This is a genomic window from Mesorhizobium sp. B2-5-7, assembly GCF_006440875.1.
Lineage (GTDB): Bacteria > Pseudomonadota > Alphaproteobacteria > Rhizobiales > Rhizobiaceae > Mesorhizobium > Mesorhizobium australicum.
Window position 1 is genome coordinate 1,123,233 of the sequence record NZ_VFUO01000001.1, and the last position, 335,531, is coordinate 1,458,763.

Annotated in this window: 336 protein-coding genes, 4 tRNA genes and 3 pseudogenes (1 of these 343 only partly in view); 135 read left to right on the forward strand and 208 right to left on the reverse strand. The window is 62.4% G+C overall.

Going from position 1 to position 335,531, the window contains the following annotated elements:
* Both FJ543_RS05605 and FJ543_RS05610 read right to left on the reverse strand, forming a co-directional pair.
* Positions 1–664, reverse strand: partial view of an aldo/keto reductase gene (locus tag FJ543_RS05605; RefSeq protein WP_140874083.1) — the 5' portion only. It extends 404 nt beyond the left edge of the window; 664 of the gene's 1,068 nt are visible here — the first part of the coding sequence; it begins with the start codon at positions 662–664; its stop codon lies off the left edge, out of view.
* Positions 665–784: 120 nt separating this feature from the next.
* Positions 785–1,294: a hypothetical protein gene (locus FJ543_RS05610; RefSeq protein WP_181166376.1), complete on the reverse strand. Its 510-nt coding sequence runs from the start codon at positions 1,292–1,294 to the stop codon at positions 785–787.
* 334 nt (positions 1,295–1,628) lie between these two features.
* On the opposite strand from FJ543_RS05610, the gene FJ543_RS05615 reads away from it, so the two are divergent.
* The gene (locus tag FJ543_RS05615; protein ID WP_015318114.1) at positions 1,629–1,793 is read left to right on the forward strand and encodes a hypothetical protein; all 165 of its coding nucleotides are present in this window, start codon (positions 1,629–1,631) and stop codon (positions 1,791–1,793) included.
* A gap of 52 nt (positions 1,794–1,845) precedes the next feature.
* Here FJ543_RS05615 and FJ543_RS05620 read toward each other — a convergent pair whose 3' ends face one another.
* Entirely contained in the window at positions 1,846–2,352 is a 507-nt protein-coding gene (locus FJ543_RS05620; protein WP_015318115.1) for a DUF1993 family protein, read from the reverse strand.
* Positions 2,353–2,492: 140 nt separating this feature from the next.
* Between FJ543_RS05620 and FJ543_RS05625 the strand changes: the two genes are divergently transcribed.
* The gene (locus FJ543_RS05625) at positions 2,493–3,542 is read left to right on the forward strand and encodes a DUF1176 domain-containing protein (protein ID WP_140874085.1); all 1,050 of its coding nucleotides are present in this window, start codon (positions 2,493–2,495) and stop codon (positions 3,540–3,542) included.
* Positions 3,543–3,561: 19 nt separating this feature from the next.
* Here the strand turns inward: FJ543_RS05625 and FJ543_RS05630 are convergent, their stop codons facing one another.
* The 7 genes from FJ543_RS05630 to FJ543_RS05660 are packed head-to-tail and all read right to left on the reverse strand — an operon-like array spanning position 3,562 to position 9,900.
* On the reverse strand, positions 3,562–4,455 hold the full coding sequence (locus FJ543_RS05630) for an alpha/beta fold hydrolase (RefSeq protein WP_181173909.1): 894 nt from the start codon (positions 4,453–4,455) through the stop codon (positions 3,562–3,564).
* Between the two features lie 31 nt (positions 4,456–4,486).
* Complete coding sequence (locus FJ543_RS05635) at positions 4,487–6,097, reverse strand: molybdopterin-binding/glycosyltransferase family 2 protein (RefSeq protein WP_140874086.1); 1,611 nt, start codon at positions 6,095–6,097, stop codon at positions 4,487–4,489.
* A complete protein-coding gene (locus FJ543_RS05640) occupies positions 6,094–6,798 on the reverse strand; it encodes an XdhC family protein (protein ID WP_140874088.1) in 705 nt (234 codons plus the stop codon). Before FJ543_RS05640 ends, FJ543_RS05635 begins: the two co-directional genes overlap by 4 nt.
* A 6-nt stretch (positions 6,799–6,804) precedes the next feature.
* Positions 6,805–7,143, reverse strand: a complete 339-nt coding sequence (locus FJ543_RS05645; RefSeq protein WP_015318120.1) for an XdhC family protein — start codon at positions 7,141–7,143, stop codon at positions 6,805–6,807.
* Positions 7,144–7,191: 48 nt separating this feature from the next.
* Positions 7,192–8,442: a VWA domain-containing protein gene (locus FJ543_RS05650; protein WP_181173910.1), complete on the reverse strand. Its 1,251-nt coding sequence runs from the start codon at positions 8,440–8,442 to the stop codon at positions 7,192–7,194.
* A gap of 4 nt (positions 8,443–8,446) precedes the next feature.
* Positions 8,447–9,376 (reverse strand): MoxR family ATPase, encoded by a 930-nt coding sequence (locus FJ543_RS05655; protein ID WP_140874092.1) that lies wholly within the window; start codon positions 9,374–9,376, stop codon positions 8,447–8,449.
* A complete protein-coding gene (locus FJ543_RS05660; protein ID WP_140874094.1) occupies positions 9,373–9,900 on the reverse strand; it encodes a flavin reductase in 528 nt (175 codons plus the stop codon). Before FJ543_RS05660 ends, FJ543_RS05655 begins: the two co-directional genes overlap by 4 nt.
* Before the next feature lie 179 nt (positions 9,901–10,079).
* Between FJ543_RS05660 and FJ543_RS05665 the strand changes: the two genes are divergently transcribed.
* A complete protein-coding gene (locus tag FJ543_RS05665; protein ID WP_140874096.1) occupies positions 10,080–11,153 on the forward strand; it encodes an ABC transporter substrate-binding protein in 1,074 nt (357 codons plus the stop codon).
* Positions 11,153–12,175 (forward strand): P1 family peptidase, encoded by a 1,023-nt coding sequence (locus tag FJ543_RS05670; protein WP_140874098.1) that lies wholly within the window; start codon positions 11,153–11,155, stop codon positions 12,173–12,175. Before FJ543_RS05665 ends, FJ543_RS05670 begins: the two co-directional genes overlap by 1 nt.
* A gap of 17 nt (positions 12,176–12,192) precedes the next feature.
* Here the strand turns inward: FJ543_RS05670 and FJ543_RS05675 are convergent, their stop codons facing one another.
* Positions 12,193–12,447 (reverse strand): DUF2171 domain-containing protein, encoded by a 255-nt coding sequence (locus tag FJ543_RS05675; protein ID WP_015318126.1) that lies wholly within the window; start codon positions 12,445–12,447, stop codon positions 12,193–12,195.
* A gap of 146 nt (positions 12,448–12,593) precedes the next feature.
* Here FJ543_RS05675 and FJ543_RS05680 point away from each other — a divergent pair, with 146 nt between their 5' ends.
* The 3 genes from FJ543_RS05680 to purB are packed head-to-tail and all read left to right on the forward strand — an operon-like array spanning position 12,594 to position 15,205.
* Positions 12,594–13,316 carry a DUF2259 domain-containing protein gene (locus FJ543_RS05680; RefSeq protein WP_140717422.1) on the forward strand — a complete coding sequence of 241 codons (723 nt, stop codon included), beginning with the start codon at positions 12,594–12,596 and terminating at the stop codon, positions 13,314–13,316.
* Positions 13,317–13,372: 56 nt separating this feature from the next.
* The gene (locus tag FJ543_RS05685; protein WP_015318128.1) at positions 13,373–13,837 is read left to right on the forward strand and encodes a hypothetical protein; all 465 of its coding nucleotides are present in this window, start codon (positions 13,373–13,375) and stop codon (positions 13,835–13,837) included.
* A 60-nt stretch (positions 13,838–13,897) separates the two neighbouring features.
* The gene (purB, locus tag FJ543_RS05690; protein WP_140720640.1) at positions 13,898–15,205 is read left to right on the forward strand and encodes an adenylosuccinate lyase; all 1,308 of its coding nucleotides are present in this window, start codon (positions 13,898–13,900) and stop codon (positions 15,203–15,205) included.
* Positions 15,206–15,254: 49 nt separating this feature from the next.
* Here purB and FJ543_RS05695 read toward each other — a convergent pair whose 3' ends face one another.
* Positions 15,255–16,067, reverse strand: coding sequence for a VOC family protein (locus FJ543_RS05695; RefSeq protein ID WP_140874100.1), 813 nt, complete (start codon positions 16,065–16,067; stop codon positions 15,255–15,257).
* A 244-nt stretch (positions 16,068–16,311) separates the two neighbouring features.
* On the opposite strand from FJ543_RS05695, the gene FJ543_RS05700 reads away from it, so the two are divergent.
* On the forward strand, positions 16,312–16,860 hold the full coding sequence (locus FJ543_RS05700; RefSeq protein ID WP_140874101.1) for an alpha/beta hydrolase: 549 nt from the start codon (positions 16,312–16,314) through the stop codon (positions 16,858–16,860).
* 172 nt (positions 16,861–17,032) lie between these two features.
* Positions 17,033–17,908, forward strand: coding sequence for an acyltransferase (locus tag FJ543_RS05705; RefSeq protein ID WP_224622074.1), 876 nt, complete (start codon positions 17,033–17,035; stop codon positions 17,906–17,908).
* Positions 17,909–18,230: 322 nt separating this feature from the next.
* Here the strand turns inward: FJ543_RS05705 and FJ543_RS05710 are convergent, their stop codons facing one another.
* Both FJ543_RS05710 and FJ543_RS05715 read right to left on the reverse strand, forming a co-directional pair.
* Positions 18,231–19,004 (reverse strand): HpcH/HpaI aldolase/citrate lyase family protein, encoded by a 774-nt coding sequence (locus FJ543_RS05710; RefSeq protein ID WP_140823620.1) that lies wholly within the window; start codon positions 19,002–19,004, stop codon positions 18,231–18,233.
* Positions 19,005–19,114: 110 nt separating this feature from the next.
* Positions 19,115–19,435 carry a DUF1476 domain-containing protein gene (locus tag FJ543_RS05715; protein WP_015318134.1) on the reverse strand — a complete coding sequence of 107 codons (321 nt, stop codon included), beginning with the start codon at positions 19,433–19,435 and terminating at the stop codon, positions 19,115–19,117.
* 274 nt (positions 19,436–19,709) lie between these two features.
* On the opposite strand from FJ543_RS05715, the gene purC reads away from it, so the two are divergent.
* From purC to FJ543_RS05750, 7 genes are all read left to right on the forward strand, one after another.
* Complete coding sequence (gene purC, locus FJ543_RS05720) at positions 19,710–20,504, forward strand: phosphoribosylaminoimidazolesuccinocarboxamide synthase (protein ID WP_013532127.1); 795 nt, start codon at positions 19,710–19,712, stop codon at positions 20,502–20,504.
* 42 nt (positions 20,505–20,546) lie between these two features.
* Positions 20,547–20,789: a phosphoribosylformylglycinamidine synthase subunit PurS gene (purS, locus tag FJ543_RS05725; protein WP_015318135.1), complete on the forward strand. Its 243-nt coding sequence runs from the start codon at positions 20,547–20,549 to the stop codon at positions 20,787–20,789.
* A gap of 19 nt (positions 20,790–20,808) precedes the next feature.
* Complete coding sequence (locus FJ543_RS05730) at positions 20,809–21,063, forward strand: hypothetical protein (RefSeq protein WP_140874103.1); 255 nt, start codon at positions 20,809–20,811, stop codon at positions 21,061–21,063.
* Entirely contained in the window at positions 21,060–21,728 is a 669-nt protein-coding gene (purQ, locus tag FJ543_RS05735; protein ID WP_015318137.1) for a phosphoribosylformylglycinamidine synthase subunit PurQ, read from the forward strand. Before FJ543_RS05730 ends, purQ begins: the two co-directional genes overlap by 4 nt.
* A 64-nt stretch (positions 21,729–21,792) precedes the next feature.
* Complete coding sequence (locus tag FJ543_RS05740) at positions 21,793–22,458, forward strand: glutathione S-transferase family protein (protein ID WP_015318138.1); 666 nt, start codon at positions 21,793–21,795, stop codon at positions 22,456–22,458.
* A complete protein-coding gene (locus FJ543_RS05745; protein WP_015318139.1) occupies positions 22,455–22,862 on the forward strand; it encodes a hypothetical protein in 408 nt (135 codons plus the stop codon). The genes FJ543_RS05740 and FJ543_RS05745 overlap by 4 nt, the downstream gene beginning before the upstream one ends.
* A 7-nt stretch (positions 22,863–22,869) precedes the next feature.
* Positions 22,870–23,511, forward strand: a complete 642-nt coding sequence (locus tag FJ543_RS05750) for a Pr6Pr family membrane protein (protein WP_140874105.1) — start codon at positions 22,870–22,872, stop codon at positions 23,509–23,511.
* Positions 23,512–23,519: 8 nt separating this feature from the next.
* On the opposite strand, the gene FJ543_RS05755 is transcribed toward FJ543_RS05750, so the two are convergent.
* Entirely contained in the window at positions 23,520–23,771 is a 252-nt protein-coding gene (locus FJ543_RS05755; protein ID WP_140717444.1) for a DUF1127 domain-containing protein, read from the reverse strand.
* Between the two features lie 92 nt (positions 23,772–23,863).
* On the opposite strand from FJ543_RS05755, the gene FJ543_RS05760 reads away from it, so the two are divergent.
* Entirely contained in the window at positions 23,864–25,273 is a 1,410-nt protein-coding gene (locus FJ543_RS05760) for a PLP-dependent aminotransferase family protein (protein ID WP_140874107.1), read from the forward strand.
* Between the two features lie 75 nt (positions 25,274–25,348).
* Here FJ543_RS05760 and FJ543_RS31390 read toward each other — a convergent pair whose 3' ends face one another.
* Positions 25,349–25,513 carry a hypothetical protein gene (locus FJ543_RS31390; RefSeq protein WP_015318143.1) on the reverse strand — a complete coding sequence of 55 codons (165 nt, stop codon included), beginning with the start codon at positions 25,511–25,513 and terminating at the stop codon, positions 25,349–25,351.
* A 237-nt stretch (positions 25,514–25,750) separates the two neighbouring features.
* Between FJ543_RS31390 and purL the strand changes: the two genes are divergently transcribed.
* The 5 genes from purL (at position 25,751) to FJ543_RS05785 (ending at position 30,849) form a co-directional block, all read left to right on the forward strand.
* On the forward strand, positions 25,751–27,982 hold the full coding sequence (purL, locus tag FJ543_RS05765; RefSeq protein ID WP_140787535.1) for a phosphoribosylformylglycinamidine synthase subunit PurL: 2,232 nt from the start codon (positions 25,751–25,753) through the stop codon (positions 27,980–27,982).
* A 7-nt stretch (positions 27,983–27,989) separates the two neighbouring features.
* Positions 27,990–28,577, forward strand: coding sequence for a hypothetical protein (locus tag FJ543_RS05770; RefSeq protein ID WP_224622075.1), 588 nt, complete (start codon positions 27,990–27,992; stop codon positions 28,575–28,577).
* Between the two features lie 118 nt (positions 28,578–28,695).
* Entirely contained in the window at positions 28,696–28,929 is a 234-nt protein-coding gene (locus FJ543_RS05775; RefSeq protein WP_015318146.1) for a BolA family transcriptional regulator, read from the forward strand.
* A 150-nt stretch (positions 28,930–29,079) separates the two neighbouring features.
* Positions 29,080–29,415, forward strand: a complete 336-nt coding sequence (grxD, locus tag FJ543_RS05780) for a Grx4 family monothiol glutaredoxin (RefSeq protein WP_013895877.1) — start codon at positions 29,080–29,082, stop codon at positions 29,413–29,415.
* A gap of 210 nt (positions 29,416–29,625) precedes the next feature.
* Positions 29,626–30,849: a multidrug effflux MFS transporter gene (locus FJ543_RS05785; protein ID WP_181173934.1), complete on the forward strand. Its 1,224-nt coding sequence runs from the start codon at positions 29,626–29,628 to the stop codon at positions 30,847–30,849.
* A gap of 19 nt (positions 30,850–30,868) precedes the next feature.
* Here the strand turns inward: FJ543_RS05785 and FJ543_RS31790 are convergent, their stop codons facing one another.
* The 4 genes from FJ543_RS31790 to rpsD all read right to left on the reverse strand — a co-directional run bounded on the left by FJ543_RS31790 (position 30,869) and on the right by rpsD (position 33,807).
* Positions 30,869–31,102 carry a hypothetical protein gene (locus FJ543_RS31790; RefSeq protein ID WP_224582991.1) on the reverse strand — a complete coding sequence of 78 codons (234 nt, stop codon included), beginning with the start codon at positions 31,100–31,102 and terminating at the stop codon, positions 30,869–30,871.
* 231 nt (positions 31,103–31,333) lie between these two features.
* Positions 31,334–32,161, reverse strand: coding sequence for an inositol monophosphatase family protein (locus tag FJ543_RS05795; protein WP_140874109.1), 828 nt, complete (start codon positions 32,159–32,161; stop codon positions 31,334–31,336).
* Positions 32,151–33,038, reverse strand: coding sequence for a tRNA 2-thiocytidine(32) synthetase TtcA (gene ttcA / locus FJ543_RS05800; RefSeq protein WP_140662024.1), 888 nt, complete (start codon positions 33,036–33,038; stop codon positions 32,151–32,153). Before ttcA ends, FJ543_RS05795 begins: the two co-directional genes overlap by 11 nt.
* A 151-nt stretch (positions 33,039–33,189) precedes the next feature.
* A complete protein-coding gene (rpsD, locus tag FJ543_RS05805) occupies positions 33,190–33,807 on the reverse strand; it encodes a 30S ribosomal protein S4 (protein WP_023773182.1) in 618 nt (205 codons plus the stop codon).
* A 373-nt stretch (positions 33,808–34,180) separates the two neighbouring features.
* On the opposite strand from rpsD, the gene FJ543_RS05810 reads away from it, so the two are divergent.
* Positions 34,181–34,375 (forward strand): hypothetical protein, encoded by a 195-nt coding sequence (locus FJ543_RS05810; RefSeq protein WP_140874111.1) that lies wholly within the window; start codon positions 34,181–34,183, stop codon positions 34,373–34,375.
* A gap of 85 nt (positions 34,376–34,460) precedes the next feature.
* On the opposite strand, the gene FJ543_RS05815 is transcribed toward FJ543_RS05810, so the two are convergent.
* Positions 34,461–34,643 carry a DUF3008 family protein gene (locus tag FJ543_RS05815; RefSeq protein WP_015318153.1) on the reverse strand — a complete coding sequence of 61 codons (183 nt, stop codon included), beginning with the start codon at positions 34,641–34,643 and terminating at the stop codon, positions 34,461–34,463.
* 159 nt (positions 34,644–34,802) lie between these two features.
* Between FJ543_RS05815 and FJ543_RS05820 the strand changes: the two genes are divergently transcribed.
* Complete coding sequence (locus FJ543_RS05820; protein ID WP_140874113.1) at positions 34,803–36,185, forward strand: RNB domain-containing ribonuclease; 1,383 nt, start codon at positions 34,803–34,805, stop codon at positions 36,183–36,185.
* On the opposite strand, the gene murI is transcribed toward FJ543_RS05820, so the two are convergent.
* Positions 36,129–36,998 (reverse strand): glutamate racemase, encoded by an 870-nt coding sequence (gene murI, locus FJ543_RS05825; protein WP_140874115.1) that lies wholly within the window; start codon positions 36,996–36,998, stop codon positions 36,129–36,131. The two genes, FJ543_RS05820 and murI, sit on opposite strands and share 57 nt — an antisense overlap.
* Entirely contained in the window at positions 36,991–37,908 is a 918-nt protein-coding gene (locus tag FJ543_RS05830; RefSeq protein ID WP_140617001.1) for an RNA methyltransferase, read from the reverse strand. Before FJ543_RS05830 ends, murI begins: the two co-directional genes overlap by 8 nt.
* A 212-nt stretch (positions 37,909–38,120) precedes the next feature.
* On the opposite strand from FJ543_RS05830, the gene FJ543_RS05835 reads away from it, so the two are divergent.
* Both FJ543_RS05835 and FJ543_RS05840 read left to right on the forward strand, forming a co-directional pair.
* On the forward strand, positions 38,121–39,332 hold the full coding sequence (locus FJ543_RS05835) for an NADP-dependent isocitrate dehydrogenase (protein WP_140617002.1): 1,212 nt from the start codon (positions 38,121–38,123) through the stop codon (positions 39,330–39,332).
* A gap of 15 nt (positions 39,333–39,347) precedes the next feature.
* Positions 39,348–39,983, forward strand: a complete 636-nt coding sequence (locus FJ543_RS05840; protein WP_140874117.1) for a glutathione S-transferase family protein — start codon at positions 39,348–39,350, stop codon at positions 39,981–39,983.
* A 225-nt stretch (positions 39,984–40,208) separates the two neighbouring features.
* On the opposite strand, the gene alaS is transcribed toward FJ543_RS05840, so the two are convergent.
* Together alaS and recA are read right to left on the reverse strand one after the other, a co-directional pair.
* Entirely contained in the window at positions 40,209–42,875 is a 2,667-nt protein-coding gene (gene alaS / locus FJ543_RS05845) for an alanine--tRNA ligase (RefSeq protein WP_140874119.1), read from the reverse strand.
* A gap of 271 nt (positions 42,876–43,146) precedes the next feature.
* A complete protein-coding gene (gene recA, locus FJ543_RS05850) occupies positions 43,147–44,247 on the reverse strand; it encodes a recombinase RecA (protein ID WP_013895892.1) in 1,101 nt (366 codons plus the stop codon).
* Positions 44,248–44,528: 281 nt separating this feature from the next.
* Here recA and FJ543_RS05855 point away from each other — a divergent pair, with 281 nt between their 5' ends.
* Positions 44,529–45,473, forward strand: a complete 945-nt coding sequence (locus FJ543_RS05855; protein WP_140874121.1) for a carbohydrate kinase family protein — start codon at positions 44,529–44,531, stop codon at positions 45,471–45,473.
* 77 nt (positions 45,474–45,550) lie between these two features.
* A complete protein-coding gene (locus FJ543_RS05860; RefSeq protein ID WP_140823629.1) occupies positions 45,551–46,468 on the forward strand; it encodes a pseudouridine-5'-phosphate glycosidase in 918 nt (305 codons plus the stop codon).
* Between the two features lie 184 nt (positions 46,469–46,652).
* Here the strand turns inward: FJ543_RS05860 and FJ543_RS05865 are convergent, their stop codons facing one another.
* Positions 46,653–46,976: a TfoX/Sxy family protein gene (locus FJ543_RS05865; protein WP_015318162.1), complete on the reverse strand. Its 324-nt coding sequence runs from the start codon at positions 46,974–46,976 to the stop codon at positions 46,653–46,655.
* A gap of 90 nt (positions 46,977–47,066) precedes the next feature.
* Here FJ543_RS05865 and FJ543_RS05870 point away from each other — a divergent pair, with 90 nt between their 5' ends.
* Positions 47,067–47,564 (forward strand): GFA family protein, encoded by a 498-nt coding sequence (locus FJ543_RS05870; protein WP_140874123.1) that lies wholly within the window; start codon positions 47,067–47,069, stop codon positions 47,562–47,564.
* Between the two features lie 33 nt (positions 47,565–47,597).
* On the opposite strand, the gene sufA is transcribed toward FJ543_RS05870, so the two are convergent.
* The 8 genes from sufA to FJ543_RS05905 all read right to left on the reverse strand — a co-directional run bounded on the left by sufA (position 47,598) and on the right by FJ543_RS05905 (position 54,737).
* On the reverse strand, positions 47,598–47,978 hold the full coding sequence (gene sufA, locus FJ543_RS05875) for a Fe-S cluster assembly scaffold SufA (RefSeq protein ID WP_140874124.1): 381 nt from the start codon (positions 47,976–47,978) through the stop codon (positions 47,598–47,600).
* 101 nt (positions 47,979–48,079) lie between these two features.
* Positions 48,080–48,472, reverse strand: coding sequence for an SUF system Fe-S cluster assembly protein (locus tag FJ543_RS05880; RefSeq protein ID WP_023773197.1), 393 nt, complete (start codon positions 48,470–48,472; stop codon positions 48,080–48,082).
* Positions 48,473–48,494: 22 nt separating this feature from the next.
* Positions 48,495–49,739 carry a cysteine desulfurase gene (locus FJ543_RS05885; protein WP_140874126.1) on the reverse strand — a complete coding sequence of 415 codons (1,245 nt, stop codon included), beginning with the start codon at positions 49,737–49,739 and terminating at the stop codon, positions 48,495–48,497.
* Between the two features lie 5 nt (positions 49,740–49,744).
* The gene (sufD, locus tag FJ543_RS05890) at positions 49,745–51,013 is read right to left on the reverse strand and encodes a Fe-S cluster assembly protein SufD (protein ID WP_140874128.1); all 1,269 of its coding nucleotides are present in this window, start codon (positions 51,011–51,013) and stop codon (positions 49,745–49,747) included.
* 40 nt (positions 51,014–51,053) lie between these two features.
* Positions 51,054–51,809, reverse strand: coding sequence for a Fe-S cluster assembly ATPase SufC (gene sufC / locus FJ543_RS05895; protein ID WP_015318168.1), 756 nt, complete (start codon positions 51,807–51,809; stop codon positions 51,054–51,056).
* Positions 51,810–51,840: 31 nt separating this feature from the next.
* Complete coding sequence (sufB, locus tag FJ543_RS05900) at positions 51,841–53,358, reverse strand: Fe-S cluster assembly protein SufB (RefSeq protein WP_140874130.1); 1,518 nt, start codon at positions 53,356–53,358, stop codon at positions 51,841–51,843.
* Between the two features lie 41 nt (positions 53,359–53,399).
* Positions 53,400–53,549, reverse strand: coding sequence for a hypothetical protein (locus FJ543_RS31395; protein WP_181173911.1), 150 nt, complete (start codon positions 53,547–53,549; stop codon positions 53,400–53,402).
* A 27-nt stretch (positions 53,550–53,576) separates the two neighbouring features.
* Entirely contained in the window at positions 53,577–54,737 is a 1,161-nt protein-coding gene (locus FJ543_RS05905; protein ID WP_140874132.1) for a cysteine desulfurase family protein, read from the reverse strand.
* 254 nt (positions 54,738–54,991) lie between these two features.
* On the opposite strand from FJ543_RS05905, the gene FJ543_RS05910 reads away from it, so the two are divergent.
* Entirely contained in the window at positions 54,992–55,666 is a 675-nt protein-coding gene (locus FJ543_RS05910; protein ID WP_015318172.1) for an alpha/beta hydrolase, read from the forward strand.
* Positions 55,667–55,759: 93 nt separating this feature from the next.
* On the opposite strand, the gene FJ543_RS05915 is transcribed toward FJ543_RS05910, so the two are convergent.
* Both FJ543_RS05915 and FJ543_RS05920 read right to left on the reverse strand, forming a co-directional pair.
* Positions 55,760–56,581 (reverse strand): phosphatase PAP2 family protein, encoded by an 822-nt coding sequence (locus FJ543_RS05915; protein WP_140874134.1) that lies wholly within the window; start codon positions 56,579–56,581, stop codon positions 55,760–55,762.
* A 31-nt stretch (positions 56,582–56,612) separates the two neighbouring features.
* On the reverse strand, positions 56,613–58,256 hold the full coding sequence (locus FJ543_RS05920; RefSeq protein ID WP_140874136.1) for a glycosyltransferase family 39 protein: 1,644 nt from the start codon (positions 58,254–58,256) through the stop codon (positions 56,613–56,615).
* A 286-nt stretch (positions 58,257–58,542) separates the two neighbouring features.
* Here FJ543_RS05920 and tyrS point away from each other — a divergent pair, with 286 nt between their 5' ends.
* Positions 58,543–59,796 carry a tyrosine--tRNA ligase gene (tyrS, locus tag FJ543_RS05925; protein ID WP_140874138.1) on the forward strand — a complete coding sequence of 418 codons (1,254 nt, stop codon included), beginning with the start codon at positions 58,543–58,545 and terminating at the stop codon, positions 59,794–59,796.
* Positions 59,797–59,872: 76 nt separating this feature from the next.
* On the opposite strand, the gene FJ543_RS05930 is transcribed toward tyrS, so the two are convergent.
* Entirely contained in the window at positions 59,873–63,253 is a 3,381-nt protein-coding gene (locus FJ543_RS05930) for a DUF3971 domain-containing protein (RefSeq protein ID WP_140874140.1), read from the reverse strand.
* A 95-nt stretch (positions 63,254–63,348) separates the two neighbouring features.
* Between FJ543_RS05930 and FJ543_RS05935 the strand changes: the two genes are divergently transcribed.
* Positions 63,349–63,816, forward strand: coding sequence for a peroxiredoxin (locus FJ543_RS05935; RefSeq protein ID WP_140874142.1), 468 nt, complete (start codon positions 63,349–63,351; stop codon positions 63,814–63,816).
* 39 nt (positions 63,817–63,855) lie between these two features.
* On the opposite strand, the gene FJ543_RS05940 is transcribed toward FJ543_RS05935, so the two are convergent.
* On the reverse strand, positions 63,856–64,995 hold the full coding sequence (locus FJ543_RS05940) for a GNAT family N-acetyltransferase (RefSeq protein WP_140874144.1): 1,140 nt from the start codon (positions 64,993–64,995) through the stop codon (positions 63,856–63,858).
* Positions 64,992–65,993: a sterol desaturase family protein gene (locus FJ543_RS05945; protein WP_140874146.1), complete on the reverse strand. Its 1,002-nt coding sequence runs from the start codon at positions 65,991–65,993 to the stop codon at positions 64,992–64,994. Before FJ543_RS05945 ends, FJ543_RS05940 begins: the two co-directional genes overlap by 4 nt.
* A gap of 301 nt (positions 65,994–66,294) precedes the next feature.
* Here FJ543_RS05945 and FJ543_RS05950 point away from each other — a divergent pair, with 301 nt between their 5' ends.
* The 6 genes from FJ543_RS05950 to FJ543_RS05975 all read left to right on the forward strand — a co-directional run bounded on the left by FJ543_RS05950 (position 66,295) and on the right by FJ543_RS05975 (position 72,712).
* Entirely contained in the window at positions 66,295–67,599 is a 1,305-nt protein-coding gene (locus tag FJ543_RS05950) for a M23 family metallopeptidase (protein WP_140874148.1), read from the forward strand.
* A 192-nt stretch (positions 67,600–67,791) separates the two neighbouring features.
* Positions 67,792–68,958, forward strand: coding sequence for an ROK family transcriptional regulator (locus FJ543_RS05955; protein WP_140874150.1), 1,167 nt, complete (start codon positions 67,792–67,794; stop codon positions 68,956–68,958).
* A complete protein-coding gene (locus FJ543_RS05960; RefSeq protein ID WP_135864119.1) occupies positions 68,955–69,719 on the forward strand; it encodes an ATP-binding cassette domain-containing protein in 765 nt (254 codons plus the stop codon). Before FJ543_RS05955 ends, FJ543_RS05960 begins: the two co-directional genes overlap by 4 nt.
* 39 nt (positions 69,720–69,758) lie before the next feature.
* Positions 69,759–70,799 (forward strand): sugar ABC transporter substrate-binding protein, encoded by a 1,041-nt coding sequence (locus FJ543_RS05965; protein ID WP_015318183.1) that lies wholly within the window; start codon positions 69,759–69,761, stop codon positions 70,797–70,799.
* A gap of 116 nt (positions 70,800–70,915) precedes the next feature.
* The gene (locus FJ543_RS05970; protein WP_140617016.1) at positions 70,916–71,911 is read left to right on the forward strand and encodes an ABC transporter permease; all 996 of its coding nucleotides are present in this window, start codon (positions 70,916–70,918) and stop codon (positions 71,909–71,911) included.
* 30 nt (positions 71,912–71,941) lie between these two features.
* On the forward strand, positions 71,942–72,712 hold the full coding sequence (locus tag FJ543_RS05975; RefSeq protein WP_140720685.1) for an SDR family NAD(P)-dependent oxidoreductase: 771 nt from the start codon (positions 71,942–71,944) through the stop codon (positions 72,710–72,712).
* A 53-nt stretch (positions 72,713–72,765) separates the two neighbouring features.
* Here FJ543_RS05975 and FJ543_RS05980 read toward each other — a convergent pair.
* Positions 72,766–72,841: transfer RNA gene (locus FJ543_RS05980), tRNA-Val, on the reverse strand.
* 217 nt (positions 72,842–73,058) lie between these two features.
* Between FJ543_RS05980 and FJ543_RS05985 the strand changes: the two genes are divergently transcribed.
* A tRNA-Asp gene (locus FJ543_RS05985) sits at positions 73,059–73,135 on the forward strand.
* A 45-nt stretch (positions 73,136–73,180) separates the two neighbouring features.
* On the opposite strand, the gene FJ543_RS05990 is transcribed toward FJ543_RS05985, so the two are convergent.
* Genes FJ543_RS05990 through FJ543_RS06000 form a run of 3 tightly spaced genes read right to left on the reverse strand, consistent with a single transcriptional unit; the run spans position 73,181 to position 74,903 of the window.
* The gene (locus tag FJ543_RS05990) at positions 73,181–74,365 is read right to left on the reverse strand and encodes a hypothetical protein (protein ID WP_140874152.1); all 1,185 of its coding nucleotides are present in this window, start codon (positions 74,363–74,365) and stop codon (positions 73,181–73,183) included.
* Positions 74,358–74,663: a hypothetical protein gene (locus FJ543_RS05995; protein ID WP_140874154.1), complete on the reverse strand. Its 306-nt coding sequence runs from the start codon at positions 74,661–74,663 to the stop codon at positions 74,358–74,360. The genes FJ543_RS05990 and FJ543_RS05995 overlap by 8 nt, the downstream gene beginning before the upstream one ends.
* A 57-nt stretch (positions 74,664–74,720) precedes the next feature.
* Entirely contained in the window at positions 74,721–74,903 is a 183-nt protein-coding gene (locus tag FJ543_RS06000; protein WP_140874156.1) for a hypothetical protein, read from the reverse strand.
* A gap of 101 nt (positions 74,904–75,004) precedes the next feature.
* Between FJ543_RS06000 and FJ543_RS06005 the strand changes: the two genes are divergently transcribed.
* The 4 genes from FJ543_RS06005 to FJ543_RS06020 all read left to right on the forward strand — a co-directional run bounded on the left by FJ543_RS06005 (position 75,005) and on the right by FJ543_RS06020 (position 78,183).
* Positions 75,005–75,214, forward strand: a complete 210-nt coding sequence (locus FJ543_RS06005; protein WP_140874158.1) for a helix-turn-helix transcriptional regulator — start codon at positions 75,005–75,007, stop codon at positions 75,212–75,214.
* Positions 75,215–75,611: 397 nt separating this feature from the next.
* A complete protein-coding gene (locus tag FJ543_RS06010) occupies positions 75,612–76,532 on the forward strand; it encodes a tyrosine-type recombinase/integrase (RefSeq protein WP_181173912.1) in 921 nt (306 codons plus the stop codon).
* A 555-nt stretch (positions 76,533–77,087) separates the two neighbouring features.
* Entirely contained in the window at positions 77,088–77,738 is a 651-nt protein-coding gene (locus tag FJ543_RS06015; protein WP_246678819.1) for a tyrosine-type recombinase/integrase, read from the forward strand.
* Positions 77,716–78,183 (forward strand): MucR family transcriptional regulator, encoded by a 468-nt coding sequence (locus tag FJ543_RS06020; protein ID WP_140874483.1) that lies wholly within the window; start codon positions 77,716–77,718, stop codon positions 78,181–78,183. The genes FJ543_RS06015 and FJ543_RS06020 overlap by 23 nt, the downstream gene beginning before the upstream one ends.
* Positions 78,184–78,322: 139 nt before the next feature.
* Here the strand turns inward: FJ543_RS06020 and FJ543_RS06025 are convergent, their stop codons facing one another.
* From FJ543_RS06025 to FJ543_RS06060, 8 genes are all read right to left on the reverse strand, one after another.
* Positions 78,323–78,961 carry an acetyltransferase gene (locus tag FJ543_RS06025; protein ID WP_140874161.1) on the reverse strand — a complete coding sequence of 213 codons (639 nt, stop codon included), beginning with the start codon at positions 78,959–78,961 and terminating at the stop codon, positions 78,323–78,325.
* Positions 78,958–79,953, reverse strand: a complete 996-nt coding sequence (locus tag FJ543_RS06030; protein ID WP_181173913.1) for a DegT/DnrJ/EryC1/StrS family aminotransferase — start codon at positions 79,951–79,953, stop codon at positions 78,958–78,960. The genes FJ543_RS06025 and FJ543_RS06030 overlap by 4 nt, the downstream gene beginning before the upstream one ends.
* Positions 79,954–80,105: 152 nt before the next feature.
* The gene (locus FJ543_RS06035; protein ID WP_140874164.1) at positions 80,106–81,080 is read right to left on the reverse strand and encodes a sulfotransferase; all 975 of its coding nucleotides are present in this window, start codon (positions 81,078–81,080) and stop codon (positions 80,106–80,108) included.
* A 7-nt stretch (positions 81,081–81,087) separates the two neighbouring features.
* Positions 81,088–81,963 carry a glycosyltransferase gene (locus FJ543_RS06040; RefSeq protein ID WP_140874166.1) on the reverse strand — a complete coding sequence of 292 codons (876 nt, stop codon included), beginning with the start codon at positions 81,961–81,963 and terminating at the stop codon, positions 81,088–81,090.
* Between the two features lie 129 nt (positions 81,964–82,092).
* On the reverse strand, positions 82,093–82,254 hold the full coding sequence (locus FJ543_RS31400; RefSeq protein ID WP_181173914.1) for a hypothetical protein: 162 nt from the start codon (positions 82,252–82,254) through the stop codon (positions 82,093–82,095).
* A 538-nt stretch (positions 82,255–82,792) separates the two neighbouring features.
* Positions 82,793–83,167: a hypothetical protein gene (locus FJ543_RS06050; RefSeq protein ID WP_140874167.1), complete on the reverse strand. Its 375-nt coding sequence runs from the start codon at positions 83,165–83,167 to the stop codon at positions 82,793–82,795.
* Positions 83,164–83,811: a glycoside hydrolase family protein gene (locus tag FJ543_RS06055; RefSeq protein ID WP_246678820.1), complete on the reverse strand. Its 648-nt coding sequence runs from the start codon at positions 83,809–83,811 to the stop codon at positions 83,164–83,166. The genes FJ543_RS06050 and FJ543_RS06055 overlap by 4 nt, the downstream gene beginning before the upstream one ends.
* Complete coding sequence (locus FJ543_RS06060) at positions 83,771–83,992, reverse strand: hypothetical protein (protein ID WP_140874171.1); 222 nt, start codon at positions 83,990–83,992, stop codon at positions 83,771–83,773. The genes FJ543_RS06055 and FJ543_RS06060 overlap by 41 nt, the downstream gene beginning before the upstream one ends.
* 203 nt (positions 83,993–84,195) lie before the next feature.
* Between FJ543_RS06060 and FJ543_RS06065 the strand changes: the two genes are divergently transcribed.
* Positions 84,196–85,314: an acyltransferase gene (locus FJ543_RS06065; protein WP_181173915.1), complete on the forward strand. Its 1,119-nt coding sequence runs from the start codon at positions 84,196–84,198 to the stop codon at positions 85,312–85,314.
* Positions 85,315–85,552: 238 nt separating this feature from the next.
* The gene (locus FJ543_RS06070; RefSeq protein WP_140874174.1) at positions 85,553–86,593 is read left to right on the forward strand and encodes an acyltransferase; all 1,041 of its coding nucleotides are present in this window, start codon (positions 85,553–85,555) and stop codon (positions 86,591–86,593) included.
* Here the strand turns inward: FJ543_RS06070 and FJ543_RS06075 are convergent.
* The 7 genes from FJ543_RS06075 to FJ543_RS06105 form a co-directional block, all read right to left on the reverse strand.
* Positions 86,539–88,041 carry a hypothetical protein gene (locus tag FJ543_RS06075; RefSeq protein WP_140874176.1) on the reverse strand — a complete coding sequence of 501 codons (1,503 nt, stop codon included), beginning with the start codon at positions 88,039–88,041 and terminating at the stop codon, positions 86,539–86,541. The two genes, FJ543_RS06070 and FJ543_RS06075, sit on opposite strands and share 55 nt — an antisense overlap.
* Positions 88,042–88,076: 35 nt before the next feature.
* Positions 88,077–89,672, reverse strand: coding sequence for a hypothetical protein (locus tag FJ543_RS06080; RefSeq protein ID WP_140874178.1), 1,596 nt, complete (start codon positions 89,670–89,672; stop codon positions 88,077–88,079).
* Between the two features lie 12 nt (positions 89,673–89,684).
* Positions 89,685–92,396 (reverse strand): hypothetical protein, encoded by a 2,712-nt coding sequence (locus tag FJ543_RS06085; protein ID WP_140874180.1) that lies wholly within the window; start codon positions 92,394–92,396, stop codon positions 89,685–89,687.
* 25 nt (positions 92,397–92,421) lie between these two features.
* Complete coding sequence (locus FJ543_RS06090; RefSeq protein WP_140874182.1) at positions 92,422–92,841, reverse strand: hypothetical protein; 420 nt, start codon at positions 92,839–92,841, stop codon at positions 92,422–92,424.
* A gap of 20 nt (positions 92,842–92,861) precedes the next feature.
* The gene (locus FJ543_RS06095) at positions 92,862–93,428 is read right to left on the reverse strand and encodes a DUF2163 domain-containing protein (RefSeq protein WP_140874184.1); all 567 of its coding nucleotides are present in this window, start codon (positions 93,426–93,428) and stop codon (positions 92,862–92,864) included.
* 103 nt (positions 93,429–93,531) lie between these two features.
* Positions 93,532–94,050, reverse strand: coding sequence for a hypothetical protein (locus FJ543_RS31405; RefSeq protein WP_181173916.1), 519 nt, complete (start codon positions 94,048–94,050; stop codon positions 93,532–93,534).
* A 103-nt stretch (positions 94,051–94,153) separates the two neighbouring features.
* Positions 94,154–96,442 carry a hypothetical protein gene (locus FJ543_RS06105; RefSeq protein WP_140874186.1) on the reverse strand — a complete coding sequence of 763 codons (2,289 nt, stop codon included), beginning with the start codon at positions 96,440–96,442 and terminating at the stop codon, positions 94,154–94,156.
* 28 nt (positions 96,443–96,470) lie between these two features.
* On the opposite strand from FJ543_RS06105, the gene FJ543_RS06110 reads away from it, so the two are divergent.
* On the forward strand, positions 96,471–96,932 hold the full coding sequence (locus FJ543_RS06110; protein ID WP_140874188.1) for a hypothetical protein: 462 nt from the start codon (positions 96,471–96,473) through the stop codon (positions 96,930–96,932).
* A 1-nt stretch (position 96,933) separates the two neighbouring features.
* On the opposite strand, the gene FJ543_RS06115 is transcribed toward FJ543_RS06110, so the two are convergent.
* The 7 genes from FJ543_RS06115 to FJ543_RS06145 all read right to left on the reverse strand — a co-directional run bounded on the left by FJ543_RS06115 (position 96,934) and on the right by FJ543_RS06145 (position 99,877).
* Entirely contained in the window at positions 96,934–97,197 is a 264-nt protein-coding gene (locus FJ543_RS06115; protein ID WP_281405319.1) for a phage tail assembly chaperone, read from the reverse strand.
* A complete protein-coding gene (locus FJ543_RS06120) occupies positions 97,134–97,475 on the reverse strand; it encodes a hypothetical protein (RefSeq protein WP_140874192.1) in 342 nt (113 codons plus the stop codon). The genes FJ543_RS06115 and FJ543_RS06120 overlap by 64 nt, the downstream gene beginning before the upstream one ends.
* Positions 97,476–97,481: 6 nt before the next feature.
* Positions 97,482–97,916, reverse strand: coding sequence for a phage tail tube protein (locus FJ543_RS06125; protein ID WP_140874194.1), 435 nt, complete (start codon positions 97,914–97,916; stop codon positions 97,482–97,484).
* A 61-nt stretch (positions 97,917–97,977) separates the two neighbouring features.
* On the reverse strand, positions 97,978–98,409 hold the full coding sequence (locus FJ543_RS06130; protein WP_140874196.1) for a DUF3168 domain-containing protein: 432 nt from the start codon (positions 98,407–98,409) through the stop codon (positions 97,978–97,980).
* Positions 98,410–98,910, reverse strand: a complete 501-nt coding sequence (locus FJ543_RS06135; RefSeq protein WP_140874198.1) for an HK97 gp10 family phage protein — start codon at positions 98,908–98,910, stop codon at positions 98,410–98,412.
* Positions 98,910–99,296, reverse strand: coding sequence for a head-tail adaptor protein (locus FJ543_RS06140; RefSeq protein ID WP_140874200.1), 387 nt, complete (start codon positions 99,294–99,296; stop codon positions 98,910–98,912). The genes FJ543_RS06135 and FJ543_RS06140 overlap by 1 nt, the downstream gene beginning before the upstream one ends.
* Positions 99,297–99,469: 173 nt before the next feature.
* Positions 99,470–99,877, reverse strand: coding sequence for a hypothetical protein (locus FJ543_RS06145; RefSeq protein ID WP_140874202.1), 408 nt, complete (start codon positions 99,875–99,877; stop codon positions 99,470–99,472).
* 72 nt (positions 99,878–99,949) lie between these two features.
* Between FJ543_RS06145 and FJ543_RS06150 the strand changes: the two genes are divergently transcribed.
* Positions 99,950–100,723 carry a hypothetical protein gene (locus FJ543_RS06150; protein WP_140874204.1) on the forward strand — a complete coding sequence of 258 codons (774 nt, stop codon included), beginning with the start codon at positions 99,950–99,952 and terminating at the stop codon, positions 100,721–100,723.
* Here FJ543_RS06150 and FJ543_RS06155 read toward each other — a convergent pair.
* The 14 genes from FJ543_RS06155 to FJ543_RS06225 all read right to left on the reverse strand — a co-directional run bounded on the left by FJ543_RS06155 (position 100,720) and on the right by FJ543_RS06225 (position 114,673).
* Positions 100,720–101,214 (reverse strand): hypothetical protein, encoded by a 495-nt coding sequence (locus FJ543_RS06155; protein ID WP_246678821.1) that lies wholly within the window; start codon positions 101,212–101,214, stop codon positions 100,720–100,722. The genes FJ543_RS06150 and FJ543_RS06155 overlap by 4 nt on opposite strands.
* Before the next feature lie 10 nt (positions 101,215–101,224).
* A complete protein-coding gene (locus FJ543_RS06160) occupies positions 101,225–101,452 on the reverse strand; it encodes a hypothetical protein (RefSeq protein ID WP_140874208.1) in 228 nt (75 codons plus the stop codon).
* Entirely contained in the window at positions 101,452–101,712 is a 261-nt protein-coding gene (locus tag FJ543_RS06165) for a hypothetical protein (protein ID WP_140874209.1), read from the reverse strand. The genes FJ543_RS06160 and FJ543_RS06165 overlap by 1 nt, the downstream gene beginning before the upstream one ends.
* Before the next feature lie 52 nt (positions 101,713–101,764).
* Positions 101,765–103,036, reverse strand: coding sequence for a phage major capsid protein (locus tag FJ543_RS06170; RefSeq protein ID WP_140874211.1), 1,272 nt, complete (start codon positions 103,034–103,036; stop codon positions 101,765–101,767).
* Positions 103,037–103,131: 95 nt separating this feature from the next.
* The gene (locus FJ543_RS06175; RefSeq protein WP_140874213.1) at positions 103,132–103,743 is read right to left on the reverse strand and encodes an HK97 family phage prohead protease; all 612 of its coding nucleotides are present in this window, start codon (positions 103,741–103,743) and stop codon (positions 103,132–103,134) included.
* Complete coding sequence (locus FJ543_RS06180; protein ID WP_140874214.1) at positions 103,740–105,035, reverse strand: phage portal protein; 1,296 nt, start codon at positions 105,033–105,035, stop codon at positions 103,740–103,742. The genes FJ543_RS06175 and FJ543_RS06180 overlap by 4 nt, the downstream gene beginning before the upstream one ends.
* Before the next feature lie 12 nt (positions 105,036–105,047).
* Positions 105,048–106,943: a terminase large subunit gene (locus FJ543_RS06185; protein WP_140874216.1), complete on the reverse strand. Its 1,896-nt coding sequence runs from the start codon at positions 106,941–106,943 to the stop codon at positions 105,048–105,050.
* The gene (locus FJ543_RS06190) at positions 106,909–107,295 is read right to left on the reverse strand and encodes a hypothetical protein (protein WP_140874218.1); all 387 of its coding nucleotides are present in this window, start codon (positions 107,293–107,295) and stop codon (positions 106,909–106,911) included. The genes FJ543_RS06185 and FJ543_RS06190 overlap by 35 nt, the downstream gene beginning before the upstream one ends.
* A gap of 589 nt (positions 107,296–107,884) precedes the next feature.
* Positions 107,885–109,045, reverse strand: coding sequence for a hypothetical protein (locus tag FJ543_RS06200; protein WP_140874220.1), 1,161 nt, complete (start codon positions 109,043–109,045; stop codon positions 107,885–107,887).
* A gap of 887 nt (positions 109,046–109,932) precedes the next feature.
* Entirely contained in the window at positions 109,933–110,367 is a 435-nt protein-coding gene (locus FJ543_RS06205; protein WP_140874222.1) for a hypothetical protein, read from the reverse strand.
* Positions 110,364–111,323: a hypothetical protein gene (locus tag FJ543_RS06210; RefSeq protein WP_140874224.1), complete on the reverse strand. Its 960-nt coding sequence runs from the start codon at positions 111,321–111,323 to the stop codon at positions 110,364–110,366. The genes FJ543_RS06205 and FJ543_RS06210 overlap by 4 nt, the downstream gene beginning before the upstream one ends.
* A 309-nt stretch (positions 111,324–111,632) precedes the next feature.
* On the reverse strand, positions 111,633–113,948 hold the full coding sequence (locus FJ543_RS06215; RefSeq protein ID WP_140874226.1) for a bifunctional DNA primase/polymerase: 2,316 nt from the start codon (positions 113,946–113,948) through the stop codon (positions 111,633–111,635).
* The gene (locus FJ543_RS06220; protein WP_140874228.1) at positions 113,926–114,207 is read right to left on the reverse strand and encodes a hypothetical protein; all 282 of its coding nucleotides are present in this window, start codon (positions 114,205–114,207) and stop codon (positions 113,926–113,928) included. The genes FJ543_RS06215 and FJ543_RS06220 overlap by 23 nt, the downstream gene beginning before the upstream one ends.
* On the reverse strand, positions 114,197–114,673 hold the full coding sequence (locus FJ543_RS06225) for a hypothetical protein (RefSeq protein ID WP_181173917.1): 477 nt from the start codon (positions 114,671–114,673) through the stop codon (positions 114,197–114,199). The genes FJ543_RS06220 and FJ543_RS06225 overlap by 11 nt, the downstream gene beginning before the upstream one ends.
* A 625-nt stretch (positions 114,674–115,298) precedes the next feature.
* Here FJ543_RS06225 and FJ543_RS06235 point away from each other — a divergent pair.
* Entirely contained in the window at positions 115,299–115,814 is a 516-nt protein-coding gene (locus FJ543_RS06235; protein ID WP_015318186.1) for a hypothetical protein, read from the forward strand.
* A gap of 70 nt (positions 115,815–115,884) precedes the next feature.
* Here the strand turns inward: FJ543_RS06235 and rbsK are convergent, their stop codons facing one another.
* From rbsK to ugpC, 3 genes are read right to left on the reverse strand one after another with little or no spacing between them, the layout of a single operon-like run.
* Positions 115,885–116,814 carry a ribokinase gene (rbsK, locus tag FJ543_RS06240; RefSeq protein WP_140874232.1) on the reverse strand — a complete coding sequence of 310 codons (930 nt, stop codon included), beginning with the start codon at positions 116,812–116,814 and terminating at the stop codon, positions 115,885–115,887.
* A gap of 4 nt (positions 116,815–116,818) precedes the next feature.
* A complete protein-coding gene (locus FJ543_RS06245; protein WP_015318188.1) occupies positions 116,819–117,271 on the reverse strand; it encodes an RbsD/FucU family protein in 453 nt (150 codons plus the stop codon).
* 27 nt (positions 117,272–117,298) lie between these two features.
* Complete coding sequence (ugpC, locus tag FJ543_RS06250) at positions 117,299–118,348, reverse strand: sn-glycerol-3-phosphate ABC transporter ATP-binding protein UgpC (RefSeq protein WP_140874234.1); 1,050 nt, start codon at positions 118,346–118,348, stop codon at positions 117,299–117,301.
* 276 nt (positions 118,349–118,624) lie between these two features.
* On the opposite strand from ugpC, the gene FJ543_RS06255 reads away from it, so the two are divergent.
* The 3 genes from FJ543_RS06255 (at position 118,625) to FJ543_RS06265 (ending at position 122,404) form a co-directional block, all read left to right on the forward strand.
* Positions 118,625–120,289 (forward strand): sugar ABC transporter substrate-binding protein, encoded by a 1,665-nt coding sequence (locus tag FJ543_RS06255; protein ID WP_140874236.1) that lies wholly within the window; start codon positions 118,625–118,627, stop codon positions 120,287–120,289.
* A 69-nt stretch (positions 120,290–120,358) separates the two neighbouring features.
* Entirely contained in the window at positions 120,359–121,480 is a 1,122-nt protein-coding gene (locus FJ543_RS06260) for a sugar ABC transporter permease (protein WP_140874238.1), read from the forward strand.
* A gap of 6 nt (positions 121,481–121,486) precedes the next feature.
* Positions 121,487–122,404, forward strand: coding sequence for a carbohydrate ABC transporter permease (locus tag FJ543_RS06265; protein WP_023773222.1), 918 nt, complete (start codon positions 121,487–121,489; stop codon positions 122,402–122,404).
* A gap of 22 nt (positions 122,405–122,426) precedes the next feature.
* Here the strand turns inward: FJ543_RS06265 and FJ543_RS06270 are convergent, their stop codons facing one another.
* Positions 122,427–123,170, reverse strand: a complete 744-nt coding sequence (locus tag FJ543_RS06270; RefSeq protein WP_140874240.1) for a creatininase family protein — start codon at positions 123,168–123,170, stop codon at positions 122,427–122,429.
* A gap of 3 nt (positions 123,171–123,173) precedes the next feature.
* Entirely contained in the window at positions 123,174–123,740 is a 567-nt protein-coding gene (locus FJ543_RS06275) for an SIS domain-containing protein (protein ID WP_140874242.1), read from the reverse strand.
* Positions 123,741–123,927: 187 nt separating this feature from the next.
* On the opposite strand from FJ543_RS06275, the gene FJ543_RS06280 reads away from it, so the two are divergent.
* A complete protein-coding gene (locus FJ543_RS06280; RefSeq protein ID WP_140874244.1) occupies positions 123,928–124,950 on the forward strand; it encodes an aldo/keto reductase in 1,023 nt (340 codons plus the stop codon).
* An 84-nt stretch (positions 124,951–125,034) separates the two neighbouring features.
* Here FJ543_RS06280 and FJ543_RS06285 read toward each other — a convergent pair whose 3' ends face one another.
* The 4 genes from FJ543_RS06285 to clpP all read right to left on the reverse strand — a co-directional run bounded on the left by FJ543_RS06285 (position 125,035) and on the right by clpP (position 130,389).
* Positions 125,035–125,307 carry an HU family DNA-binding protein gene (locus FJ543_RS06285; RefSeq protein WP_015318196.1) on the reverse strand — a complete coding sequence of 91 codons (273 nt, stop codon included), beginning with the start codon at positions 125,305–125,307 and terminating at the stop codon, positions 125,035–125,037.
* Positions 125,308–125,503: 196 nt separating this feature from the next.
* The gene (gene lon, locus FJ543_RS06290; protein ID WP_015318197.1) at positions 125,504–127,915 is read right to left on the reverse strand and encodes an endopeptidase La; all 2,412 of its coding nucleotides are present in this window, start codon (positions 127,913–127,915) and stop codon (positions 125,504–125,506) included.
* Between the two features lie 274 nt (positions 127,916–128,189).
* On the reverse strand, positions 128,190–129,464 hold the full coding sequence (gene clpX / locus FJ543_RS06295) for an ATP-dependent Clp protease ATP-binding subunit ClpX (protein WP_013532190.1): 1,275 nt from the start codon (positions 129,462–129,464) through the stop codon (positions 128,190–128,192).
* Positions 129,465–129,759: 295 nt separating this feature from the next.
* Positions 129,760–130,389, reverse strand: a complete 630-nt coding sequence (gene clpP / locus FJ543_RS06300) for an ATP-dependent Clp endopeptidase proteolytic subunit ClpP (protein WP_015318198.1) — start codon at positions 130,387–130,389, stop codon at positions 129,760–129,762.
* Positions 130,390–130,723: 334 nt separating this feature from the next.
* On the opposite strand from clpP, the gene FJ543_RS06305 reads away from it, so the two are divergent.
* Positions 130,724–131,317, forward strand: a complete 594-nt coding sequence (locus FJ543_RS06305) for a hypothetical protein (protein WP_140717514.1) — start codon at positions 130,724–130,726, stop codon at positions 131,315–131,317.
* A 2-nt stretch (positions 131,318–131,319) separates the two neighbouring features.
* On the opposite strand, the gene FJ543_RS06310 is transcribed toward FJ543_RS06305, so the two are convergent.
* Positions 131,320–132,423, reverse strand: coding sequence for an FAD-dependent oxidoreductase (locus FJ543_RS06310; protein WP_140720726.1), 1,104 nt, complete (start codon positions 132,421–132,423; stop codon positions 131,320–131,322).
* A gap of 104 nt (positions 132,424–132,527) precedes the next feature.
* On the opposite strand from FJ543_RS06310, the gene FJ543_RS06315 reads away from it, so the two are divergent.
* Positions 132,528–133,778: a cytochrome P450 gene (locus FJ543_RS06315; protein WP_140720728.1), complete on the forward strand. Its 1,251-nt coding sequence runs from the start codon at positions 132,528–132,530 to the stop codon at positions 133,776–133,778.
* A gap of 50 nt (positions 133,779–133,828) precedes the next feature.
* On the opposite strand, the gene FJ543_RS06320 is transcribed toward FJ543_RS06315, so the two are convergent.
* The 6 genes from FJ543_RS06320 to FJ543_RS06345 all read right to left on the reverse strand — a co-directional run bounded on the left by FJ543_RS06320 (position 133,829) and on the right by FJ543_RS06345 (position 138,168).
* Positions 133,829–134,173 carry a cupin domain-containing protein gene (locus FJ543_RS06320; protein ID WP_140720730.1) on the reverse strand — a complete coding sequence of 115 codons (345 nt, stop codon included), beginning with the start codon at positions 134,171–134,173 and terminating at the stop codon, positions 133,829–133,831.
* 6 nt (positions 134,174–134,179) lie between these two features.
* A complete protein-coding gene (locus tag FJ543_RS06325; protein WP_140661967.1) occupies positions 134,180–135,460 on the reverse strand; it encodes an O-acetylhomoserine aminocarboxypropyltransferase in 1,281 nt (426 codons plus the stop codon).
* Positions 135,461–135,616: 156 nt separating this feature from the next.
* Positions 135,617–136,138 carry a CoA-binding protein gene (locus FJ543_RS06330; RefSeq protein WP_140874247.1) on the reverse strand — a complete coding sequence of 174 codons (522 nt, stop codon included), beginning with the start codon at positions 136,136–136,138 and terminating at the stop codon, positions 135,617–135,619.
* Positions 136,135–136,917: an AAA family ATPase gene (locus tag FJ543_RS06335; protein WP_140874249.1), complete on the reverse strand. Its 783-nt coding sequence runs from the start codon at positions 136,915–136,917 to the stop codon at positions 136,135–136,137. Before FJ543_RS06335 ends, FJ543_RS06330 begins: the two co-directional genes overlap by 4 nt.
* Complete coding sequence (locus FJ543_RS06340; protein WP_140717524.1) at positions 136,917–137,339, reverse strand: VOC family protein; 423 nt, start codon at positions 137,337–137,339, stop codon at positions 136,917–136,919. The genes FJ543_RS06335 and FJ543_RS06340 overlap by 1 nt, the downstream gene beginning before the upstream one ends.
* Positions 137,340–137,343: 4 nt before the next feature.
* The gene (locus FJ543_RS06345) at positions 137,344–138,168 is read right to left on the reverse strand and encodes an enoyl-CoA hydratase (protein ID WP_140874251.1); all 825 of its coding nucleotides are present in this window, start codon (positions 138,166–138,168) and stop codon (positions 137,344–137,346) included.
* Between the two features lie 154 nt (positions 138,169–138,322).
* Between FJ543_RS06345 and FJ543_RS06350 the strand changes: the two genes are divergently transcribed.
* From FJ543_RS06350 to rpsI, 3 genes are all read left to right on the forward strand, one after another.
* Positions 138,323–138,787 (forward strand): PaaI family thioesterase, encoded by a 465-nt coding sequence (locus FJ543_RS06350; protein ID WP_140661962.1) that lies wholly within the window; start codon positions 138,323–138,325, stop codon positions 138,785–138,787.
* 215 nt (positions 138,788–139,002) lie between these two features.
* Complete coding sequence (gene rplM / locus FJ543_RS06355; RefSeq protein WP_010915638.1) at positions 139,003–139,467, forward strand: 50S ribosomal protein L13; 465 nt, start codon at positions 139,003–139,005, stop codon at positions 139,465–139,467.
* 1 nt (position 139,468) lies between these two features.
* On the forward strand, positions 139,469–139,951 hold the full coding sequence (gene rpsI, locus FJ543_RS06360; protein WP_015318209.1) for a 30S ribosomal protein S9: 483 nt from the start codon (positions 139,469–139,471) through the stop codon (positions 139,949–139,951).
* Positions 139,952–140,017: 66 nt separating this feature from the next.
* On the opposite strand, the gene FJ543_RS06365 is transcribed toward rpsI, so the two are convergent.
* Both FJ543_RS06365 and FJ543_RS06370 read right to left on the reverse strand, forming a co-directional pair.
* The gene (locus tag FJ543_RS06365; protein WP_140874253.1) at positions 140,018–141,076 is read right to left on the reverse strand and encodes a glycerophosphodiester phosphodiesterase family protein; all 1,059 of its coding nucleotides are present in this window, start codon (positions 141,074–141,076) and stop codon (positions 140,018–140,020) included.
* 295 nt (positions 141,077–141,371) lie between these two features.
* A complete protein-coding gene (locus FJ543_RS06370) occupies positions 141,372–142,580 on the reverse strand; it encodes an acyltransferase (protein ID WP_140874255.1) in 1,209 nt (402 codons plus the stop codon).
* A 123-nt stretch (positions 142,581–142,703) separates the two neighbouring features.
* On the opposite strand from FJ543_RS06370, the gene speB reads away from it, so the two are divergent.
* The 3 genes and pseudogenes from speB to FJ543_RS31795 all read left to right on the forward strand — a co-directional run.
* Positions 142,704–143,711, forward strand: a complete 1,008-nt coding sequence (gene speB / locus FJ543_RS06375) for an agmatinase (protein WP_015318212.1) — start codon at positions 142,704–142,706, stop codon at positions 143,709–143,711.
* 30 nt (positions 143,712–143,741) lie between these two features.
* Entirely contained in the window at positions 143,742–144,668 is a 927-nt protein-coding gene (argC, locus tag FJ543_RS06380) for an N-acetyl-gamma-glutamyl-phosphate reductase (protein ID WP_140874257.1), read from the forward strand.
* Positions 144,668–144,775: pseudogene (locus FJ543_RS31795) on the forward strand (3'-kinase); the annotation flags it as partial. The gene argC and the pseudogene FJ543_RS31795, both read left to right, overlap by 1 nt.
* A gap of 201 nt (positions 144,776–144,976) precedes the next feature.
* Here FJ543_RS31795 and FJ543_RS06390 read toward each other — a convergent pair.
* Positions 144,977–146,068, reverse strand: coding sequence for a COX15/CtaA family protein (locus FJ543_RS06390; RefSeq protein WP_140874259.1), 1,092 nt, complete (start codon positions 146,066–146,068; stop codon positions 144,977–144,979).
* A 153-nt stretch (positions 146,069–146,221) separates the two neighbouring features.
* Between FJ543_RS06390 and FJ543_RS06395 the strand changes: the two genes are divergently transcribed.
* A complete protein-coding gene (locus tag FJ543_RS06395; RefSeq protein ID WP_015318215.1) occupies positions 146,222–146,437 on the forward strand; it encodes a DUF2842 domain-containing protein in 216 nt (71 codons plus the stop codon).
* A gap of 24 nt (positions 146,438–146,461) precedes the next feature.
* Here FJ543_RS06395 and FJ543_RS06400 read toward each other — a convergent pair whose 3' ends face one another.
* A complete protein-coding gene (locus tag FJ543_RS06400; RefSeq protein WP_140874261.1) occupies positions 146,462–147,520 on the reverse strand; it encodes a polysaccharide deacetylase family protein in 1,059 nt (352 codons plus the stop codon).
* An 89-nt stretch (positions 147,521–147,609) separates the two neighbouring features.
* On the opposite strand from FJ543_RS06400, the gene FJ543_RS06405 reads away from it, so the two are divergent.
* Positions 147,610–148,839 carry a GNAT family N-acetyltransferase gene (locus FJ543_RS06405; RefSeq protein WP_140874263.1) on the forward strand — a complete coding sequence of 410 codons (1,230 nt, stop codon included), beginning with the start codon at positions 147,610–147,612 and terminating at the stop codon, positions 148,837–148,839.
* A 79-nt stretch (positions 148,840–148,918) separates the two neighbouring features.
* Here FJ543_RS06405 and FJ543_RS06410 read toward each other — a convergent pair whose 3' ends face one another.
* Positions 148,919–151,237, reverse strand: coding sequence for an exopolysaccharide transport family protein (locus FJ543_RS06410; protein WP_140874265.1), 2,319 nt, complete (start codon positions 151,235–151,237; stop codon positions 148,919–148,921).
* Between the two features lie 253 nt (positions 151,238–151,490).
* Between FJ543_RS06410 and FJ543_RS06415 the strand changes: the two genes are divergently transcribed.
* The 5 genes from FJ543_RS06415 to FJ543_RS06435 all read left to right on the forward strand — a co-directional run bounded on the left by FJ543_RS06415 (position 151,491) and on the right by FJ543_RS06435 (position 156,216).
* A complete protein-coding gene (locus FJ543_RS06415) occupies positions 151,491–152,054 on the forward strand; it encodes a polysaccharide biosynthesis/export family protein (protein ID WP_041163468.1) in 564 nt (187 codons plus the stop codon).
* A gap of 10 nt (positions 152,055–152,064) precedes the next feature.
* Entirely contained in the window at positions 152,065–153,195 is a 1,131-nt protein-coding gene (locus FJ543_RS06420; protein ID WP_140874267.1) for a glycosyltransferase, read from the forward strand.
* An 86-nt stretch (positions 153,196–153,281) separates the two neighbouring features.
* On the forward strand, positions 153,282–154,817 hold the full coding sequence (locus FJ543_RS06425; RefSeq protein WP_140874269.1) for an undecaprenyl-phosphate glucose phosphotransferase: 1,536 nt from the start codon (positions 153,282–153,284) through the stop codon (positions 154,815–154,817).
* Complete coding sequence (locus FJ543_RS06430) at positions 154,814–156,103, forward strand: O-antigen ligase family protein (protein ID WP_140874271.1); 1,290 nt, start codon at positions 154,814–154,816, stop codon at positions 156,101–156,103. Before FJ543_RS06425 ends, FJ543_RS06430 begins: the two co-directional genes overlap by 4 nt.
* Before the next feature lie 36 nt (positions 156,104–156,139).
* A tRNA-Pro gene (locus FJ543_RS06435) sits at positions 156,140–156,216 on the forward strand.
* A 99-nt stretch (positions 156,217–156,315) separates the two neighbouring features.
* Here the strand turns inward: FJ543_RS06435 and FJ543_RS06440 are convergent.
* Both FJ543_RS06440 and FJ543_RS06445 read right to left on the reverse strand, forming a co-directional pair.
* Positions 156,316–156,777 (reverse strand): YbaK/EbsC family protein, encoded by a 462-nt coding sequence (locus FJ543_RS06440; protein ID WP_015318223.1) that lies wholly within the window; start codon positions 156,775–156,777, stop codon positions 156,316–156,318.
* A 199-nt stretch (positions 156,778–156,976) separates the two neighbouring features.
* Positions 156,977–157,261, reverse strand: a complete 285-nt coding sequence (locus FJ543_RS06445) for a helix-turn-helix transcriptional regulator (protein WP_015318224.1) — start codon at positions 157,259–157,261, stop codon at positions 156,977–156,979.
* A 276-nt stretch (positions 157,262–157,537) separates the two neighbouring features.
* Here FJ543_RS06445 and FJ543_RS06450 point away from each other — a divergent pair, with 276 nt between their 5' ends.
* Complete coding sequence (locus tag FJ543_RS06450; protein WP_140874491.1) at positions 157,538–158,152, forward strand: hypothetical protein; 615 nt, start codon at positions 157,538–157,540, stop codon at positions 158,150–158,152.
* A 273-nt stretch (positions 158,153–158,425) separates the two neighbouring features.
* Here the strand turns inward: FJ543_RS06450 and FJ543_RS31410 are convergent, their stop codons facing one another.
* The 8 genes from FJ543_RS31410 to FJ543_RS06485 form a co-directional block, all read right to left on the reverse strand.
* Positions 158,426–158,563, reverse strand: coding sequence for a hypothetical protein (locus FJ543_RS31410; RefSeq protein ID WP_181173918.1), 138 nt, complete (start codon positions 158,561–158,563; stop codon positions 158,426–158,428).
* A 255-nt stretch (positions 158,564–158,818) separates the two neighbouring features.
* The gene (locus FJ543_RS06455; protein ID WP_140874273.1) at positions 158,819–159,121 is read right to left on the reverse strand and encodes a hypothetical protein; all 303 of its coding nucleotides are present in this window, start codon (positions 159,119–159,121) and stop codon (positions 158,819–158,821) included.
* A gap of 88 nt (positions 159,122–159,209) precedes the next feature.
* Entirely contained in the window at positions 159,210–159,749 is a 540-nt protein-coding gene (locus tag FJ543_RS06460) for a MerR family transcriptional regulator (RefSeq protein WP_015318228.1), read from the reverse strand.
* 215 nt (positions 159,750–159,964) lie between these two features.
* A complete protein-coding gene (locus FJ543_RS06465) occupies positions 159,965–160,288 on the reverse strand; it encodes an integration host factor subunit alpha (RefSeq protein ID WP_140874275.1) in 324 nt (107 codons plus the stop codon).
* Between the two features lie 101 nt (positions 160,289–160,389).
* The gene (locus tag FJ543_RS06470; protein WP_140617046.1) at positions 160,390–161,361 is read right to left on the reverse strand and encodes a beta-ketoacyl-ACP synthase III; all 972 of its coding nucleotides are present in this window, start codon (positions 161,359–161,361) and stop codon (positions 160,390–160,392) included.
* 9 nt (positions 161,362–161,370) lie between these two features.
* The gene (gene plsX, locus FJ543_RS06475; RefSeq protein ID WP_140874277.1) at positions 161,371–162,441 is read right to left on the reverse strand and encodes a phosphate acyltransferase PlsX; all 1,071 of its coding nucleotides are present in this window, start codon (positions 162,439–162,441) and stop codon (positions 161,371–161,373) included.
* 113 nt (positions 162,442–162,554) lie between these two features.
* Positions 162,555–163,103, reverse strand: coding sequence for a DUF177 domain-containing protein (locus tag FJ543_RS06480; RefSeq protein WP_140874279.1), 549 nt, complete (start codon positions 163,101–163,103; stop codon positions 162,555–162,557).
* Positions 163,104–163,106: 3 nt separating this feature from the next.
* Positions 163,107–163,649 carry a ubiquinol-cytochrome C chaperone family protein gene (locus FJ543_RS06485; protein WP_015318232.1) on the reverse strand — a complete coding sequence of 181 codons (543 nt, stop codon included), beginning with the start codon at positions 163,647–163,649 and terminating at the stop codon, positions 163,107–163,109.
* Between the two features lie 114 nt (positions 163,650–163,763).
* On the opposite strand from FJ543_RS06485, the gene FJ543_RS06490 reads away from it, so the two are divergent.
* From FJ543_RS06490 to FJ543_RS06500, 3 genes are all read left to right on the forward strand, one after another.
* Positions 163,764–164,279, forward strand: coding sequence for an outer membrane protein assembly factor BamE (locus tag FJ543_RS06490; protein WP_015318233.1), 516 nt, complete (start codon positions 163,764–163,766; stop codon positions 164,277–164,279).
* A gap of 154 nt (positions 164,280–164,433) precedes the next feature.
* On the forward strand, positions 164,434–164,979 hold the full coding sequence (locus FJ543_RS06495; protein WP_015318234.1) for a dTDP-4-dehydrorhamnose 3,5-epimerase family protein: 546 nt from the start codon (positions 164,434–164,436) through the stop codon (positions 164,977–164,979).
* Between the two features lie 16 nt (positions 164,980–164,995).
* Entirely contained in the window at positions 164,996–165,979 is a 984-nt protein-coding gene (locus FJ543_RS06500; protein WP_140874281.1) for a glycosyltransferase family 2 protein, read from the forward strand.
* Between the two features lie 106 nt (positions 165,980–166,085).
* Here the strand turns inward: FJ543_RS06500 and FJ543_RS06505 are convergent, their stop codons facing one another.
* A complete protein-coding gene (locus FJ543_RS06505) occupies positions 166,086–168,227 on the reverse strand; it encodes a sodium-translocating pyrophosphatase (RefSeq protein WP_140874283.1) in 2,142 nt (713 codons plus the stop codon).
* Between FJ543_RS06505 and FJ543_RS06510 the strand changes: the two genes are divergently transcribed.
* The gene (locus FJ543_RS06510; RefSeq protein ID WP_140874285.1) at positions 168,220–168,453 is read left to right on the forward strand and encodes a hypothetical protein; all 234 of its coding nucleotides are present in this window, start codon (positions 168,220–168,222) and stop codon (positions 168,451–168,453) included. The genes FJ543_RS06505 and FJ543_RS06510 overlap by 8 nt on opposite strands.
* Before the next feature lie 38 nt (positions 168,454–168,491).
* On the opposite strand, the gene FJ543_RS06515 is transcribed toward FJ543_RS06510, so the two are convergent.
* The 4 genes from FJ543_RS06515 to FJ543_RS06530 are packed head-to-tail and all read right to left on the reverse strand — an operon-like array spanning position 168,492 to position 172,251.
* Positions 168,492–169,241 carry an ABC transporter permease gene (locus FJ543_RS06515; protein ID WP_140874287.1) on the reverse strand — a complete coding sequence of 250 codons (750 nt, stop codon included), beginning with the start codon at positions 169,239–169,241 and terminating at the stop codon, positions 168,492–168,494.
* On the reverse strand, positions 169,238–170,176 hold the full coding sequence (locus FJ543_RS06520) for an ABC transporter ATP-binding protein (protein WP_140874289.1): 939 nt from the start codon (positions 170,174–170,176) through the stop codon (positions 169,238–169,240). Before FJ543_RS06520 ends, FJ543_RS06515 begins: the two co-directional genes overlap by 4 nt.
* Entirely contained in the window at positions 170,173–171,336 is a 1,164-nt protein-coding gene (locus FJ543_RS06525; protein WP_140874291.1) for an ABC transporter permease, read from the reverse strand. Before FJ543_RS06525 ends, FJ543_RS06520 begins: the two co-directional genes overlap by 4 nt.
* A 36-nt stretch (positions 171,337–171,372) precedes the next feature.
* On the reverse strand, positions 171,373–172,251 hold the full coding sequence (locus tag FJ543_RS06530; protein WP_280739579.1) for an ABC transporter substrate-binding protein: 879 nt from the start codon (positions 172,249–172,251) through the stop codon (positions 171,373–171,375).
* Between the two features lie 248 nt (positions 172,252–172,499).
* Between FJ543_RS06530 and FJ543_RS06535 the strand changes: the two genes are divergently transcribed.
* A complete protein-coding gene (locus FJ543_RS06535) occupies positions 172,500–173,072 on the forward strand; it encodes an NADPH-dependent FMN reductase (RefSeq protein ID WP_023773263.1) in 573 nt (190 codons plus the stop codon).
* Positions 173,073–173,086: 14 nt separating this feature from the next.
* Here the strand turns inward: FJ543_RS06535 and FJ543_RS06540 are convergent, their stop codons facing one another.
* The 13 genes from FJ543_RS06540 to FJ543_RS06600 all read right to left on the reverse strand — a co-directional run bounded on the left by FJ543_RS06540 (position 173,087) and on the right by FJ543_RS06600 (position 185,662).
* Entirely contained in the window at positions 173,087–174,298 is a 1,212-nt protein-coding gene (locus FJ543_RS06540) for an MFS transporter (protein ID WP_140874293.1), read from the reverse strand.
* A complete protein-coding gene (nusB, locus tag FJ543_RS06545; protein ID WP_015318243.1) occupies positions 174,295–174,795 on the reverse strand; it encodes a transcription antitermination factor NusB in 501 nt (166 codons plus the stop codon). Before nusB ends, FJ543_RS06540 begins: the two co-directional genes overlap by 4 nt.
* Positions 174,792–175,286 carry a 6,7-dimethyl-8-ribityllumazine synthase gene (ribH, locus tag FJ543_RS06550; protein WP_140617055.1) on the reverse strand — a complete coding sequence of 165 codons (495 nt, stop codon included), beginning with the start codon at positions 175,284–175,286 and terminating at the stop codon, positions 174,792–174,794. Before ribH ends, nusB begins: the two co-directional genes overlap by 4 nt.
* Positions 175,287–175,394: 108 nt before the next feature.
* Positions 175,395–176,012 carry a riboflavin synthase gene (locus tag FJ543_RS06555; RefSeq protein ID WP_140720771.1) on the reverse strand — a complete coding sequence of 206 codons (618 nt, stop codon included), beginning with the start codon at positions 176,010–176,012 and terminating at the stop codon, positions 175,395–175,397.
* 6 nt (positions 176,013–176,018) lie between these two features.
* Positions 176,019–177,155 carry a bifunctional diaminohydroxyphosphoribosylaminopyrimidine deaminase/5-amino-6-(5-phosphoribosylamino)uracil reductase RibD gene (ribD, locus tag FJ543_RS06560; RefSeq protein ID WP_140874295.1) on the reverse strand — a complete coding sequence of 379 codons (1,137 nt, stop codon included), beginning with the start codon at positions 177,153–177,155 and terminating at the stop codon, positions 176,019–176,021.
* Between the two features lie 2 nt (positions 177,156–177,157).
* Positions 177,158–177,637 (reverse strand): transcriptional regulator NrdR, encoded by a 480-nt coding sequence (nrdR, locus tag FJ543_RS06565; RefSeq protein WP_015318247.1) that lies wholly within the window; start codon positions 177,635–177,637, stop codon positions 177,158–177,160.
* A 158-nt stretch (positions 177,638–177,795) separates the two neighbouring features.
* On the reverse strand, positions 177,796–178,377 hold the full coding sequence (locus tag FJ543_RS06570) for a hypothetical protein (protein ID WP_246678822.1): 582 nt from the start codon (positions 178,375–178,377) through the stop codon (positions 177,796–177,798).
* Positions 178,378–178,471: 94 nt separating this feature from the next.
* On the reverse strand, positions 178,472–179,785 hold the full coding sequence (gene glyA, locus FJ543_RS06575) for a serine hydroxymethyltransferase (protein ID WP_015318249.1): 1,314 nt from the start codon (positions 179,783–179,785) through the stop codon (positions 178,472–178,474).
* Between the two features lie 180 nt (positions 179,786–179,965).
* The gene (locus FJ543_RS06580) at positions 179,966–181,606 is read right to left on the reverse strand and encodes a Na+/H+ antiporter (RefSeq protein WP_140874299.1); all 1,641 of its coding nucleotides are present in this window, start codon (positions 181,604–181,606) and stop codon (positions 179,966–179,968) included.
* Positions 181,607–181,740: 134 nt separating this feature from the next.
* Positions 181,741–182,994 carry a murein L,D-transpeptidase gene (locus tag FJ543_RS06585; protein ID WP_015318251.1) on the reverse strand — a complete coding sequence of 418 codons (1,254 nt, stop codon included), beginning with the start codon at positions 182,992–182,994 and terminating at the stop codon, positions 181,741–181,743.
* Positions 182,995–183,345: 351 nt separating this feature from the next.
* On the reverse strand, positions 183,346–183,861 hold the full coding sequence (locus tag FJ543_RS06590) for a winged helix DNA-binding protein (RefSeq protein WP_013896002.1): 516 nt from the start codon (positions 183,859–183,861) through the stop codon (positions 183,346–183,348).
* Between the two features lie 341 nt (positions 183,862–184,202).
* Positions 184,203–184,625 (reverse strand): DUF6163 family protein, encoded by a 423-nt coding sequence (locus FJ543_RS06595; RefSeq protein ID WP_015318253.1) that lies wholly within the window; start codon positions 184,623–184,625, stop codon positions 184,203–184,205.
* A complete protein-coding gene (locus FJ543_RS06600) occupies positions 184,622–185,662 on the reverse strand; it encodes an enoyl-CoA hydratase/isomerase family protein (protein WP_140617062.1) in 1,041 nt (346 codons plus the stop codon). Before FJ543_RS06600 ends, FJ543_RS06595 begins: the two co-directional genes overlap by 4 nt.
* Before the next feature lie 163 nt (positions 185,663–185,825).
* On the opposite strand from FJ543_RS06600, the gene FJ543_RS06605 reads away from it, so the two are divergent.
* The 4 genes from FJ543_RS06605 to FJ543_RS06620 all read left to right on the forward strand — a co-directional run bounded on the left by FJ543_RS06605 (position 185,826) and on the right by FJ543_RS06620 (position 189,373).
* Positions 185,826–186,647 (forward strand): DUF2066 domain-containing protein, encoded by an 822-nt coding sequence (locus FJ543_RS06605; protein WP_140874301.1) that lies wholly within the window; start codon positions 185,826–185,828, stop codon positions 186,645–186,647.
* Positions 186,648–186,760: 113 nt separating this feature from the next.
* Positions 186,761–187,792, forward strand: a complete 1,032-nt coding sequence (gene hemB, locus FJ543_RS06610; protein WP_140874303.1) for a porphobilinogen synthase — start codon at positions 186,761–186,763, stop codon at positions 187,790–187,792.
* A 261-nt stretch (positions 187,793–188,053) separates the two neighbouring features.
* Positions 188,054–188,596 (forward strand): glyoxalase superfamily protein, encoded by a 543-nt coding sequence (locus FJ543_RS06615; RefSeq protein ID WP_140874305.1) that lies wholly within the window; start codon positions 188,054–188,056, stop codon positions 188,594–188,596.
* 132 nt (positions 188,597–188,728) lie between these two features.
* Positions 188,729–189,373, forward strand: a complete 645-nt coding sequence (locus tag FJ543_RS06620; RefSeq protein WP_140874307.1) for a dihydrofolate reductase family protein — start codon at positions 188,729–188,731, stop codon at positions 189,371–189,373.
* A 69-nt stretch (positions 189,374–189,442) separates the two neighbouring features.
* On the opposite strand, the gene ppk2 is transcribed toward FJ543_RS06620, so the two are convergent.
* A complete protein-coding gene (gene ppk2, locus FJ543_RS06625) occupies positions 189,443–190,363 on the reverse strand; it encodes a polyphosphate kinase 2 (RefSeq protein WP_015318259.1) in 921 nt (306 codons plus the stop codon).
* Between the two features lie 271 nt (positions 190,364–190,634).
* Between ppk2 and FJ543_RS06630 the strand changes: the two genes are divergently transcribed.
* The gene (locus FJ543_RS06630; RefSeq protein WP_140661935.1) at positions 190,635–191,678 is read left to right on the forward strand and encodes an aldo/keto reductase; all 1,044 of its coding nucleotides are present in this window, start codon (positions 190,635–190,637) and stop codon (positions 191,676–191,678) included.
* A 23-nt stretch (positions 191,679–191,701) separates the two neighbouring features.
* On the opposite strand, the gene FJ543_RS06635 is transcribed toward FJ543_RS06630, so the two are convergent.
* Positions 191,702–192,673 (reverse strand): glycosyl transferase family 90, encoded by a 972-nt coding sequence (locus FJ543_RS06635; protein WP_140823672.1) that lies wholly within the window; start codon positions 192,671–192,673, stop codon positions 191,702–191,704.
* 137 nt (positions 192,674–192,810) lie between these two features.
* Entirely contained in the window at positions 192,811–193,782 is a 972-nt protein-coding gene (locus FJ543_RS06640) for a glycosyl transferase family 90 (RefSeq protein WP_015318262.1), read from the reverse strand.
* A gap of 197 nt (positions 193,783–193,979) precedes the next feature.
* Here FJ543_RS06640 and FJ543_RS06645 point away from each other — a divergent pair, with 197 nt between their 5' ends.
* Positions 193,980–194,126: a hypothetical protein gene (locus FJ543_RS06645; RefSeq protein WP_015318263.1), complete on the forward strand. Its 147-nt coding sequence runs from the start codon at positions 193,980–193,982 to the stop codon at positions 194,124–194,126.
* Between the two features lie 67 nt (positions 194,127–194,193).
* On the opposite strand, the gene FJ543_RS06650 is transcribed toward FJ543_RS06645, so the two are convergent.
* A complete protein-coding gene (locus FJ543_RS06650) occupies positions 194,194–194,454 on the reverse strand; it encodes a DUF982 domain-containing protein (protein WP_015318264.1) in 261 nt (86 codons plus the stop codon).
* A 103-nt stretch (positions 194,455–194,557) separates the two neighbouring features.
* On the reverse strand, positions 194,558–195,223 hold the full coding sequence (locus FJ543_RS06655; RefSeq protein WP_015318265.1) for a GntR family transcriptional regulator: 666 nt from the start codon (positions 195,221–195,223) through the stop codon (positions 194,558–194,560).
* Positions 195,224–195,338: 115 nt separating this feature from the next.
* Here FJ543_RS06655 and FJ543_RS06660 point away from each other — a divergent pair, with 115 nt between their 5' ends.
* Positions 195,339–196,592 carry a multidrug efflux MFS transporter gene (locus FJ543_RS06660; protein ID WP_140617069.1) on the forward strand — a complete coding sequence of 418 codons (1,254 nt, stop codon included), beginning with the start codon at positions 195,339–195,341 and terminating at the stop codon, positions 196,590–196,592.
* A gap of 32 nt (positions 196,593–196,624) precedes the next feature.
* On the forward strand, positions 196,625–196,987 hold the full coding sequence (locus FJ543_RS06665; RefSeq protein ID WP_015318267.1) for a DUF423 domain-containing protein: 363 nt from the start codon (positions 196,625–196,627) through the stop codon (positions 196,985–196,987).
* Between the two features lie 15 nt (positions 196,988–197,002).
* On the opposite strand, the gene FJ543_RS31415 is transcribed toward FJ543_RS06665, so the two are convergent.
* On the reverse strand, positions 197,003–197,152 hold the full coding sequence (locus FJ543_RS31415) for a hypothetical protein (RefSeq protein ID WP_015318268.1): 150 nt from the start codon (positions 197,150–197,152) through the stop codon (positions 197,003–197,005).
* A gap of 60 nt (positions 197,153–197,212) precedes the next feature.
* Entirely contained in the window at positions 197,213–197,356 is a 144-nt protein-coding gene (locus FJ543_RS31420; protein WP_015318269.1) for a hypothetical protein, read from the reverse strand.
* 165 nt (positions 197,357–197,521) lie between these two features.
* On the opposite strand from FJ543_RS31420, the gene FJ543_RS06670 reads away from it, so the two are divergent.
* Complete coding sequence (locus FJ543_RS06670; RefSeq protein ID WP_140874309.1) at positions 197,522–198,598, forward strand: substrate-binding domain-containing protein; 1,077 nt, start codon at positions 197,522–197,524, stop codon at positions 198,596–198,598.
* A gap of 18 nt (positions 198,599–198,616) precedes the next feature.
* Here FJ543_RS06670 and FJ543_RS06675 read toward each other — a convergent pair whose 3' ends face one another.
* Positions 198,617–199,813 (reverse strand): OpgC family protein, encoded by a 1,197-nt coding sequence (locus FJ543_RS06675; RefSeq protein ID WP_140874311.1) that lies wholly within the window; start codon positions 199,811–199,813, stop codon positions 198,617–198,619.
* A 201-nt stretch (positions 199,814–200,014) separates the two neighbouring features.
* Between FJ543_RS06675 and FJ543_RS06680 the strand changes: the two genes are divergently transcribed.
* Entirely contained in the window at positions 200,015–200,674 is a 660-nt protein-coding gene (locus FJ543_RS06680; RefSeq protein ID WP_140874313.1) for an alpha/beta hydrolase, read from the forward strand.
* A gap of 27 nt (positions 200,675–200,701) precedes the next feature.
* Here the strand turns inward: FJ543_RS06680 and FJ543_RS06685 are convergent, their stop codons facing one another.
* The gene (locus FJ543_RS06685; RefSeq protein WP_140874315.1) at positions 200,702–201,037 is read right to left on the reverse strand and encodes a TetR/AcrR family transcriptional regulator C-terminal domain-containing protein; all 336 of its coding nucleotides are present in this window, start codon (positions 201,035–201,037) and stop codon (positions 200,702–200,704) included.
* 9 nt (positions 201,038–201,046) lie between these two features.
* The gene (gene sthA / locus FJ543_RS06690; protein WP_015318273.1) at positions 201,047–202,435 is read right to left on the reverse strand and encodes a Si-specific NAD(P)(+) transhydrogenase; all 1,389 of its coding nucleotides are present in this window, start codon (positions 202,433–202,435) and stop codon (positions 201,047–201,049) included.
* Between the two features lie 204 nt (positions 202,436–202,639).
* Here sthA and FJ543_RS06695 point away from each other — a divergent pair, with 204 nt between their 5' ends.
* From FJ543_RS06695 to FJ543_RS06705, 3 genes are all read left to right on the forward strand, one after another.
* Positions 202,640–203,110, forward strand: a complete 471-nt coding sequence (locus FJ543_RS06695; protein ID WP_015318274.1) for an RDD family protein — start codon at positions 202,640–202,642, stop codon at positions 203,108–203,110.
* A gap of 140 nt (positions 203,111–203,250) precedes the next feature.
* Positions 203,251–204,009 (forward strand): arginyltransferase, encoded by a 759-nt coding sequence (locus FJ543_RS06700; RefSeq protein ID WP_015318275.1) that lies wholly within the window; start codon positions 203,251–203,253, stop codon positions 204,007–204,009.
* A 131-nt stretch (positions 204,010–204,140) separates the two neighbouring features.
* Positions 204,141–205,037 carry a DMT family transporter gene (locus FJ543_RS06705; RefSeq protein WP_140874317.1) on the forward strand — a complete coding sequence of 299 codons (897 nt, stop codon included), beginning with the start codon at positions 204,141–204,143 and terminating at the stop codon, positions 205,035–205,037.
* A gap of 10 nt (positions 205,038–205,047) precedes the next feature.
* Here FJ543_RS06705 and FJ543_RS06710 read toward each other — a convergent pair whose 3' ends face one another.
* Both FJ543_RS06710 and parC read right to left on the reverse strand, forming a co-directional pair.
* Positions 205,048–206,256: an AI-2E family transporter gene (locus tag FJ543_RS06710; protein WP_015318277.1), complete on the reverse strand. Its 1,209-nt coding sequence runs from the start codon at positions 206,254–206,256 to the stop codon at positions 205,048–205,050.
* Between the two features lie 266 nt (positions 206,257–206,522).
* The gene (gene parC, locus FJ543_RS06715; RefSeq protein WP_140617081.1) at positions 206,523–208,775 is read right to left on the reverse strand and encodes a DNA topoisomerase IV subunit A; all 2,253 of its coding nucleotides are present in this window, start codon (positions 208,773–208,775) and stop codon (positions 206,523–206,525) included.
* A 331-nt stretch (positions 208,776–209,106) separates the two neighbouring features.
* Between parC and FJ543_RS06720 the strand changes: the two genes are divergently transcribed.
* Entirely contained in the window at positions 209,107–210,297 is a 1,191-nt protein-coding gene (locus tag FJ543_RS06720; protein WP_140874319.1) for a hypothetical protein, read from the forward strand.
* A gap of 56 nt (positions 210,298–210,353) precedes the next feature.
* Here the strand turns inward: FJ543_RS06720 and aspS are convergent, their stop codons facing one another.
* The gene (aspS, locus tag FJ543_RS06725) at positions 210,354–212,141 is read right to left on the reverse strand and encodes an aspartate--tRNA ligase (RefSeq protein WP_041163861.1); all 1,788 of its coding nucleotides are present in this window, start codon (positions 212,139–212,141) and stop codon (positions 210,354–210,356) included.
* Positions 212,142–212,485: 344 nt separating this feature from the next.
* On the opposite strand from aspS, the gene FJ543_RS06730 reads away from it, so the two are divergent.
* The 3 genes from FJ543_RS06730 to rnd all read left to right on the forward strand — a co-directional run bounded on the left by FJ543_RS06730 (position 212,486) and on the right by rnd (position 215,366).
* On the forward strand, positions 212,486–212,737 hold the full coding sequence (locus FJ543_RS06730; protein WP_224622270.1) for a hypothetical protein: 252 nt from the start codon (positions 212,486–212,488) through the stop codon (positions 212,735–212,737).
* Between the two features lie 157 nt (positions 212,738–212,894).
* Complete coding sequence (locus FJ543_RS06735) at positions 212,895–214,139, forward strand: MFS transporter (protein WP_140874321.1); 1,245 nt, start codon at positions 212,895–212,897, stop codon at positions 214,137–214,139.
* Positions 214,140–214,214: 75 nt separating this feature from the next.
* The gene (gene rnd / locus FJ543_RS06740) at positions 214,215–215,366 is read left to right on the forward strand and encodes a ribonuclease D (protein ID WP_140823682.1); all 1,152 of its coding nucleotides are present in this window, start codon (positions 214,215–214,217) and stop codon (positions 215,364–215,366) included.
* Positions 215,367–215,413: 47 nt separating this feature from the next.
* On the opposite strand, the gene FJ543_RS06745 is transcribed toward rnd, so the two are convergent.
* From FJ543_RS06745 to FJ543_RS06765, 5 genes are all read right to left on the reverse strand, one after another.
* Positions 215,414–215,833 (reverse strand): MAPEG family protein, encoded by a 420-nt coding sequence (locus FJ543_RS06745; RefSeq protein ID WP_140617086.1) that lies wholly within the window; start codon positions 215,831–215,833, stop codon positions 215,414–215,416.
* A gap of 25 nt (positions 215,834–215,858) precedes the next feature.
* Positions 215,859–216,401: a hypothetical protein gene (locus FJ543_RS06750; RefSeq protein WP_181173919.1), complete on the reverse strand. Its 543-nt coding sequence runs from the start codon at positions 216,399–216,401 to the stop codon at positions 215,859–215,861.
* Positions 216,402–216,432: 31 nt separating this feature from the next.
* Entirely contained in the window at positions 216,433–217,935 is a 1,503-nt protein-coding gene (gene guaB, locus FJ543_RS06755) for an IMP dehydrogenase (protein WP_015318286.1), read from the reverse strand.
* Between the two features lie 135 nt (positions 217,936–218,070).
* On the reverse strand, positions 218,071–218,526 hold the full coding sequence (locus tag FJ543_RS06760) for a PIN domain-containing protein (protein WP_140617088.1): 456 nt from the start codon (positions 218,524–218,526) through the stop codon (positions 218,071–218,073).
* The gene (locus FJ543_RS06765; RefSeq protein ID WP_140617089.1) at positions 218,523–218,768 is read right to left on the reverse strand and encodes a type II toxin-antitoxin system prevent-host-death family antitoxin; all 246 of its coding nucleotides are present in this window, start codon (positions 218,766–218,768) and stop codon (positions 218,523–218,525) included. The genes FJ543_RS06760 and FJ543_RS06765 overlap by 4 nt, the downstream gene beginning before the upstream one ends.
* A 241-nt stretch (positions 218,769–219,009) precedes the next feature.
* Here FJ543_RS06765 and FJ543_RS06770 point away from each other — a divergent pair, with 241 nt between their 5' ends.
* Positions 219,010–220,431 (forward strand): MFS transporter, encoded by a 1,422-nt coding sequence (locus FJ543_RS06770; protein WP_140874325.1) that lies wholly within the window; start codon positions 219,010–219,012, stop codon positions 220,429–220,431.
* Positions 220,432–220,563: 132 nt separating this feature from the next.
* On the opposite strand, the gene FJ543_RS06775 is transcribed toward FJ543_RS06770, so the two are convergent.
* A complete protein-coding gene (locus FJ543_RS06775; RefSeq protein WP_015318290.1) occupies positions 220,564–221,361 on the reverse strand; it encodes an RlmE family RNA methyltransferase in 798 nt (265 codons plus the stop codon).
* 25 nt (positions 221,362–221,386) lie between these two features.
* Positions 221,387–222,748: a Ppx/GppA phosphatase family protein gene (locus tag FJ543_RS06780; protein ID WP_140874493.1), complete on the reverse strand. Its 1,362-nt coding sequence runs from the start codon at positions 222,746–222,748 to the stop codon at positions 221,387–221,389.
* Between the two features lie 352 nt (positions 222,749–223,100).
* Between FJ543_RS06780 and FJ543_RS06785 the strand changes: the two genes are divergently transcribed.
* From FJ543_RS06785 to FJ543_RS06795, 3 genes are all read left to right on the forward strand, one after another.
* Entirely contained in the window at positions 223,101–224,033 is a 933-nt protein-coding gene (locus FJ543_RS06785; RefSeq protein WP_140874326.1) for a lysylphosphatidylglycerol synthase domain-containing protein, read from the forward strand.
* Positions 224,034–224,036: 3 nt separating this feature from the next.
* On the forward strand, positions 224,037–224,225 hold the full coding sequence (locus FJ543_RS06790; protein ID WP_140874328.1) for a hypothetical protein: 189 nt from the start codon (positions 224,037–224,039) through the stop codon (positions 224,223–224,225).
* Positions 224,211–224,284 (forward strand) — tRNA-Gln (locus FJ543_RS06795). Before FJ543_RS06790 ends, FJ543_RS06795 begins: the two co-directional genes overlap by 15 nt.
* An 87-nt stretch (positions 224,285–224,371) precedes the next feature.
* Here FJ543_RS06795 and FJ543_RS06800 read toward each other — a convergent pair.
* Positions 224,372–224,647, reverse strand: coding sequence for a hypothetical protein (locus FJ543_RS06800; protein WP_140874330.1), 276 nt, complete (start codon positions 224,645–224,647; stop codon positions 224,372–224,374).
* Positions 224,648–224,928: 281 nt separating this feature from the next.
* Between FJ543_RS06800 and FJ543_RS31805 the strand changes: the two are divergent.
* Both FJ543_RS31805 and FJ543_RS06810 read left to right on the forward strand, forming a co-directional pair.
* Positions 224,929–225,079 (forward strand): annotated as a pseudogene (locus tag FJ543_RS31805) (IS110 family transposase); the annotation flags it as partial.
* A gap of 146 nt (positions 225,080–225,225) precedes the next feature.
* The gene (locus FJ543_RS06810; RefSeq protein WP_140794040.1) at positions 225,226–225,786 is read left to right on the forward strand and encodes an EF-hand domain-containing protein; all 561 of its coding nucleotides are present in this window, start codon (positions 225,226–225,228) and stop codon (positions 225,784–225,786) included.
* Positions 225,787–226,113: 327 nt separating this feature from the next.
* Here FJ543_RS06810 and FJ543_RS06815 read toward each other — a convergent pair whose 3' ends face one another.
* From FJ543_RS06815 to FJ543_RS06825, 3 genes are all read right to left on the reverse strand, one after another.
* Positions 226,114–226,476, reverse strand: a complete 363-nt coding sequence (locus FJ543_RS06815) for a hypothetical protein (RefSeq protein WP_140874332.1) — start codon at positions 226,474–226,476, stop codon at positions 226,114–226,116.
* A 422-nt stretch (positions 226,477–226,898) separates the two neighbouring features.
* Positions 226,899–227,375: a hypothetical protein gene (locus tag FJ543_RS06820; RefSeq protein WP_140661918.1), complete on the reverse strand. Its 477-nt coding sequence runs from the start codon at positions 227,373–227,375 to the stop codon at positions 226,899–226,901.
* A gap of 9 nt (positions 227,376–227,384) precedes the next feature.
* On the reverse strand, positions 227,385–227,867 hold the full coding sequence (locus FJ543_RS06825) for a YidB family protein (protein WP_140874334.1): 483 nt from the start codon (positions 227,865–227,867) through the stop codon (positions 227,385–227,387).
* A 350-nt stretch (positions 227,868–228,217) separates the two neighbouring features.
* On the opposite strand from FJ543_RS06825, the pseudogene FJ543_RS06830 reads away from it, so the two are divergent.
* Together FJ543_RS06830 and FJ543_RS06835 are read left to right on the forward strand one after the other, a co-directional pair.
* A pseudogene (locus FJ543_RS06830) lies at positions 228,218–228,849 on the forward strand (hypothetical protein).
* Between the two features lie 133 nt (positions 228,850–228,982).
* Positions 228,983–230,665, forward strand: a complete 1,683-nt coding sequence (locus FJ543_RS06835) for a hypothetical protein (protein WP_140874336.1) — start codon at positions 228,983–228,985, stop codon at positions 230,663–230,665.
* 30 nt (positions 230,666–230,695) lie between these two features.
* Here FJ543_RS06835 and FJ543_RS06840 read toward each other — a convergent pair whose 3' ends face one another.
* Both FJ543_RS06840 and FJ543_RS06845 read right to left on the reverse strand, forming a co-directional pair.
* A complete protein-coding gene (locus FJ543_RS06840) occupies positions 230,696–231,097 on the reverse strand; it encodes a hypothetical protein (protein ID WP_015318299.1) in 402 nt (133 codons plus the stop codon).
* Between the two features lie 69 nt (positions 231,098–231,166).
* Positions 231,167–231,853 carry a D-lyxose/D-mannose family sugar isomerase gene (locus FJ543_RS06845; protein ID WP_140874338.1) on the reverse strand — a complete coding sequence of 229 codons (687 nt, stop codon included), beginning with the start codon at positions 231,851–231,853 and terminating at the stop codon, positions 231,167–231,169.
* A 198-nt stretch (positions 231,854–232,051) separates the two neighbouring features.
* Between FJ543_RS06845 and FJ543_RS06850 the strand changes: the two genes are divergently transcribed.
* Positions 232,052–233,110, forward strand: a complete 1,059-nt coding sequence (locus FJ543_RS06850; RefSeq protein ID WP_140874340.1) for a D-TA family PLP-dependent enzyme — start codon at positions 232,052–232,054, stop codon at positions 233,108–233,110.
* 8 nt (positions 233,111–233,118) lie between these two features.
* On the opposite strand, the gene FJ543_RS06855 is transcribed toward FJ543_RS06850, so the two are convergent.
* The 8 genes from FJ543_RS06855 to hutI all read right to left on the reverse strand — a co-directional run bounded on the left by FJ543_RS06855 (position 233,119) and on the right by hutI (position 250,878).
* Complete coding sequence (locus FJ543_RS06855; protein WP_140874342.1) at positions 233,119–233,880, reverse strand: heme ABC transporter permease; 762 nt, start codon at positions 233,878–233,880, stop codon at positions 233,119–233,121.
* 104 nt (positions 233,881–233,984) lie between these two features.
* A complete protein-coding gene (locus tag FJ543_RS06860; protein WP_015318303.1) occupies positions 233,985–235,757 on the reverse strand; it encodes a glucan ABC transporter ATP-binding protein/ permease in 1,773 nt (590 codons plus the stop codon).
* 371 nt (positions 235,758–236,128) lie between these two features.
* Positions 236,129–244,717, reverse strand: a complete 8,589-nt coding sequence (locus FJ543_RS06865) for a glucoamylase family protein (protein WP_140874344.1) — start codon at positions 244,715–244,717, stop codon at positions 236,129–236,131.
* A 288-nt stretch (positions 244,718–245,005) separates the two neighbouring features.
* A complete protein-coding gene (locus FJ543_RS06870) occupies positions 245,006–245,584 on the reverse strand; it encodes a HutD family protein (protein WP_140874346.1) in 579 nt (192 codons plus the stop codon).
* Positions 245,585–245,587: 3 nt separating this feature from the next.
* Positions 245,588–247,261 carry a urocanate hydratase gene (hutU, locus tag FJ543_RS06875; protein WP_181173920.1) on the reverse strand — a complete coding sequence of 558 codons (1,674 nt, stop codon included), beginning with the start codon at positions 247,259–247,261 and terminating at the stop codon, positions 245,588–245,590.
* Positions 247,262–247,286: 25 nt separating this feature from the next.
* Positions 247,287–248,105, reverse strand: coding sequence for an N-formylglutamate deformylase (gene hutG, locus FJ543_RS06880; protein ID WP_015318307.1), 819 nt, complete (start codon positions 248,103–248,105; stop codon positions 247,287–247,289).
* Positions 248,105–249,646, reverse strand: a complete 1,542-nt coding sequence (gene hutH, locus FJ543_RS06885) for a histidine ammonia-lyase (protein ID WP_140874350.1) — start codon at positions 249,644–249,646, stop codon at positions 248,105–248,107. The genes hutG and hutH overlap by 1 nt, the downstream gene beginning before the upstream one ends.
* Positions 249,643–250,878 (reverse strand): imidazolonepropionase, encoded by a 1,236-nt coding sequence (hutI, locus tag FJ543_RS06890; RefSeq protein WP_140874352.1) that lies wholly within the window; start codon positions 250,876–250,878, stop codon positions 249,643–249,645. Before hutI ends, hutH begins: the two co-directional genes overlap by 4 nt.
* Positions 250,879–250,976: 98 nt before the next feature.
* Between hutI and FJ543_RS06895 the strand changes: the two genes are divergently transcribed.
* Together FJ543_RS06895 and hutC are read left to right on the forward strand one after the other, a co-directional pair.
* Entirely contained in the window at positions 250,977–252,332 is a 1,356-nt protein-coding gene (locus FJ543_RS06895; RefSeq protein WP_140661906.1) for a formimidoylglutamate deiminase, read from the forward strand.
* Between the two features lie 11 nt (positions 252,333–252,343).
* Positions 252,344–253,084, forward strand: a complete 741-nt coding sequence (hutC, locus tag FJ543_RS06900; RefSeq protein ID WP_085986622.1) for a histidine utilization repressor — start codon at positions 252,344–252,346, stop codon at positions 253,082–253,084.
* 41 nt (positions 253,085–253,125) lie between these two features.
* Here the strand turns inward: hutC and FJ543_RS06905 are convergent, their stop codons facing one another.
* Positions 253,126–253,470: a RidA family protein gene (locus FJ543_RS06905; protein ID WP_023773346.1), complete on the reverse strand. Its 345-nt coding sequence runs from the start codon at positions 253,468–253,470 to the stop codon at positions 253,126–253,128.
* 220 nt (positions 253,471–253,690) lie between these two features.
* On the opposite strand from FJ543_RS06905, the gene aztA reads away from it, so the two are divergent.
* From aztA to FJ543_RS06925, 4 genes are all read left to right on the forward strand, one after another.
* On the forward strand, positions 253,691–254,503 hold the full coding sequence (aztA, locus tag FJ543_RS06910; RefSeq protein ID WP_015318313.1) for a zinc ABC transporter ATP-binding protein AztA: 813 nt from the start codon (positions 253,691–253,693) through the stop codon (positions 254,501–254,503).
* The gene (gene aztB / locus FJ543_RS06915) at positions 254,503–255,378 is read left to right on the forward strand and encodes a zinc ABC transporter permease AztB (RefSeq protein ID WP_140717687.1); all 876 of its coding nucleotides are present in this window, start codon (positions 254,503–254,505) and stop codon (positions 255,376–255,378) included. Before aztA ends, aztB begins: the two co-directional genes overlap by 1 nt.
* Positions 255,379–255,409: 31 nt before the next feature.
* Positions 255,410–256,351, forward strand: a complete 942-nt coding sequence (gene aztC / locus FJ543_RS06920; RefSeq protein ID WP_140717685.1) for a zinc ABC transporter substrate-binding protein AztC — start codon at positions 255,410–255,412, stop codon at positions 256,349–256,351.
* 149 nt (positions 256,352–256,500) lie between these two features.
* Positions 256,501–256,839: a TIGR01244 family sulfur transferase gene (locus tag FJ543_RS06925; RefSeq protein ID WP_015318316.1), complete on the forward strand. Its 339-nt coding sequence runs from the start codon at positions 256,501–256,503 to the stop codon at positions 256,837–256,839.
* On the opposite strand, the gene FJ543_RS06930 is transcribed toward FJ543_RS06925, so the two are convergent.
* Positions 256,836–257,303 (reverse strand): Lrp/AsnC family transcriptional regulator, encoded by a 468-nt coding sequence (locus FJ543_RS06930; protein ID WP_140874495.1) that lies wholly within the window; start codon positions 257,301–257,303, stop codon positions 256,836–256,838. The two genes, FJ543_RS06925 and FJ543_RS06930, sit on opposite strands and share 4 nt — an antisense overlap.
* A gap of 136 nt (positions 257,304–257,439) precedes the next feature.
* Here FJ543_RS06930 and hppD point away from each other — a divergent pair, with 136 nt between their 5' ends.
* The 3 genes from hppD (at position 257,440) to FJ543_RS06945 (ending at position 259,217) form a co-directional block, all read left to right on the forward strand.
* Positions 257,440–258,552: a 4-hydroxyphenylpyruvate dioxygenase gene (gene hppD, locus FJ543_RS06935; protein ID WP_140874354.1), complete on the forward strand. Its 1,113-nt coding sequence runs from the start codon at positions 257,440–257,442 to the stop codon at positions 258,550–258,552.
* A 66-nt stretch (positions 258,553–258,618) separates the two neighbouring features.
* Positions 258,619–258,843, forward strand: coding sequence for a type II toxin-antitoxin system prevent-host-death family antitoxin (locus tag FJ543_RS06940; protein WP_015318319.1), 225 nt, complete (start codon positions 258,619–258,621; stop codon positions 258,841–258,843).
* Positions 258,840–259,217, forward strand: a complete 378-nt coding sequence (locus FJ543_RS06945) for a type II toxin-antitoxin system VapC family toxin (protein ID WP_015318320.1) — start codon at positions 258,840–258,842, stop codon at positions 259,215–259,217. The genes FJ543_RS06940 and FJ543_RS06945 overlap by 4 nt, the downstream gene beginning before the upstream one ends.
* Before the next feature lie 3 nt (positions 259,218–259,220).
* Here the strand turns inward: FJ543_RS06945 and FJ543_RS06950 are convergent, their stop codons facing one another.
* Genes FJ543_RS06950 through hmgA form a run of 4 tightly spaced genes read right to left on the reverse strand, consistent with a single transcriptional unit; the run spans position 259,221 to position 263,001 of the window.
* On the reverse strand, positions 259,221–259,757 hold the full coding sequence (locus tag FJ543_RS06950) for a DinB family protein (protein ID WP_140662076.1): 537 nt from the start codon (positions 259,755–259,757) through the stop codon (positions 259,221–259,223).
* Between the two features lie 21 nt (positions 259,758–259,778).
* Positions 259,779–260,792 carry a fumarylacetoacetate hydrolase family protein gene (locus FJ543_RS06955; protein ID WP_140717681.1) on the reverse strand — a complete coding sequence of 338 codons (1,014 nt, stop codon included), beginning with the start codon at positions 260,790–260,792 and terminating at the stop codon, positions 259,779–259,781.
* On the reverse strand, positions 260,789–261,676 hold the full coding sequence (locus FJ543_RS06960; protein ID WP_181173936.1) for an MBL fold metallo-hydrolase: 888 nt from the start codon (positions 261,674–261,676) through the stop codon (positions 260,789–260,791). The genes FJ543_RS06955 and FJ543_RS06960 overlap by 4 nt, the downstream gene beginning before the upstream one ends.
* A gap of 11 nt (positions 261,677–261,687) precedes the next feature.
* Positions 261,688–263,001 (reverse strand): homogentisate 1,2-dioxygenase, encoded by a 1,314-nt coding sequence (gene hmgA, locus FJ543_RS06965; protein ID WP_140661899.1) that lies wholly within the window; start codon positions 262,999–263,001, stop codon positions 261,688–261,690.
* A gap of 87 nt (positions 263,002–263,088) precedes the next feature.
* Between hmgA and FJ543_RS06970 the strand changes: the two genes are divergently transcribed.
* Positions 263,089–263,526, forward strand: a complete 438-nt coding sequence (locus FJ543_RS06970; RefSeq protein WP_181173921.1) for a MarR family transcriptional regulator — start codon at positions 263,089–263,091, stop codon at positions 263,524–263,526.
* 105 nt (positions 263,527–263,631) lie between these two features.
* Here FJ543_RS06970 and tdh read toward each other — a convergent pair whose 3' ends face one another.
* Positions 263,632–264,666, reverse strand: a complete 1,035-nt coding sequence (gene tdh, locus FJ543_RS06975) for an L-threonine 3-dehydrogenase (protein WP_015318326.1) — start codon at positions 264,664–264,666, stop codon at positions 263,632–263,634.
* 52 nt (positions 264,667–264,718) lie between these two features.
* Positions 264,719–265,906 carry a glycine C-acetyltransferase gene (locus FJ543_RS06980; RefSeq protein WP_140874360.1) on the reverse strand — a complete coding sequence of 396 codons (1,188 nt, stop codon included), beginning with the start codon at positions 265,904–265,906 and terminating at the stop codon, positions 264,719–264,721.
* Positions 265,907–266,211: 305 nt separating this feature from the next.
* On the opposite strand from FJ543_RS06980, the gene FJ543_RS06985 reads away from it, so the two are divergent.
* Positions 266,212–268,284: an EAL domain-containing protein gene (locus FJ543_RS06985; protein WP_140720881.1), complete on the forward strand. Its 2,073-nt coding sequence runs from the start codon at positions 266,212–266,214 to the stop codon at positions 268,282–268,284.
* Positions 268,285–268,352: 68 nt separating this feature from the next.
* The gene (locus FJ543_RS06990; protein ID WP_224622091.1) at positions 268,353–268,565 is read left to right on the forward strand and encodes a polysaccharide deacetylase family protein; all 213 of its coding nucleotides are present in this window, start codon (positions 268,353–268,355) and stop codon (positions 268,563–268,565) included.
* Here FJ543_RS06990 and FJ543_RS06995 read toward each other — a convergent pair.
* Positions 268,562–268,990, reverse strand: a complete 429-nt coding sequence (locus tag FJ543_RS06995; protein ID WP_140874362.1) for a MarR family transcriptional regulator — start codon at positions 268,988–268,990, stop codon at positions 268,562–268,564. The genes FJ543_RS06990 and FJ543_RS06995 overlap by 4 nt on opposite strands.
* A 145-nt stretch (positions 268,991–269,135) precedes the next feature.
* Here FJ543_RS06995 and FJ543_RS07000 point away from each other — a divergent pair, with 145 nt between their 5' ends.
* Positions 269,136–269,543, forward strand: a complete 408-nt coding sequence (locus tag FJ543_RS07000) for a hypothetical protein (RefSeq protein ID WP_140824550.1) — start codon at positions 269,136–269,138, stop codon at positions 269,541–269,543.
* Between the two features lie 100 nt (positions 269,544–269,643).
* Here the strand turns inward: FJ543_RS07000 and FJ543_RS07005 are convergent, their stop codons facing one another.
* Entirely contained in the window at positions 269,644–271,689 is a 2,046-nt protein-coding gene (locus FJ543_RS07005) for an NADH:flavin oxidoreductase (RefSeq protein ID WP_140824549.1), read from the reverse strand.
* Positions 271,690–271,746: 57 nt separating this feature from the next.
* On the opposite strand from FJ543_RS07005, the gene queF reads away from it, so the two are divergent.
* The gene (queF, locus tag FJ543_RS07010) at positions 271,747–272,208 is read left to right on the forward strand and encodes a preQ(1) synthase (RefSeq protein ID WP_015318332.1); all 462 of its coding nucleotides are present in this window, start codon (positions 271,747–271,749) and stop codon (positions 272,206–272,208) included.
* A gap of 8 nt (positions 272,209–272,216) precedes the next feature.
* Here queF and FJ543_RS07015 read toward each other — a convergent pair whose 3' ends face one another.
* From FJ543_RS07015 to FJ543_RS07040, 6 genes are all read right to left on the reverse strand, one after another.
* Positions 272,217–272,825 (reverse strand): hypothetical protein, encoded by a 609-nt coding sequence (locus tag FJ543_RS07015; RefSeq protein ID WP_140617116.1) that lies wholly within the window; start codon positions 272,823–272,825, stop codon positions 272,217–272,219.
* A 4-nt stretch (positions 272,826–272,829) separates the two neighbouring features.
* Positions 272,830–273,306: a DUF3828 domain-containing protein gene (locus tag FJ543_RS07020; RefSeq protein WP_140874363.1), complete on the reverse strand. Its 477-nt coding sequence runs from the start codon at positions 273,304–273,306 to the stop codon at positions 272,830–272,832.
* A 145-nt stretch (positions 273,307–273,451) separates the two neighbouring features.
* Entirely contained in the window at positions 273,452–274,561 is a 1,110-nt protein-coding gene (locus FJ543_RS07025; RefSeq protein ID WP_140720887.1) for a mandelate racemase/muconate lactonizing enzyme family protein, read from the reverse strand.
* Positions 274,562–274,613: 52 nt separating this feature from the next.
* A complete protein-coding gene (locus tag FJ543_RS07030) occupies positions 274,614–276,596 on the reverse strand; it encodes an FAD-dependent oxidoreductase (protein WP_140661891.1) in 1,983 nt (660 codons plus the stop codon).
* A gap of 71 nt (positions 276,597–276,667) precedes the next feature.
* Positions 276,668–278,317 carry an ABC transporter substrate-binding protein gene (locus FJ543_RS07035; protein ID WP_140617119.1) on the reverse strand — a complete coding sequence of 550 codons (1,650 nt, stop codon included), beginning with the start codon at positions 278,315–278,317 and terminating at the stop codon, positions 276,668–276,670.
* A gap of 44 nt (positions 278,318–278,361) precedes the next feature.
* Positions 278,362–279,912, reverse strand: coding sequence for a trimethylamine methyltransferase family protein (locus tag FJ543_RS07040; protein ID WP_140874365.1), 1,551 nt, complete (start codon positions 279,910–279,912; stop codon positions 278,362–278,364).
* Between the two features lie 92 nt (positions 279,913–280,004).
* Here FJ543_RS07040 and FJ543_RS07045 point away from each other — a divergent pair, with 92 nt between their 5' ends.
* The gene (locus FJ543_RS07045; RefSeq protein WP_015318339.1) at positions 280,005–280,907 is read left to right on the forward strand and encodes a LysR substrate-binding domain-containing protein; all 903 of its coding nucleotides are present in this window, start codon (positions 280,005–280,007) and stop codon (positions 280,905–280,907) included.
* A gap of 43 nt (positions 280,908–280,950) precedes the next feature.
* The gene (gene mutL / locus FJ543_RS07050; RefSeq protein WP_140874367.1) at positions 280,951–282,840 is read left to right on the forward strand and encodes a DNA mismatch repair endonuclease MutL; all 1,890 of its coding nucleotides are present in this window, start codon (positions 280,951–280,953) and stop codon (positions 282,838–282,840) included.
* Positions 282,841–282,860: 20 nt separating this feature from the next.
* Here the strand turns inward: mutL and FJ543_RS07055 are convergent, their stop codons facing one another.
* The gene (locus FJ543_RS07055) at positions 282,861–283,622 is read right to left on the reverse strand and encodes a hypothetical protein (RefSeq protein WP_140874368.1); all 762 of its coding nucleotides are present in this window, start codon (positions 283,620–283,622) and stop codon (positions 282,861–282,863) included.
* A 133-nt stretch (positions 283,623–283,755) separates the two neighbouring features.
* On the reverse strand, positions 283,756–284,649 hold the full coding sequence (locus FJ543_RS07060; RefSeq protein WP_015318342.1) for a DMT family transporter: 894 nt from the start codon (positions 284,647–284,649) through the stop codon (positions 283,756–283,758).
* A 90-nt stretch (positions 284,650–284,739) separates the two neighbouring features.
* Here FJ543_RS07060 and FJ543_RS07065 point away from each other — a divergent pair, with 90 nt between their 5' ends.
* Positions 284,740–285,666 carry a LysR substrate-binding domain-containing protein gene (locus FJ543_RS07065; protein WP_083883064.1) on the forward strand — a complete coding sequence of 309 codons (927 nt, stop codon included), beginning with the start codon at positions 284,740–284,742 and terminating at the stop codon, positions 285,664–285,666.
* 59 nt (positions 285,667–285,725) lie between these two features.
* Here FJ543_RS07065 and FJ543_RS07070 read toward each other — a convergent pair whose 3' ends face one another.
* On the reverse strand, positions 285,726–286,328 hold the full coding sequence (locus FJ543_RS07070; protein ID WP_140874370.1) for a hypothetical protein: 603 nt from the start codon (positions 286,326–286,328) through the stop codon (positions 285,726–285,728).
* 114 nt (positions 286,329–286,442) lie between these two features.
* Here FJ543_RS07070 and FJ543_RS07075 point away from each other — a divergent pair, with 114 nt between their 5' ends.
* Positions 286,443–286,676, forward strand: coding sequence for a DUF2093 domain-containing protein (locus FJ543_RS07075; protein ID WP_140617125.1), 234 nt, complete (start codon positions 286,443–286,445; stop codon positions 286,674–286,676).
* A gap of 96 nt (positions 286,677–286,772) precedes the next feature.
* On the opposite strand, the gene lpxK is transcribed toward FJ543_RS07075, so the two are convergent.
* The 6 genes from lpxK to FJ543_RS07105 form a co-directional block, all read right to left on the reverse strand.
* Positions 286,773–287,798 (reverse strand): tetraacyldisaccharide 4'-kinase, encoded by a 1,026-nt coding sequence (lpxK, locus tag FJ543_RS07080; protein ID WP_140874372.1) that lies wholly within the window; start codon positions 287,796–287,798, stop codon positions 286,773–286,775.
* A 1-nt stretch (position 287,799) separates the two neighbouring features.
* Entirely contained in the window at positions 287,800–289,116 is a 1,317-nt protein-coding gene (gene waaA / locus FJ543_RS07085; protein ID WP_015318346.1) for a lipid IV(A) 3-deoxy-D-manno-octulosonic acid transferase, read from the reverse strand.
* Entirely contained in the window at positions 289,113–289,904 is a 792-nt protein-coding gene (locus tag FJ543_RS07090; protein ID WP_140617128.1) for a lysophospholipid acyltransferase family protein, read from the reverse strand. The genes waaA and FJ543_RS07090 overlap by 4 nt, the downstream gene beginning before the upstream one ends.
* 5 nt (positions 289,905–289,909) lie before the next feature.
* The gene (locus FJ543_RS07095; protein ID WP_140661886.1) at positions 289,910–290,155 is read right to left on the reverse strand and encodes a DUF4170 domain-containing protein; all 246 of its coding nucleotides are present in this window, start codon (positions 290,153–290,155) and stop codon (positions 289,910–289,912) included.
* Between the two features lie 77 nt (positions 290,156–290,232).
* Positions 290,233–291,036 (reverse strand): 3'(2'),5'-bisphosphate nucleotidase CysQ, encoded by an 804-nt coding sequence (locus FJ543_RS07100; RefSeq protein WP_015318349.1) that lies wholly within the window; start codon positions 291,034–291,036, stop codon positions 290,233–290,235.
* Complete coding sequence (locus FJ543_RS07105) at positions 291,023–292,366, reverse strand: TldD/PmbA family protein (protein WP_140874374.1); 1,344 nt, start codon at positions 292,364–292,366, stop codon at positions 291,023–291,025. Before FJ543_RS07105 ends, FJ543_RS07100 begins: the two co-directional genes overlap by 14 nt.
* A gap of 175 nt (positions 292,367–292,541) precedes the next feature.
* Between FJ543_RS07105 and FJ543_RS07110 the strand changes: the two genes are divergently transcribed.
* The gene (locus tag FJ543_RS07110) at positions 292,542–292,958 is read left to right on the forward strand and encodes a VOC family protein (protein ID WP_015318351.1); all 417 of its coding nucleotides are present in this window, start codon (positions 292,542–292,544) and stop codon (positions 292,956–292,958) included.
* Between the two features lie 24 nt (positions 292,959–292,982).
* On the opposite strand, the gene epmA is transcribed toward FJ543_RS07110, so the two are convergent.
* The gene (gene epmA, locus FJ543_RS07115; protein WP_140874376.1) at positions 292,983–294,029 is read right to left on the reverse strand and encodes an EF-P lysine aminoacylase EpmA; all 1,047 of its coding nucleotides are present in this window, start codon (positions 294,027–294,029) and stop codon (positions 292,983–292,985) included.
* Between the two features lie 114 nt (positions 294,030–294,143).
* On the opposite strand from epmA, the gene efp reads away from it, so the two are divergent.
* On the forward strand, positions 294,144–294,713 hold the full coding sequence (efp, locus tag FJ543_RS07120; protein WP_015318353.1) for an elongation factor P: 570 nt from the start codon (positions 294,144–294,146) through the stop codon (positions 294,711–294,713).
* Between the two features lie 84 nt (positions 294,714–294,797).
* Here the strand turns inward: efp and FJ543_RS07125 are convergent, their stop codons facing one another.
* From FJ543_RS07125 to FJ543_RS07145, 5 genes are all read right to left on the reverse strand, one after another.
* Positions 294,798–295,670, reverse strand: a complete 873-nt coding sequence (locus FJ543_RS07125) for a patatin-like phospholipase family protein (RefSeq protein WP_140617132.1) — start codon at positions 295,668–295,670, stop codon at positions 294,798–294,800.
* Positions 295,667–297,064: a pitrilysin family protein gene (locus FJ543_RS07130; RefSeq protein WP_140874378.1), complete on the reverse strand. Its 1,398-nt coding sequence runs from the start codon at positions 297,062–297,064 to the stop codon at positions 295,667–295,669. Before FJ543_RS07130 ends, FJ543_RS07125 begins: the two co-directional genes overlap by 4 nt.
* Before the next feature lie 2 nt (positions 297,065–297,066).
* Positions 297,067–298,455, reverse strand: coding sequence for a pitrilysin family protein (locus FJ543_RS07135; RefSeq protein WP_140874379.1), 1,389 nt, complete (start codon positions 298,453–298,455; stop codon positions 297,067–297,069).
* A 120-nt stretch (positions 298,456–298,575) separates the two neighbouring features.
* Complete coding sequence (rsmD, locus tag FJ543_RS07140; protein ID WP_140874381.1) at positions 298,576–299,130, reverse strand: 16S rRNA (guanine(966)-N(2))-methyltransferase RsmD; 555 nt, start codon at positions 299,128–299,130, stop codon at positions 298,576–298,578.
* A complete protein-coding gene (locus FJ543_RS07145) occupies positions 299,127–301,151 on the reverse strand; it encodes a pseudouridine synthase (protein WP_140874383.1) in 2,025 nt (674 codons plus the stop codon). The genes rsmD and FJ543_RS07145 overlap by 4 nt, the downstream gene beginning before the upstream one ends.
* Positions 301,152–301,332: 181 nt before the next feature.
* Here FJ543_RS07145 and FJ543_RS07150 point away from each other — a divergent pair, with 181 nt between their 5' ends.
* Positions 301,333–301,782, forward strand: a complete 450-nt coding sequence (locus FJ543_RS07150) for a nucleoside deaminase (protein ID WP_041163474.1) — start codon at positions 301,333–301,335, stop codon at positions 301,780–301,782.
* 34 nt (positions 301,783–301,816) lie between these two features.
* Here FJ543_RS07150 and FJ543_RS07155 read toward each other — a convergent pair whose 3' ends face one another.
* The 3 genes from FJ543_RS07155 to FJ543_RS07165 form a co-directional block, all read right to left on the reverse strand.
* The gene (locus FJ543_RS07155; protein ID WP_015318360.1) at positions 301,817–302,488 is read right to left on the reverse strand and encodes a hypothetical protein; all 672 of its coding nucleotides are present in this window, start codon (positions 302,486–302,488) and stop codon (positions 301,817–301,819) included.
* 205 nt (positions 302,489–302,693) lie between these two features.
* Positions 302,694–305,678, reverse strand: coding sequence for an isoleucine--tRNA ligase (gene ileS, locus FJ543_RS07160; protein WP_140874385.1), 2,985 nt, complete (start codon positions 305,676–305,678; stop codon positions 302,694–302,696).
* 284 nt (positions 305,679–305,962) lie between these two features.
* The gene (locus FJ543_RS07165) at positions 305,963–306,775 is read right to left on the reverse strand and encodes a MipA/OmpV family protein (RefSeq protein WP_140617137.1); all 813 of its coding nucleotides are present in this window, start codon (positions 306,773–306,775) and stop codon (positions 305,963–305,965) included.
* 188 nt (positions 306,776–306,963) lie between these two features.
* On the opposite strand from FJ543_RS07165, the gene FJ543_RS07170 reads away from it, so the two are divergent.
* Positions 306,964–307,518, forward strand: a complete 555-nt coding sequence (locus FJ543_RS07170) for an HdeD family acid-resistance protein (protein WP_015318363.1) — start codon at positions 306,964–306,966, stop codon at positions 307,516–307,518.
* 29 nt (positions 307,519–307,547) lie between these two features.
* On the opposite strand, the gene FJ543_RS07175 is transcribed toward FJ543_RS07170, so the two are convergent.
* Both FJ543_RS07175 and FJ543_RS07180 read right to left on the reverse strand, forming a co-directional pair.
* Positions 307,548–308,528: a bifunctional riboflavin kinase/FAD synthetase gene (locus FJ543_RS07175; RefSeq protein ID WP_140874497.1), complete on the reverse strand. Its 981-nt coding sequence runs from the start codon at positions 308,526–308,528 to the stop codon at positions 307,548–307,550.
* 6 nt (positions 308,529–308,534) lie between these two features.
* Positions 308,535–309,395, reverse strand: coding sequence for a TIGR01459 family HAD-type hydrolase (locus tag FJ543_RS07180; protein WP_140720939.1), 861 nt, complete (start codon positions 309,393–309,395; stop codon positions 308,535–308,537).
* Between the two features lie 258 nt (positions 309,396–309,653).
* Between FJ543_RS07180 and FJ543_RS07185 the strand changes: the two genes are divergently transcribed.
* Complete coding sequence (locus FJ543_RS07185; protein ID WP_181166517.1) at positions 309,654–311,639, forward strand: TadE/TadG family type IV pilus assembly protein; 1,986 nt, start codon at positions 309,654–309,656, stop codon at positions 311,637–311,639.
* A 124-nt stretch (positions 311,640–311,763) separates the two neighbouring features.
* Positions 311,764–312,396 (forward strand): LysE family translocator, encoded by a 633-nt coding sequence (locus FJ543_RS07190; protein WP_015318367.1) that lies wholly within the window; start codon positions 311,764–311,766, stop codon positions 312,394–312,396.
* Between the two features lie 4 nt (positions 312,397–312,400).
* On the opposite strand, the gene FJ543_RS07195 is transcribed toward FJ543_RS07190, so the two are convergent.
* Positions 312,401–313,225 (reverse strand): DUF2189 domain-containing protein, encoded by an 825-nt coding sequence (locus FJ543_RS07195; protein ID WP_140874387.1) that lies wholly within the window; start codon positions 313,223–313,225, stop codon positions 312,401–312,403.
* 250 nt (positions 313,226–313,475) lie between these two features.
* Here FJ543_RS07195 and FJ543_RS07200 point away from each other — a divergent pair, with 250 nt between their 5' ends.
* Together FJ543_RS07200 and FJ543_RS07205 are read left to right on the forward strand one after the other, a co-directional pair.
* On the forward strand, positions 313,476–314,699 hold the full coding sequence (locus FJ543_RS07200) for a pilus assembly protein TadG-related protein (RefSeq protein ID WP_140617257.1): 1,224 nt from the start codon (positions 313,476–313,478) through the stop codon (positions 314,697–314,699).
* A 70-nt stretch (positions 314,700–314,769) separates the two neighbouring features.
* A complete protein-coding gene (locus FJ543_RS07205) occupies positions 314,770–315,300 on the forward strand; it encodes a CAP domain-containing protein (RefSeq protein ID WP_181171209.1) in 531 nt (176 codons plus the stop codon).
* Between the two features lie 47 nt (positions 315,301–315,347).
* On the opposite strand, the gene FJ543_RS07210 is transcribed toward FJ543_RS07205, so the two are convergent.
* The 4 genes from FJ543_RS07210 to FJ543_RS07225 all read right to left on the reverse strand — a co-directional run bounded on the left by FJ543_RS07210 (position 315,348) and on the right by FJ543_RS07225 (position 319,957).
* Positions 315,348–316,880, reverse strand: a complete 1,533-nt coding sequence (locus tag FJ543_RS07210) for a DHA2 family efflux MFS transporter permease subunit (RefSeq protein WP_015318371.1) — start codon at positions 316,878–316,880, stop codon at positions 315,348–315,350.
* A 306-nt stretch (positions 316,881–317,186) separates the two neighbouring features.
* The gene (locus tag FJ543_RS07215) at positions 317,187–318,365 is read right to left on the reverse strand and encodes an HlyD family secretion protein (RefSeq protein WP_140874389.1); all 1,179 of its coding nucleotides are present in this window, start codon (positions 318,363–318,365) and stop codon (positions 317,187–317,189) included.
* Complete coding sequence (locus FJ543_RS07220) at positions 318,362–318,841, reverse strand: MarR family transcriptional regulator (RefSeq protein ID WP_015318373.1); 480 nt, start codon at positions 318,839–318,841, stop codon at positions 318,362–318,364. The genes FJ543_RS07215 and FJ543_RS07220 overlap by 4 nt, the downstream gene beginning before the upstream one ends.
* Positions 318,842–318,931: 90 nt before the next feature.
* Positions 318,932–319,957 carry a LacI family DNA-binding transcriptional regulator gene (locus tag FJ543_RS07225; protein ID WP_140661873.1) on the reverse strand — a complete coding sequence of 342 codons (1,026 nt, stop codon included), beginning with the start codon at positions 319,955–319,957 and terminating at the stop codon, positions 318,932–318,934.
* Positions 319,958–320,125: 168 nt separating this feature from the next.
* On the opposite strand from FJ543_RS07225, the gene FJ543_RS07230 reads away from it, so the two are divergent.
* The 6 genes from FJ543_RS07230 to FJ543_RS07255 all read left to right on the forward strand — a co-directional run bounded on the left by FJ543_RS07230 (position 320,126) and on the right by FJ543_RS07255 (position 326,113).
* Positions 320,126–321,157: a Gfo/Idh/MocA family oxidoreductase gene (locus FJ543_RS07230; protein ID WP_140874391.1), complete on the forward strand. Its 1,032-nt coding sequence runs from the start codon at positions 320,126–320,128 to the stop codon at positions 321,155–321,157.
* 2 nt (positions 321,158–321,159) lie between these two features.
* Entirely contained in the window at positions 321,160–322,065 is a 906-nt protein-coding gene (locus FJ543_RS07235) for a sugar phosphate isomerase/epimerase (protein WP_210243699.1), read from the forward strand.
* A gap of 97 nt (positions 322,066–322,162) precedes the next feature.
* On the forward strand, positions 322,163–323,176 hold the full coding sequence (locus tag FJ543_RS07240; RefSeq protein ID WP_140874395.1) for a substrate-binding domain-containing protein: 1,014 nt from the start codon (positions 322,163–322,165) through the stop codon (positions 323,174–323,176).
* 86 nt (positions 323,177–323,262) lie between these two features.
* Positions 323,263–324,060: an ATP-binding cassette domain-containing protein gene (locus FJ543_RS07245; protein ID WP_140793605.1), complete on the forward strand. Its 798-nt coding sequence runs from the start codon at positions 323,263–323,265 to the stop codon at positions 324,058–324,060.
* The gene (locus FJ543_RS07250; RefSeq protein WP_140661869.1) at positions 324,057–325,109 is read left to right on the forward strand and encodes an ABC transporter permease; all 1,053 of its coding nucleotides are present in this window, start codon (positions 324,057–324,059) and stop codon (positions 325,107–325,109) included. The genes FJ543_RS07245 and FJ543_RS07250 overlap by 4 nt, the downstream gene beginning before the upstream one ends.
* Before the next feature lie 170 nt (positions 325,110–325,279).
* The gene (locus FJ543_RS07255; RefSeq protein WP_140661868.1) at positions 325,280–326,113 is read left to right on the forward strand and encodes an AraC family transcriptional regulator; all 834 of its coding nucleotides are present in this window, start codon (positions 325,280–325,282) and stop codon (positions 326,111–326,113) included.
* 7 nt (positions 326,114–326,120) lie between these two features.
* Here FJ543_RS07255 and FJ543_RS07260 read toward each other — a convergent pair whose 3' ends face one another.
* The 4 genes from FJ543_RS07260 to FJ543_RS07275 all read right to left on the reverse strand — a co-directional run bounded on the left by FJ543_RS07260 (position 326,121) and on the right by FJ543_RS07275 (position 330,784).
* Positions 326,121–327,071 (reverse strand): helix-turn-helix domain-containing GNAT family N-acetyltransferase, encoded by a 951-nt coding sequence (locus FJ543_RS07260; protein ID WP_140874397.1) that lies wholly within the window; start codon positions 327,069–327,071, stop codon positions 326,121–326,123.
* Positions 327,072–327,147: 76 nt separating this feature from the next.
* Positions 327,148–328,293 (reverse strand): alanine racemase, encoded by a 1,146-nt coding sequence (locus FJ543_RS07265; protein ID WP_140874399.1) that lies wholly within the window; start codon positions 328,291–328,293, stop codon positions 327,148–327,150.
* Positions 328,290–329,591 carry a D-arabinono-1,4-lactone oxidase gene (locus tag FJ543_RS07270; RefSeq protein WP_140874401.1) on the reverse strand — a complete coding sequence of 434 codons (1,302 nt, stop codon included), beginning with the start codon at positions 329,589–329,591 and terminating at the stop codon, positions 328,290–328,292. The genes FJ543_RS07265 and FJ543_RS07270 overlap by 4 nt, the downstream gene beginning before the upstream one ends.
* A 5-nt stretch (positions 329,592–329,596) precedes the next feature.
* A complete protein-coding gene (locus tag FJ543_RS07275) occupies positions 329,597–330,784 on the reverse strand; it encodes an MFS transporter (protein ID WP_140874403.1) in 1,188 nt (395 codons plus the stop codon).
* A 124-nt stretch (positions 330,785–330,908) separates the two neighbouring features.
* On the opposite strand from FJ543_RS07275, the gene FJ543_RS07280 reads away from it, so the two are divergent.
* Positions 330,909–331,535, forward strand: a complete 627-nt coding sequence (locus FJ543_RS07280; RefSeq protein WP_140874405.1) for a TetR/AcrR family transcriptional regulator — start codon at positions 330,909–330,911, stop codon at positions 331,533–331,535.
* Between the two features lie 18 nt (positions 331,536–331,553).
* Here FJ543_RS07280 and FJ543_RS07285 read toward each other — a convergent pair whose 3' ends face one another.
* Positions 331,554–332,321 (reverse strand): hypothetical protein, encoded by a 768-nt coding sequence (locus FJ543_RS07285; RefSeq protein ID WP_246677827.1) that lies wholly within the window; start codon positions 332,319–332,321, stop codon positions 331,554–331,556.
* Here FJ543_RS07285 and FJ543_RS07290 point away from each other — a divergent pair.
* From FJ543_RS07290 to groL, 3 genes are all read left to right on the forward strand, one after another.
* Complete coding sequence (locus tag FJ543_RS07290; protein WP_246678824.1) at positions 332,280–333,290, forward strand: class I SAM-dependent methyltransferase; 1,011 nt, start codon at positions 332,280–332,282, stop codon at positions 333,288–333,290. The genes FJ543_RS07285 and FJ543_RS07290 overlap by 42 nt on opposite strands.
* A gap of 164 nt (positions 333,291–333,454) precedes the next feature.
* Positions 333,455–333,751, forward strand: a complete 297-nt coding sequence (gene groES, locus FJ543_RS07295; RefSeq protein ID WP_006203049.1) for a co-chaperone GroES — start codon at positions 333,455–333,457, stop codon at positions 333,749–333,751.
* Between the two features lie 65 nt (positions 333,752–333,816).
* Positions 333,817–335,472 (forward strand): chaperonin GroEL, encoded by a 1,656-nt coding sequence (gene groL, locus FJ543_RS07300; protein ID WP_015318388.1) that lies wholly within the window; start codon positions 333,817–333,819, stop codon positions 335,470–335,472.
* Positions 335,473–335,531: the final 59 nt, after the last annotated feature.

The following is a 335,531-nucleotide window of genomic DNA, read 5'->3' on the forward strand; positions in this document are numbered from 1 at the left end:
GGTTGACGAGATTGTAGGCGTTCTGGATCGAAGCGACGCGGGGGCCAATCCCTTTGTCGGCCTCTGCAAGGAAGCGCATCACGCCCCAGGAACTCTCGTTGGACAGGCCGAAATGGCGGATTTTTCCTGCCTTCACCAGGTCATCGAACACCGCGAGCGTTTCGGCGATCGGCGTTTCACCGACCGGTGCGCCGACAGAATCGGCACGCCGCGCCACGGCGCCGACGCGCGTCGGGTTGGCACCCCAGGGGATGTCCCGTTCCGGCCAATGGATCTGATAAAGGTCGAGATAATCAGTGCTAAGCTTGGCCAACGACTTGTCGATGGCATCGAAGATATCGGCCCGCACCAATTGCGAGGGCCGGTCTCCGCGAAACCAGCTGTTGGCCGTGCGGCCGACGACCTTGGAGGCCAGGATCACCTTGTCGCGGTTGCCCTTGGCCTTCATCCAACTGCCGATGATCTTCTCCGTCCGTCCTTGCGTCTCCGCCTTGGGCGGGATCGGATAGAGTTCGGCGGTGTCGATGAAATTGACGCCGCGCGAGAAGGCCAGGTCCATCTGGGCATGGCCTTCGGCCTCGGTGTTCTGCTGGCCCCAGGTCATCGAACCAAGGCAGATCTGGGTAACAAGAAGATCGGTCCGACCGAGACGGCGTTTGTGCATGGGATTCTGCTCCGGAGGGCATATGTGCGCGGCTGCGCGGGGAGGAGTTCGCATCTTATAGGAAAAGCAGAGGCGCTCTCCAAGCCTTGCCAGGCCGACTTTTGCGTGAGCAGAGCGGGGTTAGCGTCGTGCGGCGGCCACGGCGCGGCGCTTGGCCTCGTCGATCAGCATGTTGGCCACCTGCATGCGGATCATGGCGCGCTGGCGCAAATGCGGGGCGACGCGATCGGGATGGTTGGCGAAAGCAAAGCTGCGGCGCATGCGGCCGAAGTCGGCGGCGCTCTTGGACTGCTCCAGTCCCAGTTCGACCGCAATCGATTCAGGATCGATTGGCGGCAATGTTTCTTCCGGCTTCGGCTCTTCGCCAGCCAGCGCCAGCCTTGCCTGTTCAAGCACGGCGGCAAACTCGCTGGCCAGATCAGCGCCGGCCTCGCGATATTCCGCAGCGGACACCTTGATGCGGCCGGAATGGAGTTCATCGGCGACCGAGAGATAGTCGAACGGGATGGATGGGCGCGCGCCGGTCTCTACGCCCTCACTGCCGTTGCCCTTGTCGGTGGCAACGAAGAGGTCGTCGAGCAGTGACGCAAAATCCCGCTTGGCGCCGGTAGCGATTTCAGCCTCCCCCATGCCCGACAGTTCGAGTTTCAGACCATAGAACCAGCTCGTTAAAAATAAATACCGCCGGTCTTAACTAATTCCCCTTCAGGGGATCGTTGCCGGAGTCGCCGGCAAAAGCCGGACCGCATGTTCATGCAGTCCGGAAATTCGCCAGAAGCGGCGAGGAAAACTGGCCATGTACCAGCTTCGAAGCCTACGTTGGGCGCGGCGCAAGAGTTTCACCTTGCTGCAAAAAAATTTCAAAACACCATCCGGACATGGCAGGCATGTATATGCTGCACTGCACAATCTTCACGATTCATCTATATTGCCTGATGTGGAGGACCAACCAGGAGCCTGAATCATGGGTTTCTTCACGGAAATGTTCGCCCGGCCGCGCCCGCAGGAACATCTGAGATATCGCGCGGCGCTCGCGCTCCTTTATTCGATGAGCAATGCCGAGCGCGCCGACATCGGCATCAAGCCCGCCGATTTCCCGCGCATCGCCCGCGAAATGTCCATCCGCTAAGCAGGTTGCGAGATGTCCCGGATCGACCCGGGACATCTCAAAGTCCGATTTCTCAACGCGATCCCAGGAATGTCGCCTTGCCCAACGGCACGCCATTGTGGCGCAGGATGTCGTAGGCGGTGGTCAGGTGGAAATAGAAATTGGGCATGGCCACATGCAGCAGATATTGCATGCCGCTCAGCGTCGTTTCCCGGCCCCCCAGCTTCAGTTCGATCATCCGGTCATCCGACCCGTCGATATCGGCTGCGGAAAAAGTCGCCAGGTAGGCGACCGTCTTGGCGAGCCTCGCTTCGAGATCGGCGAAGCTTGCTTCATTGTCCTCATATTTAGGCACTTCGCGGCCGGCCAGCCGTGAAGGCGCGCCCTTGGCATGGTCGGTTGCGATCTGCACCTGCCTGGCAAGTGCGAACATGTCGGGCGCCAGCCGCGCCGTCAAAAACACCTGCGGGTCGATCTTGCGGTCAAGCGCATTCTGTTCGGCTGCAGCCAGCACACTGGAAAGTGCTTTCAGCCTGGCTGAAAACACGGGCACGGATGCCTCATACATCGATATCGTCACGTCGGATCTCCTGTCCGGCAGGAACGCCGGCGGGAGGACGTAGCGCTCTCAGGCGCGATTCTTCAAGCGGCGGGCGCATGGCGTCACCACGTCGCCGCAATCGCCGTGGTAGAATCTTCGTTATCGAGCGGAGATCCCCGATGACACGCGCCCTTTTCGCAGCGACTGCCCTTCTCTCCCTTGCCACGACAGGCCACGCGGCATTGGCCGCAGCCGATACGCCCGAAGCGCCTTACGTCGATGATCGGTCGAGCGCGGATGCGGTCGTGCGCTCACTCTACAGCGCCATCAACCGGCATGAATTCGCCCGCGCCTGGGGCTACTTCGGTGATACAAAGCCGGCAAAGGATTTCGACACGTTCGTCAAAGGCTATGACGGCACCGACAAGGTGGAGGTCAAGACCGGTCCGATTTCGGACGAGGGCGCGGCGGGCAGCATCTATTACAACGTCCCGGTCGCCATCCAGGCAACCGACAAGAAGGGCGAGGCGAAGGTTTTCGCCGGCTGCTATACGCTGCGCCAGGTCAACGCCCAGATCCAGGCGCCGCCGTTCCAGCCTATCTTCATCGACAAGGGAGCGCTGAAGCCCTCCACAGCCGACTTCGACGAGGCGTTGCCGCCAAGCTGCGGCGACGGCCCGCCGCCGCCGAAAAAGGACACCGCACTGGAACAGGCCAAGAAGGCCTTCCTGGCGACCTATGGCGACCAATGCGACAAGGACCGCCTGGCCAATGAGCCGGAGGTCTTTTCGATCAAATACAAGGACAGGAATGCTCAGCCGAACGATCCTGACAAGGAGACCCGGCTGTTCCACTTCTCCTGCTCGGCCGCCGCCTACAATGAAAGCTCGGTCTATTACATGACCGACGAGGTGGACGGTGTCAGGCAATTGCAGTTCGCCGAGCCGGAGACCGATATACGCTACGAGAACAACGACAGCGACGGCAAGCTGTTGAGTGTAACGGTGATCGGCTTCCGGACCACAGGGTGGGCGGTCAATTCCGACTATGACCAGAATGCTCACACCATCACCACGTTCAACAAATGGCGCGGCGTCGGCGATGCTTCGGATGCCGGGACATATCTGTTCCGCAACGGCGATTTCTCGCTGGTCCAGTATGACGTCGACGCGTCCTATGACGGCGAGGAGAACCCGCAGACGATCGTCGACTACAACACCGCGCCTTAGATCCTCTAGCGCGTCAGGCTTATGGTGCCTTCGACAGCATCCAGTCGAGCGTGCCGCGCCAGTCTACCATGCGGATCGGCGTGCCGTGCGTGCCGGTCTCGAAGCGGACGAAGCGGGTCGGATAGTTTTTTGATTTGGCAAGGATGGAGCGGAAGAACGCTTCCTGGTTGGCCACCGGAAAAACCACGTCGTGGCTGCCCTGGCCGAAGAACACTGGCACGCGACGCTTGAAGGCGGGACTGCCGAGAAAGCCCTCGTCCCACAGCGATCCGAGCAGCAGCAGTCCATTCACGCGGCCACCAGTATCCTTGCGTGCGGCAAGTTTCCAGCACAGCGCGCCGCCCATCGAGCCGCAGGCGACGAAGATTTTCGCGCCCGGAGACTGTTCGGCATAATGGTCGATCAGGGCCGCGACCAGTGCCGCGCCCTTGTCGCCGAAATCAGGAAAATCCGGAGAAATATAGAGCCCGCCATTGCCGGCCATCAGGTTCTTGAGCCGGTTGAAATTGCCGCCGAAGGTGAAATCGTCGACGCCTTGCTTGCGGCTGCCGCCCTGCCCATGCAGGTAAAGCACGATGATGGCGGCTCCTTGCGTCTTGCCGACGGCGACATGCCTGACATCGCCCGCGTCGGTCTTCAGCATCAGATCCTGCTGCACCTTGCGCACGCCGGTGTCGGTGTACTGGGCATGCACGCGCTTTTCCGGCACCTCGTCGCGCTGGTTGATGTCGCGCATCTCGCGGTAGTCGAGGACCGTGTAGGCGCCGTTGCTGTCGGACGAGAGCGTCACCGGATAGGCGAAGAGATCGTCCTTGAAGGGTTTCAGGGACAAGGTGTCGGCACTGGCGGCCGAGGAAAACAAGAAAAGCATTGCCGTGACGAAAGCGCGGCACGCGACGGTACGAATAGCCATACCGCAGGCATGCTAATGCCGCCTCCGTTTGTCAATCCTGCAGCACGCCGCCAGCGCCTTCCAGTGCCTCTCGGGTGTCGACATCGACGGACGCGCCCTCCCCGATCTCGACATCGATGACATCGAGCCCTTCGGCCTCGACCAGATGGCGAGCGCCGGTGTCGCCTTCGAGATGGGCGATTGCCGCGAATAACGAGCGCGGCAAAAGCACCGGGTTGCCGCGTTTGCCTTGGTGCGTGGCACGGACCACCGAGTTGCCGCCGGCCCTGCGGAAGGCATCGATAAGCCTGTCGAGGTCGTCGGATGCGACACCCGGCATGTCTCCCAGAACGATCATCGCACCAGCGGCGTCTTCGGGCAGATAGGCAGTGCCGGCCTTAAGCGAGGTCGACAGACCATCGGCAAAATCGGGATTGTCGGCGAAGGTGACGTCGAGGCCCGACAATGCCGCGCGCACCCGCTCGCGCTGATGACCGGTGACGACGATCGTGCCCGAAGCCTTCGAGGCGAGAGCGCGTTCGGCGGTGCGGCGCACCAGCGGCTGGCCGTCGAACAGCGCCATCAGCTTGTTCGGCCCGCCCATGCGGCTCGACCGGCCCGCCGCCAGAAGCACGATCCCGACCTTGAGCCGACTTTTGGCCGGCAGCGGCTCGCGCGGCTGCGGCCGCGTCGGTATCTCCATCAGCAGGCCGCCGACGCCCATGCCGGCGATGTCGCGCGCGGTGACGTCCAGGCCGGCAATCAATCGGTTGAGCACCCAGTCGAAGCCGTTCTCCTTGGGGCTGCGGGCGCAGCCAGGCGCGCCGATGATGCGCTTGCCGCCGAGTGTGCCGAGCACCAGCAGATTGCCGGGATCGACCGGCATGCCCGCGCGGATAACGGTACCGCCCGCCCTCTCGATCGCCGCTGGAACGACGTCGGCGAAATCGCTCATGGCGGAAGCCCCGAAGATCACCACCATGTCGTTGTCGCGCGCGAGCGCGATGGCGGCCTCTGCGACAGGGGCGATCTCATGCGGCGTACGGCGCTCCGCCGTCAGCCTGCCGCCGGAGCGCGCCAGCCGGGCTTCGGTGACGCGTAGCGTCTTGTCGAGCACGGTTGGTTTGGTGCCCGGCAGCACCGTCTGGACGACGCCGACACGCATCGGCCGATAGGCGTTGACGGCAAAAATTTCGCCGCTGGCGCAGATTTCCGTCACGGCAGCCACCAACGAGGAAGAGACCGCGAAGGGGATGATCTTCACCGTCGCGACCATCTGGCCCTTTTCGACCGACGCGTGCTGGGCCAGCGTCGCGATGGTGATGGCAGGATCGACCGCATTGATCGCATCGATGACAGCGGCATTGACGGTGAAGATGCCAGCCGCCTTGGCGTGGAGATTGACCCGGCCGGTAGCGGCGGGCTTCGCCTCGATGCCGCCTAAGGTCATGCTTTCGGCAATTTTTTGCGCCGCGGCGTCCTCGCCGAGATCGTCCGGCGCCAGCACGGCCGCAACGACCTGCGAAACACCTGCCCCCTTGAGCGTGGAGACATCTTCGGCGCTCAGCCTGTGCGCCTTGCGAAATCGCTTTTCGCCGGCCGCGGTCGAATGCGCCAGCACCGCCCCTTCGGCCGCGTCGATCGGGATCGGACCGAATTTCACGCCGCCGCGCCCTTCGCATCGAGGCCGCGCGAGCGGAAGGCAAGAATGGTCTGCGCGAGAATGGCGACGGCGATCTCGGCGGGGCTTGCCGCCCCAATGTCCAGCCCGATCGGCGCGTGGATACGCGCGATCTGGTCCGCACTCGCGCCCAACGCCAGCAGGCGCTCGACGCGCTTGGCATGCGTCTTTCGGCTGCCGAGCGCTCCGACATAGAAGCAGTTGGCGTCGAGTGCCGCCTTCAACGCGAAATCGTCGATCTTCGGGTCATGGGTGACGGCGGCGAGCCCGGTGTAAGCGTCGAGCGGCTGGCGTTCCAGCACGTCCTGCGGCCAGTCGGCATGCAAGGCGACATCGGGAAAGCGGTCCGATGTGGCAAAGGCGGTGCGCGGATCGATGATCTCCAAGGGATAGCCTGCGATCCGGGCCATCGGCGCGAGCGCCTGACTGATATGCACGGCGCCGATCACCACCAGACGCGGCCGCGGCAGATGCGCATTGAGGAAGAAGGTCCGCCCTTCCGCCTCGACGGACCCCGAATTGCCGGATCGAAACGCCTTGGCGATCGCCGCACCGAGATCGCCGGCGACCTGATCGCCCTCCCGCACGATACGGTCGCGACCATCACCGAGATCAGTGACGAGGATCGCCGCGCGGCGGGCGCGCCGCTCGGCATTGAGCGTCTTCAGCGCATAAGGATCCATCGGAGGTCAGCCCAATCGCTCAACATAAACCTTGATGCGGCCGCCGCAGGACAGGCCGACTTGCCAGGCGGTCTCATCGGCAACACCGAACTCCAGCATCCTGGCTTTGCCGGAGCCGATGACGTCGACCGCCTCGGTCACGACAGCGCCCTCGACGCAACCGCCCGAAACTGAGCCGTGGAAATTGCCATCGGCATCGATGACAAGGTGGCTGCCGACCGGGCGCGGCGCTGAACCCCAGGTCTCGACCACGGTCGCCACTGCGACATCCTTGCCGTCCTTCATCCAGGCTTCCGCGATGATCAGCGGGTCGCGGGCCTCATCGAGATAAAGACTGTCACTCATCGTTGCTTCTCTCAGGGTCTGTTTTTCCAAAAGCCGGAAAATATATGGCTATGCGGCGCGCCTTGCGCCAGCATCCATCCACCGCCGTGGATCGACGGAAAGGACCGATTTCTTGTCCAGCGAGGCGCAGAGATCGGCGAGCGCGTCGAGATTGTGAACCGAGCGGAATTCGTCGACATGCGGCAGCATCGCCTTGACGCCGCGGGCGCGCGCCTGAAAACCATCGAAGCGCAACAACGGATTGAGCCAGATCAGCCGCCGGCAGGATTTATGCAGCCGTTCCATTTCTTCCGCTAAGCCCCCTATATCGTCGCGCTCCAGCCCGTCGGTGATCAGAAGCACCACCGCGCCCTGTCCCAGCACACGTCGCGACCATACAAGGTTGAACTCGGCCAGCGTATCGCCGATGCGCGTGCCACCCGACCAGTCCTTGACCGCCGCCGAGCAATCGGCAAGGGCGGCATCGGGATCGCCGTGGCGCATCTGCCGGGTCAGGTTGGTCAGCCGCGTGCCGAAGACGAAAGTGTGCACGCGCCGGCGCTTTTCCGTCAGCGCATGCAGGAAATGCAGGAAGATGCGCGTGTATTGGCTCATCGAACCGGAAATATCGGCCAGCACCACCAGGGGCGGATGAACTTCGCGGACCGAGCGGAATTTCGGCAGGATCAATTCACCGCCGGTGCGCGCCGCCGAGCGCATCATGGCACGTGGATCGATGCGGCGGCCATGCGCATCGGCCTTGAAGCGTCTGGTCCGCACCATGTCGACAGGCAGCCGCAACGCCGCGATCGCCTTCCGGGCGTCAGCCATCTCGACTGCGTTCATCTGCGCGAAGTCCTTGCCCCGCAACAGCTCGTTGCCGGAGAAGGTGAAGCGGGCGTCGACCTCGATCTCAGGGACTTCCTGAGGCGTCTGGTTTTTCCGATGACCCTCGAACATCGCCTGGCTGACGCGATTTTCAGCCGCGCGCGGCTTCTGCTTCTGCCTGACGTCAGGCGCCACCGGTGAAAACATCGCCAGCAGCTTCTCGATCAATTCGCGCGATTTCCAGAACAGCCGGAAAGCTTCGTCGAAGGTGGCATGATCCTCATGCCGCGAGACCAGAACGGCGTGCAGGGTCCAGTAAAAGTCATCACGCGAGCCGATGCCGGCGACGAGCACCGCCTCGATCGCGTCCTTGACCGAAGCGGGCCCGACCCGCATGCCGGCCTTGCGCAAGGCGCGGGCGAAATAGACGATGTTGTCGGCGATCCGGCCGTCCGCCGTCGCCTCTCCAGGGTCGGGTCGGGACGCCTTCACCACCCTACTCCGCCGCCGCGAGCTCGGCCTTGACCTCATCGAGGATGCGCCGGCCGTCGCCCGCGCCGATGCGGGCAATGTCGTCCTGGTATTTCAGCAGCACCCCGATCGTGTCGGACACGGTCTCCGGATCGAGCGCCACCTTGTCGAGTTCGGTTAGCGCGCCGGCCCAGTCGATGGTTTCGGCGACGCCCGGCACCTTGAACAGCTCGATCTGGCGCAGCTTCTGGATGAAGGACACCACTTCGGCCGAAAGCCGCTGGTTGGCTCGAGGCACCTTGCGGCGCACGATCTCCAGTTCGCGCTCGGCATTGGGGTAGTCGACCCAGTGATAAAGGCAGCGCCGCTTCAGCGCATCGTGGATTTCGCGGGTGCGGTTGGTGGTGATGATGACGATCGGCGGCTCTTCCGCCTTGATCGTGCCGAGTTCAGGGACAGTCACCTGGAAGTCGGAGAGGATTTCGAGCAGGAAGGCTTCGAAGGCTTCGTCGGTGCGGTCGAGTTCGTCGATCAGGAAAACCGGGGCTGCGCCCGTCTTGCCGGTCAGCGCATCGAGCACCGGCCGGCGGATCAGGTACTTTTCGGAGAAAACGTTACGCTCCATGGCGGAGCGGTCGACCTTGCCGGTGGCCTCCTCCATGCGGATTTCGATCATCTGCGCGGCGTAATTCCACTCATAAACGGCCGAGGAGACATCGAGCCCCTCATAACACTGCAGACGGATCAGCCGGCGGCCAAGCGCCTCGGCCAACACCTTGGCGATCTCGGTCTTGCCGACGCCGGCCTCGCCTTCGAGGAATAGCGGCCGTCTCATGCGCAGAGACAGGAAAAGCACCGTTGCCAGCGACCGGTCCGCGACGTAGTCCGCGCCGGTCAGGAGATCGAGCGTTTCATCGATCGTCCGCGGCACGGGGCGCGGTTTCAAGTCGCTCATTCCTTCTCCGTGGGTGCGGCGGCCCCACTTTCCAGGACGTGGTAGCCGCGGGCGTGATAGATCAGCGGCCGCAAATTATCGCCCATACGCAGGCCTGTCACCTTGCCAAAAAGCACACGATGGGTGGCCAGGTCCTTGGTGTCGATCAGTTCACAGTCGAACACGGCGAGCGCGCCCTTCAGCGTCGGCGCGCCGGTGGAAATCACATCCCATTCGCCGAGCGCGAAGCGCTCTTCGACCGGCAGGCCAGTCATGCCGGAAAATCCAATCGACAGCGGCTCCTGGTGCGAAGCCAGCGTGTTCAGGGCAAATTTGCCGTTCTTCACGAACAGCTCATTCTTGGGATTTTCACGATTGAGGCAGACCAGGATGGTCGGCGGCGTATCCGACACAGAACATGCCGCGATCACCGTCGTCCCGCGCTTTCCGGCGGGTCCGTCGGTGGTCACCACATGGACATGACCGGCAAAATGACTCATCGCGTCGCGATAGGCCTGCGGTCCAATATCGTTCTTCTTCAGCACTGGAAGATTCCATGGCCATTGTTCACCTGACATATATGGCCAGACATCACATGCCACAAGCGAAGTGCTTGGCCCATATCCCGAATTCGCGTGTTGCACCAAGGCCGGGCAGCCTTTAGGTCTTGGCGGGAATTTGACGCCTGCGCGACGTCGCGGGCTTGGAGGAATTCTTCGGCAGCATGCGATCCGGGGCAACCATAACCGCAGCGCTGGCCTGGCTGTTCATGGCCGGCGCCGCCAGCGCACAGACGCTCACGATTGGTGTCGCAGCACCCCTGTCGGGACCATCGGCCATCCTCGGCAGGCAGATCGAGGCTGGCGCCGGGCTCGCGGCAGAGGTGGACGGCATCCAACTCAAGACCGTTGATGACGCTTGCACCGGCGACGGCGGCGCCGCGGCGGCCAGGGAATTCGTGGCAGCCAAGGTCAATGTGGTGATCGGCTTCCTCTGCACGGAGGCGATCGAGGCGGCGATGCCTGTCCTTAAGGACGCCAATATTCCCGCCATCACCGTTGGTGTGCGAACCGAAAGCCTGACCGACCGCCGCGCCAAGACCGGCTGGCCGGTTTATCGCCTCGGCCCGCGAGGCGACGACGAGCGCAATGCCGTCGCCTCCACCCTTACCCGCCTATGGCAGAACGAGCTGTTCGCGATCATCGACGACGGCACCATCTATGGCCGTGAGATGGCGGAGACATTTCGTGCTGCTGCCGAGCAGGCGGCACTGAAACCGGTCTTCGTCGACACGTTCCGGCCGCAGCTCGACAACCAGATCGGCCTGGTGGGACGGCTGAAAAAGGCCGGCGCCACGCATGTCTTTGCCGGCGGCGACGGCGACGACATCGCCATTATGGGGCGCGATGCCGCCCAGCTCCAGACGGGCATCGTCCTTGCCGGCGGCGAAAACCTGCGCACGCCGCCCGGCGACGTGCCTTACGCGACCGGCACGCTGATGATCGCGCCACCCGAATGGGCCGATGTCGCGGATCCCAAAGTGCTGGAAAGCTTCTCCGCGCACAAGATCGTGCCGGACGGCTACGCCCTGCCGGCTTATGCTGCGGTCGAGATCGCCAAGGCCGCATCGTCGGACGCAGCAGGCTCCGGCGGGCCGCTGGCCGAGGCACTCACCGGGCATGATTTCACCACGGCGATCGGACCGGTCCGCTTCGACGACAAGGGCGACCTCAGCCAGAGCCTCTACCGTGTCTTCCGCTTCGACGGCACCCGCTTCGTGCCCTTGGAAAACAACTGATGTTCCGCACCGGTCCACGCAATCTCATCACCGATGTCATGGGCCTGCGCGTCGGCAATGCTTCCGACGCCAGGCTGAAGTCCGGCGTGACGACCGTCCTTTGCGACGAGCCGGCGGTCGCGGGAGTCCAGATTCTTGGCGGCGCGCCCGGCACCCGCGAGACGGATCTGCTGGAACCGCACAATTTGGTGGAGACGATCCATGCCGTGGTGCTGTCGGGCGGTTCTGCTTTCGGGCTCGATGCTGCCTCCGGCGTGCAGGCCGCACTGCGCGAACGCGGCATCGGCTTCGAGGTTGGCGGCTTCCGCGTACCGATCGTGCCGGCGGCGATCCTCTTCGACCTGCGCAATGGCGGCGACAAGGACTGGGGCCGCTATCCCCCCTATCGCGACCTCGGCTACGAGTCGGTGCAGACTGCCGCTGTCGATTTCCAATTTGGCACGGCGGGCGCCGGAACCGGTGCACTGACGTCGGGGCTGAAGGGTGGCCTGGGTTCCGCCTCGACACTGCTGGACAATGGGATCACCATCGGCGCGCTGGCCGCCGTCAACCCGACCGGCTCGGTGACCGTCGGCCGCACCCGCCATTTCTGGGCGGCACCCTTCGAAATCGGCGATGAATTCGGCGGGCTTGGTTATCCCTCGCCCATGCCCGAGGACGCGAAGCGGATTTTGCTGAAATACCGGGAAAAGGATCACGGACGGCAGATGGACAGCGGCGGCAACACGACCATCGCGGTCATTGCCACGGACGCGGTTCTCACCAAGGCCGCCGCCAAACGCCTGGCAATTTCGGCGCATGACGGCTTCGTACGCGCCATCTGGCCGACCCATACGCCGGCCGACGGCGACCTGGTGTTCGCGCTGGCCACCGGCAAGAGCGGGGTCGAACTGACCGCCGACGCGGCAATCGACCTCTACGCCGCCGCCGGCGCCACTATGGCGCGCGCCATCAGCCGTGGCGTGTTTGCCGCGACGGCAGCCGACAACGACCTGTTTCCCGTCTGGTCGTCACGTCGCTAGGCTGGCTAAAGCTTTGATCAAACCGGATCGGATTTTTCTTCCTCGAACGTCACCGCGACATCGGAATTCGCGGACAGCCACACCTTCTTGCCATCGACCTCGGCAACCAGGGCCAGGGAAATATAGTGGTGATGGCCCTTGTGAGCCCCCTCGCCACTGTCGGCCTTGGTCAGCTTGATGCGCTGACCATCGACCTTGTCGACGGTGCCGATATGCACGCCGTCGGCGCCGACGACGTCCATGTGCTCACGAATTTTGCTGGTGTCGGTCATGTTAGCTTCTCCATTGGGGTGGTTTCCCTTGGGACTGCCGACAATAACAAATGACGAGCGGTTTGGATGCATCGGCCTTGGTCCGCACGACGTTTTGATCTCGTCGTGCTAGGGATTGAAGCGATCAGGCCGAAGGAGCGATGACAATGCGGACGCTTTTCCTGTTTGCCGTTTGCCTGGCCACGCAGTTCGCGGCGTCGATTGCCCAGGCCGGCGATGTCGCGGAGCTCGAAATCCTGGGCTTCACCCGGGATGGCGGCGTGTTCGCCTTCGAGGAGTACGGCATCCAGGACGGGTCGGGCTTTCCCTATGCCAACCGGTATTACATCGACACGAGCAACGACAGCTTTCTCAAGGGCACGCCGGTCAGGGTCCGGCTCGACGACGAGAAGGCAACGCTCGACGCTGCCCGCCTTCAGGCCCGGCAAAAGGGGGAGGCCATTGTCAGCCAGGCCGAGCTGAGTGCCAACCGCGGCATCACCGCCGGCTCCAACCCGGTGACCGAGCTTTCGGCCGATCCACATCGCATAGTGGTCAATCCGCGACCGATCTTTTCCCCTGTCGACCAGCCGCTCGAGTTCCGGCTCGATGAGATCGGCATGAATGACACCGAAGGTTGCGCCAGCCAGGGCGAGATCAATGGCTTCCGGTTGCTGCGTATCGAGGCGCGGGATGGCGGCACCACCAAATTGCTGCACGAGGACAAAGCGATCCCCAAGAGCCGGGGCTGCCCGAACGGCTACCGCATCGGCGCGGTGCAGACGTTCTCGATGGACAGCCTCAGCGCTTATGCGGTGCTGATCGCGGTGCGCCAGTATGGCTTCGAAGGGCCGGACTTTCGCTGGATCGCCGTGACCGGCCGCCTGTGACAGAGCTTGTCCAACCCGTCAGGCGCAATCGCGCCCTGCACCACCTTCGCGGCGCCATGCCGACACTGCGTGCAGCGCTTCTCGGTGCGCTGCTGTGGGCCGCCGCCATGGGCGCCAGCGCACTCGTCAACCTGTTGCTGGACAATTGGGTGACGCCGGGCAAGATCCGCACCGTGTCCCTGCTGTTTGCCGTCGGCGGCGCCCTGGCCTTTCCGGTTGGCCTCTTTGCCGCACGGCTGGTTTCGCTCGGAAGGGGCCGGGAGGTCGCCTTCGCGGCGATATTCGTAGGGCTTGCTGCCGCAACGATCGGCCTCACCGCCCTGCTGTATGCCCTGCAATACCGCTCCTACTATGCCGAATGGCATGCGCCCGTATTCACCCTCACCTGGGGCTTTCAGCTCGCCTTCACGATGGCGGTGGCGTCCTACCAGTTCGTGGTGCTGGGCATCCGGCTCTATTTCCCGCTTGGTTTCGTCGCCTTGTTCGCCGTCAGCCTCTGGTTTGCACGGCAGCAGCGTTGAGCATTTGGCCCGCCTCTGTTAGGACGCGGACAAATCCCTCCGACACATCAGGAATGACCGATGATCCCTCGCTATTCCCGGCCGGAAATGGTCGCCATCTGGTCGCCCGAAACCCGGTTTCGCATCTGGTTCGAAATCGAAGCCCATGCCTGCGACGCGCTGGCCGAACTGGGCGTCATCCCCAAGGAGGCGGCCAAAACCATCTGGGAAAAGGGAAGCGCGGCCGAATTCGACGTCGAGAAGATCGACGCGATCGAGCGCGTCACCAAGCATGACGTTATCGCGTTCCTTACCCATCTTGCCGAATTCGTCGGGCCCGATGCACGCTTCATCCATCAGGGCATGACGTCTTCGGACGTGCTCGACACCTGCTTTGCGGTGCAACTCACCCGCGCCAGTGACATTCTGCTGGCCGACATCGATACGTTGCTTGCAGCGCTCAAGCGCCGCGCCTTCGAGCACAAGGACACCGTCACCATCGGCCGCAGCCACGGTATCCATGCCGAGCCGACGACCTTCGGCATAAAGCTTTCGCAGGCTTATGCCGAATTCTCGCGCTGCCGCGAGCGGCTGGTGCACGCGCGCGAAGACATTGCCACCTGTGCGATTTCGGGCGCGGTCGGCACCTTCGCCAACATCGAGCCCTATGTCGAGGAACATGTGGCGGCAAAGCTCGGACTGAAGCCGGAACCGGTGTCGACGCAGGTGATTCCGCGCGACCGCCACGCCATGTTCTTCGCGACCCTCGGCGTCATCGCCTCCTCGATCGAGCGGCTGGCGATCGAGGTCCGGCATCTGCAGCGCACCGAGGTGCTGGAAGCGGAAGAGTATTTTTCGCCGGGCCAGAAAGGCTCGTCGGCGATGCCGCACAAGCGCAACCCGGTGCTGACCGAAAACCTCACCGGCCTTGCCCGCATGGTGCGCTCCATGGCGCTGCCTGCGATGGAGAACGTGGCGCTCTGGCACGAGCGCGACATCTCGCACTCCTCGGTCGAGCGCATGATCGGCCCGGACGCCACCGTGACGCTCGATTTCGCGCTGTCACGCCTGACCAGCGTCGTCGACAAGCTGGTTGTCTATCCCGACAACATGCTAAACAACATGAACAAGTTTCGCGGCCTTGTGCATTCGCAACGCGTCATGCTGGCGCTGACGCAGGCCGGCCTGTCACGCGAAGATTCCTACCGGTTGGTGCAGCGCAACGCCATGAAGGTGTGGGAACAAGGCGCTGATTTTCTTGAGGAACTTCTGGCCGACAAGGAAGTGACAGCCGCGCTGCCGGAGGCGCAAATCCGCGAGAAATTCGACCTGGGCTACCACACCAAGCACGTCGACACGATCTTCAAGCGGGTTTTCGGAGGGGCATGAGCTTTCCTTCCCCCGTTTACGGGGAGAAAAAAGCCGTGGTGACGTCCAGTCAAGCCTTACCTGGCACGGTCCTGATCACCGTGCCCCAAGGATCTTCGCGGCTCGTTTCGCTGCTCACATTGTCCGAACGCATCTCGACCCAGGCAAGGCCCGAGCGGGAGGGGTCGCGGCGGCCGGCGCCGGCGCTTTGCCAGGCGTTGGCGCCGATGTGGTGGTGATAATGCCCCGACGACAGGAACACCGCCTGGCCGCCATATTTGGCGACCGTGTCGAAGCCGAATTCCTGGTTCCACCAGGCTTCGGCCTCTTCCGGTCTGCCGACGCGCAGGTGGACATGGCCGACAATGCTGTTTTCCGGCGCGCCTTGCCATCCCGCATCGCCGGCCGGCACTTCGGCAACGACAGACGGAATGTTCATCCGCTCGGTCGCCATGGCGATCTTGTCGCCGTTCCATTTCCAATCCTGCGGGCGGCGGTCGGCATAGATTTCGATGCCGTTGCCCTCGGGATCGGTCAGGTAGAGCGCTTCGCTGACCAGATGGTCCGAAGCGCCCTCGATAGCGATCTTGTCTGAGATGGCGTGGTTGATCCAGCGTCCGAGATCGGCACGGCTGGGCAGCAGGAAAGCCGTATGGAACAGGCCGGCGCTGCGCGGGTCGTCCGGTTTGGCAGAGCTGTCCGGCTCAAGCACCAGCAGCGGACGGCTGCCGGCGCCGAGCGTGATCGCGCCTTCGGCACGGCTCAATTCCTGCAGTCCGACGACTTTACGATAGTAGGCGGCAAGACTTTCGGCATCACGCGCCTTCAGACCGACGCGGGCGACGCTCACCGGGGTGGTGGCGGCAAATGGCAGTTCGCTCATCATTGTCTCCGTTGCGGCGACGTCTCGCGAAGGTCCCAAAGCCAGGAGGCCAGCGGCGCCGATCATTCTACGTCGTGTCAGCGCCAAAATCCCGGTCCTCCACGGCTGTTTCTCTCCCGACAGAGATCGTCGATCTTCATCGTTCACACAAGACAGCGAAAAGCGAACATGGTGTTCACCGTTACGACCGGAAGCCTGCCCATCAACGGTTGCATGAGGCAATCGCGCTCGCTATCTGAGCGCCATGAAAGTCAAGGACACAGATATTCTGATCATTCCCGGATACACCAATTCGGGGCCTGAGCATTGGCAGACCCGCTGGCAATCGAAACTGTCCACGGCGCGCCGCGTCGAGCAAGCGGAATGGTCGAAGCCGGTGCGCGAGGACTGGACGGCGAGTGTGGCCAAGGCGGTCAACGAGGCCGAGAGACCTGTCGTTCTCGTCGCTCACTCACTTGGAGTGGCCGCGGCCGTACAAGCCATTCCGCAGTTCCGGAAGCCGGTCGCCGGCGCCTTCTTCGTGGCACCGCCGGACGTCGCGAATCCCAAGATCAAGCCAAGACATCTGATGACCTTCGGCCCTTATCCTCGCGAACCGCTGCCGTTTCCCTCCATCGTGATCGCCAGCCGCAACGACCCCTTCTGCCCTTTCGATGTCGCCGAGGACATCGCCGGCGCCTGGGGCTCGCTGTTCATCGATGCCGGAGAAACCGGCCATCTCAGCGAGGATTCAGGCTTTGGCCCCTGGCCCGAGGGATCGATGACCTTCGCCAAGTTTCTGACGGACCTCTGAGGCGCGCCAAAATCAACGCACGATGGCATTCGATCAAACTGCAGGACTCGAATAAATAATAATTTAAGAGGGCCAGCGTTAACTATTCAGAAGCAGTGGAAATTGCTTTCTGGATGATCATCCGTGCTTGAACCGGGCTGCCAATTCTTCGCCTTGAAACAGAGGTCAATGCTTGCGCAAGGACGCTTCACTCGAATTCTTGAGAGGTGCCGCAGCGCTTATCGTTCTCAATTGGCATATCTTGTGTGCTTTTGCGCCGTCCGCGGCGGGCGAAGAGGAGGCTGCGCAATCGCTCAAGACAAGTCTGGCTTTCATCGCTTTCAATGGCGGCTCTGCCGTCTACTTGTTTTTCGTCCTCTCTTCCTATGTGCTTGTGAAGCGTTATTTCCAGTCCCGCGACGCACAAGACCTTCGGCTGGGTGCGATCAAACGTTTGCCTCGTCTGGCTGGACCCGTGCTTGTTGTGGTTCTATCGTCCTGTGTCATCTTCAAGCTCGATCTGTATTTCTTCGAGGATGCAGCGGCGGTCGCTCAATCTGAGTGGCTCGGAAGATTCGGCAATGCTTCAAAGGTACTGTCGCGGGAGACAGCGAGTTTCTCCGACGCATTCCTGCAAGGAGCGTGGCGGACATTCATTTACGGCGACAAATATTACGACAGCAGCCTGTGGACCATGACGATCGAGTTCTGGGGCAGCATGCTGACCTTCGCCCTCGCCCCGATCGTCTTTTTCTTCCAAGGCCGCTGGGCGCTATTGTCCTGGCTTTGCATAGCAACAGGCGTATTCTTGGCGGTGCAAGTCAGCTTCTTTTTTTGTGCCTTTCCGGCCAGCCTCCTACTCTATCCGCTTCTCGCCATGGGATTTCGCCCGAATCGATGGGTGAGAGGGGCCATGGCGATTATTTCGCTGGTGCTGCTGGGTTATGCAGGAGATGCTGTCGGAATATACCGGCCCTTCGCCGTGCTCGATATTGCAGCTTCCGATATCGGTTTGCGGCAAGCTTGCGTGGCCATCCCGGCAAGCATCATGCTGGTTACGCCGTGCTGAGCATGGATGACCCACCGTCATGGCTCTCCGGCAAGGCCGCACGTTTCCTGGGCGACCTGTCTTTCCCGCTCTACCTCGTGCATGTACCCGTTATCTGCTCGTTGGGATCATGGGCGCTGTTGGCAAGCGACTCCGCCGCACTCGGCGCTGCCGCCGCGATATCTGGGTCGATCCTCGCGGCATTGCCGCTGATGGCTTTCAACAACTGGTGGGTCCAGGCGCTCGGCGCTTTGTTCGACAGGATCAGACCCGGCGGATCGGCCGCCACGGCGCTCGCGGTGCAAAGGCCTGAGCAACACGCTGGCGACAGCAGTCCGCTGGTTCAGGATCCGATCGAGTCCCGCATGTCCTTGAGCAAGGTCCTTGCTCCCAATGAAATCAGCGCGTGCTCGGAACCCGTGGCGAGCAGGCGATAGCCCATCGACACGACGCGGCCGGCGATAGCCGGTTCGACGACATAGATCGCCGCATGCTTGCCGGCCTTGCGGGTGCGCTCGGCAACCGAAGCCACCGTCTCCATCATGCTTTCCAGCGTCGAATTGACCGTGGTGCCGTTGGTCCAGGCGATCGAGAAGTCGGACGGCCCGAGGAAAATGCCGTCGATGCCCGGCGTGTCGAGGATACCGTCAAGCGCATCGAGCGCGGCGCGCGTCTCGACCATGGCAAAAGCCATGGTGCGCTGATTGGTGTCGCGCAGCCATTCGGCATAGTCGCCCTTGCCATGGCGGGGAAAGGCATAGGTCGGACCCCACGAGCGCTCGCCGAGCGGGGGATATTTCATGGCCGCGGCGAACAGCTTTGCATCGGCCACCGAGTTGACCATCGGCGCAATGACCGCCTCGGCGCCGAAATCGAGAGCGCGGCTGGCCATGTCGAAACGGCCAACGGGAATGCGCACCAGCGCCGGCTTGCCCACGGCCAGCACGGGTGCCAGGCCGCGCAGGACGCTGTCCTCGTGATGGCCGCCATGCTGCATGTCGAGTGTCACGGCATCGAAGTCCTGCCTGGCGAGGATCTCCACGGTCAAGGCGTCCGGCACGCCCGACCAGGCGGTTACCAGCGTTTCATCTGCGGCAAGACGGGACTTCAGGGACATCTAATCTCTTTCCTCGTTAACGTCGGCAGTTTCAGCCGGAAACCGCCGCAAAGGCAAAGAAAAACCGCCCGGATCGGCCGGGCGGTGGATTGGGCCAGAAAGCGGCCGGATCAGGTGTTCTTGATCTGCTCGATCGCCTGCGCCATCATTTCGTCCATGGTGCGGCGGATCTGGTGATCGGACTGCTCGACGCCGGCGGCATCGAAATCCTTGCGGATCTTGCGGAACACGTCGTGGTCGCCGGCTTCCTCGATGTCGGAAACAACGACTTCCTTGGCGTAGGCGTCGGCATCGGCGCCGGACTTTCCGAGCTTTTCGGCTGCCCACAGACCAAGCGCCTTGTTGCGCCGCGCCGAAGCCTTGAACCGAAGCTCCTCGTCGAATGCGAATTTGCGCTCGAAGCCCTCTTCGCGGTCTTTCATGCTGCTCATGGCGTCCCTCCGGTCAAATCCGATTCGTTGGCAATGGATATGTGTGTTGCCGAAGCACAAACCAAAAGGTCGCGGGCCGGTCAATATGCTTCGTCATATGCTGCGCTGCGGCATTTCAGTCCCGAAAGCGGTTGATTGAAAGGATTTGCCGATTGAGCAAACGGTGTGATTGGGATAGACCCGGCATTGAACGTCACCGTCGCCGCATTAATTCAGGCGGACGGACAGGAAGTGGTCGCTTGCCGCCTGTCCGCAAATCCAGAGAAAAATTCAAATGAAAAATCGCCGCCGCATTTATGAAGGCAAGGCCAAGATCCTCTATGAGGGACCCGAGCCGGGCACGCTGATCCAGTTCTTCAAGGACGACGCAACCGCGTTCAACAAGAAGAAGCACGAGGTCATCGACGGCAAGGGTGTACTCAACAACCGCATTTCCGAATACATCTTCAATCATTTGAACCGCATGGGCATCCCGACCCACTTCATCCGCCGGCTCAACATGCGCGAGCAGCTGATCAAGGAAGTCGAGATCATCCCGCTCGAGGTGGTGGTGCGCAATGTCGCCGCCGGTTCGCTGTCCAAGCGCCTCGGCATCGAGGAAGGCACCGTCCTGCCGCGCTCGATCATCGAATTCTATTACAAGGCCGACGCGCTCGACGATCCGATGGTTTCGGAAGAGCACATCACGGCGTTCGGCTGGGCAAGCCCGCAGGAGATCGACGACGTCATGGCGCTGGCCATCCGCGTCAACGATTTCCTCTCCGGCCTGTTCATGGGGGTCGGCATCCAGCTCGTCGACTTCAAGATCGAGTGCGGTCGCCTGTTCGAGGGCGACATGATGCGCATCGTCGTGGCCGACGAGATTTCGCCGGACTCCTGCCGCCTGTGGGACGTGGCGACGCAGGACAAGCTCGATAAGGACCGTTTCCGCCGCGACATGGGCGGCCTCGTCGAGGCCTATCAGGAAGTCGCCCGCCGCCTCGGCATCATGAACGAGAACGAGCCGCCGCGTCCTACCGGTCCGGTGCTTGTCGCCTCGACCGATGGCCTCAAAGGCAAGCCGCACTGACAGCGGCTTGCCCCCAACGTTCAGAACAGGAGCATGTCCAGCGTGATCAAGGCCCGCATTACCGTCACCCTCAAGAATGGTGTGCTCGACCCGCAAGGCAAGGCGATCGAACACGCGCTGTCGGGGCTGGGCTTCGATGGCGTCGGCCAAGTGCGGCAGGGCAAGGTGTTCGACGTCGAGCTTTCGGAAAGCGACAAGGGCAAGGCCGAGGCCGATCTCAAGGCCATGTGCGACAAGCTGCTGGCGAACACTGTAATTGAGAATTATAGTGTGACGCTTACCTGAAGTTGTGCCGGAGGGACTGATGGCCGAGAGCGATGGAAGCTTGATATTTGAAGGCCTCAAGTCCATTCAATCACGGTTGGACAGGATGGATTTGACGCTCGGAGAGGTAAAATCCGAGCTTGGCTCCATCCGCGGTCATCTGATAGCCACCGAGAGTGACGTGATGAACATCTATGGCGTGCTCGCTCGCCGGGATGATTGGCTACAACATATCGAGCGCCGTCTCGACCCGCGCGAACTTGCCGAAGCACAAAGGCCTTACGAACCAAAATGAAATCAGCCGTCGTCCTTCTCCCTGGCCTCAACCGCGACCGCGACATGATCGCGGCGCTGACCAAGATTTCCGGACAGGCGCCGGCAACCGTCTGGCAGACCGACACTGAAATCCCCGATGTCGACCTGATCGCCATCCCAGGCGGCTTTTCCTTCGGCGATTATCTGCGCTGCGGCGCGATCGCGGCACGCATGCCGGTCATGCGGGCGGTCGCCGAAAAGGCGGCCAAGGGCGTCATGGTCATCGGCGTTTGCAACGGTTTCCAGATCCTCGTCGAGGCCGGTCTGCTGCCAGGTGCGCTGATGCGCAACACCTCGCTGAAATTCGTCTGCCGGCAGGTCAAGCTCGAGATCGCCAACGCCAACACCATGTTCACGCGTCGCTACCAGCCGGGCCAGATCATCCGCTCGCCGGTGGCGCATCACGACGGGAATTACTTTGCCGACGCCGACACACTTGCCCGTCTCGAGGGCGAAGGCCAGGTGGTGTTCCGCTATGCCGAAGGCACCAACCCGAACGGCTCGATCAACGACATTGCCGGCATCGTCAACGAACAAGGCAATGTGCTCGGCCTGATGCCGCATCCCGAGAATCTGATAGAAGCAGCGCATGGCGGCAATGACGGCAGAGCGCTGTTCGAAGGCGCCTTGGGCATTGCCGCTTGAAGTTTGCAACCGCAACCTTAAGAATTGCGGCAATTCAAGATCATAGCGTGAGGGAGAGACGGTCATGAAACTCTATTCGCGGCCGTTGTCGCCCTACTCTTCGATCGTGCGGGCGCTGGCCTATATCAAGGACGTGCCGATCAAGATCATCGCGCCGCCGCCCGGTTTTCCGATCCCCGAGGCGTTTCGCGCCATCTCGCCGATGAACCGGATTCCGGTTCTGATCACCGGCTCGGGCGAAACGATCGTCGAATCGGTGGTGATCGCCGAATATCTCGAGGAACGGTTTCCCGAACCGGCTCTGTTGCCGCCCGATTCGAAGGACCGCGCGCTGGTGCGCATGTTTGCCCGCATCGTCGATCTCGACGTACTCACACCGACGATGAAGCTTTTCGAACTGCATTTCGTGCCGAAGCGCGACACTGCCGAGATCGACGCCCAATTCGCCCGTCTGCACCATGGGCTGGCCGCCATCGAGGCACGCATGGCGCAAGGCCCCTTCGCGCTCGGCAGCGACATCAGTTTCGCCGATGCCTGGCTGACGCCGACGCGGTTCATCTTCAACAATTTCCGCGCCATGACCGGCCGCCACGACCTGCTCGACGCCTATCCCAGATTCGATGCCTATGAGCAGATCGCTTCGCAGCATCCGGCATTGTCCAGGGTGTGGGGCGAGATGACCGATGGCCTGAAGATCTCTCTGTCCGAACTCGAAATGGGTGCCGCTTGATCAAGAACAGGACGATCGCCCTGATCGCCGTGTCAGGCTTTGCCTTGGCATCTTGCCAATCGAGCCCCAAGAGCACGCCCGTGCCGTCGGGCAAGAGCGCCGCGCTGCTCTCCATGGAACAGGTGGCGATATCGGCCCACAAATGCTGGATCGCCAGCAAGGATCCGGCCTTCAGGCAGTATCAGATGGCCAATGAACTGAACTCGTTCAGCGGCACGCCGCGCTTCCTTCTGGTGCCGGCCAAGCACTATGGCGGCAAACCGTTGCTGGTCGTGCAGGCACAGGGCAATTCAAGCCGTGTCGACGTCTTCGGACCGTTGATGAACGACCCGCTTGGCGCACGCATCAGCTCCGATGTCGCGCGCTGGCAAGCGGGCAATCCGGCCTGCGCAGCCACCGCCTGAGCCAGCCATGGGCCGGTTCCTGCAGATCGCGGGATTGGTTGTTGGCCTGATAGCGCTCGCTTTGCAGTTCTCGATCACCATTCCGGCTTCGATGGTAGCGGGCCGCGGCCTGCTCGGCTCGATCGTGTTCTATTTCAGCTTCTTCACCATCCTGACCAACATTGGCGCCGTGCTGGTCCACGCCTCGCTGTTGTCATCCAGCTTCTATGCGTGGCTGCCGGCCTTTGCCGGACCACGGATGCGCGCGGGCGTCGCGGCTTCGATCACCCTGGTGTTCATCGTCTATGCCACGGTTCTGGCGCGGCTCTGGCAGCCGCAAGGCCTGTTCCTGCTCTGCGACATCCTGCTGCACTACATGGCGCCGGTGCTGTTCGTGCTGTGGTGGCTGATATCGGGCGCCGATGGCAGGACGCGATGGAGCGACATCTCCTGGTGGGTGCTCTATCCCATCGCCTATCTGGCCTATGCGCTGGCGCGCGCGCCGCTGGCGGGCGAAGTGCCCTATCCCTTCCTCGATGTCGCCAGGAACGGCGTTGAGAGCGTCGCCGTGGCCGCGCTCGCCATAACCACACTTTTCCTGGTGATATGCGTCGTCGCCGTTTTCGTCGACCACGCTATCGGGCGCCTCGGGAGCAAAGGCACCCGGTAGACGGGCCGCTATTCCCAGAGCGGCTTGATGCCTTCGCGGTGAGCGTCGCAGCGTGAGATGCCGATGTCCTTGAGTTGATCGTCGGTCATCTCCAGCAGCGCCAGTCGGCCGCGCCGGCGCTCCAGCAGGCGGTCGATCCATTTCGCCAGCGAACTGACCACATGCACAATTCGGCCGGCGAAGCCGCGCTGCCCGGACGGGCGAGCAGGCTGACCGAGCAATTGGGTTGCCGAGTGGCGGAATGTTCCGATTGTATTCATTTTCTTTCTGCCAAATGTCAATTGCACCCTTGGTTGGTGCACTGCCGATATGTATTGACTCCCAGAACGGTGCAATATAGAAAATTGTCACCATGACAAATTGGGTTCCAGATCTCACCGGCTCAGGCCCGCTGTATCAGCGTCTCGCGGATTCCATCGAGGCGGATATCGACCGAGGAGTGATCGGCGCGGGGGCAAAACTGCCGCCACAGCGCGACCTTGCCTACGACATCGGTGCCACGGTCGGCACCGTCGGGCGGGCCTATCAATTGCTGCGCGAGCGCGGTCTCGTCAGCGGCGAAGTCGGACGCGGGACCTATGTGCTTAGCCAGAACATCGGGGTTACGAAGCCGGAGGCGCCCGACACCAGCGTGGAGGGCACGCGCTATGTCGATGCCCCCAAGGGCAAGTTGCGGTTCGACAGCACGGCAGCCCCTGATATCGGCCAGGGCGCCGTTGTAGCCGACGTCCTGTCGCGCACCGCACAGGACCATCCGCATGAGATCTCAAGTTACACGCGCGACTTCCCGGATCGCTGGTACGAAGCCGGCGCCCGTTGGCTGTCCCGGAATGCCTTCCGGCCAACGATCGATACAATTGTGCCTACCCTCGGTACCCACGCCGCGGTGATGGCCGCGATCGCGGCCCTGACCACGCCCGGCGACTATGTCGCCTTCGAGCACCTCACCTACTCCCAGATTTCCCGCAGCGCCGGTCTGATCGGCCGGCGCACCGCGCTGGTTGCATCGGACGATGAAGGCCTCGATCCGGCGGATTTCGAACGCGTCTGCGCGCAAAAGCACCCCAAGATGATCTTCCTGATACCGACGGCGCAGAATCCGACCTTGGTGACCTTGTCATCGGCTCGACGCGAGGCGATCGCGCGTATCGCCCGTGATTACAACGTCATCCTGATCGAGGATGACCTCTACGGCCATTTGACCGACGACCCGACACCGCTGCTTGCCGAATTCGCGCCCGAGCGCACCATCATCGCCGGCGGCCTGTCGAAGTCGGTCGCCGCCGGACTGCGCGGCGGCTGGCTCTCCTGCCCGCCCGCCTATCGCCATCGCATCCGGGTCGCCCACAAGATGATGACCGGCGGCATGCCATTCCTGCTGGCGGAGGTGAATGCCCGGCTGGTGCTTTCCGGCCAGGCCAGCGAAATCCGCAAGCGCAGCATCGCGGAGATCAGCGCCCGCATGTTCATAGTGCGCGAAAGTTTGGCGGGCTTCTCATTCAGATCGCACGACAAGGTGCCGTTCGTCTGGCTCACCCTGCCCGATCCTTGGCTTTCCGGCACGTTCAAGAATGCCTGCCTGGAGCATGGCGTGCTGATCGACGATGAGGATGAATTCAAGGCGGGGCGCTCGGAGCGGGTTTTCTATGGGGTGCGCTTCGGTGTTTCGCAGCCGAGCGGGCGCGAGGATGTTGCCGGCGGCGTCGCGGTGATCAGGCGGCTGCTGGACGAGGGCCGCGCGGGCTACGACAGTTTTTCCTGAACCGTTCGCGGCCACCCGCCCTGCTGCCTCGACACGTCGACTTGCGACACTGGACTTGTCAGAACCAGACCCGGATCAACCTTCGGCCTTGAAGTTCTTGGCTTCCTTCTCGGCTTTTTCCTTGCCGTGCTTCTCAGCCAATTCCTTGGCCTGCCGCGGCGAAACGTCGGTGGTCTCCGCGATATGGAGAGCTTCCTTGTCCGAGAGGCGATTGTCGTTCTTGCCTTGCTTGGTAGCCATGATTCTGTCTCCTCGGTGATATGGACCTAACGACCGGGGCATCGGAGCGTTCCCCATTTTGGTTTTGCGGGGACTTGAAAGCTGGGTGGACGCCTTTCGCTGCTCACCAAAAGGCCTGCCGCGATCTATCGCCCTGTTGCTTTCTGCCTTTTTCCTCAGCCGACGGGTGTATCGACCGCAAGGCTTGCGATAAGAGGAGACTCAAAATCCCTGCTCCATGGACATAAATCGCCGCCCATGACCACTTCCAATTCCGTCCCGATCACATCAGACCTCATCGCCTCGCATGGGCTGAAGCCCGATGAGTATCAGCGCATATTGGACCTGGTCGGTCGCGAGCCGAGCTTCACCGAACTCGGCATCTTCTCGGCGATGTGGAACGAGCACTGCTCCTACAAATCCTCGAAGAAATGGCTGCGCACCTTGCCGACCACCGGCCCGCAAGTCATCCAGGGCCCGGGCGAGAATGCCGGCGTGGTCGACATCGGTGACGGCGACTGCGTCGTCTTCAAGATGGAAAGCCACAACCATCCCTCCTTCATCGAGCCCTACCAGGGTGCGGCGACGGGCGTCGGCGGCATCTTGCGCGACGTCTTCACCATGGGCGCGCGGCCGATCGCGGCGATGAACGCGCTGCGCTTCGGCGCGCCCGACCATCCCAAGACCAGGCATCTGGTCGCGGGCGTGGTTTCCGGCGTCGGCGGCTACGGCAATGCCTTCGGCGTGCCGACGGTCGGCGGCGAGGTCAATTTCGACGCCCGCTACAACGGCAACATCCTGGTCAATGCCTTTGCCGCGGGCCTTGCCAAGACCGATGCCATCTTCCTGTCCGAGGCAAAGGGCGTCGGCCTGCCGGTCGTCTATCTGGGCGCCAAGACCGGCCGCGACGGCGTCGGCGGCGCCACCATGGCCTCGGCCGAATTCGACGACAAGATCGACGAGAAGCGCCCGACCGTGCAGGTCGGCGATCCCTTCACCGAAAAATGCCTGCTGGAGGCCTCTCTCGAACTGATGGCTTCGGGCGCCGTGATCGCCATCCAGGACATGGGTGCTGCCGGCCTCACCTGTTCGGCGGTCGAAATGGGCGCCAAGGGCGACCTCGGCATCGAACTCGACCTCGACAAGGTGCCGGTGCGCGAGGAGCGCATGAGCGCCTACGAGATGATGCTGTCGGAAAGCCAGGAGCGCATGCTGATGGTGCTGCGCCCTGAAAAAGAGAAGGAGGCCGAGGCGATCTTTCACAAATGGGGCCTCGACTTCGCCATCGTCGGCAAGACCACCGACGATCTGCGCTTCCGCGTGCGGCACCAGGGGAACGAGGTCGCCAACCTGCCGATCAAGGATCTAGGTGACAAGGCTCCCGAATACGATCGCCCTTGGGTCGAGCCGAAGAAGCCGGCGCCGCTTGCCGCCAACGATATCCCGCAGGCCGACCTCGCCGATGCGCTGCTGAAGCTGCTTGGCGGACCGGACCTGTCTTCGCGCCGCTGGGTGTGGGAACAGTACGACACACTGATCCAGGGCAATTCGCTGCAGCTTCCGGGCGGCGACGCCGGCGTGGTGCGGGTCGAGGGCCATCCAACCAAGGCGCTGGCCTTCTCCTCCGATGTGACGCCGCGCTATTGCGAAGCCGACCCCTACGAGGGCGGCAAGCAGGCGGTGGCCGAATGCTGGCGCAACCTGACCGCCACCGGCGCGCTGCCGCTCGCCGCCACAGACAATCTCAATTTCGGCAATCCCGAACGGCCTGAGATCATGGGCCAGTTGGTGGGCGCGGTGAAAGGCATCGGCGACGCCTGCCGGGCGCTTGGTTTCCCGATCGTGTCGGGCAATGTCTCGCTCTACAACGAGACCAACGGCCAGGGCATCCTGCCGACACCGACCATCGGCGGCGTCGGCCTGATATCAGACTGGTCGAAGATGGCGCGGATCGGTTTCGCCGCGGAAGGCCAGATGATCCTGCTGGTCGGCGCACCGGCTTCCTGGGGAACGCATCTTGGCCAGTCCGTCTATTTCAGGGATATCCACGGCCGCAGCGACGGCCCGCCGCCGCCGGTCGACCTCGAACACGAGAAGCGCGTCGGCGACCACGTACGCTCGTTGATCGCTGCCGGCATCGTCACGGCCGCGCATGACGTCTCAGATGGCGGCATTGCGGTGGCGCTGGCCGAAATGGCGATGGCGTCGGGCATCGGCGCGACCGTTCCCGGGCTTGTCGGTACCGATCCGATCCCGGTCTGGTTCGGTGAAGACCAGGGCCGCTATCTCCTGACGTTGTCGATCGATCCGCATGGCGATGAATGGGACGCCATCCGCAAGCAGCAGGGCGAACTCGGCATTTTCGCGCCGTGGATCGGCTCGACCGGCGGCGCCGCGTTGAAGCTCGGCGATGCCAGGGCAATCCCGGTCAGCGACTTGACCGCCGCCCATGAAGGCTGGTTCCCGCGCTTCATGGATCAGGCCAGTTGACCAGGGCATGATCCTGAAAGGTGGAAACCGGTTTTCTCGGACAAAGGGAAAACCGTTTTGTCCAGAGATCCTGCTCAATCATAAGAAACTGGCCGTCCGGGCGCTGCTTGCAGTGGTCTTCTGGCCGTCGCTGTTCTTCTTCTGGTGTCTCGGGCCGTTCGTCTTCTTCCTGCTCTCGACGACATCGAGCGAGGTTTGTCCCAGGCTGGAAACGCGCGGAGAATTCCTCGCCGCGGCCAACGGCACGCTTCCGATGCTTGTCCTGCAGAACCTCATCTATGCGGTTCCGATCGTCTGCCTGCTGCTTTGGAACCGGCTTCTGCCGGACCAGGCGCGGACGAGACACGTCGTCACCTGCATCAAGCTTTTCGCCGTCTCGGCCGTTTTGGGGCCCCTGTGGGAGTACGGCTCTTCGCTTATCTGCGATGGTTACGGCCAGCCGTTCTTCTCGCCTGCCTGGCGAATGACCAGCTATCTGCCGATCGCCAACATGGCGGTCAACCTCCCGCTCTACGTGCTGGTCTTCAGCCTTGGCCGCGCCTTCTCGATGCGCGAGGATGAGCCGGCGCAGGGGCCGGATGAAACCATCGCCTGAACACCAACAGAACGGACACCGGACAGAACCGCTTCAATCCGGATTGGAAAGGCTTTAGGCTTGCCCGACTCTCATCAGGCTGCCGCGCCGCCGCCCTTCCGAAACAGGAATTTCCACAATGGCAATGGACGCCCACGACATCGAAAAACTGATCAAGGACGGCATACCGGATGCCCGTGTGACGATTCGCGACCTCGCCGGTGACGGCGACCACTACGCCGCTGAGGTCGTGGCCGAGAGCTTTCGCGGAAAAAGCCGGGTCCAGCAGCATCAGATGGTCTATGACGCGCTGAAGGGCAATATGGGCGGCGTGCTGCACGCGCTGGCGCTGCAGACCAGCGTTCCCGACTGAGGCATTCCACCCGACACGCTTGGCCCAAAGCCGCCCATTCTTTGCGCCATTCGGGTGATGGCATGGCTAAAGTCTTGTTTCGGGCAACCTATGGGTTTATTTGAGGGACATGTTTCGAGCCTGACTCCCACAGGCGTGAAAGGATATTCCATGAGCGGCATCAACGACTACATCGACAATGAAGTGAAGGGCAACGACGTCGTCCTTTTCATGAAGGGCACGCCCGGCTTCCCGCAATGCGGATTTTCCGGCCAGGTCGTCCAGATCCTCGATTATATCGGCGCCGACTACAAAGGCGTGAACGTTCTGGACTCCGCCGAGCTGCGCCAGGGCATCAAGGACTATTCCAACTGGCCGACGATCCCGCAGCTCTACGTCAAGGGCGAATTCGTCGGCGGCTGCGATATCATCCGCGAAATGTTCCAGGCCGGCGAATTGCAGACCTTCCTGGTCGAGAAGGGCGTGAGCGTCAAAGGCGCCGCCTGACTTCCGTTTTGGGCGTGTCGGTATCGACATGCCCAAGCCACCGGGGCGGCCCCACCTCGGCAATTTTACAAGCCCGGATCCCGGGACCAGGACGAGCCAAATGCGCCGGCCCGCCGGCGCGTTTTCGTTTGAGAGATCGGACTTGCCGTGGACCAGCAGAAATCAGCGCCGCAAGGGGCAAGCACCGTGTCCCGGGCAAGCCAATTGCCGATTCCGCGCTGGGAGTTCATCGCGCTCTGCGCGGCACTGATGGCGCTCAATTCGCTGGCCATCGACATCATGCTGCCGGCGCTGCAGCAGATCGGTGCCTCGCTGGGGGTCGAGAACGAAAATCATCGGCAATATGTGGTCACCGCCTACATACTGGGTTTCGGCGGCGGCCAACTGTTCTTCGGGCCGATCTCGGACCGGTTCGGGCGCCGCTCGCCGCTCGTCGGCGGCCTGATCATCTATGTGGCGGCGGCCGCCGCGGCCGCCATCGCGCCGAGCTTTGAAACGCTCTTGATATGCCGCGCCGTGCAAGGTCTTGGCGCGGCTGCCACGCGCGTCATAGCGGTTTCGATCGTGCGTGATACATTCGACGGCCGGCGTATGGCCGAAGTCATGTCGCTGATCTTCATGGTGTTCATGGCAATACCGGTCGTGGCTCCAGGCATCGGTCAGTTCATCATGCTGTTCGCGACCTGGCATTGGATATTCGTCACCATGGCCGTCGGAGCTATGATCGTCTCGGCGTGGTCGCTGCTGCGCCTGCCCGAGACGCTGCATCCCGAATATCGCCGGCCACTGACGGTTTCATCCATCCTCGGCGGCTTTCGCATCGTGCTCACCAATCGCATCGCGCTCTGCTATGCCTTCGCCAGCACCTTCATCTTCGGCGCCATGTTCGGCTTCATCGCCTCGGCGCAGCAGATCTACGTCAACATCTTCGACGTCGGCGAGATGTTTCCCGTCATCTTCGCCGGTGTCGCGGGTGTACTCGCCTTCTCCAACTATCTGAACTCGCGCCTCGTCGGCCGCGTCGGCATGCGCCGCCTGTCGCAAAGCGCGCTGTTGCTGTTTCTGGTGATCAGCCTGGCTTGGCTGGTGGTTTCACTGGAAACGAAGATGCCGCTCTGGCTGTTCATCACCTTCTTTGCCAGTGCCATGCTGCCGTTTGGCTGTCTTGGAGCCAATTTCAATGCGTTGGCCATGGAGCCGCTTGGCCAGCTGGCCGGCACGGCGTCGTCCATCCTGGGTTTCATGCAGACTTTTCTCGGCGGCATTCTCGGCACGCTGATCGGCCAGGCCTTCAACGGCACGGTGACGCCGCTAGCCGCCGGTTTCTGCAGCGTCTCGGTGGCCGCGCTGCTGATGATCCTGTTTGCGGAACGCGGCAAGATGTTCCAGCCGCAGAACGCCCCCGTTTCAGGCCACGTCACCGACCTGCATTGATTGTCGTTTGCTGGTGGCGTCAGGATGCGCGTTCAAGCGCCGCCGTGAAGCGAGGAGAGAGCATCCGCCCCGCGATCGCTCCGCCCATGCCATTTGAAAAGGGCAATGGAAGAGCGTCGTCGAGCGCCTTGAGAATGGACGCCACGAAGGCTCGGCTGAGCCGCGGATCGACCCCCAGATCGGAATAGGTGGCGCGAGGCGTCCCGATCAGCGTCCCGTTGCGACGAAGCGAGAACTGGATGGTCAAGGACATGCCCGCGGTTCCGGGTGGCGGCTTCCAGCAGGCATAGATAGCGTCCGACATCTCCTTGATGGTGTCGATAGGATCGGGACTGTGACAGGGGCGTTCTTGCGCGATTGCCGCGTTCGCAAACGGCACCACGGCAAGAGCCGCCGCAAAAATTGCGAACCGAGGTTTCATCCGAGAGCCTCCGCCAAAACGCCCGACTCGATCATACAACGGTTCGAGCCACAGGAATTGGTCCTATTCCGCCCACAGCTCGCGGCGCAGTTCCTGCCAGCTGTCCTGGTCCGGCGCGACAAGCAGGCCGCCATCGACATGCGAAGGCAGATAGGCGCTGCCGTCGATCCGAGCGGCATGGCCGCCGGCCTCCTGATGGATCAGCACGCCGGGCAGATGATCCCAGGGCATCAGCTTGTTGTAGACGACAAAATGCGCATGCCCGCTCGCCAGCAGGCGATATTCGTGAGCAGCGCAGCGATAGGCGAACTGCGACAGTGCCTTGGTCTGGTTGCGCGCCAAGCGTGAGCGCTCCGGTTCGTCGAGATATTGCCAGGACACCGCGCCGGTCATCTGCGAGATCGGCACTGGCGCCGCCACATGCACTTTCTCCAGGCTGCCATGGGCATGCCTGATATGACTGCCGGCACCCCTGGCGGCGATGAGCCAGTCCTTGCCCACCGGATCATGAATGATGCCCGCGACCGTCTCCCCCCTGACCACGACCGCCAGCATGACGCCGAACAGCGGCACGCCGGACGCGAAATTGAAGGTGCCGTCCACCGGATCGACGGTGAACGCCAGTTCGGCACCGCCCAAGCCGTCGAGCAGCGCCGGATTTTCGGAGCAGGCCTCCTCGCCCACCACCATGGCAGAGGGATAGCGCTCGCGCAGCCTGGCGGCGATCAGCCGCTCGGCGTTGACATCGGCCTCCGTCACCAGGTCGGCGGCGGAAGTCTTCTGCCTGACGTCGCCCTCGCCCAGTCGGCGAAAGCGCGGCATGATTTCGGCTTGGGCTGCCTCGGCCAGAATGCCGGCCAGCCAGTCGATCGCGGTGTCGTCAAATGTCATCGGAAATGTCTTGCCTGATCGCGAGGGTTTCATTGAGGGCGGCGAAATCGAACAGCTTTCGGTCGAGCAAATGCGACGGCCTGGTGTTGGACAAAGCGCGAATCATGGTGTCCTTGCGGCCGGGCATGCGCTTTTCGATGTCCTCGAGCATCGCTTTCATCGCGTTGCGCTGCAGCCCTTCCTGGCTGCCGCAGAGATCGCAAGGGATGATCGGGAACCGCATCGCGGCAGCGAATTTCTCCAGATCGATTTCGGCACAGTAGCTCAGCGGCCGCAACACCATCACATCGCCTTCGTCGTTGAGCAGTTTCGGCGGCATGGCGGCAAGCCGCCCGCCGTGGAACAGGTTCATGAAGAAGGTTTCGAGGATGTCCTCGCGATGATGGCCGAGGACCAGGGCCGAGCAGCCTTCCTCGCGCGCGATCCTGTAGAGATGGCCGCGCCGCAGCCGCGAGCAGAGCGAGCAATAGGTGCTGCCTTCAGGGAGCTTGTCGGTCACGACCGAATAGGTGTCCCGGTATTCGATACGGTGCGCTATGCCGTTGGTGTCGAGATAGTCGGGCAGGATATGTTTGGGGAAATTCGGCTGGCCCTGGTCGAGATTGCAGGCCAGCAACTCGACTGGCAGCATCCCGCGCCATTTGAGATCAAGCAACATGGCCAGCAGACCGTAGGAATCCTTGCCGCCCGACAGCGCGACCAGCCAGCGCTCGCCCGGCTTCACCATCGAAAAATCCTCGATCGCCTGGCGGGTCAGCCGCAGCAGTCGCTTGCGCAGCTTGTTGAACTCGACCGACGACGGCACATCGGCGAACAGCGGGTGAGAGCCGCCTTCGGCGGCCGGTTCGAGTGTTTCGATGTCTGGCTGCATGTTCATGGCGCGACGGCCCCGGATGTGACTTCCGCCCGGCTTAGCGCATTGTCTGGAAAATCGAAATTGATTTTAGCGACACACCCGCAATGCGGTGCCCGAAACAAAAAGGCCGCCTCGAGGGCGGCCTTTCCGGTATCGCAAAAAAAGCGTTCGCTTAGCGCGAGTAGAATTCGACGACCAGGTTCGGTTCCATCTGCACGGCGAACGGAACGTCCGCCAGGCCCGGGATGCGCGAGAAGGTCGCGACCATCTTGTTGTGATCGGCTTCGATGTAGTCCGGCACGTCGCGCTCGGCGAGGCCGACCGATTCCAGGACGATGACCAGCTGCTTCGACTTTTCGCGCACTTCGACGACATCGCCCGGCTTGCAGCGATACGAGCCGATGTTGACGCGCTTGCCGTTGACGTTGACGTGGCCGTGGTTGACGAACTGACGAGCGGCGAAAATGGTCGGCACGAACTTGGAGCGGTAGACAACCGCGTCGAGACGCGATTCGAGCAGGCCGATCAGGTTCTCCGAGGTGTCGCCCTTGCGGCGATCGGCCTCTTCATAGACCTTGCGGAACTGCTTTTCCGACACGTCGCCGTAGTGGCCCTTCAGCTTCTGCTTGGCACGGAGCTGCAGGCCGAAGTCGGAAAGCTTGCCCTTGCGGCGCTGGCCATGCTGGCCGGGGCCGTATTCACGCTTGTTGACCGGGGACTTGGGGCGGCCCCAGATATTTTCGCCGAGACGGCGGTCGATCTTGTATTTCGCGGATTCGCGCTTGCTCATCGCATTCCCTTTCAAAGATAATACACCCGGCACCTCATGGTCCGGGTGAAGGAAACGCGCCCTCCTCTGGCCTCCGTTTTCGAGACCTGACAGGGTTTTCCCACGCAATGCGGCGGAAAACCCACGGGACACGTCAGTTCAAACAAGATCGGAAACGATTGTCGTGACAGATCTTGCGTATGCAAAACAAACACCGGACATCGCTGCCCGGCGTTGGCGGCTGGTTAAACCGAGATTTAACCGGTGTCAAGCTTGTGAGTGGCGCGGCGCAACGCAACCGTATAGCGTCCAAGGCGTTGATGCGATGCCGATGTGGCGGGAGGTTTGCGCCAGCGGCACCAGGAAGGGACTGGAGCTAGAGGAGCTTAATTGCATGAAGAAGTTTTTCCTTACCCTGGCAGGGGCCGCGGTGCTTGCCGGGTCGATGGCGGTGGCCCCTGAGCCGGCCATGGCGCGTCATTGGCACGGCCACAAGCAGGTCTGCCGCATCGTCGTGAAGAAGCGAGTGGTGTGGCGGCATGGCCATCGCAGGGTGATCGTCGAGAGAATACGGCGCTGCCGCTGGTAAGGCTGTTCAACGCCACAATTCCTGGGCCAGCGAACGTCGCTGGCCCTTTTTCATTCCAAGGTAGTCTGGCTCGAGCGCTCAATCCTTAGGATTTTTTCTCCGGCAATCCCTTGCGCTTCGTCTCGGCGAATTCCTCGAGCTGCTTTTCATTCATCGATTCATACATGCCCTTGGAGGCGCCCTTGAGTTCGCTTTTCTTGGTCTCGCCGCGTTTGGCGGAGAGTGCGGCGCCGGCGGCTTTCTGCTGGGCTTTAGAAGTGGCTGGCATGGCGGGTCTCCTTTGCTGTCAGGAGAAACGCCACGCTTCGGCGCCGGTTCCAGCGCCAGTGGCGCTGCTCCCCGTCCGCCTGGTGCCAACCCTTGGCCGCGCTCGGCGATTTTCGTCGGCAGCCTTCTCGTGTCCGGAACCCCAGTGTAGGACGGCTGAATGAAATCCCTGACCGATCCCTCACAGGTTCTCTCCGCGGGACTGGCGAAAATCCGCGCCGAATTCCACGTGCCGGACGGATTTCCGGCCGATGTGCTTGCCGCGGCGGAGGCGGCGGCCAAACGTGTGCCCAACCAGCATGCCGATCGAACTGAAATGCCGTTCGTCACGCTCGATCCGGCTGCTTCCACCGATCTCGATCAGGCGTTCTCGATCGAGGCGAGCGGTGGCGATCTTCTGCTGCATTACGCCATCGCCGACGTGGCCTGGTTCGTCGAGGACGGCGACGCGATCGATCGCGAAGCCTGGACGCGGGGCGAGACGCTTTACTTGCCGGACGGCAAGGCCGGGCTCTATCCGCCGGTAATTGCCGAGGGTGGGGCGAGCCTGTTGCCGGATGGACCCCGTCCAGCTGCTATCTTCACGGTTCGGGTTGCGCAGGACGGCGCGACGAAGTTGGACGGCGCGGAGCGGGCAATCATTCAAAGCCGCGCGAAGCTCGCCTATGACAGCGTGAAGGCCTCCGATGTCCCGGCCGGCTTCGCCGAAATGGCGCGGCGCATGGCGGCGAATGAGCGGCGCCGTGGGGCTTCCCGCGTCGACCCACCCGAGCAGGAGGTGGAAAGGCTTGCCGACGGCACATTCCGGCTTTCGTTCAGGCCGCTTCTGCAATCCGAGCAGGACAACGCCGCGCTTTCGCTGGCCGCCAACATGGCGATCGCCGATGCCATGCTTGCGCATCATACCGGCCTTTTTCGGGTGATGTCGGGGCCGGATGCCTTCAAGGTTCAAAGGCTGCGCAACGCGGCACAGGCTCTCGGACTGTCCTGGCCGGCCTCGACCAGCTTGCGGGACTATCAGCGAACCCTCGATCCGACCGATCCGCATCAGGCGGCGCTGATGCTGGAAATCCGCCATGCAAGCCCCGGCGCATCCTATCAACCGTATCAGGACGGCGTTGTCCCATGGCATGAGGCGATGGCCGCGACCTATGCCCATGCAACCGCCCCACTGAGGCGCCTTGCCGATCGTTATGTCGTGCGCTGCGCGCTGGCTATCGCCAACGGCCAGCCCGTGCCCCAGGCTGTTACCGACGCGTTTGCCAGGTTGCCGAAGGCGATGGGACGCGCGGATAGCCGCGCTTCCCAGATCAACCACGCGGCCATCGACCTTGCCGAGGCGGTAATGCTGGAGGGGCGCGAGGGCGAGACGTTCAAAGCCGTCGTCACCGACTTCGTCGACCATGGCGTGCGCATTCAGCTTGCCGACATGGCTGTCGTTGCCACCGTGAAGGCCTCGGGGCTCAGACAGGGCGATGGTCTGGCGCTAAGGCTGGTCCTGGCCGACCCGGATCAACGCAGCATCGTCTTCGAACCTGTTTGAGTGGCGGGCGGCTTTGCCGCTGTCCAAGTGAACGGTCAGCCCGAACCCCTGCATCAGGCGGCTGACGGCGAAGTCCGCCTTGCCCGAGGTGAAAACCGCGATATCAGGCTCGGCTTGCGGCAGCGCCCCATTGATCGGCGGCAGCAGCGAAAGGGCGCGCCGTGCGATCGCCTCGGCCGGATCGATCCAGTCGACCGGCCAGGGAGCGGTCTTGCGCATGCGATTGACCAGAAAGGGATAGTGCGTGCAGGCCAGCACGACGATGTCGGTGCGCATGCCGTCGCGCTCGATGAAGCATGGCTCGATCTCGGCGCGCACGGCCTCCTCGTCGACGAAGCCCTGGCGCATATAGGCTTCGGACAGGCCAGCCAGCCTGTCGCTGCCGACCAGGCGGACATGGCATTTCTGCGCCCATTTGCTGATCAGGTCGCGCGTGTACTGGCGCTTCACCGTGCCCGGCGTCGCCAGCACCGAGACCAGCCCGGAGCGCGTGCGCTCGGCCGCCGGCTTAACCGCCGGCACCGTGCCGACGAAGGGATGGCCGGGAAATCTTTCGCGCAGCGCGTCGATCACCAGTGTCGAGGCGGTGTTGCAGGCGATAACCGAGATGGCCGGCGCGAAGCGGTCGAGCAGTTTGGCGAATAATCCTAGTATATGCTCTCTTAGGGCCGGCTCCTCCCAGGCGCCAAAAGGAAAAGCGGCATCGTCGGCGACATAGATAAAGCGCCGGTCGGGCATCAGGACGCGTGCCTCGCGCAACACGGTCAGACCGCCGACGCCGGAATCGAACATCAGGATCGGCTGGTCAGTCATTGTCGGTTCCCTTGCCGCCGAGCAGTGGCGTGTCCGTGTCGTCGCCGCTAGCGTCCGGCGCCCGACCAGTCGCCTCCGCCTTGCGGGCGCGCGCCGCCGCCGCGGGCAAACGCCTCGGGTCATCGCCAGGTGACCCATCGCCGCGCGGCATCGCCGGCGAGAACCGGTCAAGCGAAGAGATGATGCCGCGCAGCACCTTGAGCTCCGGCTCGGCAAAGCCTGCCCGCGTCAGCACGGCCCGGAGGTTGTCGACCATTTTCGGCTTCTTCGGCGCCGGCCTGAAATAGCCGCGCGCCTCGAGCGCGCCTTCGAGATAGGTGAACAGGCCGTGCAATTCTTCCTTGCTTGCAGGCTTCATCTCCGGCCCCGAAAAATTGGTCCTGGTCTCGTCCTCGAGGCCCGACTTCATCCACTCGTAGGACATCAGCAAGGCCGCCTGGGCGATGTTGAGCGAGGAGAAATCAGGATCGACCGGGAAAGTGACGATCTCGTCGGCGAGGCCGACCTCGTCATTGTAGAGGCCGAAGCGCTCGCGACCGAACAGGATACCGGTGCGTTGCCCCATTGCGTGACGGGCGCGCAGCATCCTGCCCGCCTCCACCGGTCCACGCACGGACTTGAAACCGTCGCGCTGCCTTGCGGTGGTGGCGAAGACGAAGTTCAGGTCGGCAAGTGCCGAGGCCAGATCGTCGAAAACCTTGACGGCATCGATGACGTGGTCGGCACGGCTGGCGGCGGCACGCGCCTTCTCGCTCGGCCAGCCATCGCGCGGATTGACCAGGCGCAGCTCCGACAGTCCGAAATTGGCCATCGCGCGGGCGACCATGCCGATATTCTCGCCGAGTTGCGGCTCGACAAGGATGATCGCCGGGCCGGCTGCGGTGTTATCGGGATCTTTGGTAATGGGCATGATTGTCAATGAACTGCTGTTTGCGGCATTTCAGCGTCCCCTGCCATATTCGGCCGCGAAAATGAAGCATTCGCAAATGACGGCGCCGTGGGCTCACATTCGTGACCGATCGCCGTTTGCGTGGCCAAAAGCGCTTTGATATACGGGCGGCATCCCCGGCCGACGCCACGCGGGCAAGGCCGTCCCATTCCCAGCAACGAGGCATTCTTTCCATGGCGAAGATCAAGGTGGCGAACCCGGTCGTCGAACTCGACGGCGACGAGATGACCCGCATCATCTGGCAGTTCATCAAGGACAAGCTGATCCACCCTTATCTCGACCTCAAGCTCGAATATTACGACCTGGGCATCGAGCATCGCGACGCCACCAACGACCAGGTGACCATCGATTCGGCCAACGCCATCAAGAAATACGGTGTTGGCGTGAAATGCGCGACCATCACCCCCGACGAGCAGCGCGTCGAGGAATTCAAGCTGAAGAAGATGTGGAAATCGCCGAACGGCACCATCCGCAACATTTTGGGCGGCACCATCTTTCGCGAGCCGATCATCATGAAGAACGTGCCGCGCCTGGTGCCCGGCTGGACCAAGCCGATCATCGTCGGTCGCCACGCCTTCGGCGACCAGTATCGCGCCACCGATTTCCGCTTTCCCGGCAAGGGCAAGCTGACGATCAAGTTCGTCGGCGAGGACGGCCAAGTCATCGAGCACGACGTGTTCGACGCGCCCGGCGCCGGTGTCGCCATGGCCATGTACAATCTCGACGAGTCCATCCGCGAATTCGCCCGGGCGTCGCTGAACTACGGCCTGCTGCGCAACTATCCGGTCTACCTGTCGACCAAGAACACCATCCTCAAGGCCTATGACGGCCGCTTCAAGGATATTTTCCAGGAAGTCTACGAGGCTGAATTCGAGGCCGAGTTCAAGTCGAAGAAGCTTTGGTACGAGCACCGCCTGATCGACGACATGGTGGCCTCGAGCCTGAAATGGTCGGGCGGCTATGTCTGGGCCTGCAAGAACTATGACGGCGACGTCCAGTCCGACACGGTGGCGCAAGGGTTCGGTTCGCTCGGCCTGATGACCTCGGTGCTGATGACGCCGGATGGCAAGACCGTCGAAGCGGAAGCCGCGCACGGCACCGTCACCCGCCACTATCGCCAGCATCAGAAGGGCGAGGAAACCTCGACCAATTCGATCGCGTCGATCTTCGCCTGGACGCGAGGCCTCGCGCACCGCGCCAAGCTCGACGACAACGCCGAACTGAAGCGTTTTTCCGAGACGCTGGAAAAGGTCTGCATCCAGACTGTCGAGAGCGGCTTCATGACCAAGGACCTGTCGCTCTTGATCGGCCCCGACCAGCCCTGGCTCTCGACCACCGGCTTCCTCGACAAGATCGACGAGAATTTGCAGAAGGCAATGGCGTAACCGCCTCGCGGACAAATGGGCAAGCCGGTCGTCTACGGCGCGGATTACAGCGTCTATGTACGCATCGTCCGGCTTGCGCTCGAGGAGAAAGGCATCGCCTACGATCTCGTGCCGGTCGACATCTTTGCAGAAGGTGGCGCGCCGGCATGGTACGGCAAACACCATCCCTTCGGCCGCATCCCGGCCTTCGAGCATGAGGGGTTCCGCCTGTTCGAGGCGAGTGCGATCGCGCGCTATATCGACGACGCTTTCGACGGTCCACCCTTGCAGCCGAAGGATCCGCGCGCCCGCGCAAGGATGAACCAGATCATCGGCATGCTCGACGCCTACGCCTACCGTGCGATGGTCTGGGATGTCGCGGTCGAGCGTCTGGAGAAGGAAGTGCCCGACGAGAGCTTGATCGCGGATGGCCTGCGGCAGGCAGAGACGGTGCTGAAGGTATTGACCTCGCTGAAGCAAGATGGACCCTGGCTGCTCGGCGACCAGCTGACCCTGGCCGATCTGCACGCGGCGCCGATCATCGCCTACTTCGTCAAAGTGCCAGAAGGGCGCAACTTGCTGACGCAGTTTGCAGGCATCTGGGATTTGTATTTGCGAATGGCTGGCCGCCCGAGCTTCGTGCGTACCGAAAAAGCGTATAACTCGAGGTGAGCTTCCTCGACGTCGCGCCGCCCCTGCCCTGGCGGGCATTTCTCCCCGTGAACGGGGAGAAAGAGGCTGCTCGCGTTGCCGGCGCTCTTCTGCAACGAGGGCGATTGGCGAAGGGCGCGACGAAAGCGCCCTTCTCCCCGTTCTACGGGGAGAAAATGGCGGCAGCCAGATGAGGGGCAGCGCTGCCCCAAGAGAAAGGATCCCGCCTGGGCCCACGCATGGTAGCTACGCTGCTTCGAGCGCCGCCCTCACCGCCGCGATCGCATCATCGGCCTTCGACGCATCCGGGCCGCCGGCCTGCGCCATGTCGGGGCGGCCGCCGCCGCCCTGCCCGCCCAATGCTGCGGAGGCCACGCGAACAAGGTCGACGGCGCTGAAACGGCCGACGAGATCATCGGTGACAGCGACCACGACGCTCGCCTTGTTGTCCTCAGCCGTGCCAACGAACACGACGACGCCAGAGCCCAACGAAGTCTTGCCCGCGTCGGCCAGCGGCTTCAAGTCCTTCGGCGAGACACCTGACACCGCCTTGCCGAGAAAGCCGACGCCAGCGACGATCTCGTTGGCGGCAGGAGCATCGGCAGGCGACCCGCCGCCCAGCGCCAATTTCTTGCGCGCTTCGGCCAGGTCCTTCTCGAGCTTCTTGCGCTCTTCGAGCAGCGCTTCGACGCGCGCTGGCACATCTGCGGGCGAAATCTTAAGCGTTGCCGCCGTGGTCTTCAGGCGTCGGTCCTGCTCATCGAGATGCCTGCGCGCGGCCTCGCCGGTCAACGCCTCGATGCGGCGCACGCCGGCGGCGACAGCACCATCCGAGACGATGCGCACCAGGCCGATATCGCCGGTCGCCCTGACATGCGTGCCGCCGCAGAGCTCGACCGAATAAGGCCGGTTGGCCTTGGCGCCATGCAAGCCGGTGCCCATCGACACGACGCGCACCTCATCGCCATATTTCTCTCCGAACAGCGCCATCGCGCCCTCGGCAATGGCGTCGTCGACCGACATCAGGCGCGTGGTCACCGGGCCGTTCTGCACGACGATCTCGTTGGCCATGCGCTCGACCTCTTCGAGCTCCTGCGCGGAGATCGGCTTGTTGTGCGAGATGTCGAAGCGCAGACGCTCGGGTGCGACCAGCGAACCCTTCTGCGCGACATGGGTGCCCAGCACCTCGCGCAACGCCTCGTGGATCAGGTGCGTCGCCGAGTGGTTGGCGCGCAGCCGGGAGCGCCTGGCATGATCGACCTTAAGTTCGACCGCGGCACCCGGCCTGACCGTGCCGGCGACCACCTTGCCGAGATGCACGAAGAGGCCATCGGCCTTCTTCTGCGTGTCGGAAATCTCGATCGAGAAGCCCTCGCCCGAGATTATGCCGGTGTCACCCATCTGGCCGCCGGACTCGCCGTAGAACGGCGTCTGGTTGACGACCACGGCGACCGCATCGCCCTTGGCGGCGCTGTCGACGGTCTTGCCGTCCTTGACCAGCGCCTCGATGAGGCCTTCCGCCTGCTCGGTTTCGTAGCCGAGGAATTCGGTGGCGCCGGTCTTTTCACGCACGGAGAACCAAACCGTCTCGGTGGCGGCCTCGCCGGACCCGGCCCAGTGCTTGCGCGCCTCCGCCTTCTGCTGCTCCATCGCATTGGTGAAGCCGGCAAGGTCGACCGAGATGCTGCGCTGCCGCAGCGCGTCCTGCGTCAGGTCGAGCGGGAAGCCATAGGTGTCGTAGAGCTTGAATGCCGTTTCGCCATCGAGCATGTCGCCGGCGCCGAGCTTCTCCGTCGCCTCGGACAGCAGCCCGAGGCCGCGCACCAGCGTTTTGCGGAAACGGGTCTCCTCGAGTTTCAGGGTCTCGGCGATCATCGTTTCGCCGCGTGCCAGTTCGGGATAGGCCTGGCCCATCTCGCGCACCAGCGCCGGCACCAGCTTCCACATCAGCGGCTCGTTCGCCCCCAGCAACTGCGCATGGCGCATGGCGCGGCGCATGATGCGGCGCAGCACATAGCCGCGGCCTTCGTTCGACGGCAGCACGCCGTCAGCGACCAGGAAGGAGGACGAGCGCAGATGATCGGCAATGACGCGATAGGACGCAACCGTTTCGGCGTCGGGCGCGCGCCCAAGTGCCGAGGACGCCGCATCGATCAGATGACGGAACAGGTCGGTCTCGAAGACGCTTTCCACTCCTTGCAGGATGGACGCCATGCGCTCCAGGCCCATGCCGGTGTCGATCGACGGGCGCGGCAGGTCGACGCGCTCCTCTTTCGTCACCTGCTCATACTGCATGAACACCAGGTTCCAGAATTCGAGGAAGCGATCGCCGTCTTCCTCGGGACTGCCGGGAGGTCCACCCCAGACGTGCTCGCCACGATCGATGAAGATTTCCGAGCATGGTCCGCAAGGACCGGTGTCGCCCATCGCCCAGAAATTGTCCGAGGTCGGGATGCGGATGATGCGATCGTCGGAGAAACCGGCGATCTTCTTCCAGAAGCCAGCCGCCTCGTCGTCCGTGTGATAGACGGTGACCAGCAGCTTGTCCTTCTTCAGCCCGAACTCCCTGATGATGAGGTTCCAGGCAAGCTCGATGGCGCGCTCCTTGAAATAGTCACCGAAGGAGAAATTGCCGAGCATCTCGAAAAAGGTCAGGTGGCGCGCGGTATAGCCGACATTGTCGAGATCGTTGTGCTTGCCGCCGGCGCGGACGCTTTTCTGGGCTGTGGTGGCGCGCGAATAGGGCCGCTTCTCCAAACCGGTGAAGACATTCTTGAACTGCACCATGCCGGCATTGGTGAACATCAATGTCGGATCGTTGCGCGGCACGAGCGGGCTCGAGGCCACGACCTCGTGGCCTTCCTTGCGGAAATAGTCGAGAAAGGTCGACCGGATCTCGTTGACGCCACTCATGGATACTGCCTTTTCAAGAGAGCCGCCGGCCGGACCGGCGGGAGATGGCTCTGTATTTTCTAGAAGATGGAGCTGGCCTTTTAGCCGTAGCTCTTGACCCTGTCCAGAAACACGGAATTGGGCCAATTCGCGCTTTGCACCGGCACTTGCGGGGCCGCCCAAACGAAAACCGCCGGCGCGAAGGCCGGCGGTTTGGAACGCGGTGCTACAGAACTCTTTTACTTAAGCATTGACTAATAGTCTGGATTTATGGCCAAATTCTGACCGTTGCCTACATCGCGCCGGCTTCGTCCTCAAAACCGTCGTCGCCATTGCCCTCGGAGCCACCATTTTCGAGGAACTTTTCGGCGATCAATCCGGCATTCTGCCTGAGCGCCAGCTCGATCTCGCGCGCGGTATCGGGATTGTCGCGCAGGAACAGTTTCGCATTCTCGCGGCCCTGGCCGAGACGCTGCGAATTATAGGAGAACCAGGCGCCCGATTTCTCGACCACGCCGGCCTTGACGCCGAGGTCGACCAGTTCGCCGGTCTTGGAGACGCCCTCGCCATACATGATGTCGAACTCGACCACCTTGAAGGGCGGCGCCAACTTGTTCTTGACCACCTTGACGCGGGTCTGGTTGCCGACGACCTCGTCACGATCCTTGACCGAGCCAATACGGCGGATGTCGAGGCGAACCGAAGCGTAGAATTTCAGCGCGTTGCCGCCGGTCGTGGTTTCGGGCGAACCGAACATGACGCCGATCTTCATGCGGATCTGGTTGATGAAGATGACCATGGTGTTGGAGCGCGAGATCGACGCGGTCAGTTTGCGCAGCGCCTGGCTCATCAGGCGGGCCTGCAGACCCGGCAGCGAATCGCCCATCTCGCCCTCGATCTCGGCACGCGGCGTCAGCGCCGCCACCGAATCGACCACCAGCACGTCGATGGCGCCGGAACGCACCAGCGTGTCGCAAATCTCCAGCGCCTGCTCGCCGGTGTCGGGCTGCGAGATCAGCAGGTTTTCAAGATCGACGCCGAGCTTGCGGGCGTAGACCGGATCGAGCGCGTGTTCGGCATCGACGAAGGCGCAGATGCCGCCCTTCTTCTGGGCTTCAGCCACGGTGTGCAGGGCCAGGGTCGTCTTGCCGGAGCTTTCCGGCCCATAGATCTCGATGATACGGCCGCGCGGCAAGCCACCGACGCCGAGCGCGATGTCGAGACCGAGCGAGCCGGTCGGCACCGTTTCGATCTCGACGACCTGCTCGTTGGCGCCGAGCCGCATGATCGAGCCCTTGCCGAAAGCCCGCTCGATTTGCGACAGCGCCGCATCCAGAGCCTTTGATTTGTCCACTGCCTTATCCTCTACCAGCCGCAAAGAATTCTGAGCCATGATACATCACCCCTTGGTCGTCAATGAAGGCCGGACAATCCGTAATCCCTGCCATTTTGTACCTTTTTTGTTCTCATTTGGCAAGGGGTGACAACCAACTGAAAAACAAGCGATATCGCGATTTGTTCTTTTTTTGTCTCGCAAACTCTGGCACGAACGGGCTCCGCATTGGGCCAGACGGCTCGATCGTATCGCCCGACCGAATCGCCGACCAGCATGCGAAGCTCTGTCGCGCACTCTAGCGCTTGTGCGGCCGCAACAACAAAGGTCATATCGCCACCATGGTGGAATCCCCGAAGATCCTGGCCGTGGGCGGCGCCCATATCGACCGGCGTGGCCAGGTGTACGGTCCCTATGTGCCGGCAGCCTCCAATCCCGGCACGATGCGCGAGGATGTCGGCGGGGGCGTCTTCAATGCGTTGCGCGGCATGGTGCGGCGCGGCGTGTCGGCCTCCCTGGTGTCGATGCGGGGCGGCGATGCGTCGGCCGATACGGTTTCACGGGCCATCGCCGAGGCAGGCATCGCCGATCTTTCGGCGGTGTTCCTCGACCGTACCACGCCGAGCTACACGGCATTGATCGATCGCGAGGGCGAATTGATCGTCGGCTTTGCCGACATGGCACTGTACGACCTGGCTTTTCCCAAGCAGATCAGGCGTTCCAAGATACGCCAGGAGGTGGCCGCCGCCGATGCCATCCTGTGCGACGCCAATCTGCCGTCGGCCGCCCTGGAGCGGCTGCTGTCGCTCGCCGCCGGTAAACCGGTTTTCGCCATCGCGATTTCGCCGGCGAAGGTAACGCGGCTGATACCGGTTCTCGGCGGGCTGGCCCAGCTCTTCATGAACCGGCGAGAGGCCGTCGTGCTGGCCGGTGTCAATGCAGCGGCCGCCGAGCGGGAAATGGTCGACGGGTTGCGGTGCAGCGGCCTTGCCAGCGGCGTGGTCACGGCCGGCAGCGGCCCTGTGCTGGGTTTCGATGAGACAGGCGCCTTTTCGATCCTGCCGCCTGCCCCCAGAAAAGTCGCCGATGTCACCGGCGCCGGCGACGCGCTGGCAGGTGCGACGGTCGCAGCACTGCTGCGGGGCCAGCCGCTGCGCCACGCCGTGCGCGAGGGCGTCGCCGCGGCAACGCTGGCCATCGAAAGCGCCGACGCGGTGCCCGAATTCACCCCGGCGAGCTTCGCGGAAGCGCTGGCCCTTGTGCCGGATGCCAGGGAAGTGGCATGAGACCCGGCAAGTTCATAACGCGCGGTGAAGCTACGCTTTCCTGATGGATGCGCCGCACTCCGGATTGGAGATCAGAGATGACGCCAGAGACCGCCCGCCCCTTCATCGATATCCACGCACCGGTGGCGCAGGCCCTGGCCGCCGGGCGCCCGGTGGTGGCGCTCGAAAGCACCATCATCACCCATGGCATGCCCTATCCCGACAATGGCGCCATGGCGGCCAACGTCGAAAAGATCATCGCTGACGGCGGCGCCGTGCCGGCAACCATCGCGGTGGTCAACGGCCGCATCAAGATCGGGCTTTCGGACGGCGAACGCGAATCGCTGGCGATGACCGGTGACGCCATGAAGCTGTCGCGCGCCGATCTCGCCTTCGCCGTCGCGCAGGGCCGCACCGGTGGCACCACGGTCGCCGCCACCATGATCGCGGCTGACATGGTCGGGATAAAGGTGTTCGCCACCGGCGGCATTGGCGGCGTGCACAAGGGGGCGGAAAAGAGCTTCGACATCTCGGCCGACCTCGATGAATTGGCGCGTACACCGGTGATCGTCGTCTCGGCCGGCGCCAAGGCGATCCTCGACATCGAAAAGACGCTGGAAGTGCTGGAGACGCGCGGCGTGCCCGTGGTCGGCCATGGCTGCGAGACGATGCCGGCCTTCTGGTCGCGGCAGTCACCGTTCCGAGCGCCCTTGACCTTGCACGGAGCGGAAGATATCGCGCATTTCTACCGGACACGCCTGGCTCTGGGCTTGGGCGGCGGCATGCTGATTGCCAATCCCGTGCCGGAATCCCACGAAATCCCCGCTGAAGAAATGGCGGGCTACATCGAAGCCGCGCAAAAGGCGGCCGAAGCCCTCAACGTCACCGGCAAGGCCGTGACGCCGTTCCTGCTGGGAAAAATCCTCGAACTCACCGGCGGCCGCAGCCTGAAGACCAACATCGCGCTGGTCGAGAACAATGCAAGGCTGGCGGCTGAGATCGCCAAGGCGCTGTAGGGACTGCCAAGAAAGTCCCCCTCACCCGGATTACCAAGACCGAATTGCAAAGAGCAATTTGGGGCAATCCGACCTCTCCCCGAGGGAGAGGAACTTGCGGCCTCAACGCAAACCTCTTCTCCCCGCCGGGGAGAAGGCGGCCGCGAAGCGGCCGGATGAGGGGTGGCCTCGCGCTGGCGGGAGCCTACTTCCCCGCCCGCCGCCCAGCTTCGTAGGCGCGTCGCGCCCACACCGTCATTTCGTCGGGATCGTCGAAAGCGCTGTCGGGAATGCTCCAATAGGGCATGGCGACAAGCTTGCCGTGGCGAGAGCCGGTGTAGGTCCATTGCCGGCAGCCCGCGGCTTCGAACTCCGATGCGCTCTGCGCGTCGGCTTTCAGCAGCAATTCGCCGCGCAGCACGATGGCGACGATGACGCCATCGAAATAGATGCCTTTGCCGCCGAATAGCTTTCGGATGCTGACCGGACCGAGGCCCTCGAACAGTTCTGCGATGCGCTCATTGTCCATGCCGCGATCATGTCACCGGCATTTGGCCTTGTCATCGCCGCAACCAAAATCATGCTGACAGGTTGTGGCTATCCTGTCGGAGTTTTTGCCATGCCTGTGCTGCTCAAGGGGTCCTGTCGCTGCAACGCCGTGCGTTTCGAGGTGGAAAGCCACACGCCCGTGCCGTTCATGCTGTGCTACTGCTCGATCTGCCGTAAGCAGCAGGGCGGCGGCGGTTTCGCCATCAATCTCGGCGCCGCCTACGAGACGCTGAACATCAGGGGCAAGAGCAATCTCGGCGTCTATCGCGCCGAGATCGAGGATGACGAGCATCCCCACTGCGAGATATCGACCGGGGAGCGCAATTTTTGCCGCAAATGCGGGTCGGCGCTCTGGCTCTACGACCCAACCTGGCCGGAGCTGGTGCATCCCTTCGCCTCGGCGATCGACAGCGACCTGCCGAAACCACCCGAAAAAGTGCATCTGATGCTGAAATACAAGGCGAACTGGGTCGAGCCTGAGATCGGCAAAGGCGACAAGACGTTCGACGTCTATCCCCAGGAATCGATCGCGGACTGGCACAAGCGGACGGGTATGTGGGTGGAGTAGCTTTCTTCGCCCCGTCTACGGGGCGAAGAAAGATCAGGCTGAAGCGCGTGCCTCGGCCAGCGCCTTGAGATCGGCCGGCTTCAGTTCGACCGATTCGCCACAGCCGCAGGCCGAACTCTGGTTCGGGTTGTGGAAGGTGAAACCGGTGCGCAGCGTCGTCTGCTCGAAATCCATCTCGGTGCCGAACAGAAACAGGGCGGCTTCCGGCGCGACATAGACATGCGCGCCGTCGCGCTCGATATGGTCGTCCTTGGTGTTGGGCTCGGTCACCAGATCGACCGTGTATTCCATGCCGGCGCAGCCGCCCTTCTTGATGCCAAGGCGGATGCCATGCGCGTTTTCGCGCGTGGCGACGATCTCGCGCACCCGGTCGGCGGCCTTATCGGTCATCGTGATGACGGCAAAGCGTCCCATGTTTTTCCTTCTCCATTCCATGCAGGTTCAAGGCCTGCCGAATGATTCCTCACCTAAAATGGTGAAGTTTTACCACCGGGGCAAGTGTGCCAGGTGCGGCGCTAGTACCAGCCCACCGCCACCTGCGCCTCTTCGGACATGCGGTCGGGCGTCCAGGGCGGATCGAAAGTCATGTTGACCTCGACGCCGGAGACGCCCTCGACCGCGCCGACGGCATTTTCAACCCAGCCGGGCATTTCGCCGGCCACCGGGCAGCCAGGCGCGGTCAGCGTCATGTCGATCTTGACCGAGCGGTCGTCCTCGACGTCGATCTTGTAGACGAGGCCAAGCTCGTAGATGTCGGCCGGGATTTCCGGGTCGTAGACCGTCTTCAGCGCCGAGACGATGTCGTCGGTCAACCGCGCCAGCTCATCAGCGGGAATTGCCGAGGCGGAAACGACGCTGTTGCCGGCGGCTTCCGGCGTAGCTTCGGTGGTGGTGCTCACATCATCCATGGTCGTCACCCGAAAAAAATCGTCATCCGAAGAATTTGCGCGCTTTTTCAAGCGCCTCGGCCAAAGCGTCGACTTCGGCCCTGGTATTATACATGCCGAACGATGCCCTGCATGTGGAGGTTACGCCGAAACGTTTCAACAGCGGCTGGGCGCAATGGGTGCCGGCACGGACCGCCACGCCTTGCCTGTCTATCACCATCGACACGTCATGGGCATGAATGCCTTGCAGCTCGAAGGAGATGATGGCGCCCTTGCCGGGCGCATCGCCGAAGATGCGCAGCGAGTTGATGGCGCGCAGGCGCTCGTGGGCGTAGGTCTTCAAGTCTTCCTCATGCGCGGCGATGCGCTCGCGGCCGACAGAGTCCATGTAGTCGAGCGCGGCGCCCAGTCCGATCGCCTGGACGATCGGCGGCGTGCCGGCCTCGAAGCGATGCGGCGGCTCGTTGTAGGTGACGATGTCTTCCGTCACCTCCTCGATCATCTCGCCGCCGCCCATGAAGGGCCGCATGCCGGCGAGACTATCCTTCTTGCCGTAGAGCACACCGATGCCCGAGGGACCGTAGACCTTGTGGCCGGTGAAGACGAAGAAATCGCAATCGAGATCCTGCACGTCGATCGGCATGTGCACCGCGCTCTGGCTGCCGTCGACAAGCACCGGAATTCCACGCGAATGCGCGATGCGCACGATCTCCTTGATCGGTGTCACCGTGCCCAGCGCGTTCGACATCTGCGTGATGGCCACGAGTTTAGTGCGATCGGTCAGCCGCTTTTCGAATTCCTCGATGTGGAAGACGCCGAGATCGTCGACCGGCACCCAGACCAGCTTGGCGCCCTGCCGCTCGCGGATGAAGTGCCAGGGCACGATGTTGGAGTGGTGCTCCATGATCGACAGCACGATCTCGTCGCCCTCGCCGATATTGGGCATGCCATAGCCATAGGCGACGGTGTTGATGGCCGACGTCGTGTTGGAGGTGAAGACGATGTTGTCGGTGCTTGGCGCGTTGAGGAAACGGCGCACCGTTTCCCGCGCCTTTTCGTAAGCGTCGGTGGCGGCATTGGACAGAAAATGCAGGCCGCGATGGACGTTGGCGTATTCCTGGGAATAGGCGTGCTGGATCGTGTCCAGCACCACCCGCGGCTTCTGCGCCGAGGCGCCATTGTCGAGATAGACCAGCTTCTTGCCGTAGACTTCGCGCGACAGGATCGGGAAGTCGCGGCGGATCGCCTCGACGTCGTAGAAATCTCCAATCTTGCCCGGTGCGTTCATCAGCTTCACCCGTGCGTCACAAACCACTCGTCGAGCTTCGCTTCCAGCGCCTCGACAATCGTCTCGTCGTCCAGTTCCTCGATCACCTCGGCGACGAAGGCCTTGACCAGCAGACCGCGTGCGCTCTTTTCGTCGACACCGCGCGCCATCAGGTAGAACAGATGGTCGTGGTCGATCTCGGTCACCGTCGCGCCGTGGCCGCAGACGACATCGTCGGCGAAAATTTCGAGCTCGGGCTTGGTCGAGAACTCGCCGTCATCCGACAGCAACAGCGTGTTGCACGCCATCTTGGCGTTGGTCTTCTGCGCATATTGATGGACGTTGATGCGGCCCTGGAAGACGCCACGCGCCTTGCCCGTCACCACGTTGCGGACGATCTCCGTCGAGGTCGTGTGCGGCACGGCGTGGTCGAGCACCATGGTGACGTCGGTGTGGGTGTCGCCGGCGAGCAGGTTGATGCCGCGCAATTGAAAGTCGGCGCCCTCACCTGTCGTCCTGACCATGATCTCCTGGCGCACAAGCTTGCCGCCGGCGTTCATGACGAACAGCGTCAGTTTCGCGTTCTTGCCGATATGGGCCTTGAACTGTGCCAGATGCGTCGCAGTCTCCGGCTGCTCCTGCACGATCAGCCACGTTACCTCAGCACCTTCGCCGAGCACGAGTTGGCTGACCGAACTGGTCAGCGCCGCGCCCTCGCCCGCCTGACGCTCGACGATGACGGCCTTGGCGCCGTCGCCGACGCGAGCGGCCAAGCGCACATGGGTCTGGCTGCCGGCCTGCAAATTCTGCAGCTCGACCGGCTTTTCCAGTTCGGCGCCATCGGCGATGTCGACAAAGTAGCCGTCGGCAACGAAAGCCGTGTTCAGCGCACCGATGGCATCGTCATTGCCATAGGGATCGAGGCCCGGCGCGATGCTGCCGTCAATCAGCTTTTCCGACAGGCGCTGGACGCTGACGCCTTCGACAACTGGCGCCTTGGCACTCGATACGCCGTTCAACAAGCTTAGAACCGTCGAACCGTCGACGATTGGCGCGATGGCTTTCGCCGTGGCGGCCGGGTCGAACTCCGGCACCGCGTTCAAAAGACGGCGCAGGTCGGTATAATGCCAGGATTCGATGCGTCGCGTCGGCAAGCCGTGCTTGATCGCTTCGATGGCATCGTCGCGCTTCAGCATCACCGCGCCGTCCCCCGGCAACAGCGACAGCCGGTCGCCGAACGCGTCGATCAACGCTGTCTCGGCCGGTGTGCGCTGCGGTTGTGTGTGCATATTCATCAGCTTTGCCCCGTCTTTTGGCACAAAATGACCTGGCATCTCACGCGGCTTCGCCGATCACGCCGGCATAGCCATTGGCTTCAAGGTCGAGCGCCAGCGACTTGTCGCCCGACTTGATGACCTGGCCCTTGTAGAGCACGTGCACGCTGTCGGGCACGATGTGCTCGAGCAGGCGCTGGTAGTGGGTGATGACCAGGAACGCCCGGTCCGGCGCGCGCAGCGCGTTGACGCCATCGGAGACGATCTTCAGCGCATCGATGTCGAGGCCGGAATCGGTCTCGTCGAGCACGCAGAGTTTCGGCTCCAGCAGCTTCATCTGCAGGATCTCGGCACGCTTCTTCTCGCCGCCGGAGAAGCCGACATTGAGCGGCCGCTTCAGCATCGCCATGTCCATGCTGAGCGAGGCGGCGGCTTCCTTCACGCGCTTGAGGAATTCCGGGATTTTCAGCGGCTCTTCACCACGCGCCTTGCGCTGCTCGTTCATGGCCACCTTGAGAAATTCCATGGTCGCGACGCCCGGTATCTCCATCGGATACTGGAAAGCGAGGAAAATTCCTGACGTAGCGCGCTCGGCCGGATCCATTTCGAGGATCGACTGGCCGTTGTAGAGGATGTCGCCCTCGGTCACCTCATAGTCCTCGCGGCCGGCAAGGATGTAGGACAGGGTCGACTTGCCCGAGCCGTTCGGGCCCATGATCGCGGCGACCTCGCCGGCTTTCACCGTCAGGTTCAGGCCGCGGATGATCTCGGTGCCGTCATCGACGATGCGAGCATGCAGGTTCTTGATCTCAAGCATTCTTTGTTTCCTGAATATTTATCTGGGCTGGTCAGCCCACCGAGCCTTCCAACGAGATGCCGATCAGCTTCTGCGCCTCGACGGCGAACTCCATCGGCAGTTGCTGGATGACGTCCTTGACGAAGCCGTTGACGATCAGCGCGATGGCTTCCTCCTCGGGGATGCCGCGCTGCATGACGTAGAATTTCTGGTCCTCGGAAATCTTCGACGTCGTCGCCTCATGCTCGAACTGCGCCGTCGAGTTCTTGGCTTCCATGTAGGGCACGGTGTGGGCGCCGCACTGGTCGCCGATCAGCAGGCTGTCGCAGTTGGTGAAATTGCGGGCATTGGTCGCCTTGCGGTGCGCCGAGACCTGGCCGCGATAGGTGTTCTGCGAGAAGCCGGCGGCGATGCCCTTGGAGATGATGCGGCTCGACGTGTTCTTGCCGAGATGGATCATCTTGGTGCCGCTGTCGACCTGCTGATAGCCGTTCGAGACGGCGATCGAATAGAATTCGCCCGAGGAATCGTCGCCGCGAAGGATGCAGCTTGGATACTTCCAGGTGATTGCCGAGCCGGTCTCGACCTGGGTCCACGAAATCTTCGAACGGTCGCCACGGCAGTCGCCGCGCTTGGTCACGAAATTGTAGATGCCGCCCTTGCCCTCGGCGTCGCCGGGGTACCAGTTCTGTACCGTCGAATATTTGATCTCGGCATCGTCGAGCGCGACCAGTTCGACCACCGCCGCATGAAGCTGGTTCTCGTCGCGTTGCGGCGCCGTACAGCCCTCGAGATAGGAGACGTAGGCCCCCTCCTCGGCGATGATCAGCGTGCGCTCGAACTGTCCGGTGTTCTTCTCGTTCATGCGGAAATAGGTCGACAGCTCCATCGGGCAGCGCACCCCCTTCGGCACGAAGACGAAGGACCCGTCCGTGAATACGGCCGAATTCAGTGTGGCGTAGTAATTGTCGGAGGTCGGCACGACAGAACCGAGATATCTCTGCACCAGTTCGGGATGCTCGCGGATGGCTTCGGAGATCGAGCAGAAGATGACTCCGGCCTGCGCCAGTTCCTTTTTGAAGGTGGTGACGACGGACACGGAATCGAACACGGCGTCGACGGCGACGCGGCCCGACTTGTAGACGTTGTCGCTGGCTTCCTCGAACTCCGAGGCGTCGGTCTTCTGGACGCCTGCGAGGATCTCCTGCTCCTTCAACGGAATGCCGAGTTTCTCATAGACCTTCAAGATCTCAGGATCGACGTCGCTGAGCGAAGTCGGTCCGGGCGTGCTCTTGGGCGCCGCGTAATAGTAGATGTCCTGGAAGTCGATCTTGGGGTAGTTGACGCGCGCCCAGGTCGGCTCTTCCAGCGTCAGCCAGCGCCGATAGGCTTCGAGGCGCCATTCCAGCATCCAGGACGGTTCGTCCTTCTTGGCCGAGATGAAACGGATAATGTCTTCGCTCAGGCCCTTGGGAGCTTTGTCGACGGCGATCTCGGTCTGGAATCCGTATTTGTATTGGTCGACGTCGATCTTTCGGACCCGATCAATCGTGTCCTGCACAGCAGGCATAAGCGTTCTCCATCCACGCCGGGGTCAAGGCCCGACAGTTTTCAAACTATGGCACCCGCCAAATGGACACCGAGCAGCATCCGCGGCAGCGTAAGTTCAATATAGTGCGCCTCGACCGGAAATTCACCCGGCCAGCATGAAACGCACGGCTCTACCAGGCCGAAAGGCCCAAATCCGTTTTTCTCAAGCATCGGATTCTCCGTCCGATGCTCCAACCGCTAGGCGGCCTTCTCTCTACCCGCCCGACGCGCGGCAATGCTTGCCAGCGCGGTGCGGAACAGTTCGATGTCCTCGGCGGCGGTCGCGGCACCGACCGAGACGCGCAGGGCGCCAAGGCTGTCGCCGTGCCCCATGGCTTTCAGCACATGGCTCGGCCCGACCTTGCCCGACGAGCAGGCGGATCCGGCGGAAAGCGCCACGCCTGCCAGATCGAAGGCGATCTGGGCGGTTTCGGCTTTTACGCCGGGAATAGCGAAGAATGTCGTGTTGGCAAGCCTTGGCGCGCCCGTTCCGAAGATTTCCACGTCCGGCACCAGCGTCTTCAGGATGGCTTCGGCCTCATCGCGACGCTGCCGCACGGCACCGACGGCCTTCAGTCCGGCCAGGGCTTCTCGTGCAGCGGCGCCAAACCCGGCAATGCCAGGCAGGTTCTCGGTGCCGCCACGGTGGCCTTTTTCCTGGCCGCCGCCATTGATCAGCGGCGTCGGCATCATCAGGTCGGCCGCGGCGACGATGGCACCGGCGCCCTTGGGGCCGCCGATCTTGTGTGAGGACACAATCGCATAGTCGGCGTATCCAGCCGCCATGTCGATCGAGACGCGGCCAGCGGCCTGCACGGCATCGACGACAAGAATGCCGCCCTCCGCCTTGACGATTTCGGCAATGCGATCGATCGGCTGGATGACGCCGGTTTCGTTGTTGGCGGCATGGATCGCCACCAGCGGCAGACCGTCGGCCTTGTCGTGGCCGGCGAGCGCCGCGGTCAAGGCGTCGAGGTTGACGATGCCATCGGCGTCGACACCGATCCGCGTTACCTGGCTTGCCGGGAAACGTCCGCCATTCAGCAGGCACGGATGGTCGGCCTCGCACACGTAGAGCCGGCTCATGCGAATGGCGCCGCGCCCCATCCGCCAGTCCGGCGTCAGAAGCGCCGAGGCGGCCTCGGTCGCACCCGAAGTGAAGACGACATGTTCGGCCTTGCCGTTGACCAGTGCCGCCACGTCGCGCCTGGCATTGTCGACGAGCCTGCGCGCGGCGCGCCCCTCGGCATGGACCGAAGAAGGGTTGGCCGCATCAAACGCCGCGACCATGGCCTCGCGCGCCGCTGAAAGCAGCGGCGCACTGGCATTATAGTCGAGATAGGCGCGTCTCGCGGCCATTTTTGTCCAGTTCTTCCCGTCAGAAGCCATTCCGCCGACGTATGGCGTTATTTCCTTGAAATTCCAAGGCAAGCCGTCCTATTTACGCGGCTTGCGGCGAGGGCGACCGGGCGATTGCGTTTCGGCCACCCAGTTTTGAACAATTCTAAACTAGCTTCTATGAAGACGCTCGCCCTGCGTCAAGGTCTGTGGAAGCGGGGCCAGAGGAACAGTTTTCCGGGCACCGCGCACTTGTATGTCACGTGGAGTATTTCATGCCTGAGGTCATTTTCACCGGTCCGGCCGGCCGCCTGGAGGGACGCTACCAGCCCTCGCGGGAAAAGAGCGCGCCGATTGCCATCGTGTTGCATCCGCACCCGCAGTTCGGCGGCACGATGAACAACAAGATCGTCTACGACCTCTTCTACATGTTCCAGAAGCGTGATTTCACCACGCTGCGCTTCAATTTTCGCGGCATCGGCCGCAGCCAGGGCGAGTTCGACCATGGAACCGGCGAGTTGTCGGACGCGGCGGCGGCACTCGACTGGGTGCAGTCGCTGCATCCGGATTCCAAGAGCTGCTGGGTCGCCGGCTATTCCTTCGGTTCGTGGATCGGCATGCAGCTGCTGATGCGCCGGCCCGAGATCGAGGGCTTCATCTCGATCGCACCGCAGCCCAACACCTATGATTTTTCCTTCCTGGCGCCCTGCCCGTCTTCGGGCCTGATCATTCATGGCGACGCCGACAAGGTGGCGCCGCCGAAGGATGTGCAGGGCCTGGTCGACAAGCTGCATACGCAGAAGGGCATCACCATCACGCAGAAGACCCTGCCCGGCGCCAACCACTTTTTCGCCAACGACGCCGATCTCTTGATCGAGGAATGCTCCGATTATCTCGATCGACGGCTGGCGGGAGAATTGTCCGATCCGAGGCCGAAGCGGCTGCGTTAAGACATCTGGCCAGGCGTGTTCGTGGGGCTATGAGCGGGCGGACAATGTCCGCTCCTCGCCATTTGGCTTGCCACGATACGGTTCGGCAGCGACTTATTTTTCTGGGGCAATAAGCCGGAACGATGATTTGCGGACCGGCAATCCTGAAGCTGCCGGCCGGAAGATGAAACCGAGCCTGGCAAAGACCAGTCCGCAGGCCACCGCGAAGGCACAGCCGAGGCCGAAGCCGGCGACGGTGTCGCTCGGATAGTGCGCGCCGACGAATATCCTGGTCGAGGCGATGCAGCCGGTGACCACAAGGGCGATATACCAACGCCGCGGAAACAAAAGCAGCAGGATACCGAACACGGCGCCCATCGTCGTGGCGTGGCCGGACGGAAAGCCGGCAAAGCGCGCATCGAAGGCAAAGGGGTGGAGTGCAAGGACGCCAAAATCCTGGAAGTAGAGCGGGCGCGCCCTGCCAATGGCATATTTCAAGACATTGACGGTCAGGCCCGACAGGCCAACGGCGCTCAGCACCAGAAAAGCCAGACAAGTCCAACTGTAGACCAGCATCAGCGCGCGCCGCGAAAGGCTTCGCCAATCCGTCAGATTGGCCGCGACAAGCAGAAGCGCGGACGGGATGAGATACCAGCCGCCCAGTCCGAACTGTGTGAAGAATTCGGCAAGCCTGGCGGCACCCGCCGACCATTGGCCATGGGCTACCCCCGCCGGCGTATCGAGACGAACAAAGGCGGCTGCCGTCAGAAAGACCCAGACCAGTCCCCACGCCCACCATGAGATGTTGGGATAGCGAGCGGGCCGAACGGCGAGGCGCCGCCTTGCGATCCGCAGGGTGTCGCGAAAATTGTCGAGGGACCGGCGTCCTATCCCGAGGGGGAAGCTGGTAACTGGTGGGCGTGATTTCACGAGCATTGGAAACTGGACTCTGTCATCGACCCAGCCGTCATTGGGTCACACGATAAAGGCCGAGCGACAGTTTGTCTCCCGACGAATAGTTGAGGCCATCGATTTCAGCGACGCGGTTCACCGATTTGCCTCGCACCGACAGCATGCCATTCAGCTTCTGCTCATCCCCGATCGGGGCCAGCCCCAAGGCACAGGCAGGATCGGCGAGCAGGTGCTCCGCCACGCCTCCGACATCGGTCAGCACCGTTTTCGTGCCGACCAGAAACACCAGGCTCGGCTCCTGATACCGCGCCGAGGCCAGCACCGTTGTGTCGCATGCCTGGTTGGCAAGCACGGCTTGCCTGATCGCCGGGCTCAGCCACATCGGCTTCAGCGACGGCGCGATGACCCCGAACAGCAAGGCATAGGTGATGCCCGCGCAGGCGGCGGTGGCTCCAATGCGAGGCAGCGGCACCTGCAACTGCCTGGAGAATGCGAGATAACCGGCGCCCAGCGCTGACGCTGCCGCAGGAATGCTCCACCAGGAGAAACTGTGCGTAAGGTAGATCGGTGCCCCGATACAGACCGCCGCCAGCCCGAGGCTGACCACCACCAGACCGAACGCGGTCGACCACCACAACCACTGCTGCCAGCGCTTGAGCGGCGCATTGGCGTCCTGCGGCGACAACGTCAGCAGCCAGCCGATCAGCAGCGCCATGCCGGGATAGGCCGGCAGGACGTAATGCGGCAGTTTGGTCGGGATGAGTTCGAACACCAGCCAGAACGGAATGTACCATGCCAGGCAAAAGCGCAGCCTGAAATCGTCGCGCACACGATTGAGGGCCTGCAGGCCGGCGCCGACCGCGATCAGGCCGAACGGCCACATGAACAGCGAATAGGTTAGCATGTAGAAGCCAGGCGGCAGGCCGTGCGATTCCTCTCCCGACGCGACCTTGTTCAGCATATCCTTGCCGACGGCTTCCTGAAAAAAGGCGCCGCCGCTCTTCCAGCCGATAAAAGCGACCCAGGGCAGCACGATGAGCAAAACGAGCGCGACGCCGCGCACGAGCTTCAGCTTCAAAAGCCAGCGCCAGTCGCGTTCGAAAGCAAACAGCGCGGCCGCCGTCAGCAGTGACAGAAGCGGGGCCACGGGCCCCTTGATGAGGATCCCGACGCCTTGCGCGAACCAGAATATCCACGGCAGATGGCCGGCCACCGGCTCGTTGCGGCGCGACGCCAGGTAGACTTGCGCCAGCGCGCCCTGCGCGGCCACGCAACAGGCCAGAAGCATGGCGTCGGTTTTGGCGTCGCGTCCCTCGAACGCGGTTGCGAAGATCGCCGCCATCATCAGGCCGGCGGCAAGGCCGGCATTGGCGCCGAACAATTTTGTGCCCGTCCAGCCGATGCCCAAGACAGCGAGCGCGATTCCGAGCATCGAGACAAGGCGGTACACCCAGATCGGTGCGGCCGCGCCCTCGCCGCTCAATGCGACGGCAGCCGATTGCAGCCAGTAGATGCCGATCGGCTTCTTGTAGCGCGAGATATCCTGGAAGCGGATGTCGATATAGTCGCCGGTTTCGACCATCTGCTTGGTCGCCTGGACAAAGCGGGACTCGTCGCGGTCGATCGGCGGAAGGCTCGCCAAGCCGCTGAAACTCATGACCAAGCTGAACAGAAAGAGGAAGAGGTAGTTTCTGTTCATCGCGGGAGCTTTCCGGATCTGATCTGCGGGACGACCCCGTCGCGGCGTGCGGGCGCTGCCCTTGCGCGGCGCCTCATTACGCCAGCGGCATGGATGAGGCAAGGATTCGCAAATGCCATCCGCGCCGGCCGCAAAACCGGATTCCACTTTTGCTGATCGCGGACTCCTTGTTGGCGCGCGATCCGACGCAAAACCGGATTCCACTTTTGCTGATCGCGCTTGGGTGCTAAACGCGCGCGTTCACACATGCCCGCGCTGGACGGGCACACGCTTTCGGGAAAAAACCATGCCTGCCTTCAAATCCGATTTCCTGCGCACGATGAGCGAGCGCGGTTTCATCCACCAGACCTCGGATGATGCCGGTCTCGATCAACTCTTCGCCAAGGAGACGGTGACGGCCTATATCGGCTTCGACGCCACAGCCAGGAGCCTGCATGCCGGCTCGCTGATCCAGATCATGATGCTGCACTGGCTGCAGCAGACCGGCCATCGGCCGATCGCGCTGATGGGCGGCGGTACCTCGATGATCGGCGACCCCTCCTTCAAGGACGAGGCGCGCAAGCTGCTGACGCCGCAAGACATCGACGACAATCTTGCCGGCATCCGCCGCAACTTCATGCCCTACCTTAAATTCGGCAGTGGCCCGAACGACGCGGTCATGGTCAACAATGCCGACTGGCTGATGGAGATCAACTACGTCAATTTCCTGCGCGATGTCGGCCGGCACTTTTCCGTCAACCGCATGCTTGCGTTCGATTCCGTCAAGTTGCGGCTCGATCGCGAGCAATCGCTTTCGTTCCTCGAATTCAACTACATGATCCTGCAGGCCTATGATTTCGTCGAACTCTACAAGCGCCTCGGCTGCCGCCTGCAGATGGGCGGCTCCGACCAATGGGGCAACATCATCAACGGCATCGATCTCGGCCGCCGTATGGAAGATGCGCAACTCTATGCGCTGACCACGCCGCTGCTCACCACCTCGTCCGGCGCCAAGATGGGCAAGTCGGCGTCGGGTGCGGTCTGGCTCGATCCGCAGATGCTGAGCCCTTACGAGTTCTGGCAGTACTGGCGCAACACCGAGGATGCCGACGTTGCCCGGTTCCTGAAACTCTACACCACATTGCCGCTGGACGAGGTCGCACGGCTCGAGCGGCTGGGCGGCTCCGAGATCAACGAGGCAAAGAAGATTCTCGCGACCGAGATTACCGCCCATCTGCATGGCCGCGCGGCCGCCGAACAGGCCAGCGAGACGGCGCGAAAGACTTTCGAGGAAGGCGCTCTCGCCGACACTTTGCCGGCCGTCGAGGCGGACAAGGCCGCGCTCGAAGCCGGTGTCGGCATCCTGTCGCTATTGGTCAGCGCCGGGCTGGCATCATCCAATGGCGAGGCACGGCGGCACATCCAGGGCGGCGCCGTGCGCCTGAACGACCGGGCGGTCAGCGACGACCGCCGGCTGGTGACGCTTCAGGATGTGAGTCCGGAAAACGTTATAAAGCTTTCATTGGGCAGGAAAAAACACATCCTGGTCAGGCCGGCCTAAGGCCCTTGGAGCCGTTTCCCGAAACGGCTCCAACTATGTGTCTTGAGGCAATTCCGGGCGGAAAAACCGTTTCGCTCTAGCGGTACTCGAAGATCGACCTGAATATCCCCGGAGCGATCACCGACAGCGGATTGACGTCGAGCACCGGCTTGTTGGCATTGCCCCTGAGGCGGTAGGTGACACCGATCAGGCCGCGGTCGCGGCCATTGCCGAGAAGCGCGCCGACGATGGGCAATTCGCCAAAGATGCGGTTGAGACCGTAGGCCGGCATGAAGGTGCCGGTCATATCCATATTGTTGTTCTGGTCGTAGAGGATGCCCTGGAAGGTCGTGCCGATACGCGGGCCGCGCAGCACGCCATTGGTCAGCCGCAGATAGCCGCTGCCCTTGTCGATTTCGGCATATCCGCGCTCGAACTTCACCCGCGACGTGTCGAGCTTGCCCTTCACCGCCTGGTTGAGGCTGCGGCTGTCGCCGGCCGGCGTGGTCGAGACGATGGAGGCGAGCTTGGGTTCGTTGACGATGAAGAAGTTGCTGGTGTCGACCTTGCCCTTCATCGGCCCGTCGCTGGCCCCGGTCAGCGCCAGCGTGATCGATCCGCCTTCCATGTGCTCATAGATGTTGAGGAACCGCAGGATGGCGCCGGCGTCCGCCGACTGCACATTGAGCGAACGCCTGCCGTCGCCGGTGGTGTTGCTGATGGCGATGGCGGCACCCGAACTCGCCGTCGCGCTGACCTTCAGTCCGTTCACCCGCGAACCGGCCGCACTGTAGTCGAGCTTCAGGTTGGAGAGCTGCTCGTCGTGGAAACCGGTGAGCTGATTGACGTCCGCACTGACTGAAATATTGTCTGTTCCTGTCGTTTTGGTCGCGGTGTCCACATCGGACGTGAACTGCTTGATCAACGAACGAGCATCAAGCGCATTGCCATTGATGCCGACCGCATAGCCCTTGCCCGATCGCTTCACCGACACGGAAACATCATCGCCCCGGTTCAGGGTGACCCTGCTGAATTTGGCCGACGACAGCGCGCCGTTGACCAGCACGATGCCGCCATCGATGGAGAATGTCTTGCCACCGAGGTCGAAGTCGGACAGCGTCGTGGTGTCGCCGGCCTTGGTCATGACGAAGGTGGCGCTGGCGGGAACCCCCGCCCCCTTGCTCCAGCCGGCCCAGGGAATGTCCAGCCTGGCATTGGTCAGGTCGACCGAAACGTTCTGGTTCCCGCTGCCACTCTTGTCGATCGCGACCTTCACCGTTCCACCAAGCAGCGGCGTCAGGCCGGGCATGGCGGCGGCGCGGATCTTGTCGTCGAGCACAAGGGCGACTTTGCGGCTGCGCGCCGGCCCGTCATCCACCAACGGCTCGACGAGATCGAGTTCGGCCGGAATGCCGTTCAGCGATGCCTTGGCCGAAATGACAGCCTTTTGCGGGTCGACCGTGATCGAGCCGTCCGCGTCCGTCACGGCCTGCCCCTCGAACGGCTTGGCCAGGGACAGGCCGGTGTAGTCGAGCGACACCAGCCAATCGAGCTTCGCCGTATCGACGCCCGACTGCAGCGGAATATCCGCCTTGACGTGGCCGGTGACGCTGCCGGAAAGATCCTCAGGCAGGATGCCGACATGGCGCATCGCGTTGATCGGTTCGTAGGAGGCAAGCTCGGCGACGGCCGGCGCCTCCCCCTCGACATCGATGTCAAGTGCGCCGATGACCGGCGGACGGTTGGCGGCCTTGACCGTCAGCGTGCCGTTGCTGGCCGCCACCGTGCGGCCGCTCGGCATGAAGACGGTGCCCGACGACAAGGAAACGTCGACGTCGTTGCCGTGGAATCCGACCACGCCCACCGCGTCGCGGATCGGCGGGATGCGGCCGGCAGTGTCGAAACGCGCGCCTTCGATCTGGAAGCGGCCGAAGACCTCGTCGGCGGAAAGCGGCACGCCATTGCCGAGGCGATCCGGCACCACCTGGAACTGGAGGCTGGCATCGACCACGCGGCCGCCGAACAGATTGTTCAGCACCCAGAGCCGCGCATTGCGCGCCGAAAACCACGGCCACAGCTGTTTGACGTGCGAGACCGGCATGTCATGGATGTTGAGCGCCAGATTGATCCCGGGAGCCTTGCCCTCGACGAATTCCACAGCCGCGGTGCCAAGCACCTCGCTGCTCCCGGCGGACCGAACCGCGATCTGCTCGGCCACCAGTTTATGGCTTTGCGGCTGGTAGACGCCGGCGATGCGCGCCAGGAACATCAGCGCAGGCTCAGGCGATTCCGATGGCGCCAGGGTCGAACCGTCGCTGGTCAGATCGTAACGGTAGGAGGGTTCCTCACCAGCCACCCCGGTTGCTGGTTTTGGCCCGATCGAGCCGCCGAAATCGAATGAAGACCTGCCGGTTTTCAAGAGCAGCCTGTCGACCTGGATCTTGTTGGAGCCATAGACAAGCGTCGCATTGAGATCGGCATCCGCCGGCAGCAGCCCGCGTGTGCCAAGATCCAGCACGGACCCGGTGGACGAAAGGGCGGCGGTCAAGCGTGATGCGGTGGCACCTGACCCTTCCGATCCTGTCAACTTCAGCGCGACGGCACCAAGCTTGCCGGAGCCGGCAGCGGTGGCGCCGGCATCCGCCAGATTGATGCTGGCATCCAACGCCGTCACCCGATGCGCCGCGATGTTACGGGTGGCGGAAGCTACAACGGTGACTGTCCTGCCGTCGACGTCCGCGTCGGAGGTGAACTCCATGCCGCCCGGCCCCGACTGAACCACGGTGGCGTCGGCGATCTTGACCAGCTTGATCGATCCAGCGTCGGGCAACACGAACTCGACATTGCTGAGATCGATCCGGCGCATCGAATCTTCCCGCACGGCGTCGAGCGCACGATGGATGTAGCCGAACACCGCGTCCGACAGCTTCTCCGGATCGACGAGGCCGTTCTCGTTGCGCAGTGCCGCCGTCCAGTCGCCGCCGGACGGCATCGCCGCCATGACGATGCGGGCATCGGAGATCCTGGCGCTGGTCAGCCGCACCTCGCCCCACAAAAGCGGCACCAGGCGGATGCCGAAGCGCACACGCCCGGCATCGGCCATGGGTTTGCCGTCCGATGTCTTCAGGCTGACATCGCTCACCTGCAGCGCCACGAAGCTCGAACTGTCGAGCGTGATGCGGGCGGGCCCGACAGCGACATTGACGTCGACGCCCGCCAGCCTCTCGATGGCGCTCTCCGCCTCGACGCGCAGCCGGTCAGAACCAATGCCGGAAAGGCCGATGAGATAGACCGCCGTCGCGGCCAGCAGCATGAACGCGACCACGCCGGCAAACACTCGCGAAAGGATGCGAAAGCCGCGGCCGATCGCCGCCTGGCCAAGAGGCGGGACGCGGCACGCGGACGGCAGGGCCCCCAGGTCGGTGATTTCGTCCCGCCTGAACCGGATCTTCTCGTGCTGCGGTTGCTCCTGATCCACGCAATCTTCCGTTGTACAAACTCGCTCGTGGACGAATCCCCGGTCGACACTATATCGGTGTGGCTTCGCGCGTAACCTCAAACAAGGGCATCGATATGGCTGACCTCGAAGTAGGCGGTCCCGCGCCGCAATTCGATCTGCCGCGGGACGGCGGCGGATCGCTCAGCCTGGCCGCATCCGCCGGCAAGCCAGTCGTGCTCTATTTCTATCCTCAGGATGACACGACAAGCTGCACGCAAGAGGCGATCAGCTTCTCGCGGCTGAAGCCGGAATTCGAGAAGGCCGGCGCTGTCGTCATCGGCCTGTCGCCCGACAGCGCCAAGAAACACGACAAGTTCAAATCGAAATACGATCTAACCATCGATCTTGCCGCCGACGAGGAGCGCAAGGTGATCGAGGCCTACCGCCTGTGGGTCGAGAAATCGATGTATGGCCGCAAATACATGGGCGTCGAGCGCGCGACATTCTTGATCGGCCGTGACGGACGGATCGCCAAGATCTGGCGCAAGGTCCGGGTCAAGGGCCATGCCGAGGCCGTTCTGGAAGCCGTTCGCGCGCTTTGAGCGTCGCCAAAGCACACGACGCAAACGACGATCGTGGCGCTATTCGTCAGGCACCGCGTCGGCTTTCGGCTGCCGCCGGGTCTTCCAGGACTTCGAAACATGGTCCACATGATCGGCCAGTGCGGCGAGATGACCGCGCAAGCCGCGCGCACCCATCACCGACGACAGCGCGACTGATTGCGTGGCGAAGCGGCGCTTGAAATCCTCGCCGCCGCAGAGAAAATCAATCGTGGCAAGGCCACGGTCGAGCGACCACTGGATATAGTCCATCATCAGCACCATACCCGGCGAGGCGCGCTCGTGTTCGGGATCGTAGGTGGTGACGAAAGCCATCATCGTGCCGTGCTGCTCGAAGTTGATCGAGACCGCGATGATCGTGTCGTCAAGCTCCAGCACGAAAATGCGCAACAGCCCGAGGTCGGCCAGCACGGAAATAAGCGCGGCGAGAACCGGCGAGCCCTCATCGAACAGATCCGAAGCGCGGCCATGCCGAACGAGCCAGAGCCGCTTCAGCGTCGCGACCCGCTCGAGCACCGGCTCGCGCGGGTCATCCGCATCCAGGAGGCGGAAACGCAATGCGCCGCTCTCTTCCATGAACTTGCGGCCACGACGATAGTTCTGCCGACCCTTTTTCGACAACGTCTCGAACCATTCCGCCCCACTCTGCCAGGGACCAGTGACACGATAGCTGATTTCACCGCGGTGGTTGGGCCGAAGCGCTTTGCCATGGGTCGGGCACAGCAGGGCATGAACACCGGCATCCGGCAGCAGACGATTGAGGTAGATCAGGTCGAAGCCGCCCTGATCGAAAACATGCTGCCAAAGGCGGGAGATCGCCTGCGGGTCGCTGTCGGGTGCAACCAGCGCGTCGCCATAGTCACTGTGATCCTTCGCCGCCCATTCGAGCATGCGGATGCCGGAGCGCCTGAAGGTCGCGAGCGCTATCACGCCCTCGAGCCGGTCGCCGTTCCAGGCAAGCCCAATCCTGAGGGCGCGCCGCTCCTGATGCGGGGTGGTGCGCCACCAGGCCGCGATCCAGTCGGGATGCTGGAAGACAAGCCCGCCAGCCCGCTGCCAGAGCGCGCTCCAGGCCGGTGCGATCTCGGCCAGGCGCACCGCCGATGTCACGATTTCGAAGGTGCGTGTCCGCGGGACGGAGAGCGTGACGGGAGCGTTCATGGCCGTGTCCCTTCCGATGGTCGCGCAGTCCGTCGCTGTCGCTTTCCAGGCCGGATGCGCCTGGCAACATGACCCCACATCCGCTTCAGCGGCATGACATAAAGGCCGGCGAGCGACTGGTAGTCGCGCACATCGCGGTCGACCAGTCCGAACTTGAAGTCCTCGTCGGGCCTCGGCACGCACAATGTTCCGAAGAGCCGGTCCCAGAACGAGAAGAGCAGCCCGAAATTCTTGTCGTAGTGGCGCGGATCGACGCTGTGATGCAGCTGGTGCCAATGAGGACACAGGATCAAGTTGTTGAGCGGGCCGAACGAGATCTTGAAATGCGTGTGCCTGACGAAATCCATCATCAGGATGTTCCGCATGACATAGACGTTGACGCCAAAGACGGTCAGTTCGACAAGGTTCAGCGAAATCAGCGACCAGATGCCGAAGCACAGCCCCACGATGAGCCCGTCCCAGGCTCGGTTCATCAACTCGTCGAGCGGATGGACCCGGTCCTTGGTGATCCCGACCAGCACCTCGGCCGAGTGATGCACCTTGTGCAGTTCCCAAAGCAGGGGGTAGCGGTGCTGGGCGACGTGATAGAGATAATAGGAAATGTCGTAGGCGAGCAGCATGCTGATGGTGAAGATCAGCACCGTCACCGGTCCTGCCAGCCCCTCGATCAGAGGCGGCTGAAACTGGAACAGTGTCGAAAACAGCCAGTTGGTCCCGTAGCCCACCGCCGTGACGAAGACAATTCCGGCGGGCAGCATCAGGAAAGGCATCAGGGCCTTCCTGGTGATCCAGAACAGCAGGTCGGCCTTCGCGGAGGGATGGGTGATGACCTCATGGGGGACGACGAACTCGAAAAATTCCTTCCAGCTCTTCTCCTCGACCGTGCGCCAATAGGCCACGAGCGCGCTGACAAGGGCCGTCAGCAGCAAAAGCCCGGTCGCCAACAGACTGGTGCCCGAAATCTTGTCGAGGATCTTGCCAACCAGGTCGTCCAGCATTCCTACCGCCACGGTGAATCCGAAATACCAGCAGGTCTTTACTCGAAAAGAGTCAATTAAATGCAATCGAATACAGTTAAGAAACCTGGAGCTTGCTCAGCGCGTGACTGACCGCTGCTGGCGGAACATTGGTGCTCCTCGCCAACGATTTCGCGACGTAGCGGCCGTAGCTGGCGATTTCCATGCAACCTCTCGCCTGCATTGCGTGCATTCGGCGTCGCGCTGCCGATACGGCAAGCCTTTGTTAACCCTAATAATGTGTAATCAGGCGGTCGTGGTGTCGTAACGAAAGCTTGGTCCCGTGAACGCAACCGGTCAGTCCGCAGTCTTCGGCAGGCGCAAGGAACCGCACACGATCATCATCGCCCGGGGCAACGAGATCAGGCACTTCACGATCCGCCCCTGGCTGGCGGCATTCATCGGTTCAGCACTCGCCGCCATTGTCATCGGCTACCTCCTGGCCACATCCTATCTCGTGCTACGCGACGACCTGATCGGCGCCACCACGGCGCGCCAGGCGCGCATGCAGCAGGCCTACGAGGACCGCATTTCGGCGCTTCGCGCCCAGGTCGACCGCATCACCAGCAGGCAGTTGCTCGACCAGCAACTGATGGAGACCAAAGTCAGCGAACTGCTTGAGCGCCAGACGCAGCTCAGCCAGCGGCATGGCCGTCTCGGCCCACTGCTCGAACGCGCCGAAGGTGATATCGGAACGGTGCCCGCCGAAGATCCGGCCGCGGCCGCCAAGCCGGACAAGCGCGCCGAGGTGACCGGCAGCATCAGCCAGCCAGCGCGGAACTACGCGGTTGCCAGCCTGGGCGCGGACCTCGGCACCGCCGATACAAGGCCCTTCTCCTTGTGGTCGACCCGCACCGATCCGCTGCCCAGCGACTCAGCCGCCGATCGCGCGGACAGGCTGTTCGTCTCGATCAACCAGTCGCTGAAATCCATCGAGAATGAACAGCTCAGCCGCATCAACACGCTCGCGGACAATGCCTACAAAAGCGCCGATGCCATCCAGCAGGCGCTGCAGACGGCCGGACTGCCGGTCGACAGTGATTTCGGCAAGAACGAAAGCGATGTCGGCGGACCGCTGATTCCGCTCGACTCGTCGATGATCTTCGACAGCAAGGTCAAGGAACTGGACGAGGCGCTGGATACGCTCGATCATCTCAAGAAGGAAGCGCGTCGGTTACCGCTTGCAAACCCTGCCCCTGGCCACTCCGTCACCAGTCCGTTCGGCGTGCGCACCGATCCCATTCTCGGCACGGCCGCGTTGCATTCGGGCATGGATTTCAGGGCACCGATCGGCATGGCGGCCAAGGTCACCGCGCCCGGCATCGTCACCAAGGCCGGCTGGAATGGCGGCTATGGCCGCATGGTCGAGATCGACCATGGCAATGGCTTTGCCACGCGCTACGGACATCTCAGCGAGATCGACGTGACGGTAGGCGAGAAAGTGGACGCCGGCACCGTCATCGGCAAGACCGGCAGCAGCGGGCGCTCGACCGGCCCGCATCTGCACTATGAAGTGCGCCACAATGGCGAGGCGATCGATCCGCTGCGCTTCTTGACCGTCGGCAAGAAAGTCGCCCAGTACCTCTAGGAAGATCAACCGCTCGCTTGCTGAATCCGGAGCCGTCGGTCCCGGTCGAGCACACCTCTCCTCGTCATGCGGTATCCCGCACCCCGTAAACCGCCATAGGATCGCGGCTCCTCAGCTTCCGGATTATTTTTGAATTCCATTTGACTGAATAAATGTTTGATGCGAACCTTACGTCAAGTGGGGGCGCAAGGCATGGCATTGCGGGGGACCAATCAGGAGTTCGGGCGGCCATACAATCGGCGCATCGTGCTTGAGTCCATCCGCCGTCATGGCCCGATTGCACGAGGCGACATCGCCAGGCACGTCGGGCTCACCGTGCAGACCGTGTCGACCATCGTTCGCGAACTGGAGGAACAGGGCTACATCCTGTCCGTGCGCGAAGAGCCGAAGGGACGTGGCCTGCCACCGGCAACGCTGCGCATCAACCCGGAAGGCGGCTATGCCGTCGGCATCCACCTGACGCCGCTTGGAATAGACGCCGCGCTGATCAATCTCAGCGGCGACGTTATCGAGAGTTCACGCCGCGAAGCGTCCAACGCGACGCCCGATCACGCGTTCGACCAGATCGGCGCCATGGTCCGCGACCTCACGGGCAAGCGGCCCGGCGGCCGCGTCATCGGCGTCGGCATGGCGCTTCCCGGCCCGTTCGACGTGGACTCCATGAGCTTTGTCGGCCCGACCACAATGACCGGCTGGAAGCATGTGGCGCTGCGTGAGCGGCTGACCGCCGCGACGGGATTGCCAGCATTCTTCGAGAGCGACACGGCCGCCGCCGCGATGGGCGAGCGGCTCTATGGCATCGGAGCCCGCCATTCCGACTATTACTATCTCTATTTCGGCGTCGGGCTTGGCGGCGCGATGATGCATGATGGCAGCGTTCTGCGCGGCGCCTGGGGCAATGCGGGCGAGATCGGCCACATTCCCGTGGTCCCCGATGGCGAGCTTTGCCCCTGCGGCAACCGAGGCTGCCTCGAGCGCTACCTCTCGCTCGAGGCGCGAGGCCGCCGGGCCGGCAGCGACGCCGATTGGGTAGCGCAAGTCGGCCCGATCTTCCGCAACACCATCGCCATCATCGAAAACCTCTTCGATCCAGAGACGGTCGTGCTCGGCGGCCTGGCGGCATCGGAACTGCTCGAGCGCCTGGCGGACGCGGCCGAACCGCTGCACAATTCGGTTTCGGCCCGCGCGGACCGCACGACGCCGCGCGTCATCGTCGCCAGCGGCGGCCAGCATGCCGTGCTGCGCGGCGCGGCGGCGCTCGCCGTTTCAGGGGTGTTGTCGCCACGCTTCGGCCAGATGTTCGCCGCCGAACGCGAGCGCGGCCGCGACATACTTTCGGCCAGGGAGATTGCCGCATGAGCGAACCCCTGCTGGTGCTCGACAACGTGACCAAGAACTACGGCGCGATCGAAGCGCTGAAGGGGATCAGCTTTTCCATCGGCAAGGGCGAAGTGGTGGCGCTGCTCGGCGACAATGGCGCCGGCAAGTCGACGCTGGTCAAGATCATAGCTGGCGGTCTCGAACCGACCTCCGGCCGCATGCTGTTCGAGGGCAAGGAATTCCTGGCCCGGTCGCCGGCGGAAGCCAAGGCGGCGGGCATCGAGACCGTTTACCAGGACCTGTCGCTGTGCACCAATGTCGATGTGGTGGCCAATTTCTTCATGGGCCGCGAGATCACCAGGAAGGTTCTCGGCATTCCGGTGCTCGACGAGCGCGCCATGGAAGCCGTCGTCGGCAAGGCGCTGGCCAGCGCCGGGACCCGCATTCCTTCACTGCGCACCAATGTCGAGCATCTCTCGGGCGGCCAGCGGCAGGCCATCGAGCTGAACCGCTTCGTGCATTGGGGCGGCAAGCTGGTGCTTCTCGACGAGCCGTTCGCCGCACTTGGCGTCGAGCAGACCCGGCGTGGTCTCGACATGATCCGCCAGGTGGCGAGCCAGGGCATCGGCGTCGTCATCATCACCCATATCATGCAGCAGGCTTTTCAGGTCGCCGACCGGATCGTGGTCATCCGGCAAGGCGTCGTGGCGGGCGATGTCGCACGCAACAAGACAAGTCCCGATGCGGTGATCAACATGATCACCGGAGAGACGCTTGCCGGTGCCGGACCGGCGGGCTGAGGGACAAAGAGGGGTCCGGCTTAACAGGGAGCCAACGACATGAAGCGAATACTTCTTGCTGTCTTCGGTATCCTGGCACTGGCCTTTGCCACGCTCACGCCGGCATTCGCCCAGTCCAAGGGTATTGTCTACTACATGGTGCCGACATTGCTCGACGAGTTCCAGACCGGCTCGGTGAGCGCGCTGGAGCTGTTCCTGAAACAGACCGGCTACGAGATGAAGACGCTGAACGCCGACAACAAGACCGACGCGCAGCAGTCGCAGATGAACGACGTCATCGCGCTGAAGCCGGCGGCGATCATCCTGGCCGCCGTCGATTTCAATGCGCTGAAACCATCGATCGAGGCCGCGCGCGCCGCCGGCATTCCGGTGGTTGAGTTCGACCGCCAGATCACATCAACACCGTCCGACTTCACGTCGGTCGCGGGCACCGTCGAGATCGGCTACGTCGCCGCCGAGCAGGCCGAAAAGCTTTTGAAAGCCAAGAACGGCTCGGTGAAGGGCAAGGTCCTGCAGGTACTTGGCGATCCCGGCGATCCCTACACGCTCGACATCCAGAAGGGTTTCGAGGAGAAGATGAAGGCGTTCCCGGACGTCAAGATCATCTCGCTGCCGGCCATGCAGTGGGAGGCCAGCAACGCCGGCACCATCGTTGCCGACCAGATGCTGGCCAATCCCGACATCGACCTGATCTTCAGCCATGCCGCACACCTGTCGGTCGCCGCCGTCGCCTCGCTCGAGGCCGCCGGCAAGAAGCCGGGCGACGTCATGCTGATGAGCTCGAACGGCGCACCGGTCGGCCTCGACCTGATCCGCAAGGGCTGGCTCAACGTCGAGGTCGAGCAGCCGCTTTACGCACAGGCCGCCGCCGTCGCCATGTTCATGGACAAGGTCGTCAAGAAGGAAGAGATCAAGCCCGGCGAATACGATGTGCTTGGCCTGAAATCGACCCTCACCAAGGAAGCCTGGGGCCCCAACATCAAGATCCCGGGTGCCGCCATCACCAAGGAAAACGTCGACAACCCGGCTTTCTGGGGCAACCAGAAGCCGCCGACGGATACCGTCAAGCCGGTCGAATAGACAGGCGGCCCGACCGCTCCGGGCCATACCAGGCCCGGAGCCCTGCCCTGCCCGCATGAAACGAGACGCAGGCAACCTGCCGCGGCCTTGATCCCGCACGCCAACCGGATCGACACATGAACCCTCGCACACGCCACGCCCTGGAGTTCGTCCTCGACAACCTCGTCTGGTTCATGCTGCTTTTTGTCCTGGTCGTCTTCTCGCTGTTCATCCCGAACTATTTCCAGCTCGGCATCTTCGCAAACATCATCGAGGCGTCGAGCGTGCTCGGCGTGATGTCGATCGGCCTGGCGCTGGTCATCATTGCCGGGCACATGGACCTGTCGGTCGAATCCGTCGCCGCTCTCAGCGCCATGGCGGTGGGCATCCTGTTTTGTTCCTCGGGCATTGGCCTCGGCGTGCAGTTGCACCCGGGATGGCTGATGGTTCCGGTCTCGCTGCTGCTGGCGCTGGCCGTCGGCGGCCTCATCGGCGCCTTCAACGGCTATCTCGTGGTCAAGGTCAAGATGAGCGCCTTTATCATCACGCTCGCCTCCTACATCTGGGTGCGCGGCCTGGTGCTGGTCATTTCGGGCGGCCGCTCGGCGCAGGATCTGGCACCCGCCATCCGCTGGTTCGGCATCCAGCGCCTGATCGGTCTGCCGCTTACCGCCTGGATCGCGGTGGCCTGTTTCGTCGTGTTCTCGCTGATCATGGCCAAGACTCCGTTCGGCAGGCACCTGGTGATGATCGGCGGCAATGAAACCGCGACCTTCCGTGCCGGCATCCGGGTGAACCGCAACCTGATCATCGCCTTCGTACTCGCCGGCGCCATCGCAGGGCTGGCCGGCTGGCTGCTGGCGATCCGCACCTCGGGCGCCACCGCCAATCTGGGCGTCGGCCTTCTGTTCAACGCCTTCGCGGCCGTGGTTATCGGCGGCGTCAGCCTGAAGGGCGGCGTCGGCACCTTGCCCGGCGTGTACGCCGGCGTGCTCCTGCTTTCGGCCATCAACACGGCGATTAACCTGATGGGCCTGCCCGCCAACTTCACCCAGGTCATCCATGGCCTGCTGGTGCTGGCGGCCGTGCTGCTCGATGCATTCAAGCAAACCATTCGCCAAAGATTGGCGTGAGACGGGGATTGGCGTGACAGGACGGCTCGCATGACAGGACGACTGGAAGGCAAGGTGGCGCTGATCGTCGGCGGCGCGCGCGGCATCGGCAAGGGCATCGCGCTGCGCTTCGCCGAGGAAGGTGCAAGGCTGGTGCTCGCCGACTCCGAGACCGAGGCCGGGCGGGCAAGTGCGGATGAGCTTGGCGTCCCCTTCATCCGCACCGACATCTCGCAAATGAGCGACGCCGAGGCCGCCGTGGCGCTTTCGCTGAAACACCATGGCCGCCTCGACGTCATCGTCCAGAATGCCGGCATCTATCCCTGGCAGTTGATCGAGAACACCAGCGCCGACGACTGGGACCGCGTCATGGCGGTCAATTTGCGCGGCACCTTCAACGCCAGCCGCGCGGCCCTGGTGCCGATGAAGGCGCAGCGCTTTGGCCGCATGCTCTACACCTCCTCCATCACCGGCCCGCATGTCACCAGCCCCGGCCATGGCCACTATTCGGCGACGAAAGCAGGCATCAACGGCTTCATTCGCGCCGCAGCGCTGGAATTCTCCGGCTACGGCATCACCGTCAACGGCGTCGAACCCGGCAATATCCTCACCGAAGCCATCCAGGAACATCGCGGCGCCGCCTATATCAAGAACATGGAAGATTCGATCCCGCTCGGCCGGCTCGGCAGCCCACGCGACGTGGCCAACGCCTTCCTGTTCCTCGCCTCGGACGATGCGAGCTACATCACGGGAACGACCATCGTGGTCGATGGCGGGCAATTGCTGCCCGAGGGCAAGGATTTCCGTATGGTGCCGCCGTGATACCGCGACGCGCCAGCGGCCGGCTCTCAGCTGACTTGAAATGTGAGTTTGAATGGTGGGCGATGACGGGCTCGAACCGCCGACATCTTCGGTGTAAACGAAGCGCTCTACCAACTGAGCTAATCGCCCGCTCCGGGCCGGACCTTTAAGCGGTCGGGACCTGCTTCGCAAGGCCAAATGAGTGCGGGATGCCCTGTTCGCAGGCCGGATTTGCGAACAAAATGCCGGCTGTCAAAAAACCTTCTCCTGTTTAGCGTTATGATGGTTTGGTGCGCTTGACACCCGGTAGCGAACCCCTTATCCAGCGCCCCAACGACGAACACGGCTGACACGTGCTCGTCAATGCGCGGGTGTAGCTCAGTTGGTTAGAGTGCCGGCCTGTCACGCCGGAGGTCGCGGGTTCGAGCCCCGTCACTCGCGCCATTTATTCCAAGGGGTTGAGCTGCCCCCTTGGAAAAGTTTCAACTTTCACTTTCCTGAAAGTTTCAACTTTTTGTATTCGTTGCGTTCCTGACCCAGCAGCGCCCTGCCCTTGCGGCGGCTGGCGTCGGCGGAACGGACAGCGGCCAGGTTGACCGGCATATAGGTCTTCTGCAGCGCCTTGTTCTCGTCAATCGAATTGCCCATCTTGGCCGAGATCGCCTCGACGGAAGCGCCGCCGGCATTGGCCTCGACCGCGCCGGAACGCCGCATGTCCATCAACCGGCGCTTTTCCCCTGCCCCGAACACAAGCCGGCGCAAGTCGGCAAAATCGTCGACCAGCGAATCCTTGGTGTAAGGCACCCCGGCGCGCGGCCGGCCGCCCTTCGGACCCGGCGCAAAGCCGCGCGAGCGGAAGATCGGCGCATCATCGAGCAAGGTGACGCCGAGCTCCTCGATATAGGTCAGCACCAGGCGCTGGGTGCGCGGCGACAGCGTGCCGAAGGCCGCCTCGCCGCTCTTGCCGCGGGCGATCAGGAAACCCCATTCCTGCGCCGTCTGCATTGCCTGCGAAGGCGTCAGCGTGCGCACGTCGACCGGCGAGAAGCTCGTATCCCAAGCAACCGCCACGATGCATGCCAGCCCCCTGTATCCTGCGCGCCAGGCGCCTTTGACGATGCGAACGGCCTCGCCTTCCGTCCAAGTCTCTCTCCGGCCGGGCACCGAGGTTTTGCGAATTGCTAGAGAGGGATCCTGCTGGGCTGGGCACAGCTTCATCGCCGCCATGATGTTATACAGTGCGCGCCAAGTCTTCATCGCGCGGCCAGCTTCACCAACGCCCTTCACCGACGTCCACTTCGAATACCACCGGTCTAGCATTTCCAGCGTGATGACGGACGGGTTAAGGTCGCCGAAAACCGGCTCAATGTATCGCCAGCCGCGGTCCCAATCCTCACGTGTGCGTACGGGCTTTCGTGCCCATTCATTGGTAAGGCGGAACCGCTCGAAGGCATAACCTACGCTGTTTCGCGGATAGACCTTGCGTAAAGGCGCCTCCAAGCCTTTGCGGGCACGCTGCCAACGACCTTCCCATTCCTGTGCGACCGCCCACGCCTGCGGCCCATCTGCCCCGCAGCGCACGTTGTCGAAGCCATGGGCGCGCATCTTTGGCGTTACGAGCCAGTAACCGCGCCCCTTGCGAACGTGATAATGCTTCAACTTGATTTCAGCCAATTGCCGCAAGCCTCGCGTCTACAAGGCTAGCCGCGCCGGTCGGACACGTTGGTCTGTTCTCGTCGTAGGAGACACCGTGCATCCTGTCGAGCCAGACATCCATCGCAACCAAATCGTAGTGGCCGGTTAGCGGACGGGGCAACGGGAAGCCGTGGCGATGAAAAGCCGTCAGCTTGGCTTCGAACTCGGCGGGAGTGAGATGAAGGCGACGGGCCGCCTTGGCAAGAGGCACGAGGCGGGGATTTACCACGAAGCGGACGGCTGCTCCGTGCGGACGGTTGTCGTTGGCGGCTTTCATTGTTCCTCCCAAATTCTTGCGCTTGGATATGTATTGTCCAGACTTCAATTTCTCCAGTCAGGCCGCCGCCTGAAGCGCCGCTTCGATCGCGTCGAGCTCGGTGTCGACCGCATAGATAAGCTGGTGCAGCATGAGGCTATCCCGCTCGTCGGCTACGATCGTGCTGGCCGACATCAGGATGGCTCGGAGCATGCTGCGTGCCGTTTGGAAATGGTCTTCAGTGTCGGTGTCATTAAGCATGTTGGCGTTCTCCTCGTTGCGTTGCAGTGGCGAAATCGCTACTGTGTCCACATTAGACCAGATATTCGCCACGTCAAGGCGAAATCGCCACGGAGTAGCGAATGTTGCCTGTTCAATGCAGAATGGCCCGTGCCGCGCTTCAGATCGGCGTACGCGAATTGGCCGAAGCCGCTAACGTCTCGACAAATACCATCACCCGGCTAGAACGTGGTGAAGAACTGCAGCCGCGCACAGTCGCTGCCATCCGCATCGCCCTAGAGGCGGCAGGCGTGGAGTTCATCAACGGCACAGGCGTGAAGTTGCGGGCGTGAGCGTCAACTAATTGCGAAAACGCCTAGTCATCCCCTTAGGAAAATTGCGAAGGCGCCTAGCGAAAACAGCGACTTGACGGCCTTTCAATACCCATGAAATCATCTCTGGATGCCAGAGATTTCAGACAAGGTAAGAGTTCGCGCGCCTGGCCTTCGCTGGATAAGACGAGGAGCCGGATTCGCTCCATGGTGGGTGGCCCCGGAGGCTGACAGAAAGGCTGGCTACCGTCCAAAGACCGCCAAGTTATCTCGATGGGCTAATGACCCGATGATGTTGGCCAAGCGATGTGACGCGCTTTGGGCAGATGTGCTGGAGTGGCGCTCGTCGCGCATGGTCGGGCGGTTTAGGTTTGACGGGAGTCTCAGATCGCTAGTCACAGCGTATTCAACCCACCCGATGAGCAACTTTCACAAGTTGAGGCCCGCAAGCCGAGGTGTCTATCTCCATTACTTAGGCCAGATAGAGAAAGAAATCGGCAGCCGAACAGTCGGCGACGTTTCCGGTCTGGACCTCAAAGAATGGCATGTTCGCTGGTCCAGCGACGGAAGGCATTTGGCAGCTTCAAACATGTGCCGAGCAGTTCTCCTAGCTGTCGTGGCTTTTGGTGTGGAGGCACGACTCGCGGGCTGCGCAGAACTTGCCGTTTCGTTGAGGGCCGCCAACCGCAACTTACCGAACCCCAAGCGGCGCGAGTCCGTCATCACTGCAGAGCAGGTCGTCGCGTTGCGTGCCGCCGCACATGCCGACAAGCGTCCGTCATCGGCGCTGGCGTACGCGCTGGTTTATGAGACTACAATGCGCTTGTGGGATGTCATTCTCGGCATGCAGTGGGAGGATATCGACGCCAACTTGGTGATGCGGCACGTGCCGTCCAAAACGAGCACTAAGACCGGACTGGCCATCACCTACCCGCTTACGCGGGCGCCTATGGTGGTTGAGGAGTTGGTGTTCGCTGGTGCGATCCGGCTAGAACAAGCCAACGGCATTGATAGATACGTTTTGGCGGACCGGCCAGTCGGTCCTATGGTTGTCTGCGAAGGCACCGGCAGGCCGTACTTAGCCAGTTCTTTTCGCGAGCAATGGCGCAAGGATCGCAACGCCGCAGGGGTCCCGGCGAATGTGTGGGCGCGCGACTTGCGAGCTTCCGGCATTACGGAAGGCCGCGCCAGCGGCGTGTCGACGGACGACGCAGCCAAGGTGGCCGGTCACGCATCAACTAAGACAACGGCTGCCGTTTACGACCGCGCAACGCTTGAAGCGGCCGAGCGGTTCGCGGATGCCAGGGCGGCTTATCGCAAACTGAAAGCGGCCAAATAGCTGTGCCTCTGAAGCTGCTACGCAGAGGCAATATTTGGTACCTGCGCGGTTCCGTACGGGGCATTGGTCTCTACAAATCTACCAAGGTCACTGATGAGGCAGTCGCTCAAGAGATCCGCGTGACTGAGGAGAACCGTTTTGCTGCAAGAGAGTATCCACGGCAAGCAGGCGACCAAGACATTCGGGGCAGCGGCCAAAAACCTGTCGACTACGAGCGCGCTGCCCGTTTCGTCGCAGAAAACGGTCTGAACCACCCCAAGCCAAATAGGCACTCGCAGCATCCGCGATGCGCTTGGTAGCAGTTTCCGCGCAATGGCATCCAAATCATCATGCCCCAACTGGCGTAGCTTGGTTGCCGCAAACCGAGCTATCAAAGGTTCGGCCACAAACCCGCAATCGCCAAGTCTACACGCCATTCATAGCGATATGGAATTACGCCTCGAAGGTTGGCTGGGCAGACCCAAAGCAATGGCTACGCCCGCGACAATTGAAGGGCACAAATGTGGTTCGGTTGCGCAGTGAGCGCGGGCGATGTCGCCGGCACCAGCAATGCTCATGACAACTTTGTTTTACACCGGCTTGCGACCGATCGAGGCCTTCGTGCTGACCGGCGCCGACGTCGACCTGTCAGGCCGCTGGCTTGTAGTGCGCAGGTCAAAGACGGGCGAGCCTCGAGGCGTGCCGCTGCATTCGTTCCTTTGCGAGTGGCTTGGACCTCTGGTCGAGCGTGCGGCGGATGGCGGGGCTTTGTTCCGCACGCCACGTGGAAATGCGTACACCGAAGTGAAGGAGGGTGGCGGCGGGCTTAAGTCAGCGACCCTTGGCGCCAGGCGTCGGACCGGCATTACGGACGTGAGTCCCTACACGGCGCGCCACACCGTCTCGACGCAACTTGTCGTCAGCGGCGTGCACCCACACCTGAAAGACCAATTGTTGGGCCATGCCGTGACTGACATGAGCCGGCACTACACCAACGTGCCGCAAGCGCCTTTGATTGAGGCGATCGACAAGCTTCCTGTTCCACTGCGTGGCGGGATTTGCCGTGGCTTGCCGAACCGCAGAAGTGGTGGTCGCGGCTGGCCGAGGGGACTGGAAAGAGGACGGATTTGCAGTAACTGGAAGAACCCTTGTGCTGGTCGCCTTTCCCGAATACGAAAGCTGGCCAGAACAGGAGCTTTTGAGTTTGTCCGATCAATCCGATGGTAATGCCGAGCTAATTGAACTGACCGCCGACATCGTCTCGGCTTACGTTAGTAACAACCCCCTGCCCGTCGCCAGCTTGCCGGAATTAATCGCCAGCGTAAATTATGCGCTGTCCGGCATAGGCAAACCTATTGTGGCTGCGCAACCCAAACAGGAGCCCGCAGTCAATCCTAAGAGATCGGTGTTCCCAGACTACATCATTTGCCTGGATGACGGCAAAAAATTCAAATCGCTGAAGCGGCATCTTAGGGTGCGCTATGGGATGTCACCGGACGAATACCGGGCCAAGTGGGGCTTGAAGGCTGAGTACCCGATGGTTGCGCCGAATTATGCGGCCGTGCGCTCCGAACTGGCGAAGGGGAGCGGACTGGGGCGCAAGGCTGCTCCCGTTGAGATAACCCCAGTCAAGAAAGTTACCGCGAAGCGCCAGGCCAAGAGCTTGGCTTAGGTTCCGCTCAGTGCGGCGGAACTGGTGGTCAACTGCTTTCAACGTCCCGCGCCGGACACCAAATTAAAAGCCCCGCCGGCCGAAGCAAGCGGGGCTTTGAAGATTTCCCGGTATCACGTGAGCGGCGGCGGGACGCGGACTAAGATTGGCGCAACTTTCGAGCAGGCACTCCAGCATAGACGCCACCGGGTTCGGTCGATCGGGTCAAGACAGATCCCGCGGCTATCACACAGTTTGGCGCTATCTCGATATTGTCGTGGATCGTGGCATTTAAGCCGATGAATGAGCCCGCCCCAATGCTGGTGCTTCCGCCGACACAGGCCCCAGCGGCGACAAAGCATCGATCCTCGACGCGGACGTGATGTGAGACATGCACGGCGCTACGAATGATACAATTCCTACCTATTGTGGCGAAAGGCTGGATGACGGCGCCATCGAATATAAAGGTGTTCTCCTCGAGCTTAAAATCGGGCCAAGCGATAGCGCGGCTCGCCAGGTAGCTGATCGTCTGGAATCCCCGCGCCTTGACCTGAGCAAGCAGCCTAGCTCTAACACGATTGTTGTCGTGCGGGCCGATTGCCACTGCAATCGCTGTCTTCGATGGATCGAAGTTACCCTCGATGTCCTCGAAGGCATGGACCGGCAAATCGTTGTGCCGGTCCTTCGAAAGGAAATCACCCTCGACCGTGAAGGCTGCTACCTCATGCCTGCTGTCATGTTTCAGGCAATACCACACCAGGCTGGCAAACGGTCCGTCCCCGAAAACTAGCACCTTCATGAGTCGTGCGCCATGCGCTCTAACAGCGCTTCAATCTGCGCATCGCTGATATGAGCCATGTCGCCATGGCAAGGAATGTTGATGATCCGGTTATGTATGGAACCGGCCATTCTGGCCGAGGCTGACAATGGCGCGTAGTATTTGCCGCAGTCGAAACCCACGTCTGGCAGGTCTTCGAGCGCGATCGGCCCGTGTGCCAAAACCGGCACGCTAGCCGCGATGTTAACGTCGTCATAGGCTCCCAAACGGCCGAGACCGGATCGTTCGACCAATTCGCAGATGCGCCTGCGTTGAGCATGGTAGCGAGGCGACCATGTCGGCATCGTCTCAAGGCGATCGATGATCGCAGCTGCCGCGAGGTCCGAGAGCTTGCCGTTAGAGACGCTTGGTAGGACCCACGCCGGCGCGTCGTCACCGAAACTTAGAATCGAGCGGGCCAGCGCCTCATCCGCCGCAGGTACGAATAGACATCCTCCCTCGCCGAAGCCCCACGGTTTGGTGTGGTGGAAGCTGACGATTTCGATGACGTCCTGGCCGACAGTGCGAAGCCCTGGAAAAGCCAGCGCCGCGTCGACGATCAAGGGCTTGCCCCGCTCACTGCAGAATTGGCGATAGGCAGACATATTGCGCTCGAGCCCGAATGGTCGGGTGACCAGTAACCCATCCCATTCGTTATCTGCCATCTCACCAAGTGCGGAGAGATCAAGAAATCCGTGCTCGTCGCTATCGACCTCGACGGTCATTCGCCCGAACGGTCCTGTCCGCGTTGCCGAAAATCCGAAAGCCGAGACGGCCCAACGCAGCTGCTTGCCTGCCCTGGCGGCAAATATGCCAGCCGCAGCATAGAGAGCTGCTGTTCCTGAACTCGCCATCACCGTGCGGTATTGATCTGGCAGGTGCGAAACATGGCTTATGATGCGACCGAGCGCCAGGGACAATGGGCCACTGTTCGTCCACTGGCTCTGCTCCAAACAAAGGCCGCTCAATTCCATGAGACGTTGCCAATTTGGGGCCTTGGCCTCGACATAACGGATACGCCCACTCGAAAGTGGGTGAACAGAGTCCATCTCTGCATAAGGCCGCGGCGGGAGGCCGCCAGCCAGCGCCAATTCAAGACACCGATCAGCCTCGACACTCGACGGGCTCATATCTTGTTGCTGTCCAATTCACGAGGCGTTGCATTAAGGTGCGGAATGTTCATCCCTAACTGGCCAATGCCAAGGAACCGGGCGAGATCTGCGGCAGCCGTCTTATGCGAGAGATTGAGTACGAGCAGGCTTTGCGGCCGGCCCTTGAAATGCTTGATCACGTCGGCGTTGTGCTGGAGATAGTGTGCCTTGTAAATCGTAGGGTCATACACCGACGCCTCATTGGCCCCGTAGACGTAGCGCTGCTGGCGCCATAGCCAACCCGGTTCGTGATAGCTGAACTGCTTGACGTCGGCTGCTGTCGGCCGGCGGCTTAAGCCCATTAGATGGGCATGAAACGTCGTCACCGATTGGTACCACTGCTCAGCGGAATCCCGTACTGTCAGGATAAATTTTGCATTTGGGAAGGCGTTGTCCAACGCCTTGTATGTATCGGGCAGGCTGAACGGAACGTCCTGAAAGGCGTCTGCCGAGTGGCAATACTCGAGCAGAGTGCAAAAATCGCGCCGGTGCCAGTCCTCAAGTAACCCCTCCGCTTCATGCTGGGAGCCGATCCTGTAACCGGCCGCTTCCAAGGCTGCCGCGAGTGAGGTTGTCCCGGTCTTGTTCCTGCCGATGACGAAAACCTTCTGGTTGATGGTCAGCAAGTCGTTAATAGCTTTTAGATGGGTGGCAAAAGTGCGTCCTTCATACCTGCCGTGCATCAAAAAATGTAACAGCGGATTGATCCGGGCGGTCCGAACGTCCTCATAGGTATCCAAATACCAAGCACTGCTGAAGCTCGGGCTCGGATCACGATACTCGATCCCACCATGGGTGAGATAATGCACGGCCGGGTCGGTCCCTGCATCGCGCACATCAGGATAGTGATCAAGGTACCACTCGGCATTGAACAGGAATGATGCCCTGATCAGGTCAGCACGAGGCCTCCGTCTGGCGCGTCCTGCTATCCGCTTTGCGAGGCGCTGCACTACCACCTCACAGCACTGCATCGATGCATAGGCGGCCCCGGGCCCCAAAAAATTCAACGATCTCCTTCTCGAGCGGCTTGATTTGGGCCAGGACGATCTGCTGTCGCGACGGCTGATCGGGACACAGTTTCAGGACTTCGTGCAGCATGACAAGAATACTGAGACCGTGAGCACGCAGATGGCTGTATCTATCTTGCGATCCCTGCCACCAGATGCCGCCAGAGTGGCGCCTGTACGCGGCCATTACCTCGGGGATGAAGCCTATCCCCCCTGATAAAGCGTGAAACAGGTTCAGATACCAATCGTTTGGCAACATGTTCGAAATCGATAAATTTCTGTAGGATTGCCGCCGGAACATTGCCGAATTGGCCGGGATGAAGTTCTGGGCCAACAGGGTTTCCAGATCAAACCTGCCGACAAATCCCTCCGGAGGAAACTGAGACGCTGGTGCCCTATCGTCGTCAAAACGGAACTGAACCGGATGGAAGCACACCGAACACTCTGGTTGCTCGTCCAGGAAACGGACTTGCTTCTCCAGCTTGTGCTCGTCAGTGAAATAGTCATCGCCGTCGCAGACGATCCAGTATCGGCCCTTGGCCAGCGGAAGCAGAAACTTCGCGACCATCCCCCTGACGCCGCAGGAATAAAGATTTGTCTGCTGCGTGATCGCGCGCACCATTCCCGGATATTTCGCCACATGGGCGCGGACAATGTCTGTCGTTCCGTCGGTCGATGCATCGTCGTGCACAATGACCTCGAACGGGAAGCTCGTTTTCTGCATAACAATGGAAGATAAGGCTTGGCCTATGAAGCGGGCATGATTGAAGGTCTGACAGAGTACCGAAACCCGGGCGGCATTATCTGCCGGTGCGGCGTGCGTCATAGCTCAGTAGCCCCAACCCCTTTCGGCATGCTCATTAACGGAGTCGGCGCCGAGGTGTAAAGACGGGGCGCGGTGTGAATTGTGTTGGGATCAACCATCATGGGCTCAACTCCGCGTGTTTCATTGCGATCACGCTGGCGGCGCTTTCCGTCGCAACTCGTCGATCTCCCGCTTCATGTCTTGGATCACGTCCCGCGTGCCATACACCGCGCCGAAGTCCTGCCGAAGCTCGTCCAGCCGGCGGGTGAATTCTGTAGCCTGCTGATCCGAAGCGGGTTGCGTTCCATCCATTCGGCACGCGCCACGGTGTTGCCGCGCAGATCGGTGACAGCCGGTTCCATGCGCGTGCGGTGTTCACGGCCCGCTGGCAGCACCAGTTCAATTACAGCCTCTGAACCGCGTTCGCGGCGAGGTTCTGGATCGCCTTCAATGGCGACGCCACCGCGCCGCCTACCCCCTACTTGCCCTTGAATATTTTGTAATAAATCTGAACGGTAAGCCACACTATACCGAGGACGGTAAGCGTGAGTGAGGCGCCGTCTTGTATGTACGGAAGCCAAAGGACATTTGTCGTGGCTGCGGCGGCAACACCAGTTGTCAGGCGTTCGTCGATCACTTCTTCCTACTCCGCAACTGCGCATCCCTGTGGTGGTAAAAATCGCGCAGCGCCCTATGCAGCCGTCCGCACTGGATCAGCGCCTTGCGGTCGGAAATCCAAAGCCGCTCGACGTCTTTCTGCACCAACTGCCCCCTCGGTAGGCGAACCGGGCCAAGGCACGCCGCAACCAATCGCGCATCCGGATCCGCAAGCAAAGGTGGCAGCGCAGTGCTAATGGATTGCGTCGATACGCATCCCGCTGCCATCAGACAGGCTAACGCGATCGCGGTCAGGGTCAGCGTTCGCTTCATCTGATTTTTCCTTGATAAGTTGTTCTAGCGCTTGGTTGGCGGTCTCGAGTTCGGCAATCCTTTGTGCCTCGAGCGACTTGGCTTGCGCATTGGCCTGTGCCTGGCGGCTGATTTCAGCGTTGGTCGCCTTGGCGATGGCAACTTCGCGTTGGTCGTACTTCAGTTGCCAAGCGGCTGCGGTGTGCGCGCTGCCCAAGTGGTAGGTGTAGCCAAAGGCCGCCACGATTAGTGCCGCGGCGATGCCATAAGCGATTAGCGAAGCGTAGCCGCCTGTGATTAGGTTAAGCCATTTCATGACGGCAACCCCGATACACAGACCTCAGCTTCGCCTAGGCGCTGTGCGTCGCCCATTTCACGGCGCTTCACCAGTCCGTCGACAACGACGCCGCCAGCCTTTTTGAAAGCCGTCTGTGCTTCGCACCCCTTGCGGTATTCACCGGCCATGTGCAAACGGGTTGCCGTCGAGCCGGCCATGCCTTTGTGCGACTTGACCGAGCCAACGCCGAAATTGTAGGCGCCGGAAAGCATCGCGGCCTGGACGCCAACTGGGAAGTTGGTAAAGCCAGGCACCTCGCGAACCAGCGGCAGATAGTAGTCGTGATAGATCTGCTCACCGGTCATCTGCTCGCACTGCGAACGCGTGAACGACATATTCGGGCCGACTGGCTTGCCGTTAATGCGCGTAAGGCCACCGCAGATGTCGTATATCTTGGCGAACCGATCCCAATGCGACATCAGCACCATTCCCTCCCAGGGAAGGATAAGTTTGTCGGTCGCAAGGATGACAGCAGGAGGCAGGGTTTCTGGCGTGCTGTCCTTGTAGCTGTGCCACCCGCCAGCCGCAGCAGCAACGATCGCCGCTGCAATGGCCGCCTTGCCGCGCTTGGTGGACAGAATCTTATTTATGGGCATTGGCGGTTTCCTTTGTGGTTTCGCCATCTGGCTGCACCAACAGCCGCGCCGTCCAAGCTCCGCCAAGCAGCAGCGCGGTCAGCCACCACGGCAGAAAGTCCATTGACGGAACTGTGTTCAGGATGATGTCGACGGCCGCCGCTAGCTCGATAAGCCGCAGCGACCAGGCGCGCTTAAGCACCCGCTCGATGTCGGGGATTAGTTTCATCGCTTGCCCTTGGAGTTGTTTTTCGGTTTAGGATCTTGGCTATGGTGGGCACCGGAGAGCGGACCCATAATTTTCATTTTCTCAGTCGAGACGATGCGCGACGGCGTGGCCGTGAAGCGCGCCGATGTTCAGGCCGAATCCTTTGGTGGCGGCGACGCTTGGGCCGTATAGGCTGGGCTTGGCCGAGAGCCGAGATCAGGGGAATGGATACGGATGACGAAGGTTGTCAGCGGGCGGACGAACTGGTTTCGCTTGATAGGTTGAGGCTTGACCCACCACGTGCTATGGCGCGCGAGATGGCGGCACTTCGAAATTACGATCTTGATGGCCTTCGCGGCCTCGCAGCGCTCAGTGTCGCAATTGGGCATTGCGCCACAGCTATAGGCGGTCTTGGCCCTGCCTATCGAATGACGTTTGCCACCGCACGGGGCGCGACGCTACAGGATGCGGTGTTCCGGCTACTGCACATCCTCTTTCACGCTGACGCCGCGGTCATCGTATTCTTTGTGCTATCCGGCCTGGTGCTCACCCGATCGCTCCGCAATCGCGACGATGGTGTGATTCCCTATGTTGCTCGGAGATTTTTCCGCTTGGTTCCTGTGGCTGCAGCTTCGGCGCTCATCATTGGTTTTTTGACGCCGGCAAGCACATGGGCGCAGATCCTAGGGGCGGCGGTTCTTTATGATACGTCGCTCAACGGAGTGCTTTGGACCCTGCAGATCGAGGCTTGGGGAAGCTTATGGGTTTACGCTGCCGCGACAGGCAAGCGAATACACCCGGTGCTGTTTCTTGGACTGCTCGCCGCTACCTTCGCGGTTTCCTACTTCGACCATCGCCCGATTCCGCTGTTCATGAGCGCGTTTGCCTTGGGCGCGATCGTCGACGACCTACCGGCCGTCGCCATCAACCGCGTTACCGCGATCTTCGGTCTTGTCGCACTGATGACCGCTGATTTCCTGCTCGGCCCGGGTTTCGCAATGCGCTGCTGGCAAATGGCCGGAGCTTTCTGCGTTGTCGCATATGTCGCCCGCAACTCCATGTGGCTGACATCGAACTCGTTTGCCCACTTCCTCGGTAGGGTCAGCTATCCATTCTACCTACTTCACCTAGCGGGCGCACTGATTGCGGTGAAGTTGGGAGTGAGGGCGATGGGGATCGATCCCTTTTCGCTTTTTGCGGTCTACAGTGTGGTGTCGGTCGGAATCGCCATAGTTTTGGCTTGGATTACCCACCTTGCGGTCGAAGTTCCTGGCATGGCAATTGGTGAGAAGGCGCGGCGCCTACTTACAATGCGCCAACGGGTCGCGCCCGCTGCGGCTTAGCGAACCGCGAGGCCTGAGTCCCCTTCCTTCCAGGCAACAAGGGGGCCGGCATCCTCTTCGGTTGTAGCGCATAGTCGCGTTGGGATGATCATCGTGTGCCCGCAAAGCCACGCGCAGAATTGAATGTGCTGGCAGACCTGTTGACTGCTTGCCATGTTCGATTGACATCCAACATTTCCAAGCGAAGTATCGCCCTGAATAACGGCGCGCGGATCGGCGCGCCGGGGCGGGGCAGCAAATGACAATCAAGAAGACCTTCGCGGGCCTGCAGGGTCTGCGCGCTATTGCAGCTACCTTGGTGGTCGCTCAGCATGCAGGGTATTTTGCGTACCTATCTACTGGCACTGACTCTAAAAGTTTCCTGCGCCTACAACTTGGCGTTACCGGCGTTTTCATCTTCTTCGTCATTTCAGGCGCGGTCATGGCGCTGGCCACGACCAGGGAAGGTCCAAGAGCTTTCGCCATGTCGCGCCTGACAAGGATATACCCGGCGTTTTTTCTCGCTCTTGTCTTCGCCTTTGTCGTACTCTGGATCGCCGGGATACCCCCTCAGATCACGCCGGACCCTTCCCTGCTGCTGATGCCAACCGGAACACTCAATTCTACCTTCAATGTCCCCTATTGGACGCTGATCTACGAAATGCAGTTCTACTTCCTGCTTTGGCTAGCCATGCTTTGCCGGACGTCTCACCAAATCAGGATGTGGCTAGCGGTTGGCTGGGGCGCAGTGATCCTGGCTGCAGGCGCAGCGGGAATTTCAGTTCCTGCGGCCAGTCCGACTGCGGCGCAGATACCTTTTGCTAGCGTGAACCTATTTTTCGTCATTGGCTACGTGATGGCGTCGGGAATAATGACGAAGGACTGGGGTCCGTTTTTTGCTCTGCTGGTTCTGACTTCCGTCATGACCGTCTACGCAAACGCATGGAGCGGCAGCTATCTTGGGTTGGCCGTCCTGTGCGCGTCAGCGGTGTTCGTTGCCATGAAGGCAGACGCAGTCCTGGTGCCGGCATGGCTGGCCAAGGCGGGGGACTACTCTTACGGGCTTTACCTGGCGCACATGTCCATCATCGCAGCGATCTATAGCTGGGCACCAGGTTGGCCTTTTTGGGCAATGATTAGCGTCATGCTGTGCACAGGGCTGGTAGGCGGCCTGGCGTTTGGCCGCCTGGAGCAGTGGCTATACGTGAGATATTGGCGACCGCTCGCAAAAACTGCGAAACTCGATCAAGCATACTGGCCGCCAGTCGCGGTCGAACCAGCTGCGTTGCCCGGAAGATAGGACGCACCAGCACCGGCAACGTTGGCCCATGAATTGAACGAGACGACGTAACGCGTTCCGGTAGCCGATCCGGTGAAAGTGTTCCCGCTTATGAGTGCGCCGCCCGCGTTGCTTGCAATAAGGAAGCCAGACGAAAAGGCCGGCGTCCCGGTGAGCGTGACTGTTTTGCTGACGCATTGGATTAGCGCGCCGCTTGTTACGAACCAATGTCGCGTTGATGCTCCGGAAATGGTGTAGTTATTCAGGAACGTAGCGATTGCGCCTTGTTCCACATTGATATGAGCGGTTGCACAAGCCCCAAAATCAATCACACCGATATCAACTTGCGATGAAGTTACGTTAATCCCGTATCCGCTTGTCGCAGCGGTAACTTTGAAACCAGTAACGATCCATTTGCCGCGCACGTTCGCAGCGCTGATCGGGTTTGCGCTGGTTGCGGCAATCGTTACGTTGGACGGCGTGACCGTATCGCCCTGTAGCGTGATAGGTCCGGCGCCGACAAAGCTTTTCAGATTGAGCGCGGTTGTTCCGCCCGTGCCAGTGCCGCACTGAATCGTCACCGCGTATATGGACAGGTCGAGCGCGCTCGCGACGTCAATCGCCTTCTGAATGCTGGCGAAGGCCCCTCCGGCACTATTGACTAGGCCCGTGTTGCTGTCTGAACCGGTCGTTAAAACAAAGTAGGTTCTATTGGCGGTCAGGACTTCACGACGCGCCAAGGTCGTGCTCGTATAGAGCGTATCAAAATAGCTCTTCAGCGTCGCCTTAACGTTCGCCCATGTAAGCTTCTTGAGCCCGAACGTGGCTGCGCTGTCCGCGATGCCAAGCTCGTCGGCGTCGACCGGCGTAGTCTTGCTCGTAGCAGCGTGGATAGCCGTTTCCATCGGTGTCCCGCTTGCCGAGATAACCGGGATGTCGGGATTGGTGCTGTCGATAGTGACGTTCAATCCAGCCACAAGGCTGGTCACGCCACCAGACGCAACCGCATTAGCAACCGCAAAAGGCCCTATCCACGACAGCGATGGTCCGTCCCATCTATAGAATGCGAAGGCCACGCCAAGCTCGGCATGCAGGAACAGATAGTTGTCGTTTGCCGCGGCAAGCGTGAGGGCATTACGCTTGGCCAGCGTGCCCGAGTTGTCTGGTGTAATGCCGGCCAGGCTGAGCGTGACAAGCACGCGACTAAGCTTATCGTAAAGGTCGACCACGCTAGCCGCGTCGGAATTGTCGCGCTGGATCGCATAAGCCGCACCGGCCGCCGTGGTGCCGGGCCACACATAGGCCAGCGTAAGATGCGTGTCGTCCGTCACCGAGGCAATCGGGATAGATACACCTTCGCTAGATAACATGCCGCCAGTTACAAGGCCAATAGCCCAGGCCGTGCCGCTGCCCGTAACCACAGCGCTGCCATTCGACACCGTGACGGTGCCGGTTGTGTAGATGGTCATTTATGCTTCCTTGCGGGATTGTGCTGGCCGCGCTGCTACAGCGACTGCGGTATGCCGAAGATGTAGTAGCGGGCGCCCTTCAACTGAGAATCATAGAAGGACGCGCTTGGTTGAATGGTCCAAGGATTATTGCCCGATGCGTAGAGATCAACGCTTGTTAAAGACGTTGGATTCGCCCATGTTGAATAACCGGCTGCTTTTCCCGCCCATGTTGCATTGTTGGTAAAAACTCTATGTTGTCCCCATATCGCCGATGGTTCATTAAATGCAGAATGATTTGAAGGCGGATTGTAAATCGCACCAATTTTCGGAAACAGCAAAAGACCATTCGGGTTAGGGACTGCGATCGTCGCTTTGCGAACGCCTTTGAATAGATCGCTTCCGGATATCACCGTGGGGAAATCAGTCGTCCAGGCAAGAAAACCCTCCGCCAGTATGGGCAGATAGGTCAATCTCGTATCGAGCATTATGTCATTGAGATTCGGCCCCAAGTCGGACGAACCAGGCCGCTTCACTTGGACATAATCACCAATGCCATCATTGCCCTTCAGGAGTATCTTCTTGCCGCCAGTCGTCGGTGCCTCACCGCTGTCAGCGTAGATGACGTAGACGATATCCATGGAAAAGTTGCTGTTACTTACGATTGTAACCGTGCTGCCGGATACGGTATAGGAGAAATCGTTAGCGTTGGCGAATATGTTGTCTATGAACGGAGGCGACCAGTAGGTGCTTTCGGTGGACTTCTTAACGAGGTAGTCCATATATGTTAGTTCGGTAAGCGGAAGGCGCGTTGTTATGACCGCAGTTGCTAGCGCGCCAACTGTAATGGTGCCGGTGGCCATTACTTTGGCCGGAATTCTATCCTCATGCAGTATGTAGTGGCTGGCATCAACATCCGTTACAGTTCGACCGGCCATAGCCACCCGAGCAATGCCGGGAGATACCTTGTCGATTCGCACGACTTCCTGCCCGGAGACTGGCGTTAAGGAATTATCAGGGATAGTTTCATCATGCATCGGCAGATCGAAGACCGTAGCTAAGACGCGGCGCACAGAACTACTCGAACCGGAATTTGAAACAAATGCGGGAATTGACGGTCTATTGAATGGACCTCCCGATGTTGTGTTTGAGCCAGTGTTGAGCACCCTATTCGTCAGGCTATCGTAGCTCAAATACGATGACGTGTTTCCGTTGGGATTACCGGAATTACCAATATCAACGTGCGGGCCTTTGAACTGATTTGTTGTAAAGTTGATAGTTGGTCTCATTTCTACCAACGGTAAAAACGTAAAACCATATGCGGCAGTAAAATATTCTAAAAAGAAACACCATCTTTGAAAAGCGACACCGCTTGCTGTGAATGATTGGATCAATATTTGGCAATTTGTTGGACCGCTGCCCGATGGATAGTAATATTCTGTTGGATTGATATTGCTTCCCGTAGGTGGATAAGCTGTAAAATCCGGTTCCACAATGAAGATATCGCGGATATACCCGACCTTCTGGTATTCCGAATTAAAATAAAACTTACCAGTGTCTGTATTCGCCGTGGTTTGGGGATCGTCGGTGTTCACAGCCATGATTTTGGCGAAGGGGACGCTGCCCCTCCGCCCAATCGCTAGTTTTGGCATTTGCGCTCCGCTTTACGGGACGGCTATAGAGAAGAAGCCGTTGTTCAAATCAAGCTTCACGGAACCATCCGCGCTCTGCAGAAGACCGGCTGTTACAGTGCCAATGTTGGCCACCAGAGACTTCAGCGTGCCGCCAGAGAATGTCAGCGGAGTGCCTGTGTTCGTACCGTCAGTGACAACGAACTTGCCGGCATTGACAATGAAGTTGGAGAACGGCGCCGCAGGATTTCCTCCGGTAAATCCGGCCTCAATCACCCACCCCGCATCGACCCACGTAGAGCCAATGGAGGCGCGAACTTGCGCAACCATTCGCGATACGACATCACCAGTTCCGGCCGTTGCCACAATCTGGAACAAGCCATCGGCCGACACTGTGTCGACTGACGCCTGCACTGCCGTCACAGCGCTTGCTACGGCTGTGATTTGGCCATCGAGGTCAGTTATCTCTGCTGTCAGCGAAGTTAACGCCGCAGCATTCGCCCTGTTCGTCCGCACCGCAACCGAGTTGTCTTGCGCCTGCCTGCCGCCGGCATCGATCGCCGAGGCCGCAACCTGTGCAAGTTTGTCGCGAACGTCCTGCAAACCCAAACTCAGAGCGGACAGAAAGTCCCTGATATCCTGCTGCGTCTGCGCCAGGTCGACCGACACGTTGAACACTTCGGCTGGCGTCGAAACTTCGAACCATGCTGAAAAGAACGTCGTGCGTGGCGGGCTGGTGATGATCCTGTGACGATACTCGTAGGTCTTGGTGGGCAGAACGCCTTCCGAGACCGTAAGCACCTGCACGGGCATCTCTGCCCGCTTCACGATGCTGGCGACATAGCCGCTCTGGATACCAGACTGCGTGCCCGTCGTGACAATGGCCGGTCCACCTGGCATCAACGATGCCGTGAATGTTCCGGACGTCAGAACTGTCAGCACGTACATAGGGCTGTCGGGCGTCATCCCGGTAGGCAGTGCACCAGTCGTGGCCAGGTAGAACAAGTCGTTGGCGGCAAGCCCATGGTTAGGCCAAGTGACGACTGCCGGGTTGGCAATCGAAACCGTGACGCCAACCGCCTCCGGGCGATACTCGACATCGACTGCTGCAACGGTCACATCATCAAACGCATCCCACTGGAAGCGAATTCCGGTCTTGCGGTCGGTCGAGCCGTCAACCTTGATTTGAATGCCGGTGGCAACAAATCCTGACGCAGACGAAGCATAATCAGGATCACCGGGCGTACTCGCATCGGTAGGCACCGTAACGTATGCCGTACCGTCGAAAATGCCTGTGCTGACTTCCTGCAGCGTCAGATAGACGTTGCGGGTGGCCTTCTCGCCAAACGGCCCAAGACGCTTTTCCATGATCTGGAACGTGCGCGTTCCGTAGGCGGCAGAATCCCATTCCACCCAGCGGCCAACTTGCGCATCAGCCAAGAACTTGGGATGGACGCAGATTTCACCGTTGCCCTGGTAGCGACTTGCCTTGAAGGCAATATCCGCCAGCCGATCTGCGACGTCAGAGCGATTCACCGCATCGTACGGGATGGAGACGGCTAGCCGCTCTCCGTCCTCGGCCAGTGCGGCCGCATCAATGCGTACCGCGAATGGAGTCTGTTCATAGAAGTTGTCCGGCTCGAAATAGGTGCCGGCAAGCGTGTTGATGAGCTCGGATTTGGTGCGCTTGACGGAGAACCGAAACGGCTCGTCAATCATGATGTCGTCATCGGTGAACGTCATCACCGTCGACTGAGCGGCGCCTACAATCGGATACTCTCCGGAAGCATCCTCAACCCACGTTGCGGCGCACGCCTCAAGCAATGGGTGCATATTCTGGTCGTGCGTGACACCGCCACCGGCCGCAGGAATAAGGCCCGCCGAGTACCGCGTGCCCGCACCAACGGTTTCGTCGCAGATATTAGCGGCTTGCGTCCAATTGGCCAGCGGCAGTCGGGAGGCCGTGACGCCCTTGCCGACCATCATTTCAGTGCCGTTGAAGATGCCGCGCTCGAGCGCGTATTGCATCAGGACGGGATTTTCAGTGAACTCCCAAGTGGTCTGATCGGCCCAGCGATGCGAACCGGAACCGCCGACAGAGCTATCCTTGCGCCAGTCATAGAGCGGCGCACCTTGGATTTCAAAGAACGCCTCCCACGGCGTCGTCAGGTGCTCGCGGTTAAGGACGTTCGTGACAACGGCGTAAGCAATGCCCGCGCCGCGATGTGCAGACGTCCAGCGGCCTATCGGATTAGACTTTGCGATCAGGCCGGCATCAGCCGTCTGGGTCATCGTCCCCTTGTAGAGTTTGACCCACACTTCGGAGTCGATGCCCTGAATGCGGAAGCCCTTGGTTGCGTCCTCAATACCGCCAAGGGTTGCCCATACACCCTTATAGCGAACGCGCGATATGCCTGTGATCTGGAAATTGGAAAGGATGTAGACATCCTGAATGCGTCTGTTGCCGGAACTGTAAGCGTTCCGGTAGACGAGATGGCCCGCAGTGCCAACTTTGCCGAAGGCCACGGAGCGAGACAAATCCTCGCCGTAGGCCGTCTGCAATTGCGATGTCTGCGCCTGCGCCTTTGGCTTCGGAATTAGCGAGCCGATAAGATACTTCGCGGCAAGCCCTAGACCGAAGCGAGCCAGGCCGGCAAGGATGGTCGAACCACCAAGCCACGAAGCAACGCCGCCAAGGCCGACTGCGCTAAAGACTGTAGTGAATAACGGGACTAGAAAGCCCATGCACTAGCCCACCCCGTAAAGGCCGTTAGCCGACCTTGAATGCTGTTTTGATGTCTGACTGCGGTATGAAGGACAGGCCGCGTTCGTCTTTGACCGCGAAGCCGCGGTCGCACATAAAGCCGCAAGAGAGCGTGCCATTGCGCTCGACAACGCCGACGTCGCCACGTTGCGCCATAAGCTTGGCGACGGACGGGAACAGGCTCGCAAGAGCGGCCTCTACGTCCGCATGGCCGCGCTTTAGTAGCACGCGAGCAGCGCCAGCCGCGGTGCTATACACACCGCCCCGTATGTCCTCTGCAGGGTCAAAGCCGGTTACAGCAATCACCGCATCCATAACGGTTAGCAGGCAGTCCGATACGCCCCACTCGCCTGGCGTCTTGTTGTGATGGTTGACCATGCGCGCAAGGCGCCGGTCCCAGTCTGGCAACCGGCTTAAGGTAAGCATTGGTATCCTTGTGAAGGTCGCTAGTCGAACTTGATGTCGAACGTCTCGTTCTTGACCTTGCTCGCGTACTGGAAGAACATGTCGCCGGCCGAGACCAGTTGCTGATCCTCGTGGCTTGCCGTGCGGTAGCCGTCGCGGTGGTTAGCGATAGCGCCAGAGCGAACGTTGGCAATCAACTTGCTTTCGCCGCCGTCTCGCGAGTGGTCAATCGTATCGATGAAGCCGTAAGCGCCAGGCTCCGCCCAAAGGAATGAACGGTCGTCAGGATCGAAGTAGAAGTCGTAGACCGTTGTCGGCGCGTCTTTGTAGCCTTCATTTTCGATCAACAGCAGTTTGTCCGGCGTCAGACCGCTATCGCGCTTCGCGATGAGCTCCGCTGTAAACGTCGATGCCGCCGTGCCTAAGCCGTAGACAGGCTCGGAGATGGTAATGAGAGCGTTCGGCCAGTACAACTGGCCGTCAATGGTGATATCGCCCTTACCGTTCCAGAAGCCGTAGGTGCCCGTAGTGCAAACGATTTTGATGCCGGATCGGATGACCGCTCGCCCTTCGGTTAGCACATCCTGAAGGCGTGTCGGGAATGTCATCTATTGCGGTCTCTACGATAAACGAAGGTGATGGTTCTCGCACTTAAGTCGAGTACCATCGTGCCATCCTTGCTAGTGATCTTGCCGGTTTTGGTTTGTTCACTCACTTCGGAATCTCCACAAGTGTAAATGAAGCGCTTGGCATGATATCGTCCGTGATGTCGAACGATCCTGGCAATACGCGCATGTTTGCGATCGGGTTTTTGAACTTGATAACAGCGCCGGCCGTGATGTAGGCGGCAACCGTGGGCTCCACCGTGATCGTCATCGTATTGCTGGCCGCGACTGCACCTGCCTGCACCCGGAACAGCGAATTGTAACTGCCGGTGGTTGCGGAGATAAGGTCGCCGGGGCCAAGCGTCAGCCCGTTGTCGACACTGTTGATGACCAGGCTGTTGCCGGTGATCGAAACCAGATTGCCATCGTTCGCCAGCTTGCTATTGGCGGAATCCCCCCAATACGCCTGCGGCACACACATATGCTGCGGAGTGTACAGCACCGTCTGCAGGCCGCCTCTGCAAGCATCGCGGAACGCCTCAACCAAGAGGCGCCCCGAAGCCCGCAGCGGTACGGTTTTCATATTGATTGACCAGTACGCATCCGCATACTCGACAAAGGCCATTGCGCGTGTGCCAGAGCGCGACACGGACACAGACTCGGTAAGCTGTGGGTACGCAGCTAGGAAGCCAACGGCTGGTAGGCTGATTGTTGCCATTTGTGGCCTCTTAGGTTAGCCCGCGAGTTTTCGCGTCGCGAATGGCCTTCACAACATTGTTGGTGAAGTCTTTTTGGTAAGCCTTCAACGCCGCCGTGACTTGCTGGCCGGCATCGCCCTGGCCGCCCTGCACGGTTATTTGCGGCGCGAAGCTAACCGCAACATTGGAACCGCTGCCCGCGGCGCTAATGCTGGGTACGCGCGGCACGATAGTTCCGCTCGTATTGGGGACGAACAGTTCCGGTCGCTTCTCGCCAACAATGTATGGCTTGCCCGCCGTAACAGGTCCGCCGTTTGCACGTAGGCCGAGAGCGCCGATGATGCCAGGATCACTAGAGCCGCCGCCAGTGACGGCGCCCAAGATGCTGCCGAGAAAACCACTTGACCCGCCACCGCCCGTGCTAGACGCCTGCAGAATTGCATCAACCAGATCGTTTTCGATCTTGTCAATGATTTTATCTAGCACATCTTCTGCAATTTTGCCGAAGTCCTGCCAGTCCAACTTACCGTCATCTAGCGCTGAGCGTAGATCGTCAAAGGCGCCTTTGAGTACATCCTTTTGCAGGTCGTACATCTCCTGCGCCTTGCGGAGCTCATCCGCCTGGCGCGCATACGCCTCCGAAACAGCATCGATCTTCGCAATTTGGTCAGGTGTAAGTTGTGCGTTTTGCCAGTCGGCATCGCCCTTCTTTCGGGCTTCCTCGCGGACCTGTTTGAGTGCGGTCTGCTCTAGGTCAAGACTGACCTTGCGCTTCTGCTGCGCTTCAAAAGAGAGGCCGAGGGAGTTGTATTCCTCAGTTAGCGCTGCCGTTCGGTCTCTAATCGACTGGATGTCTTCTGCGAAGCGATCGTCCGCGGTCTTCTTTGGCGCGCGGTTCGCCCGCGCCAGGGCAGCCGCGGCCCTGCGTGCTGCAGCCTCCTCTGCCTTGTCGGACGCGTGGCCGAGGTCTTCCTTGTTTGGAAACTCAGGTATCGGGACAACTACGCCATCCGGCACGCGTTGCGGGCTTTCGTGGCGCCCGTTTCCGTTTCCGGATCCCGCATAGACGCTGTTTAGCGCATCGCTGGCATTTCGAGCGGCAATGATGATCTTGCCAATGCCCGCAATAATGCCTGAGAATTCAGGATTAGCCTGCTCCAGAACGGCCAAGGAGTCGTGGATGTCGTCAAGGCTGGCCTTACCGTCACGAGCCTTGTCGAAAAGGTCTTGAAGCTCCTTTTGGACTGGCTTCGAGTCAACATTGGCGAGTGCCAGGTTGAACTCATTAACCGTGTCAGTCGCGCTGGATACGGATGCATCAACTGACGGCATCGCCGCAGCCGTATCAGACGCAGCGGAGGACAGCGCAAGAAGCGCGGCGCTGGCAGAATCAAGCCCCTTTGGATTAACGGCCGCGATGGCCGTAACCTCATCCCGGAATGCTTTGACGTCCGGTGCACCGTTCCTAGCACCCTCGGCCAACTTCTCAATCGCCGCGCGGAATGGTTCAAACTGAGACTTGAGGACGGTCTGAAGCGCGCCTTGCCCGCCACCGCCAGATCCTATGGACTTGTACAGGTCGTCAAAGATTACCTTGACCTGGCCGCTAAGCTTATTCGAAAGTTCCTTTTGGATTCCCCGGTTTAGGGCGTTTACGGTGCCGGCCGTGTCAGCCGCGTACTTTTTCTGCTTCCCGGCAACCTCGTCGTAAGCATCCCCAAGGCGCTTGATATTTTCTTCATGGCTCTTGATGATCTCGTCGAGGTCACGAATGTTCGTCCCGCCTACCGCGTCGTAGGCGATGAACGCGACGGTAGCGGCCGCAATGGCAGCCGTTACGAGTGGAAATCTCGTGACAAGACCGATGGCGGCAGTGCTAATTCCGTTCAGGCCACCCTGTGTACCCTGAACAAGCGCGCCAATTACCTGCGCACCCTCCATCTGCGCAACGCGCAGCGGCCCCATGCCAGCAGCAAGCGCCTGAAATGCGTTGACGCCAGAGGCTTGCAACTCCATCATGCCGGTACGCGAAAGCAGCGCCCGCCTGCCAATATCTTCAACGCCGTTGGCAGTATCAGCAAGTGCGCCTTTCCACTCCTTGAGCGGCTTGGCGCCGGCGTTGGCAATGCCCATCATATCGTTGATGCGCTTTTGCACAGGGCTTAAGGATTGGTCGATGCCTTTGCCAAGGCCATCAAACTGCTTCTGGATCCCAGAAGTAGTTTGCCCTATATCCTGACCGAGTTGCTTTAACTGCCGCTTGATGGTAGTAAGATCAGTACTAACACTAATAAGAAGGTCATCGGCTCTGTCTGACATACTGGAACCTTCTTACAGGGGGCGTACAATGAAGTGGCTTTTGGGGATTGCCTGCGCGGCGCTGGTCGCAGCTTGCGGCGCTGCTTTCGCGTACAGCACGGGATACTTCGATGACGGTTTAACGAAGTCCTGCGAGGAGGCGCTGAGGCAGCGGCTTAAAGCCCCTTCTCAATACAAGCGCGTGCGCATTGTACGCGATACTAAGGACATGACGCGCGATGAGTTCGTCGCCTATCTAGACGGCAGCCGAGAGGATGAAAGCGTACGCAAATTCCACCTCAAGAGCTTTGACGCCAAGAATATCCAGCCGCAGACGCTCAGCCTCGCCATCGAATATGATGCTCCGAATTCGTTCGGTACTGTCCTGCGAGGCTATGCCGACTGCAGATACGAAAGCACCTACGGCAAAGATCCGATCAGCTATCTGTTTGTAAAGATAGATGGCAAGACAAGCCTCGAATGGCTGCGGGGCGCGGTCTCTAGCGATTGAACTAACCGTACCGCGCTAGCAGGTCTGCCATATCGTCGTCGGTTGGTCCCTCTTCCTTCTTGCTACCGCCGCCGTTTGCCTCGTTGAAGCCCTCAATGGCAAACATGTACTCGGTGAGCGTCGATGCCCAAAACACCGCAGGCGTCCAATGAAGGGCGCCAAACGCACCCTTCATCCAGTCTCGCCAAGGAAAAGGCTTTTCTATCCCGCCGCCACTGCTGGAGCGGCGTCGCCGTTTCCCTCGTCGTCCTTGAAGTGATGCGATAGAGCAACCGTGAAGGCGTCCGCGATCGCCTTGAAGTGGCGGAGCTTCAGTGCGGCAAGGGCAGCCATCTTGTCGCCACGCACCGTCAAGAGCTCGATGGCCGCCTGGGCAGCCGCCACCTCGACGCCAGACAGCCGCACGAACAAATCGGCAAGCGACTTGCACTCTAGCCGGGTGCTTACCGCTGCCAGGCCAGCCATGGTGGCCGCAATCACAAGGTCAACGCCGCCCACATTCAGTGCGACTTCCCCTCGAGCGCCGTTAACCTCCAAAGCCATACCTGATTACTCCGCCACGAACGTAAGGGCGCCGCCAGCATTGAAGGTGGCGTTGAAGGTCATCGTGCCTTCCATTTCGCCACCAAGCTCAAAGTTGGTCACGTAGAACGGGCCGGTGAACGTGCCGAGGCCAGGGACAATGACCTTAGCATTGAACGTCGAGCCGGCGACAACGTAGGCCATGAATGCCGTCTGGTTGGCACCAGCAACGAACTTGCCAGAACCGGTGAAGGTGCGATTCAGAATGCCGGGAACGCCAGTCTTCTGCGGCGTGTTGCCGGGATTGTCGCAATCGGGAACGGTCGTGTCGACATCATTGGCCGACAGGTTGAAGCTGCGCTGCATAAGCCCGCAGAGATTGGTGAAGGTCTCGGGACCAACGCCATCACCGATTTGCACGAGCAAGAGGCGGCCAGTCTGCTGGCCTGGTGTAACTGCCATGTTAGGCTCCATAAAAGAAAAAGCCCGCATGGCGGGCAGTTGTGGTGAGGGGTTTTTGCCGCTAGGCGGCTTCTATTTCTGCTTCGAAACTGCAGACGCCATGGCCCGTTGTGCCATCGGCGTCATAGAAGACGCGCTCGCCAGTATGCGCTAGCGTCACCAGGCGATTGTTGGGTAACGCTAGCGGATAGTGGTGCAGTGCGTTGGCAACCTCCCACGCGATTGCGCGGGCGTCCTGCAATGCGCCACCGGTTGCCGGCAGCGGATTGCTATCATCGGTCCAGACGTGGATTGTCAGGCTCGCAATGATACTGGTGATGCACTGCGAATCGTCACGCAGCGTCGTAACGTCGTCAACTGTAATGTACGGAGGCGCGAACGACGCGGGCGGCCGATAGAAAATCTTTGCAGCTGGCACCAGCGCCGTAAGCGGCGCATATCCGCGCAGGCGTGCCGTGGCCACGCCGACTAGTTCGTGGGCTGGTGCGGCCATTTACTTCCCCATCGATGCCTTGACTGCAGCGCTAATTGCACGGCTGATCTTGGCTTTTGCGGCTTTGCGGTATGCGCGCCAGGTGTAGAAGATATGCGGATGTGCGCGGGCGCCAGGATGCACAACTGACGGTACCGAGACCAACGTACCGTCAGCGCCAGGGAACACTAGGCTTCCGTCCTTGCCCGTGATCTTGTGCGGAGCCGTGCCCCACTCGAGCCACCTCCAGACAAACTCAGCGTAAACGCCGGTTGCGTCAGGATCCTTCGAGGGCTGGCCGCTAGCCGGCTTGATGCCCGGCATATCCGCCTGACGCGCGCCGATGATGCTGTCTTTGTAGGATCCAGTCTCGCCAACCGGCGCACGGCTAGCTATTCGGCTTGCCGCTTCACGCGCAACCTCAAGTTTTGCCTTAGCTGCAGCAGCGCTAGCTTCCGGCACTAAGGCATCCAATTTGCGCTGGAGCGCTTCCCGGCCGAGCACTGTGGCCTTCATCGCCATTACGAAGACTCGCCTTCGATAACTAGCATCTCGATGTACTGAGAGCGCTCGTCAGGGTTGACAATGGTTTTGATGTTCCAGACCCTGACTGGCTTGCCGTCCGCCATCCCCCTGCGGGCATCATAGACGCGCCAGTCAGCACGCACAGCGCGCGTGTCCACGCAACTGCGCACCATCATGTTATACGGCTGCAATGCGGCTAGACGAGCCGCCGTTACTGCCTCAACGTTCAATCGTCCGCTGAACTGCGGAGCCAACCGAGCCGATATTGAAAAAACATCGGCAAACTCGCCAAGCACGTCGTTGCCGTACTCATCCTGCACTATTGCACGGCGCTGGAAAACGACACGGCAATTTAGGCCGCCAGCTCCCGATCGCTTGGCCATGGCGCTTCATCCTTATTGGTTTTGCGCAGCCGCGCGCCTACACCCGCCGCCAAGGCGGCATCAGCGCACGCCCGTGTAACGTTGAAGTCGCCAACCAGATACGCGATCGTAAAGCCCGGCTGGCGCCAGTCCCACGGCTTGCTGAACCGGATCCACATGTCTACCAGCCCACACTAGAGAACTGCGTCCGGAGCCTGAATTTCGATGTCGATATCGGTCGCACTGGTCGCCATTCCAAGCAGAGCCGGATGGTCGCCGGTCGTGAGGTCGGCAATGGGAACAATCGTGCCCGCGGTTCCGCCAAGGTAATAGGCGACGCCAGGAACTACCGTCGCACCGATGGTGATCGGCCCCTTTAGGTGCACTGCGAGCGGCTGGTTGGCAGCCGCAGCGTGCAGAGCGATACCCTTGGGAACGCGGACGATCGCAGAGGCATCATTGGTGTCGGCAAGCTTATAAGTGCCATCGGTGGCTTTATATACCACTTGGCCAGCAGTTACGGCCACGCCAGCGCGACCGTTGTCGCGCGATGAATTCGAGCCGGCCAAAACGTTGGCGGCGGTAATGGTAAGAGCGGTCAATTTTTTTCCTTCTAGTAAATAGCCAGCGGGCTTGTTATTTTCTTGAGCAACAATTTACGGAGGAAATAGCAGGTGAATGGATTTGAAGAATTTTTGGAGGAATATGACGATCTCGCGGAGCGCCTAATCCAAGCTCGCTATCAAGACTTCGGTCGCGCAGTTCGTCGGTTTTTCCAACTGCTGGATCAAGCTCCGGAACCTTCCAGATCACACCTTAGATGGCTGCGCGTCCTTTTCCCACTAGAGAGGGTCACCTCTGAGGTCATGGTACAACCTAGTGGAATGGTCGGCTCTGGTCAGTTAAATTGGCCCGACGATCTCGACCTTGCCCTAAGTGCTCAACTGAATCTTCTTGAATCTTTCGGCGACAGCGACAGGGAAGCTTTGCAGTTCTCTCGCGGCTACTTCTACAGCCGCTCGAACAACATCAACGACGTCTTGCACGAGATGACGGGGCATCTCTTTGATCCGATGATCCGGGATCTCCGGCGCTATCTTCAGCGCAACAAGGACAAGCCCGCCGACGCTAGCCAAGTGCCAGCCTCGGATCGGCTAGTCCCACTTGATCACAACCGGCCCGAATACGCCGCTACAATCGAAGCGATTGAGAGCACGGAAGTGGCTGCGCTGGCTTCGAACGAAATCCTTCCAGAGGACCGCGAGCGCATCAAGTTTGAGCTTAATGCGGGCATGCTACTCTTAAAGGCATCATCGGTGCGCGAGGCCGCCATCGAAGCAGTTTTGATCCGCGCCCTGAAATGGTTGTCAGCAAATTTTGCTGGAGCCGCTCTTGGAGTAGCCGCCGATCAAGCGCTGCAAGCTGTTCTGAAATTGCTTGCCGGCTAGCCGCATCTGAAATTGGAAAGTAGACAGTCAAGTGTGGACCACTCGGGAGCGGCAGCATTCTCACGCATTTCGTAACCGCCCGAGAGGAACAATAGGATGGCGTACTTGATGGCCGGCGGCACATCATCAGAGCCAACAACTGCTGTAACGGCTATCCGCGACCTCGGCTGTGTTGCCGGCCAGGTCTGCCCGTACTTGAGAGTAATAGCTGCCTCTAAACCGTCGGCGCGCAGTTCATAAACGGTGTCAGCAAGCGTCTGCGGTGAGCCCGTAGCGTCCACATACTCAATCGATGTCACAGACTGCACGGGTGCCTCAGACATTCGCGTGAAGTCGCCGAAGCAATCGCATTTAGCTACCACGGTCTGTGTGACGAGACGCGTGTTGCAGTACTTTTCGACATGGTTCCGGGCGCATGCAATCAGCAACCCAAGCTCGTCATCATTGTCTGTGAAATCTTCTGCGTGCACATGCCGCTTGGCCTCGACCAAGCTTACAGGCTCAGTCCTTGCTGCTACCGTCACCGTTGCTGGGTACCACATTGCGTTTTCTCCCGCGGCGTTCTGCGGTTGGCGCTTGCACGGCGCGCTCAATCTCTTGTTCAACCGCAGGAATAGCAAAGCCCGCAGAGATAAGGCGCAACGCCTCGTCCTGCGGGAAGTCGCGCTCGTCGCCAGGCCCAAGCGAATAGCCCAAGCCTGACAAGCCGACGAGCATTCGAATTAACATCAGGCAGTCGCGCCGAGAGCCTTGAGCGCTGCGTCGGCGGCGCGGATCCACGTAACGATCGCGTCGGCCTGCGCCTGCGAAAAACCATAAGGGGACGAATTCGTCGCCGCAGTAGCGGCCGGAGGCGTAAGTGCGGATGCCTGCGTGCCGCTGTTCGGCAACAGCTTGCCGCCTGTCTTCACCTGAATTGCGCCGCCGCCCTCGACTACGAGGGTGTCGCCGCCGAGGGCGGGGTGAACTTTTGTACTGAAATCGGACATCATCTTCTCCAGATCTGGAGGGGCGCCCCACAAGGAGCGCCCTGCTACTTACTCAAGCTTGGATAAGATGGCGAACCGCGGCGGTGTCGCCGAGCTCGCCGTCGAACCGGATCAAACCAGCGATGCCAAGATCAGGCCAGAAGCGCTCACGAAGCACCCCGATGACGGGCGACCCCACCTTACGGACGAAGTAAGCGCCAAAATCGCCAAAGATCATCGTTTTGTTGCCAGTAGCAAGGCTGGCCATGGCCTGGTTGATCGAATAGCGGTAGCCAAGGATATTGCCAGGAACGCCGCTGGTCACGTCCCCCATCGTCCAAATATATCGCCCTTCCCCATCTTTCAATTTTCTGAGAGCGCCCAGTGTCAGATCATTGAACATGAAGCGCACCTTCGGCGACTGGCGGTAAGCCGGGTCAACCGAGTGCACCAAGTCAATGATCTCGTCATAGGTAACCGCAGCGACCGCAGCAGCGGTCTTGCCAAGGCTTGAGGCGGTGACGATGCCGTTCGGATCGCCGGAGCCATCACCAACCGTCAACTGTAGGTTCGCGATGCGGCCAAGGCGCTTGCCAAGCAGGCCACCGAGCAGGGTCTCCATGTTAAAAATGGAATCCTGGGCCAGCTCATAGGAAAAGCGGACAAACTCGGTGTCGTACACGTAGGCATCGAGGCGCTTCTGTCCGAACGTGGCATCCGAACCGCCATCATCCGTCAACGCGGTGCCTTCGGTGTGCTTGACCGCCGGAACTCCCGTGTCATCAACAGTCGGCAGATTAATCTGATTGCCAGAGGCCGTGCTGAAGACGGTGCAAATGTCTTCGTCATACATCGGACCCCAGGCGGCCATCGTCTCGATTATGATGTTTTCAAGCTCGACGGGTACCGTATAGCCACCCGCGGTCGTCGTGCCGGCAGTCTGGATGCGCTTTTCAAAATCCTTCACGCCGGCACGCAGGACAGCGCGTTCCTCGCCGTTCAATTCTGACAGATCGCCACCGGACGCAATGAATCTGTGGAAGACCTGGCGATACTCAAGGCCCTCGCCCTCTTCCTGGCCGCGTTGCTCGGCATCAGAGCCGTTCGGGCGACGATTGCGACGCTCTTCCTCTGCGCGGGCGTTGATACGGGCTTCGGCTGCCGCCATGCGCTCTTCGCGAGCAATGGCGGCATCGATCTTGTCCATATCAGCCATGAAATTATCATGGCGAGCCTCAAGCTCGGCCGCGCGGGCCTCGTCGGTGTTCTTCTTGATGGCGTCGAGCGCTTCGCGCGCCTGCGCAACAAGTGTGCCGCGCTTTTCGTTGAGTTCTTTGAGAGTCATAAAGGTACCTTTCGGGCACAAAAAAGGCCCGCCTAAGCGAGCCTGTGGGGTTGAAATGGCAGGACGTGTCGTCCGCCCTCCGGCTTAGCCGGGTGCTACGGTGCGTCCTGCCGGATGCCCCGAATTTGTTGTTCCTGACGGGCTTCGCGCTCGGCAATTCGTCGCCGGGCGGCGATTGCGTCAGCAACCTTCCTGATCCGATCAGCGTCTTGACGGGCGGCTTCTAAGGACCGCGCCGCAAGGGTAGTGTCTGGATACGCCGGGCTAGCGGTGGCGGTAACTTCGTAAAGCTCGGCCTCAATGACCGTGCGTTTAGGCATTTCGCCCCCTTCATCCCACTCCTGTTTGATCGCGCGGAAGGCAAACGACATCCCGCTAACATCGCCTCGACCGACCAGCGTCCATAGATCGTTGCCGTCGCTGGTATCTGGCACGTCGATCTCGACCTTCAGTCCGTGGCTGTCCTCGGACAGGCGCAGGGTTTTCGAACGCGTGCGGCCGAGCACGCGGCCGGTATCGTGGTCGTACAGCGCTAGAATATCGCCGCGAAGCGCCTTGGTAAAAGCGCCTGGCGCAATGCGCTCGACAAAGTAGTCGCCGATCGTGGTGTCGCTATTCCAGACGACCGCGTACCCTACCAGCGTACGCTTACCGTCCGCTTCGCGAACCTCAACGCCAAGGCCACTCCGTTTTTCTATTTCGGTCATGCCGCCTCGGCCTCGCCATTTTGGTCAGACTGGTTGTTATCGTTGGCCGGAGCGCCGACCTTGTTCTGCTGTCCGTACGTCGCGGTCCCAAGTGGCGCGGTAGCGCCTTGCAGGAACAACTCGTCGCCGTGCGGCATGGAAGGTCGGTTCTCGAGCGCGCGCGCCTCGTTCGGCGTCATGAGGGCGTTTTGAACGGCCTTAGCCAAACCTTCCATGCGTGATGCAAAGTCGCCACGGAGTAGCCCGTCGAGTACATGCGACACGTACCGATTGCCCGACGAGCGGCCGAAGAACTTGAGATTGATCTCGTCTTCGAGCGCCTTGGCCCATTGTCCAATGAGGTGTTGCACGAGCATAAGATTCTGCTGCTCGGTATTCGCCATGGTCCCATGGGTGAGATCCTGCAGAAACACTGTCGGCAATTGGTACGTGCGTGCGATCTCTTCGACCTGGAACCTTCGCGCTTCAACCATCTGGCCTTTAGCGGGGTCGATGCCAACCGGCGTAAGCTTGTAGCCTGCAGGGATGGGGAATACCGGCTCATTGGCATTCTTAGCGGCGTCCACAGACCGCTTAATATCGGCTTGCGCACGCTTAATAGCTTCTGCTCCGGCCGGTAGCGGCCCTTCCAAAGCCAAAGGCGGTACGCCGCCGCCCGCAAAGAAGTTGCTGCCGTAGTCATTCATCGCAATTGCGAGCTGAATGGCCTTCGACGCTTGGGCAATCGGACCATAATGCCGAAGGCCGCAGCTACGTCTCATAAATGGAACATCGATAACGTCAGCCGCGTCGTAGGCTTTGCCAGCGTATTCGTACGTTACCTTGACGCCAACGCGTTTGATCGTCGTTTTTGCCGGATCCATTGGCCACAACGAATCGATGCCCTGAGGCGTCCGCTCGATGTAGGCTAGGCCGCGACCCCCGGTGAAAACCTGCTGCCAAAACCACTGCCAAAAAGCGAACGAGCCGATTTCATCGTTCGGAGCGGCATTGACGACCGTTTCCAGCCGACCGCCGACGCGCTTGGCGCCGTCCTTGGTGTCGCGATAAGCATGCCGCGGGAGTGCCGCGAGGGTCCTTGAGAGAAACGCCACGGCAGCCCAGACGGCCGGCACCCCAAGCGCCCGGTCGATGGTCACATGCGGCAAGTTTGCCGACTGAACGCCGAAGAACGCCAAGAAGTTCTCAGCGCTCACCGGGATGGTGGGGTTTTCGATGCTTGCCCGCGATTCCAGCACGTCGTTGGCGTTTCTTGCCGATTTGCGGCGGATGTCGAGACCTAAAATGTTCATGCTTCCGCCAGTTCAGGCCGCTGAGGCCAACGAAAAATCAGGGTCGTCCCACGGGGACACCGGCGCCTTGGCTGCGGGCTTGTCAGCTGCGGCTCCGCACGCCATTGCGATAGCCACGGCAGAATCGATACGAACCGAGGCGCGAGTCTTCACGAACCATCTGTTGCCGTGTGGGTCGGGCGGATGATTGAACGTCGCCCCCATAAGGGCCGTCATCAAAACGGGGCTTTTCCTCAGCCTAATGCGGCCATCGATAATGAGATTTTCCACCTCGGTGACGGAGCCAGGCATCCACAGCCCTAACGGCGGCTTTTCGCCTGCTGCCTTGGCAGCTTCGATCTTCTCTTCAGATGGTCGAGCCCTTACCTTGCCACCTTGTGGATGGGGTAACTGCTCTGCATCGACGCCGAAAACGGCTAGCTCGTCTTTGAACGCCGCATAGGCATAGTTGTCGTATGCGATGGACTGTATGTCGTAGAGGCGGTCCAGTTCTGCGATGCGTGCTGCAACGATGTCGAGCCGAATCCGTGGTCCTTCAGGCGCGTTCAGGTATCCATCGCGCACCCAAATATCGTATGGCTGCTTATCAGCCATTACGCGCGCAGCAAGGGTATCTCCTGGCGTCCACGCCTCAATCCAAGCATCGTATGTGGGCAGGCTAACTGCCACGCCGTCGTCTCGCGTGATTTCCCTAAATCCTGTGGGCTGCACACATGCAACGACGGTCATGTCCTTGGTCCCGGATAAATCAATTCCGAGAAAGATCGGCCCGCCTTCGGGCAATGGCCAATCCGACATCACGCCGTCAACCGTCGCGCGTGCCATCCATGCCTTATCGGCGTCCGTCCACACACAAAAGTGCAGGCGGAGAACGTTGTTCAGTTTGCCGGGGACAGCACGGGCTTCGGCGACCACACCAGCAAGGTACTCTTCTGTCAGGATCGTGCCGAGAAGCGGGTTCGCCTTAATCCAGCACGACGGATCCGTCATGGGATCATCGTGCTTATCGAGCGAGCACACGTAAGCAAAAACGCTATCGCTACCTTCCCAGGTTTCACCGATAAATGTGAAGTCTTCGTCAGGCGTCTGCGTACCAGCTAACACCTTGACGGCGCGGTCTCGCTCTTCCCAGCAGACGCTATTCCGGTCCGAACCGCTGTTAGTAATCATCAAAAGCAGCGGGTTCTGCCGAAACTTAAATCCGCGTTGCAGCATTTCCATGATGCTACGGTCGGGATGCTCGTGCACCTCATCGCAGAGAGCGAAGTGCGGACGAGGGCCTGAGCCGGTCTTGCCTGCCTCTTTTGAAATTGGGCGGAAAAACGAACCCGACTTGTGGTGGGCAATGTTGAATTCTTTACCGAGACCGCCGCTGAATTTTACACGTTCTTTTAGTGCTGGCGCTTGCCTGACCATTTTGCAGGCATCCTGAAACAGGATCTGCGCCTGGTCTTTTTTAGCCGCGGCTGCGTAAATCTGCGCTCCAGACTCCTTGTCGGCGGTGAGACCGTACAGGCCGACACCGCCGGCAAATGGCGATTTTCCGTTACCCTTGCCTTCCTCGATGTAGACCGTTCGGAATCGGCGAGTGCCGTCCGCCTTCTTCCACCCAAAGATCGAGCCGAGTTTGAACGCTTGAGATGGATGCAGCAGGAACGGCTTGCCGTCGAATTGACCTTCCGACAGCTTCAGCCTCTCTTCGAAGAAACGGAATACCCGATTGGCCGCTTCGTCATCCCACGAAAGACCGCGTTCAAAGCCTACCTCAAGATCGGCGAAGTGACGACGGCATGCGTTGCGCACATGCGGGCCAGCAACAATCGCGCCATTAAGAACATCTTGCGCGTAGGCGCTAACACGCTCAAGCGCCACCTCAGTCGAGGAGGTCGTCTTTTTCGCCCTCGTCATCCGGCACCGTTATTTTGCTGGCATCGGCTGGCGAAGCGCCCATCTGCCCGAGGCACTGCCGAAGCAGATTCATTGCCTGAACACCGACATCCTGGCCCGCCATGATCCTCCCCTGAATGTTCGCGGCCATGCCGACAAGCATTCGATGAGATTGCGTCAGCCAAGGAATCTCCCGCTGAAATAGCAGCCAGGCCGACGCGGCCTTGCTCGTGTCGGTATCGGTCAACCACTTAGGCGGAGCACCTAGTGGGCCGCCGGCTTTCGGCTCACTACGCTGCTTGAACCGTTTCGGGTTCTTCTTGTCGCTAGCCTCAACCGCCGCTTTTGCGAGAGGCGTTCTTGGCCTGGCCATGGCACTATCCTCGGGTCATATTCTCAATTGTGGATGCACGCAGAAAGCGGGGCCACCGGTCTATGGGTCGCGGCCCGGGGAGGTCGTTGGATACCCCCCCGCCGTCAGATCGGCCAGCCGTCCGCCGAGAACCTGACCACCTGCTGCCCGTTGTCTTCGCGCTGCCCGCGACTCGCGTGGCACGGCTTGCATGTACTGATGAATGGGCCAGACCAGAACTTTGTGACGTCGCCTCTATGCCCGCCGTCCGCGTGGTGCACCTCGGTCGCTGGCTCAACGAGCTCGCGCTCGATACACCATTCGCACAGCGGGTCTTGCGAAAGCTTGGCCAATCGCAACTGGCGCCATCGCGCGGTTGAGTAGAGGCGGCGATATTCGGTTGCCTCTACACTTCGCATACCTTGCCTGGCCGTGCCTACGCCCATCCTATACTCGGCGTCGATGTTCATGGCTTTGTGATCGTCATAGAAGGCGCGTTTCGATAGATGCGCATTCACATCCCGATCAGCAACGGCGAACAGTACTCGCCATGGTGCGGGTCGCGCTCTGCCAGCCTAAGTCGAAGATGTGGGCCGGGTACTGGCAGCGGTCACGATAGAAGTTGCGGTGTCCCGTCTACCGAAAGCATATCGCGTAGTACGCGTCTCGTCAGCAGTCCGCGAACCGATAGTCGAGCGCCCGTTCGAAAACGAGGATCGGCCTTCAAATTGGCAAAGCTTTCTGGTTCAATATAGCAAGTTACTAGCCGTCCACGACTTGACAGCAAAACGAACGAATTTCGCCGCGCGTTCACAATCTCCACGCGGCCAACTTCGATGATTGGGTTCTTTTCTGCGGTTTTGAAAGCGCGGTGGAGCCGCGCTCCAACCTCCTCGCGCACCAAGAGAGAAGCGGTTTTGCCGCTTGCGTAGCTGGAGAACTCAGCATCCTCGATAATCCCTTCGCCCGTTGGGATTACGTTTTGGATCTGATCCAAAACAGAAAAGCGCTCAATTGCTAGGCTTCCGCTGATTTCGCCCTTTTCCGCCTCATCAACGATTTCGTCCATAGCATCGAAAAAAGCAGACCTTTGAGCCACAAACTCCCCTTGGATATTCGAGACCTGCGGTTTGACTGTGCTGTCTGCGCTTTTCTTGATGGCGCGCTGCAAATTGATTGTCGGCTCCTTGATTGACAATATCAGGCTGCCGAATTCGGGTTGAGCAACCGTAAAGTCAAATGTTGAACTCCGGCTACCCGATAAATAAATCGGGCTTAATATCTTTCTGGCAGCATCATGGGACTCATCAATGATCCGTTTGAGGATGCTAAACCGCATAGAGCGATGGTCAATCTGCTCTCCCTGGAAACCCATCCCAAAAAAAGCAAACGCCTGCGCCATGCTATTGGGCAGCGGCGGAAACCCAACTCTGATTGCGACGTTTCTATCAGGCAGGTAACTGGCGGGGAGATCGTCCCGCGAACATAACCAGCACTCGCGTATAGCTAGATACCCATCTGTATCCACAATCCAGCACTGTTCATGCAGAAAGGCACCACGAACTGAGATATTGCCGTTCAAGACAGCTTCAATGATCCCATCGGACGTGTAAGTTGCAAGGTAACGCTCAAAATCGTCGTCATCATCAACTTTTACGAAAAGGACATCAACAAATCCCATTCTGGAGACAAATATTTGTGGCCCGTCGAATTCATAAAGAACAACGGCTGGCGTTATTATATTGCCCGAAAGTGTCTTGTCGGACGGCAAAGTAGGTTTCCACATCTGCCTAAACCTCATTTTCCTCGGGTGGGAGCCAGACAGAAAACTTTTTAGACACGTCTAGACCGGACGCCTTCCAGAACGTACAGTGTGCGCTCTGATTTCCAGTAGGAGTGGAAAGTATTTCTCCATCTGAGGCGGCAAGTGTTCCACGAACAATGAAGTATTTTTTAAAGACTGGGACTACAGATCGCCCGACTCTGGCGGCATCTTCTGTCGGCCATACTGAGCATCCCCAATCATCACACTTACAGGGATCGCTGCCCTTCTTCTTTCTCTCCACGTCAGATAAAAAGTGATCGCCACGTATGGGCAGCTTTCTGACACTTCGAAAAATTTCGCAATTTGCTGGAACTGCGCCCGTCGGCGGACAATTTTTAGGAAAACCAACGTTGTATTTATAAGCCACCCGGAGTCCATCGCATGTAAGGTTCCACCGAGCCGCTCATATCATGTAGCTGCGGCCTCCCGCAATCGCGCCTACCTACTTGGCTGGACTTATAATCTCCACACCTGAAAACCAGCCTAAAAAAGCACCGCTCTACCTGCTGAGCTATGCCGGCATTGAATTGGCTATCCACCTTGGGACCGCTCAAGCGGCGCTGGCCAGACCTTCGCCAAACTGAATTTGAAGGCGGCGGGGAGGCTCCGTGCGATGCACACTAAGATTGCCTCAACCCGCCGCAGTAGCGCCCAACCGCAGCGAGAAAGGTGGCGCGCGGAAGGGCGATTGTTTCCCGCCGCTAATCTCTCGCGGCGGGTCGATCGCCACGAGAAATGGGCGCATCGAAAACGAAAACGGGCGGCGTTTCCGCCACCCGCAAAACTTGATCCTGAATCATAATAGCAAATCAGATGCGCATGGTGCGCACGAGCTATTTGGGTCGAACGGTCTGCGTGAATAGCGGCTTTGGCAAGGGAAGTGCGTAGATCGCCTCGGAGGTGTTATTGGGTACGCACCCATAGTCCATCGCAGCGTCGGAACACCGATTGCGCATTGCTCTGGCTGCCTCTTGGCGTTCGGCTTCTGCATCAATCTTCGACACGCTGCCCCGCAACATCAATTCTAGATCGGTAATGCGCTTACCCAGCCTAGCCGTTTCGGTATCCATCAATTGCTGGACTTCGCGCCTACCCTCGGCCATACCCTCTTCGCGCGCCATTCGTTCAAGATCGTGCAAGGCGCCCCGTATTCTGCCCTGCCTGCCCTTGCTGTCAGATATCGCGCACTCAATCACACGAGTGAACCACAGCGACAGTGACTCCCCGTCCTTTGGTCGAATGTGTAAATAATCATAGGAATCCCTCATGGCCGCAAAATCCCGTACCGTTGCGCCAGAAGCCGCAAGCCTCCGTTGAGACGCTCGCCAGCGGCCGCGATTGCCTTGCCGCGATCTTTAAACCTCGTGACCTCAGCGCCAATCAGGCCGAGTGACTTGCCGTCGATAACCACACCGTCAACCACGGCACCGTAGCGTGCGCCGAGCAACGTGCGTGCCGTCCGGTATCGTGCGCGCGCGCCAGCCATCAGTTCTGGCATCCCTTCTGACGAGCCGTAGTCGACCTGCGTGTGGCTGTAATCGATCGCCCCGAGCGGATTAAGACCAGCCAGATGGTGGTCTTGCGCGTACCGTAGCCCTGCCGCGTGGAGCAAATCGTTTGTTTCAGGGTCATCATCCAATTGCCTGGCCGTATGCATGCGCTGGAAATTGTCGGACGTTCTGAAAACGCCTCCCTTTGCTCCCGCGGCATCGACTGCAGGCTGGTTGTCGTTCGCGGCTACGAAGATTGGCGTGACGTCGGCGCTCGTACCCCATAGGTGGCGAGCAACGTCGGCCAGGCCTTGGGCTACTCGATGCGGGTTGTCGAGGTCGATGAGGGTCTCGTCGACCACAAGCGCTTGCACGGTCGCCTTACGCCGTGGCTCATATCGGACGGCGGCCATGCAAGCATCCAGTGCTGGCCGAATTGTGTGACGTTGCACCTCGACCTGGCGCCATTTGCGATCGGCCGTGCGTGCGCTGTAACGGACAGATGGACTGGTAAGTTTGGAGCGTGCGATGGACGCTAGCTTGATGACATGCTCGCCAGCATCGCGTTCGTCCTCACCGACATGTCCGTTGGCGAACAACCAGCCGAGGATTGCCGGCGCCGCCATTGAGGTGGTTTTCGCCTCCTGCAGTTCGGCGATGTTGTCGTTTGCGGCCTCGTAAGGGTCATGCGAGAGCGTGTTGCTGAACTGGTCGGTGCGGATTGCCTGATGCATAGGAATTCCTGAATGGGGAAGTGTCGGGGTGGGGTTTGCTAAGCGAGAAGGTCGCGGTAGATCGCCTGTAAGTCTACGACGAGGCTCCCATTGATACATTTCGTCCTATCCGCTGTGGTCTCTTATGGGGGTGACGGATTTCTGTAAAAAACTGTAGGTTCACTGAAACAATGGATAAAAGGATAAAAGGTATATATGTATATATAACACACTGATATATATAGATATTTACCAGTGACTTTCATCCATCCAGAGGGGCTTACGTCAAGGCCGAAAGTCCGCTCCCTTGAGTTTCGTCCATGGACGAAACTACCGACCGGACCAAACAAGTCTTCGACGAGGTCGGCCGCCTGTCGTGCTCGATTCCTCACGAACAGAGTCGTTCTCTTTGAGGTCTTTTAAGATCTCATCTCGTTGCCTAGCATCGATCGCCTTGAGCCGATCGGCCAGTCGGCCGACTGCGATGCCTTGCGGACCAGCCGCCTTGATGACCCCAGCAATCCGCTTGAAGTTCGCCTCACGCTGGTTATCGGCCAACCGCTCATTGACTTCAGCCAGCATGCCGGCGGCGCATGTCCATGCAACCGAAGCCGCCCATTCCAAGGCAGCCTCGTTGATTACCGGCGCGTCAGGATCCTTGCCAACCGCCACAATGAGCGCGAGCTTGCAGGCGTTCTCCACAATACGCCGCATGAACGGGCGGGCCTCAGGCCTTACATGCTGTTCTTTGTCATCGATTGTTTCTTTAATCGAGCGGAACAACGCCGTCGCGTCTTCGGTCCAAGGGACAATGGTCGGCTTCACCTCGTGGGCGCCGGGCTGTGTGGCAACTTCCTTTCGGCGCATCCGCGTCCTGGCAACATCGATGCCGGCCACCTGCGCCATGCGTTCCATCAACAGGAACGGCACATCGCGAACGTCCTTCGACGGCACGACTGGCTTTGGCTTCTCGCCTGAGACGTTGAACAGGATAAGGCGAGGCAACAGACCGTCTTCAGCGCTGGCTGAAGACAATGCATTCCAAAACTGTTCCGGCGTCGAGGTGCCGTGGATGCACAGGTTCGGGTTATAGATGCGCTTTGGCGGTGAGCCACGGTAGGCGGCGCCTTCAAAGAAGGTCGAGCTAGCGCTGTAGTAGTCGCGCAAATCCGTCGATATTGCGCGCTGGTGGCCGCCCGCCTTACGGTCGGTGATGTCGCGAACAAAGCCGCCGAACTCGTCGATCTGGCAGTTCACGGATTGATGTGCTTCCAGCACCTCGCGCAACGCCGACGCCGACATAATACGCGCCGGCCCAGAGTAGCTTTGAAACACACCCTGATCGGCCATCAGCAACCGCTTGATCTGTGACCGCGCATGCTCTTTGCCAAAGCCAGATTCGGCAAGCGATACCGTATAGATGTTCGGCCTGGTATCGCGAGCGCCAGTCGAGAACCGCGGACCAATCAATGCGGCGACGAACGGTAGAACGGCGGCCAATGCAAGCGCCCTGCTCGGTTGTTCGGCCGATGAGACGATCCAATCAACGAGGTCTTCGACCAAGCCGCCAGGATGGGTCAGCGCCTCGAGATCGTTGACGGCCTCTAGCGTGTATTCGATTGGCTCAACGTCGTGATGAATGACGTCAGTGACGTCGGTTTGATTGGCTTCCTCCGCGTCCGCGGCAGCTCGCTCATCAATGCCGGCTATGAAACCTGCGGTGTCACCAGATTCGCCTTGCCATTGCGTCCTGTGCCGACGCGCTATCTCACTCAGGTCGGCGCCACCATGCCTGGCCAATTCAGCAAGTGAGCCAAGCCCGACGCCACCGGTTGAAGAGAAGCCCTTCCATTTCTTGGCGACGTCGCCCTTCTTGTATTTCTTGCCCCTAGCGCTCCAGTCGTCAGCGATAGCCATCCCTTCCGCGCCTAGTGCGGAGTGAACGGCCATGAGCACGTTTACCCAATCCGGGTAGGTGCAGTCCGGGCTTACGTACGTCAGGAGTTCTAGGATCTCTGCCGCGCCGGCCGCGTCGAGCGATGGTGTCGCCGATGTGTAATGGCTCGGTTCGTGCTTTGGCTTCAGTAGGAGATCCAGCAGCCATTCTGGCGCATCCGTAATCGACTCGTCGTTTAGCCACTTGTATGAACGCCCGTCCGACATGACACTGCCAGGGGCGATGAAGTATCCCCCTTCGCCTCTCGTCTCGCAGCCCGACGAAACAACCGCGTTGCGGATGCCGTCAACATGCTTGAACAGATAGTGGATTCCGCCACTTGCGGTCTCCGCCATGCGCGTCTGTATCTCGCCGTGTTTCTCCTCCATAGCGGCAAGCCATGGGCGGCCATCTTCGTGCTTGGGTGGGACATCGATGTCCAGCACCCAAAAGCCACTACGCTCGCCTGTGGGAATGCCGATCAGGGCATCCGGGCACTGGCTGCCAAACCGCCCTTCAATAACGTGTGGAGCGAGTGTGGCATCCTTAAAGCCCTTCGGGGTAAGTGGAGATTTGGGCTGCAGCACCTCTCCGGTATCTTGGTTGTGGCCCTCAATAGGTCGACAAGGAAAGACTGGCCAGCCCTGCTTCGCGTAGCCCAAGGCAAGCGAAAGTGGCGTGGCGGGCTCAGGCTCCGGTAGTGCGTTCATTCAGCGACTCCAATTCCTTAGCGGCAAGATCGGCGATGATGTCTCGGAAGGCGGGAGCGAAGTCGGCTGATCGCTGCCCGTGCTTGTCTTCCGGAGGGTAAGCATGCATGCCACCGGAAGGTGTTTTGACCAGGCGCAGGTTGTTCATCGTAACTGAAGGCCCGAGCACCAGGTCAAAAGTCGCAATGCGCTGAAATCCCTTTGGCGACGGAGCTTCGCCATCTGGCCGGATTGAACGTACGCGAGGTTCAAGCAGCACGGGCAGCCCTCCGCGCGTAAGCCTCTATGCCAGTTTTGAAGTACGCGGCTATATCGGCTTCCGCCTGCTCTTCGGCGGTGCATTCTGCGGCGTAAGCCATCGAAGCGACATATCGTGCGCGGTCGCACTCTATGCACTCAGCGGCGTGTTCGAGAGTAGCAAAATCCCCCTCACGATTACCACCTTCCTTGACCGCAAAATACCGTCCGATCAAATCATCAAAGTCGGTTCTGGAGTATCTGGTCGATCCGATGAAATTCTGAAATCGCTTGGAAATTGACCCCGCCGAACCTTTGCGAGCAACGAATTCGAGATAGAATGTCCCCTTAGGACTTTTCACCGGAGCGCACAGGAACCGGCAACTAACACAGTCATCCGGTAGGTCGACTGTTTCATAAGACAGAATTCGGCAGGCTTTGAAATCAAAGGTCGGTTTAAATTCGGGCAAAACGAACTCCTTGCGCACGGAATTATGCGCGGCGGCTCGGGTTCAAGTTCTAGGGTTTGTGTGAGGTATATAGGCTCCAGATGGGAAACAGACACTATATGTAGAATCTGACGCTGTGTTTTTCCACGCCTAGAGGCTCTCGCGTTGCTGAGATGATTCGTCTGTGGGGTTGCGGCGCCGGTTCGTCCGGACGTCTTTTGTGGTTTCAACTATCGACGTTTTTGCTGCACGTTATGCTGCGGCGATAGTTGAAACTTCTGCTAAAGAGAAACATCAATCGCCCGGCCTGTCACGCCGGAGGTCGCGGGTTCGAGCCCCGTCACTCGCGCCATTTCCCCTCAAGGACGATGATCCTTGGCTCCGGGGAAATGCCGACAAAATTGTCAAAGACCTCTCCAGGAACAGCGTCCGAAAACCTTCTTCGGCCCGGTTCTTCTCGGCTCCAAAATCGCCCTTGCATGAGCGATGCCTTGGAATCCACGACGCGATTCCTGTGGGTCGCCAAGCAACGGACGAAGAGGCCCTGCGGACAGCGGACGACTTGGTCGTTGCGAATCTGCTTGCGCAATCGCCCACAAAACGCTCGATTCATGCCGCAGGCAGCCACATTGCAGTATGCTGCCGGAATGGCATGGAGGACGTAATGTCAATTGCACCGAACATTTCCACGCGCACGATATTCACGCTGATTTGCCTGGGTGGCGCGACGACGGCCGCATCCGTCCTTTTTCCCGCCGCCGCGTCGGCCGACCGGCTGCAGCGATGCGCTCGCGAGGGTGAGATCTGCCGCCTGCCCTATCCCGCCGAGGTCGTCTACGGCGCCAGGGGCCGCACGACCTCGCGTTACATCGAGCGCAACGCGGTACCCTGTTCGAACCGCGTTTTCGGCGATCCCGCGCCGGGCAAGGAAAAGTTCTGCTTCATCGTGAAGCGCGACCGTGACGAGTCGAACGACGACTACGATCAGCCACGCCGCGAGAAGTGGGCGGTCTGCGCCGAGGAAGGCGAATTCTGCGATTTCTATGGCCGCAAGGTGGTCAGGTATGGCGCCCGCGGCCGGTTCACGCAGGACGTGTTCCGCAATGGCGTCCAATGCGACAACGATGCATTCGGCGATCCCGCTCCCGACCAGGGAAAGCGCTGCTACGTCATGCAGTAGCTTCTCAACGCCCACTGACCCGGAGGCCAGAACGGTCTGGGCTCCGGGACCCCGCGAACCCTGAGCAGCCTCAGCGCTTGGCCAGCAACGCCTCGACCTCCTGCGATGTCGGCATAGATGGTGCCGTGCCTGGACGGGTCACCGAAATGCCGGCCACGGCGCAGGCGAAGCGCACCGCCTCCAGCGGCTCCACGCCGCGCGAAAGTGCTGCGGCCAGGCCGCCGTTGAAGGCGTCCCCCGCGCCGGTGGTTTCGACGACAGGGCCGGCACTGATGGCGGAAACATGCTCGGAGCGATCCTTCGTGTGCAGGAGCGCGCCCTTTTCGCCCAGCGTGACGATGACCGTGCCGACGCCTTTTTCGAGCAGCTTGCCGGCGGCGGCGCGGGCCTCGTCGACCGAAGAAACTTTCAGCCCGGTCAACTCCTCCGTCTCTGTCTCGTTCGGTGTAAGATAGTCGCAGAGCGTGTAGATGCGGTCGGGTTGCTTTGCCGCCGGTGCCGGGTTGAGGATGGTCGTCACCCCGGCCCCGCGCGCGATCTCCAACGCCCGCAGCGCGGCATCGATCGGCTGTTCGAGCTGCGTCACGAAAACACCGGCACCCCTGATAAGGTCGGCATTGGCTTCGATGTCCTCGGGCGTGATCAGCATGGCAGCGCCGGGGCTGACGATGATGGCATTGTTGCCGCTCCCCTCCTCGACGAAGATGTAGGCGGCACCGGTGTAGCTGTCCGGCGTGTCGATGGCAGCACTCTTCACGCCGGCATCCTTCCAGGTCCGCTTGGCCATGTCGGCGAAGGCATCGACACCGAGGCGGGTCAGGAACGCGACGTCGGCCCCCAGCTTGCCAGCGGCCACGGCCTGGTTCGACCCCTTGCCGCCCGGCCCCAGCTTGAAGGAATTGCCAAGGATCGTTTCGCCCATGCGCGGCTGGCGCTGGGCCCTGTAGGCCGTGTCGGCGACAAACACACCGAGGATGACGACCGGCTTGCCCGAGGCCATGCCGCTACTCCGCATCCGGCGGCACGACGCCCTTGCGGAAGGCAAAGCAGCCGTAGAAGCGGCGTTCGCCGGTCTGGATGACGCAATAGGCCTGCTTGGCGCGCTCGTAGAAGGCGTAACGCTCGACCGGCACCATCGGCCAGGACTTGCCCTCCGCGGCGTCGATCTCTTTCTGCACTTCCTTCTGCACGGCTGGGATCTCGTCCGGCTTTCCGACGATCTCCATTCGGGCGGCTGAATCATCGACGAAGGTGTCCAGCGGGTAGAGCGACAGCACCGCCTTGACCACTCGCGCCGCCGGCGCATCGATGCGGAGCACCCGACCGAGTGCCGTCTGGCGCGCCACCGAATCGGACGGGAAGTTGGTGTCGGCGATGATCAGGTCGTCGCCATGCCCCATCGCCCGCAATGCCTGGAGCACGTCGGCATTGAGCAACGGATCGATCCCTTTGAGCATGATGGTCCTCGTGGAGTGCGTTTGAGATCAGAGACGCTTGCCGGTCTCGGCATCGAACAGATGGATATGGTCGAGCCTTGGCCGGAGCTTCAGCGTATCGCCGGGCTTGAAGTCATGGCGCTCGCGAAACAGCGCCACCATCTCGCCGTCGCCGAAGCGGAGGAACACCAGGGTTTCCGAGCCGGTCGGCTCGACCACGGAAATCTTCGCCGGCACGCCTTCGGGATGGATTTCGAGATGTTCGGGGCGCACACCATAGACGACGGAGCGCCCTTCCTCGACGGTGTTGTTCGGAGCGACCGGGAATAGCGTTCCGGCAATCTCGACGCCGCCCTTGCGCCCGGTACCCTTGAGCAGGTTCATCGACGGCGAGCCGATGAAGCCGGCAACGAAAAGGTTCGCCGGCCGGTCGAAAAGCTCCAGCGGCGCGCCGACCTGTTCGATGCGGCCATCGCGCATGACGACGATCTTATCGGCCATCGTCATGGCTTCGATCTGATCGTGGGTGACATAGATGGTGGTGGTCTTCAGCCGCTGGTGCAGTTCCTTGATCTCGGTGCGCATCTGGACGCGCAGCTTGGCGTCGAGATTCGAAAGCGGCTCGTCGAACAGGAATACCTGCGGATTGCGCACGATGGCGCGCCCCATGGCGACGCGCTGACGCTGGCCGCCGGAAAGCTGGCGCGGGTAGCGCTTCAGATAGGGGCTGAGGTCAAGGATGTCGGCGGCGCGCTTGACCCGCTCGGCAACCACGGCCGGATCGGTCTTGCGCAGCTTGAGGGCGAAGGCCATGTTCTGCTCGACCGTCTTGTGCGGGTAGAGCGCATAGTTCTGGAACACCATGGCGATGTCGCGTTTTGCGGGCGGCAGGTGATTGACGACACGGTCACCGATGGCGATCGTGCCGCCGGAGACGGTCTCCAGCCCCGCCACCATCCTGAGCAGCGTGGACTTTCCGCAACCGGATGGGCCGACAAGCACGACGAACTGGCCATCGGTAATGTCGACGCTGACTTCGTGCAGAACCTTGACGGTTCCAAACGCCTTGGCCACATTGCTGATCGCGACTTGAGCCATCGTTCCCTCATCGGCTCCACTGGCCGCAGGCGCAGAAGCTAACCAACGCGACCGGTCAGGGCAAGTCGGTCTCTTATAGATAAAAACCCGTCCTCGTTGACACGGCGTTTGGTTGTGAGAATAGTGACGAGCGCCAATCCGAACGCCGGTACTCTACCCGAAAAAACGGAACGCGAAGCGACGCAGGCCGGGGTCCTGATTTCGCTTCTAAAAGGCCAGCGCCCGGCACGATTGGCACTTTCGATTCACGACTAACGTTCTGGGAGGAAATAGTCCATGCGAGTAGGTCTTTACGACAAACTGGTACGTGCCGGCGCCACAAGGCGCGACATATTGAAGGGCGCGGCCTCGATGGCCGCGATCGCCGCCGCATCCGGCGCCGGACTTGGCGCGCTGACGCGCCCGGCTTCCGCCGCAAGCGAACTGCGCTCGAAAATCCTGCAGATCCCCGGGGTTGGCAAAGGCCAGCCGACAGACGCCGACTTCCAGAAGGTCGGCGAGCTTTGCCTGGAGGCCACCAAGGCCAATGTCAAGGAAGGCGAGTTCGCCGGCGTCGAGCTCACCTTCATGGGCCTCAACAACCAGAACCTGCACAATGTGCTGTTCCGTGGTTTCCTGAAGCCATGGGAGACCTATACCGGCGCCAAGATCAGCTGGATCGACCTGGCGCAGGCCGACTACAACGCCCGCCTGCAGCAGTCGATCGCCACCGGCACCGTCGACTTCGACATTATCGAGATGGGCGCGCCGTTCGAGGGCGACGTCTGCGGCAAAGGCCTGACTTCGGAGATGCCCGACTGGGTCAAGAAGCAGATCGACTTCGACGATCTCGTCAACTACCTCAAGCCGCCCGTCGGCACCTGGGATGGCAAGCAGTACCGGGTCACCATCGACGGCGACGCGCACAATTTCAACTACCGCACCGACGTGTTTGCCGATGCCGACCTCGCCAAGCAGTGGAAGGATGGCGGGGCGACGAGCGAATGGGGCGTGCCTAAGACCTGGCAAGAGGTTCAGGCCGTGACCAAGTTTCTGAAGGGCAAGAAGTTCAAGGGCCAGGATGTCTACGGCTACCTCGACGCGCCCAAGCCCTGGGGCGGGTTCGGCTTCTACTTCCTGGGCAGCCGTGCCACCGCCTACGCCAAGCATCCCGACGACAAGGCCTGGCTGTTCGACGCCGACACGATGAAGCCACGCGTCAACAATCCGGCTTGGGTACGCGCCATCCAGGACGTCATCGACGCCCTGCCGTCGGAGCCGGCCGACCAGATCAATGCCGACCCGAACACCACCGCCTTCCAGCAGTTCCTGGCCGGCACCGGCTCGATGATCCCCTGGTGGGGCGACGTCGGCTCGAACGTCAAGACCAATGACAGCTCGGTCATCGGCGATGTCACCGGCTTCTCGATCCTGCCGGGCTCCGACGATGTCTACAACTCCAAGACCGGCAAGTGGGAGAAGCTCGCCAGCGGCCCGAACTATTCGCCCAACTGCGCCTATCTCGGCTGGGGCGTCTATGTCATGGCCCGCGTCGATAGCGACGAAAAGAAGAAGAAGGCGGCATGGTCGGCTGCCGCCCATCTCGGCGGCAAGGACCTGTCGATCTGGACGGCGATGTATCCGTCGGGCTTCCAGCCCTACCGCAATTCGCACTTCGACATTCCGGAGTGGGTGGCGGCCGGCTACGACGAGGCGTTCATCACCTCATACCTGAAGTCGGAAGGCGACAGCTACAACCATCCCAACGCGGCGATCGAGCCGCGCATCCCCGGCATCTTCCAGTATTACAGCGCCGCCGAGGATATCCTGGCCAACACCTTCGCCGGCAAGATGAAGGCGCAGGAAGGCGCCGATGCCATCGCAGCCGCCTGGGAGAAGCTGACCGACCAGATTGGCCGCGACAAGCAGATCAAGCTCTACAAGGCCTCGCTCGGCATGTAGGCTGCCCTGTGAACCGTGGTCCGGCGGCAACGCCGGGCCACAGCCTTCCCTTCCAAACGGGCGAGATTTGTGGCTGACCAGACTTCGACCGCGACCCGGTGGCCGGCAGACGCCGCCCCCTATGATCTGATCCCGCCGGCCCGCAGGCGTCTGGGCTGGGCGCTGATGGCGATTGCCACGCTCGGCCTGCTGGCGACGATCGTGGTGCAGATCCTCTACAAGACCGAGGTCGATACGATCGGCTTCGAGACATGGCGGCCCGTGGTCTACGCCTATGTGCTGTGGGGTGTGGCGATCGGCATCGGCCAGGTTCTTACACGCGGCGAGGACGGCCAGCGCGCGCTGTTCCTGCTGCCGGCGCTGTTGTTCACCATTGCGATGGTGATCTTCCCGACCCTGTTCGGCTTCTACATCGCGCTTACCGATTGGAACCTCTCCTCCTTCAGCGGCCGCAGGTTCAACGGGCTCGACAATTTCTGGCAGATGCTCGCCGACCCCTACTACCGCAACGCCCTGTTCAACATGGTGCTCTATGTGCTGGCGGTGCTGGTCGAATATGTCATCGCCTTTGGCCTAGCACTGCTCCTCAACGCGCAGATCCGGGCTCGAAAGTTCTTCCGGGTGGTGTTCCTGATGCCGCTCATGCTGTCGCCGGTCGCGGTCTCGTGGATGATCGGCAAGTCGCTGATGGAATACCGCTTTGGACCGGCAGCCACGCTGGCGCGCCATCTCGGCTGGGAAGACCCGGCCTTCTTCTCGAATCCGATCACCGCCCGCATCTCGATCATGCTGCTGGACGCCTGGACCTTCATTCCGTTCATGATGATCATGCTGCTGGCGGGCCTGCAGGCGATGTCGCGCGAGGTGCTGGAGGCGGCACGGGTCGACGGCGCCACGGCCTGGCAAACCTTCTGGCAGGTCACTTTCCCGCTGATGCTGCCGGTGTCGGTGACGGCGGTGATCCTGCGCATCATCTTCAAGCTGAAGCTTGCCGACATCATCATTACGGTCACCTCGGGCGGTCCGGGCGGCGCCACCGATTCGGTCTCGAGCTTCATCTACCGCGAGTACCGCGACCGCTCGAATGTCGGCTATGGCACCATGCTGGCGATGGCCTATCTCGTCATCATCGTGGTGTTCGTGACCTGGCTGTTGAAGTTCGCCGGCCGTTTCGTGCGCAATGTGAATTAGGTAGAGATGAGCGTTCAGACCACCGACTACGTCGCATCCGAAATCCGCTCGCCGGCGAGCTTCCTCGCCAGCCGCGTCTTCATCTATGGCGCGCTCGCCTGCTGGGGCTTCATCTGCCTGTTTCCGATCTATTGGACCATCACCACATCGTTCAAGACGGCGGTGGATGTCACCCAGGGCCACCTGATCCCGTTCGTCGACTTCCAGCCGGATTGGAAAGGCTGGCGATCGCTTGGCCTGTCGCCGGACTCGATCTTCCAGACATCGACCGTGCGCGACGAGTTCCTCAAGCGCTTCATGAATTCGGTCATCACCTCGGTTGGCGCGTCGAGCCTGGCGATCATCATCGGCAGCCTCGCCGCCTATGGCCTGACCCGCTACCGCTACCATTTCGCCTGGTTCAAGAACGAGGACATCTCCTTCTTCTTCCTGTCGCAGCTCATCCTGCCGCCGGTGGTGCTGGCCCTGCCCTTCCTGGTGCTCTACCGCGAAGTCGGATTGCTCGACACCCGCGTCGGGCTGATCCTGCTCTACACGCTGATGGTGCTGCCGATCGTCATCTGGATCATGCGCGACCAGTTCAATTCCATCCCCGTCGAACTCGAGGAAGCAGCCCTCGTCGACGGCCTGTCGATCTGGGGCGCCTTTTTCCGTATTGTCATGCCGATCGCGCTGCCGGGCATGGTGGCCGCCTTCATCCTGGCGATGGTGCTGTGCTGGAACGAGTACTTCTTCGCCGCCCTTTTGACCTCGACGGACGCCAAGACTATTCCCGTCATGGTCGCCAGCCAGACGGGCTCGCAAGGCATCAACTGGTGGTCGATGGCGGCGCTTGCCACGGCCGCGATCGCGCCGCTTGCCGTCATCGGCATCGCCCTGGAGCGCTACCTGATCATGGGCATGACCGCTGGCGCGGTGAAGTGACCGGCGCCCTTTTTTCTCCGCGCTAGGCCTTCAGGATCGCGCGCAGATGATCCATGATCATGGCGACGCCCTTCTGTCCAAGTGCTGCCGAGGCTTCCGCCGCAGTCGCCGTATACCAGCTTTTGTTGTCCGCGAAATGCGCGGCGTCCACCGCTTCCGGGCATAGCGCCAGCATCAGCGATGTCTCGCCGATGCCGGCGTGGTCGAACGGATATTTGCCGTTCACGGCGGCCGGCATCAGCGGGTGCACCTGCACCCAGTTGAAGAAGTTTTCGCCCTCGGCATGTCCGGCATAATAGTCGGCCATCGTCTCTGAACCCCACCAGCCCTCGCCACGCTGCTTCTCGAGGAAGCGGAAGATCGCCTGTCTGCCTGCGGTCTTGAAGGCGAGATCCGTCGGCATGCCGGCGGCGAAATTCTCGGTCTGGTGATGAATGATAGCGTGGATGTTGCGAAACCCAATGCGCAGCAGGCTGTAGAACAGCGCCTCGCCGAATGGCGCCAGTTGATTGCCGCCGACCTGGACGGAGCCGCTGCCTTCCGGCGGTGCCACCGCGTAACTCGCCGCGCCATAGTAGAAGGGCGGCAGGATGACGACATCGCTCTCTTTTTCGAACAGCTCCAGCGTCTTGACGACTGCCAGCGTATCCATGCCGACGGCCATGTGCTCGCCATGGTATTCCAGCACGCCGAGCGGCAGCGCGACCGGCCAATTCTGGGCGATTGCCTTTCGGATCTGGTGCGGCAGCATCAATTCATAGCGCATGATCTATTCCATGTTGGTGTGGCGGGCGCGCATGGCTTCCGGCGACGCCGCGGTCATGTCCCTGAGCTTCAGCACCATGATCTCGAACAGCACGAACAACGCGCCCTCGAACACCGAGCCCATCGGCAGCACCGACGTCTTTTGCGGCCCCTGGTCGTCGGCCATGGTCTGCGCCGGGATCAGCAGCGTCAAATCGGCCAGCCCTGCGGCGCTGCCGCCTGCCTGGGCGGTCAGGAGCAGCACGGTGGCGCCTGCCTCGCGCGCGATGCGCATCAGGGTGAGTACGGTCGAGGTTTCGCCGGGTCCGGAACTGACAAGCAGGACATCGCCCTGCCCTACAGGCGGGGTGGTCATGTCGCCGACGACCGAAACCGGCAGGCCCAGATGATAGAGCCGCATGGCGAAGCCCTTCACCTGCAAGGCCTCGCGGCCGCAGCCATAGACGACGATCTGTCTGGCACCGACCAGCATCCCACAGGCGGCGTCGCTCCGATCGCCATCGACGCGCGCCAGCACCGCGCCAAGCTCGTCGAGCGCGGTCTTGAACATCTCCGAGCTGGAGTTGCTCACGGCCGCGCCTGCGCGCCGGCAATCGAATTGGGTTGGCAATTCCTGATCACGCTTTTCCCCGGAACAGCTTGATTTCGTTCATGCTAGCAACCGGGAAAATGCGTGTCCAACGCTCAGCGGCGCTTTTGCCAAGCCACAAGCGTGATAGTGTCATGTCAGACAAATCAATCCGGGAAAATTTCAAGATATGAAGTCACGGCATTTCGACCGCATCGGCAATGGCGGCATCACCTTCACGGAGCTGGGTTTCGGTACAGCGCCGCTCGGCAATCTTTACCGCGCCGTCTCCGACGAGGATGCCAATGCGACGCTGGAGGCCGCCTGGGCGACCGGCTGCCGCTATTATGACACCGCGCCCCTCTATGGGCTCGGCCTATCGGAAACGCGCCTCAATCCGTTCCTGCGATCCAGGAAGCGCGACGACTACGTGCTGTCGAGCAAGGTCGGCCGCATCATGCGCGCCTGCCCGCCAGAAGAGCGCACCGGCATCGGCAAGTTCTTCGACACGCCGTCGCGCAAGGAGGTCTACGATTACAGCTATGACGGCGTCATGCGCTCGTTCGAGGCCTCGCTGGAGCGGCTTGGCGTCGACCGCATCGATATCCTGTTCGTGCACGATGTCGATATCTTCACCCACGGCAGCAAGGAGGCGTCCGACCGGCGCATCGAGGAGTTCATGCGCTCGGGCTATTATGGCCTGCTCGCCTTGCGCGACCAGCGCGTCATCAAGGCGTTCGGCGGCGGCATCAACGAATGGCAGGTGGCCCAGACCCTGGCCGAGCGCGGCGATTTCGACCTGTTCCTGCTTGCCGGGCGCTATACGCTGCTGGAACAGGAGGCGCTGACATCGTTCCTGCCGCTTTGCCAGAAACGCGGCATCGGCATCGTTCTCGGCGGCCCGTACAATTCCGGCATCCTGGCCACCGGACCGAAGCCCGGCGCTTACTACAATTATTCCGAGGCGCCGCAGGATGTGCTCGATCGCGTGGCGCGCATCGAGGCCGTCTGCAAGCGCCATGGGGTCAGGTTGATCGAAGCCGCCCTGCAGTTCCCGCTGTTGCACCCGTCGGTGGTTTCGGTCATCCCCGGCGGTCAGCGGCCTGAAGAGGTCGAGAGCAACCGCTCGCTGCTGGACGCGAAACTCCCTGCAGCGCTCTGGGCCGACCTCAAGAACGAAGGCCTCATGCGCGCCGACGCCCCGACAGCTTGAGGAGCTACCGTCCGGCCCAATACGCCGAAAAAGAAAAGCCGGGCAAGCCCGGCTTTTCTGGTTTTTTCAAAAATAAAAACGCGCTTAGTTGACGGCGTCCTTGAGACCTTTGCCGGCCGAGAACTTCGGCACGGTGCGCGCCGGGATCTTCACTTCGGCGCCGGTCTGCGGGTTGCGGCCGGTGGATGCGGCGCGCTTTGACACGGTGAAATTGCCAAAGCCGACAAGCCGGACATCGCCGCCCTTCTTCAGTTCGCCGGAGATGACAGAAAACACTGCATCGACCGCAGACTGCGCGTCACCCTTCGAAATGCTCGCGGCGTCGGCGACAGCGGACACCAGTTCGTTCTTGTTCATAAAAATTCCCTTCCATGAGAACACCGGAACTCACGACTCATCCGGCAGGAAACGGACTTTAGAAAGAAGCGTTCCCGCAACCAAGTCGAAAAGGCAGGAAAATAGCGGAAAAAGCCCGGAATTCCGGGGTTTTTCACATGAAAAAGCCGGGCGCGAGGCCCGGCTTTCTGTTTGTGCGCTGCAACCTTAGAAAAAACTAATGCGCAAGCGACTTTCCAGCGTCATCGCTCGTGTCCGTGGAAGCCGGCGGATTGACCGGTTCGACCCATTCGATCGGCTCCGGCATCCGCACCAGCGCGTGGCGCAACACCTCACCGACGCGTGAGACCGGAATGATTTCCATGCCGTTCTTCACGTTGTCCGGGATCTCCGCCAGATCCTTGGCGTTGTCTTCCGGGATCAGCACCTTCTTGATGCCGCCGCGCAGTGCGGCGAGCAGCTTCTCCTTGAGGCCGCCGATCGGCAAGATGCGGCCGCGAAGCGTTATCTCGCCAGTCATCGCCACATCGGCCCGCACCGGAATACCCGTCAGCACCGACACGATGGCCGTGGCCATGGCGGCACCGGCGGACGGACCGTCCTTCGGCGTGGCGCCTTCCGGCAAGTGCACGTGGATGTCGCGCTTGTCGAACAGCGGCGGCTCGATGCCGAAATCGATGGCGCGCGAGCGGACATAGGAGGCCGCCGCCGAGATCGATTCCTTCATGACGTCGCGCAGATTGCCGGTCACCGTCATGCGGCCCTTGCCGGGCATCATGACGCCTTCGACCGTCAGCAGCTCGCCGCCGACTTCCGTCCAGGCAAGGCCGGTGACGACACCGACCTGATCGTCAGCCTCGACCTGGCCGAAGCGGTAGCGCTGAACACCGAGATAGTCGGCGAGGTTCGCCGCCGTGATGCTCACCGTCTTCTTCTTCGTCTTCAGGATCTCGGTCACCGCCTTGCGCCCGAGCTTCATCAACTCGCGCTCCAAGCTTCTGACGCCCGCTTCACGGGTGTAGGTCTGGATGATGGCGCGGATCGCGTCCTCACCGACGGAGAACTCCTTTGGCTGCAGCGCGTGATCGCGGATCACCTTCGGCATCAGGTGCCGCTTGGCGATTTCGATCTTCTCGTCCTCGGTGTAGCCGGCGATACGGATGATCTCCATGCGGTCCATCAGGGGCGCAGGGATGTTCAGCGTGTTCGCCGTCGTCACGAACATCACGCTCGACAGATCGTATTCGACCTCGAGGTAGTGGTCCATGAACGTCGAGTTCTGTTCGGGGTCGAGCACCTCGAGCAGCGCGGACGACGGATCGCCACGGAAGTCCTGGCCCATCTTGTCGATCTCGTCGAGCAGGAAGAGCGGGTTGGACTTCTTGGCCTTCTTCATCGACTGGATGACCTTGCCGGGCATCGAGCCGATATAGGTGCGCCGGTGGCCACGGATCTCGGCCTCGTCACGCACGCCGCCAAGCGCCATGCGGATGAATTCGCGACCGGTCGCCTTGGCGATCGACTTGCCGAGCGAGGTCTTGCCGACGCCGGGAGGGCCGACGAGGCACAGGATCGGTCCCTTCAGCTTCTTCTGGCGGCTTTGCACGGCAAGGTACTCGACGATGCGGTCCTTGACCTTGTCGAGGCCGAAGTGATCGGTGTCGAGCACGTTCTGCGCGTAGGCCAGGTCCTGCTTGACCTTGGAGTTCTTGCCCCACGGGATCGACAGCAGCCAATCGAGATAGTTGCGCACGACAGTCGATTCGGCCGACATCGGCGACATCGTCCTGAGCTTCTTCAATTCGGCATCCGCCTTTTCGCGGGCCTCCTTGGAGAGCTTGGTCTTCTTGATGCGAGCCTCGATCTCGGCGGCCTCGTCGCGGCCGTCCTCGCCCTCGCCGAGCTCCTTCTGGATCGCCTTCATCTGCTCGTTGAGGTAGTATTCGCGCTGCGTCTTCTCCATCTGGCGCTTGACGCGCGAGCGGATGCGCTTCTCCACCTGCAGGACGGAGATTTCGGCTTCCATGAAGCCCATCGCCTTTTCCAGCCGCTCCTTGACGGAAAGCGTGGCCAGCATTTCCTGCTTTTCAGGGATCTTGATGGCAAGATGCGAGGCAACCGTGTCGGCGAGCTTGGAATAGTCGTCTATCTGGCTGGCGGCACCCACCACTTCGGGCGAGATCTTCTTGTTCAGCTTGACGTAGTTCTCGAAGTCGGTGACGACCGAGCGGGCCAGGGCCTCGACCTCCACCTCCTCCTCTTCCGGTTCGACCAGAGCCGTGGCCTTGGCCTCGTGGAAGTCGGGACGGTCGGTGAAGGAGACGATTTTCGCACGCGAGGCGCCTTCGACCAGAACCTTGACGGTGCCGTCGGGCAGCTTCAGCAATTGCAGCACATTGGCGAGCGTGCCGATGTCGAAGATCGCATCGGGCTCGGGATCGTCATCGGCGGCATTCATCTGGGTGGCAAGCAGGATCTGCTTTTCCTGACCCATCACCTCTTCCAGCGCCTTGATCGACTTTTCGCGCCCGACGAAGAGCGGAACGATCATATGCGGGAACACCACGATGTCGCGCAGTGGGAGGACCGCGAAGACGCCGTCGCTGGGAGCCTTGGATATTTTGGCCATTGTCCAACCTTTCATGTCGCGGCCACCATCAGGCCAACCGCGAATCTCATATTAACGACCGGGGATCGTTCCGCCTACCACCGTTTATGACGGGAGTTTTACAGCACAGAAATCGGGCACCTCGGCCTTCTCGTGTTAGGTGGAGGCAGGCAGGGCAAAGATCAAGAGTTAACATCGTCCCCAATCCACTCCATCGCGACGCTGTGCCGGTTCCTCACAGCAAAACGGCGCCGCAGGGGCGCCGTTCCATAAAAATATAGGGCCAAGTGCCATATCAGGCGCTGACATTGCCCTTCTTTTCCTTCTGTTCGGAATAGATGTAGAGCGGCCGGGCGCTGCCGGTCACCACCTCTTCCGAAATCACAACCTCGCGCACGCCTTCGAGCGCCGGCAGTTCGAACATCGTGTCGAGCAGGATCGCTTCCATGATCGAACGCAGGCCGCGCGCACCGGTCTTGCGCTCGATGGCGCGCTTGGCGATCGCCGAAAGCGCGTTCTCGTGGAAGGTCAGATCGACATTTTCCATCTCGAACAGGCGCTGGTACTGCTTGACCAGCGCATTCTTCGGCTCGGTCAGGATCTGGATCAGTGCCGGCTCGTCGAGATCCTCCAGCGTCGCCAGAACCGGCAGACGGCCGACGAACTCCGGAATGAGGCCGAACTTCAACAGATCCTCGGGCTCGACCAAGCGGAAAACATCACCCGTGCGGCGATCCTCCGGCGAGGCGACGACAGCTCCGAAGCCGATCGAGGTTTTCCTGCCGCGATCCGAAATGATCTTGTCCAGCCCGGCGAAGGCGCCGCCGCAGATGAACAGGATGTTGGCGGTGTCGACCTGCAGGAACTCCTGCTGTGGGTGCTTGCGGCCGCCCTGCGGCGGCACGGAGGCGACCGTGCCTTCCATGATCTTGAGCAGCGCCTGCTGAACGCCCTCGCCCGACACGTCGCGGGTGATCGAGGGATTGTCGGACTTGCGTGAAATCTTGTCGATCTCGTCGATGTAGACGATGCCGCGCTGGGCGCGCTCGACATTGTAGTCGGCCGACTGCAACAGCTTCAGGATGATGTTCTCGACGTCCTCGCCGACGTAACCGGCCTCGGTCAGCGTCGTGGCGTCGGCCATGGTGAAGGGTACGTCGATGATGCGGGCCAGCGTCTGTGCCAGCAGCGTCTTGCCGCAGCCGGTCGGGCCGATCAGCAGGATGTTGGACTTGGCCAGCTCGACATCGTTGTTCTTGCCGGCATGCGCGAGGCGCTTGTAGTGGTTGTGGACGGCCACCGACAGCACGCGCTTGGCGTAGGGCTGGCCGATGACATAGTCGTCGAGAACCTTGAGGATCTCCTGCGGGGTCGGCACGCCCTCGCGCGACTTCACCATCGAGGTCTTGTTCTCCTCGCGGATGATATCCATGCACAGCTCGACGCACTCGTCGCAGATGAACACCGTCGGACCGGCGATCAGCTTGCGCACCTCGTGCTGGCTCTTGCCGCAAAACGAGCAATAAAGCGTGTTCTTGGAATCACCGCTGTTGTTGCCGACCTTGCTCATTTTCATGTCCTTTCATGGCCGCCCGCCGATGGTCTGGCTGAAAGGGCGCATACTCTATTTATCGCGGGAATCCGCCGCCGCCAGTCTTCCGGCTCCCGCAACGTATTCCGTACGAAACACAAATCAGAAAACGTGGCAATGATTCGCAGCTTCCCCACGCAAAGCTAAGCCGTCGAAAATCAACATAGCCTTAACGTAGGCAATCCCGACCTCCGAGGGAACAGCCAATTGTGGCCGAAATGACGCAAGACACGCCAAAAGCGCGTGATGGTGCCATCCAACTGCCAACTAGCCTTTATGCCAACGCCCCCTCGGCCGCCTCGCGCGACGAAATGACCTTGTCGATCAGGCCAAAATCCTTGGCCTCGTCGGCGGTCATGAAATGGTCGCGGTCGAGCGTCTTCTCGATGTCCTCATAGCTCTTGCCGGTGTGCTTGACATAGACCTCGTTGAGGCGACGCTTCAGCTTGATGATGTCCTGGGCGTGACGCTCGATATCGGACGCCTGCCCCTGGAAGCCGCCGGACGGCTGGTGAACCATAATACGGGCGTTGGGCGTGGCGAAACGCATGTCCTTGTGGCCGGCGGTCAGCAGCAGCGAGCCCATCGAGGCCGCCTGGCCGATGCACAGCGTCGACACGGCCGGTTTGATGAACTGCATGGTGTCGTAGATCGCCATGCCCGAGGTGACGACGCCGCCCGGCGAATTGATGTAGAGGTTGATTTCCTTCTTCGGGTTCTCCGCTTCGAGGAACAGGAGCTGCGCGCAGACCAGCGTCGCCATGCCGTCCTCGACCGGACCGGTGATGAAAATGATGCGCTCCTTGAGGAGGCGCGAGAAAATGTCGTAGGCCCGCTCGCCGCGATTGGTCTGTTCGACCACCATCGGAACGAGGTTCATGTAGGTTTCGACGGGATTCTTCATCAGTTATCTCTTGTCTCGCGGTGGGATTCCGGCGCCGGACAGGCTGGCAGCTCGGGCAGAATCGGTTCTGGATCGTTAAGATGTAAATAGGATGCCGGCTCATCCTTGTGCAAGGCCGACCCGTCCTAGCCATCTGGGTAAGTCGAATCAAGCTTCCGGGCAAGAATTAGCAGCAGCTGATGCCACGCCGACCTCAAATACCGACCGGCCCCGCCAGGGTAGCAGTTTCTTAACCTCGTCACTTAACGAAATGCGCCAAAACCGCTTTTCTCCGCAACGGCTTCCCCTACAATTCAACGTTGAACTTGTGCCTACAGTTCAGACGGGGAGTGCCATGTCCGGGAAAACCGCATGCTTCACCATTGCAGGGATGACCATGCTCGGCTCGATTTCGCAAACGGCGGCCGGTGGTCGCGCCGTCGAATGCTACGAGCCCGTCCACACACCGGCCGTTTACGACACCGTCTACGAAGACGTCATGGTCAGCCCTCCCGGCCAGCAGATCGTCGACTATGATCCGCCGATCTATGGCACGCGCGAGCGAGTGGTGATGACTGTGCCGGCCCAGGTTCGGTATGAGGTGGTGCCTGCGGCCACCAGGACCGTCTATCACACCGTCAGGGTCGATGGCGGCGGCTATTCCTGGGAATGGCGCGTCATCCATGGCCGCCGCGTGTTGTGCAAGGTTTGGCACAAGGCACGCTTTGAACGCGTCGCCGAGACGGTGGTGATCCAGCCCGAGCGCACGCGGCGCGTCGTCATTCCGGCGCAATATGACAGCATCGCCGAGGAGGTGCTGGTGCGGCCCGAGCAAAGGCGCGTCATCGATATTCCCGCCGCGTACCAGACCGTCCCGCGCCGCGTGCTGGTGCGCGAAGGCTCATCCGGCTGGCGGCGGGTGCATATTCCAAGGCACTGCCAGGACTAGGCTTAGGCCACCTCGGCCCGCAGCCAGGCCTTAAGACCGACGACATCGCCATCGCCAATGGCTTTGGCCACACGACGCCCGACCGCCGCGCCGAACTTGTAGCCGTGACCCGAGCACGCCGAGACGACCAGGCACTTGCCGGTCTCATGCGCCAGGAATCTCTCGTCATCGGTGAACGTGTAGGCGCAGGTGACCACTTCGGTCACCTTGTACTCCTCGATGCGGGCGATCGGCGGCGAAAACAGGTTGCGGATCGCCTCGCCCTCGCCGGGCACCGGCTCGCGGTTCCAGTCGGCGTCGCTGGTCGGCACCTTGTGCAGGCCCGAGCCGAATTTCATGCCGGCGCCCCGCGTAAGCGGGATCATATAGCCGTCGGTCGTGCCGCCGACATCGAGAATGACGGGCGCCGCCTCCCAAGCGGCCTTGAGATCGGCCGGCGGCTCGACATAGGCGAGCGCGGTGCGAAAGGTCTTCAATTCGCCGCCGAGTTCGGGGAATAGTTTCAGCACCCAGGCGCCAGCGGCAACGACGATGCGGTCGGCCTGCATCGTCTCGCCGGATTCGAGCACGATATGGCCGGCCTCGGCATCGATCTCCGTCACCTTGCTGTGCTCGTAGACGTTGGCTCCATTGGCACGCAGCCATTTGGCCAGCCCGGCCGCTATTTTGCGGCAATGCAGCGCGCCGCCCTCGGGCGAAAAATAGGCGTAGCGGAACGAGCCGGCCTCAAGGAACGGCCAGCGCTCGACGGCTGCCTCCGGTCCCAGCAATTCGAAAGGGAATTTTCCCTCTTCCAGGCCCTCGCGGTATTCCTCGGCCTCGTCGCCGGGCTCGCGCGAAACGCAGACGAAGCCCCGCGCGTCGAGGTGGTTCTCGCCGAGATCGGCCCACATCTCGTCCCAGGCCTCGTAGGCTTCGGTGATCAGCAGCCCATAGCCGGTTCCAGCGCGGTAGGCGCGGCGGATGATGCGGTGATGGTCGCCCGATGCCGCCAGCGGATTGGGGATCGGCCCCTGCTCGACAACCGACACGGCGTGGCCCGCCTTGACCAGCGACCACGCCGTGGACAGACCGGCGATACCCGCGCCGACAACGATCACATTCATCCGTTCAGACCTTCCGCAACCCTACTGCCTGGCTCAATGCATCGGGCTGTCGGACGCAACATACGGTCTGGAACAGGGCTGGCAAGCCGCGCTATGGGTCTGGCATGACCAAATCGACGCTCTCCTATCTGGCCTTTGATCCAGCCACTCGCCAGCTCAGACTCGACCCGCGCGAACCGGCTTTCTTCCTGAACCCTTACGAGGCCTACGGCTTCCTGCACGAAGCCTCGAATGCGTTTTTCTGGGAAGAGTTCGGCTTCTGGTGCTTTGGCGGCTTCGGCGACGTCAACCGGCTGTTGCGCGACCGCCGTTTCGGCCGCCAGAACCCGGCCGGCATCCCCGACAGCCGCGGTGTCGGACAAGACAGGACCCATCTCAAGGCATTCGACGGCATCGAAGCCAATTCGATGCTCGAGCTGGAGCCACCGGTCCATACGCGGCTGAGAACACTGGTCAACCGGGCTTTCGTCTCCCGTCAGGTCGAACGGTTACGGCCGCGCGTCGAGGCGCTCGCCAACGAATTGATCGATCGTTTCGAACCTGGCAAGGCCGTCGACCTCCTGCCGGCCTTCGCCTCCCCGCTGCCAATCACCATCATCGCCGAAATGCTTGGCGTGCCGGTGGAGATGGGGCCGCGACTGCTCGACTGGTCGCATCAAATGGTTGCCATGTATATCCATGGCCGCACCCGTGAGACCGAGGAGACGGCCAACCGTGCCGCGGGCGAATTTTCCGATTTCCTGCGCGGCTACGTCGCCGAGCGGCGCAAGAAGCCGGGCGATGACCTGCTGTCGCTGCTGATCTCGGCCCAGGAAGACGGCCAGAAACTGTCAGAGGACGAGCTGGTCTCCTCGGCCATCCTGCTGCTCAACGCCGGCCACGAAGCAACCGTGCACCAGACCGGCAATGCCATCCATTCCATCCTGGCACAAGGCGGCGACCCGCGCCGCTTCTTTACCTCGCCCGAGGCGACGGCGGCGACGGTCGAGGAATGCCTTCGTTTCGACGCGCCGCTGCACATGTTCATGCGCTATGCCTACGACGAAATCCAAATCGCGCCCGGCATCGTCGTGCGGCCGGGCCAGACGATCGGACTTCTGCTTGGCATGGCCAATCATGATCCGCATGCCTTCGCCGAACCGCAGACCTTCCGGCCGGAGCGCACCGACCAGAAGAATGTATCATTCGGCGCCGGCATCCATTTCTGCATCGGTGCGCCGCTGGCCCGCCTCGAACTGCAGGTTTCGCTGAGGACCTTGTTCGAGCGGCACCCGCACCTGCATCTCGCCGAACAGCCGCGCTTCCGCGACACATACCACTTCCATGGGCTGGAACGACTTGCCTTCCATTTTTAGCTAGCGAGCTGCCGGGAAATCCGATCGGATTCTCGATATGTGATCAAGCTTCAAAGCTTGATCACATACTCCTTGCGAGTCGTTTCAAGCACTTCCCAGCTTCCCTTGAAGTCCGGCCGCAGCACGAAGCTGTCACCGGCTTTGACGGTGCGCGCTTGGCCGCCCTCTTCGGCGATTACCGAAACACCTGAGAGAATGTGGCAGAACTCCCATTCTTCATAGACGATGCGCCACTTGCCCGGGGTCGATTCCCAGATGCCGGCATAGAGGCCGCCGTCGCGCTCCTCGACATTCCAGGTGCGGAATTTCGGATCGCCCGAGATCAGGCGATCCGGCGCCGGCGCGCCGGATTCGGGTTCGACGCCTTTGGTGTCGACGGAAAGAAACGCGGTCATATCAGGTCAGACCTTGGCGAGCGCCTGTTCGAGGTCGGCGACGATGTCGGTGACATCCTCGATGCCGATGGACAGCCGCACCGTGTCGGGTCCGGCACCAGCCTTGACCTTCTGTTCGTCGGAAAGCTGGCGGTGCGTGGTCGATGCCGGGTGGATGACCAGCGACTTGGTGTCGCCGACATTGGCCAGGTGCGAGAACAGTTCGAGTGCCTCGACGAATTTGATGCCCGCCTCGTAGCCGCCCTTGAGGCCGAAGGTGAACACGGCGCCGGAGCCCAGCGGCGAATATTTCTTCTGCAGCGCGTTGTTCTTGTCGCTGGGCAGGCCGGGATAATTCACCCAGGCGACCTTGGGGTGGTTGGACAGCCAGCCGGCGACGGTGATCGCATTGTCGCAATGACGCTGCATGCGCAGCGGCAAGGTCTCGAGGCCGGTCAGGATAAGGAAGGCATTGAACGGCGAGATCGCCGGGCCGAGATCGCGCAGGCCGAGCACGCGCGCGGCGATGGCAAAAGCGAAATTGCCGAAGGTCTCGTGCAGCACGAGGCCGCCATATTCGGGGCGCGGTTCCGACAGCATCGGGTATTTGCCCGACTTCGACCAGTCGAAGGTGCCGCCGTCGACAATGACGCCGCCAATCGAATTGCCGTGGCCGCCCATGAACTTGGTCAGCGAGTGGACGATGATGTCGGCGCCATGCTCGATCGGCCGGATCAGATAGGGCGAGGCCAGCGTGTTGTCGACGATCAGCGGCAGGCCGTGCTTGCGGGCGATGTCGCCGATCTTCTCGATATCGACGAAGGTGCCGCCCGGATTGGCCAGGCTCTCGATGAAAATCGCCTTGGTCCTGTCGTCGATCTGGTTCTCGAAGGTCGAGATGTCATTGGTTTCGGCCCAGCGCACCTCCCAGCCATAATTCTTGAAGGCATGGCCGAACTGGTTGATCGAACCACCATAAAGCTTGTTGGCGGCGACGAAATTGTCACCGGGCTGCATCAGATTGTGGAACACGATGACCTGCGCGGCATGGCCAGAAGCAACCGCAAGGGCGGCCGTGCCGCCCTCGAGGGCCGCGACGCGCTCTTCGAGCACTGCCTGGGTCGGGTTCATGATGCGGGTGTAGATGTTGCCGAAAGCTTTTAGCCCGAACAGCGAAGCGGCGTGGTCCGCGTCATCGAAAACAAAGGAGGTCGTCTGGTAGATCGGCGTGGCGCGCGCGCCGGTGGCAGGATCGGGCTTGGCGCCGGCATGGACGGCGAGCGTGTTGAAACCGGGCGAACGGGTCACTGAAACCTCCCTTTGAACTTCCTAAATTGGCCGCGCATTCTTGGCGAAGGCGGCGTGCGAATGCAAAGAAGAAAATACCTTTCGGCGCCGATCCTTCGATCACACCGCAGGATAATGCGGCAATACGCGGAATAATTTTGCGCCTCTACGCCGCGTCTATTTCTGGCGCACGCCGAAACTCTGAAAACCCTGGCGCATCAGCGGCTTCTTGGACGACAGCACGCCGGAATTGACGCCGGTCCAGCCGATCTCGCCGGAGAGCTTGCCATATTCGATCTTGGGGCAGCGGTTCATCACCACCTTGATGCCGGCGGCTTCGGCGCGAGCGGCTGCCTCGTCATGGCGCACGCCAAGCTGCATCCAGATGACTTTCGGCAAGGGATCGAGTTGCAACACCTCGTCGACGATCCCTGGGACCGCCGCGGCATTACGGAAAATATCGACCATGTCGATCGGCCCCGGTATGTCGGCCAGCCTGGCATAGGTCATTCGGCCGAGGATTTCCTTGCCGGCCTGGCCAGGATTGATCGGGAACACCGAAAACCCCTTGGCCAGCAGGTATTTCAGGACGAAATAGCTCGGCCTGACATCATTGGCCGACGCCCCGACCATGGCGATCGACTTCACCGAATTGAGGATGCCGCCGATATAGGCGTTGTCGTAGCTATCGTGATTCATGCCTCGTCCTCATACAACGCCTCGGCGAGAAAACCATCCGGGTCATTGCTGAAATCGCGCAGCATGCGGAAGTGGTCCGTATCGCGAAAGTCGGCAGGCTCGAGCCCAAAGCGGCTGATGCGGAACAGCTGCGCGCCGGGACAGGCCATCAACAGCGGCGAATGGGTCGCCATGATCACCTGCGCGGTGCCCGATTGGTCCATGCGCCGCAGCATCTTCAGCAATTCGATCTGGCGCGTCGGCGAAAGCGCGCTCTCGGGCTCGTCGAGGATATAGATGCCTTGCCTGCGGCAGCGCTCCTCGAAGAAGCGGATGAAGCCTTCGCCATGCGACCAGGACAGGAAATCCGGCGGCGGTGGCTTGAACGGATCTTCCAGCGCTGCCTGGTCGAGGTAGCGGGCCACCGAGTAGAAGGATTCGGCGCGAAAGAACCAGCCGGCAGTGACTTTTGGCAACCAGTGCCCACGGAAGGTGTTTGCCAGCGCAGCACCACTCTTGTCGATGGCGACGGAATGGTCGACGGGCCGGTAACCCTTGCCGCCGCCCGCTTCGTCATAGCCGGCCAGCGCCCCGATCGCCTCGAGCAGCGTGGATTTACCGGTGCCGTTCTCGCCGACGATGATGGTGATGGGCGTGGTGAATTCGAGCTCGAACGCGTGGCCGCGAAACAGCGGCAGGTTCCACGGATACTTCTCCCAGTCCGTGACCCGCTCCCGGTCGAGCAAAATCCGTTTGAGGTACGGTGCCTTGAGCCGTGTCAGTTGCTTGCGGTAGGCCATCAATCCGGCAGCGAAATCGTGCCGTCGTCCGCGATCGGAAAGGCCGGGTTGTGCGCCACCTCCCAAACATGCCCGTCGGCATCGGCGAAGTATCCATACCAGCCGCCCCAGAAGGCGCGGCCGGCCGGCTTGATGATGCGCCCGCCAGCCTTTTCCGCCTGCGCCAGCACTTCGTCGACCTCGGCATCGGAGCGGGTGTTGTAGGCGAGATAGACGGCCGAGGGCGCCTGGGCGAAGGTGATACCGGAGTCCTCCTCGGCGCTGGGGCGCGGGAACAGGCCGAGGATCGCGCCGCCCATCTGGAAGAAGGCGACACCGTCGGTGATCCCCGCGTGGCGCTTCAGACCCATCGCCTCGTAGAAGCGCACGGCGCGATCCAGATCTTCGGTGGCGATGGTGATGATGGAAATGCGCGGTTCCATGATCCTATTCGTCCGTCCATTCCGGCTTGCGCTTGCCGATGAAAGCGCCGATGCCCTCTTCCGCGTCCCGCGCCAGCATGTTTTCGACCATGACTCGACCGGTATAGGCATAGGCATCGGCCAAGCCCATCTCGGCCTGCGCGTAAAAAGCTTCCTTGCCGGTCTTGATCACCAAAGTGGATTTGGAAGCAATGGTTTGCGCGTATTTGGTGACAATCTGATTCAGGTACTCGCGCGGCACGACCCGGTTCACGAGGCCGAACTCCTTGGCGGTCGCGGCGTCGATCGTCTCGCCGGTCAAGAGCATCTCCATCGCCTGCTTGCGCGAGACGTTGCGCGATAGCGCAACCATCGGCGTCGAGCAGAACAGGCCGATGTTGACGCCCGGCGTGCAGAAGGTCGCCTCGTGCGAGGCGATCGCCAGGTCGCAGCTGGCGACCAATTGCAGGCCGGCGGCTGTCGCCAGGCCGTCCACCTCGGCGATGACAGGCAAGGGATGGCGCACGATCGTCTGCATCAGCATGGCGCAAGCGGCAAAGGTCTCTTCGAAGAAGGCCTTGCCGCGATCGGCATCGGCACGCCGCGCGGTCATTTCCTTGAGGTCGTGGCCAGCGCAGAACACCTTGCCGGCCGCCGACAGCACAATAACGCGAACGGCCTTGTCCGCCTTGGCGCGTTCCAACTCCGCCACGAGCGCCACCATCACCGAAAGCGACAGGGCATTGGCGGGCGGATTGGCGAGCGTCAGGCGCAGCACGCCCTTCTCCCGTCTTGTCGTGACCGGGCCCTCGTCGGCGGCAGCAGGCTTGATGGCAAGGATTTCGGCCATGGCTAAGGTCTCCGCGATTCCGGTGGTGCCGGCAGAGTATCTAATATCGGATCGGGTTTCGTCCAACACCCATCGCTTGCGCCAGCATGATGTATATGTTGCCAGAAACACCCGGCTGCGCCCATACAGGCTTGGCGCAGAACGAGAGACCGATATGCCCGCCCAGACCAACCTCAAGCCGGTGCTGACCGCAACGCAGATCAATTTGTTAATGGAAACCGTCTTTCCCCAACTCAACGAGAGTGCCGCCGCCTACGAGGCGATCGACGTGTTTCCAGGCGGCTGCATCGTACGGCTCAATGCCGGTGAACGGCATTTGCGTCCCGGCGGCACGGTGTCCGGCCCTGCCCTGTTCACGCTGGCCGACATTGGCGGCTATGTCTGCGTGCTCAGCCATGCCGGGCCGGATGCGCTCTCGGTCACCACCAACCTCAACATCAACTTCGTGCGCAAGGCCGAAGCCGGGCCGATCGATGGCCATTGCCGTATCCTGAAGCTCGGCAAGAGCCTGATGGTGTTCGATATTGACATCGTCGCCGGCCCGGAAGGACACACGATCGCGCATGCCACGGGCACCTACTCGATCCCGCCGCAGCGCGCCGCCAATGTGGTAAAATAATACCTTTAGTCCAACATGCTGTTTCTGCAGCCTTTTCTGCGCTACAGGACTTTTCCGCTACCTTGACGCAGTTACTCCGCTCGCCTATAAGCCTTCACGAAGCAGCGGCCCGCAAAGGCCGCCGTTTTGTTATTGGCTGATGACAAGCGTCTTTCGCCAATCCAAGCAACAAGAAACGCCTTCACTCCCGAAGGTCAGAACCGAGAGCAGAAAACATGACAACCTTTTCGCAGAAGCCTGCGGATGTGGTGAAGAAGTGGATCCTGATCGACGCCGAGGGTCTCGTCGTCGGCCGTCTCGCCACTGTCATCGCCAATCATCTTCGCGGCAAGCACAAGCCGACCTTCACCCCGCATGTCGACGACGGCGACAATGTCATCGTCATCAATGCCGACAAGGTGGTATTCACCGGCAAGAAGTTCACCGACAAGGTCTATTACTGGCACACCGGCCACCCCGGCGGCATCAAGGAGCGCACCGCGCGTCAGCTGCTCGAGGGCCGTTTCCCCGAGCGTGTCGTCGAGAAGGCCGTTGAGCGCATGGTTCCGCGTGGCCCGCTCGGCCGCCGCCAGATGAAGAACCTGCGCGTCTATGCAGGTGCCGAGCATCCGCATGTCGCCCAGCAGCCAGAAGTCCTCGACGTGGCCAAGCTGAATTCCAAGAACAAGAAGGTCGCATAAGATGGCTGAGCTTTCCTCGCTCGCAGAACTGGGCGCCGCCACCGGCAACACCAACACGCAGGCCGCCGCCCCCGTCCACGTCCAGAAGCTCGACAAGTCGGGCCGCGCTTACGCCACCGGCAAGCGCAAGAACGCCATCGCGCGCGTCTGGGTGAAGCCGGGTTCCGGCAAGATCGTCGTCAACGACAAGGAATTCGCGACCTATTTCGCGCGTCCGGTCCTGCAGATGATCCTCAACCAGCCGATCATCGCGTCCAACCGCTCGGGCCAATACGACATCATCGCCACCGTCGTCGGCGGCGGACTTTCCGGCCAGGCCGGCGCGGTGCGTCACGGCATCTCGAAGGCGCTGACCTATTACGAGCCGGCGCTGCGCGCCGTGCTCAAGAAGGGCGGCTTCCTGACCCGCGACAGCCGCGTCGTCGAGCGCAAGAAGTACGGCAAGGCGAAGGCCCGCCGTTCCTTCCAGTTCTCGAAGCGCTAAGCGGTTCGAATTTCGGACAATCGAAAAGGCCGCCTCCGGGCGGCCTTTTTGCTTGGACGCGGCGGTTCAATTGATGCTGGCGGTCGCGGCTGGCTCGATGCGTTCGCCCGTGCCGGCATAGGGCACCCGATAACCATTCGCCGCCAGCCAGCCGATCGCCGCTTTCGGCTCGTCGGTCTGGATGATGGTGGCGCCACGATCGGCCCAGAAGCCCCAGGCTTCGCGCGGCAAGCTGGCCTGGACCGCCAGTTCGTCGCCACGGCCGCCGGCGAGGAAGCCGCCTGGCTTGTTGACGATGGCATAGGTGTCGGCCCAGATGTGCCAGTCGCCCCTTACCGCCTCGGCGCGCATGCGCGTGCTGAACAGCGGCCCGCCGGTTTCGGTCAGCGTCTCGGCGCCCGCCCGCCAGTTGATCAGTTCGATCGCGCGCGGCGCGAAAGCGTGGTCGACCGTCGAGGCGAAGCCCGCATCATGGACCGCGTCATCGGCGATGATCGGCATGAACTGGAAGCCCCCGCCTGCGGCAGTCATGGCCGCCTTCACCGTGCTGATCCTGTTCTGGTCCCAAAGGTTTTCCTTGACGATGACTTGCTCGGCCATGCCGAGGTCGCGCGCCACCGCGATCATGCCCGGGAGGTCGCCGACCTCGAGCTTGTTGTCGAGATTGATGAGGATTCTGTCCCGTGTCGCCATCAGCATCTCGCGCAATGTCGAGACGGTCTCGTTGGTGACGGCATGGGTGCCCTCGATCACCAGCCGGCATCTCTTCAACTCGGCCAGCGTGTAGTTGATGACCTCGCCCTTGCAGGTCGTCGTGCGGTCGAGCCAGCTGTCATGCATGACGATGAACGCGCCGTCCTTCGAGCGCCGGATGTCGACCTCGACGATTTCGGCGCCGATCGCGATCGAGCCCTCCACGGCGACAAGCGAGTTTTCCGCATAGAGCGTCTTGCCGGCCTGCATGCTGCCGGCGCGATGGGCGGCCACCATGACATGGTCGCGCCACTGGTTGGCATGTTCGAAGCGGTCGAGGATCTGCCTGGCGCGGGTTTCGCCGGCCAAGGCTTGACCGGAAGCGGCGGAAAGCGCCGTGGAAAGCAGAAGGCTCAGCCAGATCGTCCGCATCGAGAATCGCTCCTTGCCGGATCGAGCCGGGGATAGGCGACATCGGTGACATCCCGGTGAACGAAGCCGGCTAAAGCGCGTCGCGTCGAAACGGATTCAGGCGACGCGCTTTACAGCGTCGCGGCGAATCGGCTTCGCCCGACCCGCTGTAAGCTCCTGATTTTATGCATGTCGTTGTCCCGGAACCGAGGACGCTTCCGGGCGACGTGCATTAGGTCTTTGTTTTCTGCATGTCGTCTTCCCCAAAACCGAGCTCAATTTGGGCGACATGCATTAGCGGTTGGACGGATGCGGGTCAGATGCGCTTCGACAGCCGGCGGAACCAGGCCATCGCAGGCATTTCGACCAGGCGCCATGTCACCCACGACACGGCGATGGTGGCGGCGAACATGACGACGATCGCCACGGTCCCCGTCCAGCCGGCGCCAAAGCCGGTCGCGGGCTCGCCACGCAGCACGATGTCGCCAACCAGGCCGAGGCCGAGTTTGCGCTCGACCAGCCCGGCGACATTGATCAGGCGCGCCTGAACGAAGATGTGGACCATGTAGATCGAATAGGACAGCGCGCCGAGCGTCAGCATGAACGGCGTCCTCAGCAACGCGCTGATCCAGCCGCCTTCATGGGCGAAGAGAAACAGCGCCAAGGCGAACACCAGGGGCGCGGCAATGCCGGCGTCATTGTCGCCCGCCAGCGAGACAAAGAGAGCGATGACGACCACCATGACGATTTCGGCAACAGTCCAGCTCATCCTCGGGCCGTTTGCGGCCAGAACCTGTCGCGCTCCTGCAATGGAATCATGCTGAAACCAGGCCAGCAGGGCGCCCAGCGAGAAGCCGTAGAGGCAGCGGATGAAGCCGAAATCATAGGACACATCCATATGATGCGTGGAGAAGCCGAGCAGGAACAGCGGCGCGGTGACAGCGGCGGCGACCAACCATATCCAGGCGCGCGCGCCGGCGACGAAGACCACCCCGGCAAACAGGAGATAGGCAAAGAACTCGGCCGAGATGCTCCAGCTCGGGGCGTTCCAGGTCAACCGATCCTCGAAGCCGACACCTTGCAGCAAAAGGAGATTGGCAGCCAAGCTCCTGAGGTCGAAGCCACCGGTGAAAGGAGCAGCGCCCGTGCCATGCAGCTGCGGCAGCACGAGCCGCAGCAGCTCGAAGGCGGCAAAGGCGGCAAGCATGACCAGATGCAGCGGATAGATGCGGCCGAAACGGACTAGCACGAAGCGGCAGACCTCCTGAGTGCGGCCGAGCCGATCGGCATAGCTGGAGGCGATGACGAAGCCGGAAAGGACGAAGAAGAAGTCGACGAAGAGATAGGACGAACCGATGAAGCTGCTCTGCGAGATCGTCGAGGCGGTCGGGAAATGAAACAGCGCCACCAGCAACGCGCAGATGCCGCGCCACGAATCGAGAACCCGGAACCGATCGCCGGCGATCGTACCGGTGTGGGTCGACACCACGGCATCCGACGGATTAAGAAACGCGGTCTGCGTCATGATGATACAAGTCCTGTCTTGCCGTGGCACCCGGGCGGCGCGGTTTCGTCTCCCCAAGCCGTGACTGGCATCTTCCATGCCGGTTCTGTAGTTGTTGCACCCCGATGAAAACGAGGACCCGTAATGGCGACCAACACCATCGACCATGCCTTCACCGCCCGCTCCAAAACGGGTGGTGCCCTCGAGCCGACCTACTCCGGCGCGCTGTCTTTCATGCGGCGCAAATACACCAAGGACGTGAAGGGCGCGGATGCGGTGGTGTGGGGCATTCCCTTCGACGCCGCCGTCACCAACCGACCGGGCGCCCGGTTTGGGCCGCAGGCGATCCGCCGCGCCTCCGCGATCCTCGACAACGACCCGCAATACCCGTTCTCGCGCGATCTGTTCGAACACCTTGCCGTGGTCGATTATGGCGATTGCCTGCTCGATTCGGGCAACCATCAGAAGACGCCCGGCACGATCGAGCGCGAGGCGGCCAAGATCCTGAAATCGGGCGCCTTCCTGCTGACGCTCGGCGGCGACCATTTCGTCACCTGGCCGCTGCTCAAGGCGCACGCCGCCATCCACGGACCGCTGGCCTTGGTGCAGTTCGACGCCCATCAGGACACATGGCCCGATGACGGCAAGCGCATCGACCATGGTTCCTTCGTCGGCCGCGCGGTCAAGGAAGGCATCATCGATCCCGATCGCTCGATCCAGATCGGCATTCGCACCCATGCGCCCGACACATTCGGCATCAAGATTCTCCATGGTCATGAAATCGAGGAAATGCGCGCCTCCGACATCGCCTACGCGATCGTCGATCGCACCGGTGGCAAGAAGACGTATCTGACCTTCGACATCGACTGCCTGGATCCGGCCTATGCGCCGGGAACCGGCACGCCGGTTTCGGGCGGCCCGTCGTCGGCGAAGATCCTGTCGACGCTGCGCCAGCTGAACCAGGTCGATATTGTCGGGGCCGATGTCGTGGAGGTTGCGCCGGCCTACGATCACGCCGATATAACGGCGATCGCCGGTTCGATGGTGGCCATGCAATATCTCGGTCTGCTGGCCGAGCGAAAGGCCCGGCTCGAGGAGCTGAACAACGGCAACCACAATGGCGCCACGGTCAATCATGGCAACGGCATATAGTTTCGAGATATCAGGGAATTTGATCAGGCAATGAAACCGAAAATCTTCATCGATGGCGAGCACGGCACCACCGGCCTCCAGATCCGGGCGCTGCTTGCCGAGCGCGGCGATCTGGAGATCATTTCCGTCCCGGTCGAGCGCCGCAAGGAAACGGCCGCCCGCGCCGAATTCCTCAACGCCGCCGATATCGCGATCCTATGCCTGCCCGACGATGCGGCCAAGGAAAGCGTCTCGCTGATCGCCAACGAAACCACCAAGGTCATCGATGCGTCGACCGCGCATCGCGTGGCCGAAGGCTGGGAATATGGCTTCGCCGAACTGGACAAGGAGCAGGCGAAAAAGATCGCCACGGCCAAGCGCGTCGCCAATCCCGGCTGCTGGCCGCAGGGGCCGATCGCAACGCTCAGGCCACTGGTCACCGCAGGCCTGCTGCCGGCCAGTTTCCCGATCGCGGTCAACGGCATTACGGGCTATTCGGGCGGTGGGCGCCCGATGATCGAGGATTATGTCGCCAAGGGCGAGGACGCTTCGGAATTCCTGCCCTATGGCCTGACCCTGCAGCACAAGCACGTGCCGGAATTGAAGGCCTATGCGAAGCTGTCGCATGATCCGATCATGCAGCCGGCGGTGGGCAATTTCGCGCAAGGCATGATCACGGTGGTGCCGTTGCAGCTCGGTGGCCTCGACCGCGTGCCAACGGGTGCCGAACTTCACGCCGCCATTGCGGACCATTTCGCCGCGATCCAAGGCGGCGTGGTCGAGGTGGCGCCCTATACGCATCTGGAACGCGTGCCTGACATCGATCCGGAGATCTACAACGGCACCAACCGCATGAAGGTCTATGTCTTTGCCAACGACAGCAGAGCCCAGGCGCTGCTGCTGGCGGTCTACGACAATCTCGGCAAGGGCGCTTCGGGTGCGGCCGTCCAGAACATGGACCTGATGCTCGGTCTCTGATGGATGCACCAGCCTTTCCAGCGCGCTGGAAGGTCAGCGAACCGGAACTCATGGCCGAGACCTTTTCGAGCGGCATCTGGAAGGTGCGGCTCGAGGACGGCTCCCCAGACCGCCAGGTGCATATCGCCGTCGCCCAGGCCAGGCTCGATGCGCTCAAGGCCGCTGACAGGGTTGCCAAGGCAAATCAGGACCAGGCGGCCAGGCCGACCAGGACAAATCGGCACCATCCGCCGCCGCACTGCGTCAGGCTGAATTCGACGGCGAGAAGACGACCCAGTCGAACGAATTCTGGATGTGATCGGCTGCACTCAACGTCCGACGGCAATCTCGTTGGGTAAGGGATAGGCGCCCTTGGTGCCGCGCCAATGCGCGGCGGCAAAGCCCAGCACGACGAGCGCGAAAGCCTGATGGGTCAGCGCCATGTGCAGTGGCACCTGCATCAGCAGCGTACCAATACCGATCGAAGCCTGCACCAGCACTAGAACGAACAACAGTGTCGCGCGTCGCGCATGCGTTGAGCCGGGCAGACGCAGACGCGTGGCGATCATGTGCCAGAGCGCGACGGCGAAGACCGTATAGGCGCCAAGCCGATGGATGAACTGCACCGTTTTCGGACTTTCGAAGAAATTGCGCCACGCCGGCTCGAGGACGAGCAGATCGCCGGGAATGATCCGGCCGTCCATCAGCGGCCAGGTGTTGTAGCTCATGCCGGCGTCGAGACCGGCAACCAGGCCGCCGAGATAGATCTGGACCAGCGCCAGAAGCACGATGAAACCAGCCAGCCGCTGCGTCGAGCGATCGGCCGCGGGCTCGGAATGCGGCGCAAGGCCACGCGCGACGACCATGGTCGCGGTAAAGATAAGTGCCGCCAGCGTGAGATGCGTCGCCAGCCTGTACTGGCTCACCGACACGCGGTCGACCAGGCCGGACGCCACCATCCACCAGCCGATGGCCCCCTGCAGGCCGCCGAGAAGCAGAATGCCGACCAGTTTCGGCCCAAGGCCGCGCTCGATGCGACGCGTCGCCCAGAAGACCAGCAGCGGCAAGGCAAAGACCAGGCCGACGCTGCGCGCCAGCAGGCGATGCGCCCATTCCCACCAGAAGATCGACTTGAACGCCTCGACGCTCATGCCCTTGTTGAGTTCGGCGTATTGCGGGATCTGTTGATAGCGCTGGAATTCCTCCTGCCACTCGGCGTCGTTGAGCGGCGGGACGACGCCATGGATCGGCTGCCATTCGGTGATCGAAAGGCCGGATTCGGTCAACCGCGTGGCGCCGCCAACCAGCACCAGCGCGAACAGCACCAGGAGCACGACATAGAGCCAGCCGCGCACGAGTGCCCGGTTGTGCAGGTCGCGGTCGCGGGCCTGATAAGGCGCGGCGGCGGTGATGGCGGCCATGAATATGTCCCGGCAGGTTGAATGTCGCGGATTGGTGAACCATCGCACTCCTGCTGGCAAGGCCGCGCAGCGCGGCACGCCGTCGCGCCCGGTGTCGTGGGTTGCGCGTGCCTTGCGTTCGGCCTAAGCGGTAGCCATCAACGAGGCCAAGACATGCCCATTCGCCTGAAAAAACTGATCGGAATGTTCCTGCTGTTGGCGCTGGTCATCATCTACGCGCTGGTCGCCTCGATCTTCGCCGTCGCCCGCCTGTCGGAATCGGGCGCACTGGTGCAATTCCTGTTCTTCCTCGTCAGCGGCCTGCTCTGGGTGCTGCCGGCAATGGGCATCATCAAATGGCTGATGCTGGAGCCGCGGACTAAGCGCTGAAGCCCTGCCCAGTCATGCCTTACGTCAGACTGTAACAAGCATCTTGCCGGCATTGGCGAGCGGGGTCGTCACGCCCGACAGCATGGTGCGGATGTGGGCGAGGCTCTGGTAGCGGCCATTGACCGAAATGCGCGGCAAGGCATGCAGGAAGCCGGCATGTTCGGCGCGCAGCACGCCGTGGCGGGTGGTCACGGCTGAGGCATAGCCGGCGTCGCGCGCAAAGCCCACTTCGCGGCAGCCGACGGCGCTGGCATAGCCATAGGGATAGGCGAAATGGCGCGGCTCCTCGCCAAGCCCGGTCCGCAGCATGTCCTTGACGGCGCCGATCTCGCGCCGCGCATCGGCCTCGGAAAGCCGCTTCAGGTTGCTGTGGTTGATCGTGTGGGCGCCTATCGTCACCAGAGGGTGCGCGGCGACGGCGCGGATCTCATCCCAGTTCATCAGCGTGCGCAGGCGCGGGGCGTCGGCGTCGACACCATGCGACGCGGCGAGACCGCGCAGCACGGTCCGCAGGTCTTCCTCGCGGACCTCGGTGGTGAAATAGGCATGCAAGCGGGCAATGGCCTGATGTTTCCTGGCGGGGGTCCCGCAATCGATCACCGCACGGCCGTTCGATGTGGCCAAAGTCAGGCGGTCGCATGCATTGACGATATCCTCCACCACATCCCACCAAAGGTGGGCGGAGCCATCGATCAGCCCGGGCGCCACATAGATGGTGAGCGGCGTGCCATGCTTTTCCAGCACCGGCAGGGCCTCGGTCATGTTGTCGCGATAGGCATCGTCGGCGGTGATGGTGGCGAACCGGCCGCCCTTGCCGCCTGCCTCGATACGCTCCACCGCTTCATCCATCGAAACGAAGGCATAGCCGCCCGCTTTCATGTCGGCGATCACGGCATCGAGGAAACTGGGCGCGATGTTGAGGTGCCGGTTGACGCTGTCGGGCTTTTCGGGCGTCGCCGTCACGCGATGCAGCATCAGGATGGCGCCGATGCCGCCGACAAACGGCCTGGCCAGCGGTGCGAGGCCGGTATAACGGGCGACGTTGAGCGCCAGTTTCCGGATTGCCTCCCCACCGTCGATCATTCATTCACCTTTTGCGCCTAGGCTAACCAAACACGGAATACGCCCGAGCGCCCCCCAAATCGGGATCAATACGCCTTAAGGATTGAGGTATGGTTGACGCAACCGCGTCATTTGACGGCAAGCGGCTCGCGGCGAGCCAGGCCACGCCACGCACACTACCCAGAAATGCCGCGGGGCCGTCGGTTTCCATTGCCGCCGCCGAGGGGCTCGCGGCATATGCGACGTTCTGTCGTTCGGCGCTCTGTGCTCCAGCGCAAAGTGCGGCATGGGTGTTGAACTGGGCCGCCGAGGTCAGGCCCGATCTGCTCATTGCCACGCTGGAACTGGAGGGCAAGCCGGCCTTCGCACTGGCGTTGGAGGTGGTCAAGCGCGGCCCGTTGCGGGTCGCCCAGTTCATGGGCGGCCGCCACGCCAATGGCAATTTCTGCGCCGCCGAACCGCAATGGCTGGCCAGCGGCGACCTCACGGCCATCCAGTCGATGCTCGCGGCGATCGCCAAATTCCGCCCCGATATCGATCTCATCGCGCTGGAAAGATTGCTGCCCGATCTCGACGGCATCGCCAATCCGCTGGCATCGCTCGATCACTTCGCCAGCCCCAATCTTTCGCTGGCCGTCGACCTCAGCGGCGGATTCGATGCGCTGCTGCTGCGCGCCAGCGGCAAGCGCAAACGCAAGAAGCATCGTTCGCAGACACGCAAGTTCGAGGCTGTCGGTAGCTACCGGCGCATCGAGGCGAGCAGTGCCGACGACGTGGAGAGGCTGCTCGACGCGTTCTTCGAGATGAAGGAACAGCGCTTCCGCAAGATGGGCATCGCCAACGTCTTCGGTGACGACCGGACCCGCGCCTTCTTCCGAGGACTGTTCAAGCAAGCACTTGCCGAGGACAAGCCTTGCTTCGTGCTGCACGGGCTGGAAGTAGCCGGCAAGCTGCGCGCCGTCACCGGAGCGAGCCGCTCGGGCGGGCGGCTGATCTGCGAGTTCGGAGCGATCAGCGAGGATGATCTTGCCCACACCAGCCCGGGCGACTTCCTGTTCTTCGACAACATCCAGGATGCCTGCCGGAGCGGGTTCGCGGTTTATGATTTCTCCGTCGGAGACGAGCCTTACAAACGGTTATGGTGCGATATTGAAACCCGGCATTTCGAAGTCCTCGTCCCGCTGACGCTCAAGGGCCGTGCGCTGGGACAGGCGCTTCGCCAGGGCGCGCGGCTGAAGGCCTTTGTCAAGAACAGCCCGGCAATCTGGAAGCTCGCCAAGCTGCTGCGCCGCAAGGCCGTTGGACAGACAGCGCCCGTGCCCACGGAAGACGAAAACTAGCCCCAATACGCCACAGGATATTCGATGTGACGACGCTGGAACTCGAATAGACCTGATGGGCCTCTGAACAGCTGTTATCTCAAGCAGCCGAACGCCGCCCCGGCACCGGATTGCCTGGCGGCTCGTGGCCGAGCGGCGTCACCAGCGTCAGGTCGGGATAGCCGCTCTCGATCAGCTTGACCGCGGCCTGCGTCACCTCGTCGTCGGCCTCCAGCATGGACAAGAACACCTCGGTGGCCTCGCCGCCCAAACGGCTGATGCCTTGTGCATCGGCCGGCCCGCACTCGACCACCACCAGATCGTAGGCTGTTGTCAACGACTGCATTATGATCGGCAGCCGATCGGCGGCACGCATGGCACGGACCGGATCGGCGGTGCCGACGGGGATGACATGGCAGTCGGAATAGAGGTCGCCATGGATCACGTCGCTGAACTGCGCCTGCGACGCCAGCAGATTGGTGATGCCGGGGAAAAGCCCGCTGTCCAGCATCGGGCGCGAGGCAGCCCCTGAGGCAGTGAGGTCGAGCAGCAGGACGCGCAGTCCGGCGTCGGAAACCTCGCGCGCCACCAGGATCGCCGACGCCGCCGCTTCATCGCCCTCGGGGGAAACGAATATGGCGCGCGCGGCCCCGCTGGCGATCAGCTTCTCGGCTGCCTTCTCGACGTCGATCTCGCCGAGCACGGAGCGCGGCCGCCGAACCTCCACGGGTTCCGGCTCAGCCATGGGCTCAGGCTCTGCCACGGGTCCAGATTTGGTCAAGGATTCGGATTTGGCCAACGGTTCAGGCTCGGCGATAGGCTCCGCTTTGGCGACGGGCCCGAACTCGGCGGCAGGCCGCGGCTGCGCCGGAGTTTCCGTGACCGTTTCGGGCCATGATACGTCGGCGGTGCGAGTGGCGCGCTCAGTGGCGACAGCCGGTTCGCGGCCGGTGGACGGCTCCTGATAGGCGGCCGGCGGCATCGTCACCTCGTCGATCGGTTCAAACCGCGCGCCCCTGGCCGGGCGCATGGCACGGCCCGAGAAAAGCTCCCGCAGTAGCGTGAACACGGCCGCCAGCAGAAGGGAAGCCGCGGCGGCAGCACCGACGATCGGCCCGACCTTGGGGAAGTATGGCTCTGCGGGGACCGAAGCCGGTGAGGCGATGCGGGCGTCGACCGGGATATAATTGCGATCCTGACGCGACGCCGCCTCGCGATAATTGGTTAGGTAGAGTTCGAGCTGCTGGCGCTTGGCGGCGGCATCGCGCTGCAGCGCGTCGAGACCGACCTGCTGCTCACCGGCCTGCGCCGAAGCAGCCTTGAGCGTGTTGACGTCGGCGACGAGCTGGCTTTCGCGCGCCTTGGCGGCATCGGCCTGCATCGCCAGGCCCTTCATGATCTTCTGGGCTTCGCTGCGGATCTGCGCGTCGAGATCGGCCAGTTGCGATTTGGCCGCGCGAACACGCGGATGATTGTCGAGCAGCGTCGTCGACAGATCGGCGATGTTGGCGCGCAGCTCGACTTGGCGCTCCCGCAAGCGCTGGATCAGATCGGAAGACAGCACTTCCGGCAGCGAATCCAGCGATCCGCCGTTCTGCAGCGCCTTGCGCACGCTCTCGGCCGTGCCTTCGGCCGCGGCCCGGTTGGCCCGCACCCGCGACAACTCGGTCGACAGTTCGGCCAATTGCTGGGTGGCCAGGGTGGAATTGTTGCCGCCCATCAGGAGGTCGGACTGCGAGCGATAAGCCGCGACCTTGGCTTCGGCATCCCTGACCTGCTTGGACAGGTCGGCGATCTCGGGCGCCAGGAAGTCGGCGGCGGCGGTGTTCGATTCGCTCTTGGCCGCGCCCTGCCCCGCAATGTACGCGGCGGCAATGGCATCGGGGATGGCGGCCGCGAGCTTCGGATCTTCCGAGGAGAACTCGATGGCAATGATGCGAGTCTTTTCAACGCCGTAGACGTTGAGCTTCTCGCGCATCTTCTTCAGGACACGTTCGTCGGCCGGAACATCCATCGGGTCGTTCTTCAGGCCAAGCAGGATCAGCACGCGGCTCAGCGACGACATGTTGATCGTCTCGTCGAACTCGGCCAGTCGCGACAGGCCGAGCTTCTGCGCGACCTGCTTGAGGATCTCGTTGGACGAAATTATCTGGACCTGGGTGGCAACGCCCTGCTCGTCGAGGATCGGCTTGTCGCTGTCCGGATTGCTGCTGGCGGGCCGCGTGTAGACCGATTCTCGCGGGGCGATCTCCACCTGCGTCTGGGCCTTGTAATGGCGGGTCGCGAACGACGCAGCCACGAAGGCAAGCCCCGTCACCACCAGAACGAAGACCAGAATCCGCAGCCAGTTGCGTCCCAGGCTGGCGAAGAGCTGCCTAAGATCAACGTCGACGTCTGCGGCCGCGGATTGAACGGACATGCATCCCACTCCGAAACTGGATCAGCATGCACCGTAAACAACTATGGTAACCCAGCCGTTAAGATCACGGTAAGCTTCCGTTAGGATTTTGCCGGGGCCGACAAAAAAATCGATAAAATAGCAAAACCTTGCCTGCTAAAACGCTATTGGCGCGCTCCTTTACCGGCCATTAACCCTAACAGGATGATAACGGACCCGATCCCAGATGTTTGCTGCGACATCGCAGCGGCCAGTCGAAGGTACCTGTCCGGTCATGAAAAGCACTGCTTCCCTGTTTCGCGCACTGCTTGCCGTTTCGATGCTCGCCGGCTGTTCCAGTTACCGGCCGACGCCGGCCGCCTTCCACGAGGTCCTCGAACAGCCCTATCGCCTCGGCGCAGGCGACCGGGTCCGCGTCACTGTGTTCGAACAGGAGGGCCTGACCAACAGCTACAGCGTCGACCAGTCCGGTTATATCTCCTTCCCGCTCGTCGGCGCCATACCGGCACGGGGCCATACCGCGCAGCAGATGGAAAAGGAGATCGCCGACAAATTACGGCAGGGCTATCTGCGCGACCCCGACGTCTCGGTCGAGATCGATCGTTACCGGCCGATCTTCGTCATGGGCGAAGTGGGCGCCGCCGGCCAGTATTCCTACGTGCCCGGCCTGACGGTGCAGAAGGCCATCGCCATTGCCGGGGGCTTCACGCCACGCGCCAACCAGGAGAGCGTCGACATCACCCGCGATATCAACGGCAAGGTGATAACTGGCCGTGTGGTCACCTCCGATCCCCTGCTGCCGGGAGATACCGTCTACGTCCGCGAACGTCTGTTCTGACAGACACCTCGTGGCGGACAAGCTCAGGATCGTCCACTGCTTTCGCTCACCCGTGGGAGGAATTTTCCGGCACGTGCGCGACCTGGCGGAAGCGCAGGTCGCCGCCGGCCACATGGTCGGCATCGTCTGCGACTCGACCACCGGCGGTGAATTCGAGGAGCATCTTTTCGGGCAGATGAAGGACATGCTGGCGCTCGGCGTTCATCGTACGCCAATGCAGCGTCACGTCGGCCCGGGCGACCTCGCCTCGGCCCGGCGCACCTACAGGATCATCAAGGAATTGCGGCCGGACGTGCTGCACGGACATGGCGCCAAGGGTGGCGCCTATGCCCGTCTGTTCGGCTCATTGTTGCGGGTATCAAGGTCTCGCGTAGCCCGCCTCTATTCGCCGCATGGCGGCTCTCTCCACTATGACGAGAACACAGCCACCGGAAAGCTGTTCTTCGCGCTCGAGTATCTCATGGCGCGCTTCACCGATTGCCTGCTGTTCGTCTCCGACTACGAGCGGCGGACCTACCGCAGGAAGGTGGGTGAACCGCCGATCCCGAACACGCTGGTCTACAATGGACTTCGCACCACCGAATTCGAGCCGGTAGCCGCCAGGGCCGATGCGGCTGATTTGCTCTATATTGGCATGATGCGGGACCTCAAGGGCCCGGATATCTTCATCGATGCCCTGGCCGCCGCCGCTCCCCGGCTCGGTCGCGCACCGAGTGCGGTGATGGTCGGCGACGGCGACGACCTGCCCCGCTACCACGCGCAGGTGAAACGCCTCGGGCTTGAAGACAATGTCCGTTTCCTGCCGCCAATGCCGGCCCGGGAGGCCTTTGTGCTGGGGGCGCTCGTCGTCGTTCCTTCGCGCGCGGAAGCCATGCCCTATACCGTGCTGGAGGCACTTGCCGCGGCAAGACCTGTTATCGCGACCTCGGTCGGCGGCATACCGGAGATTTTCGGTTCAAGCTCCCCCGCCCTGATTCGCCCGGATCCGGCCGAGCTCGCCGACAAAATGAGCCAGGCGCTGGGCGACCTTGCCACCTATCGCCGATTGATGCCTGACGAATCCACGCTCAGGGCGCGCTTCGGCGCCGACGTCATGGCCGCCGAAATCGAGAAGGCCTACTTCGCCGCGCTCGAAAGTTAGCTCGGGCCCTTCCAAAGCCACAGGTTGTTTCAAGGGTTTCTTAGCTCTCTTTTGCTAATCACCCTGGGAAGCTTGCGGACTGTTCCATGAACGAGATCGACCCCGCGCACCGCTTTTCATCAGAATCGGTGCGTCACTTCGACGGGCCTGCCGATGGCGACAAGCCCGGCGGCATGAACGACGTTGCCCGGCAGGTCGCGTCGCAATACCGGCGCGATACGATGTCGCCGATCATGGTCAGCGGCGTGCTGCGCATGGTCGAATTCGCGGTGCTGTTCGTCTCGGGGCTCTGCGTCTATTTCTACTATGTCGGATTCTTCAATTATCTCGCCTGGCAATATCCGCTGACGATCGCCGCCGCATCGTTCCTCGCCGTGGTGCTGCTCGATGTCACCGATTGCTACCAGGTGGTGTCCCTGATGCGGCCGCTCGCCAATTTTGGGCGCATCCTGCTGGTCTGGGCCGGCACCTTCGCGCTGATGGCGCTGACGGCATTCGCCATGAAGATGTCGCAAGACTATTCGCGCCTGCTGTTCGGCACCTGGTTCGTCGTCGCCTTCATCTGCCTCTACGGTCTCAGGCTGGTGATGTCGAGGCTGATCCGGCGCTGGGCGCGCGATGGCAGCATGGAACGGCGCGCCGTCATCGTCGGCGGCGGCAAGGCGGCGGAAGTGCTCATCCGCTCGGTGGAAAAGCAGCCTTACAACGACATCCGCATCTGCGGCATCTTCGACGATCGCAACGACAAGCGTTCGCCATCCCTCGTCGCCGGTTATCCCAAGCTCGGCACGATTTCGGAACTGATCGAATTCGCCCGCATTGCCCGCATCGACATGCTGATCGTGTCGTTGCCGCTGACCGCCGAATCGCGCGTGCTGCAATTGCTGAAGAAACTGTGGGTGCTGCCGGTCGACATCCGGCTGTCGGCGCATTCCAACGCGCTGCAATTCCGTCCGCGCGCCTACTCCTACATCGGTTCAGTACCGATGCTCGACATCTTCGACAAGCCGATCAACGATTGGGATTCGGTCGCCAAGCGCGCCTTCGACATCATCTTCAGCCTCATCGGCATCGTCGTGTTCTCGCCTGTGATGCTGGCCGCCGCGATCGCCATCAAGCTCGACAGCAAGGGACCGGTGCTGTTCAAGCAGAAGCGGCATGGCTTCAACAACGAGATCATCGAGGTCTACAAGTTCCGCTCCATGTACACCGACCGGTCGGATCCGACCGCCAAGCAGACGGTGACCAAGAACGATCCGCGCGTCACCCGTGTCGGCCGCTTCATCCGCAAGACCTCTATCGACGAACTGCCGCAGTTCTTCAACTCGCTGCTGGGCTCGCTGTCGCTCATCGGTCCGCGTCCGCACGCCATTGCCGCGCAGTCGCACAACCTGCTCTACAACGAGGTGGTCGACGGCTATTTCGCGCGCCACAAGGTCAAGCCCGGGGTCACCGGCTGGGCGCAGATCAATGGCTGGCGCGGCGAGATGGACACCAATGAAAAGATCCGCATGCGGACGGAATACGACCTCTACTACATCGAGAACTGGTCGCTGCTTTTCGACCTGCGGATCCTGTTCCTGACGCCGGTCCGGCTCTTGAACACGGAAAACGCCTATTGAGCGCGATCAGCCATGATCTGCCGCGTGCGGCGGTCAACGCCAAGCTGATCACGCTGATCTCCTCGAGCGCGGTCGTGCTCGGCATTCTTCTGTCCGGCTTCGTCATCAGCGAGCCGGCGCCTTACGAAATCTACATGGCCGCGCTGATCGCCATCTGGGCGCTGTTCGGCCTGAGGATATCGCGCGCGGCCATGCCGCTTCTGGTGCTGCTGGTGACGATGAACATCGGCGGCATGATTTCCATGACGCAGATGGCGGATCTCGCCAACACCCCGCTTTATCTTGCCGTGTCGGTGTTTCTCGCTTTCAGCGCGGTGTTTTTCGCATCGGTTACGGCCACGCAGCCGAACCTCTACCGGCTGATCTTCAATGCCTATGTCGTTTCAGCGGTGGCGACGTCGCTGCTTGGCATAGCGGGCTATTTCCACGCCTTCCCCGGTGCCGAAATTTTCACCAAATACGACCGCGCCGCCGGCGCCTTCCAGGACCCGAATGTGTTCGGGCCGTTCCTGGTGCTGCCCGGCATCTATCTGCTTTATTTGCTGCTGACGGGCCCAGTCACGCGCATGCCGCTGCTGGCTGTGCCGCTGCTGATCATCAGCGCCGGCATTTTCTTCTCCTTCTCGCGTGGTGCCTGGGGCATGTTCGCGGTCTCGGCCATCCTGCTCACCGGCTGCCTGTTCCTGCAGAGCGCCAGCGGCATGTTCCGGCTCCGGGTGGTGATCATGACGATCGCCGCGCTGTCGCTGCTGGCCATCGCCATCATCGTCATCTTGCAACTGCCCGGTGTGTCGGAGATGTTCTCCAGCCGCGCGCATCTGGAACAGAGCTACGACACCGCACGCCTGGGCCGCTTCGCCCGCTACACGCTCGGTTTCCAGATGGCGATGGAGCACCCATTCGGCATCGGGCCGCTGGTCTTCGGCACGATCTTCGGCGAGGACACACACGACATCTGGCTGAAGATGCTGATGGACTATGGCTGGCTCGGCTTCGTCTCGTTCCTGACGCTGGTCGTCTGGACGATCTCAGCCGGATTTCGCATCCTGCTGCGTGACCGGCCGTGGCAGCCTTACCTCCTGTGCGCCTACGTCGCCTTCATCGGCAATGTCGGGCTCGGCACCTTCATCGACATCGACCACTGGCGCCATATGTATCTGCTGCTCGGCTTAATCTGGGGCGCCATAGCGCTCGAATACCGCCATCAGCGGCTATTGCGGCCGGTATTGCCGGGTCCACCGGCCATCACATCGGCACCGGTACGATTAACGCCGAATTTCGGTTGACCCGAGCCGGGTTATCACGATACATCGCGACCGGTCCGGAGTGTAGCGCAGCCCGGTAGCGCACTTGACTGGGGGTCAAGGGGTCGTCGGTTCGAATCCGGCCACTCCGACCATTTCGAAGCAGGACTTGTCCCCAAAAGTCCGCCCTGCCGCATCACCCAATTTTCGAATCGCGTGTTCCTTTACCCGCCGGCTCTGGATTGGATCCGGCGCTACGCTTGGCACACATCGACCCACTCGGCATCGGTAAGATCGGCCATGCGCTGTGGTACAATCCGGACAGCGGCATTGGTGGCGCCGGCGGCGGGGACGACTTCGTCGAATTGGCGCAGCGAGACGTCGCAATAAACCGGCAGCGGCGACGGCAGGCCGAACGGGCAGACGCCGCCGACCGGATGGCTCGTGGCAGCGACAACCTCTTGCGCGTCCAGCATGCGCGGCTTGCCGCCGAACTGGTCCTTAAACTTGCGGTTGTCGAGCCTGGCGATGCCGCTGGTCACGACCAGCATGGTGCGCTCGCCGACGCGAAGACAGATCGTCTTGGCGATCTGCGCCGGCAACACACCATGCGCCTCCGCCGCCAGCGCCACCGTCGCCGAACTTGATTGCGTGACGACGACCTCGATATCAGGCGCGCGAGCCGCGAAGAAGGCACCGACGGAATCCAGACTCATGTCGAAAAACTCACGGTTCAGACCCGCTGCACGGCCGATGCGTTTGGCGCGGATGGATGCCGCGTATGGACACGTGCGATCTGCAAATCGGCAAGTTCTGCAAATCGGCAAGCCCGGCCTGCAGGCGAACGCCATGGCGTCCACAAGAAACCCGCCAAGCGACCTTGGCGGGTTTCTCGCGCATGCCCTGGCGCCGATTCTATGCCTGAGGCCGGCCTTGTGCGGCCAGCGTCGGTACGGCGGAAGCAATAGGAGCTTCCTGCGGCAGACGAAGCGCGGACGCAATACGACGCAGCTTCGCCGGGTCGGCCGCCCGGCCGCTCTCGATATCCTCGATTTCTTCGACCGAGAGGCCGCAGGTCAGCGAAAGCGCTTCGAGGCTGTACCCGCGCGTTTCCCGCATTGCCCTGAGGGCGTTGTAGTCCGGTCCGATCTCGTTGGCTAATGGTTCGGAGGGGGCGTGGCTTTTTGCATTGTTGGGCATTGGCAACTCCGTTGGCTGAAAGCGTTTGATCAAAATGGGATGTTGCCTGAGACGAGCAGGAAGATGCCCTCTCGCCAGCGATTTGCCAAGCGCCAATCTGGCCGTCACGGCATCGTGACCCGGATGCCCATGGGGCTGCCACGCCCTGTCCCGATCAAGTTGTTTTGAACGCGCGAGCGGGTTTTGCCCGGCAGTTTCGCCCCACCCGTTCGTTATCTCGACGTCGCTGGCGTGAAACCATTCCTTCCGGCCAGCCTTTCCCAAAAGGATACTCCAATGACCCTCAAGACACCTCTCCTCGTGCTCGGCACCATTTCCATGCTTTCCGGCATCGGTGTGGCCAGCGCGCACGCGGCGGACACATTGCGCGTGCGCGGCACGGTGGTCAGTTTCGAGCCGTCGCTGCTGACCGTGAAAACCCGTCAAGGCGACACGGCCGCGATCAAGCTGAAAGACGGCTGGAAGCTTTCAGGCGTCGCCAACGCATCGGTAAAAGACATTAAGCAGGGCGATTTCGTCGGCATCGCCTCCGTCTCCAAGGCTGACGGCGGCAGCGGCGCGCTGGAAGTGGTGGTCTTTCCAGCGGCCTTGAAAGGCACTGGAGAGGGTGATCGCTCTTGGGACCTGGAGCCGAACAGCCGCATGACCAACGGCACCGTCGCGGACGTCACCGACATAAACGGGCGTGCCGTGACGCTGACCTATGACAATGGGCAGACGAAGAATATCTCGATCCCCGACGGAACGCCTGTCGTGACTTTCGCGCCGGCCGCCCCGACCGATCTCGAACCAAGTGCGACGGTCTTCGTTACCGCTCAGCGCGAGGCGGACGGCACGCTGAGTTCCAGCCGCGTCGTGGTCGGAAACAATGGTGTGATCCCGCCCATGTAAGCCAAAGCAGCCGGCTTCGGCCCTGGCGATCATGGGGCAGGAAGCCGGTTCCTGGGAAACAGTTCAGAAACAAGATTCTACAATCGGGAAATACTGACGAAAAAATTCAGGAGCGTAATTCCGTTCGCGGCGGTCGGGATATCGGCCCGATCGATACCTGCTTGCGAAAAAGGAAACGATCCAATGAAGAAATCCCTCCTCTCGGCCCTCGGGCTTGCAGCTGCAATCGCTTTCGCGGTGCCGGTGGTCGGCACGACAAGCGCGGACGCGGCCTCAATGGCAAAGCATCATCACCATCGTCACCACCATCATCACCGTCACCATCATCGCCACCACCATCATCACATGAAGAAGATGGGCAACAAGGCCTAAGCACCCCAACGAGAAGACCAGCCCTGGCTTCTTGTCCAAGGCTGGTTTTCTCCTGGTCACAATGCCAGGCCGGGACTACTGGACAAACCCGGCGATCGCCGCGGAATCGAGCGGCTGTGGCGGATCGATCGATCCGCCTTTCTGCACCGGCAGCACAGCGGTGCCGTGCGCCTCTACGCCGACGCGCTTCGGCCAGATTCCGGAGCGGTATCGCAAACCGCTGACGTCAATGGGAATAGCGGCCGCGCCGGAGGGCGAGCCGCCATTTTCTCTCTGGAAATTCTTGGGTAGCAGTCAGCGCCGGCTGAACAGCAGGCTGGCGACCAGACCGAGTACGACAAGGCCGACCGCTGCGGCCGCCGCCGGATGTTCGCGTGCCGATTTCTCGATCACCCTGCCCTTTTTGCGGATTGCCGGCATGGCATCGCGCAGACGCTCCGCAAGATCCGAATACGTATCAAGAGCAGCATCACGGCCGTCTTCATAGTAAGCGCCACCCCGCTTCGACACTGCCTTGCGCAACGCGGCGAGTTCCCTCGAGAGAGCCGCGACCTGCTTTTCGAGGTCGATGTCCGAAAGGGTCGAAAATGATGCCATCATGCGTTTCCTTGTCTTGCAGAAGGAAACCTAACGCCTCACCCCAAAGCGAGTTCCAGTTTCGAGGCTTTAAAGCGCTTCGCGGCGGTCAGCGCACCTGGTCGAGCAGGCGCTTGCATTCCAGGAGGTCAAACAGCGCTTCCTGCAGCAGCGCGCGGTTGTCACGCGAGAGCTTCGACGCGTCCGGCGCAACCGGACCTTCCTCGTCGCCCTTGCCCAGGCCGAAAAAGCGGCGGCTGGGCTTGACCCTTGGCTGGCCAACCAGTTCGTCATCTCCGCCGCGCGGTTGGGCTGCCGGCGTCAGCGGCACCTGATCGGCCTGCTTGCGCTGCGAGATCGCCTCGACGGCGGCCATGTCGCCATTGCCGATGGCGACCAGGAAATGATTGCCGTTTTCCCGCAGCAGCTTTTGCACGCCCTTGATGGTGTAGCCCTGGTCATAGAGCATATGGCGGATGCCCTTGATCAGTTCGACATCCTGCGGCCGGTAGTAGCGGCGGCCGCCGCCACGCTTCATCGGCTTGATCTGGTTGAAGCGCGTCTCCCAGAAACGCAGCACATGCTGTGGCAGGTCGAGATCTTCAGCGACCTCGCTGATGGTGCGGAAGGCGTCAGGGCTCTTGTCCATGGGCGAAATCCTCACGCTGGCGTGTAGCCCGGAACGGTGCTCCGACGAGATCCCGCTCAACAATGAGAAGAGCTTGTTCCGCAGGTGCGGAATCGATCACAAGCCAGAACACCCATCCGGCCATGCTGCCGAATCGGGCCTTATTTCAGCGGTTTGTGAAGCAATATTCAAGTCCGCCGTTGTCGCGGAGCCGGTTTTCAACCGTGCAATGGACGCTATTTGCCGGCCTTGGCCTTGCTGTTCTGGTGGGAACGCAGGATGCGGTTCTTCAGGACGTTGGACGATTTGAAGGTCATCACCCGGCGCGGCAGGATCGGTACTTCCTCCCCGGTCTTGGGATTGCGCCCGATCCGCTCATTCTTGGAGCGGACATGAAATGTCGCGAAGGACGACAGCTTCACCGTCTCGCCGCGCACGATCGCTTCGCAGATTTCATCCAGCACCGCCTCGACGAGTTCGGCGGATTCAGTGCGCGACAGACCGACCTTTCGGTAGACGGCCTCGGCAAGGTCGGCGCGCGTAAGTGTCTTTCCCCCCATGCGACCGTCCCATCAGCTCAAACATAAAATCGGCACAACAACGGCAGAGCCTAAGTAATTGATCCGGCAAGGTCAAGGACCGAAACCGGACCGTTCTGCACTTACCAGCGAACCAGAACGGCGCCCCAGGTGAAGCCGCCGCCCATCGCCTCCAGGAGCACCAGATCTCCCTTCTTGATGCGGCCGTCGGCGACGGCCACCGACAGCGCCAGCGGTACGGAAGCAGCCGAGGTGTTACCGTGCAAATCGACGGTCACCACCACTTTTTGCTCTGCTATCCCAAGCTTTTTTGCCGAAGCGTCAATAATCCGTTTATTGGCCTGATGGGGCACGAACCAGTCGAGATCGTCGGCGGTAATACCGGCGGTCGAGAAGGTCGCCTCGATGACATCGGTGATCATGCCGACCGCGTGCTTGAAGACCTCGCGGCCCTCCATGCGCAGATGACCGACCGTGCCCGTCGTCGACGGTCCGCCGTCGACGAAAAGCTTTTCCTTGTGCGAGCCGTCGGAACGCAGGCTGGCCGCCAGGACGCCGCGATCGGCGATCGTGCCGGCCCCCTCACCGGCTTCCAGAACGACCGCACCGGCGCCATCGCCGAACAGCACGCAGGTCGAGCGATCGCTCCAGTCGAGGATGCGTGAGAAGGTCTCCGAGCCTATCACCAGCACGCGCTTTGCCAGACCACCGCGGATGTAGAGATCGGCTGTCGTCACCGCATAGACGAAACCCGAGCATACCGCCTGCATGTCGAAGGCAAAACCGTGCTGCATGCCGAGCCGGTTCTGGATCTCGACCGCGGTAGCCGGGAACGTGTTGTTGGGGGTCGAGGTCGCCAGCACGACCAGATCGATGTCGCCCGGGGTCAATCCCGCATCGGCAAGGGCGGCACGCGCCGCGGCCTCGCCCAGCGAAGCCGTCGTCTCGTCATCAGCCGCGATATGGCGCTGGCGGATGCCGGTGCGCTGAGCGATCCACTCGTCGGAGGTCTCGACCATACCTTCAAAATCGGCATTCTTCATGATGCGGCGGGGCAGCGCGGCGCCCGTGCCGCGCACAACTGATCTGATCAAAATTCTTTCCTATTCCCTTGCGTCGGTAACGACGTCGGATTTCCTTGATGTCAGGGCATGCGGGTTGCGCGCATGAAACAGGTCGAGGTCGGCCTCGATGCGATCAAGCAGATTGTTGCGCACCATGTCATAGCCGAGTTCGATCGCCGCGGCGAAACCGTCCGAGTCGGCACCGCCATGGCTTTTGACGACGATGCCGTTCAGCCCCAGGAAGACGCCGCCATTGGAGCGGCCGACATCCATCTTTTCGCGCAGGCGGTCGAAGGCGCCCTTGGCGAAGACATAGCCGATCTTGGCCATCAGGGTGCGGCTCATCGCGGCGCGCAGATAGCCAGCTATCTGGCGCGCGGTGCCTTCCGCCGTCTTGAGAGCAATATTGCCGGCAAAGCCTTCCGTCACCACGACGTCGACCGTGCCCTTGCCGATATCGTCGCCTTCGACAAAGCCATGGTAGTTCATCGAGGCCATATTGGCTTCGCGCAACATGCGTCCCGCCTCCTTGACCTCTTCCTGGCCCTTGATCTCCTCCACGCCGACATTGAGCAGGCCAACCGTGGGTCGGGCGATGCCGAACACGGAACGCGCCATGCCGGTGCCGAGAATGGCAAAATCAATGAGCTGGTGCGCGTCGGCGCCGATGGTGGCGCCGACGTCCAGAACCACGCTTTCGCCGCGCAATGTCGGCCATAATGCCGCGATCGCCGGGCGGTCGATGGTCGCCATGGTGCGCAGGCAGAATTTAGACATCGCCATCAGCGCACCGGTATTGCCGGCGGAGATGCATGCATCCGCAGCGCCCGACTTCACCGCCTCGACCGCCTTCCACATCGACGATTTCCAGCGGCCATGGCGCAGCGCCTGGCTCGGCTTGTCATCCATCCTGACCGCGATCTCGCAGTGGAAGAACTCGGTGACCTCGGCCAATTTGGGGAATTTGGCGAGTTCCGGGCGCACCAGTTCCTCACGTCCGTAGATGACGAAGCGGATGTCGGGACGGCGGGTCGCGACCGTCATGAGCGCCGGAATGACCACGGCTGGTCCGTGATCGCCGCCCATGGCATCGATGGAAATCCTGATCACGCGGTATTCATCTCACGGTTAGGCGGCAAGTCGTTTTAGTGATCGCAAAGGTTCGGCGAAAATAGCGGTTTTAGGCTGTCGCACAACCGACTTTTCCGTCGCGAGCGAGGTTTTCAGGATTTTCGCAGCAAGGATCGCAGTTTTTGCTGAAATTCATTCTCGGCCGGTCCGGTGTCGTCATCGGTGCCAATCGAGGCGCCGGGCTTGCGCGGATACGGATCGATGGCCAAGCCGAAGAACTGTTCGGCAAGTGCCCCGACATCGATGGTGTCGCCCGAAAATGTCTCGGGACTGTCGGGGCCGTCGGCATCGAGCAGGATTTCGCCGCCACCTTCGAATCCCTGCCGTCCGAGTTTGGAGTCCTCGGGCAAGAGCAGCGCCTCGAACGGCTCTTCAACATGCGCTTCGATGGGGTCGAGCGTGACGATGCAGGCCTGGGTAATGTCCGCCTCGACACGGCCGCTGACCTTAACGCCGTTGCGCTTCCATGACGTAACCAGCAGTTCGGCGCGATAGGCTTCGACCGACAGCAGCCCATGGGCCTCGGCAAGTGCCGCGCGCTGCGCGGCATCGGCCTCGATCACAACCGGCAGCCCTTTGTGCGGCAGACGCGCGACATTGGCGAAAAAGGATACCGGACTTTGCATATCCACATTTTTCATCGATCAGCCTCCGTTGGCTACGGGAAACGCCACAGTGCCGGCAACGATCGATTCGGTCGGCTGCGCACTCAGTTGCCGGCTGGCGTCGGCGACATACCCGGCCAAACGTGACGCTTCCGGCCAGCCGCCGGCGTCGGGACGGACATTGCGGGCAAGTGCCGCGGTCAGACCGTCATGGTCGTTTCGTTCCAGCGCATCATCATAGGCGGCGGTGCGGCCATAGAACATCTTTGCCAGCTTCTTCATGCGTTTTGGCACACCCACGTCACCAATGCCCAGTTCCCGCAGCGAATGATCGACGTCGAGAAAGAATTCGTCGATCAGCACCTGCGCGATCTCTTGCGCCACGCCGTCCTCTCCGCGCAAGCGGTGCTGGACCAGGAACATGTGCAGCGAAAGCATCTCGAAACGGCCAAGCGGCGTGTCCGGCACATTCCAGTGGGAATAAAAAACAGTCTGCCGCGCCGCCGCCACGATTTGTGCGTAAAGCGCGTCAGTGATGGCGCGGTTGGCGTGGCGTTCGCGGCCAAAAAGGCGCTGGAACATGGGGATGGTCTCCGGGGACCGTTTGTTGAATTGGCCTTGTTGCATCGGCAAGCAAGCTGGTTTACCGGTTTTGCGGCCCAGCGCAAGTTGCGGCGATATAATGGAGAATTGTTGTTGCGCGCGCTGAATTTCAAGTCGGGTTTCAATTCCAGGGCTGCCGGCGCGATCTCGCTGCTGGCTATCGTAGCGGCGCTGTCGGCATGCCACACCAACAAGATGATCGGCGACCTCAGTCCGAGCGAGACGTTCACGCAAGGCTATGTCCTCGATCAGCAGGCGATCGATTCCGTGCCGGTCGGTTCCAGCCGCGAGCAGGTGCTCCTTGCACTCGGCACGCCGTCGACCACGGCGACTTTCGACAATGAGGCATTTTACTATATTTCGCAGACGCGCAAGCGCTACGTCGCGTTCGACAAGCCGAGGCTGGTCGACCAGAAAGTGCTGGCGGTCTATTTCGGCCCGGACAGCCGCGTCACCCAGATCGCCAATTACGGCTTGAAGGACGGCAAGATCTTCGACTTCATTTCGCGCACCACGCCAACCGGCGGCAAGGACCAGAACTTCCTCAGCCAGATCATCAACGGCGCCAGCAAGCTGGCGCCCGGCATTCCCGGCGGCGGCACCCCCTGATCCCTAGAATCCTGCTTCCCTGACTTTGGGGAACAGAAATGTCTCAGGCGACCAAAAACCCGTGGGAGCGATCCCACGGGTTTTTGTTAACGGGGCCCGGCTTGCCAGTGATGGGGCAAACCCATATCAAACCGTCAGGCTGGGGGATTTGGACATGAGCAGTGACGACCATGCGATGCCGGTTGGCTGGATGGCGACCGGGACACCCGACCGGCAGACGGTGACATCAGACTGGCTTGCCATCGATCCGCCGTCGATCGATGGCGTCACAATCAAGGAAATCAGGCCGGTCGCTACATCCAACGGCTATCTGACCGAGGTCTTTCGGGATGAGTGGGGACTTGATCCATCGCCTGTCGGCCAGGTGTTTCAACGCACGATGTATCCAGGCGCGGTAACCGGCTGGCATGCGCACAGGGTGACGCTGGATCGGCTCTTCTGCTGTGCCGGCAGCGTCCGCATATCGCTCTATGACGGCCGGAAGGCTTCGCCCAGTTTCGGCACGGTGTGGCACAAGATACTCGGCGCGTTGCGGCCGGCGATCGTCATAATCCCGCCAGGCGTGTGGCACGGCGTGACGGCGCTCGGGCCGGAGATCGCCCTGCTGCTCAATCTCGTCGACAAGGCCTATGCCTACGACGCGCCCGACCATTGGCGCCTGCCACCGGACACCGAACAAATCCCCTACAAGCTGGTGTAGCGTGGAAGGATCGCGCTTGTTCGATGCAACAGGGCAGCGCGTGCCGCTCGTCTCGGTGGTGATCGCCACCCACAATCGTCCCGCAGCCTTGCGACAGACGCTGTTCAGCGTCTTGCGCCAGACGCTGCAGGATTTTGAAATTCTGGTGATCGGCGACGACTGTCGCCCTGAGACACCGGCGATCATCGCCGAATTCGCCGATCCGCGCATCTTCTATATCGACCTGCCCGTCAATTTCGGCGAGCAATCCGGCCCCAATAATATCGGTTTTGCCAGGGCGCGCGGCCGGCTTGTCGCCGTGCTCAATCACGACGACCTCTGGTTTCCGGATCATCTGGCGGCAACCACGGGATGGATCGATGCGACCGGCGCGGATGTCGTCATCGCTCGTGGCGCCATCATCGAACCGGTGCGGACGAGAGACGATGCTCTCAAGACCTCGATTTACGGAATGGGCAAAGACGGTTTTTACGATCCCGTCGTCACGGCCGGATACGGATCGGCACAGGTGGTCAGGCGGGCGTCGCTGGACTGGCTCGGCCCCTGGCGGCCTGCCAGCGAATGCTCTTGCGAAAGTTCGCAGGACTGGCTCTTCCGGGCCTGGCGAAAGGGAGCCGTGATCGCGACCATGCCGCACCTGACGGTGCTGAGTATCTTCTCCGGCCAGCGCAGCGGCAGTTATCTCGAAGACACGGCAATGGAGCAGGAGGAACTCATCGACCGCATGCGCATACCTGACGACCTGCGTATCAAGGTTCTTGCCGCAGCGGCGGTGCCGTCTCGCCTGAAGAAATCCAGTTATCTGAAACGAAGGGTTTGGGCTGCATGCGGCATTCATCCGAGATCCGTCGAGTTTCGCCGCAAATACCAACGCGGTGCTTTTGTCTCCATGCTTCGAAAGGTACGCGGCCTGCCGCCCATGCCTGAACGGGAGCCGACCGTGGATGATCTGTTGGCTATGTACCGCAGAGGCAGCAAGCGGGAAGAAACCGGAGAATAGCGGCTGTCGCGCACGCGGCGCCCAGATGCCGGACCAAGCGACCAGTCAGCTGACATGAAAAAACCCGCGGGGATCGCTCCCCGCGGGTTTTTTCAACCGCTCCCGCTCAGCCGTGCGCGAGCACGGCCAGCAACAGGAGCGCCACGATGTTGGTGATCTTGATCGCCGGGTTGACCGCCGGGCCGGCGGTGTCCTTGTAGGGATCACCGACGGTGTCGCCGGTCACCGAAGCCTTGTGTGCCTCGGAGCCCTTGAGGTGCTTGACGCCGTCCTTGTCGGTGAACCCGTCCTCGAACGACTTCTTGGCGTTGTCCCAGGCGCCGCCGCCCGAGGTCATCGAGATGGCGACGAACAGGCCATTGACGATGACGCCGAGCAGCGAGGCGCCGAGCGCGGCGAAGGCGGACGCCTTCGAGCCCGAGATCAGCAGCACGCCGAAATAGACGACGAGCGGCGCCAGCACAGGCAGCAGCGACGGGATGATCATCTCCCGGATCGCCGCCTTGGTCAGGAGATCGACCGCACGCGCATAGTTCGGCTTGGACGTGCCGGCCATGATGCCCGGATCCTCGCGGAACTGCTTGCGCACCTCCTCGACGATGGCGCCCGCCGCGCGGCCGACCGCCGTCATGGCGATGCCGCCGAACAGATAGGGGATCAGGCCACCGAAGATCAGGCCGGCGACGACGTAAGGGTTGGAGAGATCGAAGGAGATTTCGCCCATGCCCTGGAAGTAGGGATATTTGTCGCCATTGGCGGCAAAGAACTTCAGGTCGTTCGAGTAGGCCGCGAAAAGCACCAGCGCGCCGAGGCCGGCCGAACCGATGGCGTAGCCCTTGGTTACCGCCTTGGTGGTGTTGCCGACCGCGTCGAGCGCGTCGGTGGAGTGGCGCACTTCCTTGGGAAGGCCCGCCATTTCGGCAATGCCGCCGGCATTGTCGGTGACCGGGCCGAAGGCGTCGAGCGCCACGATCATGCCGGCGAGGCCGAGCATGGTGGTGACGGCGATCGCCGTGCCGAACAAGCCGCCGAGCTGGTAGGTGGCGATGATGCCGCCGACGATGACGATTGCCGGAAGTGCCGTCGATTCCAGCGAGACCGCGAGGCCCTGGATGACGTTGGTGCCGTGGCCGGTCACCGACGCCTGGGCGATGGAGTTGACCGGGCGCTTGTTGGTGCCGGTGTAGTACTCGGTGATCACCACGATCAACCCGGTCACCACGAGGCCGATCAGGCCGCAGATAAACAGGTTCTTGCCGGTGATCGTCATGCCGGCGACGGTGCCGACATCGCCCCAGCCGAGCGTGGCCGAGGTGGCGACGCCGAGGCCGACGATCGACAGCAGGCCGGTCACGATCAGGCCCTTGTAGAGCGCGCCCATGATCGAGCCGTTGGAGCCGAGCTTGACGAAGAAGGTGCCGACGATCGAGGTCAGGATGCAGGCGCCGCAGATGGCGAGCGGATACAGCATCGCCGCACCGAGGACAGCGGTGCCGCCGAAGAAAATGGCGGCGAGAACCATGGTGGCGACAACCGTCACCGCATAGGTTTCGAACAGGTCGGCGGCCATGCCGGCGCAATCGCCGACATTGTCGCCGACATTGTCGGCGATGGTGGCCGGGTTGCGCGGATCATCCTCCGGAATACCGGCTTCGACCTTGCCGACCAGATCGCCGCCGACATCGGCACCCTTGGTGAAGATGCCGCCGCCGAGACGGGCGAAGATCGAGATCAGCGAGGCGCCGAAGCCGAGCGAGACCAACGAATCGATGACGATACGATCGTTTGGCTGAAGACCCATGAAATGGGTCAGGACGAGATAATAGATGGAAACGCCCAGCAGAGCGAGGCCGGCCACCAGCATGCCGGTGATGGCGCCCGACTTGAAAGCGATGTCGAGGCCGGCGGCGAGGCTGTTGGAAGCCGCTTGCGCGGTGCGTACATTGGCCCGCACCGAAACATGCATGCCGATAAAGCCGGCGGCACCCGACAGAACGGCACCGATCAGGAAGCCGATGGCGGCGGTGATTGACAGCAGCCACCAGGCGAGCACGAGCACGACCACGCCGACGATGGCGATGGTGGTGTATTGGCGCGCCAGATAGGCCTGGGCGCCTTCGCGGATGGCGGCGGAGATTTCCTGCATGCGTGCATTGCCCTGATCGGCCGCGAGGACCGAACGTGTCGCCCAGATGGCGTATAGGATTGAAAGCAGGCCGCAGGCGATGACGGCGGAAATAATGGTCATTGCCGAATTTTCCTCGATTGTTGGCCCAAAAGAACCCCTCCCTGGGCCGTTGAGACAAAGACCGGATTCCGCGCGCGGAATCCGCCTCTTCGCATCGGTGTATGCGAAACAGGGCCGCGAACGTCAAGATATTGTTCGGTTTTTGCCCGGCTTTCGCCCAAAAGACAAAAACCGCGACGGCGGAGCCGAAAGAGCCTTCGATTTAGATCGATTGAAATCGCGCTAGGGAACCATCCAGGGCAAGACCTCCGGTCTCCCCAAGGATTATTCCGCTTCGCGGCCCATCCGGCGCGCCGTATAGCGCTCTACAGCCGACAGTCCGTCATAGATCAGCACGGCAAGGGCGGCCACGATCAGGCCGCCCTGCAGGATGAAGGCGAGATTGTTTGATAGCAGGCCGGCGATGATCACCTCGCCGAGTGTCTTGGCGGCCACCGTCGAGCCGATGGTGGCCGTGGCCAGGCTGATCACCACGGAGAGCCTTATGCCGCCAAGGATGATCGGTGCACTGAGCGGCAACTCGACCTTGGTGAGCCTTTGCCAGCCGGTCATGCCGGCGCCACGCGCCGCCTCGACGACGTTAGCCGGCAGCGTCGTCAACCCGGTCAGTGCGTTCTCGAAGATCGGCAGCAGTCCATAGAGAAACAGCGCGATCAGCGTCGGCTTCTCGCCGAAGCCGACTGCCGGCACGGCGAGCGCCAGCACCGCCACGGGCGGAAAGGTCTGGCCGATGTTGACCAGGCTGCGCGACAACGGCAGAAATTCGGCGCCAGCCGGCCGGGTGACGAGGATGGCGAGCGCCACCGCGACGATGGTGGCGGCGACGGTCGCGATCAACACGGTGCGCAGATGCAGCAGCGTCAGCGTCAGCAGGCTGCCCTGATTGTAGATTACGGGAGCGTTGTTTTCGGTCAGCGGCTTCAGCAACGGCTCGAACCACCCCGGACTGGTGATGAAGGCAACAAGCAACACCACCAGCGCAAGCCTGAGCAGCAGCGGCAGCCAGGCCTTCATGCCGGCCTCGCCGCGCGCTTGACCAGTCCGTCGACGGTGACGCGGCCGATCGGCTGGCCGTCGGCACCCTTCACCGGCAGCGCCGGCCTGCCGGACCAGAGAAGTTCCGCGAGCGCGTCACGCTGGCTGGCGTCACCGGGGATCGCCTCGCCTTCGGCACCGCCCTGCTCCACCGCATCGCGTACCCGCCCCAGCGACAGCAGCCTGAATGGTTTTTCGCTGGCTCCGACCAGGGTTTCGACAAAGCTGCTGGCCGGGTTCGCCAGGATCTCCGCCGGCCTTGCATATTGCACGAGCTTGCCGGCATCCATCACCGCGATCTTGTCCCCCATGTGCACGGCCTCCTCCATGTCATGAGTGACGAGGATGATGGTGGTGCCGAAGCGCTTCTGGATTGCCAGCAGATCTTCTTGCGCCTTGGTACGGATGATCGGGTCGAGTGCGCCGAACGGCTCGTCCATCAACAGCACGTTGGGTTCGGCGGCGAGCGCGCGGGCAACGCCGACGCGCTGCTGCTGGCCGCCGGACAGTTCATGCGGGTAGCGCGGCCCAAATTCCTGGGGGTCGAGTTGGTAGAGCGTCATCAGCTCGTCGACGCGGGACTTGATGCGTGCGTTGTCCCAGCCAAGCAGCACCGGCACGGTAGCGATGTTCTGCGCCACCGTGCGATGCGGAAACAGGCCGTGGCCCTGGATGGCGTAGCCGATGCTGCGGCGCAGTTCGTACCCCGGCACCGATCGATTGTCGGCACCATCGAGCTTGATGACGCCGGCGGTTGGTTCGACCAGCCGGTTGATCATGCGCAGCAGAGTCGTCTTGCCGGAGCCCGAGGTGCCGACAATGACACAGACCGTGCGCGGCTCGACGGCCATCGAGACGTCGTCGACGACAGTGGTCGCGTCATAGCGCTTGGTGATGCCTTCGATTTCGATCATGCCGTTTCAACCCTGCGCTTGGTGGCGGTCATTTCGATCACGGCGTCGAGGATGATGGCGGCGGCAAAGGCGAGTGCCACGGTCGGCACTGCGCCAAGCAGCACCAGGTCCATCGCCGTCTGGCCGACCCCCTGGAAGACGAACACGCCGAAACCGCCGCCGCCGATCAGCGCGGCGATGGTGGCAAGGCCTATATTCTGCACCAGCACAATGCGGATGCCGGTGAGGATCACCGGAAAGGCCAGCGGAAACTCCACACCGAACAGGCGCTGGCGGTCCGTCATGCCCATGCCCCGCGCCGCGTCATTGGCGGCACGCGGCACGCCGGCAAGGCCGACCACGGTGTTGGCCACCACCGGCAGCAGCGAATAGAGGAACAGGGCGACGAAGGCGGGCGCCGTGCCGATGCCCCTGATACCGAGCGCGGCGGCCCCCGGAACGTGGGCCGCGACCCAGCCAAGCGGCGCGATCAGCAGCCCGAACAGCGCGATCGAGGGAATGGTCTGGATGATGTTCAAGACGTTGAGGACGCCGGCCCGCAGGCTCTCGACACGGTGGCACAGGATGCCGAGCGGCAGGCCGACGATCACGGCGGCAAGCAACGAGCCGAGAGCAAGGGTCACATGCTTGGAGCCTTCGGCCCAAAAGCTGTCGGCGCGGTTGGAGTATTCCTTAAGGATCGAGAGGCTGTCCCAGCGTCCCGAAATCAGCAGCAAGCCGATGGCCAGCGCCGCAACGACAAGCACGCCGACGCGCGCCGAGGGCGACAGGTTGAGCCGGGTCAGCACGTCGGCGAGCAACAGCGTGAAGGCGAAGATGAGAATCCAGAAGCCGGATGCCGGCGAGACCCGGGCAAAGGTATTGCCGGCTGGAGTGAGGAATGTGCCGGCGACGCCGATGAGCAGCGCCAGCGCGACAAGCGTCACGACGCTCGCTGCAAGGCGCAAGACGAGCGGCGTTTTGAGGAGTGCGATGATTGCCGCCACGACAACGATTGCGAGCAGCAACGGCCCTATCGCCTGCGGCAGCGCCTCGACGATAGAGCGTACCTGGCCGGGAACGATGCGGTTGGCGCGGAAGGTGGCGAACGGCGCGAGAAACGCGGCGTAAGCAGCGAGTGCAGCGATGACCACGCCGAGCTTATCGAAACGCGGGGGCATAAGGCGCCTCGCCCTGACGTCGCTATCGACGCGTCGCTATTTCAAAAACCCGTTCTTCTTCAAAAAGTCCTCGGCGACGCCCTTGACCGGCTCGCCGCCGACCTGCACGCGGCCGTTCAGCTCCTGCAGCGTGACGAGATCGAGCTTGGCGAAGACCGGCTTCAGCAGCGTTTCGATCTCGGGATGCTCCTTCAGCACCGCCTCGCGGATGATCGGCGCCGGCTGATAGACCGGCTGCACGCCTTTGTCGTCAGTCAGCACCACGAGGCCCGATGGCGCGATGCCCCCGTCGGTGCCGTAGACCATGGCAGCATTGGCGCCGCTGGTCTGGTTGGCGGCGGCCGCGATGGTTGCCGCCGTATCGCCACCAGAGAGGGTGATCAGCTGGTCCGGCTTCAACGTGAAGCCGTAGGTAGTCTGGAAGGCCGGAAGGGCTGCCGCCGAATTGACGAACTCGGCGGAGGCCGCCAGGACCACCTTGCCGCCGCCAGCGACATATTTGCCGAAGTCCGACAGCGTGACGAGCTTGTTCTCGTCCGTCACTTCCTTGCGCAGGGCGATCGCCCAGGTGTTGTTGGCCGGCGCCGGTGACAGCCAGACGATCTTGTTGGCGTCGTAGTCAAGCTTCTTGGCCGTCTCATAGGCCTTGGCGGCATCCTTCCACACGGGATCATCGGCCTTCTCGAAGAAGAAGGCGGCGTTGCCGGTGTATTCGGGATAGATGTCGATCTCACCGGCGGTGATCGCCTTGCGCACCACGGGCGTGCCGCCGAGCTGGATGCGGTCCGTGGTCTTGATGTTGTTGGCGTTGAGGACGAGCTGGATAATGTTGCCGAGCACGCCACCCTCGGTGTCAATCTTCGAGGAGACGACGACCTGAGCGCTCGCGGAAGCCGCCGTGATGGCGAGCGCCATCGCCGCGCTGGCCAGAACCTTGACTGAAAACATTGTGAAACCCCTTGCTGTGAACCGGAATGCGGTGGCCGCATATGAGCATGGCTTCAACGGCCAGTCGGGGCACACGGTTTCATAAGAAGGGGGACCAGCGCAATATTTTTGTTCCGGACGCGCCGATTTGGGCCTGGCGGCAACAGCGGGCTGGCGATTGGCCGCTATCGGGTGAATAATGCCACGAGGGTGGCGGCAAACACGGAGAGCGTGTCATGGCCATACACAAGGTCGGTTATCTCATCGGCAGCCTTGCCCAGGCATCCATCAACCGCAAGCTCGCGAAGGCGCTTGTTCAACTTGCCCCTCCCGAGCTCGAAATGACGGAAATCGGCTTCAAGGATCTGCCTCTCTACAGTTACGACTACGACGCCAATTTCCCGCCGGCCGCCCAGGCTTTCAAAAAGGCGATCGCCTCCGTCCAGGCCGTGCTGTTCGTCACCCCGGAGTATAATCGCTCGATCCCCGGCGGACTGAAGAACGCGATCGACTGGGCCAGCCGCCCCTACGGCAAGAATTCATTCGCGCGCAAACCGTCGGCCGTCATCGGAACATCGCCGGGCGCGATCGCGACCGCTGTCGCCCAACAAAGCCTCCGCAGCGTGCTGAGTTTCTGCAACTCACCGCAGATGAATGCGCCCGAAGCCTATATCCAGTTCACGCCGGGACTGATCACGGATGACGGCGAGGTGACGGTTGAATCCACTGAGGATTTCCTGCGCAATTACATGGCTGAGTTCCATATGTTCATAGCGCGGGTGCTTCAGGTTCTGCCGCCGGACGCATAGCTTTCGAATTCGCGTCAAGCCGGCCGCAAGCTTGTGATCTTCAGCGCGCCGAGTGCCACGAAGCAAAGTGCGGCGACGGGAAAGATCATCCAGTTGAGCATCGTCCAGCCCCAGGCGTTGTAGACCATGCCCGACATCAGCGACGCACAGGCGACGGAGCCGAACAGGACGAAGTCGTGGAAGCCCTGCACCTTGCCCTTTTCGGAAGGGTGGTAGCTGGCCGCCACCATGGCGGTAGCGCCGATGAAGCTGAAATTCCAGCCGAGGCCGAGCAGGATCAGCGCCGTCCAGAACTGCCACAGCGCCAGGCCCGACAAGGCAACGACGGCACAGCCGATCAGCAACAGCAGGCCGATGGCGACGATGCGCTCGGCGCCGAAGCGATGGATCAGCGAGCCGGTGAAGAAGCTTGGCCCGAACATCGCCATGACGTGCCAGGAGATGCCCAGCGTCGCATCGTCCTCCGACAGACCGCAGCCCACCATGGCGAGCGGCGCGCCGGTCATGACGAAACTCATCAGCGCGTAGCTGCCGACGGCGCAGAAGAGCGCCGCGACGAAACGCGGCTTGGTGACGATTTCGGAAAGGGGTCGGGCATCGCCGTCGGCAACGTCCACCTTGCTCGCGGTCCTTGACGGCAAACGAAGGAACGACAGGATGACGGCGCCGACAGCCGCCAGCGGCAGGATCGAGGCGAAGGAACCGGCAAACATGACTGGTGCGAATAATTCGCGCGTGAAGATGACGATCTGCGGCCCGAGGATGGCGGTGATGATGCCACCGGCGAGCACGAAGGAGATGGCGCGGGCCTTGAACGCCGGCGGCGCGTTGTCGGCCGCGGCAAAACGGAACTGCTGGACGAAGGCGCCGCCGACACCGATGACGAGCAGCGCGAACGCGAACAGCCAGAAGCTGCCGTGGAATAAAGCCAGGGTGGCGACCAGCCCGCCGAGCGCGGTGACCACGGTTCCGGTCATGAAACCGCCACGCTGCCCCAGCCAGCGGATAATGGCGGCCGCGGGCAAGGCGCCTAGCGCCACACCGAGATTGAAGCCGGTGATCGGCGCGGTCGCCAGGGATTTGTCGGCGCCGAGCAGATATTGCCCGGCCAGCGCGCCCATGGAAATGGCGATGGGAGCCGCCGAGCCGATGATCGCCTGCGAGGCGGCGAGGATCAGCGCGGTGCGCCGCGCCTCCTTGCCCGCCTCGACGGCGATGGCGGTCACGAAGCGTCCTTGCCGCGTCCCTCGCCACGCACCCGGCGTGACACGCGGTCGAGCACGGCATTGACCAGCTTCGGCTCGTCTTCCTCGTAGAAGGCCTTGGCGATGTCGACATATTCGGTGACGATGACCGCGACAGGAACGTCCTCGCGCTTCATCAGTTCGTAGACGCCCGCGCGCAGAATGGCACGGAGCGTCGAATCGAGGCGCGACAGCGGCCAGTCGTCGGTCAGGGCCTGGCGGATGATCGGATCGATGGTCTTCTGGTTCTCGACGACCCCGGTCAGGATGGCACGAAACCACTGCGCGTCCGCCTCGCGATAGAGCGCGCCGTCGACTTCCTTGCCGAGACGGAACGCCTCGTACTCGGCGGTGATCTCGAACACGCCGCTGCCGGCGACATCCATCTGATAGAGCGCCTGCACGGCGGCCAGACGGGCAGCGCCGCGCTTGTTGGCGTGGCGCACCGCGGGCTGTCCGGGCGAAGCGGGTTCGCTCACGATTGCGCTCCCAGTTGTTCCTTCAACGCGATCATGGTCAGCGCCGCGCGCGCGGCAAAGCCGCCCTTGTCGCCTTCGGAGCGCTTGGCCCGCGTCCACGCCTGCACATCGTTCTCGGTGGTCAGGATACCGTTGCCGATGCAGACCGAGTCCTGCACGGACAGGTCCATGAGCGCACGGCTGGATTCATTGGCGACGATGTCGAAATGATAGGTATCGCCACGGATAATGGTGCCGAGTGCGACAAAGCCGTCATAGCCCGTCCCGCCTTCGGCCATGCCGTCGAGCGCGAAGGTGATCACCGCGGGAATTTCAAGCGAACCGGGAACGGTGACGACGTCGTAAGTCGCGCCCGCTTCGTCGAGCGCGCTTGTCGCGCCATCGAGCAGTGCGTCGGCAAGGTCGTCGTGAAAGCGCGCCTCGATGACGAGGAGGTGAGCCTTCTTCTTGGGACGAATGAACGCCTTGCCGTGTTGGGATGTGCCAGCCATAGATGTCTCCGGAGTCGCCGGTGACTTAGGCCGAAGCCGGTTTGATCGCAAGCGGAAGATTGCCCGACGCGTATCAGATTGCCGTGGGTCGGACTGTCCCGCAGGCGATCAAAGCCCCTCTTTCGCCGCCTCCGCCAGCCGGGCGGCGTAGCGGGCCATGGTATCGATCTCGAGATTGACGCGGTCGCCTGCCTTGCGCTCGCCCCAGGTGGTCACGGTCAGCGAGTGGTGGATCAACAGCACGTCGAAGCGGGTGCCCTCGACCCTGTTGACAGTGAGCGAGGTGCCATCGAGCGCGACGGAGCCTTTCGGCGCGATGAATTTCGCCAGATCGCGCGGCGCTTGCAGTGTGAAGCGCACCGCATCGCCCTCATCCCGGCGTTCAACGATCTCGGCGGTGCCGTCGACATGGCCCGAAACGATGTGGCCGCCAAGCTCGTCGCCGATCTTCAGCGCCCGTTCCAGATTGATCCTGGTGCCGGACTTCCAACCGGACGCCGTGGTCAGCCTGAGCGCCTCCTCCCAGGCCTCGACCTCGAACCAGCGCGCGTTCGAGCCGCTGTCGGGCAAAGCCGTGACCGTCAGGCAGACGCCACCGCAGGAAATCGACGCGCCGATGGCGATGGTCTCGGGATCATAGGCGGTGTCGATGCGCAGTCCCACCCCTTCCCGCAGCGGCTTGATGGCGGCCACGGTGCCGATATCGGTGACAATCCCGGTAAACATCGATCGCTATCCCTGAAAATCCCTGATCCATTCGGCGTAACCGTCTTCGCCGAACCGCATCTCGCGCAGCTTGCGAAAACCCACGGGGACATGGTCAGCGTCGACAGGCGATGCAATGCCATCTTGGCCGATCGCTTCCGGACCCTGGAACAGCACGATGCGGTCCACCAGCCCGTCGGCCAGGAAGGCGCTCGCCACCTTGGCGCCGCCCTCGACCAGCACGCTTGCCATGCCAAGCGCCGCCAGATCCTCGAGCAGCTCCGGCAATGCGACGCCGCCCTCGTGCGTCTCCGTACCGATGAAGCGCACGCCGGCGCGCTCGAGCGCGGCCCGGCGCTGCGGATCGGCCTCCGGGCAAGCCGCCACATAAAGAGGTACGCGATCGACGCCCGACACCAGCTTCGAGCCCTCCGGCAGCCTGATCTGGCGGTCGAGCACGATGCGTGCCGGCGACCGGTTCTCCAGTCCGGGCAAACGCACCGTCAGTGCCGGATCATCTTCCAGCGCCGTGCCGATGCCGACCAGGATGGCGTCCGCCTCGGCGCGCATCAGGTAGACTTCGCGGCGCGCCATGTCGCCTGTTATCGCGACCTGGCCGGCGCCTTCCCTGCCGATCTTGCCGTCGCTGGAAAGCGCAAGCTTCAGAATTACTTCCGGGCGCTTTCTCAGAGAGCGAATCAAATAGCCCGCCATCTGTTCGGCAGCTTCCGTGGCGAGGACCTTTTCGACCACTTCGACACCGGCCTCGCGCAGGATGGCGTAACCCTTGCCGGAGACCCGCGGATCGGGATCACTGGCCGCACCCACGACACGCGCGATGCCGGCACTGACCAGCGCGTTGGCGCAAGGCGGCGTGCGGCCGTGATGGGCGCAAGGCTCGAGCGTGACATAGGCGGTGGCGCCACGCGCGAGTTCGCCGGCCTCGGCAAGCGCCTCGGTCTCGGCGTGCGGCCGGCCGCCGACGGCGGTGACGCCGGTACCGACGATCATCGGCCCGGCCCCATCATCGCGCACGATCAGCGTGCCGACGGAAGGGTTGGTCGAGGTGCGTCCGGCGTTCTTGCGCGATAGCCGCAAGGCCGCGGCCATGAAACGGCGGTCAAGGGCCGCTTGTTCGGCCTCGCTGCGTTGCGGTGCTGCCATGCTCAGCCGGCGTCCTCTTCGCTCTTTTCTTCGTCCCCCTTCAGCTCGCCGAGCAGCTCGTGGAAATCCTTGGCCTCACGGAAATTGCGATAGACCGAGGCGAAGCGCACATAGGCGACATCGTCGAGCGATTTCAACGCATCCATGACCAGCCGGCCGACCTCGCCCGAGGCCACTTCCGTTTCGCCGGAGCTTTCCAGTTGGCGCACGATCCCGGTCACCGCGCGATCGATGCGCTCGGGATCGACATTGCGCTTGCGCACCGCGATCTCGACCGAGCGCAACAGCTTGTCGCGGTCGAACGGCACTTTTCGTCCCGACTTCTTGACCACGACGAGGTCGCGCAACTGCACGCGCTCGAACGTCGTGAAACGGCCGCCGCAATCGGGGCAGACACGCCGCCGGCGGATCGCCGCGCCATCCTCGGCGGGGCGCGAATCCTTCACCTGCGTATCTTCGGACTGGCAATAGGGACAGCGCATGGAGAGCCTTGGGTTCGCGAATCTGGTGGGGTGAAAGGCTTAGAACCTTTCCGGTGCGGATTGAAGCAGTTCCGCTTTTCCACGGCCTGCCGTACCTCAGAGATAGCGAGGCGCGAGGAAGATTGCCAGCACGGCAAGCAGTTGCGCCGGCCAGCCCGCTATGGCGCCACGTCCTTGGTTGGAAAGCCACAAGACGCGCCGAGATTGCGATAGGCCTTTGTAAAACCGTCCATCGGAATGCTGGCGACAGCCTGCTTGCCGAAAGCCACATCGAGCGAGGTAACCTGGCGCATGGCCCGCAGCAGCGCAAGACTGGTCTTGGCCTGGTTGTCGATCGTCCAGCTCGGACGGCCGTTGACGGCGTCATTGGAATAGACAGTCGTCGAAACCTTGACGCCGGGATCGCCGAAAGTCGCCGCGATCTTCTTGCCGGTTAGCAGGCTCTTGTTGTCGATGGTAATCAAGATTGCCGGATAAGCATCGGGCGGCAGCGCGTCGCTGGTCGAGATTGACAATGTCAGCGTGCCCGAATTGCCACTCGCATCGAAGAAGGCTGTGGAAGCCGCGCAGGTCTTGTGCGCGTCCTGGCCGGTGTCGAGCGTATCGACCATGGTCGTCCACCGGCCGAAAGTGCTGGTGGCAGGCATGTCCGCGGCGGGCTGCGTCTGCGCCAAAACGGGGCCGCAGGCGGCCAGCCAACCGAAGGCGCCGAGAGAAGCAAGACAGAAATTGCGCATCATCAATTCTCCGGTTCGATGCGTCACCCGATCAGGGGTGACGCGATGCCGGTGGATAAAAGATGACGCTTCGCGCCCGGTCAACCGAGATAAGGAATCAACCGAGATAGGGATAGAGGGGGAATCGATCGGTCAATGCGACGACCTTGGCCTTGACCGCCGCCTCGACCGCGGCATTGCCTTCGTCGGAATTGGCGACCTTGAGCCCATCCAGCACCTCGGCGATCAGCTTGCCGATCTCGCGGAACTCGGCCTGGCCGAAGCCGCGCGTGGTGCCGGCGGGCGTGCCGAGCCGCACGCCAGAGGTAACGAAGGGCTTCTCCGGATCGAAGGGGATGCCGTTCTTGTTGCAGGTGATGTTGGCGCGGCCAAGGGCCGCCTCGGCGCGCTTGCCGGTGGCGTTCTTGGGCCTGAGATCAACCAGCATCAGGTGGTTGTCGGTGCCGCCGGAGACGATGTCGAGGCCCGTTTCCTTGAGGCTGGAGGCAAGCGCCTTGGCGTTGGCGGCCACGCTTTCGGCATAGACCTTGAAGCTCGGCTTCAACGCTTCGCCGAAGGCTACCGCCTTGGCGGCGATGACATGCATCAGCGGTCCGCCCTGCAGGCCGGGGAACACCGCCGAGTTCATCTTCTTGGCGATATCCTCATCATTGCACAGGATCATGCCGCCGCGCGGGCCGCGCAGCGATTTGTGTGTGGTGGTCGTCACCACATGGGCGTGCGGCAGGGGCGAGGGATGCACACCGCCGGCAACGAGGCCGGCAATGTGCGCCATGTCGACCATCAGATAGGCGCCGACGGCGTCGGCGATCTCGCGAAAACGCTTCCAGTCCCAGATGCGCGAATAGGCTGTGCCGCCGGCCAGGATCAGCTTCGGCTTGGTCTCGTGCGCGGTCTTTTCGATGGCGTCCATGTCAAGCAGATGGTCGTCCTTGCGCACGCCATAGGAGACGACCTTGAACCACTTGCCGCTCATGTTGACCGGCGAGCCATGGGTGAGATGTCCGCCGGAATTGAGGTCGAGGCCCATGAAAGTGTCGCCGGGCTGCAGCAGCGCCAGGAACACCGCCTGGTTCATCTGGCTGCCGGAATTCGGCTGGACGTTGGCGAAGTTACAACCGAACAGTTTTTTCGCACGCTCGATGGCCAGTTCCTCGGCCACGTCGACGAACTGGCAGCCGCCATAGTAGCGCTTGCCCGGATAGCCCTCGGCATATTTGTTGGTCATGATCGACCCCTGCGCCTCGAGCACGGCGCGCGAGACGATGTTTTCGGAGGCGATCAGTTCGATCTCGTGGCGCTGGCGACCGAGCTCGTTGCGGATGGCGCCGAAGATCTCCGGATCGGCATCTTCCAAAGTGGTTTCGAAGAAGGATTCGAATTTGTTGGACGCCGCCGCTGCTGTTGCCATGGCCTGAGTTCCCCTAGGGTTGGAAGGGCAAATTCGTGCACGCCGTCGTCCCGAACCACTCAACGGCCTTGGGCGACATGCATTGCGTTCGCCGGGCCATTAACACAGTTGTTTTGGGCTCGCCACGTTTGCAGCGCGAAATTTGCTGGCCGGTTTGCGCCAACGGATCGCGGCGGATCGCTATTTCCTGTCCCGCCGCTGCTTCAACAAGGCCTCGGTCAAGGTGATTTCAGAAAACAGCGCGCGCATCGTGTGATCGTTGATCTCCTGGCTGCGGAACATGGCGCGCAGCGCGGAGCGCTCGGCTTCGATGCCGGCCACCCTGAGTTCCAGTTCCAGCCTGCCGGCCTCGCGAGCCTCGGCACGGGCCTCGTCGGCTTCGTCCGAAGCCGCGATGCGTCTACGGTAACCTGCCACGATGCTGTCGGCGACGGCGAGCCGGGCCTGGACCGCTTCGCCCTCGCCCGCCTCATTGGCGATGCTCTCGATCCTGGCAATCGCCGCATTGGCGGCGCCGACGCGCGCACGGCGCTCTTCAGCCGCCGCCGGATCCTGGCCCGGCTCGACCAGCCCCCGCGCGACCCTGGGCAAGGCAAGGCCGGCGATCAGAAGCGAGCAGATGATGACGCCGGCGGCAAGGAAGATCACCACATCGCGTGCCGGAAAGGGAGAGCCGTCCTGCAAAGCGAGCGGCAATGACAGGATGCCCGCCAATGTGATGGCGCCGCGCACGCCGGCCACGGAGCCGGCAAGCCGGACGCGAAATCCGAACGGCTCGGACTCGCGTTTGCCGATGCGCGCCGCGATCGCCTGGGCGATGTCGCCGACCCAGATCCACAGGAAGCGCAGTCCGATCAGGCAGAGCGTCAGGATCAGCACCGTCGCCACCGGCTCGATCAGCCAATGGCGGCTGGACAGTTCCGGTGGGACCTTGCGGATGATGTCGGGAAGCTGCAGGCCGAGCAGGATGAACAGAGCGCCGTTGAAGACGAAGGTGAGCGTCGCCCAAAGCGACAGGGTCTGCATGCGCGCCGACACGCCGAGGAAGCGGTACATGCCAGAAGCCCCGGTCAGCAGGCCGGCGGTGACCGCCGCCAGGATGCCCGAGGCGCCGACATGCTCGGCGCCGAGATAGGCGACGAAAGGCAGCAGGACCATGACGAGAACCTGCGCCTCGGCCGGCACGCCGCCGATGCGGTTGAGCAGTTGCAGCGCCTTGGCGGCGATGAACAGCGCCGCGACACCGGCCAGGATGCCGGCGGCGACGGCGTAGAGGAAGCTGAGCGAGGCTCCCGCGAAGGAGAAGCTGCCGGTCAATGCCGCCGCCACCGCAAAGCGGAACATGACCAGGCCCGACGCGTCGTTGAGCAGCGACTCGCCCTCCAATATGTGCATCAGCCGGGACGGAACCACATTCCTGTCGACGATCGCGGACACAGCCACGGCGTCGGTCGGCGACAGAACGGCAGCCAGCGCGAATGCGACGACGAGCGGAATGCTCGGCACCAGCCAATGCAAGGCATAGCCGAAGCCGACAATGGTGAAGAAGACGAGCCCGATGGCGAGATCGAGTATGGGTCCGCGCAAGGCGACGAGTTCGCGTTTGGGCGCCGCGAAGGCGTCGCCGAACAGGAGCGGCGGGATGAAGACCAGCAGAAAAAGCTCCGGATCTATCTCGACATGCAGGCGCTTGGCCGGCCAGGCAAGGGCCGCGCCGATGGCGATCTGCAGCACCGGCAGCGGCACCCGAACCAGCCGGACGAGCGCGCCCGACAGCGCGACGAAGACGAGCACGACGAGAATGAAGATGGCGACGTCCATGGCATGATCCCGGCTGTTTGTCGACCATCGCCAATCGCCCGAGCTTCGTCCAGCCGGCCGAATGAGTGGATCTGACGGCGTCCGCAACAAAAAAGCCGCCCCTGAGAGCGGCTTTTTAAAAAAAAATCAGCTCGTTACAGCGAAGACGTGATCTGCAGCTCGCTGTTGCCGTCTAGCGCATAGACGTCGTCGCGGAACTGGACGACGCCGGGTCCTGTCGACCAGGCCGAGAGATAGAGGAAATGCACCGGCACCGGGTTGGTCACCTGGATCGGCGTGTTCTGGCCGGTCTTGATGGCCGCCTCGAAATGCTGGCGATCCCAGCCGGGCGTGTCGCGCAGGATCCAGGTGACGAGATCGCGCACGTTCTGGACACGCACGCAGCCCGATGAATCGAAGCGCATCATCTTGCCGAACAGGCTCTGCTGCGGCGTGTCGTGCATGTAGACGCCGTCCGGGCTCGGGAAATTGATCTTGACCGACGCCATGGCGTTTTCCGAACCGGGATCCTGGCGGAAACGGTACTTGGCCGCATCGTCCGTCGACCAGTCCACATTCATCGGATCGACTTCGCTGCCATCGGGCGCGAACAGGCGGATATGGCTGTTCTTGAGATAATCGGGATCCTTCCGCATCAACGGAATGATGTCCTTGCGCACAATCGAAACGGGGGCGTTCCAGTACGGATTGACGATGATCTCGTTGATCTTGGAATTGACGATCGGCGTCTGGCGATCGATCTTGCCGACGATCGCGGTGTGGCGAAGCACGACGCGGTCGTTCTCGACCGCTTCGATCTGCGCCGCCGGAATGTCGACCAGCACATAACGGCTGCCCAGCGTGCCGGCCTTTTCCTTCAGCCGCTGCAGATTGGTCTGCAACTGGCCGAGCCGGATCTGCGCCGAAACGTTCATCGCGGCGTAGGTGTATTTACCCATCGAGCCGTCAGCCGGCAGGCCGTGGCGCAACTGGAAGCGCTTGACCGCCGAGTCAACATAGGAATCGAACGCTGTCGAAATGCCGGCGCTCTGCGACAGGTCGCCCGCAACCATCAGGCGCTTGCGCAGCGGCACCACGTCCGGATCGTCGACGCCGAGTTGCAGCTTCTTGGTCGCGGGAACGTCCGTCCAACCGCCCTGCCCGACAATGTTCTGATACTGCGCGACCGCCTGCTCGGTGAAGGCGACGGTCTGGGGACTGAAGATGGGCAGCGTCGAGGCCACCTTGCCGCCTTCGCTGGCGCGGGCATCGAACTGATCGTCCCAGTTGCCGCGGGCCGAGGATTTCAGGATATCCCCGATCACATCCTGCGCATTCGCACGCCCAGCCATCACGGCGGCGGCGAGCGCGGAGGCTCCGGAAAGGAAAAAGCGGCGGCTGGTTCTCATGGACGTTCCAGACATTCTTGTAGCGGTTCGATCACTTGCTGCGTCGACCATCGCGCGATCTCGCCCGCACTCTAAAATCGGCAATCTTAACAATTAGCCAACCATGGTCCGTATCACATTGGCGACCAAGGCAAGGGGCGCGACACGGTTGCGGGTGGACGCATGGTCTTCACCACAGCATCACTGCCGCTCTCGGTTCCATTGGAATATGGCGGCAACGTGGCCTTGGCCCGTAATTTGCTTTGGCCGAACGCGCGAAAAGAAAAGACCGGTGCTTTTCGGCACCGGCCCTGACTGGAGGTCGCTGTTTCGGCCACGCTTCTGCGGCGGGGCTCCGTTTCCAGGATGCTCTTACATCCGGTAGGCAATCGTGTCGTTCCAGAAGCGGTCGAGGCGCTGCAAAGCGCGGTTCATCTGCTTGAACTCGTCGGTGTTGATGCCGCCGACCTGTTCGATCGAGCCGACATGGCGCTCATAGAGACCGGCAACCACGTCTGCCACTTCATTGCCTTTCGGCGTCAGCGAGACACGGACCGAACGGCGGTCGATGCGCGAGCGCTGGTGATTGATGAAGCCGAGATCGACCAGCTTCTTCAGATTGTAGGAAACGTTGGAGCCGAGATAATAGCCACGCGAGCGCAGTTCGCCGGCGGTCAGCTCGGAATTGCCGATGTTGAAGAGCAGCAGCGCCTGGATGGCGTTGATGTCGGAGCGGCCGTTGCGGTCGAATTCGTCCTTGATGACATCAAGCAGACGACGGTGCAGGCGCTCGACCAGCTGCAGCGATTCCATGTACAGGGAACGGATAGCCTCGCGGCGATCGTCAGAAACGTTGGCGGTCTTCGCCGCCGGACGCGAATTGATCATTGTCTTTGCCTCTCGTTTGTCGCCTTGGTGATTTTTTGTTTTTCACCTTGATCGCGACACTATCGAATACTCATAAAATTCGACTTAAACGCTAGGGCTAACAAGAGCTTACCGGTAAGAGGTTTCGCAAGACGCTTAACGAAGGGTCACCCGAGCAAGGATGATTAACCTAAAGATTTAGGCAATGATCGCCGCGCCGGATTCAGGCGGTCGCCAGGTCGTCAACGCGTACAAGGGCTTGCAGCATGTCGCGGCGAATAGGATTCGCCCGACCTGCCGCAGGCTTCTGATTTTATGGATGTCGTTGTCCCGCAACCGAGGACACTTCGGGGCGACATGCATTAGTGCCGTGCCGGTCGTTTCTGCAGGTAGATGACGACGCGAAAGACGATATAGAGCAGCGCCACGCAGGCATGCGAGACGATAATCAGCAGACGATGGCCGAAAAGCTCGGGAAAGCCGGCATACATGACCGTCTCCGTGACCGCGCAGATGAACCAGATCACCGGACCCCAGGACGCCAGCATCCACAACCCCGCCGCAGCGAAGGGAAAGAACACGGCGAGCATCACCGCCGCGACCTGCCAATGCACCGGCATAAGGTCGAACCGCCACAGCGAGCCCGGATAGAAGCCGATCAGCTTGATCCAGTAGAGGATGCCGAACAGCAGGCAGTAACCCGCGATGACGCGCTGGAACCAGGCGAAGATCACCTCGACCGTCGAGGGCTGCAGGATGACGCGTCTCGATGTCACTTCGCTCACAACTCGAGCTCCCGATCGCCGAGCGGGGCAAAATAGGCCTCGACATCCGCCTCGCTGACCGCATCGATCGCTGCCGGCCGCCATTGCGGCTTCGAGCCCTTGTCGATGATGGCGGCGCGGATGCCTTCGTAGAAATCGTGGCCGGCCAGCATCCGGTTCAGGATGCGGAACTCCATCCTCATGCAGTCGTCCATCGACAATGTCTGCCCGGCGCTGATCTGTCGCCAGGCGACGCGAAGGCTGGTCGGCGAGCGCGTGCGGATCGTTGCCAGCGTCCCGGTGGCGAATTCGTCATTGCCCGCGCGGTCCAGGCTGTCGATCAGATCCGGCAGCGACGGTTGGGCGAAATGGCGGGAGATCGCCTCCAGGATCGGCCTGTCGGTCTCCCGCTTGGCCGGAACAAAGAAACCGCGCAGCACCGATTCCGGATCGCCCGTCAGCGCCAGCCGATCGAGGAAGCTTGCCTGGTCTTCAGCCTTGATGGTGTGGGTGGCCAGCCCAGACCACAGCGCATCGCCATAACGAATGCGGTTCCCGGTCAGCGCCAGGTACATGCCGAAGGAACCGCCAAGGTCGGGCAGCAGATGACTGGCGCCGACATCCGGGAAAAAGCCGATGCCGACCTCCGGCATGGCGAACTGGGCATTCTCGGTCATCACCCGGTGCGAACCGTGGAAGGAAATGCCGACCCCGCCGCCCATCACGATACCGTCGATGAGCGCCACATAGGGCTTCTTGAAACGCGCGATGTAGGCGTTGAGGCGATACTCGTCGGCGAAAAATTCGACCGGTGGGTTTCCAGCCCGGCCGGCTTCGTAGATGTGCAGGATATCGCCCCCGGCCGAAAACGCCCTGCCCTCGGCCTTGACCACGACGACATCCACACCCTCGTCGCGCTCCCAAGACCGCAGGGCCTTGCCCAGCGCCTTGATCATGCGATGGGTGACGGCGTTGAGCGCCTGCGGCCGCGTCAGCGTGACGACCCCGGCCCTGCCCAACCTTTCGAAGCGAATTTCGTCGCCTCCACCAAAATCCATCGCCAGAGAATCCTTGTTCCCGCGCCTGCGGGACTGAAGTGCTAAAGGCGGCACATGGGTGCGTCAATGGCTGCAGCTTGGCCGCCTCGATCTTGGCGGCTAGCGGTCGCCGATGCTAGACATTGGTGGCCGGTACGACAGGCCGAGAGCAGGATAGTTAGCCATGCCGCAATTTTTGCGCTTTGCCTTTGTTCTGAGTTGCCTGCCGTTTTTGTGGGCAACCAATGTCCCCGCGGGGGCAGCCGACCTTGGCGACCTTTACCACTCGCAGACCATTGTCACCGGCCAGGGTGAAGAAAATCGTCAGCTCGGCTTCAGGACCTGCCTCGACAAGGTGCTCGTCCGTGTTTCGGGCGATCAGCGGCTGCTTGCCAGACGCGAAATGGACGCGCTGCGCGACAAGGCCGGCAGCTTTGTCGACTGGTTCCGCTACCATGACCGGATGGAGGGCATTCCGATCCATGACGAGCAAGGGACGCATGACCGGCCGCACGATCTCACCTGCTTCTACAAGCCTGATGTGATCGACAGGCTGCTGGCGTCGCTCGGCAGCAGGCCCTGGCTTGGCGAGCGGCCGACACTCACCGTCTTCCTCACGACCGAACAAGGCGCGCGGCATTTCATGCTGAGCGCCGAGGAAGGGCGTGGCGAGACGATGCGCGAATCCTTCGTCAATGCCAGCGGGCCGATGCTGATGCATGTCGCGTTTCCCAAGGCCGCGCAACTTGCCGGCTTGGGCGAAGAAGCGCTGCGCGCGACGGACATGGCAAGGCTGGATCGAGTGGCCAAGCAAGCCGGAGGCGACCGAGCGCTCGCCGGCAGCATCGTGTGGAGCGACAAGGAACTGGGCTGGGTCGCCGATTGGCGACTGGCCGATCACGGCAAGACCTATCGTTGGCAGGTGCGCGGTGTCAGCTTCGACGAGGCGTTCCGCGTGGCAATCGGAGGCGCGGCACAGATCCTTTCGGGCAACGGGCAGCCCTGAACCAACAGGCGTGGTGGGATAGTGCTGTGGCGGCTTTCGGCACTGGCACAAACGTGTCGCATTGGTCAGCACCAAAAGCTCGTGGTAAAAGCCGCCGATCCGGAGTTTTGGCCATGAACAAATTCACCCCAGCAAAAGCTGCCGGCGCGCGCAGCGTCGACGATGTCACCGGCAGCCGCCGCCTGCGCCGCATGCGCAAGGCCGACTGGTCGCGCCGGCTCGTGCAGGAGAACAGGCTTTCGGTGGACGACCTGATCTGGCCGATCTTCGTCGTCGAGGGCAGGAATGTCCGGGAGCCGATTGCCGCCATGCCCGGCGTCTTCCGGCTGTCGGTCGACCTTGCCGTCAAGGAGGCCGAACGCGCGGCCAAGCTCGGCATCCCCGCTCTTGCCACCTTTCCCAATGTCGATCTCGGCCTGCGCGACCAGACGGGGTCCCACATCCTCGACCCGGAAAATATCATCAACTGCGCCACGCGCGCCATCAAGGACGCGGTGCCCGAGATCGGCATCATCACCGACGCCGCACTCGACCCGTTCACCAGCCATGGCCATGACGGCATCCTGCGCGACGGCATCATCGTCAATGACGAGACGGTCGAACAGGTCGCCGCGGCGGCCGTCATCCAGGCGGCGGCCGGCGCCGACATCATCGCGCCGTCCGACATGATGGACGGCCGCATCGGCGCCATCCGCGACGCGCTCGACGCCAACGGTTTCCAGGACGTGGCGATCATGTCCTACGCCACAAAATTCGCGTCGGCCTTCTACGGCCCCTATCGCGAAGCGGTCGGCACCGCCGGTCTGCTCAAGGGCGACAAGAAGACCTATTACATCGACCACGCCAATTCGGACGAGGCGGTGCGCGAGGCCGAACAGGACCTCGCCGAGGGCGCAGACATGCTGATGGTCAAGCCCGGCCTGCCCTATCTCGACATCATCCGCCGGCTGAAGGACGAATTCCAGATGCCGACCTTCGCCTACCAGGTCTCGGGCGAATATTCGATGATCAAGGCGGCTGATTCCAATGGCTGGATCGATGGTGAGAAGGCGATGCTGGAGTCGTTGCTGGCCTTCAAGCGCGCCGGCTGCGACGGCATCCTGACCTATTTCGCGCCCGAAGTGGCTGTGATGCTGAAGGGGTAGCCCGACTTCCCGGGCAAGGCACTTCAGTAGAGTCACCACTCTTTCGACTGGTCGGCGGTTCTATCGAAAACCCGCTGACAAAAACCGGCAGCTGCAGCTATGATGGAAGCACGGCCGGAGGCGGCCGGCAGCCCGCACCTCGGCCCAAGAGGTATGGCGAACGCCTCCCGATGATGCTTCCTGACCCGTTTCACCCGTCGGGCGAAGGCGTCGGCAATGCGGGCACTGACGAAGGCTTCGCCGTGACCCGAGGAAACGGACATGCTTGCCTATCGCGACGCCAAGACGATGGCGAAAGCCATGCGGGAGGCGCTTGCCGCCCGCGACCTGACGATCAGCCACAGCGAGGCCCTTGAGATCGTCGCGCGCCAGTTTGGACTGGCGAGCTGGAATATCCTGTCGGCAAAAATCGAAGCGCCGCCAGCCGGCCAGGGCAAGATCGTGTTTGAACGGACGGCGCCGATCGTGCGCATCTTCGACGTTGCCAAGGCGCACGAATTCTACCTCGGCTTCCTCGGCTTCACCGTGGACTGGGAGCACCGCTACGGGGAAAATTTCCCTCTCTACACCCAAATCTCGCGCGACAACCTTGTCCTGCACCTGTCCGAACATGCGGGCGACGCGACGCCGGGCGGCAACATGGTCGTCTATATCAAGGGCATCCGCGACTTCCAGAAAGAGCTTGCCGGCAAGGACTACCGCTACATGAAGCCCGGCCTGGAGCATGAAGACGGCCGGCTGACGGTCGAGGTCATAGACCCGTTCAGCAATCACATCCGCTTCATGGAACTGAACGGCCAATGAGGCGGTGGCCGTAGCCTGCCGCTAGATTCGGACACACCTTTTTCCGACTCGAAAAACCGCTTGCAATTTAAAATCAGTTTGCTAGAAGGAACCACTTGCAAAATACAACTGGTTCTCAAGGAGGAGGTCCTCATGTCCAAACTTCGCGTCAACGCTTTCAGCCTGTCGCTTGACGGCTATGGCGCCGGTCCCGATCAGAGCCTTGAAAATCCGCTCGGTGTCGGCGGACCGGCCCTGCACAAATGGGCTTTCAGCACCCGCACCTTCCGCAAGATGTTTGGCCAGGAAGGCGGCGAGACAGGCGTTGACGAAGACTTTGCGGCGCGCAGCTTCGAGAATGTCGGCGCCTGGATCCTCGGCCGCAACATGTTCGGGCCGATCCGGGGCGAGTGGCCTGACGACAGTTGGAAGGGTTGGTGGGGCGACAATCCGCCCTATCACGTCCCGACCTTCGTGCTGACTCATTACAAGCGCGATCCCATCGTGATGGAAGGCGGCACGACTTTTTATTTCGTAACCGACGGCATCCATTCGGCTCTCGAACAGGCCAAAGCGGCCGCGTCAGGCAAGGATGTGCGGGTCGGCGGCGGCGTCTCCACCATCCGGCAGTATCTGCAGGAAAAGCTGATCGACGAGATGCACCTGGCGATCTCGCCGGTGCTGCTTGGCAGAGGCGAGAACCTTTTTGCGGGCCTCGACATGCTGAATCTTGGCTACCAGTGCAGCGAACAGGTTGCGACGGCACTGGCCACGCACGTCGTCATCAAACGGGCGTAAGGTGGAGAAACCCTCGACGAAAGCCCATTTCTCCCCGTCACTATACGGGGAGAAAGACAAAACTCTCGCTCAATACTTCTCCGGCACGTAAAGCTCGCGCGGCAGCACCTGGCGCTCGTATTCCGGGTTGAAGACGCGCTCCGGCAGCGTGATCTCCTCGTGCGGCACCTCTTCATACGGCAGCTGCTTGAGCAGATGGTCGATGCAGTTCAGCCGCGCGCGCTTCTTGTCGTTACCCTCGACGATGAACCAGGGCGCCTCGGGAATGTTGGTGCGGGCGAAGGTCTCCTCCTTGGCCTTGGTGTAGTGTTCCCAGCGCACCCGCGACTGCAGGTCCATCGGCGACAGCTTCCACTGTTTCATCGGGTCGTGGATCCGCATCAGAAAGCGCATTTGCTGTTCCTCGTCGGTGATCGAGAACCAATATTTGACCACGGTGATGCCCGAGCGCACCAGCATGCGCTCGAACTCCGGCACGTCATGGAAGAACTCCTCGACCTGCTCGGGGCTGGCAAAACCCATTACCCGTTCGACGCCGGAGCGGTTGTACCAGGAGCGGTCGAGCAAAACGATCTCGCCGCCTGCCGGCAAATGCGGGACATAGCGCTGGAAATACCATTGCGACTTCTCGCGTTCGGTCGGAGCCGGAAGCGCCACGACGCGGCAGATACGCGGATTGAGCCGCTGTGTGATGCGCTTGATGACGCCGCCCTTGCCAGCGGAGTCGCGGCCCTCGAATATCACCACCAGTTTCTTCTTGTGGTAGGCGACCCAGGATTGCAGCTTGATCAATTCGGACTGGAGGCTGATCAGGTCGCGAAAATACTGCATGCGATCGATCGAAGGCGGATGCGAGTTCTTGTAGATCTTGGCGATCTCCATCGAGAGGGCCGGCTCCGACATTTCGAGCTCATAGTCCTCGTCGAGCGTGTCGGCGAGCTCGGCTTCAAGCCAGTCCTTGGCAGGGGAATTCTGTTTCAGCTCGGTCATATCAACTGCTCCGCTTGCAAGCCCTGTCGGTTACCACTGGGCGCTCCAATTGCTGGCCAATGGAAACACCTGAGCCGACTTCAATATAGGCCGGCAGTGACGGTTTTATTGCAGCACAGGCGCAATTGCCGGCGTTGCAAATTCCGCAATGTGCGATCGATCGACCGTCGTCGCATGGCGACAAGCCGGCCGAATTGTCCTACAAATGCGCGGTCGCCTTCCAGGCCTGCCTTGCCGGCACGCCTCTTCAACAAAATCGTGAGGATCTGACATGGAATACCGCACCCTTGGCCGTTCCGGCCTGAAGGTTTCGACACTGACGCTTGGCACCATGACATTCGGCGGCGCCGGGCCCTTCGCCGCGGTCGGCAACAGCGATCTCGCCGAAGCCAAGCGGATGATCGATATGTGCATCGATGCCGGCATCAACCTCATCGACACCGCCAATGTCTATTCCAACGGCCTCTCCGAAGAGATCATAGGCGAAGCTCTCGGCGGCAAGCGCAAGAACGATGTGCTGATCGCGTCCAAGGCGCGGATGCGGATCGGCAAGGGCCCGAACGACGAGGGCCTGTCGCGCCATCATCTGATCCGTGAATGCGAGAGCAGCCTGAAGCGCTTGAAGACCGATGTCATCGACATCTATTTCGTCCACCAATGGGACGGCCTCACTCCGCTCGAGGAGACCGTTGCCGCCCTCGACAGTTTGGTCAGCCAGGGCAAGGTGCGCTACATCGGCTGCTCCAACTATTCCGGCTGGCAGGTGATGAAGGCGCTTTCCATCAGCGACAGCCGTCACCAGCAACGCTTCGTCACCCAGCAGATCCACTATACGCTGGAAGCGCGCGAGGCCGAGTACGAGCTCTTGCCGATCTCGGTCGACCAGGGGCTGGGCGTTTTGGTCTGGAGCCCGCTCGCCGGCGGCCTGCTGTCGGGCAAATACCGCCGCGACAGCCCGACCGCTCGCCAGCTTGCCGGCTGGTCCGAGCCGCCGATCCGCGACGAGGACCGGCTGTGGCGGATTGTCGATGTGCTGGTCGAGATCGGCAAGGATCGTGGCGTCTCGGCGGCGCAGGTGGCGCTCGCCTGGCTGCTCGGACGCCCTGCCGTCTCCTCGCTGGTGATCGGTGCCCGCAACGACGTTCAGCTCAAGGACAACCTTGCGGCGGCGGCCCTGAAGCTCGGCACCGAAGAACGCCAGCGCCTCGACGCGGTCAGCCGGCCGGCTCTGCTCTACCCCTACTGGCACCAGCAACTGACAGCGAAGGATCGCTTCGGCCCCGCCGACCTGGTTCTCGACCGCAGCGATATCTGATCGGCGTCAGGCCGAGAGCAGAGCTAGCCGCCGATAAACCGCCAGAGTTCAGGATCGGGTTCGATCTGGCCGCCGAGCACGAAATATTTGTAGAGGACCAGCAAGGAGATCGCATGCTCGTCCCGTTCATTGGAGAATTTGCGGCAATAGGCATTGGCTGCGGCGATGATGCGCTCCGCCGCGGCCGGGTGCGCTTCGAAATAGCGCACTTTTTCGCCGAGATCGGCAAAATCCGGGTCGAGCGGCGCATAGTGGACACCGGCCTCGAGCTGGCTCTCGCCAAACCATGTTTCGTAGGTCGGCGGCGGCATCAGACAGAGCGAGTTGGAATTCATGATCCATTTGAGGTTGGTCGCCACGTCATTGCCCTCCAGCGAGACGATGTAGCGATAGCGCAGGTGCTGGCTGATGCTGAGGAAAGGCTTGCTGTACTTAGCCGGTGCGCTGCGCTTGTGCGAACCGGCATCGCAGAACGGCAAGTCGCGCGCGACATCCAGGAACCGTGTCCTGATCGGGTTGTTGAGGTCGCCGCGCCAGACCACGGCAGGGCGCTTGTCGGCGAAGGCGACGGTATCGAGGGGCATGTGGAAGTGGCGGAATTTGTTGAACTTCATGACGACGGCATTGCCGTTGTCGGCGCGGATCGGCCGGTCCTTGACGAGGGTCGGCAGCTTGGGCACGCCGATGACATCACCGAACTTCAGGTCGATGAGCAATGATGGATCGAAATAGCGGGCAAATTCCTTCAGGTCGTAATAGTACATGCTCGGTTCAAACGGTATCTTGTCGATGCGCACAGCATCCGGGCCTGGTGTAAAAGCGTCCTGCAGCTTGTTGTAGTGATTCAGTCGCCGGCGCACGGCCTCGTCCGAGAGCCTGGCCTGCTGCAGGCGGCTGGCCAATCGCCGCCGGAAGATCGCCTGGGGCGCGATATCGCGCATGACGTTCCGCGCATAGTAGAAGACCTTTGCCGTCGTTCGTTGGAGGGTGGCCATGGACTCTTTTGATCAAAGATAAACGCGGTTGAACAAGTGAAGGTCGGGATGGTTCCCGCAGCATGATTGCCCTACCATCCAGCCACGCATTCCGATAGCGCCCGAATGCGGCTGGCGGCCTCGACCGAGCGCCGCAACTAGCCCGTTATGTAGCGCCACACCTCGGCATCCGGTTTGATCTGGCCCGAGAGCACGAAGTATTTGTAGAGCACCAGCAGGGAGATCGTCTGCTCGGTCTGTTCGTCGTCGAATGTCCGGCAATAGGCGTTCGCAGCCGCGATGATGCGCTCCGCCTCCGCCGGATTCCGCTCGAAATAGGCGACGTGGTCCTCAAGGTTCGAGAAATCCGCCGCGAGCGGCACATAGTGGACGTTGGCTTCGAGCTGCCGCTCCGCAAACCAGGTCTCATAGGTCGGCGGCGGCATCATGCAGAGCGACTTCGAATTCATGATCCATTTGAGATTGGTCGCCACGTCGTTGCCCTCGAGCGAGACGATGTAGCGATAGCGCTGGTGCTGGCTGATGCTGAGAAAAGGCCTGGCGTATTCGGGCGGTGCGTTCGGCTTGTGCGAACCGGCATCGCAGAACGGCAGGTCGCGCACAGCGTTCAGAAATCTTGTCCTGATCGGATTGTTGAGATCACCGCGCCAGACAACGGACGGCAGCTTGTCGGCGAACGACATCGCGTCAGCCGGCATCTGGAAATGACGAAACTTGTCGAGTTTCATGATGATCGCGTTCTTGTCGTCAGCACAGATTGGCCGGTCCTTGACGATCGAAGGCACCTTGGGGACATTCCTGACGTCGCCGAATTCCAGGTCGATGAGCAGGCCGGGATCGAAGTAGCGGGCGAACTCCTTCAGGTCGTAATAGTACATGGTCGGCGTGAAGGGCAGTTTGCCGATGCGCATGGCATCGGCGCTTGGCGCGAAACCATCCTGCAACTTGTTGTAGTAATTCAGCCTGCGGCGCGCCGCCTCACCGGAAAGCCTGGCCCTTTCGAGACGGCCAGCCAGCCGGGCACGAAACAACGCTTGCGGAGCGACATCGCGCGCGACGTTTCTCGCATAATAGAAAACTCTTGCTGCGGTCCGCGAAATTGTGGCCATCGGTCACTTGATCAAAACAAACGGGCGGTTCTCAATCCATGGCGCCCGCATGTCCTACATCATTGTGGCGCCGATCTGGCAAGCGCCCGCATCTCTTCGATGCCAGCAGCCACGCATTATCGCTTCGGCTGTTGTGTTTGACGGCTAATGCTCCTAGGCAGGCTCAGGGCCGCAAGGCAGTCACAAAAGGAGCCGACATGGCGCGAGCACCAAACTACGATCAGGAACGCAAGGAGCGCGACCGCCAGAAAGCGGCCAAGAAGGCTGAAAAGCTGGCGGCCAAGGTTGCCGCGCGCGAACGTACGAAACCTGAAACCGAGACTGAGACCGAAACGAAGGATTAACGGCATCCGGCCCGCTAATGCGGGCCGAGCCTCAAATCCAATTGTCAGCCCAAACCGCGAGCTAATATCACGCTGGCGCCTTGTCGCTGATGAAGACATCCACTTCCCGCGCCGCAGCGATGAAAGCGCGCCTGGCATTCATCGCCGGCTTGTCGCCGGCGAGCGCGTCGTGACAGGCCTGCAGCGCCGCACGATGCTTGGGGCTGCGCTTGCCGGGCCAGTTGTTGAGGAGGTAATCGGAAGCCTCCCTTGCCGAACGCAAGAGCTGAGTGCTTCCCGCCGTGACGGATTTGACGGTCACAGGTGTTTCAAACCGGTTGTTTTCCATCGCCGCTCTTACGCCATCGGCTTCCTTGAAGCGAGGCCGAAAGTGCGCTTCACGTCAGACCCGTCTGTTTTTCCGGCCAGCGCGCCGCAGCCCATGGACCGCATTAAGCGGCGACGACGGCAAATCCCCTGGCGCGAAGGCCACGTCGGTCGTTGGCAAGCGACGTCACCAGCCGATCACGGCTGCCGACGATGTGGGCCGACAGCAGCCGCGCGGCTTCATCAGCCTGACCGAGGCGTGTCGCGGCAAGAATGGCGCGATGTTCGACCCAGGCACGGCCAAGGGCCGTCTCGTCACGCACTTCCAGCCAGCGGGCGCGCGACAGACGCGTCATCGCGTCACGAACCGCCCGGAACAGGAATTCGTTGCCGGAGAGCCGCGCCAGCTCGATGTGAAAATCCATGCCGACACGATGCCACTCCTCGCGCGGCGTATTTTCGTCGCAGGAATCGAGCATCGCCTCGATGACATCGATGGCGCTCTTGTCGGCTTGCCCGCACGTCAGCCGCAATGCCGCGATCTCGACCGCCTCGCGATAGACCGCAACCTGCTCGAGTTCGGCCAGATTGATGGGCGAAACGGTCCAGCCGCGCCCGTCCCTGCCGACCAGCCCCTCGGTCTCCAGCCGCAGCAGCGCCGCCCTGACAGGCGTGCGCGAGGCGCCGAATTGGCTTTCGATCCAGCGTTCGGTCAGCCGCTCTCCCGGCCCGATCTCGAGCGCCAGGATCATCTCGCGAAGCTGCCGTTCGACATTCTGCATCTGCGACATCGCGCGCCCTTTCCGAAGCCGCATTGACAGCGGCCGGCGTGAAGTTCATGACGGAGACCAATTTGGTATCCCAAAATGGTATCCGCAACAAGCGCTGATACCGGGCAGGCAGGGCATGACGCAGGAAGACACGCAGCAAAGCGGCTACAACATTCACTGGCGGCGCAATCTCGCGGTCTGTTTCGCGGGCTCGTTCAGCACGCTCATCGCCATGACCCTGCTGTTGCCATTCCTGCCGCTCTATGTCGAACAGCTCGGCGCACAGGGCCACGCGGCAATCGTGCAGTGGTCCGGCGTCGCTTATGGCGCCACCTTCTTCGCCGCGGCCACAGTAGCGCCGCTATGGGGACGCCTGGGTGACCGCTACGGGCGCAAGGTGATGCTGGTGCGCGCCTCCTTCGGCATGGCGATCTGTATGTCGCTGACGGGCATGGTCGAGACGGTCTGGCAACTGGTTCTGCTGCGCCTGCTGATCGGCTTCGCGGGCGGCTATTCCTCCGGTTCAACCATACTGGTGGCCATGCAGACGCCGAAGGAGCGTTCCGGCTGGGCGCTTGGCGTGCTGTCGGCGGGCATTACGGCGGGCTCGCTGGTCGGTCCCCTGTTGGGCGGCGTGCTGCCGCCGGTGATCGGCATTCGCGCCACCTTCCTCTTGTCAGGCGGTGTGATCTTCCTCGCCTTCCTGGCAACGACCTTCCTCATCAAGGAGAGCCCGCGCCCGAAGCCAGCCAAACCGGTGTCGGCGGCAAAGCCGAAAAGCGGCTGGTCGCAGATCCCGGACAAGCGCCCGGTCGTGGCCATGCTGACCACCGGCATGCTGCTCGCCTTCGCCACAATGTCGATCGAGCCGATCATCACCGTCTATGTGCAGCAGCTCATCGAGGACCAGAGCAGGGTGACGCTCGTCGCCGGCGTTGTGATGTCGGCCGCCGCGCTGGGCACCATCCTCTCGGCGTCTTGGCTCGGCAAGCTCGCGGACCGGATCGGGCACTGGAACGTTGTCGTGGGAGCACTGGCGGTTTCGGCGCTGCTCCTTATCCCGCAGGCTTTTGTCACCAATAGCTGGCAGCTTATCGGCCTGCGTTTCCTGATGGGCCTGGCGCTGGGCGGCCTCCTGCCCTGCATCACCAGTGTCATCAGGCACAACATCCCCGACGGCGTTGGCGGCAACGTGCTTGGCCTGGCGATCTCGGCGCAGTATGTCGGACAGGTCGCGGGGCCACTGGCCGGCGGTTTTGTGGGCGGCCATTTCGGCATGCCGGCGGTGTTTCTCGGCACGTCGGTGCTGATGGCGCTCGGGGCGGCCTACAACTGGATCGTCCAGTCGCGGCGGACGCGGCATATGGCGCTGGAAGCGCGCAAGCCCTGACGCTTGCTGAAGAAAGAAGGAGCACGCCGGCCATGAACCCCGATCCAAACGGCAGCCGCCTCCTCGTGCTTGCCGGCGGCCTCGTCGGCGCGGCGGGGGTGGCGCTTTCGGCGGCCGCCGCCCACCGCGGCGGCGCCTTTACCGGCACCGCCGCGTCGTTCCTGCTGATGCATGCGCCGGTCTTCCTCGCCATCGGCCTTATCGGCGCGAACCGCTGGCTGCGCATCGCCAGCCTCGTTCTGCTCGCCGGGCTGCTCCTCTTCGCGGGCGATCTTCTCGCCCGCGATTTCTGGGGCTCAAGGCTGTTTCCGATGTCGGCGCCGATCGGCGGCACCCTGCTCATTGCAGGCTGGCTGGCGATAGCGATCTCGGCCGTGGCACGTCCACGACCCTGAAATGATTGCTTGAGGTCAATCCCGGCGGCGTTCCGGGCGGACCCAAAGGGCACGGCCGCCAACAGCAGGTTTCACCCGTCGTCGCGCTTCCGGTCGCTCGGTGGCCGGTGCGATGCCCCAGTAGTTGCGGTAGATATCTTCGAACAGATGCTTGATGGGATGCATGACTCATCCTCCTTGTCTTTGAATCGATCCAATCGTCGGGCGCGAAAAAAGCCGGTTTGATCAGCTCCGCTTGCGCGCCACCAAGAAGCGAAGATCGCGAACCCATGGGCCCGTCTCACCACGATGCCTAGCCTTGTTGGTGGCTGACCCGATATTCCAGTCGTTGCGGTAGATGTCGGCGAACAGGTAGTTGACGGGATGCATGGCGCTCCTCCCTTTTTGGCCATTCAGCAGAACAAGCTGCCACTTGGATCGATTCAAAATCTAGGATCGAAACCGGCGTAGGTCAAGCAAAATTTGAATCGATCCAACGAAAATACTAGATGCGGCGGAAGAACGTGCTACATGGATGTCAGGAGGCACGCACAAATGGCGTCACTCACCGCAGGCAATCGACGACCCGTACGGCTGGCCGACATCGCCAAGGCCGCCGGTGTTTCGCACGGCACCGCGTCCAACGTATTCAGCCGCCCCGAGATCGTGCGCGAGGAGGTCCGCGAACGGGTTCGCGCCGCGGCCGAGGCAATGGGTTATGGCGGCCCCGATCCAAAGGGCAGGCTGCTGCGGGCCGGCAAGGTCAACGCCATCGGCGTGGCCACCGCCGAGCCCCTCTCCTATTTCTTCGACGATCCGTTTGCGCGCGTCATGATGGCGGGCATCTCGCAAGCTTGCGATGCGACCGGAGCCGGCATTTCCCTGGTCTCGGCCGCCAACAACGAGCAGCTTGCCTGGAACATCCAGAGCGCTCTGGTCGACGGCTTCATCGTCTTTTGCATCGAAGGTGGCTCGCGCCTGGTGGAGTTGGCACGTGAGCGCAAGCTGCCCTTCGTCGCGCTCGACCTCGACTCCGAGGACGGCTCGGTCGCCGCGATCGGGGTCGACAACATTGCCGGCGCCGGCATGGCGGCCCGCCATCTCACGGATCTCGGCCATCGCCGCTTCGCCGTGATGGCCCTGCCCTTCGCCGACAACAGGACGGGCCTTGTTTCGGCCGAACAGGTTCGGGCGGCAACGTATGCCGGGACGCGCGACCGCCTCACCGGCTATCTCCGGGAGCTTTCGCGGGTTGGCGTCGACGTGTCCAAAGTGCCTGTCTACGAGACCGCCAACGACGTGGCGAGCACAAAGGCGGGGCTCGAGACCATCTTCGCCTCCGACACGCCGCCCACCGCCATCCTGGCCATGTCGGACAGAATAGCCCTGGTGGCGCTCGAATGGCTGAGCGCACGCGGGCTGAGCGTGCCTGACGACGTTTCCATCGTCGGCTTCGACGGTGTTCCGGAAGCAGCGGTGTGCGAGCCGCCATTGACCACGATCGCCCAGCCGATTGCCGAGATGGGCCGCCTTGCCGTCAGGGCGATCCTGGAGAGCGACGGGCCGGTCAGCCGGCATCAACTGCCGGTCGAACTGATCGTGCGAGCCTCGACGGCTTCGCCACGCGGCTGAACCGCACGGCCGAACCGCCTACCGATTGGCTCTTGCCATGGCAGTCCCCAAAGGCGCACGAACCGGCGCGGGAACCGTTTGGGCCGTGCGGGCCTTGCCCGAACCGCCGATGGTCGACAGCCATTCGAGATAGAAGGCGAGCGCGAACTGCATGGCGATGCCGGCCGATATCAGCAGGCTGTCATAGACGAGCCCGCCCGGATTGATCAGCTTCATCACCTGCGCGACCATGGCGATCACCGTGCCGGCGATGAAGACCGGCAGCGATCTTTTGCCCAGTATGGCCAGCGGATGGTCGGGGCTGGTGCGGAACAGGTTTGACACCGTCGGCAGGGCGACGACGAGGTAGCTGACCGCCAGGATGTGCAACAGCCGCGGCAACGACAGGAAGGTCTTGTCGAAGCCGCCGATCACCACCGGCAGGTTGAACCACGTTATCTGTCCCCAGAGCGGGCTATGCACCCACACCAGAGCCGCCAGCACATAGGTCGCGGCCGCGCCGACAAGCCAGCGGTTGACCGGAATGACACCGCCGCGCCTGACATGCAGCATGGCGGCAAGGCCGATGTTGAACAGGAACTGCCAGGACAACGGGTTGAGGAACCAGAAACCGGGCTCGGGGTAATTGGGCGGAGCGATCTCCCAAATTCCGGCAACCAGCCATAGCGTGCCGGACACGACAAGCGCCGCGGCGGGCCTGGAGCTGACGAACAGGACGAACGCCGGCGCCATCAAAAGCAGCGCCGCATAGACCGGCAGGATATTGTTATAGCCGAGCTGATGGCCGAGCGTGACGATGCCGACCAGCACTTGCGGCGTGTTTTTCATCAAGGGCTCGATGTTGATGAGCGTCAGCAGTTCCGGCCGCTTGGCAAACACCGCCACGGCGCAGAACAGGGCCATCACCACCATCGTCGTGACGATGTGGGCGACGTAGAGCACGCCGGCCCGCCGCCACATTTTCAAGGTCGCCAGAAGCCGGCCACCCGGCCGGAACTTTGTGCCGTAGGCGAGTGCGACCGAAATGCCTGATATCAGCACGAACGCCTCGGCCGCGTCCGAAAACCCGAAATTCTTGTAGGTCAGGGTCTCGAAAGCCGTGCCCGGCACATGGTCGACGAAGATGGTGAGCAGTGCCAGCGCGCGCAATACATCGATACGCGTGTCGCGTTCCAAGATACGCAAATCGCGATCTGGCGAAACAGGGGTAGTCATCGACAAAAGGCCTCAAAGCTGGTTGTTCATGTCCAGCAATGCGACCCCCGACGCACCGCTTCGATTCCTCCCACAGGGAGTGTATCGGCGCAGAAACGGGCCGGAATGAGCCTGGTTCAATCAACTTTCGCGGAGCATGAAAATATTGCGTTTTGAAGCCGGCAAATTGAGCGAAACCTCATATAATCAACGGGATGCGGTATGACTGGCGCCAGTGTCGAAAATGGCCCTCCGATGCTGGATCTAGCCTTTCCCTATCGCCTCCTCGGTGCCGGCAAAAGCGGCCGCGCGTGCCTGTTCCTGCTGCATGGATCGGGTGTCGACGAGACAAGCATGGTGCCGCTGGCGAGGCGCATCGCGCCCGACGCCCCCCTGATCGCGGTACGGGGCCGCATCCCGCAGGAGGACGGTTTTCGCTGGTTCGAGCGAATCACGCCGACGCGCTTCGGCCAGCAAAGCATCCGTGTCGAAACCGCCGCCTTCGCGGCATTCGCAAGCGAAGTCGCCGCGCGCCATGGGCTCGATCTCGCCCACGCGACATTCATTGGCTATTCGAACGGCGCCAATCTGGTTTCGAGCCTGATGCTGCTCCATCCCGGCATTGTCCGGAGCGCGGCGCTGCTGAGGCCAATGCCGGTGCTCGACAAGGTGCCTTCAACGGACCTCATGGGCACACGGACGCTGATCATTGCCGGGGCGGCGGACGAGACCTACGGGCCTTTCGCGTTGGCGCTGGTGACGCTGCTCAGCCGGCACGGTAGCGAGATCGACGCCCGGATCGTTTCATCAGGCCACGAAATCGGCGACCCGGACGCCGCGATCGTCGAGCGATGGCTGGCCGGAGCGGCACAGGGAGGCTGACCGCCTTTGCGACCGCTCGCTGCCCAATCAGCGTTCGGCCACCATTCGAACTTCTGCCCCGGCGATCAGCAGGCCAAGCCCGCTTTCAAACAGCGCCTCGTGTCCGCCGGCACGGTAGTGCACCAAGGCTTCATGCAAAAGCGGATGATCATGCGCCGCCGCATCCAGCGCTTCGCCACGCCCCGGACCTGACAGATATTCGGCTTGCTCCTCCATGACACAGCCGACCGTGTAGCGGCCGACCGTCATCAGCAATTCCATGGCTGGAATCGCCGCCATGCCCTCGCCCACCAGGAATTCCAGCAGCCGCTCGAAATGGCAACAGAATGAAGGGGAGTGTACGGCTCCCCGCCGAACTTGCATCAAATGGGGCTACCCCCGTCCCATCCTGTTCCAGGCGTCGAGGCCGGCGATCTTGTAGGCCTCGGCCAGGGTTGGATAGTTGAAGGTGTTGTTGACGAAGAAGTCGACCGTGCCGCCGAGATTGATCACCGCCTGGCCGATATGAATGAGTTCGGTGGCGCCCTCGCCGACAATGTGCGCGCCGAGCAGGCGCCGCGTCTCGATCGAGAACAACAGCTTCAGGAAGCCTGTGTCGACGCCCATGATGTGGCCGCGCGACGTCTCACGGAAGCGCGCGACGCCAACCTCATAGGCGCCGCCGCTTTGGCGTACCTGCTCCTCGGACTGGCCGACCGTCGATATCTCCGGCACCGCGTAGATGCCGTAGGGAAAGGTCTCCGGCGGCGCGGGCAGGGTCACGCCAAAGGCATGGCAGGCGGCCACCCTGCCCTGCTCCATGGAGGTCGAGGCGAGGCTTGGAAAGCCGATGACGTCGCCGGCCGCGTAGATGTTCGGCACGCTGGTCTGGAAAGTCTGGGGATCGACCTTGATGCGGCCCCTGGAGTCGGCTTCGATGCCGACCACGTCGAGGCCGAGGCTGCCGACATTGCCGGTGCGGCCGGCGGCGTAGAGCACGACCTCGGAGCGAATGGTGCGGCCATCGGCCAGTTCCACTTCGGCGGCATCCGGCTTGGAGCGGATTTCCTTGACCGCGCTGCCCAGTCTTATCGTCATGCCGCGGTCGCGCATCTGGTGGATGAAATCGTCGACGATCTCCCGGTCGACGAAATCGAGGATGGAGTTGCGCGGCTCGACCAGGGTCACCGGTACGTCGAGCGCGGAAAAGATCGTGGCGTATTCGACGCCGATGACGCCGGCGCCGATCACCGTCAGCGTGCGTGGCAGGCGGTCGAGTTCAAGCATTTCGTCGCTGTCGAAGACACGGGTCTTGTCGAAGGGCACGTCGGCCGGCCGATGCGGCCTGGTGCCCACGGCGATCAGTGCGTTGGCGAAACCGACTTCGCTGTAGTCGCCATTGTCCGATGTCAGGCTGACCTTGTTGGAGCCCAGAAATTTCACCGCCGCGCGCGCGCTTTTGACCGTGTTGCGCATGAACTGGTGCTGCAGCACCTCGACCTCATGGTCGAGCGTCTTGTGCAGGCGCTCGATCAGGTCGCCGACCGAGATATCCTGCTTGACCCGATAGCCGCGTCCATAGAAGCCGCGCTCGCGCCAGCCCGAGAGATTGAGCACCGTTTCGCGCAGCGTTTTGGAAGGAATGGTGCCGGTGTGCACCGAGACGCCGCCAAGGCGCCGGCCCCGGTCGACCACCAGCACCGATTTGCCGAGTTTGGCCGATTGCACGGCAGCGCGGCGGCCGGAAGGGCCGCTGCCGATGACCAGCATGTCGTAGTCCATATTGCCCCGTCCCCTCGGCGTCTTGTTGCGCCGCAGCAAGCTAACGCCATCCGTGCTGCAAATTCAACCGCTTCGGACCCTCAGCCCATTCTGTCCCGCCTGGCGCCGCGGCGAAACGGTCCGATCTTGATTCCACCATGAGCCTTCACCATTTCTGGTCCGGTGGGGCGCAGGCTAAGCAGGCCCCTGTTACGAGGAAATGACATGAACGCTCGCGTTCTCGACGGCGAAATCATCAACACCCGGCTCGACGATGTCAGGGCTTTTGAAGGCGTGCGCACAAGGCGCATCCTGGCTTTCGTGCTCGACTATCTGATCGTTGGCCTGCTGAGCATTCCGGTCGCCATCCTGGTGTTCTTCCTCGGGCTCTTGACCCTCGGCCTGGGCTGGATGCTGTTCGGCGTCCTGGTGCCGGCAGTCGCCATCCTCTACATCTGGAACACGTTGGGTAGCGCCGACCAGGCCACCACGGGCATGAAGATGATGGGCATCCGCCTCGACCGTCTCGACGGCACCCGCATCGACGGGCTGACCGCGGTCGTCCATTCCGTATTGTTCTGGGCCGGCAACGTCATCCTGTCGCCGCTGGTCCTGCTGGTGACCCTGTTCTCGGACCGCAAGCGCACGCTGCACGATCTTTTGCTCGGCACTGTCGTCAGCCGCACCGGCCGCTGAAACCGCCCTGAAGCAAAGCCGCAGCCCCCCTTGAGCGCAAATGTGAAGGTGTTGAGTTGCCCACATCTTCACAATCCTGTTGAATTTTTCGCCGCCGGAGCCAAAGGTAGAGCGATTCGAAGGAGTGTTTCCAAGGCTCGATGACGCAGCACCCGACCCAGTCGCCGCAGTTCTTCCTGACCGCGCCGTCGCCGTGCCCCTATCTCGACGGCCAATTCGAGCGCAAGGTGTTCACGCATCTGGTCGGCGACAAGGCCTCGGAGATGAACGACCTGCTCACGCAAGGCGGCTTCCGGCGCTCGCAGAACATCGCCTACAGACCAGCCTGCGAGACCTGCCGCGCCTGTGTGTCGGTGCGTATCCTGGCACAGGAGTTCACCGCCAGCCGCAACATGAAGCGCGTGCTGCAGCACAATTCCGACCTCGTCGGCGCCATGCACAACGCCGAGCCCTCGACCGAACAATATTCACTGTTTCGCGGCTATCTCGATGCCCGCCACCGCCGCGGCGGCATGTCCGACATGACGGTGCTCGACTACGCCATGATGGTCGAAGATACCCATGTCGACACCAAGGTGATCGAATACAGGCGGCGCGGACCCGACACCTTCATCACCGGCAAAGGCCAGGGTGAACTCATAGCGGTGGCGCTCACCGACAAGATGGCCGACGGCTTGTCGATGGTTTATTCCTATTTCAATCCCGATTTCGAAAGCCGCTCGCTCGGCACGTTCATGATCCTCGACCATATCGCCCGTGCCAAGGCGATGGGGCTGCCCCATGTCTACCTTGGCTACTGGGTCAATGGTTCGCGCAAGATGAATTATAAGATGCGCTTCATGCCGCAGGAGCATCTCGGCCCAAAAGGCTGGGAGCGCTATACCAACGAAGCGGTCTGACGCTGAGTTTTCCCCCGATCCACGCTTAAACTGTTTCAAGGCAGGGGATGCTGGTCTTTCAGCCGCTCGGCTGGAGAGAGTGCGCGCTTGCGCCGACCGGCCGCCTGCAATTCAATTGCGAAAGTTCCTGCATGTCCTCTCACCATGATCACCAGAAGGGCCTTCTGATAACCGCCATCGGCGGACTGATACTGACCGTCGACATACCGTTGATCCGCCTTGCGGATGGCGGCGCGTGGACCATCCTTTTGCTGCGAACCGGAACCACCTTCATCGCCGCGATGATCATCTGGTCGGTCTGGCGCGCGCTGAGCCGGAATGTCCCGCCGCTTATCCCCGGCTGGTCCGGGCTGATCGTGGCGATATGCTATGGGCTGACCTCGATCACCTTCGTTACCGCGGTCTTCCACACCTCGACCGCCGACCTGGTGTTCATCCTGGCCTTCAACACCGTCTTCGCCGCACTCTTGTCCTGGATATTCCTAGGGGAAAGGCCGGGAGCGGTGACGATCGCGGCCATGCTGGTCATGATCCTCGGCGTGCTGGTCATCGTCGGCGGTTCGGTTGGCAGCGGCAAGCTGTTCGGTGATTTCATGGCGCTGTGCTCGGCTTTCTTCATCGCGGTGGCCATCACCCTCTCGCGAGCCAGCGGCAAGGATATGGGATTCACCTCGCTGATCGGCGTCCTTCTGCCGCTTGGGCTGGCGGCCTTCATGGTGAGCGGCGAAGGCTTTCACGTAAACGCGCCATGGTGGATCATCTTCAACGGCGCCGTCATCATGCCCATCTCGTTCTTCTGCCTCGCCGCCGGGCCGAAATACATTTCAGGACCGGAAGTGGCGATGTTCTACCTGCTCGAAACCGTGCTGGCGCCGATCTGGGTGTGGATGATCTTTGCCGAGACGCCGACCCGCAACAGCCTGATCGGCGGCGGCATCCTGATCGTCACGCTGGTCGTCCATTCGCTCTGGCAGTTGCATGATGGACGCAAGCGCCGAGGCGACCTCGCGGTACACCATCCGGCGTAGAGGTCGAGATTCAGGCGCTGGCTTTCTTGACCACGCTGGGTTCGGGCAGGACTTCGATTTGTGGACCGGCTTCGATTTCATTCGGCGGCACGATCTCGTCGGCCAGTTCCACCTCGCGCAGCCACTCGCGCCAGATCGCGACCAGCAGCGCCATCAGCACCGGGCCGATGAACAGGCCGAGAAAACCCATGGTCTTGACGCCGCCGATCAAACCGAAAAAGGTCGGCAGGAAGGGCAGTTTTATCGGGCCGCCGACGAGCTTGGGGCGCAACGTCTTGTCTACGACGAACAACTCGACCGTGCCCCAGATGAACAGCGCCAGGCCGGCCATCGGTGAGCCGCTGGCGGCGAGGTAGATCGAGACCAATGTGAAGGACAATGGCGCACCGCCGGGAATGAGCGCCATCACGCCGGTCAGCGCGCCGAGCGTCACCGGCGACGGCACACCAGCCAGCCAGTAGGCGATGCCCAGCACCAGTCCCTCGCCGATGGCGATTACCGTCATGCCGGTCACGGTCGAGGAAATGGTCGCCGGCACGACGCGCGAGATCCGTTCCCAGCGGGTGGGCAGGATGCGCTCGCCGAGGCGGTCGATCTGGCCGGCGAAATTCTCGCCGTCGCGATAGGCGAAAAACAGGGCGATCATCATGAACAGCAGCGTCAGAAAGAGGCTGAAAGCGCTGCCGCCGGCGGCGAGCGCACCGCGGTAGATGCTGCCTATATTGGCGCCGCTGACCAGCTGGATCAGTTCGCCGATGCCGCCGGGATGGCCGAGATTGGTCGTCCACTGCTCGTTCAGCCATTCACCCACCACAGGCAGGGTGGCGATCCAGTGCGGCGTCACCGCACCGTGGCGGTTGGTCTCTATCGCCCAGCCGACCCATTCGCGCACCTCGTTGATGGCATAGGTGCCGGCAAGCGCGATCGGTATCACCAGGAAGGCCAGGATGAACAGGATGGCAAATGTGGCGGCGATGGTTCGGTTGCCGCCGACGCCGACCAGCAGCCGTCGGTAGAGCGGCCAGCTGGCGAAGGCGATAACGAGGGCGGCCAGCACCGGGAACAGGAAGCCGTGGAAAAAATAGACGCCGGCGGCAACGATCAGCACCAGCAGCCAGCGCGCCGCCGAGAGCGGCGGTATGACGGCCGAACGAAGCGGTGTGGAAAGCCCGAAGAGGCGCTGCTGCCGTTCCGGCTTCTGGATCTTTGCTTCCTTCAAACGCCCTGTTCTCCCCGGCCCATCCGGTCAGTTATGCACCGATATAGTGCAGCAATCGTGACGATACTCCAAATGGTGATGGCGGAGCTGCCAATCTCCCCGCTCGTGGGGAATCTCCTGCAGGACAGAGGGGGGCGTGAACCTCTGATCTGATCTTAAGGACCGAGAATTGCGAGAGGTGTAGCCAGCCATTTGATGCGCTGGCGGGACAGCGCCTCCTCTGGCCAGCCGGCCATTTCCCCCACGAGGGAGGAGATCGGCAGCTTCTAGCCGAACTTCCCAGTCCTTGGGAATCCCTTAGGCACCATCCGTCCCGCCGACGCCCGGGCGCCGATCCATTCAGCCAATTCCTCGCGCGACCGGGTGAAGGTACGGTCGGCCGAATCCTGCCAGGAGAGACCGGTTTCCAGCGTGAACGGCTTGAGGTCGAGCAGGCCGCCGTCCTTGTATTTCTGCAGCCGCACACCCTTGCCGCGACCCATCTCCGGAATTTCCGAGAGCGCGAACACCAGCATCTTGCGGTTCTCGCCAACGATGGCCAGGTGATCGCCGGTGACCGGCACGCAGCGCTTGGCCTCGTCCGGCGCCTTGACGTTCATCACCTGCTTGCCCTTGCGGGTGTTGGCGACCACCTCTTCCTCGGGAACGATGAAGCCGTTGGCGTCGAAAGAGGCGAGCAGCAGCTTGCGCTTGGGATCGTGGACGAAGGCGGTGACGATGTCCTGGTCATTGTCCATGTCGACGATGATGCGGATCGGCTCGCCATGGCCGCGGCCGCCCGGCAGCCGGTCGGCGCCGATCGTATAGAACTTGCCGCCGGTCGTGAAGACCAGAACCTTGTCCGTCGTCTGGGCATGGAAGGCGAGCTTGAGGCTGTCGCCCTCCTTGAAGGTCAGCGTCGAAAAATCGGCCAGATGGCCCTTCATCGCCCGCAGCCAGCCTTTTTCCGAAACCACCACGGTGACCGGCTCGCGCTCGATCATGGCGTGCGCGATATCGGTCAGGTCGTGCTCGGGCGCGTCGGCGAACTGCGTGCGGCGCTTGCCGATCTCGGTCTCCGGACCGAACTTGTCGCGAACCTGAGTGACTTCCCACTTGATGGTCGACCATTGCTTGGCATCGGACGCCAGCAGTGCCTCGATCTGCTTCTTCTCCGCTGTCAGGCCGTCGAATTCCTTGCGGATCTCGAATTCTTCCAGCTTGCGCAAGGCGCGCAGCCGCATGTTGAGGATCGCTTCGGCCTGGGTGTCGGTGAGCGACCAGCGAGCCATCATGACCTGCTTGGGCTCATCCTCCTCGCGGATGATCCTGATCACCTCGTCGATGTTGAGATAGGCGATCAGGTAGCCGGCAAGGATTTCCAGCCGCCTCTCGATCTCGCCGAGGCGAAATTTCGAGCGACGGATGAGGACGTCGCGGCGGTGGTCCAGCCATTCCTGCAGCACACCCTTCAGCGACAGCACGTTGGGCACCTTGCCGCGCGACAGCACATTCATGTTGAGCGGGAAACGGCTTTCGAGCTCGGTTAGCTTGAACAGCGATTCCATCAGGATGCCTGGGTCGACCGAACGGCTCTTCGGCACCAGCACGACGCGGATGTCCTCGGCGCTTTCGTCCCTGATATCCTCGAGCAGCGGCAGCTTGCGGGCCATCAACAGCTCGGCGATCTTCTCGATCAGCCGCGCCTTCTGCACCCCATAGGGGATTTCGGTAACGACAATGCTCCAGGTGCCCCTGCCCTGGTCTTCCTGGTTCCATTTCGACCGCACGCGAAACCCGCCGCGGCCGGTCTCATAGGCTTCGAGGATCGAGGCACGGCTGTCGACGATGATGCCGCCGGTCGGAAAATCCGGGCCCTGGACGAAATCCATCAGCTTCGCCACCGGCGCATCGCGATGCTCGATCAGATGCAGCGCCGCGTCGCAAAGCTCTGCGGCATTGTGCGGCGGGATCGAGGTCGCCATGCCAACCGCGATGCCGGACGAGCCGTTGGCCAAGAGATTGGGGAAGGCACCGGGGAGCACGACCGGCTCCTCGTCTTCTTCATTGTAGGTCGGCCGATAGTCGACCGCGTCCTCGGTGATGCCGGCAAGCAGATCGGTGGCCACGTCGGTCATACGCGCTTCGGTGTAGCGCATGGCGGCGGCGTTATCGCCGTCGATGTTGCCGAAATTGCCCTGGCCGTCGACCAAGGGGTAGCGCATCGAAAAATCCTGCGCCAGCCGCACCAGCGCATCATAGATCGACTGGTCGCCATGCGGGTGGAATTTGCCCATCACCTCGCCGACGATACGAGCGCATTTGGCGAACCCCTGGTCGGGGTTGAGGCGCAACAGGCGCATGGCGTGCATGATGCGGCGATGGACCGGCTTCAGTCCGTCGCGCACATCCGGGAGCGCCCGGTGCATGATGGTCGACAAAGCATAGGCGAGATAGCGCTCTTCCAGCGCCTTCTTCAGGTCGACCGGTTCGATATGATCGCCGCCGCCATTGTCAGGCGGCAAAAGCCTTTTTCCCATGGGCTGCACCTAGCCGAGCGGGTGATTCGCGGCAAGAGGCGCGCACCGGGCCAGTCGATTTGCGCGCAATTCTGCAACAGAAAACCGCAAGGTCGAGCTTGCCGGCCAACATCAATCTGTTACATGCCGCATCTATTGCGAAGCACGCTGGCGGCTCGACCTTCATGCCAAATTCACTGCATTCTCCAATAGCGGTCGGATCGGGTTTGCCTTTCAGCGCGATTTTCGACCATTGTGCCGGGACACGCCTTTTTCCCGTCCAGTTCGTCACGGAATGGTGATGGCGCAACGAATCGAAAAATAATTTCAGGACACTCTCAGGGACCTTGCGATGACAATCAACCGCTCAACTCTCCGGAAATTCGCACTTTCGACCTTCTTGCTCACGCTGCCGCTGAATGCGGCCCTTGCCCAGGACGCGGCGGTCGCGGACCGGCTGAAGGCAGCACTCTCCGCACAGGGCGTCGACATCTCCTGGACCGGCGTGACCGGCGACAACACCAGCATGATACTGCAGGGCGTGTCGGTGAAACCGGCCGCGGAAAAGGAAGCGCTGACGATCGGCGACGTCAAGCTCGAGAACATCACCGAGGCCAATGGCGGCTATGATATCGGCACCGTGTCGACCTCGGCCTTCGAACACAGCAAGGACGGCGTCACCCTGGATCTCAGCCCCTTCGTCATCCACGACATGACGGTGCCGGCCGACGGCTCCACCAGCCCGCTTGGCTCGCTGATGATGTACAAATCCGCTGAACTCTCGAACATGACGGTCAAGGTCGCCGACAAGACCGCCTTTTCGATGGACGGGCTTGCCATCCAGATCACGCCCCCCGCCGACGGCAAGGCGATGGAATTCACCGCCAACACGGAGAAGTTCACGGCCGATCTCTCGCTGGTCGAGGATCCCAAGTCCAAGGAGGTCATCAACGCGCTCGGCTACCAGAACATCTCGGGCAATCTTGAAATGGCCGGCACCTGGCAGCCGTCGGACGGCAAGATGGAGCTGTCGAAATACGACATATCCGTCGAGAATGCCGGCACGCTCGGCATGACCTTCGACCTCGGCGGCTACACGATCGATTTCATCAAGTCGCTGCAGGAAATGCAGAAGAAGATGGCCGCACAGCCGGAAGGCGCCGACAATTCGGCGCAAGGCATGGCCATGCTCGGCCTGTTGCAGCAGCTTTCGTTCAACAGCGCATCGATCCGCTTCGACGACGATTCGCTGACCGGCAAGGTGCTGGACTATGTCGGCAAGCAGCAGGGCATGTCGGCCAAGGACATCGCCAACCAGGCCAAGGCAATCGTGCCGTTCGGCATGGCGCAGCTCAACAATCCCGAGCTGACGGCCCAGGTTACGGCGGCGGTCAGCAAATATCTCGACGATCCGAAGAGTCTCGAAATCTCGGCCGAGCCGCCGGCATCGGTACCGTTCGCGCTGATCATGGCGGGCGCCATGTCCAACCCGCTCGACCTGCCGAAGACGCTCGGCGTGACCGTCAAGGCGAACGAGGACTGATCGAATTAGCTGCCTTCTCCCCGTCACTATACGGGGAGAAAGGGCAGTTGCACCCGTCAGTCCTTCTTCACCGGCGCTACGCGCAGCGCCAAATCGCGAAGCTGCTGCGGCGAGGCTTCCGACGGCGCGTTCATCAACAGGTCGTAAGCCTGCTGGTTCATCGGGAACATGGTGATTTCGCGCAGGTTCTTCGCGCCGACCAGCAGCATGACGACGCGGTCGACGCCCGCAGCCATGCCGCCATGCGGCGGCGCGCCATACTGGAAGGCACGGTAGAGGCCGCCAAAGCGTTCCTCGACCGTGGCGCGGTCGAGCCCGACCGTCTCGAACGCCTTGACCATGGTTTCGGGCAGATGGTTGCGGATACCGCCACTGGCGATCTCGAAACCGTTGCAGACCATGTCGTACTGGAAGGCCTTGATGCCGAGCAGATCCTCGCCGTTCAGCGCATCGATGCCACCCTGCGGCATCGAGAACGGGTTGTGGGCGAAGTCGATCTTCTTCTCCTCCTCGTTCCATTCGAAGAACGGGAAGTCGACGATCCAGCACAGTTCGAAGCGTTCGCGGTCGACGAGGTTCAGCTCCTCGCCGGCACGGGTGCGCGCCGCGCCGGCGAACGACACGAACTTCTTCGGATCACCGGCGACAAAGAAAGCGGCGTCGCCGTCGGCAAGGCCGAGTTGCAGGCGGATTGCTTCGGTACGTTCCTCGCCGATGTTCTTGGCGAGCGGGCCGGCGCCTTCGAGCTTGTCGCCTTCCTTGCGCCAGAAGATGTAGCCCAGCCCCGGCTGGCCCTCGCCTTGCGCCCAGCTATTCATGCGGTCGCAAAAGGCGCGGCTGCCGCCGGTCTTGGCGGGAATGCCCCACACCTCGGCCTTCGGATCGTTGGCCAGGATGTTGGCGAACACCTTGAAGCCGGAATCGCGAAAATGGTCGGAGACGGCTTGCATCTCGATCGGGTTGCGCAAGTCCGGCTTGTCGGAGCCGTATTTGCGCATGGCGACATCATAGGGGATGCGCTGGAATTTCTGCGTCACCGGCTTGCCGTTGGCGAAGGTCTCGAAGACGCCGCGCATCACCGGTTCCATGGTCGACAGCACGTCGTCCTGCTCGACGAAACTCATTTCGAGGTCGAGCTGGTAGAATTCGCCGGGTAGGCGGTCGGCGCGCGGGTCCTCGTCACGGAAGCAGGGCGCGATCTGGAAGTAGCGGTCGAAGCCCGACACCATGATCAGCTGCTTGTATTGCTGCGGCGCCTGCGGCAGCGCGTAGAAGGTGCCGGGATGGATGCGCGACGGCACCAGGAAGTCGCGCGCGCCTTCCGGCGACGAGGCGGTCAAGATCGGCGTCGAGAATTCGGTGAAGCCGACCTCGCCCATGCGCTTGCGCATCTCGGCGATGATCTTCGTGCGCGCCACGATGTTCTTGTGCAGTGTCTCGCGGCGCAGGTCGAGGAAGCGGTATTTCAGCCTGATGTCCTCGGGATAATCGGGCTCGCCGAACACCGGCAGCGGCAATTCCTTGGCCGCCGACAACACCTCGATCTCGCGGGCGAAAATCTCGATCTCGCCGGTCGGCAAATTGGCGTTCGTGGTCTCGGGCAAACGCGCCTTGACCTCGCCGTCGACGCGGATCACCCATTCGCCGCGCAAGGTCTCGGCGATCTTGAAGGCAGGCGAATCGGGATCGGCGACGATCTGGGTCAGGCCGTAATGGTCGCGCAGGTCGATGAACAGCAGGCCGCCATGGTCGCGCACGCGATGCACCCAGCCCGACAGGCGGACGGAATTGCCGACGTCGCTCTTTCGCAACTGGGCACAGGTATGGCTGCGGTAACGGTGCATGGTCATGGATAAAAGTCCGGGATTGTGAGTTGCGGGCCAAAGCATCGCAGCCCGGCCCAAAATTTGCGCGAAAAGCGCATGAGAGGCATGGTTTGTCAAGGCAAAGGGACGAAGGGGCGATCTCTCAGCTTGGAACTTCGGCTTTCAATTTATGGCCGGTCATGTGGCGGAACGGTGAACCGCCTGTCGCGTTAGCGCATGATGGACCGAGAGGAGGCAAACGTGTTTTCCTGGAAGGGCACTTGGCGCAATCAATACGGTTCGGTTGTAATTATCGAGGACGATAGTGAAGGTTTGATCCGCGGTGTCTTCAAGACGGCGTTGCCCGACAGCAGCTTCTCCGGATGGAAGTGCCTCTTCACGGGGCCGCTCATGGAGATGTGATCGGCTTTACTTCCGCGGCGTCAGGAAAGACGGGGCCAGCGGCGGTCAGCTATACCGGCATTTTTCGAGACGGCAAGATCGAGATGTTGTGGCACACGGTGGCTGGCCTGGCTCTTTCAGCCGAGGCCGAGGGTGAGCCCGCAAAGCTGACCACGGTTGGAACATGGCGCGCCTTCGGGACCAGCCTAGACACTTTTGAGCGCGTCGATTGATACTCTGACCGATTAACCGGCGCTGCCCATCGACATCTGTTTCATCCGCCGAGCTGAATTCGGGCCGAGGCCTTGCTGCCTTTTCATTGGCAAATGCCGCTGGCATCGACGGAGACGATGGTCCAAAAAGGATCAACGATGAGCGGCTGTATTCCTTATGTCCTCCATCCGTCCCCTGATCCCGCTTCTTCTCGCCGCAGGCATCCTCCTCGGCGGCAATGGGCTGCAGAGCACGCTGATCGCGCTGCGTGGCGCGCAGGAAGGGTTTTCGGCTTCCGACATTGGCCTGATGGGCACCTTCTATTTCGCCGGCTTCCTGCTCGGCTGCCTGGCCATTACCCGCATCATGAAGGCGGTGGGCCATATCAGGGCGTTTTCGGCGCTGGCGGCGATCGCCTCCGTCGGCACCTTGCTGCTCGTGCTGGTTCTCGATCCGGTGATGTGGTGCGCGGTGCGCTTTGCCGGCGGCTTCTGTTTCGCCGGATTGTTCACCATCGTCGAAAGCTGGCTGAATTCCGGCGTCACCAACCGCGACCGCGCCCGCGTGCTGGCGATCTACCGGATGGTCGATACCGGATCGGTGACATCAGCCCAGTTCCTGATTCCCGTCTTCGGCGCCGGTGGCTTCACCATCTTCGCAATCATGTCGATCATGATCACGCTGTCGTTGGTGCCGGTCTCGCTCGGCGACCGCTCCAACCCGACGCCGCCGGAAGAGGTCAAGCTCGATCTGGCCCGCGTCTGGCGGATTTCGCCTCTGGGCTGCTTTGGCTGCATCGCCGTCGGCGTCACCAACAGTGCCTTTCGCACCTTGTCGCCGGTCTATGCGGAGCAGATCGGCATGTCGGTCGGCGATGTCGTCACCTTCGTCAGCGTCGGCATTTTCGGCGGCGCCATCATCCAGTATCCGCTCGGTTACCTCTCCGACCGCTGGGATCGGCGCCGGGTGCTGCTGATGACGACCTGCTGCGCGATGCTTTCGGCTCTGGCGCTGGTGTTCATCGCCGGCAGCAACCCGCTGCTCAACTTCATCATCATCTTTATCTTCGGCTGTTTCGCCATGCCGCTGTATTCGCTGTCGGCGGCACATTCCAACGACCGCGCGGATGCCGGCGAGTTCGTGCTGATCAACGCCGCCCTGATGCTGTTCTACTCCTTCGGCGCTATTGGCGGCCCTTTCGCGGCCTCGACCGCGATGCAGTATTTCGGGCCAAGCGCGCTGTTCGTCTTCAGCGCCGTGGTCTACGCGATCTTCATTGCCGTCATCCTCTACCGCATGCAGGCACGCTCTGGAGTACCGGCGGGCAAGCGCAGCCGCTTCACGGCGCTGTTGCGCACGTCGACCATTTTCGCACGGCTGGCGAGGAGAAATAGTGATCCAGACAGTCCGGAAGGGCCGTGACGGTGGCGCCACAGCTTGACGAAAGCCTTCCCGGCTGAAATCTAGGAAGACCCTACTCCTGCCAAAAGCGATTTGATGCACGTCATCACCACCCAGAAAGAACTCGAGACCGTTCTCGCCGCTTTCGAAAAGTCGGATTTCGTCACCGTCGACACCGAATTCATCCGCGAAACGACCTTCTGGCCAATCCTGTGCCTGATCCAGATGGCCGCGCCCGGCGTGACCGCGCTGATCGATCCGCTGTCACCTGACATCGACCTGGCTCCCTTCTTCAGGCTGATGGCCAACGAGGCGGTGGTCAAAGTCTTCCATGCGGCGCGCCAGGACATCGAAATCATCGTCCATCTCGGCGACCTCGTTCCGCACCCGGTGTTCGATACCCAGGTGGCGGCGATGGTCTGCGGCTTCGGCGACAGCGTTTCCTACGATCAGCTGGTACAGCGCATCACCGGGGCGCGGCTCGACAAGTCGTCGCGCTTCACCGACTGGCGCCATCGGCCGCTGTCCGACAAGCAGCTCGACTACGCGCTGGCCGACGTCACCCATCTGATCGAGGTCTATCAGCACCTCAACGCCGAGCTGGCGCGGGAAAACCGCGCCCACTGGCTGAATGAGGAGATGGATGTCCTGACCTCGCGCGAGACCTACGATCCGCACCCCGAGGATGCCTGGAAGCGGCTGAAGATGCGGCTTCGCAAGCCCCAGGAACTGGCGATCGTGCAGGCCGTGGCGGCATGGCGTGAACGCGAGGCGCGCGAGCGCGACGTGCCGCGCGGCCGTGTGCTCAAGGACGACGCGATCTACGAGATCGCACAACAAGGACCGCGCGATGCGGCAGCCCTTGCCAAGCTGCGCACCACGCCAAAAGGCTGGGAACGCTCCTCGACAGCGACGGCATTGCTCGGCGCGGTCAACACCGCGCTCGCCCTGCCCAAGGAGCAGATGCCGAAACTGCCGAAAAACTTCCAGCCGCCCGAGGGCTCGAATGCGGCCGCGGAACTGTTGAAGGTCCTGCTCAGGATCGTCGCCGAAAAACAGGGCGTCGCCTCGAAGGTGCTGGCCTCCAGCGATGACATCGATCGCATCGCCGCCGAGGGCGAGGATGCCGATGTGCCCGCGCTGCAAGGATGGCGGCGCGCCGTGTTCGGCGAACACGCGCTGAAGCTGGTACGCGGCGAGATCGGCATCAAGTTCGACAATCGCAAGATCGCGGTGTTCGATCTATAGGCGCCGGCCTTTCCTCTTCCTTTTTCGAGAAGGTGATTAGGCGCAGCTCATACGATTGCGAGCAAGTGCAGGGCCAGCCAGATCCAGCCCAGCGCCAGCACCACCGCGCCCAACACGAAGGAGCGGTTGCGCACCAGCAGCTTGTTGCTGGTCAGGTGAAACCAGGCGTGAAAATAGCGCGACGCGACAAAAATCCACATCAGTGCGAGGGTGATGTAATTGACGCCGTTGGTCATGTGCAGTGTCAGGCACAGCACGTAGAAAAGCACCGGCAGTTCGAATTGGTTGATCAAATTGTTCGCGACGGTGACAGTAGAGGCCGGCTCGGTCGAACGAACCTTGTACTGGCCGACCTTGGCTTCACCCGACTTGACAGCAACATAGCGGCGCCGGCCCATGACGATATAGACGATGTAGATCAGCAGCACATGAGCCAGCACAGGCCAGAAGATCGTGGTCTGGTTCATGAAGCCGCCCCTGCCCTGCTCCGCTTCAACTCCGACGTCTTTGGCCTGCCAGCCAGAAAGCGGCAATGACGATGACCGGGACGGCGAGAAGCGCGAATTTGGTGACGATCAGCGCCGAGGCAACGGACAGCGAGTCCGGGTTGGCGTAGAGGAAATCGGACAGAAGGCGCGCCACGGCGATGTTCTGGGCGTAGTCGGCGAGCGTATAGGGCAGCACCAGGATCAGCGCGAAGACCGCCTGCATCTGCGCCGGCAGCACGCGGAAATTCTTCAGGCGCCGGCCAGTTGCCAGGATCAGGCTGACCAGCGTCAGCGACAACAGCGTCGGAAACAGAAGATCGAAGGTCAGGTAGTGCCAGACCAGGATGATCTCGCTGCCGCGCCGGCCAAGCGCCGTCAGCCAGGCCATGCCTTCGTCGGGCGTGAATCCGAAATAACGCATGTCGAGCGAAGCCAGGCCCCCGCTCAGTCGACGAAAATAGAAGAACTCCATCCCCGTCATGGCGACAAAAACCGCCACCGAGAGGAAGCAGAGCGCCCCGACATGGCGCGACAAGCGCAGCACCATGGCGGTCAAGTTCGCCCAAAGCCCGGAAGAATCAGGCTCCGCCGGGATAGTTGGGGCTTTCGCGGGTAATCGTGACGTCATGGGCGTGGCTTTCACGAAGTCCGGCGTTGGATATGCGCACAAAGGTGGCGCGGTCGCGGAAATCGGCAAGGTCGCGGCCACCAACATAACCCATAGCGGCTTTCAGCCCGCCCGCAAGCTGGTGCAGCACGCCAGACACAGGTCCTTTATAGGGAACCTGCCCTTCAATGCCTTCCGGCACCAGTTTCAGCGTGTCGCGCACCTCGGCCTGGAAGTAGCGATCGGCGGAGCCCCGCGCCATGGCGCCGACCGAGCCCATGCCGCGATAGGCCTTGAAGGAGCGGCCCTGGTGCAGATAGACCTCGCCCGGGCTTTCGTCGGTTCCGGCAAGCAGCGAGCCGATCATGGCGGCACTGGCGCCGGCGGCGAGTGCCTTGGCGAGATCGCCGGAATATTTGATGCCGCCGTCGGCGATCACCGAGGCGCCTGATTTGTGCGCCGTCTCGACCGCCGACATGATGGCCGAAAGCTGGGGAACGCCGACCCCGGCCACAATGCGGGTGGTGCAGATGGAGCCCGGACCAATGCCGACCTTGACGGCGTCGGCGCCGGCGTCGATCAGCGCCCGCGTGCCTTCCGCGGTGGCGACGTTGCCGGCCAAGATGCGCACGGAATTGGAAAGCTTCTTCGCCCGCGTCACCGCGTCCAGCACACGCTGCGAGTGGCCATGCGCTGTGTCGATCACCAAAAGATCGACGCCGGCCTCGATAAGACGCTCGGCGCGCTCGAAGCCGTCATCACCGACGCTGGTGGCGGCCGCGGCGCGCAGGCGCCCCTGCGCATCCTTGGTGGCGTGCGGGTTGAGTTGCGACTTCTCGATGTCCTTGACGGTGATTAGCCCGACGCAATTGCCCGTTTTGTCGACCACCACCAGCTTCTCGATGCGGTGCTGGTGCAGAAGCCGCTTGGCCTCGTCCTGGTCGACGTTCTCCTTGACCGTGATCAGGTTCTCACGGGTCATCAATTCGTAGACCTTTTGCGCCGGATCGGAAGCGAAGCGCACATCGCGGTTGGTCAGGATGCCGACCAGCCGGCCGGTCTTGTGGCCACCGGCGCCGCCATTCTCGACCACCGGAATGCCCGAGATCGAATAGGTGCGCATCAGCGACAATGCGTCGGCGAGCGTGGCGTCGGGTCCGATCGTGACCGGGTTGACCACCATGCCGGATTCGAACTTCTTGACCTGCCGCACCTGCTCGGCCTGTTCGGCGGGCGAGAAATTGCGATGAATGACGCCGATGCCGCCGGCCTGCGCCATGGCGATGGCAAGCCTTGCCTCGGTGACCGTGTCCATCGCCGCCGACAGGATCGGCACGTTGAGATCGATGTCGCCGGCGATGCGGGTGCGGATGTCGGTCTGGCCGGGCATCACCTCGGAATGACCGGGCTGCAAAAGCACGTCGTCAAAGGTCAGCGCCAGTGCGCCGGTGGACGTTTCGATGATTTTTGCCATGGCCAGCCCTTTGAATGCGAAAAAGCGCTGGACCGGAATGGACAGCGCCGACTCGTTATTCCCTTTCAGGATTGGCGGTGGCTGGTAACACGTCGCGGGACGGATGAAAAGCCGATCGTTGCGTCGTTCCGCGTTCTAGTCGCCAGACTTCCCCGCTAGAGCATCAAGCAATGGGTGACGCGGCGCTGCGAAAGGACTGACGACAGTGACCGCGCCCCATGTGAAGCCGTCTTGCAGATCTTCCGAGACCAGCAGCCGACAGCCAGCTTGCGAGGCCGTGGAGAGAATGACCGAGTCCCAAATGCTGAGTCGATGATCGGTAGCCAGATCAGCGGCCATCATCATCACGTCCTGCGTCGTCGCGGCAACGGAAAATGCGTCGCTCCAGCTCAGAAGGGCATCCCGTGCCTCCAGGGGCGGTCTTCCTGCTTTGCGGACCAAAACGTTGAAGAGTTCACCAAGAACCTGAACAGGAATAACCGCGTCATCTTGCCGGAGATCGCGCAGCAATTCGAGAACGATGTCGCGCTTCTCCGCACCGTTCACCCCTTCCGCGTAAGCAAGGATATTCGTATCGAGCGCGATCTTCAATGCTCGTCCTCATAAAGCTCATCGCGCGTCCACTGCCCGGCATTCATGACAGGCTGGCGCTCAAGGCGCGACAACAACGCCGCGCGCGATCGGGCAGCCACACCCTCCTGATGATCCGCGGGCACGATCCGAGCGACCGGACGCCCGTGACTGGTCACCACGTAGCTTTGTCCTTCGCGAACGCCGCGCAGTAGGAGAGAAAACCTGCGATTGGCATCGGCCGCCGAAACACCTTTTTCCATGGCAATGTTCCCATAGTAGTTATATTCACTACAATAATGATGTGTGTCGTTCCATGCAAGGTGTCCCTTGCCTGGCAGGGATCTCTGCCGGCGTGGGGCATGCCAAAGCGAAAGGCCGCATCCTTGCAGTCGCACAAAAGTGACAGCAATTTAACACGACATCACCCTCTGGCCGTGATAACCGCCCTGCGTGCCGGCTTGCCCCAGCCGACGACACAGAGAATCAGTCCGGACGCGTCTTGTGAACCGCACCATTCCGCTCATATTGGCGGTCGCTCTCTTCATGGAAAACATGGATTCGACCGTCATCGCGACATCGCTGCCGGCGATCGCCATCGACATCCACACCAGCCCGATCGCGCTCAAACTGGCGCTGACGGCCTATCTGGTGTCGCTGGCGATCTTCATTCCAATCAGCGGCTGGATGGCCGACCGCTTCGGCGCCAAGACCATCTTTCGTGCCGCGATTGCAGTGTTCATTGCCGGTTCGGTGGCGTGCGCCCTCTCCGGTTCGCTGCCCGCCTTCGTAGTCGCGCGTTTCCTGCAAGGCATTGGCGGCGCCATGATGACCCCGGTCGGGCGCCTGGTTCTGGTGCGCGCCACGCCCAAGAGCGAACTGGTCGCCGCCATGTCGTGGCTGACCGTTCCCGCGCTGGTCGGCCCGCTGGTGGGTCCGCCGATCGGCGGCTTCATCACCACCTACTTCACCTGGCACTGGATCTTCCTGATCAACGTCCCGATCGGCCTGATCGGCATTTGGCTTGCCACTCGCTTCCTGCCGGAAACCGAGGCAACCGAGACGCCGCCGCTCGATTTCGTCGGTTTCGTCCTGAGCGGGCTGGCCGCTTCAGGCGTCGTCTTTGGCCTGTCGGTGGTCAGCCTGCCTTATCTGCCGCCGGCGACCGGCTTCATCACGATCGCCGTGGGACTGCTGTCGGGCGGGCTCTACCTCATGCATGCGCGCCGCGCCAAAAATCCGCTGCTGGCGCTCGAACTGTTCCGTAACCAGGTGTTCCGCTCGTCGGTGCTTGGCGGCTCGCTGTTTCGCATCGGCATCGGCGCCGTGCCGTTCCTTTTGCCGCTGATGTTCCAGATCGGTTTCGGGCTGACACCGTTCCAGTCCGGCATGATCACCTTTGTCTCGGCGATCGGCGCCATCGGCATGAAATTCGTCACCGCGCTGATCTTCCGCGTTGTCGGCTTTCGCCGCGTGCTGATCGTCGGCTCGCTAGTCGCTGCCGCATCGATCGCCATCTACGGCCTCTTCACCCCTGAAACACCTTATGCGCTGATGCTGGCCATATTGCTGGTCGGCGGCTTCATCCGCTCGATGTTCTTCACCGGCGTCAACGCGCTCTCCTATGCCGAGGTGTCGGCCGAGGATACCAGCAAGGCAACGCCGATCACGGCGGTGTTCCAGCAGCTCTCGATCGCGCTCGGCGTGGCGCTCGCCGGCGGCATTCTGGAGGTCTCGATCTCGATCCATGGCGGCCCGCTGACGCTGCGCGACTTCCATACCGCCTTCTTCATCGTGGCGGCGGTGTCGGCGGCGGCGTCGCTGTCGTTCATGCGGATGGCGCCCGACGCCGGTAACGCCGTCTCCGGCCATGGCCGGCTGACGACGCCGAAGACGCTGGAACCCGTCAGATCGCCGGGAGAGTGAGGCAAAGTCGCCGTAGAGCGATCAGCCGCGGCGTCCCCGGCCCTTCGCCATGGCTCCGGGCGCTCGAGTCCTTCGGAACGTCCACTGGACGTTCCGCTCCGCCTGGCGGCGGACCGGCGGGGGGCTGGCCTTTCAGCCGTCGGCGTCCCCCGGCCCTTCGCTATGGCTCGGGGCGCTCGAGTCCTTCGGAACGTCCACTGGACGTTCCGATCCGCCTGGCGGCGGACCGGACTCTCGCCCCTTAAAATCCTTGGCCAACAGATAGAGCTCCACCGATTCATCGCGTGAGGCCGGCGGCTTGACGTGATGGACGGAGCGGAAATTCTTCTTGAGCATCGAGAGCAACTCATTTTCGGCGCCGCCCTGGAAGGTCTTGGCGAGGAAATGGCCGCCCGGCTTGAGGACCGAGAGCGCGAAATCGGCCGCCACCTCGCACAGATGCATGGTGCGGATATGGTCGGTCCGCTTGTGCCCGGTGGTCGGCGCCGCCATGTCGGACAGCACGACATCCGGATCCCCGCCCAGCGCCTCGGCCAGCCTTTGCGGCGCGTCGGCGTCCAGGAAATCCATCAGCAGCACCGGCGCACCGGGCACGGCGTCCATTTCGAGATAATCGATGCCGATGACATGCGGGTTTTCGGCCGTCGATTTCGTGCGCGCGGCCGCGACCTGGCACCAGCCGCCGGGGGCGGCACCCAGATCGATTACTTTCATGCCGGGCTTCAAGAGGTGGTGCTTGTCGTCGATCTCGATCAGCTTGTAGGCCGCGCGCGAGCGATAGCCGTCGGCCTTGGAGCGCTGGACATAGGGATCGTTGATGTGGCGCTGCAGCCAGCGGCGCGACGATTCCTTCAGCCCGCTTTTCTTCTTGATCCGCGTCTTCAGCACGCGAATGCTGGCGGATCCTGGCTTTTCCGGTTTCTTCGTCATTGCCTGATTTCTTGTTTGAGCATGATCATGATGCCCTGGCACGCCCGTCATTGCGCCAGACGCCGTCATCGGCCATCAGCTCACTCAATATTCCTTCGCGCAAGCCCCGGTCGGCGACGCGCAGCCGTTCCGAGGGCCAGACGGCGCGGATTGCTTCGAGGATGGCACAACCGGCCAGCACGAGATCGGCGCGGTCGGCGCCGATGCAGGGGTTGGCGCAGCGCTGCTGGAAATCCCAACCGACCAGTTTCTCCACCATGCGGTCGACGCTGTCGCGGTCCATCCACAGGCCGTCGACCCGTCGGCGGTCGTAGCGTTCGAGGTCGAGATGGACGCCGGCCAGCGTCGTCACCGTGCCCGAAGTGCCCAGCAGATGAAAATTCGGGCTGGCCTTGAGATGGCTCAACCGATCGCGGCCATCGAAAGCGGCCAGCCTGCCGGCGACGTCGTCGACCATGGCGGTGAATATCTCGCGCGTCACGGTGCGGCCGCCAAAGCGTTCCGCCAACGAGACGACGCCGACCGGCAGCGAGGTCCACGAGACGATGTGATTGGCCAGCCGCGGCGAACGGCGGCCGGTGAGATCGATCAGGGCGATCTCGGAAGACCCGCCGCCGATGTCGAACAGGACGACGCCCTGCGTGTCGCGCTCGACCAGCGAACCGCAGCCGGAAACCGCAAGGCGGGCTTCGGTCTGGCGGTCGATGATCTCGAGCTTCAGGCCGGCTTCGCGTTCGACGCGATCGAGGAACTCCACGCCGTTTTCGGCTGTTCGGCAGGCTTCGGTGGCGATCAGCCTTGCCTTCCTGATCTTGCGACCGCGCAATTTATCGCCGCAGACCTTCAGCGCCTCGACCGCGCGGTCCATCGCCGGCTGGCCGAGCCGGCCGTTGGCGGTGAGCCCCTCGCCCAGCCTGACGATGCGCGAGAAGGCATCGATGACGCGAAACTGGCCGTGACGCGTGGGAACGGCGACCAGCAGCCGGCAATTGTTGGTGCCGAGGTCGAGCGCGGCGAAGACGGGAAGCTCGTGCACCGGGGGCCGGCGGTTGCCTTGTTCGGGGCGCGGCAATGCAGCGGCGGGCGAGATTGTCGCTGCGGCAACAGGCTTCAAATCCACCGCCGCGACATGAGGCCTGCCTTGCACCGGCGATAGATTGTCCCCTGGGCGCGCCTCGTCACGCGCAAAAACCTTGCGCCCACGCCTTCGCTTGCGCCGTTTCTTGGGCTTGCCCTTCTGGGTCGCGTCGCCAGCCTGCCCATTCACGGAGCGAGGCTCCGTTGGGCGGCGTTGCTGCCAACCGGCTGTCCCCGGGCCTGATGGCCCCAGGGAAGCGCTGGACGCGCCCACCTCCGGCGCGCCTGCGCCGGTGTCGCGGTCTTCCACTGTCGTTCCTTCCGGCGCCGCGCGAACCGGTGAAGGACGCAGCAGGCGCTTTGGCATGTTTCAAGTTGCCGCCAGACTAACAGCGCCGTGCCCGATCACCAAGAGCCGCATGCTGAATTTTGCCGGCTGGGTGCGCGGGCCTGTTTTTGCACTGGCGTAATGCACCGGCAAGGCTGGGCTGGTAGCGCAACACCGTCGCGCCGCCCGGCAAACAGGGATGGCATCAGGCGCGACAAGTGTTCGCGGTTGAATAGCCGGCTTCAATGAGGCATTTCTGAAATGAATGGGGAATCCGGGGCGGACGGCCTCTCGATGGAAAGGAAGCGGATACGCAACGCATGGCGGTCGGGCAATGAACTGGAAACGCTATTTCTGGCCGGTCGTCGGCATCGGCGCGGTGATCTTCTCGCTGCTGCTGCTCTGGCATGAATTGCGCGGCATCTCGCTCGACGACGTCTGGGACGGGCTGGCGGCCATTCCAACTCGTGGCTGGATCCTGGCGGGCTTGAGCTCGGTCGTCGCCTATGCCGCGCTCGCCGGCTACGATCACATCGCGCTGCTGCATATTGGCAAGAAGGTGTCGTGGCTGTTCGTGACACTCTGCTCCTTCACCACCTACGCGCTGTCGCACAATATCGGCGGCTCGGTGTTCTCCGGCGCCGTCATTCGCTACCGTGCCTACGGCACAAGGGGGCTGACCGGCCAGGAAGTCGGCGTGCTGGTGGCGATCTGCTGGATAACCTTCGTGCTGTCGACGTTACTCGCCTCCGGCCTTGTGCTGGTGTTCGAGCCGCGGATCATCGACCGCTTTTCCGGCATTGCCCATCACGGCCTGTCGGAGGCGGCAGGCATTGCGATGCTGGTCCTCATCGCAGCCTATGTATTCGGCAGTTGGCTGCACCTGCGCCCGCTGAGGATCGCCGGGTTTCAGTTGCACTATCCGGCGCTGCCGATCGTCGCCAGGCAGTTGCTGATCGGCCCGATCGAGCTGCTCGCGGCCGCGGCGATCATCTTCTTCGCCCTGCCCGAGGTGCACAATCCCGGCTATTTCGTCGTGCTGGGCGTCTTCCTGGTCTCCTTCTCGGTCGCCCAGATTTCGCACGCGCCAGGCGGCCTCGGCGTTTTCGAGGTGGTGTTCCTGGCCGGGCTTTCCGACATGGACCCGGTCGGCGTGGTGGCGGCGCTGCTGGTGTTCCGGCTGTTTTATCTCATCGTCCCGCTGTTTCTGGGCCTGGGCATCGTGCTGTTCTTCGAACGCTCGCAGTTCAGCCGCAAGGAGAGCTGAGGCTTGGAGGTTCGCACGCCACCGGAAAAGCTGGTGTTCGGAACCGGTGATGAAACCTGGCAATTGAACCGCAAAGCAGACTTGACTATTTTCCACTGGCGGCTACAAGGCAGCGCTCAAGCGGCTCAGCCGTTCGGCCCGCGCGATTTTCACTTTTACGGTGATTGTCACGCCTGCTGGGGAATAGGTTAACGGTAGACCCACGGACTCTGACTCCGTTAGTCCTGGTTCGAATCCAGGTTCCCCAGCCACACCTCTTTAATCGTTTTTTTTCAGCTGCTTAGCGAACATTAGAAATTGCTAGGTGTTACACCCAAATGGATGTCTCACGCGGGGCATCAGCCCTTTCCCTTCATTTCGTGGTAGTCTCGATAGAGCTTCGCGACATAGTTTTCGCGGTAGCGCAACAGGTAGAGCGCGATGAGGCAGAACGCAACCACGCTCGCATAAGACAAGATGCCCGTCGAATAGCACCAAAACGTTTCACATTCTCTCCAGCCGCCGAATCTTCCCTTCCACTGGCCGGCCGAGACAAGCAAAATAAGCCGCCAGCTTGCGAAGGCGAGGCACGCCAGCACCACGGCATAAGAAATGATCTTCGTTTTCTTGTTCATTCCCTACGCTGCAACAAGATTATGAATTCTCGGTTTCGTGCAGCGCCTCGGTCCGGTCGAGTATGACGGGAACGGCGAGGCAAGTGAAAAGCCCGCCGTGGCGAGCGGCGGGCTTCTGGTCGGCGTCGAGGATCCGGCCGGTTAGGGTTCCAGCGTCACCACATCGTCGGCCGGATTACCGAAGATCCAGGTTCCCCAGCCAAACTGGATGTCCTACGGATGATTTCGCCCCGGCCGGCTCGCATGAGGCCGCCGCAGCTGCCGATTCTGCAAGTCCACGAGGTGAGATTGTCGTTCGCAGGAAGCTGACGCGTGGGCGCGTGCTGCCATTCTTCGAGGGCCTGCCACGCTGCCTGGTCGGGACCGAAGCCTGCAGCTCATTGCATTGTTGGGCGAGAATTGACTGCACGTGGCCATGACGTGCGGCTGCTGTCGGCACAGTATGTTGAAGCCCATACTCCATGGTCGTGTAACTTCATCGTGACCCGATCTCCAGGGAGGAACAATCGGAATGAACTCCAAGTTGGGGGCCAGCCAATCAGCTTGAGGCAGACCACGACCAACCAATGGAGCATGTCATGAGATTTCCACGCTGCACGACCACCGCGGCCGCCGCTTTGATGTTCGCGGCCTTCCCTGCGCTCGCCCAGACGAACGGAACACCTGCACCAACCCCCGCGACCCAACAGCCCGGAGCTGGGCAACTGCCGGATGTGAGCGGACAGACGGGTGGGCCGACGCATGAAATGATTCGCCAGATGATTGAGCAAGCCGTCCAGGAGAGAATGCAACAGGATCGGAGCTTTAACGAAGGTAACAATCGGCAGGAGGAGGGTGACAACCGTCAAGAGGAAGCTTCTCGTCATCGAGACGGTTGGCAGCGGCACCGCAATGGCGGCCCGGCCGGTGAGCATGGAATGGTCGGAAATCATGGTCCTCGCATGATGCGCGGCACCGGGATGCGACTTGTACTGGCGCTTCTGGACACGGATGGTGACGGATCGCTGTCCGAGAACGAGGTCCAGGAGGCTGTCGGCAGAATCTTCTCTGCAATCGACCAGAACGGTGACGGGAAGATCGACATGGATGAAATCCAGTCCTTCTCGCATGGCTCTGGCGGTCGTGAAGAAATGCCGTGATTGGCTAGTGTCTTAGCTTGAAATCCGGCTAGTCAAAAGCGGCTCGGAGTTTGGCGAACACCACAGGCGCCATGAGGCGCTTTGGGGAGAGGCAATACGGCCGTGGGCGCGTTCTCCCCCCGAGCACGCTGCCGGTTCCCAATCGTCCATCCAGTGACCTGAGGTCAAGTTGATCGGGGCATCCGGCCAGATGTCCTCACATGGATCCTTTCAACGCAGTCATCCGTAAAGCAGCCGGATCGGGCGAGGCCCGGGCCAGCCGTCAGGACTCGCAGACACAGTCGGGCCAGCCCGTCACCGACAAGCCTTCCATCAAGAACTGCAGTGTTACTTTACCAGCAGCGCGCCGTGTTTCGCCCAAAGTTGCTCACATTGTTTCGCCCTCAAGTTTGGCGCTCCCGCAACTCCATGAAAGATTATCGCAGAACGAACGTCGTAGCCCAATACCGACGCGTTGGCCAAAAAGTGAACTGCCTCTCCAAGACGGCGAAGTTCAAGGGCGGCTTCTTTCTTGTTCGCTGCGTCGAATACACCGAGGACCTGCACTTCATCATCGCGTGAGGCCAATACGGCGGCCATGGCCTCGTCACTCATCACCCCACGACTGTTCACTCGGTTGCTGCTGAAGAAACCCACCGCTACCCAGTACGCTGATGCTCGATGCATGCCGGCAACGGTTTCTTCTTTCATCGTCGCTGGCTCTTGCCGAGAGCCAAATAGCGGCGGCCTTTGTCAGACCAATGAGGCACTCACCTGCAAACTCGGCCGGTTCGTCGCTCGTGGTGTCGAATACCGCCCATGTGTCGCACGGTTCCAGAACGGGTAAGAATTTCATATTAGTCTCCGCTAATTCTTCTCCCAACATTAGCGGAACCACTTTGTTCCTGGAGCTTCGATGCCGTGCTCACGCGTACCCGTCTCGACGGATGCCGGCAGCGAAGGGCCTCGCCGGCGAGCGGTCGCGTCCAGGGCCGTGACTCTCAAGCGTGGACAACCAGGAGGCGTAGAACCGTTGACGTCGCTTTGATCGGACTGGCCTCTGGAGATCGATGCGATGCCCTACCAGCAGGACATGCAAGCAGCGCCATCCAGCCGGGTCGTATACAGCTTGGTTAACAACCATCGGCCCTTAGCGATCTTACCATGCGAACGACAATGGGATCGTAGGGGAGCTTTTCGTCACGACTATAAGTGGCCGTAAACAATGCCGCGCGGCCGTCGCATACTTTGACGGCCCGGACATACAGTATCTGGCCGTCCTTCAGCCCAGAATAGCTGGCCCATTGCGGGGTCACTCGCTTATAGGTCAACCTCCAGCCGTCGTGCTCATTCACTGCCATGCGATGCTCTATCTCGGTGCGAAAACTCGCCTTGCCGAGTTGCGCCCCCCATACTGCGAGAAACGCTTTGTTTTTGCCCTCGAAGGCTGCCCCTTGGTCGGAGCGCTGGGTAAGTACAAACCCCGGGGGGACATCGAACACGAAGCCGAGATGTTTGATCCCGAAGCCCTGCCATCCCTGAGCACCGAGCAGCGACGTGGGCACCATGGTGACAAGTAAACTCAGCAGAATATGGGGACCATATCTCATAGCCTGTTCCTATTGCTTCGGCGTCCCGCTCCCTGTCCGTGGCACGTCGTCTAGTAGGGTCGGCTCGACCGAGTCGTTCGTTCGGTGATCTGCTGGCAGCTTGCCGTTTGGGGTCATCTGGTTAACGGCGTCCGGCAGATCCCTGGTGATCCTCGCAATGAGCTCCTCGCGCGAGAGGCCAGTCTGCGTTGAAAGTGCCTCCAGCGTCTGCGCGTCAATAGCCTTTTCCACCTCATGAGGCTCGATCGGCTCGTTCGGCCCGGTGCCAACCCAGGAGTCCACCTTCGGGCCAGCACCTGCATTTTTAAAACGGTCGAGAATATCGCCAAGCGCGGTGCCGGCAACGCCCTTGGACACCTGGTCCAGTATCCCCCCTTGCGGATTGTTTGCATCGCGCTCTCCCGCTCCACGGATCATCTCTGCGATCTTGTCGCGGTTTTGATAAGCCAAGACCCCCAGCATAGCGATCGCAAGTCTTCCAAGATTGGCCACTCGTTCCTCCTGTGGTCTCGAGCTTGGAGAAGCTCTCGGCCTGCCAAAAGTTCCGCATTGGCCACCAAACCTTAGGTGGATACCTCCGGACGTGCACATGAGGTGGGCAAAGGCGCCAGGAAGTCGATGCCTCACAAACCCGAATCTAGTATCCTACTTTGTCCATAAGCACCGCAATTCAGGCTGAGGCGCGACCCAGAAAGTTCGAAAAGCTTCCAGGAACCCCAGCCAAGCATTTTTCAATGAAAATGGTCACTTAGCGAAAATCGGAACCGGAACACTTATCTGGTGCATAAATCCGGCACATCGCTGTCGCCACGCTTCGCGAACAAATCCTGCAAGGCCGCCTGATGGTCACTGACACCGAGTTCATCGTCGAAAGCATCAGCCAAGGCTGCGTGATGCTTGCCGATGGCGAGTTCTTTATCGACAGGCTGGTGAAGTATGTCGGCAATGGGAGGATCCGCTGGCATGTCGAATTCCGTGGACATCGCATCGAGCTGACGACCGGCCAGCTCAAGAAGCAGCCTACCTTCCGACGGAAGATGCTCGAACAGGCCGGCGTGCTGCCGCCCCTGCGTCCCGGGGCCAACTACAGGCGATGGGTTCTCGATCTGAGGAGGAACGCCATCGAGCTTCCCTGGCGGGAGAGACCGGTCGATGCCGGTTTCTCGGTAGACAGGCTTGTCGGTCATGGGGGCGACCGCTGGACGGTTGAATACCAAGGCAAGGCTATCAAGTTCACGACGACCAAACTGCGCAGGCAAACCAGCTTCCGCAAGAGGATGCTGCTCAAGGCCAAGGTGCTGCCGCCCCGGATGGACCCGGTTGCCTATCGGAAGTGGGTGGACTGGCTGATTCAAAACGCCACCGAGGTCGCCCCGCGGGCCGGCGATGCCGTGATAACCGAGAAAAGTTGGCTTGACGACCTGCCGGAGTTAGCGGCTGGCAAGACGAAGCGGCGCCCGAAGCAACCGACTAGGACGGCGCGCTGCCGCTCTTCACACTCACCCCAAACCATGGTGTTTGCCACGGCTACGAATTTCGGAACACATTGATCGCGAAGAATCTGGCCAGGGCTTGGCTCGTGGCGAACCAGACTTGAATGAGACCCCATGGATCGCTTCAATCTCGGCGCCTACCGCCGCCCGATCTCCACCCGCTCCACCGAGACCCAGCGCTGGTTCGATATCGGTCTTAACTGGTGCTACGGCTTCAACCATGAGGAAGGCATCAAGTGCTTTGAGAAGGCACTGGAGACCGATCCGGACTGCCCGATGGTTCATTGGGGAATCGCCTATGCAGCCGGACCCTTCTACAATCTGACCTGGAAGGAGCATGGCGAGGCCGAGGCAAACAGCGCGACGAAGCGTTGCTTCGAGCATGTCCAGCTCGCGCGCGCCAGTGCGGTTGCAGCCAGCGAGGTCGAAAGACAATTGATCGGGGCATTGGCCTGCCGTTTCCAGAAACCGCACCGGGTGATGCCACAGGAATTCGAGCAATGGGACGACGCCTATGCCGCCGCAATGCGGCGGGTCCATGAAAACTTTCCCGACGATCACGATGTGATGGCGCTTCTCGTCGAGGCGCTGATGATGCGCACGGTGCGGCGCCTGTGGAATCTCAAGACCGGTGAACCGGCGCCGAATTCCGACGTCGTCGAAGCGCTGGAGGTTTGCGAGCGGTCAATCCTGCTCGCAGACGAGGCCGGCACCGCCCAGCATCCGGCGATCGTCCACCTGCACATCCATCTGCTGGAAATGTCGACCCAGCCGGAGCGCGGCATGCGCTCGGCCGATCTGCTCGGCGAGATGTGCCCCGATGCCGGGCACATGAACCACATGCCGGGGCATATCTATGTGCTGTGCGGCGAGTATGAGAAGGCGAAGCTCGCCAGCGAAAAGGCGGTTCGGGCCAACGACCTTTATATCGCCTACGCCAATGAGCCGACCTATTATCTGCTCGGCTGCTGCCACGATCTGCACCTGATGATGTTCACCTGCATGTTGTCGGGCCAGTACCAGCCGGCGCTGTGGGCCGCCGACAAGGTGCGCAGCCTGGTGACGCGTGACGTGGTCGCCATCCAGGATCGGCCCAAACTCACCCAGACCGTGGAAGGCTATCATGCGATGAAATCGCACGTGCTGGTGCGCTTCGGTCGCTGGCGGGAAATCATCGACGAGCCGGCAACCGAAGAGCCCGGCCTCTATGTGCTGACGGCGGCCATGCAGCATTACGCCAAGGGCGTGGCGCATGCGACGCTGAGGCAATTCACCGACGCCGAGCGCGAGCGTGAACGCTTCCACCAGCATCTCGAAGGCATTCCAGCCGAGCGGCGTTTTCTCAGCAACCCGGCCCGCGCCTCGCTCGCCGTCGGTGCCGCCTTGCTCGACGGCGAGCTTGCCTATCATCAGGGCCTGCACGAGCAGGCCTATGACCATCTCAGGCACGCGGTCGAGCTGGACGACAATCTGTCCTACACCGAGCCGTGGGCGTGGATGCACCCGCCGCGCCATGCGCTGGCGGCGCTGCTTCTCGACCAGGGCCACGCGCAAGAGGCCGAGCAGGCCTATCGCGACGATCTCGGCCTGAGCGGCAATGTGCAGCGCTGCGCCCGGCACCCGGACAATGTCTGGGCGCTGCACGGGCTGGTGGAATGTTTGGGGCGCTGCGAGAGCCAAGAGCTGCCTGTACTGCAGGCAAAACTCGCCACGGCGCTGGCCAAGGCCGATGTGCCGATCAGCTCATCGTGCCTGTGCCGGACGGGCGTGCAATCGGCACTCAGCTGTTGTCCTTGATGCCCATCGCACCCTTCCCGGGCAGTTCAATCATGGAATGCTGAAGGGCACCGATTCAGCAACCGTTCCATCGATGGCCAAATCAACCCGATAGGTGCCCTCCGGCCATCCCGCCGTTGGTTTGCTGAGTTGTGAATCAGCCTGATTGTTGGCTCCTACGTCGAGGTCGACCTTGTCGATGGTATAGTTTTCCGGCGCGGCGCCGTGGGAATCAACCGAGACCCAGGAGAACGTGATTTTCGAGGTTGGCGCGATATCCACAAGGTCAGCCGAGACGTAGATCGCCGGTGTCTCGACAGGGAAGTTGCTCTGAGGCGTTCCCCCGTCCTTCGTCGCGGAAAGGACGATGTTGGTGAAGCCCGCCGCCTGGGCCGGCATACCGAAACTGAGCGCCGCCAAGGCGGCAATGGCTAGAACTAGAGCTGATTTCAAGACTTATTTCTCCTCGGGCTTAGTTGCTGGCCCGCAAATCGGGGGCGAATTGGGTTGAGACGGGTGCCCTCAGCCCAGCCATTTGTCGTAGTCCGCCACCAATAGATGCAGGGGCGGTGTGTCTTCCTCGATATCGGCGAAACGGCCGATCGGCTCGCGGAAGACGTTGTCCGTGCGATCGTCGTTGACGGTCGACACCTCGCCGATCAGGACATCCTTGCTCTCGGCCCAGAAGGCGTGCCAGACGCCGGGCAAGAGCGTGACGCTTTGGCCCGGATCGAGCTTCAGCAGTCCGCCCGCCGGCAGCCTGTGGATGGTTCCGTCGACCGGCACCGATACCTCGGCCTTGGGGTCGATGCCGCCGTCGCGGTCATGCATGAACAGTTCAAGCACCAGCTTGCCGCCGCCGCGGTTGATGATGTCCTCGGCCTTGATGTTGTGCCGGTGCATCGGCGACATCTGCTCCTTGCGCGAAATCATGATCTTTTCGGCATAGAGCATGCCCATGCCCTTCTTCATGTCCTCGTAGCGGCCGTTGCGGACGGTGAACAGGAACAGGCCGAGATCGTCGAACTTGCCCTGGCCGTAGTCGGTGATGTCCCAGCCGAGCCGCGAGGTGAAGATGGCCGAGGAATCGACCTGGCGCGCCTTCATCTCTTCCGGCGACCAGTAGGCGAAGGGCGGCATGATATAGCCGAACGAGCGGATGAAAGCGTCGGCTTCGCGGATGATGTCGTTGATGGCGGAGCGTTTCATGATGATGACCCTCGTGTCGATTTTTCCGACAATCGCATAGCCGAACGCCGGTGCGGTGTCGATCCACCTTGCCTGATCGAGCCCTGCCTGTTGGAGCCTTGCGCGTGCCACCCATGGCCAACAGATCGCGGCCCGCTGGCCGCGTGACATCGCGTGCTTTGAGGCTCATAACCCTTGCGAATTGCACAGGGATAGCCGATGCCGACCATCCATGACCTCGATACGCCTTCGATCCTGATCGACGTCGCGCGCGCCGAAGCCAACATTGCTCGTGCACAGGCTCATGCCGACAAGAACGGACTGAAGCTCAGGCCGCACATCAAGACGCACAAGCTGCCTTATTGGGCGAAGAAGCAAATGGCGGCAGGTGCCGTCGGCATCACGTGCCAGAAGATCGGCGAGGCCGAGGTAATGGCCGACGCCGGGCTGACCGATATCTTTCTTCCCTACAACATCCTGGGGCGCGCCAAGCTCGAGCGGCTGAAGGCGCTGCATGGCCGCGTGACCCTGTCGGTGACCGCCGACAGCATGGACACGCTGGAAGGGCTCGCGGCAGCTTTCACCGATGCCGGCCATCCTCTGCCCGTGCTGGTCGAATGCGATACCGGCATGGGTCGCTGCGGCGTGCAGACAGCCAATGAAGCGGTAGCGCTGGCAAGGATGATCGACAAGGCAGGTGGCCTCACCTTCGGCGGACTGATGACCTATCCGGCCGCCGGCCGCGCGGCTGAAGCGGAAGCCTGGCTCGCCACCGCCAAGCAGGCGCTGGCTGCTTCGGGGCTTGCCTGCGAGCGCATATCGAGCGGCGGCACGCCTGATATATGGCGCTCCGCCGATGCATCCGTCGTCACGGAGTATCGCCCGGGAACCTACATCTATCTCGATCGCTACCAGGTCGCCAAAGGCGTCGGCACGTTGGACGATTGCGCGCTGACGGTGCTTGCGACGGTGGTCAGCCATCCGACAGCGACGCGCGCCATTCTCGATAGCGGCAGCAAGGCCCTGTCCAGCGATACGCTAGGGCTAAAGGACTTTGGAGAGTTGATGGGCGTCCCCGGAGCGCTGGTGACGGGGCTGAGCGAGGAGCACGGCACGGTCACGCTTTCTGGCGACGGCAGGCTGCGCATTGGCGAACGCGTGCGCGTGGTGCCGGACCACTGCTGCGTCGTCACCAACCTGTTCAACGAGGTCAATCTGATAGACGGCGAGAAGGTTCTCGAAACGCTGCCAGTGGCGGCACGCGGGCTGATGACATGAGATTCTAGCTAGACCGGACGCTCCGCCTGCCGCGCTGCCACCCGCCGCATGGCTATCACCCGGCGGCGGCGGATTTCGGTGCGCATTGCCATCAGGTGCAGCGCGAAGAACAGCACGGTAAACCCGCCAGCCATCACCAGCAGAGGCCAGAGCAGGCTCGGGTCGATGGTCGGGCCGCCGAGCCGGAACACCGAGGCAGGCTGGTGCAGCGTGTTCCACCAGTCGACCGAGAATTTGATGATCGGGATATTGATGAAGCCGACCAGCGTGATGATAGCGGCGGCCCAGGCGGCGCGGCTGGCATCATCCAGCGCACGGGTCAGCGCGATGATGCCGAGATACATCAGGAACAGCACGAAGACAGAAGTCAGGCGGGCGTCCCACACCCACCAGGTGCCCCACATCGGCTTGCCCCAGATCGAACCGGTGATCAGCGCCAGCGCGGTGAACACCGCTCCAATGGGTGCGGCCGATTTCAGCGCGACATCGGCCAGCGGATGGCGCCAGACCAGCGTGCCAAGCGCGGAGACCGCCATCAGCGTGTAGCACATCATGGCGAGCCAGGCGAAAGGCACGTGGATGTACATGATGCGAACGGTGATACCCTGCTGGAAATCCTCGGGCGCGGTGAAGCTCATATAGAGGCCAATCGCGAGGGTGAGCGCGGCGAGCGCCGCCAGCCACGGCACAAGCTTGTCTGCAAGCCCGACGAACCGCGTTGGATTGGCGAGATCGGTGAAGCCGCTCAGGCGTGAGGTGATGTCACTCATGCGACTTTACATAGACCGCCGATGCGTTTGGGGCAATCGAGCAGCGGTGTCGCAGCTCTGGTCTTGCCTCCTCCCGTTCGGGAGAAGGCGGAACCGTTAACGGCTCAGGCGGCCTCGCCCTGCACCGACCGGCTGAGGCGCCGGACTTCCTCGTCGTTGAGCAGGCCGCCGGCGCGCAGCAGGCTGGCGAAGCGGCCGTTGCGCAGCGACAGTTCGGCAAAGCCACCCATCTCGACCACCCTGCCCTTGTCCATGAACACGACCAGATCGGCGTCGCGGACGGTGGTCAGGCGGTGGGCGATGATGAAAGTGGTGCGGTCGCGGCGCAATTCGTCGATCGCTTCCTTGACGCGGTCCTCGGTCTCGACGTCGAGTGCGCTGGTCGCCTCGTCGAGCACCAGGATCGGGGCATCCTTCAGCACGGCACGGGCAATGGCGATGCGCTGGCGCTCGCCGCCCGAGAGCTGGCCGCCACGTTCGCCGACCACCGTGTCGTAGCCATTGCTCTTGGCTAGAATGAAATCCTGCGCCGCGGCCGCGGTGGCGGCGGCATGGATCTCGTCGTTGGTCGCATCGGCGCGGCCGACGCGGATGTTGTCCTCGATCGAGCGGTTCAAAAGCCCGGCGTCCTGGAACACGGTGGCGATCGAATGGCGCAGCGACTTGCGGGTCACCGTGCGGGTATCGATGCCGTCGATCAGGATACGGCCACTGGACGGCGAGAAGACGCGCTGCAGCAAGTTGATGAGCGTGGTCTTGCCCGCACCCGTCGGTCCGACGATGGCGACGGTCTGGCCGGCCTGCACCTCGAAGGACACGTCGCTGACGCCCTGCCCCGAATTGGCGAACTCGAAGCTGACATCCTCGAAACGGACATGGCCGGTGACGTTGGCAAGGTCGCGCAGACCATCCGGCTCGGCGGTATCGGCGGCCGAGTCCTCGAGCTTGTAGAAATCCTCGAGCTTGGCGCGAGCTTCCGAAATCTGGTTCGCGAAAGCCGACATCTGGTCGAGCCGTGAGATCAGCAGCGTGGCGAAGCCGGTGAAGGCGATGACGTCACCGATGCGCAGCTGGCCATGAGTGACCAGGTAAGCGCCGATCAGAAGCACCACCATCATCGAGATCGTCGACGACAGCCGATTGAGCGCATTGGCGATAGCCCACCAGTCGAGCACCGGGTTCTGCGCGTCGAGCAGGTTCTTGACGTAGCCACGCAGCGCCTCGGCCTCGTAGCCGAGACGGTTGTAGCTCTGCAGCACGGCGACGTTGCTCACCGAGTCCGTCACATGCGCGAATACCTTGTGATAGTGGCGCTCGACCGCAGCTTGGCCTTCCTTGGTGCGCTTCATCACCAGGCGGCCGATGCCGACATAGAGCACGCCGAGCACGAGCAGAACCATCGACATGCGCACATCCATGCTGAGCGCCGTCGGAACCAGCAGAACGAGCGCGACAGCGGTCGACAAGTGCTGGCGCATGAATTCAAGCCAGAGGCTGAACAGAGTCTCGACGGCGCGCAGCAGCGTGTGGAGGGCATTCGAGGTGCCACGCTGATGATGCCAGGCGAGCGGCATGGTTATGACGCGCTCGAACGACTGACAGAGCACTTCGCTGCGCCGGGCGTGCGCGAACCGGTCGGCGCCGCGCGCCACCAGGACGAAAGCCATGACATTGAAGGCGCCGAGGCCGGCCCACACGGCGAGCGTGGAGAAAACCGAACCGTGCGCGGAAATCGCGTCGATGACCCGGCCGAACATGATCGGCTCAAGGATCGCGATGGCTGCAAGAGCGACGTTGGCCGAACAGATCAGCGCGACGCGCTTCTTGTCGGCAGCCAGATACCCCAGCGCTCTCCAATAGATCTGCAGAAGTGACACTTCAGCTACTCCGCCAACGTTCTATTGTGCCCAATACCAATATTGTGCACCGCACCATTTCCTGACACGTAACGGTTGATGCGTCGCAAAACAATGCCCGTCTATCTCTTCCGTTCCCATTTAGCGAACAAAAGATGACGACGATACGAAATCTGGCGTGATCACCTAACAGTTTGAGATAAAAGGTGAAATGTCAGCCTTGCGGCAAAATCATGGCAGTGGTCGAGCTGTGCCACATTTTTAATCACGGCAGGCCGGCATGACTTCGTCCGGGCGGCTGGCCAACGTCGTCGGCACCCCGCGCGCAAGTAAACAATGCACGGCATCGCGCGTCCTGGAGGACGCGCGATCTAATCACTAAATGGTTGATTTCATGCCGGTATCTTGACCACGACCTCGGTCTGGTCACCAGCTTTGGGTGCGAAGGACGTCGATTTTGTCTTCGAACCATTGACTTCGAGCGAGATCGTCTTGGCCTTTTTGTCGCGAATGACCTGGACCTTGATCTCGGCGCCCAGCATCTTGAGTGAAGCCTGGTAGCCATCCCAGTGGCTGGGCAGCTTCGGCCGGAATGTGATCTGCTTGCCGCGCCGTTCGATGCCCAGGATGCCTTCGACCGCCGCCCGATAAAGCCAGCCCGCCGAGCCGGTGTACCAGGTCCAGCCGCCGCGACCTCCCTTGTCGTCCCCGGCGTAGATATCGGCCGCCACCACGTAGGGCTCGACGCGGTAGTGCTCGGCCGAGGCCTCGTCGAACGCGTGGTTGACCGGATTCAGCATTGAGAAGCAGCGATAAGCTTCATCGGTCTGCCCCATCTCGGCCAGCGCAATGACGAACCACGTCGCCGCGTGGGTATACTGGCCGCCATTCTCGCGCACGCCAGGTGGATAGCTCTTGATGTAGCCGGGGTCCTTCTGTGTCTTCGAGAAGGGTGGCGTGAACAGTTTGACGATCTTGAGACGGTCGTCGACGAGCAGCTTCGTCGCCTGCTGCATGGCCGTGGTCGACCGCGCCGGGTCGCCCTCGCCCGACAGCACGCTCCAGGACTGGGCGATGGAGTCGATCTTGCACTCCTGCGATGTACGCGAGCCCAAAGGCGTACCGTCATCGAAACTGCCGCGCCGGTACCATTCGCCGTCCCATGCCGTGCTTTCGAGTGCCCGCTTCAGCGCGTCGGCATGCTTTGCCCAGGCCTGTGCGCGCTTGGTGTCGCCCTCGGTCTTGGCGACCGCGGCGAAGTCGCCCAGCGTCTTCAACAGGAACCAACCCAGCCACACGCTCTCGCCCCTGCCGTGTTCGCCGACACGGTTCATGCCGTCGTTCCAGTCGCCGCCAAGGATCAGCGGCAGGCCGGCTGGACTGCTGCGCTTGATGGCAAGGTCGAGCGCACGCGCGCAGTGGTCGTAGAGCGACACTGTCTTCTTCGAGATTTCCGGGGTGAAGAAGGCGTCGTGCTCGCCTTCACCCAGCGCCTGTCCGTCGAGGAAAGGCAGTTGCTCCTTCAGGATGGCGGCGTCGCCGGTCACCATGAGATAGCGGGACGTGGCGTGGGCGAGCCACACCACGTCGTCGGAGATCAAGGTACGCACGCCGGCGCCGGTGCGCGGCAGCCACCAATGCTGCACGTCGCCCTCCGGGAACTGCCGCCGCGCGGCGTTGAGGATCTGGTCGCGCGCCAGCGTCGGGTCGTGCGCCAGCAAGGCGAGCGTGTCCTGCAACTGGTCGCGGAAGCCGAAGGCGCCGCTTGCCTGGTAGAAGGCCGAGCGGGCGCGGATGCGGCAGGCAAGGCTCTGATAGGGCAGCCAGTGATTGACCATGGCATCGAGTGCCTTGTCCGGCGTCTCGACCTGGATGGTGTCGAGGAAGGCGCGCCATTCGCGCTCATTGTCGGCCAGGCGCTGGTCGAAGTCCTTGCCCCGGTGCGTCTGCACCAACGCGCTCGCCTGCGCCGCGGAATCGGCATCGCCGAGCAGCCAGATAAGTGTGACGTCGGCGCCGGCCGGAATCTCGACGTCGCGAGCGATCGCCGCGCAAGGATCATCTCCGGCCTCGACGCGACCCGACAGGGCCGAACCGCTCAGCACCGCCTGTGGCAGCTCGCTGGACCCGTGCCGGCCGAGGAATTCGGCCCGGTCTGACGTCACCGAGTGGACGCCGGTGTCGGCGGCGAGGAAGGCCACCCGCTCGCTGAAATCGAGCCCGTAGGGATTTTGCGCCAGCAACGCGCCGGTGGCTCCGTCGCGGGACGGCACTATGGTTGCCGCGGTGCGCGACCGATGCCCGCCAAGCACCCATTCGGCGTAAGCATAGACGCGCAGCCGAGCCGGTACCGGGCCGGAATTCTGGATGCGCAGCCGCGTGATCTTCACCGGATCGATGGGATCGACGACATGGGTCAGGTCCATCGACAACGGTCCGCGCTTCGAGCGGAAGGTCGAGAAGCCCTGGCCATGCCAAGCCTCGTAGGTCATCGAGGGATCGCGCACCACCGCTGCGAGCGGAGAGAACGCCTTGCCGCTGGCCTGGTCGTAAATATAGATGCCCTCGCCCGGCCGATTGGACACCGGGTCGTTCGACCATGGCGTCAGCTGGTAATCGCGGCTGTTGCGGCTCCAGGTGAAGGCCGCTCCCTCGGCCGAGGTGTGGAAGCCGAACGACGCGTTGGAGACGACGTTGATCCAGGGTTGCGGCGTCGTGCGCCGGCCAGCCAGGCGCACCACATAGTGCCGCCCGTCGCCGTCGAAGCCGCCGAAACCATTCCACAGGCTTAGGCCGGAGCCATCGGCGCTGACGTCGGCCACAGCCTGCGAGGCAAATGCATGCATCTGCGGTGCGAGCGCCGCGATTTCGCGCGAACCCGGCAATCCTGCCGGCTGCAAGCCATCGCGCGCCTGCAGCGCGGCCGCCTCGGCCCGTTCGATCTGGTCGAAGATGGTGCCGTTACGTGTATGCAGCACAACCCGGGCGACGGCGAGCAGAGTCTTGTAGGTGGTTTCCTCCATCAGGTCGCGGCGCACCGCGAAAATGTGCTGGCGGGGTCCGAGTTCCTTGCCGCGCAAGCGGCTGTTTTCGCACAGCGTCTCGACCGCGCGCTGCAGATCCTGGACATAGGACGAAGCCTGCTCGTTGACGACGACGAAGTCGATCATCATGCCGCGGGTGCGCATGTATTCCTGGAAGCGCAACGCCTGGGCTACGATCTCGAGATCGGCAACGTCACCGATCCTGACCAGGAAGATCGGGTAATCGCCCGAAATACTGGTCGGCCATAGGCTCGACTGCTTGCCTAACCCGGAAGCGATGGACTCGGCCGGCAGCCGCAAAAACGGGTCGGGATAGATCAGATAGCGCGCCAGTTTCTGCACATTGGCCGCGTCGGTCAGACTGAGGCCCATATGGCGGGTCTGCACCTGGCTACGCGTCCAGGCAAGCATCGCCTGCCGGGCAAAGCTCTCCTGATGGTCTAGCCGGCTTATCGCCTCCTCCAGCTCGGCACGGTTTGCCCCGACGACGGTCCAGAAGGTCAGCGATACTTTCTTGTTGGCGGGCACGCGCACCTGACGACGCAGCGAGGCGATGGGATCGAGCGTGAAGCCGGAATGGCCGCCAAGCCTGGCGCCTGGATCGAAGGCGGCGGCATCGACGATGGTGCGGCCACGGCCGATGAAGGCGCGCCTGTCGGTCTCGGCCTCGGCATCACGCGCTGGTCCCGACGGATCGGTGACGAAATGCACCAGCGTCACATCCGGTTCGCTGGTTTCACGCTTGCGGCGCGTGGCGAAGATCGCGCCGTTGTTGGCGGCGATTTCCGTTTCCACGAACATTTTCGAGAAGGCCGGATGCGCGTTGTCGGAAGCTTCCGAACCCAGGACCAGTTCTGCAAAGGACGTCACCTCGATGTGACGGTCGGATGTGCTCTCATTGTAGAGCGTGATGCGACGGCCTTCGCCATTGCCCTCGGAGATGACGATGCACTCCACTTCGGAGCGCAGCGTGCCGACCAGCTTCACGAAGCTCGCCTTGTCATCGGAAAACAGGGCCTGCGTCTTTTCCTCGGCCGCGCGCCTGGGTTCCGAAGTCGCGGACCACCAGTCGCCAGTGGCGGCATCGCGCAGGAAGATGTAGGAGCCAAGCCGATCCTCGACCGGATCAGGCTGCCAGCGGGTGACGGAAAGATCGCCCCAGCGGCTGTAGCCGGAGCCGGTCGCGGTCACCATTACAGAATAGCGGCCATTCGACATCACATTGGTCGAACGCAGCGCTCGCGCGGGATCGAGCACGATGCGGGTGTCGGGGCTCTCGGTCTCGGTCTCGTCCTTGGAGCGCTCGTCGGCCTCGGTGCGGACGGTGGCGGTCGGAATGTCACGTGGCGCCCTCTCCTGCAGCAGCAGTTCGGCCGATTCAATGACCGGATCGCTGTGGAAGCGATCGCGCAGGCGACCTTCGAAGATGGCGTCGGCGACGGCGGCGATCGACATGCCCGAATGGTGGGCATAGTAGTTCAGCACGACCGCGTGGTTGGTGCCTTCCGGTACGCGCTGCGGCGTGAAGTCGACCGCATCGTAATAGCCATGACGGCCAAGCGCGCCGATCTCGCGCAGCCGGGTCAGATTCTGCACCGCTTCGCGCGGGTTGAACTGCGCCGCCATGATGGTCGCGTAAGGCGCAATCACCGTGTTCTGGCCAAGGCCACGCTTCAGCCCAAGCCCCGGCACGCCGAAATTGGTGTACTGATAGGTCAGTTCTCGGTCGCGGGCGTTGTAGGCCGCTTCCGAAATGCCCCACGGCACATTCTTCTGCCGGCCATACTGCATCTGGCGCTTGATGATCAGCTTGCTCGTCTGGTTGAGGATCGAGCCTTGCGGCTCCTTCATCACCAGCGGCGGCATCAGATATTCGAACATCGAGCCGGACCACGACATCAGCGCGCCCTGGAAGCCGATCTCGACGATCGGGCGGCCAAGCCTGAACCAATGTTCGGTCGGCAGATCGCCCTTGGCGATGGCGAACAGGCTGGTCAGCCGCGCCTCGGAGGCGAGAAGGTCGTAGCAGCTTTCGTCGAGCTGATGTTCCTCGACCCGGTAGCCGATCGACAAAAGCTTGCGCTCCGGCCGCATCAGAAAGGCGAACTCCATCTCGAAGGCGAAACGACGGGTGCGCTCGCGCAAGGTGAGCAGCTTGGCACGCAGAGCCTCGACGGCGTTCTCGTCGCTGTGGGCGTCGTGGACGTGCGCCTCGCAGGTGGTTTCGAGCCGTGCCGTCCAGTCGACGATGACGTCGCTTTGCGGCGATGCGGCTTCGGTGTGAATGGCGGTGGCGAGCTTGCGGATTTCGCCGGCCAGCACCGCCAGGTTGATGGTGCGGATGGAGGCCATTTCCGGCTGTGCCTTGATCGTCTCAACCGCGCGACGCATGCCGTCGAGGCGATCGACAAGGCGTTGGCGCAACGGGCGCAACTGGCGGCGGTCGTCGGGCAGTTCATCGAGGCTTTCGCTCAGGATGGTCACCGTATCGAGGATGCCTTCGAAATCGCCCTGCAGGTGGACGGAAGGGGCTTCCGCCCATTCGGCGCAGGCAGCCGCCACCGCCACCAGGTGGCCGGCGAGATTGCCGCTGTCGACAGCCGAGATGTAGAGCGGATAAAGCGGCTTCAGCGTCGTGGTATCGTACCAGTTGAAGAGATGGCCACGATGGCGCGGCATGCTCTCGATGGTGGTCATGGTGGCGTCGATGCGGGTGATGGCATCGGACAGGCTGATCCAGCCGAAATCGCGTGCCGAGACGACCGAGAGCAAGTAGACGCCGATATTGGTCGGCGAGGTGCGCGGCGCCACGACTGGCGCGGGGCTCTCCTGGAAATTGTCGGGCGGCAGATTGTGATGCTCTGCCGTCACGAAGCTCTCGAAATAATGCCAGGTACGGCGCGCCACGGTGCGCAGCGTGTGGATGTCGGCTTGCGATATGCGCAGCCGATCCTCGGTTTCAGCGGAGCGGCTGATCCAGCTGGCGATCGCCGGCGAGCCGATCCAGAACAAGGCAAAGAAAAAGGCGACGAAGGCACCGGTGGAATCGGCCAGCACCGGAATGGCGAGGCCGACAAAGCCGATGATCACGGCGCCGTACATCATTCCGTAGTAGGAGCCGACATCGTTGTCGCCGGCCTTGTGCGCCTGCGAGGCGGTGCGCCATTCCAGGAGGTTCTGCCGGCTGACGAACAGCCGGTAGAGCGTGCGCACGATGGCATCGCCCATCATCCAGGCGTTATGTGCCATCAGCACGATCTTCAGCGCCACCATGGCGGTGCCGAAGGCGACGTCGCGCGCCAGCGCCGAGAAATGGCCGCGCGGCGTCTGGTCGCCGCTCTTGGGCAGGATGGCGTTGACGACGTCGAAGGTCGGCGCCATGAACAGGCTCAGGATCAGCAAGGCCTGCCACTGCGCGGCCTGCGTGAAGGGCAGCAAGGTCCAGCCGGCGATCGCCGCCATCACCCAGAAGATCGGCGTCAGCGAGCGGCGCAGATTGTCGACCATCTTCCAGCGCGACAGGGCCGGAACGCCGGAGCGCGGGTTGAAGATGTACCCCAAAAGCTGCCAGTCGCCGCGCGCCCAGCGATGGTGGCGCGAGGCATCGACCGAGTAGCGGGTCGGGTAATCTTCGACCAGTTCGACGTCGGTGACCAGCGCGGCGCGCGCCAGCGCGCCTTCGAGCAGATCGTGGCTGAGAATGGTGTTTTCCTCGATGCGGCCCTGCAAAGCGGCCTCGAAGGCATCGACATGATAGAGACCCTTGCCGGTGAAGGACCCGTCGCTGAAGACGTCCTGATAGAGGTCCGAAACAGCGAAGACATAAGGATCAAGGCCGCGATTGGCCGAGAACACGCGCTGGAAGAACGAAGCTTCGTCGCCGCTGGTGAGCGAAGCGGTGATGCGCGGCTGCAGGATGGTATAGCCGGCGGTGACGACGCGCCTGGTGGCGTCGAAATGCGGACGGTTGAGCGGATGGCAAAGCTTGCCGACAAGGCTCGATACCGCATCGCGGGTGGTGCGGGTATCGGCGTCGAGCGTCATCACATGGACGACTTTTTCCGGCAGCGGCACTTCGAGCGGCAGGAAGGTGGTATCGCTGTCGCCGCGCAGCAAGAGATCGAGTTCGTGCAGTTTGCCGCGCTTGCGCTCCCAACCCATCCAGGACCCTTGAGCGGCATTGTAGAGCCGGCGGCGGTGCAGGATGTAAAAGCGCGGCGCGCCTTCGGAGGGATAGCGCGCATTGAGGCGGGCGATTTCGGCGCGAGCGAAGTCGAGGATCTCGGTATCGGCCGCATCGATCTCGATCTTGCTGTCGGGCCAATCCGAAAGCAGCGCGAAATGGATCTCGTCCGCCAGATTGGCAAGGTAATGCACTTCGATGTTGCGGATGTTTTCCTCGACATCGTCACGGGAGCCGATCAGCGACGGCACGACCACCAGGGTGCGCGCCTCGGGCGGCACGCCGTGCCTGTAGTCATAGCCGATCAGGCGTGTCGGCTTGAGGAAGAGCGAGACCACGGTGTTGAAGAAAGCGAGCGCGCCTTCGCTGGCCGGCACGGCAAACAGGGCCAGCATCAGCACGATGGACGGAACCGACAGGCCGAGATTGGAAAGGGCGTTGCCCGACAGGACGAGCAGCAGGACGGTCAGGGCGAAGACGGGCAGGACGATGCCAAGCCATCCGGTCTTGGCGAAGGTCCGCTTGACGATCTGGCTGATCGTGGGCCGATAACCGATCGTCTTTTCGAGTTCCAGCCGACGCGGGCCAACGAGATAGAAACCGACATCGGTGTGAACGGATGCAGCTTGGGCATCAACCCCCTCACCGCTCTCCGGGACGGTTTCGCTGACAGCATGGCCGGCTAGTTCGATGGCTTTTTCGGCGACACGGTACTCCGACAGGTTCGAGCGGCGTGCCAGTTCCTCGATCGCGGTGCGGTATTGATCGCGCGAGAAGAAGTCGAGCGCGGCGAAATCAGTGCGCTCGCGCAGCACGGTATCGATGCGGCTGACGCCTTCGAACCACACCGTCCAGTCGACGTCGTTGATGAGGCGCAGGCCGCGAACGATGTTGCCGGTGGTCACATTGCCGCTGGACAGCGTCTGGTGCTCGGAAATGATGATTTCCTCGGCATCCGAGCCGGTCTTTTCGAGTTCGCCTTCCAGCCACTCCAGCGCCTTGCCGGCATTCTGCGATCCGTCACGCAGGCGATAGAGCAGCTGAGTGGCGAAGGTGGTGTCCTGTGCATGCGCGCTGAAATTGGCAAGGATCGCCTGCCGGTCCGGATTGTCGTCGGTCGCCAGCACCTTGTCGGCCACGTCGTTGGCGATCTGGCGCATCTGGCGGGTGCGGTTGACCCTGACCGCCAGGCGGCGGAGGTTTTCGATGAGCACGAAGCGCAAAAGGGACGGCAGTGCCCAGAGTTCGCCGATTTTCAGCGGCTCGACCGACTGAAAACCCTGGACGATGGACTTGAACATGGTCGCCGAGACGGAACTGTCGGAATGCGCGACATAGGTCCAGGCCAGAGCCAATGCGCGCGGCACGGTGCCGCCGTCGGGCAGTTTCAGCGTTGGCAATTGCCGGTAGAAGCGGCGCGGCAGGTCGCGTTTGACCTGGAAAATGGTTTCCTCGATCAGATAGTTGTTGTCGAGCAGCCACTGCGCGGCCGGCGTGATGGTTTCGCCCCTCCCCTGCGCGGCATTGGTCGACCGGTAGACTTCGAGGATCTTCTTGGCGCTGTCACGGATGCGGGCCTGGAAGTCGAACGGGATCAGGCCGAACAGATCCGTCAGATCGCCCTTGGCCAGGCTCTCGCCGAGCAGCCGGAGCCGTTCCTCCGGCAGGAATACCGATCGTATCGGCTCTTCCGTGATGGCCGGGAAGCTCGCGCTTGTCTTCTCGATCTGGGCTGGATTCGTCTGAATATTCATTGAAAATTCCGTAAGCGGGCACTCAGCGGCGTCACCGCCACGGCAATGGCCCTAAAACCGGTTCAAATGCAATCGGCTGCATCAACCCCTATGCCGAAAGTTTGTTTCCGCACCACGACGGAGCGTCATCTTTCGACCAACTCAAAGACGAGCGCCCCTCGCTCCCGTCGGGACCGATCGACGGAGAGGATTCGGGCTTTTTCGTGATGCCATCGTCAGTGTACGCTATATTTCGCCGGCATCACGATCATGTTTGGAAACAGGCGGTAACCGTTGGCGGCAAACCCGTCAGGCGGCCCTGATTATGCGGACCACGAAAAGGGTCGCGTCCGGGGCGGGCTCAACCCGCAAGATAGGCACATCCGGCCCGAGCAGCAGGGTGTCGAGCGGCTCGAGGCGGATAGGCGTGGCGCCGGTGAAAATGGCATGGCCTCTGTGGCAAAGGATGAGGGTGGAACAGGCCTCGGTCGAGATTTCCACAGGCGCCGAAACCGGCAGGCGTTCGACTTGATGCAACATGCGGCCGCGGCGGGTCATGACGTTGAGATCGGTAATCGGGCCGGCGATCAGCGCGGCACTCGTCGGCTGGTCGGCTGGAAAGGAAAAAGGCTGGGAAGCCGCTGTCATCCGCTCGGGCGGACGGCCGGCGACATTAAGCACGATCCCCTCGCCTTCCAGAACCGACAGGGTGCGGTCGATGCCGGCAAAGCTGGAGAACGGCCCGCTCGTCTCGACCCGGGCCATCGAGACGCGCCAGTCGAAATCGTCGAGCCCAGCGCCAGCGGGCGAGACGGCGATCTCGGTCGTCGTACCGCCGCCGTTCTTCCACGGCATGACGCGGTAGTCGGCGGCACGAAGAACGCGCATGGCTTAGCCCAAAATGCCAGGCAGGTTGAGCTGGTACTCCTTGGCGCATTCGATCGCAATGTCATAGCCGGCATCGGCGTGGCGCATGACGCCGGTCGCCGGGTCGTTCCACAACACCCGTTCCAGGCGCCTTGCAGCATCCGGCGTGCCGTCGGCAACGATAACCATGCCGGCATGCTGCGAGAAACCCATGCCGACGCCGCCACCATGATGCAGCGACACCCAGGTGGCGCCCGAAGCTGTGTTGAGCAACGCATTGAGCAGCGGCCAATCGGACACGGCGTCCGAACCGTCCTTCATCGCTTCCGTCTCGCGGTTTGGCGAGGCGACCGAACCGGAATCGAGGTGATCGCGGCCGATGACGACGGGCGCCTTCAGTTCGCCCTTGGCCACCATCTCGTTGAAGGCGAGACCCAGCCGGTGCCGGTCGCCGAGGCCAACCCAGCAGATGCGCGCCGGCAACCCCTGAAAGGAAATCCGCTCGCGGGCCATGTCCAGCCAATTGTGCAGATGGGTGTTGCCGGGGGTGAGCTCGCGGACCTTGGCGTCCGTCTTGTAGATGTCCTCCGGATCGCCGGAGAGTGCCGCCCAGCGGAACGGGCCGATGCCGCGGCAAAAGAGCGGACGGATATAGGCCGGCACGAAACCGGGGAAGGCAAAGGCGTTTTCAAACCCTTCATCCTTGGCGACCTGGCGAATATTGTTGCCATAGTCGAGCGTCGGCACGCCGGCGTTCCAGAACGCCACCATCGCCTCGACATGTTCGCGCATGGAGGCGCGAGCCGCCTTCTCGACCGCCCTGGGGTCGCTGACACGCTTTTCGCGCCACTCGGCCATCGTCCAGCCCTTCGGCAGATAGCCGTTGATGGGGTCGTGGGCAGAGGTCTGATCGGTGACCATGTCGGGGCGGATGCCGCGACGGAACATTTCGGGTACGATCTCGGCGGCGTTGCCGAGCAGGCCGACGGACTTCGCCTCGCCGGCCTTGGTCCAGCGCTCGATCATTTCCATGGCTTCGTCGAGCGTCTCGGCTCTCTCGTCGACATAGCGGGTGCGCAGGCGGAAATCGATCGAGTCGGGATTGCATTCGATCGCCAGGCAGCAGGCGCCGGCCATGACGGCGGCCAACGGCTGTGCGCCGCCCATGCCGCCGAGGCCGCCGGTCAGGATCCATTTTCCCCTGAGATTGCCGCCATAATGCTGGCGGCCGGCCTCGACGAAGGTCTCGTAGGTGCCCTGCACGATGCCTTGCGTGCCGATGTAGATCCAGGAGCCGGCCGTCATCTGGCCGTACATCATCAGGCCCTTTTTATCGAGCTCGTTGAATTTCTCCCAGGTCGCCCAGTGCGGCACCAGATTGGAGTTGGCGATGAGCACGCGTGGCGCGTCCGGGTGGGTGCGAAACACGCCGACCGGCTTGCCCGACTGCACCAGCAGCGTCTCGTCCTCGCCAAGCATCTTCAGCGAAGCAACGATCTGGTCGAAATCGTTCCAGGTCCGCGCCGCCCGGCCGATGCCGCCGTAGACGACCAGTTCGTTGGGGTTTTCGGCAACGTCCGGGTCCAGGTTGTTCATCAGCATGCGCAGCGGCGCTTCGGTGGTCCAATACCTGGCATTGAGCTTGTCGCCGCGCGGGGCGCGCACTTCGCGTATGTTGTGACGGGGATTGTTCATCATTGTCCCTTTCGGACGAGGCGGCGCGTCAGTGCCCGGCCCAGTCAATGGCGGTTTGAAGAATTCGCGTCAGCGTGGCGCGGATCGGAGCGGCGAACGCGGCGTCGTAGGGCACCGGCCAATTGTCCGGCGTGCCCTTCCCCTCGGGCTCGCGCATATAGCCTCGATTGGAGAGTTCCATCTGCAGCGCGTGCACGCCCTGTAGCGGCTGGCCAAAATGGCGCGTTATCCACCCACCCTTGAAGCGTCCGTTGACGACAAAAGTCTCGCCGGTTTCGGCCATGATCTGGTTGACCATCGCCTGCAACGTCGGATCGGCGCTCTTGCCGTCATTCGTGCCGAGATTGAACACCGGCAGCGTGCCTTCGAACAGGCGTGGCAGCACCGAGCGGATCGAATGGCAGTCATAGAGGACAATCTTGCCATGCAAGGTGCGCAACCTGTCGATCTCGGCCTGCAAGGCGGCGTGATAGGGTGCAAAGAACTTCAGCCGGCGCTCGTCGATCTCCGATGGCCCCGGCTCTTCGCCGTCGCGGTAGAGCGGGTCGCCGTCGAAGGTTTCGGTCGGGCACAAGCCGGTGGTTGCCTGGCCGGGATAGAGCGAGGCGCCGGATGGATCGCGGTTGACGTCGATGACGGTGCGCGAGATCGCGGTGTGCACGACAGTGGCGCCGAGACCGGCGGCGAAATCATAGAGATTGTCGATCCACCAGTCGCAATCACGACGGCCGAGCCAAGGCGAGACCAGCCGGTTTTCGAGGCCGGCGAGGTCGATACCGGTGTGCGGGATCGACACCAACAGCGGCGCCGTGCCGCGCGTGACCGTGAGCCAGGGGCTGGCCGTCATCACGCCGCTCCGGCAATCGAGGGCAGTGCCACAGCGCTCGCGGCTTTCACAGCCGCACCACTGCGCACCATGGCGATCGCCTTTTCCATGTCGGGATGGAAATGCCGGTCGTTATCGAGATGCGGCACCTCGGCGCGAACCAGCTTGCGCACGGCTTCCAGTGCTGCGCTCGACGCCAGCGGCTGATGGAAATCACAGCCTTGCGCGGCGGCCAGCAACTCGATGCCGATCACCGCGGTTGCATTCTCGACCATGCCGATCAGGCGGCGTGCGCCATGCGCGGCCATCGAGACGTGGTCTTCCTGGTTGGCCGAGGTCGGGATGGAATCGACGCTGGCCGGATAGGCCTTCTGCTTGTTTTCCGAAACAAGCGCGGCCGCCGTAACCTGCGGGATCATGAAGCCGGAGTTCAGACCGGGCTTGGGCGTCAGGAAAGCGGGCATGCCTGACAGCGCTGGATCGACCAGCATGGCGATGCGGCGTTCCGACAGCGAGCCGATCTCGCAGACGGCCAGCGCGATCATGTCGGCGGCGAAAGCCACCGGCTCGGCGTGGAAATTGCCGCCGGACAGAGCAGTATCGTCTTCTGCGAAGATCAGCGGGTTGTCGGTGACGCCATTGGCCTCGGTTTCGAGCGTATCGGCGGCCTTGCGCAGGACATCGAGTGCGGCGCCCATCACTTGCGGCTGGCAACGCAGGCAATAGGGATCCTGCACACGCTCGTCGCCGACCCGGTGCGACTCGCGGATGGCGCTGCCGGCCATCAAATCGCGCAGTGCGTCCGCGGTCTCGATCTGGCCACGGTGCTTTCTCAGCAGATGAATGCGCGGGTCGAACGGCGCGTCGGAACCCTTTGCCGCGTCGGTCGAAAGCGCGCCGGCGACAAGCGCCGACTGGTAGAGCACCTCGGCATCGAACAAAGCGGCCAGTGCATAGGCCGTCGAAAACTGCGTGCCGTTGAGCAGCGCAAGGCCCTCCTTGGCACCCAATGTCACGGGCTCCAGCCCGTGCGAGACGAAGGCAACCTTGGCCGGGAAACGGCCATGCGGAGTAAAGCATTCGCCGACGCCGATCATCACCGCCGTCATATGCGACAGCGGGGCAAGGTCGCCGGAGGCGCCGACGGAACCTTGCGCCGGCACGACCGGGATGACGTCGTTGGCCAGCATCGCTTCAAGCAGCTCGATGGTCTGCGAGCGCACGCCGGAGGCGCCCTGCGCGAGGCTCGCAAGTTTCAGCGCCATCATCAGCCGGGCAACGGCAACGGGCATCGGCTCGCCCACGCCCGCGGCATGCGAAAGCACGATGTTGCGCTGCAGCGTCTCGAGATCGTCGGCGGGGATGCGCACGCTGGCCAGCTTGCCGAAACCAGTGTTGATGCCATAGACCGGCTCACCCTTGGCAACGATGCGCGCGACAGCTTCGGCACTCGCCTTGATTTTCGGACGGCAGGCATCGTCCAGTTTCGGCACGGCGCCACGGTATATGGTGCGCCAGTCGGCCAGCGTCGCATTGCCGGGCTTCAGGGTCAGTTCGGTCATTGTCCTCTCCAGATGCGGGCATGCAGCGGGTTGAAGCCCATGCGGTAGACGAGTTCGGCGGGACGCTCGATGTCCCAGATCGCCAGATCGGCGGATTTGCCTGATACCAGCGTGCCGGTCTCGCCGAGCAGCCCCAGCGCACGCGCGGCTTCGCGGGTGACGCCAGCAAGACATTCGTCGACCGTCATGCCGAACAGGGTGGCCGCCATGTTCATGGTCAGAAGCAGCGAGGTCAGCGGCGAGGTGCCGGGATTGTTGTCGGTGGCAACAGCCATTCTGACGCCATGCTGGCGAAACAGGCCGATCGGTGGCTTCTTGGTCTCGCGGATGAAGTAGTAGGCGCCGGGCAGGATCGTCGCCACGGTCCCCGCCTTGGCCATTGCCACCGCGCCTGGCTCGTCGGTATATTCGAGATGGTCGGCCGACAACGCGCCATAGCGGGCGGCAAGTTCAGCGCCATGCAGATTGGACAGCTGGTCGGCGTGAAGTTTGACGGGCAAGCCAGCCGCCTGGGCGACATCGAAAACGCGCGCCATCTGCTCCGGCGAAAAGGCGATGCCTTCACAGAACCCATCGACGGCATCGGCCAAGCCTTCCTCGACGACGCCGGGAAGGATCGTTTTGGCAACGAGATCGATGAAGGCATCCTTGTCGCCCTTGGCTTCCGGCGGCAGCGCGTGGGCGCCAAGGAAGGTCGTGCGAACCGTCACCCGGCGTTCATTGCCCAGCTGTCGCGCGGCGCGCAGTGACTTCTTCTCGTTTTCGAGATCGAGGCCATAGCCCGACTTTACTTCCACTGTGGTTACGCCCTCGGCAATCAGCGCATCGAGGCGCGGCAGCGTCTGGGCAACCAGGTCGCCCTCACTTGCAGCACGCAGGGATTTGACCGACGAGACGATGCCGCCGCCGGCCCTGGCGACTTCCTCATAAGTGGCGCCGGCCAGCCGCATCTCGAATTCGTTGGCGCGGTTCCCAGCGTGGATCAGATGGGTGTGACAGTCGATCAGGCCGGGCGTAATCCAGCGGCCCTCGCAATTGATGATCTCGCCTTGGGCAAAGGCCGAGGGCATCTCGGATTGCGGACCGGCATAGATAATGCGGCCGTCGCGCGCGGCGAGCGCACCATGCTCGACGATACCCAATCCGGCAGAATTTTCAGCCATGGTCGCCAGACGCGCATTGCGCCACAGGCGAAGCCCCCCTGCGTGGTTTTTGCTGCTCTCTACGGCCATCATCTTTTCCGTTTCAATCGGTGGCGATTATGTATATACATATTGAAACGCACTGCAAGTGCCATCATCACATACGAGACCGGAAAGCGGAGAGAAAAGTGACCGATATCTTTGCGGAACAGGCGCTTCTTCCTAACGGCTGGCACAACAATGTGCGGATCACTTTTGCCAATGGGCGCATTACGGCCGTGGAGCCTGAAGCCGCCGCCTTGCCCGGTGATGAACGCCATTCCATTCTGCTGCCAGGCATGCCCAACCTGCACAGCCACGCCTTCCAGCGCGGCATGGCCGGCCTTGCCGAGTTGCGAGGCCCCTCCGCCGACAGTTTCTGGAGCTGGCGCGAGGTGATGTACCGCTTCGCGCTGTCGATGACTCCCGACCAAGTCGAGGCGGTGGCGGCGCAGCTCTATGTCGAAATGCTGGAGGCCGGTTTTTCCCGCGTCGGCGAATTTCATTATCTGCACCATGATCGGGATGGACAACCCTATGCCAACCCAGCCGAGATGGCCGAGCGCATCGCTGCCGCGGCTGGCGAAACGGGTATCGGCCTGACGCTGCTGCCGGTGTTTTACGCCCACTCCTCTTTCGGCGGCGCAGCTCCGAATGAGGGCCAGCGCCGATTCATCAACGATGTGAATCAGTTCGCCCGGCTTGTGGAGAAAAGCCGTGAATCGGTTCGCGCGCTGAATCAAGCTGTCGTCGGCGTCGCGCCGCACAGTCTGCGCGCCGCGACGCCTGAAGAGCTGATCGAAGTCACCGCCATGGCGCCAAACGGACCGATCCACATCCACATCGCCGAACAGGTCAGGGAAGTCGAGGACTGCCTTGCCTGGTCCGGCGCGCGTCCGGTCGAATTTCTGCTTGGGGCTGCCGCTGTCGACCAGCGTTGGTGCCTGATTCACGCCACCCATATGACGGATGCCGAGACCATCGGCATGGCGAAGACCGGCGCCATTGCCGGCCTTTGCCCGATCACGGAGGCCAATCTCGGCGACGGCACCTTTGCCGCGCCATTGTTCAGGGAGCATGGCGGCCGCTTCGGCATCGGCTCCGATTCCAATGTGCTGATCGGCCTGCCCGACGAATTGCGCCAGCTCGAATATTCGCAGCGCCTCGCGCACCGCGCCCGCAATGTGCTTGCGGTAGCCGGCGGCTCAACAGGCCGCGCCCTGTTCGACGCAGCGCTTGACGGCGGTGGCGTCGCCCTTGGTGCCGGCGCCTCGCAAATCGCGACTGGGGCATCCGCCGATCTCGTCTCGCTCGACGTCGGTAATCCCTCGCTGGCTGGCAAGACCGGCGACGCGATCCTCGATGCCTGGATCTTTGCCAATGGCAGCAAGGTCGATTGCGTCTGGGTGCATGGCAAGAAACAGGTCAGCGCTGGCAGACACGCCAAGCGCGGGGCTATCGCCGCACGGTTTCGCAGCGTGATGACTGCGCTTTCCGAGGGTTAACGCAGATGAGCATGGCTGAACGGACGGACATAGACGACAGCGAGACCGTCTCGCTGCATCAGCGCATCCTGTCCGATATCCGCGAAAAGATCCTGTCCGGCACCTGGGCGCCCGGCCACCGTATCCCATTCGAACATGAGCTGACCGCCGAATACAAATGCTCACGCATGACGGTGAACAAGGCTCTGTCGCAGTTGGCCAAGGCAGGTCTGATTGAACGCCGCCGCCGGTCGGGCAGTTTTGTCCGCCAGCCGCAATCGCAGGCAGCGGTGCTGGAGCTTCACGACATCAGGATCGAGGTCGAGGCGCTCGGCCTGCCCTATCGCTACGAACGGCTGGAACGCCTGAGGCGGCGCAGCAACGTGGAGGACAGGGCGTTGCTCGGATTGTCCGCCGCGGGTTCGGTGCTGGCGGTCGAAGGCCTTCATTTTGCCGGCGAACGGCCATTCGCACTCGAGCAACGTCTGATCAATCTTTCGGCGGTCGCGGAAGCCGGGGACGAAGAGTTTCTGGAAATCGCGGCGGGTCCATGGCTGATCGGCCGCGTGCCGTGGAGCGAGGCCGAACATCGGATACGCGCCGTGGCCGCCGATGAGACTATCGCCGACGTGCTCGATATCGATCCTGGCGCGCCTTGCCTGGTCGTGGAGCGCCGCACCTGGAGCGCGGAGCACCCGGTTACACACGTGCGCTTCATCTATCCGGCGGAAAGCCACACGCTGGTGGCAAGGTTCACGCCGTCGCAGGGGTAAGCCGATCTCCCGCTTGGGGAAGATCGGCACCTACAGCCGCTTTACAGCGCAGCCGTAATAATAATCTCGACCAGATATTCGGGGCCGGCGAGCTTCGCCTCGCCGGTGGCGCGAGCGGGTGTGTGGCCCTGCGGCACCCATTTGTCCCATTCGGAATTCATCTCGGCGAAGGTGCCCATGTCGGCCAGCCAGATGATCGCCTGGACGATCTTGGTCTTGTCGGTGCCGGCCTTGGCCAGCAATTCGTCGATGGTCGCGAGGATGTCGCGGGTCTGCGCGGCGACGTTGCCGCCGGGCTCGCCGACCTGGCCGGCCAGATAGACGGTGTTGCCGTGTATGACGATCTGGCTCATGCGCGGGCCAACATCGATGCGACGAATGCTCATTGCGAGGTTCCTTCGTTTGAGGGTTGCGCTTGTTTAGAGTCGGCGTGGGCTTCGGGCAAGGCCGCCGGCGCCAAATCTCCTTGGACCAGCGCGGAAGAAACTCACGGCAAGTTGAGCCGCCGGGTCGCAAATCCACCGGATTGGCCTGTTGACTAATGTAATAACATCACATATCCAACGGCCACTATCGCGGCCAGGCTCGACTTCCCAACGGAACGATATGACCCAGACCTGCCTAACCTTCCGTGACCTGACGCTGGGCTACAACAGTCATCCCGCGATCCATCACCTCGATGGCACGATCCGCAAGGGTTCGCTGACGGCCGTGGTCGGGGCCAACGGCTCCGGAAAATCGACGCTGATGAAGGGTATTGTCGGCGTGCTGAAGCCAATGGCCGGCGAGGTCATCCGCGCGTCGGGCGTGCGGGCAGCTTATCTGCCGCAGCAGTCGGAACTCGATCGCTCCTTTCCCGCCCGCGTCGTCGATCTGGTCTCGCTTGGCCTGTGGCCGAAGCGCGGCATGCTCGGCCGCTATACCAGGGAAGATCGCGAAGCCGTCAGCCAAGCATTGATGGCCGTCGGCCTCGGCGGCTTCGAGAAGCGGCCGATCGACACGCTGTCGGGCGGCCAGCTGCAGCGCACGCTGTTTGCCCGCGTGCTGTTGCAGGATGCCGACCTGATCCTGCTCGACGAGCCCTTCAACGCGGTCGACGCCAAGACGGTCGGTGACCTCATTGCCCTGATCAAGCGCTGGCATGGCGAAGAGCGCACCATCATGGTGGTGGTCCATGATCTGGACCTGGTGCGCCAGAATTTTCCCGAAACACTGCTGCTTGCCCGCCAGCCGGTTGCCTGGGGCGATACCCGGGAGACGCTGAAGCCTGAGAACCTGCTGCGCGCGCGCCGCTTCCACGAAGCCTGGGAAGAGAACGCCCCCTGGTGCGAGCCTGACGAGCACGCTCATGGCCATGATCATGATCATCATGGCCATGATCACGACCATCACCATGGCGCCGGACCGAGGGCCGCCTGATGGACGCGCTCTACAGTCTCTTCATTGCTCCCTTCGCCGATTTCGGCTTCATGCAGCGGGCGCTGTTCGGCTCGCTAATGCTGTCGCTCGGCGCCTGCCCCATCGGCGTCTTCCTGATGCTGCGGCGCATGAGCCTGTCGGGTGACGCCATGGCGCATGCCATCCTGCCAGGGGCGGCCGCCGGCTTCCTGTTCTATGGCCTTGAAATCCTGCCTATGACCATTGGCGGCCTGATCGCCGGCGTCATCGTCGCGCTCGGCGCTGGCGCTGTCTCGCGCTTCACCATCCAACGCGAGGACGCCTCGATGGCCGCCCTCTATCTGATTTCGCTCGCCATCGGCGTGCTGATGGTGTCGATCCGCGGCTCCAGCGTCGATCTCATGCATGTGCTGTTCGGCACGGTGCTGGCGCTCAACAACGAGGCATTGATGCTGATTGCCGGCATCGTCGCGGTGACGTTGGCCAGCCTGGCCATCTTCTGGCGGGCGCTGGTCGCCGAATGCCTCGACCCGCTGTTCCTGCGTTCGGTCAGCCGCATGGGCAGCCCGGTGCATTTCATCTTCCTCGGCCTCGTCGTGCTTAATCTCGTCGGCGGCTTCCAGGCGCTCGGCACTTTGCTATCCGTCGGATTGATGATGCTGCCGGCGGCAGCCGCGCGATTCTGGACCGCACGCGTCGAGCCGATGTGCGTGCTGGCGGTGCTGATCGGCTTTGCCTCCTGCATTGCCGGATTGCTCTTGTCCTATCATGCGTCGTTGCCGTCCGGCCCGGCCATCATCCTGTCGGCCGGTGTCGTCTATTTCGCCTCGATCCTGTTTGGCACGCGCGGCATCCTGCGCGGTCGCATCATCCATCACCGTCACAGAACGGCCTGATCCGCCTCACCCTCTAGAAGGAACCCCGCTTATGCTGAAAACGATCCGTGCCGGCCTGACGTTGAGCGTTATAACATTAACTGCCTTTGGCGCATCATCGGCCTTCGCGGCGCCGCTGAAGGTGGTCGCCAGCTTTACGGTCATTGCCGACTTTGCCAAAAACGTCGGCGGCGACCGCGTCGCGATCACCACGATTGTCGGGCCGGATGGCGACGCCCATGTCTATGAGCCAAGCCCTGCCGACGCGGTCGCCATGGCGAAGGCCGACATCGTGCTGGTCAACGGCCTGCATTTCGAAGGTTTCCTGCAGCGGCTGGTCGATGCCAGCGCCACCAAGGCCTCGATCGTCACGCTGACCAAGGGAGTGACGCCGATCGACTTCAAGCCTGAATTCGCCGAAGCCGACGCGGCCGAAGGCGCCGGCACCGGCGGCGGCAAGACGGTCACCGACCCGCACGCCTTCCAGTCGATCGCCAATGCCAGGATCTATGTGAAGAACATCGCCGAAGCTTTCTGTGCGGCCGACAGCGACGGCTGCGTCAGCTACCAGACCAATGCCGCCGCCTACACCAAGAAGCTCGACGCGCTGGAAGGCGAAGTGAAGGCGGCGATCCAGTCGATCCCCGAGGCAAAGCGCGTCGTCATCACCTCGCATGACGCCTTCGGCTATTTCGAGCACGAATACGGCCTGACTTTCCTCGCCCCGCAAGGTATCTCGACCGATTCCGAGCCGTCGGCCGCCGATGTCGCCAAGTTGGTCGAGCAGGTCAAGCAGGACAAGGCCGCGGCCATCTTCGTCGAGAACATCACCAACACTCGCCTGATCGAGCAGATTGCCAGCGAGACCGGCATCAAGGTCGGCGGCACGCTTTACTCGGACGCGCTGTCGCAGCCCGACGGCCCTGGCTCGACCTATATCGACATGATGCACAACAACATCCGCCAGATCAAAGGCGCCATTCTCGGCAGCTGAGTTTGATCTGCGGCCAGCCGGGCCGTATCGGCCCGGTTGGATTTTCTGGCGCGCAATATCTATTTGGCAGAGAATTCCTTCGATGCGGATTGCCGCCCCCCTCCCGGAGTGGCAAGACTGCCGTCAAAGAGATCGCGAGGATACGAGCCATGGAATACCGCCAGATCAGCGAAGACTATTCGGTCTCGGGCCAGATCCAGCCCGAGGACGTTGCCGCCATCAAGGAAGCCGGCTTCAAGAGCGTGATCTGCAACCGGCCTGACGACGAGCAGCCGGGACAGCCTTCGGCGGACACGCTCAAGGCCGCGGTCGAGGCCGCTGGCCTCGCCTTTCGCTACATTCCGGTGATCAGCGGCCAGATCACGCGAGAGAATGTCGACGACCAGGCCGAGGCACTCGACGAGCTCGACGGCCCGGTGTTCGCCTATTGCCGCTCCGGCGCCCGCTGTACCAATCTGTACGGGCTGATCCAGCAGTCGAAGGGTTAAATCGGCAGCGCGCCGGTCTCCTTCAGCGTCTCCAGCACGATCGCCGTCTTCACATGCTGCACGGATTCGTGCGGCAGGAGCACGCCGTTGACGAATTCCGACAGTGATTTGAGGTCTGGCGTTACCACCTTCAGGATGTAATCCATCTCGCCAGTCAGCGCATGAGCCTCCTGCACCTCGGGCAGCCGTGCCACCAATTCGCTAAAGCGGCGCGCATTGTCGCGATTGTGGGTGGCCAGTGTCACCGAGATGACGTTGACCAGCGAGAAACCGAGCTTGTCGCGGTCGAGCACCGCTCGATAGCCCTTGATGTAGCCGTCCTCCTCCAACCGCTGGCGTCGGCGCGAGCATTGCGAGGCAGAGAGGTTCACCCGCTCGGAGAGATCGTTGTTGGTGAGCCGCGCGTCGCCTTGTAAAAGCGCCATTACCTTGCGGTCGAACTGATCAATGCGCGCGTCATCCATGGCTTTGGCCTTCATCATGCACGATTCGCGCATGAGATCACCATTTCAAGCGTTTGAATGCAAGCACCGTGCGCCGGCTCCGCGCTATTATGGTTTCAGACGGTCTTTTCAGGCCGAGCAGCTTCCGGAGGATATCATGGGTCCTTTCCCGCACGACGCCCCGCCCGCCACGATCAGCAAAGACAACCCCGCCGGCACCGACGGTTTCGAGTTCGTCGAATTCGCGCATGCGGAGCCGCAGAAGCTGGCCGAGCTGTTCGCCCGCATGGGTTATGTGGCGGTAGCCAGGCATCGCACCAAGGACATCACCGTCTGGCGCCAGGGCGACATCAACTATGTCATCAATGCCGAGCCCGGCTCGCATGCGATGAAATTCGTCGACAAGCACGGCCCCTGTGCAGCCTCGATGGCCTGGCGGGTGGTTGATGCCAAGCATGCTTTCGAGCATGCCGTCTCGAAGGGCGCCACGCCTTACGAAGGCGACGACAAGGCGCTCGACGTGCCTGCTATCGTCGGCATCGGCGGCTCGCTGCTCTATTTCATCGACCGCTATGGCAAGAAGGGCTCGGCCTACGACGCCGAATTCGAGTGGCTGGGCGAACGCGACCCCAAGCCGCAAGGCGTCGGCTTCTATTTCCTCGACCACCTGACCCACAACGTCTATCGCGGCCAGATGGACAAATGGTGGGATTTCTACCGCAATTTGTTCGGTTTCAAGCAGATCCATTTCTTCGACATCGACGGCAAGATCACGGGCCTGGTCAGCCGGGCGATCACCTCGCCCTGCGGCAAGATCCGCATTCCGCTCAATGAGTCCAAGGATGAAACCAGCCAGATCGCCGAATATCTGAAGAAGTACAATGGCGAAGGCATCCAGCACATCGCGGTGGGAACCGACGAGATCTACGTCGCCACCGACAAGCTCGCGGAGAACGGGCTGAAATTCATGCCCGGCCCGCCCGAGACCTACTATGACATGTCGTATGACCGCGTGAACGGCCATGACGAGCCGATCGAGCGGATGAAGAAGCATGGCATCCTGATCGACGGCGAAGGTGTGGTCGACGGCGGCATGACCAAGATTCTTTTGCAGATCTTTTCGAAGACTGTGATCGGGCCGATCTTCTTCGAGTTCATCCAGCGCAAGGGCGACGAAGGCTTTGGCGAAGGCAATTTCCGCGCGCTGTTCGAATCGATCGAGCAGGACCAGATCAAGCGCGGTGTGATCAAGGTTCAGGCGGCAGAGTAATTTCTCCGGCTCCGCTTGCGGCTCGACTAATTATGACCTAAATTTTGGTCATAAGAGGTCGAGCCCATGAATGTTTCCATTGCAGAAGCCAAGGCAAAACTGTCGGAACTGATCAGCCGTGCGCAAGCTGGCGAAGAGATCGTGCTTACACGTCACGGCAAGATCGCGGCTCGGCTGGTGCCACCCCTCGGCGAAAATCTCCTGCCCCGTATTGGCGCCTTAAAGGGCAAGATTTGGATAGCGGACGATTTTGACGAACTCGGTCCGGAATGGGACGAATACGTCAAATGACTGCCGGCTCCTTTCTTGCCGATACGCAAATTATCCTTTGGTCTATTAAGGACGACCCTCGACTCAGCGAGGAGCACCGGGCTGTCCTTGCATCGGACGCGACCGTTTACGCCAGCGCGGCAAGCGTTTGGGAAATCGCGATCAAGCGATCGATCGGCAAACTCGACGTTCCGGACGACCTGCCGGCGTTACTCCCGAGAATGCAATTCCAGCCGCTGACCATCACGTTTCAGCATGCGCATGTTGTCGGCCGTCTTCCCCGCCACCATGGCGATCCGTTCGACCGGCTGCTGATCGCCCAAGCGCAGGTCGAGAATCTCACCATCCTGACAGCGGACAAGCAATTTGCTCTCTATGACGTCGCGCTGGCATGACGTTCATAATCCCAGCCGTTCGACCTCCGCTGTTCTCAACTTAACGTCATAATCGAGCAGGAACTCGTCGAGCTGCGGCGGCGCTACGGAGGTACCCGCGAGCATGGCATGCACCTGGCCCCGATGGTGGATGTCGTGCAGGAAGACGTGCGCCAAGATATCGCCGGTCTTTTCCGGGATCATGCCGTCCTCGCGCCGGTCGGTGACGACGCTGCGATCGAGATCGGCCTTCGACAGGCCATCGCAGAAGGCGATCAGCCGCCGGTCGGCCGCAAGCTGAGCCAGGTAAAGCTCGGGCGCGGCATCGAAAGGCACGAAGTCATCGTAGGCAGCCGCACCGAGGCCGCCGTCTTCGAGAAAATCGAGATAGAGATGATCGACCGCGAGGACATGGTTGAGCGTTGCCTTGATCGACGGGAAAAAGTTGGTGCGCTCGGCCTCGAATTCACCGGGCTTCAGCGCAAGCACGGCGCGATAGAGCCGGTCGTTCGACCAGAGATTGTTCTTCGCCATGCGACGCAGATGATCCAGCAGGTCCATCACTCAAACCTCTCATTGTGCCTACCGCTGGTATTTCTCGACCTTCTGCTCGATGGCGCCGAAGATCGAATGCCCTGATCTGTCCTTCATCTCGATGCGCACGGTGTCGCCGAAGCGCAGGAAAGGTGTCTTGGGCTCGCCTGACACAATGGTCTCGATCATGCGCAGTTCGGCGATGCAGGAATAACCGGCTCCGCCCGCAGAGACCGGCTTGCCCGGGCCGCCGTCGAGTTTGTTGGACACCGTACCCGAGCCGATGATGGTGCCTGACACCAGCGGCCTTGTGCGGGCAGCGTGAGCAATCAGGGCCGGAAAATCGAAGGTCATGTCGACACCGGCATCGGCGCGGCCGAACGGCTTGCCGTTGATGTCGGCAAGCAGCGGCAGATTGACCTTGCCGCCGTCCCAGGCATCGCCCAGCTCATCCGGCGTCACCGCGACCGGAGAGAAGGCGGAGGACGGTTTCGACTGGAAGAAGCCGAATCCCTTGGCCAGTTCCGGCCCGGTCAGCGCGCGCAGCGTGACATCGTTGACCAGCGTGATCAGGCGGATCGCGGCGCGCGCCTCATCGTGGCTGGCGCCCATCGGCACATCGTCGACGATGACGGCGATCTCGGCTTCCATGTCGATGCCGAAGGCCTCGTCCGCTAGACGGATCGGATCGCGCGGGGCAACGAAGGAATCCGAGCCACCCTGGTAGATCAGCGGGTCGGTCCAGAAGCTTGCCGGCATCTCGACGCCGCGCGCCTTCCGCACCAGTTCGACATGGTTCACATAGGCCGAGCCGTCGGCCCATTGATAGGCGCGCGGCAGCGGCGAATGCGCGTCATGCTCGTGAAAACGGGCCGCCGGCATCGCATTGTTCTCCAGCGATTCCGCTATGGTCGCGAGATGCGGCGAGATCCTGCGCCAGTCGTCGAGTGCGGCCTGCAGCGTGCGCGCCAGGAACGAGGCGTCCGTGTATTGCGTCAGGTCGCGCGAAACGACGACGAGTTTTCCGTCGCGTGTTCCGTCCTTCAGCGTGGCAAGCTTCATGCGGTTCCCTCTCCTGATGCGGCCTTGGCGCCGCTTAACTCCACAACAAGGCCGTCGCGAGCGATCGTCAAGTCGCCAGCCCATGTTTTCCTGACAGCGGCTATCCAGTCGACCTCGCCGATCTCGGTATCGTCGGCTGGAATGAGGTGATTGAGCACCAATCTTTTGACGCCGGCATCGCGGGCGATACGGCCTGCCTCCTCGGCAAAGCTGTGACTGGCGAGCAGATGTTCCCTGAGCCGCGCGCCATTGCCGGTTCTGGCAACCAGCCGCTCGATGCCTTCTTCCAGCATGGCTTCATGGACGAGGATAGCAGCGCCATCGGCAAAATCGGCCAGCGGCGGAAAGAAGGCAGTATCGGCCGAGAACACCACGCTGTTTTCGCCATGCTCGAAGCGCAGGGCGAAGCAATCGGTCACCGGCGGATGGTCGACACGCAGCGCCGTCACCTTCAGTCCGCGCTGCTCGACCACATGCCCTTGGACGAATTCGTCGATAGAGACCAACTCGCGAATATCGGGGCGGCCCTCGTCGGCGATGCGGATCTCGATGTCGAATTCCATCGCCTGACAAAAGCGCCGCCAGTAGTGGCCAAGCCCAGGCGGCCCGAACACGGTGACCGGCGTCGCCAAGCCAGCCGTCCATGCGGTGTGGATCAGCGGCCCGAGTTCCAGCACATGGTCGGAATGCAGATGCGTGATGAAGATCAGGTCGAGTGCCTTCAGGCTGACACCGGCATCGACCAGACCGCGCGTCACGCCGAGCCCGCAATCGACGACGATGGCTCGCCCGCCGATTTCGAGCAGCGTCGAGCTCGGCCACGGCCCGCCCGGCCGCAGTGCCGGACCGCCTTTCGACCCGAGCAGCACCAGCCGGTCCGGCATTGGCTTGCCGCTCAAGACCAGTCGCCCTCGGGCGTGCCATTGAACCGCTTCTTCAGGTCGGCCCAGCAATCGATGTAATTGTCCTGCCGGGTTTCGAGTTCGGCGCCGTAGCGGGTCAGCATCTGCGGAAAGCGGGTTTCGAACATGAAGGCCATGGTGTTGTCGAGCTTGACCGGTTTCAGGTCCGCGCGCGAGGCTTTTTCGAAGCCAGGCGCATCCGGGCCATGGGCCAGCATCAGATTGTGCAGGCTGATGCCGCCGGGGACAAAACCTTCCTCCTTGGCGTCGTACTGGCCATGGATCAGGCCCATGAACTCGCTCATGATGTTGCGATGGTACCAGGGCGGCCGGAACGTATCTTCCGCCACCAGCCAGCGCGGCGGGAAGATGACGAAATCGATGTTGGCGGTGCCTTCCTCGCCGCTCGGCGCCGTCAGCACGGTGAAGATCGACGGATCGGGGTGATCGAACAGCAGCGCACCGACCGGCGAAAAGGTCGCCAGATCATATTTATAGGGCGCGTAGTTGCCATGCCAGGCAACGACGTCGAGCGGCGAATGGCCGATCTCGGTGACGTGAAAATTGCCGCACCATTTCACGATCAGCCGGCACGGCGTCTCCTTCTCCTCGAACCAGGCGCAAGGCGTCTTGAAGTCGCGCGGGTTGGCCAGGCAATTGGCGCCGATCGGGCCGCGGTCAGGCAGCGTCAGCTTGGCGCCGTAATTCTCGCAGACATAGCCGCGCACTTCGGCGTCGACCAGTTCGACCTTGAAGACGAGGCCGCGCGGCAGCACGGCGATTTCACCGGGCCGAAGCTCGATGACGCCCATCTCGGTGATGAAGCGCAAGCTGCCCACCTGCGGCACGATCAGCAGCTCGCCGTCGGCATTGAAGAAATGATCGTCGGTCATCGAGCGGTTGGCGACATAGACATGGGCAGCCATGCCGGTCTGGCCAAGCACGTCGCCGGCGGTGGTGATGGTGCGCATACCCTTGATGAAGTCGGTCGGCTCTTTCGGCATCGGCACCGGATTCCAGCGGTACTGGCCAAGCGCCAGCTCGTGGTCGCCGACATTGGGGGCGCTCTTCCACAGGGGATAACTCGCCGCCTTGAACCTGCCCGTGTGCTTGACGCTCGGCCGGATGCGATAGAGCCAGGAGCGCTCATTGGTGCCGCGCGGCGCGGTGAAGGGCGAGCCTGAAAGCTGCTCGGCATAGAGGCCGTAGGCCGGCCGCTGCGGCGAGTTTCGTCCCTGCGGCAGCGAGCCGGGCAAGGTTTCGGTTTCGAAGTCGTTGCCGAAACCCGGCATATAGGAAAAGGCCATTGCTTCCTCCCGGATTGACCAAATTGGTTTCATTTGTAACCATTGAAAATGTAACTATCAATCTTCCGTTTTTCCCGGATGCGGACAATGGACATTCTCGAACTCGAAAGCTTTCTGCCCTATCGGCTGTATCGCCTCGCCAATGCGGTCAGCCGCGAATTCTCGAATGTCTATAAGGACCGCCATGGCCTGACCCGGCCAGAATGGCGCACGTTGTCGGGGTTGGGACAGCGCGGCACGATGACCGCGACGGAACTTGGCGAGCAGTCGGCCATGCACAAGACCAAGGTCTCGCGCGCCGTGGCCGAGTTAGAACGGCGGCGCTGGCTGGTACGAACACCTGACGAGAACGACCGCCGCGTCGAGCACTTGACGCTTACCAACGCCGGGCTTGCAGCCTATCGCGAGATGGTGCCGCTGGCGCAGAATTTCGAGCGGGAACTGCTGGCGAAACTTGGCGTGGACGAACGGGCGGCGATTGTGCGTGGGGTGGCGGCGCTGGAGAAGGCGTTGGAAGAAAAGTAGCGCTGAAAGAATGGGGATAGGCTGGCGGGACAGCGCCACCTCTGTCCGGCAGGACAGAGGTGGCGCCTCGCGCAGACGTTTCACCGGATAGCGCTATGCGCGCCGTTACCAGTCCATCACCACCTTGCCGGAACTGCCGCTGCGCATCGCATCGAAGCCGGCCTGGAAATCGTCGATGCCGATGCGGTGCGTGATGAGCGCGGAGACGTCGAGCGGGCCCTGTACCAGGGCGATCATCTTGTACCAGGTCTCGAACATCTCGCGGCCGTAGATGCCCTTCAAGTGCAGCATCTTGAAGATGACCTTGTTCCAGTCGATCTCGAAACCAGTCGGGGCGATGCCGAGGATGGCGATCTTGCCGCCATTGTTCATGGTGTCGATCATGTCGCGGAAGGCGGGCGCGGCGCCCGACATCTCCAACCCGACATCGAAACCTTCCGTCATGCCGAGTGCCGGCATGACGTCGCGCAGCTTCTCCTGCGAAGCGTCGACGACATGCTGGACGCCGAGTTTTTTGGCCAGCGCCAGGCGCACCGGGTTGATGTCAGTGATGACAACCTTGCGTGCGCCGACGCACTGCGCCACCAGCGCGCCCATGATGCCGATCGGTCCGGCGCCGGTGACCAGCACATCCTCGCCGACCAGATCGAAGGACAACGCCGTGTGGACCGCATTGCCCAGGGGATCGAAGATCGCGGCAATCTCGTCCGGCACGTCGTCGGGGATCGGCACCACATTGTGCTGGGGAATGGCCAGGTACTCGCCGAAGGCGCCCGGACGGTTGACGCCGACGCCGAGCGTGTTACGGCATAGATGTCCCCTGCCCGCGCGGCAGTTGCGGCAATGACCGCAGACGATGTGTCCCTCGCCCGACACCCGCTGGCCGACCTTGTATTCGGTGACCGCGGCACCAAAGTCGGCTACCGTGCCGACGAATTCGTGGCCGGTCACCATCGGCACAGGAACCGTCTTTTGCGCCCACTGGTCCCAGTTGTAGATGTGGACGTCGGTGCCGCAGATCGCGGTCTTCTTGATCTTGATCAGCACATCGTTCGGGCCGATCTCAGGCACCGGAACCTCTTCCATCCAGATGCCCGGTTCGGCCTTGGCCTTCACCAGTGCCTTCATCATGTTCGACATTCTCTTGTCCCTTGAATCTCTTGATCCGGAATCGCTTTTCGCTACCGGCCCTTCAGGAAATCACACCCAATTCCCTGCCGACCGCTCCGAACGCTTCCACGGCCCGGTCGATGTCGGCGCTGGAGTGCGCCGCCGACATCTGGGTGCGGATGCGGGCCTGGCCCTTCGGCACCACCGGGAATGAGAATCCGATGACGTAGATACCACGCTTCAGCATGCGCGCCGCCATCTCCTGCGCCAATGTGGCATCGCCCAGCATTACCGGGATAATCGGATGGTCGGCCCCGGCCAGCGTGAATCCAAGCTTTCCCATCTGGGACCTGAACCGCGCCGCATTGGCATATAGGCGCTCGCGCAATCCGTCGCCATTGCGGATCAGCTCGAACACCTTGATCGAGGCGCCGGCGATCGCCGGCATCAGCGTGTTGGAGAAGAGATAAGGCCGCGAGCGCTGGCGCAGCCAGTCGACCACCTGCTTCTTGCCCGAGGTGTAGCCGCCCGAAGCGCCGCCGAGCGCCTTGCCGAGCGTGCCGGTGATGATGTCAACCCTGCCCTCGACACCGCAATGCTCGGGCGAACCGCGCCCGTTTCCGCCGACGAAGCCGACCGCATGGCTGTCATCCACCATGACCATGGCGTCGTATTTCTCGGCCAGATCGCAGACGCCTGAGAGATTGGCGATGATGCCGTCCATGGAAAACACACCGTCGGTGGCGATCAGCCGGAAGCGGCAATCCTTGGCTTCCTTCAATCGCGCCTCGAGATCGGCCATGTCATTGTTGGCGTAGCGAAAGCGTTTGGCCTTCGACAGCCTGACGCCGTCGATGATCGAGGCGTGGTTCAGCGCATCCGAGATGATTGCGTCTTCCTCGCCAAGCAGCGTCTCGAACAGGCCGCCATTGGCGTCGAAGCAGGAGCCGTAGAGGATGGTGTCTTCTGAGCCGAGGAAAGAGGAGATCGTCGTCTCGAGCTGCTTGTGTTCTTCCTGGGTCCCGCAGATGAAGCGCACCGAGGCCATGCCGTAGCCGTAGCGGTCGAGCGCCTGCGTGGCCGCCGCGCGCAGTTCCGCGCTGTCGGCAAGGCCGAGATAGTTGTTGGCGCAGAAGTTCAGCACTTTCTCGCCGCCGACCTCGATCTCAGCCGACTGCATCGAGGAAATCACCCGCTCGGACTTGTAGAGCCCGGCGGATTTCAACCCGGCAAGCTCGCTGTCGATATGGGAGAGAAATGCTGCGGTCATGATCGGGCCCCGTTTGACGTCGGCAGACTGTCGTCCCGCCCGCACAAAAAATCCATCGCAAAAGCGACGGATCAGGTGGCCGGGCAGCATCAGCTGGGACGTTCCGACATTGCCCAGGTGACCACCCGGAAACGCATGGGCCGACGAATGCTCAAATGCAGGCCGGCCGCGAAAGAACCCGATAACCATTTCGTGATCTTTCCGCCTCTCGTCCGCGCCGGCCGGCCGTCGATTTCCAGTCCTGTTAACGTTTGCAGTTCAATGGTGCTCGCATAAATCCGTTGGCGAGAGGACCGCCCCCGAACATGTCTCAGCAGCCGGTGCAAACCGTTTCAGGCAAGCTCATACTGCTGATCAAGGCTGGCTACTGGCTGGCGCTGCTGATCATTGCCGCCATGGTCGCGGCCTCCTTCGTCCTGCTGCAGCAGACGATGGCCACGCAGCAGCACAACAACACCTTGCTCGACATCGTCGGCACGCAGAAGACGCTGTCGCAGCGCATCGTCTTTCTGGCCAACGCAACGGGCGCCGCCTCGCGCGACAAGCAGCCGGCGCTGGTCAGCGCGCTGAAGCAGGCCACGGCGGAGTTCGAGACGAACTACGATCTGCTGCTCAAGCAGACGGGCGCGGATCCGCAATCGCCGGCCAAGCTCGATGCGAAGTCGATCCAGAGCGTGCTTTTCGCCAAGCCCTTCCATCTCGACTATTTCTCGGTTGGCCTGATCGCCAATGGCGACCGGCTGGTCTCTGCACTGGAATCGCAGCTCAATCTTGGCGACAATGGCGGCTACAAGGGCGGCGCCGACCGCGTCAATCTCGATGCCTCGGTCGCCAATGCCACGCTGTCGGGCTATGCCGCGCTCGGCCAGCGCATCAGCGCCGATGCCGACGAGCGCTCCGAAAAGCTGCTCTCCCTCCACCGCACTCTGTTCTACGCCACACTCGGCGTCATCCTGCTGGTGGCGCTGTTCATCTTCAGGCCGATGTCCAACGCGATCCTGCGCAAGACGCGTGAGTTGGTCGACGCGCGCAATTCGATGGCCTTCATCGCGGTGCATGACGGCCTGACCGGCCTGCACAACCGCACCTTCCTCACCGACCATTTCGAGACGCTGATCAAGGGCGCGCATCGCCGGCGCGAGCGCCTGGCCGTAGTCCAGCTCGACCTCGACCGCTTCAAGCAGATCAACGATACGCTGGGTCACGCCGCCGGCGATTATGTCCTGGTCGTGACGGCACAGCGCATGCGCGATTCCTGCCGCGCGTCGGATCTGTGCGCGCGGCTCGGCGGCGACGAATTCGTGATGATCCTCAACGGAGCCGGCAGCACCGAGGACATCAACATGCTGGCACGGCGCATCCTGGTGCACATCAACGAGCCGATCGTGTTCCAGGGCACCACCATTCTCCCGGGCGCCAGCGGCGGCATCGCGGTCTATCCGATCGATGCCGACAATGCGCAGGACCTGCTCGTCCATGCCGATCTGGCGCTCTACTCCGCCAAGAAAATGGGTGGCGGCAACTTCTCGTTCTTCTCCGAGGAACTGCGCCGCGAACTCGACTACCGCAAGCAGCTCGAACACGACATCAAGGTCGCCATTTCCGAAAAGGCGTTCCAGGTCTATTTCCAGCCGCAGGTCTCGCTGACCGACGGCACCATCAGCGGCATCGAAGCGCTCGTGCGCTGGAATCATCCCGAGCGCGGCATGATCTCGCCGGGCGAATTCATCCCGGTCGCCGAGAAATGCGGCTTCATGCCGGAGATCGGCCGTATCGTGATCAGCAAGGCGATCAACGAGGCCGCCGAATGGAACCGGACCGGGATTGCTTTCGGCCGGCTTGCAGTCAATGTCTCGGGTACCGAGTTGCGCGAGCATGATTTCGATGCGTTTTTGTTCGATACGCTGGAGAAAGCCGGACTGCCGCCGCAGAAACTGTCGCTGGAAATCGTCGAATCCGTCATTCTGGACGACGAGAAGACCGGCATCGCGGCGAAGCTGCGTCATATCAGGGCGGCCGGCGTGCATCTGGAGCTCGATGATTTCGGCACCGGCTACGCTTCGCTCAGCCACGTCAATCCCAACGAGATCGACAGGCTCAAGATCGACCGTCGCTTCGTGCAAAACATCCATGAGAATGGCGACAACTCCAAGATCGTGCGCGCCATCACTGAACTTGCGCGGGGGCTGGGCATCTCCATCGTCGCCGAGGGTGCCGAAACCGAGGCCGAGCTCGATTCGCTGATGGCGATCGGCTGCGACCAGGTGCAGGGCTATTCCATCGCCTTCCCGATGCCGCATGACAAGGCGCTGGAATGGCTGACCGCCCGCATGCCGAAGAAAGCCAGGCTGACGGTATTGCAGGGAAGCCTGGCGTAACCCGGCCAGCCTTGACAAGCAGCCGCGGAAATGGCGGCCTGTCCTGATCGCGAGGGGATAGCGGCCCCATGACATTCTTTCGGCTTGCCCTGGCAGCCATGTTGATGTCGGCGTTGCCTGCCCATGGCGCGGATCGCACCATCTATCTCACCTTCGACGACGGTCCGCTGAGCGGTACAAGCAACATCCTCGACGTCTTGGAGGCAGCGCAGGTTCCGGCAACGCTGTTCATGGTCGGTATGCATGCCGAGGCCAGTGCGTCCAACAGGCGGCATTCCTAGCTCTCTACGTTCTTCCGCAACGCCGCAAGCACCTGCGCAAATTCCGCCAGACGCTCGTCGGACAGTCCTTTGCGAAGCCGCTTGTCGAAGACGAGTGCCGCTTGCCGCAACGTCTCGAACAGCGCTTCTCCCCTCTCCGTCAATTCGACCAGGTGAACGCGGCGGTTGACGGGATCGCGCCGCCGCGTCAGCAGGCCCTGCGCTTCCATCGCGTTGAGATGATGGGTCAGCGTCGCGCCCTGGATGCCGATCATGCCGGCGAGTTCGCGCTGATTGGCAAGCTCGCTCGACTTGACAGACAGCAGCGTGAGCCAGACCGGCAATGTGCCGCCTGCTTCAACCAAGGCAGCGTCGAAGGCCTGGGCGACAAGCTTGGCGGTTCGGCCGAGATTCATGCCGACCGGCGGGCGGTCAAATGGTGTCATGATCTGACAGTAGAGCAAGCAGTGGGAATGTGAAACTTGACTTCATGATTGACATCTAACCATTAGATATCTAATTTTTCCTTATTGATGGCATCGCGACAGGGTTGCGGCGCGTAGGCGGCGGGCGAATGAGAGGAATGCGATCATGCAGTATGTTTATATCGCCGTCATCGGCCTGCACGTCATGGCCGGCGTCTTCTGGGCCGGCACAACCATCGCGGTTGGCCGCGATCCGGACATCCGGGCCGAGCGGTTCTTTCGGCCGCAAATGGGCGCGGCCGGTTTGGCTTTCCTGACCGGTTTGCTGCTCTGGTATTTCTTTCATGAGGGTGCTTTTGGCTCGATGGAAAAGGTACTGGCGCTCGGCATTTTGACGGCGCTGATCGCCGCCGGCGTGCAAGGCGCGCTTGTGGGCTCCGCCAGCAGGCAGCTTGCCGGCGCCGATGCCGCGACCCAAACGGTGCTGCGCGCGAAAATGACCAGGGGCGAACGTATCGCCGGCGGGCTGCTGGTCATCACCGTGCTTTGCATGGCGACCGCCAAGATGTTTTAGAATCGCACGGCCGGTGAAAGCCGATCATGCGCGGCGCGCAACGGACCAGAGCGGCAGGTGGCTCTCCTTGCAAAGGCCGTTGCGCGCCACCTGATCGTGATCAAATCCTGATCCCGAACCTGATCCCATCATAGATGGCGGCGTGGATGTTGCGCGAGGCAACCGCGTCGCCGATGCGCAAGAGCACGAAGCCGCCATCCGCGTTGCGCTTGGGAAAAATGTCGCCGCCGTTGACCAGCCGCTCATAGTCGACCGCACCACCGTTCTTCGACAGCGGTTTCAGCGAAAGGTACAGATCGTCGAGCGGCGCCGTGCCGTGCTCGACCACCACCTGGTCGACCCTGCGCTCTCCGCGCCAGCCATCGGCGAAATCCGAAGCGAGTTCCGCGATCAGTTGATTGCCTTCGCGCCGCACCGAGCGCAGGCGGGTATTGATGGTGACGGTGACGCCCTTTTCCTGGAAGGCCCTGACATAGGGTACGTGGTTCATGCCGCCCATTTCGGGGGCGAAGAAGCGTTCCGGCGAAACCAGTTCCAGCTTCGAGCCGCTGTTGGCAATCAGTTCGGCCGCGCCCATGCCCTGATGGCCGCCATTGTCGTCGTAGAGCAGCACATTTTCGGCCGACTTGACGCTGCCGGCCATGATGTCCCAGCTCGAGGTGACGAGATTGTCGCCGGAGGCCAGCGGCGGGTTCTGCGGCAGGCCACCGGTGGCGATCACCACGACGTCGGGCGCCAGCGCCAGGACATCGTCCTGTTCCGCCCAGGTGTCATAGCGGATCTCGACGCCGAGCCGGTCGAGTTCGGCCAGCCGCCAGTCGATGATGCCGATCAATTCCTTGCGGCGCGGATTCTGGGTCGCCAGACGCACCTGGCCGCCAGCTTGTGATGATGCCTCGAGGATCGTGACTTGATGACCGCGCTCGGCTGCGACGCGCGCCGCCTCCAGCCCACCAGCGCCGGCGCCGACGACCACCACTTTCCGCTTGGGCCCTTCCGTCTTGACAATGACGTGCGGGATATCCGCCTCGCGGCCGGTCGCCGCATTGTGAACGCATAGCGCCTCGCCGCCTTCATAGATGCGGTCGAGACAATAGGTAGCGCCGACACAGGGACGTATCTCGTGCTCGCGGCCCTCCATCACCTTCTTGATGATGTGCGGATCCGCGATATGGGCGCGTGTCATGCCGACCATGTCGAGCTTGCCGGTGGCGATCGCATGGCGCGCGGTGGCGACATCGGAAATGCGCGCCGCGTGGAAGGTCGGGAATTTCGTCGCCGCCCTCACCTCGCCGGCAAAATCGAGATGCGGCGAAGACCGCATGCCGGTCACCGGAATGACCTTGGTGAGCGCCGCGTCGGTCTCGATCGAGCCCCGGATGATGTTGAGGAAATCGAGCTTGCCGGAGCCGGCCAGCCGCCTGGCGATCTCGACGCCCTCCTCCTTCGACAGGCCTTTGTCGAAATCCTCGTCGGCGACCATGCGGATGCCGACGACGAATTTCTCGCCGACCGCCGCCCGCACCGCATCGAGCACCATGTTGGTGAAGCGCAGGCGGTTGTCGAGCGAACCGCCATACTCGTCATCGCGATGATTGGTGGCAGGCGACCAGAAGCCGTCCATCAGATGGCCGTAGGATTCGAACTCGATGCCGTCGAGCCCCGCCGCCTGGCAGCGCTGGGCGGCCGACGCATAGTCGGCGACGATGCGCTCGATGTCCCAGTCCTCGATGGTCTTGGGGAAAGCGCGATGCGCCGGCTCGCGCACCGGCGAAGCCGAGAGCACCGGCAGCCAGTCGGCCTTGTTCCAACCCGTGCGGCGGCCAAGATGGGTGATCTGGATCATCACCTTGCAGTCATGCTCATGGCAGGCATCGGTGAGTTCGGCCAACCACGGCACGATGCGGTCGTCATAGACGTGCAGATTGCCGAAGGCAGCCGGGCTGTCGCGCGAAACGATCGCCGAGCCGGCGGTCATGGTCAGCGCCATGCCGCCCTTGGCCTTTTCGGCATGGTAGAGCCGGTAGCGCTCCTTCGGCATGCCGTCCTCCGAGTAAGCCGGCTCGTGGCTGGTCGACATCACCCGGTTCTTCAGCGTCAAATGCTTGAGCTGGTAGGGTTGGAGAAGCGGGTCGTTGCTGGTCATCGTCTTCCTGCCGTTTTAATTTGTGCTAATGAGCGGCAAATCCAAGGGAAACCGCATATGATCGATACCAAAAATCTCACCCAGCTCGGCACGCACGTCGAGACGCCACAGAGCCCCGAAGCCGCGGTCCTGGAAACCGTGCCGTTTTCGCGCGGCGACGGGCCGCCGGCGATCGTGCGCTTTACCTGCCCGGAATTCACCTCGCTCTGCCCGGTGACCGGACAGCCGGATTTCGCCCACATCGTCATCGACTACGCACCCGATGCCGCCCTGGTGGAATCGAAGTCGCTCAAGCTGTTCATGACCTCGTTTCGCAACCATGGCGCCTTCCATGAAGACTGCACGGTGATGATCGGACGCCGCATCGTGGCCGCGACCAAGCCGCTCTGGTTGCGCATAGGCGGCTATTGGTATCCGCGCGGCGGCATTCCGATCGATGTGTTCTGGCAGACCGGCGCTCCGCCCGAAGGCGCCTGGCTGCCGGATACCGGCGTCACCCCCTATCGCGGGCGCGGCTAGTTCGGCCATCATTCGCACTGGTACTGGCTGAGCGCCCATTCGCCGGTCACCGACAAAAGGTCCGCTATCTTCCATTCGCCATCGACCTTCTTGAACTTCCATTCGAGGCGGTGCGGGTTACCGGCGACGACGAAGGCGACGATCACCTTGGCCTGGTCGCCATTGATCGCTTCGAGCGTCTTCAGGCTCTTGTCGATCTCGGCCTTGTCGTAGTCCGCATTGTCGAGCGCCATGTTGGGGTCCAGGCACTCGCCCTGCCCGGATTTGCGCAAGGCATCGCTCTTGTCGAGCACGGCTTTCGCCGGATCGATGAAATGGCCGCGCTGAGCAGGATCGACCTCCAGGCCGACCTGATCGTAGAACGGCCGCACCACCGCTGTCGGCGACCCCGGCTGGATTGGAGCGGCAGGCTCGCTTGGCGGCGATGCGACGGGTGGGGTCGGCGGCTCCGCGGCGCCGCCAGGCGGGGTTGCCGGCGGCGTCACGCTGTCATCGGGCGCGGTCCCGGCCGGAGCTTTTGCCGGCGGCGCGCCCAACAGCCCCTGAGCGGCCGCGCCGTTCAAGTCCGCCGCCAGCAGGCACACGGCCGAGAACAAAAGAAGCGTGCGACCGGCCATCGCATCACTCCGGATCTTGGCCCGCCATGCATTCGAGCTGGCTCAGCGTCCAGTCGCTGGTCTTCGATGCAATGTCCGATATCTTCCACTTGCCGTCGACCTTCTTCAGCGACCAGTGCATTTCGCGCTGCGAATCGTCTCCTTCGGGAAAAAGACGGAAACTCGCCACCACCTGCGCCGTATCGCCCTCCACCGTCTCGGACAGCTTCAGTGTCCTGGAAAGGGCCTTCTGGTCGAAATCCTGCGCGTCGAGGCCGGGGTCGAAGTCGATACAGGCGACCTGGTCCGGATTCTTCTTGTTGGCCTGGTCGTTGAGGTCGAACAGTTTCGTCACCGGCTCGGTGAAGCGATCGCGGTATTGCGCGTCGGCCTCGAACTTGACCTGCGGGACATAGAAGAACTTCACGGCGTCGGACGCCGGGCCGGCCAATGCCGCGGCTGGTGTGGCAATCGACAGGATGGCAGCGAGCAGCAGTTTCATGGATTTCCCCGAATGCATGGATTTCCCCGAATGTTTGACTGCGGAAGGCAATCAATACCACGCATCGTGCATATCGGCTTTTTTGCGGCTCATGAAGCCTCCTCCGGGCGGCGCGTCTGCTTGCATAGATCAAATCCAACGATCCTTAGTTTCCGAAAGTGGCGATCGGCGCGTTGAGTTGGGAGCGCTCAGGCTTGACACCGAGCCCTGGGATCTGCGGGACGCGTATATGCCCGTTCTCGATCACGATCGGGTTTGCGGGATCAGTATGCCCTTCGATGTACTCCTGCGCGATCCAGGCTCCCTCAAAACGTCTCGGCTCGACGGTAGCGGCGAGGTGGACGCATGCCGCGGCGATGACGTCTCCGCCCCAGGCATCGTCGCAGCTGTGCGGAAGAGATCGTATCGCACACAGGTCGCGGACAGTGGCCATCTTGGTCAGACCACCAAGACGGGTGACCTTCAATCCGAATCCGTCGGCGATACCTGACGAAACTGCCCGAAGCACGGCATTCAAATCCTCGGTACTCTCATCGAGATAGATCGGATGCGTAACGCGCCCTTTGAGACCAGCGACTTCCTCCATGGTGTTGCAAGGCTGTTCGAACACGAACGGGATTGCCTGGCAAAGCCGATCGATGTGCAGCGCCGCGGCAGCGGTCAGGCCGCGATTGGCGTCGACGGCTATGCGGGCCCTGAAGCCAACCGCCTCCCATACTTTGTGCACAGTGGCGACGTCTTGTTCGAGATCCCGCCCGCCGATCTTGATCTGAAGCCGTGGATATCCGGCATTGACCTTGTCGGCGGCAATACGCGCGGTCTCGTCCGGAGCACCGACGGTCGTCGAGTAGTATGACGGCACGCGATCGGTGAGCGCACCACCGAGAAGTGTTGAAACAGGGACGCCCAGCCACTGGCCGGCGAGGTCGAGGAGAGCTATGTCCAAGGCCGCCTTGGCATAGTTGTGACCGTTCAGCCGTTCGTCCATTCGTTTGGCGAGGCGGCGCATGGACGCTGTGTTCTCGCCGATAAGTCCCGGCGCTATTTCAGCAATTGCCGCTCTCGCGCCCAGAGCATGCTGGGGTTGATAAACAGGGCCGATCGGGCAAGTCTCACCCCAGCCTGACAGTCCATCCTCGGTGGTGACTTCAACCAGCGTGCTGTCCAAATTCTGCACGGTGTCGCTGGCCATCCGGTAGGCACCGCCTTTAACAGGCAGAAGCATCTGATAGACTTTGATTGACCTGATACGCATTCAGACATCAGCCTCGTTCATGCCTTGCCTGGTCTGGCGCCTTTCGCCATGGTCAAAGACCAAGCGCCACCTTGCGCCCGTCATGAATGGCAAATGCCGCCTGTCTGGAGGCGGTACAATCGCCGATGGAGGTATGCGCAATTCCGCGCCTTTCGAGCTCGATGGACAGGCTGTCCTGCGCCATGCTGGTGGTGGCGAAGACCAAAGCGTCGGCCTCGACCTGCTGCTCGGTCCCGTCGAGCAGCGAAGCGATCCTGGCCACCCTGCCGTCCCAATGAACGACGGCGCTCTCGGTCACAAACCGCACCTTCAGCTTGGCGAGTGCCCGTCGCAGCGGCGCATCGACGGCCATTCGCTGAAGCTCTTTGCCGACCAGGGCGTCCGGTGTCACAAGCGTTACATTGTGACCATCCTCGGCGAGTTTCCAGGCGGTGCCGCAGCCCTTCCAATTGCCGCCATCGTCCAGCAAGAGAACATTTTTTCCCGGCCTCGCCTCGCGCGCCATCACCGCTTCGGCCGAGAGCACCGGACCGCCGCCCGGAATGCTCTCCCAGTGCGGCAAGGCCCGCTGGAAAGCGCCGTCCGGTGGCATTGAGCCGGTCGCCACGATGACGTGATCGGCGCCTTCGCGCTCGACATCGTCGGCTTCGACATACTGCCCGTAGCGGATGTCGACCTGGAGCTGGCCGAGCTGGCGCTCATACCAGTCGATCAGGTCCAGAATCTGGGCACGGCGCGGCTGCAGTCCGGCAAGACGGAACTGCCCCCCAAGGCGGTCGGATGCCTCGGCCAGCGTGACGCGATGGCCGCGCTCGGCCGCCACGCGCGCCGCTTCGAGACCGGCCGGGCCGCCACCCACGACCAGTACGCGCTTCGGCTGGCCGGCCGGAGCAAAGCGGTCGCCGCCCCACTCCCATTCCCGCCCCGCGGAAGGATTGATGACGCAGCTGATCCAGTAGTCACGGCTGCGCCGGCCCCAGCACATCTGGTTGCAGGACAGGCAGCCGCGAATGTCCTGCGGCCGGCCGGCGGCAGCCTTTGCAGCCAGATGCGGATCGGCGATCTGCCCACGCACGATGGAAACGAGATCGGCACGGCCTTCGCTCAGCACGCTCTCGGCGTTCTCGGGCGTGCGGATATGGCTCTCGGCGGTGATCAACGCGTGACGCACGGTGGATTTGAGCACGGACGCCAGGTCGGCACCGAGCTTCTCCGGGTAAACAAAGGTCGGCATGATCTTGTAGAAATCGAAGTAGGAACCCGTTCCGCAAGTGACATAGTCCATCAAGGCATCGCGGTCGTGGAGGTCGATGATCTCGGCCAGCGCTTCGCGCTTCAGCGCCACTTCGACTTCGGGCTCATCATTGATCGCGAGACCGATGATAAAATCATCGCCGCATTCCCGGCGAATCCTGGTCATCACCTCACGGCTCATGCGGGTGCGGTTTTCGAGGCTGCCGCCCCATCGGTCGTCCCGGCGGTTCGACCAAGGTGTCCAGAACTGGTCCAGCATCGAATGGTACGCCGCCCAGACCTCGACGCCGTCGAAGCCGGCCTGGTGGCAACGGCGCGCGGCCTGGACGAAGCCGTCGATCGTTTCTTCGATCTCGGCTTCGGACATCCGATGCGAGCCGTCGGAATCGTGGTAGCTCGGCAGGCCGGAAGGCGACCAACCGGGGTGAAACGAGTTGTCCGCGTCCGCGTGCTGACCGACATGGTAGAGCTGCTGGATGGCGACGGCGCCGTTGCCGCGGATCGCCTCCGTCACCTTGCGGAAATGCGGGATGACGCGGTCATCGGACGGGCTGAAATTGCCACGGGTAAGCACGGCGGCCTGATGCACGGGCATCGGCTCGACCACGATCATGCCGGCCCCGCCGATGGCGCGTTCGGCGTAGTAGCCGACATGGCGTTCGGTCGGCAGCCCGTTCTCGGCCATGTTCGCCGTATGGGCTCCAAACACGATCCTGTTGCGCAATGTTTTGCCACGCAAGGTGGCCGGCTCGAACAAACGTTTGAAGACCCGGCCGGACATGCAAATTCTTCCCCATCGGCGGCATTGCGCCGGCGCAAGGGCGCCGGCGCTGTGTGGCAGAACTTCTGGCGTCAGGCGTCCAGCCAGACGTTCTGGAGGTCCATCTCGAAGGTCTGGTGGACGCCGTAGTTCTTCACCTTCTTGTTCGTGTGGCTGTAGAGCTTCTGCCAGAACGGCTGGATGATGACGCCGGAGTCCTGCAGGATCTGCTCGACATCCTTCATCACCTCCTTGCGCTTGGCGACGTCGATCAGCGAGAGCGCCTGCTTGAGCTTGGCGTCGAAATCGGGATTGGAATAGGCCGATTCGTTCCACGCCTCGCCGGTGCGATAACCCAGCGCCAGCACCTGGACACCGAGCGGGCGCATGTACCAGATGGTCATCGAATAGGGATATTTCGTCCAGTCGTTCCAGAAGGTCGAGCCCGGCAGCACCGTGCGCTTGACCTTGATGCCGGCGTCACGCAGCTGGCCGGCGATCGCGTCGCCGGTGTTCTTCTGCCAGTCGTCCTCGATGGTGATCAGCTCGTGCTCGAAGTCGGCCTGACCGGCGTCCGCCATCAGCTTCTTGGCGCCGGCGGCGTCGCGCTCCTTCTTGGGCAGGGCATAGTATTCGGGATGGATCGGGCTGACATGGTGGTTCTCGCCGACCGTGCCGCGGCCGTTATAGCCGAGCTGCAGCACCGCGTTGTTGTCGACCGCCATCTGCAGCGCATTGCGAACGCGCTGATCGTCGTATGGCTTGTGCGTGATGTTGGTGCGGGCAACCAGCGTGGTGGCGGTCGCGACCTCAGACTTCTGCAGCCCCATCTTGTCGAGAATGTCGATGAAGTCGGCGGGCGACTCGAAATTGAGGTCGATTTCACCGGAATCGAACGCGTTCACCGTGGCGTTGAAATCGGTGCCGTAGTCGATGAATTCGATACCGTCGAGTGGCGCCTCGCCGCCCCACCATTTGCCGTTCTCGCGGCGCTTGACCACCGCCTTCTGGCCGACGTCGTAAGAGACCAACTCAAACGCTCCCGTGCCGATCGGCTTCTTGATCGGGTCGGCGCCATCGGCGTCGAAATTGCGGTGCACGATGAGCGCCGGATAATCGGTGAAATTGGGAATGAGCGAAATATCGGGCTCGCTGAGCTTCAGCTTGACCGTGTTGTCGTCGACCTTGGTGATGGCGCCGTCCCTGGCCTTGCCGGTCTTGGCATCGATCAGCGCACCGACGCGGGCCGCCATCGAGTTGCCGGCGACGCCCTTCTCGCACCAGCGCGTCACATTGTGCACCACGTCATCGGCGCTGAAGGCATCACCATTGTTCCAGGTGACGCCCTTGCGCACATGCAGCGTGTATTCGGTGGCGTCGTCGTTGATGTCCCAGCTTTCGAGCAGCACCGGCTCGAAGGTAAATTGCCTGGTGTAGCGCACCAGCGGCTCCAGCCAGCAACGCGAGATATTGGCCAGTTCCACCCAATCGTAAGTGCGCGGATCCTTCTGCGCTTTCACCGCCATCGAGACGTGCAGCGTCCCGCCCTTCTTCGGTTCCTCGGCCACAGCTTGCGTCGGCGCGGCGAGGCCGATCATGCCATAGGCAAATGCCGTCGACGCACCAAGCGCGCTAGCCAGCGCCAGGAACTCGCGCCGGTCCATGCGACCCGCCTTCGCTTCCGCCGCCATCGCTTCGATAGCGGGCGGCACACGGTCGCCGTTGCTTCTGAAAATCGTCATGTCATTCTCCCCTTGTTGTTCCCGTGAGGTCTTTGCCTGCTTTTTCAACTAACGCTGTCAGGCAGTTTTTCCTCGCGCCGCGCGATCAAATCCTTGAGACCGTCGGCAATGCCCTCGTCGAGTTTCGGCTCCTCATAGTCGGCAAGCATGTTGCGCGCCTTCTCGCGGCCGCGCGTGTCGTGGTCCTTCGCCCCTTCCGCCTTCCATTGTTCGTAGGAGTTGAAGTCCATGATGCTCGGCATGAAGAAAGCCTTCTCGAAATGCTCGAGCGTGTGCTGGGTGCCGAGGAAATGGCCCTGCGGCCCGACTTCGCGGATCGCTGCCATCGCTTCCTTGAAATCTTCGAAAGGCAGGCCGCCGGCATATTTGTACCAGCCGACAAGCTGTTCGCAGTCGGTGGCGAATTTCGAGTAACCGCAGGTGAGCCCCGCTTCCAGCCATCCGGCCGAATGCCAGATGTAGTTGGCGCCGGCGAGGATGGCTGCATGCATCAGCATGTTCGCCTCATAGCCAGCCTGGGCATCGTTGAGCTTCGAGCCGACATGAAAGCCCGATGTGCGCCACGGCAGTTTGTATTTCCGCGCCAGCGCACCCATCAGATACATCATCTGGGCGGCCTCCGGCGTGCCGCCCATGGGAGCGCCGGTCTTCATGTCGACCGTGACCATGAACTGGCCGTAGATCTGGGGCGAACCGGGACGGATGAGCTGGGTCAGGGCCACGCCCGCGAGCGCCTCGGCATTGACCTGCGCCACCGCGCCGACGGCCGACGCCGCGGTAGAGGCGCCGCAGAGCGCGAACGGCGCCAGGATCAGCGGCTGATTGTGGCTTGCATAGACCCGCATCGCGTCGATCATGGTGGCGTCCCAGACCAGCGGCGAATTGCAGTTGGTGATCGCCACCAGCACCGGGTTTTCGCGGACGAACTCCTCGCCGAAGACGATTGCAGCCATCGCCATCGTGTCCTCGGCGCGCTCCTTGGACGTCACGATGCCCATGAACGGCTTGTCGGAATGTTTCAGCGCCGAATGGATGATGTGCAGATGCCGCTTCGGCACGGCGATTTCCATCGGCTCGCAGATGACCGAACTCGAGGAATGCAGCGCCGGCGCCATGTAGGCGAGCTTGTGGAAATTGTTGAGGTCGGCAAGCGTGCCGTAGCGCCTGTTGTTGTCGAGGTCGCGTATGTAGGGCGCGCCATACATCGGCACGAAGATCGAGTTCTTGCCGCCAACGCGGACCGTGCGCTCGGGATTGCGCGCATGGAGCGTGAATTCGGATGGGACTTTCGAGACGAGCTCCATCAGCAGCGCGCGGTCGATACGCACGCGCGTTTCCCTGACATCGGCCCCAGCCGCCTTCCAGAGCTCGATGGCTCCGTCGTCGCGGAATTCGCAGCCCACTTCTTCGAGTATCTTGAGCGACTCCTCGTGGATCAGTTCCACCGCCTCATCGGGAACGATCTCATAGACCGGGATCTGGCGCACCAGGGTCGGGAACGAGGCAATCGGCGCGCTCCTCATCGCCTTGCGCCCGAGACGGCCACCACCACGGCGATGGGTTTGCTCGGTCAATTCAGTGGCCGGTGCGTTCATGGAGCCTCCATCCCTTCGATCCCGGTCAACTTAGCGAGGTGAAATTCGACTGTGACGCTGGAAAATCCTGATCTCTTGTATAAGCTGAGCTTATGCGAAGCCTTCGCCACCTCCTGCCCTCCGCCGGCAGCCTGATCGTCTTCGAGGCGGCCGGCCGGTTGTCGAGTTTCACCGCCGCCGGGCGCGAGCTCGGCATGACGCAGGCCGCAGTTTCCTATGCCGTGCGTGGGTTGGAGGAACAGCTTGGCGCCACGCTGTTCCAGCGCCGCCACCGCCAGGTCAGCCTGACCGAGGCCGGCGAGCGCTTCCATGCCGACGTCTCGCTCGGTCTTTCCCACATCCGCAAGTCGGCGGAGGACCTGCGTCTGCAGGCGACTGGTGGCCATGTGACGCTCGCCGCCTCGACGGCCTTCGGCTCGTTCTGGATGATGCCGCGCCTGCAGCGGTTCCGCGATGAATTGCCGGGCATCGATCTGCGCATCCAGACCGGCGACCGAGATCTCGACATCATCGCGGAAGGCATTCCGCTTGCCGTGCGCGGAGGCGTGCCACGCGACTGGCCGGACTACCACTCGCTAGCGCTCTCCGACGAAGAGATCTTTCCGGTCGCGGGTCCCAGTTATCTGACGAAATTCGGCCGGCCCGAGACCGTCGAGCAACTGGCGACACACCGCCTCATTCATCTGGAAGAGCCCTATCGCGAGGCCCCGAACTGGGACGAATGGTTCCAATCGGCCGGAGCCAGTCTCCGCAATGCGGAGCGTGGCTTGCGCATCAATGACTATGCGATTGTGATCCAGGCGGTCATGGAGGGGCAAGGCATCGCGCTCGGCTGGCGCCACCTTGTCGAGCGGCTGCTGTCGACCGGGCTGCTGGTGCCGGTGACGGACCACATCATGAAGACGGGCACCGCGTTCTACGTCATCTGGCCGAAGAACCGCGAGCTCAGCGACAATGCGCGCAAGGTCAGGGATTGGCTTCTGGCGCAGGCGTAAAGTGGCCTCGCGCGCGCCCACCGAATCCGTGTAAGATCAGAGCATGCCCATCCGCCAGCTTTCCGAAACGATGATCAACCAGATCGCCGCCGGCGAAGTCATCGAGCGTCCGGCGAGCGTGGTCAAGGAACTGGTCGAGAATGCGCTCGATGCCGGGGCCAGCAAGGTAGAAGTCGTCACATCGGGCGGCGGGCTGAACCTGATCCGCGTCACCGATGACGGCTTCGGCATTCCTGAACGGGAACTGGCGCTGGCCATTGCACGCCACTGCACCTCCAAGCTCACCGAGGATATCAACGACATTCGTTCGCTCGGCTTTCGCGGCGAAGCGCTGCCATCGATCGGCTCGGTGTCGCGGCTGTCGATCCGCTCGCGCACGGCCTCTAGCGACAGCGCCGCAGAGATCGGCATTGAGGGCGGCCGCGTCCTGCCAATCAAGCCGGCGGCGGCCAATCGCGGCACCACGGTCGAGGTGCGCGACCTGTTCTTCGCCACGCCGGCACGGCTGAAATTCATGAAGGGCGAACGCGCCGAAAGCTCGGCCATCAGCGACATCGTCAAGCGCATCGCCATCGCCTTTCCCACGGTGCGTTTCACGCTGGCCGGTTCCGACCGCACGACGCTGGAACTGCCGGCGACCGACGATAGCGCGGATGGCAGCCTGCGCCGGGTCGCGCAGGTGATGGGCGCCGACTTTCCCGACAATTCCATTGCCATCGACGCGATGCGCGAAGGCGTGCACCTGACCGGCCATGTGTCGATCCCTTCCTTCACCCGCGCCAACGCATTGCAGCAATATGCCTATGTCAACGGCCGCCCGGTGCGCGACAAGCTGATCGCCGGAGCGATCCGTGGCGCCTTCGCCGACGTCCTGCCGCGCGACCGCCATGCGGTGACGGTACTGTTTCTTTCGCTCGATCCGGCCATCGTCGACGTCAACGTCCACCCGGCCAAAGCCGATGTCCGCTTCCGCGATCCGGGCCTCGTGCGCGGGTTGATCGTCGGCGCGATCCGGCAGGCGTTGGCCGATGCCGGCATCCGCTCGGCCACCACCGGCGCCGCCGGCATGATGGCAGCGTTCCGGCCGGGCAGCCCGTCCTATGCGCATCCCGGCCCGGCCAATGGCCATCGCAGCTACGATGCGGCCTATCGCGCTTCAGGCGCCGCCGGCTTCGATCCCGCGCGCTCGCCGCAGCGGCCGCTCGACATGCAATTCGACAGCCCGGGCTTTGAACGCACCGGCGCAAGACAGGGCGGATTTGGCGAAAATGAGCAAGCCGCGTTCGATGCCGGCCCGCTTGCCAGCGCCGATGCGCGCGCCGGGCAGAGCGAGGCGGCGGAGACGCTGCTCGGCGCGGTGCTGGGGGCCGCGCGCGCGCAGGTGCATGAGAACTATATCGTCGCCCAGACCAGGGATTCGCTCATCATCGTGGACCAGCACGCGGCCCATGAGCGGCTGGTTTACGAGGCGCTGAAGAACGCGCTGCACGCGCGGCCGGTGCCGTCACAGATGCTGCTTCTGCCCGAGATTATCGACCTGCCGGAGGAGGACGCCGAGCGGCTGGCCGTGCATTCCGAAACGCTCGCCCGCTTCGGCCTCGGCATCGAGCGTTTCGGACCGGGTGCGGTCGCCGTGCGCGAGACGCCGTCGATGCTCGGCGAGACCAACGTCCAGCAATTGGTCCGCGACCTTGCCGACGAGATTGCCGACAACGATACGGTCGAGACGCTCAAGGAACGGCTGGACAAGATCGCCGCCACCATGGCCTGCCATGGCTCGGTGCGCTCCGGGCGGCTGCTCAAGGCCGAGGAGATGAACGCTCTGCTGCGCCAGATGGAGGCGACGCCGGGTTCCGGTACCTGCAACCATGGCCGCCCGACCTACATCGAGCTCAAGCTGGCCGACATCGAGCGGCTGTTCGGGCGGCGGTGAACCGGCTGCGCGGCCAGCCCTCATTTCCTCCGCTGATATTTCCTTGTCCGTGAATTGAAGACGTAATCGACCGCGGTTCCGGCGCCACCGCCTCGAAAATTCACGGAAATGACGTCCTTGCCTCGCTCCACCCATTTCTCGACGTTCATATAGATGGTCGTCATCAGCATGCCGGCACTGCACACGTCATCATCGGCGAAGGTAATTTCCTGGACAACCTTGCGGCTGCTCTTTTTGATGACACGCATTTTTTCCATGCAGAGGCCGGCGCTGGTATTCGTGTAAATTCCCGAAAACCTGTCGGTGGCTGTCTGCGCCCAGAAGGAAATCTCGACGGTGCCGTCGATCTTCGCCTCGCCGGTGTCATCCAGGCTCGCTATTTTCTTGAGGGTGACGGGATATCTATCCGTGCCCTTGCTCCAGCTTCCGGTCACACCGTTTCCATTGAGGTCGAGGGAGAATGGGCAGCTTGTGGTATCCACAGCGGGTCTCGGCCCCTGCACAATTATCCGATAGAATTCCTTGTCGTCTGAAATCTCGCAAAGCACGAACTTGGTGCCGGTGACCGTGCCATACAGCGCAATCGGGCTCTGCTTCGCGTCGTAGAAGTAGCTTCCATCGACCTTTGGCGCGCTGCCTAAGCTATCATATGTCTGTATGGAGAAATGGATGGGAGACGGCCCGAGGAAACCCTTGTAGTTTTCCACGTGGTACCAACCCGCGACGGCTTTCGCGTTAAGCAGCAACAAGCAAACGACCGTTGAGATAAAACGTCTTCCCATCCCGACCTCGCAGCGCCCGCGACGACCATCCGCCAAGACCGAGTGACAGTTGCCTTGCCTTGCGGCAGCCGTCAACTGGCGATGAAATCGGTGGTTCCCGACACGAGTCAGGGAAAGATCGCAAGCTTTTGAATCAGCGTTTCAAATTCACCACGATGACACCGCCGAGCGCCAGCGCGCCGCCGAGGATGCCGAGCAGCGTCGGCACCTCGCCCAGCCAGAAGAAGCCGATCAGGGCCGACATCGGCGAGACCAGATAGAGGAAGTTCGAGGCACGCGCCGCCGGCAGGCGCGACAGCGCGGTTGCCCACGCCGCATAGGCAATCAGGCTCGGCACGATGCCGAGATAAATGACGGCGCCGAGGCCGGCAGTGTTGGCGACAGCGGCCTGTTGCAGAGCGGTGGGCAGGAAGGGCGCCAGGCAGAGCGCGCCGAGCACCATGTTGGACGCCGCGATCGTCAGCGGATGATGACGGGCAAACAGCGGCTTCTGGACGATGGTGTTGACGGCCGAGCAGAGGGCCGAGCCAAGTACCAGCAGCGCGCCGGCATTGAAATGAAGGCCATGCCCGTCGGCGACGGCGATGATGCCGATGCCGGCGAAGGAGATGACCGTGCCGATCCAGGCCAGGCCGGAGAAGCGCTCGCCGAGCAGCGCCATTGCCATGATGGCGGTAAAGATGGGGCTGACATTGATGATGAAGCCCGCCGCTCCGGCCGAGACCGTCAGTTCGCCGAAATTGAGCATCGCCGTGTAGAGCGCGACGAAAATGGCGCCGCCAAAGGCGAAGCGCCAGAGATCGCCAATCCTGGGCAGAGCCGGACGCTTGACGGCAAGGAAGATCGCCGCCGGCACGGCGGCGATGGCAAAGCGCAGGGCGCCAAGCTCCAGCGGCTGAAAGGCGGCGAGCCCGGCCCGGATCGCCGGGAAGGCGGAGGCCCAGCCGATCACCGTCAGCGCCACGGCAATGGCGGCCGTGGTGTCCATCCGCTGTGTCGAATTCAACGTGCCTGTCGTCATGCTCATCCCAGTGCCTCGGATTCTTCAGGTCTCGGGAGCAGGAAACGCCTTTCCAGGTCAATTGACAAACGACCAAATCGAGGGTCACCTGTGAGCATGGATCACAGCTCGAACAGTATGCTGCCCTTGGAGACGTTGCGCGCTTTCGACGCGGCGGCGCGCACGGGGAGCTTCTCGGCCGCCGCCGAAAAACTCAACCTCACACATGGCGCGGTCAGCCGGCAGGTCGCCAAACTCGAGGACTGGCTTGGCCTGAAGGTTTTCGAGCGCGGCGCGCGCGGCGTGACGCTGACCAACGAAGGCAATCGCCTGCATCTCAGGACCACCGAAGCCTTCGCGCTGATCTCGGTCAATTCCGACCGGTGGGTGGAGCCGCGCGGCACCGCGGTGGTGCGCCTGGCCTCCATTCCTTCGGTGAGCGGCCTGTGGCTGATGCCGCGCATGGCGGCGCTGGAGAACGATCCCACCCGCCTGCGCATCGTGCTCGATGTTGACAACCGCCAGGCCGATCTCGCCGACGAAGGCATCGATCTGTCGGTGCGCTGCGGTCGCGGCCGCATCCCGGGCCGTGTCTCGGTGCAACTGTTCGAAGAATATCTCTTCCCGATCGCCTCGCCGGGCCTCGCACGGGAGATCGGCAGCGGCGATCCAGCCCGGCTGCTCAAATTCCCGCTGATCAACGATTCCGACGCTTCGGGCTGGCGCGCCTGGTTGGCCGCGCAGGACATGGACTACCGGCCGCGCCCGCAAGACCGTCGTTTCGAGGATTACAATCTGGTGCTCGATGCAGCGGCTCATGGCCTCGGCATCGCGCTGGCGCGGCCGCCGCTCACCGAGCACCAGATACAGTCCGGCCGCCTCGTCGCCGTTGACGATCGCACCGTGCTCAATCCCGTTTCCTACTGGCTGGATCGTCCGGTGGGCCGGCCGCGCGCGGCCGCCGCGGATCTCGCCAGGCGCATTGCCGAACAGGCCGGGCTTGCTTCGGCAAGGCTGGAAGCTTTCCTGCAGGATGAGGATTAGGCTCTGACGCATCTCGGAGAATACGTGACGGCCGCTGCTGGAAATCGCGTGATACTCGCTTAACGGAACAGCAAAAGCACGATCGTGGTGGTTGCGGCCGAGACGATGGCCGTCACGATCGATATCGTCCACAGCGACGACGGAACTGGCTCGGATCGGGGAGCATGGCCCGCTGGACGGATGGAGGCGCCGCGCGGTTGCGGCGCGTTGGCATTGGCCGCGACCAGCACCGCGGCCGAAGCGACGGCCGGCGAGAATGTGGATAGGGCCGGCGGCGCCGCGAGTTTGGGGGGGCTGTCGTTGGCCGTTATCCGCGGCGGAGCGAAGCCGCGCGAAGCCTGATCGGTGTCCGTCCCTGCCCCACCCGTCGAGGCCCGTGCCAATGCATGGTGGGTGGCGGCGTCAGGTTCCATGACGGCCCGGTAGGCATCCTCGATCTCGGGGGAGGACAGGCGTTGCGAGGTTTGACCGGCCGGCCGCGGTAGCGAGCCTTGCAGCGCCTGGGCGGCGAACTGCGCCGATTGCACCATCCCGGGCGCCGCCGGCTGGACGAGCGCTTTGACCAGAGCCGCGGTCGCGGGATCGGCCCTGGGCGAAGGCACCGGCCCGGGAATGAGCGCTTCTTTCAGCAAAGACGTCATACTGGCATTGGCGATGTCCATGGCGCTTCCTGACAACCATTGTGCCGTACCGCAATATTATATGAGCATTGCGCCAAGCTTGACCTTGCCCACGATTTATGGCGATTGAATCCCGATGAACTCAAGTGCCGTTGCATGATGAACCGTTTCGAAGGCCCGGGCGGCAAGGAAGCCCGCATCCGCTATCTCGATGGCGATTTCCAGGTCACCAGCCCGGGCTCGTTCGTGCGCTGCGCGGTGACAGGCGAAAATATCCCATTGGACGAGCTGAAATACTGGAGCGTCGCCAGGCAGGAGCCCTACGTGAACGCCATCGCATCGCTGCGCCGCGAAATCGAGGTGCACCCGGAGTTGCGCAAACGGAGTTAGAGCGGCTCAGCGTTTGATAGAATCTGACCCGCTCTCCTTCATTGTTTTACGCAATTCCGGACTGAAGACCGCCACGCACTTTTTCTTGGAATAGCTTCAGTTCCTCAGCTTGCGCTGCCGCCAGGCATCGAGCGTTTCCTCGATGATGCGTTCGGGCACGTGATCAAGCTCGAACACAGTGTCGATTTCCAGCACGTCGAGACGGTCGAGAAAGTCCTGCGGGGCGCCGTGACGGAGCCGGGCGGCGTCCTTGGCGGTGGTGATCAGGCCAAGGCCTTCGGCGCGTGCCGTCGCGGCCAGTTCGGCAAGCTCGTCCTCGGCGTAGAAGTGATGGTCCGGAAAGGGCCTGGACAGGACCACTTCGCCGCCGGCGTCACGCACCGTGTCGAAGAACTTTTCGGGATGACCGATGCCGGCAAAGGCCAGGAACCGCTTTCCGGCAAACCCGGCCGTGCTGCTCGGCTCCGTGTGGGCCTCGAAGATCGGCCGGCCGGCACGCGCGGCTCGGCGGACCACGGCGTCGGCGGCCGTGCCCTCGCCCATCTTCAGCAGCCCGCTGGTGAAAACCAGCTGGTCGACGATCTTGGCCCTGAGTGGACCGCCCGGGATGACGCGGCCATTGCCGATCCCGTAGCGGGCATCGACCACGACCAGCGCATAATCGATGTGGATGCGCGCGCTCTGAAAGCCGTCGTCCATGATCAGGAAATCGCAACCGTGTTTTTCCAGCAGCAGCCGGGCGCCGGCGGCACGGTTCGGCGTCACCGCCACCGGGGCATGTTCGGCCAGCAGCAGCGGTTCGTCGCCGACATGCCTGGCGCTGTCATGGCTGACATCGACGACATGCGGCTCGGCGAAGGAACCGCCGTGGCCGCGCGACAGGAACCCGGGCTTCAGATGCATGCGCTTGGCCTGTTGGGCGAGCGCGATCGCCACCGGCGTCTTGCCGGTGCCGCCGACGGTGAAATTGCCGATACACAGAACCGGCGCCTGGATCTTCTCGCGCCGGGCCCGCCGCATGCCGCGACCGGCAACCAGCGCGTAGACAGCCGACAGCGGCGACAGCGCCAGGACCTTCCAGTCCGGCTCTTCCCACCAGAATGGCGGTGCTTCGGAGGCCATTCTAACGCCCGTTGGCGCCCTTCAGGCGCGCCTTGACCACCAGCGGCTGGATATAGGGTTCGAGCGATTTGAGCGTGCGTGCCAGTGCGCCGCGCATCTCTTCGACAGTCGCGATCCCCGCCGCCATCATCTCGTGGCGCGCCACTTCGTTGGTCAGGAGGAAATTGACGGCGCCGGCCAGCATGTCGCGGTCGCGCACCAGCTTGGCGCCGCCGCTGTCGAGCAGGCGCTGATAGGCCTCGCGAAAATTCTGCACGTTGCGCCCGGCGAGAACGGCGGTGTCGAGCATGGCCGGCTCAAGCGGATTCTGGCCGCCTTCGGAGGTCAGCGAGCGGCCGACGAAAGCGATTTCGGTCAACCGGAGATACAAGCCCATTTCGCCGATCGTATCGCCAAGCAAGATATCGGTATCGGCCCCGATACGGTCGCCCTTGCTGCGCCGCGCGACTTTAAGGCCCATGCCGGAAATCTGCGCGGCAAGGGCTTCGGCCCGATCGGGATGGCGCGGAACGACGATCGTCAAAAGGCCGTGGTGACGCCTGTGCAGCGTCGCGTGAACTTCCGCAGCGACCACTTCCTCGCCATCATGGGTCGAGATCGCCGCCCAGGTCGGCCGATCGCCGATCTGCCGCTGCAATGTGCCAAGCGCTCGCAAGTCGACCGGCGGCGGGTTGGTGTCGACCTTGAGATTGCCCGACACCGTGACCGGCCGGGCGCCGAGCGCCCGAAAACGCTCGCCGTCGACGTCGGACTGGGCAACGACATGGGCCAGATTCTCGAACAGGGCCTCGGCGATGTTGGCCCGCTTCTTCCAAGACATGAAGGAGCGATCGGAGAGCCGGCCATTGACCAGCACCTGCGGCACGTGGCGGGCACCAAGTTCGAGGATGGTCATCGGCCATATCTCGGATTCGGCGATGATCGCCAGATCGGGTTTCCAGTGATCGAGGAAGCGGCTGACCGCCGGCTTCAGATCGAGTGGCACATATTGGTGAATGATGCGGTCGCCGAGCCGCTCGTCGACGACCTGGGCCGAGGTGACCGTACCGGTCGTCAGCACGATGTTGACGCCATAGTCGAGGATGCTTTCGACAAGCGGCACGACGGCCAAGGTCTCGCCGACGCTCGCGGCATGGATCCAAATCACCGGGCCCTCGGGGCGCGGCCGTCCGGCGACGCCGTAGCGCTCGCGCCGGCGATTGCGGTCTTCCTTGCCGCGCGAGGTGCGCCAGGCGACATAAGGCCCGACCAGCGGATAGGCTGCCGCGCCGGCAAAACGGTATGCCGACAACATGGTGCGGGCCCAGCGGCCGCTCACCGCGGAGCATCCACGAGGCGGTAGGCCTCGGCGGTCGCGGCATTGAGGGCGGTGGTGATTTCCTGGCGCTTGCGCTCCATTTCGGCGTCATCGGCATCCGCCGCCACGAAGATCGGCGTACCGATGGTCACGGCGGAGCGGCCGAAGGGCAGGTTGATAGTGGTCTTGTCCCAGCTCTTTTCCAGCACCTTGCGGCGGCTGGTGGCGATGGCGACGGGCAGCAGCGGCCGGCCGGAGAGGCGAGCCAGGAGAACGATACCGAGCCCTGCATCGCGCGGGGTACCATGGGGAATGTCTGCGATCATGGCGACGTTCTTGCCTGATGTGAGCGACTTTTTGAGGGCGATGAGCGCCTTGGCCCCGCCCTTGTCGAGATGCCTGGCATTGTCGCGCCCGCCCGAACCGCGCACCGCCTCGATGCCGAATTTCTCCAGCATCAGGGCGTTGAGCTCGGCATCGGCGCTACGCGACACCATGGCAACCAGCGGCTTGCGCTTGGGGTAATAGGCCGGCGTCAAAAGATGCTGGCCATGCCACAGAGCAATGATCCCCGGCTCGAACTCGGCATAGGCGCCGCCCGAAAAGCGCGCCGATCCGGCGACCAGGGGGCTGGTCGCGCGAACCAGCCGCACGAACTGCGCGAGCAGGCTGGCAATGGCGTTCTTGACGAATCGCGACTGCGCGAGCGGTTCGCGAATCCTGCGCCAGAAGGCCTTGGTCGTACGGCTGCGGCCCCTGCCCGTGGGCGCGGCCTCGCCGGCTGGCTCTTTCGCCAGATCATGCTCCATCGAAGTCAACCGGTGGCCTTGCTATCGGGATCCAGCAGACGGTGCAGATGAACGACGAAATAACGCATATGAGCATTGTCCACGCTGGCCTGCGCCTTGGCTTTCCACGCCGTGTGCGCGGATTGATAATCCGGATAGACGCCGACGATGTCGAGCGCATCGAGATCGCGGAACTCGGTGCCGCCAAGCTTCTTCAGTTCGCCGCCGAACACCAGATGCAAAAGCTGTTTCTTTCCGTCTTCCGCGGCCATGTCGGTCCTTCACATATCGTGAGTTTGTGACAGGTCTAGACCAAAGCCGCCGACTTTGGAACCTTCGAAAAACGCTTTCAGCCATCCAGCCCGGCTATGACGTCGACCAGCACGGCCAGCAGTTCGCCGCTGCCGGCCGCGAGCGCACCGTGGCGGGTCACCTCGCCGGCATAGGACGGCGCGTGGCCATGCGGGTCGAGCAGTTGGCCACCTGCCTCGCGCAGGATGAGGTCGGCGGCGGCGATGTCCCAGTCATGCGCGTTCGGCTTGACGAAGGTGCCGTCGAGCGTGCCACTGGCGATCATCGCCAGGCGGTAGGCAAGCGAAGGGCTGTAGGGCGCCCGTTGCAGCCGCTCCTGCCAGCCGGCCGGCATCAGGTCGATCAACTGCTTCAGGCCGGAAATCTCGGGCTTGTCGCCTGGCTTGCGCACCGCAATGCGCTTGCCGTTGCGGAATGCGCCCTGGCCTGGCAGCGCGGAATAGGTCTCGTCCATCGCCGGGCATTCGAGCACGCCGGCGAGCGTGCGGCCATTCTCGACGACGGCGACGCTGACGCACCAGGCGCGCTGGCCTTCAAGGAAGCCGCGCGTACCGTCGATCGGGTCGACAACGAAGGTGCGGCGCGCCGAAAGCCGCGCCGGGTCGTCGGCCGTCTCTTCCGACAGCCAGCCATAATCCGGCCGTGCCGCAAGCAACGTCTGGCGCAGATACGCATCGGCGGCATGATCGGCTTCGCTGACCGGCGAGGTGCCGCCCTTCATCCAGACCTGCGGATTATTGCCGAAGTAGCGCATGGCGATGAGACCCGCCTCGCGGGCGGCGTCGCGCAGCAGCGGCAGGTCCAGATCGGCACCGGCGGTGGTCAGCTCATGCTCCGGCAAGGGTCATGCCTTCGATCAGGAGCGTCGGGGCGGCGGTGCCGAAATTGCGATCAAGGTCATTCGCGGGCATCATGTTGAGGAACATCGTCTTCAGGTTCGAGGCGATGGTGACTTCGGCGACCGGATAGGCAAGCGCCCCATTTTCGATCCAGAAGCCCGAAGCGCCGCGGCTGTATTCGCCGGTGAGCATGTCTACGCCCTGGCCAAACACTTCGGTGACGTAGAAGCCGCTCTTGAGCGAGCCGATCAGGTCTTCCGGCGACCTTTCGCCTGGCTCGATGGCAAGATTGGTGGAAGACGGTGAGACGGAGGAGCCGCCGCGCGTGCCGCGCCCGTTGGTGACGAGGCCGAGCTCCCGGGCCGCCGATGTCGATAGGAACCAGTGATTGAGGACGCCTTTTTCGATCATCAGGAGCTTCTCGCCCTCGACGCCTTCGCCATCGAATGGGCGCGAGGCCTGGCCACGGCGCCGCAGCGGCTCGTCGGTGACGGTGATGGCGGACGCGGCCACCTGCTTGCCCATCATGTCGCGCAGGAACGAGGTTTTTCGCGCGACGGAAGCGCCGTTGATGGCCCCGGCGATATGGCCGGCAATGCCGCGCGCGACGCGCGGGTCGAACACCACGTCGACCGATCCGGTCGCCGCCTTGCGCGCGCCAAGGCGACGCACGGCCCGTTCGCCGGCCCGGCGGCCGATATCCTCGGCCGCGTCGAGATCGGCAAAATGCTGGCGCGAGGAGAATTCGTAGTCGCGTTCCATGCCGGTGCCCTCGCCGGCGATCACGCTGGCCGAGCGCGAAAAGCGCGAGGCGACATACTGGCCGAGAAAACCGTGCGAGGTGGCCAGAACCAGCCCGCCCAGCCCGGCGCTGGCATTGCTGCCGGCCGAATTGGTTACGCCCTTGACGGCGAGAGCCGCCGCCTCGGCCGCAAGGGCCGCCTCCTTCAACTGGTCCGCCGACACTTCGGTTGCATCGAACAGGTCCAGATCGCGCGTCTGTCTGGCGAGCAGCGCGGGGTCGGCAAGACCCTGGTAGGGATCCTCGGGGGACACTTTGGCCATGGCGACGGCGCGCTCGGCAAGGGCTTTCGGATCGGACGCGGCGGTGGCCGATACGCTGGCCACACGTTGGCCGACGAACACCCGCAGCGAAACGTCGTCGCCCTCGGACGCCTCTGTGTTTTCGACCTTGCCAAGCCGCACCGAAACACCGGTCGAGCGGCCACGCACCGCGACGGCGTCCGCGGCATCGGCGCCAGCGCGTTTGGCGGCCTCGACCAGGGCCGCGACACGGTCCGTCAATTTCGCGGCGTCGAGCTTGTCGGTCATGCACTTGATCCTGTTTTCTTCAGCCTGTCCGGAAGGCAGGTGCTGCCGCACCATCTATTGTTCCACTGCCGCTTGTGCAATGGCCGAAGGGCAATCAGGATGTTGCGACCAAATCGCCATCGAAGCGCCCGCAAAGAGCGGACGTCGCGGTTTTTGCCTAACTGGAGCCTTCGCCATGACGCCTTTCCATCTTGCCTTTCCAGTCCGTGATCTTGATGAAACCCGAACTTTCTATGGCGAGGTGCTGGGCTGTGCGATCGGCCGCTCGTCGGCGACCTGGGTCGATTTCGACCTCTACGGCCACCAGATGTCGGCGCATTTGCGGCCGCAGGCCGCGCGAGCTGCAAGCGACGGCAAGGTCGACGGCATTTTGGTGCCGATCCCGCATTTCGGCGCTGTGCTCTTGATGGACGACTGGCAGCGTCTGGCGACGCGGCTGGAAGCGCGCGACGACATAGACTGGCTGGAGCGGCCGATGGTCCGCTTCAAGGGCGAGCCCGGCGAACAAGCGACATTGTTTATCCGGGATCCCTCGGGCAATGCCTTGGAATTCAAGGGTTTTCGCTCGCTGGAGCAGGTTTTCGCGCATTGAGATCAAAGGGGCGGCAGCCCGTCTTCAAGATGCCGCGACCGGAGTCCAGATCACGTCCTCGATCTTCTGCGCGCCGGTCGCCAGCATCACCAGCCGATCGAAGCCGAGCGCGATGCCGCTGGCCTGCGGCATGATGGCCAACGCGGCGAGGAAGTCCTCGTCCAGCGGGTAGCGCTCACCATAGACGCGCTCTTTCTCGTCCATCTCGATGACGAAGCGCCGGCGCTGCTCGGCCGCGTCGGTCAGTTCGCCAAAGCCGTTGGCGAGCTCGACGCCGCAGCAATAGAGCTCGAAGCGTTCGGCGACGCGCGGATCCCTCGGGCTCGGCCGCGCCAGTGCCGCCTCGGCGACCGGGTACTCGCAAAGAATGGTCGCGCGGCCGAGGCCGAGATTGGGTTCGATCTTTTCCACCATCACGCGGCTGAATAAATCGGCCCAGCTGTCGTCAGGCGCGGTGCGCAGACCGGCCTGGATCAGAGCGGCATGCAGCGCGTCCCGGTCCGTGCCGCCGTCGGGCGCGACCGTGGCCAGCAGATCGATCCCGGCGTGGCGGCTGAAGGCGTCCGCCACGGTCAGCCGCTCCGGTTCGGAAAACGGATCGCAGTCGCGGCCCCTGAAAGAGAAGTGCGTGGCCCCTGCCCGTGTCGCGGCCAGCGCCAGCAGATCGGCGCAGTCGCGCATCAGGCTTTCATAGGTCTCGCCCACCCGATACCATTCGAGCATGGTGAATTCGGGATGGTGCAAGGGGCCGCGCTCACGGTTGCGGTAGACGGCCCCCAGGCTGAAAATGCGCTGCTCACCCGCCGCAAGCAGTTTCTTGCAGGCGAATTCCGGCGAGGTGTGGAGATAAAGCGGCGAGCGGGCGCCATCCGGCCCGACCGCTTCGGTGGCGAAGGCCGCCAGATGCGCCTCGTTGCCGGGCGAGACCTGCAGCGCCGCCGTCTCCACCTCGATGAAGTCGTTGCGGGCGAACCAGTCGCGCAAGGCAGCCGTCAGCCCGTTGCGCAGCATCAGGCGCGGACGGCGGTCGGCATGGACATGCGGCGTCCACCAGGGCGACGCGGCGGTCATCAGCGCGCTTCGGTTCGCCGAGGGGGCTGGCGGTTCGCGCCAAGATGCGCTAGGCCCCCATTCAGCGCCGCGCAAGCCGGCAAACGCCAGTCAACTCTCGCAGGATTTAAAACCGTGGTGAAAGTCATCGCCAGTTCGCTCCGCAAAGGCAATGTCGTCGACAAGGACGGCAAGCTTTATGTGATCCTCTTTGCCGAAAACATCCACCCAGGCAAGGGCACGCCCGTGACGCAGCTCGATATGCGCCGCATCGGCGACGGGGTGAAGGTGTCGGAGCGCTACCGCACCACCGAACAGGTGGAGCGCGCCTATGTCGAGGAGCGCGAGCACACCTTCCTTTACGCCGATGGCGAAGGCTATCACTTCATGAACCCGGAAACCTACGACCAGGTGGCGGTGTCGGAAGCCGTGGTCGGCGACGCGGCGCCCTATCTGAAGGAAGGCATGCCGGTGCAGGTGTCACAGTTCAACGGCATCGCTATCGCCTTGGTGCTGCCGCAGCGCGCCACCTTCGAAGTGGTCGAGACCGAGCCGACGACCAAGGGCCAGACGGCATCGTCTTCCTACAAGCCGGCCGTGCTTTCCAACGGTGTGCGCACCACCGTGCCGCCGCACATCGCGCCCGGCACCCGCGTCGTGGTGATGACGGCGGACGGATCCTATGTGGAGCGGGCGAAGGACTGAGCGAAGCGGAGGCATTGTTGCCGCCTCGGCATTGATGCCCCGCCGACACGGCACAAAGTAGCCTCGCAGTCTCGCTGACCGCGATCACGACCTGGCTGGTGTTCTTGTCCTTTTTGCTTCGACCTTGGCGGAACGCCGTTCAATTGCGACCTCCACCTCCCGCTTCAGCCGATCCTTGATTTCAACCGTCTCGCTCATCAGGGCCTCGATCTTCAGGAAATCGAGGACGCGGTATTTCGATACCGCCGGGCGGACCAGTATGTCGGGCTGGCACTGTTTCAGCTTGTTGGCGATGATCGACTGCATCATCAATTGCGTGGCGCCGAACATCAGGTCGACGGAGGTCGGCTGCTTGCGGTCGGCCTCTTCCGGCGCGCCAACCACGTCGACGCCGATGATGATATCGGCATCCTTCTCGATCAGGTCGAAGGGCACGGGGTTGTAGATGCCGCCGTCGATCAGCAGCCTGCCGTCGCGCGTCACCGGACGGAAGACGGCAGGAATGGCGGCAGAGGCCGCAAGGGCGGAATGCAGGTCGCCATCGTCGAACACGGCGAGCTTGTGGCCGAAATAGTCGGTTGCTGTCACCTTCAGCGGGATTTTCAATCCGGCGAAGGATTCGGGAATAGCCTCGGGCAGAAACGCCTTCAGGATGCGCTCGACATTGAACTGGCTGACGCGGATGCCATTTTGCATGGCCTCCGCGATCGTGCCCGGCCGCGCCCGCCACATGCGGCTCGCCACCTCGGCACGGCGGCCGAGGATCGAGCGGGCATAGTCGTGGATATCCTTGCCGGTCATGCCCGAGGCCATGCCGGCGCCCATGATGGCGCCGATCGACGAGCCGGCTATCGCCACCGGCTTGATGCCGAGCTCGTCCAGCGCCTCGATGACATGGATATGCGCCAGACCGCGCGCGCCGCCACCGCCGAACGCTATGCCGAAAGTGGGGCTCATCCCTTGCCGGCTCCCGCCAGCGGCGGCCCGACCACCATGATGGTCGGCTCCGCCGTCAGCAGCTTCTTCGCCGCCGCCTTGACCTGATCGATCGTCACCGCGTTGATATAGTCGGCCCGGCGCTGCATGTAGTCGATGCCGAGATCGTCGATCTGCAGCTCGACAAGCGTGGCGGCGATGGAACTCGACGAATCCAGATTGCTGATCGCATAGGCGCCGATCAGATATTTCTTGGTCGCCGCCAGTTCGGCCTCAGTCGGGCCATCCTCGGCCAGGCGCTTGGCGACGTCGCGCAGGATAGCGAGCGTCTCGGCCGCGCGATCGGAGCGCGTCCCAGTGGTGACGATCAGCGCATCGGCATGGTCCTGGTTGACCAGCGAGGAATTGACGCTGTAGGCGAGCCCGCGCTTTTCGCGCACCTCCTGGAACAGGCGCGAGGTGAAAGTTCCACCGCCGAGGATCTCATTCATCAGCACCGCCGGAAAGAAATCCGTCGCCTTGCGCTTCACGCCCGGCCAGGCGAGCTGCAGCGATGTCTGCGGCAGGTCGTAATTGACCTCGATATGCTGCGCCAGCTTGGGCTCGACATCGGCTACAGGAGCGAGCGCCTGGTCCCGCGGCAAGTCGCCGAACACCATGTCGAGCTTCTTCTTCAGGGTCTCGGGGTCGATGGCCCCGACCACGGCGACATGCAAGCCGCCGCGCGCGAACACCGCCTTGTGCAGGGCCTCGAGATCGGCCTGCGTGACGGCGGCGATGCTCTGCCTGGTGCCCTGGTCGGAGCGCGAATAAGGGTGGTCGCCATAGACGGCGCGCGCCCACCGGTTCTGCGCCACCGTGTCGGGATCGTTCTCGTTGGCGATGATGCCGGACAGGACCTGCGCGCGGATGCGGTCGATCGGCGCCTGGTCGAAGCGCGGCTCTTTGACCGCCAGACGCAACAGGTCGAAGGCTTCGTCGCGCTGTTCGGCAAGCATGCGCATGGAACCGTAGATGCCATCGCGGGTCTCGTCGAAGCTCATTTCGGCCCCGGCATCGTCGAGCTTGATCTGGAAGGCTTCCGAGTCGAGCGGGCCGGCACCCTCGTCGAACAGGCCGGTCATCAGGTTGGCAAGGCCCTCCTTCCCCACCGGATCCTGCGTCGAGCCGCCGCCGAAGACGAAGCGGACGGCGACCACCGGCACGGAATAGTCCTCGACCAGCCAGGCCGTGACGCCTTTCGAGGAGGTAACGGACTGGATCTCCATGGCGCGGGCGGCAAGCGCCGGCAGAACCAGGAAGAGGACGGAGAGGAAGAAGGTTGCGAGGGCGTGGAGGGCCTTCCCTTCTCGCGCGAGGGGAGAAGGGAGAGCCTGGCGGGGAGAGGTCAATGCGCCGCTAAACTGGTTCGTCATCATCAATTCCCCGCCTGTTGCTGCGGCAAGAGATAGCCGGTCGTCGAGCGGGCCAATACCAGATAGCGCGCGGCAACGGCCTTGACCTCGTCAGCGGTGACCTTGCGGATGCGGTCCGGCCATTGCTGCACGTCCTGGACGTTGCCGCCGGTGGCAAGCGTCGAGCCATAGATGTTGGCCATGGAATCCTGCTTATCGCGAGCAAAGATCATCGACCTGACATAGCGGTCCTTGGCTTTTTCGAGCTCGTCCGGGGTGACGCCGTCACTGGCGATGCGCGCCACTTCCGCATCGACCGCGGCTTCGACGTCGGCCAGCTTGGCGTCACCGCGCGGCGCGCCGTAGACAGTGAAATTGGTGTCGTCGAGCATGGTGCCCTGGAAGTACGCACCGGCGCCGGAAGCAATGCCCTGCTTGACGACAAGGGCCTGGTAAAGCCGGCTGCGGTTGCCGCCGCCGAGGATCTCGGCCAGCAGATCGAGCGCTTCGGCCTCGCCCGGCTTCGCAGTGTGATAGGAGGGCACCACCCATTGTGTCGAGAAACTCGGCACGCTGACGCGAGCGTCGGAGAGCGTGACCGTGCGCCTGGTGTTCTGCTCCGGCTCGACCGGACGGACGCGCGGCGGCAGGTCCGGCCCGCGGGCCACCTTGCCATAAGTCTTTTCGGCCAGCGCCTTCACCGTGTCCGGTTCGACATCGCCGGTCACGATCAGCACGACGTTGTTGGGCCGGTAGTATTTGTTGTAGAACGCCACCGCGTCGGTGCGGTTCAGCTGCTCCATCTCCTGCATCCAGCCGATGACCGGGATGCGATAGGGCTGGTTCTGCCATAGCGTGGCATCGACCTCTTCGTCGAGCACGGCCTGCGGATTGTTGTCGATGCGCGAGCGGCGCTCCTCCAGGATGACATCGCGCTCGGTCTTGATGACGTCATCGGTGAGGATCAGGTTGCGCATGCGGTCGGCTTCGAAGCTCATCATCAGCTCGAGCGCCGACGGTGCCACCGTCTCGTGGAAAGCGGTGTAGTCGTAGGAGGTGAAGGCGTTGTTGGAGCCGCCAATGTCGGAGACGGCGCGGTCGAACTCGCCGGCCGCGTGGTGGGCCGTGGCCTTGAACATCAGATGCTCGAAGAAATGGGCGATGCCGGATTTGCCCGGCGGCTCGTCGGCGCTGCCGATCTTGTACCAGACCATGTGGGTGACGATCGGCGCGCGGTGATCGGGAATGACGACCACTTCCATGCCGTTGTCGAGCAGGAAGTCCGTGACCTTGAACTCGGCCGGCACTGTGCTTGGCAATACGGGACCGTCCGCCAGGACGGGGTCGGTCATGAACAAAGCCAGCGACGTCGCCAGCAGCGTGGCCCGCAGCCATTCAGTCCTGGATGTCATAGATGGCTCCGGTTTCATGCAGCGACGATAGGCAAGGCGCTGGCGACAAGCAAAGTGAATTGTTGGTCATGTTGCCGGCAAAGGCGGCGGCAAAGAGGCCACTGCTGAAAAGCAGGCCTCTCAGGCAGCTTCGATGAAGCGGATCACGGTCTCGCCATAGTTGCGCTCATCAAGCACGGAAAAGCCCGGGCCTGGCTCGAAGGGAACCACCGCCGTCTCCTCGACCACACAGAGTGCGCCTGGGCGCAGCCAGCCGCCGGCCTGGGCCGACCGCAGGGCTTGCTCGCCAAGGCCCTTGCCATAGGGCGGATCGGCAAAGACCAGGCCGAACGGCGCCAACGTGCCCGCCTCGCCAAGGCCGGTTGCGTCGCGGCGGAAGATCTTGGTGCGTCCAGTCAGGCCGAAGGCTTCGACATTGTCGCGGATCAGACCACGGCCCTCGGCCGATTCCTCGATGAAGACGCCATAGGATGCCCCGCGCGACAGGGCTTCCAGGCCAAGCGCGCCGGTGCCAGCGAACAGGTCGAGCACGCGCGCGCCGTCCAGTTGCCCGGCAAAGCGATGCGCCAGAACGTTGAAGACGGCCTCGCGGGTGCGGTCGGTCGTCGGGCGAATGGCGCTGCTGCGGGGCGTCGCCAGCGGACGTCCGCGAAACTCACCGCCGACGATTCTCATCTTGTCCGGGGGCCCTTGGGGCCGCGCGGACGATCGGCGCCGTCAGGACGTTCGCCACGCGGCTTGCCGAATGGCTTTGCGCCGCCTGGTTTGCCGGCGGGTTTGCCATAAGACGGGTTGAACGAAGCCTTGCGTGCCTTGTTCTCGGCCGCCTTGGCCGCATCTGCCTCCGCCCTGCCCTTGCCGATCGGCCGGGCTCCCGGTGCCATCCAGACATTGGCCTTGCGCTGGCCGGGCGGCTCGATCGGACGTTGATCGCGCTCGGGTTTCTTGCCGCCGCCACGCGGCTTGTCGCCGAATCCGCCGCGCGGCTTGTCGCCAAATCCGCCGCGCGGCTTGTCGCCAAAACTTCCACGCGGCTTATCGCCAAAGCCGCCGCGCTCCGGTCGCGGACCGCGATCGCCGAAGCTCTTTTCTGGTCTCTCACCCCGGTCGGGGCTCGTCGACAGTTTGCCGAGCGCCTCGTCGCGGCTGCCTTCCCGGCGTTTGCGGTTCTTGATCAGCCCGCCCTCGCCGATCGGCCGGCGCTCGCCATCTCGCGTAAACTTCGGCCGTTCGGGCTCGACCTCTCGGACTTCGGTACGCCGCACCGGCTGGTTGGAAAACGGTTTTGTTATCTCGGCGTCGAAATTGGCGCCGGATTCCTCGACCAGGCGCTCGCCGAGCTGGTCGCGCAGCACCCGGCCCTTGATCTCCAGAACATGGCCCTCGGCGAGATCCTCGAGCTGGAACGGACCGTAGGAGATGCGGATCAGCCGCGTGACGTCGAGGCCGAGCGCGCCGAGGATGTTCTTGACCTCACGGTTCTTGCCCTCGCGCAGACCGATCGTCAGCCAGGCGTTGGAGCCCTGCTCGCGATCCAAGCTGGCTTCGATGGCGCCGTAGAAGACGCCGTCGACGGCAATGCCCTCGCGCAGGCCGGCGAGCGCGCTTTCCTCGACCTTGCCATGAACGCGCACGCGGTAGCGGCGCAACCAGCCAGTGGCCGGCAGTTCGAGTACGCGCGACAGGCCGCCATCATTGGTCAGCAGCAGCAGGCCTTCGGTGTTAATATCGAGGCGGCCGATGGTCATCAGCCGCGGCAGTTCGGCCGGCAGCACGTCGAAGACGGTCTTGCGGCCTTCCGGATCGCGGTTGGTGGTGACGACGCCGGCCGGCTTGTGGAACAGGAACAGGCGCGTGCGTTCGATCGGCGGGATTTCCATGCCATCGAGATGGATGATGTCATTGGGCATGACGTTGAACGCCGGCGAAGCCAGCACCTTGCCATTGACCTTGACGCGGCCGGCGGCGATCAACTCCTCGGCGTCGCGGCGCGAGGCGAGCCCGGCGCGTGCCAGCCGCTTGGCGATGCGCTCGCCGGCTTCTTCCGTTGCTTCGGCAGGCCGCGAGCGCGGCTTGAAGCCCCCGCCAGACGCGCCTTGCGGCCGATCACCGGAATCACGCTTGGGTCTGTCGCCGCCAAAGTCACGCTTTGGACGGTCAGCGAAATCCCGCTTCGGACGATCTCCGAAATCACGCTTGGGACGGTCGAAGCGCTTTTCACCGCCCTCCGCCGAAGTAGAGACCGGACGGTCGCCACGCGGCGCGTAGGGCTTGCGTGGTCCCTCGCGCTTCTCATAGGGCTTGCGTTCGCCTTCGGCTGCCATCGGGCGGTCGCCGCGCGGCGCGTAGGGCTTGCGTGGTCCCTCACGCTTTTCATACGGCTTGCGCTCGCCTTCGGCCGCCATCGGGCGGTCGCCACGCGGCGCATAGGGCTTGCGCGGGCCTTCGCGCTTTTCATAAGGCTTGCCTTCGGGGCGCGGTCCCTTGCTGAATGGCCTGTCGCCGCCCTTGAAGTCCCGCTTCGGCCGGTCGCCGTCGGCGTCCATCGGCCGATCGCCACGTGGCGCATAAGGTTTTTTCGCAGCAAAGGACGGCTTCCCGCCCTTGCCGGCATCGCGGCCACGTGCACCTGCCGATTTCGGGCCACTCCTGCCCGGGCCGGCTTTGCGCGGTGATTTCTTGTCGTTGTCGTCCATGTGGCCTTTGTCCGTTTGCGCTGCTACAGCGTGGCGCATCCGTTCGGCGCGCAACGAACGCTGTAGCACTTTTGATTTGGCGCATGATCATTTCCGAAAATCGAGTCCGATTTTTCGGGTTGATGCGCTCCATAACAGGATCACCGCCGGGTGGCGAGGATATAATGGGAAGACAAACCCCTTGAAGAGGCCGGATTTCATGGCCCTGGCGCTAAAAGAGGCCGAAGCGGCAGCCTTGCGTGGCGAAGTGCCGGTCGGCGCGGTCATCGCCAATGGCGGCGCGGTTATTGCCAGTGCCGGCAACCGCACGCGCGAGCTTGCGGACCCGACGGCCCATGCCGAGATGCTGGTGATCCGTGAAGCCTGCGGCAAACTCTCGAGCGAGCGGCTCACCGGCCACGATCTCTATGTCACGCTGGAGCCCTGCGCCATGTGCGCCGGGGCAATCTCCTTCGCCAGGCTGCGCCGTCTCTATTTTGGTGCGGCCGACGAAAAGGGCGGCGCCGTCGTCAACGGCGTGCGCTTCTTCGCCTCTCCGACCTGCCACCACACGCCCGACATCTATCCGGGCATGGCCGAGACCGAAGCAGGCCTGCTGCTGAAGGATTTTTTCAGGGGACGTCGAGACTGAGCCAAGGCCGCCGCAAGACCTGGGCGACTTGTTCTTACTGCAACCAGTCGAACCAGCCGCCCTTCTTACCCTCGGCCTTTGCCTTGAGAGCGCGTTCTTTCTTGTACTCGTCTTCGCCGAGTTCGTTCTGCGGCGCGGCATCGGAGGCGACACGGTAGGCCAATGGCGGCTCGCTGAGGTATTTACGCGTGTTCGGATCGCCCTGCTTGCTCTCGGCAAGGCGGCGCTGGATCTCGGCGGCGCGGCCCTTGTCGGAATCGGCGGGTTTCCACGCCGGCGGGTGGCTGGATCCTGATTCCTCCATCGCCCTTTTCACCGAAGCCGGATCCGTCTGCACGTCATCGACGATCTCCGACTGGTAGGCCGGATCATTCTGGTGTGCGGTGGCGTCGGCGCGCAGGCGCGCGCGGCGCTGCTCGGGCGATTCGGGCCAACCGGCGTTTGCCGTCTGGATGCTTTCCTGCGGGGCAGGCAGCGCTTCCTTCTGGCCAGGTGCCGGCTTCACCAGGGTGGGACGTGGCTTGTAGTCGATCGGGTCCTTGCGCTTCGGCGCGAAGGAAACGGCGCCTGTAAGATCGCCGGCCAGCTGCTCGGCGGCGGTCTTGTCGGTGCCGTAGGTCGGAGAGCCCATGCAGCCGGACAAAGCGAGGCCCGATGCGACAAGCGGCGCCAGCAGCGCAAGGCGCGCGTTATATCTTTCGGTCATGCCAAAAAGTCCCACTCTAGACAACCTCTCGATCGCACCGGCCTTGTGTCCGGTCCCCATCGTGCAAGCACTTGCGACGGAAATCCGGCGACAATTTGTCTTCCGGAGTTTCGCGTGTTTACCTCAACCACTCGTTAAGGGCAACGCACGGGCGGGTTTACACCCGCGCGGCGTGGCATTTGTGCACTTCTTTGGGCGACAGGCCCTAGAGCCTTCCCAGCGCTTTCAGTTCGTGCAGCACCGCGGCATCCCGTGCCGAAACATCCGGAAACTCGGAATCCTGCCCGACATCGGCGGTGTAGCGCCAGGAACGCGCGCATTTGACCAGGCCGCGATCCTCCGCTTTCTCGACGACCACGGCAACGCCCTTAACATCATCGAGGGCGAAGGCGGTTCGCGGCGCCTCGCCATGGGCAATGACGAGATCGCTGGTGATGGCCATTTCAGCCATGTCGACGTCCGATATCGCCGCCTCGAGCGCCGCATCGTTGATCGTGACCACGGGGACAGCCTCCAGCGAGGAGCCGATCACCTTCTGGGCACGCGCAATCTCGAGCGCGCCGGTGACGACGCGGCGCACCTGCCTGACCTTGCGCCATTTCTCCGCCAGCGCCTCGTTCCTCCAACCCGCCGGGATTTGCGGGAACTGGTCGAGATGCACCGACATCGCATCGGGATGACGCTCGAGCCACGCCTCCTCCATGGTGAAGGGCAGCATCGGCGCCAGCCATTTCACCAGGCAATCGAAGAGATGGCGCACCACCAGGACCGAGGCCTTGCGCTTCACGCTCGACGGGCCGTCGCAGTAGAGCGCGTCCTTGCGGATATCGAAATAGAAGGCCGACAGCTCGACCACCATGAAATCGAGCAGTGCGCGCGTGATGCGCTTGAACTCGAAGGCGTCGTAGCCCTGGCGCACCACCTCGTCGAGTTCGGCCAGCCGGTGCAGCATCAGCCGCTCAAGCTCCGGCATCGTCTCCAGGGGAACGACCTCACCATCGTCATGGGCGAGCGTGCCCAGCATCCAGCGTATGGTGTTGCGCAGCTTGCGATAGGCGTCGATGTTGGTCTGCAGCACGTTCTTGCCGAGCCGCTGGTCTTCCCAATAGTCGGTCGTCACCACCCAGAGCCGCAGGATATCGGCGCCGGACTGCTTGATCACATCCTGCGGCACGACCGTGTTGCCGAGCGATTTCGACATCTTGCGCCCATCCTCGTCCATGGTGAAGCCATGGGTGACGACGGTGTCGTAAGGCGCCCTGCCCCTGGTGCCGCAACTTTCGAGCAGCGAGGAGTGGAACCAGCCGCGATGCTGGTCGGAGCCTTCGAGATAGACGTCGGCCGGCCACTTCAGGTCGGGCCGGTCTTCCAGAGTGAAGACATGTGTCGAACCCGAATCGAACCAGACGTCGAGAATGTCCATCACCTGCTTCCATTTGGAGGCATCGTGATTGCCGAGGAAGCGCTCCTTGGCGCCGGGCGCGAACCAGGCGTCGGCGCCTTCCGCCTCGAAGGCGTCCATGATGCGGCGGTTGACGGCCTCATCCTTCAGCACATTGCCATCCTCGTCGGCGAAGACGGCGATCGGCACGCCCCAGGCGCGCTGGCGCGACAGCACCCAGTCCGGGCGCTCCTCGATCATGGCGCGAATGCGGTTCTGGCCGGCGGCCGGGACAAAGCGCGTCTCGTCGATGGCCTTCAGCGCGCGGCCCCGCAGCGTGGTGCCGTCGCCGAGGTCCTTGTCCATGTAGACGAACCATTGCGGCGTGTTGCGGAAGATGACCGGCTTCTTCGAACGCCATGAATGCGGGTAGCTGTGCTTCAGCCGGCCGCGCGCGAACAGCGCATTGCGCTTGATCAGCTCATCGATGACCGCCTGGTTGGCGTTGCCCTTCTTGCCATTGTCGTCGATCACGCGCGCGGCTCCGCCTTCGCGGTCAGGGCCGAGGCCCGGCGCGTCCTTGGTGAAGAAGCCGGCATCGTCGACGGTGAACGGGATTTCGGTGTCGATGCCACGTTGGCGCAGCGCGGGCGCGGCGTCCATCCAGGCATCAAAGTCCTCCCGGCCATGGCCGGGAGCGGTGTGCACGAAGCCGGTGCCGGCATCGTCGGTGACATGGTCGCCGGCAATCATCGCAACCGGGAATTCATAGCCGCCACCGAGGCCCTTGAAGGGATGCGAAAGCACAAGATTTCCAAGCTGTTCGGCGCTGATGCCGTGAAGACGCTTCAAGGTGACCTTGGCCTTGGCCTGGCTTTCCTCTGCCAGCGCATCGGCAAAGATCAGCTTCTCGCCTGGCTGCGGGCCAAACGCATTCTCGGCCGCCGTCACCTCGTAGAGGCCGTAGGCGACACGCGGCGAATAGCTGACGGCGCGATTGCCCGGGATGGTCCACGGCGTCGTCGTCCAGATGACGACATGAGCATCCAGCAGGTCAAGCGACCGACCGCTCAGGTCCGGATCGAGCTCCGCCGGCTGCCCGTCCACCACACTGGCGACGACGAGATTGGCCACCGGAAACTTCGCCCAGATCGTGTCTGACTCGTAGTCCTGGTACTCGATCTCGGCCTCGGCGAGCGCAGTCCGCTCGACGACGCTCCACATCACCGGCTTGGAACCACGGTAGAGCTGGCCGGACATGGCGAACTTCAACAATTCACCGGCGATGCGCGACTCGGCGTGGAAGGCCATGGTCGTATAAGGGTTCTTGAAGTCGCCGATGACACCGAGACGCTGGAACTCTCCACCCTGCACCGAGATCCAGTGCGCGGCGAATTCACGGCATTCCTGGCGGAATTCGTTGACCGGCACCTCGTCCTTGTTCTTGCCCTTGGCGCGGTATTGTTCCTCGATCTTCCATTCGATCGGGAGGCCGTGACAGTCCCAGCCGGGCACATAGTTCGAGTCGTAGCCGCGCATCTGGAATGAGCGGGTGATGACGTCCTTGAGGATCTTGTTCAGCGCGTGGCCGATATGGATGTTGCCGTTGGCGTAGGGCGGACCGTCATGCAGCACGTATTTTGTGCGCCCCGCCGCGCTCTCGCGCAGCTTGCGGTAGAGGTCCATGTCCTGCCAGCGCTTGACCAGCACCGGCTCCTTCTCGGGCAGGCCGGCGCGCATCGGAAACTCCGTCTGCGGCAGATAAAGGGTCTTCGAATAGTCGATTGTCGATTGGGTTTCGTCGGTCATTGGTCTGCCATGTGCATGCCGGGCCACGTGGCTTGCGGCGTGAAACTCTATTTTACACGCATGCCGTTCCCAAAAACGGGGCCCACTCGGGGCGACATGCTTTGATGATCTGGAAAAGCGCGAGAGGCCGCGCGCAATATTCCCGGCGGCTCCTACAGCCTTCAGGCTGCTGGGAACACCGGGCTGGTAATTCGTATCGTCGGCGCGTGAAGGCGCAAAAAGCTCGTCATTGCTGGGCTTTTAGCGGAGAAGAGCGCAGGAATAAAGCGTCTCGTTCGATTCGCTTACATCTTGAAGTCGAAGCGGTAGGTGGTCGACACGCCGACCATGAACTGGTTGCGGTCGCCACGCTCCCTGACCAGGCTGGAATCAGCGGCCGGACCCTCCAGGCGCGAATATTCGCCAAACAGGCTGGCAGTCATCGGATCGGTCACCTTCCAGGTCACCGCGCCACCGAGGCCGACGGATTTCAGGCCGCCGCCGGGATTGTACTGGCTCAGGCCCGAGGCCACGGCTTCCTGCGCGTTGACACCGTAATAGGCATCGAAATAGTTCGCCGAGGCGAACGACACGCGCGGGCCACCCGAGATCCTGACGGTTGGCGTCACGTCGTAGAATGCATCAGCGGCGATGTCGGCGACAAAGCCGTTATGGGCTCGGATGCCATGCCGCAATTCCGCGCGCGCGCGCATCCAGTCCGTCGGATAGAATTCGAAGAAGCCGCCGACCTCGCCGCCCCAGCGGACCGGGTCGAGCCCCCTGAGCTCGTCGGCATCGCCGTCGTCGCGCGAGAACAGGAACTTGCCGGTCAGGCCTGCACGGACGCCGCCGTCGTCGACAAGCGCCAGCGAAATATTGTCGTTGCGTGAGGTGAAGCGAGCCGCAGGGCCGGCCTTGCCCAGCGAAATGATGGGCTGGGCGCTCAGCATGTATTTCTTGCCGCCTTCGAAATTGGGCGCCACCAGGCCGGTCGCGCCGACCGTCAGATACCAGTCGCCGGACAGCCAGCCGAAAGCGCCATCACCGGCTTCGGCCGCGCCTGACATGGCGAGCACGACAGTAGCCACGGCTACAGAAATCTTCCCGACCTCACTCATGGTCACTCCACTAACACGATACAACTGCCCTGCGGCGACAGCTTTGACGAGGCTTTGGTAAAATTTGATTTAAGGGCGAGACATCCAGCGCGCATTGCCTGCACCATCGCGCCCGCCATCGGCTGGACGCGGGTCGGCGCCGAGGGTAACCTCCCTGCATGCTGGCGGTCCTCTATGGAGGTGGCGACATGACCTTGCACGGCGATACTCTGAAGAACGCGATCGGCCGGACGCGTGACAAATGGGGATGGTTCGTCGGTCTGGGCGTGGTGCTGCTGATCCTCGGCGGTGTAGCCTTCGGCAATCTGTTCATCGCCACGGTGGCTTCCGTCTACGTTGTCGGATGGCTGATGCTGGTGGCCGGCATCATCGAGATCATGCATGCTTTCGGGGTCAAGACCTGGGGCCGCTTCTTCTACTGGCTGCTCAGCGGACTGCTTTATGCGGTCGCAGGGTTCTTCGCTTTCGACAATCCGCTGCTCGCCTCGGCGGTGCTGACCTTCCTGCTGGCCATCGCGCTCGTAGCTTCCGGCGCGCTGCGGGCCTGGGTCGGCTACAGCCACCGTCCGGAGCGCGGCTGGGGCTGGATTGTCGCGGCGGGCGTCATCAGCGTGCTCGCGGGCCTGATCATCGCCATGGGCTGGCCGGTCAACAGCCTGTGGGTGCTCGGACTGTTCCTGGCGATCGACCTGATCTTCCAGGGCTGGACCTTCATCGCCGTCGGCCTCGCGTTGAAGAAATAGAAACTCGTTTCCCCTTTCGGGATCATGCTTCAGAACGCCACCGCGGCGTCCAGGCCAGAGAGCGGTTTGACGCCGCCAAGCAGCGCGCGGGCCTCGACTTCATCGCGCTTCATCTGCACGACCAGTGCGTCGAGCCCGTCGAACTTGATCTCGCTGCGCAGGAAGCCGAAGAACGACACCTCGCAAGTCTCGCCATAGAGATCGCCGGAAAAGTCGAAGACGAAGGTTTCCAGAAGCGGCGCGCCATTGTCGTCGACGGTCGGGCGGCGGCCAAAGCTGGCGACGCCGTCGTGCAGCGTACCGTCCGCGCGACGGAAGCGGACGGCGTAGATCCCTTCCTTGAGCGTGGCTTCCGCCGGAAGCCTCATATTGGCTGTGGGAAAGCCGAGCGTTCGCCCGAGCTGCTGGCCGCCGACAACCTCGCTTTCCACCGTAAAGCGATAGCCAAGCAGACCGGCGGCCTCGGCCACCTCGCCCTTGCAAAGCAAGGCACGGATGCGGCTCGACGAAACCACCTCGGCGCCTTCGTCGCGAAAGGCGTCGACGAGGGTGACACCGAAGCCGTGGCGCTCGCCGGCAGCCATCAGATAAGCCGGCCCGCCCTGGCGGTCCTTGCCGAAATGGAAATCGAAACCGGTCACGGCATGGGTAATGCCCAGCGCACTCTCCAGCACATTGGTGACGAAGGCTTCCGCCGACAGCGAGGCGAAGTCGCGCGTGAACGGCTGTTCGACGAGCGCGGCAAAGCCCAGCAGCGACAGGAGGTGCGCCTTCATCGGCGGCGGCGTCAGCACGAAAAGCGGCAGATCAGGCCTGAAAACCGTTCGCGGGTGCGGTTCAAAGGTCAGCACCAGGGCCGGTACGCCACGCCGCACGGCCTCCGCCAATGCCCGTTCGAGCACGGATTGATGGCCGCGGTGGACGCCATCGAAATTGCCGATCGCGACCACGCCCCCCCGCAGATCGGCGGGCAGCGGCGCGGTTGTCGTAAGATGCTGGAACGCGACCATTGCCACCTACTGCAGTCTTGCGATCACGGCCACCGGACGATAGCCGTGCCGCTCCAGGAAGAGCCCGAGCTTTGCCGGATCCGGCCGGGATGGATCGCCATAGTCGCGGGCATGAATGCCGCCAGAGACATAGAGGACGTCGAAACCATTGTCGGCAGCGCCCTTGACGTCGGTCATCATGCCGTCGCCGATTGCCAGTATTCGCGAACGCTCAACCGACCGGCCGAGGATCTCGGCCACCTCCTTCATCGCGACCTCGTAAATCGGCGCATAGGGTTTTCCGGCGATCAGCGTGCGACCGCCGAGCTGCGCGTAGTCGCGCGCGAGCGCGCCGGCGCACCAGATGATCCGTTCGCCGCGTTCCACCATGATATCGGGATTGGCGCAGATGAACGGCAGGTTCCTGGCGCGCAACCGGCGCAGCAGTTCCGTATAGTCGTCAGGTTTTTCGACCTCGTCGTCGAACAGTCCGGTGCACACCACACCGGTGGCCTCGAACTCCTCGACGAGTTCGACATCGAGGCCGTCATAAAGGGTCAGATCGCGGTCGGCGCCGATGTGGAAGACCTTGCGCGGGCCCTCCGCGATCAGATCACGGGTCACGTCGCCCGAGGTCACCACACGGTCATAGGCTGATGGCGGAACGCCGATCACGCTCATCTGCGCCACGACATCGGCGCTGCGGCGCGGCGAATTGGTGATCAGAACGACAGGAGTGCCGTCCGCCCTTGCCGCTGCCAGCGCAGCCGCGGCAGCCGGAAAATGCCATTCGCCATTGTGCACCACCCCCCAGACATCGCAAAGAATTGCCGAATAGGCTTTCGAGACGTCTTCGAGCGAGCCGACGATTTCAGGCGAATCCGCCATGCCGTTTCCTTCAGTATGATCGTTGCGGTTACAGCGGCCGACGGTTCCCCGCGGCCGGTTCGAATTATCCGAACCGGCCCATGCTGTCACCAGCTTTCGCCTTGATCGGCGCGAATTGCGGCGCAAGCCGCGGCCTTGATTGGTTAGCGGTTGGTGAAGCGCCGACCAAGCAATAGAGCGGTTTCCCAAACCCGTCCTTCAGCGTTTTGTGGAAAGTTGGCGCCGGCCGAGAATCCGTCGGCGGGGGCCGCTGCAAGCATGTTTGAAATCTGGCGTCAGTTCCGCCGCGACAGGCGCGGCAACTATGCTCTCATGACGGCTGTGGCGATGGTGCCGCTGATGGGCGGCCTGGCGATCGCGGTCGATTTCACGGAAATGAACCGTGAAAAGCAGATGGTGATGAACGCGCTCGACGCCGCCAACTTCGCCACGGCCCGCCGGCTGACGGAAGGCGCCACCGACGATCAGCTGAGAGCCTACGCGCTCGACTTTTTCAACGCCAATTTGAACGACATCGATCCCGCCAGCGCGACGCTCAACGTCACCTTGCCGAGCAACACCAGTGGCGGCGGCCTGCTGACCATGACCGCCCAACTTAATTACAAACCCTATTTCTACCCCGCCTTCGCCCAGTTCGTCGGCAAATCGGCGACCGATGCCAACCAGAGGCTCAGCTTCAACGTCACCTCGCAAGTCCGGCTGAAGAACACGCTGGAGGTTGCCTTGGTGCTCGACAATTCCGGATCGATGGTCACGCCCGGCACCGGCTCAGGACAAATGCGCATCGATCTGCTCAAAACAGCGGCCAAGCAACTGGTCGACACGCTTGCCCAGCAGGCCGCGATGATCAAGCAGGTCGACAGGCCGGTGCAATTCGGCCTCGTGCCCTTTGCCGCCTCCGTCAATGTCGGCCCCGGCAACGGCAACGCCTCGTGGATGGACACCGAGGGTCTGTCGCCGGTATCGAACGAGAATTTCGACTGGTCGACGCTGAACGGGGCCAACAAATACGCCCAGCAGACCAACGGCATCTGGTACAAGCGCGGCACCGGCTGGGGAACAGAGGAAGGCCAGATGCTGACCCGGTTTTCGCTTTATCGCGACATGAAGGTCGTCACCAACCACGAGCGTATCGTCAATAGCAAGCGCGTGGTCTGCGACGCATACAATTCGAACAACACCTGCAAAAGCAGCCACAACGAATATGACTATGTCGATTCCTACGGTCCGTTCGCCAGTTGGCAAGGCTGCGTCGAGGCACGGCCCTACCCTTACAATATCAACGACGCCACGCCGTCCGGTGGCTCGGCCAACACCGGCATCGGCGTCGGCGATCCGGCAACGATGTTCGTGCCGATGTTCGCGCCCGACGAACCCGGCAATCACTGGAAACTCACCCAGGACCCCGACGAGGCCGCACCGGTAACTTATGGAGCCATCAACAGCTGGTGGAACGACGATCCATCGAGCAGCAGCGGCCAATCGCGGCTGCGCAACATGGCCAAATATTTCCAGCCGCGGCCGATCGATGCGCCGGCGCTGCCTGCCGGCAACGGGCCGAATTACAGCTGCACCACCAATCCGATCACGCCGCTGACCGATGTCAGCGTCGCCGACGGGCTCACCTCGATCAAGTCGGCGATCGACCTGATGCAGCCGAATGGCGGCACCAATGTTCCCGAGGGCATGGCCTGGGGCTGGCGGGTGGTCTCGAGCGGAGAGCCGTTCACGCAAGGGCGCCCGGAAACCGAAAGAGGCAACGACAAGGTGGTGATCGTGCTGACCGACGGCGCCAACACCTATTATACGCCATCCTCGCTGGGCTATTCCGACCCCGCCAATTCGAAATCGACCTACGCCTCCTTCGGCTACCTCAACCCCGGCTACAACGGCACCTCGGTCGGCCGCCTGTTCATGGGCACATCGAGCGCCATCGGTCAGTTCGACTATTCGAACGGCAACTACACCAATGCCCTCAACGAGCAGATGGCCACGCTCTGCAACAACGCCAAGGCAGCCAACATCATGGTGATGACGGTGGCGCTCGACCTATCGACGACCAAGGCCAGCGACAAGCTGGCGATCGATGCGCTGAAATCCTGCTCGTCGAATTCACGCTTCCGCAAGGATGCGACGGATCCGAGCAAACCGGCGAAGCTGTTCTGGAATGCGACCGGCGCCAGCCTGGCAAACGATTTCAAGGAAATCGGCAACGAGCTGTCGAACCTGCGCGTCGTCGGCTAACCCGAGTTCCTTCCCCTGGCGCAACGCCCGGCGCCGTCAAGCCCTTGCGGGCGCCTGCCGTGGCAGGCACAGATTGGCCGTTCGCATGGTCTCTCATCCATCGCGGCAGGCTGGGGAACGAACAATGCCCGATACCGCCAACCATCTCGCCTTCGCGCTGGTCTGCCTCGGCATGGTGCTGACGCCGGGTCCGAACATGATCTATCTGATCTCGCGCTCACTGTCGCAAGGGCCCAAGGCCGGACTGATCTCGCTTGGCGGCGTTGCTGTCGGATTCCTGTTCTACGTGCTGTCGGCCGCGTTCGGCATCACGGCGCTGCTGATCGCGGTGCCCTATGCCTATGATGTGCTGCGCTTTGCCGGCGTACTCTACCTCTTGTGGCTGGCCTGGCAGGCCGTAAAACCGGGCGGACGCTCGCCATTCCAGGTGCGCGACCTGCCGAAGGACCGGCCGCGCAAGCTGTTCGCCATGGGATTGATGACCAATCTGCTCAATCCCAAGGTGGCCGTTCTCTATCTGTCGCTGCTGCCGCAGTTCATCAGCCCCGGCAAGGGCCATGTCCTGTCGCAGCTTCTGGTGCTGGGCGCGACGCAGATATCGATCAGCCTCAGCGTCAACGCCGTCATCGCGCTGACGGCCGGCTCGATCGCCACCTTCCTCGCCGGACGCCCGCTGTGGCTGGTCATCCAGCGCTGGATGATGGGAACCGTGCTGACGGCGCTGGCGCTGAAGATGGCGACTGACGCGCAGCGCTGAAGCGTCACATCGGCCGGCGCGGCGGCCGGATCTGGGCCGGCTCGACCACCTTGCGGTAGAGATGCCAGGTCGCGTGGCCGAGGATCGGCATGACGACGGCGAGACCGGCAAACAGCGGGATCGAGCCGATCACCAGCAGCACCGCGACGATGAGGCCCCATAGCGTCATCTGCAGCGGATTTGCCATGACCGCGCGCGCCGAGGTCTCTATCGCCGAAACGGCGCCGACATCCCGATCGAGCAGAAGCGGAAAAGCAACGACCGTGGTCGCCAGCACGACCACCGCGAAAACCAGGCCGGCCGCGTTGCCGAGAAGGATCAGCCTCCAGCCCTTGCTGGTCGTCAGCACATCGCGCAGGAAGGCCCCGACCGAAGCCGGCGGCTCGCCGCCGAAAAGGCTGGTGTAGATCGACTGCGCCGTGAACAGCCACAACAGGAACAGCGCGAACAGCATGATTCCGATAACCGCTATCGAGGGCAGCGCCGATGAATGGCGAACATCGAGCGCATGCCGCCAGTTGGTGTTCATGCCGAGCTCGCGCCGGCGGCTGATCTCATAGAGTCCGATCGCGGCGAACGGCCCGACCAGGGCAAAGCCCGACATCAAGGGATAGACGAGCTGGATGGCGTTGGAGCCGGACGTCCACTGCGTCAGGATCAGGCCGGCGACCGGATAGATCAGGCACAGGAACACGTAATGCGAGGGCTTGGCCCAGAAGTCATCGGCGCCAAGTCTGAGCGCGTCCCAGAGGTCCGCCGTGGAAATGCGGCGGACCGCTGGTTGCACATGCATCCCGTACGCGTCCGCCATGACATGAAAGCCGGCCATAACCTTCCTCCGTTTTTCTCGGGGGGCGGTCACCGCCTAGGGTGGCTGCCCGTAGCTGCCACTTCAAGAACGCTGACATAATAGCCGATCTTCCCGGGATTGTCGCCGCGTCTCATAAGGTTTGCTGAGCGGTCATCGTCTGGCGAACCACTGAGTTCATTTTAGAATCCATGCATTTTAGCTATTGCTTAAATTACTCGTAGAGACCCAGAGCGTATCACCTGAGCTTTACAAACGTTGGCGAGGGGCGATGTTCACATTGAAGGGCTTCTGGTCTTGCGAACGCGGCAATTTCGCCATGGCGACCGCCGTAGCCTTGCTGCCGATAATGGCTGTCGTCGCCGGCACCCTCGACCTGACGGGCACGAGCGATGACGCCGCGCAACTGCAGAACTCGCTGGACGCGGCTGGCCTTGCCGTCGGCACCAAATACCTGCCCAGCATGAGCGCGAACGATGTCCAGGGGCTTGGGCTGACATTCTTCGCAGCCAATTTGAGCATTGCCGACCAGCAGGAATATTCAGACAGCGTTTCCGCCTTTTCGGCCACCGCCAGCGGCGATCCGAGCGCCTATTACATCTCGCTGTCGTCCGGCATCAACCGTCCGAGCTTCATCAACGGCGCTGCCCCCTGGCCAGCTCACCGGTCGGCGACGGTCAAGATGCACCCGGGCGCCCAGGCCTGCGTGCTGGCGCTCGATCCGCATGCGTCGGCGGCGGTGAGCCTACAAGGCTCGACCGATGTCGCCATGAGCAACTGCGTGATCGCGGCAAACTCGGACGCGTCCGATGCCGTCAGCAGGGGCGGTTCCGCGCAGGTCTCGGCGGGCTGCGTATCGGCCGTCGGTGGCACTTCCGGGCTTTCTCCGCCCGCTGCCAATCTCACCTGCGGCACGCCGCTCGAACATCAATATGCGTCCTTCGATCCCCTGGCCGACATCGTCCCTCCCCCCTACACACTTTGCCTGCCGGTGCCGAACGGCAAAACCTACACGCTGTCGCCCGGCACCTATTGCGACAAGACATTGTCAGGAAACATCACGTTCAACCCGGGCGTCTACATCTTGCGCGGCGTCACCCTGAAGCCGGGCGGGAATGGCAGCCTGAGCGGCCAGGGCGTAACCATATTCCTCACGGAAGGGGCACAGATCATCATAAATGCCAATGAAAAGGTGAACCTTTCCCCGCCCACCAGCGGACCTTACGCCGGCATCACCATCTTCCAGAGCCGCGGGAACGTTTCGGCCTTGACCCTGAATGGCGGCGCAAATTCCGTGATTAGCGGATTCGTCTATGCGCCTGACGCGGCCGTTTCGTTTGCCGGCAATTCGGACATGAGTGGTCAGGGGGACTGCCTGAGGCTTGTTGGCTTGACCGTGCAGATGACAGGCAACTCTTCCATCAAGACCGACTGCACGGCGGTGTTCGGAAATCGAGAGATGTACTCCAGCCGCCTCATCACGCTTGTGAACTAGGGGCCGCTTCGATCGAGATTTTTCACCGCCTGCCCGGCAAAAGCCATGATCGGGACCGAGTCAGGCACGCATGACCACTTCGAAAATCGATTGCGATCAGATCGCGAACTTGAACAGGCGCACCTGGCTCAAGGCGGCTGGGCTCAAGGCGGCTGGCTTGGCGGCCTTGCTTGGGCTTGCCGCCTGCAGCACCGTCTCGCTGCCGACAGGGCAAGGCGCCGGGGTTTCCTCCTCGGCAACCGGCACGCTGGCAAGCCTGCGCGCCACGGCCGGGCGCGGCCCGCTGACCCCGGACGCGCAGTTGGAGCAAGCAGCATTGCAGCAGGCCGGCTACATGGCGCAGCGTGAAAACATGAGCCACACCACCGGCTGGGGCAAGGATTTCGCCTCGCGCATGAGGGACAATGGCGTGCACGGTGCCGCGGCCGAGAACATCGCGGCCGGCCGTTTCGACCAACAGAAGCTGTTCGATATCTGGATGCATTCGCAGGGACACCGGCGCAACATACTCGATCCGGACTTCAACCGCTTCGGACTTGCCTATGTCCGTGACGGCCGCGACCCCAACCTGCGCTACTGGTCGCTGGTGCTCGGCAGGTAGCAAAGACATCGCCGGCAGCGGACATCCGCTGACGAGCAGCCGCTACATCAGTCCATATGAGCGGCAGGCGCGCCGCCGGCCGGCGCTGTTTTCGGCTTGCGCAGCAGGAAGACGAACGGGATGGCGGCCAGCGTCATGATCATCAGGATTTTGAAGTCGTTGACGTAGGAGATCATCATCGCTTGCAGATTGACCATGCGGTCGACCTGCGACAGTGCCGTCGGGTCGCCGCCGGCGGCCGCCGGCGAGACCGCCCAGAGATTGGGATTGAACGGGTTGATGAAGGTTGAAAGCTCGGCGTGATTGATCTGGGTGTTGCGCACCAGCAGCACGGTCACGACCGACACGCCGATCGACGAGCCAAGATTTCGCACCAGGCTGAACAGCGAGGTTGCATCGGTGCGGTAGCGGGCGTCGAGCGTGGCGAAGGCAACGGTCGACAGCGGCACGAACACCATGCCCATGCCCAGGCCCTGGATCACGCCGGAGCTGAGGATCAGCCAGTTATCCATCTGCGGGGTGAAGCTTGCCATGGTGTAGAGCGACTGCGCGGTCAGGAGGAAACCGATGACGACGAGAATCCTGGCATCGACCTTGCCCATGATGCGCCCGACGACGAGCATGGAAATCATGGTTCCGACACCGCGCGGCCCGATGACGATGCCGATGGTGACGGTCGGATAGCCGAAGATGGTCGACAGCATCGGCGGCAGCAGCGACATCGAAGCCAGGATCAGCACGCCCATGACAAAGATGAACGCCAGCCCGGTGACGAAGTTGCGATCGAGAAAAATCTTCGGATCTATGAAGGGATGTTCCGATGTCATCGTGTGGATGATGAACACCCAGAAGCCGGTGAGCGAAAGACCAAGCTCGATCCAGATCTCAACCGAGGAAAACCAGTCGACCTCGCCACCGCGATCGAGCATCAGCTGCAGGGCGCCGACACCGAGCGATATCATGGCAAAGCCGAAGAAATCGAAGCTGCGCACCCGCCGGGCAACCGCCGGCAGATAGGCCGCCATGCCAAGAAAGGCGACGATGCCGACCGGCAGGTTGATGAAGAACACCCAGCGCCAGTTGAAATTCTCGGTCAGCCAGCCGCCGAGCGTGGGGCCGAGGATTGGTCCCAGCATGATGCCGGCGCCCCATATGGCCATCGCCTGACCATGGCGCTCCTTGGGGTTGATGTCGAGCAGGAAGGTCTGCGACAGCGGCACGATCGCGGCGCCGAACACACCTTGCATCAGCCGGAAAAGCACGATGGTTTCCAGGCTCCACGCCAAGCCGCACAACATCGAGAAGATGGTGAAGCCGACCACCGCCGTCAGGAACAGTTCCTTGCGGCCGAAACGGTCGGCGAGCCAGCCGGTGACAGGCGTCATGATGGCGGCGGCGACGATGTAGGAGGTCAGCACCCAGTTGATGTTGTCGGGCGAGGCGCCGAGATCGCCGGTCATGGTCGGCAGCGCGACGTTGGCGATGGTGGTGTCGAGCGCCTGCATGATCGTCGCCAGCATGAGCGCGACCGTGATCAGGCCACGATGCGGCACTTCTTTGAACGGTTCGGACGTGCTCATGGCGCAGAACTTCCAGAAGGTAACAGAAACGTGTACAACGGGTTTCCGGGCGGCAAAGCCTTCCGTTGAGAGACCTTCGTCGCGGTGGGACGCGATTATCGATGTGGGGGTTACATCGACTGAAAGTCTCTGATGAGCGGATGCCTGCCGCCCGGAAACCTGAGGACCGACAGGTCCGTGTCGAAGATTTCAGATTTTGGACGGCTGCCACGCGGCTCGGCCCAAACGCTGATCCTTCCCACCCCTCCCGTCAGACCAATCCTTCAACTCGCTTTCACCCGCCTGGTCTTCGCGGGCTTCTGCCGACTACTTCGCGGGCTCGCCGGCCGTAGCGTGACCGAAGATCGACGGCCAGCCACGCGCGACGCCCGTATCGACGGTAACAGAGGCGCTCATGCCGGTGCGCAGCGCCATTTTGGCGTCGGGGTCGGTCAGTTCCAGGCGCACCGGGATGCGCTGGGTGACCTTGACCCAGTTGCCGGTGGCGTTCTGGGCGGGCAGCAGCGAGAAGTCCGCGCCGGTGCCGGCACCGATAGCCCTGACCGTCGCCTCGAAGGTCCTGCCCGGATAGGTATCGACCACGATCTCCGCCTTCTGGCCCGGCTTCATGTTGGTCAGTTGGGTTTCCTTGAAATTGGCGTCGACCCAGGTGTCGCCGGTCTCGACCAACGCAAACAACGGTGTGCCGGAGCCGACATACTGGCCGACCTTGAAGGACGCGGCTTGATAGACGACACCATCGGCAGGCGCCTTCACGGTGGTCTGCTCCAGATCATAGGCTGCCTTGTCGCGCGCCGCGAGCGCCGACATCACCGTCGGGTGCTTGTCGGTTTCGATGTCGGGGTTGCCGCCGAGTGCCGCCTTGGCGCTGATGATGCCTTGCTCGGCAACAGCCAGTTGCTGCCTGGCTTTGTCGAGATCGTTCTTGGCCTGATCCAGCGACGACTTGGCGTTGATGCCCTTCTGGGCAAGATCGGCGGCGCGATCGAATTGCGACTGCGCATAGTCGACCTCGCTGGCAGCGGACTTCTGCTGCGACAGCGCCTGGCTATAGGCCGCGCGCAACTGCTCGACATTGAGGCGCGCGGTAGCAACCGCGGCGTCCGCCTGGGCGAGCGCGATCCGGTAGGGTTCGGGGTCGATGGCGAACAGGAGATCGCCCTGCTTGACCGTCTGGTTGTCCGTTATGGCGACCTGGACGATACGACCGGCCGTATCAGAGGCGATCGACACCTTGGCCTGCTGCAGATTGGCGTTTTCCGTTTCCTGGTAGCGCCCGCCCGTCACCCAGACATAGCCGCCGCCGATGATCAATGCCGCCGGCAAGGCGAACATCAAAAAGAAGCGGCCGAAGCGGCGCTTCTTCTTCGGCGCCGGCGCGGGTTGCACTGGAGGAGCGACCGCGACCGGGGTTGATGCCGGCTGGACCGGCGCTTCCATCTCCACCTTGGGAGCGTTTTCTTCTACCTTGGCTACCGCGTTCATGCTGCCGCACCTTCCGCACTCTTGATCTTTTCAAGCGACGAAGCTTCGCTGTCCGTCAGATTTTGCACGATTACATCCAGCGCCCGGATCAGGATGCGCCGGTCTTCCGGCGAAACGCCGCTGAGCGATTCCTCATAGACCTCGCCAGCAAGGCTCTTGACGTCCGCATAGGCCGCATTCGCCTTCTCGGTCGGGAAGATCATGCGCACGCGCCGGTCGGTCGCGTCGGAGCGGCGTTCGATCCAGCCGCCCTCCTCCATCCGATCGACCAGGCGTGAAACGCTGATCGGCTCGATTTCGAGCAGTTCGGCGAGCCGCGCCTGTGCAACGCCCGCCTCCTTGGCAACGCGGACCAGAAGCCGCCATTGCGCCGAAGACAGGCCGAGCCCGCTGGCGCGCGCCTCGAAGCGCTTGCGCATCAGGCGTTGCACGTCGTGGATCAAAAATCCCAATCTATCGATGCCATCTGAAACCATGAGCGATACATATAATAAGCGTGCTTACTATTCAAGATGCCACTTTGCTATGAAAGCCGGCAAATGCGGATGGCGGACACAGGCGTGTGGTCAGTCACTGTCGCGCGCGACCAGTTCCAGCGGCCAGACCTCCCTGATGGTCTGCGGCCCCGTGGGCCCGGCGAAAGCCGGCAGCGAGGCGAGCAGGATTTCGCCGAGCCGCCGTCCCATCGGCTCCAATGCCGGGCGGAAAGCGGTCAGCGCCGGGGAGAAATAGCGGCAGAGCGGCGTATCGACGATGACCATCACCGCGATGCCCTGACCGGGCATGATCCCCATCTCGGCAAGCGCCTTGCAGCCGCCGAGCGCCATCGCGTCATTGTTGAAGATGATCGCTGTCGGCGGATCCTTCGAGCGCATGACTTGCGGCGTCACCGCGTAGCCGCCGGCTTCGTTGATGAAGCCGTCGGCGATCAGTTCGGGATCGATGTGGATGCCGTGCCGCCGCAGCGCCTTGCGATAGCCGTCAAGAAACAGATAGCCGAAGTTGAGGTCGAGTGACGGCCGGATGGCGGCGATGCGGCGGTGGCCGCGTGCAACCAGGCGGTCGACTGCGTCGGCGCCCGCCTTCTCGAAATCGAGGTCGAGCGAGGGATAGGTCTCGTCACCGGACTGGCTTCGGCCGAGCGTCGCAAAGGGAAAGCCGGCCCTGCTGAGATAGTCGATGCGATCGTCCTCACGCCGGGTCCAGGCCAGCAACACGGCATCGGCGCGGCGTGTCTCGACGACCCGTCGCAGGCGCTCCTGCTGATAGTCGGCGGGCGCGCCCATGACGATGATCAGGTCGAGCCCGTGCTCGGCCAGTGCCGCTTGCAGCCCGCTCAGGAACGGAATGAAAAACGGCTCGCCATATTGCTGATCACCCGGGTGGGGCTGCAGCATGAACGCGACGGCATGCGTGGTGCCCCGGCGCAGGTTCCTGCCCGACTGGTTGGGTGAATAGTTGAGTAGGCGCGCCGCATCGAGCACGCGCTGCCGCGTCTCGGCATTGACATCGGCGCGCCCATTGAGCGCCCGCGACACCGTGCCGATCGAAATATTCAAATGACGCGCAAGATCGTGAATGCTGGATGCCAAGACCAATCCCCTTCCGTTCCCGCTAACATTAGCGGACCTTGCGGCCAAGGCCACTCAGACGAACGACCACAAATCCGGTTGACATTCTACGCCTTCGGGTGTGTCATCGTAAACGTTTACGGAAGAACCGTGAATGCCAACCGGGAGGGGTTGGCGGAGGAGCGCCGGATGCTGCATGTCGTCCTGGTCGGGTGCGGAGCCATGAGCAAAACATGGCTCGAGGCCGCCCGTCAGTCCCCTGAAATCAGGATTGCCGGTCTCGTCGACCTCGACGCCGACAGGGCACGCGAGCGAGCCCGCGAATACGACGTTGCCGGGGCCGCGATCGGCACCGATCTCGACGTCATTCTGGATCAGACCAAAGCCGATGCGGTATTCGATGTGGTCGTTCCGGCCGCCCGCCGCGAGGTGGCCAATTCGGCCTTTGCCCATCACTGTCACCTGCTGACGGAAAAGCCCCTCGCCGACAGTCCGGCCAACGCCCGCGCCATCGTCGACGCCGCGCGGCGCGCCGGCCGCGTCCACGCCGTCGTTCAGAACCGCCGCTATGTCGCCAATGTCCGGCGCATCCGCCGCTTTCTGGATTCAGGCGCCATCGGCGCGCCGACCAGCATCCACGCGGATTTTTTCGTGGCGCCGCACTTTGGCGGTTTTCGCGAAGAGATGCGCCACGTGCTGTTGCTCGACATGGCGATCCACACCTTCGATGCCGCTCGCTACATGGTCAACGGCGAACCGGCCGATGTCTATTGCCAGGAATGGGAGCCGGCCAATTCCTGGTATCGGCAAGGGTCGTCGGCAAGCGCCACTTTCGGGCTCGGCCGAAACAGGATGTTCACCTATCGGGGCAGCTGGTGCGCCGACGGCTTTCGCACCAGTTGGGAGGGCAGCTGGCGTATCGTCGGTGAGCGCGGCAGCCTGATCTGGGACGGCCATGACGAGGTGAAGGCGGAAGTCGTGCTGCCGGAGCGCGAAGGCCTGATCGACAAGGTCGGGCTGGTGACGGTGCCTCCCCTCGATCCGTCCGACCGTATCGGCGGGCATCTCGGCGTCATTGCCGACTTCGTGCAAGCCGTGGAAACCGGCACCGCGCCGGAGACACGGGGCTCGGACAACATCAAGAGCCTGGCCATGGTCTTCGCGGCGATCCAGAGCGCCGAGACCGGTCGTCGCGTGAACATCGCATCGCAGGAAGGATGACCATGCCGAACCCGCTTCTCGACATCAGGATCGGCACCATGGTGCGGGCCAATCTCGAAGACCCGGCCGCCTATATCAGGCAAATCCTGCCGCTCGGCTTCGAGAGCATCCAGCCTTTTTTCTGGCAGACGCTCGGCGGCAAGGATCTGCCGCGGCTCGCCGGAGAGATTGAAGAGGCGATCGGCGATGCCGACGTCACCGTCAGTTCGATCGGCGTGTTCGGCAATCCGCTCGAGAGCGGCGACACCGACCGCGGCGTGCTCGATGCCTGGAAAACGGTCATCGACAACGCCCATCTGTTCGGCACCAGGCTGGTCAGCGGTTTTACCGGCCGCATCCGCGGGAAACCGCTGACCGACAGCCTGCCGCGCTATCGCGAGGTCTGGGGCGAACTGGCCAGACGCGCCGCCGACAAGGGCGTGCGCATCGCCTTCGAGAATTGCGCCATGGACGGCAATTGGGCCGGCGGAGACTGGAACATCGCCCACAATCCGGATGCCTGGGAGCTGATGTTCAACGAATTGCCCAACGACAATCTCGGTCTCGAATGGGAGCCCTGCCACCAACTCGTCTACCTGATCGATCCGATGCCGCAGATCCGCAAATGGGCGCATCGCATCTTTCATGTCCACGGCAAGGACGCCACGGTGCGCTGGGACGTCATCCGCGAGCACGGCGTGTTCGGCCGCCTGCCCTTCGTGCAGATGCGCACGCCCGGCTTCGGCGACAGCGACTGGTCCCGGGTGATCAGTGAACTGAGGCTGGCCGGGTACAAGGGCGCCATCGACATCGAAGGCTGGCACGACCCGGTCTATCGCGGCGACCTCGAGATCACGGGGCAGGCACGCGCCCTGGAGTATCTCAAACTATGCCGGGGAGGTGCGAGCTACCTGCCAAATCCGGCGTGAGGATCGGTCGGCGGGAGGAGCCGGCCGCAAGTGGCATTGCCAAAGCAATCGTTCAAAGGCCCCTCGGCTGACGAGGAAAACAATGGGAGGAACGTGCATGAGCATCGCGATCAGGACGACACTTCTGCGCACGGCCGTCGTGGCGGCGGCCACCGCGCTTACCGCCACAATCTTCACCTTGCCGGCGCAGGCGCTCGACGCCCAATGGTGCAAGGACGTCCACATCCGCTTCTTCGTCGGCGGCGCCGAGGGCGACGCCTTCGGCACCATCGTCTACAATGGCGCCAAGCAGGCGGCGGCAGATCTCGGACCCAAGGTCGACTACATCTTCTCCCAGTGGGACGCGGAGAAGATGGTGCAGCAATTGCGCGAAGCGGTCGCGGTCAAGCCCCAGGGCATCGCCATGATGGGCCATCCGGGCGACGCCGCGATCATGCCGCTCGCCGACGAGGCCCATAAGGAGGGCATCAAGATGATGTACCAGAACGTCCCGGTGCCGAAAGTGACGGCGGCGTTCGGTGGCGGCTATATCGGCGCGCAGCAGGAACAGCAGGGCAGCGCACTTGGCGCCGAAGCGTTCAAGCTCGGTAAGCTGAAGGCCGGCGACAAGGCGATCATGATCGGCCCGTTCGAGAACGAGAGCCGCGGCGCACGCGAGCGCGGCACGGTGGCGGCCTTGAAGGAGGCGGGCGTCGAAGTCATCCAGCTGTCGTCGCCGCCGAGCGGCGAATGGGCTTCCGACCCCAATCTGGCGATACCGGTGCTTACGGCAGCGCTGCTCAACAATCCTGATGTCAAGGCCGTCGGCTATCCCGGCGGACAGATGCTCGGCAATGTCGCCACCTACATGCAGGCAGCTGGCAGAAAGCCCGGCGATATCTTCAACTTCGGCTTCGACACCAGCCCGCAGATCGTCGAGGGCTTCAAGGGCGGCTGGGTGCAACTGACGGCCGACCAGCAGCCATTCCTGCAGGGCTATCTGCCGATCCTCAGCCTGTGCCAGCAGGTGGTGCTGGGTCTGGCGCCGATGAACGTCGACACCGGCGCCGGTTTCGTCACGCCCGAAAATTACGAGATCGTCGCAGAACTCGCCAAGCAGGCGCTGCGCTGACCTCCCAAGCCGCCGGCCGGGATCAGGCCCCGGCCGGCGGGGCCGCTGGCGAGAAGGCTGGCGCCAGACAATCAAGCGAGGATGCTATGGCCGAACGTCTCATAGAACTGCGCGATATCGCTAAGTCCTACGGCCATGTCTACGCACTTGGCGGGGTCAATCTCAGCGTCGATCGCGGCGAGGTGGTCGGCCTCATCGGCGACAACGGCGCCGGCAAGTCGACGCTGATCAAGATCCTCTCCGGTGTGGTCAAGCCGACCAGCGGCGAGATCCTCATCCGCGGCAAGCCGGTGACCGGATGGAATGCGGCACGTTCGCGCGAGGCCGGCATCGAAACGGTGTTCCAGGACCGGGCGCTGGCCGTGCAGCAGACGATCGTCCGCAACATCTTCATGGGCCGCGAACTCACCGGCCCTTTCGGCTGGCTGAAGGTGGGCAAGGAAATCGAGGAAGCGAGCCGGCTGATGCGCGAGATCGGCTTCACCTCGAAAGTGTTCACGCCGCATTCGATCGTCGGCCAGCTTTCGGGCGGTGAACGCCAGGGCGTGGCGATCGCGCGCGCCATCTACAAGCAGGCGGAACTGATCGTCCTCGACGAGCCGACGACGGCGCTGTCTCTGACCGAGACCGCCAAGGTCTTCCATTTCGTGCGCCAGGTGCGGGCGAGCGGCCGCTCGATCCTGTTCATCGGCCATAACATCCATCATGTCTTCGACATCGCCGATCGCTTCGTGGTGCTGGATCGCGGCAAGGTCGCGCTCACCGCCGATCGCAGCGAGGTCAAGTCGGCCGAAGACCTCATCAACTTCATGGAAGACGTCGCGCATCCGGGCGGGTTGGCCGGGCTGCAAGACACCGGCGACGCGGAGCAGAGAGCACGATGAGCAAGACCATGGAGCCCGATCTGCACGAGCCGTCGGCCGGCATTTCCCGCCAAGGCAGTTCCCAGAACGAGTGGAAGCACCCGTCCGATCACTGGATGCGCGGCTTCATCCTTGACAACCGCGCTTCGCTTGGGACGCTCGGCGTGTTCGTCGTCATGATGGCGGTCTTCATGATCGCCAACCCGACGGTCTTCACAACTTGGTATCTCTACAGCGCCGTGCTCACCACGCTTCCCGTGGCGCTGTTCGTGGTCGTGCCGCTGGTCTTCGTTGTCACCTGCGGCGAGATCGACCTGTCGTTTCCCGCGACGATGGGTTTTGCCTCCTGGGTCTTCGCGCTGGTGGTGCAGGCGGGCTACGATCCGTTCCTCGGCATTGCGGCGGCGCTGGTCACCGGCACGCTGCTCGGCTTCCTCGTCGGGTCGCTGGTGGTCTATGGCGGGCTGTCGTCGCTGATCGCCACGCTCGGCATGAATTTCCTGCTGCGCGGCCTGATCCAGATCATCAATGAGGGCAGATCGACTTCGCTGACCAGCCTTGCCGACAGCTGGGCCTACAGGATCTTCTCCAGCCAGGTCCTGGGCATTCCGGTGCAGATCTTCTGGGCCATCGCCTTCGTCGTCCTTTCGGCGATGCTCTACAACCGCCACCGCTTCGGCGCGCAGGTGAAGGTGGTCGGTGACAATCCCGACAGTGCCCAGCAGATGGGCATCGATGTCAAGCGCGTGCGGGTGAAAGTGTTCGTCTTCGTCGGCATCGGGGCCGCGATCGCCGGCACGTTCTCGGTAATGATCAACTTCACCTGGTGGCCAACCGCCGGCGACGGTTATCTCTTGCCGGTGCTGGCCTCGGTGTTCGTCGGCGGCACGCCGACCTGGGGTGGCATCGGCACCGTGGCCGGCGGCGCGATCGGCGCCGTCACGGTGTCGTTTATCCAAACTGGCGTCGTGGCGGCTGGGCTCAGCGGCTTCTACGTCCAGTTCTTCAACGGGCTGATCATCATCCTTTCGCTGCTTGGCCACAAATGGAATCAGGCGCGCTACCGCTGAACCAGTCGGCCGTTCAACGGCGATTTGCCGGTCATCCGAGCCAACGATAGACGACGGGCCGCGCGGACGACACCGCGCGGGCCCGATCGCCTATTTGCGCGATGCGCAATTTCGATCAAGCTGGCCGGGCAACGAGGCGCCAGAGTGAGGACGCCACATGCGAGGAACACATGAACCCGACCGAGAAGGCGCTATGGTTTGTCGAAAGCCACCTGCCGGAGGCTGTTACGCTCGACGACGTGGCCCAAAGCAGCGGCGTATCGCGCTTTCATGTGACGCGCGCCTTCGGCGCCGCCACCGGCCGCTCCGTCATGGGTTACATGCGCTCGCGCCGGCTGACCGAGGCGGCGCGGAGGCTCGCCGGCGGGGCGCCCGACATTCTGTGCGTCGCGCTCGACGCCGGCTACAACTCGCATGAGGCATTCACCCGGGCCTTCCGCGACCAGTTCGGCACCACGCCGGAACTGGTGCGCGCGCAAGGTTCGACTGAGACCCTCGACCTCGTGGAGCCCATCCTGATGGACAATTCGCTTTTGACCACACTTGAACCACCGCGCTTCGAGACCAGCCGGCCATTCCTCATCGCCGGACTGGGCGAGCGCTACAGTTGTGAGTCCAGCGCCGGCATTCCAATGCAATGGCAGCGCTTCGCTCCCCATATCGGCCACATCCCCGGGCAAGTGGCCGGCGTTTTCTACGGCGTCTGCCTCAATGGCGACGATGCCGGCAATTTCGATTATGTCGTCGGCGTCGAGGTGCGCGACTTCGCCGATCTGCCGAAGGAGTTCCAACGGGTGCGGGTGCCGGCGCAGAGATACGCCGTTTTCACGCATCGCGAACACATCTCGACCATCCGGCGAACGATCAATACGATCTGGAACAGCTGGCTGCCGGCATCCGGCCATGAGGTTGCCGATGCGCCGGAATTCGAGCGCTACGGGCCTGAATTCGATGCCCACACCGGCAATGGCGGGCTGGAGATCTGGGTGCCGGTCAAGGCATGACGCGCCGCTACAGCTCCAGTTCCCAGTTCTGGCCGACCAGATCCTTGCCGAAGGAATGGTGAGGCTCTTCCTCGATCAGCCTGAAACCGGCCGCCTGGTAGATGTGCCGGGCGGCGGTCAGAATATCGTTGGTCCATAGGGTCAGCGTCCTGTACCCTCTGGCGCGGGCAAAGCCGATGCATTCCTCGACCAGGCGCTTGCCGATGCCGAGACCCCGCGCCGAAGGTTCGACATAGAGCAGCCTGAGCTTGGCCACCTGATCCGACTTGCGCACGACGAAGACCGAGCCGACGACCTCGCCTTCGCGCTCGGCGATCCAGCCGCGCTCCCATTTCGGCTCGTAGGATTTCACGAACGCCGCGAGGATTTCGGCGACCAGCGCCTCATAGGTTTCGTCCCAGCCATAATCCTGCGCGTAGAGCATGCCTTGCCGGCGGATGATCCAGCCGATGTCGCCGACCTGCGGCGGCCGCAGCAGATAAGGGATTTTGGGCTCGGCATCGTCATCCAGCAGACGCTGCACCGTGCGCATGGACTTGACCAGACGCTCCTGTTCCGACGCAGGCAGACGATCGAGCAGCGCCGCAACCTGGTCGTGCGAACCCTGGTTCAGCGGCGCGAAGGCGTTCCTGCCCGCCGGCGTCAGCGCGATCGACGATTGCCGAGCGTCCGAAGCCAGCGTGGCCCTGGAGATGAGGTGAAGGCGCTCGAATTTCTTCAGCAAACGGCTGACATAGCCGGCGTCGAGACCGAGATCGCGCCCGAGATCGGTCGCGGTCAGTCCGTCACGATGCGCCAGTTCGTAGAGCACGCGTGCCTCGGTCAGCGAGAAGGCGCTCTTCAGCAGCCCTTCATCGAGCAGTCCGATCTGGCGGGTGTAGAAGCGGTTGAACGCCCGCACCGCATCGATCAGGCCCTTGTTGGGCGCAGCCTTGTCTGGCTGATGGTGGATTGTCATTCGAGTCATCTCCTGCTGGCACAGGATCGAGCATTTACTTGACAGAGTCAAGTATTAGGGAAGGCGCCCGAGATGCTTACAGCATCGGCAACACCGGCCAGCGGTCGACGATCCTGCCACCGGAAAGCACCGGGATCGGTCCGAACTGCTGCAGCACGGCCTCGCTCTGCGTCGGCCGCAGGAACGCATAGTCACCGGGACTGACGACGGCCTTGGCGGGCAGACCCATGAATTGCTGGTTGGAAGACAGGCCAAGCAGGCCGTTTGTCGTCATGCAGTCGGGAAACACCGGTTCGGCCATCCACTTGCCGCCATAGAGATAGCAGCCCTTGCGCGGAAACCGGCCCAGCGCCTGCAGCAGGCGCGAGACCGCCGGCGGGCCAGGCAGCATCGGCTCGACCACTTTCAGGATTGGCGTCGCGATGAAGGCCGCCGGCTGGAAGCCCTCAAGGCCGGGCGTGTCGAAATCGACGGGCAGCACGAAGGCCGAGCCCATCGACACTTCATTGGCAATGCCGCCATGATGAAGCAGCGCGGTCTTGCTGCCGCCAATGTTCAGGACATGGCGCTGGTCGGCGCCGAGGCGCGCGACGAAAGCGGCGGCCTGTTCGGAGGCTTGCGCCAACGCCTTGGCCGGTCCACCGAACAGGCCGGGTATGTGCGGCGCATGCGCCTCATAGGCCATGACGCCTTCGCAGCGCAGCCCTTTGTGGGTAGGCAGCGCATTCAGCGCCCGCGACAGGGCCGCCGGTTCGGCAAAGCCGCCGCGATGCAGTCCGACATCGATTTCGAAAGCGATGCGCAATTCGGCGCCGAGTTCGTCGGCGAGCGCGCCATATTCCGCCAGTCTCTCCTGTGTATCGATCAGCCAGCAGACCCGCGACCAAGCCACGTCGCCTCTGCAAAGCACCGCCCTGGCCGCGCCAACCGGCATCGGTTTGCCGTACAGCAGATCCGCATCCGGGAACGCCTTAAGCACCGCCTCGGTGATCGGCGGATGGAAGGTCATGAGGCGGTGGGTTCCAAGCGCCTTGCCGATATGGGAGAGCAGCGGGAGGCAAGCGAGCGACTTGTCGACCAAACGGACGGCAAGACTGGGGTCAAGCCGCTTCTTCACCAGGGCAATGTTGCCATCCAGCCGATCGAGGTCGAGCAGCAGGCAGGGTTGGAAAATGTCCGCCTCTCTCAGCGCATCCGAAAGCGTGGCGAAATACGCCTTCATGGCTGGATGCCGAAAGAACTGGGTTCGATGCCGAACAGGTCGGCCATATAGGGCGAGACGAAGCGGTTTTGCGGATCGATGTCGCGGCGCACCGCCATCGCATCGTCCCAGCGCGGATAGAGCTTTTTCAGGTCGGCCGCTTTCAGGCTGTGCATCTTGCCCCAGTGCGGCCTGCCGCCATATCCGCGGAAGATCGGCTCGGCCGCGCGCATGAACGGCAACGGATCGTTCGCCGCGTCATGGTGGATGGCGATGGAACAGGTGAGCCTTTTGTGGAAAGGGGAGAGCCAGAATTCATCCGATGCCACCGACCGCACTTCCATCGGGAAATAGACTTCCGGAAAATGCTTCTCGGTCAGTTCGATGATCTCGGCCAGCGCCTTCGGCCCCTCCTCGAACGGAAGGTGATATTCCATTTCGTTGAACCTGGTCTGCCGGTCGCTGGCATAGACGTTGAGCCAGTCCTGCACGTAATCCTCGGCCGGCACCTTGGCGACCGCGCCCAGGATCAGCCTGCGGCGCAGCGACGGCAGCCAGGCAAGCCCGGTGCGCAGGCGGCGCAGCGTGCGCAGGGAGCCCTCGTCATCGTCGGTCGGGCGCGGGGTGGTCGCCTCGGTGCTGAAGTCGCTGGCGATGAACTGCGCGTAGCCTGAAAATGGGATGTAGTAGAATTCGGCCGACCTGTGCTCGCTCATCATCGTTTCGAAATCGCGCAGCATGTCGGCTATCGGCAGCACCCATTTGCGGCGCCGCAGCCGGTAGGTCGCGATGTTGTTCAACGTCACTTCGCTGAGCACACCGAAGGCGCCAAGCGCAACGCCGATCGCATGGATCGTTTCCTGATCCCCTTCCCGCTTGAAGTCGCGGACCTTGCCAAGCCCGTCGACGATCTGCACCGTTTCCAGCTGTGTGTGATACGCGCCCAGCGTGGGCCCTGAGCCATGGGTGGCCGTGCCCAGCGCGCCGCCAATCGCCTGGCGGTCGATGTCGCCCATATTGGGCAGGCCCTGGCCGATGCCTTGCAGCATGTGCATGAGCGGACCAAGCCGCGTCCCTGCCCGCACACGCGCCTGATGTTTTTTCGCGTCATGCGCGACCAGCCCTTCCAGCTTCTCCAGCGACAGGATGGTGCCTTGGGACTTCACCAATGGCGTGAAGGAGTGACCGGCGCCGACGACGCGGACCGGGCCGGGTGCGGTGCGAATGAGATCGCCGAGTTCGCCGGCATCGGCCGGACTGGCAAGCAGCCGCGGTTCGGCGGTGAGAAAGCCGGACCAGTTCCTCCAGCTGTTCGACATGGTGCTCACGCAATCGCGCGGCGACGCCGCGCCGCCAGGACAAACAGGCCGAGCAACGCCACGCTGGCGACAGCGCTTGCGGCGGCGAACTCGGGAACCGGGCGAAACTCCTTGCCGTCGATGAGCAGCGACGCCGCGACCGGTCCGATCGCCAGGCCGAAAAGCTGGGCGGCCGGCACCAGCAGCACGGCGGTGCGGGTCTCGTCGGCGGTGATCGCCAGCCGGATCTGGTAGGGCACGATGAACAGCAGGATAAAACCCATGATCAGGGCGACGACCCAGAACATCGTGAGGCCGGGCCCGCTGGCAAGCACGAGCGAGGCGACAAGCGCGGCGAGGCCGATCGCCGTGATGGCAAGGCGATAGTCGATGCGCGCCTCGAACACGGTCGCCGTCATCGCGCCCAGCACCTGCGCCGCGAGGCTGGCCGAGACGATCAGCCCGACGGTGCGGCCATCGATGCCGAATTGGGCGCCAAGCGGCTCCAGAAAGGCCCATACGGCGCCGAAGAACATGAAGTAGCAGAAGACCGACAACAGCGCGGTGATCGAGGGAACCGTCAGCACATTGGCGAGGTTTTCGTCCTTCGGCAGATCGGCATAATCGGCAGGGACAGCAAAGGCGACCACCAGCGACGCGACGCAGACGACGGCAAGAACGAGGAAGCCGCCAGCCGACCCGGCGGCTGGAATGACATAGAGCGCCAGCACCAGGGCAAGAGCGCATTGCGCCAGGGTCTGCATGGTGACGAAATAGCCGCCGATGCGTTCGGCGCGCCGCGAACGGGCAATCAGTTCGGTGGCGACCGCGACAAGGCCGCCTTCGGCAAGGCCGGCCAGCGCGCGGGCCGCCATCAGCGTGTGGGCGCCGGCGGCATAGGCGGTCCACACATTGGCCAGCGCCAAGAGCAGCAGGAGGACGGCACTTTTCCAGCGCATGTTGTGGGCGGAAAGCAGCATCGCGACGATCGCCGAACCAATCGCGATGGCGATCATCTCGGCGGTGGCGACCAACGCCAGTTCGTCGCCGCTGACTTGGCCCTCGGTATAGAGGGCGCCGAGCAGGACGGGCTGCAGACCGAGAATGAGCAGGCCGACCGACCCGATCCACAGGGCCGAGGCGAGCTGCCCGCCGCTGGGATTGCCGACCAGCCAGTCGCCTTCGCCCTGAAGATCAGCGCTTGTCGAAGCCATAGGCCCCTCCCAACGTCCTTGCCGCACGGCAAAAAAACTGACAGTCTGTCAGCATTCCAGAAACTGATACTTGATCATATTTCTTGTCAACCGGAATTTGGGAACTCGTGCGAAAGATCGGTGCATGACGCAAGCAGGTCGAACGATCACCGAGCCCAGGCGCAGGCCCAAGCAGGAGCGCAGCCGCGAGCGCATCGACGCCATCCTGTCGACCACCATGCGGCTGATCGGCGAGAAGGGCATCGACGCCGTCACCATGAAGGAGGTCGGCATGCTGGCGGGCGGGCCGATCGCCACCGTCTACCACTACTTCCCCAACAAGTCGGCGATCCTGGCGATGCTCTATGAGCGATTCTCGGAGGTCAGCCGGTCGCGATTGACGGCGATCGTCGCCGATGTCCGCGAAGCCAAGGACGTCATCGCCGCGTCCGACCGGCTGCTTGACGACTACCTCAGCCGGGTCGCCGGCGATCCGGCCATCCAGGATCTGCAGAACGCCATCCAGGCCGACAAGGCGCTGAAGAATCTCGACATCGCCGAAACCCGGCATCAGGCCAAGATGTTCTGCGACCACGTCATCGCCTTGCTCGAGCCGGAAAAGCACGAGCAATTCGAACGCATGGTTCTGCTGATCTTCCAGCTCGCCGGCGGCGTTGTGCGCCTGGCGCTTGCGCAGGGCGAAGCGGAAAGCCGCCGGACCATCGAGGATTACCGATCGATCATCCACACCCAGTTGCGGCTGTTTCTTTAGCGACCGGCAACCGGGGACCTATCTCGCCCGGCGGATGAGGCCTTCGAAACCATCGGCCAGGTCGGAAGCGCCCGCCGCGAACATCTTCACCAGGTTCTGCGGGCGGCCGGGCGTCTTGTTGGCATCGAGGAGAACAGCCCTGCCCTCATGCATGACGAAATCGAATTTCCCATAGTCGAAGCCGAGTTCACGCCGCCGTTCGCGCAGTTCGTCGGGAACAGCGGCGGGCTCGCGCCGGATCGTTTCCGATGCCTTGACCAGGCTGTTTGGCGAGACGTAGCGGGTGCAGCGCTCGCGCTCTCCGCAAAACACCCAGAAGCGCACCGCAAAGCCGTCAGGTTCTTTTTCCGGGATGAACTTTTCCACGACCAGATCATCGCGATCGAGGACGCCATCGGGAACGTCGTCCCGGGATTGGTAGACCTCGTAGGACGGCATGGCTGGCACGTGCGCAAAGGGTGCCGGTTGGCCGGCACGCCTCGACCGCCGATTGAGCCGTGTCTCCGGAATGCCCTGGTTGTTGAGATTGCTTTTGACGATGACCGGGCCCAGCCAGCCGTCGCCCTCGGCCAGAAGCGCTCCGCTTACCCGCCGTTTCGATATGTCGGCGGCCCCGACATTGAGGCATAAGGGAAAACTCCGCGCATATTCGAGATAATCTGCCGGTGTCGTTGTCGCATCGACGTGCAGAACCGCGACATCGGCGCTGGATTGTCCGGAGAGGCCAGGCTGAATCCGGACCGAATGGCCCCGCCTCTTCAGGTCCTCGAGAATATCGAAAAGCATGTAACGGCTATTCCGGCGCAGCAGAAGGCCGCGGCGACCCAGAAACCGGTCATGCTCATGCGTTATGACAATGATGCGCGCCACCAGCTAACCCCTTGGCTTCCATCCCCACTTCCATTAAGCGGCTCTAATCAATCAATGCCAGACTTTCCTGGGCTCCAACGGGTCTGCATGACGAATCATTGGGACAGTTATCATCGGCACTGGAAGCTCCTGGACGCCCCGCTCCGGCCGACGCCGGAAACCGTCGGCATATTCGAGCGCGAACTCGATCTCGGAAATGCCGATGTACTTCTGCTTGGGGTGACACCTGAACTGGCGGTTCTAGGCAGATCGATGTTGGCGATCGATCAATCGGCTGCCATGATTTCCGGCGTATGGGCCGGCGACAACACCTCGCGAAGGGCGATGGCCGGCAACTGGCTTGACCTCCCGGTCGAGCGGGAATGTTTCGACGCGGTCATCGGCGACGGCTGCCTGTCGGCGGTCGATACCAAGGCCGCGCGCGGTTCGCTGTTCGGTGAAATCGCAAGGGTGCTAAAGCCTGGCCGGCGTGCGGCGATCCGCGTGTTTGCTCGGCCGGAAACCGCGGATGACCTGCGCGGCATCGAAGCTCTGGTCCTGGCCGGCGGAATCGAGAATTTCCACGCGCTCAAATGGCGGATAGCCATGGCGTGCACGACCGGCGACTGCGACAGCAGCGTCGATGTGCAAGCAATCCGTGCGGCATTCGACAAGCTGTTTCCGAATCGGGAGGCCCTTGCCGCATGCACCGGATGGAGTATGGCATCCATCAACACGATCGACGTCTATGCGGGCTCCGAAACGAAGTACAGCTTCGCGACGCTGGCCATGCTGGAGGATGAGGCGCGCGGTTGGTTCGACCAGGTGCGCGTCGTGCCAAGCGGCAGTTATCCCCTGGCGGAACGTTGTCCGCTCCTGGTGCTCGGTTCGGCCAAGCTTCGATAAGTCATCGCCATCCTACCAAGAGGCGCTCCGCGCGCCTTGACTCTGGCAGGTCGGCGGCCTATTTCAGCGCCACGTTAGCACTCGCCTTTGGTGAGTGCTAACTATGTGTCCGGCGCCGCCGGACGGAGGAACTGTTTCTCACCGTTCTCATCGAGGAAGAAAAAATGGCAAAGTCGAAGTTCCGCCCGCTTCATGACCGCGTGGTCGTTCGCCGGGTCGAATCCGAATCCAAGACCGCTGGCGGGATCATCATCCCGGATACGGCGAAGGAAAAGCCGCAGGAAGGCGAGATCATCGCCGTCGGCTCCGGCGCTCGTGACGAAGCTGGCAAGCTGGTCCCGCTGGACGTCAAGGCCGGCGACCGCATCCTGTTCGGCAAGTGGTCGGGCACCGAAGTCAAGCTCAATGGCGAAGACCTTCTGATCATGAAGGAATCCGACATCATGGGCATCATCGGCTGATTATCGGCCTCACCCTCAACTTGAATTTTTCGGGCTCTATCCGAGCCCCTGCCAGGAGCTAAAACATGGCTGCCAAAGACGTAAAATTCTCTCGCGATGCCCGTGAGCGCATGCTGCGCGGCGTCAACATCCTCGCCGACGCGGTGAAGGTCACGCTCGGTCCCAAGGGCCGCAACGTCGTCATCGACAAGTCGTTCGGCGCCCCGCGCATCACCAAGGACGGCGTCACCGTCGCCAAGGAAATCGAGCTTGAAGATAAGTTCGAGAACATGGGCGCGCAGATGGTCCGCGAAGTTGCTTCGAAGACCAACGACATCGCCGGCGACGGCACCACGACCGCGACCGTTTTGGCGCAGTCGATCGTCCAGGAAGGCCACAAGTCGGTTGCGGCCGGCATGAACCCGATGGACCTGAAGCGCGGCATCGATCTGGCCGTCACCGAAGTGGTCGCTGCTCTCGGCAAGGCCGCCAAGAAGATCAAGACCTCCGAGGAAGTTGCCCAGGTCGGCACGATCTCGGCCAATGGCGACGAGTCGGTCGGCAAGATGATCGCGGAAGCGATGCAGAAGGTCGGCAACGAAGGCGTCATCACGGTTGAGGAAGCCAAGACCGCCGAGACCGAACTCGAAGTCGTCGAAGGCATGCAGTTCGACCGCGGCTATCTCTCGCCCTATTTCGTGACCAACGCCGACAAGATGGTTGCCGAGCTGGAGGACGTCTACATCCTCCTGCACGAGAAGAAGCTCTCCAACCTGCAGGCGATGCTGCCGGTCCTCGAAGCCGTCGTGCAGACCTCGAAGCCGTTGCTCATCATCTCGGAAGACGTCGAAGGCGAGGCGCTCGCCACGCTGGTCGTCAACAAGCTGCGTGGTGGCCTGAAGATCGCCGCCGTCAAGGCGCCGGGCTTCGGTGATCGCCGCAAGGCCATGCTGGAAGACATCGCCATCCTGACCGGTGGCCAGGTCATTTCGGAAGACCTCGGCATCAAGCTCGAGAATGTCGGCCTCAACATGCTCGGCCGCGCCAAGAAGGTGTCGATCTCCAAGGAGAACACCACCATCGTCGACGGCGCCGGCAAGAAAGCCGAGATCCAGGGCCGCGTCGCCCAGATCAAGCAGCAGATCGAGGAGACCACCTCGGACTACGACAAGGAGAAGCTGCAGGAACGTCTGGCGAAGCTCGCCGGCGGCGTTGCGGTGATCCGCGTCGGCGGTGCGACGGAAGTCGAAGTCAAGGAAAAGAAGGACCGCGTCGATGACGCCCTCAACGCGACCCGCGCGGCCGTGGAAGAAGGCATCGTTGCTGGCGGTGGCGTTGCCCTGCTGCGCGCTTCGGCCAACATCAAGGTGACAGGCGTCAACGCCGACCAGGCCGCCGGGATCAACATCGTTCGTCGTGCGCTGCAGGCTCCGGCCCGCCAGATCGCGGCCAACGCTGGTGCGGAAGCCTCGATCGTTGCCGGCAAGATCCTTGAGAACAAGGGCGCGACCTTCGGCTACAACGCCCAGACCGGCGAATATGGCGACATGATCGTCATGGGTATCGTCGATCCGGTCAAGGTCGTGCGCACGGCCCTCCAGGACGCGGCCTCGGTCGCCGGCCTGCTCGTCACCACCGAAGCCATGATCGCCGAAGCTCCGAAGAAGGATTCGGCTGGCGGCGGCATGCCTGGCGGCATGGGCGGCGGCGGCATGGGCGGCATGGGCGGCATGGACTTCTAAGAAGTCCATAAAGCACGCCCATGAATCCAAGTTGCTCAAGCCCGCAAGCGGGCTTGAGT

Excerpts from the sequence above, each read along its gene's own strand:
- FJ543_RS07005 (WP_140824549.1), bottom strand. The coding sequence starts at position 271,689 with ATGACCAGCAACGACCCGCTTCTCCAACCCTACCAGCTCAAGCATTTG.
- FJ543_RS06165 (WP_140874209.1), bottom strand. The coding sequence starts at position 101,712 with ATGTCCGATTTCAGTACAAAAGTTCACCCCGCCCTCGGCGGCGACACC.
- purC (WP_013532127.1), top strand. The coding sequence starts at position 19,710 with ATGAAAAATCGCCGCCGCATTTATGAAGGCAAGGCCAAGATCCTCTAT.
- FJ543_RS06270 (WP_140874240.1), bottom strand. The coding sequence starts at position 123,170 with ATGCGCTATGAATTGATGCTGCCGCACCAGATCCGAAAGGCAATCGCC.
- FJ543_RS05730 (WP_140874103.1), top strand. The coding sequence starts at position 20,809 with ATGGCCGAGAGCGATGGAAGCTTGATATTTGAAGGCCTCAAGTCCATT.
- FJ543_RS07205 (WP_181171209.1), top strand. The coding sequence starts at position 314,770 with ATGACCACTTCGAAAATCGATTGCGATCAGATCGCGAACTTGAACAGG.
- FJ543_RS06730 (WP_224622270.1), top strand. The coding sequence starts at position 212,486 with ATGGAAGTGCCTCTTCACGGGGCCGCTCATGGAGATGTGATCGGCTTT.
- FJ543_RS07265 (WP_140874399.1), bottom strand. The coding sequence starts at position 328,293 with ATGAAGGCGTATTTCGCCACGCTTTCGGATGCGCTGAGAGAGGCGGAC.
- guaB (WP_015318286.1), bottom strand. The coding sequence starts at position 217,935 with ATGGCAAAAATCATCGAAACGTCCACCGGCGCACTGGCGCTGACCTTT.
- FJ543_RS06720 (WP_140874319.1), top strand. The coding sequence starts at position 209,107 with ATGACAATCAACCGCTCAACTCTCCGGAAATTCGCACTTTCGACCTTC.
- sufA (WP_140874124.1), bottom strand. The coding sequence starts at position 47,978 with ATGGGACGCTTTGCCGTCATCACGATGACCGATAAGGCCGCCGACCGG.
- FJ543_RS06505 (WP_140874283.1), bottom strand. The coding sequence starts at position 168,227 with ATGACCATTATTTCCGCCGTCATCGCCTGCGGCCTGCTTTCAATCCTA.
- FJ543_RS06080 (WP_140874178.1), bottom strand. The coding sequence starts at position 89,672 with ATGCCAAAACTAGCGATTGGGCGGAGGGGCAGCGTCCCCTTCGCCAAA.
- FJ543_RS06995 (WP_140874362.1), bottom strand. The coding sequence starts at position 268,990 with ATGACACCATTTGACCGCCCGCCGGTCGGCATGAATCTCGGCCGAACC.
- queF (WP_015318332.1), top strand. The coding sequence starts at position 271,747 with ATGATCGATACCAAAAATCTCACCCAGCTCGGCACGCACGTCGAGACG.
- epmA (WP_140874376.1), bottom strand. The coding sequence starts at position 294,029 with ATGACCGCCGCGTCGCCCTGGTGGACGCCGCATGTCCATGCCGACCGC.
- FJ543_RS06095 (WP_140874184.1), bottom strand. The coding sequence starts at position 93,428 with ATGACATTCCCGACACGCCTTCAGGATGTGCTAACCGAAGGGCGAGCG.
- glyA (WP_015318249.1), bottom strand. The coding sequence starts at position 179,785 with ATGGCAACAGCAGCGGCGGCGTCCAACAAATTCGAATCCTTCTTCGAA.
- FJ543_RS06030 (WP_181173913.1), bottom strand. The coding sequence starts at position 79,953 with ATGGAATTGAGCGGCCTTTGTTTGGAGCAGAGCCAGTGGACGAACAGT.
- FJ543_RS07260 (WP_140874397.1), bottom strand. The coding sequence starts at position 327,071 with ATGACAATCCACCATCAGCCAGACAAGGCTGCGCCCAACAAGGGCCTG.
- FJ543_RS05910 (WP_015318172.1), top strand. The coding sequence starts at position 54,992 with ATGCCTGAGGTCATTTTCACCGGTCCGGCCGGCCGCCTGGAGGGACGC.
- FJ543_RS05815 (WP_015318153.1), bottom strand. The coding sequence starts at position 34,643 with ATGCCAGCCACTTCTAAAGCCCAGCAGAAAGCCGCCGGCGCCGCACTC.
- FJ543_RS07055 (WP_140874368.1), bottom strand. The coding sequence starts at position 283,622 with ATGGGAAGACGTTTTATCTCAACGGTCGTTTGCTTGTTGCTGCTTAAC.
- clpP (WP_015318198.1), bottom strand. The coding sequence starts at position 130,389 with ATGAAGAATCCCGTCGAAACCTACATGAACCTCGTTCCGATGGTGGTC.
- FJ543_RS31415 (WP_015318268.1), bottom strand. The coding sequence starts at position 197,152 with ATGCATCCCATCAAGCATCTGTTCGAAGATATCTACCGCAACTACTGG.
- FJ543_RS06110 (WP_140874188.1), top strand. The coding sequence starts at position 96,471 with ATGAAGTGGCTTTTGGGGATTGCCTGCGCGGCGCTGGTCGCAGCTTGC.
- FJ543_RS06775 (WP_015318290.1), bottom strand. The coding sequence starts at position 221,361 with ATGACGAAGAAACCGGAAAAGCCAGGATCCGCCAGCATTCGCGTGCTG.
- FJ543_RS07220 (WP_015318373.1), bottom strand. The coding sequence starts at position 318,841 with ATGGTTTCAGATGGCATCGATAGATTGGGATTTTTGATCCACGACGTG.
- FJ543_RS06120 (WP_140874192.1), bottom strand. The coding sequence starts at position 97,475 with ATGGCTTTGGAGGTTAACGGCGCTCGAGGGGAAGTCGCACTGAATGTG.
- FJ543_RS05715 (WP_015318134.1), bottom strand. The coding sequence starts at position 19,435 with ATGAGCAGCATGAAAGACCGCGAAGAGGGCTTCGAGCGCAAATTCGCA.
- ribH (WP_140617055.1), bottom strand. The coding sequence starts at position 175,286 with ATGGCTGGCACATCCCAACACGGCAAGGCGTTCATTCGTCCCAAGAAG.
- FJ543_RS05700 (WP_140874101.1), top strand. The coding sequence starts at position 16,312 with ATGAAAGTCAAGGACACAGATATTCTGATCATTCCCGGATACACCAAT.
- FJ543_RS06305 (WP_140717514.1), top strand. The coding sequence starts at position 130,724 with ATGTCCGGGAAAACCGCATGCTTCACCATTGCAGGGATGACCATGCTC.
- FJ543_RS07190 (WP_015318367.1), top strand. The coding sequence starts at position 311,764 with ATGCCCGATACCGCCAACCATCTCGCCTTCGCGCTGGTCTGCCTCGGC.
- FJ543_RS06535 (WP_023773263.1), top strand. The coding sequence starts at position 172,500 with ATGGCCATACACAAGGTCGGTTATCTCATCGGCAGCCTTGCCCAGGCA.
- FJ543_RS05870 (WP_140874123.1), top strand. The coding sequence starts at position 47,067 with ATGCCTGTGCTGCTCAAGGGGTCCTGTCGCTGCAACGCCGTGCGTTTC.
- rsmD (WP_140874381.1), bottom strand. The coding sequence starts at position 299,130 with ATGAGAATCGTCGGCGGTGAGTTTCGCGGACGTCCGCTGGCGACGCCC.
- hutI (WP_140874352.1), bottom strand. The coding sequence starts at position 250,878 with ATGGCCGTAGAGAGCAGCAAAAACCACGCAGGGGGGCTTCGCCTGTGG.
- FJ543_RS06140 (WP_140874200.1), bottom strand. The coding sequence starts at position 99,296 with ATGGCCAAGCGATCGGGAGCTGGCGGCCTAAATTGCCGTGTCGTTTTC.
- nrdR (WP_015318247.1), bottom strand. The coding sequence starts at position 177,637 with ATGCGCTGTCCCTATTGCCAGTCCGAAGATACGCAGGTGAAGGATTCG.
- FJ543_RS31420 (WP_015318269.1), bottom strand. The coding sequence starts at position 197,356 with ATGCATCCCGTCAACTACCTGTTCGCCGACATCTACCGCAACGACTGG.
- FJ543_RS07135 (WP_140874379.1), bottom strand. The coding sequence starts at position 298,455 with ATGACATCCAGGACTGAATGGCTGCGGGCCACGCTGCTGGCGACGTCG.
- FJ543_RS06615 (WP_140874305.1), top strand. The coding sequence starts at position 188,054 with ATGCTTGCCTATCGCGACGCCAAGACGATGGCGAAAGCCATGCGGGAG.
- FJ543_RS06510 (WP_140874285.1), top strand. The coding sequence starts at position 168,220 with ATGGTCATTGCCGAATTTTCCTCGATTGTTGGCCCAAAAGAACCCCTC.
- FJ543_RS06255 (WP_140874236.1), top strand. The coding sequence starts at position 118,625 with ATGCGAGTAGGTCTTTACGACAAACTGGTACGTGCCGGCGCCACAAGG.
- FJ543_RS07095 (WP_140661886.1), bottom strand. The coding sequence starts at position 290,155 with ATGGCCGCGGAAGACGGAAAGAAACAGCTTTTGCATCTGGTGTTCGGC.
- FJ543_RS07000 (WP_140824550.1), top strand. The coding sequence starts at position 269,136 with ATGCAGTATGTTTATATCGCCGTCATCGGCCTGCACGTCATGGCCGGC.
- FJ543_RS07025 (WP_140720887.1), bottom strand. The coding sequence starts at position 274,561 with ATGCGTATCAGGTCAATCAAAGTCTATCAGATGCTTCTGCCTGTTAAA.
- FJ543_RS06445 (WP_015318224.1), bottom strand. The coding sequence starts at position 157,261 with ATGCCCAACAATGCAAAAAGCCACGCCCCCTCCGAACCATTAGCCAAC.
- FJ543_RS06605 (WP_140874301.1), top strand. The coding sequence starts at position 185,826 with ATGCCGCAATTTTTGCGCTTTGCCTTTGTTCTGAGTTGCCTGCCGTTT.
- FJ543_RS06750 (WP_181173919.1), bottom strand. The coding sequence starts at position 216,401 with ATGGTGCTGCGCTTGTCGCGCCATGTCGGGGCGCTCTGCTTCCTCTCG.
- FJ543_RS05655 (WP_140874092.1), bottom strand. The coding sequence starts at position 9,376 with ATGAGCGACTTGAAACCGCGCCCCGTGCCGCGGACGATCGATGAAACG.
- purL (WP_140787535.1), top strand. The coding sequence starts at position 25,751 with ATGACCACTTCCAATTCCGTCCCGATCACATCAGACCTCATCGCCTCG.
- rpsI (WP_015318209.1), top strand. The coding sequence starts at position 139,469 with ATGGCTGAGCTTTCCTCGCTCGCAGAACTGGGCGCCGCCACCGGCAAC.
- FJ543_RS06660 (WP_140617069.1), top strand. The coding sequence starts at position 195,339 with ATGACGCAGGAAGACACGCAGCAAAGCGGCTACAACATTCACTGGCGG.
- FJ543_RS06685 (WP_140874315.1), bottom strand. The coding sequence starts at position 201,037 with ATGCAAGTTCGGCGGGGAGCCGTACACTCCCCTTCATTCTGTTGCCAT.
- FJ543_RS07270 (WP_140874401.1), bottom strand. The coding sequence starts at position 329,591 with ATGTCGAACAGCTGGAGGAACTGGTCCGGCTTTCTCACCGCCGAACCG.
- FJ543_RS06090 (WP_140874182.1), bottom strand. The coding sequence starts at position 92,841 with ATGCTTACCTTAAGCCGGTTGCCAGACTGGGACCGGCGCCTTGCGCGC.
- FJ543_RS07125 (WP_140617132.1), bottom strand. The coding sequence starts at position 295,670 with ATGAGCCCCACTTTCGGCATAGCGTTCGGCGGTGGCGGCGCGCGCGGT.
- FJ543_RS06015 (WP_246678819.1), top strand. The coding sequence starts at position 77,088 with ATGACAACTTTGTTTTACACCGGCTTGCGACCGATCGAGGCCTTCGTG.
- grxD (WP_013895877.1), top strand. The coding sequence starts at position 29,080 with ATGAGCGGCATCAACGACTACATCGACAATGAAGTGAAGGGCAACGAC.
- FJ543_RS05695 (WP_140874100.1), bottom strand. The coding sequence starts at position 16,067 with ATGAGCGAACTGCCATTTGCCGCCACCACCCCGGTGAGCGTCGCCCGC.
- FJ543_RS05935 (WP_140874142.1), top strand. The coding sequence starts at position 63,349 with ATGGCTGACCTCGAAGTAGGCGGTCCCGCGCCGCAATTCGATCTGCCG.
- ppk2 (WP_015318259.1), bottom strand. The coding sequence starts at position 190,363 with ATGACCGAGCTGAAACAGAATTCCCCTGCCAAGGACTGGCTTGAAGCC.
- FJ543_RS06580 (WP_140874299.1), bottom strand. The coding sequence starts at position 181,606 with ATGGACGTCGCCATCTTCATTCTCGTCGTGCTCGTCTTCGTCGCGCTG.
- FJ543_RS05645 (WP_015318120.1), bottom strand. The coding sequence starts at position 7,143 with ATGAGTGACAGTCTTTATCTCGATGAGGCCCGCGACCCGCTGATCATC.
- FJ543_RS05840 (WP_140874117.1), top strand. The coding sequence starts at position 39,348 with ATGGGCAAGCCGGTCGTCTACGGCGCGGATTACAGCGTCTATGTACGC.
- groL (WP_015318388.1), top strand. The coding sequence starts at position 333,817 with ATGGCTGCCAAAGACGTAAAATTCTCTCGCGATGCCCGTGAGCGCATG.
- FJ543_RS06370 (WP_140874255.1), bottom strand. The coding sequence starts at position 142,580 with ATGACGCAGACCGCGTTTCTTAATCCGTCGGATGCCGTGGTGTCGACC.
- FJ543_RS31390 (WP_015318143.1), bottom strand. The coding sequence starts at position 25,513 with ATGGCTACCAAGCAAGGCAAGAACGACAATCGCCTCTCGGACAAGGAA.
- FJ543_RS06465 (WP_140874275.1), bottom strand. The coding sequence starts at position 160,288 with ATGGGGGGAAAGACACTTACGCGCGCCGACCTTGCCGAGGCCGTCTAC.
- FJ543_RS05975 (WP_140720685.1), top strand. The coding sequence starts at position 71,942 with ATGACAGGACGACTGGAAGGCAAGGTGGCGCTGATCGTCGGCGGCGCG.
- FJ543_RS07075 (WP_140617125.1), top strand. The coding sequence starts at position 286,443 with ATGATGAACCGTTTCGAAGGCCCGGGCGGCAAGGAAGCCCGCATCCGC.
- FJ543_RS06925 (WP_015318316.1), top strand. The coding sequence starts at position 256,501 with ATGGAATACCGCCAGATCAGCGAAGACTATTCGGTCTCGGGCCAGATC.
- FJ543_RS06905 (WP_023773346.1), bottom strand. The coding sequence starts at position 253,470 with ATGAGCATTCGTCGCATCGATGTTGGCCCGCGCATGAGCCAGATCGTC.
- recA (WP_013895892.1), bottom strand. The coding sequence starts at position 44,247 with ATGGCTCAGAATTCTTTGCGGCTGGTAGAGGATAAGGCAGTGGACAAA.
- FJ543_RS05810 (WP_140874111.1), top strand. The coding sequence starts at position 34,181 with ATGAAGAAGTTTTTCCTTACCCTGGCAGGGGCCGCGGTGCTTGCCGGG.
- FJ543_RS07105 (WP_140874374.1), bottom strand. The coding sequence starts at position 292,366 with ATGACCGACAAGCTCGACGCCGCGAAATTGACGGACCGTGTCGCGGCC.
- FJ543_RS06060 (WP_140874171.1), bottom strand. The coding sequence starts at position 83,992 with ATGAAACTAATCCCCGACATCGAGCGGGTGCTTAAGCGCGCCTGGTCG.
- FJ543_RS06050 (WP_140874167.1), bottom strand. The coding sequence starts at position 83,167 with ATGAAATGGCTTAACCTAATCACAGGCGGCTACGCTTCGCTAATCGCT.
- FJ543_RS06180 (WP_140874214.1), bottom strand. The coding sequence starts at position 105,035 with ATGAACATTTTAGGTCTCGACATCCGCCGCAAATCGGCAAGAAACGCC.
- FJ543_RS07200 (WP_140617257.1), top strand. The coding sequence starts at position 313,476 with ATGTTCACATTGAAGGGCTTCTGGTCTTGCGAACGCGGCAATTTCGCC.
- FJ543_RS05770 (WP_224622075.1), top strand. The coding sequence starts at position 27,990 with ATGATCCTGAAAGGTGGAAACCGGTTTTCTCGGACAAAGGGAAAACCG.
- FJ543_RS07250 (WP_140661869.1), top strand. The coding sequence starts at position 324,057 with ATGAGCAAGACCATGGAGCCCGATCTGCACGAGCCGTCGGCCGGCATT.
- hppD (WP_140874354.1), top strand. The coding sequence starts at position 257,440 with ATGGGTCCTTTCCCGCACGACGCCCCGCCCGCCACGATCAGCAAAGAC.
- FJ543_RS06940 (WP_015318319.1), top strand. The coding sequence starts at position 258,619 with ATGAATGTTTCCATTGCAGAAGCCAAGGCAAAACTGTCGGAACTGATC.
- FJ543_RS05795 (WP_140874109.1), bottom strand. The coding sequence starts at position 32,161 with ATGACATTTGACGACACCGCGATCGACTGGCTGGCCGGCATTCTGGCC.
- FJ543_RS07070 (WP_140874370.1), bottom strand. The coding sequence starts at position 286,328 with ATGGACATCGCCAATGCCAGTATGACGTCTTTGCTGAAAGAAGCGCTC.
- FJ543_RS06810 (WP_140794040.1), top strand. The coding sequence starts at position 225,226 with ATGAGATTTCCACGCTGCACGACCACCGCGGCCGCCGCTTTGATGTTC.
- FJ543_RS06865 (WP_140874344.1), bottom strand. The coding sequence starts at position 244,717 with ATGAATATTCAGACGAATCCAGCCCAGATCGAGAAGACAAGCGCGAGC.
- FJ543_RS07290 (WP_246678824.1), top strand. The coding sequence starts at position 332,280 with ATGGCCCCGCCTCTTCAGGTCCTCGAGAATATCGAAAAGCATGTAACG.
- FJ543_RS06315 (WP_140720728.1), top strand. The coding sequence starts at position 132,528 with ATGACCAAATCGACGCTCTCCTATCTGGCCTTTGATCCAGCCACTCGC.
- FJ543_RS07145 (WP_140874383.1), bottom strand. The coding sequence starts at position 301,151 with ATGGACGACAACGACAAGAAATCACCGCGCAAAGCCGGCCCGGGCAGG.
- FJ543_RS05610 (WP_181166376.1), bottom strand. The coding sequence starts at position 1,294 with ATGGGGGAGGCTGAAATCGCTACCGGCGCCAAGCGGGATTTTGCGTCA.
- FJ543_RS06735 (WP_140874321.1), top strand. The coding sequence starts at position 212,895 with ATGTCCTCCATCCGTCCCCTGATCCCGCTTCTTCTCGCCGCAGGCATC.
- FJ543_RS06950 (WP_140662076.1), bottom strand. The coding sequence starts at position 259,757 with ATGGACCTGCTGGATCATCTGCGTCGCATGGCGAAGAACAATCTCTGG.
- FJ543_RS06285 (WP_015318196.1), bottom strand. The coding sequence starts at position 125,307 with ATGAACAAGAACGAACTGGTGTCCGCTGTCGCCGACGCCGCGAGCATT.
- FJ543_RS06960 (WP_181173936.1), bottom strand. The coding sequence starts at position 261,676 with ATGCCGGACCGGCTGGTGCTGCTCGGGTCGAAAGGCGGTCCGGCACTG.
- hmgA (WP_140661899.1), bottom strand. The coding sequence starts at position 263,001 with ATGGCCTTTTCCTATATGCCGGGTTTCGGCAACGACTTCGAAACCGAA.
- FJ543_RS05625 (WP_140874085.1), top strand. The coding sequence starts at position 2,493 with ATGACACGCGCCCTTTTCGCAGCGACTGCCCTTCTCTCCCTTGCCACG.
- FJ543_RS06185 (WP_140874216.1), bottom strand. The coding sequence starts at position 106,943 with ATGACGAGGGCGAAAAAGACGACCTCCTCGACTGAGGTGGCGCTTGAG.
- hutH (WP_140874350.1), bottom strand. The coding sequence starts at position 249,646 with ATGACCGAACTGACCCTGAAGCCCGGCAATGCGACGCTGGCCGACTGG.
- FJ543_RS07280 (WP_140874405.1), top strand. The coding sequence starts at position 330,909 with ATGACGCAAGCAGGTCGAACGATCACCGAGCCCAGGCGCAGGCCCAAG.
- FJ543_RS05750 (WP_140874105.1), top strand. The coding sequence starts at position 22,870 with ATGGGCCGGTTCCTGCAGATCGCGGGATTGGTTGTTGGCCTGATAGCG.
- FJ543_RS06635 (WP_140823672.1), bottom strand. The coding sequence starts at position 192,673 with ATGGCCACCCTCCAACGAACGACGGCAAAGGTCTTCTACTATGCGCGG.
- aztC (WP_140717685.1), top strand. The coding sequence starts at position 255,410 with ATGCTGAAAACGATCCGTGCCGGCCTGACGTTGAGCGTTATAACATTA.
- FJ543_RS06515 (WP_140874287.1), bottom strand. The coding sequence starts at position 169,241 with ATGAAGGCCTGGCTGCCGCTGCTGCTCAGGCTTGCGCTGGTGGTGTTG.
- aztB (WP_140717687.1), top strand. The coding sequence starts at position 254,503 with ATGGACGCGCTCTACAGTCTCTTCATTGCTCCCTTCGCCGATTTCGGC.
- FJ543_RS07285 (WP_246677827.1), bottom strand. The coding sequence starts at position 332,321 with ATGCTTTTCGATATTCTCGAGGACCTGAAGAGGCGGGGCCATTCGGTC.
- FJ543_RS05640 (WP_140874088.1), bottom strand. The coding sequence starts at position 6,798 with ATGGATCCTTATGCGCTGAAGACGCTCAATGCCGAGCGGCGCGCCCGC.
- FJ543_RS05760 (WP_140874107.1), top strand. The coding sequence starts at position 23,864 with ATGACAAATTGGGTTCCAGATCTCACCGGCTCAGGCCCGCTGTATCAG.
- FJ543_RS05960 (WP_135864119.1), top strand. The coding sequence starts at position 68,955 with ATGAGCGAACCCCTGCTGGTGCTCGACAACGTGACCAAGAACTACGGC.
- lpxK (WP_140874372.1), bottom strand. The coding sequence starts at position 287,798 with ATGGCCTCCGAAGCACCGCCATTCTGGTGGGAAGAGCCGGACTGGAAG.
- FJ543_RS05965 (WP_015318183.1), top strand. The coding sequence starts at position 69,759 with ATGAAGCGAATACTTCTTGCTGTCTTCGGTATCCTGGCACTGGCCTTT.
- FJ543_RS05855 (WP_140874121.1), top strand. The coding sequence starts at position 44,529 with ATGGTGGAATCCCCGAAGATCCTGGCCGTGGGCGGCGCCCATATCGAC.
- FJ543_RS06330 (WP_140874247.1), bottom strand. The coding sequence starts at position 136,138 with ATGAATCACGATAGCTACGACAACGCCTATATCGGCGGCATCCTCAAT.
- FJ543_RS07030 (WP_140661891.1), bottom strand. The coding sequence starts at position 276,596 with ATGTCCGGCCGGGTCTTCAAACGTTTGTTCGAGCCGGCCACCTTGCGT.
- FJ543_RS07040 (WP_140874365.1), bottom strand. The coding sequence starts at position 279,912 with ATGAACGCACCGGCCACTGAATTGACCGAGCAAACCCATCGCCGTGGT.
- FJ543_RS06695 (WP_015318274.1), top strand. The coding sequence starts at position 202,640 with ATGAACGCTCGCGTTCTCGACGGCGAAATCATCAACACCCGGCTCGAC.
- FJ543_RS05665 (WP_140874096.1), top strand. The coding sequence starts at position 10,080 with ATGCGATCCGGGGCAACCATAACCGCAGCGCTGGCCTGGCTGTTCATG.
- FJ543_RS06485 (WP_015318232.1), bottom strand. The coding sequence starts at position 163,649 with ATGTTCCAGCGCCTTTTTGGCCGCGAACGCCACGCCAACCGCGCCATC.
- FJ543_RS05615 (WP_015318114.1), top strand. The coding sequence starts at position 1,629 with ATGGGTTTCTTCACGGAAATGTTCGCCCGGCCGCGCCCGCAGGAACAT.
- FJ543_RS06280 (WP_140874244.1), top strand. The coding sequence starts at position 123,928 with ATGAAGTCACGGCATTTCGACCGCATCGGCAATGGCGGCATCACCTTC.
- FJ543_RS05915 (WP_140874134.1), bottom strand. The coding sequence starts at position 56,581 with ATGCTCGTGAAATCACGCCCACCAGTTACCAGCTTCCCCCTCGGGATA.
- FJ543_RS05830 (WP_140617001.1), bottom strand. The coding sequence starts at position 37,908 with ATGCCCATTACCAAAGATCCCGATAACACCGCAGCCGGCCCGGCGATC.
- aspS (WP_041163861.1), bottom strand. The coding sequence starts at position 212,141 with ATGCACCGTTACCGCAGCCATACCTGTGCCCAGTTGCGAAAGAGCGAC.
- FJ543_RS06235 (WP_015318186.1), top strand. The coding sequence starts at position 115,299 with ATGTCAATTGCACCGAACATTTCCACGCGCACGATATTCACGCTGATT.
- rplM (WP_010915638.1), top strand. The coding sequence starts at position 139,003 with ATGACAACCTTTTCGCAGAAGCCTGCGGATGTGGTGAAGAAGTGGATC.
- FJ543_RS06395 (WP_015318215.1), top strand. The coding sequence starts at position 146,222 with ATGCCCATTCGCCTGAAAAAACTGATCGGAATGTTCCTGCTGTTGGCG.
- FJ543_RS05940 (WP_140874144.1), bottom strand. The coding sequence starts at position 64,995 with ATGAACGCTCCCGTCACGCTCTCCGTCCCGCGGACACGCACCTTCGAA.
- FJ543_RS06555 (WP_140720771.1), bottom strand. The coding sequence starts at position 176,012 with ATGTTTACCGGGATTGTCACCGATATCGGCACCGTGGCCGCCATCAAG.
- FJ543_RS05740 (WP_015318138.1), top strand. The coding sequence starts at position 21,793 with ATGAAACTCTATTCGCGGCCGTTGTCGCCCTACTCTTCGATCGTGCGG.
- FJ543_RS06205 (WP_140874222.1), bottom strand. The coding sequence starts at position 110,367 with ATGAGGGATTCCTATGATTATTTACACATTCGACCAAAGGACGGGGAG.
- FJ543_RS05710 (WP_140823620.1), bottom strand. The coding sequence starts at position 19,004 with ATGTCCCTGAAGTCCCGTCTTGCCGCAGATGAAACGCTGGTAACCGCC.
- FJ543_RS06365 (WP_140874253.1), bottom strand. The coding sequence starts at position 141,076 with ATGCGGACGATCTGGCTGAGCCTTCTGCTTTCCACGGCGCTTTCCGCC.
- mutL (WP_140874367.1), top strand. The coding sequence starts at position 280,951 with ATGCCCATCCGCCAGCTTTCCGAAACGATGATCAACCAGATCGCCGCC.
- FJ543_RS06765 (WP_140617089.1), bottom strand. The coding sequence starts at position 218,768 with ATGGAAAAAGGTGTTTCGGCGGCCGATGCCAATCGCAGGTTTTCTCTC.
- groES (WP_006203049.1), top strand. The coding sequence starts at position 333,455 with ATGGCAAAGTCGAAGTTCCGCCCGCTTCATGACCGCGTGGTCGTTCGC.
- FJ543_RS05920 (WP_140874136.1), bottom strand. The coding sequence starts at position 58,256 with ATGAACAGAAACTACCTCTTCCTCTTTCTGTTCAGCTTGGTCATGAGT.
- FJ543_RS06340 (WP_140717524.1), bottom strand. The coding sequence starts at position 137,339 with ATGGAACCGCGCATTTCCATCATCACCATCGCCACCGAAGATCTGGAT.
- FJ543_RS06345 (WP_140874251.1), bottom strand. The coding sequence starts at position 138,168 with ATGGCCGAAATCCTTGCCATCAAGCCTGCTGCCGCCGACGAGGGCCCG.
- FJ543_RS06160 (WP_140874208.1), bottom strand. The coding sequence starts at position 101,452 with ATGTTAATTCGAATGCTCGTCGGCTTGTCAGGCTTGGGCTATTCGCTT.
- FJ543_RS05995 (WP_140874154.1), bottom strand. The coding sequence starts at position 74,663 with ATGAAAGCCGCCAACGACAACCGTCCGCACGGAGCAGCCGTCCGCTTC.
- FJ543_RS07230 (WP_140874391.1), top strand. The coding sequence starts at position 320,126 with ATGCTGCATGTCGTCCTGGTCGGGTGCGGAGCCATGAGCAAAACATGG.
- FJ543_RS06520 (WP_140874289.1), bottom strand. The coding sequence starts at position 170,176 with ATGATCGAAATCGAAGGCATCACCAAGCGCTATGACGCGACCACTGTC.
- FJ543_RS06000 (WP_140874156.1), bottom strand. The coding sequence starts at position 74,903 with ATGCTTAATGACACCGACACTGAAGACCATTTCCAAACGGCACGCAGC.
- tdh (WP_015318326.1), bottom strand. The coding sequence starts at position 264,666 with ATGTCGAACATGATGAAGGCACTGGTGAAGGCCAAGGCCGAACCGGGC.
- hemB (WP_140874303.1), top strand. The coding sequence starts at position 186,761 with ATGAACAAATTCACCCCAGCAAAAGCTGCCGGCGCGCGCAGCGTCGAC.
- FJ543_RS06065 (WP_181173915.1), top strand. The coding sequence starts at position 84,196 with ATGGATACGGATGACGAAGGTTGTCAGCGGGCGGACGAACTGGTTTCG.
- FJ543_RS06570 (WP_246678822.1), bottom strand. The coding sequence starts at position 178,377 with ATGATGCGCAATTTCTGTCTTGCTTCTCTCGGCGCCTTCGGTTGGCTG.
- FJ543_RS06640 (WP_015318262.1), bottom strand. The coding sequence starts at position 193,782 with ATGGCCACAATTTCGCGGACCGCAGCAAGAGTTTTCTATTATGCGAGA.
- FJ543_RS05885 (WP_140874126.1), bottom strand. The coding sequence starts at position 49,739 with ATGAACGCACCGGGCAAGATTGGAGATTTCTACGACGTCGAGGCGATC.
- FJ543_RS05955 (WP_140874150.1), top strand. The coding sequence starts at position 67,792 with ATGGCATTGCGGGGGACCAATCAGGAGTTCGGGCGGCCATACAATCGG.
- sthA (WP_015318273.1), bottom strand. The coding sequence starts at position 202,435 with ATGGACTACGACATGCTGGTCATCGGCAGCGGCCCTTCCGGCCGCCGC.
- FJ543_RS06705 (WP_140874317.1), top strand. The coding sequence starts at position 204,141 with ATGTCCTCTCACCATGATCACCAGAAGGGCCTTCTGATAACCGCCATC.
- clpX (WP_013532190.1), bottom strand. The coding sequence starts at position 129,464 with ATGAGCAAGGTCGGCAACAACAGCGGTGATTCCAAGAACACGCTTTAT.
- parC (WP_140617081.1), bottom strand. The coding sequence starts at position 208,775 with ATGGGAAAAAGGCTTTTGCCGCCTGACAATGGCGGCGGCGATCATATC.
- rpsD (WP_023773182.1), bottom strand. The coding sequence starts at position 33,807 with ATGAGCAAGCGCGAATCCGCGAAATACAAGATCGACCGCCGTCTCGGC.
- FJ543_RS07275 (WP_140874403.1), bottom strand. The coding sequence starts at position 330,784 with ATGGCTTCGACAAGCGCTGATCTTCAGGGCGAAGGCGACTGGCTGGTC.
- FJ543_RS06135 (WP_140874198.1), bottom strand. The coding sequence starts at position 98,910 with ATGGCGATGAAGGCCACAGTGCTCGGCCGGGAAGCGCTCCAGCGCAAA.
- rbsK (WP_140874232.1), bottom strand. The coding sequence starts at position 116,814 with ATGGCCTCGGGCAAGCCGGTCGTCATCCTCGGTGTGTTTGTCGCCGAC.
- FJ543_RS07155 (WP_015318360.1), bottom strand. The coding sequence starts at position 302,488 with ATGACCGAAAGATATAACGCGCGCCTTGCGCTGCTGGCGCCGCTTGTC.
- FJ543_RS06600 (WP_140617062.1), bottom strand. The coding sequence starts at position 185,662 with ATGGATTTTGGTGGAGGCGACGAAATTCGCTTCGAAAGGTTGGGCAGG.
- FJ543_RS06745 (WP_140617086.1), bottom strand. The coding sequence starts at position 215,833 with ATGAACCAGACCACGATCTTCTGGCCTGTGCTGGCTCATGTGCTGCTG.
- FJ543_RS06005 (WP_140874158.1), top strand. The coding sequence starts at position 75,005 with ATGTTGCCTGTTCAATGCAGAATGGCCCGTGCCGCGCTTCAGATCGGC.
- FJ543_RS06040 (WP_140874166.1), bottom strand. The coding sequence starts at position 81,963 with ATGACGCACGCCGCACCGGCAGATAATGCCGCCCGGGTTTCGGTACTC.
- sufC (WP_015318168.1), bottom strand. The coding sequence starts at position 51,809 with ATGCTTGAGATCAAGAACCTGCATGCTCGCATCGTCGATGACGGCACC.
- FJ543_RS06855 (WP_140874342.1), bottom strand. The coding sequence starts at position 233,880 with ATGAGTGACATCACCTCACGCCTGAGCGGCTTCACCGATCTCGCCAAT.
- FJ543_RS06265 (WP_023773222.1), top strand. The coding sequence starts at position 121,487 with ATGAGCGTTCAGACCACCGACTACGTCGCATCCGAAATCCGCTCGCCG.
- FJ543_RS05860 (WP_140823629.1), top strand. The coding sequence starts at position 45,551 with ATGACGCCAGAGACCGCCCGCCCCTTCATCGATATCCACGCACCGGTG.
- FJ543_RS06665 (WP_015318267.1), top strand. The coding sequence starts at position 196,625 with ATGAACCCCGATCCAAACGGCAGCCGCCTCCTCGTGCTTGCCGGCGGC.
- FJ543_RS31405 (WP_181173916.1), bottom strand. The coding sequence starts at position 94,050 with ATGGCCTTTGTCGAGTATGCGGATGCGTACTGGTCAATCAATATGAAA.
- alaS (WP_140874119.1), bottom strand. The coding sequence starts at position 42,875 with ATGAGTGGCGTCAACGAGATCCGGTCGACCTTTCTCGACTATTTCCGC.
- FJ543_RS06845 (WP_140874338.1), bottom strand. The coding sequence starts at position 231,853 with ATGAAACGCTCCGCCATCAACGACATCATCCGCGAAGCCGACGCTTTC.
- FJ543_RS06700 (WP_015318275.1), top strand. The coding sequence starts at position 203,251 with ATGACGCAGCACCCGACCCAGTCGCCGCAGTTCTTCCTGACCGCGCCG.
- ttcA (WP_140662024.1), bottom strand. The coding sequence starts at position 33,038 with ATGAACATGCAGCCAGACATCGAAACACTCGAACCGGCCGCCGAAGGC.
- FJ543_RS06670 (WP_140874309.1), top strand. The coding sequence starts at position 197,522 with ATGGCGTCACTCACCGCAGGCAATCGACGACCCGTACGGCTGGCCGAC.
- FJ543_RS06175 (WP_140874213.1), bottom strand. The coding sequence starts at position 103,743 with ATGACCGAAATAGAAAAACGGAGTGGCCTTGGCGTTGAGGTTCGCGAA.
- sufD (WP_140874128.1), bottom strand. The coding sequence starts at position 51,013 with ATGAATATGCACACACAACCGCAGCGCACACCGGCCGAGACAGCGTTG.
- FJ543_RS06335 (WP_140874249.1), bottom strand. The coding sequence starts at position 136,917 with ATGGCCTACCGCAAGCAACTGACACGGCTCAAGGCACCGTACCTCAAA.
- FJ543_RS07195 (WP_140874387.1), bottom strand. The coding sequence starts at position 313,225 with ATGGCCGGCTTTCATGTCATGGCGGACGCGTACGGGATGCATGTGCAA.
- FJ543_RS06620 (WP_140874307.1), top strand. The coding sequence starts at position 188,729 with ATGTCCAAACTTCGCGTCAACGCTTTCAGCCTGTCGCTTGACGGCTAT.
- FJ543_RS06645 (WP_015318263.1), top strand. The coding sequence starts at position 193,980 with ATGGCGCGAGCACCAAACTACGATCAGGAACGCAAGGAGCGCGACCGC.
- FJ543_RS06455 (WP_140874273.1), bottom strand. The coding sequence starts at position 159,121 with ATGGCATCATTTTCGACCCTTTCGGACATCGACCTCGAAAAGCAGGTC.
- FJ543_RS06075 (WP_140874176.1), bottom strand. The coding sequence starts at position 88,041 with ATGACCATCTACACAACCGGCACCGTCACGGTGTCGAATGGCAGCGCT.
- purB (WP_140720640.1), top strand. The coding sequence starts at position 13,898 with ATGATCCCTCGCTATTCCCGGCCGGAAATGGTCGCCATCTGGTCGCCC.
- FJ543_RS07015 (WP_140617116.1), bottom strand. The coding sequence starts at position 272,825 with ATGGCCGGTCGCACGCTTCTTTTGTTCTCGGCCGTGTGCCTGCTGGCG.
- FJ543_RS05755 (WP_140717444.1), bottom strand. The coding sequence starts at position 23,771 with ATGAATACAATCGGAACATTCCGCCACTCGGCAACCCAATTGCTCGGT.
- FJ543_RS06170 (WP_140874211.1), bottom strand. The coding sequence starts at position 103,036 with ATGACTCTCAAAGAACTCAACGAAAAGCGCGGCACACTTGTTGCGCAG.
- FJ543_RS06815 (WP_140874332.1), bottom strand. The coding sequence starts at position 226,476 with ATGAAAGAAGAAACCGTTGCCGGCATGCATCGAGCATCAGCGTACTGG.
- FJ543_RS06310 (WP_140720726.1), bottom strand. The coding sequence starts at position 132,423 with ATGAATGTGATCGTTGTCGGCGCGGGTATCGCCGGTCTGTCCACGGCG.
- FJ543_RS05880 (WP_023773197.1), bottom strand. The coding sequence starts at position 48,472 with ATGGATGATGTGAGCACCACCACCGAAGCTACGCCGGAAGCCGCCGGC.
- FJ543_RS07065 (WP_083883064.1), top strand. The coding sequence starts at position 284,740 with ATGGATCACAGCTCGAACAGTATGCTGCCCTTGGAGACGTTGCGCGCT.
- FJ543_RS31395 (WP_181173911.1), bottom strand. The coding sequence starts at position 53,549 with ATGCTTGAGAAAAACGGATTTGGGCCTTTCGGCCTGGTAGAGCCGTGC.
- ribD (WP_140874295.1), bottom strand. The coding sequence starts at position 177,155 with ATGGCAGCACCGCAACGCAGCGAGGCCGAACAAGCGGCCCTTGACCGC.
- FJ543_RS06930 (WP_140874495.1), bottom strand. The coding sequence starts at position 257,303 with ATGGATGACGCGCGCATTGATCAGTTCGACCGCAAGGTAATGGCGCTT.
- FJ543_RS06400 (WP_140874261.1), bottom strand. The coding sequence starts at position 147,520 with ATGATCGACGGTGGGGAGGCAATCCGGAAACTGGCGCTCAACGTCGCC.
- FJ543_RS06070 (WP_140874174.1), top strand. The coding sequence starts at position 85,553 with ATGACAATCAAGAAGACCTTCGCGGGCCTGCAGGGTCTGCGCGCTATT.
- FJ543_RS06215 (WP_140874226.1), bottom strand. The coding sequence starts at position 113,948 with ATGAACGCACTACCGGAGCCTGAGCCCGCCACGCCACTTTCGCTTGCC.
- FJ543_RS06320 (WP_140720730.1), bottom strand. The coding sequence starts at position 134,173 with ATGACCGCGTTTCTTTCCGTCGACACCAAAGGCGTCGAACCCGAATCC.
- FJ543_RS05835 (WP_140617002.1), top strand. The coding sequence starts at position 38,121 with ATGGCGAAGATCAAGGTGGCGAACCCGGTCGTCGAACTCGACGGCGAC.
- FJ543_RS07165 (WP_140617137.1), bottom strand. The coding sequence starts at position 306,775 with ATGAGTGAGGTCGGGAAGATTTCTGTAGCCGTGGCTACTGTCGTGCTC.
- FJ543_RS05630 (WP_181173909.1), bottom strand. The coding sequence starts at position 4,455 with ATGGCTATTCGTACCGTCGCGTGCCGCGCTTTCGTCACGGCAATGCTT.
- FJ543_RS07180 (WP_140720939.1), bottom strand. The coding sequence starts at position 309,395 with ATGGCGGATTCGCCTGAAATCGTCGGCTCGCTCGAAGACGTCTCGAAA.
- FJ543_RS06800 (WP_140874330.1), bottom strand. The coding sequence starts at position 224,647 with ATGAACAAGAAAACGAAGATCATTTCTTATGCCGTGGTGCTGGCGTGC.
- FJ543_RS07255 (WP_140661868.1), top strand. The coding sequence starts at position 325,280 with ATGAACCCGACCGAGAAGGCGCTATGGTTTGTCGAAAGCCACCTGCCG.
- FJ543_RS05865 (WP_015318162.1), bottom strand. The coding sequence starts at position 46,976 with ATGGACAATGAGCGCATCGCAGAACTGTTCGAGGGCCTCGGTCCGGTC.
- FJ543_RS07110 (WP_015318351.1), top strand. The coding sequence starts at position 292,542 with ATGACGCCTTTCCATCTTGCCTTTCCAGTCCGTGATCTTGATGAAACC.
- FJ543_RS06085 (WP_140874180.1), bottom strand. The coding sequence starts at position 92,396 with ATGGGCTTTCTAGTCCCGTTATTCACTACAGTCTTTAGCGCAGTCGGC.
- FJ543_RS07020 (WP_140874363.1), bottom strand. The coding sequence starts at position 273,306 with ATGAAACTGCTGCTCGCTGCCATCCTGTCGATTGCCACACCAGCCGCG.
- FJ543_RS06350 (WP_140661962.1), top strand. The coding sequence starts at position 138,323 with ATGCCCGCCCAGACCAACCTCAAGCCGGTGCTGACCGCAACGCAGATC.
- murI (WP_140874115.1), bottom strand. The coding sequence starts at position 36,998 with ATGACTGACCAGCCGATCCTGATGTTCGATTCCGGCGTCGGCGGTCTG.
- FJ543_RS06390 (WP_140874259.1), bottom strand. The coding sequence starts at position 146,068 with ATGGCCGCCATCACCGCCGCCGCGCCTTATCAGGCCCGCGACCGCGAC.
- FJ543_RS06025 (WP_140874161.1), bottom strand. The coding sequence starts at position 78,961 with ATGAAGGTGCTAGTTTTCGGGGACGGACCGTTTGCCAGCCTGGTGTGG.
- ileS (WP_140874385.1), bottom strand. The coding sequence starts at position 305,678 with ATGACCGACGAAACCCAATCGACAATCGACTATTCGAAGACCCTTTAT.
- hutG (WP_015318307.1), bottom strand. The coding sequence starts at position 248,105 with ATGACGGCCAGCCCCTGGCTCACGGTCACGCGCGGCACGGCGCCGCTG.
- FJ543_RS06970 (WP_181173921.1), top strand. The coding sequence starts at position 263,089 with ATGGACATTCTCGAACTCGAAAGCTTTCTGCCCTATCGGCTGTATCGC.
- FJ543_RS06985 (WP_140720881.1), top strand. The coding sequence starts at position 266,212 with ATGTCTCAGCAGCCGGTGCAAACCGTTTCAGGCAAGCTCATACTGCTG.
- FJ543_RS07045 (WP_015318339.1), top strand. The coding sequence starts at position 280,005 with ATGCGAAGCCTTCGCCACCTCCTGCCCTCCGCCGGCAGCCTGATCGTC.
- FJ543_RS07035 (WP_140617119.1), bottom strand. The coding sequence starts at position 278,317 with ATGACGATTTTCAGAAGCAACGGCGACCGTGTGCCGCCCGCTATCGAA.
- FJ543_RS06945 (WP_015318320.1), top strand. The coding sequence starts at position 258,840 with ATGACTGCCGGCTCCTTTCTTGCCGATACGCAAATTATCCTTTGGTCT.
- FJ543_RS06210 (WP_140874224.1), bottom strand. The coding sequence starts at position 111,323 with ATGCATCAGGCAATCCGCACCGACCAGTTCAGCAACACGCTCTCGCAT.
- FJ543_RS05775 (WP_015318146.1), top strand. The coding sequence starts at position 28,696 with ATGGCAATGGACGCCCACGACATCGAAAAACTGATCAAGGACGGCATA.
- FJ543_RS31400 (WP_181173914.1), bottom strand. The coding sequence starts at position 82,254 with ATGGATGGAACGCAACCCGCTTCGGATCAGCAGGCTACAGAATTCACC.
- FJ543_RS06630 (WP_140661935.1), top strand. The coding sequence starts at position 190,635 with ATGGAATACCGCACCCTTGGCCGTTCCGGCCTGAAGGTTTCGACACTG.
- FJ543_RS06415 (WP_041163468.1), top strand. The coding sequence starts at position 151,491 with ATGAAAAGCACTGCTTCCCTGTTTCGCGCACTGCTTGCCGTTTCGATG.
- FJ543_RS06450 (WP_140874491.1), top strand. The coding sequence starts at position 157,538 with ATGACCCTCAAGACACCTCTCCTCGTGCTCGGCACCATTTCCATGCTT.
- argC (WP_140874257.1), top strand. The coding sequence starts at position 143,742 with ATGAAACCGAAAATCTTCATCGATGGCGAGCACGGCACCACCGGCCTC.
- FJ543_RS31790 (WP_224582991.1), bottom strand. The coding sequence starts at position 31,102 with ATGTCCTTGACCATCCAGTTCTCGCTTCGTCGCAACGGGACGCTGATC.
- FJ543_RS07185 (WP_181166517.1), top strand. The coding sequence starts at position 309,654 with ATGTTTGAAATCTGGCGTCAGTTCCGCCGCGACAGGCGCGGCAACTAT.
- FJ543_RS07245 (WP_140793605.1), top strand. The coding sequence starts at position 323,263 with ATGGCCGAACGTCTCATAGAACTGCGCGATATCGCTAAGTCCTACGGC.
- FJ543_RS06585 (WP_015318251.1), bottom strand. The coding sequence starts at position 182,994 with ATGAGAACCAGCCGCCGCTTTTTCCTTTCCGGAGCCTCCGCGCTCGCC.
- FJ543_RS05685 (WP_015318128.1), top strand. The coding sequence starts at position 13,373 with ATGCCGACACTGCGTGCAGCGCTTCTCGGTGCGCTGCTGTGGGCCGCC.
- FJ543_RS05675 (WP_015318126.1), bottom strand. The coding sequence starts at position 12,447 with ATGACCGACACCAGCAAAATTCGTGAGCACATGGACGTCGTCGGCGCC.
- rnd (WP_140823682.1), top strand. The coding sequence starts at position 214,215 with ATGCACGTCATCACCACCCAGAAAGAACTCGAGACCGTTCTCGCCGCT.
- FJ543_RS06650 (WP_015318264.1), bottom strand. The coding sequence starts at position 194,454 with ATGGAAAACAACCGGTTTGAAACACCTGTGACCGTCAAATCCGTCACG.
- hutU (WP_181173920.1), bottom strand. The coding sequence starts at position 247,261 with ATGATGAACAATCCCCGTCACAACATACGCGAAGTGCGCGCCCCGCGC.
- FJ543_RS06955 (WP_140717681.1), bottom strand. The coding sequence starts at position 260,792 with ATGAAGCTTGCCACGCTGAAGGACGGAACACGCGACGGAAAACTCGTC.
- purQ (WP_015318137.1), top strand. The coding sequence starts at position 21,060 with ATGAAATCAGCCGTCGTCCTTCTCCCTGGCCTCAACCGCGACCGCGAC.
- FJ543_RS06245 (WP_015318188.1), bottom strand. The coding sequence starts at position 117,271 with ATGCTCAAAGGGATCGATCCGTTGCTCAATGCCGACGTGCTCCAGGCA.
- FJ543_RS06680 (WP_140874313.1), top strand. The coding sequence starts at position 200,015 with ATGACTGGCGCCAGTGTCGAAAATGGCCCTCCGATGCTGGATCTAGCC.
- FJ543_RS06460 (WP_015318228.1), bottom strand. The coding sequence starts at position 159,749 with ATGGACAAGAGCCCTGACGCCTTCCGCACCATCAGCGAGGTCGCTGAA.
- FJ543_RS06675 (WP_140874311.1), bottom strand. The coding sequence starts at position 199,813 with ATGACTACCCCTGTTTCGCCAGATCGCGATTTGCGTATCTTGGAACGC.
- FJ543_RS06850 (WP_140874340.1), top strand. The coding sequence starts at position 232,052 with ATGCCGACCATCCATGACCTCGATACGCCTTCGATCCTGATCGACGTC.
- FJ543_RS05820 (WP_140874113.1), top strand. The coding sequence starts at position 34,803 with ATGAAATCCCTGACCGATCCCTCACAGGTTCTCTCCGCGGGACTGGCG.
- FJ543_RS06125 (WP_140874194.1), bottom strand. The coding sequence starts at position 97,916 with ATGGCAGTTACACCAGGCCAGCAGACTGGCCGCCTCTTGCTCGTGCAA.
- FJ543_RS07215 (WP_140874389.1), bottom strand. The coding sequence starts at position 318,365 with ATGAACGCGGTAGCCAAGGTAGAAGAAAACGCTCCCAAGGTGGAGATG.
- FJ543_RS06990 (WP_224622091.1), top strand. The coding sequence starts at position 268,353 with ATGACATTCTTTCGGCTTGCCCTGGCAGCCATGTTGATGTCGGCGTTG.
- FJ543_RS06425 (WP_140874269.1), top strand. The coding sequence starts at position 153,282 with ATGAACGAGATCGACCCCGCGCACCGCTTTTCATCAGAATCGGTGCGT.
- FJ543_RS06105 (WP_140874186.1), bottom strand. The coding sequence starts at position 96,442 with ATGTCAGACAGAGCCGATGACCTTCTTATTAGTGTTAGTACTGATCTT.
- lon (WP_015318197.1), bottom strand. The coding sequence starts at position 127,915 with ATGGCCAAAATATCCAAGGCTCCCAGCGACGGCGTCTTCGCGGTCCTC.
- FJ543_RS06055 (WP_246678820.1), bottom strand. The coding sequence starts at position 83,811 with ATGGCGAAACCACAAAGGAAACCGCCAATGCCCATAAATAAGATTCTG.
- ugpC (WP_140874234.1), bottom strand. The coding sequence starts at position 118,348 with ATGGCTCAAGTCGCGATCAGCAATGTGGCCAAGGCGTTTGGAACCGTC.
- FJ543_RS06590 (WP_013896002.1), bottom strand. The coding sequence starts at position 183,861 with ATGATCAATTCGCGTCCGGCGGCGAAGACCGCCAACGTTTCTGACGAT.
- speB (WP_015318212.1), top strand. The coding sequence starts at position 142,704 with ATGGCGACCAACACCATCGACCATGCCTTCACCGCCCGCTCCAAAACG.
- FJ543_RS06410 (WP_140874265.1), bottom strand. The coding sequence starts at position 151,237 with ATGTCCGTTCAATCCGCGGCCGCAGACGTCGACGTTGATCTTAGGCAG.
- FJ543_RS07240 (WP_140874395.1), top strand. The coding sequence starts at position 322,163 with ATGAGCATCGCGATCAGGACGACACTTCTGCGCACGGCCGTCGTGGCG.
- FJ543_RS05970 (WP_140617016.1), top strand. The coding sequence starts at position 70,916 with ATGAACCCTCGCACACGCCACGCCCTGGAGTTCGTCCTCGACAACCTC.
- FJ543_RS05670 (WP_140874098.1), top strand. The coding sequence starts at position 11,153 with ATGTTCCGCACCGGTCCACGCAATCTCATCACCGATGTCATGGGCCTG.
- tyrS (WP_140874138.1), top strand. The coding sequence starts at position 58,543 with ATGCCTGCCTTCAAATCCGATTTCCTGCGCACGATGAGCGAGCGCGGT.
- FJ543_RS05680 (WP_140717422.1), top strand. The coding sequence starts at position 12,594 with ATGCGGACGCTTTTCCTGTTTGCCGTTTGCCTGGCCACGCAGTTCGCG.
- FJ543_RS05945 (WP_140874146.1), bottom strand. The coding sequence starts at position 65,993 with ATGCTGGACGACCTGGTTGGCAAGATCCTCGACAAGATTTCGGGCACC.
- hutC (WP_085986622.1), top strand. The coding sequence starts at position 252,344 with ATGGCTGAACGGACGGACATAGACGACAGCGAGACCGTCTCGCTGCAT.
- aztA (WP_015318313.1), top strand. The coding sequence starts at position 253,691 with ATGACCCAGACCTGCCTAACCTTCCGTGACCTGACGCTGGGCTACAAC.
- FJ543_RS06870 (WP_140874346.1), bottom strand. The coding sequence starts at position 245,584 with ATGCGCGTTCTTCGTGCCGCCGACTACCGCGTCATGCCGTGGAAGAAC.
- FJ543_RS06495 (WP_015318234.1), top strand. The coding sequence starts at position 164,434 with ATGAGCAGTGACGACCATGCGATGCCGGTTGGCTGGATGGCGACCGGG.
- sufB (WP_140874130.1), bottom strand. The coding sequence starts at position 53,358 with ATGCCTGCTGTGCAGGACACGATTGATCGGGTCCGAAAGATCGACGTC.
- FJ543_RS07060 (WP_015318342.1), bottom strand. The coding sequence starts at position 284,649 with ATGAGCATGACGACAGGCACGTTGAATTCGACACAGCGGATGGACACC.
- FJ543_RS06980 (WP_140874360.1), bottom strand. The coding sequence starts at position 265,906 with ATGACCGCAGCATTTCTCTCCCATATCGACAGCGAGCTTGCCGGGTTG.
- FJ543_RS06010 (WP_181173912.1), top strand. The coding sequence starts at position 75,612 with ATGAGCAACTTTCACAAGTTGAGGCCCGCAAGCCGAGGTGTCTATCTC.
- FJ543_RS06405 (WP_140874263.1), top strand. The coding sequence starts at position 147,610 with ATGGTTGACGCAACCGCGTCATTTGACGGCAAGCGGCTCGCGGCGAGC.
- FJ543_RS06835 (WP_140874336.1), top strand. The coding sequence starts at position 228,983 with ATGGATCGCTTCAATCTCGGCGCCTACCGCCGCCCGATCTCCACCCGC.
- FJ543_RS06190 (WP_140874218.1), bottom strand. The coding sequence starts at position 107,295 with ATGGCCAGGCCAAGAACGCCTCTCGCAAAAGCGGCGGTTGAGGCTAGC.
- FJ543_RS07210 (WP_015318371.1), bottom strand. The coding sequence starts at position 316,880 with ATGAGCACGTCCGAACCGTTCAAAGAAGTGCCGCATCGTGGCCTGATC.
- FJ543_RS07170 (WP_015318363.1), top strand. The coding sequence starts at position 306,964 with ATGACCTTGCACGGCGATACTCTGAAGAACGCGATCGGCCGGACGCGT.
- FJ543_RS07130 (WP_140874378.1), bottom strand. The coding sequence starts at position 297,064 with ATGACGAACCAGTTTAGCGGCGCATTGACCTCTCCCCGCCAGGCTCTC.
- FJ543_RS06820 (WP_140661918.1), bottom strand. The coding sequence starts at position 227,375 with ATGAGATATGGTCCCCATATTCTGCTGAGTTTACTTGTCACCATGGTG.
- FJ543_RS07235 (WP_210243699.1), top strand. The coding sequence starts at position 321,160 with ATGCCGAACCCGCTTCTCGACATCAGGATCGGCACCATGGTGCGGGCC.
- FJ543_RS06480 (WP_140874279.1), bottom strand. The coding sequence starts at position 163,103 with ATGAAAAATGTGGATATGCAAAGTCCGGTATCCTTTTTCGCCAATGTC.
- FJ543_RS05905 (WP_140874132.1), bottom strand. The coding sequence starts at position 54,737 with ATGGCCGCGAGACGCGCCTATCTCGACTATAATGCCAGTGCGCCGCTG.
- FJ543_RS06130 (WP_140874196.1), bottom strand. The coding sequence starts at position 98,409 with ATGGCCGCACCAGCCCACGAACTAGTCGGCGTGGCCACGGCACGCCTG.
- FJ543_RS06655 (WP_015318265.1), bottom strand. The coding sequence starts at position 195,223 with ATGTCGCAGATGCAGAATGTCGAACGGCAGCTTCGCGAGATGATCCTG.
- FJ543_RS06525 (WP_140874291.1), bottom strand. The coding sequence starts at position 171,336 with ATGCCCCCGCGTTTCGATAAGCTCGGCGTGGTCATCGCTGCACTCGCT.
- FJ543_RS07090 (WP_140617128.1), bottom strand. The coding sequence starts at position 289,904 with ATGGAGCATGATCTGGCGAAAGAGCCAGCCGGCGAGGCCGCGCCCACG.
- FJ543_RS07175 (WP_140874497.1), bottom strand. The coding sequence starts at position 308,528 with ATGGTCGCGTTCCAGCATCTTACGACAACCGCGCCGCTGCCCGCCGAT.
- FJ543_RS06530 (WP_280739579.1), bottom strand. The coding sequence starts at position 172,251 with ATGGCGCTCGCCATCACGGCGGCTTCCGCGAGCGCTCAGGTCGTCGTC.
- FJ543_RS06785 (WP_140874326.1), top strand. The coding sequence starts at position 223,101 with ATGAACTGGAAACGCTATTTCTGGCCGGTCGTCGGCATCGGCGCGGTG.
- FJ543_RS06440 (WP_015318223.1), bottom strand. The coding sequence starts at position 156,777 with ATGAGTCTGGATTCCGTCGGTGCCTTCTTCGCGGCTCGCGCGCCTGAT.